This is a genomic window from Pseudaquabacterium terrae (assembly GCF_013266755.1).
Taxonomy (GTDB): domain Bacteria; phylum Pseudomonadota; class Gammaproteobacteria; order Burkholderiales; family Burkholderiaceae_C; genus Pseudaquabacterium; species Pseudaquabacterium terrae.
In genome coordinates this window covers 391,596-735,614 of record NZ_JABRWJ010000005.1, presented here as the reverse complement: position 1 = coordinate 735,614, position 344,019 = coordinate 391,596, and the positions used below count along the sequence as shown (strand labels likewise).

Annotated in this window: 302 protein-coding genes, 2 tRNA genes and 6 pseudogenes (1 of these 310 cut by a window edge); 176 read left to right on the top strand and 134 right to left on the bottom strand. The window is 69.1% G+C overall.

What is annotated here, in order from left to right; translation table 11 throughout:
* Positions 1 to 265 precede the first annotated feature (265 nt).
* From HLB44_RS19360 to HLB44_RS19290, 15 genes and pseudogenes are all read left to right on the top strand, one after another.
* On the top strand, positions 266 to 4,018 hold the full coding sequence (locus HLB44_RS19360; protein ID WP_173125518.1) for an RHS repeat domain-containing protein: 3,753 nt from the start codon (positions 266 to 268) through the stop codon (positions 4,016 to 4,018).
* Positions 4,018 to 4,182 (top strand): hypothetical protein, encoded by a 165-nt coding sequence (locus tag HLB44_RS19355; RefSeq protein ID WP_173125516.1) that lies wholly within the window; start codon positions 4,018 to 4,020, stop codon positions 4,180 to 4,182. Before HLB44_RS19360 ends, HLB44_RS19355 begins: the two co-directional genes overlap by 1 nt.
* A 35-nt stretch (positions 4,183 to 4,217) precedes the next feature.
* Positions 4,218 to 4,514, top strand: a complete 297-nt coding sequence (locus HLB44_RS19350) for a hypothetical protein (RefSeq protein ID WP_173125514.1) — start codon at positions 4,218 to 4,220, stop codon at positions 4,512 to 4,514.
* Positions 4,515 to 4,535: 21 nt separating this feature from the next.
* Positions 4,536 to 4,625 (top strand): annotated as a pseudogene (locus HLB44_RS38380) (polymorphic toxin type 37 domain-containing protein); the annotation flags it as partial.
* 486 nt (positions 4,626 to 5,111) lie between these two features.
* Positions 5,112 to 5,555, top strand: a complete 444-nt coding sequence (gene gspG / locus HLB44_RS19340) for a type II secretion system major pseudopilin GspG (RefSeq protein WP_173125512.1) — start codon at positions 5,112 to 5,114, stop codon at positions 5,553 to 5,555.
* A 61-nt stretch (positions 5,556 to 5,616) separates the two neighbouring features.
* Entirely contained in the window at positions 5,617 to 6,768 is a 1,152-nt protein-coding gene (locus HLB44_RS19335; RefSeq protein WP_246312333.1) for a type II secretion system F family protein, read from the top strand.
* Complete coding sequence (locus tag HLB44_RS19330) at positions 6,765 to 8,453, top strand: GspE/PulE family protein (RefSeq protein WP_343051399.1); 1,689 nt, start codon at positions 6,765 to 6,767, stop codon at positions 8,451 to 8,453. Before HLB44_RS19335 ends, HLB44_RS19330 begins: the two co-directional genes overlap by 4 nt.
* The gene (locus tag HLB44_RS19325) at positions 8,434 to 9,219 is read left to right on the top strand and encodes a hypothetical protein (protein WP_173125508.1); all 786 of its coding nucleotides are present in this window, start codon (positions 8,434 to 8,436) and stop codon (positions 9,217 to 9,219) included. The genes HLB44_RS19330 and HLB44_RS19325 overlap by 20 nt, the downstream gene beginning before the upstream one ends.
* The gene (locus tag HLB44_RS19320) at positions 9,212 to 9,802 is read left to right on the top strand and encodes a hypothetical protein (RefSeq protein WP_173125506.1); all 591 of its coding nucleotides are present in this window, start codon (positions 9,212 to 9,214) and stop codon (positions 9,800 to 9,802) included. The genes HLB44_RS19325 and HLB44_RS19320 overlap by 8 nt, the downstream gene beginning before the upstream one ends.
* Positions 9,799 to 10,428, top strand: coding sequence for a hypothetical protein (locus tag HLB44_RS19315; RefSeq protein ID WP_173125504.1), 630 nt, complete (start codon positions 9,799 to 9,801; stop codon positions 10,426 to 10,428). Before HLB44_RS19320 ends, HLB44_RS19315 begins: the two co-directional genes overlap by 4 nt.
* Positions 10,425 to 11,000, top strand: coding sequence for a hypothetical protein (locus HLB44_RS19310; RefSeq protein ID WP_173125502.1), 576 nt, complete (start codon positions 10,425 to 10,427; stop codon positions 10,998 to 11,000). Before HLB44_RS19315 ends, HLB44_RS19310 begins: the two co-directional genes overlap by 4 nt.
* A complete protein-coding gene (locus HLB44_RS19305) occupies positions 10,997 to 12,811 on the top strand; it encodes a secretin N-terminal domain-containing protein (RefSeq protein WP_246312332.1) in 1,815 nt (604 codons plus the stop codon). The genes HLB44_RS19310 and HLB44_RS19305 overlap by 4 nt, the downstream gene beginning before the upstream one ends.
* Positions 12,808 to 13,278: a type II secretion system protein gene (locus HLB44_RS19300; protein ID WP_173125500.1), complete on the top strand. Its 471-nt coding sequence runs from the start codon at positions 12,808 to 12,810 to the stop codon at positions 13,276 to 13,278. Before HLB44_RS19305 ends, HLB44_RS19300 begins: the two co-directional genes overlap by 4 nt.
* Before the next feature lie 3 nt (positions 13,279 to 13,281).
* Positions 13,282 to 13,692 carry a type II secretion system protein gene (locus tag HLB44_RS19295; protein WP_173125498.1) on the top strand — a complete coding sequence of 137 codons (411 nt, stop codon included), beginning with the start codon at positions 13,282 to 13,284 and terminating at the stop codon, positions 13,690 to 13,692.
* Positions 13,693 to 13,717: 25 nt separating this feature from the next.
* Positions 13,718 to 14,158 (top strand): type II secretion system protein, encoded by a 441-nt coding sequence (locus tag HLB44_RS19290; protein ID WP_173125496.1) that lies wholly within the window; start codon positions 13,718 to 13,720, stop codon positions 14,156 to 14,158.
* A gap of 9 nt (positions 14,159 to 14,167) precedes the next feature.
* On the opposite strand, the gene dmeF is transcribed toward HLB44_RS19290, so the two are convergent.
* Positions 14,168 to 15,202, bottom strand: a complete 1,035-nt coding sequence (gene dmeF, locus HLB44_RS19285) for a CDF family Co(II)/Ni(II) efflux transporter DmeF (RefSeq protein WP_173125494.1) — start codon at positions 15,200 to 15,202, stop codon at positions 14,168 to 14,170.
* Between the two features lie 72 nt (positions 15,203 to 15,274).
* Between dmeF and argB the strand changes: the two genes are divergently transcribed.
* From argB to slmA, 3 genes are all read left to right on the top strand, one after another.
* On the top strand, positions 15,275 to 16,183 hold the full coding sequence (gene argB / locus HLB44_RS19280) for an acetylglutamate kinase (protein WP_173125492.1): 909 nt from the start codon (positions 15,275 to 15,277) through the stop codon (positions 16,181 to 16,183).
* Positions 16,184 to 16,188: 5 nt separating this feature from the next.
* Positions 16,189 to 16,887, top strand: coding sequence for a pyrimidine 5'-nucleotidase (locus HLB44_RS19275; RefSeq protein ID WP_173125490.1), 699 nt, complete (start codon positions 16,189 to 16,191; stop codon positions 16,885 to 16,887).
* 82 nt (positions 16,888 to 16,969) lie between these two features.
* A complete protein-coding gene (slmA, locus tag HLB44_RS19270; RefSeq protein ID WP_173125488.1) occupies positions 16,970 to 17,665 on the top strand; it encodes a nucleoid occlusion factor SlmA in 696 nt (231 codons plus the stop codon).
* Here the strand turns inward: slmA and HLB44_RS19265 are convergent.
* The 9 genes from HLB44_RS19265 to HLB44_RS19225 all read right to left on the bottom strand — a co-directional run bounded on the left by HLB44_RS19265 (position 17,655) and on the right by HLB44_RS19225 (position 28,975).
* Complete coding sequence (locus tag HLB44_RS19265; protein ID WP_173125486.1) at positions 17,655 to 18,863, bottom strand: AGE family epimerase/isomerase; 1,209 nt, start codon at positions 18,861 to 18,863, stop codon at positions 17,655 to 17,657. The two genes, slmA and HLB44_RS19265, sit on opposite strands and share 11 nt — an antisense overlap.
* A 7-nt stretch (positions 18,864 to 18,870) precedes the next feature.
* Positions 18,871 to 19,935, bottom strand: a complete 1,065-nt coding sequence (locus HLB44_RS19260) for an ABC transporter ATP-binding protein (protein WP_173125484.1) — start codon at positions 19,933 to 19,935, stop codon at positions 18,871 to 18,873.
* 15 nt (positions 19,936 to 19,950) lie between these two features.
* Positions 19,951 to 20,805: an ABC transporter permease subunit gene (locus HLB44_RS19255; protein ID WP_173125482.1), complete on the bottom strand. Its 855-nt coding sequence runs from the start codon at positions 20,803 to 20,805 to the stop codon at positions 19,951 to 19,953.
* Positions 20,802 to 21,680, bottom strand: coding sequence for a carbohydrate ABC transporter permease (locus tag HLB44_RS19250; protein WP_173125480.1), 879 nt, complete (start codon positions 21,678 to 21,680; stop codon positions 20,802 to 20,804). The genes HLB44_RS19255 and HLB44_RS19250 overlap by 4 nt, the downstream gene beginning before the upstream one ends.
* Before the next feature lie 100 nt (positions 21,681 to 21,780).
* Positions 21,781 to 23,043: an ABC transporter substrate-binding protein gene (locus HLB44_RS19245; protein ID WP_173125478.1), complete on the bottom strand. Its 1,263-nt coding sequence runs from the start codon at positions 23,041 to 23,043 to the stop codon at positions 21,781 to 21,783.
* A 63-nt stretch (positions 23,044 to 23,106) separates the two neighbouring features.
* Positions 23,107 to 24,318, bottom strand: a complete 1,212-nt coding sequence (locus tag HLB44_RS19240) for a maltoporin (RefSeq protein ID WP_173125476.1) — start codon at positions 24,316 to 24,318, stop codon at positions 23,107 to 23,109.
* Positions 24,319 to 24,467: 149 nt separating this feature from the next.
* The gene (locus HLB44_RS19235) at positions 24,468 to 25,928 is read right to left on the bottom strand and encodes a sensor histidine kinase (protein WP_173125474.1); all 1,461 of its coding nucleotides are present in this window, start codon (positions 25,926 to 25,928) and stop codon (positions 24,468 to 24,470) included.
* A gap of 25 nt (positions 25,929 to 25,953) precedes the next feature.
* A complete protein-coding gene (locus tag HLB44_RS19230) occupies positions 25,954 to 26,661 on the bottom strand; it encodes a response regulator transcription factor (RefSeq protein WP_173125472.1) in 708 nt (235 codons plus the stop codon).
* Between the two features lie 55 nt (positions 26,662 to 26,716).
* Positions 26,717 to 28,975 carry a beta propeller repeat protein gene (locus HLB44_RS19225; protein WP_173125470.1) on the bottom strand — a complete coding sequence of 753 codons (2,259 nt, stop codon included), beginning with the start codon at positions 28,973 to 28,975 and terminating at the stop codon, positions 26,717 to 26,719.
* A 119-nt stretch (positions 28,976 to 29,094) separates the two neighbouring features.
* Here HLB44_RS19225 and HLB44_RS19220 point away from each other — a divergent pair, with 119 nt between their 5' ends.
* From HLB44_RS19220 to HLB44_RS19185, 8 genes are all read left to right on the top strand, one after another.
* Positions 29,095 to 30,027, top strand: coding sequence for an ATP-binding protein (locus tag HLB44_RS19220; RefSeq protein ID WP_173125468.1), 933 nt, complete (start codon positions 29,095 to 29,097; stop codon positions 30,025 to 30,027).
* Positions 30,020 to 30,469 carry an NUDIX domain-containing protein gene (locus HLB44_RS19215; RefSeq protein ID WP_343051395.1) on the top strand — a complete coding sequence of 150 codons (450 nt, stop codon included), beginning with the start codon at positions 30,020 to 30,022 and terminating at the stop codon, positions 30,467 to 30,469. Before HLB44_RS19220 ends, HLB44_RS19215 begins: the two co-directional genes overlap by 8 nt.
* 237 nt (positions 30,470 to 30,706) lie before the next feature.
* Positions 30,707 to 31,093 carry a cytochrome P460 family protein gene (locus HLB44_RS19210; protein ID WP_173125466.1) on the top strand — a complete coding sequence of 129 codons (387 nt, stop codon included), beginning with the start codon at positions 30,707 to 30,709 and terminating at the stop codon, positions 31,091 to 31,093.
* A 108-nt stretch (positions 31,094 to 31,201) separates the two neighbouring features.
* Positions 31,202 to 32,098: an SPFH domain-containing protein gene (locus HLB44_RS19205; protein WP_173125465.1), complete on the top strand. Its 897-nt coding sequence runs from the start codon at positions 31,202 to 31,204 to the stop codon at positions 32,096 to 32,098.
* Between the two features lie 13 nt (positions 32,099 to 32,111).
* Positions 32,112 to 32,318 carry a hypothetical protein gene (locus tag HLB44_RS19200; protein ID WP_173125463.1) on the top strand — a complete coding sequence of 69 codons (207 nt, stop codon included), beginning with the start codon at positions 32,112 to 32,114 and terminating at the stop codon, positions 32,316 to 32,318.
* A gap of 14 nt (positions 32,319 to 32,332) precedes the next feature.
* Entirely contained in the window at positions 32,333 to 32,548 is a 216-nt protein-coding gene (locus HLB44_RS19195; protein WP_173125461.1) for a type II toxin-antitoxin system antitoxin, read from the top strand.
* Positions 32,545 to 33,336 carry an isocitrate lyase/PEP mutase family protein gene (locus HLB44_RS19190; protein ID WP_173125459.1) on the top strand — a complete coding sequence of 264 codons (792 nt, stop codon included), beginning with the start codon at positions 32,545 to 32,547 and terminating at the stop codon, positions 33,334 to 33,336. The genes HLB44_RS19195 and HLB44_RS19190 overlap by 4 nt, the downstream gene beginning before the upstream one ends.
* A 56-nt stretch (positions 33,337 to 33,392) precedes the next feature.
* Positions 33,393 to 34,796: a glycosyltransferase gene (locus tag HLB44_RS19185; protein ID WP_173125457.1), complete on the top strand. Its 1,404-nt coding sequence runs from the start codon at positions 33,393 to 33,395 to the stop codon at positions 34,794 to 34,796.
* 38 nt (positions 34,797 to 34,834) lie between these two features.
* Here HLB44_RS19185 and HLB44_RS19180 read toward each other — a convergent pair whose 3' ends face one another.
* Together HLB44_RS19180 and HLB44_RS19175 are read right to left on the bottom strand one after the other, a co-directional pair.
* Positions 34,835 to 36,256, bottom strand: a complete 1,422-nt coding sequence (locus HLB44_RS19180; RefSeq protein WP_173125455.1) for an SH3 domain-containing protein — start codon at positions 36,254 to 36,256, stop codon at positions 34,835 to 34,837.
* A gap of 2 nt (positions 36,257 to 36,258) precedes the next feature.
* Entirely contained in the window at positions 36,259 to 37,473 is a 1,215-nt protein-coding gene (locus HLB44_RS19175; protein WP_246312330.1) for an SPFH domain-containing protein, read from the bottom strand.
* A gap of 169 nt (positions 37,474 to 37,642) precedes the next feature.
* Here HLB44_RS19175 and HLB44_RS19170 point away from each other — a divergent pair, with 169 nt between their 5' ends.
* The 10 genes and pseudogenes from HLB44_RS19170 (at position 37,643) to tatC (ending at position 43,658) form a co-directional block, all read left to right on the top strand.
* Positions 37,643 to 38,362, top strand: coding sequence for a response regulator transcription factor (locus tag HLB44_RS19170; RefSeq protein WP_173125451.1), 720 nt, complete (start codon positions 37,643 to 37,645; stop codon positions 38,360 to 38,362).
* Positions 38,359 to 40,449 (top strand): HAMP domain-containing sensor histidine kinase, encoded by a 2,091-nt coding sequence (locus HLB44_RS19165; RefSeq protein WP_343051392.1) that lies wholly within the window; start codon positions 38,359 to 38,361, stop codon positions 40,447 to 40,449. Before HLB44_RS19170 ends, HLB44_RS19165 begins: the two co-directional genes overlap by 4 nt.
* Before the next feature lie 32 nt (positions 40,450 to 40,481).
* A complete protein-coding gene (gene hisI / locus HLB44_RS19160; RefSeq protein WP_173125449.1) occupies positions 40,482 to 40,874 on the top strand; it encodes a phosphoribosyl-AMP cyclohydrolase in 393 nt (130 codons plus the stop codon).
* Positions 40,871 to 41,239 carry a phosphoribosyl-ATP diphosphatase gene (locus tag HLB44_RS19155; protein WP_173125447.1) on the top strand — a complete coding sequence of 123 codons (369 nt, stop codon included), beginning with the start codon at positions 40,871 to 40,873 and terminating at the stop codon, positions 41,237 to 41,239. Before hisI ends, HLB44_RS19155 begins: the two co-directional genes overlap by 4 nt.
* The gene (locus tag HLB44_RS19150) at positions 41,236 to 41,628 is read left to right on the top strand and encodes a DUF4870 family protein (RefSeq protein WP_173125445.1); all 393 of its coding nucleotides are present in this window, start codon (positions 41,236 to 41,238) and stop codon (positions 41,626 to 41,628) included. The genes HLB44_RS19155 and HLB44_RS19150 overlap by 4 nt, the downstream gene beginning before the upstream one ends.
* Positions 41,629 to 41,645: 17 nt before the next feature.
* The gene (locus HLB44_RS19145; RefSeq protein ID WP_173125443.1) at positions 41,646 to 41,993 is read left to right on the top strand and encodes a histidine triad nucleotide-binding protein; all 348 of its coding nucleotides are present in this window, start codon (positions 41,646 to 41,648) and stop codon (positions 41,991 to 41,993) included.
* Positions 41,994 to 42,073: 80 nt separating this feature from the next.
* The gene (gene tatA, locus HLB44_RS19140) at positions 42,074 to 42,316 is read left to right on the top strand and encodes a Sec-independent protein translocase subunit TatA (RefSeq protein ID WP_173125441.1); all 243 of its coding nucleotides are present in this window, start codon (positions 42,074 to 42,076) and stop codon (positions 42,314 to 42,316) included.
* 25 nt (positions 42,317 to 42,341) lie between these two features.
* Positions 42,342 to 42,567, top strand: a pseudogene (tatB, locus tag HLB44_RS38370) (Sec-independent protein translocase protein TatB); the annotation flags it as partial.
* Positions 42,568 to 42,695: 128 nt separating this feature from the next.
* Positions 42,696 to 42,851: pseudogene (tatB, locus tag HLB44_RS38365) on the top strand (Sec-independent protein translocase protein TatB); the annotation flags it as partial.
* Positions 42,852 to 43,658 (top strand): twin-arginine translocase subunit TatC, encoded by an 807-nt coding sequence (gene tatC, locus HLB44_RS19130; RefSeq protein WP_173125436.1) that lies wholly within the window; start codon positions 42,852 to 42,854, stop codon positions 43,656 to 43,658.
* 4 nt (positions 43,659 to 43,662) lie between these two features.
* Here the strand turns inward: tatC and HLB44_RS19125 are convergent, their stop codons facing one another.
* Positions 43,663 to 44,820 carry a S1C family serine protease gene (locus tag HLB44_RS19125; protein ID WP_173125434.1) on the bottom strand — a complete coding sequence of 386 codons (1,158 nt, stop codon included), beginning with the start codon at positions 44,818 to 44,820 and terminating at the stop codon, positions 43,663 to 43,665.
* Positions 44,821 to 44,862: 42 nt separating this feature from the next.
* On the opposite strand from HLB44_RS19125, the gene HLB44_RS19120 reads away from it, so the two are divergent.
* Together HLB44_RS19120 and pdxA are read left to right on the top strand one after the other, a co-directional pair.
* Positions 44,863 to 45,612 (top strand): Nif3-like dinuclear metal center hexameric protein, encoded by a 750-nt coding sequence (locus HLB44_RS19120; RefSeq protein WP_173125432.1) that lies wholly within the window; start codon positions 44,863 to 44,865, stop codon positions 45,610 to 45,612.
* On the top strand, positions 45,609 to 46,610 hold the full coding sequence (gene pdxA / locus HLB44_RS19115; RefSeq protein WP_246312329.1) for a 4-hydroxythreonine-4-phosphate dehydrogenase PdxA: 1,002 nt from the start codon (positions 45,609 to 45,611) through the stop codon (positions 46,608 to 46,610). Before HLB44_RS19120 ends, pdxA begins: the two co-directional genes overlap by 4 nt.
* Positions 46,611 to 46,635: 25 nt before the next feature.
* Here pdxA and HLB44_RS19110 read toward each other — a convergent pair whose 3' ends face one another.
* Together HLB44_RS19110 and mscL are read right to left on the bottom strand one after the other, a co-directional pair.
* Positions 46,636 to 49,056, bottom strand: a complete 2,421-nt coding sequence (locus HLB44_RS19110) for a DUF1631 family protein (RefSeq protein WP_173125430.1) — start codon at positions 49,054 to 49,056, stop codon at positions 46,636 to 46,638.
* Positions 49,057 to 49,192: 136 nt separating this feature from the next.
* Positions 49,193 to 49,615 (bottom strand): large conductance mechanosensitive channel protein MscL, encoded by a 423-nt coding sequence (gene mscL / locus HLB44_RS19105; protein ID WP_173125428.1) that lies wholly within the window; start codon positions 49,613 to 49,615, stop codon positions 49,193 to 49,195.
* A gap of 116 nt (positions 49,616 to 49,731) precedes the next feature.
* Here mscL and petA point away from each other — a divergent pair, with 116 nt between their 5' ends.
* The 6 genes from petA to HLB44_RS19075 all read left to right on the top strand — a co-directional run bounded on the left by petA (position 49,732) and on the right by HLB44_RS19075 (position 53,997).
* The gene (gene petA / locus HLB44_RS19100) at positions 49,732 to 50,346 is read left to right on the top strand and encodes a ubiquinol-cytochrome c reductase iron-sulfur subunit (protein WP_173125426.1); all 615 of its coding nucleotides are present in this window, start codon (positions 49,732 to 49,734) and stop codon (positions 50,344 to 50,346) included.
* A 47-nt stretch (positions 50,347 to 50,393) separates the two neighbouring features.
* Complete coding sequence (locus tag HLB44_RS19095; protein ID WP_173125424.1) at positions 50,394 to 51,791, top strand: cytochrome b; 1,398 nt, start codon at positions 50,394 to 50,396, stop codon at positions 51,789 to 51,791.
* A gap of 22 nt (positions 51,792 to 51,813) precedes the next feature.
* Positions 51,814 to 52,581 carry a cytochrome c1 gene (locus tag HLB44_RS19090; RefSeq protein ID WP_173125422.1) on the top strand — a complete coding sequence of 256 codons (768 nt, stop codon included), beginning with the start codon at positions 51,814 to 51,816 and terminating at the stop codon, positions 52,579 to 52,581.
* A gap of 113 nt (positions 52,582 to 52,694) precedes the next feature.
* Positions 52,695 to 53,309: a glutathione S-transferase N-terminal domain-containing protein gene (locus HLB44_RS19085; RefSeq protein ID WP_173125420.1), complete on the top strand. Its 615-nt coding sequence runs from the start codon at positions 52,695 to 52,697 to the stop codon at positions 53,307 to 53,309.
* Between the two features lie 13 nt (positions 53,310 to 53,322).
* Complete coding sequence (locus HLB44_RS19080; protein WP_173125417.1) at positions 53,323 to 53,868, top strand: ClpXP protease specificity-enhancing factor; 546 nt, start codon at positions 53,323 to 53,325, stop codon at positions 53,866 to 53,868.
* Between the two features lie 53 nt (positions 53,869 to 53,921).
* Positions 53,922 to 53,997, top strand: a tRNA-Thr gene (locus HLB44_RS19075).
* A 9-nt stretch (positions 53,998 to 54,006) separates the two neighbouring features.
* Here the strand turns inward: HLB44_RS19075 and HLB44_RS19070 are convergent.
* Entirely contained in the window at positions 54,007 to 54,852 is an 846-nt protein-coding gene (locus tag HLB44_RS19070) for a DUF4214 domain-containing protein (protein WP_173125415.1), read from the bottom strand.
* A gap of 18 nt (positions 54,853 to 54,870) precedes the next feature.
* A complete protein-coding gene (locus HLB44_RS19065; RefSeq protein WP_173125413.1) occupies positions 54,871 to 55,179 on the bottom strand; it encodes a DciA family protein in 309 nt (102 codons plus the stop codon).
* Positions 55,180 to 55,263: 84 nt separating this feature from the next.
* Between HLB44_RS19065 and HLB44_RS19060 the strand changes: the two genes are divergently transcribed.
* The 4 genes from HLB44_RS19060 (at position 55,264) to HLB44_RS37915 (ending at position 63,131) form a co-directional block, all read left to right on the top strand.
* Entirely contained in the window at positions 55,264 to 56,226 is a 963-nt protein-coding gene (locus HLB44_RS19060; protein WP_173125411.1) for a M23 family metallopeptidase, read from the top strand.
* Between the two features lie 130 nt (positions 56,227 to 56,356).
* Positions 56,357 to 59,101 carry a preprotein translocase subunit SecA gene (gene secA / locus HLB44_RS19055; protein ID WP_173125409.1) on the top strand — a complete coding sequence of 915 codons (2,745 nt, stop codon included), beginning with the start codon at positions 56,357 to 56,359 and terminating at the stop codon, positions 59,099 to 59,101.
* A 318-nt stretch (positions 59,102 to 59,419) separates the two neighbouring features.
* Positions 59,420 to 60,064 carry an NF038120 family PEP-CTERM protein gene (locus HLB44_RS19050; RefSeq protein WP_173125407.1) on the top strand — a complete coding sequence of 215 codons (645 nt, stop codon included), beginning with the start codon at positions 59,420 to 59,422 and terminating at the stop codon, positions 60,062 to 60,064.
* A gap of 22 nt (positions 60,065 to 60,086) precedes the next feature.
* Entirely contained in the window at positions 60,087 to 63,131 is a 3,045-nt protein-coding gene (locus HLB44_RS37915; protein WP_173125405.1) for a S8 family serine peptidase, read from the top strand.
* 80 nt (positions 63,132 to 63,211) lie between these two features.
* Here the strand turns inward: HLB44_RS37915 and HLB44_RS19040 are convergent, their stop codons facing one another.
* Positions 63,212 to 63,595, bottom strand: coding sequence for a hypothetical protein (locus HLB44_RS19040; RefSeq protein ID WP_173125403.1), 384 nt, complete (start codon positions 63,593 to 63,595; stop codon positions 63,212 to 63,214).
* 67 nt (positions 63,596 to 63,662) lie between these two features.
* Between HLB44_RS19040 and argJ the strand changes: the two genes are divergently transcribed.
* Positions 63,663 to 64,892: a bifunctional glutamate N-acetyltransferase/amino-acid acetyltransferase ArgJ gene (gene argJ, locus HLB44_RS19035; protein ID WP_173125401.1), complete on the top strand. Its 1,230-nt coding sequence runs from the start codon at positions 63,663 to 63,665 to the stop codon at positions 64,890 to 64,892.
* 77 nt (positions 64,893 to 64,969) lie between these two features.
* Here argJ and HLB44_RS37910 read toward each other — a convergent pair whose 3' ends face one another.
* Positions 64,970 to 67,624: a S8 family serine peptidase gene (locus tag HLB44_RS37910; protein ID WP_173125399.1), complete on the bottom strand. Its 2,655-nt coding sequence runs from the start codon at positions 67,622 to 67,624 to the stop codon at positions 64,970 to 64,972.
* 368 nt (positions 67,625 to 67,992) lie between these two features.
* Between HLB44_RS37910 and HLB44_RS19025 the strand changes: the two genes are divergently transcribed.
* A complete protein-coding gene (locus tag HLB44_RS19025) occupies positions 67,993 to 68,544 on the top strand; it encodes a PEP-CTERM sorting domain-containing protein (RefSeq protein WP_173125397.1) in 552 nt (183 codons plus the stop codon).
* A gap of 106 nt (positions 68,545 to 68,650) precedes the next feature.
* On the top strand, positions 68,651 to 69,952 hold the full coding sequence (locus HLB44_RS19020) for an MFS transporter (RefSeq protein ID WP_246312327.1): 1,302 nt from the start codon (positions 68,651 to 68,653) through the stop codon (positions 69,950 to 69,952).
* Here the strand turns inward: HLB44_RS19020 and HLB44_RS19015 are convergent.
* From HLB44_RS19015 to ugpB, 6 genes are all read right to left on the bottom strand, one after another.
* A complete protein-coding gene (locus HLB44_RS19015; RefSeq protein WP_173125396.1) occupies positions 69,937 to 71,376 on the bottom strand; it encodes an aldehyde dehydrogenase family protein in 1,440 nt (479 codons plus the stop codon). The genes HLB44_RS19020 and HLB44_RS19015 overlap by 16 nt on opposite strands.
* 29 nt (positions 71,377 to 71,405) lie before the next feature.
* Positions 71,406 to 72,140, bottom strand: a complete 735-nt coding sequence (gene ugpQ / locus HLB44_RS19010) for a glycerophosphodiester phosphodiesterase (RefSeq protein ID WP_173125394.1) — start codon at positions 72,138 to 72,140, stop codon at positions 71,406 to 71,408.
* Complete coding sequence (locus HLB44_RS19005) at positions 72,140 to 73,204, bottom strand: sn-glycerol-3-phosphate import ATP-binding protein UgpC (RefSeq protein WP_173125392.1); 1,065 nt, start codon at positions 73,202 to 73,204, stop codon at positions 72,140 to 72,142. Before HLB44_RS19005 ends, ugpQ begins: the two co-directional genes overlap by 1 nt.
* 12 nt (positions 73,205 to 73,216) lie before the next feature.
* Complete coding sequence (gene ugpE / locus HLB44_RS19000; RefSeq protein WP_173125390.1) at positions 73,217 to 74,068, bottom strand: sn-glycerol-3-phosphate ABC transporter permease UgpE; 852 nt, start codon at positions 74,066 to 74,068, stop codon at positions 73,217 to 73,219.
* 15 nt (positions 74,069 to 74,083) lie between these two features.
* A complete protein-coding gene (gene ugpA, locus HLB44_RS18995) occupies positions 74,084 to 74,971 on the bottom strand; it encodes a sn-glycerol-3-phosphate ABC transporter permease UgpA (protein ID WP_173125388.1) in 888 nt (295 codons plus the stop codon).
* 94 nt (positions 74,972 to 75,065) lie between these two features.
* Complete coding sequence (ugpB, locus tag HLB44_RS18990) at positions 75,066 to 76,379, bottom strand: sn-glycerol-3-phosphate ABC transporter substrate-binding protein UgpB (RefSeq protein ID WP_173125386.1); 1,314 nt, start codon at positions 76,377 to 76,379, stop codon at positions 75,066 to 75,068.
* A gap of 251 nt (positions 76,380 to 76,630) precedes the next feature.
* On the opposite strand from ugpB, the gene HLB44_RS18985 reads away from it, so the two are divergent.
* Genes HLB44_RS18985 through HLB44_RS18965 form a run of 5 tightly spaced genes read left to right on the top strand, consistent with a single transcriptional unit; the run spans position 76,631 to position 83,058 of the window.
* A complete protein-coding gene (locus HLB44_RS18985; protein WP_173125384.1) occupies positions 76,631 to 80,581 on the top strand; it encodes a DUF3683 domain-containing protein in 3,951 nt (1,316 codons plus the stop codon).
* A gap of 13 nt (positions 80,582 to 80,594) precedes the next feature.
* The gene (locus HLB44_RS18980; protein ID WP_173125382.1) at positions 80,595 to 81,029 is read left to right on the top strand and encodes a gamma-butyrobetaine hydroxylase family protein; all 435 of its coding nucleotides are present in this window, start codon (positions 80,595 to 80,597) and stop codon (positions 81,027 to 81,029) included.
* 36 nt (positions 81,030 to 81,065) lie between these two features.
* Positions 81,066 to 81,797: a bifunctional demethylmenaquinone methyltransferase/2-methoxy-6-polyprenyl-1,4-benzoquinol methylase UbiE gene (ubiE, locus tag HLB44_RS18975; RefSeq protein WP_173125380.1), complete on the top strand. Its 732-nt coding sequence runs from the start codon at positions 81,066 to 81,068 to the stop codon at positions 81,795 to 81,797.
* Positions 81,791 to 82,708, top strand: coding sequence for an EpsD family peptidyl-prolyl cis-trans isomerase (locus HLB44_RS18970; RefSeq protein ID WP_173125378.1), 918 nt, complete (start codon positions 81,791 to 81,793; stop codon positions 82,706 to 82,708). The genes ubiE and HLB44_RS18970 overlap by 7 nt, the downstream gene beginning before the upstream one ends.
* Entirely contained in the window at positions 82,705 to 83,058 is a 354-nt protein-coding gene (locus tag HLB44_RS18965) for a polysaccharide biosynthesis/export family protein (protein WP_343051387.1), read from the top strand. The genes HLB44_RS18970 and HLB44_RS18965 overlap by 4 nt, the downstream gene beginning before the upstream one ends.
* Before the next feature lie 19 nt (positions 83,059 to 83,077).
* On the opposite strand, the gene rfbA is transcribed toward HLB44_RS18965, so the two are convergent.
* From rfbA to galE, 5 genes are all read right to left on the bottom strand, one after another.
* Positions 83,078 to 83,962: a glucose-1-phosphate thymidylyltransferase RfbA gene (gene rfbA / locus HLB44_RS18960; protein WP_173125376.1), complete on the bottom strand. Its 885-nt coding sequence runs from the start codon at positions 83,960 to 83,962 to the stop codon at positions 83,078 to 83,080.
* Positions 83,959 to 85,029, bottom strand: coding sequence for a dTDP-glucose 4,6-dehydratase (gene rfbB / locus HLB44_RS18955; protein ID WP_173125373.1), 1,071 nt, complete (start codon positions 85,027 to 85,029; stop codon positions 83,959 to 83,961). Before rfbB ends, rfbA begins: the two co-directional genes overlap by 4 nt.
* A gap of 124 nt (positions 85,030 to 85,153) precedes the next feature.
* Positions 85,154 to 85,750, bottom strand: coding sequence for an AAA family ATPase (locus HLB44_RS18950; protein WP_173125371.1), 597 nt, complete (start codon positions 85,748 to 85,750; stop codon positions 85,154 to 85,156).
* Positions 85,751 to 85,759: 9 nt separating this feature from the next.
* Positions 85,760 to 87,208: a mannose-1-phosphate guanylyltransferase/mannose-6-phosphate isomerase gene (locus tag HLB44_RS18945; protein ID WP_173125369.1), complete on the bottom strand. Its 1,449-nt coding sequence runs from the start codon at positions 87,206 to 87,208 to the stop codon at positions 85,760 to 85,762.
* Positions 87,205 to 88,254, bottom strand: a complete 1,050-nt coding sequence (galE, locus tag HLB44_RS18940) for a UDP-glucose 4-epimerase GalE (protein WP_173125367.1) — start codon at positions 88,252 to 88,254, stop codon at positions 87,205 to 87,207. Before galE ends, HLB44_RS18945 begins: the two co-directional genes overlap by 4 nt.
* Positions 88,255 to 88,362: 108 nt before the next feature.
* Here galE and HLB44_RS18935 point away from each other — a divergent pair, with 108 nt between their 5' ends.
* The 15 genes from HLB44_RS18935 to HLB44_RS18865 all read left to right on the top strand — a co-directional run bounded on the left by HLB44_RS18935 (position 88,363) and on the right by HLB44_RS18865 (position 103,691).
* The gene (locus tag HLB44_RS18935) at positions 88,363 to 88,902 is read left to right on the top strand and encodes an SCP2 sterol-binding domain-containing protein (RefSeq protein ID WP_173125365.1); all 540 of its coding nucleotides are present in this window, start codon (positions 88,363 to 88,365) and stop codon (positions 88,900 to 88,902) included.
* Complete coding sequence (ubiB, locus tag HLB44_RS18930; protein ID WP_173125363.1) at positions 88,902 to 90,449, top strand: ubiquinone biosynthesis regulatory protein kinase UbiB; 1,548 nt, start codon at positions 88,902 to 88,904, stop codon at positions 90,447 to 90,449. Before HLB44_RS18935 ends, ubiB begins: the two co-directional genes overlap by 1 nt.
* A 93-nt stretch (positions 90,450 to 90,542) precedes the next feature.
* The gene (locus tag HLB44_RS18925) at positions 90,543 to 92,006 is read left to right on the top strand and encodes a high affinity choline transporter 1 (RefSeq protein WP_173125361.1); all 1,464 of its coding nucleotides are present in this window, start codon (positions 90,543 to 90,545) and stop codon (positions 92,004 to 92,006) included.
* Between the two features lie 83 nt (positions 92,007 to 92,089).
* The gene (locus HLB44_RS18920; protein WP_173125359.1) at positions 92,090 to 92,434 is read left to right on the top strand and encodes an FmdB family zinc ribbon protein; all 345 of its coding nucleotides are present in this window, start codon (positions 92,090 to 92,092) and stop codon (positions 92,432 to 92,434) included.
* 39 nt (positions 92,435 to 92,473) lie between these two features.
* The gene (locus HLB44_RS18915; protein ID WP_173125357.1) at positions 92,474 to 93,142 is read left to right on the top strand and encodes a DUF502 domain-containing protein; all 669 of its coding nucleotides are present in this window, start codon (positions 92,474 to 92,476) and stop codon (positions 93,140 to 93,142) included.
* A gap of 144 nt (positions 93,143 to 93,286) precedes the next feature.
* Complete coding sequence (aspS, locus tag HLB44_RS18910) at positions 93,287 to 95,077, top strand: aspartate--tRNA ligase (RefSeq protein ID WP_173125355.1); 1,791 nt, start codon at positions 93,287 to 93,289, stop codon at positions 95,075 to 95,077.
* Between the two features lie 72 nt (positions 95,078 to 95,149).
* Entirely contained in the window at positions 95,150 to 95,374 is a 225-nt protein-coding gene (locus HLB44_RS18905; protein WP_173125353.1) for an AbrB/MazE/SpoVT family DNA-binding domain-containing protein, read from the top strand.
* A gap of 6 nt (positions 95,375 to 95,380) precedes the next feature.
* Positions 95,381 to 95,776 carry a type II toxin-antitoxin system death-on-curing family toxin gene (locus HLB44_RS18900; RefSeq protein ID WP_173125351.1) on the top strand — a complete coding sequence of 132 codons (396 nt, stop codon included), beginning with the start codon at positions 95,381 to 95,383 and terminating at the stop codon, positions 95,774 to 95,776.
* A 27-nt stretch (positions 95,777 to 95,803) separates the two neighbouring features.
* The gene (locus tag HLB44_RS18895; RefSeq protein ID WP_173125349.1) at positions 95,804 to 96,931 is read left to right on the top strand and encodes a 3-deoxy-7-phosphoheptulonate synthase; all 1,128 of its coding nucleotides are present in this window, start codon (positions 95,804 to 95,806) and stop codon (positions 96,929 to 96,931) included.
* A complete protein-coding gene (gene nudB / locus HLB44_RS18890; RefSeq protein ID WP_173125347.1) occupies positions 96,932 to 97,399 on the top strand; it encodes a dihydroneopterin triphosphate diphosphatase in 468 nt (155 codons plus the stop codon).
* Between the two features lie 44 nt (positions 97,400 to 97,443).
* Positions 97,444 to 98,247, top strand: a complete 804-nt coding sequence (locus tag HLB44_RS18885) for an endonuclease/exonuclease/phosphatase family protein (RefSeq protein WP_173125345.1) — start codon at positions 97,444 to 97,446, stop codon at positions 98,245 to 98,247.
* Positions 98,248 to 98,347: 100 nt separating this feature from the next.
* Entirely contained in the window at positions 98,348 to 99,292 is a 945-nt protein-coding gene (locus HLB44_RS18880; RefSeq protein WP_173125343.1) for a response regulator, read from the top strand.
* Between the two features lie 12 nt (positions 99,293 to 99,304).
* Positions 99,305 to 100,246 (top strand): hypothetical protein, encoded by a 942-nt coding sequence (locus tag HLB44_RS18875; RefSeq protein WP_173125341.1) that lies wholly within the window; start codon positions 99,305 to 99,307, stop codon positions 100,244 to 100,246.
* A gap of 84 nt (positions 100,247 to 100,330) precedes the next feature.
* Positions 100,331 to 101,641, top strand: a complete 1,311-nt coding sequence (gene clsB, locus HLB44_RS18870) for a cardiolipin synthase ClsB (RefSeq protein ID WP_173125339.1) — start codon at positions 100,331 to 100,333, stop codon at positions 101,639 to 101,641.
* Positions 101,642 to 101,678: 37 nt separating this feature from the next.
* Positions 101,679 to 103,691: a S9 family peptidase gene (locus HLB44_RS18865; RefSeq protein WP_217283718.1), complete on the top strand. Its 2,013-nt coding sequence runs from the start codon at positions 101,679 to 101,681 to the stop codon at positions 103,689 to 103,691.
* Between the two features lie 4 nt (positions 103,692 to 103,695).
* Here HLB44_RS18865 and HLB44_RS18860 read toward each other — a convergent pair whose 3' ends face one another.
* The 10 genes from HLB44_RS18860 to HLB44_RS18815 form a co-directional block, all read right to left on the bottom strand.
* Positions 103,696 to 104,661, bottom strand: coding sequence for a succinylglutamate desuccinylase/aspartoacylase family protein (locus HLB44_RS18860; RefSeq protein ID WP_173125337.1), 966 nt, complete (start codon positions 104,659 to 104,661; stop codon positions 103,696 to 103,698).
* Positions 104,662 to 104,739: 78 nt separating this feature from the next.
* Positions 104,740 to 105,405, bottom strand: coding sequence for an HAD family hydrolase (locus tag HLB44_RS18855; RefSeq protein WP_246312326.1), 666 nt, complete (start codon positions 105,403 to 105,405; stop codon positions 104,740 to 104,742).
* Positions 105,405 to 106,784: an aldehyde dehydrogenase family protein gene (locus HLB44_RS18850; RefSeq protein WP_173125335.1), complete on the bottom strand. Its 1,380-nt coding sequence runs from the start codon at positions 106,782 to 106,784 to the stop codon at positions 105,405 to 105,407. The genes HLB44_RS18855 and HLB44_RS18850 overlap by 1 nt, the downstream gene beginning before the upstream one ends.
* Positions 106,781 to 107,584, bottom strand: a complete 804-nt coding sequence (locus HLB44_RS18845) for a gamma-glutamyl-gamma-aminobutyrate hydrolase family protein (RefSeq protein WP_173125333.1) — start codon at positions 107,582 to 107,584, stop codon at positions 106,781 to 106,783. The genes HLB44_RS18850 and HLB44_RS18845 overlap by 4 nt, the downstream gene beginning before the upstream one ends.
* Before the next feature lie 4 nt (positions 107,585 to 107,588).
* Positions 107,589 to 108,722 carry an iron-containing alcohol dehydrogenase gene (locus HLB44_RS18840; RefSeq protein ID WP_173125331.1) on the bottom strand — a complete coding sequence of 378 codons (1,134 nt, stop codon included), beginning with the start codon at positions 108,720 to 108,722 and terminating at the stop codon, positions 107,589 to 107,591.
* An 87-nt stretch (positions 108,723 to 108,809) separates the two neighbouring features.
* A complete protein-coding gene (locus HLB44_RS18835; protein WP_173125329.1) occupies positions 108,810 to 110,171 on the bottom strand; it encodes a glutamine synthetase family protein in 1,362 nt (453 codons plus the stop codon).
* 22 nt (positions 110,172 to 110,193) lie between these two features.
* Entirely contained in the window at positions 110,194 to 111,315 is a 1,122-nt protein-coding gene (locus tag HLB44_RS18830; protein WP_173125328.1) for a 2-aminoethylphosphonate--pyruvate transaminase, read from the bottom strand.
* A 9-nt stretch (positions 111,316 to 111,324) separates the two neighbouring features.
* A complete protein-coding gene (locus HLB44_RS18825; protein ID WP_173125326.1) occupies positions 111,325 to 113,034 on the bottom strand; it encodes a putative 2-aminoethylphosphonate ABC transporter permease subunit in 1,710 nt (569 codons plus the stop codon).
* Entirely contained in the window at positions 113,031 to 114,104 is a 1,074-nt protein-coding gene (locus HLB44_RS18820) for a putative 2-aminoethylphosphonate ABC transporter ATP-binding protein (protein WP_173125324.1), read from the bottom strand. The genes HLB44_RS18825 and HLB44_RS18820 overlap by 4 nt, the downstream gene beginning before the upstream one ends.
* A 1-nt stretch (position 114,105) precedes the next feature.
* Entirely contained in the window at positions 114,106 to 115,143 is a 1,038-nt protein-coding gene (locus HLB44_RS18815; protein ID WP_173125322.1) for a putative 2-aminoethylphosphonate ABC transporter substrate-binding protein, read from the bottom strand.
* A gap of 257 nt (positions 115,144 to 115,400) precedes the next feature.
* On the opposite strand from HLB44_RS18815, the gene HLB44_RS18810 reads away from it, so the two are divergent.
* The 5 genes from HLB44_RS18810 to HLB44_RS18790 are packed head-to-tail and all read left to right on the top strand — an operon-like array spanning position 115,401 to position 121,350.
* Positions 115,401 to 116,156, top strand: coding sequence for a phosphonate utilization associated transcriptional regulator (locus HLB44_RS18810; RefSeq protein ID WP_173125320.1), 756 nt, complete (start codon positions 115,401 to 115,403; stop codon positions 116,154 to 116,156).
* Positions 116,149 to 117,360: a phosphonoacetate hydrolase gene (gene phnA, locus HLB44_RS18805; RefSeq protein WP_173125318.1), complete on the top strand. Its 1,212-nt coding sequence runs from the start codon at positions 116,149 to 116,151 to the stop codon at positions 117,358 to 117,360. Before HLB44_RS18810 ends, phnA begins: the two co-directional genes overlap by 8 nt.
* On the top strand, positions 117,361 to 118,797 hold the full coding sequence (phnY, locus tag HLB44_RS18800; RefSeq protein WP_173125316.1) for a phosphonoacetaldehyde dehydrogenase: 1,437 nt from the start codon (positions 117,361 to 117,363) through the stop codon (positions 118,795 to 118,797).
* A 13-nt stretch (positions 118,798 to 118,810) separates the two neighbouring features.
* Complete coding sequence (locus HLB44_RS18795; protein WP_173125314.1) at positions 118,811 to 120,487, top strand: Na/Pi cotransporter family protein; 1,677 nt, start codon at positions 118,811 to 118,813, stop codon at positions 120,485 to 120,487.
* Entirely contained in the window at positions 120,484 to 121,350 is an 867-nt protein-coding gene (locus HLB44_RS18790; RefSeq protein WP_173125312.1) for an EamA family transporter, read from the top strand. Before HLB44_RS18795 ends, HLB44_RS18790 begins: the two co-directional genes overlap by 4 nt.
* Positions 121,351 to 121,365: 15 nt before the next feature.
* Here the strand turns inward: HLB44_RS18790 and HLB44_RS18785 are convergent, their stop codons facing one another.
* Both HLB44_RS18785 and HLB44_RS18780 read right to left on the bottom strand, forming a co-directional pair.
* Positions 121,366 to 122,379: a ProQ/FINO family protein gene (locus HLB44_RS18785; protein ID WP_246312325.1), complete on the bottom strand. Its 1,014-nt coding sequence runs from the start codon at positions 122,377 to 122,379 to the stop codon at positions 121,366 to 121,368.
* Positions 122,380 to 122,519: 140 nt separating this feature from the next.
* Positions 122,520 to 123,428 (bottom strand): alpha/beta hydrolase, encoded by a 909-nt coding sequence (locus tag HLB44_RS18780; protein ID WP_173125310.1) that lies wholly within the window; start codon positions 123,426 to 123,428, stop codon positions 122,520 to 122,522.
* Positions 123,429 to 123,484: 56 nt separating this feature from the next.
* Between HLB44_RS18780 and HLB44_RS18775 the strand changes: the two genes are divergently transcribed.
* The 4 genes from HLB44_RS18775 to HLB44_RS18760 are packed head-to-tail and all read left to right on the top strand — an operon-like array spanning position 123,485 to position 126,912.
* Positions 123,485 to 125,104 (top strand): phospholipase D-like domain-containing protein, encoded by a 1,620-nt coding sequence (locus HLB44_RS18775; RefSeq protein ID WP_173125308.1) that lies wholly within the window; start codon positions 123,485 to 123,487, stop codon positions 125,102 to 125,104.
* Positions 125,101 to 126,237 (top strand): AraC family transcriptional regulator, encoded by a 1,137-nt coding sequence (locus HLB44_RS38200; RefSeq protein WP_217283717.1) that lies wholly within the window; start codon positions 125,101 to 125,103, stop codon positions 126,235 to 126,237. Before HLB44_RS18775 ends, HLB44_RS38200 begins: the two co-directional genes overlap by 4 nt.
* 40 nt (positions 126,238 to 126,277) lie before the next feature.
* A complete protein-coding gene (locus HLB44_RS18765; RefSeq protein ID WP_173125306.1) occupies positions 126,278 to 126,508 on the top strand; it encodes a CopG family transcriptional regulator in 231 nt (76 codons plus the stop codon).
* Complete coding sequence (locus tag HLB44_RS18760) at positions 126,508 to 126,912, top strand: type II toxin-antitoxin system VapC family toxin (protein WP_217283716.1); 405 nt, start codon at positions 126,508 to 126,510, stop codon at positions 126,910 to 126,912. Before HLB44_RS18765 ends, HLB44_RS18760 begins: the two co-directional genes overlap by 1 nt.
* Positions 126,913 to 126,921: 9 nt before the next feature.
* On the opposite strand, the gene HLB44_RS18755 is transcribed toward HLB44_RS18760, so the two are convergent.
* Positions 126,922 to 127,650: a P-loop NTPase family protein gene (locus HLB44_RS18755; protein WP_173125304.1), complete on the bottom strand. Its 729-nt coding sequence runs from the start codon at positions 127,648 to 127,650 to the stop codon at positions 126,922 to 126,924.
* A 59-nt stretch (positions 127,651 to 127,709) separates the two neighbouring features.
* Positions 127,710 to 128,993 carry a M16 family metallopeptidase gene (locus tag HLB44_RS18750; RefSeq protein ID WP_173125302.1) on the bottom strand — a complete coding sequence of 428 codons (1,284 nt, stop codon included), beginning with the start codon at positions 128,991 to 128,993 and terminating at the stop codon, positions 127,710 to 127,712.
* 56 nt (positions 128,994 to 129,049) lie between these two features.
* On the opposite strand from HLB44_RS18750, the gene HLB44_RS18745 reads away from it, so the two are divergent.
* From HLB44_RS18745 to HLB44_RS18720, 6 genes are all read left to right on the top strand, one after another.
* Positions 129,050 to 129,487, top strand: coding sequence for a pyrimidine dimer DNA glycosylase/endonuclease V (locus HLB44_RS18745; protein WP_173125300.1), 438 nt, complete (start codon positions 129,050 to 129,052; stop codon positions 129,485 to 129,487).
* Positions 129,488 to 129,536: 49 nt separating this feature from the next.
* A complete protein-coding gene (locus HLB44_RS18740; RefSeq protein WP_173125298.1) occupies positions 129,537 to 129,905 on the top strand; it encodes a VOC family protein in 369 nt (122 codons plus the stop codon).
* Positions 129,906 to 129,913: 8 nt separating this feature from the next.
* Positions 129,914 to 130,312, top strand: a complete 399-nt coding sequence (locus HLB44_RS18735; RefSeq protein ID WP_173125296.1) for a GNAT family N-acetyltransferase — start codon at positions 129,914 to 129,916, stop codon at positions 130,310 to 130,312.
* 62 nt (positions 130,313 to 130,374) lie between these two features.
* A complete protein-coding gene (locus tag HLB44_RS18730; RefSeq protein WP_173125294.1) occupies positions 130,375 to 130,827 on the top strand; it encodes a hypothetical protein in 453 nt (150 codons plus the stop codon).
* A 21-nt stretch (positions 130,828 to 130,848) separates the two neighbouring features.
* Complete coding sequence (locus HLB44_RS18725; RefSeq protein ID WP_173125292.1) at positions 130,849 to 131,271, top strand: DUF2784 domain-containing protein; 423 nt, start codon at positions 130,849 to 130,851, stop codon at positions 131,269 to 131,271.
* A 42-nt stretch (positions 131,272 to 131,313) separates the two neighbouring features.
* Positions 131,314 to 131,880 carry a chloramphenicol phosphotransferase CPT family protein gene (locus HLB44_RS18720; protein WP_173125290.1) on the top strand — a complete coding sequence of 189 codons (567 nt, stop codon included), beginning with the start codon at positions 131,314 to 131,316 and terminating at the stop codon, positions 131,878 to 131,880.
* A 15-nt stretch (positions 131,881 to 131,895) separates the two neighbouring features.
* Here HLB44_RS18720 and HLB44_RS18715 read toward each other — a convergent pair whose 3' ends face one another.
* Both HLB44_RS18715 and HLB44_RS18710 read right to left on the bottom strand, forming a co-directional pair.
* Positions 131,896 to 132,861, bottom strand: coding sequence for a glycerophosphodiester phosphodiesterase (locus HLB44_RS18715; RefSeq protein ID WP_173125288.1), 966 nt, complete (start codon positions 132,859 to 132,861; stop codon positions 131,896 to 131,898).
* Positions 132,862 to 132,892: 31 nt separating this feature from the next.
* Positions 132,893 to 134,095 (bottom strand): alkane 1-monooxygenase, encoded by a 1,203-nt coding sequence (locus HLB44_RS18710; RefSeq protein WP_173125286.1) that lies wholly within the window; start codon positions 134,093 to 134,095, stop codon positions 132,893 to 132,895.
* A gap of 249 nt (positions 134,096 to 134,344) precedes the next feature.
* Between HLB44_RS18710 and urtA the strand changes: the two genes are divergently transcribed.
* Genes urtA through urtE form a run of 5 tightly spaced genes read left to right on the top strand, consistent with a single transcriptional unit; the run spans position 134,345 to position 139,959 of the window.
* Positions 134,345 to 135,622, top strand: coding sequence for an urea ABC transporter substrate-binding protein (gene urtA, locus HLB44_RS18705; protein ID WP_173125284.1), 1,278 nt, complete (start codon positions 134,345 to 134,347; stop codon positions 135,620 to 135,622).
* 3 nt (positions 135,623 to 135,625) lie between these two features.
* A complete protein-coding gene (gene urtB, locus HLB44_RS18700) occupies positions 135,626 to 137,257 on the top strand; it encodes an urea ABC transporter permease subunit UrtB (protein WP_173125282.1) in 1,632 nt (543 codons plus the stop codon).
* Positions 137,257 to 138,381, top strand: coding sequence for an urea ABC transporter permease subunit UrtC (gene urtC / locus HLB44_RS18695; protein WP_173125280.1), 1,125 nt, complete (start codon positions 137,257 to 137,259; stop codon positions 138,379 to 138,381). The genes urtB and urtC overlap by 1 nt, the downstream gene beginning before the upstream one ends.
* A complete protein-coding gene (gene urtD / locus HLB44_RS18690; RefSeq protein ID WP_173125278.1) occupies positions 138,378 to 139,262 on the top strand; it encodes an urea ABC transporter ATP-binding protein UrtD in 885 nt (294 codons plus the stop codon). Before urtC ends, urtD begins: the two co-directional genes overlap by 4 nt.
* 4 nt (positions 139,263 to 139,266) lie before the next feature.
* Positions 139,267 to 139,959 (top strand): urea ABC transporter ATP-binding subunit UrtE, encoded by a 693-nt coding sequence (gene urtE, locus HLB44_RS18685; RefSeq protein WP_173125276.1) that lies wholly within the window; start codon positions 139,267 to 139,269, stop codon positions 139,957 to 139,959.
* Between the two features lie 88 nt (positions 139,960 to 140,047).
* Here urtE and HLB44_RS18680 read toward each other — a convergent pair whose 3' ends face one another.
* Positions 140,048 to 140,716, bottom strand: coding sequence for a hypothetical protein (locus HLB44_RS18680; RefSeq protein ID WP_173125274.1), 669 nt, complete (start codon positions 140,714 to 140,716; stop codon positions 140,048 to 140,050).
* A 173-nt stretch (positions 140,717 to 140,889) separates the two neighbouring features.
* Here HLB44_RS18680 and HLB44_RS18675 point away from each other — a divergent pair, with 173 nt between their 5' ends.
* Together HLB44_RS18675 and HLB44_RS18670 are read left to right on the top strand one after the other, a co-directional pair.
* Positions 140,890 to 142,194 carry a TIGR03862 family flavoprotein gene (locus HLB44_RS18675; protein WP_173125272.1) on the top strand — a complete coding sequence of 435 codons (1,305 nt, stop codon included), beginning with the start codon at positions 140,890 to 140,892 and terminating at the stop codon, positions 142,192 to 142,194.
* Entirely contained in the window at positions 142,191 to 142,862 is a 672-nt protein-coding gene (locus HLB44_RS18670; RefSeq protein WP_173125270.1) for a glutathione S-transferase family protein, read from the top strand. Before HLB44_RS18675 ends, HLB44_RS18670 begins: the two co-directional genes overlap by 4 nt.
* A 22-nt stretch (positions 142,863 to 142,884) precedes the next feature.
* Here HLB44_RS18670 and HLB44_RS18665 read toward each other — a convergent pair whose 3' ends face one another.
* From HLB44_RS18665 to HLB44_RS18655, 3 genes are read right to left on the bottom strand one after another with little or no spacing between them, the layout of a single operon-like run.
* Positions 142,885 to 143,274 (bottom strand): hypothetical protein, encoded by a 390-nt coding sequence (locus tag HLB44_RS18665; RefSeq protein WP_173125269.1) that lies wholly within the window; start codon positions 143,272 to 143,274, stop codon positions 142,885 to 142,887.
* A gap of 49 nt (positions 143,275 to 143,323) precedes the next feature.
* The gene (locus HLB44_RS18660) at positions 143,324 to 144,544 is read right to left on the bottom strand and encodes a calcium-binding protein (RefSeq protein WP_173125267.1); all 1,221 of its coding nucleotides are present in this window, start codon (positions 144,542 to 144,544) and stop codon (positions 143,324 to 143,326) included.
* On the bottom strand, positions 144,541 to 144,906 hold the full coding sequence (locus HLB44_RS18655) for a hypothetical protein (protein ID WP_173125265.1): 366 nt from the start codon (positions 144,904 to 144,906) through the stop codon (positions 144,541 to 144,543). The genes HLB44_RS18660 and HLB44_RS18655 overlap by 4 nt, the downstream gene beginning before the upstream one ends.
* A gap of 30 nt (positions 144,907 to 144,936) precedes the next feature.
* Here HLB44_RS18655 and HLB44_RS18650 point away from each other — a divergent pair, with 30 nt between their 5' ends.
* From HLB44_RS18650 to HLB44_RS18640, 3 genes are read left to right on the top strand one after another with little or no spacing between them, the layout of a single operon-like run.
* Positions 144,937 to 145,812: a hypothetical protein gene (locus HLB44_RS18650; protein WP_173125263.1), complete on the top strand. Its 876-nt coding sequence runs from the start codon at positions 144,937 to 144,939 to the stop codon at positions 145,810 to 145,812.
* 8 nt (positions 145,813 to 145,820) lie between these two features.
* Positions 145,821 to 146,774, top strand: coding sequence for a hypothetical protein (locus tag HLB44_RS18645; RefSeq protein ID WP_173125261.1), 954 nt, complete (start codon positions 145,821 to 145,823; stop codon positions 146,772 to 146,774).
* Between the two features lie 5 nt (positions 146,775 to 146,779).
* Positions 146,780 to 149,368, top strand: coding sequence for a CHAT domain-containing protein (locus HLB44_RS18640; RefSeq protein ID WP_173125259.1), 2,589 nt, complete (start codon positions 146,780 to 146,782; stop codon positions 149,366 to 149,368).
* A 4-nt stretch (positions 149,369 to 149,372) separates the two neighbouring features.
* On the opposite strand, the gene HLB44_RS18635 is transcribed toward HLB44_RS18640, so the two are convergent.
* The 4 genes from HLB44_RS18635 to HLB44_RS18620 form a co-directional block, all read right to left on the bottom strand.
* Complete coding sequence (locus HLB44_RS18635) at positions 149,373 to 150,383, bottom strand: tetratricopeptide repeat protein (RefSeq protein ID WP_173125257.1); 1,011 nt, start codon at positions 150,381 to 150,383, stop codon at positions 149,373 to 149,375.
* A gap of 55 nt (positions 150,384 to 150,438) precedes the next feature.
* Positions 150,439 to 151,272: an urease accessory protein UreD gene (locus tag HLB44_RS18630; RefSeq protein WP_173125255.1), complete on the bottom strand. Its 834-nt coding sequence runs from the start codon at positions 151,270 to 151,272 to the stop codon at positions 150,439 to 150,441.
* 84 nt (positions 151,273 to 151,356) lie between these two features.
* The gene (locus HLB44_RS18625; protein ID WP_173125253.1) at positions 151,357 to 153,528 is read right to left on the bottom strand and encodes an alkaline phosphatase D family protein; all 2,172 of its coding nucleotides are present in this window, start codon (positions 153,526 to 153,528) and stop codon (positions 151,357 to 151,359) included.
* Between the two features lie 92 nt (positions 153,529 to 153,620).
* The gene (locus HLB44_RS18620; protein ID WP_173125251.1) at positions 153,621 to 155,093 is read right to left on the bottom strand and encodes an aminotransferase-like domain-containing protein; all 1,473 of its coding nucleotides are present in this window, start codon (positions 155,091 to 155,093) and stop codon (positions 153,621 to 153,623) included.
* 152 nt (positions 155,094 to 155,245) lie between these two features.
* Here HLB44_RS18620 and HLB44_RS18615 point away from each other — a divergent pair, with 152 nt between their 5' ends.
* Positions 155,246 to 155,512 carry a DUF2917 domain-containing protein gene (locus HLB44_RS18615; RefSeq protein WP_173125249.1) on the top strand — a complete coding sequence of 89 codons (267 nt, stop codon included), beginning with the start codon at positions 155,246 to 155,248 and terminating at the stop codon, positions 155,510 to 155,512.
* 52 nt (positions 155,513 to 155,564) lie between these two features.
* Here the strand turns inward: HLB44_RS18615 and HLB44_RS18610 are convergent, their stop codons facing one another.
* The 7 genes and pseudogenes from HLB44_RS18610 to HLB44_RS18580 form a co-directional block, all read right to left on the bottom strand.
* On the bottom strand, positions 155,565 to 155,852 hold the full coding sequence (locus HLB44_RS18610) for a hypothetical protein (protein WP_173125248.1): 288 nt from the start codon (positions 155,850 to 155,852) through the stop codon (positions 155,565 to 155,567).
* Between the two features lie 7 nt (positions 155,853 to 155,859).
* On the bottom strand, positions 155,860 to 156,252 hold the full coding sequence (locus HLB44_RS18605) for a YciI family protein (RefSeq protein ID WP_173125246.1): 393 nt from the start codon (positions 156,250 to 156,252) through the stop codon (positions 155,860 to 155,862).
* A 5-nt stretch (positions 156,253 to 156,257) separates the two neighbouring features.
* Entirely contained in the window at positions 156,258 to 156,479 is a 222-nt protein-coding gene (locus HLB44_RS18600) for a hypothetical protein (RefSeq protein ID WP_173125244.1), read from the bottom strand.
* An 83-nt stretch (positions 156,480 to 156,562) separates the two neighbouring features.
* Positions 156,563 to 156,952 (bottom strand): DUF1801 domain-containing protein, encoded by a 390-nt coding sequence (locus HLB44_RS18595; RefSeq protein WP_173125242.1) that lies wholly within the window; start codon positions 156,950 to 156,952, stop codon positions 156,563 to 156,565.
* Positions 156,953 to 157,841: 889 nt separating this feature from the next.
* Positions 157,842 to 158,516 (bottom strand): annotated as a pseudogene (locus HLB44_RS18590) (helix-turn-helix transcriptional regulator); the annotation flags it as partial.
* A gap of 156 nt (positions 158,517 to 158,672) precedes the next feature.
* Positions 158,673 to 159,518, bottom strand: coding sequence for a nucleotidyl transferase AbiEii/AbiGii toxin family protein (locus tag HLB44_RS18585; protein ID WP_173125238.1), 846 nt, complete (start codon positions 159,516 to 159,518; stop codon positions 158,673 to 158,675).
* Positions 159,515 to 160,135, bottom strand: coding sequence for a type IV toxin-antitoxin system AbiEi family antitoxin domain-containing protein (locus tag HLB44_RS18580; protein ID WP_173125236.1), 621 nt, complete (start codon positions 160,133 to 160,135; stop codon positions 159,515 to 159,517). The genes HLB44_RS18585 and HLB44_RS18580 overlap by 4 nt, the downstream gene beginning before the upstream one ends.
* Before the next feature lie 149 nt (positions 160,136 to 160,284).
* Here HLB44_RS18580 and HLB44_RS37330 point away from each other — a divergent pair.
* Both HLB44_RS37330 and HLB44_RS37905 read left to right on the top strand, forming a co-directional pair.
* Positions 160,285 to 160,590 (top strand): annotated as a pseudogene (locus HLB44_RS37330) (nucleotide pyrophosphohydrolase); the annotation flags it as partial.
* Positions 160,591 to 160,593: 3 nt separating this feature from the next.
* Positions 160,594 to 161,454 carry a PIN domain-containing protein gene (locus tag HLB44_RS37905; RefSeq protein WP_343051404.1) on the top strand — a complete coding sequence of 287 codons (861 nt, stop codon included), beginning with the start codon at positions 160,594 to 160,596 and terminating at the stop codon, positions 161,452 to 161,454.
* Positions 161,455 to 161,487: 33 nt separating this feature from the next.
* Here the strand turns inward: HLB44_RS37905 and HLB44_RS38195 are convergent, their stop codons facing one another.
* The 5 genes from HLB44_RS38195 to HLB44_RS18550 form a co-directional block, all read right to left on the bottom strand.
* Positions 161,488 to 165,006, bottom strand: coding sequence for an SNF2-related protein (locus tag HLB44_RS38195; protein ID WP_173125233.1), 3,519 nt, complete (start codon positions 165,004 to 165,006; stop codon positions 161,488 to 161,490).
* Positions 165,007 to 165,082: 76 nt separating this feature from the next.
* Positions 165,083 to 165,583 (bottom strand): GNAT family N-acetyltransferase, encoded by a 501-nt coding sequence (locus HLB44_RS18565; RefSeq protein ID WP_173125232.1) that lies wholly within the window; start codon positions 165,581 to 165,583, stop codon positions 165,083 to 165,085.
* Positions 165,580 to 165,867: a type II toxin-antitoxin system TacA family antitoxin gene (locus HLB44_RS18560; RefSeq protein ID WP_173125231.1), complete on the bottom strand. Its 288-nt coding sequence runs from the start codon at positions 165,865 to 165,867 to the stop codon at positions 165,580 to 165,582. Before HLB44_RS18560 ends, HLB44_RS18565 begins: the two co-directional genes overlap by 4 nt.
* Positions 165,868 to 165,956: 89 nt before the next feature.
* On the bottom strand, positions 165,957 to 167,231 hold the full coding sequence (locus HLB44_RS18555) for a type II toxin-antitoxin system HipA family toxin (protein WP_173125230.1): 1,275 nt from the start codon (positions 167,229 to 167,231) through the stop codon (positions 165,957 to 165,959).
* A 3-nt stretch (positions 167,232 to 167,234) separates the two neighbouring features.
* Positions 167,235 to 167,564: a helix-turn-helix transcriptional regulator gene (locus tag HLB44_RS18550; protein ID WP_173125229.1), complete on the bottom strand. Its 330-nt coding sequence runs from the start codon at positions 167,562 to 167,564 to the stop codon at positions 167,235 to 167,237.
* Positions 167,565 to 167,938: 374 nt separating this feature from the next.
* Between HLB44_RS18550 and HLB44_RS18545 the strand changes: the two genes are divergently transcribed.
* From HLB44_RS18545 to HLB44_RS18495, 12 genes and pseudogenes are all read left to right on the top strand, one after another.
* Positions 167,939 to 168,151 carry a hypothetical protein gene (locus tag HLB44_RS18545; protein ID WP_173125228.1) on the top strand — a complete coding sequence of 71 codons (213 nt, stop codon included), beginning with the start codon at positions 167,939 to 167,941 and terminating at the stop codon, positions 168,149 to 168,151.
* A gap of 353 nt (positions 168,152 to 168,504) precedes the next feature.
* The gene (locus tag HLB44_RS37310) at positions 168,505 to 168,918 is read left to right on the top strand and encodes a helix-turn-helix domain-containing protein (protein WP_246312324.1); all 414 of its coding nucleotides are present in this window, start codon (positions 168,505 to 168,507) and stop codon (positions 168,916 to 168,918) included.
* 182 nt (positions 168,919 to 169,100) lie between these two features.
* Positions 169,101 to 169,841: pseudogene (locus HLB44_RS37305) on the top strand (tyrosine-type recombinase/integrase).
* Between the two features lie 188 nt (positions 169,842 to 170,029).
* Complete coding sequence (locus HLB44_RS18535; RefSeq protein ID WP_173125227.1) at positions 170,030 to 170,410, top strand: hypothetical protein; 381 nt, start codon at positions 170,030 to 170,032, stop codon at positions 170,408 to 170,410.
* Between the two features lie 589 nt (positions 170,411 to 170,999).
* Positions 171,000 to 171,449: a DUF6236 family protein gene (locus HLB44_RS18530; protein WP_173125226.1), complete on the top strand. Its 450-nt coding sequence runs from the start codon at positions 171,000 to 171,002 to the stop codon at positions 171,447 to 171,449.
* On the top strand, positions 171,437 to 171,838 hold the full coding sequence (locus tag HLB44_RS18525; protein WP_173125225.1) for a tyrosine-type recombinase/integrase: 402 nt from the start codon (positions 171,437 to 171,439) through the stop codon (positions 171,836 to 171,838). Before HLB44_RS18530 ends, HLB44_RS18525 begins: the two co-directional genes overlap by 13 nt.
* 39 nt (positions 171,839 to 171,877) lie before the next feature.
* A complete protein-coding gene (locus HLB44_RS18520; protein ID WP_173125224.1) occupies positions 171,878 to 174,907 on the top strand; it encodes an ATP-binding protein in 3,030 nt (1,009 codons plus the stop codon).
* A gap of 11 nt (positions 174,908 to 174,918) precedes the next feature.
* Positions 174,919 to 175,407 (top strand): DUF7680 family protein, encoded by a 489-nt coding sequence (locus tag HLB44_RS18515; RefSeq protein ID WP_173125223.1) that lies wholly within the window; start codon positions 174,919 to 174,921, stop codon positions 175,405 to 175,407.
* 23 nt (positions 175,408 to 175,430) lie between these two features.
* Complete coding sequence (locus HLB44_RS18510) at positions 175,431 to 177,200, top strand: ATP-binding protein (RefSeq protein ID WP_217283714.1); 1,770 nt, start codon at positions 175,431 to 175,433, stop codon at positions 177,198 to 177,200.
* Positions 177,197 to 180,154, top strand: coding sequence for a DUF1156 domain-containing protein (locus HLB44_RS18505; RefSeq protein WP_173125222.1), 2,958 nt, complete (start codon positions 177,197 to 177,199; stop codon positions 180,152 to 180,154). The genes HLB44_RS18510 and HLB44_RS18505 overlap by 4 nt, the downstream gene beginning before the upstream one ends.
* Positions 180,151 to 180,588: a hypothetical protein gene (locus tag HLB44_RS18500; protein ID WP_173125221.1), complete on the top strand. Its 438-nt coding sequence runs from the start codon at positions 180,151 to 180,153 to the stop codon at positions 180,586 to 180,588. The genes HLB44_RS18505 and HLB44_RS18500 overlap by 4 nt, the downstream gene beginning before the upstream one ends.
* Positions 180,588 to 183,806, top strand: coding sequence for a helicase-related protein (locus HLB44_RS18495; RefSeq protein ID WP_173125219.1), 3,219 nt, complete (start codon positions 180,588 to 180,590; stop codon positions 183,804 to 183,806). Before HLB44_RS18500 ends, HLB44_RS18495 begins: the two co-directional genes overlap by 1 nt.
* A gap of 230 nt (positions 183,807 to 184,036) precedes the next feature.
* Here the strand turns inward: HLB44_RS18495 and HLB44_RS18490 are convergent, their stop codons facing one another.
* The 4 genes from HLB44_RS18490 to HLB44_RS18475 form a co-directional block, all read right to left on the bottom strand.
* The gene (locus tag HLB44_RS18490; RefSeq protein WP_173125217.1) at positions 184,037 to 184,645 is read right to left on the bottom strand and encodes a hypothetical protein; all 609 of its coding nucleotides are present in this window, start codon (positions 184,643 to 184,645) and stop codon (positions 184,037 to 184,039) included.
* 47 nt (positions 184,646 to 184,692) lie between these two features.
* Entirely contained in the window at positions 184,693 to 185,712 is a 1,020-nt protein-coding gene (locus HLB44_RS18485) for a DUF4747 family protein (protein ID WP_173125215.1), read from the bottom strand.
* A 263-nt stretch (positions 185,713 to 185,975) separates the two neighbouring features.
* A tRNA-Asn gene (locus tag HLB44_RS18480) sits at positions 185,976 to 186,051 on the bottom strand.
* Between the two features lie 60 nt (positions 186,052 to 186,111).
* Positions 186,112 to 188,217 carry a TonB-dependent siderophore receptor gene (locus HLB44_RS18475; RefSeq protein ID WP_173125213.1) on the bottom strand — a complete coding sequence of 702 codons (2,106 nt, stop codon included), beginning with the start codon at positions 188,215 to 188,217 and terminating at the stop codon, positions 186,112 to 186,114.
* Positions 188,218 to 188,643: 426 nt separating this feature from the next.
* Here HLB44_RS18475 and HLB44_RS18470 point away from each other — a divergent pair, with 426 nt between their 5' ends.
* The 4 genes from HLB44_RS18470 to HLB44_RS18455 all read left to right on the top strand — a co-directional run bounded on the left by HLB44_RS18470 (position 188,644) and on the right by HLB44_RS18455 (position 196,434).
* Complete coding sequence (locus tag HLB44_RS18470) at positions 188,644 to 188,865, top strand: hypothetical protein (protein WP_173125211.1); 222 nt, start codon at positions 188,644 to 188,646, stop codon at positions 188,863 to 188,865.
* A 149-nt stretch (positions 188,866 to 189,014) separates the two neighbouring features.
* The gene (locus tag HLB44_RS18465) at positions 189,015 to 194,681 is read left to right on the top strand and encodes a GAF domain-containing protein (RefSeq protein ID WP_173125209.1); all 5,667 of its coding nucleotides are present in this window, start codon (positions 189,015 to 189,017) and stop codon (positions 194,679 to 194,681) included.
* Positions 194,678 to 195,040 (top strand): Hpt domain-containing protein, encoded by a 363-nt coding sequence (locus HLB44_RS18460; protein WP_217283713.1) that lies wholly within the window; start codon positions 194,678 to 194,680, stop codon positions 195,038 to 195,040. The genes HLB44_RS18465 and HLB44_RS18460 overlap by 4 nt, the downstream gene beginning before the upstream one ends.
* Positions 195,037 to 196,434 carry a response regulator gene (locus HLB44_RS18455; protein ID WP_173125207.1) on the top strand — a complete coding sequence of 466 codons (1,398 nt, stop codon included), beginning with the start codon at positions 195,037 to 195,039 and terminating at the stop codon, positions 196,432 to 196,434. Before HLB44_RS18460 ends, HLB44_RS18455 begins: the two co-directional genes overlap by 4 nt.
* Before the next feature lie 65 nt (positions 196,435 to 196,499).
* Here HLB44_RS18455 and HLB44_RS18450 read toward each other — a convergent pair whose 3' ends face one another.
* From HLB44_RS18450 to HLB44_RS18410, 9 genes are all read right to left on the bottom strand, one after another.
* Positions 196,500 to 197,549, bottom strand: a complete 1,050-nt coding sequence (locus HLB44_RS18450) for an NAD(P)/FAD-dependent oxidoreductase (RefSeq protein WP_173125205.1) — start codon at positions 197,547 to 197,549, stop codon at positions 196,500 to 196,502.
* 27 nt (positions 197,550 to 197,576) lie between these two features.
* Positions 197,577 to 197,900, bottom strand: coding sequence for a ferredoxin FdxA (gene fdxA, locus HLB44_RS38190; RefSeq protein ID WP_173125203.1), 324 nt, complete (start codon positions 197,898 to 197,900; stop codon positions 197,577 to 197,579).
* Positions 197,901 to 197,950: 50 nt separating this feature from the next.
* A complete protein-coding gene (gene cobA / locus HLB44_RS18440) occupies positions 197,951 to 198,700 on the bottom strand; it encodes a uroporphyrinogen-III C-methyltransferase (RefSeq protein WP_173125201.1) in 750 nt (249 codons plus the stop codon).
* Between the two features lie 83 nt (positions 198,701 to 198,783).
* Positions 198,784 to 200,079 carry a sulfate adenylyltransferase subunit 1 gene (locus HLB44_RS18435; protein WP_173125199.1) on the bottom strand — a complete coding sequence of 432 codons (1,296 nt, stop codon included), beginning with the start codon at positions 200,077 to 200,079 and terminating at the stop codon, positions 198,784 to 198,786.
* Positions 200,079 to 201,038, bottom strand: a complete 960-nt coding sequence (gene cysD, locus HLB44_RS18430; protein WP_173125197.1) for a sulfate adenylyltransferase subunit CysD — start codon at positions 201,036 to 201,038, stop codon at positions 200,079 to 200,081. Before cysD ends, HLB44_RS18435 begins: the two co-directional genes overlap by 1 nt.
* Positions 201,035 to 201,808 (bottom strand): phosphoadenylyl-sulfate reductase, encoded by a 774-nt coding sequence (locus HLB44_RS18425; protein WP_173125195.1) that lies wholly within the window; start codon positions 201,806 to 201,808, stop codon positions 201,035 to 201,037. Before HLB44_RS18425 ends, cysD begins: the two co-directional genes overlap by 4 nt.
* 2 nt (positions 201,809 to 201,810) lie before the next feature.
* A complete protein-coding gene (locus HLB44_RS18420; RefSeq protein WP_173125193.1) occupies positions 201,811 to 202,356 on the bottom strand; it encodes a DUF934 domain-containing protein in 546 nt (181 codons plus the stop codon).
* 11 nt (positions 202,357 to 202,367) lie between these two features.
* Positions 202,368 to 204,059, bottom strand: coding sequence for a nitrite/sulfite reductase (locus tag HLB44_RS18415; RefSeq protein ID WP_173125191.1), 1,692 nt, complete (start codon positions 204,057 to 204,059; stop codon positions 202,368 to 202,370).
* A gap of 33 nt (positions 204,060 to 204,092) precedes the next feature.
* The gene (locus HLB44_RS18410; RefSeq protein WP_173125189.1) at positions 204,093 to 204,860 is read right to left on the bottom strand and encodes a sulfite exporter TauE/SafE family protein; all 768 of its coding nucleotides are present in this window, start codon (positions 204,858 to 204,860) and stop codon (positions 204,093 to 204,095) included.
* 158 nt (positions 204,861 to 205,018) lie between these two features.
* Here HLB44_RS18410 and HLB44_RS18405 point away from each other — a divergent pair, with 158 nt between their 5' ends.
* Positions 205,019 to 205,921, top strand: a complete 903-nt coding sequence (locus HLB44_RS18405; protein ID WP_173125187.1) for a patatin-like phospholipase family protein — start codon at positions 205,019 to 205,021, stop codon at positions 205,919 to 205,921.
* Between the two features lie 193 nt (positions 205,922 to 206,114).
* Here the strand turns inward: HLB44_RS18405 and phaP are convergent, their stop codons facing one another.
* Positions 206,115 to 206,684: a TIGR01841 family phasin gene (gene phaP, locus HLB44_RS18400; RefSeq protein WP_173125185.1), complete on the bottom strand. Its 570-nt coding sequence runs from the start codon at positions 206,682 to 206,684 to the stop codon at positions 206,115 to 206,117.
* 170 nt (positions 206,685 to 206,854) lie between these two features.
* Here phaP and HLB44_RS18395 point away from each other — a divergent pair, with 170 nt between their 5' ends.
* Genes HLB44_RS18395 through HLB44_RS18380 form a run of 4 tightly spaced genes read left to right on the top strand, consistent with a single transcriptional unit; the run spans position 206,855 to position 210,618 of the window.
* Positions 206,855 to 207,829 (top strand): histone deacetylase family protein, encoded by a 975-nt coding sequence (locus HLB44_RS18395; RefSeq protein WP_173125183.1) that lies wholly within the window; start codon positions 206,855 to 206,857, stop codon positions 207,827 to 207,829.
* Positions 207,826 to 208,269 (top strand): acyl-CoA thioesterase, encoded by a 444-nt coding sequence (locus HLB44_RS18390; protein ID WP_173125593.1) that lies wholly within the window; start codon positions 207,826 to 207,828, stop codon positions 208,267 to 208,269. Before HLB44_RS18395 ends, HLB44_RS18390 begins: the two co-directional genes overlap by 4 nt.
* Positions 208,266 to 209,621, top strand: a complete 1,356-nt coding sequence (locus tag HLB44_RS18385) for a sodium:proton antiporter (protein WP_217283712.1) — start codon at positions 208,266 to 208,268, stop codon at positions 209,619 to 209,621. The genes HLB44_RS18390 and HLB44_RS18385 overlap by 4 nt, the downstream gene beginning before the upstream one ends.
* A 1-nt stretch (position 209,622) precedes the next feature.
* Positions 209,623 to 210,618, top strand: a complete 996-nt coding sequence (locus HLB44_RS18380; protein WP_173125181.1) for a 2-hydroxyacid dehydrogenase — start codon at positions 209,623 to 209,625, stop codon at positions 210,616 to 210,618.
* Between the two features lie 7 nt (positions 210,619 to 210,625).
* Here HLB44_RS18380 and HLB44_RS18375 read toward each other — a convergent pair whose 3' ends face one another.
* Both HLB44_RS18375 and HLB44_RS18370 read right to left on the bottom strand, forming a co-directional pair.
* On the bottom strand, positions 210,626 to 211,237 hold the full coding sequence (locus HLB44_RS18375; RefSeq protein ID WP_173125179.1) for a carboxymuconolactone decarboxylase family protein: 612 nt from the start codon (positions 211,235 to 211,237) through the stop codon (positions 210,626 to 210,628).
* Positions 211,203 to 212,408, bottom strand: coding sequence for a YbfB/YjiJ family MFS transporter (locus HLB44_RS18370; RefSeq protein ID WP_173125177.1), 1,206 nt, complete (start codon positions 212,406 to 212,408; stop codon positions 211,203 to 211,205). Before HLB44_RS18370 ends, HLB44_RS18375 begins: the two co-directional genes overlap by 35 nt.
* Positions 212,409 to 212,472: 64 nt before the next feature.
* On the opposite strand from HLB44_RS18370, the gene HLB44_RS18365 reads away from it, so the two are divergent.
* From HLB44_RS18365 to HLB44_RS18355, 3 genes are read left to right on the top strand one after another with little or no spacing between them, the layout of a single operon-like run.
* Entirely contained in the window at positions 212,473 to 213,399 is a 927-nt protein-coding gene (locus HLB44_RS18365; protein WP_173125175.1) for a LysR family transcriptional regulator, read from the top strand.
* Positions 213,396 to 214,790 (top strand): DNA recombination protein RmuC, encoded by a 1,395-nt coding sequence (locus HLB44_RS18360; protein ID WP_173125173.1) that lies wholly within the window; start codon positions 213,396 to 213,398, stop codon positions 214,788 to 214,790. Before HLB44_RS18365 ends, HLB44_RS18360 begins: the two co-directional genes overlap by 4 nt.
* A 22-nt stretch (positions 214,791 to 214,812) precedes the next feature.
* Complete coding sequence (locus HLB44_RS18355; RefSeq protein ID WP_173125171.1) at positions 214,813 to 215,997, top strand: MFS transporter; 1,185 nt, start codon at positions 214,813 to 214,815, stop codon at positions 215,995 to 215,997.
* A 52-nt stretch (positions 215,998 to 216,049) separates the two neighbouring features.
* Here HLB44_RS18355 and HLB44_RS18350 read toward each other — a convergent pair whose 3' ends face one another.
* The 5 genes from HLB44_RS18350 to HLB44_RS18330 form a co-directional block, all read right to left on the bottom strand.
* Positions 216,050 to 216,655, bottom strand: a complete 606-nt coding sequence (locus tag HLB44_RS18350; RefSeq protein ID WP_173125169.1) for a glutaredoxin family protein — start codon at positions 216,653 to 216,655, stop codon at positions 216,050 to 216,052.
* Positions 216,656 to 216,749: 94 nt separating this feature from the next.
* On the bottom strand, positions 216,750 to 218,798 hold the full coding sequence (locus HLB44_RS18345; RefSeq protein WP_173125167.1) for a M3 family metallopeptidase: 2,049 nt from the start codon (positions 218,796 to 218,798) through the stop codon (positions 216,750 to 216,752).
* Between the two features lie 15 nt (positions 218,799 to 218,813).
* Complete coding sequence (gene folD, locus HLB44_RS18340; RefSeq protein ID WP_173125165.1) at positions 218,814 to 219,665, bottom strand: bifunctional methylenetetrahydrofolate dehydrogenase/methenyltetrahydrofolate cyclohydrolase FolD; 852 nt, start codon at positions 219,663 to 219,665, stop codon at positions 218,814 to 218,816.
* A 60-nt stretch (positions 219,666 to 219,725) separates the two neighbouring features.
* The gene (locus HLB44_RS18335) at positions 219,726 to 220,352 is read right to left on the bottom strand and encodes a response regulator transcription factor (RefSeq protein WP_173125163.1); all 627 of its coding nucleotides are present in this window, start codon (positions 220,350 to 220,352) and stop codon (positions 219,726 to 219,728) included.
* Positions 220,349 to 223,012: a PAS domain-containing sensor histidine kinase gene (locus tag HLB44_RS18330; RefSeq protein WP_173125161.1), complete on the bottom strand. Its 2,664-nt coding sequence runs from the start codon at positions 223,010 to 223,012 to the stop codon at positions 220,349 to 220,351. Before HLB44_RS18330 ends, HLB44_RS18335 begins: the two co-directional genes overlap by 4 nt.
* Positions 223,013 to 223,195: 183 nt before the next feature.
* On the opposite strand from HLB44_RS18330, the gene aceE reads away from it, so the two are divergent.
* The 5 genes from aceE to HLB44_RS18305 all read left to right on the top strand — a co-directional run bounded on the left by aceE (position 223,196) and on the right by HLB44_RS18305 (position 232,175).
* Positions 223,196 to 225,910 carry a pyruvate dehydrogenase (acetyl-transferring), homodimeric type gene (gene aceE, locus HLB44_RS18325; protein ID WP_173125159.1) on the top strand — a complete coding sequence of 905 codons (2,715 nt, stop codon included), beginning with the start codon at positions 223,196 to 223,198 and terminating at the stop codon, positions 225,908 to 225,910.
* A 28-nt stretch (positions 225,911 to 225,938) separates the two neighbouring features.
* Positions 225,939 to 227,618 carry a dihydrolipoyllysine-residue acetyltransferase gene (aceF, locus tag HLB44_RS18320; protein WP_173125157.1) on the top strand — a complete coding sequence of 560 codons (1,680 nt, stop codon included), beginning with the start codon at positions 225,939 to 225,941 and terminating at the stop codon, positions 227,616 to 227,618.
* A complete protein-coding gene (locus HLB44_RS18315; RefSeq protein WP_173125155.1) occupies positions 227,615 to 228,187 on the top strand; it encodes an Ntn hydrolase family protein in 573 nt (190 codons plus the stop codon). Before aceF ends, HLB44_RS18315 begins: the two co-directional genes overlap by 4 nt.
* A 6-nt stretch (positions 228,188 to 228,193) precedes the next feature.
* The gene (gene lpdA / locus HLB44_RS18310; protein WP_173125153.1) at positions 228,194 to 229,969 is read left to right on the top strand and encodes a dihydrolipoyl dehydrogenase; all 1,776 of its coding nucleotides are present in this window, start codon (positions 228,194 to 228,196) and stop codon (positions 229,967 to 229,969) included.
* A 115-nt stretch (positions 229,970 to 230,084) separates the two neighbouring features.
* Positions 230,085 to 232,175, top strand: coding sequence for a bifunctional diguanylate cyclase/phosphodiesterase (locus HLB44_RS18305; protein WP_173125150.1), 2,091 nt, complete (start codon positions 230,085 to 230,087; stop codon positions 232,173 to 232,175).
* On the opposite strand, the gene HLB44_RS18300 is transcribed toward HLB44_RS18305, so the two are convergent.
* Positions 232,145 to 232,693 carry an NUDIX hydrolase gene (locus tag HLB44_RS18300; protein ID WP_425500832.1) on the bottom strand — a complete coding sequence of 183 codons (549 nt, stop codon included), beginning with the start codon at positions 232,691 to 232,693 and terminating at the stop codon, positions 232,145 to 232,147. The two genes, HLB44_RS18305 and HLB44_RS18300, sit on opposite strands and share 31 nt — an antisense overlap.
* Positions 232,694 to 232,759: 66 nt before the next feature.
* On the opposite strand from HLB44_RS18300, the gene HLB44_RS18295 reads away from it, so the two are divergent.
* The 3 genes from HLB44_RS18295 to pgeF are packed head-to-tail and all read left to right on the top strand — an operon-like array spanning position 232,760 to position 234,891.
* Positions 232,760 to 233,452: a fumarylacetoacetate hydrolase family protein gene (locus HLB44_RS18295; RefSeq protein ID WP_173125146.1), complete on the top strand. Its 693-nt coding sequence runs from the start codon at positions 232,760 to 232,762 to the stop codon at positions 233,450 to 233,452.
* A 16-nt stretch (positions 233,453 to 233,468) separates the two neighbouring features.
* Positions 233,469 to 234,101 carry a maleylacetoacetate isomerase gene (gene maiA / locus HLB44_RS18290; RefSeq protein ID WP_173125144.1) on the top strand — a complete coding sequence of 211 codons (633 nt, stop codon included), beginning with the start codon at positions 233,469 to 233,471 and terminating at the stop codon, positions 234,099 to 234,101.
* Complete coding sequence (gene pgeF, locus HLB44_RS18285) at positions 234,091 to 234,891, top strand: peptidoglycan editing factor PgeF (RefSeq protein ID WP_246312323.1); 801 nt, start codon at positions 234,091 to 234,093, stop codon at positions 234,889 to 234,891. The genes maiA and pgeF overlap by 11 nt, the downstream gene beginning before the upstream one ends.
* On the opposite strand, the gene HLB44_RS18280 is transcribed toward pgeF, so the two are convergent.
* Positions 234,820 to 235,101: a hypothetical protein gene (locus HLB44_RS18280; RefSeq protein WP_173125142.1), complete on the bottom strand. Its 282-nt coding sequence runs from the start codon at positions 235,099 to 235,101 to the stop codon at positions 234,820 to 234,822. The genes pgeF and HLB44_RS18280 overlap by 72 nt on opposite strands.
* 218 nt (positions 235,102 to 235,319) lie before the next feature.
* On the opposite strand from HLB44_RS18280, the gene phaC reads away from it, so the two are divergent.
* The 3 genes from phaC to phbB all read left to right on the top strand — a co-directional run bounded on the left by phaC (position 235,320) and on the right by phbB (position 239,016).
* The gene (gene phaC, locus HLB44_RS18275; RefSeq protein ID WP_246312354.1) at positions 235,320 to 236,945 is read left to right on the top strand and encodes a class I poly(R)-hydroxyalkanoic acid synthase; all 1,626 of its coding nucleotides are present in this window, start codon (positions 235,320 to 235,322) and stop codon (positions 236,943 to 236,945) included.
* A 37-nt stretch (positions 236,946 to 236,982) separates the two neighbouring features.
* A complete protein-coding gene (locus HLB44_RS18270) occupies positions 236,983 to 238,164 on the top strand; it encodes an acetyl-CoA C-acetyltransferase (RefSeq protein WP_173125138.1) in 1,182 nt (393 codons plus the stop codon).
* A gap of 114 nt (positions 238,165 to 238,278) precedes the next feature.
* A complete protein-coding gene (gene phbB / locus HLB44_RS18265; RefSeq protein ID WP_173125136.1) occupies positions 238,279 to 239,016 on the top strand; it encodes an acetoacetyl-CoA reductase in 738 nt (245 codons plus the stop codon).
* On the opposite strand, the gene mnmH is transcribed toward phbB, so the two are convergent.
* Genes mnmH through HLB44_RS18245 form a run of 4 tightly spaced genes read right to left on the bottom strand, consistent with a single transcriptional unit; the run spans position 238,985 to position 243,932 of the window.
* On the bottom strand, positions 238,985 to 240,064 hold the full coding sequence (mnmH, locus tag HLB44_RS18260) for a tRNA 2-selenouridine(34) synthase MnmH (RefSeq protein WP_173125134.1): 1,080 nt from the start codon (positions 240,062 to 240,064) through the stop codon (positions 238,985 to 238,987). The two genes, phbB and mnmH, sit on opposite strands and share 32 nt — an antisense overlap.
* Positions 240,065 to 242,701 carry a [protein-PII] uridylyltransferase gene (locus tag HLB44_RS18255; protein ID WP_173125132.1) on the bottom strand — a complete coding sequence of 879 codons (2,637 nt, stop codon included), beginning with the start codon at positions 242,699 to 242,701 and terminating at the stop codon, positions 240,065 to 240,067.
* An 8-nt stretch (positions 242,702 to 242,709) separates the two neighbouring features.
* A complete protein-coding gene (map, locus tag HLB44_RS18250) occupies positions 242,710 to 243,513 on the bottom strand; it encodes a type I methionyl aminopeptidase (RefSeq protein ID WP_173125130.1) in 804 nt (267 codons plus the stop codon).
* A 47-nt stretch (positions 243,514 to 243,560) separates the two neighbouring features.
* Positions 243,561 to 243,932: an ANTAR domain-containing protein gene (locus tag HLB44_RS18245; RefSeq protein WP_173125128.1), complete on the bottom strand. Its 372-nt coding sequence runs from the start codon at positions 243,930 to 243,932 to the stop codon at positions 243,561 to 243,563.
* Positions 243,933 to 244,265: 333 nt separating this feature from the next.
* On the opposite strand from HLB44_RS18245, the gene HLB44_RS18240 reads away from it, so the two are divergent.
* From HLB44_RS18240 to HLB44_RS18200, 9 genes are all read left to right on the top strand, one after another.
* Positions 244,266 to 245,834, top strand: a complete 1,569-nt coding sequence (locus tag HLB44_RS18240; RefSeq protein ID WP_173125126.1) for a methyl-accepting chemotaxis protein — start codon at positions 244,266 to 244,268, stop codon at positions 245,832 to 245,834.
* Between the two features lie 87 nt (positions 245,835 to 245,921).
* Entirely contained in the window at positions 245,922 to 249,899 is a 3,978-nt protein-coding gene (purL, locus tag HLB44_RS18235) for a phosphoribosylformylglycinamidine synthase (protein WP_173125124.1), read from the top strand.
* Complete coding sequence (locus HLB44_RS18230) at positions 249,899 to 250,903, top strand: alpha/beta hydrolase (protein ID WP_173125122.1); 1,005 nt, start codon at positions 249,899 to 249,901, stop codon at positions 250,901 to 250,903. The genes purL and HLB44_RS18230 overlap by 1 nt, the downstream gene beginning before the upstream one ends.
* Before the next feature lie 76 nt (positions 250,904 to 250,979).
* Positions 250,980 to 252,650: a diguanylate cyclase gene (locus tag HLB44_RS18225; protein WP_173125120.1), complete on the top strand. Its 1,671-nt coding sequence runs from the start codon at positions 250,980 to 250,982 to the stop codon at positions 252,648 to 252,650.
* Positions 252,651 to 252,758: 108 nt separating this feature from the next.
* Positions 252,759 to 253,058, top strand: a complete 300-nt coding sequence (locus tag HLB44_RS18220; RefSeq protein WP_173125112.1) for a hypothetical protein — start codon at positions 252,759 to 252,761, stop codon at positions 253,056 to 253,058.
* Positions 253,059 to 253,142: 84 nt separating this feature from the next.
* Complete coding sequence (locus HLB44_RS18215) at positions 253,143 to 254,177, top strand: AraC family transcriptional regulator (protein ID WP_173125104.1); 1,035 nt, start codon at positions 253,143 to 253,145, stop codon at positions 254,175 to 254,177.
* Between the two features lie 155 nt (positions 254,178 to 254,332).
* Entirely contained in the window at positions 254,333 to 256,573 is a 2,241-nt protein-coding gene (locus HLB44_RS18210; protein ID WP_173125102.1) for a TonB-dependent receptor, read from the top strand.
* A 2-nt stretch (positions 256,574 to 256,575) separates the two neighbouring features.
* Entirely contained in the window at positions 256,576 to 257,721 is a 1,146-nt protein-coding gene (locus HLB44_RS18205; RefSeq protein WP_173125100.1) for a serine hydrolase domain-containing protein, read from the top strand.
* Positions 257,721 to 259,541: an acyl-CoA dehydrogenase gene (locus HLB44_RS18200; protein WP_173125098.1), complete on the top strand. Its 1,821-nt coding sequence runs from the start codon at positions 257,721 to 257,723 to the stop codon at positions 259,539 to 259,541. The genes HLB44_RS18205 and HLB44_RS18200 overlap by 1 nt, the downstream gene beginning before the upstream one ends.
* Before the next feature lie 4 nt (positions 259,542 to 259,545).
* Here the strand turns inward: HLB44_RS18200 and HLB44_RS18195 are convergent, their stop codons facing one another.
* Entirely contained in the window at positions 259,546 to 260,511 is a 966-nt protein-coding gene (locus HLB44_RS18195; RefSeq protein ID WP_173125096.1) for a hypothetical protein, read from the bottom strand.
* A 256-nt stretch (positions 260,512 to 260,767) separates the two neighbouring features.
* Between HLB44_RS18195 and HLB44_RS18190 the strand changes: the two genes are divergently transcribed.
* Complete coding sequence (locus HLB44_RS18190; RefSeq protein ID WP_173125095.1) at positions 260,768 to 261,145, top strand: hypothetical protein; 378 nt, start codon at positions 260,768 to 260,770, stop codon at positions 261,143 to 261,145.
* A gap of 16 nt (positions 261,146 to 261,161) precedes the next feature.
* On the opposite strand, the gene HLB44_RS18185 is transcribed toward HLB44_RS18190, so the two are convergent.
* Positions 261,162 to 262,148: an LLM class flavin-dependent oxidoreductase gene (locus HLB44_RS18185; RefSeq protein WP_173125094.1), complete on the bottom strand. Its 987-nt coding sequence runs from the start codon at positions 262,146 to 262,148 to the stop codon at positions 261,162 to 261,164.
* A gap of 285 nt (positions 262,149 to 262,433) precedes the next feature.
* Between HLB44_RS18185 and HLB44_RS18180 the strand changes: the two genes are divergently transcribed.
* The 7 genes from HLB44_RS18180 to HLB44_RS18150 all read left to right on the top strand — a co-directional run bounded on the left by HLB44_RS18180 (position 262,434) and on the right by HLB44_RS18150 (position 267,449).
* On the top strand, positions 262,434 to 263,201 hold the full coding sequence (locus tag HLB44_RS18180) for a toll/interleukin-1 receptor domain-containing protein (protein WP_173125093.1): 768 nt from the start codon (positions 262,434 to 262,436) through the stop codon (positions 263,199 to 263,201).
* 45 nt (positions 263,202 to 263,246) lie between these two features.
* The gene (locus HLB44_RS18175; RefSeq protein ID WP_173125092.1) at positions 263,247 to 264,017 is read left to right on the top strand and encodes a TIR domain-containing protein; all 771 of its coding nucleotides are present in this window, start codon (positions 263,247 to 263,249) and stop codon (positions 264,015 to 264,017) included.
* 22 nt (positions 264,018 to 264,039) lie between these two features.
* On the top strand, positions 264,040 to 264,783 hold the full coding sequence (locus HLB44_RS18170; RefSeq protein WP_173125091.1) for a hypothetical protein: 744 nt from the start codon (positions 264,040 to 264,042) through the stop codon (positions 264,781 to 264,783).
* Positions 264,784 to 265,203: 420 nt separating this feature from the next.
* The gene (locus tag HLB44_RS18165; RefSeq protein ID WP_173125089.1) at positions 265,204 to 265,884 is read left to right on the top strand and encodes a hypothetical protein; all 681 of its coding nucleotides are present in this window, start codon (positions 265,204 to 265,206) and stop codon (positions 265,882 to 265,884) included.
* A gap of 32 nt (positions 265,885 to 265,916) precedes the next feature.
* Complete coding sequence (locus HLB44_RS18160; protein WP_173125087.1) at positions 265,917 to 266,369, top strand: potassium channel family protein; 453 nt, start codon at positions 265,917 to 265,919, stop codon at positions 266,367 to 266,369.
* 31 nt (positions 266,370 to 266,400) lie between these two features.
* Positions 266,401 to 266,796: a GFA family protein gene (locus tag HLB44_RS18155; RefSeq protein ID WP_173125085.1), complete on the top strand. Its 396-nt coding sequence runs from the start codon at positions 266,401 to 266,403 to the stop codon at positions 266,794 to 266,796.
* Between the two features lie 11 nt (positions 266,797 to 266,807).
* The gene (locus HLB44_RS18150; protein ID WP_173125083.1) at positions 266,808 to 267,449 is read left to right on the top strand and encodes a glutathione S-transferase family protein; all 642 of its coding nucleotides are present in this window, start codon (positions 266,808 to 266,810) and stop codon (positions 267,447 to 267,449) included.
* Positions 267,450 to 267,474: 25 nt separating this feature from the next.
* Here HLB44_RS18150 and HLB44_RS18145 read toward each other — a convergent pair whose 3' ends face one another.
* The 6 genes from HLB44_RS18145 to HLB44_RS18120 form a co-directional block, all read right to left on the bottom strand.
* Positions 267,475 to 269,376, bottom strand: a complete 1,902-nt coding sequence (locus HLB44_RS18145; RefSeq protein WP_173125081.1) for a PhoX family protein — start codon at positions 269,374 to 269,376, stop codon at positions 267,475 to 267,477.
* A gap of 20 nt (positions 269,377 to 269,396) precedes the next feature.
* The gene (locus HLB44_RS18140) at positions 269,397 to 269,861 is read right to left on the bottom strand and encodes a hypothetical protein (RefSeq protein ID WP_173125079.1); all 465 of its coding nucleotides are present in this window, start codon (positions 269,859 to 269,861) and stop codon (positions 269,397 to 269,399) included.
* A 183-nt stretch (positions 269,862 to 270,044) separates the two neighbouring features.
* Positions 270,045 to 270,827, bottom strand: coding sequence for a sensor histidine kinase (locus tag HLB44_RS18135; protein WP_173125077.1), 783 nt, complete (start codon positions 270,825 to 270,827; stop codon positions 270,045 to 270,047).
* Positions 270,828 to 271,000: 173 nt separating this feature from the next.
* Positions 271,001 to 272,491: a CYTH and CHAD domain-containing protein gene (locus HLB44_RS18130; protein WP_173125074.1), complete on the bottom strand. Its 1,491-nt coding sequence runs from the start codon at positions 272,489 to 272,491 to the stop codon at positions 271,001 to 271,003.
* Positions 272,492 to 272,517: 26 nt separating this feature from the next.
* Positions 272,518 to 272,955, bottom strand: a complete 438-nt coding sequence (locus tag HLB44_RS18125) for a hypothetical protein (RefSeq protein ID WP_173125072.1) — start codon at positions 272,953 to 272,955, stop codon at positions 272,518 to 272,520.
* A gap of 50 nt (positions 272,956 to 273,005) precedes the next feature.
* Positions 273,006 to 274,049: a transporter gene (locus HLB44_RS18120; RefSeq protein ID WP_173125070.1), complete on the bottom strand. Its 1,044-nt coding sequence runs from the start codon at positions 274,047 to 274,049 to the stop codon at positions 273,006 to 273,008.
* Between the two features lie 114 nt (positions 274,050 to 274,163).
* On the opposite strand from HLB44_RS18120, the gene lplT reads away from it, so the two are divergent.
* Complete coding sequence (lplT, locus tag HLB44_RS18115; RefSeq protein WP_173125068.1) at positions 274,164 to 275,390, top strand: lysophospholipid transporter LplT; 1,227 nt, start codon at positions 274,164 to 274,166, stop codon at positions 275,388 to 275,390.
* 6 nt (positions 275,391 to 275,396) lie between these two features.
* Here the strand turns inward: lplT and HLB44_RS18110 are convergent, their stop codons facing one another.
* Positions 275,397 to 276,344: a LysR family transcriptional regulator gene (locus tag HLB44_RS18110; RefSeq protein WP_217283711.1), complete on the bottom strand. Its 948-nt coding sequence runs from the start codon at positions 276,342 to 276,344 to the stop codon at positions 275,397 to 275,399.
* 106 nt (positions 276,345 to 276,450) lie between these two features.
* On the opposite strand from HLB44_RS18110, the gene HLB44_RS18105 reads away from it, so the two are divergent.
* Positions 276,451 to 277,305 (top strand): NmrA family NAD(P)-binding protein, encoded by an 855-nt coding sequence (locus HLB44_RS18105; protein ID WP_173125066.1) that lies wholly within the window; start codon positions 276,451 to 276,453, stop codon positions 277,303 to 277,305.
* A 16-nt stretch (positions 277,306 to 277,321) separates the two neighbouring features.
* Here the strand turns inward: HLB44_RS18105 and HLB44_RS18100 are convergent, their stop codons facing one another.
* Entirely contained in the window at positions 277,322 to 278,590 is a 1,269-nt protein-coding gene (locus HLB44_RS18100) for a glycosyltransferase family 4 protein (protein WP_343051371.1), read from the bottom strand.
* Positions 278,591 to 278,659: 69 nt separating this feature from the next.
* Between HLB44_RS18100 and HLB44_RS18095 the strand changes: the two genes are divergently transcribed.
* The gene (locus HLB44_RS18095) at positions 278,660 to 279,262 is read left to right on the top strand and encodes a hypothetical protein (protein ID WP_173125064.1); all 603 of its coding nucleotides are present in this window, start codon (positions 278,660 to 278,662) and stop codon (positions 279,260 to 279,262) included.
* Positions 279,263 to 279,324: 62 nt separating this feature from the next.
* Here HLB44_RS18095 and HLB44_RS18090 read toward each other — a convergent pair whose 3' ends face one another.
* The gene (locus HLB44_RS18090) at positions 279,325 to 280,974 is read right to left on the bottom strand and encodes an aminotransferase class III-fold pyridoxal phosphate-dependent enzyme (protein WP_173125062.1); all 1,650 of its coding nucleotides are present in this window, start codon (positions 280,972 to 280,974) and stop codon (positions 279,325 to 279,327) included.
* Positions 280,975 to 281,008: 34 nt separating this feature from the next.
* Between HLB44_RS18090 and asd the strand changes: the two genes are divergently transcribed.
* From asd to HLB44_RS18070, 4 genes are read left to right on the top strand one after another with little or no spacing between them, the layout of a single operon-like run.
* Positions 281,009 to 281,947 carry an archaetidylserine decarboxylase gene (gene asd, locus HLB44_RS18085; protein WP_173125060.1) on the top strand — a complete coding sequence of 313 codons (939 nt, stop codon included), beginning with the start codon at positions 281,009 to 281,011 and terminating at the stop codon, positions 281,945 to 281,947.
* Positions 281,947 to 283,119: an MGDG synthase family glycosyltransferase gene (locus HLB44_RS18080; RefSeq protein WP_173125058.1), complete on the top strand. Its 1,173-nt coding sequence runs from the start codon at positions 281,947 to 281,949 to the stop codon at positions 283,117 to 283,119. Before asd ends, HLB44_RS18080 begins: the two co-directional genes overlap by 1 nt.
* Complete coding sequence (locus HLB44_RS18075; RefSeq protein ID WP_173125056.1) at positions 283,116 to 284,498, top strand: UDP-glucose dehydrogenase family protein; 1,383 nt, start codon at positions 283,116 to 283,118, stop codon at positions 284,496 to 284,498. The genes HLB44_RS18080 and HLB44_RS18075 overlap by 4 nt, the downstream gene beginning before the upstream one ends.
* 22 nt (positions 284,499 to 284,520) lie before the next feature.
* The gene (locus HLB44_RS18070) at positions 284,521 to 285,129 is read left to right on the top strand and encodes a pyridoxamine 5'-phosphate oxidase family protein (RefSeq protein WP_173125054.1); all 609 of its coding nucleotides are present in this window, start codon (positions 284,521 to 284,523) and stop codon (positions 285,127 to 285,129) included.
* Here HLB44_RS18070 and HLB44_RS18065 read toward each other — a convergent pair.
* Positions 285,104 to 285,952, bottom strand: coding sequence for a UDP-2,3-diacylglucosamine diphosphatase (locus HLB44_RS18065; RefSeq protein ID WP_173125052.1), 849 nt, complete (start codon positions 285,950 to 285,952; stop codon positions 285,104 to 285,106). The two genes, HLB44_RS18070 and HLB44_RS18065, sit on opposite strands and share 26 nt — an antisense overlap.
* A gap of 161 nt (positions 285,953 to 286,113) precedes the next feature.
* Between HLB44_RS18065 and HLB44_RS18060 the strand changes: the two genes are divergently transcribed.
* The 3 genes from HLB44_RS18060 (at position 286,114) to HLB44_RS18050 (ending at position 292,928) form a co-directional block, all read left to right on the top strand.
* Positions 286,114 to 287,091 carry an ABC transporter substrate-binding protein gene (locus tag HLB44_RS18060; RefSeq protein WP_173125050.1) on the top strand — a complete coding sequence of 326 codons (978 nt, stop codon included), beginning with the start codon at positions 286,114 to 286,116 and terminating at the stop codon, positions 287,089 to 287,091.
* Positions 287,092 to 287,199: 108 nt separating this feature from the next.
* Positions 287,200 to 291,966 (top strand): CHASE domain-containing protein, encoded by a 4,767-nt coding sequence (locus tag HLB44_RS18055; protein WP_173125048.1) that lies wholly within the window; start codon positions 287,200 to 287,202, stop codon positions 291,964 to 291,966.
* A gap of 26 nt (positions 291,967 to 291,992) precedes the next feature.
* Positions 291,993 to 292,928, top strand: coding sequence for a diguanylate cyclase (locus HLB44_RS18050; protein WP_173125046.1), 936 nt, complete (start codon positions 291,993 to 291,995; stop codon positions 292,926 to 292,928).
* A gap of 10 nt (positions 292,929 to 292,938) precedes the next feature.
* On the opposite strand, the gene arfB is transcribed toward HLB44_RS18050, so the two are convergent.
* The gene (arfB, locus tag HLB44_RS18045; protein WP_173125044.1) at positions 292,939 to 293,337 is read right to left on the bottom strand and encodes an alternative ribosome rescue aminoacyl-tRNA hydrolase ArfB; all 399 of its coding nucleotides are present in this window, start codon (positions 293,335 to 293,337) and stop codon (positions 292,939 to 292,941) included.
* Positions 293,338 to 293,490: 153 nt separating this feature from the next.
* Here arfB and HLB44_RS18040 point away from each other — a divergent pair, with 153 nt between their 5' ends.
* Positions 293,491 to 294,972 carry an aminotransferase-like domain-containing protein gene (locus tag HLB44_RS18040; protein WP_173125042.1) on the top strand — a complete coding sequence of 494 codons (1,482 nt, stop codon included), beginning with the start codon at positions 293,491 to 293,493 and terminating at the stop codon, positions 294,970 to 294,972.
* A 19-nt stretch (positions 294,973 to 294,991) separates the two neighbouring features.
* Here the strand turns inward: HLB44_RS18040 and HLB44_RS18035 are convergent, their stop codons facing one another.
* The 4 genes from HLB44_RS18035 to HLB44_RS18020 form a co-directional block, all read right to left on the bottom strand.
* A complete protein-coding gene (locus HLB44_RS18035; RefSeq protein WP_173125040.1) occupies positions 294,992 to 295,450 on the bottom strand; it encodes a type II toxin-antitoxin system VapC family toxin in 459 nt (152 codons plus the stop codon).
* On the bottom strand, positions 295,447 to 295,752 hold the full coding sequence (locus HLB44_RS18030) for a hypothetical protein (protein WP_173125038.1): 306 nt from the start codon (positions 295,750 to 295,752) through the stop codon (positions 295,447 to 295,449). Before HLB44_RS18030 ends, HLB44_RS18035 begins: the two co-directional genes overlap by 4 nt.
* 73 nt (positions 295,753 to 295,825) lie before the next feature.
* Positions 295,826 to 297,574, bottom strand: coding sequence for a single-stranded-DNA-specific exonuclease RecJ (gene recJ / locus HLB44_RS18025; RefSeq protein ID WP_173125036.1), 1,749 nt, complete (start codon positions 297,572 to 297,574; stop codon positions 295,826 to 295,828).
* Positions 297,571 to 298,491, bottom strand: coding sequence for a hypothetical protein (locus HLB44_RS18020; RefSeq protein ID WP_217283709.1), 921 nt, complete (start codon positions 298,489 to 298,491; stop codon positions 297,571 to 297,573). The genes recJ and HLB44_RS18020 overlap by 4 nt, the downstream gene beginning before the upstream one ends.
* Before the next feature lie 24 nt (positions 298,492 to 298,515).
* Between HLB44_RS18020 and HLB44_RS18015 the strand changes: the two genes are divergently transcribed.
* Both HLB44_RS18015 and lolD read left to right on the top strand, forming a co-directional pair.
* The gene (locus HLB44_RS18015) at positions 298,516 to 299,772 is read left to right on the top strand and encodes a lipoprotein-releasing ABC transporter permease subunit (RefSeq protein WP_173125034.1); all 1,257 of its coding nucleotides are present in this window, start codon (positions 298,516 to 298,518) and stop codon (positions 299,770 to 299,772) included.
* On the top strand, positions 299,765 to 300,451 hold the full coding sequence (lolD, locus tag HLB44_RS18010) for a lipoprotein-releasing ABC transporter ATP-binding protein LolD (RefSeq protein WP_173125032.1): 687 nt from the start codon (positions 299,765 to 299,767) through the stop codon (positions 300,449 to 300,451). Before HLB44_RS18015 ends, lolD begins: the two co-directional genes overlap by 8 nt.
* 243 nt (positions 300,452 to 300,694) lie before the next feature.
* On the opposite strand, the gene HLB44_RS18005 is transcribed toward lolD, so the two are convergent.
* The 5 genes from HLB44_RS18005 to HLB44_RS17985 form a co-directional block, all read right to left on the bottom strand.
* Positions 300,695 to 301,378, bottom strand: a complete 684-nt coding sequence (locus HLB44_RS18005; protein WP_173125030.1) for a PEP-CTERM sorting domain-containing protein — start codon at positions 301,376 to 301,378, stop codon at positions 300,695 to 300,697.
* A 91-nt stretch (positions 301,379 to 301,469) separates the two neighbouring features.
* Positions 301,470 to 302,498 (bottom strand): VWA domain-containing protein, encoded by a 1,029-nt coding sequence (locus HLB44_RS18000; protein WP_173125028.1) that lies wholly within the window; start codon positions 302,496 to 302,498, stop codon positions 301,470 to 301,472.
* 15 nt (positions 302,499 to 302,513) lie between these two features.
* On the bottom strand, positions 302,514 to 303,470 hold the full coding sequence (locus HLB44_RS17995) for a DUF58 domain-containing protein (RefSeq protein ID WP_173125026.1): 957 nt from the start codon (positions 303,468 to 303,470) through the stop codon (positions 302,514 to 302,516).
* Between the two features lie 13 nt (positions 303,471 to 303,483).
* Complete coding sequence (locus tag HLB44_RS17990) at positions 303,484 to 304,482, bottom strand: AAA family ATPase (protein WP_173125024.1); 999 nt, start codon at positions 304,480 to 304,482, stop codon at positions 303,484 to 303,486.
* 32 nt (positions 304,483 to 304,514) lie between these two features.
* Complete coding sequence (locus tag HLB44_RS17985; protein WP_425500830.1) at positions 304,515 to 305,444, bottom strand: S1C family serine protease; 930 nt, start codon at positions 305,442 to 305,444, stop codon at positions 304,515 to 304,517.
* Positions 305,445 to 305,696: 252 nt separating this feature from the next.
* Between HLB44_RS17985 and HLB44_RS17980 the strand changes: the two genes are divergently transcribed.
* Positions 305,697 to 306,527, top strand: coding sequence for a TatD family hydrolase (locus HLB44_RS17980; protein ID WP_173125020.1), 831 nt, complete (start codon positions 305,697 to 305,699; stop codon positions 306,525 to 306,527).
* On the opposite strand, the gene HLB44_RS17975 is transcribed toward HLB44_RS17980, so the two are convergent.
* From HLB44_RS17975 to HLB44_RS36780, 14 genes are all read right to left on the bottom strand, one after another.
* Positions 306,469 to 306,951: a type II secretion system protein gene (locus tag HLB44_RS17975; protein ID WP_173125018.1), complete on the bottom strand. Its 483-nt coding sequence runs from the start codon at positions 306,949 to 306,951 to the stop codon at positions 306,469 to 306,471. The two genes, HLB44_RS17980 and HLB44_RS17975, sit on opposite strands and share 59 nt — an antisense overlap.
* Positions 306,945 to 307,352: a type II secretion system protein gene (locus HLB44_RS17970; RefSeq protein ID WP_343051369.1), complete on the bottom strand. Its 408-nt coding sequence runs from the start codon at positions 307,350 to 307,352 to the stop codon at positions 306,945 to 306,947. Before HLB44_RS17970 ends, HLB44_RS17975 begins: the two co-directional genes overlap by 7 nt.
* On the bottom strand, positions 307,349 to 307,822 hold the full coding sequence (locus HLB44_RS17965; RefSeq protein WP_173125014.1) for a type II secretion system protein: 474 nt from the start codon (positions 307,820 to 307,822) through the stop codon (positions 307,349 to 307,351). The genes HLB44_RS17970 and HLB44_RS17965 overlap by 4 nt, the downstream gene beginning before the upstream one ends.
* Positions 307,819 to 309,687, bottom strand: a complete 1,869-nt coding sequence (locus HLB44_RS17960; RefSeq protein WP_173125012.1) for a secretin N-terminal domain-containing protein — start codon at positions 309,685 to 309,687, stop codon at positions 307,819 to 307,821. The genes HLB44_RS17965 and HLB44_RS17960 overlap by 4 nt, the downstream gene beginning before the upstream one ends.
* A 22-nt stretch (positions 309,688 to 309,709) precedes the next feature.
* Positions 309,710 to 310,597 (bottom strand): hypothetical protein, encoded by an 888-nt coding sequence (locus tag HLB44_RS36785; RefSeq protein ID WP_217283708.1) that lies wholly within the window; start codon positions 310,595 to 310,597, stop codon positions 309,710 to 309,712.
* Positions 310,594 to 311,103 (bottom strand): hypothetical protein, encoded by a 510-nt coding sequence (locus HLB44_RS17950; RefSeq protein ID WP_173125010.1) that lies wholly within the window; start codon positions 311,101 to 311,103, stop codon positions 310,594 to 310,596. The genes HLB44_RS36785 and HLB44_RS17950 overlap by 4 nt, the downstream gene beginning before the upstream one ends.
* Positions 311,100 to 311,804: a hypothetical protein gene (locus tag HLB44_RS17945; protein ID WP_173125008.1), complete on the bottom strand. Its 705-nt coding sequence runs from the start codon at positions 311,802 to 311,804 to the stop codon at positions 311,100 to 311,102. Before HLB44_RS17945 ends, HLB44_RS17950 begins: the two co-directional genes overlap by 4 nt.
* Positions 311,791 to 313,419: a GspE/PulE family protein gene (locus HLB44_RS17940; protein ID WP_173125006.1), complete on the bottom strand. Its 1,629-nt coding sequence runs from the start codon at positions 313,417 to 313,419 to the stop codon at positions 311,791 to 311,793. The genes HLB44_RS17945 and HLB44_RS17940 overlap by 14 nt, the downstream gene beginning before the upstream one ends.
* A 55-nt stretch (positions 313,420 to 313,474) precedes the next feature.
* Complete coding sequence (locus HLB44_RS17935) at positions 313,475 to 314,674, bottom strand: type II secretion system F family protein (protein WP_173125004.1); 1,200 nt, start codon at positions 314,672 to 314,674, stop codon at positions 313,475 to 313,477.
* Positions 314,675 to 314,693: 19 nt separating this feature from the next.
* Positions 314,694 to 315,161: a type II secretion system major pseudopilin GspG gene (gene gspG, locus HLB44_RS17930; protein ID WP_173125002.1), complete on the bottom strand. Its 468-nt coding sequence runs from the start codon at positions 315,159 to 315,161 to the stop codon at positions 314,694 to 314,696.
* Between the two features lie 11 nt (positions 315,162 to 315,172).
* Complete coding sequence (locus HLB44_RS17925) at positions 315,173 to 320,005, bottom strand: RHS repeat protein (RefSeq protein ID WP_173125000.1); 4,833 nt, start codon at positions 320,003 to 320,005, stop codon at positions 315,173 to 315,175.
* A gap of 58 nt (positions 320,006 to 320,063) precedes the next feature.
* Positions 320,064 to 325,067 (bottom strand): RHS repeat protein, encoded by a 5,004-nt coding sequence (locus HLB44_RS17920; protein ID WP_173124998.1) that lies wholly within the window; start codon positions 325,065 to 325,067, stop codon positions 320,064 to 320,066.
* A gap of 72 nt (positions 325,068 to 325,139) precedes the next feature.
* On the bottom strand, positions 325,140 to 325,916 hold the full coding sequence (locus tag HLB44_RS17915) for a hypothetical protein (protein ID WP_173124996.1): 777 nt from the start codon (positions 325,914 to 325,916) through the stop codon (positions 325,140 to 325,142).
* A 297-nt stretch (positions 325,917 to 326,213) separates the two neighbouring features.
* The gene (locus HLB44_RS36780) at positions 326,214 to 327,398 is read right to left on the bottom strand and encodes a helix-turn-helix domain-containing protein (RefSeq protein ID WP_217283707.1); all 1,185 of its coding nucleotides are present in this window, start codon (positions 327,396 to 327,398) and stop codon (positions 326,214 to 326,216) included.
* Between the two features lie 182 nt (positions 327,399 to 327,580).
* Here HLB44_RS36780 and HLB44_RS17905 point away from each other — a divergent pair, with 182 nt between their 5' ends.
* Positions 327,581 to 329,656, top strand: a complete 2,076-nt coding sequence (locus tag HLB44_RS17905; RefSeq protein WP_173125580.1) for a PQQ-dependent dehydrogenase, methanol/ethanol family — start codon at positions 327,581 to 327,583, stop codon at positions 329,654 to 329,656.
* Between the two features lie 22 nt (positions 329,657 to 329,678).
* Here the strand turns inward: HLB44_RS17905 and HLB44_RS17900 are convergent, their stop codons facing one another.
* Positions 329,679 to 331,799 (bottom strand): TonB-dependent receptor family protein, encoded by a 2,121-nt coding sequence (locus HLB44_RS17900; RefSeq protein WP_173124994.1) that lies wholly within the window; start codon positions 331,797 to 331,799, stop codon positions 329,679 to 329,681.
* Between the two features lie 2 nt (positions 331,800 to 331,801).
* Positions 331,802 to 332,611, bottom strand: a complete 810-nt coding sequence (locus HLB44_RS17895) for a mechanosensitive ion channel family protein (RefSeq protein ID WP_173124992.1) — start codon at positions 332,609 to 332,611, stop codon at positions 331,802 to 331,804.
* A 64-nt stretch (positions 332,612 to 332,675) separates the two neighbouring features.
* On the opposite strand from HLB44_RS17895, the gene HLB44_RS17890 reads away from it, so the two are divergent.
* From HLB44_RS17890 to HLB44_RS17875, 4 genes are read left to right on the top strand one after another with little or no spacing between them, the layout of a single operon-like run.
* Complete coding sequence (locus tag HLB44_RS17890; protein ID WP_246312322.1) at positions 332,676 to 333,161, top strand: DNA-deoxyinosine glycosylase; 486 nt, start codon at positions 332,676 to 332,678, stop codon at positions 333,159 to 333,161.
* Positions 333,158 to 333,943 carry a spermine/spermidine synthase domain-containing protein gene (locus HLB44_RS17885; RefSeq protein ID WP_246312321.1) on the top strand — a complete coding sequence of 262 codons (786 nt, stop codon included), beginning with the start codon at positions 333,158 to 333,160 and terminating at the stop codon, positions 333,941 to 333,943. The genes HLB44_RS17890 and HLB44_RS17885 overlap by 4 nt, the downstream gene beginning before the upstream one ends.
* A 55-nt stretch (positions 333,944 to 333,998) precedes the next feature.
* Entirely contained in the window at positions 333,999 to 334,613 is a 615-nt protein-coding gene (locus HLB44_RS17880; protein WP_173124988.1) for a LysE family translocator, read from the top strand.
* Positions 334,614 to 334,623: 10 nt separating this feature from the next.
* The gene (locus HLB44_RS17875) at positions 334,624 to 335,196 is read left to right on the top strand and encodes a methylated-DNA--[protein]-cysteine S-methyltransferase (RefSeq protein WP_173124986.1); all 573 of its coding nucleotides are present in this window, start codon (positions 334,624 to 334,626) and stop codon (positions 335,194 to 335,196) included.
* Here the strand turns inward: HLB44_RS17875 and HLB44_RS37895 are convergent.
* The gene (locus HLB44_RS37895; protein ID WP_173124984.1) at positions 335,193 to 337,115 is read right to left on the bottom strand and encodes a methyl-accepting chemotaxis protein; all 1,923 of its coding nucleotides are present in this window, start codon (positions 337,113 to 337,115) and stop codon (positions 335,193 to 335,195) included. The genes HLB44_RS17875 and HLB44_RS37895 overlap by 4 nt on opposite strands.
* Before the next feature lie 162 nt (positions 337,116 to 337,277).
* Positions 337,278 to 337,742 carry an FKBP-type peptidyl-prolyl cis-trans isomerase gene (locus tag HLB44_RS17865; protein WP_173124982.1) on the bottom strand — a complete coding sequence of 155 codons (465 nt, stop codon included), beginning with the start codon at positions 337,740 to 337,742 and terminating at the stop codon, positions 337,278 to 337,280.
* A 190-nt stretch (positions 337,743 to 337,932) separates the two neighbouring features.
* On the opposite strand from HLB44_RS17865, the gene minC reads away from it, so the two are divergent.
* From minC to HLB44_RS37285, 5 genes are all read left to right on the top strand, one after another.
* Positions 337,933 to 338,709, top strand: coding sequence for a septum site-determining protein MinC (gene minC / locus HLB44_RS17860; RefSeq protein ID WP_173124980.1), 777 nt, complete (start codon positions 337,933 to 337,935; stop codon positions 338,707 to 338,709).
* 28 nt (positions 338,710 to 338,737) lie between these two features.
* A complete protein-coding gene (minD, locus tag HLB44_RS17855) occupies positions 338,738 to 339,553 on the top strand; it encodes a septum site-determining protein MinD (protein ID WP_173124978.1) in 816 nt (271 codons plus the stop codon).
* A 5-nt stretch (positions 339,554 to 339,558) separates the two neighbouring features.
* Complete coding sequence (gene minE, locus HLB44_RS17850; protein ID WP_173124976.1) at positions 339,559 to 339,825, top strand: cell division topological specificity factor MinE; 267 nt, start codon at positions 339,559 to 339,561, stop codon at positions 339,823 to 339,825.
* Between the two features lie 9 nt (positions 339,826 to 339,834).
* Positions 339,835 to 340,473 carry a GDSL-type esterase/lipase family protein gene (locus HLB44_RS17845; RefSeq protein WP_173124974.1) on the top strand — a complete coding sequence of 213 codons (639 nt, stop codon included), beginning with the start codon at positions 339,835 to 339,837 and terminating at the stop codon, positions 340,471 to 340,473.
* A 194-nt stretch (positions 340,474 to 340,667) separates the two neighbouring features.
* On the top strand, positions 340,668 to 341,321 hold the full coding sequence (locus tag HLB44_RS37285) for a PEP-CTERM sorting domain-containing protein (RefSeq protein ID WP_173124972.1): 654 nt from the start codon (positions 340,668 to 340,670) through the stop codon (positions 341,319 to 341,321).
* Here HLB44_RS37285 and HLB44_RS17835 read toward each other — a convergent pair.
* A complete protein-coding gene (locus tag HLB44_RS17835; RefSeq protein WP_173124970.1) occupies positions 341,302 to 342,903 on the bottom strand; it encodes a WS/DGAT/MGAT family O-acyltransferase in 1,602 nt (533 codons plus the stop codon). The two genes, HLB44_RS37285 and HLB44_RS17835, sit on opposite strands and share 20 nt — an antisense overlap.
* Before the next feature lie 248 nt (positions 342,904 to 343,151).
* Here HLB44_RS17835 and HLB44_RS17830 point away from each other — a divergent pair, with 248 nt between their 5' ends.
* Positions 343,152 to 344,019, top strand: the 5' portion of a protein-coding gene (locus tag HLB44_RS17830; RefSeq protein ID WP_173124968.1) for a cytochrome P450. It continues 560 nt past the right edge of the window; the window shows 868 of its 1,428 coding nt (coding positions 1–868); the start codon lies at positions 343,152 to 343,154; its stop codon lies off the right edge, out of view.

Genomic DNA, 344,019 nt, shown 5'->3' with positions numbered 1-344,019 from the left:
GGACTTCACCCCGGCCCCATGGACAAGTGGACAAGCCGCTGACGCGTCTTGCCCACTTGCCCACAGGGCTCGACTACTACCAGCGATTCTCAACCCTGGATCCACACAAAACGACGAGGGACCAGCCATTAACCGGCTCTCGTTTGAGATCGATAGTTATGTTTATGATGATCGCCCGACAGTAGAGCGTCTCCACACCTTGACGATCGACTGGGACTGCGCTTATGGGCGCCCCTCCTGCGACAGGACCCGACATGACGGGCCATTGACCACCGCCAAGTTCACTCATGTCGGTGCAATTGGGGCAGACGATCTGGGTAACCTGTACGTGGCTGACCATGACAACTATGGTTTGATGTATCCATCGGACGATCCCTTCATCGTACGCGCGCATATCCGGAAGATCAGTCCCGACGGTGTCGTCTCTACCGTTGCGGTAGTGGAGGGTGCTGTATACCAAATTGTCCCCCACAAGAGCGGCAATATCTACATTGTCAGCCGGCCACCACACCCAGCCTACTACGACGACACTTGGGGCGTCGTGGGCAAGAACCTGGTTCGCAAGCTGTCGCCGACCGGCGCTATCTCCGTGGTCGCAGGCGGTGGAACATCGCTCGAAGATGGCGTCCTGGCCACGGACGCATTGGTGATCCTCTGGAACATCGCTGTCGACGATGATGAAACCGTCTACATCGGCGAGTTTCTCGGTGATGGGATAGGCAGCCGGGTGCGCCGTGTCGACCCGCAGACGGGCATCATCACGACGATCGCAGGCGGCGGCACCAGCGGCGCGCTGAAGTCATACGCCACGCAGGCGCAGCTCTTCGGGGATTACATCGGTGTCGCGCTGATGCCGTCCGGCGACCTTGCGATTGCCGACGGAAAGAGCATCGCGCTTCTCGAGGGAAAGACGCCGCCCTATGTCGCGGACCGAATCATCATCGCGTCTGCCGACGCCAGCGAACACTACCATTTCGACGAGTCGGGCCGCCACCTGAAGACGGTGAACACGCGTACCGGCGCCGCGTTGCGCACCTTCGGCTACACGAACGGCCTGCTGACGACGATCACGGACGCCGACGGCAATGTCGTGACGATAGCGCGCGACGGCACCGGCCGTGCCACGGCTATCCGTGGGCCGCTCGAGCAGCAGACCGCGCTCGACTACGACGGCAACGGCTGGCTGCGCAAGATCACCGACCCGCTCGGACAGAGCCACACCGCAGAGTACGCCGCCGGCGGACATATGCAGACATTCTCGAGGCCACGCGGCCACGCATCGACGTTCACGTACGATGCGAAGGATCGGCTCACGCGCGACGAGAACGCGGCAGGAGGTTACTGGCAGCTTTCGCGCACCGAACAGGCCAACGGATTCACCGTGACGCTGAACAGCGCGCTGGGCCGCAGCAAGGTGTATCGCGTGGAACACCTGCTCGCAGGCGGGGAGCGGCGCGAGAACACCGAGCTGGATGGCACGAAGACCATCATCACCAGCAAGCCCGACGGCACGACGACGATTGCGGCGCCCGACGGTACCGTCACGACGCAGTCGAAGCACGCCGATCCGCGCTACGGCATGCAGGCGCCGCTGCGCAACGAGACGATCAGGGTGCCCTCGGGCATCAGTGCCGCGATCGAGACGACTCGTACCGCAACGCTGCAGCAGCGGAACGATCCGACGACCTTGATTCAAGAGACGACCACGACGAAGTTCAACGGCAGGCCGTTCACCGAGGTGTACGACGGTGCGTCGCGCCAGACGACCTACACGACGCCCGTGGGCCGCAGCAGCATCGTGAGCACCGATGTCGCTGGGCGACCCACTGTCGTGCAGGTGGGCGGACTGGACGCCATCAACTATGCCTACGATCCTCAGGGTCGCCTGCAAAGCGTCACCCAAGGCAGTGGCGCGACCCAGCGCGCGCTGACGTACTCGTACGATGCCAAAGGACTGCAGACCGTCACCGACGCCCTCTCGCAAAGCGTGGTCTACCAGCGGGACCTGATCGGTCGTCCCACGCAGGTCACATTGCCCGGAAACCGCCAGCTCGGCGTCGGCCACGACCCGAACAGCAATCTGGCAGGTCTGACACCGCCAGGCCGGCCGGAGCACGGTTTCACATACAACAAGGTCGACCTCGAGACCCACTACACGCCACCATCGGTCCCCGGCATCACCAACCCGACCACCGAGGTGCACTACAACCTGGACAAGCAGGTCACCCGGATCGACCGCCCGGACGGCAGCAGCCTGGCCTACGCCTACGTGCCCGGCAAGTCGCTGCTGACCAGCATCACACCGTCAGCCGGCGCGGGCGATGCGATCAATCTGGCCTATTCGCCGACAAGTGCCCAGCTCGCATCGGTCGGCACCGCCGACGCGCTGACCGCCTTCACCTACGACGGCTTCCTGCTGAAGTCGCAGACGGTGAGCGGCAGCGTCGCGGGCTCCATCGTCTGGACCTACGACAACGACTTCCGCGTGCAGTCGCACAAGGTCAACGGCGTCGACACCGCGTTCGGCTACGACAACGACAATCTGCTGACGCAAACCGGCGCGCTGAGCATCACGCGCCATCCGCAGCACGGTATGGCGACCGGCACGTCGCTGGGCAGCATCGCGACGACCCAGAGCTACAGCGGCTTCGGTGAGCCACACGTCTTCACCGTCAGCCACGGCGGCAGCACCCTGTACCGCAGCGAACTGGGCTACGACCGCGCCGGGCGGGTGACGAGCCGCACGGAGACCATTCAGGGCGTGGCGACGCAGTACGAGTATGAGTACGACGCCGCGAGCCGCCTGCAGACGGTCAAACGCAACGGCACGCAGACTGCCAGCTACGGCTACGACGCGAACGGCAACCGCACGCACGAGAACGGCGCGCTGGTGGCGAGCTTCGATGCGCAGGACCGCATTCAGTCGCAAGGGGCGACGAGCTACCAGTTCACCGCTGCCGGCGCGCTGCAGCAGAAGGCGCAAGGCGCCCAGACGACCGGCTACGTATACGACGCCTTCGGCAACCTGCGCAGCGTGGCGCTGCCCGGCGGCGGCCAGATCGCCTACCTGGCTGACGGTAGCGGCCGACGGATCGGCAAGAAGGTGAACGGCACGCTGGTACAGGGCTTCGTGTACCAGGATCAGCTGCGCATCGCGGCGGAACTCGACGGCAGCGGCGCGACGGTGGCGCTGTTCACCTACGCTGAGAAGGCGAACGTGCCGGAGTACATGGTCAAGGGAGGCACGACGTACCGGATCGTGACGGACCACCTGGGCAGCGTACGGCTCGTGGCGGACACGGCCACCGGGGCAGTGGCGCAGCGCATCGACTACGACGAGTGGGGGCGCGTGACATCGGACAGCAATCCGGGGTTCCAGCCATTCGGGTTTGCTGGCGGCCTGTACGACAAGGACACGGGGCTGGTGCGGTTCGGGGCGCGGGATTACGATGCGGGCATTGGACGGTGGACCGCAAAGGATCCGATTGGGTTCGGAGGCGGGGATTCGAATCTGTACGGCTATGTAAACAACAGTCCGGTTACGCTGACTGATCCGCTTGGCCTGATGGGCGTCGGTGGTGGTGGTTCGGCGTCACATCGTGGCTCGTCGGGAAAGTCGAAGGACTGTGAGTGTCAGGGAATAAATCCCGTAAAGGCCGGAGTGGCTCTTGGCAATGCAACAATTGCGGGCTTCTCAGCCGCTTCGGCAGGCGTAAAGGTCGCCATTGCAGCCGGATTGTCACCGGCCTCGGCGACGGGTGTCGGGGCACTTCCGCCAGCGGCTTTGGTGGCGTGGGCGATGTGGAACATGAAGGGCTCGCAAGCTGCGTGGGACCGCTCGATGACGCAGTGGAGGGAGGCCATGTGTGAAGGCCCAGGGAAGGCTTCGTGGAAGAACTTGCAGGGCTTGTTGCCAGGCGGCACTCAATACGATGATGCGGGCGAGTACGCCAACCCGTGGGAGTACATTCAAGACCAGGGTTGGGGGAAATTCCTGGGTGAGGCGGGTTACTTCTGATGCTGATGGATCTTGTCGCGGTGGTGCTCGGGGTCGTTGCGGCATTGACGATCATCGTCTATGCAACTTGGTTGCTCGTCACCCGACTTAGAGGCGGCTCGCGCGCAGCGCCGTCATTCTGGGAATGGTTGAAGAACGTCCTGCAGGCAATGTTGGGGCTTTGAGGCGGAAATCGCCGGACTTCAGAAGAGACTCCCGAGTGGAAAATGAACGCATTCCTCTGTCTTTAGCATTCATCGAACAGTTGAGGCCTTTCGCGAAGGACGAGGCAAGCTACGGGCGCGTGTATGCGGACTTGCGTGATTTGCTCGAAGCGAGCAGCTGGTTGCTCGCGACTGCTGCAGGCTGTGAAGGGCGCAGTCTGCAGCCAGACGAGATCGAGACGCTCCTAATAGAAATTGATGTCAAGTTCGTGCAACACGTCTCGTTCCACATCAAGTCTCTCTCTAGAGAGCTTGAGTCCATGCTCAAGCGGTTTCCCGATGACGCTGGATGAACAGCAGAAACGAAGTGGCAGCCGACACCTGGTAGCAGAGCTCATGGCGGACCGCATTGGGACGTTCAGTCACCAGGCGGTGGCTCCAGAAACGTGCGTCCGAGGCGGTGATGATGAGCGACTCAACCATGCTATTGCTTATACCTGAGCCGATGCGCTTTTACTGCGAGCCTGACGAAGAGCACTTCTTTGCTTGGCTAGAAGGCATCGGCGCAGTCAAGGCTGTCATAGGCACGCCAGAGGGTCTCAACTTGACCATGGAGGTGCCCATTGATCGATCGAGTTTCTATGAACTTGTGGGACTAATGACTCGATATCAGTTGGACAAGAAATCCCTTCGCCCACTTTGCGAGAACCATATAGACCCATGGTTCACAGATAAAAAAAACTATTGGTATGAGTCTGTGTGTGGGCAGTAGGCGGTCAGGTCGTGCTGCCCGAAACGGGCCAGAGTCCAGCGCAGTTCGCGTTGAGTTGGCCTTGGAGCCGCTAGTTGGGCCGCATTTCACGCGCTCGCATGCTGTGACCACTGGAGGCTGGAGCTTCGGGCTTTGGCACAGGGAGACGCGTCTGTACAGACCCGTCGATCGAGCGAGCATGTCGGCCCGTCCTTGTGCTTCAGTTCGCGGTCGAGGGCGAGTCGTTCGCGGCTTCACCCTCCTCGAACTCCTCGTCGTCGTCGCCATCATCGCCCTCCTGGCCGCCTACGTCGGCCCCAAGTACTTCTCCCAGGTCACCAAATCCGAACAAGGTGTCGCCCGCGCCCAAATCCAGGCCTTCAATCGCGCCCTCGGCGCCTACCGCCTCGACGTCGGCTCGTTCCCGACCACCGAAGAAGGCCTGTCCGCCTTGCTTCAGAAACCGGCCAATGCCACCAAATGGAACGGCCCCTACCTCGAGAAATCCCTCCCAATGGACCCCTGGGGCCGCGCCTACCAATACCGCGCCCCGGGCACCAAGGGCGACTTCGACATCATCAGCTTCGGCAAGGACGGCCAACCCGGCGGCGAGGCCGAGTCAGCCGATCTGACCAACGACTGACGATCGGCCTCGACCTCCCATGCAATTCGTCGTCCGCGCCGTCGACGACCACAGTGCGCAGATGTTGACGCTCACGCTCGACGCGCTCGACGAGTCCGACCTGCACGCCCAACTGCGTGCGCGCCAGCTGATGCCTGTCAGCGTTGCGCGGGCAGGGCGGCTGGCGCTCGGGCGCTCGCGGCAGGGGGGACGGTTCGACGTCGCCCTCTTCGCGCAGGAACTGCACGCACTGGTGCACGCGGGCCTGAGCCTCGTCGAAAGCCTCGAAGGCCTGGCGGAGAAAGCGAACGCCGTTGCCACCCGCACCGTCCTTGACCGGCTGCTGGCCGCATTGCGCGAGGGGCAGCGCTTCTCCGCGGCCCTGCGTGCCCAGGGTGCCCAGTTCTCGCCCTTGTTCGTCGGCATCGTCGAGGCTGCGGAGAGCACCGGCGAGCTTGCGCCGGCGCTCGAGCGCTACCTCAGCTACGACCGGCGGGTGCAGGCGGTGCGCCAGCGCCTGCTGAGCGCGGCGATCTATCCCGCCATCCTGCTGACCGTGGGCGCCTTGGTCGCGCTCTTCCTGATGGGCTGGGTCGTGCCGCGTTTCGCCGCGGTGTACCAGGGCACGGGCCGCGCTCTTCCGTGGGGATCGCAGTTGCTGCTCGATTGGGGTCAGTTCGCCGGTGCACACACGGGTGCACTGCTCATCGGTTTCGTGGCCGTCGCCGGGGCTGCCGCCTGGAAGCTGCGCGCGGCGCTGCGCGATGCCGACGCCGCGCGCCTGCTCGCCTGGCTTCCCGGCGTGCCTCGCTGGATCGAGCTGCTGACCCTGTCGCGGCTGTATCTCACGCTGGGCCTGCTGCTGCAGGGCGGACTGCCGATCCAGGCGGCACTGGCCTTGGCCGCGTCGGTCTTGCCGGCAGCACGCCAAGCCCGCATCGCCGAAGCGAGCCAGCGCATCGGCGAAGGTCAATCCTTGTCTGCTGCCTTCGAAACCTGCGGCCTCGTCACGCCGATCGCGCTGCGCTTCATTCGTGCCGGCGAGCGTTCGGGCCAATTGGCGCAGATGCTGCACCGTGCCGCGCTGTACCATGACGCCGAGACTTCCCGCTGGGTGGAACGCTTCTCGAAAACCTTCGAGCCCTTGTTGATGGCTGCGATCGGACTGGTGATCGGAATCATCGTGTTGTTGTTGTACATGCCGATCTTCGATCTCGCCGGGAGTCTGCAGTGAAGCTCGCAGCAGACGAGGTATCGCCGCTGCCCGCCGAGTTGCTGGCAACACTGCGCGAGGGACACGAGGCGGTTATCGAGCAGCTCGCGCAGCGCCTCGCCGTGCCGCGGCGAGAGGCTGCCATGCGATTGGCCGATGCCTTCGGCCTGCCCTGCTTCGAGACCGCTGACATGCAGGCCCGCACGCCGGCATTCGATCGGCTGCCGCTGGCCCGGGCGCAGCAGCGCAAGCTGCTGTTGTTGCGTGCCTTGCCCGCCGATGGCGCGGCGCCGTTCGTCGCCGTGCTGCCCGATCCGTTCGATCGTGATGCGCAGTTGCAGTTGGAAGAATGGGCGGGCGCCGCGATCAGCATGGCGCTGGCGACCCCCGAGGACATCCAGGCCTATCTGAACCAGCAGGAGGCCCAGGCGCGGGCGCTGGAGAACCTGGATGATGCGCCGATCGCCTTGGCCGGCGACGACGAACCGGTCGAGGTGCTGTCGCTGGCCACGCTCGACGAAGCGCCGAGCCCCGCGGTGCGGCTGCTCAATTCGACGGTCTACGACGCGCTGCGCGCCGGTGCCAGTGACGTGCACCTGGAGAGCACGAGCTCGGGCATGGTGATCAAGTACCGCATCGACGGCGTGCTCGAGGTCGCCCACCAGCCCGCGGGCCGCGCCTTGGCCGAGCAGGTGATCTCGCGCCTGAAGGTGCTGGCCGAGCTGGACATCGGCGAGCGCCGGGTGCCGCAGGACGGCAGCTTCCGCGTGCGGGCGCAGGAGCGCGCGATCGATCTGCGCGTGTCCATCATGCCCAGTGTGCATGGCGAGGACGCGGTGGTGCGCGTGCTCGACAAGCAGGCGGTGATCGAAGCCCACGGCAAGCTGACCCTCAAGGGCCTCGGCTTCGATGCCGGCGCACTGGCGACGCTGCGCGAGCTGATCGAGGCACCCTATGGCATGTTGCTGGTCACGGGCCCCACCGGCTCGGGCAAGACGACCACGCTCTACGCCGCGCTGTCCGAAACGCACACCGGCCGCGACAAGATCATCACGATCGAGGATCCGGTCGAATACCAGTTGCCGGATGTGCTGCAGATTCCGGTCAACGAGAAGAAGGGGCTGACCTTCGCGCGCGGGCTGCGCTCGATCCTGCGCCACGATCCGGACAAGATCATGGTCGGCGAGATCCGCGACCGCGAGACCGCCGAGATCGCGGTGCAATCAGCGCTCACCGGCCACATGGTGTTGTCGACCGTGCATGCAAACAACGTGTTCGACGTGTTCGGCCGCTTCACGCACATGGGGCTGGATCCATATGCGCTGGCATCGGCATTGAATGGCATCTGGGCGCAGCGGCTGGTGCGAGTCAATTGCCCGCATTGCCGGCGGCCTGAAATGCCGGCTGCCGCCGAATTGGCGCGCGCCGGGCTCGACGCGTCGGTGGCCGCCGGCTTCCACTTCCAGCGCGGCCAGGGCTGCGGCGACTGCCGCGGCAGCGGCTACCGCGGCCGCCGCGCGGTGGCCGAGATCCTGCGGCTGGACGATGAGCTGCGCGAGATGATTGCCGAGAAGCAGCCGGTGCGGCGTCTGAAGGAGGCCGCGCGTCAGCGCGGCATGCGCAGCCTGGTCGATGCGGCACTCGACCTTGTTCGCAGCGGCGACACCACGCTGGAGGAGGTGCGGCGTGTCACGATGGCGGCGTGAGTGGCGAACGCTCGGGTTGGGCAGTGATGCGCTGGTCGGGTCGGCGAATGCGGAATTCACCGTGCTGGCCAGGCCGGGCATGCCCGGCGCCTGGACCGAGGACGAATTGCTGGCGGCATTGCAGGCGGCGTTGGCGCCGCGTCCGTCGCTGGCGGGCCTGCGGGTCGCGGTCGCGCCCGAACTGTGCCGGCACTGGGTGCATCAGCCGGCCGGCGGCTTGCGCTCGTTCGGTGAGTTGCGGCAAACCGCGGAGATTCGATGCGGTCGGTTGTTCGGCACCGGTGCTACCGACGGTTGGTCGGTGGTCGCCGATTGGGGCCTCGATCGGCCCTTTGTCTGCGCTGCCTTGCCGGTGACGCTGGTGAACGCGCTGCGCCACGCGGGCCGTGTCTTGAAGGTGCCGCTGCGGATCGAATCGGCCGTGCTGATCGCCCTGGCTCGTCTCGGAGTGCTGCTCGATCGACCGGGTTGGCTGGTTTGGCACACCCCTTCGTCGATCGTGCTGGCCCGCGGCGACGGTCAGCGGCTGACGGCCTTGCGCTGCGCCCGCCATGGGCTGCCGCGGGATGACGAACGCCTGCGCGAGCGGCTGATGGCGGAGCTGCGGCACGAGCGACTGACGCTGGGCCTCGCAGACGATGAACCGGTGCTTCTGCCGTCATGCGACGATGCGGCCCGATCGGCCTGGGCCCGGGCGCTGTGGCCGGCGGCAGGCCCGGGTGCGGCCAGCGATGCGGCCTGGGCGTGCACGGCGGCCAGTGGATGAAGTCAATCGAGTGGCGGCCCCATTCCGTGCAGTGATGCGATTTCCAACCCTTCAATTCGATCCCGGCCGCGTCCAATGGCTGTTGGGGGCCACCAGCCGGCCTGTGGCGCGTGTGCTCGCGCTGGCAGCACTGTTCGGCGCGCTGGCCGTCGCCGCCGGCATGGCCATCTGGTGGCACACGCTCTCGACAGGCGTCGACCAACGTCTCCAGCAATGGACAGCGGCGCGTTCGCTGGCGACTGCCACGGCCGTTCCACAGTCGGCGGCGACGGTGCCGGCCGCTGAACGCGCACGGATCAACCAGGTCGTCCGCCGGCTCAATACGCCGTGGCCCTTGGTCCTGGGTGTGCTGGAACAGGCCGCGTCACCCGATGTCGCGCTGCTGTCGGTGGAACCGGATCTCGAGCGCGGCGCGATGCGGGTGCAGGCCGAGGGCCGTTCACTCGACGCGTTGCTGGCGCATGCCGACCGTCTGCAGCAAGCCACCGGGGTGGCCCATGTGCAGTTGCTGCGCATCGAGAAGGATTCCCAGGCGGCACCGGCCGCACCGCGCCTGACCTTCGACGTGGTGCTTGCGCGATGACGCCGCATGGCCGCATGACATCGGCGGGCGCAAAGGATCGCGCCCCGCAGCGCGACGGGCGTGGCCGCGCGTCGACTCGAGCGCAGTTCGAACTGCTGATCTGGCGGCACGGGTTGTGCTGGATCGTCGCGGCGGCGCTGCTGGCGCTGGCAGCCGGTATGTGGTGGCTGGGCGTGCGCCCGTTGCAGCATCGGCTTGCCGCTGTCGAGGCGCAGCTTCGGCGCCCGCTCGTCGTGTCCGCCCCCAAGGCCAGCATGCAAGGTGAGGGCGATGCACCCAGGCTCGCCGCATTCAAAGACTTGCTGCAACCCTATCGCGACAACCCGGCCCTCGTGCGGCGCCTGGTCGCGCTGACGCACGACGAGTTGAAGTGGGACCAGGCCGAGTTTTCGCCGACCCATGACGCAGCGCTCGATCTGGTGCGGCTGCAAATCACGGTGCCGGTGAGCGGGGAATATCGCCCGTTGCAGCAGGCGGTCGAACGCGCGCTGATCGAGCTGCCGAACCTGTCGGTCGACCAATTGCTGTTCAAGCGGCAGCAGGTCGGCCAGGCGGGGGTCGAGGCGCGTGTACGCATGTCCTTGTGGTTGCGCGCGCCCGCGTCCGGCATCGGCGGTGCGCCATGAAATTGCCGCTGCCTCGCGGACGTTGGGCCCTACTGCTGCCGGCATTCGTCGGCGCCGCGTGGCTCGCCGCGTTCGGGGACAAGACGCCCTCGGGCGCCGACCGGCGCGACCTTGCCGCCACCCCGTCCGTCGCTCGGCCGGCGAGCGCAGCGCCTGTGCCGAGGTCTGTCGGGCGACCTGCTCCAGCGCCTGCCGCGGTGGCCATCGAGGCGATCGTGCCGCGCTCGGAGTTGCTGCGCGAGGGCGCATCGGCACGCGTCGACCTGTTCTCGCCCGTCGATTGGACGCCGCCCGCGAAGCCGGTTTCGGCACCGCCGCCGCCACCAAGCGCCCCCGCCGTCGCGGTGGTCGCCGAAGTCCCGCTGACACTGCCCTATCGCGTGATCGGCAAGAAGCTCGAAGGGGAACAATGGGAGGTCTTTCTGGAGCGCGATGGTGGCAGTGCCATCGCGCGCAATGGCACGCAGCTGGAGGGAAGCTATCGCGTCGAGCGCATCGAGCCGCCCGCGATGCTGCTCACCCATGTGCCGAGCGGCCGCAGCCTCAGCGTGGCGATCGGAGAAGCGCGTTGAGCGCCGGCGCGTTGTCGGCACTGAAACGCGTGATCGGCGGTCTGGCCATCGTGCTGCTGGCCGGTTGCGCGGCGCAAAGCGCGTTCCGCGAAGGCAAGACCTTGCTGAACGAGGGCAAGCTGCCGGATGCAATGGGCCGCTTCGAGCAAGCCGTGCAACTCGAGCCCGGTTCGGCGGAGTACCGCATCGCCTACACCCGCACGCGCGACCGGTTTGCCGCAGAGCGCATGGCGCGCGCCGCCCAGGCGCGCGAGGCCGGTGACCTGGCCGCTGCAGAAGCGATTTATCGCCAGATGCTTGCGGAGCCAGGCAATGCCGAGCGCGCTCAGGCCGGGCTGCGCCAACTCGACAGTCAGCGGCGCCTGGAGCAACTGCTGAAGGACGCTGAAGCCTCCGCCGAGCGCAAGGAGTGGGAGCTCGTGCGACGGCATGCCCGCTCGGCGCTGCTGGAGAACCCGCGCCATCCGCGCGCGCTGGCATTGCTCGCCGAGGCCGACAAGGCCGGCGACAGATCGGGCGAAGCCACCACGGCGCTGGCTGCGGCGTACCGCAAGCCGATATCGATCGAATTTCGCGACACGCCGCTGAAGACGGTGTTCGAGGTGATCTCGCGATCGTCCGGCTTGAACTTCGTCTTCGACAAGGATGTGCGTGGTGATCAGCGTACGTCGATATTCCTGAAGAACACGAGCACCGAAGCCGTGTTGCGCAACCTGCTGCTGACCAACCAGCTCGAACAGCGCGTGCTGGACGACAACTCGGTGCTGATCTATCCCAACACCGCTGCCAAGCTGAAGGAATACCAGACGCTGGTCGTGCGCAGCTTCTACCTGGCCAATGCCGATGCCAAGACAGTCGCCGCGACGCTGAAGAGCCTGTTGAAGCTTCGCGATCCGGTGGTCGACGAGAAGCTCAACCTGGTGATCGTGCGCGACTCGCCGGAGGCGATCCGCACGGCTGAGCGCGTGGTCGCATTGCACGACGTGCCGGAGCCGGAGGTGATGCTCGAGGTCGAGGTGCTCGAGGTCAAGCGCACGCGGCTCCTGGACCTGGGTGTGCGCTGGCCCGATCAGCTGAGCCTGGCGCCGCTCGTCGGCGAGAGCGCCGCCCTGACCGTCGCGGATCTGCGCAACCTGAATTCGTCGCGCATCGGCGCGTCGGTCGGCGCGGTGTCCATCGTCGCGAAGAACGTGGACACCGACGCCAACCTGCTGGCCAACCCGCGGATTCGCGCGCGCAACCGCGAGAAGGCCAAGATTCACATCGGCGAACGGGTCCCGAACATCACGACGACATCGACATCGACCGGTTTCGTCGCCGAGTCGGTCACCTATGTCGACGTCGGATTGAAGCTGGATGTCGAGCCGACGATCTACCTCGACAGCGAGGTCGCGATCAAGGTGTCGCTGGAGGTCAGCAACATCATCAACCAGATCCAGACGAAGTCCGGCACCTTGGCCTATCAACTCGGCACGCGCACGGCGAGCACGGTGCTGCGCCTGAAGGATGGCGAGAACCAGGTGCTCGCCGGCTTGATCAGCGACGAGGATCGGCGCACGGCCAACAAGGTGCCTGGCCTTGGTTCGGTGCCGGTGCTGGGGCGCTTGTTCGGCAACGAAGCGGACGATGGATCCAAGACCGAGATCGTGCTGTCGATCACGCCGCGCATCATCCGCAACGTGTTGAGGCCGAGCGCTGCGGCGCAGCAGTTCGACTCCGGCACCGAAGCCAGCGTGGGTTCGGCCATGCCGGCCGGTGCTCCGCCCGCGCCGGGGTCGAGCGCGCCACAGCCAGTGGGGCCGTCGCGGTGACAGTGCGAGGCTTCACGTTGATAGAGCTGTTGGTCACGCTGGCGATCCTGGCGGTCCTCGCAAGCATGGTCGTTCCGTTGGCTCAGGTGCAGGTCCAGCGGTCCAAGGAGCATGAGCTGCGGATCGCGCTGCGCGAGATCCGTCATGCGCTCGACGCACACAAGCGCGCTGTCGACGAAGGACGCATCAGCCGCCCACCGGGCGCAAGCGGCTACCCGGCGAGCCTCGACGTGCTGGTGGAAGGCGTGCTCGATCAACGCGATCCGGCCGGACGCAGGATCTACTTTCTCCGCCGCATTCCGCGCAATCCGTTCGCATCCGACATCACGATCGCCGATGCCGACACGTGGGCCAGGCGTGCCTACAGCAGTGAGCCGGACGATCCGCGCGAGGGCGATGATGTCTACGACGTCTTCGCGCCGGGCAAGCTGATCGGATTGAACGGCGTGCAGTACAGCCGCTGGTAAGTCATGCGAACAGGCCGCTCACTTGGTTGGGTATCCACGTCGAGCCGCACTGTGGGCTTCACGCTGATCGAGCTGCTCGTTGTGCTGGCGATCGTCGCCGTGCTGTTGACGCTGGCCTTGCCGCGCTACTACGGGCAACTCGACGCGGCGAAGGAAGCCGTTCTGCTCGACAACCTGCGAACGACCCGGGACGTGATCGGAAAGTTCTACGGTGACACGGGACGCTTTCCCGAAAGCCTGGAAGAGCTTGTTGCCAAGCGCTACCTTGCCGGCGTCCCGGTCGATCCGATCACCGAGTCAGCCACGAGCTGGACGATCGATCCCGTTCCACCGGGCTACAAGGGCGCGGTCTACGACGTGCACAGTACGGCGCCCGGTACGGGGCGCAACGGGGTGCCCTATGCGCAGTGGTGAGCGATCCCAATGCGGCTTCGCCTACGTGCTGCTGCTGGTGACCCTGGCGATGGTGGGCATGGCAGCAGCATCGGCGGTGAGCCTGGGCACGACGATGGCGCGGCGCGACGCCGAAGAAGCGTTGCTGGTGGTGGGGGCGGAGTTTGCGGCGGCGATCCACAGCTATCGAAACGCCTCGGCCGTGCAGTTGCGATCCGGGCCGACGGAGTTCGACCACCTGCTGCGTGACCCACGATTTCCAGGCATCCGGCGGCACCTGCGCAAGCACTACGCCGATCCGATGAGCGGTTCGAACGAATGGGGCGTGTTGCGTGATGGCAGCGGCGCGATCGTTGCCGTCTACAGCCTGGCGGCTGGTCGTCCTATCAAGCAGGAAGGGTTCGATCCAGCGCAGGCCGGATTCACGGGAGCGACCAGCTATGCCCAATGGCAGTTCGGCCCGGTGGTTGCGCCCGCGCGTCCCTGAGGCGCATGCTCAGCAGCTCTGCCCCGGGCAGCGATGCACTTCCACCGTGATGTGCCGCAGCCCCCCAATGCCCTGCAGCCGCTCGCGGTAGGCCAGCGCCGGCTTCGGATCGTCGGCGACGACGCTGGCCACCACGGACCAGGCTTGCGGTCCGACCTGCCAGACGTGCAGGTCGGCGAGCTTGGCGTCGCCGTCGGCTTCGATCGCCGTGCGCACGGCGTCGCGCAGCATCGGCTTGGCGCTGGAATCGACCAGCGCGGTCGCGCTGTCGCGCAGCAGGCCGAAGCTCCACTGGCCGATGACCACGGCCGCGACCAGTGCCACTGCCGGGTCGAGCCAGCCCCAGCCGAACCACAGGCCGCCGGCCAGCGCGGCGATCGCCAGCACCGAGGTCAGCGCATCGGCCAGCACGTGCAGATAGGCTGCGCGGAAGTTGCTGTCGTGGTGCTGATGTCCATGCGCATGGCCGTGGCCCTGGTGGTTGTGGTGCGCGTGCACATGTGCGTGCGCGTGGTCATGGTGATGCCCTCCACGACCCTGGCCGCGCGCCAGCAGCCACACGCTCGCCAGGTTGACGACCAGCCCGAGCACCGCGACGGCCATCGCCTCCGCATACGCCACCGGCCTCGGCTGGATCAGCGTGCGCACCGCATCCACCGCCAGCCCGAGCGCCACGGCGGCCAGCAGCAGCGCACTGGTGTAGCCGGCCAGCACCTCGATCTTCCAGCCGCCGAAGGCATAACGCTCGTCGTCGCGCACTCGGCGTGCCCAGTGCAGCGCGAACCACGCGCCGCCGAGCGCCGCCGCATGCGTGCCCATGTGCCAGCCGTCGGCCAGCAGCGCGAGCGAGCCGCTCCACCAGCCGGCGGCGAGCTCGACCACCATCGTCACCACCGTCAGCAGCGCGACGCCGGCCAGCGCCCGGCCGCGCGCTTGCTGCCCCGCCTCGTCGTCGCCGAAGGCGTGGCTGTGGCGGAACGGCCGCAGGTCGTGCTGGTGCGTCGAGGTGTGCGACGAGGTCTGCGCGCGCGGATGCGGGGCCATGGCCGCGAGCGTAGCGCGCGGCCCCGGTGCCTACAATGACCGCATCCCCATCCGACCGCCGCGAGCGAGGCCATGAAACACGTCGCCCCCCCGCCGAACCTGGACCACGTCACACCGCGCGACAAGGCCGAGATCCTCTCGCAGGCGCTGCCCTACATCCGCAAGTACCACGGCAAGACCATCGTCATCAAGTACGGCGGCAACGCGATGACCGATCCGGCGCTGCAGCAGGATTTCGCCGAGGACGTGGTGCTGTTGAAGCTGGTCGGCATGAACCCGGTCGTCGTGCACGGCGGCGGGCCGCAGATCGACGAGGCGCTGGCCAGGATAGGCAAGAAGGGCACCTTCATCCAGGGCATGCGCGTGACCGACGAGGAGACGATGGGCGTCGTCGAATGGGTGCTCGGCGGCGAGGTGCAGCAGGACATCGTCAGCCTGATCAATGCCGCCGGCGGCAAGGCGGTGGGCCTGACCGGTTTCGACGGCGGCATGATCCGCGCGCGCAAGCTGCGCATGCAGGACAAGGACGATCCGAGCAAGGAGCACGACATCGGCCAGGTCGGCGAGATCGAGTCCATCGACCCCAGCGTCGTCAAGGCGCTGCAGGACGATGCCTTCATCCCGGTGGTCAGCCCGATCGGCTTCGGCGCCAGCCACGAGAGCTTCAACATCAACGCCGACCTGGTGGCCGCCAAGCTCGCCGAGGTGCTGAAGGCCGAAAAATTGATGATGTTGACCAACACGCCGGGGGTGCTCGACAAGTCAGGCCAGCTGCTGACCGACCTGACCGCGCGCCGCATCGACGAGCTCTTCGCCGACGGCACCATCTCCGGCGGCATGCTGCCCAAGATCGCCGGCGCGCTGGATGCGGCCAAGAGCGGCGTCAATGCCGTGCACATCATCGACGGGCGCGTGCCGCACGCGATGCTGCTGGAGATCCTGACCGATCAGGCCTACGGCACGATGATCCGATCACATTGAGACGGATGATTCGATCCGCTGCCCCGGTCTGGCTCTTCGACCTCGACAACACGCTGCACGACGCGGCATCGCACGTCTTCGTCGAGCTCAACCGCTCGATCGGCGCGTTCGTGCAGCGTGAGCTGCAGCTGAGCGAAGAAGAGTCGAACGCGCTGCGCCACCATTACTGGCAGCGCTACGGCGCGACCTTGCTCGGGCTGGTGCGCCACCACGGCATCCGCGCCGCGCACTTCCTGCACGACACGCACCGGCTGCCGGGGCTGGAAGCGCAGATCAGCGGCCACCGGCACGACTTCGTCGCGCTGAAGGCGCTGCCCGGGCGCAAGTTCATCCTGACCAACGGGCCGCGGGCCTACGCCTTGCGCGTGCTGCGCGCGCTGCGCATCGAGCACCTGTTCGACGGCGTGCTGGCGGTCGAGGACATGGTCTGCTTCGGCCAGTGGCGGCCGAAGCCCGATGCGCGCATGCTGCGCTGCATTGCCGTGCGGCTGGGCGTGCATCCGTCGCGCTGCGTGCTGGTGGAAGACACGCTGCAGCACCAGAAGTCGGCGCGCCGCGTCGGCATGGGCACGGTGTGGATGCAGCGTTATGCGCGCATCAATCCGTACGGCGGCCATGTCGAACGCTGGTCGAAGCGGCCGGCCTACGTCGACCGCGTGGTCCGTGCACTGCGACCGCTTCGGCGCGGTTCTGTCCGCCCCTAGTGTTTTCCAGCCCCCGGCCGGCAAGGGCCGCTGTGCCAGAATGTTTCGGTCTCTCGCCTCTCGAGAACCCCTCCACGCCGTGATGTCCGAACAGTCAGTGCCATCCGGCGACGCCAGCGTCGCACCCGAACAGGACGCACCGCTGGTGACGACGAGCGATCCGGTGCTCGAGGAAGCCACGGTCGCCACCCCCACGCGCAAGCGCCCGCGCCCCGGCGAACGCCGCGTGCAGATCCTGCAGACGCTGGCCGCGATGCTCGAGCAGCCCGGCGCCGAACGCATCACCACTGCCGCGCTCGCCGCGCGGCTCGAGGTCAGCGAAGCGGCGCTGTATCGCCACTTCGCCAGCAAGGCGCAGATGTTCGAGGGGCTGATCGAGTTCATCGAATCGAGCGTCTTCACGCTGGTCAACCAGATCGCCGAGCGCGAGACCGGCGGCACGGTGCAGGCGCACAAGATCGCCGTGATGCTGCTGCAGTTCGGCGAGAAGAACCCGGGCATGGTGCGGGTGATGGTCGGCGATGCGCTGGTGTTCGAGAACGAGCGCCTGATCACGCGCATGAACCAGTTCTTCGACCGTGTCGAGAGTCAGCTGCGCCAGAGCCTGCGCAATGCCGCCGATGCGAACGGCTCGATCACGCCGACGGTCGATGCCAACGCGCTGGCCTCGGGGCTGACCGCGCTGATCGTCGGCCGCCTGCAGCGTTATGCGCGCTCGGGCTTCAAGCGCAGCCCGACCGAGCACCTCGATACGCTGCTGCCCCGACTCACCGAGTAGGACCCATGGCCTCGAGCACGTCGAGGCACGCACCGATCGTGTGATAGTCGGTCTTGCCGGGCGGGCTCTTCTGGTCGCTGAGCTTGCGGTTGTCGCTCGACAGGATGCGGTACCAGGCGCCGTATCGATGGTCGACGAAGTGCGACCACGCATGGGCCCACAGCCGGTCGTAGTGCTGCCAGGCTTGCAGCCGCGCGGCGGCGGCGAAAGACTCGGACTGCACCCAGTAGTACTTGTGCGCATCGCACACCGCGTAGCCCCCGGCCGGTGCTTCGGCGAAACCGTAGACCAGCCCGCCGTGCTCGGCATCCCAGCCTTCGCGCCATGCGGCATCGAACAGGCGCTGCGCGCGGCCGATGCGGTCGAGGCCCGTCGACGCATCGGGCGCGCGTGCCTCGAGGGTCAGCAGCAGCTTCGCCCACTCGGTCAGGTGGCCGGTCTGGAAGCCCCAGGGCCGGAACAGGTTGGCGGGATCGTCGCGGTGGTAGTCGCGGTCGATGCGCCAGTGTTTGTCGTAGTGCTCCCAGATCAGGCCGTCGGCCTGCTGCGCGAGGCGCAGGGTGACGGCTTCGGCGATCTGCCCGGCGCGCTGCAGCCAGTGTCTTTCACCGGTGGCGTCGAAGGCCGCGAGCATCGCTTCGCAGGCGTGCATGTTGGCATTCTGGCCGCGGTAGGGCGACAGCTGCCAATCGGCGCTGGCTTCGTCGGCGTAGAGCTGCGCATCCGGTTCCCAGAAGTGGCGCTCCATCAACTCGAACGTTGCGTGCAGGCCGTCGGCCGCGCCGGGCACGTCGATGCGCAAGGCCTGCGCATGCGCCAGCAGAACGAAGGCCAGGCCGTAGCAGTGCTTCGTCGCGTCGCGCACGGTCGCGTCGCGGCCGTCCCAATCGAGCAGCCAGTGATAACCGCCCTGCACGGGATCGCGGTGGGCCGTGTCGAGAAAGCGCAGCCCGTGCGCGGCAGCCTCATGCCAGGCGCCGGCGCGCGCATGGTCCGCAAACGCGCGCGCCGCCATCGCGTGCGTGATCACGAAGCGCGCGCTGCCGACCAGGTGCCGGGTGCGCGGGTCGTAGACGCTGCCGTCGTCGCGAAAGGCCTGGAAGAAGCCGCCGCTCGCATCGAGACAGCGCCCGTCGTAGAAGGCCATCGTCTGCAGCACGTGGCTGCGCAGGAACTCGGGCGAGCGGAAGTCGGGCATGGCCGGATCAGACCACACGCGCTTCGGTGCGGGCATCGAACAGATGCGCCTGCTGCGGCTGCCATTGCAGGTGCACGCGCTCGCCGACGCGCTGCTGCGTGTTGCCCGGCACGCGCACGGTCAGCTGGCCGACGGCAGTGTCCACGAGGACATACGTCTCGGGACCCGTCGGCTCGATCATCGCCAGCGTGCCCGGCAGGCCGGCGTCGGCGAACTGCAGGCTCTCGGGCCGCAGGCCGTAGACCAGCTCGGGGCCGGCGGCTTGCGCGATCGCGGCGCGCTGCGTCTCGCTGGCCGCGAGCTCGATGCCATGCGCCAGCAGTGTCTCGCCGCTTCGTTGAGCCGTTATCAGATTCATCGCCGGCGAGCCGATGAACTCCGCGACGAAGCGCGTCGCCGGCCGCGTGTAGATGTCGTCCGGCGTGCCGAACTGCTGCACCACACCGTCCTTCATCACCGCGATGCGGTCGCCCAGCGTCATCGCCTCGACCTGGTCGTGCGTGACGTAGACGGTGGTCGTCTTCGTGCGCTGGTGCAGCAGCTTGATCTCGGCGCGCATCTCGACGCGCAGCTTCGCGTCCAGGTTCGACAGCGGCTCGTCGAACAGGAAGAGCTTCGGATCACGCGCCAATGCGCGGCCCATCGCGACACGCTGGCGCTGGCCGCCGGACAGCGCGCCGGGCTTGCGGTCGAGCAGGTGGCCGATCTGCAGCATCTTCGCGACGCGCTGCACCGCTGCTTCGCGCTGCGGCTTCGGCACTTTGCGCATCTCCAGCGCGAACGCGATGTTCTGCGCGACGTTCATGTTCGGATAGAGCGCGTAGCTCTGGAACACCATCGCGATGTCGCGGTCCTTGCTGGGCAGATGCGTGATGTCGCGCTCTCCCATGTGGATGCTGCCGGAGCTCGGCACGTCCAGGCCCGCGATCATGTTCAGCAGCGTCGACTTGCCGCAGCCCGAGGGGCCGACCAGGATCAGGAATTCGCCGGCCTCGATGTCGATGTGAATCCCCTTGAGGATCTCGACCGGGCCGAAGGTCTTGCGGACGTTGCGGATCGAAAGTGCGCCCATGGTGTGCTTGAAGTCCTAACCCTTGACGGCGCCGGCCGTGAGGCCGCGCACGAAGTACTTGCCGGCGACGATGTAGACGAACAAGGTCGGCAGCGCGGCGATCAATGCCGCGGCCATGTCGACGTTGTATTCCTTCACCGTGCTCGAGGTGTTCGACAGGTTGTTGAGGCCGACGGTGATCGGCTTCGAATCGGCGCCGGAGAACACCACGCCGTAGAGGAAGTCGTTCCAGATGTTGGTGAACTGCCAGATCAGCGTGACGACCAGGATCGGCGTCGACAGCGGCAGCACGATGCGCGTGAAGATCTGCCAGAACGACGCGCCGTCGAGCATCGCGGCCTTCACCAGTTCATCCGGCAGGCCGACGTAGTAGTTGCGGAAGAAGAGGGTGGTCGACGGAATGCCGGCGATCACGTGCACGAGGATCAGGCCCCAGATCGACGATGCAATGCCGAGCCAGCCCAGCACCTGGCTCATCGGCAGCAGCACCACCTGCATCGGCATGAAGACGCCGAACAGCATCAGCGCAAACATCGTCTCGCTGCCGCGAAAGCGCCATTTGGCCAAAACGTAGCCATTCAGCGCGCCGACCAGCGTCGATACCGCAACCGCCGGCACGACCATCGCGACGCTGTTGAAGAAGAACGGCTTCAGCCCGCCGCAATCGGTGCCCGTGCAGGCGGTGCTCCAGGCCTTGGCCCAGGCAGCCAGCGTCGGATCGGTCGGCAGCGACAGCAGATGGCCCGTGCGCACCTGCTCCATGTCCTTCAACGAGGTCACCACCATCACGTACAGCGGCGCCAGGAACCAGGCCGCGAACAGCAGCAGCGCGCCCCACAGCAGCACGCGGTGAATGTTCAGCCGATTCACTTCTTGGCCCTCAGTTCGGAATACAGGTAGGGCACGACGATCGCCGCGACCGTCGCCAGCATCACCGTCGCGCTCGCGGCGCCCAGGCCGAGCTGGCCGCGCGTGAAGCTCATCGCGTACATGAAGGTCGCCGGCAGGTCGGTGGCGTAGCCGGGGCCGCCGGCGGTCAGCGCCATCACGAGATCGAAGCTCTTGATCGCCAGGTGGCTGACGACCATCAGCGTCGAGAAGAACACCGGCCGCAGGCTGGGGATCAGGATGCGCCAGTAGATGCGCGGCTGGCTGGCGCCATCGACCTGCGCGGCCTTGATGATCGATTCGTCGATGCCGCGCAATCCGGCGAGGAACAGCGCCATCACGAAGCCGGCGCTCTGCCAGATGCCGGCGATGGCGACGCAGTAGATGGCTTTCTCCGGATTCACCAGCCAGTCGAAGCTGAACGATTCGAAGCCCCACTGGTGCATCAGGTGCTCGAGCCCGAGGCCGGGGTTCAGCATCCACTTCCACGCGGTGCCGGTGACGATGAAGGAGATCGCCATCGGGTACAGGTAGATCGTGCGCAGCAGGCCCTCGGCGCGGATCTTCTGGTCGAGCAGGATGGCCAACATCAGGCCGAGCGCCATCGCGCCGCCGATGAAGAGCCCGCCGAAGACCAGCATGTTCTTCAGCGCGACGCGGAAGCGATCGCTCTCGAACAGGTTCACGTACTGCTCGAATCCGGCGAACGTGTAGTTCGGCAGCAGCCGCGAGGCCGACAGCGACAGGTAGCCGTTCCAGGCGATGAAGCCGTAGATGAAGACCAGGGCCAGCACGAAGCTGGGTGCGACCACGAGCTTCGGCAGCCACGGTGTGCGCAAGGCGGAAGGAGCGGACATCGACTCGTGGGATAACGTTTGAAAAGAGCGCCACGCGCGCGGCAGCAACGCGTGGCGCCAAGCTCCGGTGAAACGCTCTGTCTTGCTCTTGTCGCTGTGACTACTTCGTCTTCGCGGCGCTGGCGATGCGCGATTGCGCGTCGGCCACGCTCATCTTGTCGTCGTTCCAGAACTGGCTGACGACATCCTTGATCGCGCCTTCGACGGCCGAGGGCACGGCCATGCCGTGGGCGATCGAGGGCACCAGCGCGCCGGCCTTGGCGGTGTCGACGAAGTCCTTGGCCGAGGCCTTGGCGCAGTCGTCGAACTTGTCCATCTTCATGCCCAGCCGCACCGGGATCGAGCCCTTGTACAGGTTGAAGAGCTCCTGGAAGTTCGGCGCCATGATCTCCTTGGCCAGCTCCTTCTGTGCCGCGACGTTGGCCGCATCCTTGAGCTTGAACATCGCGAACGAGTCGACGTTGAAGGTGAAGGCCTTGGCGCTGCCGGGCGCCGGCGTGCAGACGAAATCGGTGCCCGGGGTCTTGCCGGCGGCGATGAATTCGCCCTTGGCCCAGTCGCCCATCAGCTGCATGCCGGCCTCGCCCTTGATGACCATCGCGGTCGCCAGGTTCCAGTCGCGGCCGGGGGCGTTCTTGTCGGTGTAGCCCTTGACCTTCTTGAAGGTCTCGAGCACCTGGGTCATCTGCGGGCCGGTGATCGTTGCCGCGTCCAGCTGCACCAGCGCCTTCTTGTAGAACTCGGCGCCGCCGATGCCGAGCGCGACGCTTTCGAAGGTGGTGAAGTCCTGCCAGTTCTGGCCGCCGTGGGCGAGCGGGATGATGCCGGCCTTCTTCAGCGCGTCGCCGGCGGCGAAGAATTCGTCCCAGGTCGTCGGCAGCTTGGCACCGGCCTTCTTCAGTGCCTCGGGGTTGACCCACAGCCAGTTGACGCGGTGCACGTTGACCGGCGCGGCGATGTAGTTGCCCTTGTATTTCATGCCGTCGGAGACGATCTTCGGCAGCAGCTCGTCCCACTTCTCGGCCTTGGCGACGTCGTCGATGTTGGCCAGCACGCCTTCGCGCGCCCACTCCTGCAGCGACGGGCCCTTGATCTGCGCCGCCGAGGGCGCGTTGCCCGAGACGACGCGTGACTTCAGCACCGTCATCGCCGAATCGCCGCCGCCGCCGGCGACCGCGAAGTCCTTCCAGCGGTGGCCGCCCTTTTGCAGTGTCAGCTTCAGGGCAGCCGCGGCCTTGGCCTCGCCGCCGGAGGTCCACCAGTGCAGCACCTCGACTTCGCCGGCGCCGGCCGCGGCGCTGGCGAGCAGTGCGCTGCAGGCGAGGGTGATCGCGCCGAGGCGCCGCGTGTTCGATCGATTCATCGTCAGTCTCCTTGATGCACGTTCATCGTTGAGCATAGGTTGCGAGGTCGTCGCGGGCCATGCTCAGAACCACCATTCGACCTGGGCGCCGTAGCTGGTGCCCGAGGTCTCGTTCGCCAGCGCCGCCTGCCCGGTCACGTTGCCCGCGGCCTTGTTCCACTTGGCGGTCGTCACATAGAGGCGGAACTCGGGGCGGCTCCAGAAGTCGGGGCCGACCGACAAGGTCGGCGCGAAGGTGAACTTGGTCAGCCGAGCGGTCTGCCCGCCTTCGGGCTTGTATTGCGAGACGCCGAGCTCGCCCACCAGCTTCAGGTTCTTCGTCACCGCATAGGACGCCCGGCCGCCGATGCTGGCCGAATCGGTCTTCACGCCGGCGCCGTTCTTTTCGCTCGCCAGCAGCAGCATCGCCTGGCCGCCGAGCGGGCCGCTCTGGCCGTTGAAGGTCTCGACGATGCGCCAGCTCTTGGCCTTCGAGCCGGCGGCGAGGTCGCCCCAGTTGCCGTTGAGCCCGGCCGAGCCTTGCGCGAACTGCAGCCACAGGCTGTTCGACAGCCCGGTGCCGAACAGCTGCACCTGGTCGTGGCGCACGGTCAGGCCGGTGCCGGCCTTGCCGCCCTTGAAGTCGCCCTTGGTCGCGGTGAAGAAGAAGTTCAGCGTGCCGTTCGGATTGACGGGCAGGCCGAGGTACTCGACGTTGATGCGGTTGCCCGGGCGCGGATAGTCGCTGTCGGTCTTGTAGAACGCCGCACCGAGCTTGCCGGCGCCCACCGGCTGGTTCTTGAAGCCGGCGCCGACGCCGAGCATCTCGATGAAGAAGGTGTCGACGATGTGCACGTCGCCGCGCCGGCCGCGTTCCTTGCCGATCCAGAAGGTGGCGTTCGGCGCGATGTCGAAGCCCTTCGCCTCGGCGAACATCTGCTCGATGTTCAGGCCCTTGTCCGGGTTGTCCTGCGTGGCCGGCGTGTAGTGGTTGACCATCAGCGTCGCGCGGTAGTCGATGCCGTCCTTCTGGAAGCCCTGGCTCAGCTGGAATTCGCCGTAGAAGTCGCATTCGTTGCCGAGGCGGTACTTCATGCCGGCGCTGCCGGCGCGCAGCCCATAACACGCACGTGACGCGTCCTCGGAAGTCAGGCCGGGGCCGGCGCGGAAGTAACCGGTGTAGTCGACGGCCTGCGCGCTGCCGGCCGCGGCCAGCAGCGCCGCCGCAGCGGCCGAGACCAGGACCGAGCGGCGCGGCGGGGCGCTGGGGTGAGGGGCGGGGGTGGGTGCATCCATGCGTCGAGGTCTCCGTCGTTGTGGGTGGGGCGCCTCGCCGTCTGTGCAGCCACACAGAACATCAACGCAAGGCAGCGTTAATGTTCCATAAAGCTTTAATGATCGTCTCTAGGTATTAATGCTAAGTTAATGTCATGTTCAGACCATTGTCAAGGTTGAAGCGGGAGCTCGAAGCGGGCGCGCAGGCCCTGCGGGGGGTTGGGCTCGAGCGTGATGCGGCCGCGGTGGCGTTCGGCGATCTCGCGCACGATCGCCAGGCCGAGGCCGCAGCCGGTGCCCTCGTGCGTCGCGCGGACGAAGCGGCCGAACACGGCCTCGCGCTGTTCGGCGTTCAGGCCCGGGCCGTTGTCGGCGACCTCGACCAGGGCGCGGCCGCTTTCGGCGCGCACCGACACGGTGACTTCGGCGCCACGGCCGGCGTAGCGGATCGCGTTGTCGACGAGGTTGAAGACGGCTTCGCGCAGCAGCAGCTCGGCGCCCATCACACGCACGCTTTCGGCGCTAGGTAGTGGGTCTTCGATGCCGAGGTCGATGCCCGCGGCGAGCGCGCGCGGCACGCACTCGGCAACCAGCGCGACGACCAGCGCGCGCAGGTCGACGCAGGTCCGCGGCAAGGCGCCGGCCGCTTCGGGCTCGGCGCGGGTCAAGGTCAGCAACTGGTTGACGAGGTGCGCGCTGCGCACTGCGCCCTCGTGCACGCGCTCGAGCCGCGCGGCGAGCGCGGGGTCGTGGTTGCTCTGCAGCGCGATCTCGGTCTGGCTCTTCAGTCCGGCCAGCGGCGTGCGCAGCTGGTGCGCGGCATTGCTGATGAAGCGGCGCTGCCCGGCGACACTTTCCTGCACCGCGGCGAGCAGGGCATTCAGCGCGCGGGCCAGCGCGCGCACCTCCTGCGGCGCGGCTTCGAGCTCCAGCGGCGCGAGGTCGTTCGGCGCGCGGTCCTCGACCAGCGCGCGCAGCCGCGCCAGCGGCGCCAGCCCGGCGCGGATGCCGGCCCAGACGATCATCGTCATCAGCGCGATCAGCGCCGACAGCGGCAGCACGGTGTCGAGCAGGATGCTCTTGGCCAGCTCGTCGCGGCTGGCCTGGCTGCGCGCGATCTGCACCAGCAGCACCTCGTTCGAGCCCTTTTCGCCGACGCGTCCGTCAGGGCCCTTGGAGCCGATCGGCAGGAACAGTGCCGCGAGACGAATGCGCACCTTGTCCAGCGTCGCGTCGTAGAACACCGGCTCGCCCAGGCGCGGCGCCTCCGCGCCCGGCGGCAGCGGCAGCTGCTTGTTGCCGAGGATGAACTTGCCCGGCGGCGTCGACACCATGTAGTAGACGCGGTCGTCCGGGTCGGCCTCGATGATGTCCTGCGCGGCGCGCGGGAAGTCGATGAACAGGCCATCGCTGACCGGCTTGACCTGGCGCGCCAGCGAGCGCGTGGCCTGCAGCAGGCTGGCATCGATGCCGCGGCTGGCGTAACGCTCGGCGACGTTGTAGGTGACGAAAGCCGCGGCCATCCACAGCACCAACTGCGGCAGCAGCAGCCACAGCAGCAATTGCCGGTGCAGCGAGCGGTGGCCGAGGGCGCTGCCGACGAGGCGCGTCAGGAAGGAGGGCGGGCGCATCGCGGCGGCGCGCTGTGGCGCCCGTTCAGCGCGCCGGCGCCTCGGGCTCGAGCAGGTAGCCCAGACCGCGCACGGTGCGGATCACCAGGCCCGAGCCTTCGAGCTTGCGGCGCAGGCGGTGGATGTAGACCTCGATCATCCCGGGTGCGGCCGGGCCGTCGCCGCTGCGCTCGCCGCCGCGGTCGGCGGCATTCCAGGCGGCGGTGATCTGCTCCTTCTGCACGACCTTGTTGCGCTGGCCGAGCAGCAGATCGAGCAGCTCCCATTCGCGCGGCGACAGCTCCAGCGGCAGCCCGTCGACGCTGGCACGGCGCGCATCGCGGTCGAAGGCCAGGCGCCCCATGTCCGAAGGCGGCGAGGGCGCAGGCTGCGCGCGCGTGCGCCGCAACAGCGCGCGCAGGCGGGCTTCGAGCTCGGGGAAGTCGAACGGCTTCGTCAGGTAGTCGTCGGCGCCGGCATTGAGCCCCGCGACGCGATCGTCCAGCCCATCGAGCGCCGTCAGCACCAGCACCGGCAGCGCGGGCTTGCTCTGGCGCACATGCTTCAGCACCGTCAGCCCGTCGACCATCGGCAGCCCGATGTCGAGCACCGCGGCATCGAACTCGCGCTTGAGCATCAGGTACTCGGCGACCGCACCGTTCGGCGCATGCTCGACCGCGAAGCCGGCTTGCTGCAGCTGCGCCGTCAGCGCATCGGCGAGGATCGCGTCGTCTTCGGCCAACAGCAGGTTCATGGCCGCGAGCTTAATGGGTTTACGGCGGCTTAACGATCCTTGAATACCCCGGGCGTCAAGGCCACAGTGTCATGCTCGTCGGGCCGATCGACCACCAGCGCTCGCCGTCGAAGACCTGTGTCGTGCCGGGGCGGCCGATGGGTGTCCAGGTGAGTCCGCGGTCGGCGCTGGCCAGGTGGCGATCGTGGTCGGACGGGAAGGTTTCGGCGAGCAGCAGGCCGCGTTCGCAACCGATGGCAAAGGCGCCGACCGGCAAGGGGACCTGACGCCATCCGCTGGGATACACGCGCAGCCACAGCCCCCGGTCGACGCCGAGATAGAGCCCTCCGTCGCAGCTGAACACGCCGCCGCTCCGCGCTGCAGGGTCGGGAAGCTCCGGGGCTGCCCAGGTGCGGCCCTGGTCCCGGCTCTCGAGCAGGCTCGTGCTCGTGCCGCTGGGCCGGTCTTGGAACCGCCACAGCCATGTCCGGCCATCGCCGGCGATGTTCCGCGGCAGGAACAGCGGCATTTCCGGGCGCGGCATCACGGTCCACGTCCGGCCGTCGCGGCTGGTGCGCAAGCCGTTGACCGCGTCGATGACCGCAAACCGATCGCCGAGCCACGCGAAGCTGCCGAGCTCACCGAGCGACGTGGGGGCCCAGGTGATGCCGCCGTCCTCGCTGAGCTCGAGGAGGCCTGGACCGCGCTGCCGCAGCGCCAGGCCGGCGGGCGAGCGCTGAACGTCGAGCAGCACATCGCCGTTGATCGTCAGCGGAGCCATCCGCCAGTGCTGGCCACCGTCGGTGCTGAGCTCGAGCTCCGAGGGAACGCGCCGGCGCAGCTGCGATGCCGCGCCAAGCGCCTGCCAGTCACCATGGGGCGTGATGTCGAGGGTTTGCCACGTTGCGCCCTCATCGTCCGTCACGAGCGGCTTCACAGGCGGACCGGACACCAGCAGGCGACCGGTCGACGTGCGCAGCGCGCGATCGTTGGGTCCGATCAACGCGCTGCCGATCGGACGCCAGGTCAAGCCGTCGCTGCTGATGGCCAGGCGCTCACCGCCGCCCCCACCGCCCGTATGGGCGAGGAACTCGTCGCTGCCCTGCACCGCATGGATCGACCAGATCTCGGTCCAGTCGGCGATGCGCGCTGACGTGCAGGCACTGGCCAGGCAGGAGAGCACGGTGCCGTTTCCGGCGTTGGTCACGCTGCGCAGCGGCGGCGCCCGGTGGCGCCACGGATAGAACTGCGCGTCACGCACGGCCTCGTCGGGCGTGGCGGATTGCCAGTGCAGCCCGTCGGCGCTCGCATAGGCCGGGCCGGCATCGGTCAGCACCCAGAGCCGGCCGTCCTCGGGCTTGACGAAGTGGGCGAAACCGAGGCCGCTCGGGCCCCCGGCCACCGCAGCCCAGGTTCGCCCCGCGTCACTGCTGATCATCAGCCTCTGGCGGCTGAGGCCGAGCAGCAGACCGCGGTAGTCCGTCACCGTGGACAGCAGCGCGCCGATCGGTTCCCAGCGCCGGCCGCCGTCGCTGCCGCGGAAGGTCACATCGCGCGTGGACAGGAACGGAACGGCCGACGTGCCGGACAACTGGGCGGGGCTGGATCGCACCGCGTCGGGCAGCAGCCCCGGTCGGTCCACGGCCGTCGGCAGCGCGAGCATGCGGCCGAGGTCGCCCTCGGCCAGCCCCATGCGCAACGCCCCTGCGTTGCGCTGATACGCCAGGGCGTGGACGAGGGTCAGCGCCGTCATGCCGCGTGCGGAGAGGTGGTCGAGCAGCCGGCCGTTGGCTCGCACCAGCGGATCATCGGCGCTCGTTCCGATCGGCGTGGTGAGCGGCGAGGCCGCCGTGCCGAGGTCGACGTCGGCAAGTGCCGCGCGCAGCGCGACGTCCGCTTCGGCCACGGAAGCGGCCGACAGCCTGCGAGCGAGTCCGGCATCGCCGAACAGGCCATTGGTGGGCTGCTGCAGGAGCCGAGCCAGCAGCGCATCGCTCAGGGTCGTGACATTGACCGTGCCCGCGGCAAGCGCCGCCGACCATAAGCTCGCGTTGTCGCTCTTGCGCGCTTGAGCCAGGCAGGGCAGCCCGGCGGCGGGAACGGTGGCGGTGTAGCGCCCTTCGCGGGAGCTCACTGCCTGCGCCTCGCTGCCGTCGGCGCAGGTCAGCGTGATGGTTGCCTGAGCCCACGCTTCGCGTTCGCCGGTCCAGCCGGTCAGGGTGGCCTGCGCCGGTGGGGCCGGTGCGGGTGGTGGGGAAGTGCCGGTCGAATCGCCGCCCGATCCGCCGCCGCAGGCGGCCACCGCGGCCCATGCCGCGAGCATCACTCTTCTCATGCTCTCTCCCTGTGTATCGAACGCTATGGCCAGCTCAGTATCCCGTCGCGCTCGGCAGCGCCGTGTGACGCGGATCACCACCGCTCAGCCGCCACGAGACGCCTCGCTACACTTTCCCGATGACCCCGACTCCCCTCGACAGCCTCGTGCAGCGCGCCGAGCAGCTGCTCACGCGCCTCGAAGCCATCCTGCCGCACCCGCTCGCCGCGCCCGACTGGTCGGCATCGATCGCATTCCGCTACCGCAAGCGCGGCGGCTCGGGCTGGCTGCAGCCGGTGGCGCATGTCGCGCGCATGGCCTTGAGCGACCTGAAGGAAGTCGACGGCCAGAAGGAGCGTTTGGTGCGCAACACCGCGCAGTTCGTGGCCGGCGTGCCGGCCAACAACGTGCTGTTGACCGGCGCGCGCGGCACGGGCAAGAGCTCGCTGATCAAGGGCTGCCTCAACGAATACGCGGCCCGAGGCCTGCGGCTGATCGAGGTCGACAAGGCCGACATGATCGACCTGCCGGACCTGGTCGACCTGGTGGCCGGCCGGCCCGAGCGCTTCATCATCTTCTGCGACGACCTGAGCTTCGACGAAGGCGAGCCGGGCTACAAGGCGCTGAAGTCGATCCTCGACGGCTCGATCTCGGCGGCCGGCGACAACGTGCTGATCTACGCCACCAGCAACCGCCGCCACCTGCTGCCCGAGTACATGAAGGAGAACCTGTCGTACACGCACACCGACGACGGCGAGGTGCATCCGGGCGAGGTGGTCGAGGAGAAGATCTCGCTGTCCGAGCGCTTCGGGCTGTGGATCAGCTTCTACCCGTTCAGCCAGCAGGAATACCTGGTCATCGTCGCGCAATGGCTGCGTCATTTCGGCGTCAGCGAAACGGCGGTGGTGGCGGCGCGCCAACCGTCGCTGGTCTGGGCGCTGGAGCGTGGTTCGCGCTCGGGGCGCGTGGCCTACCAGTTCGCGCGCGACTGGGCCGGGCGCGATCACGCGGGCGACGTGGCGATCGTGCCGGCGAACGAGACGCCGGCGCCGGACGGGCTCGATCGTGTCTGAGCGCACGCCGGTCGATGTGGCCGTGGGCGTGCTCGTCGAACGCGATCCCTCCGGCACCGAGGGCCGCTTCCTGCTGACCTCGCGCCCCGAGGGCAAGGTCTACGCCGGCTACTGGGAGTTCCCCGGCGGCAAGTTCGAGCCCGGCGAGACGGTCGACGAGGCGCTCAAGCGCGAGCTGCACGAGGAGCTCGGCATCGTCGTCGACGACGTGTTCCCGTGGCGCGAGGAGATCGTCGACTACCCGCATGCGCTGGTGCGGCTGCACTTCTGCAAGGTCTTCCACTGGCACGGCGAATTCGAGATGCGCGAGGGCCAGCAGATGGCTTGGTGCACGCTGCCGGTGGCCGTGCAGCCGGTGCTGCCGGGCACCTATCCGGTGCTGCGCTGGTTTGCGGCCGAACGGGCCCACGAGGGTGCGCTCGACGCCGCCGGAACGGCGTAGCATGCGCTGCCGCGGGTGCCCTCCAGCGCCCGGTGAGGAGCAGCGCGATGGGTCGATCATTCCTCCTTGACGCCGCGATCTGCCCTGGCGCGGAGCGGTTCTTCCTGTCGGCGCGCAACCGGCCGACCCAGGCCGCGAACGCGCGCAGGCCGTCTGCGCCGCGTGCCACGGCGCCAACGGCGTCAGCGTCGGCGATTCGATTCCGAACCTCGCCGGCCAGCGGCGCGCTTCCCGGCGATGCGCCAGATGCGCCACTACTACGCGAATGACGCGGCCCTGCAGGCAGCGCGCGAGGGCCGGCCACTGCCCGACGGCGCGGTGCTGTTCGCCGAGGTCTTCTCGGCCAAGCTCGATGCCGACAAGAAGCCGCTGACCGGCGCCGACGGCTTCTACCAGGCCGACCAGCTGCTGTTCTACAGCGCCATGGCGCGCGAGGCCGGCTGGGGCGAAGCGGTGCCCGACCTACTGCGCAACGAGAACTGGAACTACGCCGTCTTCACCACCGCGCGCCAGCTGCGCCCCGGCGTCAACCAGGCCGAATGCCTGGCCTGCCACAAGCCGCTCGACAAGACGAGCTTCACCTTCACGCTCGAGCAGCTCGGTACGGCGGCGCGTAAGCGCTGAGCCGTCGCCCTTTCACAGGCTGTGCTCGCGGCCCGCGCCCGCGGGCTTGACGGATCGCCTCGTTGGCTATTAGAGTGATATCACTTTGAAAGCAGCGGGAGACACGGCATGACGAGGCAGGCGACGCAGGAATTCGAAGCCCGTTCGCAGAACGGCTTTCTCAACATCGGGCTCGGGCTGCTGGCCGCGGCGGCCGGCATCTGGCTCGTCGCGGCGCGGCCGGCGCCGCTGTCGATCGGCATCGCGGTGCTGCTGTTCCTGGCCACCGCCTGGTGCTGGGCGGGGCTGTACATGCTGCAGCCGAACCAGGCGGCGCTGCTGATGTTCTTCGGCAGCTACCGCGGCACCGATCGCGCCGACGGCCTGCGCTGGGCCAACCCGTTCTTCACGACGACCAAGCTGAGCGTGCGGGCGCACAACTTCAACAGCGAGAAGCTCAAGGTCAACGACCTGCGCGGCAATCCGATCGAGATCGCCGCGGCGATCCTCTGGCGCGTCGACGACACCGCGCGCGCGACCTTCGACGTCGAGAACTACGAGGCCTACGTGCTGACGCAGGCCGAAGCGGCGGTGCGGCACCTGGCCTCGCGCTACGCCTACGACAACCTCGAGGTCGACGCGCAGGGCGAAGGTATCACCGGCGAGATCACGCTGCGCTCGGCGACCGACGAGGTCTCCGCCGCGCTGCGCGGGGAGCTGCAGGAGCGCTTCGCGCAGGCCGGCATCGTCGTCATCGACGCCAAGCTGACGCACCTGGCCTATGCGCCCGAGATCGCCGGCACGATGCTGCGCCGGCAGCAGGCCGAAGCGGTGGTGGCGGCGCGCTCGAAGATCGTGCTCGGCGCGGTCGGCATGGTCGAGCTGGCGCTGAAGGGGCTCGAAGCACGCGGCCTGGTCGACCTCGATGACGAGCGCAAGGCGGCGATGGTCAGCAACCTGCTGGTCGTGCTGTGCTCGGACCACGATGCCACGCCGGTGGTCAACACCGGCACGCTGTACAACTGAGCGCGGCCTCGCCATGAAGCGCATGCTGATCATCTTCACCGCGCTGCTGCTGGTGCTGGCCGGGCTGCTCGGCTGGCAGGGCGAGACCGAAGTGGCCGCCATGCTCGGCAGCTGCGCGGCGTGTGCGCTGGTCCTGCTGCTGCTGTTCGGCAAGCGCGGACTGAACGCCGACCTGCCGCCCGAGGCGAAAGAGCGCTGGCGCTCGCTCGACATCTTCTGAGCGGCGGCAGCACGATGGCCTCGCCAGGCAAGAAGTCCTTCCTGCTGCGCATCGACCCGGCGCTGTGGGCCGAGATCGAGCGGCTGGCCGCGGCCGAGCTGCGCAGCGCGAATGCGCAGGTCGAGTACCTGCTGCGCGAAGCCTTGCGCGCGCGGCTGGGCGACAAGGCCGCAACGGGTGTGGGTGAAAGCCGCGAAGCGATACTGCGCCGGCAACGAGGAGCCTCATGAACAGCACACCGCAAGACAAGGCCGGCCGCTTTCGCGCGCTGCACCAGGGCCCGCGCGCCATCGTGATTCCGAACCCCTGGGACGCCGGCTCGGCCAAGGCGCTCGAGAAGGTCGGCTTCGCCGCGCTCGCCACCTCCAGCGGCAACGCCGCGATGGTGCTCGGCCGGCGCGATGGCCAGATCACCCGCGACGAGGCGCTGGCCCATGCCAAGGCGATCGTCGAGGCGGTCGACATCCCCGTCGCCGGCGATCTCGAGAACGGCTTCGGCGATGCGCCGGAATTCGTCGCCGAGACGATCCGCCTGGCCGGCGGCATCGGCCTGGCCGGAGGCTCGATCGAGGATGCTAGCGGCGATCGGGAGCGGCCACTGTACGCACTGGCGCAGGCCACCGAGCGCATCGCCGCGGCCGTCGAGGCGGCGCGCGCGCTGCCGGTGCCCTTCATCCTGACGGCGCGCTGCGAGAACTTCATCCGCGGCAATCCGGACCTCGACGACACGATCCGTCGCCTGCAGGCCTATGCCGCGGCCGGTGCTGACGTGCTGTTCGCGCCCGGCCTGCCGACGCTGGACGCGGTGCGCACGGTGTGCGCGGCGCTCGACGGCAAGCCGTTCAATTTCATGGTCGGCATCAAGGGCAAATCCTTCAGTGTCGCCGAGCTCGAAGCCGCCGGCGTGCGCCGCATCAGCCTGGCGACTTCGCTGTACCGGCGCGCGATGGCTGCGCTGAACAAGGCGGCGCTCGAGGTGCACGGGCAGGGCACGTTCGGTTATCTCGACGAGATGTAGCTAGACGGCCGGATGGGCACGGCGGTTGCCCGGTCGGCGGCTTCGAGGAGCTAGCCATGACCCTGACCGTCGTGATTCCGGCGCTGAATGAAGAACGGCGCATCGCCGAGGTGGTGCAGGCGATGCGCTCGCAGGCGCCGCAGGTGCCGGTGATCGTCATCGACGACGGCTCGACCGACCGCACGGTCGAGCTCGCGCGGGGCGCCGGCGCGCGCGTGGTCACCAGCACGATGCTCGGCAAGGGTGCATCGATGCAGGATGCGCTGGAGCTGGTGCAGACGCCCTGGGTGCTGTTCCTCGACGGTGACCTGACGGGACTGCAGTCCGACCTGGTGCAGCGCATGACCGCGCCGCTGGCCGACGACAGCGCGGACCTCGTCAAGGCGCGCTTCGGCCGCAGCGGCGGCCGCGTCACCGAGCTGACGGCCAAGCCCTTGCTGCGCGCCTTCTTCCCGGAGCTGGCGACCTACGCGCAGCCGCTCGGCGGCATCGTGTCGGGCAACGTCAAGCTGCTGCGCTCGTTGACGCTCGAAGACGACTACGGCGTCGACGTCGGCCTGCTGATCGATGCCCACCTCTGCGGCGCGCGCATCACGGAAGTCGACATCGGGGAGCTGGCGCACGACAGCCAGCCGCTCGATCGCCTGAGCCTGATGGCGCAGCAGGTCGGCCGCGCGATCATGCAGCGGGCGAAGGCATCGAGCCGCTTCTCGTTCGAGCAGTTCCTCGAGCTCGAGGAAATGGAGCGCCAGGCGCGCGGCACCTTCGAACGGCTGGCCGAACGGCTCGCCGACAGCGATCGCATCGTGCTGATGTCGATCGACGGACCCTTGAGCGACCACTCGTTCATGCACGAGCTGGCGCGCCAGACCGGGCGCGAGGCCGAGCTGGCCAGGGCGATCGAGCGCCACGGACCCGACGAGGCCGGTCAGCGCCAGGCGGTGGCGCAGGTCTTCAAGTTCGTGCACCAGCGCGATTTCATGCGCGTCGCGCGCGGCCTGCCGCTGCACGGCGACGCGGTCGAAGCCATCAAGCGCCTGCGCCGTGCCGGCTGGCTGGTCGGCGTCGTCAGCGACAGCTTCTTCATCTCCACCGACATCGTGCGCCGCCGCGTCTTCGCCGACTTCGCGATGGCGCACTTCACCGCGTTCGCCAACCAGATCTGCAACGGCCACGTACGGCTCAACCCGGCCTTCGTGCATGGCGGCCATCCGCAGCCGCAGGCCGTCGACAAGGCCAACGTCATCCGCCACCTGCGCGACCAGGTGCCGGCGTCGGCCCGCATCGTGATGATCGGCGCCGGCACGCACGACCTGAGCATGCTGGAGCTGGCCAACCTCGGGCTGATCGTCAATGGGCGCAGCACGCAGCCGGGCGAAGAGCGCTTCATCCGCGTGCAAAGCCTGTCGGAGGCCAGCGAACGGCTGCTCGACGTGGGGGATCCGTTCAGCGCAGGTTGAGCGTCTGGCCCGTCAGCGCAGGCTGACTGTTTGGCCCGTCAGCGCAGGCTGACTGTTTGGCGTTTCCACGCGGCGTCCTGCCAGCGGCCGAACAGCACCAGCAGCTCCGGTGTGCTGGCCGACTTCTCCGGTTGCAGCGACTCGAGGCGCATCACCTCGAAGCTGCGCTTGAAGCGGCCTTCGATGCGCGATTCGCGCGCCAGCAGCAGCCGCTCGCCGCCCGGTACCCAGCCGGCGAACTCGACGTAGCCGAGCTCGGGGCCCTGCGCCGCGGGCGGCAGCACGTCGACGAGCCACTCGTTCTTCTGGCGCCGGAAGACCCACAGCTCGCGCCAGCCGTCGAGCGGCTGCACGGCCAGCGCCAGTGCGCTGGCACTCGCATTCGCGCGGGCCGAGGCGGTCCACACCAGCCCGTAGCTGCAGCGGCGCGCCAGCGGCTTCGCCGGCGTGCGGGCATCGATCAGCGCCACGCAGGTCTCGCCTGGCTGGCCGGGTTCAGCGCGCACGGCCAGGCCGCTGGCCGCGGCCACCGGTGCCGGCTCGGCCGCCCAGCGCGATGCGCCGACGCGGATCGCCGCGTCGGCGTAGTCGCGCTGGTCCTCGTCGCTGAGCTCGGTCTTGTCGACGCCCGCCAGCTCGGCCAGCGCGCGCTGCGCTGCAGCGGCGGCCGGTGCGGCATCGTCGCGCCGCGCGTGCTGGAAGGCGAGGCTCGCCCACACGCCCGCGCGCCGCAGCCGCAGCTTGTTCTTCATCGGCTCGGGCAGCTGCGCGAAGGCGGCTGCATTGACCTGGTCGAGCACCTGCGCGCGCCACTGGTCGAGCGGCAAGCGCTGCACCGGTGATAACGCCGAATCGACGCAGTCATGGCGCGTCAGGCCGAGGGCGGCGCGGGCGCGCTGCTCGGGCGACGAGGGCAGAGCCAGCACACGCCGGAAGGCCTCGCCGTCGTAACACGGCTGCAGCGCGCCGTCGCGTTCGGTCCCGGCGATGCGCACGCCGTAGTGGTTGGCGACCTCGAGGTGCGCGGAGACGGCCGTCGACGAGGTTTGCCCCGGCTTCAGGGCCGCGCGCCGCGCGAGACGATCGGCCAGCACGCCGATCGCATCGAAGGGCTCGGCATCGAGCCGCTCGGCCGGCACCGCCTGCAGATAGGCCGCCGCGTAGCCCAGTCCGAGCGCCTCGGCACCCGGCGTATCGCGCAGGAAGCGCAGCACCGACAGCAGGCCGTCGGCCTCGGCGGGTTTCAACGCTGTCGTGCGCACCTGGCTCGCGCGCACGTAGCCGGCGCGCTCGCGCCGGTGGTCCCAGACCTGCAGGTAGTCGAGCCGCTGGCCGCGTACTTCGAGTGCATCACCCTGCCACAGCACCGCCTGTTGCGCCGCCGATTCGCGCGGGCCGGCGCGCAGCGCGGCCTGGTCCTGCGTGACGATGGCCATCGTTGCCAAGACGCTGAGCAGCATGGTCACTGCTCCGTCGCGGCGTCGTCGTTGCCGGCCACGCCCTTCGGCAGCTTGCCGATCAGCGCCGAGCCGATGAAGCTGCCGTCCGAGGGCGGCGGCGCGATGATCACCGAGACCTTGTCCGACAGCTTGTCGGCCAGCGTCATCTGGATCAGCAGCGGGTGCTTGCTGATCAGGGCGCCGTCGCGCGCCATCTGCTCGCTGTTGATCTTGCCGACGCGGTCGAGGCGGTAGCCCTCGGCATCAGCCAGCTTTTGGCGTGACTCGGCTTCGCCCGCGGCCTCGATGCGGCGCGCCTGCGCGGCGCCCTCGGCGGCCCGAATGCGCGACTGCTTTTCGGCTTCGGCTTCCAGCTGCCGCTGCTCGATCTGCTTCTGCTTGAACGGCAGCACGTGCTTCATCGCTTCTTCCTGCGCCTTCGCAGCAATCACCTGCTCCATCGCCGCGGCCTGCGCGGCCTTCTCACGGCGCACGCGGTCGGCCTCGCCCTCGAGCGCGGTCTGCTGTACGTGCTTGGCCTTGAGCTCCAGCGTGTAGCGCATCTTCTCGGTCTCGAGCTCCTGCGACAGCAGCCGGTCCATGCCTTGGCGGTACTCGGCCGGCAGGTCGACCTGGCCCATCTGCACCGTGCGCAGCAGGATGCCGTCGGCCGCCAGGCGCGGCTTCAGCTCGGCTTCGATCTGCGCCTGGATGTCGGCGCGCTTGGCCGAGAAGATCTCGCGCACCGTGTAGCGCGTGAAGGTCTTGTAGATCACGCCCTGCACGGCCGGCTGCACGACTTCGCCGCCGAGGTCTTCGGGCAGGTGGCGCGACATGGCCGCGACCCGCGTCGGGTCGATCGCGTAGCGGATCGTCAGGTCGACGCCGAGCGACAGGCCTTCGACCGACTGGAACGGCGCGGCACCGTCGGCCTTCGCGCTGTCGGCGGGTCGGTAGACCTGGTCGCGCAGCGAGAAGCGGCGCAGTGCGTGCAGGCCGGGCACGCGCAGCAGCGAGCCTTCGTGGTGCAAGCTGGCATTGCCGGTCAGCTGGTTGCTGCGCACGATGAGCTCGCCGCGTTCCACCGTCTGCAGCGGCGGGTTCAGCGCCAGCGCGTAGCCGCCGATCGCAATTGCCGCGGTGCCGAGCAGCAGCCCGGTGCGGCTACGGATGGCCGTCGTGGTGGAACGAAAGGCCCGGCCCATCAGCAGGGCCAGGGCGGTCAGGCGGGGATTCATCGTGGTGCTCCGTGAGGTTGTTCGTCGGTGTCGCGCAGGGCTTGCGTCGACGAAAGCCATTCTTCGAATCCGGCGCGGAAGCCGAAAGCGGCGCGCGGGGCGACTGTCTTCCGGCGGCGGAAGAAAGCTTCACACCGGGCCGCGCGGGGTCGCCCGACAATCCGGCGCCATGACGACGAGCGAGACCCGAAGCCCGCGCGTGGCGCTGATCGAGGACGACCCGCCGACGAGCGACCAGCTCAAGGGCTGGATCGAGTCGGCGCGGCCCGGCATCCGCATCGAGCAGTGGTTCGACCGCGATGCCGCCGAGGCCGCGCTGGCGTCGACCCGCTACGACCTGGTGGTGCTCGACATCGAGCTCGGCCGCGAGCGCCATGCCGGCGTCGCGCTGATCAACACCATCAACCGGCTGCACCACGGCACGCCGGTGCTGGTGGTGTCGGCCATGCCGGCCGCGATCTACCGCGGCATCATGAAGGCGCTCGACGCCTGGGACTACCTGCAGAAGACGACATTCTCCGAGGCCGACTTCATCGACACCGTGCTCGAGATGCTGCGCGCGGTGCGCGACAAGCCGGCGCCGGCGGCCGCTTCTGCCGGCACCACCGAGCTGGCGATCGACCCGCTGCGCCAGAGCACGCCGCTGTGGCGCGGCCAGCGCCTGAACCTGCCGCTGACCGCGCAGCGCATCCTGGCGACGCTGTACCAGCGCCGCGGCGAGGTCGTCAGCTACGAGGAGCTGTTCACCGTCGTCAAGAGCGGCCGCAACCGCGACAACGTGCGCAAGCACGTCAGCACGATCCGCGATGCGCTGCGCGAGATCGAGCCCGGCTTCGACGGCATCGAGAACGTGCCGATGCGCGGCTTTCGCTGGAGCGCGCCGCAGTGACGGCGTGGCGCCTGCCGCGCGCGGTGCCGCTGCGGCTGCGCCTGTTCTTCCGCGCGGTGTTCGCGCTGCTCGCGCTGGCCACGCTGGCGATGGCGCTCGGCGTGCTGATCGAGGAAAAGCAGCTCGCGCACCGCCATTACCAGGCCGGGCTGCAGAAGACCAAGGAGCAGATCGTCGCGCGGCTGCGCCATCCGACCGGGCAGCTGGCGCTGCTCAATCCGCGCGCCGGCGGTGAAGCGACGGTGCCGCTCAAGCCGCTGGTGCTGCCGTTCTCGGCGATCGATTTCGACGACAAGACCAAGGTGCAGCAGGCCGTCGAGATGGCCGGCTGCCTGGTGCAGTACCGCGACGGCGCGAACCTGTGCGTGGCGGTCGGCAACAACCCGTTCGCCGGCGGCTTCATCTACCTGGCCGGCAGCTTTGCCAGCGGCGCGCTGGTGCCGCATCTTCCCGGTGATCTCGACTTCGGCAGCGCCCACCGCGTGCGTGTCTCGGTGGCGATGCGCGGCCAGACCTGGCGCTGGATTGCGCCCTTCGAGACGCTGGCCGAAGGCGCCAACGTCGGCCCGTCCGGTGCACCCGGTCATCGCGGACGCCTGACCGGGTATGTCGATGGCGTGCCGATCACGCACGGCACGAAGACCGTGCGCGATTTCCGCGGCTGGCTGTGGCAGGACGGCCGCTGCGCCGACGACAGCGCCGATCCGGCGAGTGACTGCGCCAAGCGCTCGTTCTTCTCGATCCGCCTGCCGGTCGAGGTCTTTCGCGACGCGCTCTTCCAGGGCGACCGCGCGCGCATCGTTTGGCCGCCGCCCGACCTGGCGCAGATCCTCGTGCGCCTGCAGGTGCTGGCGCCGGGCGAGGGCGCGCCGCTGTTCGACAGCGACAGCCAAGGCGCCGAGCCGCCGTTTGCGCTGGCCGACCTGGGCGAGCTGCTGCTGCCCGGTGAGCGGCTGCGCATCCGGCGCCAGGGCGCGACCGACGACCTGGCGACGCTGGTCGGTCGTGCCACCGACGAGGCGCCGCGCGCGCGCTGGCTCGACGGCCTGGTGCGCCGCCTGCCGGTCGAGGGTTACGACGCGCCGCTCGAGCTGCGGGAAAGCATCGCCACCTCGCTCGGCCGCTACGAGCTGCAGCTGAGCGGCGACGTGCGCAGCGTCAATCGCACGCTGGCGGCGGTCGCGACCCGTGTTTCGGGCTTCGTCGGCGCGATGCTGGCGGCGGTGCTGGTCGCGTGGCTGCTGATCGAGCTGCGCATCATCCGCCGCATCACGCTGCTGACCAAGCGTGCAGCGAGCGTCTCCAAGGGCATGCGCTCGGCCGGTGGTCTGCCGCGCATCGATGTCGCCGACTTGCGCGGCAGCGACGAGCTCGGCGTGCTGGCGCAAGGCCTGCAGGACCTGCTGCAGCGCGTCGACGAGGACCTCAGGCGCGAGCAGATCCGCGCGCAGCAGGAGAAGGACCAGTGGCATGCGGTCGGCCACGAGATCGTCTCGCCGCTGCAGTCGCTGCTCGCGCTGCACGGCGCCGCCGACGATCCGAGCCACCGCTACCTGCGCCGCATGCAGCAGGCGGTGCAGGTGCTGTACGGCCAGGCCTCGCCGAGCGAGGCATTCGAATCGACGACGCTGCAGCTCGCGCCGCTCGACCTCGACGCGTTTCTCGGCCACGTCGCCGCGAATGCCGATGCGGTCGGCGTGCGTGATCTGCGCTACGCGTCGCCCGGCGCGCCGGTCAACGTGCGCGCCGACGAGTTTTCGCTGGAGGACGTCGTCACGCACGTGCTGCGCAATGCCGACCGGCACCGCGTGCCCGGCAGCCCGATCACGCTGCGGCTGAATTTCGACGCCCGCGAAGCGCGCGTCGAGATCCACAACGAGGGCGCGCCGATCGCCGACGCCATGCTGGAGAAGATCTTCGAATACGGCGTGTCCGAGCACGCCGACGAGGGCGATGAGACCGACGAAGGCCACCGCGGCCAGGGCCTGTTCGTCGCACGCACCTACATGGCCAAGATGGGCGGAACGATCGCCGCGCGCAACGCCGACGGCGGCGTCGTCTTCACGCTGCGCCTGCCGCGCGTGTAGGTGCCCGGAAGTCCACTGGCTACACTGACTGCATGGAATGGCTGGACGACATCAAATGGGACGCGGATGGGCTGGTGCCCGTGATTGCGCAGGAAGCCGCCTCGGGCGACGTGCTGATGTTCGCCTTCATGAACCGCGAGGCCCTGCAGCGCACCGCGGCGCTCGGCCAGGCGGTGTACTGGAGCCGCTCGCGGCAGCGGCTGTGGCACAAGGGCGAGGAGTCCGGCCACTTCCAGCAGGTGCATGAAATGCGGCTCGATTGCGACGCCGACGTCGTGCTGCTGAAGGTCACGCAGCTCGGCCACGAGCCCGGCATCGCCTGCCACACCGGACGCCATTCCTGCTTCTTCCGCCGGCTCGATGGCGACGCCTGGCAGACCGTCGAGCCGGTGCTCGAAGACCCCGAACGCATCTACAAGAAATGACCGCTCCGACCTCGCAGGACCTGCTGGCGCGCCTGGCCGCGGTGATCGAATCGCGCAAGCCCGAGGCCGGCGGCGACCCCGACAAGAGCTACATCGCGCGGCTCTTCGCCAAGGGCACCGATGCGATGCTGAAGAAGATCGGCGAGGAGGCCACCGAGACGGTGATGGCCGCCAAGGACGGCGATCCGCAGAAGATCGTCTACGAGGTCGCCGACCTGTGGTTCCATTCGATGATCGTGCTGGCGGCCTTCGGCCTGAAGCCGGCCGACGTGCTGGCCGAGCTGGCGCGCCGTGAAGGGCTGTCCGGACTGGAAGAATTCGCCTTGCGCCGCGTGCAGCAGCGCGAAAAGGAGGATCCGCAATGAACGAACAACCGACCCCGCTGGCCGTCACCGACGCGCAGTCCGACGCCTCCCTGCGCACGATCGGCCACATCAGCTATGCGTTGCATGCGATCGTCGCCATCGGCGCGGTACTGCCGGGCGCGCAGGGCAGCATCCTGCTGCTGATCGCCGCCTTCATCCTCGACCTGGTCAAGCGCGACGACGCCGCCGGCACCTGGCAGGAGTCGCACTTCCGCTGGCGCATCCGCAGCGTGATCTTCAGCGCCATCGCCTACGTGGTGACGATTCCGCTGTGGCTGCTGCTGGTCCTTCCCGGCTGGATCGCCTGGATCATCATCTCGATCTGGTTCCTCTACCGTGTCGTGCGCGGCTGGCTCGCATTGAACGACCGCCGCCCAATGCCCGTCTGACCGCCACCATCCCAGCCATGAGCCACGACCCGAACTGCCTGTTCTGCAAGATCGTCGCCGGACAGATCCCGTCGAAGAAAGCCTACGAGGACGAGGACATCCTCGCCTTCCACGACATCCACCCGTGGGCGCCGGTGCACGTGCTGATCATCCCGAAGCGGCACATCACCAGCATGGTCGACGTCGGCCCCGACGATGCGGCGCTGCTGGGCAAGATGATGGCCGTGTCGCCGCGGCTGATGAAGGAGCTCGGCGTTACCAACGGATACCGCCACGTGATCAACACCGGTCGCGATGGCCTGCAGGAAGTGATGCACCTGCACATGCACGTGATGGGCGGCCCGCGCCCCTGGCTGAAAGGCTGACCGCCCCGCCGCACTTCCGGCGAACCAAAGTGTCAAACACGCTCCAATAGAATCCTCGGATTCGTCTTCAGGAGCGTGTGATGGGATCCTTCAGCATCTGGCACTGGCTGATCGTGCTGGTCGTGGTGGTGCTGATCTTCGGCACCAAGAAACTCAAGAACATCGGCAGCGACCTGGGCGGCGCGGTCAAGGGCTTCAAGGACGGTGTGCGCGACGGCAACGCCGCGGCCGACGGCACGCCGGCCACGCCGCCGCAGCAGGTCGGCGCCAACAAGACGGGCGACGCCAACACCGTCGACGTCGAAGCCAAGCACAAGTCCTGATCCTCGGATGTCCTGAACGCCACCGATGATCGACTTCGGTTTCGACAAGATCGCGCTGATCGGTGCGGTGGCGCTGATCGTCATCGGCCCGGAGAAGCTGCCGCGCGTGGCACGCACCGTGGGCACGCTGCTGGGCAAGGCGCGGCGTTATGTCGCCGACGTCAAGGCCGAGGTCAATCGCTCGATCGAGCTCGAAGAGCTGCAGAAGATGAAGTCGCAGTTCGAGTCGGCCGCGCGTGACGTCGAAACCAGCGTGCAGTCGGAGCTCAGCGCCGCCAACGCCGCTTTCGGCGATGTGACGCGCGACCTGACGAGCGGCATCGACGGCGCCGATGGCATCGCCTTCGACGATGGCAGCAGCAGCGGCGCGCCGCTCGCGGCACCGGTGCCGCAATACAAGCGGCCCGACAAGAACTGGCGCCTGAAGCGCAGCGCCTTGCCGCATTGGTACAAGCAGCGCTCGGGCGTGCGCACGCATGCCCAGTCCGGCGCGGCGCGCGTCGCGCGCTTTCGGCCGCCGGCCCTGAAGAAATAAATGAGCACTGCTCCGAAAGACGAGCTCGAAGGCACCGAGCAGCCCTTCGTCTCGCACCTGGTCGAGCTGCGCGACCGCCTCGTCAAGGCGCTGATCGCAATTGGCATTGCTTTCGGCGCGCTGTGCTTCTGGCCCGGTCCGGGCGCGCTGTACGACCTGCTGGCGCTGCCGCTGGTCAGCCAGCTGCCCGAGGGCTCGAAGCTGATCGCGACGAATCCGATCTCGCCTTTCCTGGTGCCGCTGAAGGTCACGCTGATGGGCGGCTTCATGCTCGCGCTGCCGATCGTGCTGTACCAGGTCTGGGCCTTCGTCGCGCCCGGGCTGTACAGCCACGAGAAGCGCCTGGTGCTGCCGCTGGTCGTCTCGAGCACGCTGCTGTTCGTCGGCGGCGTCGCGTTCTGCTACTTCTTCGTCTTCGGCAAGGTCTTCGCGTTCATCCAGGGCTTCGCACCGAAGAGCATCGCCGCGGCGCCGGACATCGAGGCCTACCTCGGCTTCGTGCTGACGATGTTCATCGCCTTCGGCGCAGCGTTCGAGGTGCCGATCGCCGTCGTCGTGCTGGCGCGGCTGAACGTCGTCAGCATCCAGAAGCTGAAGGAATGGCGCGGCTACTTCATCGTCATCGCCTTCATCATCGCCGCGATCATCACGCCGCCGGACGTCGTGTCGCAGCTGTCGCTGGCGATCCCGATGTGCCTGCTGTACGAGGTGGGGATCTGGGCCGCGCACCTGTTCATCCGGCACACGCAGGCGCCGGCCGAGGGCGGCGGCGAGTCGGCCGAGCAGGACTCGTCGAAGAGCGCCTGAGCAATCAGCGCCGCGGCAGCTGCTGCTTCGGCCGCTGGCCGACGGTCAGCGTGACCTGCAGCTGCTGGCTGCCGCGCTGCAGCCCGATTGCGGTTTCGCTGCCGGGCTTCAGCGCCGCGACGCGGTGCAGCAGCTGCGCGGTGTTGGCCACCGGCTGGCCGGCCACCGCCGTCACCACGTCGCCCGGCCGCACGCCGCCCTTGCTCGCCGGCCCGTCCTGCAGCACGCCGGTGATCAGCGCACCCGAGCGGATCGGCAGCTTGAAGTTCTCGGCGAACTCCGGCGTCAGGTCGCGCGGCTCGACGCCGATCCAGCCGCGCGTGACCTGGCCGTCGCGCAGCACACCTTCCATCACCTGCTGCGCGACGTCGACCGGAATCGCGAAGCCGATGCCCAGGCTGCCGCCGGAGCGCGAGAAGATGGCGGTGTTGATGCCGACCAGGTGGCCGCGCACGTCGACCAGCGCACCGCCCGAATTGCCCGGGTTGATCGCCGCATCGGTCTGCACGAAGCTCTCGAAGGTCGACAGCCCGAGGCCCTGGCGGCCGAGCGCGCTGACGATGCCCGAGGTCACCGTCTGGCCGACGTTGAACGGATTGCCGATCGCCAGCACGACATCGCCGACCTGCAATGCATCGAGCCGGCCGAGCGTGATTGCCGGCAGCTTGTCGAGCGTGATGCGCAGCACCGCGAGGTCGGTCTCCGGATCGGTGCCGACGATCTCGGCGCGCGCTTCGCGGCCGTCGGACAGGCGCACCTCGATCTCGCTGGCGCCTTCGATCACGTGGTTGTTGGTCAGCAGGATGCCTTCGGGCGAGACGATCACGCCGGAGCCGAAGCCGACCTGCTCGGGCACCCGGTCGCCGAAGAAGAAGCGGAAACTCGGGTCCTGCGCATGCGGGTTGCGCTTGCCGGGCTTGCTGGCGGTGACGCTGACGACCGCCGGCGCGGCGGCGCGCGCCGCGGCGTTGTAGCCGCTGAAGGGCAGCGTGCCGGGCGCGACCACCGGCTCGGGCGTGGCGGAGCGCAGCGAGACGATCTCGGTGAACGGGCGGCCGCCGCCGTCGCGCACCAGCCATTGCGGCTTGAGCGTGCCGACGACGAACAGCACGGCCAGCGCCACGGTCGCGGCCTGCGAGAAAATCAGCCAGAGTCTGCGCATCGGCGGGGGCAACTGGGAAACACGGAAAAGGAGCGGCGGCGCATGGTTCAACGACAGGAACTCGAGGGCCACCTGGCTGCGCTGCTGGCGGTCGAACGGTTCCGGGATTATGGGCCGAACGGTCTGCAGGTCGAGGGCCGCGCCGAGGTGAAGACGCTGGTGTCGGGCGTCACCGCGAGCCGCGCGCTGATCGAGGCGGCGATCGCGCACGGCGCCGATGCGATCCTGGTCCACCACGGCCTGTTCTGGCGCGGCCAGGACGGGCGCCTGGTGGGCTGGCTGCGCGAGCGCATCGCGCTGCTGATGGCGCATCACATCAACCTCTTCGCCTACCACCTGCCGCTCGATGCGCATGCCGAGCTCGGCAACAACGCGCAGTTCGGCCGCCGGCTCGGGCTGCGGGCCGATGCGCGCTTCGGCGAGCAGGAGCTCGGCTTCATCGGCGACGCCGCGGCCGCGACGAGCGCGCAGGCCTTGGCCGATGAAGCCGCGCAACAGCTCGGGCGCACGCCGCTGCTGTTGCCGGGCGACGGCCGGCCGCTGCGCCGCATCGCCTGGTGCACCGGCGGCGCGCAGGGTTACTTCGAGGGCGCGATCGCCGCCGGCGCCGACGCCTACCTCACCGGCGAGATCTCCGAGCCGCAGGCGCACATCGCACGCGAGACCGGCGTCGCCTTCCTCGCCTGCGGCCACCATGCGACCGAGCGCTACGGCGCGCCGGCGCTGGCCGCGCACGTCGCCGCGCAGTTCGGCCTCGCGCACCGTTTCATCGAGATCGACAACCCGGCATGAACGAAGAACACAAGCTGCTGGCGATCAGCATGGGCGATGCGGCCGGCATCGGGCCGGAGATCATCGTGCGTGCGCTCGCCGGGGGCGAGGCCGGGCGCTGCGTGGTGGTCGGCGATGTCGGCGTGCTGCGGCGCGCGGTGCGCCAGTGCGGGCTGCTGACACCGGTGGCCGTGCTCGACGAGCCCACCGATGCCGCGCCGCCCGATTGCGTGCCGGTCTGGCAGCCGCCCGGGCTGCCGCCGGGCTTGGCCGAGGCGCCGATGGGCGTGGTGCAGGCCGCTGCCGGCGGTGCTGCCGCGCGCTGCATCGAAGCCGCGGCCGCGCTGGCGCTCGATGGGCGGGCCGCGGCCCTCGTCACCGCGCCGATCCACAAGGAAGCGCTGGCGGCGGCCGGCGTGCCGTATCCCGGCCACACCGAGATGCTGCAGGCGCTGGCCGGCGGGCCGCCGGTGCGCATGATGCTGGCCAACCCCGAGCTGCGTGTCGTGCTGGTGACGATCCACGTCGCGCTGAAGCGCGCGATCGAGCTGCTGGACTTCGACGCCGTGCTGTCGACCCTGCGCATCACGCAGGCGGCCGCGCGCGCCTGGGGGCTGGAGCGGCCGCGCATCGCGGTGGCGGGCTTGAATCCGCATGCCGGCGAGGGCGGGCTTTTCGGTGACGAGGAGCGCCGCTTCATCGCGCCGGCGATCGCTGCCGCGGTCGCGGAGGGCATCGACGCGCGCGGGCCGTTCGCCCCCGACACCGTCTTCATGCGCGCGCGCAGCGCGCCGGATCACCCGGGCGAGTTCGACGTCGTGGTCGCGATGACGCACGACCACGGCCTGATCCCCGTCAAGTACCTGGGCGTCGACGACGGCGTCAACGTCACGCTCGGGTTGCCGTTCGTGCGCACGAGTCCCGATCACGGCACCGCCTTCGACATCGCCGGCCGCGGCGGCGCCGATGCCGGCAGCCTGCGCGCGGCGATCCGGATGGCGCGCGCGCTGGCGCGCTGAATGTCGCGACTTGAACGTGCGCTGATCAGTTCGGCTTCAGCTGCGCCAGCTGGCGCCGCGCGCGGGCGGTGGCGCGCTCGAGCAGGTAGGCGCTCTCGAAGGCGCGCATGCGGCCGGTTTCGCACATGCGGCTGAGCATGCGGTAGGTCATCGACACCGTCTTGCGCTGCTTCGCGCCGTGCGAGAAGACGAAGAAGGTGCGCGCCGCGCTGACGTGCTGCAGCTTGACCTTCTGCCACGCGTCCTCGATGTGCATCTGGTACGCGAAGCCGATCTGCACGTGGTCGGCCAGCGTCTTGCCGCGCATGGGCTCGACGCTTTCGGGCACCGGCAGGCCGGCGATGTCGAGGTCGACGGTGGTGAGCTCGGGCTCGGCGCCGAGGTCGATGTCGACCGCGCCGTTCCAGTCGACCGCGCTTTCGTCGACCAGGCCGACCGCGCTGGCTTCGGCCGCCGAGAAGTCGGCGCTCGAGACGACGTCGTTGAGCACCGGCAGCGCGGTGATGTTCACCGGCGGCAGCTCGTTGCCCTTCGGCAACGGCGTCGCCAGCGCACCGTCGACCTGCTTGGCCAGCAGGTTGTGCTCCAGCGTCGACAGCGCCTGGCCCTTCAGCGACTCGGCGTGCGCGGGCAGCAGCTTGGCGAAGAAGTCGCGCCGCACGGGCTCCGGACAGCGCATGCGGTCCAGGCCGGCGTTCAGGTCCTTCATCAGCTGCGGCAGCAGCTTCAGGAAGGCCTGGCGCTGGGCCGGCACGCCCTTGGGCTGCACGCTCATCACCAGCTCGCGGCCGACCTCGCGCATGCGGCGCGCCAGCACGCTGTCGCCGCCGTCGCTCTGCTCGGCCTGGGCGATCACGCGGCTCCAGGTGCGGCCGAGGAACTCGCGCAGGAAATCGGGCACCGGCAGCGGCTGCAGCGCGCCGTCGAGCTGCTGCGCGAAGCGCTGCTGCACGCGCAGCTGCTCTTCCTTCTTTCCCAGCAGCTCGTCGGCAGCGCCCTGGGCATGCACCTCGGCCTTGGCCTGCTCGGCGATGAAGGCCTCCAGCGCATTGAGCTTGTGCTCGTAGAGCTCCATCTGGTCGAAGTCGCCCTCGACGACTTCCTGCACCAGCTCGCGCACGCGGGCCAGCAGCGCGCGGCCGCTTTCGCCGTCGAAGTCGTCGACCGCGGTGCCGAGCGAGGCGATGCGGTTGATGAAGCGCCGCACCGGATGCTTGCGCGACGAGAAGAAGCTCGGGTCGCCGAGCGCGGCGCGCAGCACTGGCAGCTGCAGCCGCGCGATCTGGCGCGCCATCTGCGGCGGCACCTTGGGGTCCGACAGGATCTGGTCGAACAGGCTGGCGATCACGTCGATCACCATGTGGTCGAGCGCGCCGGTCGCCGCCTGGCGCAGCTCCTCGCGGTGGGCGACGATCAGGTTCGGCGCCATCAGCATGCCCAGGCCCGACGCCGCACCGCCGCCGTCGAAACCGCTGCCCCCGGCAGGACCGCTGCCGAAGCCGCTGACGCCTGAGCTGCCGCTGTCGGCGGTGGCCGTGCTGAACGACAGCCGCCGCAGCAGCGACATCATCTCGGCATCGACGCGGCCCATCGGCGTGCCGCGACCGCCGGCGCCGCCATGACCGCCGCCGCCGCTGCCGAAGGCACCGCGCGGGAAGCCGCCGCCGCCGGTGCTCGGCGCGAAGCCGGCCGGCCCGCGCGCCGACAGCCGGCCCGAGGCCGACAGCTCGTGCGCGCGGCTGTCGTGCAGTTCGCCGTGCAGGCTGCCCGGCCCCGTGGTGGCGCGGCCCGCGGCGTCATGCGGCGTCTGCCGCACCTGCAGGCCGACCGGCTTGATGCCGGCGGCGCGCAGGTCGGCGACGATCTCGGCATAGGTCGGGCGCATCAGGTTGGCCAGCGAGCGGCCGATCTCGGCGCCGAGCACCTTGCGCGTCTCGGGCCGTTCGGCGACCGCCTCGACGGCGCGGATCATCGCCTGGCCGATCACTTCGGCGCGCAGCGGGTTGCGCTCGTGGTCGGCGCGGCCGAACTTCAGCAGCGTGCCCATGTAGGCGTCGAGCTCGCGGATCTCCCACTCGCAGGCATGCGAGATCTCGAGCGCGAAGCGGTCGGCCGAGACCTGGATCTCGACTTCGTGGTCGGTGACCAGGCTCAGCGCGTCCCAGTTGGTCTGCGGCGCGCCGCCCTGCGTGTTCAGCATGCCGGCCTCGCGCGCGACGCGCTGGTCGAGCGTTTCGTTGAAGGTCAGCGCGAAGATGGCCAGCTTGCGGTTCAGCTCGAACTGCGCGCCGAGCAGGCCGTCACGGTGAAACACATTGTTGGAAGACAGCGCAGCGAGCCCGAGGCTGTCGACCGTGCGCTCCGCCGCCGAGCGGGCGGCCATGCGCACGCGTTGAACGGCGCTCTCGAGGGCAGCAGGCAGTCGGGCAGGGGCGGTCAATGTCATCGAAGCCGGCAAGGCGCGGCGACAGGCGCGCCACCACGGCGCCCGACGCGGGCGCGACACAATTCCCCGAAGTATGCGGCCAAATGCCGCGGCGACAAGGCGGCGGGTTGGCGGCGGCGCCGCCTGCAGCGCGCCTTCAGCGGCGGTTCAGCGCGTCGCGGATCTCGCGCAGCAGCACGACGTCTTCGGCGGGTGCGGCCGGTGCGGCGGCCGGCTCGTTGCGCTTGAGCCGGTTGATCTGCTTGATCATCAGGAAGATCACGAACGCGAGGATCACGAAGTTGATCGACACGGTGACGAAGTTGCCCCAGGCGAAGACGTTGCCGACCTTCTGCGCCTCGGCCAGCGTCGCTCCGGCGGGCACGCTGCCGGACAGCACCAGGTACTTGTTCGAGAAGTCGATCTGCCCGCCGAGGATCAGGTTGACGAGCGGCATGATCAGGTCCTTGACCACCGAGTCGACGATCTTGCCGAAGGCCGCGCCGATGATCACGCCGACCGCCAGGTCGACGACGTTGCCCTTCATCGCGAACTCTCTGAACTCGCTGGCAAAACCCATGGTGTTGGTCCTCCTGTGAGAGGCGCCGAGTATTGCCCAGGCGGGGGCCGAAATCACTCCGCTAGAATGCCGGGTTGCCCCTAAGTCCAACTCCAGCTCAACATCTGAGGAAACCCATGAGCGACAGCCCTGCCAGTGACGGCCCCGTGGATCAGAGCCGCCGCACCTGGGTAGCGATCACCTGCGGTGCCGGCGCCATCGGCGGCGTCGCGACGGCGGTGCCTTTCGTCAGCACCTTCCTGCCTTCCGAGCGCGCCAAGGCCGCCGGTGCGGCCGTCGAAGCCGACATCAGCGCGCTGAAGCCCGGCGAGAAGATGACCGTCGAATGGCGTGGCAAGCCGGTGTGGATCATCCGCCGCACCAAGGAACAGCTGGAGACGCTGAAGAAGACCGATCCGCAGGTCGCGGATCCGAAGTCCCTGCGCAACCCGGGCGAGCTGACGCCGGCCTATGCGCGCAACGAGTACCGCTCGATCAAGCCCGAGTACATGGTGGCCGTGGGCATCTGCTCGCACCTGGGCTGCTCGCCGATCGACAAGCTGCAGCCGGGCGCGCAGCCCTCGCTGCCCGACGACTGGCAAGGCGGCTTCCTGTGCCCCTGCCACGGCTCGACCTTCGACCTGGCCGGCCGCGTGTTCAAGAACAAGCCTGCGCCCGACAACCTCGAGGTGCCGCCGCACAAGTACCTGTCGGACACGACGCTCTTGATCGGCGACGACAACAAGGCCTGATCCGCGTGCAGCGGATCCGCAACAGCTAAGAGCATTGAAGGGTCGACATGGCAGATTTCAAGGAAGCACCGGCCGACGCACCGCTCGGCGTCAAGCTGATGACCTGGGTGGACAACCGGTTCCCGGCCACCAAGATGTACAAGGAGCACATGTCGGAGTACTACGCTCCGAAGAACTTCAACTTCTGGTACTTCTTCGGTTCGCTGGCGATGCTGGTCCTGGTGATCCAGATCGTCACCGGCATCTTCCTGGTGATGCACTACAAGCCGGACGCGAACACCGCGTTCGCCTCGGTCGAGTACATCATGCGCGACGTGCCCTGGGGCTGGCTGGTGCGCTACCTGCACTCCACCGGCGCCAGCGCCTTCTTCATCGTCGTCTACCTGCACATGTTCCGCGGGCTGATGTACGGCTCGTACCGCAAGCCGCGCGAGCTGGTGTGGCTGTTCGGCTGCGGCATCTTCCTGTGCCTGATGGCCGAGGCCTTCTTCGGTTATCTGCTGCCGTGGGGCCAGATGTCCTACTGGGGCGCGCAGGTGATCGTCAACCTGTTCGCGGCGGTGCCCTTCGTCGGCCCGGACCTGGCGCTGCTGATCCGCGGCGACTACGTCGTCAGCGACGCGACGCTGAACCGCTTCTTCAGCTTCCACGTCATCGCGATCCCGCTGGTGCTGCTGGGCCTGGTGGTCGCGCACATCATCGCGCTGCACGAGGTGGGCTCGAACAACCCGGACGGCGTCGAGATCAAGGCCAAGAAGGACCCGAAGACCGGCATCCCGCTCGACGGCATCCCGTTTCATCCGTACTACTCGGTGCACGACCTGTTCGGCGTCGGCGTGTTCCTGATGATCTTCAGCGCGATCGTCTTCTTCGGACCGGAGCTCGGCGGCTACTTCCTCGAGTACAACAACTTCATCCCGGCCGACCCGCTGAAGACGCCGCCGCACATCGCGCCGGTCTGGTACTTCACGCCGTTCTACTCGATGCTGCGCGCGACCACCGACCCGATGGTCAACGTGCTGTGCGTCGTCGTCGGCCTGGCCGGCATCGTCTCGGCGCTGGCGCTGCCGATGCGCGGCAAGATCATCGCGGTGGTCGGCGCGGTGGTCGGCATCTTCCTGCTGAAGACCTTCGACGCGAAGTTCTGGGGCGTCGTCGTGATGGGCGGCGCGGTCATCATCCTGTTCTTCCTGCCCTGGCTCGACCGCAGCCCGGTCAAGTCGATCCGCTACCGTCCGGGCTGGCACAAGTGGCTGTACGCCGTCTTCGTCGTCTTCTTCATCGTGCTGGGCTACCTCGGCATCCAGCCGCCGTCGGACATCGGCACGCTCGTGGCGCAGGCCGGAACGCTGTTCTATTTCGCCTTCTTCCTGCTGATGCCGTGGTGGAGCACGATCGGCATGTTCAAGCCGGTGCCCGACCGCGTCACCTTCACCAAGCATTGATGAGCGGGAGCGACTGAAGATCATGAAAAGAATCCTCGCCTGCCTGCTGGTCCTCGTCGGCTTCGCCGGCTTGTCGCACGCCAGCGAAAGCACCGTGCCGCTGGACCGCTTCCAGAAGGAGCGCGTCACCGACATGGCCGCGCTGCAACACGGCGCCAAGCTGTTCGTCAACTACTGCCTGAACTGCCACGCCGCGGCGTTCATGCGCTACAACCGGCTGCGCGACATCGGCCTGGGCGACGAGCAGATCAAGAAGAACCTGCTGTTCGCGACCGAGAAGGTCGGCGACCTGATGACGGTGTCGCTCGATCCGAAGCACGCCAAGGAGTGGTTCGGCGCGGTACCGCCGGACCTGTCGGTGGTCGCCCGCTCGCGCGCCAGCGCCGGCGGCTCGGGTGCCGACTACCTGTACACCTACCTGCGCAGCTTCTACCGCGACGAGACGCGTCCGACCGGCTGGAACAACACCGTGTTCCCCGCTGTCGGCATGCCGCACGCGCTGTGGGAACTGCAGGGCGAGCAGCGCGCGATCTTCACCGAAGAGAAGGACGCCCACGATCCGACGAAGACGCAGCACGTCTTCAAGGGCTTCGAGATCAGCAAGCCCGGCAAGATGACCAAGGCCGAGTACGACCTCGCGATGGCCGACCTGACCGCCTACATGGTGTGGATGGCCGAGCCGGTGCAGAACGAGCGTGTGCGCCTGGGCGTGTGGGTGCTGCTGTTCCTGGCGGTGTTCACGCTGATCGCCTGGCGCCTGAACGCCGCGTACTGGAAGGACATCAAGTAGCCCGCGTCAGTCGGCCCGGTGCGCCGGGCCCCCTCCGCGCAGTGGTAGCCTAGCGGGCTCCCACTGCGCGCGCCGTTTGAATTCCCGCTTTCGCCTCACTGGGAGCCGCCGCCATGATGGTGCTTTACTCCGGAACGACCTGCCCTTACTCGCACCGCTGCCGCTTCGTGCTGTTCGAGAAGGGCATGGACTTCGAGATCCGCGATGTCGACCTCTTCGCCAAGCCCGAAGACATCGCGCTGATGAACCCGTACAACGAGGTGCCGATCCTGGTCGAGCGGGACCTGATCCTGTACGAGTCGCACATCATCAACGAGTACATCGACGAGCGCTTCCCGCATCCGCAACTGATGCCCGGCGACCCGGTGGCGCGTGCGCGCGTGCGGCTGTTCCTCTTCAACTTCGAGAAGGAGCTGTTCGCCCACGTCAATACGCTCGAGGGCCGCAGCGGCGTCAAGGCCAATGACAAGCAGCTCGAGAAGGCGCGTTCGCAGATCCGCGAGCGGCTGACGCAGCTGGCGCCGATCTTCCTGAAGAACAAGTACATGCTCGGCGACGATTTCTCGATGCTCGACGTCGCGATCGCGCCGCTGCTGTGGCGCCTGGACTACTACGGCATCGACCTGTCGAAGAATGCGGCACCGCTGCTGAAGTACGCCGAGCGCATCTTCTCGCGCCCGGCCTACATCGAGGCGCTGACGCCGTCCGAGAAGGTGATGCGCAAGTAAGCTTCGGTCCTTCATGAGCCATCCGCCTGCCTCCGACGATCAGGGCACGTCCACGCGCCCTTACCTGATCCGTGCGCTGCACGACTGGTGCACCGACAACGGCTTCACGCCGTACATCGCGGTGTTCGTCGACCGGCATGTGCAGGTGCCGATGGAGTACGTGAAGAACAACGAGATCGTGCTGAACGTCGGCTTCGAGGCGACCTCGGGGCTGAAGCTCGGCAACGACTTCATCGAGTTCAAGGCCCGCTTCGGCGGCGTCTCGCGCGACATCGTCGTGCCGGTCGACCATGTGGTCGCGATCTACGCGCGCGAGAACGGCCAGGGCATGGCGTTCCCGGTGCCCACCGACAGCGCCACCGGCGCGGCGCCGGCGCCGGCCAAGAGCGAGGGCGCCGAGGCGGCCCCGCGCGGCCTGCGCCTCGCGCGCAGCGACGAGGCGGCCGAGCCGCCCGCCGAAGCGCCGGCTCCGCGCGCCGGCTGGTCCGACGAGCAGCCGCCGCCCGACGCCACGCCGCCGGCCGGCGGCGGCCGGCCGTCGCTCAAGCGCATCAAGTAGCCACGCCTACAATCCGCGCTCGCCCGTGCCAGCGCACGAGCGTTGTCGCCAGCGCCGGCTTAGCTCAGTTGGTAGAGCACCCGCCTTGTAAGCGGAAGGTCGTCAGTTCGACTCTGACAGCCGGCACCACCGACGGCGTCACGCCGGTGGCATGAATCCGAGGCCGTGCTCGGCCAAGCCGACCAGATCGATGCGCTGTGCCAGCAGCTCGGTCTGGCTCGCCCACAGCGCCAGCGCCGCCTGATCCGTGGCGCCGCTGTCGAGCAGCGCGGTGTAGTGCTGCTGTTCGCTCACCGATGCTTCCTGGCCGGTGACGTTGCGGTAGACCTGGCGCACGAAGTCGGCATTCGAGTGCGAGCCGGCCGCGTCGGCAAAGAGCGCGCTTGCCACCGCCGCTTGTGCGAGCTCGGTGTCCGTCAAGCCGCCGTCGAGCAACTGCAATCCCAGTCCGACGAGCCCCGCATCCGCCACCTTCTGCGGCCCGAACAGCGTGCCGATCAGCCGCGCGACGCCGCCGGCGTGGCCATCGAGGTCGAGCGCCAGCGAGCGGTCGTCGAAGCGCAGCCGCTCGATGCCGGCCAGCGTGTCGCGGCCAGCGCCGCCCTGGCCGTCGGTGACCGTGAAGCCGTCGGCCTGGCGCGCCAGCGCATACCGCGCCTGAGTGCCTTCGTAGACGGCGGTGTCGATGCCGCCATTGCCGTGCAGCACGTCGTTGCCGCCGCGGCCGGAGAAGGTGTCGCCGCCGGCCGAGCCTTCGAACCAGTCGAACTCCTCGTACAGGTAGTCGAGCAGGCCCTCGGTGTCCCAGTCGTCGGTCAGCGGGTTGTAGTACGACAGGATGTGCAGCAGGTCCCACAGCACCTCGAGCAGCTGCAGTGCCTCGTCGAGTGACTCGAAGAGATCGTCGGGGCTGTTCGGACGGTCGCCGTCGAAGAAGTCCAGCGTCGACAGGTCCAGCGGCTCGAGCAGCGTCCAGTGGGCCATCGCGGGTCTCCCGAGGCTTCAGCTGCGCGGCAGGATGCGCACGCGGATCGGCCGCGGCGCGCTGCCGTCGGCGGCCAGCCGCGCCTGCAGCGCCGGCAGCAGCTGCCGCAGCTTGGCCGAGACGGCGCCGTTGTCGACCAGCAGCGTCCAGCCGTCGTCGTCGATCGGGCCCGGCCGCACCTGGCTACGCAGCGGCGACGACAGCAGCGGCGAGATGGTGTCGAAGCACTGCTGCGACAGCGCCAGCCGCTGGCCCAGCCGAGCCAGCGCGTCGCAGGAGGCGAGTGCGCTGTCGATCGAGACCGCCGGGCGGGAAGGGCTGGACATGCCGGCAGTGTAGGGGTGTCCGCCTTGTCCCGGACGTGACTTTGGCGTAGCCTCGCCGGCCTTCGCGGAGGAGGGCCCTCGCCGATGCAGATCATGATCACCCACGGCACGGTGGCGCGTACGCGCGTGCTGCGTTTCAGCCGGCTGCAGCTGCTGGCGGCGGCGGCCGCGCTGGTCGGCGTGCTGGTGCTGCTGTCCGGCACGGTGTATCACTTCGTGTTCCTGAAGGCCGTGCGCGATGGCTGGCCGGTCGTCAGCGACCTGGTGCGGCCGATCGTCCGTGTCGAGCTCGCGCAGCGCGAGCGCAGCATGCGCGACAGCCTCGATGCGATGGCGCAGCGCGTCGGCGAGCTGCAGGCGCGGCTGGTGCAGATGGAAGCGCTCGGCGATCGGGTGTCGGGCCTCGCCGGCGTCGATGCCGGCGCGCTGAAGCCGGCGCCGGCGGCCACCCGCGGCGGCGGCCAGGGTGGCCCCTACCTGCCATTGGCCGGTTTCCCGCTGGCGCGCTCGCCGCTGAACGAGCTGCAACACGCGCTGGCGCAACTCGACGAGCGCACCGACCTGGGCCGCGACCTGCTGACGCTGGTCGAATCGCGGTTGCTCGAATCGCGCCTGCAGACGCTGCTGGTGCCGAGCGTGGCGCCGGTCGATGGTCCGATCGGTTCGGGCTTCGGCGTGCGGCCGGACCCGATCACCGGTCGTGCCGCGCTGCATGCCGGCCTCGACTTCCCGGCCGACAGCGGCACGCCGGTGCTGGCCGCGGCGGGCGGCGTGGTGCTGGCCGCCGAATGGCATGCGCAGTACGGCCAGCTGCTGGAGCTCGACCACGGCAAGGGGCTGGTGACGCGTTACGCGCACCTGTCGAAACTGCACGCGCGGCCGGGCGATCTGGTCAAGCGCGGCCAGCGCGTGGCCGAGGTCGGCAACACCGGCCGCTCGACCGGTGCGCACCTGCATTTCGAGGTGCTGGTCGACGGCGCGCCGCAGGATCCGGCGCGCTTCCTGTCGCGCACCTCGCCCGCCTTCGGCGTGGCCCAGGCGCGCTGAATGTCCGGCTACCCCGGGTGATAGACTGACCAGCTTTGTGGCGCCGCCGCTTGCACCGGACGAACCCGTCCCCATGTGAAGCCGGTCCGGCTCGGCCGAGCCGACAGCCCACCCCTCGCCCCCCACGCGCATGTTGCCCAAGCTTCTCACCTCGATTTTTGGTAGCCGCAACGACCGGTTGCTCAAGCAGTACCGGCGCGAGGTCGACAAGATCAACGCGCTCGAGTCGACATTCGAGAAGCTCGACGACGACGCACTGCGCGCGAAGACCGAAGAATTCCGCCAGCGCCTGAGTCAGGGCGCGACGCTCGACGACCTGCTGCCCGAGGCCTTCGCCGTCGTGCGCGAGGCCGGCAAGCGAACGCTGAAGATGCGCCATTTCGACGTGCAGCTGATGGGCGGCATCGCGCTGCACGAAGGCAAGATCGCCGAGATGGGCACCGGCGAGGGCAAGACGCTCACCGCCACCTTGCCGGTGTACCTCAATGCGCTGTCCCACAAGGGCGTGCACGTGGTCACCGTCAACGACTACCTCGCGCGCCGCGATGCCGAGTGGATGAGCCGGCTCTACGGCTTCCTCGGCCTGACCGTCGGCGTCAACGTGCCGGGCATGAACCGCGAGGAGAAGCAGGCAGCGTACGCGGCCGACATCACGCACGGCACGAACAACGAGTTCGGCTTCGACTACCTGCGCGACAACATGGTCTACGAGGTGGCCGATCGCGTGCAGCGCGGCCTGAACTTCGCGATCGTCGACGAGGTCGACTCGATCCTGATCGACGAGGCGCGCACGCCGCTGATCATCAGCGGCCAGGCCGAAGACCACACCGAGCTGTACGTGCGCATCAACACCGTCGTGCCCGGGTTGAAGAAGCAGATCGGCGAGGCCGATCCGCGCACCGGCGAGGGCGTCATCGAGCCGGGTGATTTCACCGTCGACGAGAAGAGCCATCAGGTCTACCTGACGGAAGACGGTCACGAGAACGCCGAGCGCCTGCTGAGCGAGGCCGGGCTGCTGGTCGAGGGCGCGAGCCTCTACGACGCCGCCAACATCACGCTGATGCATCACGTGTATGCCGCGCTGCGGGCCCACCACCTGTACCACCGCGACCAGCACTACGTGAACCAGAACGGCGAGATCATCATCGTCGACGAGTTCACCGGCCGGCTGATGACCGGCCGCCGCTGGTCCGACGGGCTGCACCAGGCGGTCGAGGCCAAGGAAGGCGTCGCGATCCAGAGCGAGAACCAGACGCTCGCGTCGATCACCTTCCAGAACTACTTCCGCATGTACGCCAAGTTGGGCGGCATGACCGGCACCGCCGACACCGAGGCCTACGAGTTCCAGGAGATCTACGGCCTCGAGACCGTGGTGATCCCGTCGAACAAGCTGCGCGTGCGCAAGGACGAGCTCGACCTGATCTACAAGACCGCGCGCGAGAAGTACAACGCGGTGATCGAGGACATCAAGTCCTGCCACGCGAAGGGCCAGCCGACGCTGGTCGGCACCACCTCGATCGAGAACTCCGAGCTGATCTCGGGCCTGCTCGACAAGGCCAAGCTGCCGCACCAGGTGCTCAACGCCAAGCAGCACGCCAAGGAAGCGGAGATCATCGCGCAGGCCGGCCGGCCCGGCGTGATCACGATCGCCACCAACATGGCCGGTCGCGGCACCGACATCGTGCTCGGCGGCAACGTCGAGAAGCAGGTGCAGTTCATCGAGGCCGACGATGCGATCCCGGCCGACGAGAAGGTCCGCCGCATCCAGCAGCTGAAGGACGAGTGGCAGGGCCTGCACGAGCAGGTCAAGGCCGCCGGCGGCCTGCGCATCATTGCCACCGAGCGCCACGAGAGCCGGCGCATCGACAACCAGCTGCGCGGCCGCTCCGGTCGCCAGGGCGACCCGGGCCAGTCGCGCTTCTACCTGTCGCTCGAGGATCCGCTGATGCGCATCTTCGCCGGCGACCGCGTGCGCGCCATCATGGACCGGCTGAAGATGCCCGAGGGCGAGGCCATCGAGGCCGGCATCGTCTCGCGCTCGATCGAGGGCGCGCAGCGCAAGGTCGAGGCGCGCAACTTCGACATCCGCAAGCAGCTGCTCGAGTACGACGACGTCTCGAACGACCAGCGCAAGGTCATCTACCAGCAACGCAACGAGATCCTCGAGGCGAGCTCGGTGGCTGCGCAGATCGCCAACCTGCGCGAGAGCGCGATGACCGATGTCGTGCGCACCTGGGTGCCGGCCGAGACGGTCGAGGAGCAGTGGGACCTGCCGGCGCTCGAGAAGGCGCTGGCCGAGGAGTGGCAGCTCGAGGTGGCGCTGCGCGAGGAAGTCGCCAAGAGCGATGCGATCACCGACGAGGACATCGTCGAGAAGGTGGTCGCCGCGGCGCACGCGATGTTCGAGGCCAAGGTGGCGATCGTCGGCACCGAGCAATTCACGCCCTTCATGCGCATGGTGCTGCTGCAGTCGATCGACATGCACTGGCGCGAGCACCTGGCAGCGCTCGACTACCTGCGCCAGGGCATCCACCTGCGTGGCTATGCGCAGAAGAACCCGAAGCAGGAATACAAGCGCGAGGCCTTCGAGCTGTTCTCGCAGCTGCTCGACGTCGTGAAGCTGGAGGTCACGCGCGTGCTGCTGACGGTGCGCATCCAGTCGCCGGCGCAGGTGGTCGAGGCGGCCGAGGCCATCGAGGATCGTGTCGGGCACCTCGCCAACGTGACCTACACCCATCCCAACGAGGATGGCAGCGTCAGCGAAGAAGCCGACCCGGCGACGCTGGTCGCCGAAGTGCCGCGCGTCGGTCGCAACGACCCGTGCCCCTGCGGCAGTGGCCGCAAGTACAAGGCCTGCCACGGCCGACTTGCCTAGTCAAGCGGGTCGACACGCATCCGCTGCGTGTGAATGACCTAGGGATTTCGAGCGGCCGCTGGCCGTTCCTCTGAAGACCTAGGGATACCGAGACCCCTCGATCGAGGGGCGATCACCTGAACCCGTTGCTTGGGCGCCGGACACTCCGCGCTTGCTTCGCTGGCCAACCGCCGGACGCGGCAAGCTCGCCCCGGTGGCCGCACCTTTTCGAGCCTAGGCTCGGAATCCGAGGTGCGTCGCCGCAGGGGTCCCGCAATCAACACACAAGGTCGATCAATGAGGAAATTGGGTCTCGCTGCACTGGCATGTGCAGCAGTGATGGGCACCGTCGCGGCTCCGTCCGCGCACGCGGCCCAGGTGACGTTCGAGGACGTCGGCCTCGGGTTCTTCGGCGATGCCGAGAGCTTCGCGAGCGGCGGCTACACGTTCACGCAAGGGGGCAGCTTCGGCGGCGTCGCCGACAGCGGCACGTTCAGCCTGTTCGGCAACGCGCCCACCGGCAACGCCTCGCAGTTCTACGGCGGCTTCAACGACAGCGCGGTGACGATGACGCGCACGTCGGGCCAGGCGCACTTCAAGCTCCAGGGGCTGGACTACGGCTTCATCTCGGCGATCGGCGGCATCTACGCACCGGGCGAAGATCCCGGCGCGCTGGTCGTCAGCGGCCACGGCCTCGACGGCACGACCTACACGCTGCTCGCCACCTGGGGCGGCGCCGACGGCAACGGCGAGTTCGGCTTTCGCACCATCGGCGGCGCTGATTTCGCCAGCTGGGGCTTCGTCGACTCGGTGAGCTTCGCGGCCTGCAGCCATGACGGCCTCGGCGGCTGCGTCACGCCGTTCTTCAACCTCAACCAGTTCGCGCTCGACAACATCGCTGCGGTGCCCGAACCCGGAACGCTTGCGCTGGCTGCGCTGGCCCTCGGCGTCGCCGGCAGCCTGCGCCGCCGCCAACCGCGTTGAACCGACCCTGGAGAGTCCACCCATGAAAGCACAACGACTGGCGCTCGGCTTTGCCCTGAGCGCGCTGGCCCTGGCGGCCGGCGCGCAGACGACCGCCCGCAAGAGCTACGTGATCCAGCTGATCGACGCTCCGGCGGCGAGTTACGACGGCACCGTCAGCGGCCTGAAGGCCACCCGTCCGGCCGCAGGCAGCAAGCTCAAGGTCAATGCGGCCGACGTTCAGGCCTACCTGAGCTACCTGGACAGCAAGCAGGCGGCCATCACCGCAACGGTGCCCGCCGCCCAGGTCTTCTACAAGTACGGCGCCGCATTCAACGGCTTCGCCGCGCGGCTGACCGACGCCGAGCTGCAGAAGCTCGCCGCCCATCCGGGCGTGCGCGCGATCACGGTCGACGAGGCGCGCCCGCTCAACACCAACTACACGCCGAGCTTCCTCGGCATCAGCGGGCCGAACGGCGCCTGGTCGAAGACCGACGCCAGCGGCCGCGCGATCAAGGGCGAAGGCGTCATCATCGCCCACGTCGACAGCGGCGTCTGGCCGGAGGACCCCTCGTTCTCCGACAAGGTCGATGCCAACGGCAAGCCGGTTCCGTCGCACCTGGCCGGCACCGTGGTCTACGACCCGCTGCCCGCCGGGCGCTACACCGGCATCTGCGAGGTCGCCGAGGGCTTCACCGCGGCGATGTGCAACAACAAGCTGGTCGGCGCCCGCCACTTCCGGGCCGGCTGGGATGCCTCCGCCAACGTCATGTACGACACCGAGTTCCGCTCGGCGCGCGACAGCGGCGGCCACGGCAGCCATACGCTGGGCACCTCGGGCGGCAACGAGAACGTGAGCGCTTCCGTCCAGGGCACGCAGATCAACGGCATTTCCGGCATCGCGCCGCGCGCCCGCGTGGCCGCGTACAAGGTGTGCTATGACCCGAAGGCGGCGGACGGCAGCCGCGGCCAGGGCAGCTGCTTCCCCTCCGACAGCATCGCGGCGATCAACCAGGCGGTGGCCGACGGCGTCGACGTCATCAACTTCTCGATCAGCGGCAGCCAGACCAGCTTCCTCGACGGCGTCGAGGTGGCGTTCTTCAACGCCGCGGCGGCCGGTGTGTTCGTTTCCGCGTCGGCCGGCAACTCCGGTCCCGGCAACACGGTGGCGCACATCAGCCCGTGGCTGGCGACCGTCGGCAACTCGACGCACGACCGCTACACCGAAGCCACGGTGACGCTGGGCGGCAGCAACCCGCCGACGTTCACCGGCCCGTCGTTCCAGACCACCGGCCTGCCGGCCAAGCCGCTGATCGCATCGACCGACGCCGGCGTGGCCGGCGCGGACCCGACGCTGCTGGCGCGCTGCTACGGCCCGGCCGACGGCGCGGGCACGCTGCTCGATCCGGCCAAGGTCAACGGCAAGATCGTCGTCTGCTACCGCGGCGGCAACGTGCTCGTCAACAAGAGCGCGAACGCCAAGACCGCCGGTGCCGCGGGCATGATCCTGCAGAACATCCCGTCGGGACCGCTCGCCTCGGCGAACACGGTGTTCAACATCGCCCACTCGGTGCCGACCGTGCACCTGCTGGCCTCCGCTGCCAACCAGGTGCTCGCGCATGCCGCGACCGGCACCGGCACCGCCACCTTCAGCGGCGGCGTGCAGGTGCCGGGCCTGCCGGCACCGGTGATGGCCGACAGCTCGTCGCGTGGCCCGAACAAGGCCGATGCCAACGTGCTGAAGCCGGACATCACCGCGCCCGGCTCGGACATCATCGCCGCCTATGCCGACAGCGGCATCAGCGTCGCCGATCGCAACGCGATCGTCGCCGGCACGCTGCTCGGCACGCCCCAGGCGAACATGATCTCGGGCACGTCGATGGCTGCGCCGCACGTTGCCGGCGCCGCTGCGCTGCTGAAGCAGGCCAACCCGACCTGGTCGCCGGCGGCGATCAAGTCGGCGCTGATGACCAGCGCGGCGCAATCGGTCAAGCTGGCCAATGGCACCGCGGACGCCAACGTCTGGGGTTATGGCGCCGGTCACCTGAACCCGAACGCCGCGCTCGACACCCAGCTGGTCTACGACGCGTCGCCGGCCAACTTCTTCGCCTACGCAACCCGCGCGATCAACGGCTGGGAGCTCAACCTGGCTTCGATCACGCGCGCCAACGTGATCGGCGTCGGCACCGTGACGCGGACGTTGAAGAACACCGGCAGCAGCACCGTGACGTACGACGCCACGGCCGCGCTGCCCGGCTTCACGGTCGGCGTCGCGCCGTCGACGCTGACCCTGGCGCCCGGCGCCAGTGCGTCGTACACCGTCACGCTGACGCGCAGCGGTGCGCCGGTCGAAGCCTGGCGCTTCGGCCACGTGACCTGGACCGGTGACGGCAAGACGGTGCGCAGCCCGCTGCAGGCCAAGGCGTCGGAGTTCGTCGGCCTGACGACGGTCACCGACACCAAGGCGGTCGGCTCGAAGGTGTTCACCGTGGCCACCGGCTACGAGGGCAGCTTCAACACCACGGCCACCGGCCTGGTGGCGGCGACGCGCAACAACGGCACCTCGGTGCTGAACCAGCCGGACGTCTGCTTCCCGATCAGCGTGCCGGCCGGCGCGCAGATCCTGCGGGTGCAGATGTTCAACAGCGAGACCGGCGGCGGCTCGACCAGCGACCTCGACGTCTCGGTCTACCGCAACGGCGTCGCGGTCGGCGGCAGCTTCAGCGGCACGTCCGACGAGCTGGTGACGATCGCGAATCCGCAGTCCGGCAACTACACGGCCTGCGTCGAGGCCTTCGCGCCGGCCGGTGGCTCGGCCGCGTTCACGCTGTCGCACTGGGTCGTCGGCCCGGCGGTCGGCCCGCAGACGCTCAAGGCGTTCGGTCCGTCGAAGGTCTACCTCGGCGGCACGGCGTCGATCGGTGTGAGCTGGAACGTGCCGGCCGGCCATCGTTACCTCGGCAACGTGCAGTACCGCCAGACGGCGGGCGGCGCGGTGATCGGCGCGACGACGGTGTTCATCGACAACCAGGCCGTGCCCACCGGTACCGCCACGGCGCCGGTGCTGCGCATCAAGCAGGCGATGTGATCGGCCAAGCCGCCGCAAGGCGGCCTGGCTGAACGACAAAGGGGCCCTCGGGCCCCTTTTTTCATCGCCTTCGCTGCCAGTCAGCGGACCGCTGCACCGCCCCCCGGTGCGCCGGCCGCACGCAGCACGCAGCGCCCTGCGCCCGCATCCGCCGGCTTGGCGCAGTGCGCGCCCGGATCCGGCACCACGCGGCAGATCGACATCTCGCCGCGCTTGGCGATCGCCTGCTCGCGCTCCTGGCGTTGCTGCTGCACCGCGCGCTCCAGCGCGGCTTCGTCGGTGGTGCGCCGGATCGACCAGGCCCGCCAGGCCTGCGGGCCGCCGCAGGCCAGCGCACCGACGCCGACGGTGCGGCATTCGGCATCCGACGAGCACGCGGCGTCGCCGATCAGCTCGTCGACGGACGCACTCGCGCACGCCACCTGCGTGAGGGCGGCCAGCACGAGGGCCAGCGCGAGTCGCATGCGGTCATTCTAGGCAGCGCGCTTCCTACAATGCCCGCTTCCCCCTTGCCCGCCGAAGGCCGCTGCCATGCCCGTGAACCTGATCGCCCCGAACCCTGCCGACCTGCTGCCGGTGCCCGGCGTCGAGCTCGGCGTCGCGATGGCCGGCGTGCGCAAGGCCAATCGCCGCGACCTGGTGGTGCTGACGCTGGCCGAGGGCAGCGCGGTGGCCGGCGTGTTCACGAAGAACCGTTTCTGCGCGGCGCCGGTGCAGGTCTGCCGCGAGCATCTGGCGCAGGGCAGCGCGGTGCGGGCGCTGCTGATCAACACCGGCAATGCCAACGCCGGCACCGGCGCCGACGGCCTCGCCCGTGCGCGCCGCAGCTGCGAGGCGCTGGCCGCGCAGCTCGGCGTGAAGCCGCAGCAGGTGCTGCCGTTCTCGACCGGGGTGATCATGGAGACCTTGCCGGTCGAGCGCATCGAGGCCGGCTTGCCCGCCGTGCTGGCCGCGCGACAGGCGGCTGGCTGGGCCGACGCCGCGCAGGGCATCATGACCACCGACACGCTGCCGAAGGCGGCGTCACGCCAGGTGCAGATCGGCGGCCGCACGGTCACGCTGACCGGCATCAGCAAGGGCGCCGGCATGATCCGGCCGAACATGGCGACGATGCTCGGCTTCGTCGCCACCGATGCGGTGATCGCGCCGGCGCTGCTGCAGCCGCTGGTGAGCGAAGCCGCCGACCTGAGCTTCAACCGCATCACGATCGACGGCGACACCTCGACCAACGACTGCTTCATGCTGATCGCGACGCGCCAGGCCGGCCATGCCGAGATCGGGTCGCTCGATGCGCCGGAAGCGAAGATCCTGCGCGACGCGCTGGTCTCGCTGGCGCAGCAGCTCGCCCAGGCCATCGTGCGCGACGGCGAGGGCGCGACCAAGTTCATCACCGTGCGCATCGACGGCGGCCGCAACGAAGACGAGTGCCGCCGCGCGGCCTACGCGATCGCCCATTCGCCGCTGGTCAAGACCGCGTTCTACGCCAGCGATCCGAACCTGGGGCGCATCCTCGCCGCGGTCGGCTACGCCGGCATCGACGACCTCGACCAGGGCCTGATCGACCTCTACCTCGACGACGTGCACGTGGCGCGGCAGGGCGGCCGGCATCCGGACTACCGCGAGGAGGACGGCCAGCGCGTGATGAAGCAAAGCGAGATCGGCGTGCGGGTCGACCTGCACCGCGGCGCGGCGAGCGCGACGGTGTGGACCTGCGATTTCTCGCACGACTACGTCAGCATCAACGCCGACTACCGTTCATAGGCGATCCCCGCGATCGACCATGAAGAACGGGCCCCGCGGGGCCCGTTCCTCTTTCACCCCAGGCCGTGGTGGACGCTCTACGGACGCGCCAGCGTCACCGGCGGCAGCGTGCGCACGTCGAGGTGCGCCGGATTCGCCGGGTTGCCCAGCGGCTTCAATGCCGTCAGGCGCAGCCGGTAGGTGCCGTTCGGCTGCACGCCCTGCGTCGTCGTGCCGTCCCACGAGAACGAGAAGAAGCCGCCTGGCGTGGTGTTGCGGCCGAGGAAGCTGTCGTCGCTGATGAAGCCGCGCGACAGCGTGCCCGTCGAATCGAACACCTCCACCGTCAGGCGCTGCGCCTGGTGCGCCAGCTGGAATAGCACCCACGGCACGTTGCCGCCGGCCATCGTGAAGCTGCAGCCGCCGCTCGGTGCGCAGTTGTTGAAGAAGCCGCCGGACAGCGTCGCGAGCCACGGGAAGTTGTTCGGACCGGCGCGCAGGATCTCGGTGGTCTGGTAGTCGCCCTTCAGGCCACCGTAGGGCACTTGCAGCGGCATGCCCGCGCCCTGCGGCGTCAGCGTGATGTAGCCGCCGTGGAGGCTGCGATCGGGCAGGGCGGCATTCGCCGTCACCGTCACGTTGACCGTGGCCGTGCCCTTCGCGGGCACCAACACGCTGGCGCTGCTGAAGCTGACGGCCGCCGGGGCGTCGAACACGCCGCTCAGCGCCCAGGTGGCGCCGGAGGGGATGTTCGGCCCGGCCGCCACGCCGGCGGTGTGGCCCATCGTGTAGGTCACCGGCGTCGCCGCGTCGTTGCGGATCGTCAGCTTGTGCACCGTGGCGCCGGCCTGGCTCTCGCCGGTCGAGATCTTGTTCGGCACGACGAACTGCTGGGTCTGCACCGCGGCGACGATGTCGACCATGCCCGCACCCTGGCGGAAGGCATGGTCGAGGAAGCCCAGCGAGGCGTTGCCCGACCAGTTCTTCGGCTTCGCGGTGTTCATCATCCGCGTGATCATGTTGATTGCCGGCGGCGGATTGCGGCCGACGACCGGGCCGGACTGGCCCAGCGCGGCGTTCGGCACCGCCTGCAGGATCAGCGCGGCCGCGCCGGCGACGTGCGGCGACGACATCGACGTGCCCGACAGCGTGGCCGAGCCGCCGAACTCGAGCGGGTAGGTCGACACGATGCCGCCGCCCGGCGCACCGATGTCGGGCTTGAAGCTTAGGTCGGCGCCGAGGCCGAACGAGCTGAAGCCGGAGATCAGGCCGCCGGTGCCGAACGGAAAGCCGACGTAGTCGCCGGTCCAGGTGAGCGACGTCGGTCCGCCGGCGATCAGGCCGTTCAGCGTCGCGCCCTGCGCTGCGGTGATGGCGACGACCGGGATCGTGATCGGCGGATCGGCGCCGGTGGGTGGCGCGACGGTCGGGTTGACGGCGCCGGCGGCGTTGTTGTAGAGCACGACGCCGAGCGCGCCGGCATTCTGCGCATTGAAGGCCTTGAAGTAGAAGCCGCAGGTGCCGCGCCGGATCAGCGCGATGGTGCCCGCGAGGCTGCCGGCGGGCAGCGGGTTGCAGCCGTCGTTCGTGACCGTGGGGTCGCCGGTGCGCGACATCGGGAACGAGCCGCTGGCCGGCGCAGTCGGCGAGCCCGTCGCCTGGTTGTAGCCATAGGGCGTGCCGGCCACCGTGAACGCGCGCTGCGCGTTGTCGAACGACGCGACGCCGATCACGTGCTCGCCGAGGCCCGGTGCACCCGCGGCGAACAGCGCATCGGGCGCCGAGCCGCCCGGGCCGTTGTTGCCGATCGAGTTGGCCATCACGATGCCCTTCTTCGCCAGGCGCGAGGCGGCCTGCGCGGTCGGGTACTGCGGCCATTGGGCGCGCGAGCCGATGCTCATGTTGATGACGTTCACGCCGTCGAGCAGCGCACGTTCCATCGCCGAGATCATGATGTCCGCGGTGGTGCTGCCGAAACAGCCGAAGACGCGGTAGGCCGCCAGCTGCGCCTGCGGCGCGACACCCTTGATGCCGCCGCCGTTGGCGCCGACGATGCCCGCGACGTGCGTGCCGTGGCCGCCCGACGCGCTCGCGCCCGACGGGCTCGTACCGGTCGCAGCGCAGTCGCGCGGATCACCGTCGGGCACCGGCGCGTTGCTGCCGTCGAATGCGTCGCCGACGAAGTCCTGGCCGGCGTAGATGCGCGCGTTCGGGAAGGGCGTCGTGCCGCGCGTGCCGGTGCCGCCGAAGGCCGGGTGGTCGACGTCGATGCCCGAGTCGATGATGCCGACCCTCACGCCGGCACCGGTGAGGCCGAGCACGTTCTGCGCCGTCGCGGCGCCGGTCAGATTGAGCGCCGCCACCAGGTCGGGCGCGCTCTCTTCGCGGATCGGCTGCGGGGCCTGGATCATCTCGACCGGGTACATCGCGCGCACGCCCGCCACCCCGGCCAGCTTCAGGCGCTGTGCGGCCGACACTTCGATCGAGAAGCCGTTGAACAGCGTGTCGAAGCTTCGGCGCTCGACGTATTGCACGCCGGCCGCGCTTGCGGCGGCGCGGAACTTCGCTTGTTCGGCGCGCACCGCCGTCTGCGTGTTGCCGTCGGCGACCGGCTTGCCCGCCAGCTCGACGAACCACAGGCGGCTGTTCTCGGCCGCGTCGGCCGGAACGGACTGCGCAATGACCGGTGCGGTCGTGAGCGCTGCCAGCACGGCCAGAGCCGTGCGCGTGAGAGTCACTTTCGTTACGGGCATGTCGGCTCCGGCGGGGGAACGAAGTGGCACATGTTGCCCATTGGGCCGGCGCCGGGATCGGTGCTTTCCCGACGCTCGCGCGCGGTCGATGACGGCTCACCTCTGAGAAGCGCTCAATCGATCCCCCGCGAATGGGGGGGCTTGTCCTCCTGCGGCGTGACATTTTGGTAACGGGGCGTACCGATGCCCCTTTGGGCGCCGCGTCCTTCACCGGGAAGACCCTCTGCGGACAAGCCCTTCCACCCGGATCGCGGGGATTTCAGCTGCGCAACAGTTGCTGACACACTACGCTCGGGCGGAGGCTGGACAACACCGGGACCCTGGGTCCCTGGCCGGCGGATGCTGACCAACCAATGGAGCGAAAGCGAATGCGACTCGAAGCACTCAAGCGGTCTGCGATCGGTTTGGCAGTGGCTGCGGCGGCGCTCGCGGCAGCGCCCGCCCAGGCGGGCATCGTGTCAGTCGACGTCAGCGGCATCTTCAGCAACGACGAGCTCGGCGATGCCATCAACGAGGTCCGGCAGGTCGCCGTCGGCGCCTGGCAGAACATCGTCAAGATCTCGTGGAACGTCGAGCTGTTCGCCGATTCGCCGAGCTGGTTGTCCGAGATGTCGGTCGACATGGCGGGCCACAACGGCGCCGGCGTCACGCTGACCCCGGGCTTTGCCGACGATGCGCCCGGCGCCAACAGCTACGTCGGCAGCTTCGACCTGCTGCTCAGCGGCGACAAGTTCCAGGTCGGCGCGAACGGCCTGCTGCGGCTGGAGTTCTTCGAATCGTTCGACGACTTCGCCAACGACTGGGACGGCATCTGGCGTGCGGGCAACATCGTCATCGAGACGGTGCCGGAGCCGGCCACCTACGGCCTGATGGGCCTCGCGCTGCTGGCCGCCGGCGCCGCGACGCGCCGCCGACGCTGACGCCCGCTTCTTCCTTCGCAGCGATGACGTCGACCGCGCGCCGCGCGGTCACAATCGCCCTTCCTGCGCCGGCCCCCACGAGGGTCCTGCGCAGCGAGGGGACGCCTTGCAAAACCAAACGATTACCAGCCTGAGGCAGGCGCTGCACTCCTGGCTGCTGCCTGCGCCGAACGACCTGCTGCGCGACCGCACCTACCGGCGCCTGTTCGGCTCCATCCTGATCAGCTCGCTCGGCGGCCAGGTGACCATGCTGGCGCTGCCGCTGACGGCCGCGCTGCTGCTCAACGCCACGCCGACGCAGATGGGCTGGCTGACGGCGCTGGAGATCCTGCCTTTCGTGCTGTTCTCGCTGCCCTCCGGCGTGTGGCTCGACCGCGTGCGCAAGCTGCCGATCTACATCGCCGGCGAGCTCACCATCGGCTGCGCCGTGGCCAGCGTGCCGTTCGCGTGGTGGATGGGCTGGTTGTCGATGGGCTGGCTCTACGTCGTCGGGTTCATGCTCGGCGCGGTCAATACCTCGGCCGGCAGCGCGGCGCAGATCGTGCTGACGCAGGTGGTGCCGCGCGAGCGCCTGGTCGAGGCGCATGCGAAGAACGCGCTGGCCAACTCGAGCGCCGAGGTGCTCGGCCCGGGCCTGGCGGGTGCGCTGATCAAGCTGGTCGGCGCGCCGGTCGCGCTGCTGGTCGACGCGACGATGCTGCTGCTGTCGGCCTTCATCCTGCGCGGCGTGAAGGTCAACGAGGTGCGCGAGCCGCATCCCGACCCGGACTTCTGGCGCGATCTGAAAGAGGGCGTGCAGTTCGTGCGCAGCCAGCGCCTGCTGGTCGCGCTGGCCACCGCGGTCGGCTGCTGGCAGCTGTGCCACAACGCGGCGGTGGTGGTGCAGATCCTCTACGCGACGCGCGAGCTGGGCTTGAGCGAAAACGCGATCGGCCTGTGTTACGTCGGGCTCGGCATCGGCACGATCAGCGCCAGCGTGTTCGGCCACCGCATCAGCCAGCGCCTGGGCTCCGGGCCGACGCTGGTCGCGGGTTTCGCCATCTGCGGCGTCGGCTGGCTGCTGCCGGCGCTGATCCCGCCGGGCGCCTGGGGCGTCGCGGCCTTCGCGGCGATGCTGATGCTGTTCGGCGTCGGCGCGGTGCTGGTGTTCATCAACTTCCTGTCGCTGCGCCAGGCGGTGACGCCCGAGCCGCTGCTCGGCCGCATGACCAGCACGATGCGCTGGCTGATCCTGATTCCCGCCGGCCCGGGCGCGCTGTTCGGCGGCTGGCTCGGCGAGCACGCCAGCCTGCGCAGCACGCTGCTGTTCTCGGGCCTGACCGCGCTGCTGCTGGCGATCCTGGCCTGGCGCAACGACGTCATCCGCAACGTGCGCCAGTTACCCAAGCCCGCTCAGGCCGCCGTGTAGGCCGTCTTCACCACCGTGTAGAACTCGGCCGCGTAGCGGCCCTGCTCGCGCGGCCCGAAGCTCGAGCCCTTGCGGCCGCCGAAGGGCACGTGGTAGTCGACGCCGGCGGTCGGCAGGTTGACCATCACCATGCCGGCCTGCGAATGACGCTTGAAGTGAGCGGCATGTTTCAGGCTGGTGGTGGCGATGCCGGCCGACAGGCCGAAGGGGGTGTCGTTGGCCAGCGCCAGCGCCTCGTCGTAGTTCTTCGCGCGGATCACGCTGACGACGGGGCCGAAGACCTCCTCGCGGTTGATGCGCATCGCGGGCGTCGTCTCGGTGAAGAGCGCCGGCCGCAGGTAGTGGCCGGGCGCGCCGTCGGCATTGCGCTCGACGGCCTCGCCGCCGGCGGCGAGCGTCGCGCCCTCGGCCTGGCCGATCGCGATGTATTCGAGGTCCTGCGCCAGCTGCTTCTCGTCGACGACCGGGCCGATGTCGGTGCCGGGCTTGCGCGCATCGTCGACCTTCAGCGCCTTCAGCCGCTCGACCACCGCGGCGACGAAGCGATCGTGGATGCCCTCGGTGACGATCAGCCGGCTCGACGCGGTGCAGCGCTGGCCGGTCGAGAAGAAGCCGCTGTTGACCGCGGCAGTGACCGCGACGCCGAGATCGGCATCGTCGAGCACCACCATCGGGTTCTTGCCGCCCATCTCGAGCTGGAACTTGGCCATGCGCGCGACGCAGGCGGCCGCCACCTTCTGCCCGGTGGCAACGCTGCCGGTGAAGCTGATCGCGTCGACGCGCGGGTCCTCCAGCAGCACCGCGCCGACCTCCGAGCCGCGGCCCATCACCAGGTTGAACACGCCCTTCGGGCAGCCGGCGCGGTGCAGGATGTCGGCCAGCGCCCAGGCCGAGCCGGGCACCAGATCGGCCGGCTTCATCACCACGCAGTTGCCGAAGGCCAGCGCCGGCGCCAGCTTCCACGCCGGAATCGCGATCGGGAAATTCCATGGCGTGATCAGCCCGACGACGCCGAGCGGCTCGCGCGTGACCTCGACGCCGACGCCCGGCCGCACCGAGGGCAGGCACTCGCCTCCCAGGCGCAGCGCCTCGCCGGCGAAGAACTTGAAGATCGCGCCGGCGCGGGCCACTTCGCCGATCGCTTCGGGCAGCGTCTTGCCCTCTTCGCGCGCCAGCAGGTCGCCCAGCTCGGCCTTGCGCGCCAGGATCTCGCTGCCGGCGGCGTCGAGCAGGTCGAAGCGCTGCTGCGGCGTCGACAACGACCAGCCGGCGAAGGCTTCGCGCGCCGCGGCGACGGCCGCGCGCGCTTGGGGCCCGTCGGCCTGTGCGTATTCGGCGATCAGGTCGCGGGTGTCGGATGGGTTGATGTTGCGGCTGGCGCGCGGGCCGTCGACCCATTCGCCGCCGATCAGGTTGCGTTGCATTGCAGGCTCCAGGAGGGGAGCGGGATCCTTCAGGCCGGGCTGAAGCGATCGACCGCGTCGGTGATCAGGCCGTCGATGCCGAGCGCCTTCAGGCGTTCGGCCTCGGCCACGTCATTGACGGTATAGCACAGCGCCCGGAGGCCGGCCTCGCGCAGCTGGCCGCGCAGCGCGGCATCCATCAGCGTGTGCTTGCTGACGACGGCGACGCAGCTCAAAGCGCGTGCAACGCCGGACCAGCCGTCCCACAGCGTGTCGAGCAGCAGCGCGCGCGGCAGCTCGGGCGCGGCGGCCTGTGCCGCGGCGAGTGCTTCGGGGCGGAACGAGCTCAGCAGCGGCGGCAGCGGCTGGCCCGCCCACAGCCGCTGGGCGTGCTGCGCGACCACCTCGCCGGTGCGCGCTTCGTGGCCCGGCGTCGGCTTGATCTCGATGTTCAGCGCGAAGCGGTTGTGCTGCACGTAGGCGGCGATCGCCGCCAGCGTCGGCATCGGCTCGCCGGCGTAGGTGCGGCTGTGCCAGGCGCCGGCGTCGAGTTGCGACAGAGCCTCCCAACGCCGTTCGCCGGCGCTGCCGCTCTGTGGTGTCGTGCGCTCCAGCGTCGCGTCGTGCAGCAGGAACGGGACCTCGTCGGCGGACAGCTTGACGTCGCATTCGAAGGCCCGGTAGCCATGCGCCGCACCGAGCCGGAAGGCCGCCAGCGTGTTCTCAGGCGCCAGCTTGCCGGCGCCGCGGTGCGCGATCCACAGCGGGTAGGGCCACGGGGTCATCAACCCACCCGTTGTCCGGTGCCGGCATCGAACCAGTGCAGGTGCTCAGGCGTCGCATTCAGCCGCACCGTGTCGCCGAGCGCGGGTGCCGTCAAGGTCGCATCGATGCGCAGCGTGAACAGCGCGTCGCCGAGCCGGCCGTAGATCAATCGCTCGGCGCCGAGCATCTCGATCATCTCGACCTTCATCGGCCAGCGCCCCTGCGGCGTGAGTTCGGTGTGCTCCGGCCGCAGCCCGAGCACCAGCGTGCCGGCGCGCGGCGCGGCGACCGGCAGCGACAGCTCGGTGCCGCCGACGATGAAACGTGAACCATCGGCCTGGCCGGTCAGCAGGTTCATCGGCGGTGCGCCGATGAAGCCGGCGACGAAGGTCGATGCCGGCTTCGAATAGACGACCTCCGGCGTGCCGATCTGCTCGATGCGGCCGGCGTTCATCACGATCATGCGCTGCGCCAGCGTCATCGCCTCGACCTGGTCGTGCGTGACGAAGAGCGAGGTGACGCCGAGCTCGTGGTGCAGCTTCTGGATCTCCAGCCGCGTCTGCGCGCGCAGCTTGGCATCCAGGTTCGACAGCGGCTCGTCGAACAGGAAGGCCTGCGGCTGGCGCACGATCGCACGGCCCATCGCCACGCGCTGGCGCTGGCCGCCGGAGAGCTGGCGCGGCGTGCGCTCGAGCAGCGCCGACAGCTCGAGGATCTTCGCCGCCTTCTGCACGCGGGTGTCGATCTCGGCCTTCGGCACGCGGGCGATCTTCAGCCCGTAGGCCATGTTGTCGTACACGCTCATGTGCGGGTAGAGCGCGTAGTTCTGGAACACCATCGCGATGTCGCGCTCGGCGGGCTCGACGTCGTTGACGACGCGCGGGCCGATCGAGATCTCGCCCTCGCTGATCTCTTCCAGCCCGGCGACCATGCGCAGCAGCGTGCTCTTGCCGCAGCCAGAGGGGCCGACGATGACGATGAATTCGCCGTCGGCGATGTCGGCGGAGACGCCGTGAATCACCTGAAGCGCCTTGGGACCGCGCCCGTAGCGCTTGATCACGTTGCGGATCGCAATGGCACCCATTCTTTTTCCTTGTTATTTCTCGCTGTCCACCAGGCCCTTGACGAACCACTTCTGCATGCCGATGACGACCATCGCCGGCGGCAGCATCGCCATCAGCGCGGTGGCCATGATCAGGTTCCATTCGTTCTGCGCGTCGCCGCCGGAAATCATGCGCTGGATGCCCAGCACCACCGGGTACATGTTCTCGTCGGTGGTGACCAGCAGCGGCCACAGGTACTGGTTCCAGCCGTAGATGAACTGGATCACGAACAACGCGGCGATCGAGGTCGACGACAGCGGCACCAGCACGTCCTTGAAGAAGCGCATCGGGCCGGCGCCGTCGATGCGCGCGGCCTCGACCAGCTCGTCGGGCACCGTCAGGAAGAACTGCCGGAACAGGAAGGTGGCGGTGGCCGACGCGATCAGCGGGATCGTCAGGCCGGCGAAGCTGTTGAGCATGCCGAGGTCCGACACCACCTTGTAGGTCGGGCTGATGCGCACCTCGACCGGCAGCATCAGCGTGACGAAGATGGCCCAGAAGAAGAACATCCGGAACGGGAAGCGGAAGTAGACGATCGCGAACGCCGACAGCAGCGAGATCGCGATCTTGGCGATCGCGATCACCAGCGCCGTGACCAGGCTGACGAACATCATCCGCGCGACCGGCGCCTTGCTGCCGGCCTGCGCGCCGCTGCCGCCCCAGGCGCCGGCGATGTTGTCCCAGAAGTGGCCGCCCGGCAGCAGCGGCATCGGCGCCTGCACGATGTCCTGCGCGGTGTGGCTGGCCGCGATGATCGTCAGGTAGACCGGGAAAGCGACGATCAGCACGCCGATCAGCAGCACGGCGTGCGAGATGAAGCGGCCGACCTTGTCGCGTTCAACCATCGTGGTGCTCACCCATCAGTAGTTCACCCGGCGTTCGACGTAGCGGAACTGGATCACCGTGAAGACGACGACGATGACCATCAGCACCACCGACTGCGCGGCCGAGCTGCCCAGGTCCAGGCCCTTGAAGCCGTCGTAGTACAGCTTGTAGACGAGGATCTCGGTCTCCTTGCCGGGGCCGCCGTGCGTCGATGCGTCGACGATCGCGAAGGTGTCGAGGAAGACGTAGACGACGTTGACGACGAGCAGGAAGAAGCTGGTCGGCGACAGCAGCGGAAAGACGATGCTCCAGAAGCGCCGCCAGGGCCGTGCGCCATCGATGGCCGCGGCCTCGATCAGCGACTTCGGGATCGACTGCAGGCCGGCCAGGAAGAACAGGAAGTTGTACGAGATCTGCTTCCACACCGCGGCCATCACGATCAGCGCCATCGCGTGGTTGCCGTTGAGCAGGTGGTTCCATTCGTAGCCGGCCGCGCGCAGGTACCAGGCGACGACGCCGATGCTCGGCGCGAACATGAACAGCCACAGTACGCCGGCCACCGCCGGCGCCACCGCGTAAGGCCAGATCAGGAGCGTCTTGTAGGCGGTGGCGCCCTTGATCACGCGGTCGGCCATCACCGCCAGCAGCAGGCTCAAGGACAGGCCGATGCCGGCCACCAGCACCGAGAAGATCGCGGTGGTCCAGAAGCTCTCGAAGTAAGCGGAGTCGTTGACCAGGCGCCGGAAGTTTTCCAGGCCTACCCACTCGACGCTGGTGCCGAAGGCGTCCTGCTGCTGCAGCGACTGGATCAGCGCCTGGCCCGCGGGCCAGAAGAAGAACACCGCGATGATCGCCACCTGGGGCGCGAGCAGCGCCCACGGCAGCCAGACCGAGCGGAAGCGGACTCTTTTTTCGGCGGCCATCAGCCGGCGCCGGGCCGCCCCAAGGCGGCTGAGCGCCCCCTCGGGGGGCAGGAGCGAAGCGACGTGGGGGCCAAGGATCAGCTCGTCAGGTCAATCAGCCCTTGTTCGCCTTCTCGAAACGCTCCAGCAATTCGTTGCCGCGCTGCATCGCCGCGTCCAGCGCTTCCTTGGGCTGCTTCTTGCCCGACCAGACCTGTTCCATTTCCTCGTCGATCACGGTGCGGATCTGCACCATGTTGCCCAGGCGGATGCCGCGCGACTTGTCGGTGGTCTTGCGGATCATCTGCGTGACCGCGACGTCGGTGCCCGGGTTCTTCTTGTAGAAGCCGCTCTTGTCGGTCAGGTCGAACGCGGCCTTGGTGATCGGCAGGTAGCCGGTGCGCTGGTGGCTCTTGGCCTGCACTTCGGCGCTGGACAGGTAGTTGAAGAAGGTCGCGACGGCCTTGTACTCGGCCGGCTTCTTGCCCGACAGCGCCCACAGGCTGGCGCCGCCGATCACCGTGTTCTGCGGCGCGCCGGTGACGTCCGGATAGAACGGCAGCGGTGCCATGCCGTAGGCGAACTTGGCGTTCTTCGAGACGTTGCCGTACAGCGCCGACGAACCGGTGTACATCGCGCATTCGCCCGACGGGAAGGTGGCGTCCGGCGTGTTGTTGCGGCCCTTGTAGACGAACAGGCCCTGCTTGCTCATGTTGGCCAGGTTCTCGATGTGGCGCACGTGCAGCGGCGTGTTGATCGCCAGCCGCGTGTCGAGGCCGCCGAAGCCGTTGTTCTTGGTCGCGAACAGCGTGTTGTGCCAGGCCGAGAAGCTCTCCAGCTGCGTCCAGCTCTGCCAGCTCGTCGTGAACGGGCACTTGTGGCCGCTGGCCTTGAGCTTGGCGGCGGCCAGCGCCACCTCGGGCCAGGTCGACGGCGCCTTCTCGGTGTCGAGGCCGGCCGCCTTGAAGGCGTCCTTGTTGTAATAGAAGATCGTCGTCGAGCTGTTGAAGGGCAGGCTCAGCATCTGGCCGTTCGGCGCGGTGTAGTAGCCGGCGACCGCGGGCACGTAGGCCGACTGGTCGAACTTCATGCCGGCGTCCTTCATGACCTGCGCCACCGGCACGATGGCGCCCTTGCTGGCCATCATCGTCGCGGTGCCGACCTCGAACACCTGCAGGATGTGCGGCGCGTTGCCGGCGCGGAAGGCAGCGATCGCCGCGGTCATCGACTGGTCGTAGCTGCCCTTGAAGACCGGCACGACCTTGTAGTCCTTCTGGCTGGCGTTGAATTCGTTGGCCAGGTCGTTGACCCATTCGCCGAGCGCAGCGCCCATCGAGTGCCACCACTGGATCTCGACCTGGGCCTGGACGGGCAGCGTGAAGGCGGCCAATGCGGCGGCAACGCCGGCGAGGCGGATGTGCGTTTTCATGTGGTCTCCGGGAGGCACTGGGTGGACAAAGCCGCGCAGTGTGGTCGTGTTTTGTGACAGCCCAGTTTCGGTCGACCCCAGCGCGGCGGGCACCGGGGGAAACCCGTCGGAACCTGGGTCGCGCTGCGAGCACACGCGGGCGGCGCTCAGGGTTCGCCCGGGGTTGCTTGCTGCGCTGCGGTACCATACCCCGCCAGGTGCCTGCCCCGGTCACGCTGGTCAATTCAAGCAGTAGCCAGCGCCTGGAACCGATGAACGCACCGCTCGTAATTCCCCCGACGACGAACACCGGCGAAGACGACGCAGCCGCGCCGCGCCTGCGCGAGATCCCGTACAACTACACCTCGTTCTCCGACCGCGAGATCGTCATCCGCCTGCTCGGCGAGCGCGCCTGGGAGGTGCTGAACACGCTGCGCGACGAGCGCCGCACCGGCCGCTCGGCGCGCATGCTCTACGAGGTGCTGGGCGACATCTGGGTCGTGCAGCGCAACCCGTACCTCGAAGACGACATGCTCGACAACCCGAAGCGGCGCGGGCTGTTGATCGATGCGCTGAACCACCGCTTGAACGAGGTCCAGCGCCGGCGCACGCCGGAAGTCGATGCGGTGCGCGACGCGCGTGTCGGTGAGCTGATCGATGCCGCGCGCGGCGCGGTGCAGCGCTTCGCGACGCACTTCTCGACGGTGTGGGACCTGCGCCAGCGCGCGCGCAAGCTGCTGGCCAAGCACACCGCGAAGGACAACATCAAGTTCGACGGCCTGTCGCGCGTCTCGCACGTCACCGACGCCACCGACTGGCGCGTCGAATACCCGTTCGTCGTATTGACGCCCGACAGCGAGGCCGAGATGGCCGAGCTGGTGCGCGGCTGCGTCGAGCTCGACCTGACGATCATTCCGCGCGGCGGCGGCACCGGCTACACCGGCGGCGCGGTGCCGCTGACCTGGAAGAGCGCGGTGATCAACACCGAGAAGCTCGAGCAGATGACCGAGGTCGAGCTGGTCGACCTGCCCGGCGTCGCGCATCCGGTGCCGACGATCTGGACCGGTGCCGGCGTCGTCACGCAGCGCGTGGCCGATACCGCCGAGCGCGCGGGCTTCGTCTTCGCGGTCGACCCCACGTCGGCCGAGGCCTCGTGCGTCGGCGGCAACATCGCGATGAACGCCGGCGGCAAGAAGGCCGTGCTGTGGGGCACCGCGCTCGACAACCTGGCGAGCTGGCGCATGGTGACGCCCGAAGCCAAGTGGCTCGAGGTGGTGCGCCAGGACCACAACCTCGGCAAGATCCACGATGCGCCGGTGGCGCGCTTCGAGCTGCGCTGGTTCGATGCCACGGGCCAGAAGCTCGAGCGCAAGGAATGGCTGGAGATCCCCGGCTCGGTGTTCCGCAAGGAAGGCCTGGGCAAGGACGTCACCGACAAGTTCCTCGCCGGCCTGCCCGGCATCCAGAAGGAAGGCTGCGACGGCCTGATCACCAGCGCGCGCTGGATCGTGCACCGCATGCCCAAGCACGTGCGCACGGTGTGCCTGGAGTTCTTCGGCAATCCGCGCGAAGCGGTGCCCTCGATCGTCGAGATCAAGGACTTCATGTTCGAGGACCAGAAGAAGGGCGGGGCGATCCTCGCCGGCCTGGAACACCTCGACGACCGCTATCTGAAGGCCGTCGGCTACACGACCAAGAGCAAGCGCGGCGCCGCCGGCGGCAGCAATGCGCTGCCGAAGATGGTGCTGATCGGCGACATCGTCGGCGACGACGAGAACGCCGTCGCGCGCGCCGCCAGCGAGGTCGTGCGCATCGCCAACAGCCGCTCGGGCGAAGGCTTCACCGCCGTCTCGGCCGATGCGCGCAAGAAGTTCTGGCTCGACCGCAAGCGCACCGCGGCGATCGCCCGCCACACCAACGCCTTCAAGATCAACGAGGACGTGGTGATCCCGCTCGAGCGCATGGGCGAGTACACGCTGGGCATCGAGCGCATCAACATCGAGCTGAGCCTGCGCAACAAGCTCCAGCTGCTCGAGCGGCTCGAGGCCTTCTTCGCCCGCGGCTCGCTGCCGCTGGGCCGCGCCGACGATGCCGGCGAGATCCCGAGCGCCGAGCTGCTCGAGGACCGCGTGCAGCAGGCGCTGGCGCTGATCCGCGAAGTGCGCGCGCTGTGGCAGCACTGGCTCGACCACCTCGACAATGCGCCGCCGCGCCGCGACGTGGCCGAGGACCCGCGCAGTTATTTCGAGCAGCTGCAGGACAAGACGCTGCGCGCGAGCTGGAAGCTGCAGGTGCTCAAACCCCTGCAGAGCCTGTTCGCCGGCGAGGCCTTCACGCCGATCCTCGACGAGTGCCGGCGCATCCACAAGGAGGTGCTGCGCGGCCGCACCTGGGTGGCGCTGCACATGCATGCCGGCGACGGCAACGTGCACACCAACATCCCCGTCAACAGCGACAACTACGAGATGCTGCAGACGGCGCATGCAGCGGTGGCCCGCATCATGACGCTGGCACGAAGCCTGGGCGGCGTGATCTCCGGCGAGCACGGCATCGGCATCACCAAGCTCGAATTCCTGACCGACGAGGAAACGCGCGACTTCACCGACTACAAGGCGCGCATCGATCCCGAAGGGCGCTTCAACAAGGGCAAGCTGCTGCGCGGCGCCGCGCTGCGCGCGCTCGGCGACGACGTGTTCCACGCCGACCTGTCGCATGCCTACACGCCGAGCTTCGGGCTGATGGGCCACGAGTCGCTGATCATGCAGCAGAGCGACATCGGCGCGATCAGTGAGTCGATCAAGGACTGCCTGCGCTGCGGCAAGTGCAAGCCGGTGTGCGCGACGCACGTGCCGCGCGCGAACCTGCTCTACAGCCCGCGCAACAAGATCCTCGCCACCTCGCTGCTGGTCGAGGCCTTCCTGTACGAGGAGCAGACGCGCCGCGGCGTCAGCATCAAGCACTGGGAGGAGTTCGAGGACGTCGCCGACCACTGCACGGTCTGCCACAAGTGCCTGTCGCCGTGCCCGGTGAAGATCGACTTCGGCGACGTGTCGATGAACATGCGCAACCTGCTGCGCAAGATGGGGCAGAAGAGCTTCCGCCCGGCGGCGGCGTTCCAGTCGTTCATGATCGGCACGACGCAGCCGCAGGCGATCAACATCGCGCACACGCTGACCAACCTGAGCTTCAAGGCGCAGCGCCTCGGCCACGACATGCTGAAGGTGGTCGCGCGCAAGCAGACGCTGGCGCCGCCCGCGACCGTGGGCACCGCGCCGCTGAAGGAGCAGGTGATCCACTTCATCAACAAGAAGATGCCGGGCGGATTGCCGAAGAAGACCGCGCGCGCGCTGCTCGACATCGAGGACCGCGACTACGTGCCGATCATCCGCAATCCGCGCAGCACGACCAGTGAGACCGAGGCGGTCTTCTATTTCCCCGGCTGCGGTTCGGAGCGCCTGTTCAGCCAGGTCGGGCTGGCGACGCAGGCGATGCTGTGGCATGCCGGCGTGCAGACCGTGCTGCCGCCGGGCTACCTGTGCTGCGGTTATCCGCAGCGCGGCGCCGGCGAGTTCGACAAGGCCGACAAGATCATCACCGACAACCGGGTGCTGTTCCACCGCGTCGCCAACACGCTGAACTACCTCGACATCAAGACCGTCGTCGTCAGCTGCGGCACCTGCTACGACCAGCTGCAGGGATATGAATTCGAGCAGATCTTTCCCGGCTGCCGGATCATCGACATCCACGAGTACCTGCTCGAGAAGAACATCAAGCTCGACGGCGGCGGCGGCTACCTCTACCACGACCCCTGCCACAGCCCGCTGAAGCTGCAGGAGCCGATGAAGACGGTGAAGGCGCTGGTTGGCGATGGCGTGATCAAGAGCGAGCGCTGCTGCGGCGAGAGCGGCGGCCTGGCGACGTCGCGGCCGGACATCTCGACGCAGATCCGCTTCCGCAAGGAAGAGGAGATCCGCAAGGGCGAGGCCGCGCTGCGCGAGAAGGGCCTCGTCGGCACGCAGCGGGGGCAGGACAACGTGAAGATCCTGACGTCGTGCCCGAGCTGCCTGATGGGCTTGTCGCGCTACGGCGAGGACCTGAGCAACGGCCTGCTCGAAGCCGACTACATCGTCGTCGAGATGGCGCGCAAGATCCTCGGCGAGAGCTGGATGCAGGACTACGTCGCCAGGGCGAACGACGGCGGCATCGAGCGGGTGCTGGTCTAGCGGAGGAACGTACATGGCCCGTGCAAGCAACCCTTCTCCCCAACCCACCGCGCTGACGCTGCACCAGGCGTCGCGCGTCCTCGAGATCGGCTTCGACGACGGTTCGGTCTACCGCATACCGTTCGAGCTGCTGCGCATCCATTCGCCATCCGCGGAGGTGCAGGGCCACGGTCCCGGCCAGGAGATCCTGCAGACCGGCAAGCGCGACGTGAACATCGTCGCGATCGAGCCGATCGGCAACTACGCGATCAAGCCGGTGTTCAGCGACGGTCACGAGACCGGGCTGTACTCGTGGGGGCTGCTGTACCAGCTTGGCTCGCAGCAGGACGCGCACTGGCAGCGTTACTTCGAGCGCCTTGCCGCCGCCGGTGTCGACCGCGATGCGCCGATGCCCGGGGCCGATGGCGCCGGCGGCGCGGGCGGGGCCTGCGGCCATCACGGGCACTGATCACCGGCTTCCTCTTCCGTCATCGCGAGGCATTCCATGGCCAAGACCCATTTCGGCTTCGAGACCGTCGACGAGGCGGACAAGGCGCGCAAGGTGCGCGGCGTGTTCGACTCCGTCGCCCAGCGCTATGACCTGATGAACGACCTGATGTCGGCCGGCATGCACCGCGCGTGGAAGGCCTACACGGTCGCCGTCGCGCAGGTGCGGCCGGGCCACCAGGTGCTCGACATCGCCGGCGGCACCGGCGACCTGGCGCGGGCCTTCGCGCGCCAGGCCGGACCCGATGGGCTGGTGGTGCACACCGACATCAACGAGACGATGCTGCGCACCGGCCGCGACCGGCTGATCGACGAGGGCCTCGCGCTGCCGACGCTGACCTGCGATGCCGAGAAGCTGCCGTTCGCGGACGCGCGCTTCGACCGCGTCTCGGTCGCCTTCGGCCTGCGCAACATGACCCGCAAGGAACAGGCGCTCACCGAGATGTGCCGGGTGCTGAAGCCGGGCGGGCGGCTGCTGGTGCTGGAGTTCTCCAAGGTTGCCGAGCCGCTGCGCAAACCCTATGACTGGTACTCGATGAACGTGCTGCCCTGGCTGGGCAAGCTGGTTGCAGGCGACGGCGGGAGTTACCGCTACCTGGCCGAATCGATCCGCATGCACCCTGACCAGCAGACCTTGAAGGCGATGATGAAGAGCGCTGGTTTCGGCCATGTCGACGTGCACAACCTGACGGCGGGCGTCGTCGCACTGCACGTGGGTATCAAATGCTGACGCCGCGCTGCCGCCTGGTTGCGCTCGCGCTCGCCGCCGTTGTCGCCGTGGGTTGCGGCGAGAAGAAGGAACGCGCCTCGCAGACCGCCGCGCGCGTCGATCGCGAGGAGGTCACGGTCCAGCAGATCAGCTTCGTGCTGCAGCAGCGCAACGTGCGCCCCGAGCAGACCGAGAGCGCGAGCCGCCAGGTGCTCGAACGCCTGATCGACCAGCAGCTCGCCCTGCAGAAGGCCGAGGAACTGAAGCTCGACCGTGACCCGCGCGTCGTGCAGCAGCTCGATGCGGCGCGGCGCGAGGTCCTCGCCCGCGCCTATGTCGAGAAGGTCGGCGAAGCGGCGACCAAACCGACGCCCGACGAGGTCAAGAAGTACTACGACGACAAGCCGGGGCTGTTCAAGGACCGCCGCATCTACAACCTGCAGGAGATCGCCATCGAGGCGCGCCCCGAGCAGCTCGGTGCGCTGCGCGAAGCGCTCGGCCAGGCCAAGACGACCGCCGATTTCATCGAACACCTGAAATCCAACGACTATCGCTTCGGCGCCAACCAGGCGGTGCGGGCGGCAGAGCAGGTGCCGCTGCAGAACATCGACACGCTGTCGCGCATGAAGGACGGCCAGGCCGTGCTGACGGCAACGCCGACCGGTGCGACGGTGGTCGTGCTGGCCGGCTCGCGCAGCCAGCCGATCGACGAGGAACGCGCGCGGCCGGTGATCGAGCAGTACCTGCTCAACGAGCGCCGGCGCAAGCTCGTCGAAGAGGACGTCAAGGCCATGCGCGCGGCCGCGAAGATCGAGTACGTCGGCAAGTTCGCGGTCCCGGCGCCGGCGGGCGCGGCGTCCGTGCCGGTGCCGGCTTCCGGCAGCGGTGCGTCCGACAGCGACAGCGGCAAGGGCAGCGGGCCGAAGAAGTGAAGCGCCTTCGCGCCGCCGCCCTGCCTGGTGCCTGCCTGCTGTGCAGTCTGGCCAGCGGCTGCGGTGCGGCGCTCACCGCGACACCCGCGCCGATGGTGGCCGCGGCGCAGGAATACCGGCTCGGCGCCGGTGACGTGATCCGCATCAACGTCCACCAGCACCCGGACCTGTCGGTCGAATCAAGGATTGCCGAAGGCGGTGACGTCAGCCACCCGCGGCTGGGTCCGGTACGCGTCGGCGGGCAGACGGTCACGGCGGCCGAAAGGACAATCGCCGAGCGCCTGCGCGCCGGCGGCTTCGTCCAGCAGCCGCAGGTGACGATCGTCCTGATGACGCAGCGGATTCAGTAGGGGTGTTGCGCGCTGCCCATCAGAACGCGCGCTCGCGCAGCACCTGCATCAGGTACTGGCCGTAGCCGTTCTTCAGCATCGGCTGCGCCTGTGCGGCCACCTGCTCGGCGCTGATCCAGCCGGCGCGGTAGGCGATCTCCTCCGGGCAGGCCACCTTCAGGCCCTGGCGCTTCTCCAGCGTGGCGATGAACTGGCTGGCCTCGAGCAGGCTGTCGTGCGTGCCGGTGTCGAGCCAGGCGTAGCCGCGGCCCATGATCTCGACCTCCAGTTGCGCCTGCTGCAGGTAGTGCGCGTTGACGGTGGTGATCTCCAGCTCGCCGCGCGCCGACGGCTTGATCTGCGCGGCGATGTCGCAGACCTGCTCGTCGTAGAAGTACAGCCCGGTGACCGCGTAGTTGCTCTTCGGCTGCTTCGGCTTTTCCTCGATGCTCAGCGCGCGGCGCTGCGCGTCGAACTCGACGACGCCGTAGCGCTCCGGGTCGGTGACGTGGTAGGCGAACACCGTCGCGCCGCGTTCGGTGACGGCCGCACGCTGCAGCAGCGTCTGGAAGTCGTGGCCGTAGAAGAGGTTGTCGCCGAGCACCAGCGCGCTCGGGTGGTCGCCGATGAACTCGCGGCCGAGGATGAAGGCCTGCGCCAGGCCGTCGGGGCTGGGCTGCACGCAGTAGCTCAGGTTCAGCCCGAAGCGGCTGCCGTCGCCGAGCAGCGCCTCGAAGCGCGGCGTGTCCTGCGGCGTGCTGATCACCAGGATGTCGCGCATGCCGGCGAGCATCAGCGTCGACAGCGGGTAGTACACCATCGGCTTGTCGTACACCGGCAGCAGCTGCTTGCTGACGGCCAAAGTGGCCGGGTGCAGCCGGGTGCCCGAGCCGCCGGCGAGGATGATGCCCCGGCGCGGCTTCATGCGGTCGCTCCGCCGCCGTACTGCTTCGACATCCAGTCGCGGTAACCGCCGCTCTGCACGTCGGCGACCCAGTCGGCATGGTCCAGGTACCACTGCACCGTCTTGCGGATGCCGGTGGCAAAGGTCTCGGCCGGGCGCCAGCCGAGCTCGCGCTCGATCTTGCGCGCGTCGATGGCGTAGCGGCGGTCGTGGCCCGGACGGTCGGCGACGTGGGTGATCAAGCGGGCACGCGGGCCGGCCGGGTCGGGGCGCAGCTCGTCGAGCAGCGCGCAGATCGTCAGCACGATGTCGCGGTTGGCCTGCTCGTTCCAGCCGCCGACGTTGTAGGTCTCGCCGACCCGGCCGCGCTCGAGCACGGTGCGGATCGCGCTGCAGTGGTCGCCGACGTAGAGCCAGTCGCGCACCTGCAGCCCGTCGCCGTAGACCGGCAGTGGCTTGCCCGCCAGCGCGTTGACGATCATCAGCGGGATCAGCTTTTCGGGGAAGTGATAGGGCCCGTAGTTGTTGCTGCAGTTGGTCGTCAGCACCGGCAGGCCGTAGGTGTGGTGCCAGGCGCGCACCAGGTGGTCGCTGGCCGCCTTGCTCGCCGAGTACGGGCTGTTCGGCTCGTAGACGTGCTGCTCGGTGAATGCAGGGGCCGCGGGGCCCAGGCTGCCGTAGACCTCGTCGGTGGAGACGTGATGGAAGCGGAACGCGCTCTTCGCGTCGCCCTGCAAGGTCGCGAAGTGGCCACGCGCCGCCTCGAGCAGCGTGAAGGTGCCCATCACGTTGGTGCGCATGAACTCGCCCGGCCCGTGGATGCTGCGGTCGACGTGGCTCTCGGCCGCGAAGTGCACGATCGCGCGCGGCCGGTGCTCGGCGAGCAGGCCGTCGAGCAGCGCACGATCGCCGATGTCGCCCTTGACGAAGACGTGCCGCGCATCGCCCTGCAGCGAGGCCAGGTTCCTCAGGTTGCCGGCGTAGCTCAGCAGGTCGAGGTTGACGACGGTCTCGTCGCTGCCCGCCAGCCAGTCGAGCACGAAGTTGCTGCCGATGAAGCCGGCGCCGCCGGTGACGAGGATGGTCATTTGGCTGCAGCCTTGGCTCGGCGCTTCGCTGCCACCGGAATCTGCACTCCGAAGGCATCCGCCATGCGCAGGGCGTTCCGAGCAGCCTCGGCCAGCGCCTTGTGCAAGGCCGGGCGAGAAGGCGTCAGCGGCGGTTCCGGGCGCGCGCCGCCTGCCGGTGCAGTCTTTGCCATGTGAGCTTGTCCTCGACAGTCGTACCGCCCCGATTATGCGAGGCGACAAGCTGGCTGATTCCGGCTGCCGAGTTGTCGAACACGGTCCATTCGTCGGCACATGCAATGTACAGGTCGAAGAAGTTCGACAGGCTGCGCCCGAAGCGCCGACGCACTGTCTCCACCGCAACGTCGTGTCCACCAAGGCGAACGCGCATGCGAACGCGTCGAACCGCCAAGGTCGCATCGCGCAGCGAGAAATAGAAGATCGATACCCGATAGCCACGTTGTCGCAGCGCGGCCAAGAAGGCGGCAAAGCTGCGGCTCGACAGTGTCGATTCGAAAGCGAAGTCCGCTTCGTCAGCGGCCAGCTGCCCAAGGCGGCGCAGCATGATCCGTCCGGCCTCGAAGTCGACCGCGGCGGTGTCCCGACCCGACAGCCCGCGGGCGATGTAGTCGGCGTTGACGAACAGGCTGATTCCCAACTGTCGAAGGATCGGCTCCGCATGAGTCGTTTTGCCGGCGCCGTTCGGGCCGGCGAAGACAATGACACGCGGCGCGCGCTTCACAACCTGGGGTCAGCTGCGGCCGTAGGTGTCCTCGAAGCGCACGATGTCGTCTTCGCCCAGGTAGCTACCCGACTGCACCTCGATGATCTCGAGCGGCACCTTGCCGGGGTTCGCGAGGCGGTGCACCTGGCCGAGCGGGATGTAGGTGCTCTGGTTCTCGGTCAGCAGCACCACCTTGTCGCCGTTGGTGACCTCGGCGGTGCCGGAGACGACGATCCAGTGCTCGGCGCGATGGTGGTGCTTCTGCAGGCTCAAGGACGCGCCCGGCTTGACGAGGATGCGCTTGACCTGGAAGCGCGGGCCGGCGTCGATCGAGTCGTACCAGCCCCAGGGCCGGTGCACCTTGCGGTGCAGCGCGTGTTCGCCGCGCTGCTCGGCGCCGAGCTGCGCGACGATCTGCTTGACCTCCTGGCTGCGCTCGCGGTCGGCCACCAGCACCGCGTCGGCGGTCTCGACGACGACGATGTCGGTCAGCCCGACGGCGCTGACCAGCCGGCTCGTCGCATGCACCAGCGTATTGCGCGAGTCCTTGATGATCGCGTCGCCGACGCTCGCATTGCCCTGGCCGTCCTTCGGCAGCACCTGCCACACCGCTTCCCACGCGCCGAGGTCGTTCCAGCCGGCATTCAGCTCGACCATGCGGATGTCGAACGCGCTGCCGGGGCACTTCTCCATCACCGCGTAGTCGACCGACTCGCTCGGCACCGTGGCGAAGCGCTTGGCATCGGGGCGAACGAAGCGCGCATCGGTGGTGCGGGCATCGAACGCGGCGCGGGTGGCGGCGGCGATGTCGGGACGGAAGCTCTCGAGCGCGGCCAGCCACACCGAGGCCTTCAGCACGAACATGCCGGCGTTCCAGAAGTAGCCACCGTCGGCGAGGTAGCCCTCGGCGGTGGCCTGGTCCGGCTTCTCGACGAAGCGCGCGACGCGCGGCGCCTCGCCGTTCGCCGCCGCGCCGGCGACGCGGATGTAGCCGTAGCCGGTTTCGGGCCGCTCGGGCGTCACGCCGAGGATCGCGATCGCGCCGCCGGCGGCCAGGCTCACTGCCCGCTGCAGCGCGGCGCCGAAAGCGGCCTCGTCGCCGATCGTCTGGTCCGCCGGCGTGACCACCAGCACCGGGTCGGCGCCGCCGGCGCAGGCCTGCAGCGCGGCCAGCGTCAGGGCCGGCGCGGTGTTGCGGCCCATCGGCTCGAGCAGCAGCGCGGCCGGCTCGGCCTTCAGCTCGCGCAATTGGTCGAGCACCAGGAAGCGATGCTCCTCGTTGCCGACGACCAGCGGCGCAGCGACCGTGATCTCGCCTGCGGCCAGCCGCTGCAGCCGCGACGCGGCCTGCTGGAACAGGCTGGAGTTGCCCGACAGCACGAGGAACTGCTTCGGGTAGCCGGAGCGCGACAGCGGCCACAGCCGGGTGCCGGAGCCGCCGGCCATGATCACGGGTTGGACGTCTACGACGCTCATGGATTCTTGAAACCTTCGGGGTTGAGGGACTGCCAGCGCCAGCTGTCGCTGCACATGCGGGCCAGGTCGTGTTGCGCCCGCCAGCCTAGCAGGCTCGCGGCGAGCGACGGATCGGCATAACACGCAGCGACATCGCCGGGACGCCGCGGCACGACCTGGTAGGGCACCGGGCGACCGCTGGCCTCGGCATAGGCGCGCACCAGCTCCAGCACGCTGTGGCCGCGGCCCGTGCCGAGGTTGACGGTGAACGAGCCCGGCGCGTCGAACAGCCGGCGCAGCGCGGCGACATGGCCCTCGGCCAGATCGACGACGTGGATGTAGTCGCGCACGCCGGTGCCGTCGGGCGTCGGGTAGTCGTCGCCGAACACCGACAGCTGCGGCCGGCGGCCGATCGCCACCTGCGCGACGTAGGGCATCAGGTTGTTCGGCGTGCCGCCGGGGTCCTCGCCGATGCGGCCGCTCTCGTGCGCGCCGACCGGGTTGAAGTAGCGCAGGCAGGCGGTCTGCCACGCGGGGCCGATGGCCCCGTCCCCGTTCGCTCGGGCGTCCGCGGCGACCAGGTCCTTCAGGATCTGCTCGCCGATCAGCTTGGTCTGGCCGTACGGGTTGGTCGCCGACAGCGGCGAATCCTCGGTGATCGGCAGCCGCTCGGGGTCGCCGTAGACGGTCGCGCTGGAGCTGAAGACCAGGCGCCGGCAGCCGGCGGCCTGCATCGCGCGGCAGATCGTGATCAGCCCGCCGAGGTTGTTCGCGTAGTAGTCGAGCGGCCGCTGCACCGATTCGCCGACCGCCTTGTGCGCCGCGAAGTGCACCACGGCATCGATGTGCCGCCGCGTGAAGAGCGCCTGCATCGCCGCCGCGTCGCCGACGTCGGCGCGCTCGAACTCGGGCGCCTGCGGACCCAGCTCGCGCAGCCGGTCGAGCACCAGCGGCGAGCTGTTCGAGAAGTCATCGACGCCGACGACCTTGAAGCCCGCGTCCTGCAGTGCGAGCCAGGTGTGCGAGGCGATGTAGCCGGTGGCGCCGGTCAGCAGGATGGTGGGCATCGGGACGGTCTGAAGCGCGCGGAGGCACTCATTGTCCTGCACGCATGGGGGTCGGCAGGCGGCCGGACACGCAGGCGTTCAGCCATCGCCGCTGCCTACAATGCGGCGATGTTTCAAGCCCTGCAGGCCCTGCTGGCACCGGCGCTGATGGAGCGCCTGGTGCTGGTCGTCAACCACGTGCTGTCGAGCGAGCCGGCGGCGACGGAGCGGCTCACACCGCATGCCGGCCGCGTGCTGCGCCTCGAGCTCGAGGGCTGGCCGCGCCTGCTGCCGGCGCCGCCGCGGCTGGTCTTTCGCATCACGCCGGCGGCGTTGGTCGAGTGGTGTGCCGGCGACGACGTGCCCGCCGATGCCGACCTGGTCGTGCGCGTCGACGCGTCGAACCCCGCCGCCCTGGCGCTGAAGGCGCTGGCCGGCGAGACGCCGGCGCTGGCCATCGACGGTGATGCGCAATTCGCCGCCGACATCGACTGGCTCAGCAAGAACCTGCGCTGGGACATCGCCGCCGACCTGGAGCGGCTGTTCGGGCCGGTGGTCGCGCATGAAGTTGCGCGGCTGGGCTCGCTGCTGGCGCGTGGCTTGCGCGCCGCGGTGCAGGCCGCGTCGCCCGCCGCGCGCGCCGCTGACGGGCCCGGTACGCGTCCTTGATGGGTCACTTCTTCCGGCTCGTCTACATCGCGTTCACCGTCCTGCGCTTCGGCCTGGATGAGGTCGCGCTGTCGGGCTTCCGGCAGCGTTGGGTGCGCGCGATGGTCTACGTGGCGACGATCGGCCGCCGGCTGCAGGCGCCGCGCGGCGAGCGGCTGCGGCGTGCGCTCGAGAAGCTCGGACCGATCTTCGTCAAGTTCGGCCAGGTGCTGTCGACGCGGCGCGACCTGCTGCCGCTGGACGTCGCCGACGAGCTCGCCCGGTTGCAGGATCGCGTGCCGCCGTTTCCGGGCGTGCAGGCGGTGGCGATGATCGAGCGGGCGTTCGGTCGGCGCATCGATCAGATCTTCAAGGCGTTCGACCCGGAGCCGGTGGCCAGCGCGTCGATCGCGCAGGTGCACTTCGGCGTGCTGCTCGACGGCCGGGAGGTGGCTGTCAAGGTGCTGCGCCCCGGCATGCTGCAGGTCATCGAGCACGACCTGCAACTGATGCACACGCTGGCCCGGCTGGTCGAGCGCGTCTGGACCGATGCCAAGCGGCTGAAGCCGCGCGAGGTCGTTGCCGAGTTCGACACCTACCTGCACGACGAGCTCGACCTGGTGCGCGAGGCCGCCAACGCCGCGCAGCTGCGGCGCAACATGGAAAGCCTCGGCCTGGTGATGGTGCCCGAGATGGTGTGGGACCTGTGCACGCCGGCGGTGATCGTCATGGAGCGCATGAACGGCGTGCCGATCAGCCAGGTGCCGCGGCTGCGCGAAGCCGGTGTCGACATCAAGAAGCTGGCGCGCGACGGCGTGACGATCTTCTTCACGCAGGTCTTCCGCGACGGCTTCTTCCACGCCGACATGCACCCCGGCAACATCCAGGTCAGCATCGCGCCGCAGACCTTCGGCCGCTACATCGCGCTCGACTTCGGCATCATCGGCACGCTCACCGAGTGGGACAAGGACTACCTGGCGCAGAACTTCCTGGCCTTCTTCCGGCGCGACTACAAGCGTGTCGCCGAGCTGCACATCGAAAGCGGCTGGGTGCCGCCGGGCACGCGGGTCGATGCGCTGGAAAGCGCGATCCGCGCCGTCTGCGAGCCGCACTTCGACCGGCCGCTGAAGGACATCTCGCTCGGCGCGGTACTGATGCGGCTGTTCCAGACCTCGCGCCGCTTCAATGTCGAGATCCAGCCGCAGCTGGTGCTGTTGCAGAAGACGCTGCTGAACATCGAGGGCCTCGGCCGCCAGCTCGATCCGGAGCTCGACCTGTGGAACACCGCCAAGCCGTTCCTCGAACAGTGGATGAATCAGCAGGTCGGCTGGGCCGGCCTGACCGACCGCCTGAAGAACGAGGCGCCGCGTTATGCGCAGCTGCTGCCCGAGCTGCCGCGGCTGATCCACCAGGCGCTGCTGCGCCAGCAGGGGCCCGATCCGGCGCAGCTCGCGCTGTTGGCCGAGATGCGGCGCAGCAACCGGCTGATGCGCTCCGCGCTGCTCGGCGGCGCGGCGCTGCTGGCCGGCGCGATCGGGCTGCAGCTCTATCTGTACTGGCCGTATTGAACCGACTTGGCCCTGACGCGCGCGTGTAGATAATGCGCGGCGCGGCTTGGCGCTTGCTTGGCCGCTCCCTGTCGTCGCTGCCCCGACCATCGCATGAACACCATCCTGATCGTCTTCGTCGTGCTCTACCTGCTGGGCACCCTGGCCCTCGGCGTGTGGGCCGGCACGCGCATCAAGAACACGGCAGATTTCGCGATCGCCGGGCGCCGGCTGCCGTTGATCATGGTCGTCACGACGACCTTCGCGACCTGGTTCGGCGCCGAGACGGTGATGGGCATCCCGGCCAAGTTCGTGCAGGGCGGCCTCGGCTCGATCGTCGAGGACCCGTTCGGCGCCGGCACCTGCCTGATCCTGGTGGGCCTGTTCTTCGCGATGAAGCTCTACCGGCAGAACCTGCTGACGATCGGCGACTTCTACCGCCAGCGCTTCGGCAAGGGCATCGAGGTGTTCTGCTCGACGGCGATCATCCTCAGCTACCTCGGCTGGGTCGCGGCGCAGATCACCGCGCTCGGCCTGGTCTTCTCGGTGCTGACGGACGGCGCGATGTCGGAGACCACCGGCATGATCGTCGGCACGCTGGCGGTGCTGATCTACGTTGTCGTCGGCGGCTTCCTCGCGGTGGCCTGGACCGACTTCATCCAGATGATCGTGCTGGTGATCGGCCTGACGGTGATCGCGATCTTCGCCAGCGACCTGGCCGGTGGCGCCGACAAGGTGTTCGCGATGGCGACGCAGAAGGAGCTGTGGAACTTCTTCCCCGAGCCGAGCTTCAAGGACATCGCCTTCTTCATCGCCGCGGGCCTGACGATGATGCTGGGCAGCATCCCGCAGCAGGACGTGTTCCAGCGCGTGATGTCGGCCAAGGACGCGCCGACCGCGCGCTCGGGCGCAGTGATCGGCGGCGTCAGCTACATCCTGTTCGCGTTCGTGCCGATGTTCGTCGTCGCCTGCGCGGTCGTCGTGATGGGCCAGCAGGCGATGGAGCTGGCCAAGGACGACTACCAGCGCCTGCTGCCGACCTTCGTGCTGACCAAGATGCCGCTGTTCATGCAGATCCTGTTCTTCGGCGCGCTGCTGTCGGCGATCAAGAGCACCTCGTCGGCGACGCTGCTGGCACCGTCGACCAGCTTCGTCGAGAACATCCTGAAGAACCTGCGCCCGCACATGAACGACCGCCAGCAGCTGCTGGCGATGCGCTGGAGCATCGTGATCTTCGCCGCGCTGGTGCTGGCCTATGCGATCGCGATGAAGGGCACGCCGATCTACGACCTGGTGTCCTCGGCCTACCAGGTGACACTGGTCGGGGCCTTCGTGCCGCTGGCGATGGGCGTGTACTGGAAGCGCGCGACGACCCAGGGTGCGATCTTCTCGGTCGCTGCCGGCATCGGCGTGTGGATCCTGTTCTTCCCGCAGATCAGCACGCTGGGCGAGGCCTTCCCGGGCCAGTTGGCCGGGTTGATCGCCGCGCTGGTGGGCATGGTGGCGGGCTCGCTGATGCCGCAGTTCCTGCAGAACCGGCACGAGATGCAGCACCCCATCGCGGGCTTGAACGCGTAAGGCTTCACCCCCATATCCCGGAGCGCCGGCGTCAAGACAGCCGGCGCCCGTATAATTTTCTGTTTTGCATCAAGGGTTTAGCCATGCCGATCTACGCCTACCGCTGCGCTGAATGTGGCCACGCGAAAGACGTGCTGCAGAAGCTCAGCGACCCCGTGCTCAGCACCTGCCCGGCCTGCGGGGCCGAGGCGTTCAGCAAGCAGGTCACCGCCGCGGGCTTCCAGCTGAAGGGCTCCGGCTGGTACGCCACCGATTTCAAGGGCGGCGCGGCCGCCCCGGCGCCGGCGGCGCCCGAGGCCGCCAAGCCGGCTGCCGGCGACACGTCGGCACCGGCCGCAGCGCCCGCTGCGTCGCCTGCATCTGCGCCTGCACCGGCTGCTGCCACGGGCAGTGGCACGGCCTGCGGCGGCTCCTGCGCCTGCCACTGAGGCGGCTTCTCGACCTCGCCCGAGCCTCCGAAAGCGCCCTTGAAGAAATACCTGATTGCCGGCCTGCTGGTCTGGCTGCCACTGGCCATCACCCTGTGGGTGCTGCTGTGGCTGTACGGCGCGATGGACGGCATGTTCCTGTGGCTGCTGTCGGGCCTGCAGAAGGCGGTGCCGGCGGGCGTCGTCTCCGACGGGCTCGAAAGCCTGCGCGGCATCCCGTTCCTCGGCGTGTTCGTGATGGTCGCGCTGCTGCTGGGCACCGGCGTCTTCGCCACCAACATGTTCGGCCAGTGGTGGCTGCGCCAGGGCGACCGCTTGCTCGGCCGCATCCCGATCGTCAAGTCGATCTACAGCTCGGTCAAGCAGGTCTCGGACACGCTGTTCTCGAGCGACGGCAACGCCTTCCGCGAAGCGGTGCTGGTGCAGTACCCGCACCAGGGCTCGTGGACGATCGCCTTCGTCACCGGGCGGCCGAGCGGCGAGGTCGCCGCGCATCTGGCCGGCGACCACGTCAGCCTGTACGTGCCGACGACGCCGAACCCGACCTCGGGCTTCTTCCTGATCATGCCGCGTTCCGCCGTGCGCCCGCTGCACATGAGCGTCGACGAGGCGCTGAAGTACATCATCTCGATGGGTGTGGTGGCGCCGCCGCCGCCCGCGCCCCCGGCCGTGCGGCTGGGGGAGGCTGACCCCAACCGCATGGGTTGAACGCCCGGCAGGCGTTCAGCCCGGAGGGTCCTCACCGGCCCCGCCCGCCACAGCATCCCCGCATTTGCATCGACAGGCGCCGGCCGCGCATTCAGCCGCCGCGTCTTTCGTTTCCGACCCGAAGAAATTCAAGGAGTCCCTTCAATGAGAACCACCTACTGCGGCCTGGTCAGCGAAGCGCTGATGGGCCAGACTGTCACGCTGATGGGCTGGGCGCATCGCCGACGCGACCATGGCGGCGTGATCTTCATCGACCTGCGCGACCGTGAAGGCCTGGTGCAGATCGTCTGCGATCCGGACCGCCCGGAGATGTTCAAGACCGCCGAGGACGTGCGCAACGAGTTCTGCCTGAAGGTGGTGGGCAAGGTGCGCGCGCGGCCGGCCGGCACCGAGAACAGCAACCTCGTCAGCGGCAAGATCGAAGTGCTGGCGCTCGAGCTCGAGGTGCTGAACGCCAGCGTGACGCCGCCGTTCCAGCTCGACGACGAGAACCTGTCGGAGACCGTGCGCCTGACGCACCGCGTGCTCGACCTGCGCCGCCCGGCGATGCAGAAGAACATGATGCTGCGCTACAAGGTGGCGATCGAGGTGCGCAAGTTCCTCGACGAGCAGGGCTTCATCGACATCGAGACGCCGATGCTGACCAAGAGCACGCCCGAGGGCGCGCGCGACTACCTGGTGCCCAGCCGCGTGCACGACGGCATGTTCTTCGCGCTGCCGCAGTCGCCGCAGCTGTTCAAGCAGCTGCTGATGGTCGCTGGCTTCGACCGTTATTACCAGATCACCAAGTGCTTCCGCGACGAAGACTTGCGCGCCGACCGCCAGCCCGAGTTCACGCAGATCGATATCGAGACCTCGTTCCTCGCCGAGGAGGAGATCCGCGCGATCACCGAGGCGATGATCCGCACGGTGTTCCGCAAGGTGATGGGCATCGAGCTGCCGGTCTACGCGCAGCTGAGCTACACCGAGGCGATGCATCGTTACGGTTCGGACAAGCCGGATCTGCGCGTCAAGCTTCAGTTCACTGAGCTGACCGACGTGATGAAGGATGTCGACTTCAAGGTCTTCTCGACGCCGGCCACGACACCGGGCGGCCGCGTGGCCGCGTTGCGCGTGCCGGGCGGCGGCGAGATGAGCCGCGGCGAGATCGATGCCTACACCGAGTTCGTCAAGATCTACGGTGCCAAGGGCCTGGCGTGGGTCAAGGTCAACGACGCCGGCAAGGGCCGCGAAGGCCTGCAGTCGCCGATCGTCAAGAACCTGCACGACGCGGCGATCGCCGAGATCATCGCCCGCACCGGCGCGCGCAACGGCGACCTGATCTTCTTCGGCGCCGACCGGGAGAAGGTCGTCAACGACGCGCTGGGCGCGCTGCGCGTGAAGGTCGGCCACAGCGAATTCGGACGCACGCACGATCTGTTCGAGGACAAGTGGGCGCCGCTGTGGGTCGTCGACTTCCCGATGTTCGAGCACGACGAGGAAGCCGATCGCTGGGTTGCCGTGCACCACCCGTTCACGGCACCCAAGGACGGCCATGAGGATCTGATGACGACCGATCCGGGAAAGTGCGTCGCCAAGGCGTACGACATGGTGCTCAACGGCTGGGAGATCGGCGGCGGCTCGGTGCGTATCCACCGCGCCGACGTCCAGGCCAAGGTCTTCGAAGCGCTGAAGATCGGTCCCGACGAGCAACAGCTGAAGTTCGGCTTCCTGCTCGACGCGCTGCAGTACGGCGCACCGCCGCACGGCGGCCTGGCCTTCGGCCTGGACCGCATCGCGACGCTGATGGCCGGCGCCGAGTCGATCCGCGACGTCATCGCCTTCCCGAAGACGCAACGCGCGCAATGCCTGCTGACGATGGCGCCGAGCGCGGTCGACGAGAAGCAGCTGCGCGAGCTGCACATCCGCCTGCGCAACCCGACGCCGGCGGCCTGAACGGCGCGGGGGCCGCTTGCGGCGGCTCCGAGAGGCGTATAACATTCGTTATAACGTCTTTCGGAGTCCGCCATGCACGCCCTCAAGCTCACCCAGATCGGCAATTCGGTCGGCGTCATCCTGCCCAAGGAAGTGCTGGCCAAGCTGAAGCTCGAGAAGGGCGACACGCTGTACCTGACCGAGAGCCCGGATGGCATGCGCATCACGCCGCACGACCCGGTGTTCGAGGACCAGATGCAGGCCGCGCGCGGCATCATGAAGGCGCGCCGCGCGGTGCTGCGCGAACTGGCCAAGTAAGCGGCCATGGCCGCCAACCAGGACTGGGTCTGGATCGACCCGGCGGTGATCCTTGCCGTGCACGAAGAACAATTGGCCGAGCACGGCGGCGCCGCCGGAATCCGCGATCACGGCATGCTGGAGTCGGCGCTTGGCCGTCCGCGCAACCTGGCGCACTACGGCGAGCCGGATGCGGCTGCCCTCGCTGCCGCTTATGGGTTCGGCCTGGCGCGCAACCATCCGTTCGTCGACGGCAACAAGCGCAGCGCTTTCGTCGCCGTCGAGTTGTTCTTGCGCCTGAACGGCTTTCAGCTCGACGCCAGCGATGCCGACTGCGTGCTGGTCATGCTGGGTCTCGCCGCCGGCGACACCGACGAACTCACCTTCGCCGCCTGGCTGCGCGAGCGCATCGCCGCGCGCTGATCCCCTTTTCTCGCTCGGAGTGCCCCCATGCCCGCCCTCGACGACTTCCGCCACGACCACGAAGCCGGCGTCCGCGCCGACGGCAGCGACGAAACGCTGGACACCACGCGCATCGACGACGTGCGCATCGCCGCGGTGCGCGCGCTGGTGTCGCCGGCGGTGCTGCTGGAGGAGCTGCCGGTGACGCCGCCGATCGAGGCACTGGTCGAGCACACGCGCGAGGCGATCGGCCAGGTGCTGCATGGCCGCGACGACCGGCTCGTCGTGGTCGTCGGCCCGTGCTCGATCCACGATCACGAGCAGGCGCTGGAATACGCCCGGCTGCTGAAGCCGCTGGCCGACGAGCTCGCGGAAGACCTGATCGTCGTGATGCGCGTGTACTTCGAGAAGCCGCGCACGACGGTCGGCTGGAAGGGCTACATCAACGATCCGCGGCTCGACGGCAGCTTCCGCATCAACGAGGGCCTGCGCCGCGCACGCGCGCTGCTGCTGGAGATCTCCGCGCTCGGCCTGCCCGCCGGCACCGAGTTTCTCGACCTGCTGACGCCGCAGTACCAGGCCGACCTGATCGCCTGGGGTGCGATCGGCGCGCGCACCACCGAGAGCCAGAGCCATCGCCAGCTGGCGTCGGGCCTGTCGTGCCCGGTCGGCTTCAAGAACGGCACCGACGGCAGCGTGCAGGTCGCTGCCGACGCGGTGCTGGCGTCCGCCGCGCCGCACTCGTTCATGGGCATGACGAAGATGGGCGTCGCGGCGATCTTCGAGACCCGCGGCAACCCGGACGGCCACGTCATCCTGCGCGGCGGCAAGCAGCCGAACTACGCTGCCGCCGACGTCGAGGCCACCTGCGCGGTATTGCGCCGAGCGAACCTGCGCGAGCAGGTGATGATCGACTGCTCGCACGCCAACTCGGCCAAGCAGCACCGGCGCCAGATCGGCGTCGCGCAGGACATCGCCGCGCAGCTGGCCGCCGGCGAGCGCCGCATCATGGGCGTGATGGTCGAGAGCCATTTGAGCGAGGGCCGACAGGATTTGAAGCCGGGCGTTGCGCTGCAGCCGGGCGTCTCCATCACCGACGCGTGCATCAGCTGGGACGACACGGTGCCGGTGCTGCGCGGTCTTGCGCAGGCGGTGCGCAAGCGCCGCGGCGGTTGAATGAGCCGGCCTCCGAAGATTCCGGAGAGCGTGTTGGTCGTGATCCACACGCCGGCGCTCGAGGTGCTGCTGATCGAGCGCGCCGACCAGCCGGGCTTCTGGCAAAGCGTCACCGGCTCGAAGGACCGCGCCGACGAGCCGCTGATCGAGACCTGCGTGCGCGAAGTGGCCGAGGAGACCGGTCTGGCGATCGGCTCAGCAGAATTACCGCTCGCCGCGCTGCAGGACTGGCAACTTGCGAACCTCTACGAAATCTACCCGGTATGGCGCCACCGCTACGCCCCGGGCGTGACCCACAACACCGAGCACGTGTTCGGTCTGACGCTGCCGGCGCCGCGGCCCGTGCAGCTCAATCCGCGCGAGCATTTGCAGCACGCCTGGCTGCCATGGCGCGAAGCGGCCGATCGCTGCTTCTCGCCGTCCAACGCCGAGGCGATACTGCAGCTGCCCCGCTTCGTGATGCGCTGAGCGGCGACAGAAGCCCCGGCCCGCAGATTGCCCTGAGAGACCCGATGAGAGCCCGGCACTTCAGCTCTTCGCGCTTTGCGCCGCCGAGCACCCAGTTCACGGCCAACACGCTGCGTGTGGCGACCTACAACATCCACAAGGGTGTGCGCGGCCTGGGCGTGGGCAAGCGGCTCGAGATCCACAACCTCGGGCTCGGCATCGAAGCGCTCGATGCGGACCTGGTCTGCCTGCAGGAAGTGCGCCTGTTTCACCAGCGCGAGGCGCTGCACTTCGAACGCACGTTGCTCGGTTGGCCCGAGGGCGGCCAAGCCGACTTCCTGGCGCCCGAGGGTTACGACGTCGCCTACCGCACCAATGCCACCACCAAGCACGGCGAGCACGGCAACGCGCTGCTCGCGCGCTGGCCGCTGGGCGACGTCTACCACCACGATGTGAGCGATCACCGCTTCGAGCAGCGTGGCCTGCTGCATGTGCCGGTGCTGTGGCAGGGCATCGAGGTGCACGTGATCGTGGCCCACTTCGGCCTGATCCACTCGAGCCGCGTGCGCCAGGTCGACCGGCTCGCGCAGTACCTCGCGGCGCAGGTGCCGGGCGAAGCCCACGTGCTGGTGGCCGGCGACTTCAACGACTGGGGCGAGCGGCTCGATGCGCCGATGCACGAGCGCGGCCTGCACCGCGCGAGAACCGGGGTTCCTGCACGCACCTTCCCGTCGCGTGTGCCCTTGTTCACGCTCGACCGCATCTACACGCGCGGTTTCCGCTGCGTCTCGACGCATGTGCCGCGTGGTGCCGCCTGGGCGCGCATGTCGGACCACCTGCCGCTGGTGGTCGAGCTGGCGCCGGATTGAAGTTTCCCTACAGCGGGTCGATAACGCCAGCATGCCGGGCTGTCATGCAGCCTGGTGCCCAACCGGGATGCTCACATCCCGCGTCAGAGGGAGCCCCGCCTTGAACCCCACCCGCACGCCGTATCGATTCATGGTCGTCGACGACAGTCGAGCGATCCGGGCCATCGTCGCGCGTCTGATCGAACAGTGCGGCTATCCCGAAGTCGAGGTCAAGCGTGCCGCCGACGGCGAGGAAGCATTGAGCCTGCTGCCCAGCTTCACGCCGCAGCTGATGATCACCGACTGGCACATGCCGCGCGTTTCCGGCCTCGAGCTGCTGCAGACGCTGCGCCAGCTCGGCCAGACCAACGTCAAGATCGGCTTCGTGACCACCGAGTCGCGGCCGGCGATGCTCGAGCAGGCGCGCACCAATGGCGCTGCCTTCATCGTCAACAAGCCGTTTCGTGACAACGAGCTGATCGACCACATTCGCGCGGCGGTGCCGTACAAGGCGCCGGCGGCGCCCGCGGCCGCGAATGTCACGCCGCGTGCCGCACCCGCTGCAGCGCCGGCTGCCGCGCTGCCGGAGCGGCCGCTGCGCATCGACCACGCCCAGGGCCTGATCGAGCACACGCTCGGCGGGCAGGACTTCAGCCTGAAGCTGCATGCCGCGATGGAGCCCGGCGCACTCGGACCGAACAACCTGCTGGGCCTGTATTCGGCGCCCGGCAAGCCGGCCGCCGCAGTCGGCGTGCTCGACCTCAGCGCCGTGTGCCTGGTCGGCGGCGGCGCGTTGCGTCTGCCCGTGGCGGACATCACCGCCGCGCAGCTGGCCGGCGAGCCGCATGACGCGATGGTCGCGCAGGCGACGACCTTCCTGCGCGCCGCCGGGATGATGCTGCAGGTCGACAACGCGCCCGAGGGCTGCACGCTGGCGCGCTCGATGGCCGTGCCGGCGGCGTTCCCGAAGCTGGTCGAGCTGCTCGAGCGCGGCGGCGAACGCTGCGACTACCAGCTCGCCATTCCCGGCCTCGGCGAAGGCCGCATGACCTTCATCGCGCTGTAGCACCTTCAGCCCATGGACCTCGTCAACCTCGCCGTTGCGGTCGTCTTCGTCAGCAACGCGATCATCCTGATCCTGCTGGTCTACATGCTCGTGCGCATCCTCGGCCAGACCGAGCAGACGCGCGAGATGATGGTCGGCGCCTCGCGCGAGCTCAACGATTCGGCGCGTGTGGTGCGTGATGCCGGCTACAGGATCGTCGACGCGCTGCGCGGCGGCTTCAGCGGTTCAGGCGGTGGCGGCGGTGGCAACTCGTCCGTGTTGCCGACGCCGGTTGCCGGTGTCGAGCTGCTCGACAAGCTCAACCAGATGATGGAAGAGATGTCCGCGGCGCCGGGCAGCGAGGGCACCGAGCGCGCCCTCGTCGACATCAGGAAGATGATGGAGAGCCTGTCGGCCATCGACCCGAGCAAGCTCGCCGAGTGGCAGCGCAAGCACAAGGGCGACCTCGAGAGCGTGATGGCGCAGCGCGACAAGCTGCTCACCGAGTCCGAGGCGATGCGGCGCCGGCTGCACGAGGCGCACCGCATCATCCTCGACCTGCGCGCCGCCAACAAGGCGGCCGAGGCGCAGGGCCACACGGTCGAGGCGCTGCGCGGCGAGGTCGCGAAGCACCAGCAGATCCTCGAGCGCGCGAAGGAACGCGTGCGCGTGGCTGAGCTGAAGGCCGATGCGCTCACGGCCGACGTCGAGCGCCTTGCCGCGGCCAACCCGGCCGGCGCCGCCGAGAACGAGGCGCTGAAGGAGGCGCGGCGCAAGCTCGCCGAAGTGGCCGCCGAACGCGACCTGCATGCCAGCGAGCTCGACAACCTGAAGCACGCGATGCAGCGCACGCTGGTCGAGAAGGACTTCATCGAGGAGCACTTCCTGCGCCTGGACGGCTCGCGCAGTGTGCTCACCGAGGCCAAGCAGGACACCGCCAGCGCCGACGCCGTGCTCGACGCACAGCCGGCCTGACGGCGCTTGCCGCTCTGGGGCCAGAATCGGCCCTGGCGCCGTCCCGCAGCGAGAAGGTTGTTGCCGGCGGCGCCGTAGCCGACGATGCCTCCCGCCGATCACCACCGCCGCTATCCGACGCTGCCGCCGGCCCAGGTGCTGCGGCCGGCGCTGGCGCTGCGCCCGGTGCTCAGCGGCGGCAACCGCGTGCGCCTGCTGGCCGGCGGTGACGAGCTGTTTCCGGCGATGTGCGCGGCGATTGCGCAGGCGCGCCGCCAGGTCTGGCTGGCGACCTACATCTTCCACGACGACGACGCGGCCCGCTGCGTCGCCAACGCCTTGGCCGAGGCCGCGCGGCGCGGCGTCTGGGTCGGCGTCGTCGTCGATGGCTTCGGCTCGAAGGCGACATTGCCCTCGCTGCGCGAGCGCCTGGTCCCGGCCGGCGTGCAACTGGTGGTCTTCCGCCCGGTCGACCGCTGGTGGCGCTTGCTGCAGCCGGGCCAGCTGCGCCGGCTGCACCAGAAGCTGTGCGTCGTCGACGGTCACGATGCCTACGTCGGCGGCATCAACCTGATCGATGACCGCAACGACCTGAACCACGGCCTGTGCGAGGCGCCGCGGCTGGACTTCGCAATCGAGCTGCAGGGTCCGCTGGTGGCATCGATCGAGCAGTCGGCCCGCGCGATGTGGAGCCGGGCCGCGCTCGGCGCCGACTGGCGCGACGAGCTGCTGACGCTGGCGCGCAGCGCCGAGCCGGTGGCGCGCGCCCGGCGCATGGCCTCGCGGCTGCGCATCCTGCCGCCGAGCACGCCGCACACCGTGGCGCTGGCCGAGCTGCCGCCGGTGCGCGCGGCTTTCCTGGTGCGCGACAACCTGCGCCAACGCCGGGCGATCGAGCATGCCTACATCGAGGCGATCTCGCGTGCGCGCCGCCGCGTCGAGATCATGTGCCCGTACTTCTATCCCGGCCGGCCGTTCCGGCGCGCGCTGCAGCGCGCCGCGGCGCGCGGCGTGCAGGTACGCCTGTTGCTGCAGGGCAAGCCGGACTACCGCTTCGCGGCGCTCGCGGCGCAGGTGCTGTACGGCGAGCTGCTCGACGCCGGCGTGCGCGTCTTCGAGTACATGCCGGCGTTCCTGCATGCCAAGGTGGCGGTGGTCGACGACGACTGGGCGACCGTCGGCTCGAGCAACATCGATCCGCTGTCGCTGCTGCTGAACCTGGAAGCCAATGTGATCGTCCGCGACATGCACTTCACCGGCGAGCTGGCGCTGCGCTTCGAGTCGGCCGTGCTGGCCTCGCGCGAGGTGCTGCAGCCCCCCGTCGGCCCCGGCTGGTGGAGCACGCTGCGGCGCGGCTTCGTCGCCTGGACCGCCTACTGGTTCCTGCGCCTGGCGGGCATGTCAGGCAAGTACTGATGGCGCTGCAGGGTGACTCAGCACCGGGAGAAAGCTCTTGAGCGTTCATCGTTTCGCGCCCTGGCGCCTGCTGGCCGCCGCCGCCGGCCTGCTGCTGTGCGCCACCGTGGCGGCGCAACCGGGCGCTGCGGCGGCCCCCGTCGCGGCCGCGGCGTCGGCACCAGCCTACCGCGGCCTGGGTGCAGCCTCGGTGGCGCCCGAGACCCTGCTGCGCTTTCGTCCACCGCCTTTGCCGCCGGAGATCTCGCGCCGCATCCAGGGCCTGCTCGACCTGCGCCCGCCCGGCGCCGGTGTGCTGTCGCCGGACGGCAAGCGCCTGTACTTCAGCTGGCGCGTGACGGGTGTCGACCAGGTCTGGCGGCTCGACGGCGCCGACCGGTTTCCGCTGCAGCTGACCGGCGGCGAAGACCGCACCACGATCGCCGCGGTGTCGCCCGACGGCCGCTGGCTCGCGCTGGAGCGTGACCGCCAGGGCGAGGAGAACCCCGGCTTCTACCTGCAGGCGGCCGACGGCGGCCCGCTGCGCGAGGTGCAGCACCGGCCCGGCGTGCAGACCGAGTTCCAGCACTTCTCGGCCGACAGCCGCTTTGCGTACTACGTGTCCAACGACGTCAGCCGCGATTCGTACGCCGTCTATCGCTACGACATCGGCGCCGCGCGTGCGGAGCGGCTCTTCGACGGCCAGGGCTTCTGGCGTGTCGCCGACGTGCAGCCGGGCCGGCTGCTGCTGGTGAAGGCCACCGGCTCGCGCGGCCGCGAATGGTCGCTGTTCGACGAAGCCACGCGCAGCGCGACGCCGCTGCTCGGCCAGGGCGAATACAGCGACTACGTGATGCGCTTCGGCGCGCGGCCCGGCCACTACGTCGTCGTCACCTCGAAGTCGAGCGGTTTCCTGCGCGTCTACGAATGGGCTGCCGGGCAGTCGCTGACGCCGGTGGCGGTGCCCGGCGGCGAGCGCTGGGATGTCGAGGGCCTGCTGCTCGACCGTGCCCGCAAGCGCCTGTACCTGACGATCAACGAGGCCGGCTACACGCGCGTGCAGGTGCTCGACGCGACGACGCTGCAGCCGCTGCCGCTGCCCTGGCCGGCGGGCCTGGATCACCAGATCGTCGCCGCGGCGAGCGCCGACGGCGAGCAGGTGGTGCTGGCGCTCGCGCCGCCGGACCGGCCGCGCGAAACGGCGGTCTGGAACTGGCGCGACCGCACGCTGACCCGCTGGACCGTGCCGTCCACCCCGGAGGCCGATACGCGCCAATTCGCGCCGGCGACGCTCGAGAGCTACCCGGCGCGCGACGGCACGCCGATCCCGATGTTCGTGCGCCGGCCGGCGCGCTGCCTGGCCGCGGCCGAGCCGCCGTGCCCGGTGATCGTGCACTTCCACGGCGGGCCGGAGAGCCAGTCGAAGCCGGGCTTCTCGCCGATCTGGCAGTTCTTCGTCGAGGCCGGCTTCGTGATCGTCGAGCCCAACGTGCGCGGCTCGTCGGGCTACGGTAAGGCCTGGCTCGATGCCGACAACGGCGCGAAGCGGCTGCAGGTGATCACCGACATCGAGGATGCCGCGCTGCATCTGCGCTCCGCGTGGACGCGCAACGGCGTCGCGCCGCGCATCGGCGTCTACGGCGGCAGCTACGGGGGCTACGCGGCCTTGATGGCGATGACGCGTTTCGCCGGCGCCTACGATGCCGGCGTGTCGAACGTCGGCATCGCCAATCTGCTGAGCTTCATCGAGAACACGGCACCGTACCGGCGCCAGTTGCGGGTCACCGAATACGGCGACCCGGCCACCGACCGCGAGGCGATGATCCAGCTGTCGCCGACCCGCTGGGTCCACCAGCTGAAGGCGCCGCTGATGATCGTGCAGGGCGCCAACGATCCGCGCGTGCCGGTGGGCGAAGCGCTGCAGATGCACGAGGTGGCGCGCGCCCGCGGCGTGCCGCTGGAGCTGCTGCTCTTTGCCGACGAAGGCCATGGTGCGTCGACACGCGCGAACCAGGCGCTGCAATGGGGTCACGTGCTGCGCTTCTTCCAGCAGCACCTGCCGGGCCGCTGAGCGATCAGCGGCGCAGCCGCGGATGCGGCTGCGCGAAGTAGAACCACTCGTTGCCGGGCTCGGCGGCGGGGTTCGGGAAGACGATGCAGCCGTCGAAGGGTGCCAGGACCGGCGTGCCGTCGTGCCGCTGCGCGACCGGCTCGCCGGAGGTGATGCGGTCGAAGCTCTTCCAGGCGCGCACGAAGACGTCGCCCGTGTGCAGCTTGTCGACCACCTCGCTCAGGTGCAGGCCTTCGATGTGCGTTGCCGGCGGCGGATCGGGGGCGTCGATCAGCTGCAGGTGCGCCAGCGTATTGACGATCGCCTGAACCCCGACGGCCGGCGCCTGCGGGTCGTCGTGCTGGCCGCATTCGAGCGTCAGCGCGCAGCCGCCTTTCGAGCGCATGTATTCGGTGGTGCCGATGCCGTAGCGCGGGTCGAGATCGAGTGGTGCGGCGGGCCGCGCCGAGTACAGCGCCTGCCGCCGCGCGACGCCGGCGGCATAGGTGCCGAGCCAGCCGTCGACCGCGCGCTGCACGCCGAGCCGCAGCGCCAGCGCTTCCTCGCGCGCAGCCTGGGCGAACGGTTCGAGCGGGCCATCGTTGTCCGGCGGGCCGACCAGCACGAAGGGCAGGCCGGGCGACTGGAACGAGTGCAGGTCCAGCAGCACCTCGTGCTGCGCGAGCAGCGGGCAGAGCCAGTTCGCGACGTGGTCCTCGAACTCGCGCGGCGCGTCGGTCGGGCCGAGCTTGCGGTTGAGGTTGCGGTCGCCTGCGCGGCGGCGCTCGGCGTAGGCCAGCGGGTTGGTGATCGGCACGAAAGTGACTGCGCCACGCACCAGCGGCAGCTGGCCGCTGTCGATCTGCTCGATCACGCGGCCGATCGCCTGCGTGCCGCAGGTCTCGTTGCCGTGCACCGCGCCGAGCACGATCAGCCGGGGGCCGGCTTGCGCGCTGGCGTAGGCGATGGCCTTGAACGGTGCGACTCTCATCGGACCCCCTTGGCCCTGCGGGCCGTCCCCCCGAGGGGGAGCGAGCGCCTTCGGAACGGCCGTGCGGCGCTCGTCATGTCACGCCATCAGCGAGATCACCGGCCAGCCGCGCTCGGCGGCTTCGGCGGCGAGCCGCGGATCCGGGTCGACGACCACCGGATGCCTGACGGCCAAAAGCAGCGGCAGGTCGTTGATCGAATCGCTGTACAGCGTCGAGTTGCACTCGGCGAGCCGGATCTGCCGCTCGGCGAGCCAGTCATTCAGCCGCGTCACCTTGCCTTCGCGCATGTTCAGCGTGCCGCTGGTGCGGCCGCTGAAGCGCGCGCCGATCCGTTCGCATTCGGTGGCGATCAGGTGCGGCAGGCCCAGGTGCGCGGCGGTCAGCTCGGTGATGAAGCGGTTGGTCGCCGTCGTCATCACCAGCAGCTCGCCGGCCTCGGCATGGCGCTGCACCAGCGCGCGGGCTGCGGGCTTGATGCGCGGCGCGATCACGCCGTCGAGGAAGGCACGCCGCAGCGGCTGCCATTCGTCGACCGTGCGCGCGGTGAGCGTCGAGACGTAGAACTCGCAGAATTCCTGCGCGCCGACCGTGCCGGCGCGGTAGTCGTGATCCATCGCCGCGTTGCGCGCGCCGAACTCGGCGCGGTCGAGTACGCCCTGGTCCATCAGGAACTCGCACCACAGCACATCGCTGTCGCCTTCGAGCAGCGTGTGGTCGAGGTCGAACAGCGTCAGCGTCAGCATCAACCGGGGCTGCGCAAATGCCAGGCTTTCGGCCGTGTGAAGGCCTGGATGCCGTAGCTCGACAAGGTCAGCCCGACGCCCGAATCGCCGACGCCGGACCACGGCAGCCGCGGGCTGACACGGTCGCAGCAATTCCAGTAGACGCTGCCGGCATTGACCTGCGCGAGCAGCGTGCGTGCCGCCGTTTCGTCGCGCGTGTAGATGCCGGCCGTCAGGCCGTAGCGCGTGTCGTTCATCAGCCGCAGCGCCTCGTCGTCATCGCTGACCTTCTGGATGCCGATCAGCGGGCCGAAGCTCTCTTCACGCATCAGCGCCATCGTGTGGTTCACGTCCGTGAACACGGTCGGTGCGTAGTGCTGGCCAGGGCCGGGCAGCCGGTGGCCGCCGCAGCGCAGCGTCGCGCCCTTGGTTTTCGCATCGGCGACCTGGGCGTCGAGCACGTCGAGCTGCGGCGCGCGGGTGATCGCGCCGATGTAGGTGGCGTCGTCCAGCGGGTCGCCCGCCTTGAAGCGGGCGACGGTGGCGAGGAACTGCTCGACGAAGGCGTCGTGAATGGCCTCGTGCACGTAGATGCGCTCGACCGAGCAGCAGCTCTGGCCGGCGTTGTACATCGCGCCGTCGGCCAGGCTCTCGGCGGCGGTTTTCGGATCGGCATCGGCGCGCACATAGCTCGGGTCCTTGCCGCCGAGCTCGAGCTGCAGCTTGATCATCCGGCCGGCCACCGCGGCGGCGATGCGCTGCCCGGTGGCGTGGCTGCCGGTGAAGAAGACGCCGTCGATGCGCTGCTCGAGCAATGCCGCGCCGACCTCGCCGGCGCCGACCAGGCACTGCAGCACGTCGGCCGGCACACCGGCGGCATGCAGCAGGCGCGTGATGTGGCGGCCGGTCAGCGTCGCGTATTCGCTCGGCTTGTACAGCACGGTGTTGCCGGTCAGGAGCGCCGGCACCAGCACGTTGCAGCCGACGAAGTACGGATAGTTCCAGGCCGAGATGTTGGCGATGACGCCGAGCGGCACGTGCGAGATCTGCTCGTGCATGCCGCCGCCGTCGAAGACGTGCTCGTCACGCACCGCGCCCTCGGCCTGCTCGAGGAAGTAGTCGAGCCGCGGCAGCAGGCCGTTCAGCTCGTTGCGAGATTGCGCGATCGGCTTGCCGACCTCCTGCGTCAAGGTCAATGCCAGCGCCTCGAGCTCGGCGACGATGCCGGCGCGAAAGCGCTGGATCATGCCCAACTTGTCGGCGATCGGCACGCGGGCCCAGGCCGGTTGCGCGGCGAGCGCGGCGGCGGCCTTGGCGGCGACCGACGCGGCGTCGTCGCACGGAAGTTCAGCGATCGGCAGGCCGGTCGCCGGGTTGGCGATGTGAAGGATCTTGCTCATCGTGATGCTCCTCGTGCGGTGCGTGCCGCGTCGAGAAAGTGGCGCAGCAACGGCCCGTCGTCGAAATGCGCCGGGTCGTCGGGATCGTGGAATTCGGGGTGCCATTGCACGCCGGCGACATAACCCGGGCCTTCGCGGCGGATCGCCTCGATCATGCCGTCTTCCGGGCAGTGCGCCTCGACCGTGAAGCCGGGCGCCAGGTCCTTGATGCCCTGGTGGTGGATGCTGTTGATCGTCGCCCGTCGGTCGGGATAGAGGGCTGCCAGCACCGAGCCCGGGACGAATTCGACGCTGTGGAAGTGGCGTTCGTACTTCGAGCCGTCGCGGTGCGATTGGGATTGCGGCCGTTGCGTGGCGATGTCCTGCAGCAGCGTGCCGCCGAAGTTGACGTTCAGCAGCTGCAGCCCGCGGCAGATGCCGAACACCGGCTTGCCGGCATCGACGAAGGCCTGGATCAGTGCCATCTCGTAGCGGTCGCGCACACGGTCGCCGCTCCAATCAGGTGCCAGCGCGGTTTCGCCGTAGGACTCGGGCGCGACGTCGTTGCCGCCTTGCAGCACCAGGCCATCGAGCGCCTGCGCGTAGTGCGGCAGGTCGATGTCCGAGCGCTTGACGAGGCTGTCGCGGTCGACCGCCGGCACCATCACGGGGATCGCGCCGCCGGCCAGCAGCCAGTGTGCGACCGACTGCTCCAGGTAGTGCAGCGTCTTGGTCCAGACGCCGCTGACCAGGATGCCCGGCGTGCCCGGGTAATAGATGCGGGCCGAGACGCCGATCAGCAGCGGGCGGTTCGGGTCCATCGTTCTACATCGCCGCCTTGAAGAAGCGCTCGTAGTCGGCCGCGGTGGCCGGCCGCGGGTTCGTTCCGCCGGTGAAGTCGGTTGCCGCCAGCGGCACCAGCTGCGGGATCTGCTCCGGCTTGACGCCATACGCGGCCAGGCCGCCGGTGATGCCGATCTGCTGCTTCAGGCTCTTGAGCCAGCCGACGAAGGCGGTACCGCCACCGGCCAGCCCGACCACGTGCGCCATCTCGTCGAACTTGCCCGGCACTGCTTCGTGGTTCCAGGCCAGCACGGTGTCGATCATCAGCGCGTTCGCCAGGCCGTGGTGCAGGTCGCAAACGGCGCCGAGCGCGTGCGCGCAGGCATGCACCGAGCCGAGATCCTTCTGGAACGCGATCGCCCCCATCATCGAGCTCATCAGCATGTCGGCGCGCGCGGGCAGGTTGCCGGGCTCGCGCACCGCGGTGGCCAGCGCGCGCGCGCCGATGCGCAGGCCTTCGAGCGCGATGCCGTCGCACAGCGGGTGGTAGGCGGGAGACAGGTAACTCTCGATGTTGTGCGTCAGCGCGTCCATGCCGGTCGCGGCGGTGATCGCCGGCGGCAGGCCGAGCGTCAATTCCGGATCGGCGAAGACTGTCTTGGCGAGGATCTTCGGGCTGAACACGGTGCGCTTGTGGTGCGTGTCGTTCTCCGAGACGACGGCCGAGCGGCCGACCTCGCTGCCGGTGCCGGCGGTCGTCGGCAGCGCGACGAAGTACGGCAGCTCGTTCACGATGGGGCGCACCTGCGGGTGGTCCCAGACGTAGTCGAGGATGTCACCCTCGTGCGTCGCCGCGATGCCGACCACCTTGGCCACGTCGAGCGCGGCGCCGCCACCGAAGCCGATCACGCAGTCGGCCTCATGCGCCTTGTACGCCACGGCACCCTCCATCACCTGCGCGCAGGTCGGGTTGCCGTGCACGCCGGCGAAGAGGCCGACCTGCAAGCCGGCCAGGTGGCTGCTGAATTCGGCGAGCACCGGCAATTGCGCGAGGGCCCGGTCGGTGACGATCAGCGGCCGCGCCAGACCTTGCTCGCGCAGGTGCGCGGCGACGAGGCGGCGCGCGCCGGGGCCGAAGTGGATCGGCGTGGGGAAATTGAACTTGGTGATGTCCATCGTTCTCAAGCAAATGTGGCTTTGCCACTTTGCTTGACCCCCTCGGGGGGCCTGACGCGAAGCGGCAGGTTTGGGGGTACTAGTTTGTCAGATGATCTCGAAATAGCGCTTCAATTCCCAATCGGTGACCGCGTCCTGCCATTGCCGATGTTCCCACTCCCGGGTGGCGGCAAAGTGATCGACGAAGGTATCGCCGAACCAGTCGCGCGCAATCGCCGATTCCTTGAAGTTGTGCGTCGCGCGGATCAAGGAGCGCGGCGCGCGCGGCACGTCGTCCGCGCCCTGGTTCGTGCCGGTGATCGGTGGCGTCGTCAACGCGAGGCCTTGTTCGACGCCGTGCAGGCCGGCGGCAATCACCGCGGCCATCGCGAGATACGGATTGACGTCGGCACCCGGACAGCGCGTCTCCAGCCGCGTCGCCTTGGGTGACCCGGCGATGACGCGGAAGCTCGCGGTGCGGTTGTCCAGCCCCCAGGTTGGCTTGACCGGCGCCCAGAAGCCGTCGACCAGCCGCTTGTAGCTGTTGATCGTCGGCCAGAACATCGGCGCGAATTCCATCAGGCAGGCCAGCTGTCCGGCGAGGTAACTCTCGAACAGCGGGCTCATCGAGCGCTCGTTGCGCGCGTCGTAGAACAGGTTGTTCTTGCCGTCCGACAGGCTCTGGTGGATGTGTCCCGAGCAGCCCGGGTACTTCGCGCTCCACTTGGCCATGAAGCTGGGCATGATGCCGAAGCGCTTGCCAATCTCCTTGGCGCCGGTCTTGAACAGGATCGCGCGGTCGGCCGCTTCGAGCGCGCCGCTGAAGGCGATCGCCACTTCGTAGACTCCCGGGCCGGTTTCCGTGTGCAGGCCTTCGATCGGCACGCTGAAGGCGGCCATCTCGTCCATCAGCGCATTGAAGAAGCCGCGGTTGTCGGCCATGCGCAGCAGCGAGTATCCGAACATGCCCGGCGTCAGGTTCGTGGGACCGACCCCTTGCTTCGCGGCCCAGCTCTGTGGCGTCTCGCTGAAGTTGAACCACTCGAACTCCATGCCGGCCATCGGCTTGAGCCCCAGCTTCTCGGCGCGGCGCAGCACGCGCTTGAGCACCTGGCGCGGGCACACCGGGTGCGGCGTGCCGTCGGCATTGACGAAGTCGGCAAGGAAGAACGGCACCTTGTCGTCCCACGGCACCTGGCGCAGCGTCGACAGGTCGATGCGCGCCTGGGCGTCGGGGAAGCCGTGCTGCCAGCCGGTGACCTGCGTGTTGTCGTAACACTGGTCGCCCGAGTCCCAGCCGAAGACGACGTCGCAGAAGCCGAAGCCCGTATCGGCGGCGCCGAAGAACTTCTCGCGGTGCAGGTACTTGCCGCGCAGGATGCCGTCGATGTCGCTGACGGCGACCTTCACCTTGCCGGCGCCCGACTGGCGGATCGCGGTGAGTGCCGGGTGGTCCTTCTTGGTCACCATGCGCTTCAATCTCCTGTGGTTTTCAGTTCGTCGAGTGGTCGTGGTGGCTGATGCCCAATTCCTTCAGCGCATCGGCCACCGCGTTGACAGCCTGCTGGATCTCGTGCCTGCCGATCGCGCCGATGCAGCCGACGCGGAAGGTCTCGATCTGCGTCAGCTTGCCAGGATAGAGCACGAAGCCGCGCGCTTTCGTGGCAGCGTAGAAGCGCTTGAAATCGTAGGCCGGATGGGCCGGCGCGTGGAAGGTGACGATGATCGGCGCCTGCACGCCGGGCTCGAGGTACGGTTCGAAGCCGAGCCCGCGCATGCCCTCGATGAGCGTGCGGCAGTTGTCGGTGTAGCGCGCCAGCCGCGCCGGCTGGCCTCCTTCTTCGATGAACTGCTGCACGCTTTCAGCCAGCGCGACGACCACGTGCGTCGGCGGCGTGAAGCGCCACTGGCCGGTCTTCTCCATGTACTGGTGCTGATCGAACAGGTCCATCGCCAGGCTCTGGCTGTTGCCCGCGCAGCCCTCGAGCACGGCCTTGCGCAGGATCACGAAGCCCATGCCGGGCACGCCTTCGAGGCATTTGCCGCTGGCGGCGATCAGTGCATCGAATCTGATCGCGCGCGCATCGATCGGCAGCGCGCCGAAGCTCGACATCGCGTCGACGATCAGGCCCTTGCCGCGGTGTTCGCAGACCGCCGCCACCTCGGCCAGCGGGTTCAGCACGCCGGTGCCGGTTTCGCAGTGGATCAGGATCACGTGCGTGATCGAGGTATCGGCCTGCAGCTTGTCGTCCAGCGCGGCCGGCGACACCGGCTCTTGTTCGCCGAAGGGCAGCACCGTCAGGCGGCGTCCCATCAGCTGCGTCAGCTTGGCTGCGCGTTTGCAGTAGGCGCCGTTGTCGAGCACCAGCACGTGGCCATCGCGCGGCACGATTGTGGCCACCGCCGCCTCGACGCTGAAGGTGCCGCTGCCCTGTAGCGGCACGACGGTGTGCGTGGCCTGGCCGTTCACGATGTCCAGCAGCCGCTGGCGCAGCTGCGCGGTCACGGCGTTGAAGTCGCTGTCCCACGAGCCCCAGTCCTTGAGCATTGCGAGCTTGGTGCGCAAGGTCGTCGTCAGCGGGCCGGGGGTCAGCAGGATGCGGTCGCGGTCCATGGTTTGTCTCTAGCCTTTCCAAGCCTGCGTTCTGCGATCGACCCACCAGCCGAGCGCCATGAACAGCAGCGTGGCGACGGTGTTTGCAGCGGCGATCAGGATCGCCATCGCCGCGGCGGCGCCGATCTCGCCGGCCTCGTCGAGGTTCAGGATGGCGATCGATGCGACCTTGGTCTCCGGCGAATAGAGGAACACGACGGCCGAGATCGTCGTCATCGCGTTGATGAAGAAATAACGCGCGATGTCCACGAGTGCCGGCGTGCAGATCGGCAGCGTGACGCGCCAGAAGGTCTTGAAGAAGGGCACCTTCAGCGAGGCCGAGACCGATTCGAACTCGGGATCCAGCGCCTTCAGCGCGGTCACCGCCGTCAGGTGGCCGGTGGTGTAGAAGTGAACGATGGTGCAGATCGTCAGCAGCGTCAGCGTGTGGTACAGGCCGCCCAATGGATTGCCCGGTGCATTGAAGAAGAAGATGTAGCCCAGGCCAAGCACCAGGCCGGGCACGGCCATCGGCAGCAGGCTGAACAGTCGCACGACGCTGCGCAGCGGCCGCGCGCCTTGCGTCTTCTCCAGCAGGTAGGCGCCGGCAAAGACCAGCAGCGTGCCGACCAGCGCCGTGCCGGCCGACATCACGAGGCTGTTGACGAAGGCCTCGCCGACCTCGGCATCGACCAGCCCCATCGTGTAGTGGCGCCAGCTCGGCTTCAGGTCGTAGGGCCAGAAACTCGCGAACGACGCGAACAGCGCCATGCCGAGCATCGCCAGGATCAGCGCACAGACCGTGGCGCAGTACAGCGACATCAGGCCGTCGAACAAGGGCGCGCGCTTTGGCCGATAGGGCACCGCACGGGCGCTCAGCATCGCCGTCTGCTTGCGGCTGACCCAGTGATCGACCGCAAACGTCAGCACGGCCGGCGCCAGCAGCAGCAGCGCAACGACCGCACCCTTCGGAAAGTCCTGCTGGCCGATCACCAGCTTGAAGACATCGGTCGCCAGCACGTTGAAATTGCCGCCGATCACCTTCGGAATGCCGAAGTCGGTGATCACCAGCGTGAAGGTCACCAGCGCCGCCGAGATCAGTCCGTACTTCGCGCCCGGCAGCGTGATCGTGAAGAACTTGCGCCGCGCCGTCGTGCCCAGCGCATCGGCGGCTTCATAGAGCCGCGCATCGGCGGCTGCCAGCGCGGTGATCAGGATCATCAGCGCATGCGGGAACACCGCGAACGTCTCCGCCAGCACGATGCCCGGCGCGCCGTAGATCTGGTCGATGCCGACCGCGGCCAGCCAGTGTTTCAGCACGCCCTGGTTGCCGAACCAGTAGATCAGCGAGATGGCGGCCAGCAGCGAGGGCGCGAGCAGCGGCACCAGCGTGATCGTGCGCACCAGCGCCTTCAAGCGCATGCGGCTGCGCGTCAGCGCGTAGGCAAAGCCGAAGGCGGTCGGCAGGACGATGATGCAGACCAGGCCCGAGACCCACAGGCTGTTCCACAGCGAGTCGAGCAACGCCGGCGTCTGCGCATAGGCGATGAAGTTCGCCAGGCCGACGTACTGGCCCTGGTTGTCCTCGATCGCCTTCAGCAGGATGGCGCCGAGCGGGCCGGCGAGAAAGGCCAGCAGCGCCAGTGCGACGATCACCATGCCGGCATGCGCGAGCCGCTCGGTCCAGTGGATCTTCAAGCGCACAGGCGCAGAAGCGAGCGCCGCGGCAACAGCCGTCATCCAAACACCCGCATGCGCTCCGGCAGCAACTTGAGCGGCAGCCGGCTGCCGACCTCCAGCTGCGCTTCGGCCAGGTAGTTCAACGACAGGTAGACAGTGAGCTTGTGGCTGCCCAGCGGTGCGCTGGTCACGCGCACCAGGCAGTACGGCCCCATGAACTCGATCTTGTCGATCTGCGCTTCGAAAACGTTGTCATCACCTTCGCTGATCGGCCGCGCCAGCACGTCCTCGGGCCGCAGGTAGATGCGCAGCTCGCGGCCCTGCGCATGGCCATTCAGCGAACCCGGCGCGCAGTGGAACAGCTGCTCGCCGACACGCAGTGCATCGCCTTCGCGCACTGCCGGCAGCGCATTGATGCGGCCGACGAAATCGGCGACGAAGAGGGTGGCCGGATCGCGGTAGACATCGAAGGCCGAGCCGACCTGCTCGATCACGCCCTGGTTCATCACGACGATGCGGTCGGCCACCGCGAAGGCCTCTTCCTGGTCGTGCGTGACCATGATCGTCGTGACGCCGAGCTTGCGCTGCAGGCTGCGGATCTCCTGCCGCAGCTTGACGCGCACGATTGCATCGAGTGCCGACAGCGGCTCGTCCAGCAGCAGCAGCCCGGGCGAGGTGGCCAGCGCGCGCGCCAGCGCGATGCGCTGCTGCTGGCCGCCCGACAGCTGCGCCGGAAACTTCGCCTCGCAGCCGGGCAGGCCGACCAGCGCCAGCAGCTCGGTGACACGCGCCTTCGCCTTGGCCTTCGGCACCTTGCGGTTGACCAGGCCGTAGGCGACGTTGTCGGCGATGCTCAGATTCGGAAACAGCGCATACGACTGGAAGACGATGCCGTAGTCGCGCTCGGCCGGCGGCAGCCGCGAGATGTCGCGCCCGGCCAATGTGATTCGCCCGGCGGTCTGTTCCTCGAGCCCGGCGATGATGCGCAGCAGCGTGGTCTTGCCGCAGCCCGAGGGCCCGAGGAAGCAGACGAATTCGCCCTGCGCGATGTGCAGGTCGATCTGCTCCAGGGCCACGAAGCTGCCGAAGGCCTTGCGGATGCCCGACAGCTCCAGGAACGGCGTCGACACGTCAGCGTTTCTCGGATTTCGCGTTGTAGCGCCTGGTCCACTCGGCGAGCACGCGCTCGCGGTTCTCGGCCACGGTCGCGAAGTCCATCTTCACCAGCCGCGCCTCGTAGTCCTTCGGCACGTTGGCCAGCGGCGCGGCGACGCCGGGCTGCGCGGTGATCGCGAAGTTCTTGCCGTAAAGCAGCATCGCGTCCTTGCTCGACGCCCAGTCGGCCAGCTTCTTCACCGCATCGAGCTTCTTGGTGCCCTTGTGGATCGCGAAGGCTTCCAGGTCCCAGCCCAGGCCTTCCTTCGGGAACACCAGGTCGATCGGCGCGCCCTTGGCCTTGTTCGCGTTGGCGCGGTATTCGAAACTGATGCCGACCACGTACTCGCCCGCGGCCGCCATGTTGCAGGGCTTCGAGCCGGAGTGCGTGTACTGCGCGATGTTCTCGTGCAGCCCGTCCATGTACTTCCAGCCGCCGCCCTTGCCGCCGTCGTCGCCCCACAGCGTGAGCCAGGCGGTGACGTCGAAGAAGCCGGTGCCCGACGAGGCCGGGTTCGGCATCACGATCTGGCCCTTGTAGGCGGGCTTCAGCAGGTCCTTCCAGGTCTCGGGCTTCGGAATGTTCTTCTTCTGCGCCTCGACGGTGTTGAAGCACACCGTCGCACCCCAGACGTCCATGCCGAACCAGGCGGGCGGGTTCTTCTTGTCCCGGAACTGACTCATGATCGCGTCGAAGTTCAGCGGCCGGTACGGCTCGAGCATGCCGTTGCGGTCGAGCAGCGCGAGGCTGGAGGCCGCCACGCCCATCACCGCGTCGGCCTGCGGGTTGGCTTTCTCGGCCAGCAGCTTCGCGGTGATCACGCCGGTGGAGTCGCGCACCCAGCGCAGGTCGATGTCAGGGTGCACTTTGTTGAAGCCTTCCTGGTAGGCCTTCAGCTGGTCGGTTTCCAGCGCGGTGTAGACCAGCAGCTGCGTCTTCTGCGCCGCGGCGGGCAAGGCCAGCGCGAGCAGGGCCGCGGCGGCGAACAAGTGGACGGAACCCGGAATTCGCATGAACTTCTCCTTTCATTGGCCCCAAGACGCCTTCGGCGTCGGCCCCCGAGGGGCGCAGTCGCCTTGGGGCGGCCCGGCAGCGCCTGCGTGCCGCGCAATCTATCGCCCTGCTTCGAAGTGTGTCAACGGTATTTTGCTGATTGTTGACAATAGGCGATCCGGGTCGTCCAATGCACGCGAATGGACAGCCCCCAGCTCACTTCGTTCGCGGCCCCCGAGGGGCGCTCAGCGCCCTTCGGGCGGCCGGGCGGGCACTGATGAAGCGCGCCGCGCACCCGACGATCGCCCTGCTGCAATCGAGCTCGCTCACCTCGGTTGTGCAGCAGGAGATCGAGCGTCGCATCCTGCAAGGCGAGCTGGCGCCCGGCGCCAAGCTGATCGAGGCCGAGCTGGCCGCGGGCCTGGGCGTCTCGCGCGGGCCGGTGCGCGAGGCCTTTCGCATGCTCGAGGAAGCGGGCCTCGTGCGCCAGGAGAAGAACCGCGGCGTCTTCGTGCGCAACATCCCGCTCGACGAGGCGATCGAGATCTACGACCTGCGCGCGATGATGGACGAGTCGGTCGGCCGCCAGCTGGCCGCCGCCATCACGCCCGAGCAGCTGAAGAGCGTGCGCGCGATGGTCGATGCGATGGAGAAGGCGGTCAAGGCGGGTGACGCCGACAGCTACCACCTGCTGAACCTCGACTTCCACGACAAGCTGGTGGAGTACACCGGCAACCGCAAGCTGACGGTCATCTACCGCCGGCTAATCAACGAGCTGTCGCTGTTCCGCCGCCTGAATCTCGCCGACGCGAAGCTGCTGCCGATCTCGGCCGGCGAGCACCGCGCGATCGTCAAGGCCATCGCCTCCGGCGACCCGGATGCCGCCGGCCGCGCGATGCGCGACCACGTGCTGGTCAGCAAGGACCGCACGATGAAGAACAACATGCCGCAGGCGCCCCATTTGGCCAATTCAGCGGCGCCCGGCTGGCCGCCGTCGCGCGCGCCGAACCGCAAGGACCTGTCGAATGCTTGAAGTCAATGGCCGCCGCTATGCCCTGCCGAGCCGGCCCACGGTGATCGTCTGCGTCGACGGCTGCGAGCCCGACTACATCGCCCAGGCGGTGGCCGGCGGCCACGCGCCGTGGTTCAAGCGCACGCTGGCCGCCGGCACCGCGCTGATCGCCGACTGCGTGATCCCCAGCTTCACGAACCCGAACAACCTGAGCATCGTCACCGGCGCGCCGCCGTCGGTGCACGGCATCTGCGGCAACTACCTGTTCGATGTCGAGAGTGGCACCGAGCTGATGATGAACGACCCGCAGTGGCTGCGCGCGCCGACGATCCTGGCCGCGCTGTCCGCCGCCGGCAAGGCCTGCGCGGTGGTCACCGCGAAGGACAAGCTGCGCCGCCTGCTCGGCCACGGCATGCGCGGCATCTGCTTCTCGTCGGAGAAGGCCAACGCGGCGACCGTCGAGGAGCACGGAATCGACCGCGTGCTCGAGCTGGTCGGCCAGCCGCTGCCCGATGTCTACAGCGCCGCGCTGTCGGAATTCGTCTTCGCCGCCGGCGTCGCGCTGATGCGCACGCGCTGTCCCGACCTGATGTACCTGTCGACCACCGACTACATCCAGCACAAGCACGCGCCCGGCACGCCCGGGGCGAACGCCTTCTACACGATGATGGACGGCTACCTCGGCGCGCTCGACGAGATGGGCTGCGTGATCGTCGTGACCGCCGACCACGGCATGAACGCCAAGACCCGGCTCGACGGCAGCCCCGACGTGATCTACCTGCAGGACCGGCTCGACGGCTGGCTCGGTGCCGGCCGCGCGCGCACCATCCTGCCGATCACCGACCCCTACGTCGTGCACCACGGTGCGCTCGGCTCGTTCGCCACGGTGTACCTCGGCGACGAGGACGTCTCGCGCACGATGGCCTGCATCGCCTCGCTGCCGGGCATCGAGCGCGTCTTGACGCGCGACGAGGCGGCGAGTGCGTACGAGCTGCCGCCGGATCGCATCGGCGACGTCGTCGTCGTCTCGGAACGTTCGACCGTCATCGGCACGTCGGCCGCGAAGCACGACCTGAGCGCGCTCGAAGTGCCGCTGCGCTCGCACGGCGGCGTCTCCGAGCAGCGCGTGCCGCTGATCGTCAACCGCCCGATCGCCGGGCTCGACGAGACCCAGCGCTGGCGCAACTTCGACGCCTTCGACCTGGCGTTGAATCGAGCGCAATAGATGAGCCCGCGGCACGAAGCCTTGCGCATCGCCGGCGAGAAGATCGGCGCCGATCGCGCGCCCGATCGTTGCATCGAGGTTCGCAACCCCTACACCCGCGAGCTCGTCGGCACCGTGCCGAAAGCGACGCTGGAAGAAGTGCGCCAGGCCTTTCAGATCGCCCGCGCCCACAAGTCGGCCCTGTCGCGCTTCGAGCGCTCGAACATCCTGAACCGCGCGGCGGCCGCGGTGCGCACGCGCAGCGCCGAGATCGCCGCGCTGATCACCGCCGAAAGCGGCTTGAGCCTGAAGGACAGCCGCTACGAAGCCGGCCGCGTCGCCGACGTGCTGATGTTCGGTGCCAACGAGTGCCTGAAGGACGACGGCCAGACTTTCTCGTGCGACATCACGCCGCATGGCCGCAAGCGCCGCGTGCACACGCAACGCGAGCCGCTGCTCGGCGTGATCACCGCGATCACGCCGTTCAACCATCCGATGAATCAGGTTGCGCACAAGGTGGTGCCTGCCGTGGCCACCAACAACCGCATGGTGCTCAAGCCCAGCGAGAAGGTGCCGCTGTCCGCGCTGCTGTTCGCCGACATCCTCTACGAGGCCGGCCTGCCGCCGGAGATGCTGAGCGTGATCACCGGCGATCCGCACGAGATTGCCGACGAGCTGCTGACGCATCCGGCGGTGGACCTCATCACCTTCACCGGCGGCGTCGCGATCGGCAAATACATCGCCTCGAAGGCCGGCTACCGGCGCGTGGTGCTCGAGCTCGGCGGCAACGATCCGATCATCGTGATGGACGATGCCGACCTCGACGAGGCGTCGACGCTTGCGGTGCAGGGCTCGTACAAGAACTCGGGCCAGCGCTGCACGGCGGTCAAACGACTGCTGGTGCACGAGCAGGTCGCCGAGCGCTTCACCGAGCTGGTCGTCGACAAGACGCGGGCGTGGGCCTACGGTGACCCGAGCGATGAGAAGACCGAGATGGGCACGGTGATCGACGAGGCCGCGGCGCGGCTCTTCGAAGCCCGTGTCGACGAGGCGATCGCGCAGGGCGCGCGGCTGCTCGCCGGCCACCGCCGCCACGGCGCGCTGTACGCGCCGACGGTGCTCGACCGCGTCGACCCGGCGATGACGGTGGTGCGCGAAGAGACCTTCGGCCCGGTGTCGCCGATCATCCGTTTCGGCTCGGTCGACGAAGCGATCCGCATCGCCAACGGCACCGCCTACGGCCTGTCGTCGTCGCTGTGCACGAACCGGCTCGACGTGATCCGCCGCTTCGTCGACGAGCTGCAGGTCGGCACCGTCAACGTGCGCGAAGTGCCCGGATACCGGCTGGAACTCACGCCCTTCGGCGGCATCAAGGACTCGGGCCTGGGGTACAAGGAAGGTGTGCAGGAAGCGATGAAGAGCTTCACGAACCTGAAGACCTACTCACTGCCCTGGTGAACGAACTGATTCGATGAGCAACCTGCTGAACCTGTTGGCCGCGATCTCGCTGCTCGTCTGGGGCACGCAGATCGTGCGCACCGGCATCCTGCGCGTCTTCGGCGAGAACCTGCGCCACCTGTTGTCGGTCAGCATGGGCAACCGCTTCAACGCGGTGGTCGCCGGCATCGGCGTGACGAGCCTGGTGCAGTCGAGCACGGCGACCTGCCTGATCGTCTCGTCCTTCCTCGGACGCAACCTGGTGCCGCTGGCCGCCGCGCTGGCGGTGATGCTCGGCGCCGACATGGGCACCAGCCTGATGGCGGTGGCCTTCTCGTTCGACCTGTCGTGGCTGTCGCCCTTCCTGATCTTCGTCGGCGTGGTGATGTTCACGACGAAGGAGAAGACGACCGCCGGCCGCCTCGGCCGCGTCGCGATCGGGCTCGGGCTGATGCTGATGTCGCTGCAGCTGATCGGCGAGACGACGCGGCCGCTCACCGAATCGCCGCCGGTGCGCGCGCTGCTGGTCGCACTGCCGAACGAGATCCTGCTCGACATCTTCGTCGGCGCGCTGCTGACGGTGCTGTCGTATTCGAGCCTCGCGATCGTGCTGCTGACGGCGACGCTGGCCTCGTCGGGCATCGTGCCGGTGCCGGTCGCACTCGGCCTGGTGCTGGGCGCCAACATCGGCAGCGGACTGCTTGCGGTGATCACCACCGCGCGCTCACCGGTCGCCGAGCGCCGGCTGCCGCTGGGCAACCTGCTGTTCAAGGTGATCGGCTGCCTGATCGCGATCCCGCTGCTGCCGCAGGTGATGCAGCACCTGCCGCAATGGCTGCAGTCGCCGCACCAGCAGGTCGTGCTGTTCCACTTCGGTTTCAACGTGATGCTGGCGCTGGTCTTCATCGGCTTGACGCCGCTGATCGCGCGCACGCTCGAGCGTTTGCTGACGGTGCCGCGCCAGGGCGAGGGCACGCGGCCGCGCCACCTCGACCGCTCGGCGCTGCAGACGCCGTCGCTGGCGATCAGCTGCGCCGCGCGCGAGGCGCTGCACCAGGCCGACGTCGTCGAGACCATGCTGCGCGGCATCCTGCCGGTGCTGCGCGAGAACGACATCGAGCTCGCCGACCGGCTGCGCACGATGGACGACACCGTCGACGAGCTGTACACCGAGATCAAGCTGTACCTGACGCAGATCTCGCGCGAATCGCTGTCCGAGCGCGAAAGCCGGCGCTGGACCGACATCGTCTCGTTCACGATCAACATGGAGCAGATCGGCGACATCATCGAACGCGTGCTGCAGGACATCGAGGACAAGAAGATCCGCAAGGACCGCCGCTTCTCCGATGCCGGCATGGCCGAGATCTGCCACCTTCACGAGCGCCTGCTGGCCAACCTGCGGCTGGGCATGAGCGTCTTCCTCGACGGCCACGTGCGCGATGCCAGCCGGCTGCTCGAGGAGAAGGCGCGTTTCCGAGACCTGGAGCATGAATACGCGGCCACCCACATTGCGCGTTTGCAGGACAACACCGCGCAGAGCATCGAGACCAGCTCGCTGCACCTGGACCTGATCAGCGACCTGAAGCGCATCAACTCGCACATCTGCTCGATCGCCTATCCGATCCTCGAGTCGGCCGGTGCGCTGTCGCCGACGCGCATTCGGCATTCAGTCCTGGCGCCGCTCGACGCCGAGGAACCACGAAGAACATGACCTGGCCCATCGTGGCCGCGGTGCTGTTCGGAGCGCTGCTGCACGCCGGCTGGAATGCGCTGGTCAAGTCCAGCGGCGACAAGGAGCTCGACACCGCGCTGGTGCATTTCCTCGGCGCCGTGGTCGCGCTGCCGCTGCTGCTGATCGTCGGTCCACCGCCGGCGAGCGCGGCGCCGTTCATCGCCGCGTCGCTGGTGATCCACATCGGCTACTACATCGCGCTGGCCGGCGCCTACCAGCACGGCGAGCTGGGGCTGACCTATCCGATCATGCGCGGCTTCGCGCCGCTGCTGGTGGCCATCGGCAGCGGCGCGGTGCTCGGCGAAGCGCCGACGCCGCTGGCCTGGGCCGGCATCCTGGGCATCACCGCCGGCGTCGCGCTGGTCGGCCTGAGCTCACCGGGCGAGACGCTGCATCACCACAAGGCGCTGGCCTATGCCTTCGCCAACGCGGCGATCATCGCCGTCTACACCTTCGTCGACGGCAAGGGCGTGCGCAGCACCGTCGACGGCGGCATCGGCGCGGCGAGCTACGTGCTGATGCTGTCCGCGCTGGACGGCGTGACGTATCCGGCACTGGTGTGGTTCAGGCGCAGCACGGAAGGCCGCCGCGCGATCCTCGATTACGCGCGCCGGCGCTGGCCCTTGGCGACGATCGGCGGCAGCGCGTCGATCGGCTCGTATGCGATCGCGCTGTGGGCGATGACGCGTGCACCGGTGGCCTCGGTCGCCGCGCTGCGCGAAACCTCGGTGCTGTTCGCCGCGCTGCTCGGCACCTGGATCCTGAAGGAACGCTTCGGCCGCCAGCGTGCGCTGGGCACGCTGGTGATCGTCGGCGGGGTGATGGCGCTGCGCTTGGGCTGACGCGCCCTTTGTACGCTAGCGCGGCGGCTTGTCGGGCCGCGGCGGGCCCGGCGGGCGCGGCTTCTTCGCACCTTCAGGTCGCCGCTGACCTTGCGGCGGCTGGCCGGCGCCGGGCGGGCGGGGACCGCCAGCGTCGCGGCGCGGCGGGCGGCGCTGGTCGTCCGGCCGCGGCGGCCGGCGATCGTCGCGGCGCGGCGGCCGGTCGCCGCCGGGCTGCACGAAAGGCGGCGGCGCCTCGGCCGCTTCCTTGCGGGCCTGCACGAGCACGGCCTCCAGCTGCTCGGGCGTCATGCCCTTGAGCGCGCAGAAGTTCGGCGTCGTCAGGCGCGTGGTCTCGAAGTCGCGCAGCAGGCGGGCTCGGTCGCGCCGCTGCTGCAGCACCTCGGCCTGCTCGCGCTGCTGTTCCTGCTGCACCAAGGCCCGCTCGCGCTGTTGTTCCTGCTGCACCAACGCCCGCTGCTGGCGCTCGGCGGCGTCACGCTCTTCGCGGCGGGCGCGGCGGCGCTTCAGTTCCTCGCGCGCCGCCTCGCGGTGTACGTCGCTGACCGGGCCGGCGGGCTGGCCGTCGAGGTCGAAGCGCTCGGCGGCCTTGGTCAGCGCGATCAGGTAGCCGTTGCCCAGCGTGTGGCGGCGGAAGAAGGCCGACAGGTCGCGCTTGCTGAACTGGCCCGGTGCGCGCGCCTGGATGTCTTCCTGCACGCGCAGCTTGACCGGCTTCGGCGCACCGGCGAACAGCGCCGGAAACAATGCTTTCAGCTTCGCGGCGACCTCGGCCGGATCGGCCTCCGGTGCGCGCGCGGCGGGCGCGGGCGCTGGTGCGGCGGCCTCGTCGGCCATCGGGGCGGCGGCCTCGTCCGCGACCGGGGCGACGGTCTCGGCGACCGGCACCGCGGCGTCGTCGGGCAGCGCAAGCGCTTGCTCGCAGGGCGCGGCTGCGTCGTCGGGCAGGGCGATCGCGTCGTCGGGCAACGCAAGCGCCTCGGCAGGCGTGGGGGAGGGTTCGGGCGCCGGCGTGGCGGACTCGGTCATGGATCGGGGCCCGGGCGGGCACTGGAAAGCAAGTCCCGGATTGTGCACAGCCCGGCGGGCTGTGGCGTTTCATGATGCCCCCAGGCGGCGTTGCCGCCGCCCCCCGGGGGGGTTGAGTCAAGTGGCAAAGCCACATTGACTCAGTTCGCCCCAGATGCCGATCGGTTGCCGAGCCCGAACAGCTCCGCAATCGCCGCGCGGTACTGCGCCTGCCCGAGCGAGTTGGTGTTGTGGTGCGAGCCGCCGTCGACCAGCAGGAAGCGCTTCGGTTCGGCCGCGCGCTCGAACAAGGCCTTGCCGAGCGCCGGCGCGATCAGCGTGTCCTCGCTGCCGTGCACCACCAGCACCGGCGCGCCGACGCCTCCGATGCGCGCCGCGGCGTCGAAGCGCTGGGTGATCAGTGGGCCCAACGGCAGCCAGCCCCACTTGAACGTGCCGAAGACCTCGGGAATCGACGTGAAGCTGCCTTCGACGATCAAGCCCGCCTCATCGACGACGTCGGCCGCCAGGTGCACCGCGATCGCGCCGCCGAGCGAGTGGCCGAAGATGTAGCGCGGCGCCGCCGGCTGCTGCGCTGCCAGCCAGGCCCAGGCGGCCCGCGCGTCCTCGCGCGCCATCGCCTCCGACGGCAGCGCCGCCGTGCTGCGGCCGAAGCCGCGGTAGTCGACGCCGAGCACCGCGAAACCCAGCTCATGCATGCGGCGCATGCGGTGCGCGCTGCCGCGCACGTCCCAGCGCGCGCCGTGCAGGTACAACAGCCGCGGCGCATCGGCGTGCGCCTGCGGCAGCCACAGCCCGTGCAGCTTGACCGGCTCGCCGCTGTCTTCCGACGTGAACGCGATCCACACGTCGGACATGCCTTCGGCCGCGGACAGGCCGCCCCACCAGGTGCGGTCGCTCGGCTGGAAGATCCACTTGCGCTGCTGCTCGTCGAGCGTCGCGCAGCCGGCGAAGCCGCCGAGCGCCATGCCCAGCGCCAGCAGCGCTGCAGTGGCGCCGCGCCACCGGGGGCGGCGCCGGGGGCTGGCGGCGGAGATGTCAACTGACATGCGCGGATGTTCGCATGCAGCCGGGCGGTAGCACGGGCCGTCGGAGAATCCGGCCCGTGCATCCTCCCACGCGCCACTCCATTTCCTGCCTGCCGCTGCTGCTGTTCGCGCTGGTGCTGCTCGCGCTGCTCGGCGCCTGCAGCGGCGTGCCGCGCGCGGTCGAGCGGCCGGAGTCGACGACGCTGATCGCGCCGGCCGATGCGCCGCTGCCGCAGCTGGCGCGCCGCCTGGCCGTGCCCGAGGGCTTGTCGGCGGTCAGGCCGATGCCGCTGCCCAACGATGCGCTGGCCGCACGGCTGGCGCTGATCGCGCAGGCACGGCGCTCGATCGACCTGCAGACCTACATCGTGGCCGACGACACGACCGGGCGGCTGGTGCTGCGCGCGCTGCGCGATGCCGCGGCGCGCGGCGTGCGCGTGCGGGTACTGCTCGACGACCTCTACACCACCGGCCTCGACGACCTGCTGCTCGGCTTTGCCGCGCATCCGAATGTCGAGCTGCGGCTGTACAACCCCTTCACCGCGACGCGCGGCTGGTGGCTCGGCCGGCTCGGCCAGCTGGCCGGCGACTTCCGGCGGCTGAACCAGCGCATGCACAACAAGCTGCTGGTCGCCGACGGCACGCTGGCCATCGCCGGCGGCCGCAACTTGGCCGACGACTACTTCCTGCGCAGCGCGCGTGCCAACTTCATCGATTTCGACCTGCTCGCCGCCGGCGCGCTGGTCGGCGATCTGGCGCGCCATTTCGACGCCTACTGGAACAGCGAGCGCGCGTTCCCGCTGCAGGCGGTGGCCGGCAACCGGCTCGATGCCGACGAGCGCCGCGCCTGGTTCGAGTGGGTCAGCGCGGCGGCCGACGGCGCGGCGCCGCCCAGCGGCGAAATGACGGCGACCGAGTCATCGAGCGCAGCCATCGACTCGCCCGCCGCGCTGCTGCCGATGGCGCCGCAGGCGGTGCGTGGGCACTTCGGCTTCTTCATCGCCCGCGCCGGGGCCCGCGCCGATCCGCCGAACAAGCGCCGCGGCGAACACTGGCAGCCCGAGGTCGGCACGGTGGCCGATCAGCTGATCACGATGCTGACCAGCGCGCAGCGCGAGATCACGATGGTGACCCCGTACTTCGTGCCTGGCGACGAGGGCTTGAAGCGCATCCGCGCGTTGCGTGAACGCGGCGTGGCGATCCACGTGGTCACCAATGCCACCGGCACCAGCGACGAGCCGGTGGTGAGCCTCGGCTACGAGCGCCATCGCGTCGAGCTGCTGAAGATGGGCGTGCGGCTGTGGGAGGTCAGCGCCTCGCGGCTGAAGCGCGACGACACGCTGCGCGCCGCGCTCGGCAGCTCGACCGGCCGGCTGCACGCGAAGATGGGCTTCATCGACCGGCGGCTGTTCCTCGCTGGCTCGATGAACCTGGATGCGCGCTCGGCGCTGATCAACACCGAGGTCGGCGTCGCTGTCGACAGCCCGGCGCTGGTGGCCGCGCTGATCGACTTCTACCGCCTCGAAGCGGCCGTCGGCGTGTACGAGCTGCGGCTGAAGGGCGACGGCCGCAGCATCGAGTGGGTCGGCCGCGACGCCGGCGGCGAAGAAAGCCTGGACGACGATCCCGAAGCCAGCTGGTGGCTGCGCGCGAAGTTGTGGCTGCTGTCGCTGATCGTGCCGGAGGACGAGCTGTGATCGCCGACGCCGCGGTGCGCGGTGCGCTGGTGCTGCTGCTCGGGCTGCTGGCGGCCTGGCTGTGGCGCGACCAGCGCCGCGCGCGGGCGGCGCGGCTCGGTGCGGGCTTCAGCCTGGGCGTCGCAGCCTACGTGCTGTGCGCCTTCCCGGGCTTCGCCGCCTGGCCGATGGCGCTGCGCGCGCCGCTGCTCGCCGCCTCGGCCGGCAACGCGGTGCTCTTCTGGCTCTTCGCGAGCGCGCTGTTCGACGACGAATTCCGCTCGCGCCGGGGCCACGCGCTGCTGTGGGCGCTGCCGGCGGCCGGTGGCGCGCTGAACTGCACCGGCGTGCTCGCAAGGCAGGCGGAGATCCTTGTCGGCCACGGCATCACGCTGGTGACACTGGGCTTCGCGCTCGCCGCGCTGGCGCAGACGCTGAGCAGCTGGCGCGCTGACCTGGTCGAGCGCCGCCGCTGGCTGCGCGGCTTCATCGTCGGCGCCGGCGGCGTCTACACGCTGGTGACGATGCTCGGCCGGCTGCCCGGCAGCGGCGCCGGCGGCGGCCCGCCCGGCACCGGGCTGGCCGACGCGCTGTTGCTGTCCGCGATCGTCGGCGTCGTCGTCTGGCGGCTCGGCGGCGTCGGCGCGACACCGCTGCTGCCGCTGGACGAGCCGGCCGCCGCCGTCGACGCGCCGCCCCCCGCCGCGCCGTTCGAAGCACGCGCTGCTGACACCCCTGTCGCCGCCACCGCCACGCCGCCCGATCCGCAGGAAGACCGCCTGCTCGCGACGCTGCAGCGCGTGATGCACGACGAGCGCCTGTACCGCCAGCCCGGGCTGACGATCGGCGCGTTGGCCAACCGCCTCGCGGTGCCCGAATACCGGCTGCGCCGGCTGGTCAACCAGCGCCTGGGCCAGCGCAACTTCAACAGCTGGCTGAACGGCTACCGCATCGCCGACGTGCGCGCCGCCCTGGCCGATCCGGCGCAGGCCGAGGTGCCTGTGCTGACGCTGGCGATGGACGCCGGGTTCACCTCACTCGGCCCCTTCAACCGCGCGTTCAAGGCCGAGACCGGCACGACGCCGACCGAGTACCGGCGGCTGTCGCCACAGGAACAGTCGGCACCCGGCCGACTTGGCTTGGCCGACGGTTAGTCAGCACATATACTCCCACATATACTTTGCGGGGTGAGTCATGGCACAAGTCACGCTGTACCTGGATGAAGAGGTCGACAGCCTGATGCGGCGCAGTGCCGAAGCGGCTGGTGTGTCGAACAGCCGCTGGGTAGCCGAGCTGATCAGGCGCCACGCTCACGCGGAATGGCCGGCTGACGTGATCGCGCTCGCCGGCCGTTTTCCGGACTTTCCGCTCGCCGAGGACGTGCGCACCGCGTCGGGCCAGGACATGCCGCGCGCGGGCTTCTGATGCTCGCGCTCGATACCAACACCATCAGCTACTACTTTCGTGGTGACGACGTCGTGCGTGCTCGCCTGCATGCGCTGGCGCCCTCCGATGTCGCGGTGCCGGCGGTCGTCGTCTACGAGCTGAAGTTCGGTCTGTTTCGCTTGCCGCCGCAGGCGCGTGAACCGCGGCTGCAGGCGCTGGCGCAATTCCTGGCGCCCCTGACGCTGCTGCCCTTCGATGCACTGGGTGCCGACCATGCCGCGCGCCTGCGCGCCGCGCTCGAATCTCTCGGAACACCCATCGGGCCGCATGACACCTCGATCGCAGCCACCGCCCTGGCGCACGGTGCGACGCTCGTGACCCGCAACGTGAGCGAGTTCAGCCGCGTACCGGGCCTGCTGCTCGAGAACTGGCATCCGTCCTGACCGCCCTCGCTACACCCCCGCCGCCTTCAACTCATGGCGCGCATGCGCCAGCCAGATCCGCAGCCGCTGCCGCTCCAGCAGCCCGAGGCTGAGGCCGTCGGGGGCGTTGTTGTTGCTGGCGGCCCAGAAGCTGGAATTCGCGGCGTCGATCTTCTGCACCACGCCGTCGTGCAGGCGCTTCAGGTTGATGACCCGTGCGCCGAGCGCGAGCGCCCGGTCCTGCAGGCCGGACTTCTCGAGCAGGCCGAAGTCGTCGCCGCGCACGTGGTTGCGCACCAGCACGTAGTGCAGCCGGGCGCCGAAGCGTTCGAGCAGCTTGTGCAGCAGCTCCAGCGAATCGCGGCCGTTGTCCATCACGTGCCAGTAGTGCAGCGCCACGCCCGACATGTCGGCCAGGTCGAGCACGCCGGACTCTTCCATCCAGCGCGTCAGCGGCTCCAGCGTCTGCGCCGCCAGGTCGACGAGCACGCGCCGCGCCGGCAGCTCGACGGCCGATTCGATGATCGCGTCCAGCGCCTCGTAGCGGTCGACCACCACCGGCGATGCGAAGCCGGTGTAGAAGCGCGACAAGGTGCCGTGCGAGCGGTCGGTGTCGAAGCCGAGGAAGGGAATCTGCTGGTCGATGAAGTGCTGCGCCAGCAGGCGCGCGACGAAGGACTTGCCGACGCCGCCCTTCTCGCCGCCGATCAGGTAGACGTTGCCCTTGCTGGCGGTCTCGAGCGTGGGGATCGTGGACATCGGTGTTGTCGTCGCGGAGCTGCGGTGCGCGGCATTGTCGCTGCGCGCGCCGCGGCGGGTCAGCGTGCGGCGGCCAGGCGGGCGCTGAACCGCTCTCCGGCGCCCGGCTTGAGCTTGCCGACGATCGCCAGCGCCGGCGCTTGCGCCAGCAGGCGCTGGAACGCCGCGCCGACCTCGCCGGCGCCGATCGCCTGCAGCCGCTCGAGCTGCTCGGCGCGCGGCCGCACGCGGCCCTGCACGCACAGCTGCTGCACCGCCTCTTCCAGCCGGCGGAACGGCCGCTCGTGCGTGCGCAGGCTCCTCACCGCCAGCTGGTTGCGCGCGCGCTCCAGACTCACCGGGTGAATGTGCGCCGCATGGTCCAGCAGCAGCCCCGCCACCGCGTCGAAGAAGGGATCCAGGTGCTCCGGCGCCATCGACGCCTCGATGACGAACTGGCCAGCGGCCGGCAGCACGTCGGCCGAGCAGGATGCGTGATAGACGAGGCCACGGCGCTCGCGCAGCTCGTCCAGCAGCGGCGAGCTCATGCCTTCGCCGAACACCGCGGCGGCCAGCTCGCCGGCCGGATCGTCGGCCGCCAGCGAGGGCAGCGGAAAGCCGAGCACGACGTGGCTCTGGCTCGAGCCGGCCTGGCGGCGCTCGCGCAGCCCGCCGCGCCATTCCGGCGCCGCGACGCTGTTCACCGGCCCCGCCGGCATCGTGCCGAACGCGATTTCGGCCTCGCGCCGCAGCACATCGGCATCGATGTTGCCGGCCACCGCGACGACGACGTTGGCGCCGGTGTAGTGCCGGTGCACGTAGTCGAGCAGGTCGGCGCGCGTGAAGCGGCGGATGTTGGCCCGCGTGCCGATCACCGCCTGCGCCAGCGGGTGGCGGCCGAAGCAGTTGCGGTCGAAGAGCTTGTAGGCGGTGGACAGCGGATCGTCCTCGTCCTCGGCGAACTCCTGCAGGATGACCTGGCGCTCGCGCTCCAGCTCGGCCTCGGGGAAGTTCGAGTAGCGCACGATGTCGGCCAGCATGTGCAGGAAGGGCACCGCATGCTGCGCCAGGCCGTGGATGTGGAAGGCGGTGTGGTCCTTGTCGGTGTGCGCATTGACCTCGCCGCCCAGGCGCTCGGCATCGAGGTTGATGCGCTGGCAATCGCGCGACTCGGTGCCCTTGAAGGCCATGTGCTCGACGACATGGCTGATGCCGTTGGCGCGCGCATTCTCGTGCTGGCTGCCGGCACGCACGAAGACGCTCAGCGAGACGCTGTCGAGCCACGGCATCGGTATCGCGATCACGCGCACGCCGTTGGGAAGCTGGCCGATCGACGGGGAGGGGACGGGGCGCACGAGGGACATGCGGCAGCCTACCTCATCGGCTGCGGCGGCAGACGCGCGGGTAGACTGCCGCCGCCATGCGGCTGTGGTCCCTGCATCCCCGGTACCTCGATCCCCAGGGCCTCGTCGCGCTGTGGCGCGAGGCGCTGCTGGCGCGCGCGGTGCTGCGCGAGCAGACCCGCGGCTATCGCCACCATCCGCAGCTGGATCGTTTTCGCGCGCACGCCGCGCCGCTGGCGGCGATCGACGCCTACCTCGCCGCCGTGTTTGCCGAAGCCAGCGCGCGCGGGTATGCCTTCGATCGCAGCAAGTTCGCAGCGGCGACGAAGCCGCCGACCCGGATCGCCGTCGGCCAGGGTCAGCTCGAGCTCGAATGGGCGCATCTGCTGCGCAAGCTTGCCGTGCGGCATCCGGCGCTGCACGCGCAGTGGCGGGACGAAACCGCGCCGCAATGCCATCCGCTGTTTCGCGCACGGCCCGGGCCGGTCGAGCCCTGGGAGCGCCAACCCGAGTGACCGGCGTGCCCGTGTCAAGATGCCGGCCTTCCGAGGGAGGACTGAACGCATGCCCAACCTGCGCACCGTCGAGATCAAGGCCTTCGTGCCGGCGAAGGACTTCGCCGTGTCCAAGCGCTTCTACCAGGACATCGGCTTCACGATGGCGTCCGACGAGGACGGCGTCGCCTACTTCCACCACGGTGACACGAGCTTCCTGCTGCAGGACTTCTACGTGGCCGAGCTCGCCGACAACCTGATGATGCATCTGCTGGTCGAGGACGTGGACGCCTGGGCGGCGCAGATCCGCAGCGCCGGCATCGCCGAGAAGTACGGTGTCAAGGTCACCGCGATCGAACTGCAGCCGTGGCGCATGCGCGACTTCGTGGTGATCGATCCGTCGGGCGTGTTGTGGCGCATTGCGCAGAACGTGGATTGAGGCGGACGATGCAGATTCGCACGATTCGACCGGACGAGATGGAGGCTGCGCGAGCGCTGCTGGTCGCCAACGGCTGGGACCGCCGCGTATCCGATCTCGAGGAATTCCGCTTGCTGCTGTCGCGCTCTCAGCTGGCCCTGGTGGCCGCGGAGGGCGACGAAGTGCAGGGATTCCTGCGCGCGTTGACCGATGGCCTGTCGAACGGCTACATCTCGATGCTGGTGGTTGCGCAGCCGCACCGCGGCCGCGGGATCGGTCGCGCGCTGGTACGTGCCGCGATGGGTGATGACCCCCAAATGACGTGGGTGCTGCGCGCTGGACGCAACGGCGTGTCGGCGTTCTACGAGAAGCTCGGCTTCACGAAGTCCGACGTGGCGATGGAGCGCCCCGGGCTGCGGCGGGGCTGACGGTCATCGCGCGTTAGGGCGCCTATGCACTGCCCCGGTAACTAACCAACCCAGGAGAAAACATGAGAACCACCTTAGTCGCCACGCTCTTGGCATCGGCATTGCTTGTTGGGTGCGGAACGACATCGGGACGCCTTGGAGATTTGCCCAGCGTGCCAGATCGCGTAAACGCCGCAAAGGTGGTGGTTGTCCGCATCAGCAGTTTTCACGGCGCGGCCAACGGATACACGGTAGCTCTCGATGGCAAGGACATTTTCGGCATCGGGTCCGGCGAACATGCCGAATTCCTGGTGCCCTTGGGCGAACACTACCTGGCAGTAAAGTGCTTTGGCGGCTTCACGCCAACATGGAAGGAAGACTCCCTCAGATTCGATGCCAAGAAGACGGAGAGCAGCTACTTTGTGGTGAGTCCGTCCATGAGCTGCGCCACCGTTCGCACCACCACTGAGCAAGAAGCCCAGAAGCTGCTCGTAGCCAGTAAGCCCATCAATCTCGAAGTACCGGGCGCAAAGTAGGGCGCCCTTAGGCTGCGCAGAATGCTGTCCGCCTCTTCACTTCAGTTGCCTGCGGATGCCGTGCTTCTCATTCACTTTTCGTTCATTTTCTTCGTGGTCGGAGGACTTGTTTTTGTGGTCGTGGGCAACCTCCGCGCGTGGACGTGGGTCAACCGACTGTGGCTCCGAGCTGCGCACGTCGGAGCCATTGGCTTCGTCATTGCCGAATCGTGGCTTGACATGCCGTGTCCCCTGACAACGTTCGAGGCATGGCTGCGACCCATAGAGGCAGCGCCAGCCCATTCACAAGGATTCATCGAGCACTGGCTCGAGCGCCTATTCGCGTATGAAGTTCCGCCGTGGGTGTTCTCAGTGACCGACGCAGGCGTCGGGTTGTTGGCGCTCCTTGCGTGGTGGTACTTTCCGCCACACCGCGCGCACAGGGCCCCGAAAAGCGCAGCCTGACCCTTCGGTCAACGCGAAACCTCACAGCTGAGTCGCCCCTTCATGTCCGGAAAGATCGTTCTCCTCAACGGCCCCTCGAGCTCCGGAAAGTCCACCCTGGCCAGAGCGGTCCAGGCGCGGATCGGCGAGCCGTTCTGGCACTACTCCATCGATCACCTGCTCGCCGCCGGGATCCTGCCGCGCAGCCGGATCGACAATGGCGAGTTCCCCTGGCCGACGCTGCGGCCGCAGTTCTTCGACGGCTTTCATCGCAGCATTGCCGCGCTCGCCGATGGCGGGAACAACCTGATCGTCGAGCACATCGTCGAAACGCGCGACTGGATGACCCGGCTGCTGCTGCTGCTCGAGCACCACGACGTCTTCTTCGTCGGTATTCATTGCCCGCTCGTCGAGCTCGAACGCCGGGAGCGCGAGCGAGGAGACCGGCGCATCGGCGAGGCGCGGGCGGACTTCGAGGTGACGCACACGTTCGGCATCTATGATTTTCAGATCGACGGCACCGCACCGAGCGACAGCACGGCGGCGGCCGTGATCGATGCGTGGCAGCGGCGGACCTCTCCAAGCGCGTTCGTCCGGATGCGCGAAGGCTTGCGCCGCGCGGCGACCTGACGATTCGAACCCCCATCAACGCGGATTGCCCGTCGGCGGCAGCGGCAGGCGCTTGCCCTGCATCACCTGGCGTGCACGGTCGGGGTAGTCGGTGATCAAGCCGTCGACGCCCCAGTCGATCAGCCGCGCCATGTCCTCGGGCTGGTTGACCGTCCACGGCAGCACCTGCAGCCCGAGCGCATGGGCTTCGGCGATCAGCGCCGGCGTCAGGTCGTTGAAGTTCGGGCTCCAGATCGCGCCGCCGGCGGCCTTGACCATCTTCGGCAGCGAGCCGTGGGTCTTCAGATCGAACCCGGCCGACCAGGCGCCGCTGCTGACGGTGTCGAAGTTCTGCCGCTGCGCGCTCAAGTAGGCGGTCGGGATCTGCGGCGCGAGTTGCTGCGACAGACGCAGCGCGCGCCAGTCGAAGCCCTGGATCGTGACCCGGCGCTCGACGCCGGCCTCGCGCAGCACGGTGTGCACGGCGCGCACGATGGTCTCGGGCGGCGGCGTGTCGTCCGGCCGCCGCGGGTCGAGCTTGATCTCGATGTTCGCGCGCAGCGTTTCACGCCCAGGCTCGCGCAGCAGGGCCAGCACCTCGGCGAGCTGCGGCAGGCGTTCGCCGTCGCTGGCTTTCTGTTCCGGAAAGTTGGTTGCGATGCTGCTGGTCGGCCGCGCGCGGCCGAGCCGGTACTGCGACTGCAACTGCGCCGCGCTCAAGCTGCGGATCAGCGGCCCGGTCGCCGTCAGCCATTCGCCTTGCGCATCGCGCGTCAGGTCGCGGTTCAGCGTCGGATCGTGCACGACCATCGGCACGCCGTCGGCGGACAGGTGCACGTCGAGCTCCAGCGTGTCGACGCCGATGCCGATCGCGGTGCGGAAGGCGGCCAGCGTGTTCTCCGGCGCCAGGCCGCGCGCGCCGCGGTGGCCTTGCAGATCGAAGGCGTTGGCGGCGGGGCCGGCGAGTGCCAGCGTCAGGGTCAGCAGGAGCGTACGCAGCATGGCAGCGAGTGTGACTCAGCGGCGACCGACCTCAGGCCGCGTGTTTCAGCGCCACTGGCGGCGGATATCGCGCCTCCAGGTCCGCCCGCGCCCGCGGGTCGACGTTCACCCGCGTCAAATCACCCTGCACCTGCGGCAGCGCCATCAGCCGCGGGTCCATCACCTTGAACCACAGCGGCGGCACGTAGGCCAGCGGGAACATGCCGAAGTAGCCGCTCGGCAATTGCGGCAGGTCCTCGAAATGGCGCAGGCTCTGGTAGCGCCGCGACGGATAGGCATGGTGGTCCGAGTGGCGCTGCAGGTGGAAGAGCGCCAAGTTCGTCACCAGGTGGTTGGTATTCCACGAGTGGTGCGGCTTCGGCGACTCGTAGCCCGCGCCTTCGCGCTGCCGCAGCAGGCCGTAGTGCTCGACGTAGTTGGCGGAGGTCAGCTGCCACCACGCGACGAGGTTGTGCACCGCGAGGAAGGGCAGCATGACCCAGCCGAAGGCCACGATCAGCGCGCCCTGCAGCAGCGCGGTGACCGCATACGACTGCAGCATCGTGTTGTTCAGGCTCCACGGTGACTGCCCGAGGGTGCGCAGGCGTTCGGCTTCCAGCCGCCACGCGCGATGAATGCCGCCCGGCAGTTCGCGCAGCGCGAAGCGGTAGATGCTCTCCCCCATGCGGGCGCTGGCATGGTCTTCCGGCGTCGCGACCCAGCGGTGGTGGCCGCGGCCGTGCTCGACCGTGAAGTGGCCATACGCCGGCACCGCGAGCGCGAGCCGCGCGAGCCACTGCTCGAGCCGGCCATGCTTGTGGCCGAGCTCGTGCGCGGTGTTCAGGCCGAGCCCCGAGTCGGTGCCCGCGACATACGCCAGCAGCAGCACCGCCCACCACGACAGATCCCGCGTGCCGACCCACCAGGCACAGCCGATCAGCGCCACATAGTGCAGCGGCACGGTCGCCCAGGTCAGCCAGCGGTAGTACCGGTCCGCCTCGAGCTGCGGCACCACCGCTTCCGGCGGATTGCTGGGGTCCTCGCCGATCAGCCCGTCGAGCAGCGGCATCAGGCCATAGCTGATGACGAGCGGCAGGCCCAGCATGATCTGCCAGCCGGTGGCATCGTGCGCGGCCAGGCCGACGAAGGGGATCAGCGGCCAGACCACCGACAGGCTCCACCAGCGGCGCTTGCGGTCGCGGTACTCGACGAGCCTGCCGTCCGGCAGCGTCGCGTTGTAGAGGCGGGTGGTCATGACGCCCCCCTGGGGCTGCGCGCCGTCCCCGCGAGGGGGAATTCGCCCTTCGGGCGGCCGTGCGGTCTCATGCGCGTTCTCCCCGGGTATCCGGCCCCGAGGCGATTGAAACGCCGCTTCGGCGCGCGCGCAACCCTCGCTTCCGACGATGCCGCCCGTGGTTTTCTCTACGTCACCTTGCGTATTGGCCCGCGCCGCCCCGGCTCCTAACCTCCAGCCCGCTGACAACCACCCCTGGAGCAGGACCTCATGAAACTGACCCGTCGATTCGCCGCCCAATCCCTGACCGCGTTGGCCGCGGCCGCATGCACGCTCGGCTTCACCTCGATCGCGCAGGCGCAGGAGACCATCAAGGTCGGCGTGCTGCACTCGCTGTCCGGCACGATGGCGATCTCCGAGACGGTGTTGAAGGACACCGTGCTGATGGCCATCGACGAGATCAACGCCAAGGGCGGGGTGATGGGCAAGAAGCTCGAGCCGGTGGTCGTCGACCCGGCGTCGAACTGGCCGCTGTTCGCCGAGAAGGCGCGCCAGCTGATCAGCAAGGACAAGGTGGCGGTCGTCTTCGGCTGCTGGACCAGCGTGTCGCGCAAGAGCGTGCTGCCGGTGTTCGAGGAGCTGAACTCGCTGCTGTTCTACCCGGTGCAGTACGAAGGCGAGGAGCTCTCGAAGAACGTCTTCTACACCGGCGCCGCGCCGAACCAGCAGGCGATTCCGGCGGTGGAATACCTGATGAGCAAGGACGGCGGCGCGGCCAAGCGCTTCGTGCTGCTGGGCACCGACTACGTCTACCCGCGCACCACCAACAAGATCCTGCGCGCCTTCCTGAAGGCCAAGGGCATCCCCGAGTCCGACATCATGGAGGAGTACACCCCCTTCGGCCATGCGGACTACCAGAGCATCATCGCCAAGATCAAGAAGTTCTCGGCCGAGGGCAAGAAGACCGCGGTGGTGTCGACGATCAACGGCGACTCCAACGTGCCTTTCTACAAGGAGCTCGGCAACCAGGGCCTGAAGGCGACCGACGTGCCGGTGGTGGCCTTCTCGGTGGGTGAGGAAGAGCTGCGCGGCGTCGACACCAAGCCGCTGGTCGGCCACCTGGCGGCGTGGAACTACTTCATGTCGGTCAAGAGCCCGGCGAACACCGAGTTCACGAAGAAGTGGGCCGACTACGCGAAGACCAAGGGCATCGCCGGCCACAAGGACAAGCCGCTGACGAACGACCCGATGGAGGCCACCTACCTCGGCATCATGATGTGGAAGGCGGCGGTCGAGAAGGCCAAGTCGACCGACACCGACAAGGTGATCGCGGCGATGGCCGGCCAGACCTACGCGGCGCCGGGCGGCTTCACCTCGACGATGGACAAGGAAAACCACCACCTGCACAAGCCGGTGTTCATCGGCGAGATCAAGGCCGACGGCCAGTTCAACGTGGTGTGGAAGACCAAGGGCCCGGTGGCTGCCGATCCGTGGAGCGACTACATCGCCGAGAACAAGGGCAAGAAGAACGTCCCCGAGAAGAAGTAATGGATGAAAGGCGCGGCCACGTGGCCGCGCCGTCGTTGGGGACTTGATTTGTTCGCACGTGTGCTGCCTTTCGTGTTTTGCCTGCTGGCATGGCTTGCTGCCGTGCCGCAGGCTTTTGCGCTGACGCCCGAACTGGCCGGCCGCATCGCCGCGGGCGACAGCGACGAGCGCATCGCGGCGTTGAACGAGGCGATTGCGGCGGGCGATCCGGCGCTGGTGCCGTTCGTGCACGCGCTGCTCGACGATGCGGTGAAGACGGCAGGCGGCAAGGCCTTCATCGTCAAGGACGGCAAGGCGGTCGAGGCGGCGAGCGGCGCGGCGGCAACGCTGCCGGCCGATGCCGAGGACGTCGTCAACAACAACCGCATGCGCCGCGAGCTCGAAGCCGCGGTCGCGGCGCTGGGACTGGTGTCGCCCGATCTGGCGGCGCGGTCGAAGGCCATCGCCGACCTGAAGGACCAGGCCGACGAAGGCAAACTGCCGCTGATCGAGAAGGCGCTGTCCGCGGAGACCGATGCGGCATTGAAGGCGCAGCTCACGCTGTTGCGCGCGGCGGTGCTGATCTCGTCGGACGATGCCACCAAGCGCATCGCCGCGGCGAAGGCGCTGTCCGGCAACAGCCAGCCAGCGACGCGCTCGCTGCTGCTCGAACGGCTCAACGCCGAAAGTGATCCGGCCGTGAAAGCGGCCATCCAGGGCGCGCTCGACAGCGTGCAAGGCCAGCTCGCCTGGGGCGAGCGCCTGGGCGTGCTGTTCACCGGTGCGAGCCTGGGCTCGATCCTGCTGCTGGTGGCGCTCGGCCTGGCGATCACCTACGGCCTGATGGGCGTCATCAACATGGCGCACGGCGAGCTGATGATGATCGGCGCCTATGCGACCTACGTCGTGCAGAACCTCTTTCGCCAGTACCTGCCGGGGGCTTTCGACTGGTACGTGCTGGTGGCGATTCCGGTGGCCTTTCTCAGCTCGGCGCTGGTCGGCGCGGTGCTCGAGCGCAGCGTGATCCGCTGGCTCTACGGCCGGCCGCTCGAGACGCTGCTGGCCACCTGGGGCATCAGCCTGGTGCTGATGCAGGCGGTGCGTTCGGTGTTCGGTGCGCAGAACGTCGGTGTCGAGAACCCGGCCTGGATGTCGGGCGGCGTGCAGGTGCTGCCGAACCTGGTGCTGCCGTACAACCGCATCGCGATCCTCGTCTTCGCGGCGGCGGTGCTGATCGGCATGGCCGTGCTGATCGGGCGCACGCGGCTCGGCCTCTTCGTGCGCGGCGTGACGCAGAACCGCCGCATGGCCGCCTGCGTCGGCGTCGACACCGCGCGCATCGACATGCTGGCGTTCTCGCTCGGCGCCGGCATCGCCGGGCTGGCCGGCTGCGCGCTGAGCCAGGTCGGCAACGTCGGGCCCGATCTCGGCCAGGGCTACATCGTCGACTCGTTCATGGTCGTCGTGCTCGGCGGTGTCGGCCAACTGGCCGGCACGGTCTACGCGGCCTTGGGCCTGGGAGTTCTGAACAAGCTGCTCGAAGGCTGGGCCGGCGCGGTGCTGGCCAAGATCATGGTGCTGGTCTTCATCGTCGTGTTCATCCAGAAGCGGCCGCAGGGGCTCTTCGCGGTCAAGGGCCGGAGCGCCGAAGCGTGATGAAGATTCCGGACCTTCCCCTGGGTGTCACGCTGCAGCAGAAGCGCGGTCTGCTGCTCGGCCCCGCCGGCTGGTCGGCGGTGGCGGTGGCCGTCGCGGTGATCACCGTGCTGGTGCCGCTGCTCAGCCTGGCGGTGCCGCCCGACAGCGCCTTTCACTTGAGCGACTACTGGGTCACGCTCGCCGGCAAGATCCTCTGCTACGCGATCTGCGCGCTGGCGATGGACCTGATCTGGGGCTACACGGGGATCCTGTCGCTCGGCCATGGCCTGTTCTTCGCGCTCGGCGGCTACGGCATGGGCATGTACCTGATGCGCCAGATCGGCCGCGACGGCAACTACCAGAGCGACCTGCCGGACTTCATGGTGTTCCTGAACTGGAAGGCGCTGCCGTGGCACTGGGCGCTGTCCGATTCGTTCATCGCACAGATGCTGCTGATCGTGCTGGTGCCGGGGGCACTGGCCTTCGTCTTCGGCTGGTTCGCGTTCCGCTCGCGCATCAAGGGCGTGTACTTCTCGATCATCACGCAGGCGATGACCTTCGCCGCGATGCTGCTGTTCTTCCGCAACGAGACCGGCTTCGGCGGCAACAACGGCTTCACCGACTTCAAGCGCCTCCTCGACGTGCCGGTCGCCACCTCCGGCATGCGCGTGCTGCTGTTCGGCATCAGCGGATTGACGCTGGTCGGCTTCTTCCTGATGGCGCGCGCCATCGTCAACAGCAAGTACGGTCGCGTGCTGCAGGCGATCCGCGATGCCGAGACGCGGGTGATGTTCTCGGGTTATTCGCCGCTGGCCTACAAGCTGAGCATCTGGACGCTGTCGGCGGTGATGTGCGCGATCGCCGGCGCGCTGTACGTGCCGCAGGTCGGCATCATCAACCCGAGCGAGATGAGCCCGGCCGCGTCGATCGAGATCGCGATCTGGGCGGCGGTCGGCGGCCGCGCGACGCTGATCGGGCCGATCGTCGGCGCCTTCTTCGTCAACGGCGCGAAGAGCTGGTTCACGGTGGCGTTCCCGGAATTCTGGCTGTATTTCCTCGGCGCCTTGTTCATCGCGGTGACGCTGTTCCTGCCGAACGGGATCGTCGGGCTGTTCCGGCGGGTGAAGGAGCGGCGGTCATGACCCCGGACCTGATGGAGGAGGGCGCGCGGCGCCGCGAAGCCTATGCCGCCAAAAGAGCGGCCATCGCGACCGAAAGCGGCGGCCGCCAGGCTTCGTTCAGCCGCGTCGCCAAGCTCGGTGAGCCCGACTTCACGCACGGTGTCGCGCTGTACCTCGACGACATCACCGTCAGCTTCGATGGCTTCAAGGCGCTGAATGCGCTGACCTTGGCGGTCAACGTCGGCGAGCTGCGCTGCATCATCGGGCCGAACGGCGCCGGCAAGACGACGATGATGGACTGCATCACCGGCAAGACGCGGCCCGACAGCGGCCGCGCCCACTTCGGCTCGACGATCGACCTGCTGCGCCTGTCCGAGCCCGAGATCGCGCAGATCGGCATCGGCCGCAAGTTCCAGAAGCCGACGGTCTACGAGGAGCTGTCGGTGTTCGAGAACCTCGAGCTCGCACTCGCCGCCGACCGGCGCGTGCGCGCGTCGCTGTTCTCGCGCCTCACCGGTACGCAGCTCGACCACATCGGCGAGGTGCTGCAAACCATCCACCTGCTGCCCGAAGCGCAGCGCACCGCGGGCCTGCTGTCGCACGGCCAGAAGCAGTGGCTGGAGATCGGCATGCTGCTGATGCAGGAGCCGAAGCTGCTGCTGCTCGACGAGCCGGTGGCCGGCATGACCGACGAGGAGACCGAGCGCACGGCGGAGCTCTTCCTGTCGCTCGAGGGCAAGCACTCGCTGGTCGTCGTCGAGCACGACATGAAGTTCGTCGAGCAGCTGACCGAAGGCCGCAAGCAGGTCACGGTGTTGCACGAAGGCAGCGTGCTGGCCGAGGGGCTGCTGTCCGAGGTGCAGGCCAACGACAAGGTCGTCGAGGTGTATTTGGGGCGCTGAACATATGCTCAAAGTCGACAGCCTCAACCAGTACTACGGCGGCAGCCACATCCTGCGCAACCTCGGCTTCGAGGCGAAGCAGGGCGAGGTGACGGTGATCCTCGGCCGCAACGGCGTCGGCAAGACGACGCTGCTGAAGAGTCTGATGGGCGTGGTGCCGGTGAAGACCGGCACGGTGCAGCTCGACGGTGCCGACATCACCAAGGCCACCAGCTACGAGCGCGTGCGCCGTGGCATCGGCTACGTGCCACAGGGGCGCGAAATCTTCTCGCGGCTGACCGTCGAGGAAAACCTGCGCATGGGCCTGGCAGTCAAGCCCGGCGGCACGGCGATCCCGGCCGAGCTGTTCGAGCTCTTCCCGGTGTTGAAGAGCATGATCGGCCGCCGCGGCGGCGACCTGTCCGGCGGGCAGCAGCAGCAGCTGGCGATTGCCCGCGCGCTGGCCGCGGGGCCGAAGCTGCTGATCCTCGACGAGCCGACCGAAGGCATCCAGCCGAGCATCATCAAGGACATCGGCCGCGTCATCCGCATGCTCGCCGATCGCGGCACGATGGCCATCGTGCTGGTCGAGCAGTACTACGACTTCGCCGCCGAGCTGGCCGACCAGTACCTGGTGATGGAGCGCGGCGAGATCGTGCGCCGCGGCCGCGGCAGCGCGATGGCGGCCGACGGCGTGCGCCAGCTGGTGTCGGTCTAGAAAACCGGCGGCACAAAAGAGAAGCGGGCGCCGCTCGAGGCGCCCGCTTCCGGGGTCGACACGAGGGCCGCCCAGCGCGGCCCGTCGGTCACTGCTTCGGTTGTTCCTGCTGTGCCAACTGCTGCTGTTGCTGCGCTTGTTCAGCGGCCAAGGCCTGCTGGCGCTGCTGTTCCTGCAGGGCCAGCTGGTTCAGGCGCTCCTGCTCGGCGGCAGCAAACTGCTGGTGGCGGGAATCGACCTTGGCGTAGTACTGCTTGGTCGAGCGTTCATGGCGGGCCTGGTCGCCCATCTCGAGGTAGATCGTGCCCTTGTCTTCGTTGGCGGCGTTCATTTCGCCGCGCGGGATCAAGCCGTTCTTGTTCGCGTAGACGGCCTCGGAGACCACTTCCTCGCGGGTGGTGGGCTCAGCCTCGACGGCCGCCCAGGCCTTGGCGGCGACCACGACATGGTCGACCTGGGTCGGCACCACGACGATGGTGGTGCTCTGCGGAACCGACGTCGTCGTCGTCGTGGTCGTGGTGATCGTCGTCTCGGTGATCGACGGGCTCGTCGTCGTCGCTTCGGTCGTTGCGTAGGTCGCGGCCTGCTCGGGCGTCATCACCGGCTCGGCGGCCATCTCCTTCGCCTCGGTGGCGACACGCTGCTCGACGATCACTTCGTTGGCAGCGACGCTGTTGTCGGACTGTGCCTGGGCGATGCCCATGACGGTGGCGGCCGCGGCGATCGCGCTCAATTGCCAGAGGGTCTTGCGTGTCATCGTTTGCTCCTTGGAATGCGATGGGGTGTTTCTTGGACAGGCCCCGCAGGCCATGCCGCGCCCACAGTCTGACGCCGCGCGGCAGCCGCGGGGGCCTCATGTCTCAAAGCCACGCATCGCTGACCGATCGTCACCAATGGTGAACGATTGCTTGCGCGAATAGACTGCCGCCGATGGATCCCTCCTACAACGGCACGGCGTCTTGTCCTACAAGCCCTCCGGAGGCCGCACCGCGGGTGGCGATCGTCGGTGCCGGTCCGGCTGGCCTGATGGCCGCCGAGCGCCTGCTCGCCGGCGGTGCGCAGGTGAGCCTGCACGATGCGATGCCGTCGGCCGGCCGCAAGTTCCTGCTCGCCGGCAAGGGAGGCCTGAACCTGACCCACAACGAGCCGGCACCCGCGTTCATCGGGCGTTATGGGCCACGGGCGCCGGCCGTCGCCCGCTGGCTCGAGGTGCTGGGCCCGCAGGCGCTGCGCGATTGGGCGGCGGGGCTGGGTGTCAGCACCTTCGTCGGCAGCTCGGGGCGGGTGTTTCCGCACGAGATGAAGGCGGCGCCGCTGCTGCGCGCCTGGCTGCACCGGCTGCGCGCGGCCGGGCTGCGTTTGCACATGCGGCAGCGCTGGACCGGCTGGCAGGCCGACGATCCGCCGACGCGGCTGCGCTTCGACACGCCGCAGGGGGCGGAGCTCGTCGAGGCCGATGCCGTCGTGCTCGCGCTCGGCGGCGCCAGCTGGCCGCGGCTCGGCTCCGATGGCGCCTGGTGGCCCTGGCTCGCCGCCCGTGGTGTCGCGCTGGCGCCGCTCGCGCCCGCGAACTGCGGCTTCGACGTCGGCTGGAGCGACTACTTCTCGCGCCGCTTCGCCGGGGCGCCGATGAAATCGGTGCGCCTGCAGTTCGACGACTTCGACCGCGCCGGCGAGTTCGTGATCACCGCCGGCGGCATCGAAGGCAGCCTGGTGTATGCCGCCGCCGCGCCGATCCGCGAACGCATCACGCGCGACGGCCGCGCGACCATCCACCTCGATCTGCTGCCCGGCCGCAGCGCCGAGCGCCTGGCCGAAGCGCTGGCCCATGGGCGCGGCGCACGCTCGCTGCCGAACCACCTGCGCGAGCAGGCCGGGCTCGATGGCGTCAAGGCCGCGCTGCTGCGCGAACGCTACGACGCCGCGGCACTTGCCGAGCGCGTCGCGCAGGCCCCGCAAGCCCTGGCGAATGAGCTCAAGCACTGGCCGATCGAGCTGAAGGCGCCGCGGCCGGTGGACGAGGCCATCAGCACCGCCGGCGGCGTGCGGCTCGAAGCGCTCGACGAACGGCTGATGCTGACGGCCCTGCCCGGCGTCTTCTGCGCCGGCGAGATGCTCGACTGGGAGGCCCCGACCGGCGGCTACCTGTTGACCGCCTGCTTCGCCTGCGGCCACGTCGCCGGCGACGGCGTGCTGGCGTGGTGGCGTGACAGGGCAGAGACAATATCCGGATGATCACCGTCCACCACCTGAACCATTCGCGCTCTCAGCGCGTGCTGTGGCTGCTCGAGGAGCTCGGCCTGCCCTACGAAATCCGGCACTACGAGCGCGATGCGAAGACGATGCTGGCGCCACCGGAATTGCGTGCGGTGCACCCGCTGGGCAAGTCGCCGGTGATCAGCGATGGCGACATCACGGTGGCCGAGACCGGGGCGATCGTGGAGTACCTGCTCGAACGCCATGGCAACCGCCGCCTGTGCCCGAAGCCGGGTACCGCGGATCATCTGCGTTATCGCTACTGGCTGCACTTTGCCGAAGGCTCGGCGATGCCGCCGCTGCTGATGAAGCTGGTGTTCGACAAGATCGCGAGCTCGCCGATGCCCTTCATCGTCAAGCCGGTGATCAAGGCGGTGTGCAGGAAGGCGCTCGACGTGGCCGTGTGGCCGAACCTGAAGCGCCAGCTCGATTTCATGGAGATCGAGCTCGGCCTCAGCGAGTGGTTTGCCGGCGCCGAGCTGAGCGGCGCCGACATCATGATGAGCTTCCCGGTCGAGGCCGCCGCGCAGCGCGCCGGCCTCGATGCGAGCCGGCCGCGGCTGATGGCCTTCCTCGAGCGCATCCATGCGCGGCCGGCGTACCGCCGCGCGCTGGAGCGTGGCGGGCCGTACGCGTTCGCGCACTAGCGTGCGCCGCGACGCCCGGATTTCAGCGCCCGGCTTTCTCCACGATCTCCGGCGACCACTGGTCGCTGCGATACACCGGTCGCGTCACGTAGGTCCGTCCCGGCTCGAACTTGAACCGGATCTGCAGCGGTGCCGTCGAATAGCGCCGTGACATGTAGGCGCTGTTGTCGTTGAGGTTCACGCCGATCACGTGCGTGCCCGGCAGCAGCTTGAAGACACCGAAGTTGCCGCCGCTGTAGGGCACCCGCGCGCCGTCGATGGTCGCGATGCTGGTTCGCTCGGACTCCAGCGTCGCGACTTCGCTGTCGGGGCGGCGGGGGCCGTCGTAGCTCACCGTCGTACAGCCCGTCAGCAGCGCTGCGACGGCAGACAGCAGGCCGGCACGGCGGAGCAGGGCGGTTTGGTGGGTCATGGTCGGTTCCCAGGTCGGTGTGCGTGGACGGTCGGTGAGGCGCGCCTGGTCAAGCCATCGATTCGCCGAAGTAGCCGATGCCTTCGTAGCTCCACTGCCCGGTCAGCTTGATCTCGTCGGCTTCCTGCGCGCTGGCGGTGAAGAAGTGGCGGTCGAGCGACGCGCTGTAGAAGCGGTGCACCGGCACCGCGTCGCGGTGATTCGCATCGGTGAACGCCCGGAAGGCCTCGCCTTCGTAGGTGAAGGGCCACATGCCGGGGCTGCCGTAGTTCGGATCGGTCGACTCCTTCAGCACCATGTCGCGCTCGGCGGGCGAGGTCGTGAAGAAGTGGTGGCCGGTCTTGGTGTTGTAGAAGCGGAAGACCGGCACCGAGCCCGAGCTGGTGTGGGCCTGCTCGAACGTGGCTCCCTGGTAGAAGTACGGCCACATCGGTTCCGCGGGCGTGTATGACGCGTCGGTGGACTGGCGGATCACCATGTCGCGCTCGGCGACGCTGGTGGTGTAGAAGTAGGCCTTGTCGCGGGCGTTGTAGAAGCGGAACACCGCCTGCACGGCACTCGCCGGCACGTCGGTGAGGTAGGGCATGAAGGGCAGCGCCTGCGCCGCCGTCGTCGCATCGGTGAATTCGAGCGACTCGATGCCGACATTGCGATCGACGCTGCCGTCGCGCGTCGCGACGAGCACGGTGCCGTTCGAGAGCCGGGAGACGTTGTAGTCGGCGCGCGGCATTTCGCGATAGACCGAGGTGTCCTGTCCCGCGCCGCCATCGATGCGGTCGGCGCCCGCGCCGCCGCTGAGGCGGTCGTTGCCGGCGCCGCCGTTGAGCGCATTGGCGAAGTGGTTGCCGGTGAGCGTGTCGTTGCCGGCGAGGAACCTCGAGATGAAGGCGGCGCCGCCGTCGCTGCCGGTTAACAACTGGCCCAGGCCGGTGAACAGCGTCGTCTCGTCGGGATTCGTCGTCGTCAGCCAACCCGGAGCCTCGACAACGCTGAATTCGCTGGCGGCGTACTGCAGATGCTGCTCGCCATTCTTGCCGCCAAAGGTAAAACGGACGCCGGTCAGCGTTCCACCGCCGCTGAGCCGGCTACCGGTTGCACGGCCTTCGAATGCTTCCTCCTTCGAGGTGATGTAGGTGCCGAGAAGCAAGTAGTTGGCAGCCACGCTCGTGCTCGTGTCGCGGAATACCGTGCCGCCTCCGAACGACATCGCACCGCCGCTCACCCACTCCTGGTGCCACGCGGCGGGCAGGTTCCCGAGCTCGATCTTCATGACTCACCCCCTTGAGATTGAACAACCGAGCGAACGGCCACCCGTTCGTCGGGAGAAGTCGCTTCCAAGCGCGCCACGCGCTGCCGGATGCGCTCGTTGCGCACCAGCGCATAGATCGCCGCGATCGCCAATGCATTCGGCATTGCCGCCACGCCTTGCGCCCAAGAGCCGACCAGTCCGAGCACCATGAAGCACAGGAGCACCCCATAGAACGTTCGATAGCCGCCGGTCAGCGGGTACACGACCGTCTCGTCGCAATGCGGGCACGGCAACTTCTGAAAGCCGAAGAACGATCGTCGCGGCACACCGTTGAAGTGCGAGCGGCAGCCGGGGCAAATGGCATTCAGGGAAGCAAGGTTCATGATCGACTCCGGAGCGTTTCGTCGAGGCCTGTGGTCGGCCGCCATCGCTGCAAAGGCGGTGAGATCGTCTCGCCACCTGCCGTTGCCGCACATCGTCGATTTGTAGGAGGTCGCGCGATCGTCCAACGAGAACAATCGCATCGCACTGATGGCGTCGCCGTCGCATTGATCGAGAGGAGCCTCGCCATGCGTCTGTGGAGATGGTTGGCCGCCGTTGCCGGAACTTGGGCACTGGGCGGCTGCGTCAGCATCGTGCCGGTGGACCTGCACAAGGGCGCGGCGATCTTCGACGAGAAGACGAGTGTCGGCGTCGTCGTGCAATTGCCCGAGCGGCCGAACGTGTGGGAATACGATCCCGAACGCGGCGGCGCCGCGGGCGGATTGCTGCAATTGGGCATCGTGACCGCGGTGACGTCCAAGCTCACCGCGCATGCCAAGTCGCTGCCGACCGACGAGTTGCGCGCGGTCGAGAGCGAGTTGATGCGCGCATTGCAGAAGAAGGGCGTTGCGGCCCGCTCGTTCAGCGACTCCGAGTTGATGAAGACCTTCAAGCCGGACCGCTTCGATGCCAAGGACGGGACCTCGCATGTGCGCGACATGCGGCCGCTGCGCGACCGACTAGGCGTCGAACGGTTGCTGGTCGTCACTGTCGGCCAGGTGGGATTCAACTACCCGTTCTCGGGCGTCATTCCGATGGCGGCGGGCGATCCGATGGCATATGTTGGCGGCGAGGCCTACCTGCTGGATCTGCGCACCAATGCCTACCAGTGGTACAAGAAGGTGCGCACCCTGCGCGGCGTCGGCAAGACCTGGGACCAGCCACCGGCGTATCCGGCGCTGACCGCGAAGTTCTTCGAGGCCGTCGAGGTCGCGAAGGAAGAGATCGTCGCCGACTTGGCGCGCTGAATCGCCCCATGCGATTCGCACGTAGATCCATTGCCGCGGTGGCCGCGGTGGCGTGCGCGGCCGGCGCCGGCGCGCAGGCCGCCGATGCGCCGGCCTGGACCCTCGTGGTGCCGGCCGCGCAGCCGATCCGCATCCAGCGCGCGCTGGTCGAGCGCACGCCCGACGCGTCGGCGCGCGGCGCGCTGCAGCTGCAGCAGGGCGTCAATCCGTGGGTGGCGCTGGCGGTGTACGTCACGGCGCACGTGATCGCCAACTCGGTCGAGCGCACGAACAAGGCCGCCGACGAGGAATTGATCGTCTCCACCGATCAATCGACCGGCAGTGCCGTCGCGGTGGCCGATGTCGGGGCGGTGCGCAGGTACGAGACGCAGGACGACGTGAATCGCGTGATCCGGCCCTATGCCGAGGCGCTGGCCGGTGTGTCGCTGTTCGACCTGATGGCGCCGCTCGAGCAGCGGTTGCGCGGGCACGGCTTCGGGCTGGTGCGCGAGGGCGCGGCGATCGAGGCGCGGCAGGTCGTGCACGTCGCGCCGAAGTTCGTCTTCGCGACCGACCAGCGCTCGGTGCATGTCGATGCGCTGATCGGTTTCGGCGCCGGATTGCCCGAGGCGGCGCCGGCGCGCCAGGCGATCCGCATGCTGGCCTTCTCGATGGCCGACGACAGCCTCGACATCAGCGAGCACTGGCTGAAGGACGGCGCTCGGGCGCTCAGGTCGGTGTTCTCCGGGCTGCTGCTGACAGCGCTGGAGATGGCCGCCCGGCGCCCGGCGGTGCCGGCCGGCGCGGCGCAGCAGACCTTCCGGCTGCGCCTGGCGGCTGAAACGGTCTACGTGCGCGGCGCGCTGGCGGCTGCCGATTGCGAACACGCGCTGATCCACGACCTGCAGGGCCATTGGGTCGTCGCGCCGATGGCCGCGCTGGGCGAGCGCGCACCACTGCCCGAGGGCTGCCGCAAGGAGTGAGCGGCATGCGGCACACGCGCCCGGCCCGATGCTGCTTGCGCCGCTGCGCGCTGCTGGCCGCCGGCGTCGTGCTGGTGTCCTGCGGCGGCCTGCAACGCCAGGCGGTCGAGCGTGCGGCGGCGATGGGCCAGGGCGGGCAGCATGCCGCGGCCGAAACCGCGCTGCGCGAGCTGATGCAGCCGCGCCAGGGCGCGCAGCAGATCTCGGCCGACGAAGCGCTGCTGCTGCGCTCGAAGCTGATCCCGCTGCTGGAGAACCAGGGCCGGCTCGGCGAGGCGCTGGAGCTGGCGCAGCAGGTCCATCAGCAGTGGAAGGCGCGGCGCGGCGAGCGCGCGCCCAATACCATTGCCGCGCTCGGCAACCTGGGGCGGCTGTATGCGGCGATCGGCCGCCTGCCGCAGGCGCTGCAGGCGCAGGAGCAGGGCATGCGGCTGGCGATCGAGGTGATGGGGGCGTGGCACGAGGCCGCGATCTCTGCACGCAACAACCTCGCCGCGACCTACCTGGGGCTGCAGCGCGTGGACGATGCATTGCGTCTGCAGGAGACCGCGCTCGAGGCCAGCCGCCGCACGCTCGGCGCGACGCACCTGCAGACCTTGGTCGCGCTGTCGAACCTGTCGCGCACCTACCTGGCCGCGGGTCGCCTCGACGATGCCGTGGCCGCCGGCGCAGGCGCCGCGCAGGGCTTGCACGAGGTGGCCGGGGCGGCGAGCCCGTATGCGCTGGTGGCGCGGGCGCACCACGTGGCGGCGCTGAGCGCGCGCGGCGACACCGCGCAGGCGCTGGCGCTGCAGCCGGCGTTGCTGGCGGCCAGCCGCTCGGTGTGGGGCACGCAGCATCGCTTCACGCTGGAGCAGCTGGCCGTGCAGGCACGCCTGCAGGCGCGCAGCGGCCGGCCGGCGGCCGCGTTGGCGCTGGCCGAGGGTTTCATCGCCGGTGCCGAACAGGTGCGCAGCCAGCCCGGGCTGGCCGCCGAGGACCGGCGCGCGCTGTTCGCGGCCTATGCCGACGACTACCGCTTCTTCAGCGCGCTGCACGGCGCCGCCGGCGAGCCGGCGCCGGGCTTCCGGCTGTCGGAGCTGTCGAAGGCGCGCACGCTGCTGGAGAGCATGTCGCAGCAGAGCGCGTCGCGCTCGAGCGTGCTGCCCGAGGCCGAGCGGCAGCGCCTGCAGCAGCTCGAGCAGGCGCTGCACGAGCACGAGAAGTTGATCAGCGAGGGCGCCGATGCGCGAGCGCGCGAGCCGCTGCTGCTGCGGCGCGATGCGGCGCTGCGCGAGTACGAAGCGGTCGTCACCGCGCTGAAGGCGCAGTACCCGAAGTTCGCGCAGCTGCGCGATCCGCGCATCGTCGCCGCGGCCGACCTGCCCGGCCTGGTGCCGCGCGGCGCGGTCTACATCGGCTACGGGCTGCGTGGCGACCACCTGTTCGCCTGGCTGGTCGAGCACGAGGGCCTGCCGCGTTATGTCGACCTCGGCGAGATCGCCCACCTGGCCGAGGCCGTCGAGGCGCTGCGGCGTGCGACCTCGCATGTGCGCGGCCTGCAGGGCCTGCTGGCCGCCGAGGGCCGGCGTGTCTGGCGCCTGCCCGACGGCAGCTTCCGCCTGCGCGAGCGCGCGGCGCCGGTGCCGCCGGGCGCGGTGGTGGTGGAGCGCGAGTCAGAGTTGATCGACCACCTCGGCAGCCGGCTGCTGCAGCCGCTGGCGGCGCTGATCGGTGGGCGGCGGCACTGGATCGTCTCGCCCGACGGCGCGCTCGCGCAGCTGCCGTTCGAGCTGCTGGCCTTCCAGGGCCGGCGCGTGCTCGAGACGATCGACCTGCACTACGCGCAGTCGCTGTCGGTGTATGCGATGGCGCGCGCGCAGCAGCTGGCGTACCGCGGCGTCGCGCGGCCGAAGGACCTGCTGGCGCTGGGCAATCCGGCCTACGAAGCGGCGCCGGCCGATGCCGCGCGCACGCGCAGCCAGCTGCGCGCGCTGCCCGTGCACAGCGAGCACCAGCTGCGCGAAGCGCGCCTGGCATGGGTGCCGCTGCCGGGCACCGAGCTCGAGGTGCAGGCGCTGCGCCGCGTCTTTCCGAACAGCGATGCCTACCTCGCGCGCGAGGCCAGCGAAGCGACGCTGCAGCGGCTGAACCAGCAGGGCGCGCTGAAGGACTACCGCGTGCTGCACTTCGCGGTGCACGGCCACCTGTCGACGGTGGACCCGGCGCTGTCGAGCCTGGTGCTGAGCCAGGCCGACCTGGCGCCGGGCACCGATGGCTACGTCACGGCGGCCGAATGGCCGGGCTACGAGCTGCGCAGCGACCTGACCATCCTGTCGGCCTGCGACACCGGCTTAGGGCCGCAGGTGGCCGGCGAAGGCGTGCTGGGGCTGCCGTTCGCGCTCTTCGTCGCCGGCAACGTCAACACCGTGCTGAGCCTGTGGCCGGTGTTCGACGACGTGGCGCCGATCTTCATGGAGAAGTTCCTGGCACGCATCAAGGCCGGTGCCGGCGCGTCGAAGGCGCTGGCCGACACCAAGCGCGAGCTGGCCGCGCAGCCGAAGACACGGCACCCGGCCTACTGGGCTTCGTTCGTGCTCGTCGGCGCTGGATGAACGCTTAGCCGTTCGCGCTCAGCGCGGCGAGCCGCTTCTTCGCGTCGTCGAGCGCACTGCGCGCGCCGCGACCGGCCTTGATGAAGCGGTCGTACGCGGCGCGGGCCGCGTCGTTCTGGCCTTGCACCTGCAGGGCAATGCCCAGCCGATAGTCCAGCGGCAGGTTCTCGGCGCCCTTGAGCTTGGCCGATTGCTGCAGCAGCCTGACGGCTTCGGCCGGTGCGTTGGCATCGGTGGCCACGCGCGCCAGGCCATAGGCGCCGATCGCCTGGTCGGGCCGCTGCTGAAGCAGGCGCTCGAAGACCGGGCGCGCTGCATCGGCGCGGCCGGCCTTCAGCAAGCCGAAGCCGGCGGCCGCGGCCCACTGCGCCGCGTCATCGGCCAGCGCGCTGTCGGCGCCCGGGCGCAGCTCGTGCAGAAGCTTCAGCGCGGCGTCGAAGCGCTCTTCGTGCAGCGCGACGCGTGCCTCGAGCGCCTGCTGCTGCTCCGGCTTGGCCGCAGTGCGCGCGGCCTCCTGCGCCTTGGCCACGCTGCCGCCGGCGAAGCCCGGCGCCATCAGGTAGAACTCGACCACCGCGCTGCGCGCCGGGTACCACTGCGGATCGAGCGTCATCGCCTGCAGCAGCGACTCCTTGACGGTGCCGACGCTGGCGGCGATCTTCAGCATGCCCTGGCTCATCGCGTGCACGCCGAGCACGGTGCCGAGCGCGTAGTGGCAGGGCGCGGCCTGCGGTGCCTTCTGCAGGCAGGCTTCGGCGCGCTGGATCGCCGCCTCACGGCGCGGCGCATCGTTGCCGCGCAGCGCACTCAGCCCCAGCGCCAGCACGGCCTGCGCATCATCGGCCTGCGCCGTCACGCGTTGCAGCGCGATGCGATCCAGCTCGGCATGGCGTTCGGCATCGAGCAGCGCCTGCAATGCGTTGTCCCTGAACACTTGCGCCGAGGCGGCGCCGCCGAGGACCAGCAGCGCGGCGGCCAGCAGCGGACGGAGAGCGAAGCGGAGCTTGGTTTTCATCGGCGCGCATCGTAGTGCATCGGATGAGCGTCCAGCCCCTCGTTCGAGGGGCTGGTCAGGTGCGCCAGACGCGCGGTGCGCAGGGTGCCAGCCCGAAGGCCAGCGGCCGCCATGCCGACCACACCGCCTGCAGCAGCTGCATCGCCGGCTCGACCCGGTCGGCCAGCGCGCGCAGCACGACCACGCGCTCGTGCAGCCGCGTCACGCCGGCGTCGGCGCTCAGCGGGCCGCCATCGATCGCCGCGCGCGCGGCATCGATCAGCGCTTCGCCGAGGGCGCGTTCGATCGGCGTGCCCGTGGCGAACCACAGCGATGCCAGCACGCGCCGGCGGTCGAGGCCGAGCGGCGAATCGAGCAGCAGCGCATCGCTGCCGTCGATCAGTCCGCGCTCCAGCCAGGCACCGGGCAGCTCCAGTTGTTGCAGGTAGCGGCCGTGGTCGAAGGCTTGGGCCGCGGCGGGCAGGCCGAGCGCGAGCACGTCCCAGCCGATCATCTCGGCGCCGGGCGCGAGCTCGAAGTGCAGCCGGTTCTCGGCCCGGCAGCCGCGGTAGGCGATGGTCTCCAGCGGCAGCCATTCGAGCCGCGCGCCCGCGTCGAGCCGCGCCCGCAGCGATTGGCGGGCGAGCGGGCCGGCGCTGCGGTAGAAGCGCGTCGCGCCGGGGGTCGTCAACAACGCGTGGGTGCCGGCGTCGAGTTGCAGATGGATGTCGAGCTCGTCGCCGCCGACGATGCCACCGGGCGGGTGCACCAGCACGTGGTGGCAGATGCCCGGGCCTTCGGGGTACAGCCGCTGCAGCACGCGCAGCGGGCCCTCGTGGCGGTCGAGGGCGATGGTGCGGCTGTCGGCGTCGGTGCGGTAGTGCAGGTGGAGGTGGCCGTGCCAGCTCATGCGCGAGGTGAGGGGCGCCGCCGCGGCGACGCCTCCGGGACGATGGAGCGACGCAGTGTAGGGGTCAGGCGCCGCGTCCCGGCGTCAGACGAGCATGTTGACCTGCAAGCCCGCCAGCTGCAGTTGCGCGAAGTCGATGGGGCGGCCGTTGATCAACTGCTCGTTCAGCGTGTGCAGCTCGAGGTTGACCTGCCGCAGCAGGTAGTCGTGCGATTCGTCGACGCCGTTCACGTCGGTGCAGTCAAGGTGCACCAGCCGCACGCCCTTCGGGTAGTCGCTCGCATCGAACGGCTGGTTGCCGAGAAAGTCGCCGTTGTGCTGCTTCTGTGCGAAGCGCAGCTTTTCGTCCTCACGGTTGACGGTGACGACTTGCTCGCACTTGAACCGGGCGAGCCAGTCCATCTGCTTGCGCGGGCAGGCCGGCGCCGAGAGGATCAAGCGTTCCAGCGCGCCGGTGGGCTCATCGCGCAGTGCGCTGGCCGCCAGGCCCATCAGCGTATTCGCACCGAGGCTGCGCACCAGCAGCACCGCAGGCACGGGCTGATAGGAATTCGCCACGCGCAGGAAGTCGCCGAGTGCGCCGACCAGACCCTTGTAGCAAAGTTCGGCCGCCTTGATCGCGGCGGGAAACGAGCCGAGCAGCGACAGGAAGCCGCCTTCGTTGCCGCTGGGCCAGGTGAAGAGGATCGGAATGCAGTCGAAGCGCCGGCGCAGCGTGCAGGCCTGCTGCAGCGCCGCGCTGAAGCTCTTGCCGAAGCCGTGGATGTAGAAGACGACGCTCTTGCGTTCGGCCAATGCCCGCTGGAAAGCCGCCAGAACGACGTCTCGGCAGTCCTGCGCGCCATCGCCGCTGCGGCGCCGATGCAGGCGAATCGACGTGCCTTCGCCGGCGACGAGCAGCGCCTCGGGCCAGTCGGCCAGCCCGTCGGGACCCAGGTTCGGCACGGCCAGCAGCGCGCCGGTGTAGCCCTCGGCATCGAGCTCGTCGTATCGCAGCAGCGGCCTGTCGTCGTCGCGCAGCCGCTTGCCGCGCGCGCGGTACGACAGCACGGCGAGCGGCTCGTGGTCGATCGTCGCGTGCAGCAGCGCATCGGCATCGGTGCTCAGCTTCTCGTTCGTGCACTCGCCTTCGGTCACCTGCGACCACTGCCCGTCGGCGATCTGCAGATGCCGCTCGTCGGGCACCTTGTGGCCCTCGGCGTACCAGCGCAGCGCGACGCTCGCATCGTGTGCCGTGCCGTCGATCGAGACCAGGCCGAAGCTGCCGGGGTACTCGTGGAAGAACAGCCGTCCCAGGCCGGCGCCCGAGCTGAGCGCCTGCACCACCGGCGCACGCGTGCGGCCGGGGATGTCATCCTCGACCCAGCCGCCATAGGCGTTGCGATGGATGTTGCCGCTGAGGTAGAGGATCGGGCACCGCGCCGAGCGCATCAACGCGTACTCGGGATAGGCCCGGTCCTCGTGGTGGCCGGTCTTCTCGGCGTCCGGCGGCGCCCACCAGGCATCGTGGGTGCCGAAGACCGAGTGGTGCTTCAGCGGCGAGCTGCCGGCGACGATCAGCAAGCCCGATCCCGGACCGCCAGCGGCATCGCGCAGCAGGCGCGCGTCGGGTTCGGAGATCACGCGCGCATTCTTGGCGTCGCGGTGCGTCCGGCACCAGCGCTGATCGAGCACCAGCAGTCGCGCCTGCGCAAACGACAGATCGACCGGTGCGATCGCGTCCGGCAGCTCTGTAAACGAAGCGGGCTCGGGCAGCGGACCATAGGCCGCGCTGTACGGGGCGTCGGTCTCGGCATCGCGCAAGGTCGCCTCGAACTGGGCGCGCAGGCCCAGCGCAATGCGCTTGAAGGCGTCCGGCACGGTCTTGTCGTTCAGCCGCTCAGGCGCGTGGCGGTCGTCGGACTCCATGCCGTAGGCGTTGTTCCACGCGAAGTCGTGGTCGTCCCAGGCCAGGAAGATCTGCCGTGGCTTGGGCATCGAGCGCACCAGCGCCTGAAACGACGGCACTCGCCACTGGTCGCGATAGCGCGCATGAAGCTCGTGTGCGAAGGCCTCCAGCGCCTTCGATTTGTTGCTCTGCCACTCGCGCTTGGCCGCCGGCACGCGCGCCAGCGAGGCCAGGCCCCAGTCCATGTACACCGTATCGCCGAGCAGCAGCAGCACGTCGGGCTGCTGCTGCTGCAGTGCGCTCCAGGCGCTTTGCTCGGCATTGCGTTCGGCGTCCATGCAGGACGCAAAGGCGATCTTCAGCGACATCGTGCGACTCCCTGTCGATTCGGTGCGGGTCGTGCATTGGAGTCCTGCCCGCGACCGCCGGCATCCTTCGAATGAGGGAGCTGCGCGTCGCCTCAGGCCGCCAACGGCAGCGCCGCGCGCGCCAGCATCGCGCCGGCAATCGCACCGATGCGCCGCAGCGCCTGGCGCTGCGCGTCGTCCCAGCGTCCGCCGACGCTCAGGCGGATGCAGTGCCGATAGCGATCGGTGGCGCTGAACATGGTGCCCGGCGCGATGCAGATGCGCTCCTCGAGGCAGGCCCGGAACAGCGCCAGCGAATCGATCGCCGGCGGCAGCTCGAGCCACAGCATGATGCCGCCCGGCGGATCGGTGACGCGCGTGCCGCGCGGAAAACTCTCGGCGATCAGCCTGCGTGCGTCGTCGACGCGGCGCGCGATCGTCTGGCGCATGCGCCGCAGCTGCGGCTCGTAGCCCGGCTGCTGCAGCAGATCGGCCATCGCCAGCTCGGCGACCGTCGTGTGGCCGCCCGACAGCGCCGCCTTCAGCCGCCGCAGCGCCGGCGTGAAGCGCCCGGCGTCGACCCAGCCGATGCGCAGGCCCGGCGCAACGGTCTTCGAGAACGAGCTGCACAACATCACCAGCCCTTCGGTGTCGAAGGAGCGCACGGCGCGCCGGTGTTCGTCGCGCTCGGACCAGTCGTTGTAGATCGCGTCCTCGATCATCGGCACCTGGTGCTCGGCCAGCAATTGCGCGAGGCGCTTGCGCTCGCCGAGCGGCATGCTCGCGCCGAGCGGGTTCGACAGCGTCGGCACCGCCAGCAGCGCACGCACCGGCTGCGTCTGCAGCGCCAGCGCCAGCGCATCGACCGACAGGCCATGGCGCGGATGGGTCGGAATCTCGAGCGCGCGCAGGTGCAGCGCTTGCAGCACCTGCAGGAAGCCGAACGAGGTCGGCGATTCCAGCGCGACGATGTCGCCGGGCCGCGTGACGGTCTGCAGGCACAGGCCGATGGCATCGGTGGTGCCGTCGGTCAGCACGATGTCGCGCGGATCCAGCGAGCAGCCCCACGGCAAGGCGCGGCGCGCGATCGCCCGCCGCGCCGATTCATTGCCGCCGGCCTGCGGGTACTGGCACAGCAGCGCCCGGTGGCGCCGCGTGGCCTGGGTCAACGCGCGGCGCAGCCGCTCCTGGTCGTAGAACTCGGGCGCCGGGCATGCGGCGCCGAACGACAGCGTGTGCGGATCGGCCGCCATCTGCATCACCCGCTCGGTCAGCGAGGCGACGTCGACCGCCAGCGAATCGGCCGGCGGGGCCGACGTGTCGGGCTCCTGCAGCGGCGGCGGCAGTGCCGCGGCGACGAAATAGCCCGACTTCGGCCGCGCCTCGACCAGCCGCGCGTCCTCGAGGTGACGATAGGCCTGCAGCACGGTGGCCACCGACACCGATTGCTCGCGTGCGCATTGCCGCACAGACGGCAGCCGGTCGCCATGCCCCAGTGCGCCGCTGCGGATGGCCAGCGCCAGACGATCGGCCAGCTGCAGATACAGCGGCGGCAGGGGCGAGATGTTGTCGGCGGTCGCGCTCATGGCGCGATTGTGCTGGCCGAGCCGACACGGCGACCAGCACAGATCCGGGTGAACCCGGCCGGCACAGCCCTGCCGAGCACACCGACTGTGCAGCACAGATTCGCCCACTGCTGTGGCTGGCGAGCGCGCGCGCATCACGCGACGATGGCGGCATGAACGAGACACTGCACACCGTCGATCTCCCGCCCGGCCGCGCGATCACGCTGCCGGCCACGCCCGACCAAGCGCTGCTGGTGCTGCGCGGCCGCATCTGGCTGACGCGCAGCGGCGACCCCGACGACCACTTCCTCGACACCGGTCAGCGCATCGACCTCGGCGAGGGCGGCGAGCGTGTCGTGGTCGAAGCGGTGAACGGCCCGGCGCAATGCTGTCTGGTACCTGGCTCGAGCCTGGTCATCGACGAGCCGATGCCGGCCTGAGGCACTTCATGAACCTGCCAGCTCTGGCCGCACCGGGCGAGGTTGCCGGAAGTCAGCTGCCCTTGCTGGAGGCCAGCCACTCGGCCAGGACACGTGCCACCAGGGCATTGATTCCGCCTTCGTGACCGACGGCCCGATCGCGCAATTGATTGACCAGGTCGGCCGGCAGCCGGCATGCCACGGGAACCAGCTTGTTCGCGGTATTGCCTGCGCGCAGTTCCCGCTTGGCCCCGACCTCGGAAGACCCCTGGGCAAACCGTTGCGGAATGCCAGCGGATTTCATCTTGCCGTCGAGCTTCTTGGCCAGGTTCTTGACCATGTCGGTCTTCTTCAAGCTCATGGATATCTCACGGTTTTCTTTGAAGTGCCAGGACGTAGGGGTGAAGCGTGGCCGACATGACCCCGGCGGCCACCGCAGGGTCCGTCTCCATGAATTGCCGGGCGACCTTCTCGTCCTCGGCTTCGAAGATCACCAGTCCGAAGGTGGCGTCCAGGGCTTCGCTTGTCTTGCCTGCAAGAATGACCCGCCCGGTCGCGGTTGCTTCCTTGAGCCGCGTGAAATGCCGGCCCACGGCTTCATTCTCCTTCTGCGTCCACTTGCTCGCGTCGTGGAACGCAGGGCTGACCCGCAGCACGTACACGAACTGCTGGAGTTTCGGCGGCGTCTGCGCCTGAAGGGAGGATGCTGCGGCGGTGGCAGCGAGGATGAATGCGGCAAGTGCCTTGCTCGGTGCGTGCATCGAGCTCACCCCTTCTTGCCGCCGAGCACCAGAAGCAGCGCGCCCACCACGATGGCGCCGACGCCGGCCCAGACAGGGACGTTGACGGTCTGCTTCTCCTTCACGGACAACTCGATCGGCCCGAGTTTGACGGCCGTCGTGTCCTTGGTGTAGCTGAAGCCACCGTAGAGCAACCCGAGGATGCCTGCCACGATGAGCACCATTGCAACGATCTTCACGGGGTTCATCTCGCGTCCTCTCGACAGTCTGCGCACGCGGCGCGAACTGCATTCTGCGCCAGGAGGGCGGGCCCAAGGGAGGCGGACACCCGCTATCGGCGGGTGGTCCGCTTGTGCTGAAGCTCGGCGGCGCGTGCGGCCGTGAAGGCCGCAACGACATATTCACGCACGTTCTTCCTGAACAAGTCGTCCCCGTTCTCCAGCTTGATGTGGCGCCGCATCTTTCCCTCGCCTTCGAGCACCTTGTGCGGATCGGCCAGCTCGCTGCCGCGGCCGAACTCGAGAGAGACATGCCGCGAGTACGAAAAGATGCCGCAGAACGGAGGGCCTGCGGAGAACAGCAGGCCTGCGTACTTGACCTCCTCGGTCACGCTCGGATCGACGCTCAGCACGAGCCTTCTCAGCCGATCAACGAGTGCGTGACGGGCTTCATCGATGAGGCGAATGTCTTCCAGCAGGTGGAAGACGCGGTCGTTGGTCATGCAAGAAGCGGTTCAGGAGAGGGTGAGCGATGGGTTGTCGGGAACATCGTGCGCACGATCGGGCGAGGGGCCAGTATCGGCACGCCTCGACATGGAATTCACCTGGAGCTTTCGAACGACTGCATCCGCCAGGACAACGAGAGTGTAGGCAAGTTTCGGCACCGTGCGCCTGACCTGAGTTCTGTCACGGAGTCGCACGAAACGTCGTACGGTGGTGATCGAGAACCTGATTCGGCACTGAACGCGCCAGGGCTGGCTCGACATCAGAGTTGAAGTTTGACCGGGATCTACCGGAACGTGCGGGAGGTGCCTTCCGGATATTCGTGGAAATGAAGCCGCTTGATCCACGGCCAATTTCGGCAAGGCGACGCATCGTTGCAATGGCTGCGGCGCCAGCACTGCGATCGGTGTACTCACCCACGGACCAGGACGAACCGGCCAAAGTCTTGGTCACCCAAGAATCCATCCGGCCTTTTCAGTATTGGGTCAGCTCCTTGCGAAGCTGACTCTTTGAATTTGGCTCCCCGACCTGGGCTCGAACCAGGGATCTACGGATTAACAGTCGAACTGAGCGGCCATAACAAGCAGCGCCAAGTGGTTGTCGGTGCTGGGGAAAGTGGCGTTCCGGGGGCTTGAAGTTTGTGCCGCAAGTGGACCTTTTCGGGGTCGGATTTTGCAAGTCACGGCACAAATTCGGCACAGTCCGGTGGCGGGGTGACGGCACCATGCGTGCAGAAGTCGCCGGCCCGCGGACGCAGGTGAGCGAGCTTCACAGATCACCGAGGGCCTGCTTCTTCAACTGGGCGCCGCGCTTGGGCGTCAGCGCGCGGCCGGCGCCGGAGTTCAGGCCGTCTTCGACCAGTTCCCGCAGACGCTTCTTGGTTTGCTCTGCGGCCTTGCCTGGCATGGCGTCGCCCAGCGCGACGCCCTTCTTGAGCGCGCGCACCTGATTCAGGACGCTACGCCGCACCTGATCAGGGAGGATCGAGGTCAAGGGCGATGCCTGGCGCAGTTCCTGTGCGCGTCGCGTCCGGCCCAGGATCTTGCGCCACTGGCGGTCGCGCAGGATGCCTTGCCACTCTCGCCAAAGCGCGGCGGAGCGCGAGTTGCCGGCGGCGAGCCAGCGTTCCAGCGCCTGCTGGGCCAGCGCCAGTAGCGCCGGGTCGGCGCGGACCAGTTTCACCGCCTCTTCATGAAGCGCGAGGCTCTGCAGGTCCTGGACCTGGTGACGCGATTCGTCAGCCGAGACCTGCACCTGCACGACTGGTCGCGGCCTTCGGGACCGCGCTGCGGCGGTGCCGGCCGGCGCTGGCGTCAACGCATCGCTCGCCAGCAGCGCCAAGTCTCCGCACACCCCCAGGACCGACATCGCGCGGAGGTAGGTGCCGATCGACGGTCCGGGATCGCCTGCCTCGATGGCGCTCAACGTCGTTCGCGAGATGCCCACGCGCTTGGCCATTTCGACGGTGCTCAGGCCTTGCGCCTTGCGAAGGCGCCTGAGGCGGTCGCCGAGCTGCAGAAGCAGCTGGCCCTCCAGCACCGTCGAGCTGTCTAGGATTCTCATCTGTTCAAAATTATAGGCAAACGACCACGATGGTGTTCAATTTTCTGAACAGTTGGTCGATGCGCTCGTGGGGCGCCATAAGGGAGCGGTGTCTTCGCATCTTCTTGCGACCGGCAAGCTGGTGGCGAGGGCTTCGATGACCCGCTGGTGAACATTTCAGATGACGCCTGCGGCCTGCAAGCCGGAGCGCAGACGCGTAACGAGATCGTGGAAGTCGGCCGGGTCAAGGCGGTTCTTCTCGAGGAAGGCCTTCCACTGGGCCTGTTTGGCGGCATCGCCGACAAAAGCGTCGCTCAGACCCGCTGGTATGCCCGTGGGAAGCGCTGTCTGGCGCCGCTGGAACGTCGCATCGATCGCGCGGCGCAGGTCAGCCGGCTCGAAATCGCTTTCCTGCAGCAAGACGTCGAGGTCGAAGTAGTCCTTCATCCGCGTGTTGGCCATGCCCAGCAGGCAAATGGCATGAAGCTTCTCTGCAACGACGGTGTGCTTCGGATACGCCCGCAATCGTGGAGCCGGAAGGTCGGCAAGCAGCACGGGATAGCGAATGTCTTGAGGCCCGGGGGTCACCGCATCGCCGAAGCCGATGTCGATCTGCAGCGCGATGCGTGCGGCGGCCAGCGTGCCCGGGATGTTGATGCGCACGCCGCCGTAGCCCATCGACTTCCGGATCTCGGCGCCCCTGATCGCTGGCCCGTCGAACACGATGCCATCCTCGCTGGCGACGGCGCAGATCTCACGAAACGTCGCCACCAGCGTGTCGATGTCATTGGAGCCGAACGCCAGCAGGTCGGCATCGCGCGTCGGGCGATGCGGATGGTCGTACCAGAGCGAGAACAGCAGCGCGCCCTTCAGCAGGAAGCCGGGCGCATGTCGCGACACGGAGAGCCGGTACAGCAGGCGCTCCAGGCCGTAGCGGGTCAGTGTGAGGTTGAAGTCCTCGTTCGCAGCGTCGGCGTGCTGCTTCAGCCGGTCGCGTACCGAGGCGGCGAGGTTGCGCGTCATGCCGTGACGCTTTGGAGGTAGGGGCGCATCACGTTGGCCACCCGATCGATGGTCGCGTAGTGCCAGATGGCATCCATCGTCAGCTTGCGCTGCGACCAGCCGTCGCGCAGCGCTTCCAGTGCGACATCCAGGCCGATCTTGTTGCGGAACTTGAAGCAGTCGGCCACGGTCTTTGCGACGTTGAAGACCGGCACCTTGACGCCGTCGATCGTCATCGGCTCGATCCCTTCGGTCAGCGACGGTCCGGACATGCGGACGACCCGTACGGCCGGCTGATCCAGGCGCGGTGCCGGCGAGTGATGGGGGATGGCGATCCAGACCTCGAAGGGCGCCTGCGTGCCGATTTCGTGTACTCGCAGCGCGGACAGCAGGCACACCACGCCCTGCGGCACGCGCAGGCACACCTCTGCGAGCGAGCGGTGTTCGCTGAGCTGGCGTGCCGGAAGGCTGTAGACGCCGCGCGCGACTCGTTCGAGCTTGCCTGCGGCCACCAGGCGACTGAGGACGACAGTCGGAAGCGAGTGTTCGGTCAGGTCTCGGGCGCGCAGCAGGGGGCTGCACTTGGCGAGCTCGAGGACTGCGTGCTCCTGGGTGGCGGGGACGGGGCGCGAAGGCATGCCGCCATCTTGTTGTGATATCTATGCAAAAGTCAATAACTGAAGATGAATCGCAACACGTAGGAGTAGTCTCCTATGGGACGGCGCTGCTCTAATGGTGCACGCCGAACGGCGATGCTTGCCGCCGAAACACTTGGGAGGGGTCGCCCTTGGACTTGAAAGCGTTGCAGACCACGCTGCGCGAGTTCGCAGCGGAACGCGCATGGCAGCCCTTCCACACGCCGAAGAACCTGGCGATGGCCTTGATGGTGGAAGCAGCGGAGCTGGCCGAGATCTTCCAGTGGATGACGCCCGAGCAGTCGCAGGCGGCGGGTACGGACTCGATGACGCAGGAGCGGGTTGCGGACGAAGTGGCGGACGTCCTGCTCTACCTGCTCCAGATCGCCGATCGCACCGGCGTCGATCTGAAGCGGGCGGTGGGCCGCAAGCTCGTCAAGAACGCCAGGAAACATCCGCCCGTGCGGCCCGGTCTTCCGTCAGGCTCATCGGGTCCGGCCCGGGTCGAGACCCATGTGCTCGTCGATTGGGAGAACGTGCGCCCGAACGACACCGATGTTCGAATTCTGGTGCCGGACGTGACCGATGTCTGGCTCTTCCATGGGCCGGACCAGAAGGCGGTGGGCGCACGGCACGCGTCATTCGGCGACAAGCTGACGTTGGTGAAGACCTCGCGTGCTGGAAAGAACTCGCTCGACATGCACCTGTCGTTCTACATGGGCCACATCGCCGCGCGCCACCCTGAAGCGCGTTTCGTGGTGGTCTCCAACGACCAAGACTACTTGCCGATGCTGGAGCACGCCGCCGAACTGGGCTATGCGGCGCGACTGATCGGGTTTGATGCTGCTGCTGCCAAAGCGACGACCAAGAGCAGCCCGGCGAAGAAGGCCGGGCCTGCGGCCAAGAAGGTGGCGGCCAAGAAGACGCCGGCGAAGACCGCCGCCCCGAAGCCGAAACCGGATCCCGCAAGCAAGGCCGTGCCGGTGCCCGCGAAAGAGCCGGCGAAGAAGGCGGCTGCGGCGAAGAAGTCGACAGCGAAGAAGAAACTTGCCGCCGGCCAGACGACGGCGCCGGCGGGTTTCGATTCGACGCGAATCGATGGCGGCAGCGTGCCCGACCTGAACAAGGCGGTGAACCACGTCATCGCCAGCCTGAAGAAAACGACCAGCAGGCCGACGAAGCAGGCGAAGCTGCTGTCCACCGTGAAGTCGCTGCTCGGGCCGACCGGGAACGAGCAGTTGCTGAACTCGGTGCTGGCGCAGTTGTTTGCCGGCGGCAAGGTCTCCATCAATGCGTCGGGCGCGGTGGCATATGCGCTCTGACACATGCAGGCGAGCGCCCAGTCGAACTTCGACTCACCCCAGCCTGAACAGCGCCTTCAACTCCTCAGGCGGCAATTGCCCGACCCACGTCTCCCCACTGCCCACCGTCATCTCCACCAACTCGCGCTTGCTGCGGATCATCTCGTTGATGCGCTCCTCGAAGGTGCCGCGGGTGATGAAGCGGTGGACCTGCACCTTGCGCTGCTGTCCGATGCGGTAGGCGCGATCGGTCGCCTGCGCCTCGACGGCCGGGTTCCACCACAGGTCGAAGTGCACGACGTGGCTGGCGGCGGTGAGGTTCAGGCCCGTGCCACCAGCCTTCAGCGAGAGCAGGAACACGCGCTCGGCACGCTCGCCCTGGAAGCGCTCGACCATCTGGTCGCGGCGCGCGCGCGTGACGCCGCCGTGCAGGAACAGCGGTTCGTGGCCGTGGCGTTCGCGCAGCATGCGCTGCAGCAGCTCGCCCATCTCGCGGAACTGCGTGAAGACCAGCACCTTGTCCTGCGCCGCGTGGATCTCCTCCAGCAGGTCGAGCAGCCGCTGGGCCTTGCCGGATTCGTCCGGGTCGGCCGCGCCCTGCTTCAGGTAGTGCGCCGGGTGGTTGCACACCTGCTTGAGCGCCAGGATCATCTGCAGCACCAGGCCCTGGCGCTGGAAGGTGTCGGACTCGCCGGCGATGCTCTTCAGGCCTTCCTTCACCACCGATTCGTACAGCGCCGCCTGCTGGCGGCTCAGCGAGCAGAACTGGTCCTGCTCCACCTTGTCCGGCAGGTCGCTGATGATCGACTTGTCGGACTTCAGGCGTCGCAGCACGAAGGGCGCCATGACCTTGCGCAGCCGCTCGGCCGCCGCGGCGTCGCGATGGGTCTGGATCGGCGTGGCGTACTCGCGCGCAAAGTGCGTGGGCCCGCCCAGGTAGCCGCGCTGCGCGAAGTCCATGATCGACCAGTATTCCGAGAGCCGGTTCTCCACCGGCGTGCCGCTCATGGCCACGTAGCCATTGGCCGTTATTGCTTTGACGGCGCGCGACTGCGCGGCGCCCGCGTTCTTGATGTTCTGCGCCTCGTCGATGACCACCAGGCGCCAGCTCATCGCCTTGAGCAGCGCCGACTCGCTGCGCACCACGCCATAAGTCGTCAGCAGCACGTCGGGCCGCAGCTTGGACAGCTCGCGCTTCGCGCCATGGAACACCTCGACGCGCAATCCCGGCGCGAAGCGCTCGGCCTCCTTCTGCCAGTTGGTCAGCAGGCTGGTCGGAACGATGACCAGCGCCCGCGCATCGTCCAGCGCGCCGTCTTCCTTCAGCCGTTGCAGCAGCGCAATCACCTGCAGCGTCTTGCCCAGGCCCATGTCGTCGGCGATGACGCTGCCGAGACCGAGCCGGGCATTGCGCCACAGCCACGCGTAGCCGCGCTGCTGATAGGGCCGCAGCGTGGCGCGCAGTCCGGCCGGCAGCGGCACGTCGGCGCTGCGGGTCAGCTGCTCGACGAGCTTCTCGGCCGCCTTGTTCAGGCCGATCGGCGCGCCGTCGACTTCGCCGGCCAGCGCCGTGCGCAGCAGCTCGGATCCCGGCAGCGTGGCCGGCTTGGCCAGGCGCGCGCGCAGCTGCGCCATCTCGGCCGGATCGAGGTAGACGTACTGGCCGCGGAAACGCACCACGCCTTGCGCCTTGCCGAGCAGGCGTTCGAACTCGGCCGGCGTGATGCGCTCGTCGCCGAGCGATACCCTCCAGTCGAAGGAGAACACGTCATCGGCGCTCAGGAACGCCGTCGCGCTGGCGCTCCTGGCCTTGATCTGCATCGACAGGCGCGGCCGCAGCAGGCGCTCCAGCGCCCGCGGCAGCAGCGCGCGGATGCCCATCAGGCGCAATGCGGGCAGCGTCTCGAAGAGCAGCGCCGGCAACTCCTGCGGGCCCAGCTGCAGCGGTTTGCGCGCACCGGATCGCACGTACTCGTGCAGCGGCGGATGGAACTCGGCCAGCATCGCGACCGTCTGCAGCACGGCCATGCGGCTCGAGCCCCAGGCCGGCGCCGAGAGGACCTTGGCCAATGGCGTGGGGGTGTGCAGCGCCGATGCATCGTCGGCCACGGCAATCGACAGTGCGAAGGCCGATCCGCTGTCGTCGTCCTCGATGCGCAGGACTGGCGTGTGCGCCTGGCGCGCCAGGTGCAGCCGGGCCAGCCACGCATGGATGCTGCCGCCGACGGCACCTTCGCCGGGGCCATCGAAGCGGGCACGACCGCCGGCGAAGAAGAGCGACAGCAGCTTGTCTCCGGGCGGCTTCTCCGTGGATGCTGCGTTGGCGGACCAGACGAAGTGGTCGAGCAGGGCGGACAGCACGATGCGCGCCTGTTGCGAAGGCTCGAGCGGCTCGGTCTTGCGTCCGCGGCGGCGCATCACCAGTTGCGGCGGCAGGGCGGATGCCGCATGCGCCAGCATGCCGTGCACGATGGCGTCCAGCTCGGCAGCGCACCAGCGCATGCCCAGCGTGTTGCCCTCGACCGTGAAGACCTGGGGCACGACGGCACCCTTGGCCAGCAGGTGCAAGGCCATGAGCCGCAGCGTGTGCAAGGCGGCCAGGTGCTCGGATACGTCGCCCAGGCGCGCCGGTGCGATGCCGGCGACGATCTCGAGCAACTCGGGCCAGGCCTGCGGCGAGCGGCCGGGGTGCTCGACGCCGCTGATCGCGAGAGCGCCCTGCTCGTCGACGATCAATTGCAAGCGCCCTTCGGGCAGGGCAGTGCCGTCGTCGTCGGCAGGCGGCGCGGCGGCCTCCATCACCTGCCGCGCATGCCGCGCGATACGCGCCATCACGCGGCGCGCGAGCTCGCGGAAGTCGCCGCTGCGGAAGAACACCGGCTGGGCCGGCAGCACCTGCCACAGTGGTTCGCGCAGGTCGGGAATGGTGGTGAAGTCGAGTCGGTCCAGTGCCGGCACGCCGGGGACCCCGATCGCTGGCTTTGCCGTGCTCGGAGCGTCCTCGAAATACGCCTGCACCAGGCTCGGCAAGCCTGCCGCCGCATCGGCGCCGATGTGCACGCCCTGCGCCTGCAGCAGCACGGGAAGGTCCAGTCCGCGCAGCCGGAACACGAGGAACGGATCGCCGTCGATCTCCTGGCTGAGCAGGTAGATCACCGCGGCCAGGTGCTTGCACGGCACGGCCCAGTCGGGGCACGAGCAGTGCATCTTCAGGTCGCTCCAGCGCGAGGGGAACACGGGAATGTCCAGGCGCCGGGCCTCCTGCAGCACGGCAGGATCGAGCTCGCGATTGAGCAGTCGCGCAATCAGGCCGGCATCGGCCGCCAGGCGCTTCACCAGCCGCGCGGCGTCGGCCTTGGAGACCGCGGGGATCTGGACCTCGACCTCGTAGGGTCGCGGCCGCGAGCCCTGCACGTGGGCACGTACGCGACCTTCTTCCACCTCGAGGCCGAGCACCGCGCCGCGGTTGGCGTAGCTGCGCCCACGCGGCAGGCGGTTCTCGTGGTCGATCTGCGTCAGCGCCTGCAGCCACTGCGCGCCCCACCACGTGCGGCCGTAGGCGGTGCGGCTCACCGGTGAAGTTCCTGCTGCGGGTCGGGTGAAACGAGTGAAAGCCAATTTCTCATTGCCTGGGAGTGGTTTCAGCGGGTCACTTCTTCTTCGCAAGGGTGGCGAGCGGAAGCACAAGGGTCAGTGGTTTGCGGCTGAAATTGACAAACCCGTGGTGCCTGTAGAACGCGGCGGCCGTCTCGTCCTTGGCATCGACAACCAATGCGAAGACGCCGAGGCCTGAATCCATCGCGCGCGACCCCGCATCCCACAGGAGCGCTGCGCCGAGCTGGCGCTTCTGGAACGCCAGGCTTACCGCGAGGCGCCCGACGCGGGCCACGGGGACAAGGGGATAGCGCGGCAGCTTCCTGACCAGGTCTTCGGACAGGTCCGTGAGCGGAACGCTGCCGGCGGCCAGGGTGTAGTACCCGGCGATGGCACTCGTCTTCTCGTCTATGGCGACGTAGCACACGCTGGTGCGGCGTCGCATGTCTTGCGACGCTTGTTCGCGCAGATACCTGTCGAGCGGATCGCTGCCGCAGACGAAGCCCGCGCGATCATGTTCCGGCGCAAGCGCCTCGATGCGGAACTGACCGCTCACCGCGACGACGAGATCAGCTTCTTGTGAGCCTTCGCTGCGCGCGCCATCGCAGGAGCGGGCGCAGGAGGATCAAGCAACAACGCGGCGAAACGCTGCTGCTCTTCAATCGACAGGCGGATGATCTGCGTCTGCTCGATCGTGCGACGCGCAGCCTCCTGAGCGGCGCCGACGAGGAAGTCGCTGAGGCTTCGTCCTTCGATCTCGGCGGCGCGCTTGAGTACGGCCAGCACGTCAGGCGCGATGCGGGCCTCGATGCGCTGCGTTCGGGGGGTCTCGGTCGTCATGGCAAACTCTCCCTTCTGGAAATGTACGGTATTTGACCGTACAGGTCAGGCTTGCGTGCACATTTTCTGTAGCTCCGGTGTCGAATCAGTCAGACGGCGCCTGGTGGCGTGTCGCGGAAGAAGGAAGGCGGGAGCATGGCCGGCTCGAGCATCTCGATGCTGCGCTGTTCGACACCGCGTTCGGTGAAGAACTCCCGCCAGCCGCGGACGACGGCGAGCATCCCGTCAATCATCGCCTGGGCCTCTTCCTTCGAGAGCCCGAACGCATCGCAGTGCGACAGGATGTTGTAGAGACTCGCGGCTCGACCGAAGCGGCCGACCTCGAGAGCCAAGTCCCGCCGCTCGACCGAGACCATGGGGACGGGCAGGATGTCGTACGCGGGTGATAGCCGCCAGCCACCTCTGGTCTGCAAGAGCGCATGGTTGCGCGGATGGTCGTCGTTGTTGGTGACCATGGCGTTGAACACCATGCGGAGGAACAATTCGCGACGGTCATCGTTGCTCTTGACGGACCAGCGCCGAAGTTCATCCGCCAGCAGCGGGTACGACCAGCGCTCGCGACCGAGGTAGCCATCTTCAGCGTCAATCACCGTCAGACCCGAGACAAGCCCGTAGCGCCAGTAGGCGTTGGCGTCCGGATTCCATTCGCGGTCGAAGCGGTCGAGCATCAGCGCGTCGCGGTTCGCGACGCGCTCGAGGCGGGTTCCGCAGACGCGAAGGCCGCTGGCGCGGGCCAACTCGAGTGTCGCGTACTCGATGCGCTGCATGTTGTGCCGGTCGGCCTTCTCAGGCAGCTTGGCCAGCCAGACTCTGTGGTCGTCCTCGACCGTCACTTTGGGTCTTGCACCACCCATGCTCGTGCCGGGTTCGAGTTCCTCGAGTATCTCGTGTGGAAGCCGTCCGTCTTCTTCCAGCTTCTCGGCTGCTTCGATGAGGGCAGGCAACTGATGCGTGCGATTGAAGGGTCGCCGCGGAGCGGGCGGAGTTGCGGTTCTTCCGAAGCTCAGGTTGCCAGCGCCATCGTCCGGCCCGTTGAGCAGGTACTCCACTTCCTGGATGTCGCCTTCGGGCCGCTGCAGCTTGGCCTGAATGACTCGACGGCCCCAAGCGTCCGCGCTCGCGTCACGAACGGCGCCGGGAATGCCCTTGAGCTTCGTGAACCTCTGAGGACGCGTCGACAAGGGTAGGTGGAACGGGTCCAAGGCCACCACCTCAGGCCGTTCGAGATAGCGCTTGCCGTACGTGAAGGTGCCTTCGAAGGCGCCTGCGCCGACGAGACGAACCTTGAGCGACGCGCAGGGCACCGTTTCCATCGTCCCAGGGAGCTGGATGTAGACGTAGCAGGCTTGTTCGTCGTTGGCCATGGGTCAGAAGTCGTTGTCGCTGTCGAGCGGGTTGCGCACGCGCTTCGGCCTGCGGGCAGCCTCGAGAATCCTGCCGTGCTCGTCGGCATCGGGGTCGGCAAGCGCAGCCGCCGTGCTGAGCAGGCCGAGCTTCCAGAGCACGGTAAAGGCCGTGGCGACGGTTGCGCCTGATGCGCCTTTCTCGAGGGCGTACAGGGTCTTGCGGGTGATGCCGCAGGCTTGAGCGAGTTCTTCTTGGGTCATGTGACGGCGGACGCGGGCGAGCCGGACGTTCTCGCCGAACCTCTGCGCTGCCGTCGTGACTTCCAGCGGAAGGGTCGTCTCGGTTGTCATCTGCTACCCATAAAACTACTTTGTGAGTAGCAGTTTACCCATTCAAATCGACTGAAGTCAATGGCCGCGACTTTCATGATGGGTAGATTGGTACCCATATCCTTGGATAGTGGGTAGCAAATTGCTCGTGCGCGCGAACACGCGCCAAAGACCAACCGCCCGGAGGCGGGCCGAGGACTTGGCGGCCGCGCTCGACGGCAGCGAGCACAAGTTCATCGTGCGGAGCCGGTCCATGCCCGCGCGCGTCGGGCACTCGCTGCACCTGCTGCACGTCGACGGCACGCCCGTCGGCCTCTACAACCTGGAGACCGGCAAGCGCGAGAACCTTCACCCGCGCCGACCCGGCGCTGCTGTTCCGCGACATCGACGGCTTCGTGTGGCCCGCCGGATGCTTCCTGGCCGCCGTGTTCGCGATGGCTGGCATGCCGCTCGGCACGATGGCCGTCGTCGCGCTGCTGGTGCTGTACTACCCGCTGATCGTGTCGGCGCGATACACCAGCCGGCGGTCGCTGCAGGGCCAGGTGGATGCGGAGCTCGACCAGATCCAGGCCGACCACGTGATCCGCCCGTTCCGGCGCCAGCAATGATGGCCTGCCCGTGCTGCCGCCGTGGTCCGGCCACGGCGGGACCACGGCGGCCGCTTCACGGCGGCTGGCATGTCGAGTACCGTCGCGCCAAAGCAGGCGGACATCGCGCCGCTCTGCTACACGCACCAGCGTGGCGTTAGCGGTCGTGACCCGCACTCGAGCCGGAAGTATCGAGTGACCTGGTCCACCCAGGCGTGAATCGCGCCCTGCCAACACAGGCAGGACCATCGAGCCACAGGCGCCGCGGCGCCTGCACATGAGCCTTTGACACCCTTCGGTCGAGACACCCGATGGGGCCGCCGTCCTCTTGATGTCTCTGGCTGCCGTGCGATCCTGATCTCACCTCGGCGGCGATGAAGCAGATCAATCCCGACCCGACTGCCCGCCAGCCCGGAGCCAAGGACATGACTGCCGTTCAACCCCTTTTCTTCGACCTGCGCCAGGTGGCCACGATGCTGGGCATCAACTACTGCACCGCCTGGGACCTGGTCACCACCGGCCGCATCAGCGCGATGCAGATCGGCCGCCGCTGGAAGGTGACGCAGGCCTCGATCGACGCCTTCATCGAGCAAGGCACCGCGGCTGCCCAGCAGAAGGCGCAGCGCAACCAACAACTTCGCGAGTACATCGGAGGTGCAACAACATGGCCATCCGCAAACGCGGCACGACCTGGTGGATCGACATCACGACGCCAGGTGGACATCGAGTTAGACAATCAGCTGAGACAACTGACCGCAAGGCGGCCCAGGAGCTGCACGACCGGCTGAAGAACGACCTGTGGCGCCAGGTCAAGCTGGGCGACAAGCCCAAGCACACCTGGGAAGACGCGGCGCTGCGCTGGCTGAACGAGCAGGCGCACAAGGCCTCGATCCGCGACGACGCGAAGAAGATCGAGCTCCTCACGCCGTTCTTTCGCCGCCTGCCGCTGACCGAGCTGACGTGGGACCGCATGCAGTCCGTCGTCGAAGGGCAGGAGGGCGACAAGGCGCCGGCGACGCGCAACCGCTACTACCAACTGCTGCGCTCCATCCTGCGCCGCGCGATGCGGGAGTGGAACTGGATCGACACCGTGCCGACGATCCGGCTGCACCGCGAGCCGGAGGGCAGGGTGCGCTACCTGACGCCGCGCGAAATCGACACCTTGCTGCGCAACCTGCCCGAGCACCTGCGCGTGCTGACCCGGTTCACCTTCGCCACCGGCCTGCGGCGCGCCAACGTGCCGGAGCTGAAGTGGAGCCAGATCGACATGCCGCGGCAGATGATGACGGTGGCTGCACGCGACATCAAGAGCCGCAAGACGCTGGGCATCCCGCTGAATGCGACGGCGATGGAAATCCTGGGCGCGCAGATCGGTAAGCACGCCGAGTACGTCTTCGTCTACAAGGGCCAGCCGCTGAACGCCACGGTGAACACGGCTTGGCGCAACGCGCTGTAGAAGTCGGGCATCGAGGACTTCCGGTTCCACGACACGCGGCATACGTGGGCCAGCCTGCTGATCCAGAACGGCGTGCCGAAGGGGATGATCAAGGAGATGGGTGGGTGGAAGTCGGACTCGATGGTGGAGAGGTATGCGCATCTGGCGCCGGAGCATTTGGCGAGGCATGCGGCGGTGCTGGACGAGATTCTCCAGTCCCATGGGAGAGATGCTGGGCCTAGCCGTGGTGCCGGTCCGGAAGGGAGGGCGTCTTGAGGCGAAGGAACCTTAATCGTCGAGTTCTCGGATCGCGGCTCGCGAATCGGAGCTGTCGGAAGCCTATGCAAGCGGACGCTCGGCTGAGGCCGCGCGAGATTACTACTGTGCACGTGAGGCGATGGATGGCAACATCGGTACAGATTTGGCCACGGCTGGCTTACGTTGATTGCTGTTGGAGGCCTCGCATGTCGCTCGTCACCGAACTCGTGCCTGGCTTGGTGTTGCACCTCGATCCGAAGGTGCTTCAGCAGGCTGGCGGTCAAACCACAGTGCCCGGCGCTGTAAAGGTGCAAGACAAGCACTTCTTTGCGTGCCTCTCCGAGGACAAGGGGACTTGGCGCTTGATGCCTTGCTACACCTCGATCGGACCGGAGCGCCTACCCATCGAGGAAAAGTACAAGATCGGACACCACAAATGGAAGTCGGGAACCAGCTACTTTCATCCCAAGCAAGTGTGGACTGTGTCCGCTGCAGCGATCGAAGCGGCGGCATTGGCTGGAGGCGACATGAGTAGACCTGGGGCGCGGAACTGGATCGACATAGCAAACACACCAGATTTGCCTTGAACGGCCATGCGCATTGCCTGAGCGAGCGAGGCCCCCCTGCAGTCAACGCCACCCGCACCAGCAGGCGCTTTGGGCGCGAGACACCTAGGCCTATCATGTGCCACTCAAACGTTAGCTCAAGATGCGATCGGTCGTTGCCTTTGGACAGCTCAAGCAAGCCGCTCTCTACTTCGACAGAGTGTTGCCGGTTGCATTCCGGAGATTGGCTGGCACAGGTCGCGATATCGTCGCTGACTTTCCCGAACCAGTTCCCTCACGGGCACTCATTAACATTGTCTTCGACACATTGCCTGCCACGGAGTCTGAGCGCTACTCCCAACTTGGGCGAATCGTTGACAGCTGGGATGAATTTGCCAGTCGAGCGCGACCATATCGGCAGTCGACAGCGTCCTCGTCAGTCGATGACTCGTATGCGGACCTTGCCGCGGCGTACTTGAGCAACGCAACGTCCAGCGAGACCGAGCCTATTCGCAAGCACTTCGCGACTTACGCAGCAACACTCGGAATTCGAGGCGCAGCCGTCCTACTGCCCGCAACGGGTGAGGAATCCTCGAGCAATGTTGAGGATCCTTTGATCCGCGTCTTCGGAATGGAACTCATCAACACGGCTTCAGCGTCTTGGGAGCAGATCATCGAGGTTCGACAGGATGGTGAGTCTCGGCGACGGTTGCAGCGCCTTCGGGCGTTCCTCGACGAGAAGTACGCAGGCAAGAGCCTCGCATTCGTGGAAGATGATCTTGCCAGTCGGCTCGACGAGTACGACCAGGCCCGTAGGAAACATGGATTCGATACCGCTACTGGGTCACTCTCGGCCCTTGTTGATGCCCAGAGCCTTCAGGCCGCCGCTTCTGCCGGTATTGCAACAGCGCTTCTCGGAGGGCCGTGGGTAGGGGCATCTAGTGCGGCGATTGTTGAATTGGGGAAGGTTGCGATTGAGTTCGCGAAGCGCAAGCGTGCTATGGTCGATTGGCAGGCAAGCCACCCGTTGGCTTACTTGGTTGAGTTGCAGCGCGTCTCGAATGAGTCGTGCTGGGACTGAACTGGAACCAGATCGACATGCCGCGGCAGATGATGACGGTGGCCGCGCGCGACATCAAGAGCCGCAAGACGCTGCGTATCCCGCTGAACGCGACGGCGATGGAGATCCTGCGCGGGCAGATCGGCAAGCACCTTGAGTACGTCTTCCTCTACAAGGGTCGACCGCTGAGCGCGACGGTGAACATGGCCTGGCGAAACGCGCTGAAGAAGTCGGGGATCGAGACTTCCGGTTCCACGATACGCAGCACACCTGGGCCTGCCTGTTGGATCGGGTCCTTCGTGGCGGTGCACAAGCAGAACAGAACCGCTGACCGGCGCTCCGCCAACTCGCAGCGCGGTGGATGGGGGGACGGCACGCGCTCCGCGGCCGAATGTTCCATCGAACATTGATCTGATACATTTTCCTCGGGAACAACATTCAGGGCGCCCATGGCTGACAATCTCTTCGGGATCTGCGAACCCCGCTCCGATGTTCTTCAGGGGGTCCTTAAGGAGAGTGACTTTGCCGCCGACCTGTCGCAGGTCCTCCGGGGCGACGCACCGGACGAGTACAAAAAGCCCGAACTCTTCTTCGCCAACACCTACCCGACCAAGGGCCTGAAGAATGCCTTGAAGCTGGTCGCGCTGCGGGTGCTGGGCCGCCCCGAGCAGGTGGGTGCGGTCTTCCGCCTCGACACCCAGTTCGGCGGCGGCAAGACGCACACCCTCATCGGCTTGGCGCACGCCATGCGGGGGTTGGTCGGCGTGCCGAATGCCGACGAGTTCCTGGAACCGGCCTTGCGCCCGGCCACGCCCATCCGCATCGCCGCGTTCGACGGTGAGAACGCCGACCCTGCGAACGGCCGGCGCCTGAGCGACTCGATCCGCGCCTTCAGCCCGTGGGGCGAACTGGCGTTCGCCCTCGCTGACGAACCAGGCTACCGGCTCGTCGAACAGAGCGACAAGGAAGGCATCGCGCCCGGTGCCGACACCCTGCGCGAACTGCTGGGCACAGAGCCGGCCGTGATCCTGATCGACGAGATAGCGCCCTACCTCCGCAAGGTTGCCGGGCGCAATGCACAGCGCGCGGGCGAGCAGTTGCTCGCCTTCATGACCTCATTGATGAAGGCGGTCGAGAGCCTGCCTCGCGTCGCCCTGGTCTTCACGCTGGCCGTCGGTCGAGATGGCAAGGCCACCGATGCCTACAGCCGCGAAACCCAGGACATCGCCGCCTTCTTCGCCGAGGCCGAGAGCGTCGCCGCGCGCAAGGCAACGGTGATCGACCCCACCGAGGACGACGAAACCGTCAGGGTCGTCTGTCGCCGCCTCTTCACCCGCGTCGACGAAACCAAGGCGCGGCAGGTCGTCGCGGCCTACAAGGCCCTGTGGGACACCAACCGCGACAAGCTGCCCACACCACCCGTCCAAGACCGGCGTGTCGAAGAGTTCGAGGCCGGCTACCCGCTGCACCCGGAACTGGTGAAGGTGCTGACCCAGAAGACGGGCACCCTGGGCAACTTCCAACGCGTGCGCGGCATGCTGCGCCTGCTGGCCCGCACGGTGGCGCGCCTGTGGCAAGAGACGCCCGCGGATGCCTTCGCCATCCACACGCACCACATCGACCTCGGGTTCGAGCCCATTCGGTTGGAGCTGGTCACCCGACTCAAGCAGGACATCTACGTGCCGGCCATCAAGGCCGAGATCGCGGGTGCCGATGGCAGTTCGTCTCTGGCCGAGCAGCTCGATGCGGGCGCGTTCAAGGGGCAGCCCAGCTACGGCTCTTACGTGGCCCGTACGGTTTTCATGCACACGCTTGCTTTCAACGAGTCGCTGCGTGGTCTGAACCCCGAAGAGTTGCGCTACGCCGTCCTCGGGCCCAGCACCGACATCGCATTCATCGACGATGCGCGCAAGCGCTTCGTCGTCGACTCGGCCTACATCGACGACAAGCCCGGCGCTCCGCTGCGCTTTCTGGCCGAGGCCAACCTCACGCAGATCATCCGCCGCGAAGAGACCAACGTCGATCGCGAAGAAGCCAGGTCGCGCCTCAACGCCGACATCCGCGACCTCTTCGCCGGCCCACACCTGAACCTGGTGCCTTTCGCGTCAGGTCCGCATGACGTGGCCGACGACGACGGCAGCGGGCGCCCGTATCTCGTGCTGCTCAGCCACGACGCGGTGCAGGTGGCCGGCGACGCGGTTCGCGTCGATCCGCTGATCGAGAAGATCTTCCTGCATCGCGGCGCCGGCAACGACTGGCGACACAACCGCAACAACCTCGGTTTCGTCGTCGCCGATGCGACCGGCATCCCGGTGATGAAGGCGCGGATGCTGCGCTACCTGGCGCTGGAGTCGCTGCGCGTGCCGGGCAAGCTGAAGGACCTGGCTGATTACCAGGTGGCCAAGCTGAACGAGGACTTCGGTCGAACCAAGCACCAACTTGCCACCGCCATCCAGCAGTGCTACCGGCACATCTTCTATCCCTCGCGCAACCGCGTAGACGGAGCCAATTGCGACCTGGCCCACACGGTGGTCGACATCCAGACCGCATCCGATCGTCCGGGCGACGGGCAGAAGCAGGTCGTGACGCAGCTGCAGAACGTCAACAAGCTGCGCCTGCCCACCGACCCGCCGGACTCGCCCGTCTACGTGCGTGACCGTACGCCGCTCAAGAAGGGCCAGATCACCACGGCCGCACTGCGCGCCGAGTTCCGACAGGACGCGGCCCTGCCCATGCTGGTTGGCGATGACGTGTTCATCAAGGGCATCCGCCAGGGCATCGACCAGGGCGACTACATCTACAAGTCCGGTGAACTGCTTCGCGGCAAGGGCGACCCGCACGCCGAGATCAAGGTGGACGAGCAGTCCTTCGTCTACACGATCACCTACGCGCAGGACCATGGCATCTGGCCACGCACCCCACCTGCTCCTCCGGCATCGTCGGCGCCCGCGCCTTCCGGTACCAGTGGGCCTGCTCCCACGCCCGCAGGAGCGTCGAGCCCGGCCGCAGCCCCAGCCCCGGTGGCCCAGCAGGCCGGTACCTTCCAGGCCGAAGACGTACTCAAGGCCGCACTTGCCCGCGTGTTCGAGAACGCCCGCCAAAACGGTGCCTTGAGCTTCGGCTCGATGACGATCCGCCCCTTCGACAAGGGCGATGCCATGAAGCTGCTAGCCCTGGTGAAGTCGGTCCCCAACGCCACCAAGCGCATCGAGCTTGAGGCGCAGTTCGAGACACCGAGCCAGTCCGAAGCCACTATCACGTTCAAGGGTGACCTGGACGACGCAACACCGCTGAAGGACTACCTGGAGCCTCAATTCCGGGCGGCCAGCGATAGCGATGCCAGCGTCACTTATCGGCTGCACTTCGACCCTCCGCTGGCCGTGCAAGGCCCAAGCGCCGAGGGCCTGATCCAGCGCCTGACGCGCTTGGTCTCGCCCGTGGCTCATGTGCTGGCGGTTGTCGCCGAGACGAAGTCCTGAGGAGCCCATCCATGGCCACCCCCCGCGCCCAACTGGTCGTCCTCCCGCGTCAGGCCGCATCTGCGCTGCCGCACTACGAACTGCGTGCCAAACGCCAGCAGGGTGCCGACATGGCATTGGAAATCTGGCAGCTGCCGGCCATCGCCACGCCTCATATCAAGCAGCCCACTTACGTAGCCGGGCTGCATGGCCGCAACCTGTCGCTGGTGGAGCATCGCCTGCTGCGCAGGCTGAAGGCGCTGCGCATCAACCTGCACGACCTGCCAGCCATCGACGCGCTGCGAGTGCCCATCGACGAGGAACTCGCCATCAACCTGGGTCTGTTGTTCCGCTCACTGGCACCCATGCGCAATCGCAATCACATGGCAGCCGTGGCCGCCGGCATTGAGGCGATGACCAAGGAAGAAGCCGGCTACTGGCTCGGGATGGCCATGCACCGCAAGTACCCGCGCCGGGTGCTGATGGCGCTGCGCTTCCTGCTTATCGACCCGAACGCCTGAGCGTTCGCCGTTCCAAGTAACGAGTGCCGACCCTGATGCGGGAACTCACCGAAGTTCGTGCGCTCCTCGCCCGGCTGGACCAGGTCGACGCCGACACGCTGGAGGCGCAGGACCTCGACTTCAAGGAATGGCCTGCCGACGACCGCCATGCCGTGCGCCTAGCCGTGGACATGGCCGTGTGCATGGCCAACGGTGGCGGTGGCACCGTGGTGCTGGGCGTGCGCGACCGCGTCGTCGGCCGGGCGAAAGCCATCGTCGGCGTTCCGGACTCCGCCGAGCCGCACCAACTCAAGCGCGACATCTACGAACGCACGGCGCCCAAGCTCACGCCAGAGGTGCTGGAGTTGCCGGTGCCGGAAGGCACGGGCCGCCTGCTGGTAATGCAGGTGCACGGCGGACTGCCTCCGTACACCACCACCGCCGGCGCCGGCACCGTGCGCCGCAGCAAGGACTGCGTGCCTCTGACGGGCGACCTGCGCGACCGGTTGATGGTGGAGCGCGGCGAGTCCGACGTGACCGCCGTCGCGGTGCCCGAGCCGGTGGAGGCCTTGCTCTCGGCCGCCGCGGTGGAACGCCTGCGCGATCTGGCACGTCAGGAGCAGGCCCCGGCCGACCTGCTGCGCAAGACTGACCTCGACCTGCTAGGTGCGCTGGACGTGCTGCGCGACGGCCGGCTTACCAAGGCGGGCCTGCTGATCGCCGGCAGCGCCACCGCTTTGGCCCGCCACCTGCCCAACTACGGCTGGACGCACGAGCGCATGAAGAGCGCCACCACATACGTCGACCGTGCCGACGGCCGCGATGGACCCGGCAAAGGCGAGCTGGCGCTGCCGCTGGCCCTGCAGGCGCTGGAGGCACGCATCAATGCCGACAACCCCATCACCACCGTGGAGCACGGGCTGCATCACTTCGAGTTCCGCGCTTATCCCACCGTGGCCCTGCGCGAAGCCCTACTCAATGCGCTGTGCCACCTGGACTTGCGCCTGGCCAGTCCGGTACTGGTGAAGCAGTACCCGCGCAAGCTCGAGATCAGCAACCCCGGTGGCCTGGTGGGCGGCATCACGCCGGCCAACATCCTTCATCACCCACCCTTAGCCCGCAACCCACTACTGGTGCACGCGCTGTCCCGGTTGCGCCTGGTGAACCGCAGCAACCTCGGCGTGGGCCGCATGTTCGAGGCCATGCTGATCGAGGGCAAGGAGCCGCCCCTCATCATCGACGAAGAAAGCGCAGTTCGCGTCGTCTTCAAGCGCCAGGAAACCTCGGCGCCGTTCCGCGAGTTCATCGCCGACGAGGGCAAGGCCGGCCGCGTGCTGGATGTGGACCACATGCTTGTGCTGCGCTACTTGCTGGGGCACGCGGAGATCGACACCGCGCTGGCCGCGGAGCTTTGCCAGCGCCGCGAGGCGGAAATGCGCGACATCCTGGACGAGATGGCGCAGGACTACGGTTACTTGGAGCGCGGTGGCGTTGGCCGCGGCACCTGGTGGCGGCTGAAGCCCGCGCTGCACCGCCGGCTGGAGGGGCGCGGCAACGCTGAGCGCGACCAGCGCATCGACGCCGACGTGGCAAAGACGCGCGTGCTGAACATGTTGAAGCAGCGCCATCGTCGCGGCGAACGAGGGCTGACGAACGCCGAAGTGCGGGCGGTGACTGGCTACACGCGCCAGCAGGTGAACCGGCTAATCCACGAACTGGAGGCCGAGTCTGTACGCCTGACTGGGCACGGGCGCGGCGCCACCTACGAATACGCGGGCGGTGAAGAGCCGACGCAGAAGAAGAGAACGAGATGACCCGACGGTTGATCGAAGATTGGCTGCCGATTGCCGCATTGGGTGAGGAAAGCGTGCGTGAGCGGCGCTCCATGACTGCGCTTCCGCCGACCTACTACCTGCACGTGTGGTGGGCCCGCCGGCCGCTTGTGGCGTCGCGGGCAGCCATTGCTGCGTCGATACTGCCCACAGACGTCGACCGAGACAAGTTCGTCCATCTGCTTGGCATTCACGGCGATCCGGTTGCGACCAGAAAGCGGATAGATCGTGCGCGAAAGACCGGTGACGACCTTGGGTTGAACCCATACGGTTACGAACGGGCCTTCAAATACCTGCCGACAGTTGAAGAAGGCTGCTGGCTTCGGGACCAATGCAACAGAACGGGAATCGCGGACGCAACTGTGTTGGATCCGACAGCAGGGGGAGGGAGCATTCCGTTCGAGTCCCTCCGGCTCGGACTGACTACTTTCGCGAATGACCTGAACCCTGTGGCGACGCTCATTCAGAAGGCTACATACGAGTTGCCCCTAGCGCATGGGTCGCAGCTTGCGGTCGAGTTCGACCGATTGAGTCGCAGGTTCACGAAGTTGGCGGAGCCACAATTCACGGGGATGTTCCCGCACGAGCCCGACGACGTGCGAGTACTTGGCTACCTGTGGGCGCGCGTCATTCGTTGCCCGCACTGCGAGGGACTGGTCCCACTTTCTCCCAACTGGCGCCTTGCTCCTGATGGAACAGGGATGTGTCTTGTCCCCCTGCTCGGGAACGGGCCTGGCGATCGGTCGCGTCGGGTTGGCTTCGAGCTCGTCACCAAGGCCAAGCAGCAGTCACCCGGAACTGTGTCGGGCGGCGATGCCACTTGTCCGTTCGACGATTGCAGCCGCCTGATTCCGGGTGATCACATCAAGGCTGAGGCCCAGGTGGGCCGCATGGGCGAGCAGCTTTATGCTGTTGCATTCAAGCGCCGCGTCGAGACCAAAACGAAGCTGGGCAAACGCGGTAAGGATAAGTGGGAGCGCGGGTACCGTGCTCCGCGTCCGGAAGATGAAGGTTCGGGCGCAATAGAGGCGGCATTGGCGGAGAAGCTTCCTGAGTGGGAAGCACTGGACATGGTTCCGACCGAGTCAGTGCCACCTGGCCACAAGACTGACGAACCGATTCGCTATGGCATTTCACGCTGGCGCGACATGTTTTCGTCGCGACAACTTCTGGGCCATGCAACGGCGGTCAAGGTATTTCGGCAACTGGTCGAAGACGAGAAGGCTGCTGGGCGCTGGAGCGAGTTGACGGCGGCAGGGTTTGCATACTTGGCTATGTCTCTCGACAAGATGCTCAACTACAACTCGCGGATGTCCGTGTGGATGTCCACACGAGAGGTGATCGCCAACACATTCAACCGTCACGACTTTGCGTTCGCTTGGTCGCATGCCGAAATGCCTCCTCTCGTCGTCGGGGATGGCTTTCAGTGGGCCATCGAGCAGACCGCAAAATGTATTGGCGAACTGGTGGAACTGGTGCGACCAGCAGGTGGCGTTGGCGCTGGACCGCAGACTGGTTTCGACTTTGACCAAGCATCAGAAGCACAGCCGCCGCCTGCTGTCACCCTGACGTGTAAGCCCGGCGACAGCCTAGACCATATCGCTGATGCCAGCACCGACGTAGTGGTGATGGACCCGCCGTACTACGACAACGTCATGTATGCGGAGCTGTCGGACTTCTTCTATGTCTGGCTCAAGCGTACCGCCGGCTACGTCTACCCCGAACTGTTCCGCCGGCAACTCACCGATAAGGAGAACGAGGCTGTTGCGAACCCGGCCAAGTTCAAGGGCGAGAAGGGGGGCAAGGCCTTGGCGGGGCGCGACTACCAACAGCGCATGGCCGCCATCTTTGCGGAAATGCGCCGCGTGCTGAAGCCCGACGGCATCATGACCTTGATGTTCACGCACAAGGCCACGGGTGCGTGGGACGCGCTGACCACCGGCCTGATCGAAGCCGGCTTCGCGATCACCGCATCGTGGCCGATCAACACCGAGGCCGAAGGCAGTCTGCACATCAAGGACAAGTCGGCCGCCAACTCCACGGTGTTCCTGGTGTGCCGGCCGCGCACGGACCATGGCAGCGAGGCGCGCTACTGGGAGGATGTCGAGCCCACCGTGCGCCAGGCCGTCCGCCAACGCATTGCTCAGTTCCAGCAGGGTGGCATCCGAGGCGTGGACCTGTATCTCTCGTGCTTCGGCCCGGCGCTGGAAGCGTTCTCGCAAGCCTGGCCGCTCAAGCGAGGCGCTCCCCGGCAGGACGTGGAGCAGACGCGGCGCCGCAAGCGGCAAAGCGAGATGTTCGAGGAGGAGTACGACCCCTATGCCGTGACGCCGGAAGACGCGCTGGAAGTCGCCCGCCGCGAAGTGAAGGAGTGGCGCCTGCACCAACTGACCCACGTGCAGCGCAACGTGGAGTTGGACAACCTGACCAGCTGGTTCGTGCTGGCCTGGGACGCGTTCGAGGCGCCAGTCTTCCCCTACGACGAAGCCAACCGCTTGGCCAAAGTCTGCGGCGTCGACCTGGAGCGCGACGTGGTGGGCAAGCTGGCCGAGAAGAAGACGTCTGACCTGGTGCTGTGGGACAGCGTCACCCGCGCCGCCAAGGGCTCGCTGGGCCTGCCGGATGGGCGCGACTCGATGATGGATGCGCTGCACCACCTGGCGCGGGCGGCGCGCTCGGCGTCCCTGGGGTCGGCCAACGAACTGCTGGCCAAGCACAGCCTCGCCAACGAGCCCGGCTTCCTGGTGGCGCTGGAGGCCGTGCTCGAAGTGCTGCCAGTAGGCAAGGAGTGGAGCGGCCTGGATCTGCCGGACGCTGCGGCCGGCGCTGGCGCCGACTTCGACGCGCTGGAGAAGTTGCGGCGCCTGGCTTTGTCGGAGAAGGTGGCCGAGCCGGAGCAGCTCAAGATCTGGCAGGACGAAGCAACAGCGACATGAGCATTCAGGCCGCAGTCGTCCGCCAATGGGCCACGGAGATCGCAGCCCGTGCAGCCGCGCGAATCGTGCGCCAACTGGCCAAGATGCCGGCCACACAGTCGGGTGGCGACTCGGAGCTGCGCAGCGGGTCGGAGGAGTTCTGCGCCCAGGTGCAGGGCGATGAGAGCTTCTTCTGGGACGAGTACCAGGACACGGTCAAGCAATGCATCAGCGGCGCGTTGGTCCGTCTGCCCCACCTGCAGATGGTGGCCATGTGGCCGCCGTCTGATGCCGGGGACGCGTGGTTGGATGAGAACGGCAAGGGCCGTGAGCTGCCGGCTGTCTACGAGCCCGACGTCGTCGAGGTGGTGTATCGGGTCGTCTGGCGGCTTGCGGATGATTCGAAGATCCCGCGTGTGGCACGCTACCTTGCCCGATCTCAGGGAGAAGATTGATGCCGTTGCTGACCGACTACGACTGGCGAACCAAGTACGACCCCGATGACTGGCCACTGATCGGGCAGTTCTACCTCACGGCGCTGGCCTGCGCGCAGCGCTACGACCGCACCACGGGCTACTTCAGCGCCACGGCGCTGGCCATCGCCGCGCGCGGCATTGAAGGCCTCGTGCTCAACGCGGGCCGAGTGCGGATGGTGGTGGGCTGCACGCTCGGCCAGCCCGAAGTGCAGGCCATCGAGCAGGGGCAATCTCTGAAGAACACAGTGGCCGGCATGCTGCTGGCCATGCCTCTGGTCGGCAAAAGCCAGGGTGAGAAAGAGGCGCTCGAACTGCTGGCCTGGATGGTGGCCAAGGGCCACCTGGAGATCAAGGTGGCGGTGCCTTGCGACGAGCACCGCAACGCGGTCGCGTCAAACGCGATCTTTCACGAGAAGGCCGGCGTCATCGAAGATAAGACCGGCAGCAAGCTTGCCTTCGCCGGCAGCATCAACGAGACAGCCTACGGCTGGCTGCACAACTGGGAGAGCTTCCACGTCTTCTGCGATTGGGACGGCGGCGCCAAGCATGTGGAGGCCGAGGAGCGCACCTTTGCCCAGCTGTGGGCCGACAAGGCCAAGCGTGCGCGGGTGCTGGACGTGCCGTCCGCCGTACGGGAAGACCTGCTGCGCTTTCTGCCGGAGAGTGACCGGGAGCCGGAGCGGCTGAAGCGGGCCAGGGCCGAAGGCGTGCCTGGCGATGCGCCGCCACCAGAGCGCCCGAAGCAACCGGCGGTGCCACAGCCGGCCAACGCCGACGAGGTCCGCAAACAGGTGTGGAACATCATCTGGGGCGCGCCGCAGCAGCCGGGTGGCGAGCGCATCGCCGAGGCGACGAGCGCCATCGTGCCCTGGCCCCATCAGGTGCGCGCGTTCGAGCGCATGGTCGGACACTGGCCGCCGCGGCTGCTGATCGCCGATGAGGTGGGCTTGGGCAAGACGATCGAGGCGGGTCTGTTGCTGCGTCACGCGTGGTTGTCCGGCCGCGCCAAACGCATACTCGTGCTGGCACCCAAGGCCGTGATGATGCAGTGGCAGATCGAGCTGCGCGAGAAGTTCAACCTCAATTGGCCCCTCTACGACGGCAAGTCGCTGAAGTGGTACCCGTCGCCGCTGATGCGGGGCCGAGCCGAGTGTGAGGTGTCCCGCGACGACTGGCACCGCGAGCCTTTCGTGATTGCGTCGAGCCACCTCATGCGCCGGCGTGATCGGCAGCGCGAACTGCTGGAAGCCGCCGAGCCCTGGGATCTGATCGTGCTGGACGAAGCCCACCACGCGCGGCGCAAGAGTCCCGGGGCGTCCAAGGAGGGCCCGCCCAACCTGCTGCTGCAATTGATGCAGAAGCTGGCGCCGCGCACCCAGGGCCTACTGTTGCTGACGGCGACGCCGATGCAGGTGCACCCAGTCGAGGTGTGGGACTTGCTCTCATTGCTGGCCATGCCGACGGCCTGGTCGCGGAGCGCCTTCCTGGAGTTCTTCCGCAAGTCAGGGGACGGCAACCCTTCGCCAGACGACTTCGAAATGCTGGCCGCACTGTTCCGTGCGGCCGAGGCGGCCTTTGGACCGGTGCCGTTGGACGTGGCAGTGCGGCGCACGGTTGGCAAGAGCAAGCTGAAGGCGCAGAAAGTGCTGCGAGCGCTGCGTGACACCGCGGCCACGCCAAGGCGGCAGCTTTCGGCCGAGGAGCGGCGCAGCGCCGTCGCCATCATGCGAGCGCACACGCCGGTGGCGGGCCTGATCTCGCGCCACACCCGCGACCTGCTGCGGGAATACCACCGCCGCGGCATGATCGATTCGCCCATCGCTACCCGCATGGTGGTCGACGAGTTCCTGGACATGACACCGGCTGAAGCCGATGCCTACCACGCGCTGGAGGACTACATCTCGACGACCTACAACAACGCGGCGCAGGACCAGCGCAGCGCCGTAGGCTTCGTGATGACCACCTACCGCAAGCGCTTGGCGTCCAGCTTCTACGCGCTGCGCCAGACGCTGGAGGAGCGGCTCTCTCTGGTGACCGGCCAAGCGAGCCTGCCCTTCGACCAGCTGCGCACGAGCGAAGACGCGGAAGACGACGAAGACGACAGCGGAGACCAGGCCGACGACGACGCCGTGGCTGCCCAGAAGGCTGCGGCGCTGAACCTGGAGGAAAGCGGCGATATCGAGCAGCTGCTCGCCCAGGTGCGCAAGCTGCCGGTGGACAGCAAGGCGAAACGCCTAGTGGAAGTGCTGCGCGCATTGCAGGCCGGCAGCTTCCACGCCATGGACGACTCGCTGCTGCGACCGTACCCGCAGGCGATCGTGTTCACGCAGTACACCGACACGCTGGACTACCTGCGTGACTACCTGAAGACCGAAGGCTTCTCCATCCTTTGCTATTCCGGCCGCGGCGGGGAGTGGCTGCAGCCCGATGGACGGTGGAAAAACCTGTCGCGCGAAGAGACGAAGCGCCGGTTTCGCAACGGCGACGCGCAAGTGCTGGTGTGCACTGATGCAGCAGCCGAGGGCTTGAACTTTCAGTTCTGCGGGGCGCTCATCAACTTCGACGCGCCTTGGAACCCAATGCGCGTGGAGCAGCGCATCGGGCGCGTCGATCGTCTTGGGCAGCGCTTCGAGCGCATCGCCATCGTGAACCTGATGTACGAGGGCACGGTCGAGACCGACGTGTATCGCGTCTTGCGAGCCCGCATCAGCCTGTTCACCGCTGTTGTCGGCCGCTTGCAGCCGATCCTGTCATCAATGCCTAAGCGTATTGCAGAGGTGGCTCTGACCGGTGCGGGCGATCGCGATCAGGCGCGCGCCAATCTGGTGGCCCACCTGCAGCATGAAGCGGCAGCGCCACCGCCGGAATCGTTCGACATCGACGATGCGATCGAGGCGGCGCTCGAATTGGGCGACCGGCCGCCGCCGCATTACGACCTGGAAGACCTCGGCCGGCTGCTCGATCATGCCAAGCTTCTGCCGCCAGGCTGCGAGGCGCAGCGCGCCAACGCGAAGGACGTGTTCTGGGTTCAGCCTGGGGCCCGACAAGTAGCCGTGACAACCGATCCGGAGTTCTTCGAGGAGAACCCAGAGTCGCTTGAGTTCTGGACGCCGGGAAATCCATCGTTCCCTCGGACCGACGTGGCAGACGGGGCAGCGGTGGTTGGTACTTTGAGTGACTTGATGAGGTCGGTGTGAGCGACGCGGCCATAGGGCGATACGCCAGTCTGCTGCGCGCAGCGATATCAGGCGTTGACCAATCCACGGCACAAATCCGTCACACCAAGGACAAAGGGGTTAGCTCCTTGCGAAGCTAACGAACGGTGCGCACGACGGGCTAGCAGGAAGAGCTGCGGGCGCCGCTGTCTGGGGTGTTCACACGCGACACGTCGGTCCCGGGGAGGCTGGCGATCGTGCGCCGCTGACGCTCAAGGCTGTTCCGAGCTGCCCTTCGCGCTTTGCTCTGCGTCCTGACCCTGCTGCAGTTCCAGTCTCACGGCTGTAGTAAGGACTTGGTATGTGTTGTATATGAATGACTTCAGCAGCACGAGCAGATAGACCATCCAAGCCGCGAAGAAGGTGAATAGTGCAGAGGCAGTGGCTGCGCGAATGGTTTGCTCGGAAGTTGGGTAAATGGAGGTCAACTTATGAAGCACCAGTGCAAGGACCCCGTTTGTCTGTCCAAAGAGCTGAGCGACGATGCAGAAGAAGACGAGCGCGATGTAGTGCACGAACGCGAGCACAAATGCGTTCAGGTTGTACTTGAGATAGCTCTCGCGTGTGTTCTCGTATTCAATCCTTGCCATGGACACGAAGATCTCGATCTTTGTGATCGTCGCAAAGACGGTAAATCCTGCGACGAGAAAACCGAGAATCGATGTCGCGAAGGTGAGCCCGTCGGCCACTGCTTTTCGAAAGTGCGCGAAGATCGCGCCAGGATTGTCCCAGGAATGCCAGCAGAACAGGGCGGCAACCAGCATCGCCATTGCGGTGACGCCGCGATTGAAGCGACTACCCGGGAATTTGAAGGACAGCAAGTACAGAGCGAATAGACTTCGCTCCCTTGTTAGGTCCTTGGGTTCAATCATTGTTGGGCGGCTCTACTTCTTAGGTCCGCAAGTTTCGCGGCATGGCGTGTGTCGGCGGCAGGCTCAGCCGTAATCAGCCCGGATTGCCGTGCGCTCTTAAACGCAATATAGAGCCTTCTGGCGGCTTCTGCAGCTTGACTAGGCAGTTCCTCAATGAATCGCAATACCCTGAAGTCCTCATTGCTGCCTTTGAGTGGGGCGCCCTCCTTGTCCTTGCCGGAAAAGGTCACCTCTGCGTTCCCGTCTGCCGCGGCTTCTGCATGGTCGGTCGCGACTGACTGACTTAGGCCTTTGCTGTTCTTGTAGGTGAGGGTCGAGGCCGTTGCGCCCATATGCCTAGATTCGGTCTGAATCTGTTCGTACAGTCTTTCGTTGTTGATCTCGTTGTTCGGTTTGATCAGGCGTATCGTCATCGCCTGCAAGACTTTGAATCGCTTGACAAACTGGTCGATTGACTCTTCGCTTGCGAGCGGCACTATTTCCAGCATAGGCCTCGGGAACTTCTCCACTAGTGAAGCCTTCGTGATGCGCTCGGCGTCAGGGTCCGCATTGCTTTGTTCTTTGAACTGCTCGTACGCTGTGTCAATATAGGCCTTGTGTGCTTGGCCGATAAATTGATACGCGGTAGATCGGAACGTACCTATGCCAGGAGCACCAGTGTATTCGGAGCAGTAGATGAGCTTGTGCTGCTCCAGAAGAAGTACAAAGAATGCAGACGGTGCTGATTTGATCTTCTGGTTGTTTGCGAGAAGTTCACCATTGCGATAGACCTGCTTGCTATGCAGCACGGTGTCCTTCACAAAGCGGCCGCAAATTGCGGGTGTGCCTTTCACGGTGTCCGGCGCAAAATCCACCAGTGTCACGTCGTGGAAGAAGTACGTGTTCTCGCCCCAAGTGCGGCGCAGACCGCTACTGAAGGCTGGAAGCACGACGGTGTCCACCATGTCTAGCATCTCAAGATCAGTTCCGGATGTGCAGACGAAGTTTGCGAACTCTACTGGGCGCATTCCGGCCATCGGGCCACCTCCTTGGACGATTCGTCCATTGTCGAGGCAGCGTTGCCAAAGTGCTACCGCCCGCGTCAAACGTCACAACGCACTTGCAGCCGAGGAGCGGCGCGCGCGGATTGTTCTCGTTGGCTGGGGGCGATGTACTTGCGTAGCCCTCGGGTGTTCGCGGCCAGCGGTGCCGACCGCTGACCCTTTGCTTACCAGGACCCAAAACGCAAAAAGCCCAGTTCGTTGGAACTGGGCTAAGTGCTCGCCACGTATGGCTTATTTGGCTCCCCGACCTGGGCTCGAACCAGGGACCTACGGATTAACAGTCCGGCGCTCTACCAACTGAGCTATCGGGGAAGGGAAGCCGCGCAGTATAGCCTGATTTTCAAGGGGCGCCGGAACCGTCCGCCCGGACCGTCAGAACTGCACGTTCAGCGAGGCATGCGCCCGCCGCGGCGCCAGCGGATACAGGTAGACGTGGCTGAACTGGTAGGGCGTCTCCTTCCACGCCCGGCGGTCGGCCACGTTGTCGACGCCGGCGCGCCAGGTCAGTGCGTGGCCGTCGAGCTTCATCGCGTAGCGCAGGCCCAGGTCGATGCGGGTCCAGCCCCCGGCGATGATGCTGTTGTCGGGCAGCACGGCGCGGTCGCCCTCGTGGGTGACGAAGCCCAGCAGCGCCAGGCCGGGCAGGGCGGGCACGTTGTAGGCGGCCTGGGCCTTCAGCGCGAAAGCGGGCACGTTCGCGGGCCGCTTGTTTTCGACGTTTGCGTCGATGGAGCCTTCGCGACGGGCCTTCAGCCACATCACGCTGCCGCGCAGGTTCCACGCGCCCAGGCGCGCCTCGGCGTCGGCCTCCAGGCCGCGGTGCCGCTGCGCGCCATCGGCGAGCCGGACGCACTGGCCGTCGGTGTCGCAGAAGTCGGCCCACATCGGGCGGCGGATGTCGAACAGCGTGATGCCGGCGTCGACCGCGGTGCTGCGGCGCTTGATCCCGGCTTCGATCTGGCGGCTCTTCAGGGCCGCCAGCGGCTGGCCCGCGTTGGCGTAGAACGAACGGTTCGGCACGACCTCGGATTCCACCCCCTGGCCCCAGCTGGCGTAGACCATCGCGGCCGGGCTGAGCTGGTGGCTCAGCGCGAGCCACGGCGTGGTCAGCTGCTGGTGGTAGTCGGTGCCGCGCGAGCCGTCGGTGCGTACGCTGGCGCGCGCGATGCGCGAACTGCGCAGGCCGGCCCACAGCGTGGTGTCCTGGCCCAGCGTGATCTGGTCCTGCAGGCGCAGCTCGGTGCTGCGTTCGTCGCGGTTCGTGTTCTCGTCGGTCAGCGTCGGGTCGGCCGGCGTGATCACGCTGCCGTCGATCTGGCCGACGCCGACCCAGTTGTAGGCCTGGCGGTTGAAGCGGGCCTCGAAGCGGCTGGCCAGCAGGCCGATCGTGAAGCGGTGGTCCATGCCGCCCAGCATCGCGCGGCCGCTGAGCGCGAGGTCCAGCGCATCGGTGTCGCGGCGCTCGCCTTCGCTGCGAAAGTCGTAGAGGTCGAAGCTGCCGTCGCTGCAGTAGCGGTCGTAGTTGTTCTCGGCGCTGCAGCCGAACGGAAAGGCGACGCGGTCGTCGCTCTTCAGGCGCTGGGCCATCGCATGCGCGCTGATGCGCCAGTCGGGGCGCAGCTCGTGGGTCCAGCGCAGTGAGGCGGTGCGGCCTTCCAGCACCACCGGCAGGCTCCAAGGCTGGTTGTTCAAGTTGATGCGCGGGTCGATCGCCTGCGCATCGGGCAGGCGGCCGCCGAGCAGGCTGAAGCCCGGCATGCTGGGCTGGCGCTGGCGGCTCCATTCGAGCTCGCCTTCGAGCTGGCTGCCGGGGGACAGGCGCGCGTCGGCGGCCAGCGCCAGCAGGTGGCGGCGGCCTTCGGCATCGCGCAGCTGCGGGTCGAGCTTCTCCGCCGCGGCGTTGATGCGCCAGCCGAAGGCGCCGCTGGCGCCGCTGCGCTCGGACAGGTCGACCGATGCGCCGACGCTGCCGTCCTGCGCCCAGCCGATCGCCGCGGCGCGCAGCCCGGCGGTCGGGCGCTTGACCACGAAGTTCACGAGTCCCCCGGGCGCGCTGGTGCCGGCCTGCAGGCCGGAGGTGCCCTTGAGCACTTCGATCGATTGCTTGTTGGCCAGGCCGATCGCCGTCTCGGCATTGATCGGCAGCCCGTCGCGTCGGTAGTTGTAGCGGTTGTCGAGCACGAAGCCGCGGATCGTCAGGCTGCTCCAGTAGCCGGGCGAGTTGTAGGCGTCGCTCAGGCTGGCGTCGAGCCGCGTGATGTCGGCCAGCGTCGAGACGGCAGCATCCTCCAGCTGGCCGTTGCCGAGCGAGATCGCCGACATCGGCAGCTTGCCGAGCGGCACGTTGCCGAAGCCGGCGACCGTCGCGGTGGTGGTGCCGCGTCCGGTGACCGTGACGGTCTGCGGCGTGTCCTGCGCCAGCGCCTGCAGCGCGGCGAGCGTGAGCGTGCCTAACACGCAATGAGATCGGAATGCCATCGGGAAACCTTCGATGCGTCGATGGCAGGTGGGCAAACACTGAAGACGGGCACGTCCGGAGACGGGAAGAAGGCGTGCCGGTTCGAGAGCTGCTTCCCTGCGCGAGGATTACCTCGGTCCCCAAATGGGGACTGTGGCTCGCCCCGAAGGGCTCGCCTCAATCCCCAATTGGGGACTGTGGCTCGCCCAAGGGGCTCGCCTCAATCAGGTTCAAAGGGACTGTCTCAGTCGGCGCCGGGTCGGGCGCCAACACCCCTAGCGAACGCTTCCCGCCGCAGCGGGGAACGAGCCGGCATTGTGCCTGGGGCGCCGGCGTGCCGGTTCAGAACGCTTCAGGTCCTGTTTCAGGCGGCTCAAGGACGGCGGATGGTCTCCGGCTCGACAGTGGTGTCACTGCACGACGCAGACCACCACCAGGAGCCGACCATGACGACCGCCACGTTCCGCCTCTCGACCGTCTCCCGTATCGCCGCCGCTGCCGCCGCCGCCTGCGTCACGCTGGCCGTGCTGCACGGGGTCGTGTCGGTTGCCGAGCCGCAGCGCAGCCGGCTCGCGGCCGCCGCGCGCCCGCAGGCCACGGCCGCGGTCGCCAGCGCGCCGACCGCTGCGCCAACCCTGCAGCCGACGCTGGTCGCGCAGCGCCATTGACCCCTGCGGCTGCGCCCACCAGCGGGCGATCCCTAGGCACTTGTTCCATTGACGCCGCGGGGCCGCGCTGGCACGGTGCCCCGGCAACAGCCGCGCTGCGCCGGCATCGGGTCCGGCGGCACGCACCCGGCATGAGGAGGCCAAGAACAATGACGCTGCGAAGTCCGACCGCTGTCGAACATGCCGTCAGGCAAGCCGCGGAGCACGCGCGGGCCGGCCGGCAGGCCGAGGCCGTCGCACGCTGCACGCAGGCCTTGCAGCACGAGCGGCCCGGCGCTGCCGCGCGGCGGCAGCTGCTGGCGCTGCGCAGCGAGGCGCACTGCGCGATCGGCCAGCTCGACGCCGCACTGGCCGACGCCGACGCGATGCTGCGGGAGGCGACGCGCGCACGCCACCGCCTGGACCAGGCCCTCGCGCAGACCGCACGCGCGCTGCCGCTGATGCGCGCCGCGCGGATGGACGAGGCGCTGGCCGCCGCCGACGCCGCGGTGGCGCTGGGGGCGCGGTCGCGCCACCGCGAAGCCCACGCGCGGGCACTGGCCCGCCGCGGCGAGGTGCAGTTCCTGCGCAATGAATTCGACGCGGCCAGCGCCGACCTGCAGGCTGCAGACCCTCTGTTCGAGGCGCTCGACCAGCTCGGTGGCCGCGCCTGGGCCTTGACGATGCTGGCCTGGATCGCGATGCGGCGCAGCGAAGACCGCGCGGCGCGCGAGCTCTCGACGACGGCGGTCGAGCTCGCCGGGCGCAGCGGCGATTTCGCATCGCTCGGCAGCGCGCTGAACGCGCTGGCGACCACCGAAGCCGATCTGGCCGCCGGGCTGCTGCTGCGGCAGCGGGCGTGCGATGCCCTGGATCGCTCGGGCCACGTGCAGCGTAGCGCGGCGATGCGCGGCAACCTCGCCGCCAACTACAGCACGCTCGGCTTGTACCGGCGCGCGTTGCGCATCGCCGCGCCGGCGACTCGCACGCTGAAGGACAGCGGCGCACGCGGTTCGCTCGCGATTCCGCTCGCCAACACCGGCGAGTCGGCGCTGCAGCTCGGTGACCTCGAGAGGGCTCGCGCGGCGCTAGCCGAGCTCGACGCGCTGGGCACCGTCGAACACTCGGTGCGTGACCGCTACACGCGCGGCCAGTTCGCGGCCAGCCTGGCGCTGGCCGAGGGCCGGCCGGCCGAGGCCGCGCGCCTGTACCGCGCCGGCCTGCGCGACACGGGCGGCACGACGACGTGGTCGATCAACCTGCTCGTCGGCCTTGCGCGGGCGCTGCTGGCGCATGGCGATGCGCACGGCGCGTGGCGCGCCAGCCGCCGTGCGGCCGCGATGCACCGGCGCAGCGGGCTGGCGCTGATCGACCCCGTCACGCGGCAGGAGATCTGGTGGCAGCACGCGCGTGCGCTCGCCGCCGGCGGCCAGCACGACGCCGCCTGGCAGGCGCTGCAGCAGGCCCACGCTTTCCTGCTCGAGGCGGTGGGCAATGTGCGCGACCCCGGCCTGCGGCGCTGCTTCTTGAGCCGCGTCCCCGACAACCGCGAGCTCGTGCGGGCCTGGCTGCACGAGGCCCGCCGCCGCGGCCTGCCGGACGAACGCCGCCTCGCCCACCTGCGCTTGCCAAACGACCCCGGCGAGCCCTTCCGGCGCCTGGTCGACACCGGCGTGCGGCTCAACGAGCAGCCCGGCGTCGCGGCGCTGCAGGAATTCCTGATCGACGAGCTCGCCGAGTTGAGCGGCGCGCAACGTGTGCTGCTGGTGCTGGACCAGCCCGCGGGCCCGGCGATCGCCGGCGCGCAACTGCCCGCCGGCGAAGACGCCGCCGCGCTGCTGCAGGCGGTGCGGCAATGGCTCGACGACGCGCGCGCCACGCGCGTCGCCACGCTGCGCCACGGCCCGGACGGCGGCGAGGCCGTCGACCAGCGCAGCTGCCTGGTCGCGCCGCTGATCGCGCAGCGCGAGCTGATCGGCTGGCTCTACGCCGACCTCGACGGCGCGTTCGGCCGCTTCGACGACGGCGACCGCGACCTGCTGGCAATGCTCGCCGCGCAGGCGGCGGTGGCGCTGTCGAACGCGCGCCGCGGCGAGGACCTGGAAGCGCAGGTGGCCGCGCGCACGGCCGAAGCACGCGCCGCGCAGGCGCAGGCCGAGCAGCGCGCGGCCGAGCTGGCGGTGATCAACAGCATCCAGCAAGGCATTGCCGGCTCGCTGGATTTCCGGGGCATCGTCGAGCTGGTCGGCGACAAGCTGCGCCAGGTGCTCGGACGCGACGACCTCAGCATCACCTGGCTGGACCACGAGCGCCGGGCGGTGAAGTTCCTCTATCTCTTCGAGCACGGCCGGCGGCTGCAGGTGCCGGACCGCGACTACGCCGGCAATGCGGCCGCCTGGCAGGAGCGCCTCGCGCTGCGCGCGCCGGTGCTGCTGCACGTGCCCGACCTCGTCGGCCACGTGCCGGGCACCGACGTCGCACGCAGCTCGCTGCTCGTGCCGATGGTGGTCGGCGACCGCCGCGTCGGTGGCATCTCGGTCGAGGACCACGAGCGCGAGCACGCGTTCAGCGAGGCCGACGCGCGCATGCTGTCGACCATCGGCGCCGCGATGGCCGTGGCGCTGCAGAGCGCGCTGCTGTTCGACCAGACGCAGGCGCTGCTGAAGGAAACCGAACAGCGCAACGCCGAGCTCGCGGTGATCAACAGCATCCAACAGGGCATGGCCGGCTCGCTGGACTTCCAGGCCATCGTCGACCTGGTGGGCGACAAGCTGCGCGAGGTGCTGGGCAGCGAGAACGTCGGCATCACCTGGCACGAGCCGGCCAGCAACCAGATGCACACGATGTATGCGGTCGAGAAGGGTCGGCGGCTGCAATTGCCGCCCTACACGCCGCGCAGCGGCGGCGCCTGGGAAAGGATGGTGGCGACCCGCGCGCCGGTCGTGCATCACACGATGGCCGCCGCCATGGCCCTGGACCGCGTGCTGCCGGACACCGACGCGGCGAAGTCGGTGCTGAAAGTCCCGGTGATCGTCGGCGACCGCGTGCTGGGCATCGTCGACACCGAGGATTTCGAGCGTGAATACGCCTACGGCGAATCGCAGGTGCGGCTGCTGCAGACGATTGCCGCGTCGATGGGCGTCGCGCTGCAGAGCGCACGGCTGTTCGACCAGACGCAGCAGCTGCTGAAGCAGACCGACGCACGTGCCCGCGAGCTGGCGATCATCAACGGCGTGCAGCAGGGGCTGGCCGGCCAGCTCGACGAGCAGGCGATCCACACGCTGGTCGGCGAAGAGCTGCGCGCGCTGTTCGATTCGCAGGCGATCAGCATCGCGACCTTCGATGCCGGCGCCGACAGGCGCCACTTCGCCTACCTGCTCGAGCGCGGCCAGCACCACGCGGTGCCCGACGCGCCGATCTCGCCGCTCGGCTGGCATGTGATCCGCACCGCGCAGCCGCTCTTGATCAATGCCGATGTCGATGCGCAGCTGGCCGCGCTCGGCGTGCGCCAGCAGACGGTGCCGGGCACGCTGACCGCGCGCAGCCTGCTGCGCGTGCCGGTGCTGCAGGACGGGCGCGTCGTGGCGATGATCGGCCTCGACAACGTCGACCGCGAACACGCCTTCGACGACGCGGACCTGAAGCTGCTGCAGACGCTGGCCGGCAGCGTCAGCGTCGCGCTGGAGCGCGCGCGGCTCTTCACGCAGACCCAGGCGCTGCTGGCGCAGACCGCGCAGCGCGCGAACGAGCTGGCCACCGTCAATGCGCTGGGCCAGGCGCTGTCGTCGAAGATCGAGCTTCACGAGCTGCTGCCCGCGCTCGGCGACAAGCTGCGCGAGACCTTCCGCGCCGACATCTGCTACGTCGCGCTGGTCGACGAGGCGGCCGGCGTCGTGCGCTTCCCGTACGTGCACGGCGAGGCGCTGGACACGCAGGGCCTCGGCGAGGGCCTGACCGGCAAGATCCTCGAGACCGGGCGTGCGCTGCTGATCAACCACGACGTCGACGGCGCCGCCGACGCGCTCGGCGCGACGCGGCGCGGCGTGCGCGCGGCCAGCTACCTCGGCGTGCCGATCGTCGTGCGCGACCGGCCGATCGGCGTCATCAGCGTGCAGAGCACGCGCGAGCAGAACCGCTTTGCACCGGCCGACCAGCACCTGCTGGAGACGATGGCCGCCGGCGTCGGCATCGCGATCCGCAACGCGCAGCTGTTCGCCGAGGCGCGCGAGGCGCGCACGCAAGCCGAAGGCGATCGACGCCTGGCCGAAGACGCGCGACGCCTCGCAGAGGCCGCCAACGACGCCAAGAGCGCGTTCCTGGCGACGATGAGCCACGAGATCCGCACGCCGATGAACGCGGTGATCGGCATGAGCGGCCTGCTGCTGGACACCGCGCTGTCGGCCGAGCAGCGCGACTTCGCGACGACGATCCGCGACTCCGGCGATGCGCTGCTGACGATCATCAACGACATCCTCGACTTCTCGAAGATCGAGGCCGGCCGCATGGACATCGAGGCGCAGCCCTTCGACCTGCGCGAATGCGTCGAGTCCGCACTCGATCTGGTCGCCGCGCGCGCGGCCGAGAAGCAGCTCGACCTGGCCTACGTCTTCGACGGCGAGCTGCCCGAGACGGTGCGCGGCGACGTGACGCGGCTGCGCCAGGTGCTGCTGAACCTGCTGGCCAACGCGGTCAAGTTCACCGACGCCGGCGAGGTCGTGCTGACGGTGCGCGCCACGGCCGCCGACCGCCTGCACTTCGCGCTGCGCGACACCGGCATCGGCCTGACGCCGCAGGGCCGCGCGCGGCTGTTCCAGAGCTTCAGCCAGGCCGACAGCAGCACCACGCGCAAGTACGGCGGCACCGGCCTCGGGCTGGCGATCAGCCGCCGCCTGGTCGAGCTGATGGGCGGCGCGATGGACGCGGCCAGCGACGGACCGGGCCGCGGCAGCACCTTCAGCTTCGACATCGTCGCGCCACGCGCCAAGCTGCAGCGCGCGGCGCGGCGCGCGCTGATCGGCGAGCAGCCGGCGCTGAAGGGCCGGCGCCTGCTGGTGGTCGACGACAACGCGACCAACCGCCGCATCCTGGCGCTGCAGACCGCACGCTGGGGCATGGTGGTGCACGACGCGGCTGAAGCCCCGGCGGCGCTGGAGATGGCCGCGCGCGAGCGCTACGACCTGGCGATCCTCGACATGCACATGCCCGGCATGGACGGCGCCACGCTGGCGCGGCGGCTGCGTGCGGCGGGCCACACGATGCCGCTGGTGCTGTTCAGCTCGCTGGGCCGCCGCGAGGTCGACGACCGCCTGTTCGCCGCCGCGCTGGCCAAGCCGCTGCACCAGAGCGCGCTCTTCGACACGCTGGTCACGCTGCTCGGCGGCACCGGTGTCGCGGCCGCGCCCGCCGCGGCGCCGGTGGCCGATCCCGGCATGGCGCAGCGCCATCCGCTGCGCATCCTGGTCGCCGAGGACAACCTGGTGAACCAGAAACTCGCGCTGCGGCTGCTGCTGCAGATGGGCTACCGCGCCGATGTCGCGGCCAACGGCATCGAGGCCATCGAGAGCCTGCGCCGCCAGCGTTACGACGTGGTGCTGATGGACGTGCAGATGCCGGAGATGGATGGCCTGGCCGCGTCGCGGCTGATCACCGCCGAGTGGGCCGAAGCCGAGCGCCCGCGCATCGTCGCGATGACCGCCAACGCGATGCACGGCGACCGCGAGCAGTGCCTGGCCGCCGGCATGGACGACTACCTGGCCAAGCCGATCCGCATGCAGCAGCTGGTCGATGCGCTGGCGCGCGCGCGGCCGCGCGAAACCACCGGAGCCTTGACGCCATGACCGCCATGAACCTCACCGTGATCGACCGCAGCGTGTTCGCCGACCTGCAGCGCCTGACCGGCGCCGACTTCGTCGCTGACCTGGTCGGCACCTTCGGCGAGGAAGCGCCGCCGCTGATCGACGAGCTGCGCGCCGCGCGGGCCGCGGGCGCGGCCGAGCGCTTCCGCCGCGCCGCGCACTCGCTGAAGAGCAACGCCAACGCCTTCGGCGCCGTCGGTCTCGCCGAGCGCGCGCGCACGCTCGAGCTCGATGGCCTGCCGCCCGATGTGAGCGGCATCGACGCACTCGCAGCCGAGCTCGCCGCCGCGCTGGCGGCGCTGCGCGCCCTCGCGAGCGGGACGAGCGGGACGCCGGCATGAGCGACACGAACCTCACCGCAACCGACCCGGCGCGCTTCGGCCGCTTCGAGATCCGCCTGGCGCAGCGGCAGCTGCTGATCGACGGCGCGCCGGTCGCGCTCGGCAGCCGCGCGTTCGACGTGCTCGCGGTGCTGGTCGAGCGGCGCGACCGCCTGGTCTCCAAGAGCGAGCTGATCGAGCTCGTCTGGCCGGGGCTGGTGGTCGAGGAGAACAACCTGCAGGTGCAGGTCTCGATGCTGCGCAAGCTGCTCGGCGCGCAGGTCATCGCGACCATTCCCGGCCGCGGCTACCGCTTCACCGCCGCGGCCACCGCGCAGGACAGTCCCCCCGCGCCGCCCGCCGCCCCGGCGCGCGCGGCGCTGCCAGCCGCGCCCGCGGCCGGCCCGCCGCAGCTGCTGGTGGCCGACGACAACAAGGTCAACCGGCTGCTGCTGTGCCGTGCGCTCGAGCTGATGGGGCACCGTGTCGCCGGCGTCGAGGACGGCGCGCAGGCGCTGGCGCTGCTGCGGCGCGAGCGCTTCGAGCTGCTGCTGCTGGACCTGGAGATGCCGGGACTGGACGGCTTCGCGGTGCTGGAACAGCTCGCGGCCGATGCCGACCTGCGCGACCTGCCGGTGATCGTCACCAGCTCGGTCGAGGGCGTGGCCAGCGTCGCGCGCTGCATCGCGCTCGGCGCCGACGACTACCTGTCGAAGCCGGTGAACCCGGTGCTGCTGAAGGCCCGCGTGACCTCCAGCCTCGAGAAGAAGCGGCTGCGCGACCAGCAGAAGGCCCTGATCGAGCGCCTGGCCGCCGGCGCGGCGCCGGTCGACGCGGGCCCGCCCGCCACCGGCGCGGCGCGCGTGCAGGCCAGCGTGCTGCAGGCGCGGCTGCACGGTCTGGCCGCGCTGGCGCAGGCCGCGCCGCCGGAGGACACGCTGGAGGCGCTCGACAGCTGGCACACGCTGATGTTCGACGCGGTGCTCGCGCACGGCGGCGTCGTGAACCTGGTCGGCGGCGACACGCTGGTCGCGCTGTTCGGCGCGCCGCTGGCGCTGCCCGACCCGGCCGACGCCGCCCGCGCCGCGGTGCGGGCCGCGCTGGAGATGGCGGAGATGGTCGAGCTGTTCAACGCCGAGCGCGCCGCACGGTCGCGACCGCCGGTGGCGCTGGGCATCGGCATCGCCAGCGGCGAGCTGGTGGCCGGCTACACCGGCGCGCCGCGCCGCACCGCGTACACCTGCGCCGGCGCGACGCTCGAGCGCGCGGCGCAGATCGCCGTGCTGACCGCCGACCGCGCGCATCCGATCGTCGTCGACGCGCCGACGCACGCCGCGCTCGCCGGCCGCCTGGTGACCGAGGCGCTGCCCGCCGGGCTCGCGCCCGGCGGGCTGCATGCGGTCAGGGCGGGATGATGGGCGGCGCCGGGCGCAATCATCAACGCACCCGGGCCCGGCACTTCAACGGTCGCTCGCCACCTCTAGTCGTCGAACGTCGGCGTCTCGACGCCCAGCACCTTGTGCAGCTTCGGGCTCGTCGTCGTGTACTGCAGCATCACGCGCTTGTCCGGGAAGACATAGGGCGCGGCGCCGAAGGCGGCCAGCGCCGCCTCGTGGAAGCCGGACAGGATCAGCTTCTTCTTGCCCGGGTAGGTGTTGACGTCGCCGACGGCGAAGATGCCCGGCTCGTTGGTCTCGAACTTCTCGGTGTCGACGACCACCTGCTTGCGTTCGATGCCGAGGCCCCAGTCGGCGATCGGCCCGAGTTTCGGGCTCAGGCCGAAGAAGACCAGCAGCGCCTGCAGCGGCACGATGCGCGTCACCGCGTCGCTGCCGGTGACCTTCAGGCCGGTCAGCCGGCCGTCGGCTTCTTCGATGCCGGTGGGCTGGCCGACGATGAACTGCATCTGCAGCGCCTCGCACATCTCGCGCATCTTGGCGACCGAGGCGGGCGCGGCGCGGAAGCCGTCGCGCCGGTGGATCAGGATCACGCTGGCGGCCTGGTGCGGCCCCTCCTGCGCGAAATTGAGCGCCCAGTCGAGGGCAGAGTCGCCGCCGCCGACGATCACCAGCTCCTTGCCGGCGAAGGCTGCGGGGTCACGCACGCGGTAGAAGACCTGCGTGTCGAGGTAGGTGTCGAGCCCGTCGACCTTCAGCTGCCGCGGCTGGAACGCGCCGACGCCGCCGGCGACGAAGACGGTCTTGGTCAGGAACTGCGTGCCTTTGCTGGTCTCGACGAGGAAGCGGTCGTCGGCCTGACGCTGGACGCGCGTGACTTCCTGGCCCAGATGGAATGTCGCGCCGAAGGGCTCGATCTGCTTGAGCAGGCTGTCGGTCAACTCGCGGCCGGTGCACATCGGCACCGCGGGGATGTCGTAGATCGGCTTGTCGGGGTACAGCTCGATGCACTGGCCGCCGGGGTAGGCGAGCGAGTCGACGATGTGCGCCTTGATTTCGAGCAAGCCGAGTTCGAAGACCTGGAACAGGCCGACCGGCCCGGCGCCGACGATGACGGCGTCTGTCTCGATCATCGGACGATGAGCTCCCGGCTCAGCAGATCAGCGGATCAGCTCGGATATCTTGTCCTTGCGGTCTTTCCAGTCGTCGGCATCGGGCAGCGGCGCCTTGCGCTTGGTGATGCTCGGCCAGTTCTTGGCGAGGTCGGCGTTGAGCTTGATGAACGCCAGCTGATCGCTGGGCACGTCTTCCTCGGGCAGGATCGCGTTGACCGGGCACTCGGGGATGCACACGGCGCAATCGATGCACTCGTCGGGATCGATGGTCAGGAAGTTGGGGCCTTCACGGAAGCAATCGACCGGACAGACGTCGACGCAGTCGGTGTACTTGCAGCGGATGCACGATTCGGTGACGACGTGAGTCATGGGAGCGGACCAGGTTGTTTTCGGCGAGGAACAGCGACGAAGGGCGGATTTTACGGCGCCGGCATGTGCAGCGATGTCGCCGAGGCATCGGCCGGCGTTGTGCGCGGGGCGAGCGCTGCGGCGCCGGCGCCCACCGTGACCACCGCCGGGCGGCCGGCGTGCAGCACGGCGGCATCGGCCAGCGTGTCGACGCGGTGCGCGCTGGTGATCGCATCGGGCCAGCCGGCGCGCGAGACGACGCAAGCCGGCGCATCGGCCGGCCAGCCGGCTTCGCGCAGCTTGCGCGACAGCGCGCCGAGCTGGCGGCCGGCCATGTAGAAGACCTCGGTGTCGGCGCTGCGCGTGGCCTGCAGCGTGCCGAGCTGCGTCATCGCGGTCGTCAGGCTCACGCTGCGGCCACTGCCGCGGCGCGTCAGCGGGCGGGCGCTGTCGGCCGCAGCGGCCAGCGCCGCGGTGACGCCGGGCACGATCTCGAACGGGATGCCCTGTTCGGTGAGCGCCTGCAGCTCTTCTTCGAGGCGGCCGAAGACGCTCGGGTCGCCGCCCTTCAGGCGGACGACGCAGGCGTGGCTTTGCGCCTCGCGCACCAGGCGGGCGTTGATCGCCTCCTGGTTCGCCGCCCGGCCGAAGCCGCGCTTGCCGACGTCGACCCAGCGCGCCCGCGGCGCGAGCTCGCGCAGCGCGGGATCGGTCAGCGCGTCGAACAGCACGACGTCGGCCTCGGCGAGCCGGCGCACGCCCCGCACGGTGATCAGGTCGGCCGAACCGGGGCCGGCGCCGATGAAGATCACGCGTCCCATGTCAGTGCCGCCCGGCCGCCCGAAGGCACTGACGCGCCCCCTCGGGGGGCAGCGAACGAAGTGAGCGTGGGGGCTTCATGTCGTTAGGTCTTGCGCACCAGCAGCGCGCCGCTGGTGCGGTTGCTCGCCGGGTCGACGACGATCAGCGCGCCGCCGACGCGGTTGGTCTCGTAGGCTTCGAGCGGCAGCGGCTGCTGCAGCTCGACCGTCACGTGGCCGATCTCGTTAACGGCCAGCTCGTGCGCCTCGGTCGGCTCGAGCGTGTGGATGTCGAGCCGGTGCTCGATCGCCGCGATGCGGGCTTGGCACCAGCGGTTGCCGTGGCGCACCCAGTACTTGCGGCCCGGCTGCGCCGGCTCGGTGTCGAGCCAGGCCAGCGTGGCGTCGAAGCGCTGCGTGGGTTTCAGGCTGCCGGGGCTGCCGATCCAGTCGCCGCGCGAGATGTCGAGCTGGCGGTCGAGCACGATGCCGGCCGATTCGCCAGCCTGCGCTGACGCGACAGTGCTGCCGGCGCGGCGCACTTCGGCGACGGTGGCCTGCTCGCCGCTGGGGAAGACCTGCACCGGGTCGCCGGCGCGCACGCTGCCGTGGGCGATGCGGCCCCAGAACACGCGCGGCTGGTGGCCGGCGCCGTCCGCCTCGATGCCAGCATCACGGGCCACGTATTGCACCGGTTGCAGCAGCTCACCGATGGTGCGCTCCTGCGTCGTCGGCAGCGACTCCAGCAATTGCAGCAGCGACGGGCCGTCGTACCACGCGGCGTCGAGTTTCTGCGTGACGTTGTCGCCGCGCAGCGCGCTGACCGGGATGATGCCGGCCACGCCGCGAATGCCGGCTTCCTCGGCGAAGGCCAGCAGCGCCGTTTGCGTGGCCTCGAAAGCGGCTTGCGGCTCGTCCACCGCATCGAGCTTGTTGACTGCGAAGACGATGCTCGGCACGCGCAGCAGGTGCGCCAGCAGCGCATGGCGCCGCGTCTGCGGCAGCAGCTGCACGACGGGAGCGCGCCAGTCGATCTTCGTGATGTCGACCAGCACCACGGCGGCATCGCTGCCGGCGGCGGCGGTGACCATGTTGCGCGTGTACTGCTCGTGGCCCGGCGCGTCGGCGATGATGAACTTGCGCTGGCGCGTCGCGAAGTAGCGGTACGCCACGTCGATCGTGATGCCCTGCTCGCGCTCGGCCTCGAGGCCGTCGGTCAGCAGCGACAGGTCGATCGGCTCGCCGGCCGCGCGCTTGTGCAGGTGGTCGAGCTGGTCGGCGAGGATCGCCTGCGCGTCGAACAGCAGGCGGCCGATCAGCGTGCTCTTGCCGTCGTCGACGCTGCCGGCGGTGAGGAATCTCAGGGCCCGGTGGTCGGGCTGCTTCAACACGGCACTCATCAGAAATAACCTTCCTTCTTGCGCCGCTCCATCGAGGCATCGGAGGTGCGGTCGTCCATGCGAGTCGCGCCGCGCTCGCTGACGGTGACGGTCAGCGTCTCGGCGACGATGTCGGCGGCGGTCTCGGCTTCGCTCTCGACCGGGCAGGTGCAGGTCATGTCGCCGACGGTACGGAAGCGCACCGTCGCGGTCTCGACCGTCTCGCCCTGCTGCGGCGGCGTCACGTGCGTCACCGGCACCAGCAGGCCCTTGCGGCGGATCACCTCGCGCTGGTGCGCGAAGTACAGGCCCGGCAGCGGGATGTTCTCGCGTGCGATGTAGAGCCAGACGTCGAGCTCGGTCCAGTTGCTGATCGGGAACGAGCGGAAGTGCTCTCCCGGGCGGTGGCGGGTGTTGAACAGCGTCCACAGCTCGGGCCGCTGCTCCTTCGGCTGCCACTGGCCGAAGCTGTCGCGGTGGCTGAAGATGCGCTCCTTCGCGCGCGCCTTTTCCTCGTCGCGCCGCGCGCCGCCGATCAGGCAGTCGAAGCGGTGCTCCTCGATCGCCTCGAGCAGCGTGACGGTCTGGTGGCCGTTGCGCGATTCCATCGGGTCGGCCAGGCGGATCGTGCCGCGCTTGATCGAATCCTCGAGGTGGCCGACGACGAGGCGCTCGCCCATCTCGGCGACACGCTGGTCGCGGAACTCGATGACCTCGGGGAAGTTGTGGCCGGTGTCGACGTGCAGCAGCGGGAAGGGCAGCTTGCCCTTGAAGTCGTTGCCGGCGATGCGGGTCTTGAAGGCCTTCTCGGCGAGCCGAAGGACGACGCACGAATCCTTGCCGCCGGAGAACAGCAGCGCCGGGCGCTCGAAGGTCGCCGCGACTTCGCGCAGGATGAAGATGGCCTCTTCTTCCAGCCAGTCGAGGTGGCGGTGGTCGAGTTCGGGCAGCAGTTGGTCGAGATCGACGCGGGCATTCATACACGGTTCTCCACGGGGCGCTGCAGCAGGCTGACCGCGCCGCCTTGTTCTTCGCTGGCGCCGCTGACGTGCAGGCCGCACTCCTTGGCGCTTTCTTGTTCCCACCACCAGCGGCCGGAGCGGAAGTCCTCGCCGACGGCGATCGCGCGCGTGCACGGCGCGCAGCCGATGCTCGGCATGAACTGGTCGTGCAGCGGGTTGTAGGGCACGTCGTGGCTCTGGATGTAGTGCCAGACGTCGTTCCAGCTCCAGTCGGCGAGCGGATTGAGCTTCACGCGGCCCTGGTCGTCGTGGTCCTGGAACGGCACCTCGCCGCGCGCATCACTTTGCTCGCGGCGCAGGCCGGTGACCCAGGCGCTGCGGTCGGCGAGCATGCGCGACAGCGGCTCCAGCTTGCGCAGGCCGCAGCAGGCCTTGCGCAGCTCGAGGCTCTTGTACATCGGCTCTTCGCCGTTCTGCTTGACGAAGTGCACGACGGCCTGGTGCTTGGGCTGGTAGACCTCGAGCTTCAGGCGGTAGCGCTGCTCGATGCGGCCGATCAGCGCGACCGTCTCGGGGTGCAGCTTGCCGGTCTCCAGCGTGCCGATCGCGATGTGCAGCTTGTGGCGGGCGATCAGGTCGGTGATCACCATGTCCTCGGCGCCGAGGCTGGTGGCTTGCACGATGCGGCCGGGGTGTTCGGTCGCCGCGCTCTGCAGCAGCGCGAGCGCGTTGGCGACGCGCTCGTCGAAACCGGGCGTGGCGCGGGCGTAGAGGGCGATCGCCGACATGCTCAGATCCCCTCGCCGACGAACTGGTCGGCCTGGCGTTGTGCGTGCGCCTGCAGCTCGCTCGCGACGTCGCGGGCGAAGGCCGGTTGCCGCTGATTCACGTCGCCCTGGTAGTGGCCGGCAAAGAAGTTCAGCGCACGGCGCGCGGAGTCGACCTTCTGGTCGTGGCGCAGCTTCACCGCATCGAAGCCGGTGCGCTGCAGCAGCGGCAGCATGTCGACCACCACGTCGCCGGTGGCCCGCACTTCGCCGGCGAAGCGGTAGCGTGAGCGCAGTAGGCGCGCCTGGCTGTAGGCGCGGCCGTCGATCCACTTCGGGAACTGCAGTGCGATCAGCGACAGGCGCGGCAGGTCGGCCGCCAGCGTCTCGATGTCGGTGTCGTTCGGCACGATCACGCCGGTCGCCAGCCCCGCGGGCCAGGACTCGCGCACGGCATGCCACTGCTCCAGGCTCAGCAGCGTGAAGGCGCGCGGCGCCGGGTTCTGGATCGGGCCGTCTTCGCCGCCGGCGACGTGCCATTGGTCGTGAGGGGATTCGATGAACTTCATGGCAACGGGTCTCAAGCGGCGGTCAGGTGGCGCTGGGCGTCGGCGGCGAGCTTGAACGACGCCGGGCCGACGCGGCGCACCGTGTCGATGAAGCGCTCGCCGGCGCTGCGCTCGCGGCGGTAGGTGTCGATCAGCGCCTCGATCACGTCGGGCACTTCCTCGGCGGCGAACGACGGGCCGATCACTTTGCCGGGTATCGGTGCACCGCTGATCGTCGAGCCGTCGGAGCCGGCCAGCGAGATCTGGTACCACTCGCTGCCGTCCTTGTCGACGCCGAGCACGCCGATGTGGCCGCTGTGGTGGTGGCCGCAGCTGTTGATGCAGCCGCTGATGTGCAGGTCGATGTCGCCGATGTCGTAGAGCGCGTCGAGGTCGTCGAAGCGCTCGGTGATCGCCGCAGCGATCGGGATCGAGCGCGCATTGGCCAGCGCGCAGAAGTCGCCGCCGGGGCAGGCGATCATGTCGGTCAGCAGGCCGATGTTCGGCGTTGCGAAGCTGGCATCGCGCGCGGCCTGCCACAGCAGGCGCAGGTCGCTCTCGCGCACCCACGGCAGCAGCAGGTTCTGGTCGTGCGTGACACGCAGCTCGCCGTGGCTGTAGCGGTCGGCCAGGTCGGCGGCGAGGTCCATCTGCGCGTCGGTCGCGTCACCCGGGGGCTGGCCGGGGCGCTTCAGCGACAGCGTCACCGCGCGGTAGCCCGGCACCTGGTGCGCATGCACGTTGCGCTCGAGCCAGCGGCTGAAGGCCTGCGGGCGGTCGAGGTCGTCGGGCTGCGTCTTTTCGGCGATAGGCGAGACGCCGGCGGGGCGCACGAAGCAGGCGTTGACGCGGTCGAACTCGGCCTGCGGGATCAGGTGCGCGCCGCCGTCGGCATCGTCTTGCAGGATGTGGCGGAACTCGGCCGCGACGGCGTCGAAGAACTTCTTGCCTTCGGCCTTGACGAGGATCTTGATGCGGGCCTTGTAGGCGTTGTCGCGCCGGCCGTAGCGGTTGTAGACGCGCACGATGGCCTCGATGTAGACGAGGATCTGCTGCCACGGCACGAACTCGCTGGCCACGCTGCCGATCACCGGCGTGCGGCCCATGCCGCCGCCGACCAGCACCTTGAAGCCGATCTCGCCGGCGGCGTTCTTCAGCAGCTGCAGGCCGATGTCGTGCCAGGCGATCGCCGCGCGGTCTTCGGCGGCGCCGGAGACGGCGATCTTGAACTTGCGCGGCAGGAACGCGAACTCGGGGTGCAGCGTGCTCCACTGGCGCAGGATCTCGCAGTAGGGCCGCGGATCGACGATCTCGTCGGCGGCGATGCCGGCCAGCGCATCGCTGGTGATGTTGCGGATGCAGTTGCCGCTGGTCTGGATGCCATGCATGTCGACCTCGGCCAGGCGCTCCATCACGTCGGCCGATTGCGGCAGCGGGATCCAGTTGAACTGCAGGTTCTGCCGCGTCGTGAAGTGGCCGTAGCCGCGATCGAACTCGCGCGCGATGACCGCCAGCTGGCGCAGCTGCTTAGCGCTCAGCTCGCCGTAGGGCACGGCGATGCGCAGCATCGGCGCGTGGCGCTGCACGTACCAGCCGTTCTGCAGCCGCAGCGGGCGGAAGTCGTCGTCGGTCAGCTCACCGCTCAGGTTGCGCTGCAGCTGGTCGCGGAATTGCGCGGCACGGGCATGCACGAACTGGCGGTCGAAATCGGTGTAGGCGTACATCGTTGTGCTCTTATGGAAGTTCGGGCGACAAGGTCAGTGGATGACCTTGATGCCGGCGCCGACCAGCGCCACGCACAGCAGTGCGCGCACCAGCCGCTCGGGCATCGCCTTCGTCAGGTGGGCGCCGAGCCAGATGCCCGGCAGCGAGCCGATCAAGAGGGCGCCGAGCAGGCCCCACTCGACGTGGCCCAGGGTGGCGTGGCCGATGCCGGCCACGAGCGTCAGCGGCACCGCGTGGGCGATGTCGGTGCCGACCAGGCGCGGCGCCGGCAGGCGCGGGTACAGCAGCAGGATCAGCGTGGCGCCGACGGCGCCGGCGCCGATCGAGCTCAGCGACACCAGCACGCCGAGCAGCGCGCCGGCGGCGACCGTGAGGCCGCGCTTGCGGCTCTCGGGCAGCCAGCGCTCCAGGCGCAGCCCGACGGCCTGCCAGGCCTTCTTGTAGGCGACGGTGACGGCCGTCAGCAGCAGCGCGATGCCGAGCGCCAGCGTCAGCGCGCTGGCCCAGCCCTTGGTGACGCCGGTGAGGTGCATCATGCCGATCGTCGCCAGCGCGGCCGGGATGCTGCCGAGCAGCAGCAGGCCGGTGATGCGGTAGTCGACGTGGCCATGGCGGTGATGCGCCCACGAGCCGCCGGACTTGGTGATCGCGGCGAACCACAGGTCGGTGCCGATGGCCACCGCCGGGTGCAGCTTGAACACGCTGATCAGCAGCGGCGTCATCAGCGAGCCGCCGCCGACGCCCGTCATGCCGACGATGGCGCCGATGCCGAATCCACTCGCGATGGCCAACCAATCCATGGAGATCCTGAAAGAGGGGCAGCGGCAAAGGGAGCCGCTGCTGGAGCCGGACTCTAGTAAACCCGCATATAGATGAGAACTACATATAAGTTCTCTACAAATTCTTCTGAGGCATTTAGAACGGTCGGGGAGTGTCCGTCGTTTCCTAGAATCGCGCCATGAACCGTCGTGACACCTGCCTGGGCCTGCTCGGGCTGATGGCCCTGGGCGCCTGCCAGACCCCGCCGCGCCCGGTGGCGCCGGCGCCCGCTCCGGCAGCGCCGGAGCCGGCACCCGCGCCGCGCCTGCCGCGCATCGGCCTGGCGCTGGGCGGTGGCGCGGCGCGGGGCTTCGCCCACATCGGCGTGATCCAGGTGCTGGAGGAGTCCGGCATCCGGCCGGACCTGGTGGTGGGCACGTCGGCCGGCAGCTTGGTCGCCGCGATGTACGCCGCCGGCAAGTCCGGCGCCGAGCTGGCGCGCATCGCGCTGGCGATGGACGAATCGGCGATCACCGACTGGTCCTTCCCCGGCCGCGGGCTGATCCGCGGCGAGGCGCTGGCGCGCTACGTGCGCGAGCAGACGGCGGGCAAGAACATCGAGCAGCTGCCGCTGGCGCTGGGGATCGTCGCGACCGACCTCGACAGTGGCGAGGCGGTGCTGTTCCAGCGCGGCGATCCGGGCGTCGCGGTGCGGGCCTCGAGCGCGGTGCCGGCGGTGTTCCAGCCGGTGAAGATCGGTGCGCGCGAGTACGTCGATGGTGGGCTGGTCTCGCCGGTGCCGGTGCGCTTCGCCAAGCAGATGGGCGCCGAGCTGGTGATCGCGGTCGACATCTCGACGGCGCCCGACGGCAACCCGACCGGCGACATGATGCGGCTGCTGCTGCAGACCTTCGCGATCATGGGCCGCAGCATCAATCGCTTCGAGCTGAAGGAGGCCGAGGTCGTGTTGCGGCCGAAGCTGCGCGGTTTCTCCGGCGCGGACTTCACGGTGCGCAAGCAGACGATCGATGCCGGCCGCGAAGCCGCGCTCGCGAGCCTCGCACCACTGCGCCAGCGCATCGCGGCCTTCGGCAGCCACTGAAGAAGCGGTCGCCGGAAAAGAAAAAACCCGCAAGCCGAAGCTTGCGGGTTGAAGGTACCTTGAAAGGGGGTTTCGAGAGGTACCGAGGAGACAACCTTTCACCCTGACCGCAGCGCGAGCGCCACGGCCGCTGGTCTGACGCCCGGGTCGGCGGATTGGTTCCGCCGTGGCCGTGCCGACCCGCTTCGGGACATCAGGCAGCAGCGCGCTTGGTGGCGTTGCTCTTGGCAGCGGCTTGCGAAGCCTTCACCGCGGTGGTCGTCACGGCGTTGAAGTTGGCTTCGGCGATGTCGGCGGCCTGCTTGGCAGCCTTGTTGACGGTTTCGTAGGCGTTGTTGGCGGCGGTGATGGCCGACTTGACCAGCGTCACGGCGTTCTCGGTGCCGGCCGGGGCGTTCTTGACGGCAGAGTCGACGGCCGACATGAACTTCTTCTGCAGCTCGCCGAATTGCGCTTCAGCGGTCTTGGTGACTTCGGTGTTCGTCGCGGTGGCGATGTCGTACAGGTGGCGGCTGTAAGCGGCGGCCTTCTCGGCCGACGGCTGCAGCAGGCTGGCTTGCAGGGCCAGCAGCTCTTGCGCGTCCTTGACGGCCAGCACGGCCATGGTGTTCTCGGCGGCTTCGCCCAGGGCGGCCTTGGCGACTTGCAGGTTCAGCTCGACCAGCTTCTCGACGCCTTCGAAGGCCTTGTTGGTCAGACCGAACAGGGTCTCGATGTTGGCCTTGTTGGCGGCGGCGAATTGTTCAGGGGTCAGGAAAGACATGTGCGGGCTCCGTTGGAAAGGGGGATGGATCTCTTAATTCCGATGTTGCACTGCAACATGGACCGAAGTATAGGCAGCGACGAACGGATTGCAAGCGGTTTTTGTTGCGCTGCAGCAATCTAGGGATAAGAGCCTAGGCGAGCCCGCTCGCCACAATGCAGTCACACACGATGCAAGTCTTCAGCAACGACCGTTTCGCCCTGTCGCTCCCGGCCGGCCACTCGTTCCCGATGCCGAAGTACCGGCTGCTGCGGGAGCGCGTGCAGGCCGAGCTTCCCGGCCTGCGCCTGGCCGAGGCCGAACCGGCCAGCGAAGGCGAGTTGGCGCTCGCTCACACGCCGGACTACATCGGCGCGGTGCTCGGCGGCACCTTGCCGGCGGCGATGCAGCGGGAGATCGGCTTCCCGTGGTCCGAGCGCATGGTCGAGCGCTCGCTGCGGTCGGTCGGCGCGACGATCGCCGCCGCCCGCGCCGCGCTGGCCGAGGGCGTTGCGGCGCAACTCGGCGGCGGTACCCACCATGCGACCGCCGACAAGGGCGGCGGCTACTGCGTCTTCAACGACGTCGCCGTCGCCGCGCGGCTGATGCAGGCCGAAGTGCACCGCCGGCAGCGCCGCATGCTGCGGGTCTGGGTCATCGACCTCGACGTGCACCAGGGCAACGGCAGCGCGGCGATCTTTCGCGACGACCCGACGGTGTTCACGCTGTCGCTGCACGGCGCGAAGAACTTTCCGTTCCGCAAGGAGGCGAGCGATCTCGACGTCGAGCTGCCCGACGGCTGCCGCGACGATCAGTACCTGCAAGCGCTGGACCGCGCCCTCGACGAGGCCTGGCAGCGGCAGCAGCTCACCGGCCCACCGGGGCTGGCCTTCTACCTGGCCGGCGCCGATCCGCACGAGGACGACCGGCTCGGCCGGCTGAAGCTGAGCCTTGCCGGCCTGGCCGAGCGCGACCGCCGCGTCTTCGCGCTGCTCGGCCGACAGCGCGTGCCGGTGGCGGTGACGATGGCCGGCGGTTATGGCCGCGACATCGCGGTGACCGTTGCGGCGCAGCTGGAAACGGTGCGCCTGGCGCAGGCCGCGTGGCGCGATTGCCAAGCGGGCGACAGCGCGCGGGCCGGCGCATGGCAACAATCGGCCCGATGAGCACCCGTCCAAAGCCCGAACCGCGCGAGGCCTTTCGCCACCACGCCCGCATCACCACGCGCTGGATGGACAACGACCTCTACGGCCATGTCAACAACGTCCAGTACTACAGCTACTTCGACAGCGTCGTGAACCGCTACCTGATCGAGGCCGGGGCGCTGGACATCCACGGCGGCGCGGTGATCGGCCTGGTGGTCGAGACGCACTGCAACTACTTCGCGCCGCTGTCGTTCCCGCAGGACGTCGAGGCGGGGCTGCGCGTTGCGCAACTCGGCAACTCCAGCGTGCGCTACGAGATCGGGCTGTTCGCGCCGGGCGAGCCGCTCGCCGCCGCGCTCGGCCATTTCGTGCACGTCTACGTCGATCGTGCGACGCGCCGGCCGGTGCCATTGCCCGAAGTTCTGAAGCAGGCCTTGCGGCCGCTGCAGGTCGCTGCTTGAGCGCGGCCTTCGCCGTCGACGGGTCGGCGCTCGGCGCCGCATGGGGTCTGCCGTTCGCCGGCACGCTGCTGTCGATCGCGGTGCTGCCGCTGCTGGCGCCGCAGGTCTGGCATCACCATCAAGGCAAGGTCATGGCCGCGTGGACGCTGGCCTTCGCGCTGCCGTTCGCCTTCACGTTCGGCGCGGCGACCACGGCCCAGGCGCTGCTGCACACGCTGCTCGCCGAGTACCTGCCGTTCATCATCCTGCTGGTCGCGCTGTTCACGGCCTCCGGCGGCATCTACGTGCGCGGCAACCTGCACGGCAGCCCGGGCCTGAACACCGCGCTGATGGCGATCGGCGCGGTGCTGGCGAGCCTGATGGGCACCACCGGCGCGTCGATGCTGCTGATCCGCCCGCTGATCCGAGCCAACGACAACCGCAAGCATGTCGCGCACGTGGTGGTGTTCTTCATCTTCATCGTCAGCAATGCCGGCGGCGCGTTGACGCCGCTCGGCGATCCGCCACTGTTCCTCGGTTTCCTGAAGGGCGTGGACTTCTTCTGGACGCTGAAGCACATCCTCCCCGAGACGCTGTTCCTGGTCGGTGCGCTGCTGGCGATCTTCTACGTGGTCGACAGCTACTGGTACCGGCGCGAAGGCGTGTTGCCCGAGGACCCGACGCCGGACTCGCCGCGCTTCGGCCTCGACGGCGCCGTCAACCTGCTGCCGCTGGCGGCGATCATGGCGCTGGTGCTGATCAGCGGCGTCTGGAAGCCGGGCATCAACTTCATGGTCTGGGGCACCGAGGTCGAACTGCAGCAGATCGTGCGCGACGGCCTGCTGATCGTCGTGATCTTCGTGTCGCTGAAGATCACGCCGGCGGCGGTGCACGAAGCGAACCAGTTCAGCTGGGCGCCGATGCAGGAGGTGGCCAAGCTCTTCATCGGCATCTTCGTCACGATGCTGCCGGTGCTGGCGATGCTGAAGGCCGGTGAGGCCGGCGCCTTCGCGGCGGTGACTCGCGCGGTGACCGGTGCCGACGGCCAGCCGCTGCCGTGGGCCTACTTCTGGTTCAGCGGCCTGCTGTCGTCCTTCCTCGACAACGCGCCGACCTACCTGGTGTTCTTCAACCTCGCCGGCGGCGATCCGCAGATGCTGATGGGGCCGCTGGCGACGACGCTGGCGGCGATCTCGGCCGGCTCGGTGTTCATGGGCGCGAACAGCTACATCGGCAACGCGCCCAACTTCATGGTCAAGGCGATCGCCGAAGATCGCGGCATCCGCATGCCGAGCTTCTTCGGCTACCTGCTGTGGTCGGGCGGCATCCTGCTGCCGCTGTTCGTCCTCATCACCTTCATCTGGATGCGTTGAGATGCAAGCCAAGATCCTGGTCGCGATTCCGGTGTTCGACGCGGTGCTCGAGCGCTTGCGTGAGCACTTCGATGTCGAAGCGTGCGGTGAGAGCGCGATCACCGAGCGCGACGAGCTGGTCGCGCGTCTACAAGGCAAGGCCGGTATCTTCGTCGCCGGCACGCCGCGCATCGACGCGGCGCTGCTCGACGCCTGCCCCGACCTGCGCGCCGTCTGCAGCATGGCGGTCGGCTTCAACAACATCGACCTCGCCGCCTGCACCGCGCGCCGCGTGCTGGTCAGCAACGCGCCGGGCGTGCTGACCGAGACGACGGCCGACTTCGGCTTCGCGCTGATGATGGCCACGGCGCGACGCATCGCCGAGAGTGAACACTTCCTGCGCGCCGGACAGTGGACGGAGTGGCGCTACGACCTCTTCGCCGGCGCCGACGTGCATCGCGCGACGCTTGGCGTGCTCGGCATGGGCCGCATCGGCCAGGCGATCGCGCGCCGCGGCGCGCTCGGCTTCGGCATGCCGGTGATCTATCACAACCGTTCGCGGCTCGATGCGGGCGTCGAGCAGCAGCTCGGCGCGCGCTGGGTCGACAAGCCGACGCTGTTGCGCGAAGCGGATCACCTGGTGATCGTCGTGCCGTACAGCGCCGAGTCGCACCACCTGATCGGCGCGGCGGAGCTCGCCTTGATGAAGCCGGGCGCGACGCTGACCAATGTCGCGCGCGGCGGCGTCGTCGACGACGCGGCGCTGGCGCAGGCGCTGCGCGAGCGGCGCATCGCGGCGGCCGGGCTCGATGTCTTCGAAGGTGAGCCTGCGCTGCATCCGGACCTGCTGACCGTGCCCAACGTCGTGCTGACGCCGCACATCGCCAGCGCCAGCCTGCCGACGCGGCGGGCGATGGCCGACCTGGCGGCCGACAACCTGATCGCCGCGCTCGGCAACGGGCGGAACGCCGGGCGGCCGCCGACGGCGTTGAACCCCGAGGTGCTGCAGAAGACCTAGCGCAGATTCAGAGCGGCCACGCCGGCAGCGGCGCGACGTCGGCCGTCGGTCGCGACGGCGTGCGGGCGACGTTCATCACCCACGACACCATCACGAAGTAGCCGATCAGCGTCGCCAGCTCGACGACGCCGGGCTCGCCGAAAGCGGCGAGCGCGCGCGCGTAACTGGCGTCGGCGACGCCGTCGTGCTGTAGCAGCTCGGTCGCGAAGTCGACGGCCGCCTGCTCGTCGGCCATCAATCCCTCGGCACGCGCGCCGACGCGGATCGCTTCGAGCGCGCCCGCATCGATGCCGGCAGCGCGCGCCAGCGGCTGGTGCATCACCCATTCGAACTGGTTGCCGACCGCGCGCGCGGCGACGCAGATCACCAGCTCGCGCACACGCGCGTCGAGCCGCCCGCCGAAACGCAGCGCCTCGCCGAGCTGCGCGACGCGATCGAGCAGCACCGGCGTGCGCAGCAACGGCACGAAGGGACCATAGACTGCCTTGCGCGGGCCGTCGATCAGCACCTGCGCCGCGGCGCGCTGCTCGGCATCCAGCGCATCGAGCGGCGGCAGCGGCAGGCGTTCGCCGCCGCGGCCTTGTTCAACGGGACGCGGCGAGGGCTTCTGATTGGACATGCGGGTTCTCCTGTCGGTAGTGCAGCCAGGCTGCGCTGGCGCACAGCAGCAGCGCGGCCAGCGCGAGCGTCGATTCGATGCCGGTGAGCCCGGGCAGCGGTGCGCGCGACCAGGCAAGCGCAACCAGGGGCCCTGCGATCTGGCCGAGCGCGAAGGCAGCCGTCATGCGGCCGAGCAGCGGGGCTGGATGGGCGGGGGCCAGGCGCCGCGCCTGCTGCAGCCCGGCCATCGTCGCGACCATGAACGAGCCGCCGACGCACAGCGCTGCAAAACCTATCATCCAAACAGAGCGACCCAGCAACGGCGCCACCGTGCCGACCGCCAGCAGCAGGTGGCAGGCGGCCCAGACGTCGAGCTGGCGCCAGCGCCGCAGCGCCCGCGCGGCGAGCAGGGTTGAGATCGCCGCCGCGATACCGAACACCGGCCAGGCGATGCCGAAGCGCTGCGGATCGTCGACCAGCGCGCGCGCCAGCGCCGGCAGGTAAGTGGCCGGCAGGATGTAGCCGAAGCCGAAGCAGGCATAACAGACGATCAGCCCGGTGCTGCCGCGCGGCAGCGGCGCGCGGGTCGCCGGGGGTGCGGCCGTAATCGGCGACGCCGCACGCGACGGCCGCCAGCACAGCGCGATGACGGCCGTCGCCGCCAGCGCCAGCAGCCCCAACTGCCACCACAAGGCTGCAGCGCCGTCACCGGCACGCCACCAGGCCAGCGCGCCGGCCGCGGCGATGCCGACGCCGACGCCCGCGAACACCACGCCGCCGGCCTCGGCCCGGCCGCGCCGCGCCAGCTCGCCGAGCGCCCAGCTGCTGACGCCGACCATCACCCAGGCGCTGAGCACGCCGGCGAGCCCGCGCAGCAGCAACCACGGCGCGAGACCCGACACGGCACCGGCGCCGGCGGTCAGCGCCGCGGTCGCCAGCAGGCCGCCGAGCACCAGCCGCCGCGGCCGGCCGGTGAGCGCTGCGGCACTCAGCGCACCGAGCAGGTAGCCGGCGTAGTTCACCGCGGCCAGCGCCGCGCCGCCGTCGGCATTCACCAGGCCCTCGCGCTGCATCAGCGGCAGCAGCGGCGTGAATCCGAAGCGGCCGATGCCCATCGCCACCGCCAGCGCCAGCGCGCCGGCGAGGCAGATGCGCCAGGTGTCGTCAGCGGGTGTCGCTCGCTCGTCCATGGCCGCATTGGAGCCGCTTCGCATCCGCTGCACAAATGAATAATCGAGAACTATCATTCTCGCCATGAGAATGCTCGACCTGGACTCGCTGGAGATTTTTCGCACCGTCGCGCGCGAGGGCGGCGTGATCCGCGCGGCGGCGCGGCTCAATCGTGTGCAGAGCAATGTCACGACGCGCATCAAGCAGCTCGAAGAGCGCCTGGGCGTCGCGCTGTTCCGGCGCCAGGGCCGCTCGCTGGTGCTGTCGGCCGAGGGCGACAGCCTGCTGGTGCATGCCGAGCAATTGCTGCGGCTGGCCGACGAGGCCGAGAGCGCTCTGCGCGACGGGCCGGCGCGCGGGCCGTTCCGCCTCGGCTCGCTGGAGAGCACCGCGGGCAGCCGGCTGCCGGCGATCCTCGCGCGCTATCACCGGCTGCATCCGGCGGTGGTGATCGAGCTCGGTACCGGCAACACCGCCGCGCTGCTGCAGAAGGTGATCGACTACCGCCTCGAAGCCGCGTTCGTCAGCGAGCCCTTCACCGCGCCGGGTCTGGCCTCGATCCCTGTCTTCGAGGAGGAGCTGGTGCTGATCACTGCGCGCGGCCACCTGCCGGTGCAGCGCGCCGCCGACCTCGGCCGCAGCACCATCCTCGCGTTCTCGCAAGGCTGCTCGTACCGCAAGCGGCTGGAGGACTGGTTCGGCCAGGCCAACGTGCTGCCGGAGCGGGTGCTGGAGTTCGCCAGCTACCCGGCGATCATCGCCTGCGTTGCCGCCGGCACCGGCTGCGCCATCGTGCCGCGCTCGGTGCTGCTGACCTTGCGCGCCTCGGTCGATGTGGCCGAGCATGCGCTGCCTGAGCGTGTGCGCCGCAACCGCACGCACCTGGTCTGGCGCGGCGAGCCGTCGCCGGCGCTGCAGCGGCTGATCACGCTGCTCGATGCCTTGCCGCCGGCGTCGCGCGCGGCCGTGCCGGGCCGGCGCGCAAAGTCACCTGAGACAATGCCTGCATGACGGAATGGATCGTGCCGGCGCTGCTGGCACTCAATGGATTGATGCTGCTGTGGCTGCTGCTGCGGCCCGACGACAAGACCCGACAAGCGCAGGCGGACGAGCGGCAGCGCGAGCAGCGGGCCCGCGACGAGGAGCACCAGCGCGCGCTGCGTGCCGAGCTGCAGGACGGCGCCCGCGCGACACGCCAGGAGCTTGCTGCCTCACTCGCGCTGCTGCAGCAGACGCTGCTGGCGCACAGCGGCGACATCGCCCGCACGCAGAACGAGCAGATCGATGCCTTCCGCAGCCAGCTGGCGGTGCTGCAGCATGCGGTGGGGCAATCGCTGCAGGCGGTGGCCGCGCAGCTGACCGAGCAGTTCCGCGTCTTGACCGAGGCCAACGAGCGCCGGCTGGGCGAGGTGCGCCAGGCGGTCGAAGGCCGGCTCGCGGCGCTGCAGGAAGGCAACGAGAAGAAGCTCGAGCAGATGCGCGCGACGGTCGACGAGAAGTTGCACGCGACGCTGGAGCAGCGCCTCGGCGAGAGCTTCAAGCAGGTTGCCGAACGGCTCGAACAGGTGCACCGCGGCTTGGGTGAAATGCAGGCGCTGGCGCGCGACGTCGGTTCGCTGAACCGCGTGCTGACCAACGTGAAGACGCGCGGCATCTTCGGCGAGGTGCAGCTCGCCGGCCTGCTGGAGCAGGTGTTCACGCCCGAGCAGTACGCGGCCAATGTCGAGACGGTGCCAGGCAGCGGCGCGCGGGTGGAATTCGCGATCCGGCTGCCGGGTCGCCATGGCGCGGAGGGCGGACCGCCCGTGTGGCTGCCGATCGATGCCAAGTTCCCGCGCGAGGACTACGAGCGCCTGCTCGATGCGCAGGAGCGTGCCGATGCGCCCGCTGTCGAACTGGCCGCGCGCGCGATCGAGGCCCGCCTGAAGCTCGAGGCGCGCACGATCCGCGAGAAGTACCTCGCCGCGCCGCACACCACCGACTTCGCGATCCTCTTCGTGCCGACCGAGAGCCTGTACGCCGAAGCGCTGCGGCGCCCCGGCCTGGTCGAGCACCTGCAGCGCGAGCACCGCATCATGCTGGCCGGCCCGACGACACTGCTGGCCACGCTGTCGAGCCTGCAGATGGGCTTTCGCACGCTGGCGCTGGAACGGCGCAGCGCCGAGGTCTGGCAGGTGCTCGGTGCGGTGAAGACCGAATTCGCGAAGTTCGGCGAGGTGCTTGCGCGCACCCGCAAGAAGCTGCAGGAAGCCGGCAATACGATCGAGGCGGCGGAGGTGCGCACGCGCGCGATGGCGCGCCAGCTGCGCGGCGTCGAGGCGGTCGGCGATGCGTATGCGCAGCAGGCGCTGCCGGGCATTCCGGAAGAGGGCGAGGAGATCGAAGGGGGCGCCTCTGCCTGACACCGCAGGTGAGCGGCCACCGATGGCCAGCGTGCTGCCGGCGCTGATTGCCGGCCAGATCGCGCTGCATGCGGCAATGGCCGGCCAGCGCATGGCCGCGCCGCTGCAGGCGCTGCAGCAAGGCCACAGCGCGTGGGCGGTCGGCGTGCTGCTGGCGCTGTTCGCCGCGCTGCCGGTGGTCACCGCGCTGGCTGCCGGCCGCATGGCGGATCGGCACGGCTACCACCGGCCGCTGCACGTTGCCGTCGGCGGGACGATGCTCGGCGCGGGGCTGGCCTTCGCTGCCTGTTTCGTCGACGGCTGGTGGCGCTTCGGGCTGCTGTGCGTCGGCGCGGCGGCCAGCGGCGTCGGCACCAACGTCGGCCTGATCGCGATCCAGCGCACCGCCGGCCACCTGGCGGGCGATTCGACCGAGCGCATGCGCGTCTTCAGCTGGCTCGGCATGGCGCCGTCGCTGGCCAATGTCGTCGGGCCGGTGGCGGCCGGCTTCATGATCGATGCTGGCGGCTTCGCGGCGGCCTATGCGCTGCTGTTCGCGCTGCCGCTGCTGTCGCTGATCACTGCCCGCCGCGTGCCGGTGGTCGCGCGCCAGGCGCCGGCGCGCGAGGCCGGCGATGGCGGCGGCGCCTGGGACCTGCTGGCGACACCGGGACTGAAGCGGCTGCTGTTCGTCAACTGGCTGCTGTCGGCGAGCTGGGACGTGCACAGCTTCGCGGTGCCGGTGCTCGGCTTCGACCGCGGCTACAGCGCGTCGACGATCGGCATCGTGCTCGGCAGCTTCACGCTGGCGGTGACGCTGGTGCGCTTCATCATTCCGCTGCTCGCGCACCGGCTGCGCGAGGTCACGGTGCTGCGCTTCGCGATGGTGCTGACCGGCATCGTCTTCACGCTCTACCCGTTCGCCAAGACCGCCTGGATGATGGGCATCTGCGCGACGCTGCTCGGGCTGACGCTCGGCGCCGTTCAGCCGATGATCATGTCGACGCTGCACCACCTGACGCCCGAGCACCGGCACGGCGAGGCGATCGCCTTTCGCTCGATGGCGATCAATTTCTCGAGCAGCGTGATGCCGCTGGCCTTCGGCCTCGCCGGCTCGGTGCTCGGGCCGGGCGTGATGTTCTGGATCATGGGCGCCGCGGTCGGCGCGGGCAGCTGGGTGGCCAAAGGCCTCACGCGGGCTTTTGCAACAGCCGAGCGGTCCAGTTGACTGACGCGGCGCTGCGCCGCATCGGCGAGCGGCTCGCGACGATGGCCGGTGGCTAGAAGCGAATGCCCGAGGCCGGTTGCTCCGGCGCCTCCGCGGGCGCCGGCGCCGGAGGCAGCACGGCGGGAACCGGCGGCTGCTCGGGCGCGCGCGGCGTGATCGGCACCGGCGCGGCGGCCTGGTAGTCCTTCGGCAGCTTCGACTCGCGCGGGTACCCGGCCAGGTCGAGCAGCGCGCTCCACTGCATCGCCGAATAGCCGTTCAGCGCCTGGCCGCCGACGGTCACTGCCGGCATGCCGCGGTTGCCGGTCGCGCGTTCGACCACGGCGAGGTCGTCCTGCCGCAGCACCTGGCGTTCGGTCAGCGGAATGCCGCGTTGCTTGAGCATCTGGCGCGCGGTGTCGCAGAGCTCGCACTGCGGCGCCGTGTACAGCACGACCGGGAAGCGGGTGACCACCTGCCGCAGCTCCAGCGGCAGCGCCGAGCTCGGCGTCGACACCACGCTGCCGTCGCGGCGCATCGCGCTGACCTGGCCTTGCTGCGCGGGGGGCGGGCGGTCGGTGTAGGTGATGCGGCCATCGGGGCCGACCACCTTGTATTGGGCTTGCAGCGGCATGCAGGCCAGGACCATCAACGCGCCGAAGGTGAGCGTACGCTTCATTGGCCGAATCTAGCCCAGTGCGCCGGGCGCCTCAAGTCGGGTGAGCGCGACCGACGTGTCACTGGTGCACCCCTTCGGAACGGCCGGGCGGCGCTCATCCCGCCATGCCCTGGTGGCGCAGCAGCGCGTCGATCTTCGGCTCGCGGCCGCGGAAGGCGCGGAAGCTCTCCATCGCCGGCCGGCTGCCGCCCGATTCGAGGATCTCGCGGCGGTAGCGGCGCCCCGTCTCGGCATCGAACACGCTCGATTCCTCGAACGCGGCATAGGCGTCGGCCGACAGCACCTCGGCCCACTTGTAGCTGTAGTAGCCGGCCGAGTAGCCGCCAGCGAAGATGTGCGAGAAGGTGTGCTGGAAGCGGTTGTAGGGCGGCGGGATCAGCACCGCGACTTCTCGCCGCACCCCGTCCATCAGCGCCTGGATGTGCTCGGCCGCGCCGGCTTCGGCATGCAGACGCATGTCGAACAGCGCGAACTCGATCTGCCGCAGCGTCTGCAGCCCGCTCTGGAAGTTGCGCGCCGCGGTCATGCGCTCGAACAGCGCCCGAGGCAGCGCTTCGCCGGTGTCGACATGGGCGGTCAGGCGCGACAACACCTCCCATTCCCAGCAGAAGTTCTCCATGAACTGGCTCGGCAGCTCGACCGCGTCCCACTCGACTCCGGCGATGCCGGCGACCGCCAGGTCATCGACCTGCGTCAGCATGTGGTGCAGGCCGTGGCCGAACTCGTGGAACAGCGTGATGACGTCGTCGTGCGTCAGCAGCGCGGGCTTGTCACCCACCGGCGCGGCGAAGTTGCACACCAGCTGCGCCACCGGCGTCTGCAGCACGCCTTCGGGGCGCGCCCAGCGGCCGCGCACGTCGTCCATCCAGGCGCCGGGGCGCTTGCCGGTGCGGGCGTAGGGGTCGAGGTAGAACTGGCCGACCAGCTGCGGCTGCTCGGAGGTGCCGGCGGCGCTGCGCTCGATGCGGTAGAAGCGCACGCTCTCGTGCCAGATGCCCTGCGCCTCGTCCGGGCGGATCTGCACCTCGAACAGCGTCTCGACGATGCGGAACAGGCCTTCGAGCACGCGCGGCTCCGTGAAGTACTGCTTGACCTCCTGCTCGCTGAAGGCATAACGCGCTTCCTTCAGCTTCTCCGACGCATAGGCCAGGTCCCAGGGCTGCAGGTCGGGCAGCTTCAGCTGCTCGGCGGCAAAGGCGCGCACCTCGGCCAGGTCGCGCTCGGCATAGGGGCGGGCCTTGGCGGCCAGCTCACGCAGGAACTGCTGCACCTGGGCCGGCGATTCGGCCATCTTCGGCACCAGCGACAGCTCGGCATAACTCGCGTAGCCGAGCAGCCCGGCTTCTTCCTGGCGCAGCGTGATCAGCTCGCGCATCAGCGCCGAGTTGTCGCGCTCGGCGGCGCCGAACTCGCTGGCCCGCGTGACATAGGCGCGGTACAGCTCCTCGCGCAACGCACGGTCGTCGGCGTACTGCATCACCGGCATCCACACCGGCATGTGCAGCGTCAGCTTGTGGCCTTGCTGGCCGTCGGCCTGGGCGGCTTCGCGCGTCGCCTCGACGATGTCGGCCGGCACGCCGGCGAGGCGCTCGGCGCCCACGGTGAGCGTGTAGCCGTCGGTTGCGTCGAGCACGTGCTCGGAGAACTTCTGCGCCTTCTCGGCATGCGCTTCCTGGATGGCCTTGAAGCGCTCCTTCGCCGTGCCCTGCAGCTCGGCGCCGGACAGCATGAAGTCGCGCATCGCGTTGGCCAGCGCGCGCCGGCGCGGCGCGCTCAAGGCCGCCGCGGCCGGGCTCTGCACGATCGACTTGTACTTGGCGTACAGCCGCTCGTCGGCGCCGAGCTTGGTGTGGAATTCGGTGATGCGGCCGAGGTTCTCGTTGTACGCGGCACGCAGCTCGGGCGTGTTGGCCACGGCATTCAGGTGGCCGACGGCACCCCAGGCGCGGCCCATGCGCTCCAGCGGCACGTCGAGCACCGTCGACAGCGCGTCGTAGTCGGCCGGGGTGTCGGCGCTGACGGCGCGTTCGAGCGCGGCTTCGGCTTCAGGCAGCAGCACGTCGAGGGCCGGTGTCACGTGTTCGGGCCGGATCTCGGCGAAGGCGGGCAGGTCGCCGGCGCGCAGCAGGGGGTTGGTGTTCATGGCAACTGGACTCGTTCAGGCCGCGGTGCGTTCCGCTGATTCGACAGTGTTGACCAGCAGCATCGCGCGTGTCATCGGCCCGACCCCGCCGGGCACCGGGGTGATCCAGCCGGCGATCTCGCGCACGGCGTCGAAGTCGACGTCGCCGCAGAGCTTGCCGTCGTCCTTCTTGTTCATGCCGACGTCGATGACCACGGCGCCGGGCTTGACCATGTCGGCGGTCAGCACGTTGCGGCGGCCGACGGCGGCAACGACGATGTCAGCCTGGCGGGTGTGCACGCCCAGGTCGGGCGTGCCGCTGTGGCAGACGGTCACCGTCGCGTTGGCCTGCAGCAGCAGCAGCGCCATCGGCTTGCCCACCGTGTTGCTGCGGCCGATCACCACCGCGTGCTTGCCTTTGAGCGACACGCCGGTGGTCTCGATCAGCTTCATGCAGCCGTAGGGCGTGCACGGGCGGAAGCCGGGCAGGCCGCAGAGCAGGTCGCCGGCGCTCTGCACCGAGTAGCCGTCGACGTCCTTGGCGGTGGAGATCGTCTCGATCACGCGCTGCGGATTGATCTGCTTGGGCAGCGGCATCTGCACCAGGATGCCGTGCACCGTCGGGTCGTCGTTCAGCGCTTGCAGGCGCGCCAGCAGGTCGGCTTCGCTCAAGCTCGCCGGGTGGCGCTCGAGGATCGAGCGCATGCCGACGCTTTCGCAATCGGCCACCTTGTGCTTGACGTAGACCTGCGAGGCCGGGTCGTCGCCGACCAGGATCACCGCCAGCCCGGGCTGGTGGCCGCGTGCGGTCAACGCGGCGACGCGCTCGGCCACCTCGCTGCGGATCTTCTTCGCCAGGGCGTTGCCGTCGATCAATTGGGCGCTCATCGGGATCTCCGAAATGCAAGAGGCCGCTGGATCACAGCGGCCTCGGTCAGGATGTGGGGTTCAGGCTTTCGCGGTATTCGCACCGAGCGCGATCTTCAGCAGATCGGCCACCGTGTTCGCGTTCAGCTTCTCCATGATGTTGGCGCGGTGCGCCTCGACCGTCTTGATGCTGATGCCCAGGTCGTCGGCGATCTGTTTGTTCAGCCGGCCGGCGACGATGCGCTCGAGCACCTGCGCCTCGCGCGTCGTCAGGCGCGACAGCAGCGCATCGCGGCTGGCCTGTTCCTGGTGCTGGCTGAACGCGGCGCGCGCGGAATCGAGCATGCGTTCGACGAGGCCGAGCAGGTCGTCCTCCTTGAACGGCTTCTCGATGAAGTCCATCGCGCCTTTCTTCATCGTCGTCACGGCCATCGGCACGTCGCCGTGGCCGGTGATGAAGACCACCGGCAGCGGGCTCTTGCGCTCGAGCAGCCGGTCCTGCAGCTCCAGCCCGCTCATGCCATCCATGCGGATATCGGCGATCAGGCAGGCGACTTCGCGGGGATCGAAGCGCGAGAGGAAGGATTCGGCCGAGTCGAAGCACTTGACCCGGTAGTCCTTGCCTTCGAGCAGCCATTGCAATGAATCGCGTACCGCCTCGTCGTCGTCGACGACATACACGGTGCCCTTCTTGGGAATCAGGCTCATGGGGTGGTGTTTGCCGCAGGTGGGGCGTCAGCGTCGGGCGCTACGGTCGTCCGCCGGGAGTTCAGCGGTGGCGGTGGCAGCGTTGTCTCCTCGTGCCGCGCACTGGTTTCGACGGGCAGGGTGAAGGCGAACCGGCACCCCGCAACAGAGCTGCCATTGTAGAGGTTCTGCGCCTTGATACGCCCGCGGTGGGACTCCACGATCGAGCGGCACAGGCTCAGGCCGATGCCCATGCCTTCGGCCTTGGTCGAGAAGAAGGCTTCGTAGAGCCGGTTGATCACTTCCTCGGGCAGGCCGGGGCCCATGTCGGTGACGCTGAACTCGATCACGCCGCCTTCTTCGGGCGTGTGGCGCGGGATCACGCGCAGCTCGATGTGGCGGCGCGCCGCCGGCAGCTTGGCGCTGTCGATCGCCTCGGCGGCGTTCTTCAGCAGATTCAGCAGCACCTGCTCGACCAGGATCGGATCGCACTTCAGAACCGGCAGCCTCTGCGCGACGTAGTGGTGGATCGCGACGTTGCGGCGGCGCAGCTCGATGCTCGCCAGCTCGACCGCGTCCTCGACGATGTCCTTGGCGTGCGCCGGCTGGCGCTGCGGCTCGCTCTTCTTCACGAAGGCGCGGATGCGGTGGATGATCTGGCCGGCGCGCTCGGCCTGGCGCGCGGTCTTCTCGAGCGCGGCGACCAGGTCACCCTGCTGGATCGTCTCGGCCTTGACGCGCGAGATCATGCCGCTGCAGTAGTTGGTGATCGCCGTCAGCGGCTGGTTCAGCTCGTGCGCGACGGACGACGCCATCTCGCCCATCGTGATCAGCCGGCTCGACACCTGCGCCTTCTCGGCCTGCGCCGAGGCCTGCTCCTCGGCGCGGCGGCGCGCGGTGATGTCGGTGGCGATCAGCATCTGCGCGAGGCGCCCGTCGGTCCACTGCAGGTAGCGCGAGCGCACGTCGAACCACTTGTCGAGCGGGTGCGCGTAGACCTCGCGCGGGTTGGTGCCGATGCTGGTCAGCTCCTGCGTCGGCAGCCCGGACAGGCCGTCGACCGCATCGTCGGGCTCGGCGATGAAGGGCACGGCAGGGCCGGCGCCGCTGGCCAGCAGGCCGTGGCCGCGCGCATCGGCGCCGAACCACAGGCGGTACGAGCGGTTGGCGAACAGCAATTCCCCCTGCTGCACCGACAGCACCGAGACCGCGGCATCGAGCCCTTCGAGCACCGTCGTGAAGCGCTCGTGCGAGGCCGACAGCTGGTCGCGGATGCGCTTGGCCTCGGTGATGTTGGTCATCGAGGTCATCCAGCCGGTCTGGTGGCCGCGCGCATCGACCAGCGGCGAGACATACATGCGCGCGTCGAACAAGGTGCCGTTCTTGCGCATCACCTTGACCTCGATGCCGCCGGCCGGGCTGCGGCCCTGCAGCTCCTGCTGCAGCAGGCGGCTGTTCTCTTCGATGCGGTCGTGCGGCCAGTACGGGTAGGGCGGCAGGCGGCCGATCAGCTCGTTCTCGGTGAAGCCGGTCATCGCGCAGAAGGCCGGGTTGACGTAGCTGACGCGCCCCTCCAGGTCCATCGCCCGCATGCCGGTCAGCATCGAGTTCTCCATCGCGCGGCGGAAGTTGGTTTCCGCGACCAGCGCGCCCTGGATCTGCGACCGGCGCCGCATGTGGCGCCAGGTGCCCAGCAGCATCCACACCGTCAGCACCGACAGCGCGACGACCATCCAGAACAGCGTGTTGCCGATCAGGCCGACGGAGGTGCGGTAGCCGCTGCCGCGCAGGATCAGGCCGTTGGCGGCCGGCGCCAGCGGCACGTCGTTGAACAGCGCCGGTGCCCGCGCGGGGCCGGGCATCGGCGTCACGCTGCTGGCGATCACGCGTTCGCGCTCGTCGATCACCGCGATCGCGTGGCGGTTGGTCACCTCGGCCGGCACGAAGTGGCGCAGCAGCACGTCGATCGAGTACTCGACGACCAGCGCGCCGGAGAAGCTGCCGCGGTCGAGCAGCGGTACGTGCAGCTCGAAGACCATCGTGCCGGCGGGGTCCTTGAAGGGGCGCGAATAGATCGGCTGGCGCACGTCGCGCGCGGCGATGAAGGCCCAGTCGGCCTCGCTCGGCCGGCTCGCGGCCGCGGCGGCCAGCGCGGCGGCTTCGGCAGCGCTGGCGGCGGCCGCCTGCTGGGCGCTGCGTGATGAAAAGCGGGTCGGGGCGGGCTTCGGCGGTGGTGGCAGCTCACGCTCGGAGAACGCCGACTGGCGCGCGCGCACCTTGCGGTCGGCGCCGATCCAGCTCAGCTGCAGGATCTCGGGCCGGTCGGCGGTGAAGCGCGCGGCCTGGGCCAGGAAGTTCGGCGCCTCCAGCTCGCGCGTGACGATCTCGCGCGCCATGCGCACCAGCTGCTCCTGGTTCTCGATCAGGCGCAAGCGGATCTGCTGCTGGGCGATCTCGGTGTCGCGCTTGACCGCTTCGGCCTCGCGATCGATTTCCTCGTTGCGCAGGTACCAGAAGGCCGAAATGATGGCGGCCAGGAACAACATCACCGAGACCAGCGGCGCCAGCGTCGCGAAGCGGTCCTGCCGTGCCGGCGACTGCCGCCGCCACCAGCGGCCGAGCAAGCGACGCCCGAGCGGGGTGACGCCGGGTCCGGCGGGCAGGGGCTTCGAGGGGGTCATGCGGCCGATTATCCCGGCGCCGTCGTGCCCGCCAGACATCATGGCGGCGCTGCCGAGCTACGTAGTTTCACGATACAAAATCGACTCGCGCAATTTGAAACGACCGAGCTTCTGTGTCAAACTTCGCGCGCCCCGCCGCCCCAAGTGCCGCGCGCCCCAACGAACCGCCCCAGGAGACCCCGAATGTCCGCTGTGCCCGACTCCTTCTTCGGCGCTGCCGCCAACGATGCCGACGCCCAGGAAACCCGTGAGTGGCTCGAAGCGCTCGACGCCGTCATCGCCAACGAAGGCCCCGAGCGCGCTCACTTCCTGCTCGAGCAGCTGATCGACGAAGCGCGCCAAGCCGGCATCGACCACCCGTTCTCGGCCAACACCGCCTACGTCAACACCATCCCGCCGGACCAGGAAGAGCGCTGCCCCGGCAACCTGGAGATCGAGGAACGCCTGCGCGCCTACATGCGCTGGAACGCGATGGCGATGGTCGTCAAGGCCAACCGGCTGGACCCGGCCGACGGCGGTGACCTCGGCGGCCACATCTCGTCGTTCGCCTCGGTGGCGACGATGTTCGGCGCCGGCTTCAACCACTTCTGGCATGCCGCCACCGAGGACCACGGCGGCGACCTGCTGTACATCCAGGGCCACTCGGCGCCCGGCATCTACGCCCGCGCCTTCATGGAAGGCCGCATCAGCGCCGACCAGCTGCTGAACTTCCGCCAGGAAGTCGACGGCAAGGGCCTGTCGAGCTACCCGCATCCGAAGCTGATGCCCGAGTTCTGGCAGTTCCCCACCGTCTCGATGGGCCTGGGCCCCTTGATGGCGATCTACCAGGCGCGCTTCCTGAAGTACCTGCACGCGCGCGGCATCGCCAACACCGAGAACCGCAAGGTCTGGGTCTTCTGCGGCGACGGCGAGATGGACGAGCCGGAATCGCTGGGCGCCATCGGCCTGGCAGCGCGCGAGAAGCTCGACAACCTGATCTTCATCGTCAACTGCAACCTGCAGCGCCTGGACGGCCCGGTGCGCGGCAACGGCAAGATCATCCAGGAGCTCGAAGGCGAGTTCCGCGGCTCGGGCTGGAACGTCATCAAGCTGCTGTGGGGCAGCTACTGGGATCCGCTGCTCTCGCGCGACAAGGACCACGTGCTGCGCAAGATCATGATGGAGACGGTCGACGGCGACTACCAGGCGATGAAGGCCAACGACGGCGCGTTCGTCCGCAAGCACTTCTTCGGCCGCCATCCCAAGGCACTCGAGATGGTCTCGAAGATGACGGACGATGACATCTGGCGTTTGCAGCGCGGCGGCCACGACCCGCAGAAGGTCTACGCGGCCTACCACCGCGCGGTCAACCACAAGGGCCAGCCGACGGTGATGCTGATCAAGACCGTCAAGGGCTTCGGCATGGGCAAGGCCGCGGAGGGCAAGAACACTGCGCACCAGGCCAAGAAGCTGACCGACGACGACATCAAGGGCATGCGCGATCGCTTCAACATCCCGATCAGCGACGAGCAGCTGGCCAAGGACATCCCGTTCTACCGCCCGGCCGACGACACGCCGGAGATGAAGTACCTGCAGGAGCGCCGCCGCGCGCTCGGCGGCTACCTGCCCAAGCGCCGCCCGAAGGCCGACGAGCACCTGCCGGTGCCGCCGCTGGAGACCTTCAAGGCCGTGCTCGAGCCGACCGCCGAAGGCCGCGAGATCAGCACCACGCAGGCCTACGTGCGCTTCCTGACCACGCTGCTGCGCGACAAGCAGCTGGGCCCGCGCACCGTGCCGATCCTCGTCGACGAGGCGCGCACCTTCGGCATGGAAGGCCTCTTCCGCCAGATCGGCATCTACAACCCCGAGGGCCAGAAGTACACGCCGGTCGACAAGGACCAGGTCATGTACTACAAGGAAGACAAGGCCGGCCAGATCCTGCAGGAAGGCATCAACGAGGCGGGTGGCATGGGCTCGTGGATCGCCGCGGCGACGTCGTACTCGACGAACAACCGCGTGATGATCCCGTTCTACGTCTACTACTCGATGTTCGGCTTCCAGCGCATCGGCGACATGGCCTGGGCCGCCGGCGACATGCAGGCGCGCGGCTTCCTGCTCGGCGGCACCTCGGGCCGCACGACGCTGAACGGCGAAGGCCTGCAGCACGAGGACGGCCACAGCCACATCCTCGCCGGCACGATCCCGAACTGCGTGAGCTACGACCCGACCTTCGCGCACGAGGTGGCGGTGATCATGCACCGCGGCCTGCAGCGCATGGTCGAGCAGCAGGACAACGTCTTCTACTACATCACGCTGCTCAACGAGAACTATGCGATGCCCGGGATCACCGCCGGCACCGAAGAGCAGATCATCAAGGGCATGTACCTGCTGCAGGACGCCAAGCCGAAGGCCAAGCAGCCGGTGGTGAACCTGCTCGGCTCGGGCACCATCCTGCGTGAATCGATGTTCGCCAAGGAACTGCTCGAGAAGGACTGGGGCGTGGCCGCCAAGGTGTGGAGCTGCCCGAGCTTCAACGAGCTGGCGCGCGACGGCCAGGACTGCGAGCGCTTCAACCTGCTGCATCCGACTTCAGAACCGAAGGTCCCCTTCATCGCCCAGCAGCTCGACAAGCATGCGGGCCCGGTGATTGCCTCGACCGACTACATGAAGAACTACTGCGAGCAGGTGCGCGCCTTCATGCCCAAGGGCCGTGCCTTCAAGGTGCTCGGCACCGACGGCTTCGGCCGCAGCGATTTCCGCAGCAAGCTGCGCGACCATTTCGAGGTCAACCGCCACTACATCGTGGTGGCGGCGCTGAAGTCGCTGGCCGATGAAGGCAGCGTCCCGGCCGCGAAGGTGGCCGAGGCGATCGCCAAGTACGGCATCAACGCCGACAAGGTCAACCCGCTCTACGCATAACACCACGAACACGCGGAGACACACAGTCATGGCATTGGTTGAAGTCAAGGTCCCGGACATCGGCGACTTCAAGGACGTCGCGGTGATCGAGCTGCTGGTCAAGCCCGGCGACACGGTGAAAGCCGAGCAGAGCCTGATCACGGTCGAGAGCGACAAGGCATCGATGGAGATTCCTTCGAGTCACGCCGGCGTCGTCAAGGAACTGAAGGTCAACATCGGCGACAAGATCAACGAGGGCTCGCTGCTGTTGCTGCTCGAGGCCGATGGCGTCGCCGCGCCCGCTGCCGCGCCGGCCGCTGCCGCACCGACACCGCCGGCCGCGGCACCCGCGGCCGCAGCGCCGGCCCCGGCGCCGGCAGCCGCACCGGCTGCCGCTTCCGGCGGGCTGGTCGACGTGCTGGTGCCCGACATCGGCGACTTCGCGGAAGTCGCGGTGATCGAGGTGATGGTCAAGCCCGGCGATGTGATAAAGGTCGAGCAGAGCCTGATCACCGTCGAATCGGACAAGGCGTCAATGGAGATCCCGTCGTCGCATGCCGGCACCGTCAAGGAAGTCAAGGTCAAGATCGGCGACAAGGTGGCCAAGGGCTCGCTGGTGGTGGTCGTCGAGGCCGCCGGTGGCGCCGCCGCGCCGGCACCGGCACCGGTCGCGGCTGCAGCGGCGCCGACAGCGGCCGCTGCCGCCGCACCGGTGCCCGCTGCAGCCGCCGAACGCATCTCGCCCACCGCAGCGCTGCCGCCGCATGAACCGAGCGCGCCCAAGGGCGCGCTGCCGCACGCCTCGCCGTCGATCCGCAAGTTCGCGCGTGAGCTCGGCGTGCCGCTCGACGAGGTCAAGGGCAGTGGTCCGAAGGGCCGCATCACCCAGGAAGACCTGCAAGGCTTCGTCAAGGGCGTGATGGCCGGCGCGGTGCAGACCAGCGCACAGAAGTCCAAGGCACCGGCCGGCGGCGCGGCCGCTGGCGGTGGCGCCTTCCCCGGCCTGCTGCCGTGGCCGCAGGTCGACTTCACGAAGTTCGGCCCGGTCGAGCGCAAGGACCTGTCGCGCATCAAGAAGATCTCCGGCGCCAACCTGCACCGCAACTGGGTCGTGATCCCGCACGTCACGAACCACGACGATGCCGACATCACCGAGCTCGAGGCCTTCCGCGTCCAGCTGAACAAGGAGAACGAGAAGTCCGGCGTCAAGGTCACGATGCTGGCCTTCCTGATCAAGGCCTCGGTCGCTGCGCTGAAGAAGTTCCCGGAGTTCAACAGCTCGCTCGATGGTGAGCAGCTGGTGATGAAGAACTACTTCCACATCGGCTTCGCCGCCGACACGCCGAACGGCCTGGTCGTGCCGGTGATCAAGGACGCCGACAAGAAGGGCGTGCTGCAGATCTCGCAGGAAATGAGCGAGCTGGCGAAGAAGGCGCGCGACGGCAAGCTGGGACCCGCCGACATGAGCGGCGGCTGCTTCAGCATCTCGTCGCTGGGCGGCATCGGCGGGCGCTACTTCACGCCGATCATCAATGCGCCCGAAGTCTCGATCCTCGGCGTCTGCAAGAGCAGCACCGAGCCGCGCTGGGACGGCAAGGCCTTCGTGCCGCGCCTGATCCTGCCGCTGTCGTTGAGCTGGGATCACCGGGTGATCGACGGCGCTTCGGCCGCGCGCTTCAACGCCTATCTCGGCAGCATCCTGGCCGACTTCAGGAGAGTCCTGCTGTGACGACGGTCGCGGTCGCTCGCAAGAACGGCCAGGTCGCGATTGCCGCCGATGCGCTGGTGACCTTCGGCGATACGCGCCTGGCCCATGGCTACGAAGCCAACGACAAGGTGTTCCGCATAGGAGACTCGTGGGTCGGCATGGCCGGCACGACGGCGCACTTCCCGGTGCTGCGCAAGGCGCTCGGCGGCCTGGCCGCCGACGAGCTGAAGCTGCACTCGCGCGACGAGGTCTTCGACACCTTCCTGAAGCTGCACCCGAAGCTGAAGGAGCACTTCTTCCTGAACACCAAGGAAGAGGATGCCGACCCTTACGAGAGCAGCCAGTTCACCGTGCTGATCGCCAATGCGAGCGGCATCTTCGGCGTTTATTCGTACCGCGAGGTGTTCGAGTTCGAGCGTTTCTGGGCCATCGGCTCGGGCCGCAGCTTCGCGCTCGGCGCGATGCACGCGAGCTGGGACAAGGCCAAGACCGCGCGCGAAGTCGTCGAGACCGGCGTGCGCGCGGGCTGCGAATTCGACAAGAACTCTGCGGGCCCCATCAAGGCTCACACCCTCAAACTGAAAGATTGAGCAGCCATGGCACTCGTTGAAGTGAAAGTACCCGACATCGGCGACTTCAAGGACGTCGCGGTGATCGAGATCCTCGTCAAGCCGGGCGACACGGTGGCGGTCGAGCAGAGCCTGGTGACGGTGGAGTCCGACAAGGCCTCGATGGAGATTCCGTCGAGCGCTGCCGGCGTCGTCAAGGAACTGAAGATCGCCATCGGCGACAAGGTCAACGAGGGTTCGCTGCTGCTGACGCTCGAAGGCAGCGGCAGTGCCGCGGCCCCCGCGCCTGCGCCGGCACCCGCCGCGGCGGCGCCCGCGCCGGCCGCTGCCGCGCCCGCACCGGCGGCTGCGAGCTACGCCGGCGGCGCCGACATCGAATGCGACATGCTGGTGCTCGGCGCCGGCCCGGGCGGCTACTCGGCCGCCTTCCGTTCGGCGGACCTCGGCATGAAGACCGTGCTGGTCGAGCGTTATGCCACGCTCGGCGGCGTCTGCCTGAACGTCGGCTGCATCCCGTCGAAGGCGCTGCTGCACGTGGCCGCGGTGATGGACGAGGTCAGCCACTTCGCGGCGCTCGGCGTCGATTTCGGCGCGCCGAAGCTCGATCTTCCGAAGCTGCTCGCGCACAAGAACAAGGTCGTCGGCAAGCTGACCGGTGGCCTGACGGCGATGGCCAAGATGCGCAAGGTCACCGTCGTGCGCGGCTACGGCAGCTTTGCCGACCCGCATCACGTGACCGTCGAAGAGACCAGCGGCGACGCGCAGCAGAAGACCGGCAAGACGCAGACGATCCGCTTCAAGCACTGCATCATCGCCGCCGGCTCGCAGGCGGTGCGGCTGCCCTTCCTGCCCGACGATCCGCGCATCGTCGACTCGACCGGCGCGCTCGAACTGCGCGACAACCCCAAGCGCATGCTGATCGTCGGCGGCGGCATCATCGGCCTCGAGATGGGCACGGTGTATTCGACGCTCGGCGCGCGGCTCGATGTCGTCGAGATGCTCGACTCCCTGATGCAGGGCGCCGACCGCGACCTGGTCAAGGTGTGGCAGAAGATGAATGCGCCGCGCTTCGACAACATCATGCTGAAGACCAAGACCGTCGGCGCCGAGGCGACCAAGGACGGCATCCTGGTGCGCTTCGAAGGCGAGGGCGCGCCGAAGGAGCCGCAGCTGTACGACGTGGTGCTGCAGGCGGTCGGTCGCAGCCCGAACGGCTTGAAGATCGGCGCCGACAAGGCCGGCGTACGTGTGAGCGAGCGCGGCTTCATCCCGGTCGACGTGCAGATGCGCACCAACGTGCCGCACATCTTCGCGATCGGCGACATCGTCGGCAACCCGATGCTCGCGCACAAGGCGGTGCACGAGGCGCACGTGGCGGCCGAGGTGGCGTCTGGCGACAGCAAGGCGCAGTTCGATGCGCGCGTGATCCCGAGCGTCGCCTACACCGACCCGGAAGTGGCCTGGGTCGGGCTGACCGAGGACGAGGCGAAGGCGCGCGGCGTCAAGGTCAAGAAGGGCCTGTTCCCGTGGACCGCGTCCGGCCGGGCGATCGCCAACGGCCGCGACGAGGGCTTCACGAAGCTGCTGTTCGACGCCGAGACGCACCGCATCGTCGGTGGCGGCATCGTCGGCACGCATGCCGGCGACATGATCGGCGAGGTCGCGCTGGCGATCGAGATGGGCGCCGACGAGGTCGACATCGGCAAGACCATCCACCCGCACCCGACGCTGGGCGAGAGCATCGGCATGGCGGCCGAAGTCGCCCACGGCACCTGCACCGACCTGCCGCCGCAGCGGCGCTGAGGGCTCCCCACGGCGCGACGCGCAAAACGTCGCGTCTCGTTGCCTCAAGTTACAGGCGTCAGCGGTCGACATTCAGATCAGGCGTGCCCCCCGGCAGGCCTGATTGCGTGTCGACATGCCGCCTGCCCACGACCTCTCCGCTCACTCGTCGCCGCTCCGTGCGGGCCGTTCGCCCGCTGCCGCCGGGACGACGCCGGCCGCCGCCCAACGCGGCGCCACGCTGGCGCGCCAGCAGTACTGGCTGGTCTCCGCCGTCGTGCTGCTGTGCCTGCTCGTCGCGCTGGTCGTGCAGCAATGGGCTGCGCGCGCCGCGCTGGTGCAGCAGCTCGGCCAGCAGAACCGCGCCAGCGCGCAATGGCTGGCGCTGGCCCTGAACACCGAGGCCGGCCGTGATCCGGCGCAGCGCGAGGCCCTGCTCGGCGCGCACGTCGCTTCGGCACGGCTGCATCGGCTCGAGCTTCGTGATGCCGAAGGCCGCACGCGTTGGGCGCAACGCGCCGAGGTGGCGCCGGTCTGGGCGCCCGCGGCGTATGCCGAGCTGCTGGCGCTGACCGACCTCTCCGCGACCGCGCCGCTGCGCAACGCCGCCGGCGAAGCGGCCGGCAGCGTGCTGGTCGAGGCCCAGGGCGGCGACGCGGTCGACGTGCTGTGGCAAGGCCTGCTGCAGTCGGTGATCGCCTTGGGCCTGGTCGGGCTGGCGGTGCTGGTCGGCGCCGCCTGGGGCGTGCGTTCGCTGCGCCGGCTGCTGGCCGACGCGGTGGCCCAGGCCGATGCCTTCTGCGACGGCCGCTACACGCGCGTCGCGCCGCCCTCGCTGCCCGAGCTGCAGCCGCTGGCGGCGAGCATGAACCTGCTCGGCGAGCGCGTGCAGGCCCTCTTCGACACCCAGGCCGCCGAGCTCGAACAGCTGCGCCGCCATGCCCACCTCGACAGCCTGACCGGCCTGCCGCTGCGCCGCTTTTTCGTGGCCCGGCTCGAACAAGCGCTCGGCGATGAAACCGCGCCGGCCGAGCTGGGCCTGCTGCTGCTGCGCGTGCGCGACCTCACCGGCATGAACCGGCGCGTCGGCCATGCGCAGGCCGACCAGGTGCTGCAGGCGATCGCGCGCATCCTGCAGAGCTACCCGCAGCGCGCCGACGGCTGTTTCGCCGGCCGGCTGAACGGGTCCGATTTCGCGCTGGTGCTGCCGGTCGGGGGTGTCGCCGACGAAACCGCGCAGTCGCTGGTGCGCGGCCTGCGGCTGCCTCTGGTGACGCTGGACGCCGCCGCGGCGGTGGCGATCGGCGCGGTCGAGCTCGGTGGCGGCCGCACGCTGCCGCAGGCACTCGCGCTGGCCGATGAAGCGCTCGGTCAGGCCGAGGCCATGCGGCCGTACTCGGCCGTCACGCTCGCCGATGCCGGCGCTGCGGTGGCCCTCGGCGCCGCCGGCTGGCAACAGCGGCTGTCGCAGGCGCTCGAGCAAGGCCGCGTGGCGCTGGCCGAATTCCCGGTCTGCACCGCCGACGGCCGCGTGCTGCACCTCGACTGCCCGATGCGCGTGCAGCTGGAAGCGGGCGGAGCGTTCGAGCCGGCGCTGCGCTGGCTGGCGCAAGCCCAGCGTGCGCGGCTGAGTGCCGCGGTCGACGAGCGCGCGATCGAGCTCGCGCTGCAGGCGATCGAGAACGACGGCCGCGCGCGCTGCATCAACCTGTCGGCGCAATCGCTGGGCGTCAGCGATTTCATGGCCGCCGTGTCACGCCGGCTCGAAGCCGCGCCCCAAGCCGCGACGCGCCTGTGGATCGACCTGCCCGAGGCGCTGGCGCTGGACCGGCCGGCGCTGGTGCAGGAAGCCTCGCGACGCTGGCGGCCGCTGGGCGTCTACCTGGGTCTGGAACACGCCGGCGAAGGCCTCGCGCGCATCCACCGCCTGACCGAGCTCGGCCTCGACTGCGTGCGCATCGATGCCCGCTTCGTGCGCGGGTTGGCCGCCGCCGATGCCAGCGACGACGCCCGCCGCTATCTGCGCGGGCTGGTGCAGCTGGTGCAGAGCGTGGGCATCTCGATCGCCGCCGAGGGCGTCAACGACGACGACGACCTGCAGCTGCTGTGGTCGCTCGGCTTCGATGCCGCGACCGGGCCGGCGGTGACGCGGGCCGCCATCAATGCCGACGCCGAGGTCTCGGAGCCGGCGCCGCTTCAGCCGATATCGGCCAAATGCAGCGGGTAGCCGTTGCCGCTGCGCCGGCAATCGAAGTAGTGGCGCAGCGTTTCGCGCACCGTGCGGAACGCGATCTCGTCCCAGGGGATCTCGTGCTCGTGGAAGAGCCGCGCATCGAGTGATTCGGGGCCGGGATCGAGCGTCGTGTCGAGCATGCGCGCGCGGTAGAACAGGTGCACCTGGCCGACGCGCACGACGTTCAGCAGCGTCAGCAGGCCCTCGAGCTCGACCTTCGCACCGGCCTCTTCCACCGTCTCGCGCAACGCGCCGTCGGCGACCGTCTCGCCCAGTTCCATGAAGCCCGCCGGCAAGGTCCACAGCCCGTAGCGCGGCTCGATCGCGCGCTTGCACAGCAGCACCTGTTCGCCCCACACCGGCAGCGTGCCGACGACGTTCAGCGGGTTCTCGTAGTGGATCGTGCCGCAGCCGTCGCAGACCGCGCGTTCGCGGTTGTCGTCGGCGGGAATGCGGTAGTCGACCGGGCGGCCGCAATGGCGACAGTGCTTGATGCGGCGCGGGTCGATCAACATGGTGCGGCAGTGTAGCGGTGGCATCATCGTCGGCTTCCCTGCACCGCCCTTGCCGCCACTGCCATGAGCTACGTCATTCCCGCCCCCCGACAAGCCACCGTCCCCGTTCAGGGCGGCGGCGAATTCCCCGTGCACCGCATCTACTGCGTCGGCCGCAACTACGCCGAGCACGCGCAGGAGATGGGCTTCTCGGGCCGCGAGCCGCCGTTCTTCTTCATGAAGCCGGCCGATGCGGTGCTGCCGGTGGCCGAGGGCACGACGGGCGAGATGGCCTACCCGCCGCTGACCAGCAACCTGCACCACGAGATCGAGCTGGTCGTCGCGCTCGGCAGCGGCGGCCGCGACATCGCGGTGGCCGACGCCACTCGGCACATCTGGGGCTACGCCGTCGGCCTCGACATGACGCGGCGCGACCTGCAGGGCGAGATGAAGAAGCAGGGCCGGCCGTGGTGCATCGGCAAGGGCTTCGACGAGGCGGCGCCGATCGGCGCGCTGCGTTCGATCGCCACGACGGGCGAGCTGGTCCGCGGTGCGATCACGCTGTCGGTGAATGGCCAGCAGCGCCAGCGCGGCGACCTGTCGGAGTTGATCTGGAGCGTTGCCGAGACGATCGCCACGCTGTCGCAGGCCTGGACGCTGCAGCCCGGCGACCTGATCTTCACCGGCACGCCGGCCGGCGTCGGCGCCGTGGTGGCGGGTGACGTGATGGAAGGCGTGATCGAAGGCCTGGGCTCGCTGCGCGTCAGCGTGCGCTGAAGGCAGGAGCAAAACGATGGAGCTCTACAACTTCTTCCGTTCGTCGGCCTCGTTCCGCGTGCGCATTGCGCTGCAGCTGAAGGGCCTGGCCTACGACTACAAGCCGGTCTCGCTCGTGAAGAACGAGCACCTGACGCCGGGCTACGGCGCGTTGAACGTCGCGCGGCTGGTGCCGCTGCTGAAAGACGGCGATACCTCGGTCTCGCAATCGCTGGCGATCATCGAATACCTCGACGAGACGGTTCCCGAGCCGCCGCTGCTGCCGGCCGATGCGCTCGGCCGCGCGCGCGTGCGCTCGCTGGCGCTGGACATCGCCTGCGAGATCCATCCGCTGAACAACCTGCGCGTGCTGCGCTACCTGGTCGGTCCGCTGAAGGTCGCGGAGGACGACAAGAACACCTGGTACCGGCACTGGGTCGAGACCGGGCTGGCGGTCGTCGAGCAGCGCCTGGCCGCTGCACCATCGCGTTATTGCCATGGCGACACGCCGACGCTGGCCGATTGCGTGCTGGTGCCGCAGATCTTCAATGCGCAGCGCTTCGATTGCGGGCTCGACCACGTGCCGCAGGTGATGCGGGTGTTCGAGGCCTGCATGGCGCATGAGGCGTTCCAGCGCGCACAGCCGTCGGCTTGTCCGGATGCTTCCTGAAGCGTTACCCGACGCGCTGCGGCCCGAATGGCCGGCGCCGCCGAACGTCAGCGCGCTGATGAGCACGCGGCTCGGCGGCGTCAGCGCGGCGCCGTTCGACACCTTGAACCTGCGGCCGCCCGGCTTGCGCGGCGACGCGGTCGATGCGCCCGAGGCAGTCGCCGAGAACCAGCGCCGTTTCGCCGCAGCGCTCGGCGCGACGCCGGTGTGGCTGGACCAGGTGCACGGCGCCGACGTCGTGCGGCTGACGCGCGCTGACCTGCAGCCCGGTCGGCCGCACCCGCGTGCCGACGCCGCCATCAGCACCGAACCGGGCATCGGCTGCGCCGTGCTGGTCGCCGATTGCCTGCCGGTGCTGCTGTGCGACCGCGCTGGTCGCGCGGTTGGCGCCGCCCATGCCGGCTGGCGCGGGCTGGCCGGCGGGGTGGTCGAGCACACGCTGGCCGCGCTGTGCGAAGCCGCCGGCTGCGCGCCGGACGAGGTGATCGCCTGGCTTGGTGCCTGCATCGGGCCGCGGCAGTTCGAGGTCGGCGCCGACGTGCTCGAAGCCTTCGGTGCCGATTCGGCATCGCCCGACCCGGTGCGATTCGTCTACCGGCCGCGCCCGGACGGCGCGCCGCGCTGGCTCGCCAACCTGCCGCAGCTGGCGCGAGATCGGCTGGCAGCCGCCGGCGTCAAGGCGATCAGCGGCGGCGCGTGGTGCACCGTCGAGCAGCCGTCACGGTTCTTTTCGTTCCGGCGCGAGCGGGTCACCGGCCGCCAGGCCGCCGCCATCGCCCTGCGCGGCTGAGGCAGCCGCGGCGTCGGCCGCCACTTCCGCGCGGTATCGGGCGCGGCGCCGCGCCGGCGTGCCCATCACGTACAGCACGATGGCCAGCGGCAGCAAGCCATAGAGCAGCAGCGTGAAGAAGGCGCCCAGCAGCGTGCCCTGGCTCGACATCGCCTCGGCGGCCGCCATCAGCACGACGACGAACATCCAGGCGACAGCAACGATCAGCATCCGTTCACATTTCAAATTGTGATACGCAATATCGCGTATCGAAAACCTGGGTCACCATCGGGTAAGCTACCGGCTGTACAAGGTGATGCCGCGCGAGCGAGCATTGCACAAGCCGCGGCCGTGCCACTCTGGCACCTGTTGGAGACAAGCGAATGAAGAGCCCGTCCGTCCCGTCCCTCGATGCCGTGAACGCCCAGGCGCAGGCTTTCGGCACCGCAATGGGCGAGATGCTCAAGACGGTCTCCGGCATCAACCTGCCGATGGACGCGCTGGCCGGCCTGCAGGCCGACTACGTCAACGAAGTGACCCGGCTGTGGAACGGCGCCCTCGGCGGTGCCGCATCGGCCGAGGTGCACAAGCCGCTGACCGACAAGCGTTTCGCTTCCCAGGCCTGGGCACAGAACCCGGCCACCGCGATCGCCGCGCAGAGCTACCTGCTGAACGCGCGCACGCTGCTGAAGATGGCCGACAGCGTGCAGGCCGACGAGAAGACCAAGGCGCGCATCCGCTTCGCGGTGCAGCAATGGGTCGACGCCGCGAGCCCGGCGAACTACCTGGCGCTGAACCCCGAGGCGCTGAACAAGGCGATCGAGACCCAGGGCGAGAGCATCGCCCAGGGCCTGCAGCACCTGTGGCAGGACATCGGCAAGGGCCACGTGTCGCAGACCGACGAAAGCGTCTTCGAAGTCGGCCGCAACGTCGCGACCACCGAAGGCGCGGTGGTGTTCGAGAACGAACTGTTCCAGCTGATCGAGTACAAGCCGCTGACGGCCAAGGTGCACGACAAGCCGATGCTCTTCGTGCCGCCGTGCATCAACAAGTACTACATCCTCGACCTGCAGCCCGAGAACTCGGTGATCCGCTACACCGTCGAGCAGAGCCACCGTGTGTTCGTGATGAGCTGGCGCAACCCGGACGTGTCGATCGCCGGCAAGACCTGGGACGACTACATCGCCGACGGCCCGATCCAGGCCATCGAGGTGGTGCAGGAGATCACCGGCGCCGACACGATCAACACCCTTGGCTTCTGCGTCGGCGGCACGATCCTCTCCACGGCGCTGGCGGTGCTGGCCGCGCGCGGCGAGCACCCGGCGGCGTCGGTGACGCTGCTGACCACGATGCTCGACTTCGAGGACACCGGCGTGCTCTCTGTCTTTATCGACGAGCCGTCCGTGCGCCTGCGCGAGCTGACGATCGGCGAACAGGCATCGAACGGCCCCGGCCTGCTGAAGGGCCAGGAGCTGGCCACGACCTTCAGCTTCCTGCGTCCGAACGACCTGGTCTGGAACTATGTCGTCGGCAACTACCTGAAGGGCGAAGCGCCGCCGCCGTTCGACCTGCTGTACTGGAACGGCGACTCGACCAACCTGCCGGGGCCGATGTTCTGCTGGTACCTGCGCCACACCTACCTGGCGAACGACCTGAAGCAGCCGCGCAAGCTGACCGTCTGCGGCGAGAAGCTCGACCTCGGCCAGGTGAAGGCCCCCGTCTTCATCTACGCCTCGCGCGAGGATCACATCGTGCCGTGGACCGCCGCCTACGCGTCGACGCGCGTGCTGAAGGGCCCGAAGCGCTTCGTGCTCGGCGCCTCCGGCCACATCGCCGGCGTGATCAATCCGGCCGTCAAGAACAAGCGCAGCCACTGGGTCAACGACAAGCTGCCCGAAGCGGCCACCGACTGGCTGTCCAGCGCCAACGAAAAACCCGGCAGTTGGTGGCCGGACTGGTCCGCCTGGCTGGCGAGCCATGCCGGCAAGCAGGTCGCCGCGCCGAAGTCCTTCGGCAGCCGCCAGCACAAAGTGATCGAGCCCGCGCCCGGTCGCTACGTCAAGCAGAAAGCCTGATCCTCCACTCTCTCTCGTCCTCCTGAAGGAGACCTCCATGTCCAATGACATCGTCATCGTCGCCGCCGCCCGCACCGCGGTCGGCAAGTTCGGCGGCTCGCTCGCCAAGATCTCCGCGCCCGAGCTCGGCGCCACCGTGCTCACCGAGCTGCTCAAGCGCGCCAAGCTGAGCGGCGACCAGATCGGCGAGGTCATCCTCGGCCAGGTGCTGGCGGCCGGTGCCGGCCAGAACCCGGCGCGCCAGTCGGTGATCAAGGCCGGGCTGCCCCAAGGCGTGCCGGCGCTGACGATCAATGCCGTCTGCGGCTCGGGCCTGAAGGCCGTGATGCTTGCCGCGCAGGCGATCCAGGCCGGTGACTCGGACATCGTCATCGCCGGCGGCCAGGAGAGCATGAGCCTGGCGCCGCACGTGCTGCCGAACTCGCGTGACGGCCAGCGCATGGGCGACTGGAAGCTGGTCGACTCGATGATCGTCGACGGCCTCTTCGACGTGTACAACAAGTACCACATGGGCATCACCGCCGAGAACGTCGCGAAGAAGTACGAGATCTCGCGCGACAAGCAGGATGCGCTGGCGCTGGCTTCGCAGCAGAAGGCCGCCGCCGCGCAGGACGCCGGCAAGTTCAAGGACGAGATCGTCCCGGTGCTGATCCCGCAGCGCAAGGGTGACCCGATCGCCTTCGACGCGGACGAGTACATCAACCGCAAGACCAACGCCGAAGCGCTGGCCGGGCTGAAGCCGGCCTTCGACAAGGCCGGCAGCGTGACCGCCGGCAATGCCTCGGGCCTGAACGACGGCGCCGCCGGCGTGGTCGTGATGACGGCCAAGCGTGCCGACCAGCTCGGCCTGACGCCGCTGGCGCGCATCGCCAGCTACGCGACCGTCGCGCTCGACCCGGCCTTGATGGGCATGGGCCCGGTGCCGGCCTCGCAGAAGGCGCTGCAGCGCGCCGGCTGGAAGGCCGCCGACCTCGACCTGCTGGAGATCAACGAAGCCTTCGCCGCGCAGGCCTGTGCCGTGCACAACGAGATGGGCTGGGACCTCGACAAGGTCAACGTCAACGGTGGCGCGATCGCCATCGGCCATCCGATCGGTGCGTCGGGCTGCCGCATCCTGGTGACGCTGCTGCACGAGATGCAGCGCCGCAACGCCAAGAAGGGCATCGCGTCGCTGTGCATCGGCGGTGGCATGGGCGTTGCTCTCACCGTCGAGCGCTGAGCACATTTTCCAGAGGTCCTGCGCTCTGCCAGGGTCGATCCGCTTGACCGCTATGCGGCTTCGGATCACGCTGGCCGGGCGCTTTGAGTTTTTCAAACATCCAAGGAGCGAGTCATGAGTCAGAAGACGGCGTACGTCACAGGGGGCATGGGCGGCATCGGTACCGCGATCTGCCAGCGCCTGCACAAGGAAGGCTTCAAGGTCATCGCCGGCTGCGGTCCGAGCCGCGACTTCAACAAGTGGCTCGACGAGCAGAAGGCACTGGGCTACTCGTTCTACGCCTCGGTCGGCAACGTCGCCGATTGGGACTCCACCGTCGAAGCCTTCACGAAGGCGGTCGCCGAGCACGGCACGATCGACGTGCTGGTCAACAACGCCGGCATCACGCGCGACCGCATGTTCCTGAAGATGTCGCCGGAGGACTGGAAGGCGGTCATCGACACCAACCTGAACTCGATGTTCAACGTCACCAAGCAAGTGGTGCCGGGCATGGTCGAGAAGGGCTGGGGCCGCATCATCCAGATCTCGTCGGTCAACGGCGAGAAGGGCCAGGCCGGCCAGACCAACTACTCGGCGGCCAAGGCCGGCATGCACGGCTTCACGATGGCGTTGGCGCAGGAAGTGGCGTCCAAGGGCGTGACGGTCAACACCGTCAGCCCGGGCTACATCGGAACCGACATGGTGCGGGCGATCAAGCCCGAGGTGCTGGAGAAGATCGTCGCGACCATTCCGGTCAAGCGCCTGGGCACGCCGGAAGAGATCGGCTCGATCGTGGCGTGGCTCGCCAGCGGGGATTCCGGCTTCTCGACCGGCGCCGACTTCAGCTGCAACGGCGGGATGCACATGGGGTGAGCAGACCCGATGCGGCCGCGCGCAACGTGGCCGCGTCGGTGTCGGTCAACTCGACGGGCTGCGCCTCGGCGTAGCCCGCGTAGTGCTTGTCGATCGAGCGCAGGTACAGCGGGTCGTAGTGCTGATGCAGCAGCTCGCCGAGCAGCGACTGCCAGTCGGCGGCGCGCGCGAAGGCCTGCCAGCGGGCCACCGCTTCCTTGCCACGCAGCTCGACCAGGCCCTGCAGCAGCGTGCACAGGCGCTCGGGCTCGGCAGTCAGCTCGGCGTAGTCGTCGAGCAGCAGCTTCACGCGAGCCGGGTCCGGCAAAAACACTGAAATGCAGCGGCCGTGGCCGTGCATGCGCGTGATCAACGCCTCGGGCACCAGCAAGGTGCCGATCTTGCGGCTCTCCGACTCGACGAACACCGGCCGTGCCGGATCCAGCGCCTGAAGCGCCTGCCACAGCAGCGTATCGAAGCGCTTCTGCGCAGGCTGCGGCCGGCCCGTGAAGCCGCCGAGCACCGAGCCCCGGTGCAGCGCCAGCCCTTCCAGGTCCAGCACCTGTGCGCCGGCATCGGCCAGCGCGTGCAGCAGCCGCGTCTTACCGCTGCCGGTGCGGCCGGTCAGCACGCGGAAATCGAAGCGCCCGGGCAAACTCAACAGGTCGTCGCGCACGCGGGCGCGAAAGGCCTTGTAGCCGCCGTCGAGCCGCGCGGTGCGAAAGCCGATCTGGTCCAGGATCAGCGACAGCGAGCCTGAGCGCTGCCCGCCGCGCCAGCAGTAGACCAGCGGCTGCCATTCGCGTGCCTTGTCCTGCACCCAGCGCTCGAGGTGGTCGGCGATGTTGCGCGAGACCAGCGTCGCGCCGAGCTTGCGTGCGGCCAGCGGCGAGTCCTGCACGTACAGCGTGCCGACGATGCGGCGCTGCTCGTCGTCGAGCACCGGCCAGTTGACGGCGCCGGGCAGGTGGTCCTCGGCGTACTCGGCCGGCGAACGCACGTCGATGATGGTGTCGAAGCGCTGCAGCTCGGCAACGGTGGCGGGGGCTTCGACGCTGCGCAGGGGCACTTATTTCGCGGGTGTGAGGGCGTCGAGCAACTCGCTCTCGATCTGCAGCTGCGCGCGCGTCTGCTGCAGCGCCGGGCCGTCGACGAGGAAGGTGTCCTCGACGCGTTCGCCGAGCGTCGTGATCTTGGCCAGCTGCAGGTTCACGTGGTGCTGCGCCAGCACGCGGGCGATCGCGTAGAGCAGGCCCGAGCGGTCGCTCGCGCTGACCGACAGCAGCCAGCGTTGCGCACGCTCGTCGGGCCGCAGCGACACGCGCGGCGTGATCGGGAAGGACTTGACGCGCCGCGACACGCGGCCGCGGCTCGGCTCGGGCAGCGGGCCGGAGCTGGCCAGCGCATGGGCGAGCTGGTGCTCGATCAGCGAGATCAGGTCGCGGTAGCCGGCCTGGTCGCCCTCGTAGCCGGGCTTGACGATCTGGAACGTGTCCAGCGCGTAGCCGGTGCGGCTGGTGTGGATCTTGGCGTCCTGGATCGAGAAGCCGGCGCCATCGAAGTAGCCGCAGATGCGCGCGAAGGTGTCGGCCCGGTCGGGCGAATACACCAGCACCTGCAACCCGTCGCCGACCGGCGAGGGCCGCGCGCGCACGACCGGTACCTGGCCCTCGATGTGGCGCCACAGCGAGCGGGCATGCCAGGCGATCTCGGTCGCGTCGTGGCGCACGAAGTAGCTCAGCTCCAGCGTCTTCCACAGGGGCCCCTCGGTGCCCGGCAGCGCCGAGTGCAGCGCGAGGATCTGCCGCGCCTCCTGCTTGCGCGCTTCGGTCTCGGCGTCGAGGTTCGGCTTCGCGCCGCCTAACGCGCCAAGGGTGCGGCGGAAGAGGTCCTCGAGCAGCTTGCCCTTCCAGGCGTTCCACACCTTCGGGCTGGTGCCGCGGATGTCGGCCACCGTCAGCAGGTACAGCGCCGTCAGCCGCCGCACGTTGCCGACCTTGAGCGCGAAGGCGCGGATCACGTCGGCGTCCGACAGGTCCTCCTTCTGCGCCACCGTGCTCATCGTCAGGTGGTGGCGCACCAGGAACTCGATCAGCGCGGCGTCGTCGCGTGGCAGCTGGTGGTCGCGGCAGAAACGCCGCACCTCCGCGCCGCCCAGGTCCGAGTGGTCGCCGCCGCGGCCCTTCGCGACATCGTGGAACAGCGCCGCGATGACCAGGACTTCCGGCTTGTCCCACTCGCTGGCCAGCTGCGAGCAGAACGGGTACTCGTGCGCATGCTCGGCGATGAAGAAGCGGCGCACGTTGCGCAGCACCATCAGGATGTGCTGGTCCACGGTGTAGACGTGGAACAGGTCGTGCTGCATGCGGCCGACGATGCGCCGGAACACCCACAGGTAGCGGCCGAGCACCGAGGTCTGGTTCATCAGCCGGAAGGCATGCGTGATGCCCTGCGGCTGGCGCAGGATCTGCATGAACAGCGCGCGGTTCACCGGGTCCTTGCGGAAGCGCGTATCCATCAGGTTGCGCGCGTTGTACAGTGCGCGCAGCGTGCGTGCCGACAGGCCCTTGATGCCGGGCGTCTGCTGGTAGACGAGGAAGGTCTCGAGGATCGCGTGCGGGTCCTCGGCGTAGAGGTCGTCGCGCGCGACCTCGAGCATGCCGGCGCGGTCGAGGAAGCGTTCGTTGATGCGCTGCATCGGTGCCGATTCGCTGCCGCTGATGCGCTCCTCGATGTTCAGCATCAGGATCTGGTTCAGCTGCGTCACCGCCTTGGCCGCCCAGTAGTAGCGGTGCATCAGCACCTCGGACGAGCGCTGCGCCTTGCTGGCCTGGTAGCCGAAGCTTTCGGCGACGGCGGTCTGCAGGTCGAACACCAGCCGGTCCTCGCGCCGGCCGGCGATCGCGTGCAGCCGCGCGCGGATCAGCTTCAGCGTGCCTTCGTTGCGCTGCAGCTGCTTGACCTCGAACGGCGTGATCAGCCCGCTGGCCGCCAGCTCGCTCCAGCTGCGGCCCAGGCCCGCCGCGCGCGCCACCCACATCACCACCTGCAGGTCGCGCAGGCCGCCGGGGCTTTCCTTGCAGTTCGGCTCCAGCGAGTACGGCGTGTCTTCGTACTTGGTGTGGCGCTGCCGCATCTCCAGCGTCTTTGCGCGATAGAACGCGGCCGGATCCATCACCTTGCCGGTCTCGTGCTTGAAGTGCACGAAGAGCCGCCGCGGCCCGGTGATCAGCCGCGATTCGAGCAGTGCCGTCTGCACCGTGACGTCGCCGCGCGCTTCGGCGATGCATTCGTCGACCGTGCGCACCGACGAGCCGATCTCGAGGCCGATGTCCCAGCAGGCGGTGATGAAGCCTTCGACCGACGCGCGCATCGAGTCGGTGGAGGCCGCGCCGCGCAGCCGGTCGGTCGGGATGCTGTCGGGCAGCAGTACCAGCACGTCGACGTCGGAATACGGGAACAGCTCGCCGCGGCCGTAACCACCGACGGCGACCAGCGCCGCGCCCGGCGGCATGCCGGCGTTGCGCCACAGGTCGCCCAAGGTGGCGTCGACGTGCCGTGTCAGCTGCTTGACCAGCCGTGTCGCCGCCGGGGCGCTGGCGCGCGACTGCAGGAAGTGCTCGATCAGCGCCTTCTTGCCGTCGCGAAAGCGCGCGCGCAGCGCGGCGACTCCGCCGGCGGGCGTCGGCTGCGCGGCGGTCAACATCTTCTGGGTCAGCCGGTGATGAAGGCGGGCGGCTTGGGCGAGCCTTCGGACAAGGTCAGCACTTCGTAGCCAGTGTCGGTGACGGCGATCGTGTGCTCCCACTGCGCGGACAGCGAGCGGTCCTTCGTCACGATGGTCCAGCCGTCGCCCATCTCGCGGATCTCGCGCCGGCCGGCATTGATCATCGGCTCGATCGTGAACATCATGCCGGGCACCAGCTCTTCGAGCGTGCCGGGGCGGCCGTAGTGCAGCACCTGCGGCTCCTCGTGGAACTTGCGGCCGATGCCGTGGCCGCAGAACTCGCGCACGATCGAGAAGCCGTTGGCCTCGGCGAACATCTGGATCGCGTGGCCGATGTCGCCCAGGCGCGCGCCGGGCCTGACCTTCGCGATGCCCTTCCACATCGCCTCGTAGGTGAAGTTGCAGAGGCGATTTGCGGCGATCGAGCCCTCGCCGACGACGAACATGCGGCTGGTGTCGCCGTGCCAGCCGTCCTTGATGACGGTGACATCGATGTTGACGATGTCGCCGTTCTTCAGCGGCCGCTCGTTCGGGATGCCGTGGCAGACCTGGTGGTTGACCGAGGTGCAGATCGACTTGGGGTAGGGGATGTAGCCGGGCGGCGCGTAGTTCAGCGGCGCCGGCGTGCCGCCCTGCACATGCACGATGTGGTCATGGGCCAGCTTGTCGAGCTGCTCGGTGCTGACGCCGGGCTTCACGTGGGGCGTGAGCATGTCCAGCACTTCGGAGGCCAGGCGTCCGGCGATGCGCATGCCTTCCAGGTCGGCCGCGGTTTTCAGGGTGATCGACATGGGGCGGGATTATCCCACCCGGCCTGCAGGCACGAGGCCGGCCGGGTTCAGCTGGCGGGAGGTGGGCCTGGCGCGAGCAGGTGCGCGGTGCCGGCGACGATGTCGCGCGCGAGTTGCACCAGTTGCGTGCGCTGGTCGCGCGCCTGGCGGCGCAGCGCATCGAAGGCGTGCTCGCCCGACAGCCGGTGGCGTTCCATCAGCATGCCCACCGCGGTCGCGATGCTGCGGCTGGACTGGATCGACTGCTGCCACGAGGCGTGCTGTTGGGCCAGCTCGCTGGTCTCGAGCAACGCGAAGTCCGAATCGTGGCGGTCGTCCGGATCGAGCCGGACCTCGTAGCCGGCCGCCAGCAGCAGCCGCGCCAGCTCGTCGCGCAAGGCCGTGTCCGCCACGGTCACCTGGAATCGGGGTCGCTTCATTTCCTTAACCGCTCTTCGAGGCGCGGCGGATCTGGAAGCGCCGCGCCGGGTGAACTGCCGGGTCCTGCGACTGCAACCGCTTTAGTAAGTGAACATCATCCGCCCTTGGCGTGGGCTGAGCAATGTCAACCAGTGCATACCTGACTGCATCGATCGGATTGAAAGCACCGTGTCATCGCCGTTGTTCCGGCGATCGGCCGCGCCCACCGCCCGGCACCATGCCCGTCACACGCAACCGAGACCCCGTTGCCCACGTGTTCCGGCTCGTCCGCCGGCGCGAGTCCCCAGTGGACTCCCGAGCCCGCGACATGCGAGCCCTCGCAGGGAGGTCTCATGAACTTCATCCGCAACTGGCGCATCGGCGCCCGGCTCGGCGCCGGCTTCGCCATCGTGCTGAGCCTGTCGTCCGGCATGCTCGCCGTGGCCGTCACGCGCCTCGACCACATCGGCGAAGACGCCGCCGCGATCATCGACAAGGAATGGGTCAAGGCCGAGGCGGCCGCGACGCTCTACGCCACGGCGCGCGGCAATGCGCAGCGCACGATGCAGCTGTTCTTCACCGACGACAAGCGCGAGCTCGCACGCTTGCGCGAGCTCATCGCGGGCAACCGGCAGACGGTGACCGAGGCGGTCGCGACGCTCGACAAGCTCGTCTACCTGCCCGAGGGAGTGGCGATCCTCGGGCGCCTGAAGGAGCGGCGAGGGGTCTACGTCGAGTCGTTCTCGAAGGTCGACCGGCTGCTGGCGCAGGGCCAGCGCGACGAGGCGACGAAGGAGCTGACCGGGCAGACGCTGCCGGCGATCGAGGCGCTGCAGGTCGAGGCGAAGGCTCTGTCCGAGCTGCAGAGCAAGATCGTGACGACGGCCGGCGCCGGCATCGAGGCGACGATCGACCGGACGCACTGGCTGCTGATCGCGCTCGGTGCCGCGTCGGTGCTGCTCGGCGCCGGCTTCGCTTGGTGGCTGACGCGCTCGATCACGCGGCCGATCGGCGAGGCCGTGCGCGTGGCCGAGACCGTCGCCGCGGGCGATCTGAGCTCGCGCATCGAGGTCCGCGGTCGCGACGAGACGGCGCAGCTGCTCGCCGCGCTGGCCCGAATGAACAGCAGCCTGGCCGGCGTCGTCGGTACCGTGCGCCGCAGCAGCGATTCGATCGCCACCGGCTCGGGGCAGATCGCCGTGGGCAACCAGGACCTGTCGCAGCGCACCGAGGAGCAGGCGTCGAGCCTGCAGCAGACGGCGGCATCGATGGAGCAGCTCAACAGCGCGGTGCAGAACACGGCAGACTCGGCGCGCCAGGTCGCGCAGCTCGCCCGCTCGGCGACCGAAGCGGCGCAGCGCGGCGGCGGCGTCGTCACCGAGATGGTGCAGACGATGGACCAGATCAGCGACGCCAGCCGCCGCATCGGCGACATCATCGGCGTGATCGACGGCATCGCGTTCCAGACCAACATCCTGGCGCTGAATGCCGCCGTCGAAGCGGCGCGCGCCGGAGAGCAGGGCCGCGGGTTCGCCGTCGTCGCTGCCGAAGTGCGCACGCTGGCACAGCGCAGCGGCGCGGCCGCGCGCGAGATCAAGACGCTGATCGGCGCCAGCGCCGAGAAGGTCGAGCTCGGCAGCGCCCAGGCCGGCAGTGCCGGCCAGGCGATGGGCGACATCGTCGCGCAGGTCAGGCGCGTCGACGACCTGATCGCCGAAATCACTGCGGCAACGCTCGAGCAGTCGACCGGCCTCGGCCAGGTCGGTACCGCGATCGGCCAGCTCGACGAGGTGACGCAACAGAACGCCGCGCTGGTCGAGGAGTCGGCGGCGGCCGCGGAAAGTCTGCGCCAGCAGGCGCAGCGGCTGGTCGAGGCGGTGGCGGTGTTTCGGCTCGACGAGGCGGCGCCGCAGCTCGCGTAGCGCCTGTCTGCGGGGGGGCACGGCGCGGCGCCGGCCCTGGCGGGGTCCCTACAATCCCGGGTTTCCCCCAGCCGTCGCCCGCCCAGCATGACCGTCGCGCCCAAGCATCTGATGCACTTCGAGGGGGGCGATGCCCTCTCCGCCTTTCGCGCGCAGGCGCTGCTGGCGCGGCTGCAGGCGGCGAGCCCACGCATCACCGGCGTCGCCGCGCGCCATGTGCACTGGGCCTGGAGCGACCAGCCGCTCGATCGCGGCGCGCTCGACAAGCTGGAAGGCCTGCTGCGCTACGGCGATCCGTACCACGGCGGCGCCGAGGGCACGCTGGTCGTCGTGATGCCGCGGCTGGGCACCGTGTCGCCATGGGCCAGCAAGGCGACCGACATCGCGCATAACTGTGGTCTCACGATCCACCGCATCGAGCGCATCACCGAATTCCGCCTGCAACTGAAGTCCCCGCTGCTCGGCAGCGCGAAGCCCTTGAGTGCCGACGAGCTGCAGGCCTGCGCCGCGCTGCTGCACGATCGCATGACCGAGAGCGTGGCCTTCGAGCGCGAGGCCGCGCGCCACCTGTTCGACGAGCAGTCGGCCACGCCGATGGCCCATGTGGACGTGCTGGGCGAAGGCCGCGCCGCGCTGGTGCGGGCCAACGGCGAATTCGGCCTCGCGCTGAGCGACGACGAGATTCGCTACCTGGTCGACGCGTTCAAGACGCTCAAGCGCAACCCGAGCGACGTCGAGCTGATGATGTTCGCGCAGGCCAACAGCGAACACTGCCGCCACAAGATCTTCAACGCCGAGTTCGTCATCGATGGCGCGCCGCAGCCGCTGTCGATGTTCGGCATGATCCGCCACACCGAGAAGGTCTCGGGCCAGCACAGCGTCGTCGCCTATTCGGACAACGCTGCGGTCATGGAAGGCGGGCCGCTCGAGCGCTGGCGGCCGTTGGGCTTCACGAACGCGCCGGTCTACGGCGCGCGGCCCGAGACCGCGCATGTGCTGATGAAGGTCGAGACGCACAACCATCCGACGGCGATCTCGCCGTTCCCGGGCGCTTCGACCGGCGCCGGCGGCGAGATCCGCGACGAAGGCGCCACGGGCCGCGGCGCGAAGCCGAAGGCGGGCCTGACCGGCTTCAGCGTCTCGAACCTGAACCTGCCCGGCCTTGCCGAGGCCTGGGAGCGCAACCCCGTCGGCAAGCCCGAGCACATCGCCAGCCCGCTGCAGATCATGACCGAGGGTCCGCTCGGCGGCGCTGCGTTCAACAACGAATTCGGCCGGCCGAACCTGGGCGGCTACTTCCGCGTCTTCGAGCAGCATGTCGCCGGCGTGATGCGCGGCTATCACAAGCCGATCATGATCGCCGGCGGTCTTGGCACGATCGACGCGGGGCAGACGCACAAGCGGCCCTTCGGCGCCGGCACGCTGCTGGTGCAGCTCGGCGGCCCGGGCATGCGCATCGGCATGGGTGGCGGCGCCGCGAGCTCGATGGCCGCCGGCACCAACACCGCGGCGCTGGACTTCGATTCGGTGCAGCGCGGCAACCCGGAGATCCAGCGCCGCGCGCAGGAGGTCATCAACCACTGCTGGGGGCTCGGAGAGACGAATCCGGTGCTGGCGATTCACGACGTCGGCGCCGGCGGCATCAGCAACGCGTTCCCCGAGCTGGTCGACGGCGCGGGCAAGGGCGCCCGCTTCGACCTGCGAAAAGTACCGCTCGAAGAGAGCGGCCTGGCGCCGAAGGAGGCCTGGTGCAACGAGAGCCAGGAACGTTATGTGCTGGCGATCGACCCCGACCTGCTGCCGCTGTTCGAGCAGATGTGCGCGCGCGAGCGCTGCCCGTTCGCGATCGTCGGCATCGCGACCGACGCGCCCGACCTGATCCTCGAGGACGGCCCCGGCGGCGAGCGCCCGATCGACATGCCGATGGAGGTGCTGCTCGGCAAGCCGCCGAAGATGCAGCGCGACGTGCAGCGCATCGCGCGCACCGAGTCTCCGCTGGACCTGACCGGCGTCAAGCTCGACCAAGTCGCCTTCAGCGTGCTGCGCCATCCGACGGTGGCGAGCAAGCGCTTCCTGGTGACGATCGGCGACCGCACCGTCGGCGGCCTGAACCACCGCGACCAGATGGTCGGGCCCTGGCAGGTGCCGGTGGCCGATTGCGCGGTGACGCTGGCCGACTACGCCGGTTTCCGCGGCGAAGCGATGGCGATGGGCGAGCGCACGCCGCTGGCATCGCTCGATGCGCCGGCCTCGGGCCGCATGGCGGTCGGCGAGGCGATCACCAACCTGCTGGCCGCGCCGATCGAGCTCTCGCGCATCAAGCTGAGCGCGAACTGGATGGCCGCCTGCGGCGAGCCGGGGGAAGACGCCGCGCTGTACGACACGGTGAAGGCGGTCGGCCTCGAGTTGTGCCCGGCTCTGGGTATCGGCATCCCCGTCGGCAAGGACAGCCTGTCGATGCGCACGCGCTGGCAGGACCGGCAGGTCACCGCGCCGGTCAGCCTGATCGTCACCGCTTTCGCCAGCCTGGCCGACGTGCGCGGCACGCTGACGCCGCAATTGCAGCCCGGCGACACCAGCCTGATCCTGATCGACCTCGGCAATGGCAAGCAGCGCATGGCGGGTTCGATGCTGGCGCAGGTGATCGGCCAGTTCGGTGATGTCGTTCCTGACCTCGACGATCCGGCGCGACTCAAGGCGCTGGTCGCCGCGATCAACCAGCTGCGCGGCGCCGGCCAGCTGCTCGCCTACCACGACCGCAGCGATGGCGGCCTGTGGGCGGCGGTGTGCGAGATGGCCTTCGCCGGCCAGCTCGGCGTGAGCCTCAACGTCGACCTGCTGGTCACCGAAGGCGACGGCATCAGCGACAGCCGCGCCGAGTTCGGCGATTCGAAGAACTGGGCCTCGCAGGTGAGCGAGCGCCGCAACGAGTTGACGCTGAAGGCGTTGTTCAACGAAGAGCTGGGCGCCGTGATCCAGGTCAAGCGCGAGGACCGCGATGCGGTGATGGCGGTGCTGCGCGCGCACGGCCTGTCCAAGCACAGCCACGTGATCGGCAAGACCAACGAGCGCCGCGTGGTCGAGCTCTGGCGGGATGCCAAGGCGCAGTTCAGCGCGCCATTGAGCGCGCTGCAGCAAGCCTGGGATGAGGTGAGCTGGCGCATCGCGCGCCAGCGCGACAACCCGGCCTGCGCCGATGCCGAACATGCGGCCGTCGGCGCCGATGGCGATCCGGGCCTGCACCAGCACTTGAGCTTCGATCCGGCCGAAGACATCGCCGCGCCCTTCGTCAACACCGGCGCGAGGCCGAAGCTCGCGATCCTGCGCGAGCAGGGCGTCAACTCGCATGTCGAGATGAGTTATGCGATGGCGCAGGCCGGCTTCGAGACTTTCGATGTGCACATGAGCGACCTGCAGGCCGGCCGCGCGCGCCTCGACCAGTTCACCGGCTTCATCGCCTGCGGCGGCTTCAGCTACGGCGACACGCTCGGCGCCGGCGAGGGCTGGGCGCGTTCGATCCTCTTCAACCCGGCGCTGGCTGAAGCCTTCGCCGCGTTCTTCTCACGGCCCGACAGCTTCGCGCTCGGCGTGTGCAACGGCTGCCAGATGATGGCCGCGCTGAGCCCGATCATCCCCGGCGCCCAGGCCTGGCCGAAGTTCACGCGCAACCGCAGCGAGCAGTTCGAGGCGCGCTTCAGCCTGGTCGAGGTGCTCGAAAGCCCGTCGATCTTCTTCGACGGCATGGCCGGCAGCCGGCTGCCGATCGCGGTCGCTCATGGTGAGGGTTATGCGGACTTCTCGCAGCGCGGCAATGCGGCGAAGGTGCAGCGTGCAATGCGCTACGTCGACCACCACGGCGAACCGACCGAGGCCTACCCGTTCAACCCGAACGGCAGCCCCGAGGGCCTGACCTCGGTGACGACGCCGGACGGCCGCTTCACGGTGCTGATGCCGCACCCGGAGCGGGTGTTCCGCAACGTTTTGATGAGCTGGTCGCCCGGCGATGTGTCGGCCCGCAGCCCGTGGATGCGGATGTTCGGCAACGCCAGGAAGCGACTCGGCTGATGAAGATCCACCACCTGCTGGCGCTCGTGCTGGCCGTGGCGGGCGTGCTCTGCGCAACGCCGGCACGCGCCGATCATCCGGTCACCAAGACGACCTACACCTACGCACTGGTCGGCGAGCTGCCGCTGAAGGCCGATGTCTACAGCCCGCAGTCGTCGCCTTATGGCACGCAGCGGCCGGTGATCGTCTTTGTGCACGGCGGCGGCTGGACCTGCGGCAACCGCGACGGCTACGGCGGCCTGCCCCACTACCTGGCGCAGACCTTCGGCGTCGTCACGGGCAGCGCTTCGTACCGGCTGGCGCCGGTGACCGATGCGGTCATCGAAGGCGGCCGCATCGTCTCGCCGGGCGCGCGCGACGGCTGCACCGAAGGCACGTTTCCGACCGAGGGACTCGGGCTGCCGCAGCACCGCGCGGCGTTCCCGGCGCAGATGGTCGACCTGAAGAACCTGATGTGGCAGCTGCGCCGGCATGCCGATGCGCTGCAGATCGACCGCAAGCGCATCGCAGTCGTCGGCGCCTCGGCCGGCGGGCACCTGGTCGGTATGCTGGGCACGACACGTGAACTGGCACCCGACGCGCCGCCGACGGCCGCCGGCGCACTGCTGCACAGCCAGCCGGATGCGATCGTCTCGATCGCCGGCCCGTGGGACCTGCGCGCCGGCGCGCCGCTGTCGCACCCCAGCGTGCCCGGCATCCTGCGCAACCTGTTCGGCGGTGAGCCGACCAGCGCACAGCGCACGGCAGCATCGCCGATCACCGCCATCGCCGGCACGCCGGTCCGTTTCCCGCCGACGCTGTTCCTGCACGGCGCCGCGGACACCCTGGTGGAGCCGCGCCAATCGAGCGCGGCCTGCGCGGTGATGCCGTCCTGCGCCTATGGCGCGGCGCTGATCGTCGACACGCCGGCCGGCGTCGATCCGCACGACGCGATGTATTTGCTGCAAGCGCGCTTTGCCGAGTTCGTCACGTTCCTCGCTGTCGTCTTCGGCGCTCCCCCCTGAATGCCGGCCGGCCGCGCCGGCACGCCTTGTTGAACGCGCTGTCGCGGCCGATACTGCCGCGACCTTGGACTCGACCATGGCCAGGAACCGCGACCTGCATCCGGCCGAAGCGCTGCTGCAGCTGGCGCTCGATGCCGTGCGGCGCGGCAACCACCGCGACGGCCTGCAGCGCTGCGAAGAGGTGCTGGTGCTGCTGCCGCCGGGCGACGACGCCGGGCGCGCGCTGGCGACACGGCTGCTGGCGCTGAACCAGTGGCGGCTCGGCAAGCCCGAGGCCGCGGTGCATACCTCCAACCGCGCGCTGGCGCTGTACCGCGCGCTCGGCGATGCCGCCGGCGAAGGCGAGGCGCTGGTCTCGCTGTGCATGGCCTTCGTCGCGCTCGGCCTGTACCGCGATGCGCTGGACACCGCGGTGCGCGCGCTGGCCGCGGCGCGCGAGTCCGGCGACCGGCGCATCGAAAGCTGGGCCCTGAACCGCATCGGCGTGGCCTACGAGGCGCTCGAAGACCCCGAGCTCGCCGCCCGCTACCTGCACGAGGCCCTGGCCCTGGCGCGCAGCCACGGCGGCGAGGAGGAGCAGTTCGCGGCGATGTGCAACCTGTCGAGCAATGCCCTCGTGGCCGCCGACTGCCACCTGCGCGCGGGCAACGTCGATGCCGCACGCGCGGCGTCGACGGCCGCCCGCAGCCACGCGACCGAAGCGCTGGCGCTGGCGCGGCGCTCGGGCAATACCCACCGCGAGGTCGTCGCCCTGGGCAACCTGGCCGAGGCATTGACGCACGACGACGACATCGAGGCCGCGACGGCGCTGCTGACCGAATACCACCAGCTCGCCGAGCTGCACGGCTACCGGCCCTTCGAGCTGACGGCGCGCTACGACCTGGCCTGCCTGCTGCAGCGCGGCGGCCAGCATGTCGAGGCGGTCGAGAAGCTCGTTGCGCTGTTGCTCGCGCTGCCGGCCGAAGGCAACACCGACATGCGGCGCAAGGTCGAGCACGCGCTGTACGCCTCGAACAAGGCGCTCGGCCGTCCGGCCGAGGCCTTGCAGCACCACGAGCAGCATGCGCGGCTCGAGCGCGAGCACCTGGTGCAGCGCGCCGACGCGCAGGCGCGCGTGCTGCTCGAGCGTCTGGAGTACGAGAAGGCCAAGCGTGAGCTGGCGCTGGCGCGCGACGACGCGCAGGCCCAGCGCGCGCGGGCCATCGAGCTCGAGGGGGAGCAGCACCGCCTGCGTGCGCAGGCCGAGGCGATGGCCCGCGCCGCACTCGAGGATCCGCTGACCGGACTGCACAACCGCCGCATCATCGAGGAAATGCTGCCCGCGCTGCTGCGCGCCGCCGGCAGCGCCGGCACGCCGCTGGCGCTGGTGATGCTCGACGTCGACCACTTCAAGCGCATCAACGACGAGCACGGCCATGCGGTCGGTGACCGCGTGCTCGCCGCGCTGGCGCAGCTGCTGCGCCAGCACACGCGCAGCTCCGACCTGCTGGCGCGCGTGGGCGGCGAGGAATTCCTGCTGGTGCTGCCGGGCGCGACGATCGAGCAGGGCGCCGACAAGTGCGAGCTGCTGCGCGAAGCCGTCGAATGCCACCGCTGGGACGACGCGAAGCCGGGCCTGGCCTTGACGATCAGCCTGGGCCTGGCCGCGCTGCGCCCGGACGACGACAGCGGCCCGCTGATGGCGCGCGCCGATGCGGCGCTGTATGCCGCCAAGCGCGGCGGGCGCAACCGGGTGATGGCCGGTTGACGCCCCCGGCCCGCCTGCAATTGAATCGCGCCTGAAGCCGGGTTGAAACCGGCCGTTGCGAGCATGGCGCGCTTTCACCACTGACGATCCACCCGAGAGGCCCACCCCATGAAGACCGTTTCCGCCCGCACGCTGCGCCATGCCCGACTGGCCACGCTGGCCGGTGCCTTGTGCACGTTGAGCACGGTTCCCTGGTCCGCGCAGGCCGCCGATGTCAACAAGGGCATCGAGCAGGCGCTGGCCGCAGCACAGGAGAGCAAGAAGGGCATCTACGTCTACGTCGGCGGCCAGCAGATCGGCGGCGCGGTGGTCAAGATCGAGGCCGGGCAATGGGTCGAGATGCGCAGCCAGCAGTACACCCGCATCGTGCTGCGGCTCGACCGCATCGACGGCGTCGCGATGCAGTAGGCCCGCGAGCGCTCGCCAGAACAAATACACAACAGCCGCGCTCGGCCTGATGGCGGCCGGGCGGGAATTGCCCTAAAACGCGGCATGGCCGCCGCCGCAACGTCGCAAGCCCCGCATGAAGCCGCCCTGTCGTCGACCGAGGTCGACGCGGTGCTCGGCGACCGGCGCTTCGTCTCGCTGTTCGAGACCCGCGAGACCGAGCATGCGCAGGCCTACCTGTCGCGCGTCTACGGTCCGCATGCGCTGCGGCTCGATGGCGGCACGGCGCTGAACATGCGGCTGCGCGGCTTCGAGTTCGCGCACCTGCACCTGGGCGAGGTGCGCTACGGCTCGCCCGCCGTGGCCAGCATGTCGCAGGCCCACGGCCATTGGGTGTTCTCGTACCTGCGCAGCGGCCTGGTGCAGACCGACGTGCAGCAGCGTCCGTACGTGCCCGGCGAGGCCGCGGTGATGGCCCCCGACAGCGTGCAGCGGCTGACGATGTCGGCCGACATGGAGATGCGCAACCTGCGCGTCACGCAGGCCGACATGATCGCCGCCTGCCGCTCGCTGCTCGGCTCCGACCTCTCGCACGCGCTGCGCTTCGAGGAACGCGTGGCGGCCAACAGCCCGCAGACCGCGGCGCTGCTGCGCGTGATGTCGCACCTGGCGGCCACGCCGGCCTACGCGCAGGCCGCGGCAGGGCGGCTCGAGCGCAGCCTGCGCGATGCCGCGCTGTACGAGATCCTGCTCGCCTGGCCGAACAACTACGCCCACACGCTCGAGCAGCCCGCCGCGCTGCCGGCGTCGACGCGGCGCGCGCGCGACTTCATCCATGCCCATGCGGCCGAGTTGCCCTCCATCGCCGACATCGCCGAAGCCGCCGGCGTCGGCGTGCGTGCGCTGGCGCTCGGCTTCGAGAAGCACCTAGGCATCTCGCCGCTGCGCTACCTGCAGCAGTACCGGCTCGACCGCGTGCACGAGGCGCTGATGGCGCCCGGCGGCGAGGTCACGGTGACCGAGATCGCCGTGCAATGGGGCTTCCTGCAGCTCGGCAGCTTCGCGGCGCGCTACCGCGAACGGTTCGGCGAAACGCCGAGCCAGACGCTGCGGCGCTCGCCGCTGATACCGCCGCGCTGAAGCCTCGCTGTCGCGGTCGCGACACCCGCCTTGGGACTTCCCCGGGGTCTTCCGATTCGGCACAAGCCGCTTCTGAAAGCCGATAGACGCTTTCGGCGCGCCGCCCGACGATGACCGCGAACGCATCCACAAAGCCAACGCGCGGAGACATCGCCATGAAGTTGAGACTGAACCCGGTGACCGAATTGATCGTCGGCGGCCTGCTTGCAAGCACCGCGCTCGGCGTGCGCGCGCAGGCAGCGCCCGAAAGCTCGGGCACGCAGATCGAGCGCATCACGATCACCGCCGAGAAGCGCACCACGGTGCTCGACACGACGCCGGCCTCGATCACCGCGCTGAACGGCAGCAAGCTCGCCGAGCAGGGCGCGACCAACTTCGCCGACATGCTGGCACTGAGCCCGAACACCAGCTTCACCACCGGCCAGGGCGCCTCGCAGATCTTCGTGCGGGGCATCGGCAATGTCTTCATCCTCGCCGGCGGCGACCCCGGCGTCGCGCTGTATGCCGACGGCAGCTACGTGTCGGACCAGACGAGCTCGAACGTCAGCCTGTTCGACACCCAGCGCGTCGAGATCCTGCGCGGGCCGCAGGGCGCGCTCTACGGCCGGAACGCGACCGGCGGCGCGATGAACCTGATCGCCGCGCGGCCGACCGCGAATTTCCAGGCCAAGGGCGGCGTGCTGTTCGGCGAATACGGCCGGCGCGAGGTCGAGGGCTTCGTCTCGGGTCCCTTGTTTGGCGGTTCGGGCGGCGGCACGCTGGGCCGGCTGTCGTTCCAGGCCAAGCAGCTCGACGGCTACACCAGCAACCCGCTCGCCGGCCAGTCCTTCGGCCCGGTGCTGCCGGGCGGGCGCAGCACCGTCGGCCCCGACAAGCTCGACGACCACGACTCGCGCGCGATCCGCCTGCAGACCGCCACCGACTTCAGCAGCGGCACCAACCTGCGCCTGATCGCCGGCCACTATCGCCAGAAGGACGCGGGTCCGAGCATGCCGCTGCTGGCCGACCCGGTGATGATCCCGCAGCTGCTGTTCGGCGCCGTGCCGAGCACCGATCCGCGGATCGTCGAGAGCCAGGGCGCCTCCAATCAGATCGACGTCAGCTCGGTGCAGGCGATCCTCGAACAGCCGGTCGGCGCGCACACGCTGCGTGCGACCTTGAGCTGGCGCAAGAGCGAGGCCGACCGCTTCTGGGATTCGGACACCACCGAGGCGCTGGTGGCGACCAGCAGCTTCTCGACCGCCAGCACCGACAAGAGCATCGACGTGCACATCGCGTCGGAGGAGGGGGGAGCGCTGCAATGGCTGGTCGGCGCGACGCACCTGCGCTTCGACCAGCGCCAGGACATCGACATCCAGACGCAGATCCCGCTCGGCTTCCTGGCGCCGGGCGCACCGTTCACGGTGCCGATGCCCGGCGGCGTCGCGTTCGTGCTCGGCGGCAAGGTCTTCACGCGCTCGAGCGCGGTGTACGGTGACTTCCGCTATGCGCTGACGCCGAAGTTCTCGCTGCTCGGTGGCCTGCGCTACAACCGCGACAGCAAGCGCGCCGAGGAATACCAGCAGATAGCAGCATTCGGCCTCAACGCGCGCGGCACGCCGAGCGACAGCTGGACCAGCACGCCGGCCTCGCTCGGCGCCGAATACAAGCTCAGCGCCGACGCACTGGCCTATGGCCGCGTGGCCAGCGGCTTCAAGTCCGGCGCGGTGAACTTGGGCTCGGTGCAGGGCAACCTGGTGAGGCCGGAGAAGTCGCTCGGCGTCGAGCTCGGCTTCAAGACCAGCTTCTGGCAGCGCCGCGGCGCCTTCAGCGCCGCGGTGTTCTCCACCGACTACAAGGACATGCAGGTCTCGCAGGTCGGCACGGCCACGGTGATCCTGGCCAATGCGGCGAAGTCGCGCATCAACGGTGTGGAAGTCGAGATCGGCGTCAAGCCGGCGGCGGAATTGACGCTGGGCCTGGGCCTCGGGCTGATGGACCCGAAGTACAAGGACTTCGTCAACGCCGACCTGCGCAACATGACGCCGCCGGTCAACGTCAAGGGCAACCAGCTCGCGTTCGCCTCGAAGTCGCAGGCCGCGCTGAGCGCCGAGTACACGCCGACGATCGCCGGCATGCGCGCCAGCATGCGCGCCGACGTCGTCTGGCGCAGCAAGGTCTTCTTCACCGAGTTCAACACCGCCGATGCGGTGCAGGACAGCTACGGGATGCTGAACCTGTCGGCCTCGATCCGGCCGGCCAACGGCAAGTGGAAGGTCTACGGCTGGGTGCGCAACGCGACCGACAAGACCGCGATCACCAGCATGAGCATCGCGTCGCCGTTGCTCGGCGCGGCGCGCCAGGTCACCTACACGCCGCCGCGGCAATTCGGCATCGGCGCGTCTCTGGAGTTCTGAGCATGCACGCGCCAACCGTACAAGGCCGCTGCGCCGCGCGTTTCGAGCCGCTGCGCGCCCGCTTCGCCGCGCTGTTCGCCAACGACGAGGACCTCGGCGCCTCGCTCGCGGTGACGCTGGACGGCGAGCCGGTGGTCGACCTGTGGGGCGGCCATGCCGACGAGGCGCGCACGCGACCGTGGCGCAGCGACACGCTGACGCACGTCTGGTCGACGACCAAGACGATGACCTCGCTGGCCGCGCTGCTGCTGGTCGAGCGCGGCGAGCTGAACGTGGACGCACCGGTCAGGCGTTATTGGCCCGAGTTCGGCGCCGCCGGCAAGGGCGAGGTGCTGGTGCGGCACCTGCTGGGGCATACCTCCGGTGTCTCGGGCTGGGAGCAGCCGGTCAATACCGATGTGTTGTGCGACTGGGATCTCAGCACCCGGCTGCTCGCCGCGCAATCACCCTGGTGGGCGCCCGGCAGTGCCTCGGGCTACCACGCGCTGAACTACGGCCACCTGGTCGGCGAGGTGGTGCGCCGCATCACCGGCCAGAAGCTCGGCCGCTTCTTCGCCGAGCAGATCGCGCAGCCGCTCGGCGCCGATTTCCACATCGGTCTGCCGGCCTCGGAAAGCGAGCGCGTGGCCCGTGTCGTGCCGCCGCCGCCGCTGCCGATCGACATGGCGACGCTGGATCCGGCGAGCCCGATGTTCAAGACGCTGACCAATCCGCTGCCCGACGCGACGGTCAGCTGGACGCCGGCCTGGCAGCAGGCCGACATCGGCGCGGCCAACGGCCACGGCAATGCGCGCTCGGTGGCCCGCATCCAGTCGCTGATCGCCTGCGGCGGCGAAGTCGACGGCGTGCGCCTGCTGTCGCCGCAGACCATCGAGCGCATCTTCGAGCCGCAGGCCGAGGGCATGGACCTGGTGCTCGGGCTGCCGATGCGCATGGGCCTCGGCTGGGGCCTGCCGCAGCCGGCGCTGCTGCCCTTCATCCCCGAGGGCCGGGTCTGCTTCTGGGGCGGCTGGGGTGGCTCGATCGTCATCAACGATGCCGACCGGCGCCTGACCTTCGCGTACATGATGAACCGCATGGCGCCCGGCATCATCGGCGGGCCGAACGCGGCCGCCTTGTCCGAGGCGCTGTACCGCTGCGTCGGATGATGTCCACGCTGGCAGACCACCATCGCGAGCTCGTCTTCCAACTCTTCGAGCTGCTCGATGCGCCCGGCCTGCTCGCGCTGCCGCGTTTCGCCGACCACGGCGCCGAGACGCTGCGGGCCGCCCTGCAGGCGGCCGAGACCATCGCGGCCGAACGCTTCGCGCCCTGCCACCGGGCGAGTGACGAGCACGAGCCCGGCTTCGACGGCCAGCGCATCACGCTGCCCGCCAGCACCGGTGCCGCGCTGCGCGCCTTTGCCGACGCCGGCTTCATCGCCGCGACGCACGACGCGGCCGACGGCGGCATGCAGCTGCCGCTCAGCGTCGCGATGGGCTGCTGGGGCCTGTTCAAGGCCGCGAACATCGCGATCGAGGCCTACGCGACACTGACCGCCGGCGTCGCCGACGTCATCAAGACGCAAGGCACGGCCGCTCAGATAGAACGTTATCTACCGAAGCTGCTCGCGGGCCACTGGTTCGGCACGATGGTGCTGACCGAGCCGCAGGCCGGCTCGTCGCTCGGCGACCTGCGCAGCAGCGCGACGCCGCAGCCCGACGGCCGCTACGCGATCCGCGGCCGCAAGCTCTTCATCACCGCCGGCGACCATCAGATCACCGAGAACATCGTGCACCTGGTGCTGGCACGCATCGACGGCGCACCGCCCGGCGTCAAGGGCCTGTCGCTGTTCATCGTGCCGAAGTTCAAGCTGCGGCCGGACGGATCGCCGGGCGAGCGCAACGACGTGGCGCTGGCCGGCCTGATCCACAAGCTCGGCTTTCGCGGCACGACCTCGGCGATGCTGAACTTCGGCGAGCAGGGCGAGTGCACCGGCGAGCTGCTGGGCCGGCCGCACGAAGGCCTGGCGGCGATGTTCCAGATGATGAATGGAGCGCGCATCGGTGTCGGCCTCGGCTCGGCGATGGTCGCGCTGGCGGGCTACCGCGCGGCGCTGGACTATGCGCGTGAACGCCGCCAGGGCCGGCTCGGCCGCGACGTGCAGCAGGCGCCGGTGGCGATCGTCGAGCATGCCGACGTGCGGCGCATGCTGCTGACGCAGAAGGCGCTTGCCGAGGGCGCGTTGTCGCTCGCGCTGCACGCGGCCTGGCTGCACGACCTGCAGCAGCACGCGAGCGGGCGCGAAGCCCGCGAGCGCGCCGGCCGCCTGCTCGAGCTGCTGACGCCGGTGGTCAAGGCCTGGAACTCGCACTTCGGCACTGCGGCCAACGACCTGGCGATCCAGGTGCTCGGCGGCTACGGCTACACGCGCGACTTCCCCGTCGAGCAGCACTGGCGCGACAACCGGCTCAATGCGCTGCACGAAGGCACCAACGGCATCCAGGCGCTCGACCTGCTGGGCCGCAAGCTCTTCGGCGACGACGGCGCGGCGTTCGGCGCGCTGGCGCAGGAAGTGAACGAGACCATCGCCCAGGCCCGCGCCGCGGCCGATGGCGGCCTGCAGGCGCAGGCCGGCGTGCTGGCATCACAGGCCGGCCAGTTGGCCGAGGCGTGGGAAGCACTGGGCGAGACGATCCGCTCGCTCGGCCATGCGCTGCGCGACGACCCGCGCCGCGCGCTCGCCGGCGCCTGGGACTTCATGCAGCTGTTCGGCCACAGCGTCGTCGGCTGGCTGTGGCTGAAGCAAGGTCTCGCCGCGACCCGTGCGCTGGCGCAGGCCGAGGGCAGCGCAGCCGACTTCTATCGCGGAAAGTTGGCGGCCATGGACCATTTCCTGACCACCGAGCTCGCGCCGATGCAGGCGCGCCACGCGCTGCTGCGCTGCACCGAGGCGAGCGTGCTGGACGTCGACCCGGCGTGGTTGTGAGCAGCTATGGCTGCGCTTCGGCGATGCGCTGCCTCAGTTCGGCACGCGCGGCAGCTCGCTCGTCGGCATCGTCGCTGCCGAAGCGCAGGAAGAACGGGCGCTGACTCCAGTCGAAGGGTTCGTCCGCCAGCCCGTGCAAGAAGGCCAGCATGGCCGCGCCGTTGATGGCGAGCGTGTCGTCGGGTCGCTCGATCGCGCGCCAGAGCGCTTCGATCACGGGCGGCGGATGCCAGGCCTCCACTTCGTCCAGGCAGGCCGACAGGCTGCCGAAACTCTCGCCTTCGGTGAGCGCTTGCACCAGCGCCTCCGTTCGTTGCTGATCGTCAACCTGCTGGGGGGCATGGCGCAGCACGTGCAGGCGCTGGCGAGCACTGCCTTGGCGTTGAAGTCGCTTCAGCAGCTGATCGGCTTTCTCGCCACCGATCCGTGTCACGGCTTCGATGTCGCGCCAGTCGTCGAGGCCGCGGTCGATCAGCAGTTGCATCATCGCTTCGCGTTCTGCCGGGCTCGCGGCATCGATCGCCTCAAGGTCATAGCCGGTGCCATCGTGCCAGGCGTCGTAGTCGAGTGCCATGCTGATGCGGAAGCGAGCGACCAGCGGGCTGTCTTCAGGGTACCGACGGTGCCGTGGCCGTGCTTGGGGCGGCTCAGGCACCGGCGGTGGGTCTTCTTCGCAGGGCTCGGAGACCATCACCAGCACTGCCGGCAGGCCGGGTGCAAGCTCGCCGAAGCGCCAGCCGCCTTCGATGTCGTCAGCGCGTGTGCGCGGCGCGCGCGCGAGCAACACATAAATGCTCGCACTGACGCCCGGTGGCGGTGCGTGGACTGCCAGCAGCTGGTTGCCGTCGCTCAGTTCGGCGGCGATGAAGTCGCGGGCGTCGGATGGCAGGGCGTCCAGGTCGATCGTTGGGGAATCGTGTTGTTTGCTCATGGCTGGCTTGGGAATGGCGCGTTCATCGGCCGCAGCCACGTCACGTGGTGATGCGGCCCAGTGTCGCGTTCGAAGCGCACGGTCACGCTTCAGGTCGGTCGCGCAGTTGTCGCGTTTGTTGCCGCGCTTTCCACACAGCGCCGGGCCCGTCAGTTCATGCGCGCCAGCGGTTCGTACGAACGCAGCCGCGCCGCATGGTCGTGCACCGCGCAGGCGACGATCAGCTCGTCGGCCCGCGGGGCCACGGCTGCGGGGCGAGGAGTAGAGTCCCGCTGTGGCTGTTGTCGGCGGGTGCATGGTCCGAATCCTGGTCGCCGCGGGTATCGCGCTGATGGGTGGAGCGGCCGTCGGCCAGTCGCTTTCGTCGCTCGACGGCGTGTGGCTGGCCCGGTTCCCGGGCCCGCAGGGACTGCCGCGGGAAGCCAAGCTCACGCTCAGTGGCGGCACCGGCAGCTACCAACTGCTGGCGAAGAACCGCGACGATCCGTGCCTCGGCGTGCAGGCGCCGGTCGTGGTGTCGAATCTCACGGTGGAAGGATTCGACCTGCAGATCCAGATGTCGAAGGCGCTGAACGGCTGTCGCGACGCCTTCTGGAAACCCAGGCGCGTCGACGACAGGAACTACGAAGGCGTCTTCCCGGATGGGCGGCGCTTCGTGATCACCCGTCAATAGGCGGGCCCGGCCGCATTCAAAACCGCGCCAGCAGCTCGTACGAACGCAGCCGCGCTGCGTGGTCGTGCACCGCGCAGGCGACGATCAGCTCGTCGGCGCGCGTGCGCTCGATCAGCGCGTCGAGCTGGCGCTTCGCGGTGTCGGGTGAGCCGACCGCGCTGGCGGCCAGCATGCGTTCGACGCCGGCCTGCTCGCGCGGATTCCACAGCGCGGCCATTGCCGCCGGATCGATCGGCCGCGGCAGCGGGCCGCGCTGGCCGCGCTGCATGCCGAGGAAGCGTTGCTGCAGCGACGTGAACAGGCGCGCCGCCTCGTCGTCGCTGTCGGCGACGATCACGTTCGCGCCGACCATCGCGTGCGGCTTCGGCCAGTCCTTCGACGGCCGGTAGGCTGAGCGGTAGACCTCCAGCGCCTGCAGCAGCAGATCGGGCGCGAAGTGCGACGCGAAGGCGAAGGGCAGGCCCAGGTAGGCCGCGAGCTGCGCACTGTAGAGACTGGAGCCGAGCAGCCAGATCGGCACCTGGGTGCCGACGCCGGGAATCGCGCGCACGGCCTGGTCCGGCTGCGCATCCCCGAGGTAGGCCTGCAGCTCCAGCACGTCCTGCGGGAAGGCGTCTTCGTGCTCGGTCGCCAGGTGCCGGCGCAGCGCACGCGCGGTGGCCTGGTCGGTGCCCGGCGCGCGGCCGAGGCCGAGGTCGATGCGGCCGGGATACAGCGTCGCCAGCGTGCCGAAGGATTCGGCCACCGTCAGCGGCGCATGGTTCGGCAGCATCACGCCGCCGGAGCCGACGCGGATCGACTTCGTGCCACCGGCGACATGGCCGACCAGAACCGCGGTGGCCGAACACGCGATGCCGTCCATGTTGTGGTGTTCGGCGAGCCAGAAACGCTTGTAGCCCCAGGCTTCGGCGTGCTGCGCGAGGTCGAGCGTGCGGCGCAGCGCTTCGGCGGCATCGCTGCCTTCGACGATGGGGGCGAGGTCGAGGATCGAGAGGGGGGTCATCGGGCGATGGTGCCGGGGATTGTCGGGCTTTGCCGGGGTGGGGTTTCGGTCGGGCGGATGACTCTCCGGCTGGACGGTGGTTGGTGAGCGGGCGTAAGCTACGCGGCCACTGACGGGAGGAAGTGGATGTCAATGGAAATTGCCTTGTCCGCGCCGGACAAGAACTATGGATACTTTATTGGCATGCATGCGGCCGAGTCGGGTCATTCGCATTGCCATGACTGCTTGGTTCTGTGGGCGTCCATTTCACGCTAGGCTTCACTACCATTAACCTCTGGAGAGAACATGCGAGTATTCATCTCCTGGTCCGGAGAGAAAAGCGCAGATGTCGCAGACTTCATTCGAACGTGGCTTCCGATGCTAGTTCAGTCGGTTGAACCATGGATGTCGGAGTCAGATATCGAACCGGGCAAGCGATGGTCCAACGAGCTAGCCGAACAGCTCAGTAGCACTGATGTTGGAATTGTCTGTCTTACGCGAGCAAACCTGAACAGTGCTTGGATGCTCTTTGAAGCAGGAGCTCTTGCAAAGTCAACCAAACATGGCGTACTCATACCTCTTCTGGTCGACATAGCCAAGTCTGAGATCCCAAGCCCCCTAGGCATGTATCAAGCTACAACGCTCGACAGAGAAGGCCTGCTTTCTCTCGCACAAGCTGTCTCAACTGCGGATGCAACATCCAGACTCGATCAGCAAGTGCTCATCTCCCTGTACGGTCGTCTTTGGCCAGCAATAGAGGATGATCTACAAAAGAAGATTCCTCGCATTGGCTCTGAAATTGACAGGTCACGCTTGATACCGACCGAACGTGACTTGCTAGAAGAACTGCTTGCAATAGTGCGCGCGTCTGCTTCGATCGGCACGAAGAAGGATATCGTTGAGGCACTAGGCATCTGGGAAGCCAAGCTACGCCGCCAATCTGAGCGTGCTTGGGAGGCGCACGAGAAGTACGATGCGCCAACGGCCAATGTTAGTGATCGCTTCGATGACTTTGCCAATAGCATCGCAGAAGCAACGAAGTTGATCTTGGCGACCCCTTCGATGGGCGCGTGAAACCCTTTTAGGCATCAGAACTCAACCATCACGAAGGCCCTCGACATGGCAACCTGTTTTGTGATCCAGCCGTTTGACAGCGGGAAGTTCGACAAGCGGTTCCAGGATATCTACAAGCCAGCAATCGTGGCTGCTGGTTTGGAGGCTTATAGGGTTGATCGAGACCCCGGTGTGGCAGTACCTATTGAATCAATCGAAAAGGGCATTCGCCTGGCGGCAGTCTGCTTGGCAGACATCACAGCTGACAACCCAAATGTCTGGTACGAGTTGGGGTTCGCCTTCGCAGCTGGCCGCCCGGTAGTCATGGTCTGCTCTGAAGAGCGCACTGGCAAGAAATACCCGTTCGACATCCAACACAGGACCATCATCCCCTACTTGGCTGACGCACCTAGCGACTTCGACAAGCTCAAGTCAAGTCTCACTGCGCGACTCGAAGCTATCATCAGACAAGACGCCGTCCTCGATCAGATAGCTGAGTCCGACCCCGTTGCGCCGGTACATGGCCTATCTCAACCCGAAGTCTTGGTCCTAGCCATCATCGCTGGTGAAGTGTACATGCCTGACTACTCTGCGACCGTTTCTTCTGTGAAAAGAAGTGCCGAACGTGCCGGTATAACCGGAATGGGTTTCAACATTGCGATCAGGCGCCTGCTTCAAAAGAAGCTCTTGCGCGAGTCAGAGATATGGAACGAACAAGAGAGTGAAGGCTACCCCGGCCTAGCCATCGCGGATGAAGGATGGAAATGGATAGATGAAAACGAGACTCAGTTCGTGCTCTCGCGTGCAGAGAAGAAGAAGGACGACGTCCCGTTCTAAGACTGATGCCTAAAGGTGTTACATGAAGACCGTCGCTCGAACTTGGCTCGAGAACACAATTGAAGCTCGTCGCATGTTCGCTTTCCTTGGCGATGGCTATGAAGACTACAAGGCCGCCAGAATCCTGCTTCGCGCCGGCATGCCTGTTCAGGGCGCGCAGTTGGCAAGCACAGCAGTAGAGAAGCATTTGAAGGCCGTGCTGGCACTTCAGGGAAACGTTTCTCATGGTCATCTGAGGAGAGCCCATTGGAACGCCCTGAAGGCATTCGATCCTGAGTTCTATTCAGGCATTCAGGTCGGTCTGTTCGAACTTCTCGTCAAGTGCTACACCCTGCGGTACACAGGTTCCGTGCCGGAAGACTTCAATCTCGTAATCGCGAGTCGAGAATTGCTAGGCTGGCTCGACATTTTCGCGGTCACCCTGCAGAAGGTCTTTACCTCAAGACGGAATGGCAAGGAGCAGAAGAGACCCTTTCACACGGACCTTGAGGCAGAGAACGAGCACCTGTTTGCGGAGAACGTAGTTCTGAACCGACCAGATGCCGAACCAATTCAACTCGCCCAGTTCGTCTATGCGAGACCTCAACTTGTCTGCGAGGTGAGATATCAACGTAGGACCGGCCTCTATACGTTTCAATATCTGAGCCAGGATCAGCCCAAGGATCCGCGCTTGGACAGAGAAGGGCTGCGACCTGTCTCGGACCGCCCGCTCTCTTATGATCTGAGTCACCTAAACGTTCGCGCAACTCGACACGATGACGCCTAGAGCTGAGCTACGTGGCTCAGTGCACGGTTCCGCAACACAACGGAATGTTTCTCCTACACGTGCCTGATCCGTACAGCGAATTCTCGGACTATCTGGCTCGCTTGTCCGACTCGGAGTTGAAGGAACGGGCTGCCAAGCAGCTATGCGGGCTGTCTGTGGACATGAACCACCGTCACACAACCGACGAAGACGCATACCGCTTTGTCAGTGCTGCTCTCGCAAAGCTTGCTCCGCCTGACGCTGCCGCAATTCTGCATCCCAGCAGGTCTCTGGCGGTGCCCTTCTCCTCCGAAGTCCGCTCGTGCGCTGGCGTCTGGCGGGTCTCCCTATGGCAACGCATGGCGGCCTGCGCGATTGGCGGCCAACCGTTCCATCGCGCCGGCCCGCAAGCTTCCGATGCTCACCGCCGGAGAAAACAGAATGCCCCTGCTCGGAAAAGCCGCGATGCTGTTGTCATTCGACGTGGTTCCGGAGGCCATCCCGGAACACGACGATTGGCACACGCACGAACATCTGCCGGAACGGCTGTCGATCCCCGGGTTCCGCAGGGGAACGCGCTGGGTGGCGCTTCAAGGGCAACCCCGGTACCTCGTGCTGTACGAGGTCGCGGACCTGGATACGCTGGCCTCCGATGCCTACCTCGAACGCTTGAACCACCCGACGCCATGGACGGCGAACATGATGCCGCACTATCGCGGCATGAGGAGAGGCCTCTGCTCGATCCTGGGCAGTCACGGGGTCGGCATGGGTCATGTCGCCTTGCTCAGCCGATTCAAGTTACTGCCCGGCCAGGAGTCAGCGCTGGTCGACTGGCTGAACCAGGAAATCCTTCCACCAGTTCCCATGCGTCGAGGGCTCGGCAGCGTTCATTTGTTTCGAGGGGCGCTCGCCGCGCAGATGACCCGTGAGCAACGCATTCGAGGCGTCGACGATGGCGTCGATTGCGCATTGTTGATCACCGGGTACAGTCAGGACGCTCTGGTCGCGTTGGCACAGGTCGATCTCGGCAGTGATCGGCTCGAGGAGCATGGCGCCGCCGAGGTGGCCACTGCACTGTATCGAACAGACTACTCGCTCACTTGCAATGAGGTCGCCGCCTGACGCGTTGCGGCTCAGGTCGGACACATCTCCCCATGCCAACCGTGCTCATCGCTTCCGCTCTTCTGGTGGTCATCACTGTCTTCTTGCATTACGAAGTCCTGCGCGGCCTCAACAGTGGCCTGCCGCGCCTGCGTATTCCCGATCGCTTCAAGCTGCTGGTTGTCGTCATTGCCGCCTTCTGTGCACACGCGCTCGAGATATTCCTCTACGGCCTGGCGCTGTATGCACTGATCACCGCTTTCGGCGCAGGCAGCCTTGCCGGGGCGCACGGCATGCTGTTCACATCGTCCCTGTACTTCTCGGCCGAGACATACACCTCCCTGGGTTTCGGCGATCTCACGCCCGTGGGCCCGATTCGCTTGTTGGCAGGCGTGGAAGCACTCAACGGCCTGCTGCTCATCGGCTGGAGTGCGTCGTTCACGTACATTTCGATGGAGCGCTTCTGGAGTACCCCTCCCGAGCCCCAGGCTCGCCCGCGCGAGTAGTCGAGGTCAGGGAACAAGGGAACGACTGCATATGAATACACGCATCGCTTCGTGCTCCTGCGGTCAACTTCAAGCCGAAGTCCACGGGGAGCCTCTTCGCATCTCGGTCTGCCACTGCCTCGCCTGTCAGAAGCGAACAGGCAGCGTGTTCGGCGAACAGGCGCGCTTCGACAGTGCCGGCTTCAAGGCCACCGGCGCAGCGACCGAGTACGTGCGAGTCGGCGACGGCGGAACGAAGTTCACGTTCCGCTTCTGCCCGATGTGCGGGGCCACCGTCTACTACACGGCCGAAGGACGGGACGGCGTGGTGGCGGTGCCGGTCGGCGCGTTTGCCGACCCGGGCTTTCCGTCTCCGACGGTGTCGTTCTACGAACGCAGGCAGCATTCGTGGCTGCACATGCCGGTCGAATTCGAGCACAACCCATAGGAGCATGACGCATGGTCCGTCTGCACGGTTTCTGTCAGTCCGGCAACACCTTCAAGGTTGCATTCCTGCTGCGCGCGCTCGAGCAGCCGTGGGAACCGGTCTTCGTGGACTTCATGCACGGCGTCACGCGCGATGCCGCGTGGCGGGAGTCCGCCAATGAAATGGGCGAAGTGCCCATCCTCGAAGACGGCGCACGCCGCCTCACTCAATCCGGTCTCATCCTTTCGTACCTGGCACGCAAGCATGGCGCCTTTGCAGGCGCCACCGAGGACGAGCAGCACGAGGTCCTGCGGTGGCTCCTGTTCGACAACCACAAGTTCACGAGCTACTTTGCGAGCTACCGCTTCATGAAGGCGTTTGGTGCCACCGCGCCGGACCCATCCGTCATGGCCTGGCTTCGTGGTCGTCTGGACAACGCGTTCGGCATCGTCGACAAGCATCTCCAGGCGCGGCCATTCCTGGTCGGCAGCGCGCCGACGATTGCGGATTTCTCGCTCTGTGGCTACCTCTTCTATCCGCTCGAAGAGAGCGAATACGAAGTTGAAACCCGCTTTCCGCACATCCGGTCATGGTTGTCTCGGGTCCAGGCGATTCCCGGGTGGGCACATCCCTACGACATCCTGCCCGGCGAGCGCATTGCGCCGAAGTGGTAGAGCCCGCCGGCGGAATCCAGCGGCCTCAGGTCCCGACCACCCCACCATCCACCCGCCGCACCACCACCGTCGCCGAACGCGGCCGCCCGCCGTCCGGCCAGCGCGAGAACTTCGTCGGCGCCGCCGGGTCGCTGCGCTCGCTCGGGCTTTCGCCGGGGTGCTGGATGTTGACGAACAGCGTCTTGCCGTCGGGCGTGGCGGTGACGCCGGTCACTTCGCAGCCGCTCGGGCCACTCAGGAAGCGGCGGATCGCGCCGGTCGCCGGGTCGGCGGCGAGCATCACGTTGTTGCCCAGCTTGGCCAGGTCGCCCTTGCCCATCGCCGAGGTCGACATGTCGGTCTGGATCCACATCACGCCGCGGCCGTCGATCCACAGGCCGTCGGGGCAGCCGAAGGCGTCGCCGTTGATGTTGCCCTTGGCATCGGCGCGCGCATTCTGCGTGTCGCCGGCGAGCACGAAGTGGCTCCAGCGCAGGCCGGTGCCATCGAAGTCGCCGTCGTCGCGCCAGCGGATGATGTGGCCCATCGTGTTGTCGCTGCGCGGGTTCGCCGGGTCGATGGCGGGCTGCTTGTCGGCGCCGCGATTCGTGTTGTTGGTCAGCGTGCAGTAGACGTCGCGGCTCGCCGTGTCGATGGCGATCCATTCGGGCCGGTCCATCTTCGTTGCGCCGAGCAGGCCGCTGGCCTGGCGCGACTTGATCAGCACTTCGCCCTGGTCCGCGAAGCCGTTGGCGGCCGTCAGTGGCCCCTCGCCGTGGCGCAGCGGCAGCCAGCGGCCGCTGCCGTCGGCATCGAAGCGCGCGACGTACAGCGTGCCGTGGTCCAGCAGCTCGGCATTGGCCTTCGCGCCGCCGGGCTTCACCGCGTCGCGGCTGACGAACTTGTAGATGTACTCGAAGCGCGCGTCCTCGCCGGAGTAGACGACCGCGCGGCCGTCCTTCGTCAGCGCGACGGTCGCGCCTTCGTGCGCGGCACGGCCGAGCGCGGTGCGCTTGATCGGCGTCGACGCCGGATCCAGCGGATCGATCTCGACGACCCAGCCGTGGCGGTTCGGCTCGTTTGGATGCCTGGTGGCATCGAAGCGCTCGTCGTGCTCGTGCCAGCGGTAGCCGCTGCCGTCCTTCTTCAGGCCCCAGCGGCGGCCGTGCGCGTCGGGTCTCTCCGGGCCATGGAAATAGCCGATGAAGTTTTCTTCGCAGGTCAGGTAGGTGCCCCAGGGCGTGATGCCGCTGCCGCAGTTGTTGAAGGTGCCGAGCACACGACGGCCGTCGGGATCGGCGGCGGTCTTCATCAGCGCATGGCCGGCGGCGGGGCCACCGAGCTGCATCGGCGTCGACGCGGTGATGCGGCGCGCATGGCGCGAGGGTCGCACGTGCTGCCAGCGCCCGTCCTGCAGCTGCACCTCGATCACCGCGACGCCGTGCGCGGCCTGCGCCTTGGCAACCTTCTCGGCGCTCCAGGTCTTCATGCCGTCGGCATGCAGCAGCCCATCGTCGGTGTACTCGTGGTTCATCACCAGCAGGCCGCGCTGCGAGCCGTCGAGCGCAAAGTAGTGGATGCCGTCGTGGTGCATGCCCATCTGCGCGGCCTGCTCGGCGGCCGAGTGGCCGCCGTCGTCGCGCCAGGCCGGCATTGCGCCAGCCAGGCCGACCGGTTCGCCCCAGGCGGCGATGACTTGCGTCGTGTAGCCGGCCGGCACGCTCACCGTGTCGGCGGTCGACACCGGAATCGAGGCGAAGCCGATGCCGCTGCGGCGTGCTTCGCTCAAGCCCGCGCAGCCGGACAGCGACAGCGGCGCCAGCAGGCTCGCCAGCACGCCGCCGAGGCCGCCGCGCAACACGTTGCGCCGGGTGGGATCGGACAGCTCGTGCAGGCTGGCATTGCCGCTGCGGTTGCTGTCTTCCATCGTCGAGAAATCCTTGGCCATCGGGTGTGAGCTTTCGTTTTTCAGTCGTGCAAATCGTCGGCCGCGGCGCGGGCGCGGCGGTGCAGCGGCAGGTGCGCACGCACCATCGCCTGGAATTGTTCGGCGCACTCGGCGCCGCTGTGCTGGGTGATCGCCTGCGCGCAGCGTTCACACCAGTCGAGCAGCGCGGCGCGGTTGTGGATCGCGTTGCCGAGCTCGAGCATGTCGTCGGCGCGGCCGGCCAGCATCAGGAAGGCGAGCTCGAGCGCGTATCGCTTGATCGGCTCCAGGCCGTGGCCGGCGTCGGCGGTGGGTGCCGGGTCGGGACGCGTCGACAGCTCGATCACGCCGGCGCGCTGCAGCAGGTCGACCGCCGCAGGCCCCAGGCGCAGCGCGCGCGCAAAACTCTGTAGCTCGATGGGGCTGCGCCGGCCATCGACGCTGATCATCAGCGCGCGGCGCGGGCGCGCCGCCAGCGGCGGGGCAGGGGTCGGCGGCTCGTTCATCGGCGTCTTCGCAGCGGCGGGACGCGCAGTCTGGCGCGAGCGTGTGACCGGGTGTTGACGGCGTCGCCCAGCGGCGCATTGCCCTCAGTGCCGCTCGTGCTGCAGCGCGTCGAGCCGCCCAGGTGCGTGCCGCGGCGCTGCCGATCGGCGTCCGCGGCAGGAGCGCCGTGCGGCGGGCCTACTTCATGCGGCGCGCCCCGGCAGTGTGACGGTGAACGTGCAGCCCGCTCCGTCGACGCTGTCGACATCGATGCTGCCGTCCATTGCCAGCAGCAGTTCCCGGCACAGCAGCAGGCCGAGCCCGTGCCCTTCAACGCCGGTGCGCTCGGCGCCCAGGCGATCGAACGCCTGGAACAGACGCGCGCGCTGCGCGCTCGTGAGACCCGGGCCCGTGTCGCGCACGGTGATGCGCACGCGCTCGCCGCCGCGTACCGACAGGCTCACGCGCCCGCCCTCCTTGTTGTACTTGATGGCGTTGCTCAACAGGTTGACGAACACCTGCCGCAGCGCGCGGCGGTCGGCCTTCACCTGCGCCTGAACGTCGCCGACGAAGCCGATCGTGATGTCGCGCCGCGCGGCATCGCTTTCGACGATGCGCAGGGCCTCGGTCATCGGCTCCAGCACATCGAGGGTCTCGCAGCCGGCGCGCAGGTGTCCTGCGCCGCAGCGCCCGAGTTCCATCAAGGTGTCGACGACATCGGCCATGTGCCAACCGAGGCGCGCGATCTGATCGAGCCAGCGATCGACCACTTCGGGTTGCGGCTCGCGCCCGCCCGGCGGGTGGATCAGCTGCGCCAGACCGACGATGGCGTTCAAAGGCGTTTTCAGCTCGTGGCCCAGCTTGGCGACCAGCACCGACATCGCGCGATTGGCCGCCTCCGCCTGCTGCAGCGCTTCGCGCAAGTGATCGAGTTCACGCTGCGCCGGCGTGGCGGGAATTGCGCTGCACAGGGCCGTGGTGCTCATTTCCGGTCTCCTGGTGGGGTCGAAGGGCGCGGCTGGGTGGTCGCTGAGGTGAACTTTAGGTCACTCACGAAATAAATCAATCACGCAAACCCTAATCACATCAAGTGTGTCGACCAGCGCGGGCCGAGCTACCCGGACATCGGTGCTGGCGGCGGCGGCGGTCGCGCTGCGGGTCAGCGCCGCTGCTTGAAGGCCTTCGGCCAGCCGGGCAGAGCGTCGAGCGCCTGCGCCGCTTGTTCGAGCAGCACCCCGCGCCGCGCCGCGAGCCAGCCGAGCGCGAACCAGGCGCGTGCATCGTCGGCCACCAGCGCGCGGAAGGCGGCTTCGGCGACAACCAGGTCGTTGAGCTCGCCGAGCGCTTCCTGCGCCGGTTTCAGCGTCGACAGGTAACGCCGCAAGGGCTTGGCCGGCAGCAGCGCGGCGAGCGCGTCGAGGCCGTAGCGCAGGCGCTTCAGGCGCTTGCGCAGGCGATGGCGCTGCTCGTCGGGGGCGCTGCGAAAGTCGCGCGCGTCGCGGCGGATGCGGCGCTGCAGGCGCCGCAGCGGGTCGATCAGCTGCGGCAGCACGGGTGGCGGCGTGGGGGGCGTGGGCGAGGGCGCAGCAGCGGCGCTGGCGCCGTGCGCGAAGCCGAGCAACGCGAGCAGCAGCTGCGTGGTCGCGCTCGCGCGCAGCGCCTCGCAGACGGTGTCGTCGGCGGCGGCGGAGCCCTCCGGCAGTGCCACCAGCGGCGCGCCGGCGGCTTCGAGCAGCGGCTGCAGGGTCGCGCGCATCACGTCGCGATCGCGCGTGCCGCCGAGCTGGGCGAACAGCGCGGCCAGCGCCGGCTGCCACGCGGGATCGAGCGCCGGGTTTTCTGCGCCGAAGGTGCGCAGCGCCGCGCGCAGCCGGCGCAGGCCGATGCGCAGCTGGTGCAGGTGCTCCGGCGTGCCGCAGCCGGCGGCCAGCGCGGCGGCGTTCGGCAGCGCCTGCGCCAGCGCGGCGCCGACGATGGCGCGCAGCGCCGCGTCGCCGCTCATCTTGTTCGTCAGCACGGGCACGCCGGCGCCGGCCGCCGGCGACACGGCGAGCCCGCGCGCCAGCAGGTCGCCGCGTTCGGACTTCGGCCGCACGTCCAGCCACAGCGCATGGCGCTCGGCCCAGCGCGCGGCCACGCTGATCAGCCCGTCGAGCGGCCCCGCCAGCAGCTCGAATTCGATCTCGTGCAGCGGCTGCTGGCGCTCGCCGGCGCGGATCTCGCCGACGTCGAGCGCGATCTCGATGCGCGCGCCGTCGGTGCGCAGCACGCGCCGAGTGCGGCGCACGTCGGTCTGGTAGACCGGTACCAGCTCGACGTCGCTACCCAGCGCTGCGTCCAGCCGCGCGGCCGCCGGCGTGCCGGCATGCCGCTGCAGGTCCAGCGCCGGCGGCGCGCGCATGCGGCCGACGACCACCTCATGCTCCAGCCGCTCCAGCGCATGCGCGCCGAGCGCCTTCAGCGTCTGCACCCAGACGGGGCCTTCGCGGCGCAGCCGCAGCGCAATGCCGGCGCCGGCGAGGCGCCGGTCGGCGGTGTCGAAATACAGCGCCTGCAGCCGCAGCGTCTCGGCGCTGGCGGTGGCCACCGCGCGCTGCAGCGCCGCTTGCCGCTCGGGCGGCACCTGGAACTTCAGCTCGATCTCGACCATGCGCTGCTGCACGTGCCTTTGACGCGCTATTTGGCCTTGCTCGGCCGGCCGGTCTTGATCGACGGCACCGCGGCCAGCGCGGCGCGCAGCGCGTCGTCGGCCAGCGTCGTCAGCAGCTTGACGCCGGCGCGCAGCACCTCGCTCTTCTTGGCCGGCTGCGCCAGCTGCACCAGGCGCTGCTTCAGGGCCTCGAGCGCTGCGTATTCGCTGCGCGGGATCGTGAAGCTGTCGCGCACCAGCTTCTGCTTCGGCGGCTTCGGCGCAGGGGCCGGCTTGGGGGTGCTCGGCTTGGCGGGCTTCGCCGGCTTGGCTGCCGGCTTCTCGGCGGGCGCCTCGGTGGCCGGCGCAGCGGCTTTCACCGGCTTCGCCGCCTTCTTCGCCGGCGCCTTGGTGGCTTTCGGCGCCGCGGCGTCGGTCTTGCGTGCGGCGCTGCGTTTGGCAGCGGGCTTGGTCGTCGTGGCCATCGATGCTCCTGAAACGGGATAAACCGTATAAACAGTATATCTATCGAGCTTCAGCGCTGCCCGCGCAGCATGCGCAGCGCGACGCCGGCAATCGCGCCGGTCAGGCCGGCAATGATCGCCAGCATCACCCAGAAGCCCAGCCCATGCCCGGCCAGCGGGATGCCGCCGACGTTCATGCCGAACAGGCCCGACACCAGGTTGATCGGCAGCGCGAGCACGGTGACCATCGTCAGCGTGAACAGGCTCCGGTTGTTCTGCGTCGCGACGCGCGCGGCCGCTTCGTCCTGCATCAGCTTGATGCGGTCCTGCAGCGCGGCGATGTCGCGCAGCACGACGCCGAACTCCTCGCTGGCGCGGTGCAGGTGCTGGCGGTCCTCGGCCGAGACCCAGCCGGGCGGGCGCGACAGCGTGCGCATCAGCGCGCCGGGTTCCGGTGCCAGCAGCCGCTGCAGCCGCACCGCCAGCCGGCGCAGCCGCGCCAATTCGGTGTCGTGGCGCTCGAGCTGATCACCCTTGCCGGCGAGCAGCGCGTCCTCGATGTCGTCGATGCGCTCGACGGTCGAGCGCACGATGCGCTGCAGCTCGTCGGCCTGGTCGCGCAGCAGGTGGTCGAGCAGCGCGACGCTGGAATCCAGCGCTTCGCCGCGCTTGACCGCCATGCGCAGCCGGTCGACCGCGCGCAGCGGATGGCGGCGCGCGCTGACCACCAGATCGCGCTGCACGCCGACCCACAGCGTCGCGACGTCCGCAGCATCGAACTTGAAGTCGAAGGTGACGTCGTTGACGACGGCGTACAGCGCGTCGCCGTCGCGCTCGATGCGCGTCGAGCGCGAGCCCTCGTCGAGCGCTTCGAAGAAGCTGTCGGCCAAGCCGGCATGCGCACGCAGCCAGGGCAGCGCGGCGGCGTGGCTCAGGTTCATGTGCAGCCAGACGAAGCCCTCGTGGCGGCCGGCCTCGCGCTCGAGCAGCGCGAGGGCTTCGGTGGTCGATGCGATCGGCGCGCCGGCCTGGCCGGGGCGGAAGTGGTAGCCGCAGATCAGCCCGTCGTCGGCGCTGTCGAAGCTGAAGCTGGCGGGGGTGGTCGAGTCGCTCATGGTGCCAATGGTAGGCAGTGCCTCGTGACGCACTGACTTCGAATCGTCACGCGCCTTTCGTGCGGGCGTCGCAGCCGATTCGAACAATCGCCACATGACACTGATCCGCACCGCATGCCGCCCGGTTTCCATCGGCTGATCGCGGCGCAGTTCGCCTCGGCGCTGGCCGACAACGCGCTGCTGATCGTGACGATCGCTTTGTTGGTCGAGCGGCAGCTGCCGGGCTGGTGGGCGCCGCTGCTGAAGTTCTCGTTCACGCTCGGCTACGTGCTGCTGGCGCCGTTCCTCGGGCCGCTGGCCGATGCGGTGCCGAAGGCGAAGCTGATGGGCTGGATGAACGCGCTGAAGGTGCTGGGCGTCATCGCGCTGCTGGCCGGTGTGCACCCGGTGCTCGCCTTCGCCGGTGTCGGGCTGGCGGCGTGCGCGATGGCGCCGGCGAAGTACGGGCTGATCACCGAGATCGTGCCGCCGCGCCAGCTCGTCGCTGCGAACGGTTGGATCGAGGTGTCGGTGGTCGGCGCGGTGCTGCTCGGCACGGTGCTCGGGGGCTTGCTGGTCAGCCCGCTGTGGCGCGGCTGGGGCGCGGCGGTGGTGGGCGATGCGCCGCTCGCGCTGTCGCTGGGCAGCCTGCTGGTGGTCTATGCGATCGCCGCGTGGCTGAACCTCGGGCTGCCGGCGAGCGGCGCGGTCTATCCGAAGAGCGGGATCCACCCGCTGCGGCTGGTGCGCGAATTCGCCGCCTGCAACCGCCGGCTGTGGCGCGACGCCGAGGGCGGGCTGTCGCTGGCGGCCACGACGATCTTCTGGGGCGCCGGCGCGACGCTGCAGTTCGCGGTGCTGGTGTGGGCCGAGCGGGTGCTGCGACTGCCGCTGGACCGGGCCGCCTACCTGCAGGCGGCGGTGGCGGTCGGCGTGGTGATCGGTGCCGGCATCGCCGGGCGCTGGATTGCGCTGCGCGCGGCGCGGCGCGTACTGCCGCTGGGCGTGCTGCTGGGGCTTGCGGTGCCGCTGACGGCGTCGGTCAATTCGCTCGGCTGGGCGGTGCCGCTGCTGGCGCTGCTGGGCCTGCTCGGCGGGCTGATGGTGGTGCCGATGAATGCGCTGTTGCAGCACCGCGGCCATGCGTTGCTGACGGCGGGCCGGTCGATCGCCGTGCAGGGCTTCAACGAGAACCTGAGCGTGCTGGTGATGCTTGGAGCCTACGCGGCGCTGCTGCGTGCCGACGTGTCGATCATCGGGCTGATGTGGGGCTTCGGGCTGTCGGTGGCCGGTGGCATTGCGCTGCTGATGCTGCGTAGCGCGCCCGCGTCGCGGGCGGCACCCGACGAGGTGCCGGGCTGAAGCCGCTCACGCCAGCCACTCGGCCGGCAGCTCACGCGGGTCGACCAGCAGCTCCTGCTGCTGCTTGAAATGCTCCAGCAGCGCGTCGACCACCACGCGCACCCGCGCGCTGAGGAATTGCCGATGCGGATAGTGCAGCACGATCTCGCGCTGCCCCGGCTCGTGCTGGGCCGCCAGCAGCACCTTCAGCCGGCCAGAGCGCAACCAAGGCACGACGTGGTGCAGGCCGGTCTGCGTTATGCCGTGACCGGCCAGCGCCAGGTCGACCAGCGATTCGGGGTCGGAGGCCCAGATGCGCGCCGTGGGCTCCCATTCGCGCGTGACGCGGCCGAAGCTCTTGCGGAAGTGCCAGGTGGCGATCTGGCCGGACGCGAAGCGCACGCCGAGCAGGCGGTGCTGCGGCAGCTCCGCCGGCGTGGCCGGAGCGCCGTGCTGGCGCAGGTAGGCTGACGACGCCACCAGCGCCACCGGCAACTGCGCGACGCGGCGCGCGACCAGGCTGGAGTCGGGGATCATGCCGCCGCGCACGCCGATGTCGTAGCCCTCGGCCACCAGGTCGACCGCGCGGTTGTCCAGGCTCAGCTCGACCTGCAGCAGCGCATGGCGTGCGGCCAGCCGCGGCAGCAGCGGCAGCACATAGCGGCGGCCGAACGAGATGCCGCTGGAGATGCGCACACGGCCGGCCGGCTCGCCGCTGGCGCGCGTGACCTGGTTGACCGCGTCGTCGAGCAGGCGCAGCGCCTCGCTCGCGTTGGCCAGAAAGGCCTCGCCCTCGCCGGTGAGCTTCAGCCGGCGCGTCGAGCGATTGAACAGCCGCACCTGCAGCTGGCGCTCCAGCGCGATGACGTTCTTGCTGACGGCCGCCGGCGTCAATGCCAGCCGCGCGGCCGCGGCGGTGAAGCTGCCGGCCGCGGCGCTCTCGACGAAGGAGACCAGTCCTTGCAGGTTCTTCAAGTCGTCAACCCGTGGTTGAAGATGATTCGAAATTCTATGTCTTCAATTCGGATGTCCGCCTGCCTACAGTGAGCTCATCGCAACCCGCTTCCCCGAAGGAAACACCATGAGCCACCGCATCCTCGTCACCGGCGCCACCGGCCACATCGGCCGCGAGCTGGTGCGCCGCCTGCAGCAGCAGCGCGCCGACTGCGCCGTGCTGGTTTCGCCCTCCGGCCGCACCGTGCCCGGCGTGCTGGGCGTCGAAGCCGACTTTGCCGACCCGGCCTCGCTGGCGCGCGCGTTCAAGGGCTTCGACACGCTGTTCCTGTTGCTGCCGCTGGTGCCCGAGAAGCTGGCGCTGGCGCGCAACGCGGTGAATGCAGCGCGTGCCGCCGGCGTGCGCCACATCGTGCGCTCGTCGGCCGCCGGTGCCGATGCGGGCAGCCCGGTGGCGATCGCCCGGCTGCAAGGGCAGATCGACGAGCTGGTGCAGACCAGCGGCCTCGGCTGGACGCTGCTGCGGCCGAGCTTCTTCATGCAGAACTGGGTCAACTACCACGGCGAGCAGCTGAAGGCCGGCGCCTGGCACGCGCCCACCGGCAACGGCGCCATCGGCGTGATCGACGTGCGCGACATCGCCGACAGCGCCGCCGCGGTGCTGGCCGACCCCGCCGCGCATGCCGGCCGCAGCTACACGCTGACCGGCGCCGAGGCGCTGAGCAATGCGCAGCAGCTGGCCGCGATCTCCGAAGCGGCGGGTCGCCGCATCGACTACGTCGACGTACCCGAAAGCGCGGCCGAGGCGGCGATGTTGGGCATGGGCATGCCGGCGCCGGTGATCGAGTGGTTCATGAGCCTGCACCACGTCGTCAAGCAGGGCTGGGCGGCCGGCTTGAGCGATGACGTGCAGGCGCTCACCGGCCATGCGCCGCGCCGCTTCCTCGATTTCGTGGCCGAGAACGCTGGCGCGTTTCGCTAGCCGGCGGCCCGCCGCCTCAGCCGGCCGGTTGATCGATTGCCGAGCAGAGGACTCGCTCGATCTGCTCGACGATGTGCTCCCAGCCGTGCTGTGTCGCGGTGGTGCGGGCGCGCTGGGCGATGGCGCGGCACAGCGTGCGGTCGCCGGCCAGTTGAACCGCCTGGCGCACGAAGTCGGCTTCGTCGTCGAAGCGTGCGGTCAGGCCGTTCTCGCCGGGCTCGATGAAGCGCTCGGCGGCGGCGTAGTGGAAGGCCAGCACCGCCAGCCCACTGGCCATCGCCTCGACGGTGACGTTGCCGAAGGTCTCGGTCAGGCTCGGGAACAGGAACACGTCGGCCGACGCGTAGTGCGCGGCCAGGTCTTCGCCGCTGCGCGCGCCGGCGAACACCGCGTCGGGGCAGCGCCGCTGCAGCGCGGCGCGCTCGGGTCCGTCGCCGACCAGCACCAGCTTGACGTCGCGCTCGGCCTGGCGGATTGCCTCGAAGGCCGTCAGCAGCAGGCCGAGGTTTTTCTCCGCCGCCAGCCGGCCGACGCACAGCATCACCCGCGTGCGCTCGGTCGCGCCCCAGCTCGCACGCAGCGTGTCGCTGCGCCGGCGCGGATCGAACAGCGTGGTGTCGACGCCGCGCGCCAGCACCCGCAGGTTGCGAAAGCCCGCATCCACCAGCTGCTCGCGCAGCGCCTCGGTCGGCACCATCGTGTAGCGAGTGCGGTTGTGGAACTTGCGCAGGTACGCCAGGATCGGCTTGTGCAGCCAGCCGACGCCGTAGTGGCGGCTGTAGGCGTGGAAGTTGGTGCGGAAGTCCGAGCTCACCGGCAGCTTCAGCTGCAACGCGGCCTGCAGCGCCGACCAGCCCAGCGGCCCTTCGGTGGCGATGTGCACGATGTCCGGCCGCTTGACGGTCCAGCGCGCGAGCAAGGCCTTCTTCGACGGCATGCCCAGCGTCAGGTGCGGATAACGCGGAATCGGCAGGCCGCGCATCAACACCTCGTCGAGCCCGTCGTCGGCGGCATCGGCGCCGGCCTCCTCGCGTTGCCGCGGCCGCACCAGCTGGATCGCATGGTCGCGCGAGCGCAGGCCTTCGACCACCCGCGCCAGCGTCATCGCGACACCGTTGACCTCGGGCGGGTAGGTCTCGGTGACGACGGCGATGCGCAGCGAGCGCCGCGTGGGCGCCAGGTCCTCGACGACGATCGGATCGGTGGCTTCGCGCATGCCGCGCATGCTGCCTGCCGCAAGCTGCAATTCGATGACGGTGGCGCGCGGCCCGCGATGAATTGCCACGGCACGTTCAAACGAATGTCATCGTCGGTGGTCACGATGCGCCGTCTTCGACCCGAGGAGCCTTCCACCGTGCACGCATTCTTCGAGACCCTGGCGATCCAGCGCTGGGACGATCACCGCTACTACCACCACAGCCGCATCAACCAGTCGCTGCATCTGTTGAGCGCCAGCTGTTTCGTCATCGCCTACGTGCTGCTGTTCAGCGATCCGGCCCTGGCCGCGCTGCTGGCCTGGGGCGTCTCGATGACCAGCCGACAGGCCGGCCACTTCTTCTTCGAGCCCAAGGGCTACGACCACGTCAATCGCGCGACGCACGAGCACAAGGAAGAGATCAAGGTCGGCTACAACCTGCGCCGCAAGGTCGTGCTGATGGCGCTGTGGGCTGCATCGCCGCTGCTGCTGGCGGCCGACCGCACGATGTTCGGCCTGATCGTGCCGGACCCGGGCCTGTCGGGTTACTGGCATGACGTCGGCCTGTTGTGGCTGGCGCTCGGCGTCGGTGGGCTGCTGTTCCGCACCGTGCACCTGTTCTACCTTCAGGGCGTGATGACGGGTCTGGCGTGGATGGTGAAGATCCTGACCGACCCATTCCACGACATCAAGCTCTACCACCGCGCGCCGCTGTACCTGCTGCGCGGTGAGCTGATCGATCCGATGCCGCATGCGCGCTGACGCCTGAAGTCAGTGGCCATCGCATGAAGAAGGGGGCCGCCGCCGTGCGGCCCCGTTGCCGTTCAACCGAAGCGATGCGCCAGCATCTCGCGCAGCAGCCCGCGGCGGATGCCGCGGTTCGTCAGGCCCTCGTCCTGCCACCACCAGCCGTCGGCCTGCATCGCCTGCGCCGCGGCGACGAAGCGTTCGGCCACGTGCTCGAATGCCGCGTCGTCATAGGCCAGGCTGAAGATCAGCCGCCCGCTGCCGACCCAGCTCAGTGCCAGGCCCTGCGCACGCAGATAGAACTGCAACATCCAGTTGTAGCGCGACGGCTGCGTGTACAGCACGGTCCAGATCGTCTGCAGGTTGGCCACGCGCACCGGCAGCCCGGCGGCTTCGAGCCGCGCATTGAGCGCCGCGGCGCGGCCATTCCAGCGCTCGTCGAGCTGGTGATACAGCGCCTGCTGCGCCGGTTCTTCAAGACGTTCGAGGAAGACCTGCATCGAGGCCATCACCGCCGGGTGCGCATTGAAGGTGCCGCGCGCGAAGCAGATGTCGGCCGGGCGCTGTTCGTTGAAGCGCTTCATCCAGGCCGCGCGGCCGCAGACCACGCCGACCGGGAAGCCGCCGCCGAGCGTCTTGCCGTAGGTCACCATGTCCGCCTGCACGCCGAAATACTGCTGCGCGCCGCCGGGTGCGAGCCGGAAGCCGACGAAGACCTCGTCGAAGATCAGCGCGATGCCGCGCTCGCTGCACACCGCGCGCAATTCCTTCAGCCACGCGGTGTACGCGGCGCGGTCGAAGTGTGCCGAGCGGCCGCTGTCGACCAGCGCGCCGTCGCCCGGTGCCGCGGCATTCGGATGCAGCGCCTGCAGCGGATTGACCAGCACGCAGGCGATGTCGCGCCGGCGCTTCAGCACGCGCAGCGTGTCGGCGTGCATCTCCTTGAGCGTGTAGGTCTCGCGTGCGGTCACCGGGTTGCCGGGTCCCGGCTGCACGTCGCCCCACCAGCCGTGGTAGGCGCCGCAGAAGCGCACGACGTGCGTGCGCCGGGTGTGATAACGCGCCAGGCGCACGGCCTGCATCACCGCCTCGGTGCCGGACATGTGGAACGAGACCTCGTCCATGCCGGAGATCGCCGCCAGCCGCTCGCTCACGTCGGCGACGCAGGGGTGGTAGCCGCCGAGCACCGGCCCGAGCGTCTGCGCACGGCGCAGGCCTTCATCCATGCACTGCTTGTAGAAATCGACGCCGAACAGGTTGACGCCGTAGGAGCCGCTGACGTCGTGGAAGACCTGGCCGTCGAGGTCGGTCAGCGTGACGCCGTCGGCGCGCTGCCAGAAGGCGCCCAGCGACAGCTGCTCGCGCAGGTGGCGGCTGAACTGGAACGGCACGCGGTAGGCGCCGGTGAACTGCAGGTCGGAGATGCGCGCCGCGGCCTGCTTGGTCAGCGCGATGCTCTGCGCATGGCGCGCGTTCAGCGTGCCGGCGAGCGCGGCGAAGCCGGCGCGGCGGCGCTCGGCCACCGCGGGCGGTGCAGCGTCGGCGGCAAAGAAGCGCGCCTCGTCGTACGAATAGCCCGGCACCTGCGCGGCGACGCGGCGCGCCATGCGCGCGTGGCCGGCCAGCGAACGGTGCTTCGCGCGCGAGAGCTCCAGGCGTTGCCGCACCGCCGGCAGGGCGAGTGCGGCGGCCGCGGCAAGCGCGACCAGCGTGAGTGTGTTGTTCATCCCTCCTTATCTAACAAGCCTTCTTGACACCACCATGAACCTCAAGACCTTGCGCGACCGCCTGCTGCTGCAGGAGGACCTGAATTTCCTGCTGACCAACCGCGTGCCGCGCCATGTGGCGACACGCCTGGTCGGGCGCCTGAGCCGCATCCGCCAGCCGTGGATCGCAGCGCTGCTGATCGGCGTCTGGCGCCTGTTCACCGAGCTCGACCTGCGCGAGGCGAAGCAGCAGCGCTTCGCCAGCCTGCATGAGTGCTTCATCCGCGAGCTCAAGGCCGGCGTGCGGCCGATCGAGCCCGACCCGGCGATCCTGTGCAGCCCGTGCGACGGCATCGTCGGCGCCTGCGGGCCGGTCGAGGGCACGCAGGTGTTCCAGGCCAAGGGATTTCCGTATTCGGCGGTCGAGCTGTTCGGCTCGCAGGCGGCGGCCGAGCCCTACCGCGATGGCACGTTCATCACGCTGCGGCTGACCTCGGCGATGTACCACCGCTTCCATGCGCCGGCCGACTGCCGCATCGAGCACGTGCGTTACCTCGCCGGCGACACCTGGAACGTCAACCCGATCGCGCTCAAGCGCATCGAGCGGCTGTTCTGCCGCAACGAGCGCGCGGTGCTGCAGTGCCGGCTCGATGGCGACGATTCACCGCCCGTGGCGATGGTCGCCGTGGCGGCGATCCTTGTCGCCAGCATCCGGCTGCACTGCCTCGACGAGCTGTTGCACATCGACTACAGCGGCCCGACCGAGCACGCGTGCGATGCGCGTTATCGCAAGGGCGACGAGCTCGGCTGGTTCCAGCACGGCTCGACGGTCATCGTTTTCGCGCCCCGCGGCTTCGCGCTGGCCGAGGGCATCGGCACGGGCACCCGCGTGCGCATGGGCGAGGCTCTGCTGCGACGCGCGCCGACTTCTGTCGCAGCAACGCCATCGAGCGGTCACAGCGCGGTCACCGCCGACCCCGAGCATCGCGGCTGATGCAGACCGTCGCACTGATCTACTGCAATGCCGGCGGCGGCCACCGCGCCGCGGCGCAAGCCTTGCAAGCCGCCATTCAGGAAGAGGGCCGGCCGTGGCGCGTCGAGCTGGTCAACCTGTTCGAGGTGCTCGACCCGCAGTCGCGGCTGCGCAAGCTGACCGGGCTGGCGCCCGAGGACTTCTACAACCAGCGCCTGAAGCGCGGCTGGACGCTCGGCATGGCGCAGGAGCTGAAGCTGCTGCAGGGCCTGATCCGCCTGTCGCACGCGAGCCTGTTGAAGACGCTGCAGCAGCACTGGGCGGCGACGGAGCCGGACCTGGTCGTCTCGCTGGTGCCGAACTTCAACCGCGTGCTGCAGCGCAGCGTCGCGAGCAGCTTGCCCGGCGTGCCCTTCGTCACCGTGATGACCGATCTCGCGGACCTGCCGCCGTCGTTCTGGGTCGACCCCGGACTGCAGCAGCACATCGTCTGCGGCACGCCGCGCGCGCTCGAGCAGGCGCGTGCGCAGGGCTACCCCGACGAACAGCTGTCGCTGGTCTCCGGAATGATGCTGCGGCCCGATTTCCACCGCCCGCCGCTCGAGCCGGCGGCCCGGGCCGTGCTGCGCCTCGGGCACGGTTTGCCGGCCGAGGCCCCGGTGGGCGTCGTCTCGTTCGGCGGCCAGGGCTCGCAGGTGATGGTGAACATCGCGCGCCAGCTGCCGGCGCTGCCGCTGATCCTGATGTGCGGCCACAACGAACGCCTGGCCGAGCGGCTGCGCCGGCTGCCGGCCGAGGCGCCGCGCCTGGTGCTGGGCTTCACGCCCGAGGTGCCGCGCGTGCTCGCGCTGGGCGACTTCTTCATCGGCAAGCCGGGCCCCGGCAGCCTGAGCGAAGCGGTGCAGATGGGGCTGCCGGTGCTGACCGTGCGCAACGCCTGGACGATGCCGCAGGAACGCTTCAACACCGAGTGGGTGCGCGAGCTCGGCATCGGCCACGTGCTGCCCGGCTTCCGGCGCATGCAGCCGGCGGTGCAGGCGCTGCTCGACGAGTTGCCCGAATTGAAGACCCGCGTCGGCCGCGTGCGCAACCGCGCGGTCTACGAGGTGACGGCCCTCCTGGCGCGGCAGCTCGCTGACGCGCAGGATGAGCGGCCACCGATGCACACCCTGGATTTGCTGGAGGCACGATGAAGATCACCGTATTTGGCGCCGGCTACGTCGGCCTGGTCACGGCGGCCTGCCTGGCCGAGATGGGCAACGGCGTGGTGTGCGTCGACGTCGACAAGGACCGCATCGCGCTGCTGAACGCCGGCGGCGTGCCGATCCACGAGCCCGGGCTCGATGGGCTGCTGCAGCGCAATGTCGCCGCCGGCCGGCTCGAGTTCACCACCGATGCCGCTGCCGCGGTCGCGCATGCGACGCTGGTCTTCATCGCCGTCGGCACGCCGCCGGCCGAGGACGGCTCGGCCGACCTGGCGCACGTGCTCGCCGCGGCGACCACCGTCGGCCGCCACATGCGCGACTACAAGGTGGTGGTCGACAAGAGCACCGTGCCGGTCGGTACCGCCGACCGCGTGCACGCGGCGATCGCCCACGAGCTGAAGGCGCGCGGCACGCCGCTGCCGTACGCGGTGGTCTCGAACCCCGAGTTCCTGAAGGAGGGCGCGGCGATCGACGATTTCATGCGGCCCGACCGCATCGTGCTCGGCTGCGACGACGAGCAGGCCGGGCTGCTGCTGCGCGCGGTGTACGCGCCGTTCGTGCGCAACCGCGATCGCCTGCTGATCATGGACGTGCGCAGCGCCGAGCTGACGAAGTACGCGGCCAACGCGATGCTGGCCACCCGCATCAGCTTCATGAACGAGCTGGCGCTGCTGGCCGAGGCGCTGGGCGCCGACATCGAGCAGGTGCGCCACGGCATCGGCAGCGATCCGCGCATCGGCACGCACTTCCTGTACGCCGGCTGCGGCTGGGGCGGCTCGTGTTTCCCGAAGGACGTGCGCGCGCTGCTGCGCACCGGCGCCGAGGCCGGCCAGCCGCTGTCGCTGTTGCAGTCGGTGCTGCGCATCAACCAGCGCCAGCGCGCGCTGTTGTCCGATCGTGTCGAGGCGCGTTTCGGCAGCGACCTGCGCGGCCACGTGTTCGCGCTCTGGGGCCTGGCGTTCAAGCCCGGCACCGACGACCTGCGCGAGGCGCCGAGCCTGACGGTGGTCGACGCGCTGCTCGAGCGCGGCGCGCAGGTGGTGGCCTTCGATCCGGTGGCGATGCCGAAAGCCGCGGCGCTGTGGCGCGGGCGCGAGGGCTTCACGCTCGCCGACACGCCGCTCGATGCGGTGCGCGGCGCTTCGGCGCTGCTGCTGCTGACCGAGTGGCGCGAGTTCCGCAGCCCCGACTTCGACGCGCTGAAAGCCGCGCTGCGCGAGCCGGTGCTCTTCGACGGCCGCAACCTCTGGGACCCGGCGCAGATGCGCGAGCTCGGCTTCGAATACCACGGCATCGGGCGTGGCGCGCGCACGGCTGGCGCCGATGCCGCGGTGCCGCTTGCGCCGGCGGCGGCGCTTGCCGTCTGACCCGTCGTTCAGAATCGGGTCGATGAACATCGACTCACCCGCCGCCCTCCGCCAGCTCTACGCCGCGCCCGGGGAGCGCGCGGTGAAGAAGCAGATCAGCTTCCTCGACCCGCACTGCCGCCGCTTCATCGCGCTGTCGCCGTTCTTCGTGCTCGCCACCTCGAACAGCGCGCACCAGATGGACGCGTCACCGCGCGGCGGCGAGCCCGGTTTCGTCCAGGTCACCGAGTCCGGCGACCTGCTGATCCCCGATGCGCCGGGCAACAACCGGCTCGATTCCTTCGAGAACATCCTCGCCACCGGTCAGGTGGGCCTGCTGTTCCTGATCCCGGGCTTCGACGAGACGCTGCGGATCAACGGCCGCGCCGTGCTGTCCTTAGCCGCGGCCGACATCGCCGCCTGCACCACCGAACGGCGTGCGCCGAAACTGGTCGTGCGCGTCACCGTCGAGGCCGCCTACCTGCACTGCGCCAAGGCCTTCATGCGCTCGAAGCTGTGGGACCCGGCGGCGCTCGTCGATCGGGCCGCACTGCCGACGATCGGCCAGATGATTGCCGACCAGGCGGGTGGCCTGAGCGTGGCCCCGGAAACCCGCGAGGAGATGCTCAGGCGCTATGCGCCGGATCTCTGATCGCCGCGGGCTGCCGCTGCGGCTGAAGCGCGCGCGCCTGCTGCGACCAATCGAGGATCTCGAGCCGGCCGTCGGCATGCTCGACGAGTGCCGTCAGGCTCTCGACCCAGTCGCCGTCGTTGCAGTACAGCACGCCCTCGATGTCGCGTATCTCGGCATGGTGGATGTGGCCGCAGACGACACCGTGCACGCCGCGGCGGCGCGCCTCGCGCGCGACCGCGGTCTCGAAATCGCTGACGTAGCTGACCGCGCGCTTGACCTTCAGCTTCAGGTACTTCGACAGGCTCCAGTACGGCAGCCCGAGGCGCGCGCGCACCGAATTCAGGTGGCGGTTGAGCTTCAGCGTGAACTCGTACAGCGTGTCGCCCAGGTGCGCGAGCCACTTGGCGCACTGGATCACCCCGTCGAACAGATCGCCGTGCGTGATCCACAACCGGCGGCCGTCGGCGGTCTCGTGGATCCAGTCCTCGACGACCTCGACGCCGCCGAAGTTGTGCTGCACGAAGCGGCGCGCGAACTCGTCGTGGTTGCCGGGCACGAAGATCACCCGCGTGCCCTTGCGCGCCTTGCGCAGCAGTTTCTGCACGACGTCGTTGTGCGATTGCGGCCAGTACCACGCGCGCCGCAGCTGCCAGCCGTCGATGATGTCGCCGACGAGGAACAGCGTCTCGCACTCGACTTCCTTCAGGAAGGTCAGCAGTGCCTGGGCCTGGCAGCCGGGCGTGCCCAGGTGCAGGTCCGAGATCCACACGGTGCGCACGCGGCGGCGGCGCTCCGGCGGCACGAGGTCTTCTTCGGCGGTGACGGGCAGGTCGCGGTGCATGGCTCACCATGCTGCAGCCCGCATGCAACGCTGGCGTGACCCGCGCGTGACGGCTCGATGAACCGGCGCGGGTCAACGCCAGGGCCACGCCCTCCCGTCGCGGCGTGACAATGGCCGCTCGCTGGTTACTGCACGATGGCCCTGTGCCGCGCCCGTCCCGCATGTTCCCCTGCCTGCGTTCCTGCCTCGCCGCACTCGCCCTGCTGTTGCTCGCCGGCGCGTCCCAAGCCGCCGGGCGGCAGCCGCTCACCTTGGCCGTATCGCGGGGCGGGGTCTCGCTGCTGGTGTATGTCGCCGAGGCGCGGCGCTATTTCGCCGACGAGGGCGCCGACGTGCGCACCGTCAACTGCGCCAGCGGCCGCGCCTGCCTGGGGCTGGTCAGCGATGGGCTGGCCGATGTCGCGACGGCCGCCGAGCTGGCGGTCGTGATGTCCGCCGCCGGCGCGCGGGGCGACCTGGCGATCCTGGGCTCGATCAGCACTTCGGCGCACCAGATCAAGCTGGTGGCGCGCCGCAGCGCCGGCATCACGCAGCCGGCCGACCTGGCCGACAAGCGCGTCGGCACGGTCGGCGGCACCTCGGCGCAGTATTTCCTCGCCGCCTGGCTGCAGCACCACGGCGTCGGGCCGGTGCGCATGCAGTCGATGGCGCCGGAGCAGCTGGCCGGCGCGCTGCAGAGCGGCGCGGTGGATGCGATCGTGATCTGGGAGCCGCTCGCCGCGCAGGCGCAGCGCGAGCTGCGCGACGATGCGATCGAGCTGCCGAACCCCAGCATCTACACGCAGCACTTCGTGCTCGCCGGCACGCAGCGCGTGCTGCGCGAAAAGGAGGAGTCGCTGCTGCGCCTGCTGCGCGCGCTGCTGCGGGCCCAGCAGTACATCGCCGACGAGCCGGCCCGGGCCACGCAGATCCTCGCCACGCGGCTCGGCATGCTGCCGGCCGACGCGGCCCGCTTCCTCGGCGAGCACGACTACCGGCTGCGCCTGGACGCGACGCTGTTGCCGACGATGACCGCGCAGGCACGCTGGGCGGTGCGCGAGGGCCTTGCCCCTGCCGAGGCCGGGAGCGGCGGCCTGGCGCGGCTGGTCGAGCCGCGGCTGTTGCAGCGGGTTTCGCCCGCGGCCGTCGCGCCGCGCTGACCCGCTCGGTGTCAGCAAAAGTGCGAATAAGCGCAATATAGTCGGGTTGTTCCGCGGCTGGCGGCCGCTTCGGTGGCCGAACAATCGAAGCTGCGTGCGAACTCAGCAGTGACTACCAAGCCCGGCCACCTTCCGATCCGCTTGCTGGCGGAGACGCTCGCCATCGTTGCGCTGGCCGAGCTGATCGTCGTCGCCTTCGGCACGCGGCTGCTGCCGCAGCTGGCCGGCTGGCGGGCCGGGCTGGCGAACGCCGCCGCGCTGGTCGTGCTGGCCGCCCCGGCGGTCTACTGGCGCTGCATGCAGACGATGCGCCAGGCGGCGAGCTGGCGGCCGTCGATGCTGCCCGGGCAGCGCAGCGCGCCCACCGTCGCCGAGCGCCAGCGGCGGCGCCGCCGTGCGATCGCGATGACCGCCGCCGCGCAGCTCGTCGGCCTGGCGGCGACCGCCACCGTCGTCGGCTGGATGAACACGCAGATCGACGACGAAGCGCGCAGCCGCTTCGACCGCTATGTCGAGCGGCTGGAGGCCGAGGTGCAGCGCCGCTTCCGCCAGCCGCTGCACGGCCTGCGCGGCGCCAGCGCGATGCTGGCCGCCACGGGCACGCTGGACCGGGCGCAGTTCCGCGCCTACGTCGGCGCGCGTGCGATCACCACGGCTTTTCCCGGCGTCGCCGGCGTCGGCTTCATCGAGCGCGTCGGCCGCGAGCAGCTGGGCGCGTTCGTCGCCGCCGAGCGGCGCGACGGCGCGCCGGAGTTTTCGGTGCACGGCGGCGGCAGCGCGCCGCAGCTGTACGTCGTCAAGTACGTCGAGCCGATGGCCGACAACTTCCGCAGCTGGGGCGTCGACTTCGCCACCGAGCCGGTGCGGCGCGAGGCGATCGAGCGCGCCATCGACAGCGGCGAAGCCACGCTGACCGGCGCGGTGACGCTGACGCAGCGGCCGGTGCCCGGCTTCCTCTTCCTGCTGCCGGTCTACCGCAACGGCAGCGAGCCGGGCACGCCCGAGCAGCGCCGCGCCGCGCTGCTGGGCCTGTTCTATGCGCCGCTGCAGGCGGCCGACCTGCTCAGCGGCGTCGCCCACGAGGCCGACGGCGCGCTGGACTTCGAGCTCTTCAACGGCGACGGCAGCACGCTCGCGCAGGTCGTCTTCGACACCGACGGCCACCTCGGCCAGATCGACCACCAGCGCCGTGACCGCATCGATGCCCAGAGTTACGCCGGCCGCTGGCTGACCAGCGTGCGCCAGCTGGTCATCGGCGGCCGGCTGCTGACCTTGCGGCTGTCCAGCACGCCGGCCTTCGAGGCGACGATCGATCGGCGGCCGGCCGTCTACGCAGCTGCCGGCGGCGCGCTGCTGAGCCTGGTCGCAGCGCTGGCGGTGTGGTCGCTGTCGGCGGCGCGGCTGCGCGCGCAGACGCTGGCCGAGCGCATGACGGCCGATCTCGACCGGCTGGCGCAGGTGGTGCGGCACACACAGAACGCGGTCATCATCACCGACCGCGAGCTGCGCATCGTCTGGATCAACGAGGGCTTCACGCGGCTCAGCGGCTACGACCTGGCCGCGGCGCAGGGCCGTACGCCGGCGGACCTGCTGTCCAGCGAAACCGGCGATCCGGCGGTGCGTGAAGCGCTGCGCGAGGCCGCGGCACACGGCCGCGCCTGCCGTGTCGAGATCCTCAACCGCACACGCGACGGCCGCGAGTACTGGGTCGACACCGAGGTGCAGCCGCTGCACGATGCGCACGGCACGCTGACCGGCTTCATGGAGATCGGCAGCGACATCACCGACAAGCGGCGCGCCAACGAGCAGCTCGAAGCCGCCACGCACGCGCTGGCGCGCGAACGCCAGCGGCTCGACGCGATCCTGCGCGGCACCGACGTCGGCACCTGGGAGTGGAACGCGCAGACCGGCGAGACGCTGGTCAACGAACGCTGGGCCGGCATGCTGGGCTACCAACTCGCCGAGCTGACACCGATCGATCACGCCGCCTGGGCCGCGCTGGTGCACCCGGACGACCTGCCTGTGGCGATGCGCAACCGCGACCGCCACCTGGCCGGCGAGCTCGAGTCCTACGACTGCGAGCTGCGCCTGCGCCACCGCGACGGCCGCTGGATCTGGGTGCTGTCGCGCGGGCGCATCTCGACGCGCAGCGCCGATGGCCGGCCCGAGTGGCTGGCCGGCACGCACATGGACATCACCGCCGCCAAGTTGGCCGATGCCGAGCTGCGCAGCAACGTGACGATGATGCAGGCGATCCTCGAGAACCTGCCCTGCGGCCTGAGCGTGTTCGATGGCGAGCTGAAGCTGGTGCGGCACAACAGCCAGTTCCGCAGCCTGCTCGGGCTGCCCGACCGGCTCTTCGACGGGCCGCCGCCCAGCTACGACAGCCTGGTCCGCTTCAACGCCGAGCGCGGCGAGTACGACGGCAGCGGCAACGTCGAAGCCACGGTGGCGGCGCTGATGCAGCGCGCCAAGGGCAGCCGCTCGTACCAGTTCGAACGCGTGCGGCCGAATGGCCTGCCGCTGGACGTGCGCGGTGCGCCGATGCCCGGCGGCGGCTTCATCACCACCTTCACCGACATCCACGAGCGCAAGCGCGCCGAGGCCCGGCTGCGCGACAGCGAGCACCTGATGCGGCTGGTGACCGACAACATGCCCGGCCGCATCGCCTACTGGGACCACCACCGGCGCCTGGTGTTCGGCAACCGCGCATTCTTCGAGCGCTTCGGCGGCACGCTCGCCGAGCGCGCCGGCTGCACCGCGGCCGAGGTACTGGGCGCCGAGCGCGCGCAGTCGAGCGAGCCGATCGTCGAGGCCGTGCTGCGCGGCGAGACGCGCAGCTTCGAGCGCGAGGAGCCCGGCGCCGACGGCCGCCGCCGCCACGTGCTGACGCACATGATTCCCGATGCGCGCGACGGCGCGGTGCGCGGCTTCTACGCACTGACGCTGGACATCAGCTTCGTCAAGGAAGCCGAGGAGCAGCTGCGCGAGACCAACCACGCGCTGACGATCGCGCGTGACGAGGCCGAGCACGCCAGCCTCGCGAAGAGCCGCTTCCTGGCCAACATGAGCCACGAGATCCGCACGCCGATGAACGCCATCCTCGGCATGCTGAGCCTGCTGCGCAACACCGGGCTGACGCCGCGCCAGCTCGACTACGCCGGCAAGTCCGAACGGGCCGCGCGCGCGCTGCTCGGCCTGCTCAACGACATCCTCGACTTCTCGAAGGTCGAGGCCGGCAAGCTCGAGCTCGACCCGCGGCCGTTCCGGCTCGGCGAGCTGCTCGACGACCTGGGCGTGATCCTCTCCGGCACGCTCAACGACAAGCCGATCGCGCTGCGCTTCGACGTCGACCCGGCCACGCCGGCACTGCTGGTCGGCGACGACCTGCGGCTGCAGCAGATCCTCGTCAACCTGGCCGGCAACGCGATCAAGTTCACCAGCGACGGCGAGGTGGTCGTCGCGGTGCGCGTGCTGGCGCAGACCGCCGCCGACGCGCAGATCGAGTTCAGCATCAGCGACACCGGCATCGGCATCGCGCCCGAGCAGCAGCAGCACATCTTCAGCGTCTTCTCGCAGGCCGAAGCCTCGACGACGCGGCGCTTCGGCGGCACCGGCCTCGGCCTGTCGATCTGCCAGCGGCTGGTCGAGATGATGGGCGGGCAGATCCGCCTCGAAAGCCGGCTCGGCGCCGGCAGCCGCTTCAGCTTCGCGCTGAACCTGCCCTGCGCGGTCGCGCCGCCGGCGCCCTCGAAGCTGCCGGCGCTGCCGACGCTGCAGGGGCCTGCTGCCGCTGATGCTGCCCGGCTCGGCGGGCTGCGGCTGCTGGTCGTCGAGGACAACGCCTACAACCGGCAGATCGCTCAGGAGCTGCTCGAATCCGAGGGCGCCAGCGTCGTGCTGGCCGACGACGGCGCCCAAGGTGTCGCCGCGGTCGCCGCGGCGGCGCCGCCGTTCGATGCGGTGCTGATGGACCTGCAGATGCCGGTGATGGACGGCTTCGGCGCCGCGCGCGCGATCCGTGGCCGGCTCGGGCTGACGCGGCTGCCGATCGTCGCGATGACCGCCAACACCATGGCCGGCGACCGCGAGGCCTGCCTCGAGGCCGGCATGGACGACCACGTCGGCAAGCCGGTCGAGATCGATGAGCTGGTGCGCAAGCTGCGTGCGCTGCTGTCGCACGCGGCGGGGGCGCCGCTGCCACAGGCGGCAGGGGCGCCGCCGGCGCCGTCGAACGTCGCGCCGCCAGAGCCGCCCGACGTGCTCGCCGACGCCATGTCCCGCGGCATCGACCTGGCCGGTGCGCTGCGCCGGCTCGGCGGCCGGCGCGACATCTGGGTGCGCTCGACGCGCCCGTTCGCCGACGACCTGGCGCGCCGCATGGCGCAGCTGCAAACGCTGCTCGGCGAAGAACGCTGGGACGACGCGCGGCGCTTCGCCCATTCGCTGAAGGGCCTGGCGGCGACGCTCGGCGCGCTGCGGCTGTCGCAGGCCGCGGCCGAGGCCGAGCGTGCGCTGGCCACGGTGCCGGCCGCGGCCGACGTGTTCGAGCACCTGGACGCGGTGACCGTGCAGGCCGCCGCCGATCTGCGCGTTGTCGCCGACCGGCTCGACGCCGCGATGTCCGCGGCCGCCGCGCCGGGCTCGGCCGCCCCGGCCCGCGACGCCGCCGCGCTGCTCGCGCGGCTGCGGCCGCTGGCCGCGCTGCTGCGCGAATCGGACATGGCCGCCACCGACGTGTTCGCCGAGCTGCAGCGGCAGCTGCGGCGCGGCTGGGAGACCGAGCTCGAGCCGCTCGGCGCGGCGATGGCCAGCCTCGACTTCGATGCCGCGCTGCGCGCCTGTGATCAACTGGCCGACGCACTCGGCACATGAGCTTCGTTTTCATTCACACTGCAGGCATGCACGCACCCCTTCGATCGCGTCTGCTGGTCGTCGACGACCAGCCCGCGAACGTGCAGGCGCTGTACCAGGCGCTCGCCGACGAGCACCAGATCCTGGTGGCGACGAACGGTGCGCAGGCGCTGGCCCTGGCGCGCGACAAGCTGCCCGACCTGGTGCTGTTGGACATCGTGATGGACGGCATCGACGGCCTCGAGGTCTGCCGCCGCCTGCAGGCCGACGAGGCGACGCGCCAGATCCCGGTGATCTTCGTCACCGGCCTGACCAGCGAGGCCGACGAGGCGCGCGGCCTGGAGCTCGGCGCGGTCGACTTCATCACCAAGCCGATCCACCCGGCGGTGGTGCGCGCGCGCGTGCGCACGCACCTGGTGCTGAAGCAGCAGTCCGACCTGCTGCGCCAGCTCGCGCTGGTCGACCCGCTGACCGGCGTGCCGAACCGCCGCTTCTTCGACGAGCACTTCGGCGCCGAGTGGCGCCGCGCGCTGCGCGAGGGCCGCTCGATCGCGCTGATCATGATCGACGTCGATGCCTTCAAGCCCTACAACGACCACTACGGCCACCTTGCCGGCGACCACGCGCTGCAGCGCGTTGCGCGCGGCATCGCGGCCGGGCTGGCGCGGCCGGGCGACCGGATGGCGCGCTACGGCGGCGAGGAGTTCGCCTGCATCCTGCCCGACACCGACACCGCCGGGGCGCTCGAAGTGGCGCGGCGGCTCGGCCGCGCGGTGCACGACCTGGCCATCGAGCATCCGCATTCGCCGCTCGACGGCGTGATGACGATCAGCCTGGGTGTCGCGGCGCAGACGCCCAAACCGGGCGACGACCCGGCCGAGCTGCTGCGCTGCGCCGACGAGCAACTCTACGAAGCCAAGCGCAGCGGCCGCGGCCGCGCCTGCGCCGCGGGCATTCCGAGCGACGCCGTGCCGACGCGCTGACGGGCGGAGCTCATTCGTTCGGTCGACCGCGCTCGGCCTTCAGTTTTCCGCGCTGCACCTTGGCCTCGATGCGCCGCCGCTTCGAGCCGAGCGTCGGCTTGGTGGCGATGCGCTTGCGCGGCGCCTGCGCGACGCTGTCGACCAGCGCCTGCAGCCGCGCCATCGCCTCGGCCAGGTTGCGTGGCTGGCTGCGCTGCGTCTGCGCCTTGATGACGATCACGCCATCGGTGCCGATGCGCTGATCGGGCAGCGCGCGCAGGCGCGCCTTCACGGCTTCAGGCAGCGACGAGGCTTCGATGTCGAAGCGCAGTTGCACCGCGCTCGACACCTTGTTGACGTTCTGGCCGCCGGCGCCCTGCGCGCGGATCGCCGTCCAGTCGACTTCGTGCTCGTGGATGGTCAGGCGCATCAGTGCCCGCCCGGCCGCCCGAAGGGCACTGAGCGCCCCTCGGGGGCCGCGAACGAAGTGAGCTGGGGGCTGACCATCCCTGCATTCTGTGCCGCACACGGTCTGCAGGCTCTGTGCTGGTACAGATGCGGCGCCGACCGTCACAATGCTTTCATGGACCAGAGCAGCCCCCCGCCGCCGCTGTACCAGACGATCGGGGCCCAGCTCGAACGTGCGATCGCCAGCGGCGCGCTGCGCACCGGCGACCGGCTGCCTTCCGTGCGCGCGCTGAGCCAGCAGCACCGCGTCAGCATGAGCACCGCGCTGCAGGCCTACCGCTGGCTGGAGAACCGCGGCGTCGTGCAGGCGCGGCCGAAGTCGGGCTACTTCGTCGCCGGCGCCCCGCCGCAGCTGCCCGAGCCGCAGCTCGACCTGCGCATGGATGGCGCCTCCTTCGTCAACATCGACCAGGTGCTGCAGGAGTTCCTGTACATCGTCGACGACCCGCAGGCGCTGCCGCGCTTCCATGCCGCGCCGGCGCGCGAGCTGCTGCCCGAGGCCAAGCTGCAGCACTTGCTGGCCACCGTCAACCGGCGCCATCCGGAATTCGCCTCCGGCTACCACATGACCGGCAGCGCCGCGCTGCGCCACGAGATCGCGCGCCGCGCGGTGAACTCGGGCGTGCAGCTGCGGCCCGACGAGATCGTCATCACCAACGGCGGGCTGGAGGCGATCTACCTCGCGCTGCGCTCGGTCGCGTCCAGCGGCGACACCATCCTGATGGAGTCGCCGACCTACTTCCACCTGCTGCAGGTCAACGAGAGCCTGGGGCTGAAGGTGCTGGAGATCCCGAGCCATCCGCGCACCGGGCTGTCGCTGGAAGCGCTGGACTTCGCGACGCAGACGCCCGGCGCCGTGAAGGCCTGCATCCTGCTGCCGAACTACCCGAACCCGACCGGCAGCCTGATGCCGGTGGAGCACAAGCGGCGGCTGGTGGCGATGATGGCCGAGCGCGGCATCACGGTCATCGAGAGCGACATCTACGGCGAGCTGCATTTCGACGAGCAGCGGCCGCCGGTGTTGAAGCACTTCGACGAGACCGGCGACGTGATGCTGTGCTCGGCGTTCACGAAGACGGTCGCGCCCGGCTACCGCATCGGCTGGGTTGCGCCGGGGCGGCACTTCCTGAAGGTGCAGGCGCTGAAGATGCGCACCTCGGTGGCCTGCCCGATGCTGCAGCAGGAGGTGCTGGCGCAGTTCATCCGCGACGGCGGCTACGACCACCACCTGCGCCGGCTGCGCGCGGCGCTGAAGTCGCAGGCACTTCGCATGGCCGATGCGATAGCGCGTTATTTCCCCGTCGGCTGCCGCCTGTCGATGCCGCAGGGCGGGCTCTTGATGTGGGTCGAGCTGCCGCGCCACGTCGATTCGCGCGAGGTCTTCGCGCTGGCGCGGCTGGAGCACATCGGCGTCGCGCCCGGCGCGGCCTTCAGCACCAGCCGCCGCTTCGACCACTTCATCCGGCTGCAGTACGGCGACCCGTGGTCGCCGGCGCTCGACGCGGCGATGCGGCGTCTGGGCCAGATCGTCACGCGGCTGGCCGAGCGGCCGGCGCCGGTCCGGCGCGGCGAGCGGCGCGCGGCGGCCGAGGCTTGAGAGGGCCCGCCCGCCGGCGTCAACGCGTGGGTCGGCGCCGCAGCCCGGAGGCGGCTTTGGCGTCGAGCGCGTTGCGCAAGGCCTTGCCGCGCTCCGTGCGGTAGATGCCGAAGTCACGCCGGTCCGTCGTCAGGATGTCCAGCACGCCGGTCGACTCGGCCACCCAGATCAGCGAGGCGTCGGCCAGATCCATCGGCAGGTCGGCGTACTTGTCCATGCGGTCCGCCAGGACGATGGCTGCCGAGCCGGGCAGGTCGATCATCGTCATGCCGCCGCAACCGACCCATCGCACGAATTTGGAGACGAGGTGTTCGGGGAGCAGATGACAAACCTCGGTGAGCACCGGCCAGGTGCTGATCAGTTCACCCTCGAAACGGTCCATGAAGGCGCGCACCGTCGCATGATGCCCGTCGGCCGCGTCGATCCAGGCGACCAGCGGACCCGTGTCGACGAGCAGGCGCCTGGGCTCGGCGGTCATCGAGTCTTCGGCGCCGGCGACCGCCGCGGCGTCGGCACGGCCATCGATTCACTGTGCCCCTTGGCGCGCAATCGCTCCTTGATGCGCGCCGAGTGCTGCGCGGCGAGGTCGCCCTCGGCGCTGCGGAAGGCACCGATCAGGCCCATCTGCTCGGCCAGGTCGGCGGGCGATGGCGCGGGGGCCCGAGCCAACTGCTCGATCGCGGCCTTCAGCGCGCCGGTCTGCGTGACGCCATGGCGCTCACAGTAGGCGGCGAGCAGGGTGTCGGTTCGCTCGTCGAGGCGGATCGAGATGGTGCGCATGGGCGTTCTCGGGTGTTGTATTACATCGAATAATACAGGATCGCCGTTCGCCGCGCCGAGCCCTCGCGCGGGCTCAACCCGCCGCCTCGACCACCATCTGCAGCCGCTGCTGGCCCTGGAACTCGTCGAGGCTGAGCCGGTAGGCCAGCCGCACGCGCTCGGGCAGCGGTTCGGTGTGGCCGAACCAGATCGCGTCGCGGATCGGACCGTTCGCGCCGGCCGCGGAGCGCACGCGCAGCTTCAGGTGCTTCTCGCCGACCAGGCGCTGCTGCAGCACGTCGACCTCGTCGCAGAAGATCGGCGCCTCGAAGCCCTGGCCCCAGACCTGCGCATCGATGCGCTCGACGGTGTCGGCGCAGAAGTATTCGATCGGCAGCGGCCCGTCGTGGGCCAGCGTGCGATTCATCGCCTCGGGCTGCAGCGTCTCGCGCGCGACCTGCTGCAGCGCAGCGTCGAAGGTGGCGAAATGGCTTTCAGCGATGGTGCAGCCGGCGGCCATCGCGTGGCCGCCGAACTTGCGCAGCACGCCGGGGTGGCGCTTGCTGACGAGGTCCAGCGCATCACGCAGGTGGAAGCCGGCGATTGAGCGGCCGGAGCCCTTCAGCAGCCCGTCGCTGCCGCGCGCGAAGACGAAGGTCGGCCGGTGCAGCCGATCCTTCAGCCGGCCGGCGACGATGCCGACGACGCCCTCGTGGAACTCGGCGTCGTAGAGCACCAGCGCCGGCGGCACTGCGACGGCGGCGACGCCATCGTCGGGCATGCGGCAGGCCAGCAGCGCCTCGGCCTGCTCGCGCATGCCGGCCTCGACCTCGCGGCGCTCGCGGTTGATCGCGTCCAGTTGCGCGGCCAGCTCTGCGGCGCGCGCCGGGTCGTCGGTCAGCAGGCATTCGATGCCCAGCGTCATGTCGGCCAGCCGGCCGGCGGCATTGATGCGCGGGCCCACGGCGTAGCCGAAGTCGAAGGCCGATGCGCGCTGCGGTGCACGCCCGGCGGCGCTGAAGAGGGCCGCCAGCCCCGGCTGCATGCGGCCGGCGCGGATGCGCTTCAGGCCCTGCGCGACGAGCCGGCGGTTGTTGTCGTCGAGCTTGACGACGTCGGCCACGGTGCCGAGCGCGACCAGGTCGAGCAGCGCATCGAGGCGCGGCTGGTTCGTCGCATCGAAGCGGCCGCGCCGGCGCAGCTCGGCGCGCGTGCCGAGCAGCACGTAGAACATCACGCCGACGCCGGCCAGCGCCTTGCTCGGGAAGCCGCAGTCCGGCTGGTTCGGATTGACGATCACGTCGGCATCCGGCAGCCGCGGCAGGCCGTCGAACAAAGCCGGCAGGTGGTGGTCGGTGATCAGCACCTGCAGCCCGTGGGCACGCGCATGCGCGACGCCGGCCTCGCTGGCGATGCCGTTGTCCACCGTCACCAGCAGCGCCGGCTGCAGCGCGCGCGCCAGGTCGACGATCGCCGGCGTCAGGCCATAGCCGTGCACCTGGCGGTCCGGCACGACATAACACAGCAAGTCCCTGGAAGCACCGAGCAGCGCCAGGCCCTTGACCGCGACGGCGCAGGCGGTGGCGCCGTCGCAGTCGTAGTCGGCGACGACGCAGATGCGCCGGCGCGCCTCGATCGCATCGGCCAGCAGCGCGGCGGCGGCGGCGGCGCCCTTGAGCGTATCGGGCGGCAGCAGGCGGCCGAGGCCGTCGTCGAGGTCGTCGTGCGAGCGCACGCCACGCGCGGCGAACAGGCGCGCGAGCAGCGGATGCACGCCGGCCTGCTCGAGCGCGAAGGCCAGCCGCGGCGGCACGTCGCGTACTTTGAGTGTTGGCGAGGTCACAGTGCTTCCAGGATCGTGTGCAGCGCGGGCCGGCGCCAGGTCGACGAGACGCGTTCCCAGAGGCTGGGCGAACCGGTCTCGAAGGCCTGCGCGGCGCGCTCGCCGCACAGCGTCAGCGTCACCGGACCGTCGTGGCGTGCCAGCGCGGCGACCGGGCCGGCCTCGAGCTGTTGCCAGGCTTCGCGCCAGGCGATCCAGTCCTCGCCGAGCGCCGGTGCGCGCAAGCGGTCGTCGACGATCGGCGCCGGCGCGGCCTCTGGCAATGCACGGCCGCAGCCGCTGGCCCAGAACGAATTGACGCTCGGCAGCCCGGCCGCTTCGCGGCGGTCGTTCAGCGGATGCGTGTACAGCAGCATCTGCACTTCGTTCTCGATGCGGCGGATCAGCCGCGCGGCGCGCCGGTCCGGCAACCAGGGATCGATGTTGCGGCCGACCACGCGGTCGAGCGACGCGGTGGCCAGGCCGTCGAAGACCGGGTGCGTGGCCAGCCACTGCAGCGGCGCGGCCCAGTGCAGCGTGAAGCCTTCGGTCTCGAGCAGTGGCCGCACGATGTCGAGCAGCTCGCGCGAGGCCGCCTCGTCGAGCTGCAGCGATGCCGGGTCGGTCATCGACACCTGCTCGGTTCCGACCTGCAGGTGCAGCGGCGTCAGCAGGCCCCAGGCGTGGTCGCCGGTGGGCAGGCCTTGCGCCGCCGCGAGGCGCGCGGCCCAGGGCAGCTTGCCGTCGATCACCGGCCAGCCGAGCGCTTGGGCGAGCGCCCGTTCATGCGGTGGCGATAGCGCGAGCTCGTCGCCGGCATCCACCGGCGCCGGCTGCAGCCGCGCGAGCAGGCGTTCGAGTTGCGGCAGCGGCAGGTCGTGCAGCGCCTGGCGGCCAGCGTCGGACGGCACGGCGGCAAAAGGTACGATGAGGTGCATGAAGACAGCGATTATCAATTCCGCATGAACTGGCCCTACGAGTGGCAGATCGGCTGGCGCTACACGCGCTCGGGCCGCGCCGGCCGGCGCAACGGCTTCATCTCGTTCATCTCCGGCGTCTCGGTCGCCGGCATCGCGCTCGGCGTCGCGGCACTGATCATCGTGCTCAGCGTGATGAACGGTTTCCAGAAGGAAGTGCGCAGCCGCATGCTGGCGGTGATCTCGCACGTCGAGGTCTTCGATCGCGATGGCGCCGCGCTGCCGGACTGGCGCGCCACCGCCGCGAAGGCGGCGCAGAACAAGCGCGTGGTCGGCGCGGCGCCCTTCATCGCCGCGCAGTCGCTGATCGCCCGCGGCGACGAGATGCGCGGCGCGATCGTGCGCGGCATCCTGCCGGCCGAGGAGGCCAAGGTCACCGACATCGCCGCCAAGCTGCGCGACACCGTGCTCGCCAAGCTCGAGCCGGGCGCGTGGCGCATCGTGCTCGGCATCGAGCTCGCGCGCCAGCTGCGCGTGCGCGAAGGTGACCAGGTGACGATCCTTGCGCCCGGCGGGCAGGTCACGCCGGCCGGCGTGGTGCCGCGCATGAAGAGCTTCACCGTCGCCGGCACCTTCGAGGCCGGCCACTACGAATACGACAGCGGCCTCGCACTGATCCATGTCGACGATGCCGCGAAGCTCTATCGCCTCGAAGGCCCGAGCGGCGTGCAGCTCAAGCTCGACGACGTGAACGCGGCGCGCGACGTGGGCTACGAGCTGGCGGGCTCGATCGGCCCCGGGCTGACCGTGCGCGACTGGACGCGCGTCAACCGCAACTGGTACGACGCGGTGCAGATCGAGAAACGCATGATGTTCATCATCCTGACGCTGATCGTCGCGGTGGCCGCGTTCAACCTGGTGTCGACGCTGGTGATGACGGTGACCGACAAGCGCGCCGACATCGCGATCCTGCGCACGCTGGGCGCCAGCCCGCGCTCGGTGATGGGCATCTTCGTCGTGCAGGGGGCGACCAGCGGCATCATCGGCACGCTGGCCGGCGTCGGCCTCGGGCTGCTGGTGGCGGTGAACATCGATGTCATCGTGCCGGCGATCGAGCGTGCGCTCGGCGTCAGCTTCCTGCCCGGCAGCATCTACCTGATCAGCCGCATGCCCAGCGATCCGCAGATGGCCGACGTGATGCCGATCGGCATCATCTCGCTCGTGCTCGCCTTCGCGGCGACGCTGTATCCGAGCTGGCGCGCCAGCCGCGTCAACCCGGCCGAGGCCCTGCGTTATGAGTGAGGCCGCGGAAGTCGTGCTGAGCTGCCAGGGCCTGACCAAACGCTTCAGCGAAGGTGGCCTCGACGTGCCGGTGCTGCAGGGCATCGACCTGCAGGTGCATGCCGGCGAGACGCTGGCGATCGTCGGTGCGTCGGGCTCGGGCAAGAGCACGCTGCTGCACCTGCTCGGCGGGCTGGATGCGCCGAGCGCCGGCCGCGTCGAGCTGATGGGCAAGTTCTTGCATTCAATGGACGCGGCCACGCTCGGCCAGTGGCGCAACCGGCAGCTCGGCTTCGTCTACCAGTTCCATCATCTGCTGCCGGAATTCACCGCGCTCGACAACGTCGGAATGCCGCTGCGCATCCGGCGCGAGACGGTGCCCGCGGCGCGCCAGGCGGCGCAGCGCATGCTCGACCGCGTCGGCCTCGGTGCGCGCGTCGAGCATCGCCCGTCCGAGCTCTCCGGCGGCGAGCGCCAGCGCGTGGCGATCGCCCGCGCGCTGGTCGCGCAGCCGGCCTGCGTGCTGGCCGACGAGCCGACCGGCAACTTGGACCGCGGCAGCGCCGACGCGGTGTTCGCGCTGATGCTGTCGCTGGCGCGCGAGCGCGGCACCGCGTTCGTGCTGGTGACGCACGATCCGGGGCTCGCGGCGCGCTGCGATCGCGCGCTGAAGCTGGAGCAGGGGCGGCTGGTCGGCTGAGCGGCATCCCCCGGCGGCGCTGGCCGCGCTGCGGGCTATTGACGCCTACGGATGCGCGGCGCGGTATTCCGACCGCTTCGCGCGGTGGGCGGCGACCCGCTCCGCGGCGCCGGCCAATCCGCGCTTCTGGTCGCGCACGGCGCGCTTCAAGCGGTCCCGCAGGACATGGAGTCGGGTTCTGTGCTTGTGGGCTGCGATGCAATTCGACAAGGGAGGCTTTCGAGGACGGTGATGCTGCGCCTTTTACGCGCTGGCTGCCGCCCCGTCTGTGCTGTGCCCCACATAGCGCCGGCGCGAGGCGGCCGCAACGCCCAGCGCCGCGAGCACCAGCGCGGCCGTGGCCGGCTCCGGCACGTGGTTGCCGGGCACGGTGGAGCCGCCGCCGCCGGGCAGCTCGAAGCTCAGCGTCAGCGTCGAGGTCGGGCCGAAGCTGAAGTTGTCGGTGTGGTCCGCGAAGTTCTCGTAGCCGCCGGGTGCCACGACCAGCTCACCGTCGGCAAGCAAGGTCTTCAGCAGCGCGAAATGGCCCGGGTTCTCGGCGCCGAACGAGACGGTGTGGTTGAACAAGCCCATCGAGGCGAAGGCATGCCGCGCCGACGAGTCGTCGCGGTAGCCGAACTCGATCCACGGCACGCCGCCGAGCGGGCCCTGCTGCGCCAGGTAGGCCGCATCGGTCGAGTTGAAGGTGACGTAGAAGCGCTCGACGCCGGCGATGTTGTTGACCGGGAATGCGCTGCTCCAGCCGCCGGTGGTGAAGCTGCCGTCGGTGAAGCTGCCGAACGGGTCGATGCTTTCGAAGCTGATCGTCTGGCTGATCATCGCGGCGCGGCCGGCCGAGGGCACCAGCAGCGCGGCGCAGAGTCCGGCGAACCAGACGGCATCGATCAGCAGCGGGCGGAGATAACGTTCGCGGAACGAGCGGGGCATGGCGGGGTTCTTCGGGTTGGAATGCCCGCAGTGTTCCGCGCCGGGGTCGCAGCGGCGTTGCAGCGCGCCGCGGCGTGCGTATCGTTTGTAGCTACATCACCCGCCCGAACCACCACACGCTCAGTCCCGCCGCCAGCACCGCGATCGCCGCGCCGACGGCGGCGAAGAGGGCGGTGACCTCGGTCTCCTTGGTCTCGACGACGAGCCGGCTCGACAGGCCGTGGTAGACCTGCTTCAGGTCCTCGGCGGTGCCGGCGTAGAAGTAGTTCGCGCGCGTGAACGCAGCGATCGACTTCAGCGTCTCCTCGTCGAGCCGCACGCGCATGCTCCAGCCTTCGAAGCCGATGATCTCGCCGTTCTTGGTGCCGATGCCCACCGTGTAGACGCGCACGCCGCGCTCGGCGGCCATCTTCGCGGCTTCCATCGGGTCGGGGCCGGTGGTGCGCTGGCCGTCGGTGAGCAGGATGATCGCCGCCGAGCTGTACGAGCCCGGCTCGACCGGCGTGATCACCTTCTTCGGCTTGTCGCCGGGTGACGGCGGCATCGCGCGCGCACCGGTGATCTGCGACAGGTCGATGCCGTCTTCCGGGAACAGCGTGGCCAGCGACAGCACGATGCCCGAGCCGATCGCTGTGCCGCGCTGCAACTGGAAGCGGTCGATCGCCGCGACCACGTCTTCGCGGCTGAAGGTCGGCGCCTGCACGACCGCGGCGGTGCCGGCGAACGAGACGACGCCGATGCGCACGCTGCGCGGCAGCCCGGCGACGAAGGTCTTGGCCGCCTCCTGCGAGGCCACCAGCCGGTTCGGCTGCACATCGGCCGCACGCATGCTGCCGGAGACGTCCATCGCCAGGATGATGGTTTCCTGGTTCGACGGCAGCTTCAGCACCGCCATCGGCCGCGCGGTGGCCAGCAGCAGCGCGGTGAGTGCGGTCAGCAGCAGCAGCGGTGGCACGTGGCGGCGCCAGCCCGGGCCCTTGCCGAGCGCCTGCTTGACCAGCGCGACGCTGGCGAAGCGCACAGCCGTCTTCTTGCGCCGGTGCAGCAGCCACAGGTACAGCAACACCAATGCCGGCAGCAGCAGCAGCAGCCACAGCAACTCTTGCCATTGGAAAGTCATGTCCGCATTCCTCGTTCAGGCCGGCAGCGCGGCATGCCGCAGCCCGGCCGGCATGCGGGCACCAACGGGTGCGCGCAGCCGCTGTCGGCGCAGCGCGACGAAGCGCAGCAGCGCGGCCATCAGGTCATCGTCGGTCGCCAGCTCCAGCGCATCGACGCCGGCGCGCGCCAGGCTCTGGCGCAGCGCCGCCTCGTGCCCGGCGGCGAGTTTCTCGAAACGCTCGCGAAAGCCCGGCTCCTGGGTGTCGACCAGTACCTGCTCGCCGCTCTCGGCATCCTCGATCGTCACCAGGCCGACGTCGGGCAGCTTCAGCTCCAGCGGGTCATAGAGGCGCACCGCCAGCACCTCGTGGCGCCGCGCCAGGCGGCCCAGCGCATCGGCCCAGCCCGGCGCGCTGATGAAATCGGAGACGACGAAGACCAGCGAGCGGCGCTTGATGATCGTCTCGCCGGCGCGCAGCAGGTCGGCCAGCACCGTGCCGGTACTCGCCTTCGGCGCCGGCCGCTGACGCATCGAGGCCATCAGCCCGAGCACATGGCGGCGGCCGATACCCGCCGGCAGCATCGCGATCGGCCGCTCGGGGCCGTGCTGCCCGTACAGCAGCGCGCCGACGCGGTTGCCATGCCGCGTCAGCAGCCGCGCCAGCACCGCGACGAAGCCTTCGGACACCGCGAGCTTGGTGCGGTCGTTCGAGCCGAAGTCGACGCTGCCCGTCAGGTCGAGCAGGAACCAGGCGGTGAGCTCGCGGTCTTCGGTGAACTGGCGCACGTAGGGCTGGTTCAGGCGGGCGGTGACGTTCCAGTCGATGTGCCGCACATCGTCGCCATGCTGGTACTCGCGCAGGTCGGCCAGGTCGAGCCCGGCGCCGCGCCACAGCGTGCGGTAGTCGCCCTGCAGCAGGCCGTCGAGGCGGCGCAGCACCGTCCACTCGAGGCGGCGCAGCAGGGCTTCGGGCGACGACTGTTCGCTCATCGGCCGCCCACGCTCATTGCGGATGCTGCATGGGTTTTGCCGGCAGCGGGATCTTGGCCATCACCTTCTCGATCAGCGCGTCGGCCGTCAGCCCCTCGGCCAGCGCCTCGTACGACAGCACCAGGCGGTGCCGCATCGTGTCGGCGGCCAGCGCGGTCAGGTCTTCCGGCAGCACGTAGCCGCGGCCGCGCAGGTAGGCCAGCGCACGCGCGGCCTCGACCAGCGAGATGCTGGCGCGCGGGCTGGCGCCGAAGCTGAGGTACTTGGCGAGCTCGGGCATGCCATGCAGGTCGGGCCGCCGCGTCGCGCCGACCAGCTTGACGGTGTAGGTGATCAGGCTCGGGTCGACGTAGACCTTGCGGCATTCCTGCTGCAGCTCGATCAGCTGCGACATCGTCGCCACCGGCAGCACCTCGACCGGCGTGCCGATGACCCGCTCGACGATCACGAACTCCTCCTCGTCGGCCGGGTAGTCGACCAGCACCTTCATCATGAAGCGGTCGACCTGCGCCTCGGGCAGCGGATAGGTGCCTTCGGTCTCGATCGGGTTCTGCGTCGCCATCACGACGAAGGGCGCGGGCACCTTGTGCGATTCGCCGGCGATCGTCACCTGGCGTTCCTGCATCACCTCGAGCAGCGCGCTCTGCACCTTGGCCGGCGCGCGGTTGATCTCGTCGGCGAGCAGCAGGTTGGTGAACACCGGACCGAGCGTCGTGCCGAACTCGCCGGTCTTCTGGTTGTAGAAACGCGTGCCGACCAGGTCGGCCGGCACCAGGTCGGGCGTGAACTGGATGCGCTTGTAGCTGCCGCGCAAGGTGGCGGCGAGCGTGCGCACCGTCAGCGTCTTCGCCAGGCCCGGCACGCCTTCGACCAACAGGTGGCCCTGGGCGAGCAGGCCGACCATCACGCGTTCGAGGAAGTGGTCCTGGCCGACGACGACGCGCTTCACTTCGTAAAGGATGCGCTCCATCAGCGTTGCCGCTTCCGGCGCGCTGTCGTTGAGGTTCGCCATGCGGGGGCTCTCCAGAGGTGGCAAGAGGGAGTTCAGAACGGCGGCATGCCGACGGCGGCGGCCGCGTTCTCGATCGGCACGGCAAAACCGATGCCGATGAAGGTGCGCTGCGCGTTCGGATTCATGATCGCGGTGACGATGCCGACGACGTGGCCGTCCATCGTCACCAGCGGACCGCCGGAATTGCCCGGGTTCGCCGCGGCATCGAACTGGATCAGGTTGGTCAGGCTGCGGTGGCCCTCGGGCGAGCGGAACTCGCGCTTCAGCCCGGAGATCACGCCCTGCGAGGCCGACGGGCCGATGCCGAACGGGAAGCCGATCGCGATCACCTCGTCGCCCGGCGACAGGCCGCCGGTCGAGCGCAACGTGGCCGCATGCAGGTCGTCGGGAATCGTCTTCGCGCGCAACACCGCCAGGTCGTTCTCCGGCTGCAGGTTGACGACCACGGCCTCCGACTCGCTGCCGTCGAAGAAGTTGACGGTGATGCGGTCGGCGCCGGCGACGACGTGCAGGTTGGTCAGGATCAGGCCCTTGTCGACGATCACCACGCCGGTGCCGACGCTGCGGCCATCCTCGTCGATCGCCTTGTCGGCCGGCTTCAGCGGCTTGCCGCCCTTGACGCCGGGCTTGACGCTTTCAGGCGGCGGCGCCTTGTGCTCGCCGACCACGCGCACCACCGAGGGGATCACCGCGGCATAAGCCGCCGCGGCGGCGGCCGGCAGCGGCTCCTTGGCGATCGACTGGCGCATCAGGGAGTCGATCTGCTCGATCGTCAGCGGCGCCTTGACCTTGGCCGTCCAGGCCGGCCAGCCGGCGGCGGTGACCAGCGCCAGCACGCCCAAGCCCCAGGCCCAGCGCTCGTGGCGACGCAGCCAGCCGGGGCGGGCGGGGACGGCGGGGGGCGGGGTGGCGGGTGCGGCGTCTGCGGCCGGATCGGGGCGCTGCGGCAGAGGCAGCGGCACGGCCGTCGGCTGCGCGGCAGCCAGCGCCGTGTCCGGCGGTCCGCTTCCGGCAGCCGGCGTACCGGCGGGCGCGACGGCCGGTGCGGCGCGAGGCGGGGTGCGACTGTAAAGCGGCGTGCGGGCCATGCTGCCGGCTCCCGTGAGCGAGGACTCCGCGCCACAGTACCACGAGCATCGACGCCTGTGCACAGCGGGGATGGATGGCCTGCGGGCTTTGAGGAACGAAGCACGAACGGCGTGCATGATCCGCCGGTGACCGCGCTTCGCTGGATCGACACCCACTGCCACCTCGACGCCCCGGAATTCGATGCCGACCGTGACGCGGTGGTGGCGCGGGCGCGGGCCGCCGGTGTCGGGATGATCGTGCTGCCGGCGGTGGCCGCGGCGCACTTCGAGACCACGCGGCGGCTGGCGCACGAACACGGCTTTGCCTATGCGCTCGGCGTGCATCCGCTGTGCGTCGACCGGGCCGCCGACGAGGACCTCGACCGCCTCGGCGAGGCCTTGCAGCGCTGGCGCGACGACCCGCGGCTGGTGGCGGTCGGCGAGATCGGGCTCGACTTCTTCGTGCCCGGCCTCGACCGCCCGCGCCAGGAGCGCTTCTACCTCGCGCAGCTGAAGCTCGCGCGCGCCGCCCGCTTGCCGGTGATCCTGCACGTGCGGCGTTCGGCCGACGGACTGCTGAAGGGCTTGCGCCGCAACGAAGTGGCAGGCGGCATCGCGCATGCGTTCAACGGCAGCCCGCAGCAGGCGGCGCTGTTCGCCGAGCGCGGGTTCCGGCTCGGCTTCGGCGGCGCGATGACCTTCGAGCGCGCGCTGCAGATCCGGCGCCTGGCCAGCGAGTTGCCCGACAGCGTGCCGGTGCTCGAGACCGACGCGCCCGACATTCCGCCGCACTGGCTGTACCGCACCGCCGCCGAGCGCGCCGCCGGCGCGACCTCGCGCAACGAGCCGGCCGAGCTGCCGCGCATCGCGCAGGTGCTGGCCGAGCTGCGCGGCTGGAGCCTCGAGCAGACCGCGGCGATCACCGCGGCGAATGCGCGGGCGGCGCTGCCGCGGCTGGCGGCGCTGGATCCGCCGTGATCAGCACCCACTGCGGCTCGACGCCATCGGCGGCGCCCGGGATGCGCGCGCGCAGGCCGCGCAGGCCGCGCAGCCGGCCGTCGCCGCCCAGCAGCGGCTCCCAGTCGGCGCGGCCGGTGAACGGGTTCGGATACAGCTGGCGCAGGTGGCGCCGCGGCGGCTCGAAGCGGCGGTCTTCCAGCAGGTCCGCCAGCGTCGATGGATAACGCTCCACCGGCGCCGCTTGCCGGTAGCTGCGCAGCGCCTGCACATACTGCCGTGCGACCCAGTCGAGCTGCCGCGCCTGCGCGCGCCGCGCATTCGTGACCCAGACTTCCGTGCCGACCAGCAGAGCGACCCCGGCCAGCGCGACGGCCAGCAGCAACGCCAGGTAGGTGAAGCCGCGTGCACGGTGACCGTGGCCGCGTCCTTTGAGACCTACCATGTGTCGAGGGCCGTGCCGTCGCGGCCGATGCCGGTGGAGGCGCTGCGCACGTCGTAGACGCCGGGCGTGCTGCCGTCGGGGTGCGGCAGCAGCTGCCAGGCGCCGGCGCCGGCGCTGTCGTTGGTCGGATCGACCGGCACCTGGCGCAGGTAGCGGCGCTCGACCAGGCTGTGCAGCGTCTCGGGCAGGCGGCCGGTGTCGGCGCGGTGCTTGTCGATCGCTTCGCGCAGCAGCTTCAGGTTGGCCTGCAGCGCGGTTTCACGGGCCCGCTCGACGGCGGCGAAGTAGCGCGGCGCGGCCACCGACAGCAGCGTCGCGAGGATCGCCAGCACCACCAGCAGCTCGATCAGCGTGAAGCCGCGCCGGCCGCGCCGGCGGTCCGTCGTGGCGTGGCCGCTCACCATGTGCGGTAGGGGCGGCCGTCGAGGCCGCGCTTCGGCGACAGCGAATGGATGTCGAAGACGTCGGCGCCCGGGCGCGGATCGTCGGGCGGGCTGGCGTAGCTGCGCTGGCCCCAGCTCGCCGCGGCGGCGGTCTCGGCCGGCGCGAACGGGTCGCGCGGCAGCCGGCGCAGCAGGTAGATGCGCCGGCCCTCGGGCGACTTGGCGTCGACGATGCCCTCGACCAGCAGCTCCAGGCGCGGCGGATAGCCGCTGCCGTCGGCGGCCCTGACGATGTGGCCCTCGTCGGCCAGGCGCTTGTAGCGGTCGATCGCGTCGCGCAGCTCGCGCAGCGCCTCGCGCAGCGCCTCTTCCTGCCGGCGCTGCTGCGCCAGCTCGGCCAGCGGGACGCCGATGCTGGCCAGCGTCGCCAGGATCGCCAGCACCGCGAGCAGCTCGACCAGGCTGAAGCCGCGCCGCTGGGGCTTCATTTCGACGCTCCCGTGGCGGAGGGTGTTGCGGCGGCCGGCCGCGGCGGCGGCAGCGGCGCGAGCTGGATCGGCGCCGCGCCGACCGCGCTCTCGGTGCCGGACAGGAACTCCAGCAGCCCGGCACCCGGCGGCTCCAGGTTGCGCACGATGCGCGGCGTGATCAGCAGCACGATCTCGGTGCGGGTGTCGCTGTCCTGCGCCATGCCGAACAGCTTGCCCAGCAGCGGAATCTCGTTGAGCCCGGGCAGGCCGGTGTTGGCGCGCCGCTCCTCGCGCTGGATCAGCCCGGCCAGCACGTTGGTTTCGCCGTCGCGCACGCGCAGGCTGGTCACCGTGTTGCGCGTGCCGAGCCGGTAGACCTGCGTGCCGGTGCTGCGGGTCACGGTCTCGAGGATGCTCGAGACCTCCAGCGCGATCTTCATGGCCACCTCGTCGTCGAGCGAGACGCTGGGCTCGATCTCCAGCTTCAGGCCGACATCGAGGTAGCTGACCGATTCGGAGCTGCCGACGTTGGCGGTGGTGGTGGTGGTGATCACCGGCACGCGCTCGCCGATCAGGATCTTGGCCGACTGGCGGTTGCGCACGCGCACGCGCGGGTTGGCCAGCAGGTCGGCATCGCCCTTCTGGCTGCGCAGCCGCGCCGACGCCAGCGGATCGTTGAAGCGCAGGCGCACCAGCTCCGAGCTGCGGTTGCGGAACTCCTCCAGGCGCAGCTGGCCGGCGATGCCCTCGCTGCCGATGACGCCGGCCGAGATCTGGTCGGGCCAGCGCAGCCCGAGCTCGAGCAGCCGGTTGGCGTTGACCTCCAGCACCTCCAGCTCGAGCACGACCTCCGGGTCCGGCAGGTCCTGCGTGGCCACCAGCTTCTCGGCCAGGCGGATCACGTCGGCGCTGTCGCGCAGGATCACCAGGTTGAGCTTCTCATCGATCACGACGTCGCGCGCCTTGGCGATCGTGCGCAGCACGTTGGCCACCTTGGCCGCGTCGGCATGGCTCAGGTAGAAGTGGCGCACCACCATCTCGCGGTACTCGGCGGCCTTGGCTGGCGTGTTCGGATAGATCAGCAGCGTGTCCTTGTCGAGCACGCGGCGCTCGAGCTGGTGCGTGGCCAGCAGCAGCCGCAGCACGTCGTCGACCGACTTGTTGGTGACCGACAGCGTCACGCGCAGGTCGGTGCGCACGTCGCGCTCGATCAGGTAGTTCAGCCCCGAGGCCTGCTTCAGCGCCTGCAGCACCTGGCCCAGCGTGGCCTGGTGGAAGCTCAACGACACCGGCACGCGGTAGGCCGCGTCGAGCTGCGGATAGAGGCCCAGCGCCTTGCCCGAGGCCTCCGTGTGCAGGCGCTGCCAGCGCCGCATCAGCGCGGCGGCGCGCGGTTGGCGCGGCTCGTCGGCGAGCACCTGGCGGGCCTGTTCGAGTGCCGCGTCGAGCCGGCCCTCGCGTGCCAGGGTTTCGGCTGCGTCGAGGCGGGTCGCGAGCTGCTCGGCGCGGTCGACCCGTTCGGCGCCGGCGGCGGCGCGGGCGCTGCCGGGATCGTGCTGGCGCGCGCGCGCATAAGCCTGGCGCGCAGCACCGAAGTCGGCGCGCTGCAGCGCGGTTTCGGCCTCGTGCACCAGCGCGTCGAGGGCGCGCTCGCGCTGCGTGAAGTAGCTGCGGCGGAATTCGTTGTTGCCCGGGCTTTCGGCCATCGCCTGCTGCAGCTTGGCGAGGCCGGTCTCGGTCTGGCCGGCGGCCAGCGCCGCGGTGGCTTCGCGGTAACTCTGGTGGCCGGCGCAGGCCGCCATCACCAGCGCCGCCGCGAGCAGCACGACCAGGGCCGGCCGGGTCGGGCGGGCTCGGGCGGGCGGTCGGCAGGTGCGGTGCATGGCGCGCGTACTTCGTGTGTTATCACGTACCGCTGGCGCGCGGCAGCGCGATGCGGATCTCGCGCTGCGAGGGCAGGTGCAGCAGCGTCAGGTGCTGGGCGGTCAGCGCGGTCACGCGGTACTCGGCCAGCAGCACGGTGCCGGGGCGCGCGAGCCAGGTGCCGCCGGGCGACGCGACGAAGGCCGCCGGGCCGGCCGCATCATCCCAGGTGCCGATGACCTGCAGCGGCGGCGCCGGCTCGGCGGGCGCGGGAGCCGCCGGCGCGGCGGGCGATGCGGCGCGGGCGGGCGCCGGCGCAGGCACGAGCGATCCGGGTGCTGTGCGGACGGCGAAGGCCTGGCCGGCGGGCGCCTCCGTGTCCGCCGGGCCGTTCGGGCGGTCGGGGGCGCCCTCGTCCGCGAGGTAGATCACCAGGCGCAGCCGCGCCTCGACGACGGCCGCATCGCCGTGCTGGCGGGCGAAGGCCAACTCGCGCAGCGTGAACGCGGGCAGCGTCAGCGCCAGCTGGTGCAGCAGCGCACGCAGCGCGGGATACGGCGCTTCGAGCTGGCTGCGCACTTCCAGGCTCGCCGGCCGCTGCGCGCTGGCCGGCGCGATGCGGTATTCGGCCGCCGGCCAGGCGATGCCCTGCGCCTGCGCGGCCTGCTCGATGCGGCGCAGCAGCGCGGGCACCGCCGACGCCGGCGCCAGCGCGGGGGCTTCGGTCGCCGGGCGGTGCAGTACCGGCAGCGCGGTCGCGGCCGGTGCAGGCGCCGCAGCGTCGTCCGCCCCGTTCGCTTGCAGCGGGGAGGGTGCGCGCAACACCAAGACGAGCGCGCCGCCGATCAGCAGCAGGCCGGCCCACCCCGGCCAGCCGATCTGCTGATGGCCGATCGCGAGCCAGCGTGCGAGCGCGGACGGGTGGCTCATGGCGTGCGCCAGGTCGTCGTGACGCTGAAGCGCAGCCGGCGCGCCCCGCCGGCCGGGTCGGTGAGCGTGTCGTGCGCGACCAGCCGCGCCGGCTGCAGCGGCGGCGCCGCGGAGAGCCGCTCGACGTAGGCCAGCGCGTCGGCGTAGGTTGCTGCGTCGGCGTCGAGGCCGATCAGCCCGCTCTCGGGATCGATCTGCAGCGACAGCAGGACCACCGGCGGCCGCGTTGCGCCATCGATGGCCTGCAGTGCCGCCTGCCAAGGCCGGCGCAGCTCCGGTTGCACCTGCTGCCAGCGCCGCTCGGCGGGACCGGGCGCCGGCGGCGGCGCGGCCGGGGCCTGCGCGGCCGCACGGCGCGCCTGCTGCGCCTGCCGCGCAGCGGTTGCGACCTCGTCGCTGTGTTGTTGCCAGAGCAGCGCGAGTGCCAACACCGCGGCGCCGCCGGCCAGCAGCACCCAACCCGCGCGCGGCACCATAGGTTCCGGCCGCAGGAAGTCCATGTTCATGAGAACGCTCCGGCGACGATCGGATCACCGCCGCTGCCGATGCCCAGGCGCCGGCGCGCCAGCTCGACCTGCGCCGCGCGCGCGGCGGGTGTGCCGGCCGGCGGTGCCGCGGCCTCGAGCGCGGTGAGGCGGCCGGCCTCGATGCGCGCGATCAGCAGCCGGTCCTGCTCGGGCCATAACCACCAACCGGTGCGGCCAGCCGGCTGGCGCACCGGCCGCCGGCGCTGCCAGCCCCAGTCGAAGGCCGGCAGCAGGGCGTGCCAGCGCAGGCCGAGCACGCGTGCGCTGTCGAGCAGGCTGCGCTGCAGCCGCGGCGGCAGCGCGCCGCCGCGCGCGAAGCGGTCGCCCGGCCGGTGGTCGATGCGCAGCGGCCATGACGACGGCGGCTCGGCATCGTCGCCGTAGAGCGCGGCAAGGCGGTGGCGCAGCAGCGTCTCGATCTGCGCGCGCGACCACAGCGCGCCGCCGGTGTCGGCCAGCAACAGCGGCAGCCACGCGGTTTCGAGCAGCAGCGTGATCGCCCGCGGCGGGGGCTGCGGGTACAGCGCGCGCAAGGCCGCCGCGATGGCCGGCGTGGACGGCTCGGCCAGCGGCTCGCGGCCGAGCGCCGCCAGCGCGCCGCGCCGCGGCTCCCAGCGCTCGACCGCCAGCCGGCCGATGCGCACGATGTCGCGCGTCGAGGCGCGATCAAACGGCCACACGGTCGGCCTCCTCGAGCGTCGTCCAACCCGCGTCAACGGCCTGCAGCGCCTGCTCGCGCAGGCTGCGCCAGCCGCCGCGCTGCGCCTCGGCCTGCACCTCGGCCGCCGGCGCCCGGGCGGCGATCAGCGCGCGCAGCGCCGGCGTCAGCCACAGCAGCTCTCCGATTGCGAAGCGGCCGCGGTAGCCGGTGCCGCGGCACGCTTCGCAGCCGAGCGCGGCGCGGCGACTCGACCCGGCATCCGCCGGCAACAACGGCCGTGCGCACTGCGCACACAACCGCCGCAGCAGCCGCTGCGCGAGCACGCCGTTGATTGCCGACGCGAAGGCATAGGCGTCGATGCCGAACTGCGCGAAGCGGCCGACCACGTCCAGCGCCGTGTTCGCATGCACGGTGGTGAAGACGAGGTGGCCGGTCAGCGCGGACTGCACGGCGATCTGCGCCGTTTCCGCGTCGCGGATCTCGCCGACCAGGATCTTGTCCGGGTCGTGGCGCAGGATCGAGCGCAGCCCGCGCGCGAAGCTCAAGGACTTGCGCTCGTTGACGGGGATCTGCAGCACGCCGGGCAGCTGGTACTCGACCGGGTCCTCGATGGTGATGATCTTGTCGCGCGACTCGCGTGTCTCGGCAATGGCCGCGTAGAGCGTGGTCGTCTTGCCCGAGCCGGTGGGCCCGGTGACCAGCAGCATGCCGTGCGGCAGCCGGCACAGCCGGTGCAGCTCGGCACGCATCGGCGCCGCGAAGCCGAGCTTATCGAGCGTCAGGCCGGCGAGGCTTTGCGCCAGATGCTGGCGGTCGAGGATGCGCAGGACCGCATCTTCGCCATGGATGCTGGGCATCACCGAGACGCGCAGGTCGATCGCGCGCGCTTCGTAGTGGATCTGCAGCCGGCCGTCCTGCGGCACGCGGCGCTCGGCGATGTCCAGCTGCGCCATCACCTTGACGCGGTTGATCGCCTGCGCGGCGAGCTCGCGCTGGTCGATGCGCCGCATCGCCGTCAGCACGCCGTCGATGCGGAACTTGATCGCCAGGCCGCCGGGGTCGCTTTCGAGGTGCACGTCGGAGGCGCCGATCTTCAGTGCGTCGTACAGCGTGGAGTTGACGAAGCGCACCGCCGGGCTGTCCTCGCTGCCTATCCGGCGCAGGCTCAGGACCTCGGCGTTGGCGGTGGCCCCGTCGTCGGGCACGTCGCTGCGCGGCGGCGCCACACTGGCCAGCGCGCTCAGGCCCGCTTCGCTGTGCGTGAGCCAGGCGTCGAAGGTCTGGTCGCTCGCCAGGTGCACACTCAGCGCGCCGAAGCGGCTCAGGGCCCAGGCGATGAGGTCGGTGTCGAACGGGTCGGTGATCAGCAGCTGCTGCGCGCCGGCGGCATCCTTCAGCAGCGCGCAGCGGCGGCGTGCGCTGTCGGCGAAGGGCAGGCGGTCGAAGCAGGGCTGCCAGGCGGCCGCATCGGCCAGCCGCGCCACCGGCAGCTCGAGCGCGCTGCCGAGCTCGTCGACCAGCGCCTGCGCGTCGCCGCCTTCGGCCAGCAGCGCCGCCATCGGATCGCCGCCATGCGTGCGGCGCACGGCAGCGATGCGCGCAACGACCGATTCCGAGGGCAGGCCGGCACTCATGGCGGCGAACGCTACGCCTTGTGCGCGCCGCTGCCAAGCGCAGCGCGTGGGCCGCTCATGGCAGCGCCGACGCGAGGTCGAAGATCGGCAGGTACATCAGCAGCACCAGCAGGCCGACGCCGACGCCGATCAGCACCATCACGATCGGCTCGAAGGCGCGCATCGCGCGCTCCAGCGTGCGGCCGACCTCCTCGTCGTGGAAATGCGCGATGCGGCCGAGCACCGTGCCGAGCTCGCCGCTGCGTTCGCCGGCGACGAGCAGCTTGTCGGCGACGGCGGTGGCCATGCCGGCGCGGCGGTACGCGGCCGAGGGCATCAGCCCGTCGTGCACCGCGCGCTGGACGTCCCGGCCCGCCGGCTGCAGCGCCGCGGGCAGCAGCGCCTGCGCCAGCGCGAGGGCCTCGGGCAGCACGATGCCGCCGGCCACCAGCAGCCCCGTCGCGCGGTACCAGCGGGCGAGGTGGTAGGTGTGCAGCAGCCGGCGCAGCGGCGCCCATGCGCCGAGCACGCGCAGCGCCCGTGCGCGCGCCGCCGGCGAGCGCAGCAGCCACACGCCGCCGGCCGCCAGCACACCGAGCACGGTCCACGGCAGCGCCGCGTGCCCGCCGAGCAGGCGCGACCAGCCGAGCATCAGCTCGGCCGACCAGGGCAGCGGCCCGGCCATGCCGTCGAACACGCGCGCGAAGCGCGGCATCACGTGGAATAGCAGGAAGAGCAGCACCAGCGCACCGACGCCGCACAGCAGCAGCGGATAGATCGAGGTCGCCAGCACGCGATGGCGCAGCGCGGCGATGCGCTGCTCGTGCTCGAGGAAGCGCGCCAGCGCCTGCGGCAGGTCGGAGGTCAGCTCGGCCGCGTGCACCAGCGCGACCAGCAGCGCCGGAAAGACCGGCTGCTGCGCCAGTGCGCCGGACAGCGGCGAGCCGCTGCGCAGCGCGCGTGCCAGGCCGTCGATCACCGTGCTGCCGTCGCCGCGCGCGTCCGGCTGCAGCGCTTCGAGCGCCTCGATCACCGACAGACCGGCGACCAGCAGGTCGCGCAGCTGCTCGACGAACACCGGCAGCTCGAAGCGGCCGCTGCCGGCGCGGCGCCGCCGCTGCCAGCGCGCGCCGAAGGAATCGTCGAGCGCGTGGCAGGCCAGCACCGCGTAGCCCAGGCGCTGCGCCTGCCGGCGTGCGTCGTCGAGCGACGCGGCGTCGAGCTCGATGCGGCGCGGCGGCGCGCGGCCTTCGACGATGTCGGCCCGCACGCGCATTGCCGCTGCTTTCCCCGGATCAGCGGCCGGTCGACCAGGCGCTGATGTCGGCCGCGTCGCCGCTGCCGCCGGGCTGGCCGTCCTTGCCCAGCGACAGCAGCTCGTAGTCGCGGCCCGCGTCGCCCGGCTGGCGGTAGACGTAAGGCCACCCCCAGGGGTCGGCCGGCAAGGCTTTCGACAGGTAGGGGCCGGCCCACTTCGGCTCGTTGGCCGGCCGCTCGACCAGCGCGCGCAGCGATTGCGCGTTGTTCGGGAAGTGCCCGGTGTCGAGCCGGTAGGCGGCGAGCGCCTTGTCGAAGGCATCCAGCTGCGCGCGCGCCGCCTTGATCTCGGACTTGCCGACCTGGTCGAAGTAGCGCGGCGCGACGTAGCTGGCGAGCAGGCCGATGATCAGCATCACGACGAGCAGTTCGAGGAGGGTGAAGCCGCGCGTGGGGGTTCGCGGCTCCGCGCGCCGCCCGGGGACCGGGACACCAGGGGGATGCATCGCTGCTGCTCCTAGCTCTCGTAGTCGCCCCACTTCCAGTGCAGCTTGCCCTTGAACTTGCCGCAACCGGTGGGGCATGCGTTGGCGGGTGTCTGCCAATCCCGCGGGCCGGCCTTGTTGTTCTGCAGATAGCCGCGTTCGGTGGCCCAGCCGGTGCCGCGCGAGGGCAGGCTCTGGTGGAACAGCATCTTCCACGAGGTCACGATGTCCACGGTCTTCCACTGCGACATGCCGCACAGCCGGCCGATGACGCCCCAGAGATAGTAGTTGGCTTCGTGGCCCTTCAGGCAGACGCCGAACAGCTCGACGGTGCAGCTGCAGGCCGCGCCGCTCGGGCAGCCCGCCACACCCAGCCCGATGCAGTTGTGCAGCTCCTTGATGTCCCAGCGGTTGAGCTTGAAGTCCGAGCAATACATCATCTTGCTGAACCAGCCCATCGTGTCGAATGCCTGCTCGACATCCTGCGCCAGGTCAACCAAGGCGTCGCTGATGTCCGGTCCGCACTTGCAGGGCACCATGCCGGACGGGTCGGTGTAGTCGAGCGGCCGGCTGCGGACGTATTCGTACAGGTTCAGCCCGGCGCGGTAGCCGGCCGGATCGCGCTGCAGGAAGCGGCCGGCCGCCGGGTCGAGCTGGCGGGCGCGGAAGTGGTAGAGGCCACTCTCCTCGTCGAGCTGGCGCCCGGTGAAGAGCCACGGGTTGCCGATCGCGCTGTGCGGCGTGCCCCAGGAGTTCTGCGCCAGCGGCGTGCCGCCGGCGTCGAGCACCTGTACACGCCCATAGGCATCGTAGGCATAGCGCTCGACGACGTTGCCGCCGGCATCGGTGACGGCCTCCACCGACCCGATCGAATTCTGGTGATGGAAGTGCGTCGTGCCGCCACGCTCGGAGCTCAGCACCTCGTCGACCTGTTGGCCATACACGTGGGTTGCCAGCGTGCTTGGCGCCGGCGAACGTTCCTCGACGATGCGTGCACCGTCGTGGAAGTACAGCGTCTCGCTGGGGTTCGACACGACGCCCGCGTCGACGACCTTGCGGATGCGCCGTCCCAGCGCATCGTAGTCATAGCGGCCGACGATCCGCTGGTCCGATTTGCGGATCGTCCGCACGAGCCGGTTCTCCTCGTCGTAGTGATGGCGGTACAGCGCGTTCTCGCTCGTATTGCCGTTCGGGTCCGAGGACACGGGCATGCCGCCGACGGTCGTGATCTCGTTGGTGGCGCCGTGGGTCCGGGCCTCGGCGATGCCGTCGCGCGTGACCACTTGCCAGTTGCCGAGCAGATCGAGGCTGTACTGCGTGCGATGAATGGGCGCCGGCACGAGGCCGCCGAGCAGTGCCCCGATCTGCTGGTCGATCAGCCGGTACAGCTTGTCGTGCTGGTAGGCCTCGGATCGCTGCGCCGAGTTGCCGGCATCGGCGAGCTTGTGGGTGAAGCGCTTGCTGCCTTCGTGGTTGAACGCATGCTCGAAGCCGATGATGCGGGACAGGTCGGCCTTGACGTGGTTGGCGCCGGTGTTCCAGTTGTTCGCGTTGAAGCTGTAGCGCGCGGCGGTCTGGTTGCCGTACATCCGCGAGACGGTGCGGTTGCCCAGGTCGTGGCTGTAGCTGGCGACGGCGAGCGGCGAGCCCGAGTCGGCGATCGAGTCGAGCCGCCCGCGCAGATCGGTCGTCTCGGTGATCGTGCGGCCGCCGGGATAGGTCAGCTTTCGCGATCGCGCCGGCGTGTCGTAGCTGTAGCTCAGCGCGGCGCCGTTCTGCAGTGTCTGCAGCACGCGGTCGGCCCCGTCGTAGGTGAAGGTGACGGTCCAGCCGGCGCGTTCGGCAGCCATGATGCGCCCGGAGAGGTCCGGGCTCAGGTGGTCGGTGCCCGTCGGATAGTGACGCCGGGTCAGGAAGTGCAGGTCGTTGTACGCATAGGTCGTGAGCTGCCCCGATTGATCGAGGCGGCTGACCAGGTTGCCCACCCGGTCATAGGTCAGTCGGCGGCTCCTCGAGTCGGCGTAGGTCTCCTTCACCGGCCGGTTGATCCGGTCGTATTCGTAGAGGGTGGCGTGCGCCTTGGCATCGGTGATGCGGGTCAGGTTGCCGACGGCGTCGTAGCGATAACTGGTCATCCGCTGCTCGGGTGTGCCGGCGGCCTCCGTCATCGTGATGCGGCGATCGATGTCGTCGTACGTGTAGGTGGTGGGGATGCCTTCGCGGTCGATGACCGAGATCAGGTTGCCTTGCGGGTCGTACTCGTAGCGCGTGAGCTTTCCGAGTGCGTCGGTGACGGTCGTCAATCGGTAGATGGCATCGAACTGATTGGTGGTGGCGTTGCCGTTGCCGTCCTGCTTCGTCAGCCGGTGGCCTTCGGCGTCGTAGGTGAAGGTGGCGACCAGACCGATCGAGTCTTCGACGAGCGAGCGCCGGTCGAGTGCGTCGTAGCCATAGGTCATGACGTTCAGGTTCGGTGCCGTCATCGTCTTCAGGTTGCCGACCGGGTCGTAGGTCCGCCGCGTTGTCTCGGCGGTCAGCGCGTCGATGCGGACGGCAATCTCGATCGGCCGCTCCACTGCGTCACGGACGATCGTCGTCGTGTTGCCGTTCGGCTCGATCAGGCCGATGCGGTTGCCCTGCGCGTCGTAGCTGTGGCGGGTGACGGCGTCGTCGCTGTCGATGCTGTCGGCGACGTCGGTCTGCTTGCGGACTTGTGTCGTCAGCCGGTCGAGCGCGTCGTATTTGAAGTAGGTGACCTTGCCCTCCGCGTCGGTCTGCCGTGTGAGCAGGTCGGAGCCCTTGGTCGGGCAGCCGATCGCCAGGCAGAACACGTCACCGTCGTAGCCGTATTGCGTGACGTTGGCTTCGGCATCGGTCCTGCGGACCGGCCGGTTCAACGCGTCGTACTGGTAACTCGTGACGAAGCCGCGCTGATTCTTCTCGGTGAGCTTGTTGCCGACGGGGTCGTAGGTGGTGCTGGTGCTGTGCCCGAGCGCGTCAATGATCCTGCTGAGCCGGTTGCGAGTGTCGTAGGCATAGGTCGTCGAGCGACCATTGCGGTTGGTCGAGGTCAGGAGGTTGTCGTTGCGATCCCAGGTGTGTTTGAGGGTGTGACCGAGCGCATCGGTGGTCTTGATCAGGCGGCCGCGCAGGTCGTACTCGTAGCGCGTGCCATTGCCGTTGCGGTCGGTGACTTGCGTGCGGTGGCCCTCGCGGTCGTAGGCGGTGAGCGTGGTCTTGGCCGCAGGGTCGATGGCGGCGACGAGGCGGTCGAGCGCGTCGTAGGTGAAGCTGCTGGCGTGGCCGTTCGCGTCGGTCCGGCTGAGCAGATTGCCGACGACGTCATAGTTCATCGTCGTGACGTTCCCCAGCGCATCGGTGACCTGGCTGCGGTTGCCGTTGGCGTCGTAGAGGTAGCTCGTCGCGTGGCCGTTCTTGTTGGTTTCGGTCAGCACGTTGCCGCGGCTGTCGTAGCTCCAGCTGCGGGTGGCACCGGCGGCGTCGGTCTCCTTGATGCGGTTGCCGCGACTGTCGTACTCGTAGCTGGTGATGCGGTTGTTGGCATCGGTACGGCTGGTCATCTGGTTGAAGACCGGCTCGTAGGTGTAGGTGGTGATGTGGCCGAGCGGGTTGGTCACGCGGATCAGGTTGCCGCGGCTGTCGTACTGGTAGCTGGTGGCATTGCCGTTGGCATCGGTGCGCGTGGCCGGCATCAGCGTGGCGGGGTCGTAGCTGGTGCTGCTGAAGGTGCCGTCCGGGGCGGTGGCCTTGAGGATGTGGCCGTTGGCGTCGTAGTCGTACTTCCACAGCTGGCCGCGGCCGTCGGTCTTGGTGGTGGTGGCGGGGATGTAGCGGCGCAGCATCTGCTGCGCGAGCACGGTGGCGTCGACGGCCCAGTTGCCGGGGTTGGACAGCGTGAAGTGCGCACCGCCCGCGCCGTCGGTGATGCCCACCGGCCGGCCGTTGGCGTAGCGGTAGGTCGTGACGCGGCCGTCGCGGTCGGTCTTGCGGGTGAGCTGGAACAGCGTGTTGTAGGTGAAGTGGGTCGCGTGGCCGAGCGGATCGACGACCTGCTGCAGCTGCGCGCCGCTCGAGTCGTAGATGAACGTGGTCACGCGGCCGAGTGGGTCGGTGATGCTTTGCAGCTTGCCCTGCGCGTTGTAGGTGAACAGCAGCGTGCGGTTGTACGGGTCGGTGAGCTGCGTCAGCAGCGAGCCGGTGTAGCTGAAGCTCGTGACGTTGCCGTTGCGGTCGGTGATGCTCTGCAGCAGCGCCACCGGCGTGCCGGGCATGAAGCTCGATGCGGCGAGCGGACCGAAGCGGTAGACGGTGCCGTCCTTGCGCGACAGCACGAAGCCGCCGGGCTGCTGCACGAGGGTCTCGAAGTGGCCGGGTGAAGCGGTGAAGCTGCCGCCGGGGCCGAGCGCGAACTTGGTGATGCGGCCGTCGGCATCGACGCGGAACAGGTGGCCGCGCACGCCGTAGAGGAAGACATTGAAGGTGTGCGTCCAGCCGATGCCCAGCACGGTGCCGAAGCGTGCGCGCGAGGTGTCGGCGTTGTAGCTGTCGTACTGCAGCGCGAAGCGCGGCACCGAGCCGCTGCCGCCGCGCAGCGCCGGGCCGGGCACGCTCTGCGACAGGTTGCCTTCGCTGCGGCTCAGCGTGCTGCCACCGCAGAGGCAGCCTTCGCTGGTGGTGCATTCACTCGGGCCGGGCTCGCTCGGGCAGGTGGGGCATTCGCAGCGTGGCGGCGGGTCGTCGCCATACGGCTCGGCGGCCGCGGGCAGCGGCAGCAGCAGCGCCCACGCCAGTGCGAATGCCGCGAACCCCACCGCTGCGAAGCCGCTGCTGTGCTTGCCGTCCATCGTCGTTCTCCTCGATCCGCGGTGCCGGCGAGCGCGGCGCGCTCGCCGGCTCCCGATGTCACGGCGTGGTGCCGTAGTGCCCCGTCTCGAAGCAGGCTCCGAGGGCGCAGCCGACCCGCAGGCCCCACTTGTGCCGGGTTTCCGGGATCGGGATGCCGATGCCGCGCAGCGGCCGCGGCACGCCCGGTGCGATCTCGTTCATGCCTGGCGGCACGTTGCGCGCACCCCAGGCGAGCATGCCCCAGTCGTCATGCACCGCGCCCAGCGTGAAGCCGAGGTAGGACGTGATGTCGCGCCGCTCGCGGCACGTGCACTGGCAATCGTTGAACGAGCTGTAGGCGTTCGCATGCGTGTCGTTGCCGAAGTAGGTGCGGTGCAGCGGCGGGAAACCGAACGGCAGCCGCACCACCGGCGGCGGCGCACCGGCCGGCACCGGCCCGGTTCCGCGCGTGCTGAACCATTCCCAGAATGCGAAGCTGTCGCCATCGCGCGCGAAGCGGCGGTCGCAGGAGCGGCAGCTCCAGTCGGCGTCGACATGCTGGATCCAGAGGTTCCACTGCAGCTCGGTGCCGACGATCGGCAGCACGACGCGGCCGGAGACCAGCGGGCCGATCGGCGTGTAGGTGAACAGCTCGAAGCGCCAGCTCCAGGCGTAGTCCGCGCACAGCCGGCGCGGCGGCACGCACGGCGCGCTCAGGTCGGTGAAGCCGGCGTTCTGCACGTACATGAACAGGCCATAGCGGTCGGTGTAGTTCGGCGGGCTGCTGCCGACGTACTGGTACAGGTTGATCTCGTCGTACAGCGGATCGCGCTGCAGGAAGCGACCCTTGAGCGGATCGTGGGTGCGGGCGCGGTAGTGGTACAGGCCCGACTCCTCGTCGAACTGCCGGCCGGTGAACAACCACGGGTTGCCGATCGTGCTGTGCGGCGTGCCCCAGGGATTTGCTGCGATGGCGTTGCCGTTGCCGTCGTAGACCGCCGGCAGGCCGTAGGCGTCGTAGGCATAACGCTCGATCACAGCGGCCGCGGCGTCGGTCACCGCGGCGACCGAGCCCAGGCTGTTCTGGTGGTAATAGTGCGTCTGGCCAGCGCGCTCCATCGTCAGCACTTCGTCGAGCTGCCTGCCGTAGACCCAGGTCCCGCGCGTCGCGCCGGCGGCGTCCTGTTCCTCGAGCAGGCGCGCCTCGTCGTAGAAGTAGCGCACTTCGAGCAGGCTCGACGGCGTGGCCGCATCGCTGAGCTGCTTGATGCGGCGGCCCAGCGCGTCGTACTCGTAGCGGCCGATGACGCGCTGGTCCGACTTGCGGCTGACGCGCACGAGGCGGTTTTCCTCGTCGTGGTCGTAGCGGTACAGCGCGTCCTCGTTGGTATTGCCGTTGAGGTCCGACATCACCGGCACAGCGCCGATCTGCGTGATCTCGTTCGTCACGCTGTGCGTCCGGCTCTCTGCAACGGCATCCCGGGTCTTGACGTTCCAGTTGCCGACCGCATCGAGTGCGTACTGCGTCTGCGTCAGCGGCACCGGCACGCTGCTGCCGATCAGCGTGCCGACCTGGTAGTCGATCAGCCGGTACAGGCTGTCGTACTTGTAGGCCTCGGACCGCGTCTGCGAGCTCGCCGGGTCGGGCAGCTTGTTCTCGAAGTGCTTGTGCCCCTCGTTCTCGTAGGCGTGGCCGAAGCCGGCAATCCGCAGCAAACCGGCGTTGACGTGGTTCAGCGAAAGGATCCAGTTGTTCGCGTTGTAGTCGTAGCGCGCCGCGGTCTGGTTGCGGTAGATGCGCGAAATCACGCGATCGCCCGGATCGTGGCTGTAGCGCGCGATCGGCTGCGGTGCCAGCGCGTCGTCGATGCGCTCGAGGCGGCCGCGCAGGTCGCCGGTCTCGGTGACGATGCGGCCACCGGGATAGGTGATGCGGCGCGTGCGGCCGGGGATGTCGTGGCTGTAGGCGATGGTCTTGCCGTTCTGAACCGTCTGCGTGATGCGGTTGGCACCGTCGTAGGCGAAGCTGACGAGCCAGCCGCCGCGCTCGGCGCTCAAGACGCGGCCGCCGAGGTCATAACTCATGATGTCATCGGCACTGACCGGATAGTCACGCCGTGTCGGGTAGTGCAGGTCGCTGTACAGGTAGTTCGTGACCTGGCCCTTCTGGTCGGTGCGGGTCTTGAGGTTGCCGACGCGGTCGTAGGCAAAGCGCCGGATCCGGCTGTCGGCATAGGTCTCGCGGACCATCCGGTTGACCTTGTCGTAGGCGTAGTCGGTCGCCCGCCCGTTGGCGTCGATGACGCGGCTCAGGTTGCCGACCGCGTCGTAGCGGTAGCCGGTGCTGCGCTGCACCGGTGTGCCGATGGCCTCGGTCATGCCGGTGCGCCGGTTGATCTCGTCGTAGCCGAAGCCGGTGACGATGCCGGCGCGGTCGGTCACCTGCACGAGGTTGCCGACCGGGTCGTAGGCGTAGTGCGTCGGGTGGCCGAGCGCATCGGTGACCTTGATGATGCGGTTCAGTGCGTCGTACGCGTTGACGGAGCCGTTGCCGTTGCCGTCGAGCTGGCTCAGGCGGTTGCCGACGTTGTCGTAGATCGCGGTGCCGACCAGGCCGACCGAGTCGTCGACGCGGATGCGGCGGTCCAGCACGTCGTAGGTGTAGGTCGTGACGTTCAGGTTCGGTGCCGTCATCGTCCTGATGTTGCCGACCGGGTCGTAGCTGGTCAGCGTGATGTCCTCGGTCAGCGGGTCGACGCGCACCGCCATCCGGACCTGGCGGTCCAGCACGTCGTAGCTGTAGCTGGTGGAGTTGCCGTTCGGATCGACCAGCGTCAACCGGTTGCCCTGCGCGTCGTAGGTGCTGCGGGTGACGGCGTCGTCGGCGTCGATCACGTCGACCGAGTCGGTCTGCTTGCGGATCTGCGTCGTCAGGCGGTCGAGCGCGTCGTACTTGAAGTAGGTGACCTTGCCTTCGGCGTCGGTCTGCTTCGTGACCTTGGACGAGCCCTTGGTCGGGCAGCCGATCGCCAGGCAGACCACGTCGCCGTCGTAGGCGATCTGCGTGACGTTGGCCTCGGCATCGGTCCGACGCACCAGCCGGTTCAGCGCGTCGTATTGGTAGCTGCTGACGTGGCCGCGGGCATCCTTGTCGGTGAGCTTGTTGCCCACCGGGTCGTAGGTCATCGTCGTGACGTTGTGCACCGGCAGCAGCGCGTCGGTGCTGCGGATGCGGCGGTTCTGAACGTCGTAGGCGTAGATCGTCGTGCGGCCGTTCTGGTCGGTGCGCGAGACCAGGTTGTCGTTGCGGTCCCAGGTCTGCGTGACGGTGTGGCCGAGCGCGTCGGTGGTCTTGATCAACCGTCCGCGCTGGTCGTATTGGTACTGCGTGGGGTTGCCGTTGCGGTCGGTGACCTGCGTGCGGTGGCCTTCGTGGTCGTAGGCGGCGAGCGAGGTCTTGCCGGCAGGATCGGTGGTGGTGACCAGGCGGTCGAGCGCGTCGTAGGCGTAGCTGGTGGTGTGGCCGTTGGCGTCGGTGCGCGTGAGCAGATTGCCGACGGCGTCATAGCTCATCGTCGTGAGGTTGCCGAGCGCGTCGGTGATCTGGTTGCGGTTGCCGTTGCTGTCGTAGAGGTAGTGGGTCGTGTGGCCGTTCTTGTTGGTCTCGCTCGTCACGTTGCCGCGGCTGTCGTAGCTCCAGGTTCGGGTGGCACCGGCGGCGTCGGTCTCCTTGATGCGGTTGCCGCGGCTGTCGTACTCGTAGCTGGTGATGCGGTTGTTGGCATCGGTGCGGCTGGTCATCTGGTTGAAGACCGGCTCGTAGGTGTAGGTGGTGACGTGGCCGAGCGGGTTGGTCACGCGGGTCAGGTTGCCGCGGCTGTCGTACTGGTAGCTGGTCGTATTGCCGTTGGCATCGGTGCGCGTGGCCGGCATCAGCGTGGCGGGGTCGTAGCTGGTGCTGCTGAAGGTGCCGTCCGGGGCGGTGGCCTTGAGGATGTGGCCGTTGGCGTCGTAGTCGTACTTCCAGAGCTGGCCGCGGCCGTCGGTCTTGGTGGTGGTCGCGGGGATGTAGCGGCGCAGCATCTGCTGCGCGAGCACGGTGGCGTCGACGGCCCAGTTGCCGGGGTTGGACAGCGTGAAGTGCGCACCGCCCGTGCCGTCGGTGATGCCCACCGGCCGGCCATTGGCGTAGCGGTAGGTCGTGACGCGGCCGTCGCGGTCGGTCTTGCGGGTGAGCTGGAACAGCGTGTTGTAGGTGAAGCGCGTGGCGTGGCCGAGCGGATCGACGACCTGCTGCAGCTGCGCGCCGCTCGAGTCGTAGATGAACGTGGTCACGCGGCCGAGCGGGTCGGTGATGCTCTGCACCTTGCCCTGCGCGTTGTAGGTGAACAGCAGCGTGCGGTTGTACGGGTCGGTGAGCTGCGTCAGCAGCGAGCCGCTGTAGCTGAAGCCGGTGACGTTGCCGTTGCGGTCGGTGATGCTCTGCAGCAGCGCCACCGGCGTGCCGGGCATGAAGCTCGATGCGGCGAGCGGACCGAAGCGGTAGACGGTGCCGTCCTTGCGCGACAGCACGAAGCCGCCGGGCTGCTGCACGAGGGTCTCGAAGTGGCCGGGTGAAGCGCTGAAGCTGCCGCCGGGGCCGAGCGCGAACTTGGTGATGCGGCCATCGGCATCGACGCGGAACAGGTGGCCGCGCACGCTGTAGAGGAAGACATTGAAGGTGTGCGTCCAGCCGATGCCCAGCACGGTGCCGAAGCGTGCGCGCGAGGTGTCGGCGTTGTAGCTGTCGTACTGCAGCGCGAAGCGCGGCACCGAGCCGCTGCCGCCGCGCAGCGCCGGGCCGGGCACGCCCTGCGACAGGTTGCCCTCGCTGCGGCTCATCGAACTGCCGCCGCAGAGGCAGCCTTCGCTGCTGCTGCAGTCGCTGGTGCCGGATTCAGTCTGGCAGGCGCCGCAGTCGCAGCGCGGCGGCGGGTCGTCCCCATACGGCTCGGCGCCGACCGGCATCGCCAGCAGCGACGACACGAGGATCAGGAACGACAGGACGAGGGTCGGCAACGAGCGCCGCGGCGTGGTTTGCATGGCCGCCTCCTCGCCGCGCGCAGCTCGGGGCCGCGGCGGCGGATGAAACGTCGGTTCGGAGGGAGTTGCAGGTCAGGCGTGCGCGTGGCGCACGCCGGCGCGCGAACGGCGCGCTTGCAGCCTTGCCAGCGTGCTGCCGACCGCTGCGGCGAGCACCAGCGCCGCCGTACCCGGCTCGGGTGTCTCCCCCTCCCCGAGCTCACCATCGGCCAGCGCGAACAGCTGGTACTCGGTGTCGAAGTTCAGGCTCACGGTGGCGCTGAGCGTCGTCGACGTCGTGACGTCGAAGCTCGCGTTGGCACCGGCCGTGATCGGGTTGTGCAGGAACAGCACCGAAGCGCCGTCGAGCTCGAGGGTGGCGATCAGTGAGTTGATGTCGACATGGCCGAAGGCGCCGGTCGAGCCGGCCTGGTGCCCGTCGACCTGCATCGAGAACTTGACGTCGACGCTGCCGGTGCCGCCGGTGATCATGAAGCGGGTGAACAGTGCGCCCAGCGCCGTGGTGTCGGCCGCGGAGCCGGGGATCAGGTCGATGTTGCCGGACGCGCTGGCGAGCAGGTCGGCGGCCGAGGCGTGGCCGCTGGCGTCGGCGAAGCCGATGCTGCTGCTGGCGTTCGCCAGCAGCGGACCGGGATGGAAACTGCCGTCCACCTCGCCCAGGCTGTTGTGCGCGACCGCGCTGGCATTGGCGGTCCAGGGATCGATCACCAGCGTGCCGGCGCCCGGCGTGATCATCAGCTGCGAGATCGACACGCTGACCATCGACGCCAGCGCCGCCTGCATCGACAACCCGAGCAGCGCGGCGATCACGCCGACGCCCCGGCACAGGAATCTCGACAGTGCGTTCATCTCGACCCTCCGCTCAAGCACTACAGCCGCTGTCAGCGAATCATCGAGCCGCGTCTGCTGGCGCCGCCCGCCCAACCTCTTGTTTCGAACCTAACAACAATAGACGTTGACCGATCAAAAGCAACCGGCTTGGGCCGCAGAGCGTGCAGTTTTTCCCGTTCGGACGGCGGCCAATGGGAGGCCTCTTGCCGACCCGCCCCTTGAATGAGTGGGGTCCGCGCCGTCGTTCAGAGGGCGTGCCGCCGCGCAGTGAGAGCAGCCCGCTGCGCGGCGCGCCGGGCTCGAAATAAAGCCTCGTCAGCCGGCGCGCAAGCGCCGATACAGCAGCCCGCGCGAGACGCCGAGGCGGCGCGCCGCGCGCGAGACGTTGCCATCGCACGCCGCGAGCGTCTGATCGACCAGCTGTCGGCTGAGTTGAGCCAGGGTGCCGGGCGGTTCGGACGCCGGCGCCGTCGCTTCGGCGGCGGGCGCCGCTGCCGATGCAGCCGGGGTGACGACGCCGGTGTCGTCGTCGTCGTTGTCGCCGAGCGGGCGGAATTCGGCCTGCAGCCACACCGTCAATCCGTTCGGCAGCAGCTGCGGATGCGGCTCCCGCTTGTGCGTCATCTCCAGCAGATGCTCGACGCTGCAGCCGAGCAGGGCCTCGACGCGGAACGGGCGCGCGTCGGCGCCATCGACGCCGATCAGCCCGGCCGCCGCCGGATTGAGCCAGCCGATGCGGCCCGCTTCGTCGACCGCCGCCAGGCCGGCGCCCGGCGCCTGCAGCGCATGCGGCGCGCTGTGCAGCCGCAGCAGCACCTGCTGCCGCGTTTGCGCGATGCGCAGCCGGTCCTCGATCGTGCCGGCATAGGTCTGCACCAGCCAGCGCGCATCGAAGCCGAAGGGCTGCCCTTCGATGGACAAGTCGAGCACCGCGACAACGGCCCCGTGCCGGTTGCGGATCGGTGCTGCCGCGCAATGGACGTGGCCAAGCAGATCGTGGAAATGCTCGCCGCCGCGCACCGTGCAACTGCCGCCGGCGTACGCCGCCAGCGACGGCGCGGTGGTCCCGATCAGGCTCTCACGCAGGTCGACACCGACGCGGCAGGCCGCGTGCATCACCGGGCCGTCCGCGCGCGGCGCCGGAGTCACGCGCAGCAGCACGCCGTCGCGGTCGGCCAGCAACACCTTGCAACCGCTGCGCGCCACCGCGGCCTGCAGCTCGTCGAAGGGCTGCCGGGCCGCTTTCAGCAGCGCGTGGTCGCGCGCGGCGAGGTAGCTGATGCGGCTGCGGCTGACCGGTTCGAAGCTCGGCGAGCGCTCGGGCCGCAGGCCCTTCTGCACGCAGCGTTGCCAGGACCGCCAGACCGCCTCGGCCACTTGTCCCGCCGGGTTCATGCCCTCGGCGAAAAAACGCTGCCGCGCCAACGCGAGCTGCTGCGGCTCGCTCGGCGTCGCGGGATGCCAGGGCAGGGTGCGGAGGGTGGCGGTGCCGTTGTGCATGTGCCGGGACAGAACAGTTTCGCTACGGGGTTCCCCGAGATTGGACGGAAGGCCCTGCAGCGCCGAAGCTTCGCATTGCGGGCGCGTGCCCCGCGACCCCCTGAGCCCGAGGAGACACCGTGAAGCTTGATCTGCAATCCGATGGCCGGGCCCGATGGTACGGCGCCGCGGCGCTCGGCGCCATGCTGGCGGCCGCGATCGCCGCCGCCGCCCATGCCCAGCCCGCCAAGGGCAGCGCCGGGCACATCCGCGCGGTGACCCAGGCCATCGACGGGCCGACGATCCGCAACAACGCGAAGAGTGGTGCCGACTGGCCGAGCCACGGCCTCGACTACGCCGAGACGCGCTTCTCGCGGCTGGCGCAGGTGAATGCCGACAACGTCAAGCAGCTCGGCCTGGTCTGGTCGTACAACCTGGAATCGACGCGGGGCGTCGAGGCGACGCCGCTGGTGGTCGACGGCATCATGTACGCCACCGCCTCGTGGAGCATCGTGCACGCGATCGATGCGCGCACCGGCCAGCGCCTGTGGACCTTCGATCCGCTGGTCGACCGCACGCAAGGTTTCAAGGGCTGCTGCGACGTCGTCAACCGCGGCGTCGCGCTGTACCAGGGCAAGGTCTTCGTCGCCGCCTACGACGGCCGGCTGATCGCGCTCGATGCGGCGACCGGCCAGAAGGTCTGGGAGCAGGACACGCTGATCGACCGCAGCCGGCCGTACACGATCACCGGCGCGCCGCGCGTCTTCAAGGGCAAGGTGATCATCGGCAACGGTGGCGCCGAGTACGGCGTGCGCGGCTACATCACGGCCTACGACGCGAGCACCGGCAAGCAGGCGTGGCGCTGGTTCACCGTGCCCGGCGACCCGGGCAAGCCGTTCGAGAACGAGGCGATGGCCAAGGCCGCGAAGACCTGGGACCCGGCGGGCAAGTACTGGGAAGCCGGCGGCGGCGGCACCGCGTGGGACACGATGGCCTTCGATCCCGAGCTGAACCTGATGTACATCGGCACCGGCAACGGCAGCCCGTGGGCGCGTGCCAAGCGCAGCCCGGCCGGCGGCGACAACCTGTACCTCGCGTCGATCGTCGCGCTGAATCCCGACACGGGCAAATACGTCTGGCACTACCAGGAGACCCCGGGCGACAACTGGGACTTCACGTCGACTCAGCCGATGATCCTGGCCGACCTGAAGATCGACGGCAAGCCGCGCCAGGTGATCCTGCATGCGCCGAAGAACGGCTTCTTCTTCGTGATCGACCGCAAGAGCGGCCGGTTCATCTCGGCCAAGCCCTTCGCCGAGGTCAACTGGGCCAGCGGCTACGACGCCAAGGGGCGGCCGATCGAGACCGAGATCGCCCGCGTCGCCGACCGCCCGCGCGAGATCATTCCGAGCGCTTTCGGCGCGCACAACTGGCACTCGATGTCCTTCAACCCGAAGACCGGGCTCGTGTACCTGCCGGTGCAGGGCATTCCGGTCAACCTGATGGACAACAAGGACTGGAAGCACAACGCGGTGCGCCCCGGCGAGCCGCACAGCGGCGTGGGGTGGAACCTCGCGATGTTCGCGAATGTCGAGCCGCCGAAGAGCACGCCCTACGGCCGCCTCGTCGCGTGGGACCCGGTGCAGCAGAAGGAGGCGTGGCGCCACGAGCATGTCTCGCCGTGGAACGGCGGCACGCTGACGACCGCCGGCGACCTGGTGTTCCAGGGCACCGCCGACGGCCGCTTCGTCGCCTACCACGCGGCGACCGGCGCGAAGCTGTGGGAGACGCCCACCGGCACCGGCGTGGTCGCCGCACCCGTGACCTACCTCGTCGACGGCAAGCAGTACGTCTCGATCGCGGTCGGCTGGGGCGGCGTCTACGGCCTGGCCGCGCGCGCCACCGAGCGCCAGGGCCCGGGCACCGTCTACACCTTCGCGGTCGGCGGCACCGCCAAGGCGCCGGACTTCGTGCAGTACAAGCTCGGCGCGCTGCTGCAGGGCGTGAAGTACAACCCCGAGCACTACAAGGAGGGCACGGCGCTGTTCGTCAGCAACTGCGTGTTCTGCCACGGCGTGCCGGGCGTCGACCGCGGCGGCAATATTCCGAACCTCGGCTACTCGGCACCCGAGGTGATCTCGAACCTCGACAAGTTCATCTTCAAGGGCCCGCTCACGAACAACGGCATGCCGGACTTCACCGGCAAGCTCGCGGCCGAGGACGTCGACAAGCTGAAGGCCTTCATCCAGGGCACCGCCGACGCGGTGCGGCCGAAGTAGGAATGTTTGGCGCCCCTAACGCCTAAAAGGTATGCCGCCAGCGCACTGAAGCCAACACGCTGCGCGGCGCGCCGGGCTCGTAGAAGCGGCCGTTCGCGTCGTTGACGATGACGCTGCCGGCATGGCGGCGGTCGGCCGCGTTGTCGATGCGCGCCAGCAGCTCCAGCGTGTCGGCGGCGCCGACCGCGACGCGGTGGCTCCAGCGCAGGTTCACGAGCGCATAACCGCCGGCGAACTCGGTGTTGGCATCGTTGACCGGCGTGCGGCCGAGCGCGCGCCACTCGAGCGCGAACTCGCCGGGCAGCGCGGCAGGACGCCACGCCAGCTCGGTGTGGACGCCGCCGGCCGGCGCGCCGGCGATGCGGTTGCCCGCGGCGACCGGCAGCGTCGGCGCGGTGCACGGCACGCCGCTGCAGGTGAGGAAGCCGTCGCGGTAGCGCGCGCGCAGCGCATGCGCGGCGAGCTGCAGCTTCCACGTCGTGTCGATCTGCCAGCCGAGCGCCAGCTCGGCGCCATGGCGCCGCGTGCGGCCGGTGTTCTGGAAGCTCGAGCGGCCGCCGGCGTTCGTCAGCACGCCGATCTCGTCGCGCGTGTCGATTCCGAACACCACCGCATCGAGCTCCAGGCCACGGCCGCGCAGCTTGCTGCCGAGCTCGAGCTGCCGGCTCGACTGGCCCTTGAGCCGATCGTTGAAGCCGCCCGCGCTGTCGCTCCGGTAGGCCAGCTCGCCGAGCGTCGGCGACTCGTAGCCGCGCGCCGCGCCGGCATGCAGCACCCAGCCGGGCCGCACGGTCCAGCGCAGCCCGAGCACCGGGTTGGTGTAGCGGTACTCGAGCCGGCCGGAGTCGTTGCCGTTGCTGAGGTAGCGGTCGTCGGCGCGCAGCACGACGCGGCCGCTGCGCACGCCGGCGCTGAGCGCCCAAGCCTCGCCGAACGGCACGCTGGCCTGCGCGAAGCCCTCGCGCGTGTCAGCGCGGTTGCGCTCGTCGCGGCGCAACAGGCCGATGAAGCCGAGCGGCTGGCCCTTGCCGTCGCGCAAGAAGTTCTCGTAGCCGCGGCGGTCGTCGTCCTGCGATTCGGCATTGACGCCAACCACCGCATCGGCGCCGCCGATGCGCCCCGCGAGCCGCCCCTCGATGCCGCGGTAGTCGCGCTCGAAGTCGACGACGCCGCCGCCGTGGCGCGGCGGCGCCTGCGTTGCCGGCGCGATGGCCAGCCACTGCGTCACCGCGCGCCGGCCTTCGTAGACCATCAGCGTGCTCTCGCGCAGGCCCGCCTCGTCGGGCGCGCCGCCGCCGAAGCGGTGCCGCCACTGCAGCCCGGCCTGCGTCTGCGCGATCGTCTTGCGGGTGTCGAACTGCAAGGCCTGCGGTGTCGTCGAGCGCGCGTCTGCATCGAGCTGTGCGCGCGTCAGCCCCAGCGGGTCCTGCGCCCGCTGCCGATGGTCCGACGCCAGCAGCACCAGGCTGTCGCGCTCGCCCTTCCAGCCCAGGCGGACGTTGCCGAGCGTGCGGTGCGCGGCGCTCTGCGGGCGGAAGCCGTCGCTGTCGACGACGCCCGCGTTGGCGCGCACATCGAGCGCCTCGCCGAGCTTCGCGGCGATGCCCACACGCGCCTGCCGCAGCCCGAAGCTGCCGGCATCGAGCGCGGCCTCGGCCTCGTTGCGCCGCACCGGTGCGGTGAACAGCGCGATCACGCCCCCCGAGCTGTTGCCGTACAGCGCCGAGAACGGCCCGCGCAGCACCTCGATGCGCTCGGCGCCGGCGAGGTCGAGGTGCGCGACCTGGCCCTGGCCGTCGGGCATCGTGGCCGGGATGCCGTCGGCATAGATGCGCAGCCCCCGCACGCCGAAGGCCGCGCGCGCACCGAAGCCGCGCGCGCTGATCTGCAGATCCTGCGCGTAGTTGTTGCGGTTGTTGACGACCAGGCCCGGCACGCGCGCCATCACCTCGGACAGGTTGATCATCGGCCCGGCGTCGCGCAGCGTGTCGGCGTCGACGACGCTGATGGCATACGGCGCATCGATCGCCTGCTGCGCGCGCGGCGAGCCGGTGATCACGACGGTCTGCAGCGGCTGCTGCGCGGCGGCGGCAGCCGCGGCGAGCGCCAGCGGCGCGAGGACGAGGCGGCGGGGGCGGCGCATCGTCAACGCGTGCGCGGCGCCAGCGGCGTCTCCGGCACCGGGTAGCCGGCGGCGCCGAAGGTGGTCGCGATGGCCTTGTGCGTGTCGAAGTAGACCTGCCAGTAGTGATCGGTGTGGGTGTAGGGCCGTACGCACAGCAACGGTCCTTCGGGCGTGAAGCTCTGGATCTCGACGTCCGGCGCGGGGCTCGTCATCACGTTCGGAATCTGCGCGACCGCGGCCTTCAGCCGCCCGATCGCGTCGGCCGGTTCGACGCCGTTGGCGATCTTCGCGTTGCAGTCGACGCGCCGGTGCGGCAGCGCCGAGAAGTTCTGGATGCTCTCGGAGAAGACCTTGTTGTTGCCGACGATCGTCAGCACGTTGTCCGGCGTGACGATGGTCGTGCCGAACAGGCCGACCTCGTGCACCGTGCCGGTGACGCCGCCCGCCTGCACGAAGTCGCCGACCTTGAACGGCCGCAGCACCTGCATGAAGACGCCGGCCGCGAAGTGCGTCAAGAGCCCGCCCCAGGCGGTGCCGATCGCCAGGCCGGCGCCGGCCAGCAGCGCGGCGAACGACGTGGTGCGCACGCCGAAGATGTCCAGGATCGCGAGCACCAGGACAATGGTCAGCATGACGCTGATGATCGACGTCAGGTATTTCGCGAGCGTCGCATCGATGCGCTTGCCGCGCGCGACCGCGATGTTGAAGGCGCGCAGCACCAGCCCGATGATCCAGCGGCCGATGATCCAGGCCGCGAGCGCACCGAGGATCTTCAGCGCGAACTCGGCGCCCTCGGTGCTGAGAAAATTGACGACCGTTTCCACGTACATGAACACTCCTCCTGATTGGCGACCCGATTCGATCATTGCAGAGCCCTGCGATGGTGACAACGCGTTGGTCGGTCTGAGCCCGGTACTGTCGCGTGCGAGCCGCTTGATCGTGCTGGGCAGCTTTCCGGGCGCCGCATCGCTGGCCGCCGGCCAGTACTACGCGCATCCGCGCAACCAGTTCTGGCCGATCGTCGGCACGCTGTGGGGCGTGCCGCTCGCCGACTGGCCGTACCGCGAGCGCCTGGCCGAGCTGCGCCGGCGCGGCCTGGCGTTGTGGGATGTCTATGCCAGCTGCCGCCGCGAAGGCAGCCTGGACAGCGCGATCGAGGCCGCGGTGCCGAACGATCTACCCGGGCTGAGCCGACGCTGCCCGGCGCTCGAGGCGGTGGCGCACAACGGCGGCGAATCGGCGCGCTTTGCCCGCGTCACCAGCGCGCTCGGGCTGCCGGTGTACCGGCTGCCGTCGACCAGCCCGGCCAATGCGAGCTGGTCGTTCGAGCGCAAGCTCGCGGCGTGGCGCGCCGTCTTCGAACGACACGGCCTGGCATGACCCGTCCACCGATGAGGAAACGCCTGCAGACCACGTTGGCCGGCGCGACGATCTCCGAGTTCGACGGCGTGCGCTACCTGCACCTGGGCACGCCCTGGGTGCAGGGCGCGATGCGCATCCGCAAGCCGCGGCAGATCGAGCTCGAATACGTGCAGCGCATGATGGCCTGGATGCTGTGGCGGCCGACCGACACGCTGGCTGCCGGCCATGCGGTGCAGCTGGGTCTCGGCGGCGCGGCGATCACGCGCTTCACGCACCAGGTGCTGCGCATGAAGACGACGGTGGTCGAGCTGAACCCGAGCGTCATCACCGCCTGCCGGCTGTGGTTCCAGCTGCCGGCCGACGATGCACGGCTGACGGTGCTCGAAGGCGACGCCGCGGCCTGGGTCGGCGATGCCACGAACCTGCAGACGGCCGACGTGCTGTGCGTCGACCTCTACGACCACGAGGCCGCGGCGCCGGTGCTCGACGACGAACAGTTCTACGCCGGATGCCGCGGTGTGCTGGCGCCGGGCGGCTTGATGACCGTCAACCTGTTCGGCCGCGACGCCAGCTTCGAGCGCAGCGCCGCGCTGATCGCCGGGGCCTTCGGCGCGACCCAGGTCTGGCAGCTGGCACCGACGCGCGAAGGCAACACCATCGTCGTCGCCGCACGCGGCGTCGAGGTGCCCGACCGCGCGGCGCTGACTGCCCGCGCCGAGGCCATCGAGGCCCGCACCGGGCTGCCGGCGCGCAAGTGGCTGCGGCTGGTGCGGCCGTACGGCCCGACGCCACCGCGGTGATGCGGCCGCGTGGCATCATCGTTCGCTGCTCGAGGATCGCGAAGGGGAGTTCAACATGTTCGGTGTGGCTGACTACGGCGCCTTTGTCATCGCGGTGATCGTCTTCCTCGCGATTCCCGGCCCCGGCAACCTGGCGCTGATCACCTCGACCGGCAAGGGCGGCGTGCGCGGCGGCCTGGCGGCGACGCTGGGCGTCATCGCCGGCGACCAGGTGCTGATGTGGCTGGCGGTGGCCGGCGTCGCGGCGCTGCTGGCCGCCTGGCCGCTGGTCTTCGGCGCGGTGCAATGGCTGGGTGCGGGCTACCTCGCGTGGCTGGGACTGCGCATGATCACCGCCAAGCCGGGCGACCGGCCGGTGATCCGCATGCATGCCGGCCAGTACTTCCGCCAGGCGCTCGGCATCACGCTGCTGAACCCGAAGGCGATCGTCTTCTACATGGCCTTCTTCCCGCTCTTCGTCGACCCGGCGCAGCACCAGGGTGTCGTCACCTTCGCGGTGATGGCGGCGACGATCGCCGCGCTGACCTTGCTCTACTGCGCCACCGTGGTGCTGCTGACGCGCCGCTTCGCGCGCGCGCTGCAGGGCAGCCCGCGCATCACGCGCTGGATGAACCGCGCCGCCGGGACGCTGCTGCTCGGCTTCGGCGTCAAGCTCGCACTCTCTCGCTGAGCCGCCCGCGATGAGCTTGCCGGACGCTGCACCCGGTGCGCAGTCGGTCGGCGGCTGGGCGCTGTTCGAGACGTCGATCGGCCATTGCGGCATCGCCTGGGGCGACGCCGGGCTGCGCGGGGCGCAACTGCCGCAGGCCGACGAGGCGGCGACGCGTGTCCGCATGCAGCGCCGCTTTCCGCGCCTGGCCGAGTGCCCGCCGCCGCCGGAGTGGCAGGCGCTGGTCGAGGCGGTGCAGGCGCTGCTGCGCGGCGAGGTGCGCGACCTGGCCGAGACGCGGCTCGACTGGCGCGGCGTGTCCGATTTCCACCAACGCGTGTACCGCGCGGCGCTGGCGATTCCGCCCGGCAGGACGCTCACTTACGGCGATATAGCGCAGCAGCTCGGCGAGCCGGGCGCCGCGCGCGCCGTCGGCCAGGCGCTGGGCGCGAACCCGTTCGCGCCCGTCGTGCCCTGCCACCGCGTGCTGGCCGCCGGCGGTCGCCACGGCGGCTTCTCGGCGCACGGCGGCGCGGCGACGAAACTGAAGATGCTGGTCATCGAGGGTGCCGCGCCGCCCGACGACCAACCCACGCTCTTCTAGAGGCGGAACGCGCCGACGGTCTGCAGCAGCCGCTCGGCCTGCTGGTCGAGCGAACCGGCGGCGGCCGCGGCCTGCTCGACCAGCGCGGCGTTCTGCTGCGTCACCTGGTCGAGCTGGTGCATCGCCTCGCCGACCTGGCCGATGCCGCTGGCCTGCTGCTGCGTCGCGCTGCCGATCTCGCCGATCAGTGTGTCGACGCGCTGCACCTGCGCGACGATGTCGGCGATCGTCGTGCCGGCGCCGTCGACCTGGCCCAGGCCGACATCGACCTGCGCTACGCTGGCCTCGATCAGCGACTTGATCTCGCGCGCGGCCTGCGTGCTGCGCTGCGCGAGGCTGCGCACCTCGGCGGCAACGACCGCGAAGCCGCGGCCTTGCTCTCCCGCGCGCGCCGCCTCGACAGCGGCGTTCAGCGCCAGGATGTTGGTCTGAAACGCGATGCCGTCGATCACGCCGTTGATGTCGGCGATGCGGCGGCTGTCGGCGCTGATGCGCTGCATCGTCTGCACCAGCGTGGCCATCGCCGCGCCGCCGCGGCGCGCGACCTCGCTGGCCGCCTGCGCGACCTGCGCCGCCTGGCGCGCAGCCTCGGCGTTCTGCCGCACCGAGGCGCCGAGCTGTTCCATCGACGCCGCGGTCTCTTCGAGGCTCGCGGCCTGCTGCTCGGTGCGCTGGCTCAGGTCGGCATTGCCGCCGGCGATCTGGCCGGCGCCGGTGGCGATCTGCTCGCTGCCGAGCCGCACGTCGCCGACCACGCGCACCAGGTTGTCATTCATTGCCTGCAGCGCGCCGAGCAGCTCGCCGACCTCGTCGCGCGACTCGACGACGATGCGCGAGCGCAGGTCGCCGGCGGCGACGGTGCGCGCCACCGCCAGAGCCGACTGCAGGCCGCGGGAGGCGCTGGCGGTGATCACGCCGATCAGCGCGCAGGCCGCCGCGCACAGCAGCGCCAGCGTCCCGCCCAGCCACCAGAGCGCCTGCACGTCGACCTCCGTGCGCTCTTCGAGGGCCTGCGCCAGCTCGGTGAAATTGGCATCGATCAGCGTGAACTGCGCGTCGATCGCCTGGGTCTGGCTTGCGAAGTACGCGGCCGCCGGCATCGACAAGGTTTCGGCGCGCAGCAGCGCGCGTTCGACCAGCGCCAGCGCCTCGTCGGCCTGCGCATGAGCGGCGCCCAGCGGCGCGGCCATGCGCTGGCCGAGCGCTGCGTCGCTCTGCGCCATGCGGTCGAAGGCGTGGCGCGCGTTGCGCTGGTGCAGGCGCACCGTGCTCGCCAGGCTGTCGATGCGCACGCGATCGTTGGTGCTCGCCGACTGGCGCTGCAACGCCGCGCTGCCCAGCGCACGCAGCTGGCCGAGCGATTCGGTCAGCCGCGGCAGGTGTTCGAGCGACGCGGCGATGCTGTAGTAGGTCGCGGCCTCGGGGTCGAGCGCCATCGTCGAGTCGTCGACGATGGAGCGCAACAGGTCGAGCTGTGCATCGATCAGCGCACCGTGGCGGTCGAAGCTGGCACGCGCGTCGAGCGCCTTGCCGCCGACGGCTTGCGCGAGCGCCTGCCATTGCTGGCCGAGGCGCTGCGCGTCGTCGTTGCGGGCCTGGACGCCGAAGGCGGCCAGCGCCTTGGCCGCGCCGTCGAGCGCCTGGTTCACCTCGGCCTGCTTGGCTTCGCGCGCGCCGGCGCCGGCCGTGTCGCCGGCCAGCAGCTTCGCGGACAGTCCGCGGTGCTGCTGCGTCAGCCGCAGCAGCTTCAGCAGCGCGCCGGCCGGCGCGATGCCGGCGGCCTCGGCCCGCGCGGTGTCCAGTGCGGCCAGGCGGTCGCGCACCGCCATCGTCGTCGGCAGCACCGACATGGCCATCGCCAATGCGGCGACCAGCAGGAATTTGTTGCGCAGCCGCAGATCGGCCAGCCACTGTTTCATGGTTCCTCGCACCCGTTGATGGCGATGGATTCACCGCCGTTGGCTGGCTTGTCGGCCGGGGACGAGCCGCGCTTGATGGTGTTATTGCACTCGGGCTGCGGCTTGAAACGAAGTGGCGAGAACTCCCGACAGGTCGCGTCGGGGAGCGGCAAGTGGGCCCTGTCAGCGCGCCTTGATCTCGAGCAGTTCCACCTCGAACTGCAGCGTTGCGTTCGGTGGGATCGGGCCGCCCGGCGTGCCGCGCTCACCGTAGGCGATCGCCGGCGGGCAGGTCAGTTTTGCCTTGCCGCCGACCTTGATGCGCTGCACGCCTTCGGTCCAGCACTTGATCACGCGGTCGAGCGGGAATTCGGCCGGCGCATTGCGCGAGAACGAGCTGTCGAACTCCTTGCCGTCGGGGAAGGTGCCGCGGTAGTGCACCTTGACGACGTCGGTGGCCTTCGGGCTCGCGCCCTTGCCCTCGGTGAGCGAGCGGAAGACGAGGCCGGAGTCGGTCAGCACGGCGTCGGGCTCCTTGGCGGCCTTGGCGACCACTTCGTTGGCTGGGGCCTTCGGGGCCGATGCGGCTTGTCCCCATGCGATGGCGGGGAGCAGGGCGGCAGTGGCGAGGGCAATCAAATGCTTCAAGTCGTGTCTCCGTGGGCGAGTCGCGATAGGTCACGTTGGGGGGCGCGATCATCGCATCCGGTTGCGTTTCCGGGGATATCCCGGAGGACCGCGCCGAGGGCCGGCCGGGGTGGCCGGATACACTGCGGCCTTCGCGCTGTCCGGGCCTCCGGACCAGTCCGCCGCGCTCCGCAGTCGTCCCGCGTTTTCAATGGCCTTCGTCATTTCGGCATCCCCTCCCTTCGATCTCAAGAGCACGGCCTGGACGCTGACCGCGCTGCGCCTGCAGACCACCGACCTCGCGGCCTTCGCCGCTGCGCTGGCCGCGCGGGTCGCCGAGGCGCCGGGACTCTTCGACGACGATCCGCTGGTGCTCGACCTGAGCCCGCTGCGCGACGATGCCGCGGCGGCGATCGATTTCGACGCGCTGCTGGCCTGCCTGCGCCGCCATCGCCTGGTGCCGATCGCGGTGCAGGGCGGCAATGCCGTGCAGACGGCGGCCGCGCGCGCCGCCGGGCTCGCCGAGGCGCTCGATGCCGCAGCCCCGCAACGCACCACCCTGCCGCCGCTCACCGAAGTGGTGCGCGAGGTCGAGGTGGTCAAGGAGATCGTCAAGGAGATCGAGGTGCTGCGCGAGGTGCCCGGCGCGCCGGTGCCGACGATGATCGTCGACAAGCCGCTGCGCTCGGGCCAGCGCGTGTATGCCAAGGGCGGCGACCTGATCGTCACCGCGGTCGTCAGCTTCGGCGCCGAGGTCATCGCCGACGGCCATGTGCATGTCTACGCGCCGCTGCGCGGCCGCGCGATCGCCGGCGCGCGCGGCGACACCTCGGCGCGCATCTTCAGCACCTGCCTCGAGCCGCAGCTCGTCGCGATCGCCGGCATCTACCGCACCACCGAGACCGCGCTGCCGGCCGAAGTGCTCGGCAAGCCGGCCGTCGTGCGGCTGGACGGCGAACGCATCCGCGTCGAGCCGTTGACGGCATAGCTTCACCCGTTTCGAAAGGATTCAACCGATGGCCAAGATCATCGTCGTCACCTCCGGCAAGGGCGGTGTCGGCAAGACGACCACGAGCGCGAGCTTTTCCGCCGGCCTCGCGCTGCGCGGCCACAAGACCGCGGTGATCGACTTCGACGTCGGCCTGCGCAACCTCGACCTGATCATGGGCTGCGAGCGTCGCGTCGTCTACGACCTGATCAACGTGATCCACGGCGAGGCGAACCTGAACCAGGCGCTGATCAAGGACAAGCAGTGCGAGAACCTGTTCATCCTGGCCGCTTCGCAAACGCGCGACAAGGATGCGCTGACGCAGGACGGCGTCGAGAAGATCCTCAATGACCTGGCCGGCATGGGCTTCGAGTACATCGTCTGCGATTCGCCGGCCGGCATCGAGACCGGCGCGCTGATGGCGATGCACTTCGCCGACGAGGCGCTGGTGGTGACGAACCCGGAAGTCTCGTCGGTGCGCGATTCCGACCGCATCCTCGGCATGCTGTCGTCGAAGACCAAGCGTGCGATCGACGGCAAGGAGCCGATCAAGGAGCACCTGCTGATCACCCGCTACAACCCGAGCCGCGTCGAAGGCGGGCAGATGCTGTCGCTGAAGGACGTCGAGGAGATCCTGCGCATCCCGCTGATCGGCGTGGTGCCGGAGAGCGAGAGCGTGCTCGACGCGTCGAACCAGGGCGTGCCGGCGATCCACCTGAAGGGCAGCGACGTCAGCGAGGCCTACAAGGACATCGTCGGCCGCTTCTGCGGCGAGAGCATCCCGATGCGCTTCGTCGACTTCGAGAAGCCCGGTTTCCTCAAGCGCCTGTTCGGCGGGAGGTGAGCACGATGTCCTTGCTCTCCTTCCTGCTCGGCGAGAAGAAGAAGACCGCCACGGTCGCCAAGGAGCGGCTGCAGATCATCCTCGCGCACGAGCGCTCGGGCCGCGGCGGCTCGCGTGCCGACTACCTGCCGCAGCTGCAGCAGGAGCTGATCGCGGTGATTTCGAAGTACGTGTCGATCAAGCCCGGCGACATCAAGGTGCACCTCGAGAAGCAGGACAACCTCGAGGTGCTCGAAGTGAAGATCGAGCTGCCCGACGGCATCGTTCGCTGACAAGCGCCGATGTCGCGCCGTGCGCTGCTGCAGGCCGTGTCCGCGGGGGCGCTGCTGCTCGCGGCCGGCTGCGGCCGCAAGAAGGGTCCGAAGGTCGCGGCGGTGCCGGCCGGCGCCGTCGTGCTGGCGCTCGGTGACTCGTTGACGCATGGCACCGGGGCCGCACCGGATGAGAGTTATCCGGCGCAGCTCGCACAGCTCAGCGGCTGGCAGGTGGTCAATGCCGGCGTGCCCGGCGACACCTCGGCGCAGGCGCTCGAACGGCTGCCGGCGCTGCTCGCCGAGCATGCGCCGCGGCTGGTGCTGGTCGGCATCGGCGGCAACGACCTGCTGCGCCGCCTGCCCGAGGACACGACCCGCGCCAACCTGCGGCGCATCTGCGAGCTGGCGCGGGCCGCCGGCGCGCAGGTGCTGCTGATCGCCGTGCCGCGGCCGTCGGTGTCGGCGGCGTTCAGCGGCAGCCTCGCCGACCATGCGATGTACGCCGAGACCGCCGACGCGCTGTCGCTGCCGTTGCACCGCGAAGGGTGGTCGCAAGTGCTGGCGGATGCGCGGCTGCGCTCGGACCAGATCCATGCCAATGCAGCGGGCTACCGGCATTTCGCCGAACGGCTGGCGGCGGCGGCGCGCGAGATGGGGCTGCGGTAGTCGTCGCGGCGGCGTTTGCCAATAGAGTAAATCTACCCTGTCGGGCGACCTGACAGCATGCCGCGTGCCGCAGCCGTGGGGTGCCACCCGTCGGGTCGATCTCTTTGCAAATCAACCACTTGCGAACGCTCGTGGGTGATGTGCACAGGTCTTGCTTTGCGCCGCCCACGGCGAGGGTGCCGGAGGAGCAGTACATGGTTTGCAATCACCTGATCGGAGCGGCCGCGCGGGCGGCGCTCAGCATGGGTTTCTGCGCGATCGCAGCGACGGCGACGGCCGCGCCGGTCCCGACGGCACCGGCGCCGGCGCTTTCGCCGGGCTTCAAGGTCGAGTGGGTCCAGGTCACGACCAGCCCGCACAGCATCGCCGATGCGCTGAACGCGCTCAACGGCACCGGCGGCTTCACGGTCGTCGACACGCACACCGAGTTCCGCTCGACCGTCGGCATCGACGACGCCACGGTGCCGTTCGCCGGCGCCGACCAGTTCGCGGTGCGCGTCAGCGGCTACATCGACCTCGCGGCCGGTGACTATCGCTTCGGTGGCATCCATGACGACGGCCTGCGCCTGACGATCGGCGGCGAGCAGGTCATCACCTTCGACAGCGACACGGCGCCGACGCTGACGACGTCGGCGCTCTTCACGCTGGCCGCCGGCGTCTACGCCTTCGAAGCCATCAGCTGGGAGCAGGGCGGCATCTTCGAGCTCGACCTCGGCACGATGAACGCCGCCGGCGGTCTGGTGCTGATCGAAGGCTTCCACGCCGCGCAGGCGGTGCCCGAGCCCGGCAGCTTCGCGCTCGCCGGCCTCGCGCTGCTGGGCTTGGGGCTCAGCCGCCGCCGGCGCTGACGCGCGCGCGCTTCGCCGCGGCCGGGGCCTTGATCGGCACCACCGCGGCGGCCTGACGCGCCGGCTTCGGCAGCGCCGGCCGGCGCTTCTTCGCCGGTGCCACGGCGGCCGCGGGCAGCTTCTCCACGCTGGCAGGTGGGATCGCTGCGGCTTTGGCCTCGGGCAAGGGCAGCTTCAGCATCGTCTCGAAGGCCCGCTGCAGCTGCTTGCCGAGCTCGTCGATGTCGGGCACCGCGCGCCGGCAGGCGATCAGCCCGAAGCACAGCTGCCCCATGTAGCTCTGCACGGTGATGTTCAGCGCCACGCCGTGCACGACGATCGACACCGGAAGGTGGTCGAGCATCTTCGCGCCGGCCAGGTACACCGGCACCGGCGTGCCCGGCACGTTCGAGATCGTCACGTTGGCGAAGCGCAGCCGGTCGGCCAGCCGTGAGCGGCCGTACAGCGACGCCAGCCCGCTGATCAGCCACGGCGAGCCGAGCGACGGGAAGTCGGTCGGCACGACGCCGCCCCAGGTGCCCATCTGCTTCTTCATCGCCGCGGTGCCGGCGCGGATGACCTCGAGCCGCTGCAGCGGATCGGCCTGCTGCGTGCCGAGGTCGATCACGGTGCCGGCGACCTGGTTGTTCATCGTCGCGTCGCCCTGCTCGCGCAGCGAGATCGGCACCATCGCGACCAGCGTCTTGTCCGGCAGCTCGCGCGAATCGTTGAGGTAGCCGCGCAGCGCGGTCGCGCACAGCCACAGCACCATGTCGTTGATCGACGCGCCGAGCGCCTTGCCGATGCGCTTGGTGTCGTCCAGCGGCAGGGTGACGCCGCTGAACGCGCGCTGGTTGGTGATCGAGTGGTTGAAGGGCGTCGGCGGCGCGAGCTTGAGCTTGCTGCCGGCCTGGGTGCCCGGTGGTGTGGGTGCACGCAGGCCGCGCAGCGTCTCGCCGACCGTGCTCGCCAGCGAGCGCGCCAGCCCCGGCACCAGCTTGCCGAGCTGCAGCACCTGGTTCAGCTGGTTCTCCAGCCCGGCGGCCAGCATCTCGGCGAAACCCAGCTGGTAGCGGCTGCCGCGCCGCGGCCGCGGCGGGCGCACCTTGCGCGGCTCGGGCGTCAGGTCGAAGATGCTCTGGCCGAGCATCACGCCGGCCTGGCCGTCGATCGCCGCATGGTGCACCTTGCCGTAGAACGCCATCTGGCCCGAGGCCAGGCCCTCGATGACGTAGAACTCCCACAGCGGGCGGCTGCGGTCGAGCAGCATCGAATGCAGCCGCCCGACCAGCGTGTGCAGCTGCTCCAGCGTGCCGGGCTTGGGCAGCACCAGATAGCGCATGTGGTAGTCGAGGTCGATGTCCTCGTCGGTGATCCACACCGGGTTCGCCAGGTCGAAGGGCATCAGCGCGAGCTTGCGCGTGAACACCGGCGCCAGGTGCATGCGGCTGGTGACGTGCGCCTTGACGTCCTCGTACCAGTTGCCCTGGTAGCCCTCGGGCAGCTCGAACAAATGCAGGCTGCCGACATGCATCGGCATTTCCGGCGTTTCCAGGTGCAGGAAGGCGCCGTCGACGATGCTCAGGTGCTTCAGGTCTTTCATGATGCCGCTCCCAGGGAATGATCTGATGCCGAATGTCGCGCGGCCGGCCGGGGGCGTCCACTCGGGTCAACGTCAGGTGATGAGTTTCGCAAAACCGGCTCCGCAAGACGGGCTCCGCAAAACAGACGATGCGCGCGGCCCGCCCGCCCTGGCACAAGGGCCACACTCGGCGGGCTTCGCCAGTCGCCGCCGGCCGGCCCCAAGGCGACGACTCCCCCTCGGGGGCTTGGGGGCCAAAAGGAGGACACATGGACCAACCCATCGCCGGCGCGCTGCCGGCCACCCGCAGCTACCGCGATCTTCCGGGGCCGCGGCCGCTGCCGCTGATCGGCAACCTGCACCAGGTCGACAAGGTGGCCTTCCATCGCTCGCTCGAGGACGGCGTCGCGGCCTGGGGGCCGATGTACCGCTTCGCCTTCGGCCGCACGCCGGCGCTGGTGATCGCCGATGCCGCGCTGATGCCGGCCCTGATGCGCGACCGGCCCGATGCGCTGCGGCGCAGCTCGCGGCTGTCGCGCATGCTCGATGGCGCCAACGGCTCGAGCGGGCTCTTCACCGCCGAGGGCGAGGCCTGGCGCGCGCAGCGCAAGCTGGTGACGCGCGCGCTGACGCCCGAGGTCATCCGCAAGTTCCAGCCGACGCTGCACACGCTGGTGCTGCGGCTCGAGCGACGCTGGCGCCGCGCCGCGGAACAGGGTGCCGAGATCGACCTGGCGCGCGACCTGAAGGCGCTGACGCTCGATGTCACCGTCGCGCTGGCGATGGGCGAGGACGTCAATACGCTGGAGCATCCGGAGAACCCGCTGCAGCGCGACATCCACTTTCTGTTCGAGCGCGTCGGGGCGCGGCTGCGCAGCATGGTCGACTACTGGACGGTCTTCAAGCTGCCGGTCGACCGCGCCGCCGATGCGGCGACCGCGCGGGTGCGCGCCAAGATGCTGGCGCTGATCGCCCACGCGCGCGCCGAGCTGCAGGCCGACCCCGCGTTGCGCGTGCGGCCGGTGAACCTGCTGCAGGCGATGCTCGTCGCGCGCGACGCACCCGACAGCGGCGTCGACGACGAGGCGGTGCTCGGCAATGCGCTGACGATGGTCTTCGCCGGCGAAGACACCACCT

Coding starts and splice junctions, on each gene's coding strand:
- HLB44_RS19050 (WP_173125407.1), top strand. CDS start 59,420: ATGGGCACCGTCGCGGCTCCGTCCGCGCACGCGGCCCAGGTGACGTTC.
- HLB44_RS18120 (WP_173125070.1), bottom strand. CDS start 274,049: ATGAGCGACTCGACCACCCCCGCCAGCTTCAGCTTCGACAGCGCCGAC.
- HLB44_RS18240 (WP_173125126.1), top strand. CDS start 244,266: ATGAACTTCATCCGCAACTGGCGCATCGGCGCCCGGCTCGGCGCCGGC.
- urtD (WP_173125278.1), top strand. CDS start 138,378: ATGACCCCGGACCTGATGGAGGAGGGCGCGCGGCGCCGCGAAGCCTAT.
- HLB44_RS17835 (WP_173124970.1), bottom strand. CDS start 342,903: ATGAAAGACCTGAAGCACCTGAGCATCGTCGACGGCGCCTTCCTGCAC.
- minE (WP_173124976.1), top strand. CDS start 339,559: ATGTCCTTGCTCTCCTTCCTGCTCGGCGAGAAGAAGAAGACCGCCACG.
- HLB44_RS19080 (WP_173125417.1), top strand. CDS start 53,323: ATGAGCCATCCGCCTGCCTCCGACGATCAGGGCACGTCCACGCGCCCT.
- HLB44_RS18985 (WP_173125384.1), top strand. CDS start 76,631: ATGAACGCACCGCTCGTAATTCCCCCGACGACGAACACCGGCGAAGAC.
- HLB44_RS18425 (WP_173125195.1), bottom strand. CDS start 201,808: ATGTCGGCGATCGCCCTCTACGCCCGCGCCACGCCCGGTTTCGACGAG.
- phnA (WP_173125318.1), top strand. CDS start 116,149: ATGCTTGAAGTCAATGGCCGCCGCTATGCCCTGCCGAGCCGGCCCACG.
- HLB44_RS18720 (WP_173125290.1), top strand. CDS start 131,314: ATGTCCGGAAAGATCGTTCTCCTCAACGGCCCCTCGAGCTCCGGAAAG.
- HLB44_RS19060 (WP_173125411.1), top strand. CDS start 55,264: ATGCAGATCATGATCACCCACGGCACGGTGGCGCGTACGCGCGTGCTG.
- HLB44_RS19220 (WP_173125468.1), top strand. CDS start 29,095: ATGACCCCGACTCCCCTCGACAGCCTCGTGCAGCGCGCCGAGCAGCTG.
- HLB44_RS19235 (WP_173125474.1), bottom strand. CDS start 25,928: ATGCGCCCGCCCTCCTTCCTGACGCGCCTCGTCGGCAGCGCCCTCGGC.
- HLB44_RS19230 (WP_173125472.1), bottom strand. CDS start 26,661: ATGAACCTGCTGTTGGCCGAAGACGACGCGATCCTCGCCGATGCGCTG.
- HLB44_RS18225 (WP_173125120.1), top strand. CDS start 250,980: ATGGCCAGGAACCGCGACCTGCATCCGGCCGAAGCGCTGCTGCAGCTG.
- HLB44_RS19355 (WP_173125516.1), top strand. CDS start 4,018: ATGCTGATGGATCTTGTCGCGGTGGTGCTCGGGGTCGTTGCGGCATTG.
- HLB44_RS18475 (WP_173125213.1), bottom strand. CDS start 188,217: ATGGCATTCCGATCTCATTGCGTGTTAGGCACGCTCACGCTCGCCGCG.
- HLB44_RS18530 (WP_173125226.1), top strand. CDS start 171,000: ATGGAACTCATCAACACGGCTTCAGCGTCTTGGGAGCAGATCATCGAG.
- HLB44_RS18215 (WP_173125104.1), top strand. CDS start 253,143: ATGGCCGCCGCCGCAACGTCGCAAGCCCCGCATGAAGCCGCCCTGTCG.
- HLB44_RS18725 (WP_173125292.1), top strand. CDS start 130,849: ATGCTGTCCGCCTCTTCACTTCAGTTGCCTGCGGATGCCGTGCTTCTC.
- HLB44_RS17925 (WP_173125000.1), bottom strand. CDS start 320,005: ATGGACGGCAAGCACAGCAGCGGCTTCGCAGCGGTGGGGTTCGCGGCA.
- gspG (WP_173125002.1), bottom strand. CDS start 315,161: ATGCATCCCCCTGGTGTCCCGGTCCCCGGGCGGCGCGCGGAGCCGCGA.
- HLB44_RS18075 (WP_173125056.1), top strand. CDS start 283,116: ATGAAGATCACCGTATTTGGCGCCGGCTACGTCGGCCTGGTCACGGCG.
- HLB44_RS18860 (WP_173125337.1), bottom strand. CDS start 104,661: ATGAGAGTCGCACCGTTCAAGGCCATCGCCTACGCCAGCGCGCAAGCC.
- HLB44_RS17935 (WP_173125004.1), bottom strand. CDS start 314,674: ATGCGCGTGCGGGCCGACATCGTCGAAGGCCGCGCGCCGCCGCGCCGC.
- HLB44_RS18415 (WP_173125191.1), bottom strand. CDS start 204,059: ATGTACGCCTACACCGATTTCGACCGCCAGTTCGTGCATGCCCGTGCC.
- HLB44_RS18515 (WP_173125223.1), top strand. CDS start 174,919: ATGGCCACCCCCCGCGCCCAACTGGTCGTCCTCCCGCGTCAGGCCGCA.
- HLB44_RS19315 (WP_173125504.1), top strand. CDS start 9,799: ATGACGCCGCATGGCCGCATGACATCGGCGGGCGCAAAGGATCGCGCC.
- galE (WP_173125367.1), bottom strand. CDS start 88,254: ATGCCCACCATCCTGCTGACCGGCGCCACCGGCTACATCGCCTCGCAC.
- HLB44_RS18560 (WP_173125231.1), bottom strand. CDS start 165,867: ATGACGACCGAGACCCCCCGAACGCAGCGCATCGAGGCCCGCATCGCG.
- tatC (WP_173125436.1), top strand. CDS start 42,852: ATGAGCACTGCTCCGAAAGACGAGCTCGAAGGCACCGAGCAGCCCTTC.
- HLB44_RS37915 (WP_173125405.1), top strand. CDS start 60,087: ATGAAAGCACAACGACTGGCGCTCGGCTTTGCCCTGAGCGCGCTGGCC.
- HLB44_RS18485 (WP_173125215.1), bottom strand. CDS start 185,712: ATGGCCGGAATGCGCCCAGTAGAGTTCGCAAACTTCGTCTGCACATCC.
- HLB44_RS18640 (WP_173125259.1), top strand. CDS start 146,780: ATGCGGCACACGCGCCCGGCCCGATGCTGCTTGCGCCGCTGCGCGCTG.
- HLB44_RS18585 (WP_173125238.1), bottom strand. CDS start 159,518: ATGACGCGCAACCTCGCCGCCTCGGTACGCGACCGGCTGAAGCAGCAC.
- HLB44_RS19175 (WP_246312330.1), bottom strand. CDS start 37,473: ATGAATCCCCGCCTGACCGCCCTGGCCCTGCTGATGGGCCGGGCCTTT.
- HLB44_RS18130 (WP_173125074.1), bottom strand. CDS start 272,491: ATGGTCGAGATCGAGCTGAAGTTCCAGGTGCCGCCCGAGCGGCAAGCG.
- HLB44_RS19090 (WP_173125422.1), top strand. CDS start 51,814: ATGAAAAGAATCCTCGCCTGCCTGCTGGTCCTCGTCGGCTTCGCCGGC.
- HLB44_RS18715 (WP_173125288.1), bottom strand. CDS start 132,861: ATGCTGCGTACGCTCCTGCTGACCCTGACGCTGGCACTCGCCGGCCCC.
- HLB44_RS18065 (WP_173125052.1), bottom strand. CDS start 285,952: ATGCACCGCGACCTGCCCGTCACCGCCGAAGAAGACCTCGTGCCGCCG.
- HLB44_RS17965 (WP_173125014.1), bottom strand. CDS start 307,822: ATGAAGCCCCAGCGGCGCGGCTTCAGCCTGGTCGAGCTGCTCGCGGTG.
- secA (WP_173125409.1), top strand. CDS start 56,357: ATGTTGCCCAAGCTTCTCACCTCGATTTTTGGTAGCCGCAACGACCGG.
- HLB44_RS18750 (WP_173125302.1), bottom strand. CDS start 128,993: ATGTCCCTCGTGCGCCCCGTCCCCTCCCCGTCGATCGGCCAGCTTCCC.
- HLB44_RS18380 (WP_173125181.1), top strand. CDS start 209,623: ATGCAAGCCAAGATCCTGGTCGCGATTCCGGTGTTCGACGCGGTGCTC.
- HLB44_RS17885 (WP_246312321.1), top strand. CDS start 333,158: ATGACCCGTCCACCGATGAGGAAACGCCTGCAGACCACGTTGGCCGGC.
- HLB44_RS18135 (WP_173125077.1), bottom strand. CDS start 270,827: ATGAGCACCACGGCCCTGTGCAGCGCAATTCCCGCCACGCCGGCGCAG.
- HLB44_RS18655 (WP_173125265.1), bottom strand. CDS start 144,906: ATGAACCTTGCTTCCCTGAATGCCATTTGCCCCGGCTGCCGCTCGCAC.
- HLB44_RS19095 (WP_173125424.1), top strand. CDS start 50,394: ATGGCAGATTTCAAGGAAGCACCGGCCGACGCACCGCTCGGCGTCAAG.
- rfbB (WP_173125373.1), bottom strand. CDS start 85,029: ATGACCATCCTCGTCACCGGCGGCGCCGGCTTCATCGGCAGCAACTTC.
- HLB44_RS18740 (WP_173125298.1), top strand. CDS start 129,537: ATGCCCAACCTGCGCACCGTCGAGATCAAGGCCTTCGTGCCGGCGAAG.
- aceE (WP_173125159.1), top strand. CDS start 223,196: ATGTCCGCTGTGCCCGACTCCTTCTTCGGCGCTGCCGCCAACGATGCC.
- HLB44_RS18220 (WP_173125112.1), top strand. CDS start 252,759: ATGAAGACCGTTTCCGCCCGCACGCTGCGCCATGCCCGACTGGCCACG.
- HLB44_RS36780 (WP_217283707.1), bottom strand. CDS start 327,398: ATGCACAACGGCACCGCCACCCTCCGCACCCTGCCCTGGCATCCCGCG.
- HLB44_RS18935 (WP_173125365.1), top strand. CDS start 88,363: ATGTTTCAAGCCCTGCAGGCCCTGCTGGCACCGGCGCTGATGGAGCGC.
- ubiB (WP_173125363.1), top strand. CDS start 88,902: ATGGGTCACTTCTTCCGGCTCGTCTACATCGCGTTCACCGTCCTGCGC.
- tatA (WP_173125441.1), top strand. CDS start 42,074: ATGGGATCCTTCAGCATCTGGCACTGGCTGATCGTGCTGGTCGTGGTG.
- HLB44_RS18335 (WP_173125163.1), bottom strand. CDS start 220,352: ATGAGCCTGATTCCCAAGAAGGGCACCGTGTATGTCGTCGACGACGAC.
- HLB44_RS18270 (WP_173125138.1), top strand. CDS start 236,983: ATGTCCAATGACATCGTCATCGTCGCCGCCGCCCGCACCGCGGTCGGC.
- HLB44_RS18830 (WP_173125328.1), bottom strand. CDS start 111,315: ATGGACCGCGACCGCATCCTGCTGACCCCCGGCCCGCTGACGACGACC.
- HLB44_RS18080 (WP_173125058.1), top strand. CDS start 281,947: ATGCAGACCGTCGCACTGATCTACTGCAATGCCGGCGGCGGCCACCGC.
- HLB44_RS18305 (WP_173125150.1), top strand. CDS start 230,085: ATGCCGCCTGCCCACGACCTCTCCGCTCACTCGTCGCCGCTCCGTGCG.
- HLB44_RS17880 (WP_173124988.1), top strand. CDS start 333,999: ATGTTCGGTGTGGCTGACTACGGCGCCTTTGTCATCGCGGTGATCGTC.
- HLB44_RS18060 (WP_173125050.1), top strand. CDS start 286,114: ATGTTCCCCTGCCTGCGTTCCTGCCTCGCCGCACTCGCCCTGCTGTTG.
- HLB44_RS18050 (WP_173125046.1), top strand. CDS start 291,993: ATGCACGCACCCCTTCGATCGCGTCTGCTGGTCGTCGACGACCAGCCC.
- HLB44_RS18535 (WP_173125227.1), top strand. CDS start 170,030: ATGTCGCTCGTCACCGAACTCGTGCCTGGCTTGGTGTTGCACCTCGAT.
- HLB44_RS18615 (WP_173125249.1), top strand. CDS start 155,246: ATGAACGAGACACTGCACACCGTCGATCTCCCGCCCGGCCGCGCGATC.
- pgeF (WP_246312323.1), top strand. CDS start 234,091: ATGCTTCCTGAAGCGTTACCCGACGCGCTGCGGCCCGAATGGCCGGCG.
- HLB44_RS18600 (WP_173125244.1), bottom strand. CDS start 156,479: ATGAACCCCGTGAAGATCGTTGCAATGGTGCTCATCGTGGCAGGCATC.
- clsB (WP_173125339.1), top strand. CDS start 100,331: ATGCCTCCCGCCGATCACCACCGCCGCTATCCGACGCTGCCGCCGGCC.
- HLB44_RS18015 (WP_173125034.1), top strand. CDS start 298,516: ATGAACTGGCCCTACGAGTGGCAGATCGGCTGGCGCTACACGCGCTCG.
- HLB44_RS18810 (WP_173125320.1), top strand. CDS start 115,401: ATGAAGCGCGCCGCGCACCCGACGATCGCCCTGCTGCAATCGAGCTCG.
- ugpA (WP_173125388.1), bottom strand. CDS start 74,971: ATGGCCGCCGAAAAAAGAGTCCGCTTCCGCTCGGTCTGGCTGCCGTGG.
- HLB44_RS19150 (WP_173125445.1), top strand. CDS start 41,236: ATGAACGAACAACCGACCCCGCTGGCCGTCACCGACGCGCAGTCCGAC.
- HLB44_RS18605 (WP_173125246.1), bottom strand. CDS start 156,252: ATGCACGCACCGAGCAAGGCACTTGCCGCATTCATCCTCGCTGCCACC.
- HLB44_RS17975 (WP_173125018.1), bottom strand. CDS start 306,951: ATGGTAGGTCTCAAAGGACGCGGCCACGGTCACCGTGCACGCGGCTTC.
- HLB44_RS17845 (WP_173124974.1), top strand. CDS start 339,835: ATGTCGCGCCGTGCGCTGCTGCAGGCCGTGTCCGCGGGGGCGCTGCTG.
- HLB44_RS18815 (WP_173125322.1), bottom strand. CDS start 115,143: ATGCGAATTCCGGGTTCCGTCCACTTGTTCGCCGCCGCGGCCCTGCTC.
- HLB44_RS18900 (WP_173125351.1), top strand. CDS start 95,381: ATGGCCGCCAACCAGGACTGGGTCTGGATCGACCCGGCGGTGATCCTT.
- HLB44_RS18875 (WP_173125341.1), top strand. CDS start 99,305: ATGGACCTCGTCAACCTCGCCGTTGCGGTCGTCTTCGTCAGCAACGCG.
- HLB44_RS18520 (WP_173125224.1), top strand. CDS start 171,878: ATGGCTGACAATCTCTTCGGGATCTGCGAACCCCGCTCCGATGTTCTT.
- HLB44_RS18465 (WP_173125209.1), top strand. CDS start 189,015: ATGACGCTGCGAAGTCCGACCGCTGTCGAACATGCCGTCAGGCAAGCC.
- petA (WP_173125426.1), top strand. CDS start 49,732: ATGAGCGACAGCCCTGCCAGTGACGGCCCCGTGGATCAGAGCCGCCGC.
- HLB44_RS18580 (WP_173125236.1), bottom strand. CDS start 160,135: ATGCCTTCGCGCCCCGTCCCCGCCACCCAGGAGCACGCAGTCCTCGAG.
- HLB44_RS18145 (WP_173125081.1), bottom strand. CDS start 269,376: ATGGCCAAGGATTTCTCGACGATGGAAGACAGCAACCGCAGCGGCAAT.
- HLB44_RS18410 (WP_173125189.1), bottom strand. CDS start 204,860: ATGGATTGGTTGGCCATCGCGAGTGGATTCGGCATCGGCGCCATCGTC.
- HLB44_RS19110 (WP_173125430.1), bottom strand. CDS start 49,056: ATGACATTGACCGCCCCTGCCCGACTGCCTGCTGCCCTCGAGAGCGCC.
- HLB44_RS18395 (WP_173125183.1), top strand. CDS start 206,855: ATGCAAGTCTTCAGCAACGACCGTTTCGCCCTGTCGCTCCCGGCCGGC.
- HLB44_RS19155 (WP_173125447.1), top strand. CDS start 40,871: ATGACCGCTCCGACCTCGCAGGACCTGCTGGCGCGCCTGGCCGCGGTG.
- slmA (WP_173125488.1), top strand. CDS start 16,970: ATGTCCGAACAGTCAGTGCCATCCGGCGACGCCAGCGTCGCACCCGAA.
- HLB44_RS18435 (WP_173125199.1), bottom strand. CDS start 200,079: ATGAGTGCCGTGTTGAAGCAGCCCGACCACCGGGCCCTGAGATTCCTC.
- HLB44_RS19185 (WP_173125457.1), top strand. CDS start 33,393: ATGACCCTGACCGTCGTGATTCCGGCGCTGAATGAAGAACGGCGCATC.
- ugpE (WP_173125390.1), bottom strand. CDS start 74,068: ATGGTTGAACGCGACAAGGTCGGCCGCTTCATCTCGCACGCCGTGCTG.
- HLB44_RS18350 (WP_173125169.1), bottom strand. CDS start 216,655: ATGAAGCGTACGCTCACCTTCGGCGCGTTGATGGTCCTGGCCTGCATG.
- HLB44_RS19190 (WP_173125459.1), top strand. CDS start 32,545: ATGAACAGCACACCGCAAGACAAGGCCGGCCGCTTTCGCGCGCTGCAC.
- HLB44_RS17990 (WP_173125024.1), bottom strand. CDS start 304,482: ATGGCGAACCTCAACGACAGCGCGCCGGAAGCGGCAACGCTGATGGAG.
- HLB44_RS18840 (WP_173125331.1), bottom strand. CDS start 108,722: ATGGACATCACCAAGTTCAATTTCCCCACGCCGATCCACTTCGGCCCC.
- map (WP_173125130.1), bottom strand. CDS start 243,513: ATGTCGATCACCCTGAAAACCGCGGCCGACCTGGAAGGCATGCGCATC.
- HLB44_RS37910 (WP_173125399.1), bottom strand. CDS start 67,624: ATGCCCGTAACGAAAGTGACTCTCACGCGCACGGCTCTGGCCGTGCTG.
- HLB44_RS37895 (WP_173124984.1), bottom strand. CDS start 337,115: ATGAAACAGTGGCTGGCCGATCTGCGGCTGCGCAACAAATTCCTGCTG.
- HLB44_RS18500 (WP_173125221.1), top strand. CDS start 180,151: ATGAGCATTCAGGCCGCAGTCGTCCGCCAATGGGCCACGGAGATCGCA.
- HLB44_RS18635 (WP_173125257.1), bottom strand. CDS start 150,383: ATGAAAACCAAGCTCCGCTTCGCTCTCCGTCCGCTGCTGGCCGCCGCG.
- HLB44_RS18230 (WP_173125122.1), top strand. CDS start 249,899: ATGAAGATCCACCACCTGCTGGCGCTCGTGCTGGCCGTGGCGGGCGTG.
- rfbA (WP_173125376.1), bottom strand. CDS start 83,962: ATGAAGCCGCGCCGGGGCATCATCCTCGCCGGCGGCTCGGGCACCCGG.
- HLB44_RS18200 (WP_173125098.1), top strand. CDS start 257,721: ATGTCCACGCTGGCAGACCACCATCGCGAGCTCGTCTTCCAACTCTTC.
- HLB44_RS18180 (WP_173125093.1), top strand. CDS start 262,434: ATGCGAGTATTCATCTCCTGGTCCGGAGAGAAAAGCGCAGATGTCGCA.
- HLB44_RS19070 (WP_173125415.1), bottom strand. CDS start 54,852: ATGGCCCACTGGACGCTGCTCGAGCCGCTGGACCTGTCGACGCTGGAC.
- HLB44_RS18000 (WP_173125028.1), bottom strand. CDS start 302,498: ATGACTTTCCAATGGCAAGAGTTGCTGTGGCTGCTGCTGCTGCTGCCG.
- gspG (WP_173125512.1), top strand. CDS start 5,112: ATGTCGGCCCGTCCTTGTGCTTCAGTTCGCGGTCGAGGGCGAGTCGTT.
- phaC (WP_246312354.1), top strand. CDS start 235,320: ATGGGCGAGATGCTCAAGACGGTCTCCGGCATCAACCTGCCGATGGAC.
- HLB44_RS18925 (WP_173125361.1), top strand. CDS start 90,543: ATGAACACCATCCTGATCGTCTTCGTCGTGCTCTACCTGCTGGGCACC.
- HLB44_RS19245 (WP_173125478.1), bottom strand. CDS start 23,043: ATGAATCGATCGAACACGCGGCGCCTCGGCGCGATCACCCTCGCCTGC.
- HLB44_RS18455 (WP_173125207.1), top strand. CDS start 195,037: ATGAGCGACACGAACCTCACCGCAACCGACCCGGCGCGCTTCGGCCGC.
- HLB44_RS18735 (WP_173125296.1), top strand. CDS start 129,914: ATGCAGATTCGCACGATTCGACCGGACGAGATGGAGGCTGCGCGAGCG.
- lpdA (WP_173125153.1), top strand. CDS start 228,194: ATGGCACTCGTTGAAGTGAAAGTACCCGACATCGGCGACTTCAAGGAC.
- HLB44_RS18450 (WP_173125205.1), bottom strand. CDS start 197,549: ATGATCGAGACAGACGCCGTCATCGTCGGCGCCGGGCCGGTCGGCCTG.
- HLB44_RS18185 (WP_173125094.1), bottom strand. CDS start 262,148: ATGACCCCCCTCTCGATCCTCGACCTCGCCCCCATCGTCGAAGGCAGC.
- argB (WP_173125492.1), top strand. CDS start 15,275: ATGAAACACGTCGCCCCCCCGCCGAACCTGGACCACGTCACACCGCGC.
- cobA (WP_173125201.1), bottom strand. CDS start 198,700: ATGGGACGCGTGATCTTCATCGGCGCCGGCCCCGGTTCGGCCGACCTG.
- HLB44_RS17960 (WP_173125012.1), bottom strand. CDS start 309,687: ATGCACCGCACCTGCCGACCGCCCGCCCGAGCCCGCCCGACCCGGCCG.
- HLB44_RS18030 (WP_173125038.1), bottom strand. CDS start 295,752: ATGCGCACCATCTCGATCCGCCTCGACGAGCGAACCGACACCCTGCTC.
- HLB44_RS18555 (WP_173125230.1), bottom strand. CDS start 167,231: ATGGCCAACGACGAACAAGCCTGCTACGTCTACATCCAGCTCCCTGGG.
- mscL (WP_173125428.1), bottom strand. CDS start 49,615: ATGGGTTTTGCCAGCGAGTTCAGAGAGTTCGCGATGAAGGGCAACGTC.
- argJ (WP_173125401.1), top strand. CDS start 63,663: ATGCCCGTGAACCTGATCGCCCCGAACCCTGCCGACCTGCTGCCGGTG.
- HLB44_RS18505 (WP_173125222.1), top strand. CDS start 177,197: ATGACCCGACGGTTGATCGAAGATTGGCTGCCGATTGCCGCATTGGGT.
- HLB44_RS18355 (WP_173125171.1), top strand. CDS start 214,813: ATGGCCAGCGTGCTGCCGGCGCTGATTGCCGGCCAGATCGCGCTGCAT.
- HLB44_RS18035 (WP_173125040.1), bottom strand. CDS start 295,450: ATGACCGCCGAGCCCAGGCGCCTGCTCGTCGACACGGGTCCGCTGGTC.
- minD (WP_173124978.1), top strand. CDS start 338,738: ATGGCCAAGATCATCGTCGTCACCTCCGGCAAGGGCGGTGTCGGCAAG.
- HLB44_RS17950 (WP_173125010.1), bottom strand. CDS start 311,103: ATGAACATGGACTTCCTGCGGCCGGAACCTATGGTGCCGCGCGCGGGT.
- HLB44_RS19145 (WP_173125443.1), top strand. CDS start 41,646: ATGAGCCACGACCCGAACTGCCTGTTCTGCAAGATCGTCGCCGGACAG.
- HLB44_RS18675 (WP_173125272.1), top strand. CDS start 140,890: ATGGATCCCTCCTACAACGGCACGGCGTCTTGTCCTACAAGCCCTCCG.
- HLB44_RS18980 (WP_173125382.1), top strand. CDS start 80,595: ATGGCCCGTGCAAGCAACCCTTCTCCCCAACCCACCGCGCTGACGCTG.
- lplT (WP_173125068.1), top strand. CDS start 274,164: ATGCCGCCCGGTTTCCATCGGCTGATCGCGGCGCAGTTCGCCTCGGCG.
- HLB44_RS19225 (WP_173125470.1), bottom strand. CDS start 28,975: ATGAGAAGAGTGATGCTCGCGGCATGGGCCGCGGTGGCCGCCTGCGGC.
- HLB44_RS18595 (WP_173125242.1), bottom strand. CDS start 156,952: ATGACCAACGACCGCGTCTTCCACCTGCTGGAAGACATTCGCCTCATC.
- HLB44_RS18150 (WP_173125083.1), top strand. CDS start 266,808: ATGGTCCGTCTGCACGGTTTCTGTCAGTCCGGCAACACCTTCAAGGTT.
- cysD (WP_173125197.1), bottom strand. CDS start 201,038: ATGAATGCCCGCGTCGATCTCGACCAACTGCTGCCCGAACTCGACCAC.
- HLB44_RS19200 (WP_173125463.1), top strand. CDS start 32,112: ATGAAGCGCATGCTGATCATCTTCACCGCGCTGCTGCTGGTGCTGGCC.
- HLB44_RS18790 (WP_173125312.1), top strand. CDS start 120,484: ATGACCTGGCCCATCGTGGCCGCGGTGCTGTTCGGAGCGCTGCTGCAC.
- HLB44_RS17940 (WP_173125006.1), bottom strand. CDS start 313,419: ATGAGTGCCGGCCTGCCCTCGGAATCGGTCGTTGCGCGCATCGCTGCC.
- HLB44_RS18280 (WP_173125142.1), bottom strand. CDS start 235,101: ATGCTGATCGTTGCTGTCGCCTGGATGTTCGTCGTCGTGCTGATGGCG.
- HLB44_RS18160 (WP_173125087.1), top strand. CDS start 265,917: ATGCCAACCGTGCTCATCGCTTCCGCTCTTCTGGTGGTCATCACTGTC.
- HLB44_RS18795 (WP_173125314.1), top strand. CDS start 118,811: ATGAGCAACCTGCTGAACCTGTTGGCCGCGATCTCGCTGCTCGTCTGG.
- HLB44_RS17995 (WP_173125026.1), bottom strand. CDS start 303,470: ATGAGCGAACAGTCGTCGCCCGAAGCCCTGCTGCGCCGCCTCGAGTGG.
- minC (WP_173124980.1), top strand. CDS start 337,933: ATGGCCTTCGTCATTTCGGCATCCCCTCCCTTCGATCTCAAGAGCACG.
- HLB44_RS18850 (WP_173125335.1), bottom strand. CDS start 106,784: ATGAGCAAGATCCTTCACATCGCCAACCCGGCGACCGGCCTGCCGATC.
- HLB44_RS19335 (WP_246312333.1), top strand. CDS start 5,617: ATGTTGACGCTCACGCTCGACGCGCTCGACGAGTCCGACCTGCACGCC.
- HLB44_RS18040 (WP_173125042.1), top strand. CDS start 293,491: ATGGACCAGAGCAGCCCCCCGCCGCCGCTGTACCAGACGATCGGGGCC.
- HLB44_RS18020 (WP_217283709.1), bottom strand. CDS start 298,491: ATGCACCTCATCGTACCTTTTGCCGCCGTGCCGTCCGACGCTGGCCGC.
- HLB44_RS19240 (WP_173125476.1), bottom strand. CDS start 24,318: ATGGATGCACCCACCCCCGCCCCTCACCCCAGCGCCCCGCCGCGCCGC.
- HLB44_RS18165 (WP_173125089.1), top strand. CDS start 265,204: ATGCCCCTGCTCGGAAAAGCCGCGATGCTGTTGTCATTCGACGTGGTT.
- dmeF (WP_173125494.1), bottom strand. CDS start 15,202: ATGGCCCCGCATCCGCGCGCGCAGACCTCGTCGCACACCTCGACGCAC.
- HLB44_RS18710 (WP_173125286.1), bottom strand. CDS start 134,095: ATGACCACCCGCCTCTACAACGCGACGCTGCCGGACGGCAGGCTCGTC.
- HLB44_RS18495 (WP_173125219.1), top strand. CDS start 180,588: ATGCCGTTGCTGACCGACTACGACTGGCGAACCAAGTACGACCCCGAT.
- HLB44_RS18760 (WP_217283716.1), top strand. CDS start 126,508: ATGCTCGCGCTCGATACCAACACCATCAGCTACTACTTTCGTGGTGAC.
- HLB44_RS18420 (WP_173125193.1), bottom strand. CDS start 202,356: ATGAAGTTCATCGAATCCCCTCACGACCAATGGCACGTCGCCGGCGGC.
- HLB44_RS18405 (WP_173125187.1), top strand. CDS start 205,019: ATGAACCGTCGTGACACCTGCCTGGGCCTGCTCGGGCTGATGGCCCTG.
- HLB44_RS18370 (WP_173125177.1), bottom strand. CDS start 212,408: ATGGACGAGCGAGCGACACCCGCTGACGACACCTGGCGCATCTGCCTC.
- HLB44_RS18390 (WP_173125593.1), top strand. CDS start 207,826: ATGAGCACCCGTCCAAAGCCCGAACCGCGCGAGGCCTTTCGCCACCAC.
- HLB44_RS18170 (WP_173125091.1), top strand. CDS start 264,040: ATGAAGACCGTCGCTCGAACTTGGCTCGAGAACACAATTGAAGCTCGT.
- HLB44_RS36785 (WP_217283708.1), bottom strand. CDS start 310,597: ATGAGCCACCCGTCCGCGCTCGCACGCTGGCTCGCGATCGGCCATCAG.
- HLB44_RS18855 (WP_246312326.1), bottom strand. CDS start 105,405: ATGCTGACGCTGACGCTGTTCGACCTCGACCACACGCTGCTCGAAGGC.
- HLB44_RS17900 (WP_173124994.1), bottom strand. CDS start 331,799: ATGCGCCGCCCCCGCCGCCTCGTCCTCGCGCCGCTGGCGCTCGCCGCG.
- HLB44_RS18755 (WP_173125304.1), bottom strand. CDS start 127,650: ATGTCCACGATCCCCACGCTCGAGACCGCCAGCAAGGGCAACGTCTAC.
- HLB44_RS18745 (WP_173125300.1), top strand. CDS start 129,050: ATGCGGCTGTGGTCCCTGCATCCCCGGTACCTCGATCCCCAGGGCCTC.
- HLB44_RS18155 (WP_173125085.1), top strand. CDS start 266,401: ATGAATACACGCATCGCTTCGTGCTCCTGCGGTCAACTTCAAGCCGAA.
- HLB44_RS19205 (WP_173125465.1), top strand. CDS start 31,202: ATGACGAGGCAGGCGACGCAGGAATTCGAAGCCCGTTCGCAGAACGGC.
- HLB44_RS18360 (WP_173125173.1), top strand. CDS start 213,396: ATGACGGAATGGATCGTGCCGGCGCTGCTGGCACTCAATGGATTGATG.
- HLB44_RS19120 (WP_173125432.1), top strand. CDS start 44,863: ATGGTTCAACGACAGGAACTCGAGGGCCACCTGGCTGCGCTGCTGGCG.
- HLB44_RS19295 (WP_173125498.1), top strand. CDS start 13,282: ATGCGAACAGGCCGCTCACTTGGTTGGGTATCCACGTCGAGCCGCACT.
- urtA (WP_173125284.1), top strand. CDS start 134,345: ATGAAACTGACCCGTCGATTCGCCGCCCAATCCCTGACCGCGTTGGCC.
- HLB44_RS19180 (WP_173125455.1), bottom strand. CDS start 36,256: ATGCTGCTCAGCGTCTTGGCAACGATGGCCATCGTCACGCAGGACCAG.
- HLB44_RS18330 (WP_173125161.1), bottom strand. CDS start 223,012: ATGACCCCCTCGAAGCCCCTGCCCGCCGGACCCGGCGTCACCCCGCTC.
- HLB44_RS17915 (WP_173124996.1), bottom strand. CDS start 325,916: ATGAACGCACTGTCGAGATTCCTGTGCCGGGGCGTCGGCGTGATCGCC.
- HLB44_RS18470 (WP_173125211.1), top strand. CDS start 188,644: ATGACGACCGCCACGTTCCGCCTCTCGACCGTCTCCCGTATCGCCGCC.
- HLB44_RS18630 (WP_173125255.1), bottom strand. CDS start 151,272: ATGAGCTGGCACGGCCACCTCCACCTGCACTACCGCACCGACGCCGAC.
- HLB44_RS19065 (WP_173125413.1), bottom strand. CDS start 55,179: ATGTCCAGCCCTTCCCGCCCGGCGGTCTCGATCGACAGCGCACTCGCC.
- hisI (WP_173125449.1), top strand. CDS start 40,482: ATGGAATGGCTGGACGACATCAAATGGGACGCGGATGGGCTGGTGCCC.
- urtC (WP_173125280.1), top strand. CDS start 137,257: ATGAAGATTCCGGACCTTCCCCTGGGTGTCACGCTGCAGCAGAAGCGC.
- HLB44_RS19040 (WP_173125403.1), bottom strand. CDS start 63,595: ATGCGACTCGCGCTGGCCCTCGTGCTGGCCGCCCTCACGCAGGTGGCG.
- HLB44_RS19265 (WP_173125486.1), bottom strand. CDS start 18,863: ATGCCCGACTTCCGCTCGCCCGAGTTCCTGCGCAGCCACGTGCTGCAG.
- urtB (WP_173125282.1), top strand. CDS start 135,626: ATGAAAGGCGCGGCCACGTGGCCGCGCCGTCGTTGGGGACTTGATTTG.
- HLB44_RS18680 (WP_173125274.1), bottom strand. CDS start 140,716: ATGACACGCAAGACCCTCTGGCAATTGAGCGCGATCGCCGCGGCCGCC.
- HLB44_RS17920 (WP_173124998.1), bottom strand. CDS start 325,067: ATGCAAACCACGCCGCGGCGCTCGTTGCCGACCCTCGTCCTGTCGTTC.
- HLB44_RS18175 (WP_173125092.1), top strand. CDS start 263,247: ATGGCAACCTGTTTTGTGATCCAGCCGTTTGACAGCGGGAAGTTCGAC.
- ugpQ (WP_173125394.1), bottom strand. CDS start 72,140: ATGACCCCGTGGCCCTACCCGCTGTGGATCGCGCACCGCGGCGCCGGC.
- HLB44_RS18765 (WP_173125306.1), top strand. CDS start 126,278: ATGGCACAAGTCACGCTGTACCTGGATGAAGAGGTCGACAGCCTGATG.
- HLB44_RS18730 (WP_173125294.1), top strand. CDS start 130,375: ATGAGAACCACCTTAGTCGCCACGCTCTTGGCATCGGCATTGCTTGTT.
- HLB44_RS18665 (WP_173125269.1), bottom strand. CDS start 143,274: ATGACCCACCAAACCGCCCTGCTCCGCCGTGCCGGCCTGCTGTCTGCC.
- HLB44_RS19170 (WP_173125451.1), top strand. CDS start 37,643: ATGACGACGAGCGAGACCCGAAGCCCGCGCGTGGCGCTGATCGAGGAC.
- HLB44_RS18460 (WP_217283713.1), top strand. CDS start 194,678: ATGACCGCCATGAACCTCACCGTGATCGACCGCAGCGTGTTCGCCGAC.
- HLB44_RS17905 (WP_173125580.1), top strand. CDS start 327,581: ATGCTGGCGGCCGCGATCGCCGCCGCCGCCCATGCCCAGCCCGCCAAG.
- HLB44_RS19125 (WP_173125434.1), bottom strand. CDS start 44,820: ATGCGCAGACTCTGGCTGATTTTCTCGCAGGCCGCGACCGTGGCGCTG.
- HLB44_RS18905 (WP_173125353.1), top strand. CDS start 95,150: ATGCACGCCCTCAAGCTCACCCAGATCGGCAATTCGGTCGGCGTCATC.
- HLB44_RS18670 (WP_173125270.1), top strand. CDS start 142,191: ATGATCACCGTCCACCACCTGAACCATTCGCGCTCTCAGCGCGTGCTG.
- HLB44_RS18620 (WP_173125251.1), bottom strand. CDS start 155,093: ATGAGCGCGACCGCCGACAACATCTCGCCCCTGCCGCCGCTGTATCTG.
- HLB44_RS19085 (WP_173125420.1), top strand. CDS start 52,695: ATGATGGTGCTTTACTCCGGAACGACCTGCCCTTACTCGCACCGCTGC.
- HLB44_RS18210 (WP_173125102.1), top strand. CDS start 254,333: ATGAAGTTGAGACTGAACCCGGTGACCGAATTGATCGTCGGCGGCCTG.
- HLB44_RS18835 (WP_173125329.1), bottom strand. CDS start 110,171: ATGGTGACCAAGAAGGACCACCCGGCACTCACCGCGATCCGCCAGTCG.
- HLB44_RS19005 (WP_173125392.1), bottom strand. CDS start 73,204: ATGGGTGCCATTGCGATCCGCAACGTGATCAAGCGCTACGGGCGCGGT.
- HLB44_RS18375 (WP_173125179.1), bottom strand. CDS start 211,237: ATGTCCAATCAGAAGCCCTCGCCGCGTCCCGTTGAACAAGGCCGCGGC.
- HLB44_RS18945 (WP_173125369.1), bottom strand. CDS start 87,208: ATGAGCGTCGTAGACGTCCAACCCGTGATCATGGCCGGCGGCTCCGGC.
- nudB (WP_173125347.1), top strand. CDS start 96,932: ATGAGCCGGCCTCCGAAGATTCCGGAGAGCGTGTTGGTCGTGATCCAC.
- phaP (WP_173125185.1), bottom strand. CDS start 206,684: ATGTCTTTCCTGACCCCTGAACAATTCGCCGCCGCCAACAAGGCCAAC.
- HLB44_RS18625 (WP_173125253.1), bottom strand. CDS start 153,528: ATGTCGCTGAAGATCGCCTTTGCGTCCTGCATGGACGCCGAACGCAAT.
- HLB44_RS18245 (WP_173125128.1), bottom strand. CDS start 243,932: ATGAAGCGACCCCGATTCCAGGTGACCGTGGCGGACACGGCCTTGCGC.
- arfB (WP_173125044.1), bottom strand. CDS start 293,337: ATGCGCCTGACCATCCACGAGCACGAAGTCGACTGGACGGCGATCCGC.
- HLB44_RS37285 (WP_173124972.1), top strand. CDS start 340,668: ATGGTTTGCAATCACCTGATCGGAGCGGCCGCGCGGGCGGCGCTCAGC.
- HLB44_RS19310 (WP_173125502.1), top strand. CDS start 10,425: ATGAAATTGCCGCTGCCTCGCGGACGTTGGGCCCTACTGCTGCCGGCA.
- ubiE (WP_173125380.1), top strand. CDS start 81,066: ATGGCCAAGACCCATTTCGGCTTCGAGACCGTCGACGAGGCGGACAAG.
- HLB44_RS18845 (WP_173125333.1), bottom strand. CDS start 107,584: ATGGACCCGAACCGCCCGCTGCTGATCGGCGTCTCGGCCCGCATCTAT.
- HLB44_RS18005 (WP_173125030.1), bottom strand. CDS start 301,378: ATGCCCCGCTCGTTCCGCGAACGTTATCTCCGCCCGCTGCTGATCGAT.
- HLB44_RS18825 (WP_173125326.1), bottom strand. CDS start 113,034: ATGACGGCTGTTGCCGCGGCGCTCGCTTCTGCGCCTGTGCGCTTGAAG.
- HLB44_RS18365 (WP_173125175.1), top strand. CDS start 212,473: ATGAGAATGCTCGACCTGGACTCGCTGGAGATTTTTCGCACCGTCGCG.
- lolD (WP_173125032.1), top strand. CDS start 299,765: ATGAGTGAGGCCGCGGAAGTCGTGCTGAGCTGCCAGGGCCTGACCAAA.
- HLB44_RS19260 (WP_173125484.1), bottom strand. CDS start 19,935: ATGGGCGCACTTTCGATCCGCAACGTCCGCAAGACCTTCGGCCCGGTC.
- folD (WP_173125165.1), bottom strand. CDS start 219,665: ATGAGCGCCCAATTGATCGACGGCAACGCCCTGGCGAAGAAGATCCGC.
- HLB44_RS17875 (WP_173124986.1), top strand. CDS start 334,624: ATGAGCTTGCCGGACGCTGCACCCGGTGCGCAGTCGGTCGGCGGCTGG.
- fdxA (WP_173125203.1), bottom strand. CDS start 197,900: ATGACTCACGTCGTCACCGAATCGTGCATCCGCTGCAAGTACACCGAC.
- HLB44_RS18610 (WP_173125248.1), bottom strand. CDS start 155,852: ATGAGCTTGAAGAAGACCGACATGGTCAAGAACCTGGCCAAGAAGCTC.
- HLB44_RS18920 (WP_173125359.1), top strand. CDS start 92,090: ATGCCGATCTACGCCTACCGCTGCGCTGAATGTGGCCACGCGAAAGAC.
- HLB44_RS18295 (WP_173125146.1), top strand. CDS start 232,760: ATGAGCTACGTCATTCCCGCCCCCCGACAAGCCACCGTCCCCGTTCAG.
- HLB44_RS37310 (WP_246312324.1), top strand. CDS start 168,505: ATGAAGCAGATCAATCCCGACCCGACTGCCCGCCAGCCCGGAGCCAAG.
- HLB44_RS18970 (WP_173125378.1), top strand. CDS start 81,791: ATGCTGACGCCGCGCTGCCGCCTGGTTGCGCTCGCGCTCGCCGCCGTT.
- HLB44_RS18105 (WP_173125066.1), top strand. CDS start 276,451: ATGAGCCACCGCATCCTCGTCACCGGCGCCACCGGCCACATCGGCCGC.
- HLB44_RS18785 (WP_246312325.1), bottom strand. CDS start 122,379: ATGACCGAGTCCGCCACGCCGGCGCCCGAACCCTCCCCCACGCCTGCC.
- HLB44_RS19015 (WP_173125396.1), bottom strand. CDS start 71,376: ATGCAACGCAACCTGATCGGCGGCGAATGGGTCGACGGCCCGCGCGCC.
- HLB44_RS18205 (WP_173125100.1), top strand. CDS start 256,576: ATGCACGCGCCAACCGTACAAGGCCGCTGCGCCGCGCGTTTCGAGCCG.
- HLB44_RS18780 (WP_173125310.1), bottom strand. CDS start 123,428: ATGTCAGTTGACATCTCCGCCGCCAGCCCCCGGCGCCGCCCCCGGTGG.
- asd (WP_173125060.1), top strand. CDS start 281,009: ATGAACCTCAAGACCTTGCGCGACCGCCTGCTGCTGCAGGAGGACCTG.
- HLB44_RS19025 (WP_173125397.1), top strand. CDS start 67,993: ATGCGACTCGAAGCACTCAAGCGGTCTGCGATCGGTTTGGCAGTGGCT.
- HLB44_RS18550 (WP_173125229.1), bottom strand. CDS start 167,564: ATGACAACCGAGACGACCCTTCCGCTGGAAGTCACGACGGCAGCGCAG.
- HLB44_RS18070 (WP_173125054.1), top strand. CDS start 284,521: ATGAACATCGACTCACCCGCCGCCCTCCGCCAGCTCTACGCCGCGCCC.
- ugpB (WP_173125386.1), bottom strand. CDS start 76,379: ATGAAAACGCACATCCGCCTCGCCGGCGTTGCCGCCGCATTGGCCGCC.
- HLB44_RS17895 (WP_173124992.1), bottom strand. CDS start 332,611: ATGTACGTGGAAACGGTCGTCAATTTTCTCAGCACCGAGGGCGCCGAG.
- HLB44_RS19210 (WP_173125466.1), top strand. CDS start 30,707: ATGCGCCAGATGCGCCACTACTACGCGAATGACGCGGCCCTGCAGGCA.
- HLB44_RS18885 (WP_173125345.1), top strand. CDS start 97,444: ATGAGAGCCCGGCACTTCAGCTCTTCGCGCTTTGCGCCGCCGAGCACC.
- purL (WP_173125124.1), top strand. CDS start 245,922: ATGACCGTCGCGCCCAAGCATCTGATGCACTTCGAGGGGGGCGATGCC.
- HLB44_RS18345 (WP_173125167.1), bottom strand. CDS start 218,798: ATGAACACCAACCCCCTGCTGCGCGCCGGCGACCTGCCCGCCTTCGCC.
- HLB44_RS19250 (WP_173125480.1), bottom strand. CDS start 21,680: ATGTCCGCTCCTTCCGCCTTGCGCACACCGTGGCTGCCGAAGCTCGTG.
- pdxA (WP_246312329.1), top strand. CDS start 45,609: ATGAACGAAGAACACAAGCTGCTGGCGATCAGCATGGGCGATGCGGCC.
- HLB44_RS19275 (WP_173125490.1), top strand. CDS start 16,189: ATGATTCGATCCGCTGCCCCGGTCTGGCTCTTCGACCTCGACAACACG.
- HLB44_RS18895 (WP_173125349.1), top strand. CDS start 95,804: ATGCCCGCCCTCGACGACTTCCGCCACGACCACGAAGCCGGCGTCCGC.
- aceF (WP_173125157.1), top strand. CDS start 225,939: ATGGCATTGGTTGAAGTCAAGGTCCCGGACATCGGCGACTTCAAGGAC.
- HLB44_RS18255 (WP_173125132.1), bottom strand. CDS start 242,701: ATGTTGACCGCCGCGCAGCCGACGCCCGCCGGCGGAGTCGCCGCGCTG.
- HLB44_RS18190 (WP_173125095.1), top strand. CDS start 260,768: ATGGTCCGAATCCTGGTCGCCGCGGGTATCGCGCTGATGGGTGGAGCG.
- HLB44_RS18125 (WP_173125072.1), bottom strand. CDS start 272,955: ATGGCCACGACGACCAAGCCCGCTGCCAAACGCAGCGCCGCACGCAAG.
- HLB44_RS18090 (WP_173125062.1), bottom strand. CDS start 280,974: ATGAACAACACACTCACGCTGGTCGCGCTTGCCGCGGCCGCCGCACTC.
- aspS (WP_173125355.1), top strand. CDS start 93,287: ATGAGAACCACCTACTGCGGCCTGGTCAGCGAAGCGCTGATGGGCCAG.
- maiA (WP_173125144.1), top strand. CDS start 233,469: ATGGAGCTCTACAACTTCTTCCGTTCGTCGGCCTCGTTCCGCGTGCGC.
- phnY (WP_173125316.1), top strand. CDS start 117,361: ATGAGCCCGCGGCACGAAGCCTTGCGCATCGCCGGCGAGAAGATCGGC.
- phbB (WP_173125136.1), top strand. CDS start 238,279: ATGAGTCAGAAGACGGCGTACGTCACAGGGGGCATGGGCGGCATCGGT.
- HLB44_RS18645 (WP_173125261.1), top strand. CDS start 145,821: ATGCGATTCGCACGTAGATCCATTGCCGCGGTGGCCGCGGTGGCGTGC.
- HLB44_RS18660 (WP_173125267.1), bottom strand. CDS start 144,544: ATGAAGATCGAGCTCGGGAACCTGCCCGCCGCGTGGCACCAGGAGTGG.
- urtE (WP_173125276.1), top strand. CDS start 139,267: ATGCTCAAAGTCGACAGCCTCAACCAGTACTACGGCGGCAGCCACATC.
- HLB44_RS19195 (WP_173125461.1), top strand. CDS start 32,333: ATGGCCTCGCCAGGCAAGAAGTCCTTCCTGCTGCGCATCGACCCGGCG.
- HLB44_RS18140 (WP_173125079.1), bottom strand. CDS start 269,861: ATGAACGAGCCGCCGACCCCTGCCCCGCCGCTGGCGGCGCGCCCGCGC.